339 protein-coding genes, 3 tRNA genes, 6 pseudogenes and 3 riboswitches are annotated in these 382,653 nt (G+C 70.5%); of the genes and pseudogenes, 153 read left to right on the top strand and 195 right to left on the bottom strand.

Features of this window, described 5'->3' with window-relative positions; translation table 11 throughout:
• Positions 1 to 397: 397 nt before the first annotated feature.
• The 20 genes from QSK37_RS38730 to QSK37_RS38635 all read right to left on the bottom strand — a co-directional run bounded on the left by QSK37_RS38730 (position 398) and on the right by QSK37_RS38635 (position 20,983).
• Positions 398 to 910 carry a single-stranded DNA-binding protein gene (locus QSK37_RS38730; RefSeq protein ID WP_285631068.1) on the bottom strand — a complete coding sequence of 171 codons (513 nt, stop codon included), beginning with the start codon at positions 908 to 910 and terminating at the stop codon, positions 398 to 400.
• Positions 911 to 1,269: 359 nt separating this feature from the next.
• Complete coding sequence (locus QSK37_RS38725) at positions 1,270 to 2,952, bottom strand: GTPase family protein (RefSeq protein ID WP_285574261.1); 1,683 nt, start codon at positions 2,950 to 2,952, stop codon at positions 1,270 to 1,272.
• A gap of 43 nt (positions 2,953 to 2,995) precedes the next feature.
• Complete coding sequence (locus QSK37_RS38720) at positions 2,996 to 4,720, bottom strand: GTPase family protein (protein WP_285631065.1); 1,725 nt, start codon at positions 4,718 to 4,720, stop codon at positions 2,996 to 2,998.
• Positions 4,704 to 5,954: a uroporphyrinogen-III C-methyltransferase gene (gene cobA, locus QSK37_RS38715; protein ID WP_285631062.1), complete on the bottom strand. Its 1,251-nt coding sequence runs from the start codon at positions 5,952 to 5,954 to the stop codon at positions 4,704 to 4,706. The genes QSK37_RS38720 and cobA overlap by 17 nt, the downstream gene beginning before the upstream one ends.
• 103 nt (positions 5,955 to 6,057) lie before the next feature.
• On the bottom strand, positions 6,058 to 7,119 hold the full coding sequence (gene cobT, locus QSK37_RS38710) for a nicotinate-nucleotide--dimethylbenzimidazole phosphoribosyltransferase (protein ID WP_349498022.1): 1,062 nt from the start codon (positions 7,117 to 7,119) through the stop codon (positions 6,058 to 6,060).
• A gap of 32 nt (positions 7,120 to 7,151) precedes the next feature.
• Entirely contained in the window at positions 7,152 to 8,168 is a 1,017-nt protein-coding gene (gene cobC, locus QSK37_RS38705; RefSeq protein WP_285631059.1) for an Rv2231c family histidinol phosphate aminotransferase CobC, read from the bottom strand.
• Complete coding sequence (locus QSK37_RS38700) at positions 8,158 to 9,009, bottom strand: sirohydrochlorin chelatase (protein ID WP_285631056.1); 852 nt, start codon at positions 9,007 to 9,009, stop codon at positions 8,158 to 8,160. Before QSK37_RS38700 ends, cobC begins: the two co-directional genes overlap by 11 nt.
• A gap of 65 nt (positions 9,010 to 9,074) precedes the next feature.
• Positions 9,075 to 9,653, bottom strand: a complete 579-nt coding sequence (locus tag QSK37_RS38695) for a precorrin-8X methylmutase (protein ID WP_285631054.1) — start codon at positions 9,651 to 9,653, stop codon at positions 9,075 to 9,077.
• Positions 9,650 to 9,844 (bottom strand): ATP-binding protein, encoded by a 195-nt coding sequence (locus QSK37_RS38690; RefSeq protein WP_285631052.1) that lies wholly within the window; start codon positions 9,842 to 9,844, stop codon positions 9,650 to 9,652. The genes QSK37_RS38695 and QSK37_RS38690 overlap by 4 nt, the downstream gene beginning before the upstream one ends.
• Positions 9,835 to 11,556 carry a precorrin-3B C(17)-methyltransferase gene (cobJ, locus tag QSK37_RS38685; RefSeq protein ID WP_285631050.1) on the bottom strand — a complete coding sequence of 574 codons (1,722 nt, stop codon included), beginning with the start codon at positions 11,554 to 11,556 and terminating at the stop codon, positions 9,835 to 9,837. Before cobJ ends, QSK37_RS38690 begins: the two co-directional genes overlap by 10 nt.
• The gene (gene cbiE, locus QSK37_RS38680) at positions 11,553 to 12,713 is read right to left on the bottom strand and encodes a precorrin-6y C5,15-methyltransferase (decarboxylating) subunit CbiE (protein WP_285631048.1); all 1,161 of its coding nucleotides are present in this window, start codon (positions 12,711 to 12,713) and stop codon (positions 11,553 to 11,555) included. Before cbiE ends, cobJ begins: the two co-directional genes overlap by 4 nt.
• Entirely contained in the window at positions 12,710 to 13,858 is a 1,149-nt protein-coding gene (locus QSK37_RS38675) for a cobalt-precorrin-5B (C(1))-methyltransferase (RefSeq protein WP_285574236.1), read from the bottom strand. The genes cbiE and QSK37_RS38675 overlap by 4 nt, the downstream gene beginning before the upstream one ends.
• Positions 13,848 to 14,645 (bottom strand): precorrin-4 C(11)-methyltransferase, encoded by a 798-nt coding sequence (gene cobM / locus QSK37_RS38670; RefSeq protein WP_285574235.1) that lies wholly within the window; start codon positions 14,643 to 14,645, stop codon positions 13,848 to 13,850. Before cobM ends, QSK37_RS38675 begins: the two co-directional genes overlap by 11 nt.
• Positions 14,642 to 15,376: a precorrin-2 C(20)-methyltransferase gene (gene cobI, locus QSK37_RS38665; RefSeq protein WP_285631046.1), complete on the bottom strand. Its 735-nt coding sequence runs from the start codon at positions 15,374 to 15,376 to the stop codon at positions 14,642 to 14,644. Before cobI ends, cobM begins: the two co-directional genes overlap by 4 nt.
• A complete protein-coding gene (locus QSK37_RS38660) occupies positions 15,373 to 15,912 on the bottom strand; it encodes a GNAT family N-acetyltransferase (protein ID WP_285631044.1) in 540 nt (179 codons plus the stop codon). Before QSK37_RS38660 ends, cobI begins: the two co-directional genes overlap by 4 nt.
• Positions 15,912 to 16,448: a GNAT family N-acetyltransferase gene (locus QSK37_RS38655; RefSeq protein WP_285631042.1), complete on the bottom strand. Its 537-nt coding sequence runs from the start codon at positions 16,446 to 16,448 to the stop codon at positions 15,912 to 15,914. Before QSK37_RS38655 ends, QSK37_RS38660 begins: the two co-directional genes overlap by 1 nt.
• Positions 16,445 to 16,984: a GNAT family N-acetyltransferase gene (locus QSK37_RS38650; protein WP_285631040.1), complete on the bottom strand. Its 540-nt coding sequence runs from the start codon at positions 16,982 to 16,984 to the stop codon at positions 16,445 to 16,447. Before QSK37_RS38650 ends, QSK37_RS38655 begins: the two co-directional genes overlap by 4 nt.
• Positions 16,981 to 18,300 (bottom strand): cobyrinic acid a,c-diamide synthase CobB, encoded by a 1,320-nt coding sequence (locus QSK37_RS38645; RefSeq protein ID WP_285631135.1) that lies wholly within the window; start codon positions 18,298 to 18,300, stop codon positions 16,981 to 16,983. The genes QSK37_RS38650 and QSK37_RS38645 overlap by 4 nt, the downstream gene beginning before the upstream one ends.
• Positions 18,297 to 18,899, bottom strand: coding sequence for a cob(I)yrinic acid a,c-diamide adenosyltransferase (gene cobO / locus QSK37_RS38640; RefSeq protein ID WP_285631038.1), 603 nt, complete (start codon positions 18,897 to 18,899; stop codon positions 18,297 to 18,299). The genes QSK37_RS38645 and cobO overlap by 4 nt, the downstream gene beginning before the upstream one ends.
• Positions 18,899 to 20,983, bottom strand: a complete 2,085-nt coding sequence (locus QSK37_RS38635) for a magnesium chelatase subunit D family protein (protein WP_285631036.1) — start codon at positions 20,981 to 20,983, stop codon at positions 18,899 to 18,901. The genes cobO and QSK37_RS38635 overlap by 1 nt, the downstream gene beginning before the upstream one ends.
• A gap of 57 nt (positions 20,984 to 21,040) precedes the next feature.
• Positions 21,041 to 21,163: riboswitch (cobalamin riboswitch) on the bottom strand.
• A 109-nt stretch (positions 21,164 to 21,272) separates the two neighbouring features.
• Here QSK37_RS38635 and QSK37_RS38630 point away from each other — a divergent pair.
• A complete protein-coding gene (locus QSK37_RS38630) occupies positions 21,273 to 22,298 on the top strand; it encodes an LLM class F420-dependent oxidoreductase (RefSeq protein WP_285631034.1) in 1,026 nt (341 codons plus the stop codon).
• 11 nt (positions 22,299 to 22,309) lie between these two features.
• Here QSK37_RS38630 and QSK37_RS38625 read toward each other — a convergent pair whose 3' ends face one another.
• The 4 genes from QSK37_RS38625 to QSK37_RS38610 form a co-directional block, all read right to left on the bottom strand.
• A complete protein-coding gene (locus QSK37_RS38625; protein ID WP_285631032.1) occupies positions 22,310 to 22,735 on the bottom strand; it encodes a cytotoxic translational repressor of toxin-antitoxin stability system in 426 nt (141 codons plus the stop codon).
• The gene (locus QSK37_RS38620) at positions 22,732 to 23,148 is read right to left on the bottom strand and encodes a prevent-host-death protein (RefSeq protein ID WP_285631030.1); all 417 of its coding nucleotides are present in this window, start codon (positions 23,146 to 23,148) and stop codon (positions 22,732 to 22,734) included. Before QSK37_RS38620 ends, QSK37_RS38625 begins: the two co-directional genes overlap by 4 nt.
• A gap of 85 nt (positions 23,149 to 23,233) precedes the next feature.
• Positions 23,234 to 23,743, bottom strand: a complete 510-nt coding sequence (locus QSK37_RS38615) for a GNAT family N-acetyltransferase (RefSeq protein ID WP_285631026.1) — start codon at positions 23,741 to 23,743, stop codon at positions 23,234 to 23,236.
• A 51-nt stretch (positions 23,744 to 23,794) separates the two neighbouring features.
• Positions 23,795 to 24,070: a DUF6504 family protein gene (locus QSK37_RS38610; protein WP_285631024.1), complete on the bottom strand. Its 276-nt coding sequence runs from the start codon at positions 24,068 to 24,070 to the stop codon at positions 23,795 to 23,797.
• A gap of 542 nt (positions 24,071 to 24,612) precedes the next feature.
• Here QSK37_RS38610 and QSK37_RS38605 point away from each other — a divergent pair.
• Together QSK37_RS38605 and QSK37_RS38600 are read left to right on the top strand one after the other, a co-directional pair.
• Positions 24,613 to 25,497 (top strand): helix-turn-helix domain-containing protein, encoded by an 885-nt coding sequence (locus tag QSK37_RS38605; protein WP_285574199.1) that lies wholly within the window; start codon positions 24,613 to 24,615, stop codon positions 25,495 to 25,497.
• 233 nt (positions 25,498 to 25,730) lie between these two features.
• Positions 25,731 to 26,765 (top strand): alpha/beta hydrolase, encoded by a 1,035-nt coding sequence (locus QSK37_RS38600; protein WP_285631020.1) that lies wholly within the window; start codon positions 25,731 to 25,733, stop codon positions 26,763 to 26,765.
• Position 26,766: 1 nt separating this feature from the next.
• Here the strand turns inward: QSK37_RS38600 and manA are convergent, their stop codons facing one another.
• The 8 genes from manA to QSK37_RS38560 form a co-directional block, all read right to left on the bottom strand.
• The gene (manA, locus tag QSK37_RS38595) at positions 26,767 to 27,882 is read right to left on the bottom strand and encodes a mannose-6-phosphate isomerase, class I (RefSeq protein ID WP_285631017.1); all 1,116 of its coding nucleotides are present in this window, start codon (positions 27,880 to 27,882) and stop codon (positions 26,767 to 26,769) included.
• A gap of 1 nt (position 27,883) precedes the next feature.
• Positions 27,884 to 28,783, bottom strand: coding sequence for an ROK family protein (locus QSK37_RS38590; RefSeq protein WP_349498024.1), 900 nt, complete (start codon positions 28,781 to 28,783; stop codon positions 27,884 to 27,886).
• A 137-nt stretch (positions 28,784 to 28,920) separates the two neighbouring features.
• Positions 28,921 to 30,822: a glycoside hydrolase 5 family protein gene (locus QSK37_RS38585; RefSeq protein WP_285631009.1), complete on the bottom strand. Its 1,902-nt coding sequence runs from the start codon at positions 30,820 to 30,822 to the stop codon at positions 28,921 to 28,923.
• Positions 30,823 to 30,847: 25 nt separating this feature from the next.
• The gene (locus tag QSK37_RS38580) at positions 30,848 to 31,690 is read right to left on the bottom strand and encodes a carbohydrate ABC transporter permease (RefSeq protein ID WP_285631006.1); all 843 of its coding nucleotides are present in this window, start codon (positions 31,688 to 31,690) and stop codon (positions 30,848 to 30,850) included.
• Entirely contained in the window at positions 31,683 to 32,654 is a 972-nt protein-coding gene (locus QSK37_RS38575) for a carbohydrate ABC transporter permease (protein WP_285631003.1), read from the bottom strand. Before QSK37_RS38575 ends, QSK37_RS38580 begins: the two co-directional genes overlap by 8 nt.
• Complete coding sequence (locus tag QSK37_RS38570) at positions 32,651 to 33,961, bottom strand: ABC transporter substrate-binding protein (protein WP_285631000.1); 1,311 nt, start codon at positions 33,959 to 33,961, stop codon at positions 32,651 to 32,653. Before QSK37_RS38570 ends, QSK37_RS38575 begins: the two co-directional genes overlap by 4 nt.
• A gap of 105 nt (positions 33,962 to 34,066) precedes the next feature.
• A complete protein-coding gene (locus QSK37_RS38565) occupies positions 34,067 to 35,077 on the bottom strand; it encodes a LacI family DNA-binding transcriptional regulator (protein WP_285630997.1) in 1,011 nt (336 codons plus the stop codon).
• A gap of 96 nt (positions 35,078 to 35,173) precedes the next feature.
• Positions 35,174 to 35,374 (bottom strand): PaaI family thioesterase, encoded by a 201-nt coding sequence (locus tag QSK37_RS38560; RefSeq protein ID WP_285630995.1) that lies wholly within the window; start codon positions 35,372 to 35,374, stop codon positions 35,174 to 35,176.
• A gap of 61 nt (positions 35,375 to 35,435) precedes the next feature.
• Between QSK37_RS38560 and QSK37_RS38555 the strand changes: the two genes are divergently transcribed.
• On the top strand, positions 35,436 to 35,840 hold the full coding sequence (locus QSK37_RS38555) for an NUDIX hydrolase (protein WP_285630992.1): 405 nt from the start codon (positions 35,436 to 35,438) through the stop codon (positions 35,838 to 35,840).
• Here the strand turns inward: QSK37_RS38555 and QSK37_RS38550 are convergent.
• Positions 35,830 to 36,795 (bottom strand): quinone oxidoreductase family protein, encoded by a 966-nt coding sequence (locus tag QSK37_RS38550; RefSeq protein ID WP_285630989.1) that lies wholly within the window; start codon positions 36,793 to 36,795, stop codon positions 35,830 to 35,832. The genes QSK37_RS38555 and QSK37_RS38550 overlap by 11 nt on opposite strands.
• A gap of 135 nt (positions 36,796 to 36,930) precedes the next feature.
• On the opposite strand from QSK37_RS38550, the gene QSK37_RS38545 reads away from it, so the two are divergent.
• Positions 36,931 to 38,958 (top strand): HelD family protein, encoded by a 2,028-nt coding sequence (locus QSK37_RS38545; protein ID WP_285630987.1) that lies wholly within the window; start codon positions 36,931 to 36,933, stop codon positions 38,956 to 38,958.
• Between the two features lie 4 nt (positions 38,959 to 38,962).
• On the opposite strand, the gene QSK37_RS38540 is transcribed toward QSK37_RS38545, so the two are convergent.
• On the bottom strand, positions 38,963 to 39,601 hold the full coding sequence (locus QSK37_RS38540) for a TetR family transcriptional regulator (protein ID WP_285630984.1): 639 nt from the start codon (positions 39,599 to 39,601) through the stop codon (positions 38,963 to 38,965).
• A gap of 142 nt (positions 39,602 to 39,743) precedes the next feature.
• Here QSK37_RS38540 and QSK37_RS38535 point away from each other — a divergent pair, with 142 nt between their 5' ends.
• From QSK37_RS38535 to QSK37_RS38525, 3 genes are all read left to right on the top strand, one after another.
• On the top strand, positions 39,744 to 41,333 hold the full coding sequence (locus QSK37_RS38535; protein ID WP_285630981.1) for an MFS transporter: 1,590 nt from the start codon (positions 39,744 to 39,746) through the stop codon (positions 41,331 to 41,333).
• A 124-nt stretch (positions 41,334 to 41,457) separates the two neighbouring features.
• The gene (locus QSK37_RS38530) at positions 41,458 to 42,792 is read left to right on the top strand and encodes an MFS transporter (protein WP_285630978.1); all 1,335 of its coding nucleotides are present in this window, start codon (positions 41,458 to 41,460) and stop codon (positions 42,790 to 42,792) included.
• 154 nt (positions 42,793 to 42,946) lie between these two features.
• Positions 42,947 to 44,614, top strand: a complete 1,668-nt coding sequence (locus tag QSK37_RS38525) for a serine/threonine-protein kinase (RefSeq protein WP_285630975.1) — start codon at positions 42,947 to 42,949, stop codon at positions 44,612 to 44,614.
• A gap of 19 nt (positions 44,615 to 44,633) precedes the next feature.
• Here QSK37_RS38525 and QSK37_RS38520 read toward each other — a convergent pair whose 3' ends face one another.
• Complete coding sequence (locus QSK37_RS38520) at positions 44,634 to 45,125, bottom strand: ATP-binding protein (RefSeq protein ID WP_285630973.1); 492 nt, start codon at positions 45,123 to 45,125, stop codon at positions 44,634 to 44,636.
• A 125-nt stretch (positions 45,126 to 45,250) separates the two neighbouring features.
• On the opposite strand from QSK37_RS38520, the gene QSK37_RS38515 reads away from it, so the two are divergent.
• Positions 45,251 to 46,057, top strand: coding sequence for a GntR family transcriptional regulator (locus tag QSK37_RS38515; RefSeq protein WP_285630969.1), 807 nt, complete (start codon positions 45,251 to 45,253; stop codon positions 46,055 to 46,057).
• On the opposite strand, the gene QSK37_RS38510 is transcribed toward QSK37_RS38515, so the two are convergent.
• A complete protein-coding gene (locus QSK37_RS38510) occupies positions 46,020 to 46,979 on the bottom strand; it encodes an alpha/beta hydrolase (protein WP_285574145.1) in 960 nt (319 codons plus the stop codon). The two genes, QSK37_RS38515 and QSK37_RS38510, sit on opposite strands and share 38 nt — an antisense overlap.
• 173 nt (positions 46,980 to 47,152) lie before the next feature.
• Between QSK37_RS38510 and QSK37_RS38505 the strand changes: the two genes are divergently transcribed.
• Positions 47,153 to 48,406, top strand: coding sequence for an outer membrane protein assembly factor BamB family protein (locus tag QSK37_RS38505; protein WP_285630966.1), 1,254 nt, complete (start codon positions 47,153 to 47,155; stop codon positions 48,404 to 48,406).
• Between the two features lie 14 nt (positions 48,407 to 48,420).
• Here QSK37_RS38505 and QSK37_RS38500 read toward each other — a convergent pair whose 3' ends face one another.
• On the bottom strand, positions 48,421 to 49,125 hold the full coding sequence (locus QSK37_RS38500; RefSeq protein WP_285630963.1) for a TetR/AcrR family transcriptional regulator: 705 nt from the start codon (positions 49,123 to 49,125) through the stop codon (positions 48,421 to 48,423).
• A gap of 114 nt (positions 49,126 to 49,239) precedes the next feature.
• Here QSK37_RS38500 and QSK37_RS38495 point away from each other — a divergent pair, with 114 nt between their 5' ends.
• Positions 49,240 to 49,827 (top strand): DUF1349 domain-containing protein, encoded by a 588-nt coding sequence (locus QSK37_RS38495; RefSeq protein WP_285630960.1) that lies wholly within the window; start codon positions 49,240 to 49,242, stop codon positions 49,825 to 49,827.
• Between the two features lie 22 nt (positions 49,828 to 49,849).
• On the opposite strand, the gene QSK37_RS38490 is transcribed toward QSK37_RS38495, so the two are convergent.
• Together QSK37_RS38490 and QSK37_RS38485 are read right to left on the bottom strand one after the other, a co-directional pair.
• Entirely contained in the window at positions 49,850 to 51,475 is a 1,626-nt protein-coding gene (locus tag QSK37_RS38490; protein WP_285630958.1) for a hypothetical protein, read from the bottom strand.
• Between the two features lie 103 nt (positions 51,476 to 51,578).
• Positions 51,579 to 52,631, bottom strand: coding sequence for a LacI family DNA-binding transcriptional regulator (locus QSK37_RS38485; RefSeq protein WP_285630955.1), 1,053 nt, complete (start codon positions 52,629 to 52,631; stop codon positions 51,579 to 51,581).
• Positions 52,632 to 52,820: 189 nt separating this feature from the next.
• Here QSK37_RS38485 and QSK37_RS38480 point away from each other — a divergent pair, with 189 nt between their 5' ends.
• Complete coding sequence (locus tag QSK37_RS38480; RefSeq protein WP_285630952.1) at positions 52,821 to 54,461, top strand: glycosyl hydrolase family 79 C-terminal domain-containing protein; 1,641 nt, start codon at positions 52,821 to 52,823, stop codon at positions 54,459 to 54,461.
• A gap of 70 nt (positions 54,462 to 54,531) precedes the next feature.
• On the opposite strand, the gene QSK37_RS38475 is transcribed toward QSK37_RS38480, so the two are convergent.
• The 3 genes from QSK37_RS38475 to QSK37_RS38470 are packed head-to-tail and all read right to left on the bottom strand — an operon-like array spanning position 54,532 to position 56,199.
• Positions 54,532 to 55,287, bottom strand: coding sequence for a nucleoside phosphorylase (locus QSK37_RS38475; RefSeq protein ID WP_285630950.1), 756 nt, complete (start codon positions 55,285 to 55,287; stop codon positions 54,532 to 54,534).
• Entirely contained in the window at positions 55,250 to 55,393 is a 144-nt protein-coding gene (locus QSK37_RS51910; protein ID WP_432705640.1) for a DUF397 domain-containing protein, read from the bottom strand. The genes QSK37_RS38475 and QSK37_RS51910 overlap by 38 nt, the downstream gene beginning before the upstream one ends.
• The gene (locus tag QSK37_RS38470; RefSeq protein WP_285630947.1) at positions 55,390 to 56,199 is read right to left on the bottom strand and encodes a helix-turn-helix domain-containing protein; all 810 of its coding nucleotides are present in this window, start codon (positions 56,197 to 56,199) and stop codon (positions 55,390 to 55,392) included. Before QSK37_RS38470 ends, QSK37_RS51910 begins: the two co-directional genes overlap by 4 nt.
• 101 nt (positions 56,200 to 56,300) lie before the next feature.
• Between QSK37_RS38470 and QSK37_RS38465 the strand changes: the two genes are divergently transcribed.
• Together QSK37_RS38465 and QSK37_RS38460 are read left to right on the top strand one after the other, a co-directional pair.
• Entirely contained in the window at positions 56,301 to 57,155 is an 855-nt protein-coding gene (locus QSK37_RS38465) for a helix-turn-helix domain-containing protein (RefSeq protein ID WP_285630944.1), read from the top strand.
• Between the two features lie 55 nt (positions 57,156 to 57,210).
• Positions 57,211 to 58,422 carry an MFS transporter gene (locus QSK37_RS38460; RefSeq protein WP_285630941.1) on the top strand — a complete coding sequence of 404 codons (1,212 nt, stop codon included), beginning with the start codon at positions 57,211 to 57,213 and terminating at the stop codon, positions 58,420 to 58,422.
• A 71-nt stretch (positions 58,423 to 58,493) separates the two neighbouring features.
• On the opposite strand, the gene katG is transcribed toward QSK37_RS38460, so the two are convergent.
• The 3 genes from katG to cobN all read right to left on the bottom strand — a co-directional run bounded on the left by katG (position 58,494) and on the right by cobN (position 64,905).
• Positions 58,494 to 60,722, bottom strand: coding sequence for a catalase/peroxidase HPI (gene katG, locus QSK37_RS38455; protein WP_285630938.1), 2,229 nt, complete (start codon positions 60,720 to 60,722; stop codon positions 58,494 to 58,496).
• A 29-nt stretch (positions 60,723 to 60,751) separates the two neighbouring features.
• Positions 60,752 to 61,189 carry a Fur family transcriptional regulator gene (locus QSK37_RS38450; RefSeq protein ID WP_285574122.1) on the bottom strand — a complete coding sequence of 146 codons (438 nt, stop codon included), beginning with the start codon at positions 61,187 to 61,189 and terminating at the stop codon, positions 60,752 to 60,754.
• 110 nt (positions 61,190 to 61,299) lie between these two features.
• A complete protein-coding gene (gene cobN, locus QSK37_RS38445) occupies positions 61,300 to 64,905 on the bottom strand; it encodes a cobaltochelatase subunit CobN (protein ID WP_285630935.1) in 3,606 nt (1,201 codons plus the stop codon).
• A 39-nt stretch (positions 64,906 to 64,944) separates the two neighbouring features.
• Positions 64,945 to 65,088: riboswitch (cobalamin riboswitch) on the bottom strand.
• A 50-nt stretch (positions 65,089 to 65,138) separates the two neighbouring features.
• Between cobN and QSK37_RS38440 the strand changes: the two genes are divergently transcribed.
• Both QSK37_RS38440 and QSK37_RS38435 read left to right on the top strand, forming a co-directional pair.
• A complete protein-coding gene (locus tag QSK37_RS38440; RefSeq protein WP_285630932.1) occupies positions 65,139 to 65,987 on the top strand; it encodes a helix-turn-helix domain-containing protein in 849 nt (282 codons plus the stop codon).
• A 4-nt stretch (positions 65,988 to 65,991) separates the two neighbouring features.
• On the top strand, positions 65,992 to 66,381 hold the full coding sequence (locus tag QSK37_RS38435; RefSeq protein ID WP_285630930.1) for a VOC family protein: 390 nt from the start codon (positions 65,992 to 65,994) through the stop codon (positions 66,379 to 66,381).
• A 4-nt stretch (positions 66,382 to 66,385) separates the two neighbouring features.
• On the opposite strand, the gene QSK37_RS38430 is transcribed toward QSK37_RS38435, so the two are convergent.
• Entirely contained in the window at positions 66,386 to 67,195 is an 810-nt protein-coding gene (locus tag QSK37_RS38430) for an AMP-binding protein (RefSeq protein WP_285630927.1), read from the bottom strand.
• A gap of 101 nt (positions 67,196 to 67,296) precedes the next feature.
• Between QSK37_RS38430 and QSK37_RS38425 the strand changes: the two genes are divergently transcribed.
• Together QSK37_RS38425 and QSK37_RS38420 are read left to right on the top strand one after the other, a co-directional pair.
• Positions 67,297 to 68,307, top strand: a complete 1,011-nt coding sequence (locus QSK37_RS38425; protein ID WP_285630924.1) for a Gfo/Idh/MocA family oxidoreductase — start codon at positions 67,297 to 67,299, stop codon at positions 68,305 to 68,307.
• A 50-nt stretch (positions 68,308 to 68,357) separates the two neighbouring features.
• The gene (locus QSK37_RS38420) at positions 68,358 to 69,263 is read left to right on the top strand and encodes an arginase family protein (RefSeq protein ID WP_285630921.1); all 906 of its coding nucleotides are present in this window, start codon (positions 68,358 to 68,360) and stop codon (positions 69,261 to 69,263) included.
• Positions 69,264 to 69,326: 63 nt separating this feature from the next.
• On the opposite strand, the gene QSK37_RS38415 is transcribed toward QSK37_RS38420, so the two are convergent.
• Positions 69,327 to 70,343 carry an SgcJ/EcaC family oxidoreductase gene (locus QSK37_RS38415; protein WP_285630918.1) on the bottom strand — a complete coding sequence of 339 codons (1,017 nt, stop codon included), beginning with the start codon at positions 70,341 to 70,343 and terminating at the stop codon, positions 69,327 to 69,329.
• 53 nt (positions 70,344 to 70,396) lie between these two features.
• On the opposite strand from QSK37_RS38415, the gene QSK37_RS38410 reads away from it, so the two are divergent.
• Positions 70,397 to 70,798, top strand: coding sequence for a MerR family transcriptional regulator (locus QSK37_RS38410; RefSeq protein WP_285630915.1), 402 nt, complete (start codon positions 70,397 to 70,399; stop codon positions 70,796 to 70,798).
• Positions 70,799 to 70,806: 8 nt separating this feature from the next.
• Here QSK37_RS38410 and QSK37_RS38405 read toward each other — a convergent pair whose 3' ends face one another.
• The gene (locus QSK37_RS38405) at positions 70,807 to 72,600 is read right to left on the bottom strand and encodes a serine/threonine-protein kinase (protein ID WP_285630912.1); all 1,794 of its coding nucleotides are present in this window, start codon (positions 72,598 to 72,600) and stop codon (positions 70,807 to 70,809) included.
• A 74-nt stretch (positions 72,601 to 72,674) separates the two neighbouring features.
• Positions 72,675 to 73,535: an SMP-30/gluconolactonase/LRE family protein gene (locus tag QSK37_RS38400; protein ID WP_285630909.1), complete on the bottom strand. Its 861-nt coding sequence runs from the start codon at positions 73,533 to 73,535 to the stop codon at positions 72,675 to 72,677.
• 169 nt (positions 73,536 to 73,704) lie between these two features.
• Here QSK37_RS38400 and QSK37_RS38395 point away from each other — a divergent pair, with 169 nt between their 5' ends.
• Positions 73,705 to 74,907: an RNA-guided endonuclease InsQ/TnpB family protein gene (locus tag QSK37_RS38395; RefSeq protein WP_349498021.1), complete on the top strand. Its 1,203-nt coding sequence runs from the start codon at positions 73,705 to 73,707 to the stop codon at positions 74,905 to 74,907.
• A gap of 54 nt (positions 74,908 to 74,961) precedes the next feature.
• Here QSK37_RS38395 and QSK37_RS38390 read toward each other — a convergent pair whose 3' ends face one another.
• Together QSK37_RS38390 and QSK37_RS38385 are read right to left on the bottom strand one after the other, a co-directional pair.
• A complete protein-coding gene (locus tag QSK37_RS38390) occupies positions 74,962 to 75,675 on the bottom strand; it encodes a CHAP domain-containing protein (protein WP_285631132.1) in 714 nt (237 codons plus the stop codon).
• 94 nt (positions 75,676 to 75,769) lie between these two features.
• Positions 75,770 to 76,345, bottom strand: coding sequence for a TetR/AcrR family transcriptional regulator (locus QSK37_RS38385; protein ID WP_285630903.1), 576 nt, complete (start codon positions 76,343 to 76,345; stop codon positions 75,770 to 75,772).
• A gap of 107 nt (positions 76,346 to 76,452) precedes the next feature.
• Between QSK37_RS38385 and QSK37_RS38380 the strand changes: the two genes are divergently transcribed.
• Positions 76,453 to 76,905: a nuclear transport factor 2 family protein gene (locus QSK37_RS38380; RefSeq protein ID WP_285630900.1), complete on the top strand. Its 453-nt coding sequence runs from the start codon at positions 76,453 to 76,455 to the stop codon at positions 76,903 to 76,905.
• Here QSK37_RS38380 and QSK37_RS38375 read toward each other — a convergent pair.
• Positions 76,883 to 77,059 (bottom strand): hypothetical protein, encoded by a 177-nt coding sequence (locus tag QSK37_RS38375; protein WP_285630897.1) that lies wholly within the window; start codon positions 77,057 to 77,059, stop codon positions 76,883 to 76,885. The two genes, QSK37_RS38380 and QSK37_RS38375, sit on opposite strands and share 23 nt — an antisense overlap.
• A 48-nt stretch (positions 77,060 to 77,107) precedes the next feature.
• Between QSK37_RS38375 and QSK37_RS38370 the strand changes: the two genes are divergently transcribed.
• The 5 genes from QSK37_RS38370 (at position 77,108) to QSK37_RS38350 (ending at position 81,127) form a co-directional block, all read left to right on the top strand.
• A complete protein-coding gene (locus QSK37_RS38370) occupies positions 77,108 to 77,464 on the top strand; it encodes a winged helix-turn-helix transcriptional regulator (RefSeq protein ID WP_285630894.1) in 357 nt (118 codons plus the stop codon).
• Between the two features lie 95 nt (positions 77,465 to 77,559).
• Positions 77,560 to 78,081 carry an RNA polymerase sigma factor gene (locus QSK37_RS38365; protein ID WP_285630890.1) on the top strand — a complete coding sequence of 174 codons (522 nt, stop codon included), beginning with the start codon at positions 77,560 to 77,562 and terminating at the stop codon, positions 78,079 to 78,081.
• Positions 78,078 to 78,674: a VOC family protein gene (locus tag QSK37_RS38360; protein WP_285630887.1), complete on the top strand. Its 597-nt coding sequence runs from the start codon at positions 78,078 to 78,080 to the stop codon at positions 78,672 to 78,674. The genes QSK37_RS38365 and QSK37_RS38360 overlap by 4 nt, the downstream gene beginning before the upstream one ends.
• Positions 78,675 to 78,728: 54 nt before the next feature.
• The gene (locus QSK37_RS38355; RefSeq protein WP_285630884.1) at positions 78,729 to 79,640 is read left to right on the top strand and encodes a cobalamin biosynthesis protein; all 912 of its coding nucleotides are present in this window, start codon (positions 78,729 to 78,731) and stop codon (positions 79,638 to 79,640) included.
• On the top strand, positions 79,637 to 81,127 hold the full coding sequence (locus QSK37_RS38350; protein WP_285630882.1) for a cobyric acid synthase: 1,491 nt from the start codon (positions 79,637 to 79,639) through the stop codon (positions 81,125 to 81,127). The genes QSK37_RS38355 and QSK37_RS38350 overlap by 4 nt, the downstream gene beginning before the upstream one ends.
• 3 nt (positions 81,128 to 81,130) lie before the next feature.
• Here the strand turns inward: QSK37_RS38350 and QSK37_RS38345 are convergent, their stop codons facing one another.
• Positions 81,131 to 81,493: a YybH family protein gene (locus QSK37_RS38345; protein ID WP_285630880.1), complete on the bottom strand. Its 363-nt coding sequence runs from the start codon at positions 81,491 to 81,493 to the stop codon at positions 81,131 to 81,133.
• Between the two features lie 51 nt (positions 81,494 to 81,544).
• Positions 81,545 to 82,639 carry an FAD-dependent oxidoreductase gene (locus QSK37_RS38340; protein ID WP_285630878.1) on the bottom strand — a complete coding sequence of 365 codons (1,095 nt, stop codon included), beginning with the start codon at positions 82,637 to 82,639 and terminating at the stop codon, positions 81,545 to 81,547.
• A gap of 158 nt (positions 82,640 to 82,797) precedes the next feature.
• On the opposite strand from QSK37_RS38340, the gene QSK37_RS38335 reads away from it, so the two are divergent.
• A complete protein-coding gene (locus QSK37_RS38335) occupies positions 82,798 to 83,337 on the top strand; it encodes a hypothetical protein (protein ID WP_285630876.1) in 540 nt (179 codons plus the stop codon).
• Here the strand turns inward: QSK37_RS38335 and QSK37_RS38330 are convergent.
• The 6 genes from QSK37_RS38330 to QSK37_RS38305 form a co-directional block, all read right to left on the bottom strand.
• Entirely contained in the window at positions 83,316 to 84,191 is an 876-nt protein-coding gene (locus QSK37_RS38330) for a hypothetical protein (protein WP_285630874.1), read from the bottom strand. The genes QSK37_RS38335 and QSK37_RS38330 overlap by 22 nt on opposite strands.
• Before the next feature lie 19 nt (positions 84,192 to 84,210).
• A complete protein-coding gene (locus tag QSK37_RS38325) occupies positions 84,211 to 87,831 on the bottom strand; it encodes an ABC transporter ATP-binding protein (protein ID WP_285630872.1) in 3,621 nt (1,206 codons plus the stop codon).
• Positions 87,824 to 88,255 (bottom strand): MarR family winged helix-turn-helix transcriptional regulator, encoded by a 432-nt coding sequence (locus QSK37_RS38320; RefSeq protein WP_285574062.1) that lies wholly within the window; start codon positions 88,253 to 88,255, stop codon positions 87,824 to 87,826. Before QSK37_RS38320 ends, QSK37_RS38325 begins: the two co-directional genes overlap by 8 nt.
• 627 nt (positions 88,256 to 88,882) lie before the next feature.
• The gene (locus QSK37_RS38315; RefSeq protein WP_285630870.1) at positions 88,883 to 89,329 is read right to left on the bottom strand and encodes a nitroreductase family deazaflavin-dependent oxidoreductase; all 447 of its coding nucleotides are present in this window, start codon (positions 89,327 to 89,329) and stop codon (positions 88,883 to 88,885) included.
• Between the two features lie 181 nt (positions 89,330 to 89,510).
• On the bottom strand, positions 89,511 to 91,118 hold the full coding sequence (locus QSK37_RS38310; protein ID WP_285630868.1) for a glycoside hydrolase family 13 protein: 1,608 nt from the start codon (positions 91,116 to 91,118) through the stop codon (positions 89,511 to 89,513).
• A gap of 120 nt (positions 91,119 to 91,238) precedes the next feature.
• A complete protein-coding gene (locus tag QSK37_RS38305; protein WP_285574053.1) occupies positions 91,239 to 92,258 on the bottom strand; it encodes a LacI family DNA-binding transcriptional regulator in 1,020 nt (339 codons plus the stop codon).
• 199 nt (positions 92,259 to 92,457) lie between these two features.
• Here QSK37_RS38305 and QSK37_RS38300 point away from each other — a divergent pair, with 199 nt between their 5' ends.
• The 3 genes from QSK37_RS38300 to QSK37_RS38290 all read left to right on the top strand — a co-directional run bounded on the left by QSK37_RS38300 (position 92,458) and on the right by QSK37_RS38290 (position 95,574).
• Positions 92,458 to 94,194, top strand: a complete 1,737-nt coding sequence (locus QSK37_RS38300; protein WP_285630865.1) for a carbohydrate-binding module family 20 domain-containing protein — start codon at positions 92,458 to 92,460, stop codon at positions 94,192 to 94,194.
• Positions 94,195 to 94,315: 121 nt separating this feature from the next.
• A complete protein-coding gene (locus QSK37_RS38295; protein WP_285630862.1) occupies positions 94,316 to 95,254 on the top strand; it encodes a hypothetical protein in 939 nt (312 codons plus the stop codon).
• Entirely contained in the window at positions 95,251 to 95,574 is a 324-nt protein-coding gene (locus QSK37_RS38290; protein WP_285630859.1) for a hypothetical protein, read from the top strand. The genes QSK37_RS38295 and QSK37_RS38290 overlap by 4 nt, the downstream gene beginning before the upstream one ends.
• On the opposite strand, the gene QSK37_RS38285 is transcribed toward QSK37_RS38290, so the two are convergent.
• A complete protein-coding gene (locus QSK37_RS38285; protein WP_285630856.1) occupies positions 95,529 to 96,968 on the bottom strand; it encodes an RNA polymerase sigma factor in 1,440 nt (479 codons plus the stop codon). The genes QSK37_RS38290 and QSK37_RS38285 overlap by 46 nt on opposite strands.
• 281 nt (positions 96,969 to 97,249) lie before the next feature.
• On the opposite strand from QSK37_RS38285, the gene QSK37_RS38280 reads away from it, so the two are divergent.
• The 7 genes from QSK37_RS38280 to QSK37_RS38250 are packed head-to-tail and all read left to right on the top strand — an operon-like array spanning position 97,250 to position 107,919.
• Positions 97,250 to 98,239, top strand: coding sequence for a LacI family DNA-binding transcriptional regulator (locus QSK37_RS38280; RefSeq protein ID WP_285631127.1), 990 nt, complete (start codon positions 97,250 to 97,252; stop codon positions 98,237 to 98,239).
• Positions 98,240 to 98,248: 9 nt separating this feature from the next.
• Positions 98,249 to 99,538, top strand: a complete 1,290-nt coding sequence (locus QSK37_RS38275) for an ABC transporter substrate-binding protein (RefSeq protein ID WP_285630854.1) — start codon at positions 98,249 to 98,251, stop codon at positions 99,536 to 99,538.
• A 7-nt stretch (positions 99,539 to 99,545) separates the two neighbouring features.
• Positions 99,546 to 100,466, top strand: a complete 921-nt coding sequence (locus QSK37_RS38270; protein ID WP_285630851.1) for a carbohydrate ABC transporter permease — start codon at positions 99,546 to 99,548, stop codon at positions 100,464 to 100,466.
• Positions 100,463 to 101,302, top strand: a complete 840-nt coding sequence (locus QSK37_RS38265; protein WP_285630848.1) for a carbohydrate ABC transporter permease — start codon at positions 100,463 to 100,465, stop codon at positions 101,300 to 101,302. The genes QSK37_RS38270 and QSK37_RS38265 overlap by 4 nt, the downstream gene beginning before the upstream one ends.
• A 9-nt stretch (positions 101,303 to 101,311) precedes the next feature.
• Positions 101,312 to 103,630, top strand: coding sequence for an alpha-xylosidase (yicI, locus tag QSK37_RS38260; RefSeq protein ID WP_285630846.1), 2,319 nt, complete (start codon positions 101,312 to 101,314; stop codon positions 103,628 to 103,630).
• Positions 103,627 to 104,952, top strand: a complete 1,326-nt coding sequence (locus tag QSK37_RS38255; protein WP_285630843.1) for a GH1 family beta-glucosidase — start codon at positions 103,627 to 103,629, stop codon at positions 104,950 to 104,952. The genes yicI and QSK37_RS38255 overlap by 4 nt, the downstream gene beginning before the upstream one ends.
• Positions 104,953 to 104,964: 12 nt before the next feature.
• Positions 104,965 to 107,919 (top strand): glycoside hydrolase family 3 C-terminal domain-containing protein, encoded by a 2,955-nt coding sequence (locus tag QSK37_RS38250; RefSeq protein WP_285630840.1) that lies wholly within the window; start codon positions 104,965 to 104,967, stop codon positions 107,917 to 107,919.
• Between the two features lie 4 nt (positions 107,920 to 107,923).
• Here QSK37_RS38250 and QSK37_RS38245 read toward each other — a convergent pair whose 3' ends face one another.
• Positions 107,924 to 108,787, bottom strand: coding sequence for a PhzF family phenazine biosynthesis protein (locus QSK37_RS38245; protein WP_285630838.1), 864 nt, complete (start codon positions 108,785 to 108,787; stop codon positions 107,924 to 107,926).
• Positions 108,788 to 108,859: 72 nt separating this feature from the next.
• Between QSK37_RS38245 and QSK37_RS38240 the strand changes: the two genes are divergently transcribed.
• The 3 genes from QSK37_RS38240 to QSK37_RS38230 all read left to right on the top strand — a co-directional run bounded on the left by QSK37_RS38240 (position 108,860) and on the right by QSK37_RS38230 (position 110,459).
• Positions 108,860 to 109,753: a LysR family transcriptional regulator gene (locus QSK37_RS38240; RefSeq protein ID WP_285630836.1), complete on the top strand. Its 894-nt coding sequence runs from the start codon at positions 108,860 to 108,862 to the stop codon at positions 109,751 to 109,753.
• Between the two features lie 236 nt (positions 109,754 to 109,989).
• A complete protein-coding gene (locus QSK37_RS38235; RefSeq protein WP_285630833.1) occupies positions 109,990 to 110,256 on the top strand; it encodes a hypothetical protein in 267 nt (88 codons plus the stop codon).
• A gap of 71 nt (positions 110,257 to 110,327) precedes the next feature.
• A complete protein-coding gene (locus QSK37_RS38230) occupies positions 110,328 to 110,459 on the top strand; it encodes a hypothetical protein (protein WP_285630830.1) in 132 nt (43 codons plus the stop codon).
• Between the two features lie 103 nt (positions 110,460 to 110,562).
• Here the strand turns inward: QSK37_RS38230 and QSK37_RS38225 are convergent, their stop codons facing one another.
• Positions 110,563 to 111,828, bottom strand: a complete 1,266-nt coding sequence (locus QSK37_RS38225; protein ID WP_285630827.1) for a serine hydrolase domain-containing protein — start codon at positions 111,826 to 111,828, stop codon at positions 110,563 to 110,565.
• A gap of 237 nt (positions 111,829 to 112,065) precedes the next feature.
• Between QSK37_RS38225 and QSK37_RS38220 the strand changes: the two genes are divergently transcribed.
• Positions 112,066 to 113,097 carry a hypothetical protein gene (locus QSK37_RS38220; protein WP_285630824.1) on the top strand — a complete coding sequence of 344 codons (1,032 nt, stop codon included), beginning with the start codon at positions 112,066 to 112,068 and terminating at the stop codon, positions 113,095 to 113,097.
• A 36-nt stretch (positions 113,098 to 113,133) separates the two neighbouring features.
• Here the strand turns inward: QSK37_RS38220 and QSK37_RS38215 are convergent, their stop codons facing one another.
• The gene (locus QSK37_RS38215) at positions 113,134 to 113,904 is read right to left on the bottom strand and encodes an alpha/beta fold hydrolase (RefSeq protein WP_285630821.1); all 771 of its coding nucleotides are present in this window, start codon (positions 113,902 to 113,904) and stop codon (positions 113,134 to 113,136) included.
• 49 nt (positions 113,905 to 113,953) lie between these two features.
• Complete coding sequence (locus QSK37_RS38210; protein WP_285630818.1) at positions 113,954 to 114,538, bottom strand: class F sortase; 585 nt, start codon at positions 114,536 to 114,538, stop codon at positions 113,954 to 113,956.
• Positions 114,539 to 114,728: 190 nt separating this feature from the next.
• Here QSK37_RS38210 and QSK37_RS38205 point away from each other — a divergent pair, with 190 nt between their 5' ends.
• The gene (locus tag QSK37_RS38205; protein ID WP_285630815.1) at positions 114,729 to 115,526 is read left to right on the top strand and encodes a TNT domain-containing protein; all 798 of its coding nucleotides are present in this window, start codon (positions 114,729 to 114,731) and stop codon (positions 115,524 to 115,526) included.
• Here the strand turns inward: QSK37_RS38205 and QSK37_RS38200 are convergent.
• Complete coding sequence (locus tag QSK37_RS38200) at positions 115,520 to 116,287, bottom strand: SDR family NAD(P)-dependent oxidoreductase (RefSeq protein WP_285630812.1); 768 nt, start codon at positions 116,285 to 116,287, stop codon at positions 115,520 to 115,522. The genes QSK37_RS38205 and QSK37_RS38200 overlap by 7 nt on opposite strands.
• Before the next feature lie 60 nt (positions 116,288 to 116,347).
• Here QSK37_RS38200 and QSK37_RS38195 point away from each other — a divergent pair, with 60 nt between their 5' ends.
• The 4 genes from QSK37_RS38195 (at position 116,348) to QSK37_RS38180 (ending at position 120,655) form a co-directional block, all read left to right on the top strand.
• Positions 116,348 to 117,331, top strand: a complete 984-nt coding sequence (locus QSK37_RS38195; protein ID WP_285630810.1) for a LacI family DNA-binding transcriptional regulator — start codon at positions 116,348 to 116,350, stop codon at positions 117,329 to 117,331.
• 44 nt (positions 117,332 to 117,375) lie between these two features.
• Positions 117,376 to 117,714, top strand: coding sequence for a TraR/DksA family transcriptional regulator (locus QSK37_RS38190; protein ID WP_285630807.1), 339 nt, complete (start codon positions 117,376 to 117,378; stop codon positions 117,712 to 117,714).
• A gap of 67 nt (positions 117,715 to 117,781) precedes the next feature.
• Entirely contained in the window at positions 117,782 to 120,262 is a 2,481-nt protein-coding gene (locus QSK37_RS38185) for a glycosyltransferase family 39 protein (RefSeq protein ID WP_285630804.1), read from the top strand.
• Between the two features lie 316 nt (positions 120,263 to 120,578).
• Positions 120,579 to 120,655, top strand: a tRNA-Arg gene (locus QSK37_RS38180).
• 595 nt (positions 120,656 to 121,250) lie between these two features.
• Here the strand turns inward: QSK37_RS38180 and QSK37_RS38175 are convergent.
• The 3 genes and pseudogenes from QSK37_RS38175 to QSK37_RS38165 all read right to left on the bottom strand — a co-directional run.
• Entirely contained in the window at positions 121,251 to 121,796 is a 546-nt protein-coding gene (locus tag QSK37_RS38175) for a transposase family protein (protein WP_285630801.1), read from the bottom strand.
• A 31-nt stretch (positions 121,797 to 121,827) separates the two neighbouring features.
• The gene (locus QSK37_RS38170; RefSeq protein WP_285630798.1) at positions 121,828 to 124,983 is read right to left on the bottom strand and encodes a phosphoribosylaminoimidazolesuccinocarboxamide synthase; all 3,156 of its coding nucleotides are present in this window, start codon (positions 124,981 to 124,983) and stop codon (positions 121,828 to 121,830) included.
• A gap of 292 nt (positions 124,984 to 125,275) precedes the next feature.
• Positions 125,276 to 125,452 (bottom strand): annotated as a pseudogene (locus tag QSK37_RS38165) (IS256 family transposase); the annotation flags it as partial.
• Here QSK37_RS38165 and QSK37_RS38160 point away from each other — a divergent pair.
• Positions 125,430 to 125,864, top strand: a complete 435-nt coding sequence (locus tag QSK37_RS38160; protein WP_285630795.1) for a hypothetical protein — start codon at positions 125,430 to 125,432, stop codon at positions 125,862 to 125,864. The pseudogene QSK37_RS38165 and the gene QSK37_RS38160 overlap by 23 nt on opposite strands.
• A 90-nt stretch (positions 125,865 to 125,954) precedes the next feature.
• Here QSK37_RS38160 and QSK37_RS38155 read toward each other — a convergent pair whose 3' ends face one another.
• The gene (locus QSK37_RS38155; protein WP_285630792.1) at positions 125,955 to 126,755 is read right to left on the bottom strand and encodes an SDR family oxidoreductase; all 801 of its coding nucleotides are present in this window, start codon (positions 126,753 to 126,755) and stop codon (positions 125,955 to 125,957) included.
• A 241-nt stretch (positions 126,756 to 126,996) separates the two neighbouring features.
• Between QSK37_RS38155 and QSK37_RS38150 the strand changes: the two genes are divergently transcribed.
• The gene (locus tag QSK37_RS38150) at positions 126,997 to 127,653 is read left to right on the top strand and encodes a TetR/AcrR family transcriptional regulator (protein ID WP_285630789.1); all 657 of its coding nucleotides are present in this window, start codon (positions 126,997 to 126,999) and stop codon (positions 127,651 to 127,653) included.
• Positions 127,654 to 127,690: 37 nt separating this feature from the next.
• On the opposite strand, the gene QSK37_RS38145 is transcribed toward QSK37_RS38150, so the two are convergent.
• On the bottom strand, positions 127,691 to 130,810 hold the full coding sequence (locus QSK37_RS38145) for a WXG100-like domain-containing protein (protein ID WP_285630786.1): 3,120 nt from the start codon (positions 130,808 to 130,810) through the stop codon (positions 127,691 to 127,693).
• A 467-nt stretch (positions 130,811 to 131,277) separates the two neighbouring features.
• On the opposite strand from QSK37_RS38145, the gene QSK37_RS38140 reads away from it, so the two are divergent.
• Complete coding sequence (locus QSK37_RS38140) at positions 131,278 to 132,606, top strand: hypothetical protein (protein WP_285630783.1); 1,329 nt, start codon at positions 131,278 to 131,280, stop codon at positions 132,604 to 132,606.
• On the opposite strand, the gene QSK37_RS38135 is transcribed toward QSK37_RS38140, so the two are convergent.
• The 3 genes from QSK37_RS38135 to QSK37_RS38125 all read right to left on the bottom strand — a co-directional run bounded on the left by QSK37_RS38135 (position 132,594) and on the right by QSK37_RS38125 (position 134,861).
• Positions 132,594 to 133,040: an SRPBCC family protein gene (locus QSK37_RS38135; protein WP_285630780.1), complete on the bottom strand. Its 447-nt coding sequence runs from the start codon at positions 133,038 to 133,040 to the stop codon at positions 132,594 to 132,596. The genes QSK37_RS38140 and QSK37_RS38135 overlap by 13 nt on opposite strands.
• 12 nt (positions 133,041 to 133,052) lie before the next feature.
• Complete coding sequence (locus QSK37_RS38130; protein WP_285630777.1) at positions 133,053 to 134,345, bottom strand: cytochrome P450; 1,293 nt, start codon at positions 134,343 to 134,345, stop codon at positions 133,053 to 133,055.
• A 132-nt stretch (positions 134,346 to 134,477) separates the two neighbouring features.
• Complete coding sequence (locus QSK37_RS38125) at positions 134,478 to 134,861, bottom strand: DoxX family protein (RefSeq protein ID WP_285630774.1); 384 nt, start codon at positions 134,859 to 134,861, stop codon at positions 134,478 to 134,480.
• Positions 134,862 to 135,015: 154 nt separating this feature from the next.
• Between QSK37_RS38125 and QSK37_RS38120 the strand changes: the two genes are divergently transcribed.
• Positions 135,016 to 135,939, top strand: a complete 924-nt coding sequence (locus QSK37_RS38120; RefSeq protein ID WP_285630770.1) for an RNA polymerase sigma-70 factor — start codon at positions 135,016 to 135,018, stop codon at positions 135,937 to 135,939.
• A 40-nt stretch (positions 135,940 to 135,979) separates the two neighbouring features.
• Here QSK37_RS38120 and QSK37_RS38115 read toward each other — a convergent pair whose 3' ends face one another.
• On the bottom strand, positions 135,980 to 136,579 hold the full coding sequence (locus QSK37_RS38115) for a DUF7691 family protein (protein ID WP_285630769.1): 600 nt from the start codon (positions 136,577 to 136,579) through the stop codon (positions 135,980 to 135,982).
• 84 nt (positions 136,580 to 136,663) lie between these two features.
• On the opposite strand from QSK37_RS38115, the gene QSK37_RS38110 reads away from it, so the two are divergent.
• Positions 136,664 to 137,251: an HD domain-containing protein gene (locus QSK37_RS38110; protein WP_285630767.1), complete on the top strand. Its 588-nt coding sequence runs from the start codon at positions 136,664 to 136,666 to the stop codon at positions 137,249 to 137,251.
• 404 nt (positions 137,252 to 137,655) lie between these two features.
• Here the strand turns inward: QSK37_RS38110 and QSK37_RS38105 are convergent, their stop codons facing one another.
• The 5 genes from QSK37_RS38105 to QSK37_RS38085 all read right to left on the bottom strand — a co-directional run bounded on the left by QSK37_RS38105 (position 137,656) and on the right by QSK37_RS38085 (position 144,644).
• Positions 137,656 to 138,693, bottom strand: coding sequence for a family 2 encapsulin nanocompartment cargo protein polyprenyl transferase (locus QSK37_RS38105; protein WP_285630765.1), 1,038 nt, complete (start codon positions 138,691 to 138,693; stop codon positions 137,656 to 137,658).
• 212 nt (positions 138,694 to 138,905) lie between these two features.
• Positions 138,906 to 140,321 carry a family 2B encapsulin nanocompartment shell protein gene (locus tag QSK37_RS38100; protein ID WP_285630762.1) on the bottom strand — a complete coding sequence of 472 codons (1,416 nt, stop codon included), beginning with the start codon at positions 140,319 to 140,321 and terminating at the stop codon, positions 138,906 to 138,908.
• A 78-nt stretch (positions 140,322 to 140,399) separates the two neighbouring features.
• Complete coding sequence (locus QSK37_RS38095) at positions 140,400 to 141,827, bottom strand: family 2B encapsulin nanocompartment shell protein (RefSeq protein WP_285573947.1); 1,428 nt, start codon at positions 141,825 to 141,827, stop codon at positions 140,400 to 140,402.
• Between the two features lie 205 nt (positions 141,828 to 142,032).
• Complete coding sequence (locus tag QSK37_RS38090) at positions 142,033 to 142,929, bottom strand: hypothetical protein (RefSeq protein ID WP_285630756.1); 897 nt, start codon at positions 142,927 to 142,929, stop codon at positions 142,033 to 142,035.
• A gap of 947 nt (positions 142,930 to 143,876) precedes the next feature.
• Positions 143,877 to 144,644 carry a bestrophin-like domain gene (locus tag QSK37_RS38085; RefSeq protein ID WP_285630753.1) on the bottom strand — a complete coding sequence of 256 codons (768 nt, stop codon included), beginning with the start codon at positions 144,642 to 144,644 and terminating at the stop codon, positions 143,877 to 143,879.
• A gap of 454 nt (positions 144,645 to 145,098) precedes the next feature.
• Here QSK37_RS38085 and QSK37_RS38080 point away from each other — a divergent pair, with 454 nt between their 5' ends.
• The 9 genes from QSK37_RS38080 to QSK37_RS38040 all read left to right on the top strand — a co-directional run bounded on the left by QSK37_RS38080 (position 145,099) and on the right by QSK37_RS38040 (position 157,196).
• Positions 145,099 to 146,019, top strand: a complete 921-nt coding sequence (locus tag QSK37_RS38080; RefSeq protein ID WP_285630750.1) for an isocitrate lyase/PEP mutase family protein — start codon at positions 145,099 to 145,101, stop codon at positions 146,017 to 146,019.
• 106 nt (positions 146,020 to 146,125) lie between these two features.
• Positions 146,126 to 146,992, top strand: a complete 867-nt coding sequence (locus QSK37_RS38075) for an SIS domain-containing protein (RefSeq protein WP_285630747.1) — start codon at positions 146,126 to 146,128, stop codon at positions 146,990 to 146,992.
• A complete protein-coding gene (locus QSK37_RS38070; RefSeq protein ID WP_285630746.1) occupies positions 146,989 to 147,870 on the top strand; it encodes an ROK family protein in 882 nt (293 codons plus the stop codon). The genes QSK37_RS38075 and QSK37_RS38070 overlap by 4 nt, the downstream gene beginning before the upstream one ends.
• Positions 147,867 to 148,964, top strand: coding sequence for an N-acetylglucosamine-6-phosphate deacetylase (gene nagA, locus QSK37_RS38065; RefSeq protein WP_285630744.1), 1,098 nt, complete (start codon positions 147,867 to 147,869; stop codon positions 148,962 to 148,964). The genes QSK37_RS38070 and nagA overlap by 4 nt, the downstream gene beginning before the upstream one ends.
• Positions 148,961 to 149,878, top strand: a complete 918-nt coding sequence (locus tag QSK37_RS38060; RefSeq protein ID WP_285630742.1) for a 1-phosphofructokinase family hexose kinase — start codon at positions 148,961 to 148,963, stop codon at positions 149,876 to 149,878. Before nagA ends, QSK37_RS38060 begins: the two co-directional genes overlap by 4 nt.
• Before the next feature lie 199 nt (positions 149,879 to 150,077).
• Entirely contained in the window at positions 150,078 to 152,705 is a 2,628-nt protein-coding gene (locus tag QSK37_RS38055; RefSeq protein WP_285630740.1) for a transglycosylase domain-containing protein, read from the top strand.
• Between the two features lie 77 nt (positions 152,706 to 152,782).
• Positions 152,783 to 152,896: riboswitch (SAM riboswitch) on the top strand.
• A gap of 36 nt (positions 152,897 to 152,932) precedes the next feature.
• On the top strand, positions 152,933 to 154,183 hold the full coding sequence (locus QSK37_RS38050; RefSeq protein ID WP_285630738.1) for an aminotransferase class V-fold PLP-dependent enzyme: 1,251 nt from the start codon (positions 152,933 to 152,935) through the stop codon (positions 154,181 to 154,183).
• A gap of 146 nt (positions 154,184 to 154,329) precedes the next feature.
• Positions 154,330 to 156,831, top strand: a complete 2,502-nt coding sequence (locus QSK37_RS38045; protein ID WP_285630737.1) for an SseB family protein — start codon at positions 154,330 to 154,332, stop codon at positions 156,829 to 156,831.
• Positions 156,828 to 157,196: a hypothetical protein gene (locus QSK37_RS38040; protein WP_285630734.1), complete on the top strand. Its 369-nt coding sequence runs from the start codon at positions 156,828 to 156,830 to the stop codon at positions 157,194 to 157,196. Before QSK37_RS38045 ends, QSK37_RS38040 begins: the two co-directional genes overlap by 4 nt.
• 98 nt (positions 157,197 to 157,294) lie before the next feature.
• On the opposite strand, the gene QSK37_RS38035 is transcribed toward QSK37_RS38040, so the two are convergent.
• The gene (locus QSK37_RS38035; protein WP_285630731.1) at positions 157,295 to 157,522 is read right to left on the bottom strand and encodes a hypothetical protein; all 228 of its coding nucleotides are present in this window, start codon (positions 157,520 to 157,522) and stop codon (positions 157,295 to 157,297) included.
• A gap of 132 nt (positions 157,523 to 157,654) precedes the next feature.
• Positions 157,655 to 158,059: a hypothetical protein gene (locus tag QSK37_RS38030; RefSeq protein WP_285630728.1), complete on the bottom strand. Its 405-nt coding sequence runs from the start codon at positions 158,057 to 158,059 to the stop codon at positions 157,655 to 157,657.
• Here QSK37_RS38030 and QSK37_RS38025 point away from each other — a divergent pair.
• Entirely contained in the window at positions 158,052 to 158,273 is a 222-nt protein-coding gene (locus QSK37_RS38025; protein ID WP_285573919.1) for a hypothetical protein, read from the top strand. The genes QSK37_RS38030 and QSK37_RS38025 overlap by 8 nt on opposite strands.
• A gap of 23 nt (positions 158,274 to 158,296) precedes the next feature.
• On the opposite strand, the gene QSK37_RS38020 is transcribed toward QSK37_RS38025, so the two are convergent.
• From QSK37_RS38020 to QSK37_RS51905, 3 genes are all read right to left on the bottom strand, one after another.
• A complete protein-coding gene (locus tag QSK37_RS38020; protein ID WP_285630726.1) occupies positions 158,297 to 159,115 on the bottom strand; it encodes a TrmH family RNA methyltransferase in 819 nt (272 codons plus the stop codon).
• 184 nt (positions 159,116 to 159,299) lie between these two features.
• A complete protein-coding gene (locus QSK37_RS38015; RefSeq protein WP_285630724.1) occupies positions 159,300 to 160,292 on the bottom strand; it encodes an endonuclease/exonuclease/phosphatase family protein in 993 nt (330 codons plus the stop codon).
• A 413-nt stretch (positions 160,293 to 160,705) separates the two neighbouring features.
• Positions 160,706 to 161,350: a pentapeptide repeat-containing protein gene (locus tag QSK37_RS51905; protein WP_432705642.1), complete on the bottom strand. Its 645-nt coding sequence runs from the start codon at positions 161,348 to 161,350 to the stop codon at positions 160,706 to 160,708.
• Positions 161,351 to 161,578: 228 nt separating this feature from the next.
• Between QSK37_RS51905 and QSK37_RS51900 the strand changes: the two genes are divergently transcribed.
• From QSK37_RS51900 to QSK37_RS37985, 6 genes are all read left to right on the top strand, one after another.
• Entirely contained in the window at positions 161,579 to 163,174 is a 1,596-nt protein-coding gene (locus tag QSK37_RS51900) for a substrate-binding domain-containing protein (RefSeq protein WP_432705639.1), read from the top strand.
• 192 nt (positions 163,175 to 163,366) lie between these two features.
• Positions 163,367 to 164,872: an RNA polymerase sigma factor gene (locus tag QSK37_RS38005; RefSeq protein WP_285630720.1), complete on the top strand. Its 1,506-nt coding sequence runs from the start codon at positions 163,367 to 163,369 to the stop codon at positions 164,870 to 164,872.
• Positions 164,873 to 164,919: 47 nt separating this feature from the next.
• A complete protein-coding gene (locus QSK37_RS38000; protein ID WP_285630718.1) occupies positions 164,920 to 166,605 on the top strand; it encodes an AMP-binding protein in 1,686 nt (561 codons plus the stop codon).
• A 214-nt stretch (positions 166,606 to 166,819) separates the two neighbouring features.
• Positions 166,820 to 168,235 carry an RNA polymerase sigma factor gene (locus QSK37_RS37995; RefSeq protein ID WP_285630715.1) on the top strand — a complete coding sequence of 472 codons (1,416 nt, stop codon included), beginning with the start codon at positions 166,820 to 166,822 and terminating at the stop codon, positions 168,233 to 168,235.
• 79 nt (positions 168,236 to 168,314) lie between these two features.
• Positions 168,315 to 169,118, top strand: coding sequence for an isocitrate lyase/PEP mutase family protein (locus QSK37_RS37990; protein WP_285630712.1), 804 nt, complete (start codon positions 168,315 to 168,317; stop codon positions 169,116 to 169,118).
• Positions 169,119 to 169,273: 155 nt separating this feature from the next.
• Entirely contained in the window at positions 169,274 to 170,644 is a 1,371-nt protein-coding gene (locus QSK37_RS37985; protein WP_285630710.1) for an RNA polymerase sigma factor, read from the top strand.
• Between the two features lie 18 nt (positions 170,645 to 170,662).
• Here QSK37_RS37985 and QSK37_RS37980 read toward each other — a convergent pair whose 3' ends face one another.
• Positions 170,663 to 171,724: a phosphotransferase family protein gene (locus QSK37_RS37980; RefSeq protein WP_285630707.1), complete on the bottom strand. Its 1,062-nt coding sequence runs from the start codon at positions 171,722 to 171,724 to the stop codon at positions 170,663 to 170,665.
• Positions 171,725 to 172,105: 381 nt separating this feature from the next.
• On the opposite strand from QSK37_RS37980, the gene QSK37_RS37975 reads away from it, so the two are divergent.
• Positions 172,106 to 172,828 (top strand): hypothetical protein, encoded by a 723-nt coding sequence (locus QSK37_RS37975; protein WP_285630704.1) that lies wholly within the window; start codon positions 172,106 to 172,108, stop codon positions 172,826 to 172,828.
• Here the strand turns inward: QSK37_RS37975 and pdxR are convergent.
• A complete protein-coding gene (gene pdxR, locus QSK37_RS37970; protein ID WP_285630701.1) occupies positions 172,773 to 174,152 on the bottom strand; it encodes a MocR-like pyridoxine biosynthesis transcription factor PdxR in 1,380 nt (459 codons plus the stop codon). The two genes, QSK37_RS37975 and pdxR, sit on opposite strands and share 56 nt — an antisense overlap.
• A 68-nt stretch (positions 174,153 to 174,220) precedes the next feature.
• On the opposite strand from pdxR, the gene QSK37_RS37965 reads away from it, so the two are divergent.
• The 3 genes from QSK37_RS37965 to QSK37_RS37955 all read left to right on the top strand — a co-directional run bounded on the left by QSK37_RS37965 (position 174,221) and on the right by QSK37_RS37955 (position 175,652).
• Positions 174,221 to 174,847: a pyridoxamine 5'-phosphate oxidase family protein gene (locus tag QSK37_RS37965; protein WP_285630698.1), complete on the top strand. Its 627-nt coding sequence runs from the start codon at positions 174,221 to 174,223 to the stop codon at positions 174,845 to 174,847.
• 85 nt (positions 174,848 to 174,932) lie between these two features.
• Positions 174,933 to 175,526, top strand: a complete 594-nt coding sequence (orn, locus tag QSK37_RS37960; protein ID WP_285630695.1) for an oligoribonuclease — start codon at positions 174,933 to 174,935, stop codon at positions 175,524 to 175,526.
• 50 nt (positions 175,527 to 175,576) lie between these two features.
• A tRNA-His gene (locus QSK37_RS37955) sits at positions 175,577 to 175,652 on the top strand.
• A gap of 79 nt (positions 175,653 to 175,731) precedes the next feature.
• On the opposite strand, the gene QSK37_RS37950 is transcribed toward QSK37_RS37955, so the two are convergent.
• Positions 175,732 to 176,817, bottom strand: a complete 1,086-nt coding sequence (locus tag QSK37_RS37950) for a GAF domain-containing sensor histidine kinase (RefSeq protein WP_285630692.1) — start codon at positions 176,815 to 176,817, stop codon at positions 175,732 to 175,734.
• A 243-nt stretch (positions 176,818 to 177,060) separates the two neighbouring features.
• Here QSK37_RS37950 and QSK37_RS37945 point away from each other — a divergent pair, with 243 nt between their 5' ends.
• Positions 177,061 to 177,483: a hypothetical protein gene (locus QSK37_RS37945; RefSeq protein ID WP_285630689.1), complete on the top strand. Its 423-nt coding sequence runs from the start codon at positions 177,061 to 177,063 to the stop codon at positions 177,481 to 177,483.
• A 5-nt stretch (positions 177,484 to 177,488) separates the two neighbouring features.
• On the top strand, positions 177,489 to 180,062 hold the full coding sequence (locus tag QSK37_RS37940; RefSeq protein WP_285630686.1) for a DUF4132 domain-containing protein: 2,574 nt from the start codon (positions 177,489 to 177,491) through the stop codon (positions 180,060 to 180,062).
• A 30-nt stretch (positions 180,063 to 180,092) separates the two neighbouring features.
• On the opposite strand, the gene QSK37_RS37935 is transcribed toward QSK37_RS37940, so the two are convergent.
• The gene (locus tag QSK37_RS37935) at positions 180,093 to 180,266 is read right to left on the bottom strand and encodes a hypothetical protein (protein ID WP_285573874.1); all 174 of its coding nucleotides are present in this window, start codon (positions 180,264 to 180,266) and stop codon (positions 180,093 to 180,095) included.
• 129 nt (positions 180,267 to 180,395) lie between these two features.
• On the opposite strand from QSK37_RS37935, the gene QSK37_RS37930 reads away from it, so the two are divergent.
• Positions 180,396 to 181,346 carry a trypsin-like serine peptidase gene (locus QSK37_RS37930; protein WP_285630683.1) on the top strand — a complete coding sequence of 317 codons (951 nt, stop codon included), beginning with the start codon at positions 180,396 to 180,398 and terminating at the stop codon, positions 181,344 to 181,346.
• On the opposite strand, the gene lanL is transcribed toward QSK37_RS37930, so the two are convergent.
• Positions 181,328 to 183,931, bottom strand: coding sequence for a class IV lanthionine synthetase LanL (lanL, locus tag QSK37_RS37925; RefSeq protein WP_285630680.1), 2,604 nt, complete (start codon positions 183,929 to 183,931; stop codon positions 181,328 to 181,330). The genes QSK37_RS37930 and lanL overlap by 19 nt on opposite strands.
• A 141-nt stretch (positions 183,932 to 184,072) precedes the next feature.
• Positions 184,073 to 184,228, bottom strand: coding sequence for a hypothetical protein (locus tag QSK37_RS37920; protein ID WP_285573865.1), 156 nt, complete (start codon positions 184,226 to 184,228; stop codon positions 184,073 to 184,075).
• Positions 184,229 to 184,345: 117 nt separating this feature from the next.
• On the opposite strand from QSK37_RS37920, the gene QSK37_RS37915 reads away from it, so the two are divergent.
• Together QSK37_RS37915 and QSK37_RS37910 are read left to right on the top strand one after the other, a co-directional pair.
• Positions 184,346 to 185,371, top strand: a complete 1,026-nt coding sequence (locus QSK37_RS37915; RefSeq protein WP_285630677.1) for an ATP-binding cassette domain-containing protein — start codon at positions 184,346 to 184,348, stop codon at positions 185,369 to 185,371.
• Complete coding sequence (locus tag QSK37_RS37910) at positions 185,368 to 186,222, top strand: ABC transporter permease (protein ID WP_285630674.1); 855 nt, start codon at positions 185,368 to 185,370, stop codon at positions 186,220 to 186,222. The genes QSK37_RS37915 and QSK37_RS37910 overlap by 4 nt, the downstream gene beginning before the upstream one ends.
• Here the strand turns inward: QSK37_RS37910 and QSK37_RS37905 are convergent.
• Positions 186,206 to 186,829 (bottom strand): F0F1 ATP synthase subunit A, encoded by a 624-nt coding sequence (locus QSK37_RS37905; protein ID WP_285630672.1) that lies wholly within the window; start codon positions 186,827 to 186,829, stop codon positions 186,206 to 186,208. The two genes, QSK37_RS37910 and QSK37_RS37905, sit on opposite strands and share 17 nt — an antisense overlap.
• Positions 186,830 to 186,880: 51 nt before the next feature.
• Between QSK37_RS37905 and QSK37_RS37900 the strand changes: the two genes are divergently transcribed.
• Positions 186,881 to 187,480: a TetR/AcrR family transcriptional regulator C-terminal domain-containing protein gene (locus tag QSK37_RS37900; protein ID WP_285630669.1), complete on the top strand. Its 600-nt coding sequence runs from the start codon at positions 186,881 to 186,883 to the stop codon at positions 187,478 to 187,480.
• Positions 187,481 to 187,566: 86 nt separating this feature from the next.
• Complete coding sequence (locus QSK37_RS37895; protein ID WP_285630666.1) at positions 187,567 to 187,989, top strand: PPOX class F420-dependent oxidoreductase; 423 nt, start codon at positions 187,567 to 187,569, stop codon at positions 187,987 to 187,989.
• On the opposite strand, the gene QSK37_RS37890 is transcribed toward QSK37_RS37895, so the two are convergent.
• The 5 genes from QSK37_RS37890 to QSK37_RS37870 form a co-directional block, all read right to left on the bottom strand.
• Positions 187,986 to 188,186 carry a hypothetical protein gene (locus QSK37_RS37890; protein WP_285630663.1) on the bottom strand — a complete coding sequence of 67 codons (201 nt, stop codon included), beginning with the start codon at positions 188,184 to 188,186 and terminating at the stop codon, positions 187,986 to 187,988. The two genes, QSK37_RS37895 and QSK37_RS37890, sit on opposite strands and share 4 nt — an antisense overlap.
• A gap of 75 nt (positions 188,187 to 188,261) precedes the next feature.
• Positions 188,262 to 189,863: an L-glutamate gamma-semialdehyde dehydrogenase gene (gene pruA / locus QSK37_RS37885; protein ID WP_285630660.1), complete on the bottom strand. Its 1,602-nt coding sequence runs from the start codon at positions 189,861 to 189,863 to the stop codon at positions 188,262 to 188,264.
• 25 nt (positions 189,864 to 189,888) lie between these two features.
• A complete protein-coding gene (locus tag QSK37_RS37880) occupies positions 189,889 to 191,226 on the bottom strand; it encodes an MFS transporter (protein WP_285630657.1) in 1,338 nt (445 codons plus the stop codon).
• A gap of 11 nt (positions 191,227 to 191,237) precedes the next feature.
• Positions 191,238 to 192,803, bottom strand: a complete 1,566-nt coding sequence (locus QSK37_RS37875) for an acetate--CoA ligase (protein WP_285630654.1) — start codon at positions 192,801 to 192,803, stop codon at positions 191,238 to 191,240.
• A complete protein-coding gene (locus QSK37_RS37870; protein ID WP_285630651.1) occupies positions 192,800 to 193,600 on the bottom strand; it encodes an enoyl-CoA hydratase/isomerase family protein in 801 nt (266 codons plus the stop codon). The genes QSK37_RS37875 and QSK37_RS37870 overlap by 4 nt, the downstream gene beginning before the upstream one ends.
• A gap of 116 nt (positions 193,601 to 193,716) precedes the next feature.
• Between QSK37_RS37870 and QSK37_RS37865 the strand changes: the two genes are divergently transcribed.
• Positions 193,717 to 194,610 carry a LysR substrate-binding domain-containing protein gene (locus QSK37_RS37865; RefSeq protein ID WP_285630649.1) on the top strand — a complete coding sequence of 298 codons (894 nt, stop codon included), beginning with the start codon at positions 193,717 to 193,719 and terminating at the stop codon, positions 194,608 to 194,610.
• A gap of 2 nt (positions 194,611 to 194,612) precedes the next feature.
• Here QSK37_RS37865 and QSK37_RS51535 read toward each other — a convergent pair whose 3' ends face one another.
• Positions 194,613 to 194,990 (bottom strand): hypothetical protein, encoded by a 378-nt coding sequence (locus tag QSK37_RS51535; RefSeq protein ID WP_349498020.1) that lies wholly within the window; start codon positions 194,988 to 194,990, stop codon positions 194,613 to 194,615.
• Here QSK37_RS51535 and QSK37_RS37855 point away from each other — a divergent pair.
• Complete coding sequence (locus tag QSK37_RS37855) at positions 194,982 to 195,440, top strand: oxygenase MpaB family protein (RefSeq protein ID WP_285630646.1); 459 nt, start codon at positions 194,982 to 194,984, stop codon at positions 195,438 to 195,440. The genes QSK37_RS51535 and QSK37_RS37855 overlap by 9 nt on opposite strands.
• Here QSK37_RS37855 and QSK37_RS37850 read toward each other — a convergent pair.
• The gene (locus QSK37_RS37850) at positions 195,425 to 196,561 is read right to left on the bottom strand and encodes an MFS transporter (RefSeq protein ID WP_432705638.1); all 1,137 of its coding nucleotides are present in this window, start codon (positions 196,559 to 196,561) and stop codon (positions 195,425 to 195,427) included. The genes QSK37_RS37855 and QSK37_RS37850 overlap by 16 nt on opposite strands.
• 149 nt (positions 196,562 to 196,710) lie before the next feature.
• Entirely contained in the window at positions 196,711 to 198,171 is a 1,461-nt protein-coding gene (locus QSK37_RS37845) for a GntT/GntP/DsdX family permease (RefSeq protein WP_285630642.1), read from the bottom strand.
• Between the two features lie 154 nt (positions 198,172 to 198,325).
• Between QSK37_RS37845 and QSK37_RS37840 the strand changes: the two genes are divergently transcribed.
• Entirely contained in the window at positions 198,326 to 199,207 is an 882-nt protein-coding gene (locus QSK37_RS37840) for a LysR family transcriptional regulator (RefSeq protein WP_285630639.1), read from the top strand.
• Positions 199,208 to 199,327: 120 nt separating this feature from the next.
• On the top strand, positions 199,328 to 200,656 hold the full coding sequence (locus tag QSK37_RS37835; protein ID WP_285630634.1) for an enolase C-terminal domain-like protein: 1,329 nt from the start codon (positions 199,328 to 199,330) through the stop codon (positions 200,654 to 200,656).
• Positions 200,657 to 200,660: 4 nt separating this feature from the next.
• On the opposite strand, the gene QSK37_RS37830 is transcribed toward QSK37_RS37835, so the two are convergent.
• The 8 genes from QSK37_RS37830 to QSK37_RS37795 all read right to left on the bottom strand — a co-directional run bounded on the left by QSK37_RS37830 (position 200,661) and on the right by QSK37_RS37795 (position 210,327).
• On the bottom strand, positions 200,661 to 201,788 hold the full coding sequence (locus QSK37_RS37830) for an L-talarate/galactarate dehydratase (protein WP_285630632.1): 1,128 nt from the start codon (positions 201,786 to 201,788) through the stop codon (positions 200,661 to 200,663).
• Positions 201,785 to 203,419 carry an aldehyde dehydrogenase (NADP(+)) gene (locus QSK37_RS37825; protein ID WP_285630630.1) on the bottom strand — a complete coding sequence of 545 codons (1,635 nt, stop codon included), beginning with the start codon at positions 203,417 to 203,419 and terminating at the stop codon, positions 201,785 to 201,787. The genes QSK37_RS37830 and QSK37_RS37825 overlap by 4 nt, the downstream gene beginning before the upstream one ends.
• Before the next feature lie 2 nt (positions 203,420 to 203,421).
• Positions 203,422 to 204,336, bottom strand: a complete 915-nt coding sequence (gene kdgD / locus QSK37_RS37820) for a 5-dehydro-4-deoxyglucarate dehydratase (RefSeq protein ID WP_285630627.1) — start codon at positions 204,334 to 204,336, stop codon at positions 203,422 to 203,424.
• A 240-nt stretch (positions 204,337 to 204,576) separates the two neighbouring features.
• Positions 204,577 to 206,001, bottom strand: coding sequence for an MFS transporter (locus QSK37_RS37815; RefSeq protein ID WP_285630625.1), 1,425 nt, complete (start codon positions 205,999 to 206,001; stop codon positions 204,577 to 204,579).
• Positions 206,002 to 206,135: 134 nt separating this feature from the next.
• The gene (locus QSK37_RS37810; protein WP_285630624.1) at positions 206,136 to 207,104 is read right to left on the bottom strand and encodes a dipeptidase; all 969 of its coding nucleotides are present in this window, start codon (positions 207,102 to 207,104) and stop codon (positions 206,136 to 206,138) included.
• A gap of 36 nt (positions 207,105 to 207,140) precedes the next feature.
• Entirely contained in the window at positions 207,141 to 207,845 is a 705-nt protein-coding gene (locus tag QSK37_RS37805) for a hypothetical protein (RefSeq protein WP_285630621.1), read from the bottom strand.
• On the bottom strand, positions 207,842 to 209,524 hold the full coding sequence (locus QSK37_RS37800) for a hypothetical protein (RefSeq protein ID WP_285630618.1): 1,683 nt from the start codon (positions 209,522 to 209,524) through the stop codon (positions 207,842 to 207,844). Before QSK37_RS37800 ends, QSK37_RS37805 begins: the two co-directional genes overlap by 4 nt.
• Positions 209,525 to 209,547: 23 nt before the next feature.
• The gene (locus tag QSK37_RS37795) at positions 209,548 to 210,327 is read right to left on the bottom strand and encodes an IclR family transcriptional regulator (protein ID WP_285630615.1); all 780 of its coding nucleotides are present in this window, start codon (positions 210,325 to 210,327) and stop codon (positions 209,548 to 209,550) included.
• Between the two features lie 197 nt (positions 210,328 to 210,524).
• Here QSK37_RS37795 and QSK37_RS37790 point away from each other — a divergent pair, with 197 nt between their 5' ends.
• Positions 210,525 to 210,839: a trypco2 family protein gene (locus QSK37_RS37790; protein ID WP_285630612.1), complete on the top strand. Its 315-nt coding sequence runs from the start codon at positions 210,525 to 210,527 to the stop codon at positions 210,837 to 210,839.
• An 11-nt stretch (positions 210,840 to 210,850) separates the two neighbouring features.
• Positions 210,851 to 213,916 (top strand): tetratricopeptide repeat-containing serine protease family protein, encoded by a 3,066-nt coding sequence (locus tag QSK37_RS37785; protein ID WP_285630609.1) that lies wholly within the window; start codon positions 210,851 to 210,853, stop codon positions 213,914 to 213,916.
• Between the two features lie 49 nt (positions 213,917 to 213,965).
• On the opposite strand, the gene QSK37_RS37780 is transcribed toward QSK37_RS37785, so the two are convergent.
• From QSK37_RS37780 to QSK37_RS37745, 8 genes are read right to left on the bottom strand one after another with little or no spacing between them, the layout of a single operon-like run.
• Entirely contained in the window at positions 213,966 to 214,358 is a 393-nt protein-coding gene (locus QSK37_RS37780) for a RidA family protein (RefSeq protein WP_285630606.1), read from the bottom strand.
• 10 nt (positions 214,359 to 214,368) lie between these two features.
• Positions 214,369 to 215,391, bottom strand: a complete 1,023-nt coding sequence (locus QSK37_RS37775) for an ABC transporter ATP-binding protein (RefSeq protein WP_285630603.1) — start codon at positions 215,389 to 215,391, stop codon at positions 214,369 to 214,371.
• Entirely contained in the window at positions 215,388 to 216,398 is a 1,011-nt protein-coding gene (locus QSK37_RS37770; RefSeq protein WP_285630600.1) for an ABC transporter ATP-binding protein, read from the bottom strand. Before QSK37_RS37770 ends, QSK37_RS37775 begins: the two co-directional genes overlap by 4 nt.
• A 5-nt stretch (positions 216,399 to 216,403) precedes the next feature.
• Positions 216,404 to 217,564, bottom strand: a complete 1,161-nt coding sequence (locus QSK37_RS37765) for a M20 family metallopeptidase (protein WP_285630597.1) — start codon at positions 217,562 to 217,564, stop codon at positions 216,404 to 216,406.
• Complete coding sequence (locus QSK37_RS37760) at positions 217,561 to 218,814, bottom strand: threonine synthase (RefSeq protein ID WP_285630594.1); 1,254 nt, start codon at positions 218,812 to 218,814, stop codon at positions 217,561 to 217,563. The genes QSK37_RS37765 and QSK37_RS37760 overlap by 4 nt, the downstream gene beginning before the upstream one ends.
• Complete coding sequence (locus QSK37_RS37755; RefSeq protein ID WP_285630591.1) at positions 218,811 to 219,722, bottom strand: ABC transporter permease; 912 nt, start codon at positions 219,720 to 219,722, stop codon at positions 218,811 to 218,813. The genes QSK37_RS37760 and QSK37_RS37755 overlap by 4 nt, the downstream gene beginning before the upstream one ends.
• Entirely contained in the window at positions 219,722 to 220,702 is a 981-nt protein-coding gene (locus QSK37_RS37750) for an ABC transporter permease (RefSeq protein ID WP_285630589.1), read from the bottom strand. Before QSK37_RS37750 ends, QSK37_RS37755 begins: the two co-directional genes overlap by 1 nt.
• On the bottom strand, positions 220,699 to 222,252 hold the full coding sequence (locus tag QSK37_RS37745; RefSeq protein WP_285630587.1) for an ABC transporter substrate-binding protein: 1,554 nt from the start codon (positions 222,250 to 222,252) through the stop codon (positions 220,699 to 220,701). The genes QSK37_RS37750 and QSK37_RS37745 overlap by 4 nt, the downstream gene beginning before the upstream one ends.
• Before the next feature lie 163 nt (positions 222,253 to 222,415).
• Here QSK37_RS37745 and QSK37_RS37740 point away from each other — a divergent pair, with 163 nt between their 5' ends.
• The 5 genes from QSK37_RS37740 to QSK37_RS37720 all read left to right on the top strand — a co-directional run bounded on the left by QSK37_RS37740 (position 222,416) and on the right by QSK37_RS37720 (position 226,724).
• Positions 222,416 to 223,180, top strand: a complete 765-nt coding sequence (locus QSK37_RS37740) for an IclR family transcriptional regulator (RefSeq protein ID WP_285630584.1) — start codon at positions 222,416 to 222,418, stop codon at positions 223,178 to 223,180.
• Positions 223,177 to 224,232 (top strand): serine hydrolase domain-containing protein, encoded by a 1,056-nt coding sequence (locus QSK37_RS37735; protein ID WP_285630581.1) that lies wholly within the window; start codon positions 223,177 to 223,179, stop codon positions 224,230 to 224,232. The genes QSK37_RS37740 and QSK37_RS37735 overlap by 4 nt, the downstream gene beginning before the upstream one ends.
• On the top strand, positions 224,214 to 225,314 hold the full coding sequence (locus QSK37_RS37730) for an amidohydrolase family protein (protein ID WP_285630578.1): 1,101 nt from the start codon (positions 224,214 to 224,216) through the stop codon (positions 225,312 to 225,314). The genes QSK37_RS37735 and QSK37_RS37730 overlap by 19 nt, the downstream gene beginning before the upstream one ends.
• An 89-nt stretch (positions 225,315 to 225,403) precedes the next feature.
• Positions 225,404 to 225,733: a hypothetical protein gene (locus QSK37_RS37725; protein ID WP_285573782.1), complete on the top strand. Its 330-nt coding sequence runs from the start codon at positions 225,404 to 225,406 to the stop codon at positions 225,731 to 225,733.
• Between the two features lie 4 nt (positions 225,734 to 225,737).
• Positions 225,738 to 226,724, top strand: a complete 987-nt coding sequence (locus QSK37_RS37720; RefSeq protein ID WP_285630575.1) for a C40 family peptidase — start codon at positions 225,738 to 225,740, stop codon at positions 226,722 to 226,724.
• Between the two features lie 305 nt (positions 226,725 to 227,029).
• Here the strand turns inward: QSK37_RS37720 and QSK37_RS37715 are convergent, their stop codons facing one another.
• Positions 227,030 to 228,040, bottom strand: a complete 1,011-nt coding sequence (locus QSK37_RS37715) for an aldo/keto reductase (RefSeq protein ID WP_285630572.1) — start codon at positions 228,038 to 228,040, stop codon at positions 227,030 to 227,032.
• A 145-nt stretch (positions 228,041 to 228,185) separates the two neighbouring features.
• Positions 228,186 to 228,896, bottom strand: a complete 711-nt coding sequence (locus QSK37_RS37710) for a helix-turn-helix transcriptional regulator (protein WP_285630569.1) — start codon at positions 228,894 to 228,896, stop codon at positions 228,186 to 228,188.
• A gap of 601 nt (positions 228,897 to 229,497) precedes the next feature.
• Between QSK37_RS37710 and QSK37_RS37705 the strand changes: the two genes are divergently transcribed.
• Positions 229,498 to 231,204 carry a DUF4189 domain-containing protein gene (locus QSK37_RS37705; RefSeq protein WP_285630565.1) on the top strand — a complete coding sequence of 569 codons (1,707 nt, stop codon included), beginning with the start codon at positions 229,498 to 229,500 and terminating at the stop codon, positions 231,202 to 231,204.
• A gap of 7 nt (positions 231,205 to 231,211) precedes the next feature.
• Here the strand turns inward: QSK37_RS37705 and larA are convergent, their stop codons facing one another.
• Together larA and QSK37_RS37695 are read right to left on the bottom strand one after the other, a co-directional pair.
• Complete coding sequence (larA, locus tag QSK37_RS37700) at positions 231,212 to 232,486, bottom strand: nickel-dependent lactate racemase (RefSeq protein WP_285630562.1); 1,275 nt, start codon at positions 232,484 to 232,486, stop codon at positions 231,212 to 231,214.
• Between the two features lie 2 nt (positions 232,487 to 232,488).
• On the bottom strand, positions 232,489 to 232,722 hold the full coding sequence (locus tag QSK37_RS37695) for an EF-hand domain-containing protein (RefSeq protein ID WP_285573763.1): 234 nt from the start codon (positions 232,720 to 232,722) through the stop codon (positions 232,489 to 232,491).
• Positions 232,723 to 232,869: 147 nt separating this feature from the next.
• On the opposite strand from QSK37_RS37695, the gene QSK37_RS37690 reads away from it, so the two are divergent.
• Entirely contained in the window at positions 232,870 to 234,888 is a 2,019-nt protein-coding gene (locus QSK37_RS37690) for a S53 family peptidase (protein ID WP_285630558.1), read from the top strand.
• Between the two features lie 246 nt (positions 234,889 to 235,134).
• Here QSK37_RS37690 and QSK37_RS37685 read toward each other — a convergent pair whose 3' ends face one another.
• On the bottom strand, positions 235,135 to 237,348 hold the full coding sequence (locus tag QSK37_RS37685) for an AfsR/SARP family transcriptional regulator (RefSeq protein ID WP_285630555.1): 2,214 nt from the start codon (positions 237,346 to 237,348) through the stop codon (positions 235,135 to 235,137).
• Positions 237,349 to 237,607: 259 nt separating this feature from the next.
• On the opposite strand from QSK37_RS37685, the gene QSK37_RS37680 reads away from it, so the two are divergent.
• The 5 genes from QSK37_RS37680 (at position 237,608) to QSK37_RS37660 (ending at position 243,007) form a co-directional block, all read left to right on the top strand.
• Positions 237,608 to 238,234 carry a hypothetical protein gene (locus tag QSK37_RS37680; protein ID WP_285630552.1) on the top strand — a complete coding sequence of 209 codons (627 nt, stop codon included), beginning with the start codon at positions 237,608 to 237,610 and terminating at the stop codon, positions 238,232 to 238,234.
• Between the two features lie 202 nt (positions 238,235 to 238,436).
• A complete protein-coding gene (locus QSK37_RS37675; RefSeq protein ID WP_285630549.1) occupies positions 238,437 to 238,748 on the top strand; it encodes a hypothetical protein in 312 nt (103 codons plus the stop codon).
• Positions 238,745 to 240,223 (top strand): PrsW family glutamic-type intramembrane protease, encoded by a 1,479-nt coding sequence (locus QSK37_RS37670; RefSeq protein WP_285630546.1) that lies wholly within the window; start codon positions 238,745 to 238,747, stop codon positions 240,221 to 240,223. Before QSK37_RS37675 ends, QSK37_RS37670 begins: the two co-directional genes overlap by 4 nt.
• On the top strand, positions 240,220 to 240,738 hold the full coding sequence (locus QSK37_RS37665) for a hypothetical protein (protein WP_285630543.1): 519 nt from the start codon (positions 240,220 to 240,222) through the stop codon (positions 240,736 to 240,738). Before QSK37_RS37670 ends, QSK37_RS37665 begins: the two co-directional genes overlap by 4 nt.
• Positions 240,719 to 243,007: a hypothetical protein gene (locus tag QSK37_RS37660; RefSeq protein WP_285630540.1), complete on the top strand. Its 2,289-nt coding sequence runs from the start codon at positions 240,719 to 240,721 to the stop codon at positions 243,005 to 243,007. The genes QSK37_RS37665 and QSK37_RS37660 overlap by 20 nt, the downstream gene beginning before the upstream one ends.
• 84 nt (positions 243,008 to 243,091) lie before the next feature.
• Here QSK37_RS37660 and QSK37_RS51530 read toward each other — a convergent pair.
• A pseudogene (locus QSK37_RS51530) lies at positions 243,092 to 243,502 on the bottom strand (helix-turn-helix domain-containing protein); the annotation flags it as partial.
• An 88-nt stretch (positions 243,503 to 243,590) separates the two neighbouring features.
• Between QSK37_RS51530 and QSK37_RS37650 the strand changes: the two are divergent.
• The 4 genes from QSK37_RS37650 (at position 243,591) to QSK37_RS37635 (ending at position 247,144) form a co-directional block, all read left to right on the top strand.
• Entirely contained in the window at positions 243,591 to 244,469 is an 879-nt protein-coding gene (locus tag QSK37_RS37650) for a helix-turn-helix domain-containing protein (RefSeq protein WP_285630537.1), read from the top strand.
• The gene (locus tag QSK37_RS37645) at positions 244,466 to 245,365 is read left to right on the top strand and encodes an aldo/keto reductase (protein ID WP_285630531.1); all 900 of its coding nucleotides are present in this window, start codon (positions 244,466 to 244,468) and stop codon (positions 245,363 to 245,365) included. The genes QSK37_RS37650 and QSK37_RS37645 overlap by 4 nt, the downstream gene beginning before the upstream one ends.
• Before the next feature lie 160 nt (positions 245,366 to 245,525).
• Entirely contained in the window at positions 245,526 to 245,681 is a 156-nt protein-coding gene (locus tag QSK37_RS37640; protein WP_285630528.1) for a hypothetical protein, read from the top strand.
• A 38-nt stretch (positions 245,682 to 245,719) separates the two neighbouring features.
• Positions 245,720 to 247,144 (top strand): MFS transporter, encoded by a 1,425-nt coding sequence (locus QSK37_RS37635; protein WP_285630525.1) that lies wholly within the window; start codon positions 245,720 to 245,722, stop codon positions 247,142 to 247,144.
• Between the two features lie 169 nt (positions 247,145 to 247,313).
• On the opposite strand, the gene QSK37_RS37630 is transcribed toward QSK37_RS37635, so the two are convergent.
• Positions 247,314 to 247,904: a TetR/AcrR family transcriptional regulator gene (locus QSK37_RS37630; RefSeq protein WP_285630522.1), complete on the bottom strand. Its 591-nt coding sequence runs from the start codon at positions 247,902 to 247,904 to the stop codon at positions 247,314 to 247,316.
• Between the two features lie 80 nt (positions 247,905 to 247,984).
• Here QSK37_RS37630 and QSK37_RS37625 point away from each other — a divergent pair, with 80 nt between their 5' ends.
• Positions 247,985 to 248,887, top strand: a complete 903-nt coding sequence (locus tag QSK37_RS37625) for a CE1 family esterase (RefSeq protein WP_285630519.1) — start codon at positions 247,985 to 247,987, stop codon at positions 248,885 to 248,887.
• Between the two features lie 89 nt (positions 248,888 to 248,976).
• Here the strand turns inward: QSK37_RS37625 and QSK37_RS37620 are convergent.
• The 4 genes and pseudogenes from QSK37_RS37620 to QSK37_RS37605 all read right to left on the bottom strand — a co-directional run.
• Positions 248,977 to 249,108, bottom strand: a pseudogene (locus tag QSK37_RS37620) (IS5/IS1182 family transposase); the annotation flags it as partial.
• 132 nt (positions 249,109 to 249,240) lie between these two features.
• Positions 249,241 to 250,497, bottom strand: a complete 1,257-nt coding sequence (locus tag QSK37_RS37615; RefSeq protein WP_285630516.1) for a preprotein translocase subunit SecY — start codon at positions 250,495 to 250,497, stop codon at positions 249,241 to 249,243.
• Between the two features lie 67 nt (positions 250,498 to 250,564).
• Positions 250,565 to 251,689: a cytochrome P450 gene (locus QSK37_RS37610; protein ID WP_285630513.1), complete on the bottom strand. Its 1,125-nt coding sequence runs from the start codon at positions 251,687 to 251,689 to the stop codon at positions 250,565 to 250,567.
• A 43-nt stretch (positions 251,690 to 251,732) separates the two neighbouring features.
• Positions 251,733 to 252,209 carry a hypothetical protein gene (locus tag QSK37_RS37605; protein WP_285630510.1) on the bottom strand — a complete coding sequence of 159 codons (477 nt, stop codon included), beginning with the start codon at positions 252,207 to 252,209 and terminating at the stop codon, positions 251,733 to 251,735.
• A gap of 58 nt (positions 252,210 to 252,267) precedes the next feature.
• Here QSK37_RS37605 and QSK37_RS37600 point away from each other — a divergent pair, with 58 nt between their 5' ends.
• The gene (locus QSK37_RS37600) at positions 252,268 to 252,870 is read left to right on the top strand and encodes a TetR/AcrR family transcriptional regulator (protein WP_285630507.1); all 603 of its coding nucleotides are present in this window, start codon (positions 252,268 to 252,270) and stop codon (positions 252,868 to 252,870) included.
• Positions 252,871 to 253,009: 139 nt separating this feature from the next.
• Here QSK37_RS37600 and QSK37_RS37595 read toward each other — a convergent pair whose 3' ends face one another.
• Positions 253,010 to 254,101 carry a saccharopine dehydrogenase NADP-binding domain-containing protein gene (locus tag QSK37_RS37595; RefSeq protein WP_285630503.1) on the bottom strand — a complete coding sequence of 364 codons (1,092 nt, stop codon included), beginning with the start codon at positions 254,099 to 254,101 and terminating at the stop codon, positions 253,010 to 253,012.
• Positions 254,102 to 254,199: 98 nt separating this feature from the next.
• Here QSK37_RS37595 and QSK37_RS37590 point away from each other — a divergent pair, with 98 nt between their 5' ends.
• From QSK37_RS37590 to QSK37_RS37580, 3 genes are all read left to right on the top strand, one after another.
• A complete protein-coding gene (locus QSK37_RS37590) occupies positions 254,200 to 255,165 on the top strand; it encodes a helix-turn-helix domain-containing protein (protein WP_285630500.1) in 966 nt (321 codons plus the stop codon).
• An 80-nt stretch (positions 255,166 to 255,245) separates the two neighbouring features.
• Complete coding sequence (locus QSK37_RS37585; protein ID WP_285630497.1) at positions 255,246 to 255,920, top strand: hypothetical protein; 675 nt, start codon at positions 255,246 to 255,248, stop codon at positions 255,918 to 255,920.
• Positions 255,921 to 256,030: 110 nt separating this feature from the next.
• Positions 256,031 to 256,831 carry an SAM-dependent methyltransferase gene (locus tag QSK37_RS37580; RefSeq protein ID WP_285630494.1) on the top strand — a complete coding sequence of 267 codons (801 nt, stop codon included), beginning with the start codon at positions 256,031 to 256,033 and terminating at the stop codon, positions 256,829 to 256,831.
• Positions 256,832 to 256,850: 19 nt separating this feature from the next.
• Here the strand turns inward: QSK37_RS37580 and QSK37_RS37575 are convergent, their stop codons facing one another.
• Positions 256,851 to 257,819, bottom strand: a complete 969-nt coding sequence (locus QSK37_RS37575) for a GlxA family transcriptional regulator (protein WP_285630491.1) — start codon at positions 257,817 to 257,819, stop codon at positions 256,851 to 256,853.
• A 71-nt stretch (positions 257,820 to 257,890) separates the two neighbouring features.
• On the opposite strand from QSK37_RS37575, the gene QSK37_RS37570 reads away from it, so the two are divergent.
• A complete protein-coding gene (locus QSK37_RS37570; protein WP_285630489.1) occupies positions 257,891 to 259,138 on the top strand; it encodes an MFS transporter in 1,248 nt (415 codons plus the stop codon).
• Here the strand turns inward: QSK37_RS37570 and QSK37_RS37565 are convergent.
• Complete coding sequence (locus tag QSK37_RS37565; protein WP_285630486.1) at positions 259,126 to 260,061, bottom strand: SDR family oxidoreductase; 936 nt, start codon at positions 260,059 to 260,061, stop codon at positions 259,126 to 259,128. The genes QSK37_RS37570 and QSK37_RS37565 overlap by 13 nt on opposite strands.
• Positions 260,062 to 260,168: 107 nt before the next feature.
• On the opposite strand from QSK37_RS37565, the gene QSK37_RS37560 reads away from it, so the two are divergent.
• Positions 260,169 to 260,738, top strand: a complete 570-nt coding sequence (locus QSK37_RS37560; protein ID WP_285630484.1) for a TetR/AcrR family transcriptional regulator — start codon at positions 260,169 to 260,171, stop codon at positions 260,736 to 260,738.
• An 11-nt stretch (positions 260,739 to 260,749) separates the two neighbouring features.
• On the opposite strand, the gene pknB is transcribed toward QSK37_RS37560, so the two are convergent.
• Positions 260,750 to 262,552 carry a Stk1 family PASTA domain-containing Ser/Thr kinase gene (gene pknB, locus QSK37_RS37555; RefSeq protein WP_285630482.1) on the bottom strand — a complete coding sequence of 601 codons (1,803 nt, stop codon included), beginning with the start codon at positions 262,550 to 262,552 and terminating at the stop codon, positions 260,750 to 260,752.
• 122 nt (positions 262,553 to 262,674) lie between these two features.
• On the bottom strand, positions 262,675 to 263,487 hold the full coding sequence (locus tag QSK37_RS37550; protein ID WP_285630479.1) for an SDR family NAD(P)-dependent oxidoreductase: 813 nt from the start codon (positions 263,485 to 263,487) through the stop codon (positions 262,675 to 262,677).
• Positions 263,488 to 263,597: 110 nt separating this feature from the next.
• On the opposite strand from QSK37_RS37550, the gene QSK37_RS37545 reads away from it, so the two are divergent.
• Complete coding sequence (locus tag QSK37_RS37545; RefSeq protein ID WP_285630476.1) at positions 263,598 to 264,293, top strand: winged helix-turn-helix transcriptional regulator; 696 nt, start codon at positions 263,598 to 263,600, stop codon at positions 264,291 to 264,293.
• A 30-nt stretch (positions 264,294 to 264,323) separates the two neighbouring features.
• Here QSK37_RS37545 and QSK37_RS37540 read toward each other — a convergent pair whose 3' ends face one another.
• From QSK37_RS37540 to QSK37_RS37525, 4 genes are all read right to left on the bottom strand, one after another.
• Positions 264,324 to 265,085, bottom strand: coding sequence for an isocitrate lyase/PEP mutase family protein (locus tag QSK37_RS37540; RefSeq protein ID WP_285630474.1), 762 nt, complete (start codon positions 265,083 to 265,085; stop codon positions 264,324 to 264,326).
• Between the two features lie 31 nt (positions 265,086 to 265,116).
• Positions 265,117 to 266,544 (bottom strand): MFS transporter, encoded by a 1,428-nt coding sequence (locus QSK37_RS37535; protein ID WP_285630472.1) that lies wholly within the window; start codon positions 266,542 to 266,544, stop codon positions 265,117 to 265,119.
• 39 nt (positions 266,545 to 266,583) lie between these two features.
• On the bottom strand, positions 266,584 to 267,375 hold the full coding sequence (locus tag QSK37_RS37530; protein WP_285630468.1) for an SDR family NAD(P)-dependent oxidoreductase: 792 nt from the start codon (positions 267,373 to 267,375) through the stop codon (positions 266,584 to 266,586).
• Between the two features lie 189 nt (positions 267,376 to 267,564).
• Positions 267,565 to 268,440, bottom strand: a complete 876-nt coding sequence (locus QSK37_RS37525; protein ID WP_285630466.1) for a sigma-70 family RNA polymerase sigma factor — start codon at positions 268,438 to 268,440, stop codon at positions 267,565 to 267,567.
• A 72-nt stretch (positions 268,441 to 268,512) separates the two neighbouring features.
• Between QSK37_RS37525 and QSK37_RS37520 the strand changes: the two genes are divergently transcribed.
• Positions 268,513 to 269,271, top strand: a complete 759-nt coding sequence (locus QSK37_RS37520) for an SDR family oxidoreductase (protein ID WP_285630464.1) — start codon at positions 268,513 to 268,515, stop codon at positions 269,269 to 269,271.
• Positions 269,272 to 269,283: 12 nt separating this feature from the next.
• Here QSK37_RS37520 and QSK37_RS37515 read toward each other — a convergent pair whose 3' ends face one another.
• From QSK37_RS37515 to QSK37_RS37505, 3 genes are all read right to left on the bottom strand, one after another.
• Positions 269,284 to 270,039: an SDR family NAD(P)-dependent oxidoreductase gene (locus QSK37_RS37515; protein ID WP_285630462.1), complete on the bottom strand. Its 756-nt coding sequence runs from the start codon at positions 270,037 to 270,039 to the stop codon at positions 269,284 to 269,286.
• Between the two features lie 84 nt (positions 270,040 to 270,123).
• Positions 270,124 to 271,119, bottom strand: coding sequence for a sigma-70 family RNA polymerase sigma factor (locus tag QSK37_RS37510; RefSeq protein ID WP_285630461.1), 996 nt, complete (start codon positions 271,117 to 271,119; stop codon positions 270,124 to 270,126).
• Positions 271,120 to 271,122: 3 nt separating this feature from the next.
• Positions 271,123 to 271,863 carry an SDR family oxidoreductase gene (locus QSK37_RS37505; protein ID WP_285630459.1) on the bottom strand — a complete coding sequence of 247 codons (741 nt, stop codon included), beginning with the start codon at positions 271,861 to 271,863 and terminating at the stop codon, positions 271,123 to 271,125.
• Positions 271,864 to 272,056: 193 nt separating this feature from the next.
• Here QSK37_RS37505 and QSK37_RS37500 point away from each other — a divergent pair, with 193 nt between their 5' ends.
• The 4 genes from QSK37_RS37500 to QSK37_RS37485 all read left to right on the top strand — a co-directional run bounded on the left by QSK37_RS37500 (position 272,057) and on the right by QSK37_RS37485 (position 276,046).
• On the top strand, positions 272,057 to 273,082 hold the full coding sequence (locus tag QSK37_RS37500) for a sigma-70 family RNA polymerase sigma factor (RefSeq protein ID WP_432705637.1): 1,026 nt from the start codon (positions 272,057 to 272,059) through the stop codon (positions 273,080 to 273,082).
• Positions 273,079 to 273,663 (top strand): TIGR03086 family metal-binding protein, encoded by a 585-nt coding sequence (locus QSK37_RS37495; protein ID WP_285630457.1) that lies wholly within the window; start codon positions 273,079 to 273,081, stop codon positions 273,661 to 273,663. Before QSK37_RS37500 ends, QSK37_RS37495 begins: the two co-directional genes overlap by 4 nt.
• Before the next feature lie 81 nt (positions 273,664 to 273,744).
• A tRNA-Met gene (locus QSK37_RS37490) sits at positions 273,745 to 273,818 on the top strand.
• Positions 273,819 to 274,546: 728 nt separating this feature from the next.
• Positions 274,547 to 276,046 carry an acyl-CoA dehydrogenase family protein gene (locus QSK37_RS37485; RefSeq protein WP_285630455.1) on the top strand — a complete coding sequence of 500 codons (1,500 nt, stop codon included), beginning with the start codon at positions 274,547 to 274,549 and terminating at the stop codon, positions 276,044 to 276,046.
• A gap of 24 nt (positions 276,047 to 276,070) precedes the next feature.
• Here QSK37_RS37485 and QSK37_RS37480 read toward each other — a convergent pair whose 3' ends face one another.
• The 6 genes from QSK37_RS37480 to QSK37_RS37455 all read right to left on the bottom strand — a co-directional run bounded on the left by QSK37_RS37480 (position 276,071) and on the right by QSK37_RS37455 (position 280,878).
• On the bottom strand, positions 276,071 to 276,646 hold the full coding sequence (locus QSK37_RS37480; RefSeq protein WP_285630453.1) for a GAF domain-containing protein: 576 nt from the start codon (positions 276,644 to 276,646) through the stop codon (positions 276,071 to 276,073).
• A 31-nt stretch (positions 276,647 to 276,677) separates the two neighbouring features.
• Entirely contained in the window at positions 276,678 to 277,259 is a 582-nt protein-coding gene (locus QSK37_RS37475; RefSeq protein WP_285630451.1) for a GTP-binding protein, read from the bottom strand.
• Entirely contained in the window at positions 277,240 to 277,512 is a 273-nt protein-coding gene (locus QSK37_RS37470) for a DUF742 domain-containing protein (RefSeq protein WP_285630449.1), read from the bottom strand. The genes QSK37_RS37475 and QSK37_RS37470 overlap by 20 nt, the downstream gene beginning before the upstream one ends.
• Before the next feature lie 98 nt (positions 277,513 to 277,610).
• Positions 277,611 to 278,042, bottom strand: a complete 432-nt coding sequence (locus QSK37_RS37465; protein WP_285573650.1) for a roadblock/LC7 domain-containing protein — start codon at positions 278,040 to 278,042, stop codon at positions 277,611 to 277,613.
• Between the two features lie 31 nt (positions 278,043 to 278,073).
• The gene (locus QSK37_RS37460; RefSeq protein ID WP_285630447.1) at positions 278,074 to 279,660 is read right to left on the bottom strand and encodes a sensor histidine kinase; all 1,587 of its coding nucleotides are present in this window, start codon (positions 279,658 to 279,660) and stop codon (positions 278,074 to 278,076) included.
• A 498-nt stretch (positions 279,661 to 280,158) separates the two neighbouring features.
• Positions 280,159 to 280,878 carry a L,D-transpeptidase family protein gene (locus tag QSK37_RS37455; RefSeq protein WP_285630445.1) on the bottom strand — a complete coding sequence of 240 codons (720 nt, stop codon included), beginning with the start codon at positions 280,876 to 280,878 and terminating at the stop codon, positions 280,159 to 280,161.
• A gap of 384 nt (positions 280,879 to 281,262) precedes the next feature.
• On the opposite strand from QSK37_RS37455, the gene QSK37_RS37450 reads away from it, so the two are divergent.
• A complete protein-coding gene (locus tag QSK37_RS37450; protein WP_285630444.1) occupies positions 281,263 to 281,478 on the top strand; it encodes a hypothetical protein in 216 nt (71 codons plus the stop codon).
• Positions 281,479 to 281,500: 22 nt separating this feature from the next.
• Here the strand turns inward: QSK37_RS37450 and QSK37_RS37445 are convergent, their stop codons facing one another.
• A complete protein-coding gene (locus tag QSK37_RS37445) occupies positions 281,501 to 282,598 on the bottom strand; it encodes a hypothetical protein (protein WP_285630442.1) in 1,098 nt (365 codons plus the stop codon).
• 211 nt (positions 282,599 to 282,809) lie between these two features.
• On the opposite strand from QSK37_RS37445, the gene QSK37_RS37440 reads away from it, so the two are divergent.
• From QSK37_RS37440 to QSK37_RS37430, 4 genes and pseudogenes are all read left to right on the top strand, one after another.
• Positions 282,810 to 287,501: a tetratricopeptide repeat protein gene (locus QSK37_RS37440; protein WP_285630440.1), complete on the top strand. Its 4,692-nt coding sequence runs from the start codon at positions 282,810 to 282,812 to the stop codon at positions 287,499 to 287,501.
• Entirely contained in the window at positions 287,498 to 287,644 is a 147-nt protein-coding gene (locus QSK37_RS37435; protein WP_285630438.1) for a hypothetical protein, read from the top strand. The genes QSK37_RS37440 and QSK37_RS37435 overlap by 4 nt, the downstream gene beginning before the upstream one ends.
• Positions 287,645 to 288,080: 436 nt before the next feature.
• Positions 288,081 to 288,398 (top strand): annotated as a pseudogene (locus QSK37_RS51895) (protein kinase domain-containing protein); the annotation flags it as partial.
• A 47-nt stretch (positions 288,399 to 288,445) separates the two neighbouring features.
• Positions 288,446 to 288,829, top strand: a complete 384-nt coding sequence (locus QSK37_RS37430) for a protein kinase domain-containing protein (protein WP_285630436.1) — start codon at positions 288,446 to 288,448, stop codon at positions 288,827 to 288,829.
• Between the two features lie 262 nt (positions 288,830 to 289,091).
• Here the strand turns inward: QSK37_RS37430 and QSK37_RS37425 are convergent, their stop codons facing one another.
• The 4 genes from QSK37_RS37425 to QSK37_RS37410 form a co-directional block, all read right to left on the bottom strand.
• On the bottom strand, positions 289,092 to 289,496 hold the full coding sequence (locus QSK37_RS37425; protein ID WP_285630434.1) for an integrase core domain-containing protein: 405 nt from the start codon (positions 289,494 to 289,496) through the stop codon (positions 289,092 to 289,094).
• Complete coding sequence (locus tag QSK37_RS37420) at positions 289,465 to 289,707, bottom strand: hypothetical protein (RefSeq protein ID WP_285630432.1); 243 nt, start codon at positions 289,705 to 289,707, stop codon at positions 289,465 to 289,467. The genes QSK37_RS37425 and QSK37_RS37420 overlap by 32 nt, the downstream gene beginning before the upstream one ends.
• Before the next feature lie 79 nt (positions 289,708 to 289,786).
• The gene (locus QSK37_RS37415) at positions 289,787 to 289,915 is read right to left on the bottom strand and encodes a hypothetical protein (protein WP_285630430.1); all 129 of its coding nucleotides are present in this window, start codon (positions 289,913 to 289,915) and stop codon (positions 289,787 to 289,789) included.
• Between the two features lie 604 nt (positions 289,916 to 290,519).
• The gene (locus QSK37_RS37410) at positions 290,520 to 291,728 is read right to left on the bottom strand and encodes an acyltransferase family protein (RefSeq protein WP_285630428.1); all 1,209 of its coding nucleotides are present in this window, start codon (positions 291,726 to 291,728) and stop codon (positions 290,520 to 290,522) included.
• An 820-nt stretch (positions 291,729 to 292,548) separates the two neighbouring features.
• On the opposite strand from QSK37_RS37410, the gene QSK37_RS37405 reads away from it, so the two are divergent.
• The 5 genes from QSK37_RS37405 (at position 292,549) to QSK37_RS37385 (ending at position 297,225) form a co-directional block, all read left to right on the top strand.
• Complete coding sequence (locus QSK37_RS37405) at positions 292,549 to 292,938, top strand: hypothetical protein (protein ID WP_285630426.1); 390 nt, start codon at positions 292,549 to 292,551, stop codon at positions 292,936 to 292,938.
• Positions 292,939 to 293,464: 526 nt separating this feature from the next.
• A complete protein-coding gene (locus tag QSK37_RS37400) occupies positions 293,465 to 293,935 on the top strand; it encodes a hypothetical protein (protein WP_285630424.1) in 471 nt (156 codons plus the stop codon).
• 37 nt (positions 293,936 to 293,972) lie between these two features.
• The gene (locus QSK37_RS37395) at positions 293,973 to 295,268 is read left to right on the top strand and encodes an efflux RND transporter periplasmic adaptor subunit (protein WP_285630422.1); all 1,296 of its coding nucleotides are present in this window, start codon (positions 293,973 to 293,975) and stop codon (positions 295,266 to 295,268) included.
• Positions 295,265 to 295,954 carry an ABC transporter ATP-binding protein gene (locus QSK37_RS37390; protein WP_285630420.1) on the top strand — a complete coding sequence of 230 codons (690 nt, stop codon included), beginning with the start codon at positions 295,265 to 295,267 and terminating at the stop codon, positions 295,952 to 295,954. The genes QSK37_RS37395 and QSK37_RS37390 overlap by 4 nt, the downstream gene beginning before the upstream one ends.
• Positions 295,955 to 296,079: 125 nt before the next feature.
• Positions 296,080 to 297,225, top strand: a complete 1,146-nt coding sequence (locus QSK37_RS37385; protein ID WP_285630418.1) for an ABC transporter permease — start codon at positions 296,080 to 296,082, stop codon at positions 297,223 to 297,225.
• A gap of 642 nt (positions 297,226 to 297,867) precedes the next feature.
• On the opposite strand, the gene QSK37_RS37380 is transcribed toward QSK37_RS37385, so the two are convergent.
• The 3 genes from QSK37_RS37380 to QSK37_RS37375 form a co-directional block, all read right to left on the bottom strand.
• On the bottom strand, positions 297,868 to 298,158 hold the full coding sequence (locus tag QSK37_RS37380) for a hypothetical protein (RefSeq protein WP_285630416.1): 291 nt from the start codon (positions 298,156 to 298,158) through the stop codon (positions 297,868 to 297,870).
• Between the two features lie 360 nt (positions 298,159 to 298,518).
• On the bottom strand, positions 298,519 to 299,289 hold the full coding sequence (locus QSK37_RS51890) for a LacI family DNA-binding transcriptional regulator (RefSeq protein WP_432705636.1): 771 nt from the start codon (positions 299,287 to 299,289) through the stop codon (positions 298,519 to 298,521).
• Between the two features lie 438 nt (positions 299,290 to 299,727).
• Positions 299,728 to 300,318 carry a TetR/AcrR family transcriptional regulator gene (locus QSK37_RS37375; protein WP_285630414.1) on the bottom strand — a complete coding sequence of 197 codons (591 nt, stop codon included), beginning with the start codon at positions 300,316 to 300,318 and terminating at the stop codon, positions 299,728 to 299,730.
• 97 nt (positions 300,319 to 300,415) lie between these two features.
• Here QSK37_RS37375 and QSK37_RS37370 point away from each other — a divergent pair, with 97 nt between their 5' ends.
• The 5 genes from QSK37_RS37370 (at position 300,416) to QSK37_RS37350 (ending at position 304,219) form a co-directional block, all read left to right on the top strand.
• On the top strand, positions 300,416 to 301,141 hold the full coding sequence (locus QSK37_RS37370; protein WP_285630412.1) for an SDR family oxidoreductase: 726 nt from the start codon (positions 300,416 to 300,418) through the stop codon (positions 301,139 to 301,141).
• A gap of 444 nt (positions 301,142 to 301,585) precedes the next feature.
• Positions 301,586 to 302,404 carry an SGNH/GDSL hydrolase family protein gene (locus QSK37_RS37365; protein WP_285630410.1) on the top strand — a complete coding sequence of 273 codons (819 nt, stop codon included), beginning with the start codon at positions 301,586 to 301,588 and terminating at the stop codon, positions 302,402 to 302,404.
• Positions 302,356 to 303,180: an FAD-dependent monooxygenase gene (locus QSK37_RS37360; protein ID WP_349498023.1), complete on the top strand. Its 825-nt coding sequence runs from the start codon at positions 302,356 to 302,358 to the stop codon at positions 303,178 to 303,180. Before QSK37_RS37365 ends, QSK37_RS37360 begins: the two co-directional genes overlap by 49 nt.
• Positions 303,181 to 303,317: 137 nt before the next feature.
• Complete coding sequence (locus QSK37_RS37355) at positions 303,318 to 303,968, top strand: helix-turn-helix domain-containing protein (RefSeq protein WP_285630408.1); 651 nt, start codon at positions 303,318 to 303,320, stop codon at positions 303,966 to 303,968.
• Positions 303,965 to 304,219, top strand: a complete 255-nt coding sequence (locus QSK37_RS37350; protein ID WP_285630406.1) for an integrase core domain-containing protein — start codon at positions 303,965 to 303,967, stop codon at positions 304,217 to 304,219. Before QSK37_RS37355 ends, QSK37_RS37350 begins: the two co-directional genes overlap by 4 nt.
• A gap of 226 nt (positions 304,220 to 304,445) precedes the next feature.
• Here the strand turns inward: QSK37_RS37350 and QSK37_RS37345 are convergent, their stop codons facing one another.
• The 13 genes from QSK37_RS37345 to QSK37_RS37285 are packed head-to-tail and all read right to left on the bottom strand — an operon-like array spanning position 304,446 to position 315,417.
• Positions 304,446 to 305,117 carry a CoA transferase subunit B gene (locus QSK37_RS37345; protein WP_285630404.1) on the bottom strand — a complete coding sequence of 224 codons (672 nt, stop codon included), beginning with the start codon at positions 305,115 to 305,117 and terminating at the stop codon, positions 304,446 to 304,448.
• Complete coding sequence (locus tag QSK37_RS37340; protein ID WP_285630402.1) at positions 305,114 to 305,866, bottom strand: CoA transferase subunit A; 753 nt, start codon at positions 305,864 to 305,866, stop codon at positions 305,114 to 305,116. Before QSK37_RS37340 ends, QSK37_RS37345 begins: the two co-directional genes overlap by 4 nt.
• Positions 305,863 to 307,041, bottom strand: coding sequence for an NAD(P)/FAD-dependent oxidoreductase (locus QSK37_RS37335; RefSeq protein WP_285630400.1), 1,179 nt, complete (start codon positions 307,039 to 307,041; stop codon positions 305,863 to 305,865). The genes QSK37_RS37340 and QSK37_RS37335 overlap by 4 nt, the downstream gene beginning before the upstream one ends.
• Before the next feature lie 3 nt (positions 307,042 to 307,044).
• A complete protein-coding gene (locus tag QSK37_RS37330; RefSeq protein ID WP_285630398.1) occupies positions 307,045 to 307,230 on the bottom strand; it encodes a ferredoxin in 186 nt (61 codons plus the stop codon).
• Positions 307,231 to 307,241: 11 nt separating this feature from the next.
• Entirely contained in the window at positions 307,242 to 308,678 is a 1,437-nt protein-coding gene (locus tag QSK37_RS37325) for an NAD-dependent succinate-semialdehyde dehydrogenase (RefSeq protein ID WP_285630396.1), read from the bottom strand.
• Positions 308,679 to 308,715: 37 nt separating this feature from the next.
• Positions 308,716 to 309,633 carry a VOC family protein gene (locus tag QSK37_RS37320; protein WP_285630394.1) on the bottom strand — a complete coding sequence of 306 codons (918 nt, stop codon included), beginning with the start codon at positions 309,631 to 309,633 and terminating at the stop codon, positions 308,716 to 308,718.
• Positions 309,630 to 310,493 carry a nitrilase-related carbon-nitrogen hydrolase gene (locus QSK37_RS37315; RefSeq protein ID WP_285630392.1) on the bottom strand — a complete coding sequence of 288 codons (864 nt, stop codon included), beginning with the start codon at positions 310,491 to 310,493 and terminating at the stop codon, positions 309,630 to 309,632. Before QSK37_RS37315 ends, QSK37_RS37320 begins: the two co-directional genes overlap by 4 nt.
• Entirely contained in the window at positions 310,490 to 311,338 is an 849-nt protein-coding gene (locus QSK37_RS37310; protein WP_285630390.1) for a cyclase family protein, read from the bottom strand. The genes QSK37_RS37315 and QSK37_RS37310 overlap by 4 nt, the downstream gene beginning before the upstream one ends.
• A 21-nt stretch (positions 311,339 to 311,359) precedes the next feature.
• The gene (locus tag QSK37_RS37305; protein WP_285630388.1) at positions 311,360 to 312,328 is read right to left on the bottom strand and encodes a hypothetical protein; all 969 of its coding nucleotides are present in this window, start codon (positions 312,326 to 312,328) and stop codon (positions 311,360 to 311,362) included.
• The gene (locus QSK37_RS37300) at positions 312,325 to 313,347 is read right to left on the bottom strand and encodes a dihydrodipicolinate synthase family protein (protein WP_285630386.1); all 1,023 of its coding nucleotides are present in this window, start codon (positions 313,345 to 313,347) and stop codon (positions 312,325 to 312,327) included. The genes QSK37_RS37305 and QSK37_RS37300 overlap by 4 nt, the downstream gene beginning before the upstream one ends.
• A complete protein-coding gene (locus QSK37_RS37295; RefSeq protein WP_285630384.1) occupies positions 313,347 to 313,592 on the bottom strand; it encodes a hypothetical protein in 246 nt (81 codons plus the stop codon). Before QSK37_RS37295 ends, QSK37_RS37300 begins: the two co-directional genes overlap by 1 nt.
• The gene (locus tag QSK37_RS37290) at positions 313,589 to 314,116 is read right to left on the bottom strand and encodes an aromatic-ring-hydroxylating dioxygenase subunit beta (protein WP_285630382.1); all 528 of its coding nucleotides are present in this window, start codon (positions 314,114 to 314,116) and stop codon (positions 313,589 to 313,591) included. The genes QSK37_RS37295 and QSK37_RS37290 overlap by 4 nt, the downstream gene beginning before the upstream one ends.
• Entirely contained in the window at positions 314,113 to 315,417 is a 1,305-nt protein-coding gene (locus QSK37_RS37285; RefSeq protein ID WP_285630380.1) for an aromatic ring-hydroxylating oxygenase subunit alpha, read from the bottom strand. Before QSK37_RS37285 ends, QSK37_RS37290 begins: the two co-directional genes overlap by 4 nt.
• 109 nt (positions 315,418 to 315,526) lie before the next feature.
• On the opposite strand from QSK37_RS37285, the gene QSK37_RS37280 reads away from it, so the two are divergent.
• The 4 genes from QSK37_RS37280 to QSK37_RS37265 all read left to right on the top strand — a co-directional run bounded on the left by QSK37_RS37280 (position 315,527) and on the right by QSK37_RS37265 (position 318,172).
• Positions 315,527 to 316,120 (top strand): carboxymuconolactone decarboxylase family protein, encoded by a 594-nt coding sequence (locus tag QSK37_RS37280; RefSeq protein ID WP_285630378.1) that lies wholly within the window; start codon positions 315,527 to 315,529, stop codon positions 316,118 to 316,120.
• A gap of 106 nt (positions 316,121 to 316,226) precedes the next feature.
• Entirely contained in the window at positions 316,227 to 316,724 is a 498-nt protein-coding gene (locus QSK37_RS37275) for a GNAT family N-acetyltransferase (RefSeq protein WP_285630376.1), read from the top strand.
• Positions 316,606 to 317,280 (top strand): pyridoxamine 5'-phosphate oxidase family protein, encoded by a 675-nt coding sequence (locus tag QSK37_RS37270; RefSeq protein WP_285630374.1) that lies wholly within the window; start codon positions 316,606 to 316,608, stop codon positions 317,278 to 317,280. Before QSK37_RS37275 ends, QSK37_RS37270 begins: the two co-directional genes overlap by 119 nt.
• A 1-nt stretch (position 317,281) precedes the next feature.
• Positions 317,282 to 318,172: a hypothetical protein gene (locus QSK37_RS37265; RefSeq protein ID WP_285630372.1), complete on the top strand. Its 891-nt coding sequence runs from the start codon at positions 317,282 to 317,284 to the stop codon at positions 318,170 to 318,172.
• A gap of 4 nt (positions 318,173 to 318,176) precedes the next feature.
• Here QSK37_RS37265 and QSK37_RS37260 read toward each other — a convergent pair whose 3' ends face one another.
• The 5 genes from QSK37_RS37260 to QSK37_RS37240 are packed head-to-tail and all read right to left on the bottom strand — an operon-like array spanning position 318,177 to position 323,325.
• Complete coding sequence (locus tag QSK37_RS37260; protein ID WP_285630370.1) at positions 318,177 to 318,926, bottom strand: SDR family oxidoreductase; 750 nt, start codon at positions 318,924 to 318,926, stop codon at positions 318,177 to 318,179.
• The gene (locus tag QSK37_RS37255) at positions 318,923 to 319,576 is read right to left on the bottom strand and encodes an SRPBCC family protein (protein WP_285630368.1); all 654 of its coding nucleotides are present in this window, start codon (positions 319,574 to 319,576) and stop codon (positions 318,923 to 318,925) included. Before QSK37_RS37255 ends, QSK37_RS37260 begins: the two co-directional genes overlap by 4 nt.
• Before the next feature lie 4 nt (positions 319,577 to 319,580).
• Positions 319,581 to 321,947: a xanthine dehydrogenase family protein molybdopterin-binding subunit gene (locus QSK37_RS37250; protein WP_285630365.1), complete on the bottom strand. Its 2,367-nt coding sequence runs from the start codon at positions 321,945 to 321,947 to the stop codon at positions 319,581 to 319,583.
• Positions 321,944 to 322,444: a (2Fe-2S)-binding protein gene (locus QSK37_RS37245; protein WP_285630363.1), complete on the bottom strand. Its 501-nt coding sequence runs from the start codon at positions 322,442 to 322,444 to the stop codon at positions 321,944 to 321,946. The genes QSK37_RS37250 and QSK37_RS37245 overlap by 4 nt, the downstream gene beginning before the upstream one ends.
• Entirely contained in the window at positions 322,441 to 323,325 is an 885-nt protein-coding gene (locus tag QSK37_RS37240) for an FAD binding domain-containing protein (RefSeq protein ID WP_285630361.1), read from the bottom strand. Before QSK37_RS37240 ends, QSK37_RS37245 begins: the two co-directional genes overlap by 4 nt.
• 186 nt (positions 323,326 to 323,511) lie before the next feature.
• Here QSK37_RS37240 and QSK37_RS37235 point away from each other — a divergent pair, with 186 nt between their 5' ends.
• Positions 323,512 to 324,306, top strand: a complete 795-nt coding sequence (locus QSK37_RS37235) for a GntR family transcriptional regulator (RefSeq protein WP_285630360.1) — start codon at positions 323,512 to 323,514, stop codon at positions 324,304 to 324,306.
• A gap of 80 nt (positions 324,307 to 324,386) precedes the next feature.
• On the top strand, positions 324,387 to 325,325 hold the full coding sequence (locus QSK37_RS37230) for a quinone oxidoreductase family protein (RefSeq protein ID WP_285630359.1): 939 nt from the start codon (positions 324,387 to 324,389) through the stop codon (positions 325,323 to 325,325).
• Between the two features lie 88 nt (positions 325,326 to 325,413).
• Here QSK37_RS37230 and QSK37_RS37225 read toward each other — a convergent pair whose 3' ends face one another.
• On the bottom strand, positions 325,414 to 326,619 hold the full coding sequence (locus tag QSK37_RS37225; protein ID WP_285630356.1) for an MFS transporter: 1,206 nt from the start codon (positions 326,617 to 326,619) through the stop codon (positions 325,414 to 325,416).
• Between the two features lie 342 nt (positions 326,620 to 326,961).
• A complete protein-coding gene (locus QSK37_RS37220) occupies positions 326,962 to 327,150 on the bottom strand; it encodes a DMT family transporter (protein WP_285630354.1) in 189 nt (62 codons plus the stop codon).
• Between the two features lie 57 nt (positions 327,151 to 327,207).
• Here QSK37_RS37220 and QSK37_RS37215 point away from each other — a divergent pair, with 57 nt between their 5' ends.
• Positions 327,208 to 328,266 (top strand): pentapeptide repeat-containing protein, encoded by a 1,059-nt coding sequence (locus QSK37_RS37215; RefSeq protein WP_285630352.1) that lies wholly within the window; start codon positions 327,208 to 327,210, stop codon positions 328,264 to 328,266.
• Positions 328,267 to 328,740: 474 nt separating this feature from the next.
• Here the strand turns inward: QSK37_RS37215 and QSK37_RS37210 are convergent, their stop codons facing one another.
• The 3 genes from QSK37_RS37210 to QSK37_RS37200 form a co-directional block, all read right to left on the bottom strand.
• Entirely contained in the window at positions 328,741 to 329,646 is a 906-nt protein-coding gene (locus tag QSK37_RS37210) for a DMT family protein (protein ID WP_285630350.1), read from the bottom strand.
• A 1,814-nt stretch (positions 329,647 to 331,460) separates the two neighbouring features.
• The gene (locus QSK37_RS37205; RefSeq protein WP_285630348.1) at positions 331,461 to 331,871 is read right to left on the bottom strand and encodes a DUF4259 domain-containing protein; all 411 of its coding nucleotides are present in this window, start codon (positions 331,869 to 331,871) and stop codon (positions 331,461 to 331,463) included.
• 16 nt (positions 331,872 to 331,887) lie between these two features.
• Complete coding sequence (locus QSK37_RS37200) at positions 331,888 to 338,676, bottom strand: RHS repeat-associated core domain-containing protein (RefSeq protein ID WP_285630346.1); 6,789 nt, start codon at positions 338,674 to 338,676, stop codon at positions 331,888 to 331,890.
• Between the two features lie 1,465 nt (positions 338,677 to 340,141).
• On the opposite strand from QSK37_RS37200, the gene QSK37_RS37195 reads away from it, so the two are divergent.
• On the top strand, positions 340,142 to 341,083 hold the full coding sequence (locus tag QSK37_RS37195; protein WP_285630344.1) for an alpha/beta hydrolase: 942 nt from the start codon (positions 340,142 to 340,144) through the stop codon (positions 341,081 to 341,083).
• A gap of 155 nt (positions 341,084 to 341,238) precedes the next feature.
• Here QSK37_RS37195 and QSK37_RS37190 read toward each other — a convergent pair whose 3' ends face one another.
• The 5 genes and pseudogenes from QSK37_RS37190 to QSK37_RS37170 all read right to left on the bottom strand — a co-directional run bounded on the left by QSK37_RS37190 (position 341,239) and on the right by QSK37_RS37170 (position 346,055).
• Complete coding sequence (locus QSK37_RS37190) at positions 341,239 to 342,816, bottom strand: tyrosine-type recombinase/integrase (RefSeq protein ID WP_285630342.1); 1,578 nt, start codon at positions 342,814 to 342,816, stop codon at positions 341,239 to 341,241.
• 4 nt (positions 342,817 to 342,820) lie between these two features.
• Positions 342,821 to 343,090 carry a DNA-binding protein gene (locus tag QSK37_RS37185; protein ID WP_285630340.1) on the bottom strand — a complete coding sequence of 90 codons (270 nt, stop codon included), beginning with the start codon at positions 343,088 to 343,090 and terminating at the stop codon, positions 342,821 to 342,823.
• 364 nt (positions 343,091 to 343,454) lie between these two features.
• Positions 343,455 to 344,561 (bottom strand): TRM11 family SAM-dependent methyltransferase, encoded by a 1,107-nt coding sequence (locus QSK37_RS37180; protein ID WP_285630338.1) that lies wholly within the window; start codon positions 344,559 to 344,561, stop codon positions 343,455 to 343,457.
• 268 nt (positions 344,562 to 344,829) lie between these two features.
• Positions 344,830 to 345,042, bottom strand: a pseudogene (locus QSK37_RS37175) (hypothetical protein); the annotation flags it as partial.
• Between the two features lie 470 nt (positions 345,043 to 345,512).
• Positions 345,513 to 346,055, bottom strand: a complete 543-nt coding sequence (locus QSK37_RS37170) for an NUDIX hydrolase (protein WP_285630336.1) — start codon at positions 346,053 to 346,055, stop codon at positions 345,513 to 345,515.
• 420 nt (positions 346,056 to 346,475) lie between these two features.
• Between QSK37_RS37170 and QSK37_RS37165 the strand changes: the two genes are divergently transcribed.
• From QSK37_RS37165 to QSK37_RS37125, 9 genes are all read left to right on the top strand, one after another.
• Positions 346,476 to 347,561 (top strand): sigma-70 RNA polymerase sigma factor region 4 domain-containing protein, encoded by a 1,086-nt coding sequence (locus tag QSK37_RS37165; protein ID WP_285630334.1) that lies wholly within the window; start codon positions 346,476 to 346,478, stop codon positions 347,559 to 347,561.
• Positions 347,558 to 347,926, top strand: a complete 369-nt coding sequence (locus QSK37_RS37160) for a pilin (RefSeq protein WP_285630332.1) — start codon at positions 347,558 to 347,560, stop codon at positions 347,924 to 347,926. Before QSK37_RS37165 ends, QSK37_RS37160 begins: the two co-directional genes overlap by 4 nt.
• A gap of 6 nt (positions 347,927 to 347,932) precedes the next feature.
• On the top strand, positions 347,933 to 349,699 hold the full coding sequence (locus tag QSK37_RS37155; protein WP_285630330.1) for a TrbL/VirB6 family protein: 1,767 nt from the start codon (positions 347,933 to 347,935) through the stop codon (positions 349,697 to 349,699).
• Positions 349,699 to 350,688 carry a PrgI family protein gene (locus QSK37_RS37150; RefSeq protein ID WP_285630328.1) on the top strand — a complete coding sequence of 330 codons (990 nt, stop codon included), beginning with the start codon at positions 349,699 to 349,701 and terminating at the stop codon, positions 350,686 to 350,688. Before QSK37_RS37155 ends, QSK37_RS37150 begins: the two co-directional genes overlap by 1 nt.
• The gene (locus tag QSK37_RS37145; RefSeq protein WP_285630326.1) at positions 350,685 to 352,550 is read left to right on the top strand and encodes a VirB4 family type IV secretion system protein; all 1,866 of its coding nucleotides are present in this window, start codon (positions 350,685 to 350,687) and stop codon (positions 352,548 to 352,550) included. Before QSK37_RS37150 ends, QSK37_RS37145 begins: the two co-directional genes overlap by 4 nt.
• 98 nt (positions 352,551 to 352,648) lie before the next feature.
• The gene (locus tag QSK37_RS37140) at positions 352,649 to 355,039 is read left to right on the top strand and encodes a type IV secretion system DNA-binding domain-containing protein (protein WP_285630324.1); all 2,391 of its coding nucleotides are present in this window, start codon (positions 352,649 to 352,651) and stop codon (positions 355,037 to 355,039) included.
• Between the two features lie 38 nt (positions 355,040 to 355,077).
• Positions 355,078 to 355,989, top strand: a complete 912-nt coding sequence (locus QSK37_RS37135) for a replication-relaxation family protein (RefSeq protein ID WP_285630322.1) — start codon at positions 355,078 to 355,080, stop codon at positions 355,987 to 355,989.
• Positions 355,986 to 356,609, top strand: a complete 624-nt coding sequence (locus tag QSK37_RS37130; protein WP_285630320.1) for a hypothetical protein — start codon at positions 355,986 to 355,988, stop codon at positions 356,607 to 356,609. Before QSK37_RS37135 ends, QSK37_RS37130 begins: the two co-directional genes overlap by 4 nt.
• Positions 356,606 to 357,775, top strand: a complete 1,170-nt coding sequence (locus QSK37_RS37125; RefSeq protein ID WP_285630318.1) for a C40 family peptidase — start codon at positions 356,606 to 356,608, stop codon at positions 357,773 to 357,775. The genes QSK37_RS37130 and QSK37_RS37125 overlap by 4 nt, the downstream gene beginning before the upstream one ends.
• 19 nt (positions 357,776 to 357,794) lie before the next feature.
• Here QSK37_RS37125 and QSK37_RS37120 read toward each other — a convergent pair whose 3' ends face one another.
• From QSK37_RS37120 to QSK37_RS37110, 3 genes are all read right to left on the bottom strand, one after another.
• The gene (locus tag QSK37_RS37120; protein WP_285630316.1) at positions 357,795 to 358,100 is read right to left on the bottom strand and encodes a hypothetical protein; all 306 of its coding nucleotides are present in this window, start codon (positions 358,098 to 358,100) and stop codon (positions 357,795 to 357,797) included.
• A gap of 8 nt (positions 358,101 to 358,108) precedes the next feature.
• A protein-coding gene (locus QSK37_RS37115; protein WP_432705635.1) for an IS5 family transposase occupies positions 358,109 to 358,878 on the bottom strand; the annotation gives its coding sequence in 2 pieces (ribosomal slippage) (positions 358,109 to 358,536 and positions 358,536 to 358,878; 771 coding nt in all).
• 178 nt (positions 358,879 to 359,056) lie between these two features.
• Positions 359,057 to 360,145, bottom strand: coding sequence for a DUF6973 domain-containing protein (locus tag QSK37_RS37110; protein ID WP_285630314.1), 1,089 nt, complete (start codon positions 360,143 to 360,145; stop codon positions 359,057 to 359,059).
• Between the two features lie 384 nt (positions 360,146 to 360,529).
• On the opposite strand from QSK37_RS37110, the gene QSK37_RS37105 reads away from it, so the two are divergent.
• Together QSK37_RS37105 and QSK37_RS37100 are read left to right on the top strand one after the other, a co-directional pair.
• Positions 360,530 to 361,753 (top strand): SMI1/KNR4 family protein, encoded by a 1,224-nt coding sequence (locus QSK37_RS37105; protein WP_285630312.1) that lies wholly within the window; start codon positions 360,530 to 360,532, stop codon positions 361,751 to 361,753.
• Positions 361,753 to 362,553 carry a hypothetical protein gene (locus QSK37_RS37100; protein WP_285630310.1) on the top strand — a complete coding sequence of 267 codons (801 nt, stop codon included), beginning with the start codon at positions 361,753 to 361,755 and terminating at the stop codon, positions 362,551 to 362,553. Before QSK37_RS37105 ends, QSK37_RS37100 begins: the two co-directional genes overlap by 1 nt.
• A gap of 244 nt (positions 362,554 to 362,797) precedes the next feature.
• Here the strand turns inward: QSK37_RS37100 and QSK37_RS37095 are convergent, their stop codons facing one another.
• The 4 genes from QSK37_RS37095 to QSK37_RS37080 all read right to left on the bottom strand — a co-directional run bounded on the left by QSK37_RS37095 (position 362,798) and on the right by QSK37_RS37080 (position 365,660).
• Positions 362,798 to 363,145, bottom strand: a complete 348-nt coding sequence (locus tag QSK37_RS37095) for an SPDY domain-containing protein (RefSeq protein ID WP_285630308.1) — start codon at positions 363,143 to 363,145, stop codon at positions 362,798 to 362,800.
• Between the two features lie 784 nt (positions 363,146 to 363,929).
• Positions 363,930 to 364,727 carry a MarR family transcriptional regulator gene (locus tag QSK37_RS37090; RefSeq protein ID WP_285630306.1) on the bottom strand — a complete coding sequence of 266 codons (798 nt, stop codon included), beginning with the start codon at positions 364,725 to 364,727 and terminating at the stop codon, positions 363,930 to 363,932.
• A gap of 231 nt (positions 364,728 to 364,958) precedes the next feature.
• Positions 364,959 to 365,207 (bottom strand): hypothetical protein, encoded by a 249-nt coding sequence (locus QSK37_RS37085; RefSeq protein WP_285630304.1) that lies wholly within the window; start codon positions 365,205 to 365,207, stop codon positions 364,959 to 364,961.
• A 60-nt stretch (positions 365,208 to 365,267) separates the two neighbouring features.
• Entirely contained in the window at positions 365,268 to 365,660 is a 393-nt protein-coding gene (locus QSK37_RS37080; protein WP_285630302.1) for a hypothetical protein, read from the bottom strand.
• Between the two features lie 391 nt (positions 365,661 to 366,051).
• On the opposite strand from QSK37_RS37080, the gene QSK37_RS37075 reads away from it, so the two are divergent.
• The gene (locus QSK37_RS37075) at positions 366,052 to 366,378 is read left to right on the top strand and encodes a hypothetical protein (protein WP_285630300.1); all 327 of its coding nucleotides are present in this window, start codon (positions 366,052 to 366,054) and stop codon (positions 366,376 to 366,378) included.
• Positions 366,379 to 366,460: 82 nt separating this feature from the next.
• On the opposite strand, the gene QSK37_RS37070 is transcribed toward QSK37_RS37075, so the two are convergent.
• The 5 genes from QSK37_RS37070 to QSK37_RS37050 all read right to left on the bottom strand — a co-directional run bounded on the left by QSK37_RS37070 (position 366,461) and on the right by QSK37_RS37050 (position 371,827).
• On the bottom strand, positions 366,461 to 366,700 hold the full coding sequence (locus tag QSK37_RS37070; RefSeq protein ID WP_285630299.1) for a hypothetical protein: 240 nt from the start codon (positions 366,698 to 366,700) through the stop codon (positions 366,461 to 366,463).
• A 198-nt stretch (positions 366,701 to 366,898) separates the two neighbouring features.
• Positions 366,899 to 367,447, bottom strand: a complete 549-nt coding sequence (locus QSK37_RS37065; protein ID WP_285630297.1) for a hypothetical protein — start codon at positions 367,445 to 367,447, stop codon at positions 366,899 to 366,901.
• Between the two features lie 159 nt (positions 367,448 to 367,606).
• Complete coding sequence (locus QSK37_RS37060; RefSeq protein WP_285630295.1) at positions 367,607 to 369,442, bottom strand: vWA domain-containing protein; 1,836 nt, start codon at positions 369,440 to 369,442, stop codon at positions 367,607 to 367,609.
• Positions 369,443 to 369,475: 33 nt separating this feature from the next.
• Complete coding sequence (locus tag QSK37_RS37055; protein WP_285630293.1) at positions 369,476 to 370,261, bottom strand: AAA family ATPase; 786 nt, start codon at positions 370,259 to 370,261, stop codon at positions 369,476 to 369,478.
• A 591-nt stretch (positions 370,262 to 370,852) separates the two neighbouring features.
• Positions 370,853 to 371,827, bottom strand: coding sequence for a winged helix-turn-helix transcriptional regulator (locus tag QSK37_RS37050; RefSeq protein WP_285630291.1), 975 nt, complete (start codon positions 371,825 to 371,827; stop codon positions 370,853 to 370,855).
• A 281-nt stretch (positions 371,828 to 372,108) separates the two neighbouring features.
• On the opposite strand from QSK37_RS37050, the gene QSK37_RS37045 reads away from it, so the two are divergent.
• The 4 genes and pseudogenes from QSK37_RS37045 to QSK37_RS37030 all read left to right on the top strand — a co-directional run bounded on the left by QSK37_RS37045 (position 372,109) and on the right by QSK37_RS37030 (position 377,146).
• The gene (locus QSK37_RS37045) at positions 372,109 to 372,528 is read left to right on the top strand and encodes a hypothetical protein (protein WP_285630289.1); all 420 of its coding nucleotides are present in this window, start codon (positions 372,109 to 372,111) and stop codon (positions 372,526 to 372,528) included.
• 801 nt (positions 372,529 to 373,329) lie between these two features.
• A complete protein-coding gene (locus tag QSK37_RS37040) occupies positions 373,330 to 375,276 on the top strand; it encodes a hypothetical protein (protein ID WP_285630286.1) in 1,947 nt (648 codons plus the stop codon).
• 84 nt (positions 375,277 to 375,360) lie between these two features.
• Positions 375,361 to 376,271: pseudogene (locus QSK37_RS37035) on the top strand (aminoglycoside phosphotransferase family protein).
• A gap of 212 nt (positions 376,272 to 376,483) precedes the next feature.
• Positions 376,484 to 377,146, top strand: coding sequence for a hypothetical protein (locus tag QSK37_RS37030; protein WP_285630285.1), 663 nt, complete (start codon positions 376,484 to 376,486; stop codon positions 377,144 to 377,146).
• Between the two features lie 82 nt (positions 377,147 to 377,228).
• Here the strand turns inward: QSK37_RS37030 and QSK37_RS37025 are convergent, their stop codons facing one another.
• Both QSK37_RS37025 and QSK37_RS37020 read right to left on the bottom strand, forming a co-directional pair.
• Entirely contained in the window at positions 377,229 to 378,125 is an 897-nt protein-coding gene (locus tag QSK37_RS37025) for a serine hydrolase domain-containing protein (protein WP_285630283.1), read from the bottom strand.
• 641 nt (positions 378,126 to 378,766) lie between these two features.
• Positions 378,767 to 379,078: a hypothetical protein gene (locus tag QSK37_RS37020; RefSeq protein WP_285630281.1), complete on the bottom strand. Its 312-nt coding sequence runs from the start codon at positions 379,076 to 379,078 to the stop codon at positions 378,767 to 378,769.
• Positions 379,079 to 379,220: 142 nt separating this feature from the next.
• Between QSK37_RS37020 and QSK37_RS37015 the strand changes: the two genes are divergently transcribed.
• The gene (locus tag QSK37_RS37015; protein ID WP_285630278.1) at positions 379,221 to 382,445 is read left to right on the top strand and encodes an NACHT domain-containing protein; all 3,225 of its coding nucleotides are present in this window, start codon (positions 379,221 to 379,223) and stop codon (positions 382,443 to 382,445) included.
• The last annotated feature ends 208 nt before the right edge of the window (positions 382,446 to 382,653 follow it).

The following is a 382,653-nucleotide window of genomic DNA, read 5'->3' as shown; positions in this document are numbered from 1 at the left end:
TGAGGCCGGCCAGCCTGCCACAAGTCGAGACCAGTGAGCCCGCCGCGGCCAGGACCGAGGCGCCCGCCGCAGGTTGAGGCCGGCCAGCCTGCCACAAGTCGAGACCGGTGAGCCCGCCGCAGACAGGACCGAGGCGCCCGCCGCAGGTTGAGGCCGGCCAGCCTGCCACAAGTCGAGACCGGTGAGCCCGCCGCAGACAGGATCGAGGCGCCCGCTGCGGCCAGGACCAGTCGACCTGCCGCAGGTCGGGAGCGGTCCGCCTGCCACGGGTCGGAACCGGCGGGCCCGCCGCGGCCAGGACCGAGGTGCCTGCCGCAGCCGGGACCGGTCGGTCTGGCGTGGTCGGGGTCGGTGCGGTTGCCGTGGTCGGGGTCGGTGCTGGTAGAGGGATGGTCGGTCAGGCGGCGGCGCGGAACGGGGGCGTGTCGCCGTCCTCGTCCGTGTCGTCGATGTTTTCGGACTTGTCGGTGAGCTGGGTGGTGAGTTCTTCGGCGTCCTCATCCAGGTCGGCTTCGAGCCAGCGGTCGGCCATGTCGTCCGCTTCGCGGCGGTCTTCTGGGAAGGCGGAGCGCTGGGCGCGTTGGAAGCGGGCCACTCCCCGGCTGAGGTCATGGCCGACGGTGGTGGCTTCGATCTGGGCGGAGAAGCGCTTTTGCCCATCCTTGACGTACTCGCGGATGCGGAGCTTGCCCGTGACGATGATCGGGTCTCCGCGTTGGAGCTCACAGGACTGCAGGTTGTCGGCGAGCGTGCGCCAACAGGTCACGGTCAGGAACATCGGGTCGTCGTCGCGCCACTGGCCGATCTCCCGGTCGTAGCGGCGTGGGGTGCTGCCGATCCGCAGCGACATCAGCGACGTGCCGCTCGCGAGAACTTCGAAGATGGGGTCTTGGGCGACGAAGCCGATCACAGTGACGACTGCCTCGTTCACGAAGGGGTCCTCCGGTCTGTCAGTGGCGGTCCGGTGCCGCCGATGTGACAACCACGGTGACGGACATCGAGTGGGCACCACCAGACCCCTGCGTAGCCTGTGTATAACTCACCGTGAGCGAACGATGGCGCATGGCTCGCCCGGCGCTCAGCCTGTACTGACCGTCGTCCCGGACGACCGGTCCCGGCCCAAGCGGAGACGGGATGGTACGGCTGCGCAGCTCAGGCGAACGTAATGAATGCGAACGCGCCCCGCGCTCACCCGATGCCGACCGGCGTCCCGGCATGGCGCGGCCGACCGCAAGGAGCGTCCGGACCGGAGTGAGACGGTCCGGCAGCTCAGTGGACGAGTGGGCTGATGGCGGTGGAGAGTTCTTCGCGGAAGGTCTTGTACACCGCCAGCTCGCGTTCGACCGGTTCGAGGACCAGGGTGCGGGCGGACTCGTTGATGCCCGAACGCATTCGTTCTTCCAGGCGTTCGCTGTGGCGGACCGAGGACAGGGCGATCATGTTGCGGGCGGCCGAGGACGTGAAGGCGCCCAGGCCCAACGCACAGACGATCAGCAGGCAGACGTACGGAATCAGGCCCGTGTCGCCCAGGACGGTCCACGGTGCGTGGCCCAGCTTCAGCGCACCGTAGGCCACGATGGTGCCGAGCCAGACCAGGCCCAAAACCGAGGCGGCGATGAGGACCCACTGCCAGGCGCGGACGATCCACCACCACGCCGGGATCTGGTTGAAGGTCGGCACGACGTCGCGGAGCGCGTTGCCGAGGGACTCCGGAAGCTGTTCCGCCTTCGACCGGCCCGCCTCGCGGACCGAACGCTGCCACGACGGCGGCAGGTCCTCCACGACCCCCTCCGTCACCTCCTGCAGGGCGTTGTCCACGTGCGCCTGCTGGGCGTTCACCGGTGTCGTGAAGGCCGCGCGCAGCTCCTGGCGCAGTTCGCCCAGCCGCATGCGGCGCAGCGGGTCGGAGTGCATGCGGGCGGCCAGGCGGCCGACCGGCCAGCCGACGTAGTCGTGGGCGCGCAGGGAGTAGGCGCTCTCCATCGACTCCGCCACGGCCGGAACCCCGGCGGCGTCCGCGAGGGCCTCGACGAGGGCCGCGGCGCGGCGGTCGTCGACCTTCTCGGCAGGCTCGGCGGGGCCGTACTGGCCCTCGAAGCGCTTGACCAGGCGGTCGATGTCGGCGACGAGACGGTCGAGCCGGGCCTGGCGGGCGGCGACCGCGTCGGCGAGCACCTCGCGGAAGCCGTCGACGCCCGTGCCGGCCTTGGCGGAGGTGGTCAGGATGGTCGGGCCGCCCATGCCCTCGGCCTCCAGCAGGCGCCGGAGGTCCTTGACGCACTCGGTGACCTCTTCGGGCTCCAGGCGGTCGATCTGGTTGAGGATGATCAGGGTCACGCCGGTGTGGCCGGAGAGCTGCTCGAAGTAGCGCCGGTGGACGGCGAAGTCGGCGTACTTCTGCGGGTCGAGGACCCAGACGATGAGGTCGGCGACGCTGACGTACTTGTCCACCTCGGCCAGGTGCGCCGCGCGGATCGAGTCGTGGTCGGGCAGGTCGAGCAGCACCAGGCCCTGCAGGGAGCCCACCTGGCCCTCACCGTCGAGGGCGCTGGCGCGGGCGTAGCGGTGACGCGACTCGATCTCCAGCCAGTCGAGCAGCGGGCCGGCGCCGCCGAGGCCCCAGACGCAGGCGTGGGCGGAGCTGGTCATCGGCCGGCGCAGGCCGGTGGGTGACAGCTCAAGGCCGCACACCGCGTTGAACAGCGATGACTTGCCGCTGCCGGTGCCGCCGGCCAGGGCGACCACCGTGTGCTCACCGGACAGCCGCAGGCGCTCGCCGGCGCGGGTGAGCAGCGCCGCCGCGTCGTCCATGAGCGACTGGTCGACCCGGCCCTCGCCGAGGGCGACGAGCCGGTCGAGGACGTCCAGGCGGGTGGACAGGCCGGACGGCGCGGGCCGCGGTGGAGTCTGGATCTCCTCAAGCGAGGAGACCGGCGGTGTCGTCGCCGTCATCGGTCGCGCTCCTCGTCGTGTCGGGAAAGTACCCGGGAGTGGCTCACCGGGCGACCTCAAGGTTGTATGTGGCCTGGTAGAGCTGGACCGGTGTGGTCTCGTCCGGCACGCCCGCGCCGTCGAGGGCCTGCCCGAACCGGATGGCCTCCTCGTCGTAGAGCATCCCGATCCGGCCACGCAGGTCGGCCCTGGCCTTGGCGCTCATGCTACGCAAGGATTCGGCCCCGAACAGCGCCTTGAGCAATCGCTGCGGCACGGCGCTGGTGCCCGTCTCGACGGGCGCGTCGCTCGTGCCGAACCCGAGGAGCCCGACCATCAGCACCAGCGACAGCGCCTCGTCGTCGTAGGAGACGAACTTGGCGACGGACCGCTTGGTGACGCCCTCGGTGCGGATCAGGTCGATGATGTGCTCCTGCCAGGAGCTGACGGCGCGGGTGGCGCGGCGGGCCAGCTCCGCGGAGGCACGGCCGAGCTCGTCGGCGCGTCCTTCGAGCAGCTTGGCGCCGGCCGGGCGGTCCCGCCACCGGGCCACGACGTCCTCCGCCGCGCGTTCGGCGGCGGCGATGACGAGGGACTCCAGGCCGCTGCGCAGCGCGACCTTCAGCGCGCGTACGCGGGCCGGGGCGCGACGGCGGCGTCCGCCCCGGTGGCCCGCCTGGCCGCCCCGCGACTGCAGGGCGCGCTCGAGATCACCGGTGCCGGCGAAGTCCTGCCAGCGTGCCAGCACCTCGCCGCGCAGCAGGGAGCCGTTGCGCGTGGCCTCGTCGAGCTCGGCCAGGGCCTCGGCGTACGCGGCCTCGGCCTCGTCGCGCAGCACCGTGCGCAGGGCGACCTGCTCCTCGACCCGCTTGGCGAGCTCGGGGACGCGAGTGCGGAAGGTGTCCAGCACGCTACCCAGCGTAGACCTGATGACATCGGCCCGGCCATCTTCGTCCTCGGTGATGCCGGTCAGCCACTCCTGCACCTCGTCGGACATCTCTTTGGGCAGCATGCCGCCGGAGACCTTGGTCTCGGGGATGGTGAACTGGGCCGCCGCCTCGAGGCCGTTGTCCTTGAGCATCTCGGCGAAGTGGGCGACGACCTCCTCGCCGCCCTCCTCGGGCACCCGCGACAGGACGATGCCGAGGGTGGCGCCGTGGTCGCGCGCCCGGTGCAGCAGCCGCCAGACCTGCGCGTCGGCGTACCGCGCGGCGGTCGTCACGCACATCCAGATGTCGGCGGCGGCCAGGAACTGGGCGGCGAACTCGTGGTGGTCCTCGAACACCGAGTCGACGTCGGGGCTGTCGAGCAGCGCGAGCCCGCGCGGCAGCACCTCGCTCTTCATGATCACGAGCTGGTCGCCGACGACGGCGTCGGGCGCCGGTCCGGGCACCCGGCCGAACCCCGGCAGGACGTAGCGTTCGTCCAGCCACCAGTCGGCGTCGTCGGGGTGGCAGACCAGGATCGGGCTGCTCGTGGTCGGCCGTAGCACGCCCGTGGCGCTGACCCGGGCGCCGACGAGCGTGTTCACCAGCGTGGACTTGCCCGCGCCGGTGGAGCCGCTCAGCACCACGAGCAGCGGGGAGTCGGTGCGCCGCACTCTGGGCAGCACGTAGTCGTCGAGCTGGTTCAGCAGGTCCTGCTGTGTGGTCTCCGCCTCTTCGGTGCCCGGTGCGTCAAGGACGAACCGGACAGAGGCGATCTGGTCCCGCAGTTCGGCCAGGACCTCGTCGAGTGGGAGGGACGCCGCCCTGTGCTTGGCGGCGCCCTGATCAGCCGGGGGTGTCACGGAGCCGCCCCATATCCGCTCGCAGCAATTCGATCTCTTGAGCCACCTGAACGACCTCGCCGGCGACGACGATCGCCGGTGGCCGTACTCCGCTGGCCGTCATCTCGTCCGCAACAGTCGCGAGGCTCGCCATGAGCGTGCGCTGGCTCTGCAGCGTACCGTCTTGGATCACCGCGACAGGTGTGTCCGGCGACCGACCATAGCGCATGAGAGTGTCGGCGATCACACGCATCCGCTCGACGGCCATGAGGAGAATGAGCGTGCCGTGGGAGCGCCCGAGCGCCTCCCAGTCGACCGTCGAGGCCGGGTTTCCGGGGGCGACGTGCGCGGACACCACGTGGAACTCCTGCGCGACGCCCCGGTGAGTGACCGGGATGCCGACCGCGGAGGGTACGGCGATCGCACTCGTGATGCCGGGCACCACCGTGACCGGAATGCCCTCCCGTACGCAGTGGAGCACCTCTTCGGCGCCCCGCCCGAACACGAAGGGGTCGCCGCCCTTGAGGCGCACGACGAACCGGCCGGCGCGCGCGTGCTCGACCAGCGCGGCGTTGATGTGCTCCTGTGTGACCGACCGGCCGTACGGGATCTTGGCCGCGTCGACGATCTCCACGTCGCCGGGGAGTTCGTCGAGCAGTTCGCGCGGCGCGAGCCGGTCGGTGACGACCACGTCGGCCTGGGCGAGCAGCCGGCGGCCGCGCACCGTGATGAGGCCGGGGTCGCCGGGCCCGCCGCCCACGAGGGCGACGCCGACGGGCTTGCGGCGCGAGTGGCGGGCGGTGATGCCGCCGTCGCGCAGGCCGTCGAGGACCGCGTCGCGCACACCGGCGGCACGCCGCGGGTCACCGCCGGCCAGCACCGCCACCGAGGTCTCGCCGACGCGGCCGCTCGCCGGGGTCCAGGCCGCGGACGCCTGCGCGTCGTCGGCCCGCACGCACCAGATCCGCCGCGCCTCGGCCTCCGCGGCGACCGCGGCGTTGACCTCGCCGTCGTCGGTGCAGGCCTGCACGAGCCACGCGCCGTCACAGTCGCCCGTGCGGTACGGCCGGCGCTCCCAGGTCAGCTCCTCGCGCGCGACCAGGTCCTCCAGAGCCGGGGTGACCTCCGGCGAGACGAGGAGCACCTCGGCGCCGGCGGCCAGCAGCGCGGGCACGCGCCGCTGGGCGACGCGCCCGCCGCCCACGACGACGACGCGGCGTCCGTCGAGGCGCAGGCCGAGCAGGTAGGGGGGCAACTCTCGGGTCTCCTGAGTCGAGCTCGGGTCAGGCACGGCCACGGGCACCGGCCATCACGGGTTCTTCGCCACCATGTTCAGGCACCAAGGTACTCGTCCCTGGTCAAGCCTTGTCCGCCACACCGGCGGAGTCGAAGGTCGCGACTTCGTGCAGCACGCGTACGGCGCTCTGGACCAGCGGAAGCGCGAGCAGGGCCCCGGTGCCCTCGCCGAGCCGGAGTTCGAGATCGACGAGAGGACGCAGTTCGAGGTGCTGGAGCGCGGCCGCGTGACCCGGTTCGGCGGAGCGGTGGCCCGCGACGCAGGCGCCTCGTACGTCGGGGGCGAGGGCCGCGGCGGCCAGCGTGGCGGCGCCGGCGATCACGCCGTCGAGCACGACGGGCACCCGCGCGGCGGCGCCGCCGAGGACGAAGCCGGCGATCGCCGCGTGCTCCAGGCCGCCCACCTCCGCGAGGACGGTGAGCGGGTCGCTGCGCTCGTCCAGGCCGGCGCGCTCCAGCGCGGCGCGCACGACCTCGATCTTGCGGGTGCGGGTGGCCTCGTCGACGCCCGTGCCGTAGCCGGTGACGTTCTCCGGCGCGCGGCCGGTGAAGGCGGCGATGAGGGCCGCGGAGGCGGTCGTGTTGGCGATGCCCATGTCGCCGGTCACCAGGCAGCGGTGGCCGTCGGCGACCAGGTCGCGGGCGAGCTCGATGCCGGTTCCGACCGCCGCGCGCACCTGTCCGTCCGTCATGGCGGGCTCGCGGGTCATGTCCGCCGTGCCGTGGGCGGCCTTTCGGACGATCAGTCCGTCGGCGGCGGGCAGGTCGGTACGGACGCCGACGTCGATGACGCGGACGTCGGCGCCGGTCTGGCGGGCGAAGGCGTTGACGACGGCCCCGCCGGCGAGGAAGTTGCCCACCATCTGGCCGGTGACCTCCTGCGGCCAGGGGGTGACGCCCTGGGCGTGGACGCCGTGGTCGGCGGCGAAGACCGCGACGGCGGCGGGCTCGGGCATGGGCGGCGGGCAGGCGCCGGCGAGCCCGGAGAGGCGCACCGAGAGCTCCTCCAGCACGCCGAGCGCGCCGCGCGGCTTGGTCAGCCGGTCCTGGTGCGCCCGTGCCGCGGTCATGGCCGCCTCGTCCAGCGGACGGATAGCGGCGATCGTCTCGGCGATGAGGTCCATGGGGTCTCCTTGACTGAGGGGTGAGGGTCGAGTCAGAGCCGGAGGACGTCGGCCAGTTCGGCCACGAAGGCCGTGACCGTCGACTCGTCGCGCACGGCGACGCGGAACCAGTCGGGGCCCAGGCCGGGGAACGTGTCGCCGCGCCGCACGGCGTAACCGCGCTCGCGCAGCGCCGCGCGCACCCCCGAGCCGCCGGGCGCCCGGACGCACAGGAAGGACGCGCGGGCGCCGGGGACGACGTGCAGGCCGAGGCCGGTCAGGGCCCGGGCGAACCGTTCGCGGTCCACGGTGAGCTCGCGGGCCCAGGCGTCGGCCTCGGCCACCGCCCGCGGGCTCACGCAGGCCTCGGCTGCCACCAGCGCGGGCGTGGACACCGACCAGAGAGGCTGCGCCGCGGCCAGGCGCGCGACGAGCTCGGGTTGGGCGAGCACGTATCCGGCGCGGAGCCCGGCCAGGCCCCAGGTCTTGGTCAGGCTGCGCACGACGACCAGGCCGGGCAGGCGGCGGCCCGCGAGGCTCTCGGTCTCGCCGGGGACGCAGTCCATGAACGCCTCGTCCACGACGAGCGTCCGGCCGGGGCGGGCGAGCGCGGCGAGCTCCTCCGCCGGGTGCAGCACCGACGTGGGGTTCGTGGGGTTGCCGACCATCACCAGGTCGGCGTCGCCGGGGACCGGGCCGAGCCGGAAGCCGCCGGTGAGGACGACGCGTGCCACGTCGTGGCCGGCTGCGCGCAGGGCGCTCTCCGGCTCGGTGAACTGCGGGTGCACGACCACGGCGTGCCGGGGCCGCAGCACGCGGGCGAGCAGCACGAACGCCTCGGCGGCGCCGGCGGTGAGCAGGACCTCGTCCTCGTCCCGTCCGTGGCGGCGCGCGACCGCGCGCCGCGCGCGGGCGGGATCGGGGTAGGCGGCGAGGCCCGCGACGCTGTCGCGCAGCAGGGCGGCGAGCCACTCCGGCGGCGTGCCGTGCCGCACGTTCACCGCGAGGTCGACCAGCCCGGGGCCGACCTCGGCGTCGCCGTGGTGCCGCAGGTCGACGTCAGTGTGCATGGACGTGGGACGGGTCGTCGGGGTGGTGGTGCGGGCGCTGCGGCGCGCCGACGCGGTGTTCGAAGCCCGGCATCGGCAGCCGGTACACGCACGTGTCGCAGTTCATGCGGATGTCGCCGCGCAGCGCCTCGTCGTAGCGTTCGAGCACGAGGTCGGCCAGCCCCTCGCAGTCGCCGATCACCTCCGCGCAGCGCACCTCGGCGCCCGTGAACGCCCGCGCCTCCTCCGCCACCCGGTCCGGCAGCACGCCCGGGAACAGGAAGTACGGCAGGACGACCACGCGACGGGCGCCGAGCCGGCGGCAGCGTTCGAGGCCCTCCGGCACGCTGGGGCGGGCCAGGGAGACGAACGCGGTCTCCACCATGGCCAGGCCGCGGCCCTCCCACAGCAGCCGGGCCGCCTTGCAGACCTCCGCGTTGGCGTCCGGGTCGGTGGAGCCGCGGCCGACGAGGAGTACCGCCGTGTCGGCGCGCTCGGCCGAGTCAAGCACGGCGTCCAGGCGCTCCTCCAGCAGCCGCAGCAGCGTCGGGTGCGGGCCCAGCGGACGGCCGTAGGCGTACGTCAGGCCCGGCTGACGGGCGCGCTCGCGGGCCAGCGCGGCGGGCATGTCGCCCTTGGCGTGCCCGGCCGCCACGAGGACGAGGGGAACCGCCGCGACGTGCCGGTGCCCGGCCGCGTACAGCGAGGCGACCGCGTCGGTCAGCGGGGGCGGCGAGAGCTCGATGAACCCTCCGGCGACGTCCACGGGCAGCCGCCCGCGCAGGCGTTCGACGAAGCGGCCGAACTCGGCCACGCCCGCGTCGTCGCGCGTACCGTGACCGACCACCAGCAAGGGAGTCACGAGCCCTCCTTCGTCGGGGAAGGTGACCACGGAGGCGCGCTTTCCGGTTCCCTCGCTTCGCTCGGTCACGCGTCCCCCTCGAAGTACAGCAGGGCGTTGAGCGCGGCGGCGGCGACGGCCGACCCGCCCTTCTCCGAGACGTTGCTGACGGCGGGCAGGCCGCTGTCGCGCAGCGCGGCCTTGGACTCGACCGCGCCGACGAACCCGACCGGCAGGCCGATCACGAGGGCCGGCGCGACGCCGTGCTCGATGATCTCCTCCAGGGCGGTCGGCGCGTTGCCGACGACCCAGACCGCGCCCGGTCCCGCCTCGGCGTAGGACAGCCGGATCGCCGCGGCCGAACGGGTGAGCCCCTCGACGCCGGCGGCGGCCGGGTCGGAGATCGAGCAGATGGCCGGCCGCGCGGTGATCCCGGCGGCGACCATGGCGACGTCGGTCACGATCGGCGCGCCCTCGCGCAGCGCGCGCAGGCCCTGGCGGAGGTGCTCCTCGTCGGTGACCAGGTCGGTGGCGTACTCCAGGTCGGCGCTGGCGTGGATGACGCGTTCGGTGACGGCCCGGGTGAGGGGTGGCAGCGCGCCGAGGTCGACGCGCGAGCGCAGGATCTCCAGGGACCGCGCCTCGATGGGGTGGATGGTTCTCATGACTCCTCGATGGCGTCGGCGGGGCAGACCTCGACGCAGTCACCGCAGCCGGTGCAGCGGGAAAGGACGTGGAGGGGGCTCATGCGGTCGCCGGCCCAGCCCGCGCGGGGCCGGATGGCGCGTTCGGGGCAGGTCAGCAGGCACGCGCCGCAGCCGGTGCAACGCGAGGTGACGCGCACGGTCACGCCCATCGGTACCCCCGCGGGGTGACGAAGCGCCCGGCCACCGTACGGCTGCGGCTGGAACCGACGACCACGACGGTGAACATGTCGACCCGCGCGGGGTCGACGTCCGCCAGGGTGGTCAGCGTGACCGACTCGTCGGGGCGGCCGGCGTTGCGCACGTATCCGACCGGTGTCGAGGGCGGCCGGTGGGCGGCGAGGACGCTCAGCGCCTTGGGCAGCTGCCAGTCGCGCGCCCGGCTGCGCGGGTTGTAGAAGCAGACCGTGAAGTCGCCCTCCGCGGCGGCGGTGACGCGGCGCTCGATCACCTCCCACGGCGTGTGCAGGTCCGACAGGGAGATGTACGCGTGGTCGTGGCCGAGCGGCGCGCCGAGGAGGTTCGCGGCGGCCACGGCGGCGGTGACGCCCGGCACGCCCTCGACGTCGATGTCGTCCCCGGCGAACTCCAGCGCCGGACTGGCCATCGCGTAGATGCCCGCGTCGCCGGAGCCGATGAGCGCCACGGCGTGGCCCGCCGCCGCCTCCGAGACGGCGGTACGGGCCCGTTCCTCCTCCTGACCGAGGCCCGAGGCGAGCACCCGCGCGCCGGGGCGGATGAGGTCACGCACCTGCTTGACGTACTGGTCCAGGCCGACGATGACGGAAGCGCGCTGGAGCACGGCGACCGCCCGTGGCGTGAGCAGGTCACGGGCGCCGGGGCCGAGCCCGACGATCGCGAGCCGCCCGCGCGGCCTCAGCCGGGCGACGGCGGCGGTGGCGTGCGCGGACTTGCGCTTCTCCACGACGAGCCGGGCGCCCGACCCGGCGGTGAGCAGCGCGGCGGCCTCGGCGACGCTGGGCGTGCCGACCTCGGCGCGTACGACGTCGGAGGGGTTCGGGACCGCCACGGAGGCCAGCGCGTCGGCCGGGTGCGTGACGACCTCCCAGCCGCGTTCGCGCGCCGCCTGGAGGATGCCCTCCTCGTCGGCCTTCAGGTCGGCGGTCGCGAGGTACCGCACCGACTCGGGCGCCAGTTCGCCCTCGGCCAGCACCGAGTCCACGAGCGCGGTCACCTCGGCCGCGGGCACCCCGCGCGCCGAGCCGACGCCCACGACGAGGGACTTCGGGCGGTAGACGAGGGCGCCGTCGAACCGGCCCTCGTGGCACATGCACTCGTACGCGGCCTGGTCGGTGACGAGTATGCGGTGGCCGCCGGGCGGCGCGTCGGGCGAGACGTTCGGCGGAAGGGGCGGCAGCGGCCAGCCGTCGGCGCCCTCCAGCCGCACCGGCTCCCCCGACAGCACGGCGGCTCCGACGTGCGCGAGCAGCCCGGGGTCGTGCACGGTGAAGCCCAGGTCGGCGCCGTAGGAGTCGAGCGGGGTGACGTTGCTCGCCTCGCTCGCGGTCGTCACGACCGGGGTGCAGCCGAGCACGCCGGTCAGCCGGTGGGCGAGGAGGTTCGCGCCGTGGTGGCCGCCGAGCACGGCGACCGCGAACGTCATCGACTCGTCCACGCAGACGACGGCCGGGTCGGTCGTCTTGTGGCCGAGCAGCGGCGCCAGCACGCGCACGGTCGCGCCGACGGCCAGGAAGCTCACCACGGCGTCGCAGGTGCGCCACGCCTCGCGCAGCGCGTCGGCGGCCTTCTGGTCGGTCAGCAGCCGCACCTCGTCCGGCCAGGCCGCCTGAAGCGTCGCCGCGGCCGTACGCCCGCCCGCGGTGGCGGCGACCACTCCGATCATGAGAGCCTCCCCGCCAGCAGGAACACCGGGTTCTGCGCGTCGAGGCGGAACGAGTCGCCCGGCAGGTCGGCGAAGCGCGAGGCGGCGAGCTGCACGCCCTCGACGGCGTACCCGGCGTCGGTGAGCGCGCGGCGGGCCCGCACGGCGCGGTCGACCGCGGCGTACGTGGCGACGACGGTCCGCGGGCGCCGGGCGAGCACGCCGCCGAGCGCGGCCAGTCCCCCGCCGCCGACGAACACCGCGTCCGGGTCGGGCAGCCCCTCGAAGGCCTCCGGCGCGCTCCCCGGCACGAGCCGTACGGCCGGTCCGGCGTTCTGCCGGATCAGCTCGCAGGCGGACGGGTCGCGCTCGACCGCGATGACGGCGGCGTGGTGCGCGGCGCACTCGACGCCGACCGAGCCGCTGCCCGCGCCGACGTCCCAGACGAGCATGCCGAGGGTCGGCCGGAGCCGGGCCACGGCGACCGCGCGCACCTCCCACTTGGTGATCATCCCGGCGCGGTGCCGGTAGCCGTCGCCGATCCAGTCGCCCGGCGGCGCGGCGGGCTGGTTGTGCGTCCGCGCGGCCGACTCGGACTCGCGCACGACCAGCACGACGTTCGGCTCGGCCCACGCGCGCGCCGCGGCCTCGGCCGGCGCGCAGCGGGTGATCCGCTCGTCGCCGGCGCCCAGCCGCTCGGCGACGTACAGCGTGACGTCCCAGCCGGCGAGCCCGGCGCCCAGCTCCGCCGGGCCGTACCCGGGCGCGGTGAACACGGCCGTCTTGGGCATCGCCCGGCACGCGTTCACCGCCGTTCGCGGGTCACGGCCGTGCGCGCTCACCACCACCGCGTCGTCCCACGGCAGGCCGATCCGCGCGAACGCGCCCGCGACCGAGGACACCGCGGGCAGCACCTCCGGCGTGTGACCGCGCTCGCGCAGGGCCCGCACGATGCCGAAGAAGCCGGGATCTCCGCTGGCCAGCACGACGGCGTCACCCGCCGCGCCGACCTGGTCGAGGGCCGCGGCGACGTCGCCCATGACGACCTGGCGGACGTGCGCCGGCGGGCGTACCGCCTCCAGGTGCCGCCGTCCCCCGGCCACCACGGAGGCGGAGGACAGCCGGTCCATCGCCCGCCGCGGCAGCGGGGAGCCGTCGCAGCCCACGACCGTGATCATCTGCTGAGCCGCCCGTACATCGCGATCATGCGCTGGCCGGTGAAGTCGACGAGGACCACCTGGGCGGCGATCGTCCGGCCGGCCTCCGTGGTGAACTGCTCCAGGACCTCGGCGACCCGGCGGCACAGCTCGCGCCCGGCCCGGCCCAGCAGCCCCTCGCCCTCCCACAGCTCGTACGCGTGCCGCGCCGTGTTCGCCTCCGCGACCCGCGCGGCGAGCTCCTCCGAGCCGCCCATGACGCGGGTGATCTCGGCGAGCAGGTCGGTGTCGACCTTCGAGCGCGTGTAGTGCGTCATCAGCACGCCCGAGGCGAGCTTGGTCAGCTTGCCGGCCATTCCGACGAACACCACCTGGGTGACGCCGTGCTCCACGGCCCTGCGGAGCGCCGCCCCGGTGAAGTCGCCGACCTCCACGAAGCACACGTCGGGCAGCTGCGGCAGCAGCCGCATCGCGCCCTTCTCGGTGCGGCCCCCCGTGCACAGGACGAGCGTGCGCTCCCCCTGCGCGCCCATCACCGCGACCGCCTGCTCCACGCTCGCCCGCCACGACGCCGTCGAGAACGGGCGCACGATCCCGGTCGTGCCGAGAATCGATATCCCGCCGAGGATGCCGAGCCGTTTGTTCGTCGTCTTGCGCGCCATCTTCTCGCCGTCGGGCACCGAGATGACGACGCGTACCCCTCGCGTCTTAAGGTCCACAGACTCCCCCACCGCCTGTTCGATCATCTTGCGCGGCACCGGGTTGATCGCCGGGCCACCGAGCTCCAGGCCGAGGCCGGGCTTGGTGACGACGCCGACCCCGATGCCGCCGTCCAGCTCGATGCCCGGCTCGTCCCGCCAGCGGGCGGTCGCGGTCAGCCGGGCACCGTGCGTCACGTCAGGATCGTCGCCCGCGTCCTTGATCACCACTGCCTCGGCCCGGTCGGCGTGGATCAGGCACGAGTCGACGGCGAACGTCACCCGCCGGCCCGACGGCAGCGCCACCTCGACCACGTCCTGCGCCCGCCGCGACACGAGCGCCTCGGCCGCCGCCTTGGCCGCCGCCGACGCGCACGTGCCGGTCGTCCAGCCGGTGCGCAGGGCCTGCTGCCGGACCTTCATGGTCCGGGGCAGGTCCGGTTCGTACGGGGTCCGCTCAGCCGCCACGGAGCACCTTCCGCGCCGCGGGGTCGGCACGCCGGTGACCGTGGAAGTGACCCGGGTGGTACAGGTGCGAGCGGGTGCCGCCCGCCTCCAGCGCCGGGCCGACGAGCACGAGCGTGTGCTTCCACAGCCGGTGCTCGCGGGTGGTCTCGGCGAGCTCGTCCAGACGGCAGCGCACGATCAGCTCGTCCGGCCAGGTGCACTGGTAGGCGACCACGCACGGAGTGTCGGGCGGGTAGCCGCCCGCCAGCAGCTCCTCCTGGAGCTGCCGCGACCGGGCCGCCGACAGGAACAGCGCCATCGTCGTGCCGTGCCGGGCGAACTCCCGCACCTCCTCCCCCGGCGGCATCGGCGTCTTGCCGCCGCCGAGACGGGTCAGCACGACCGACTGGGCCACCTCGGGGATGGTCAGCTCCCGGCCGACCGCCGCGGCCACCGCGGAGAAGCTCGACACGCCGGGGACGATCTCCGTGGCCAGGCCGAGCTCCGCGCATCGGTCGAGCTGCTCCTGCAGCGCGCCCCACAGCGCCGGGTCGCCGGAGTGGATCCGCGCGACGGTGAGCCCCTCGGCCGCGGCGCGCTCGTAGTAGGGCAGCACGCCCTCCATCGGCAGCGCCGCCGAGTCGACGATCTCCGCGTCCGCGCGGGCGTGCGCCAGAACGTCCTCGTGGACCAGGCTCGCCGCCCAGATCACCACGTCCGCCTCGGCGATCGCCCGTGCGGCGCGGAAGGTCAGCAGGTCCGCCGCGCCCGGTCCGGCACCGACGAACACGACCCTTCCGTCGGTCATGAGTCCCTCGCCTTCAGTTTCCCGCCCAGGGACGTACGGCGTCCGGGCACGATCAGGGTGGACAGGTACGGCACCGGGCCGGTGATCTCGCTCGCCGGGCGGACGTCCTCGTCGGGCAGGCCGAGCCGCGCGCCGTACACCGCGTCGCCGAGCCGTCCGGCGTCGGCGACCGCGGCGAGCACCTCGTCCGCGACCTGGCCGAACTTGTACGCCACGACGGTGTCTCCGGTGGCCAGCGCCGTCCGCAGCCCGCCGGCGCCGCCGGTGAGCGGCAGGAGGGTGAGCGACTCGGTGCCCTCGGCGAGGACCGTGCCCGAGCGCGCCGCCAGATCCTGCATCGCGGTGACGCCCGGGACGGTCTCCACCTCGACGCCCGGCGCGCGCTCGCGTACGGCCTGGGCGAGGTAGGTGAAGGTGGAGTAGACGTTCGGGTCGCCGATGGTGGCGAACGCGACCGTACGTGCGCCCTGCTCGAAGGCCTCGACGACGCGGCGCGCGGCGGCGTCCCAGGCGTTCGCGCGGCGCTCGGTCACCCCGCCCCGGTCGTTCAGCGCGAAGACGACGCGTTCGGCCTCCGCGACGTGCGCCCGCACGACGGCCTCGGCGCGGCCCTGCTCGCCGGGCGCCATGACCGGGACCAGCACGAGGTCCGCCTCGCGCAGGACCCGTACGCCGCGAACGGTGACCAGCTCGGGATCGCCGGGCCCGACCCCGACGCCGACGAGCCTCACAGCTCGTCCTTCAGCAGCCGGAACCGCACCATGTCGGCCGGTTTTCCGCCCGGCAGGGGCCGAGCCTCGCGGAGCACGTCCTCCCGAGTGAACCCGGCCCGCTCGGCGACGCGCTGCGACGCGACGTTCCCGACGGCGGCGAGCAACTCGACGCGTGTCAGCCCCAGCCCGAAGGCGTGGCGTGCCACCGCGCGCACCGCCTCGGTGGCGTAGCCCCGCCCGCGCGCGGCCGGACCCAGCCAGTAGCCGGTCTCGGCCACGCCCGTCTCCCAGTCGGCCCGGCCGATGCCGACCCCGCCCTCAAGCCGGCCGGCGTCCCCCGGGACGATCGCGAAGTTGAGCGCCCGCGACAGGTCGCCGGCCGCCTCCTCGGTGCACCAGCGCACGGCCTTCTCCCGAGTGAAATCCTCTGACCAGGGCATCCAGCGGCGGACCTCGTCGTCCACGGCCGTGAGATAGGCGTCGACGTCGCCCGCCTCGATCGGCCGCAGGGTGAGGCGGCCGGTGCGGAGCGCCGTGGGCGCGAAGCCGGCCATCACAGCTCCCCCTCCAGCAGGCTGAACAGCACCATGTCGGAGCGGCCGTCCGGCGCGGGACGCGCCTTGCGGAGCACGCCCTCGCGGGTGAACCCGGCCCGCTCGGCGACACGCTGCGACGCGACGTTGCCCGGGGCGGCGAGCAGCTCCAGCCGGTACAGGCCGAGGCCGAAGGCGTACCGCGCCACCGCGCGCACGGCCTCGGTGACATAGCCGTGCCGCCGGTCGGCGGGCCCGATCCAGTAACCGGTCTCGGCCACGCCCGTCTCCCAGTCGGCCCGGCTGAACCCGATCACGCCGCCGAACCGGCCGGTGCGCTCCGGCACGATCGCGAAGGACGCCTCCCGCCGCGGGTCGCGGAACGCCTCCTTGGCGCACCACCGGCGCGCGCTCTCCAGCGTGTACCCGCGCGCCCACGGCATCCACCGCCGCACGACCTGGTCGACGGCGGCGAAGCAGTCGGGCGCGTCGCCCTCCTCGGGCGGCCGCAGGACCAGCCGCTCGGTCCGCAACGTGGTGGGTTCAAAGAAAGTCATGACAGCTCGCTGGCGAGGAGGCTGAACAGGACCGCGTCGGACCGGCGGCCGGATCCGATGAGCATCGCCTCGCGCAGCACCGACTCGCGGGTGAAGCCGGCCTTCTCCGCGACGCCCTGGGAGGCGACGTTGCCGACGGCGGCGAGCAGCTCGATCCGGTGCATGCCCTTCTCGAAGGCGTACGCGGCCACGCCGCGCGTCGCCTCCACCGCGTACCGGTTGCGGCGCGCCCAGGGCGCGATCCAGTAGCCGACCTCCGCGCGCCCGTCGGTCCAGTCGGTACGGCCGATGCCGATCGAGCCGGCGAACCGCTCGCCGGCGACGATGGCGAAGTTCATCGCCCGCGCCGGGTCGGTGTGGGCGTGCGTCGTGCACCAGTCGACGGCGGTCTGCGTCGTCTGCGCCGACGCCCACGGCATCCAGCGCCGGATCTCCGGGTCGCGGCTGGCGGTAAGGACGTCTTTAGCGTCTTCTTCTTCAAATGGCCGCAGCAGCAGCCGTTCGGTCTCCAGCAGAACACCCTCGTCGAAAGTCATGCGGCCGCCCCCACGAAACGCGTTGCCATCTGAGGCATCCCAGCCCAGTGGAGATGAAGGTAGGAGGCAAGGCGATTCGCCGAGCTGAAGCCATCCGGTCCCTCGGCGGACCACTGCCAGGCGGGTGGAGCGTCCGCCCCCCGCGAGCAGACGGTGCGGTGGAACTCGTGCCCGCGCACCCGCTCACCGGCCCGAGCCACCGGCGAGTCGCGCACCGCGACCGCCTCCCGGTAGCCGAGCGTCAGCCGCCCGGTCATCCGCGCCTCCGCGTCGAACACCCCGCACATCGGCAGGTCGTCGAGCCGCCGGGCGAGATAGAGCAGACCGGCGCACTCGGCGTATATCGGGCCACGGAACGCCGCGACCGCGCGGCGCAACGGCTCGTTGGCCGACAGCTCCGCGGCGTACGTCTCGGGGAATCCGCCGCCGATCACCACCCCGCCGGTCTCCGGCGGCAGGGCGGTGTCGCGCAGCGGGTCGAACCGCACGACCTCGGCCCCCGCGGCGGCGAGCAGTTCCTCGTTCTCGGCGTAGCCGAACGTGAACGCCGCGCCGCCCGCGACCGCGATCCGCGCGCGCCCGGCCGGCGCGGCGATGGCCGGGTCCCAGGGCTCGGCGGCCAGCGGCGCTGCGGTGTGCGCGAGCGCGACCAGGCCGCGCAGGTCGCAGCTCTCCGTGACGAGCGCGCCCAGGCGTTCGACGGTCGCGAGGGCCTCGGGACGGCGTTCGGCGGCCGGGACCAGGCCGAGGTGACGTGACGGCGTGGCCGCGTCGTCGCGGCGGCGCAGCACGCCCAGGACGGGCAGCCCGGTCTCCTCCACCGCCGCGCGGCAGATCTCCTCGTGCCGGTCCGAGCCGACCCGGTTGAGGATCACGCCGCCGACCCGGACGCCGGAGTCGTAGGTCACGAAGCCGTGCACGAGGGCCGCGACGGACCGGCCGGCGGACGCGGCGTCCACCACCAGCACCACCGGCGCGCCGAGCAGCTTGGCCACGTGCGCGGTCGAGGCGAACTCCCCCGCGCCGGCCGCGCCGTCGTACAGGCCCATCACGCCCTCGACGACGGCGATGTCCGCGTCCCGCGCGCCGTGCAGGAACAGCGGCGCGACGAGCTCCTCGGCGGTGAGCCACGGGTCGAGGTTGCGGCCCGGTCGCCCGGCGGCGAGCGCGTGGTACCCGGGGTCGATATAGTCCGGGCCGACCTTGTGCGGCGAGACGTCGAGGCCCTGTGCGGCCAGCGCGGCGATCAGTCCGGTGGCGACCGTCGTCTTGCCGCTCCCGGACGCGGGGGCGGCGACCACGAGCCGCGGGATCACCACTCGATGCCCTTCTGCCCCTTCTGGCCGGCGTCCATGGGGTGCTTGACCTTGCCCATGTCGGTGACCAGGTCGGCGATCTCCAGGAGCCGGGGGTCGGCGTCGCGGCCGGTGACGATGACGTGCTGGTGGCCCGGTCGCGCCGCCAGGGTGGCGACGACGTCGTCCACGTCCACCCAGCCCCACTTCATCGGGTAGGTGAACTCGTCCAGGACGTAGAGCGTGTACGTCTCGGCGGCGAGGTCGCGTTTGATCTGCTCCCAGCCCTCGCGGGCGTCCGCGGCGTGGTCCTCCTCCGTGCCGGGCCGCTGGATCCACGACCAGCCCTCGCCCATCTTGTGCCAGACGACCGTCCCGCCCTCGCCGGACGCGCCGAGCACGCGCAGCGCGCGCTCCTCACCGATGCGCCACTTGGCGGACTTGACGAACTGGAACACCCCGATCGGCCAGCCCTGGTTCCAGCCGCGCAGCGCCAGCCCGAACGCGGCGGTCGACTTGCCCTTGCCCTGGCCGGTGTGGACGATCACGAGCGGGCGGTTCCGCCGCTGCCGCGTGGTCAGCCCGTCGTCCGGGACGTTCTCGGGTTTGCCGCGCGGCATCAGGCGACCCTCCGATCGCGTACGACGCCGGCCAGGCCGTCGGCGGGCAGGTCCTCCAGGCGGACGATCTCGGCGCCGAGGCGTTCGGCGAGCCGTGCCGCGAGGCCGAGGCGCACCGGGCCGCTCTCGCAGTCGACCACCACCGAGGTGGCCTCCCGCAGCAGGGCGGCGGCGCGCAGCGCGTCGTCGACCGAGCCGTGCGTCGCGCGGCCGTCGGTGACGACGACGACGAGCGGGCGCCGCGCCGGGTCGCGCAGGTGCTCGGCGCGCAGGACGCCCGCGGCCCGCAACAGGCCCGCGGCGAGCGGCGTGCGGCCGCCCGTCGGCAGGTCCTCCAGGCGGCGTGCGCCGGCCTCGACCGAGGAGGTCGGCGGCAGCGCCGTCTCGGCCGAACCGCCGCGGAAGGTGACCAGGCCGACCTTGTCGCGTCGCTGGTAGGCGTCGAGGAGCAGGCTGAGCACGGCGCCCTTGACCGCGCGCATGCGCTGCCGGGCGGCCATCGAGCCGCTGGCGTCCACGACGAACAGCACGAGGTTGCCCTCGCGTCCCTCGCGGACCGGCTCACGGATGTCATCGGCGCGGATCACCAGGCCGGGTCCGCTGCGTCCACGCGACCGCTGGTGGGGCGCGGCGGCGAAGAGGGTGCCGGCGAGGTGCACGGTGCGAAAGCCCGGCCGGGCGCCGGTCGTGCGGCCGTACGGGGTGCGCGCGCGGGAGCGGCGGCCGGGCGCGCCCTCGCCGATGCCCGGCACGACGAACAGGCGTGGGCGGTAGGCGGCGTCGGCCGGGGACGTCGTCGGCCGGTCGGGGCGCGGCCCCGCGTTGCCCGACAGCGCCTGGCCGATGTCGACCAGCGCGCCCTCGGCGGGCAGGTCCACCGCGTCGGGCACGGGCGTGCCGGAGCCCGGACCGTCGGGATCGGTGTCCGGATCGGGCTCGGGCTCGGGGTCCTCGGTGGTGACCTCGGCGCCGGCCTCTGAGTCGTCCTCCTCGACCGGTGGCCGTGGCTCGGGAACGGGCGGCGAGGGCGGCTTCGGCCGGGTGGAGCCGGGCCGCGGGTCCTCCTCGGTGTCGTAGTCGCCGGTGCGGTCCAGCACGTCGTCGAGCCGGTCCTCGTCCAGGCCGGGCGCATCGAACGGGTCACGGCGCCGCCGGTGCGGCAGTGCGAGGCGCGCGGCGAGGCGTACGTCGGCGGGCGTGACGGCGCCGCGGTCGTGCCAGGCGGCCAGCGCGATCGCGGCGCGGGCCATCACCAGGTCGGCCCGCAGGCCGTCGACCTCGAACTCCGCGCAGACCGCGGTGATCTGCCGCAGCGCGCCGTCGGACAGCACGACCCCGGGCAGGCGGTCACGGGCGGCACGGATGTGCCAGGCCAGCTCGGCGTCGGCGCGCGACCAGTCGGCCGCGAACCCGGCCGGGTCGGCCTCGTAGGCCAGCCGGCGGCGTACGACCTCGGCGCGCTCGTCGGGGTCGCGGGTGGCGGCGACCTCGGCGGTCAGCCCGAACCGGTCGAGGAGCTGCGGACGCAGCTCACCCTCCTCGGGGTTCATGGTGCCGACGAGCAGGAACCGGGAGGCGTGCCGCACCGAGACGCCCTCGCGCTCGACGTAGGACTGTCCCATCGCCGCGGCGTCCAGGAGAAGGTCCACCAGGTGGTCGTGGAGGAGGTTCACCTCGTCGACGTAGAGCACGCCCCGGTGCGCGGCGGCCAGCAGGCCGGGCTGGTACGCGCGCACGCCCTCGGTGAGCGCGCGCTCGATGTCGAGGGAGCCGACGAGCCGGTCCTCCGACGCGCCGACCGGCAGCTCGACGAGCCGGGCGGGCCGCTCCTGCCGCTCCGCCTCGTCGTGCGGGCCGTCGGGACACTCGGGGTCGGGCGCGTCCGGGTCGCAGGAGAACCGGCAGGCGGCCACGGTGGAGACGGCCGGCAGCAGCCCGGCCAGCGCGCGGACGATGGTCGACTTCGCGGTGCCCTTCTCGCCGCGTACGAGGACGCCGCCGACCGACGGCGACACCGCGTTGATCAGCAGGGCGAGCTTGAGGTCCTCCAGCCCCGCCACGGCGGAGAACGGGTAGGTGTTCACCCGGTGTTCGTCCTTCCTCGGGTTGCGCGCCCGTAGGTGGCCTGCAGGTGGCGGCCGGAGTCTCCTGGCTGCCGGATCGTCGCCCGTCCTCGGCCTTCCGGCTCACGCCGTGGCCGTCGGTTGAGGACGGACTCCCCGGTCACAGTTGCGCGACAGCCCCGGAATCTCACCGGGTTCCTCCGCGTACCGCCGATGCACAGCATGGCACACGGCCGATCTCGGCTCGACAGGTGTGCGCCGGTCTGCTCCTGTTTAGATGAAACAGGTTCTACTTCTCCCGGAGGCGCGCATGAGGCTCGGCATCAACCTCGGCTACTGGCAGCGGGACCCCGTGGACGACACCGAGACCGTGCTCGCCGCCGAACGCCTCGGCTACGACCAGGTCTTCACCGCGGAGGCGTACGGATCCGACGCCTTCACGACGCTGACCTGGTACGGCGCACGCACCTCACGGATCGGCCTGGGCACGGCCGTGACGCAGATGTCGGCGCGCACCCCGGCCGCCACCGCCATGCACGCGCTGACCCTCGACGCCCTGTCCGGCGGACGGCTCACGCTCGGCCTCGGTGCGTCCGGGCCGCAGGTCGTGGAGGGCTGGTACGGCGTGCCGTTCGCCCGGCCGCTCGCGCGCACCCGCGAGTACGTCCGGATCCTGCGCGACGTGTGGCGACGCGCCGAACCGGTGACCAGTACCGGCCCGCACTACCCGCTGCCGCTGCGGTCGTACGGGGTGGGCGACGGGGTGACGGGCCTGGGCAAGCCGCTGAAGTCGATCGCGCACCCGCTGCGCCCGGACATCCCGATCTACCTCGGCGCGGAGGGCCCGAAGAACGTCGCGCTGTCGACGGAGATCGCCCAGGGCTGGCTACCGCTGTTCGTCGACCCGGAGCGGATCGAACCGGTCTTCGGCGCGTCGCTGCGCGACCGCCCGGACGGCTTCGACATCGCCGCGACGGTCACCACGATCGTCACCGACGACCTGACGGCCGCGCTGGAGGTGGCCAAGATCCCGCTGGCGTTCTACATCGGCGGCATGGGCGCCCGCGACCGCAACTTCCACCTGGACCTGATCGGCCGGCTGGGGTACGCCGAGGAGGCCGCACGGGTGCAGGACCTGTTCCTCGCGGGACGCCGGGACGAGGCGATCCGGGCCGTACCGGACGCACTGGCGGACGCGATCTCCCTGCTCGGTCCGCTCGACCGGATCCGCGAACGCCTGCGGCTGTGGCTGGACTCCCCGGTCACCACCCTGCTCATCGCCGGAGTGAAGGACGAACCGACCCTCAAGGCGATCCGCGCCATGGTCCCCGCGTAAGCCACCGGCGATCAGACGCCGTCGATCCAGTACCGGTGCAGCCGGGCGATGGCCTCCTCCTTGGTCATCGCCGCGACTTCTCGCTCGTCGAGACCGGCCCTGGAGATCAGCAGATGGACGAGATCGGCGGGCAGCGCCTCCGGCGGTGGCGTGGGCATCCCGCGATCGGGCACGACCTTGTCCTGAACACAGGCCCAGAAGCTCGCCTCATCCACCTGGAGTTGATCGCGGAGTAGGTGACCCCAGATGCTGCGGCCGTAGATGCTCCGGTCGACCGGATGGGAGATCCGGGTCCTCAGGATCCGGCCGTCGGGGAGGTCCAGTTCATAGGTGACGCGATGGGTCCCCGTCCGTCCCCGGGCGGTCCGTACCGGACGCCATTCCTCGGTCTGGCAGAAGCGTTCGTGATCCTCACGGGTCGGTTGCGGCCAGGTCACCGGGTCTCGCCCACCAGCCAGTCGCGCAACTGTGCGTCATCACTGAGGCTGATCAGCTGGACAAGGCCCCAGTTCTCACGGTGGCTCGGAGCGTCGAGCAGGTGGTCCTGCCAGTCCTCCGCGTACTCACGCAGCGCTTCGATCATCTCGGCGACGGCCTCGTCGAAGGTGGCGCCGTCCGCGGCGACGGGCAGCCCCGGGATGAAGAGGGACCAGCCGCCGGATTCGGGGACCACCTGCGCGTGAGACGGAGTGACCGTCGCGAGGTAGTGGCGCAGCCGCTCGACGTCCACGATGGCGGTCGTGGCGGACTCGCGGCGCACCGTGGCCACCAGGCCTCTCTCAGCCGCGTCCAGGAGCGCCTTCAGATGCGCACGGGCATCCGTATAGCTGTCGAAGTGAACGGCGCCCATGGGCATACCTCCGTCGGAGCGGGCCTTCAGAGTGGCGTCCGGCGTCAAGTACGTCAAGTACGTCACGTACTTAGCACGCCTCCGGTTACGGGCGTAGCGTCGAGTAGAGGATCTGGTCGTGCCAGCCGCCGGCTCGCCACTGGGCCTGGCGGAGGACGCCCTCCCGTTCGAAGCCCGCCTTCTCCAGCGCTCGCTGTTCGGCGACGTTGCCGCTGTCGGTGAAGGCCTGGATCCGCTGGGCGCGGGTGTGGTCGAACAGGTAGGTCACCAGCAGTCGTTGCGCCTCGGTGCCGAGGCCCCGGCCCTGGCAGCTCGGCCGCAGGCCGATCGCGACGGTCCAGCACCACGACGTCTCCGGGCGGCCCCACAGGCTCCTGAACCACTCGACCCGACCGGCGACGGTGTCGTCCTCGCAGACCGTGAGGGTTCCGCCGTCCGGCGTGAGCAGGCCGGTCTCGGCGAACCGGCGCCGCAGGTCGAGGGGGCTGCGGTACCCGAACCACTGGTGGACGCCGGTCCCCTCGGGGCCGGCGAACTCGGCCTCGAAGACGTCGATGTCCTTCTCCTCGACCGGCCGCAACACCACCCGGCTCATGGGCTCTCCCGTTCTGCCTCGACATCGGAACTGGCGAACTCTAACGGGCGATCAGTCCCAGGCGCGGGAGAGCATCCAGGTGTCACTCGCCTCGTCGTAGCGGAGTTCGTACACGCCGATCTCATGGTCCGGGGTGGCCTCCACCTGCCAGAACTCCCGGACGGTCGACTCCTCGGACTCCGGGTTGCGGTCGCGCCACCAGTCGCGGGTGGTCACCCAGTGGTCCAGGACGCGCAGCACGGTGTAGAGACGGCCGTGCCAGACGAACCGCGACGGCCGGCCGTCGGTCCGCCAGACCTCGACCGGGTCGCCGTACGCCCGGCTCATCCGGACACCGTCCACGCGTCGCGTCGACGCCGATCGCTGACTCCGGTCACGCGGACCGCCCACCTTCCCGGTCAAAAAGCCGCCGAAAGTGCCCGGGGGAAGACAGGCGTCATCGAACATACGTTCGGCTCAACGTTTTGGGAAGAGGGCGGCGCCCGGCACCGATCGGTGATCCGGCCGCGACGCGCCGTGCGGATCCGGCGCCTCCCGCCGTCAGATCACCCTTTCGGGGCTCCCTTACCCGACAAAAGGATGAGCGACATACCATTGAACAGGTAAAGTGCGATGTCGTGGCAAGAGGTACTCGTACGACAACAGCGCGTAACGCTTATTTTCACGACAATCCGCTTAAATGAGGCAGAGCGGTAGTATCGGGCAAAAACTCCGTCCCCCTCGATCCGATCCCGCGCACGCTTCCGCAGCGATCAGCGACTCCAGGCAGTTGATCCGTCATCCGCCGCCACCGCCCACAGCGGCCCCTCGTTCCGTCCACCGCCCCCGCTCAACCCCTCCGTCCCGGACGGTCGCTCTGGAGGTGCTCGATGTCCGACGCGCAAAGCCCAACCGTCCGCCGACGCCGCCTCGGGATGGAACTCCGCAGGCTGCGTGAGGCCTCCAACCTCATGATCGAGGACGTCGCCAAACACCTCGAGTGCTCGATGTCGCGGGTCAGCCGCATCGAGACCGGCAAGTCCGTCGCCCGGATCCGGGACGTGCGCGACATGCTCGACCTGTACAAGGTCGGCGACGAGGCCCAGCGCGAACAGCTGCTCACCCTCGCCAAGGACGCCCAGCAGCGAGGCTGGTGGACCGAGTACGAATCGGTGCTGTCCGCGGGACTGGACACCTACGTCGGGCTGGAGGCGTCGGCGGCCTCGCTCCGCACGTTCCAGACCCACCTCATCCCCGGGCTCATGCAGACCGAGGAGTACGCCCGCGCGCTGATAAAGGTCGGCCGGCCCACCGAGAGCACCGCCAACATCGACCGCATGATCTCCCTGCGCCAGCGGCGGCAGGCCATGCTCGCCGACGACGGAAGCCTGGAGGTCTGGGCCGTGCTCGACGAGGCGGTGCTGCGCCGCCCGATCGGCGGCGTCCCGGTCATGCGCGCCCAGCTCGCCCGGCTGCTCGAGGCCGAGGAGCTCCCCAGTGTCACGATCCAAGTGCTGCCGTTCGCCCGTGGCGCCCATCCCGGGCTCGGCGGCGCTTTCACCATCATCGGCTTCCCCGACCCGACGGATCTGGACGTCGTGTACGTCGATTCGCCCGCGGGGAACATCTTCCTGGAGAAGGACAGAGACGTCCGCCGCCACACCACCTGGTTCGACCATCTACGAGCCGCCGCGCTACCGCCGGACGAGTCGACCGACTTCATCGCCGCGGTCGCGGATGAGCTCAAGAAAACGTCCCCGTACCCACGGGGATGATCGGTTCACCACGAAAGGAGAGCTGGGGGATGGGTTGCGACCCCGATCTCGCGGACATTGGCTGGCGTACGAGCAGCCGCAGCTCGCAGGGGGCGGACTGCGTCGAAGTGAGCGTCCTCGAAATCGTGAGCGAGCACTGACGTAACTGCGCCGGGCGGCCGCGGGAGTCGATCTTCCGCGGCCGTCTCCGGCTCGGGATACGGTCGGACGCGTACCCGAGCGAAGGAGCACGGATGCCACCCTGGTCGGCCGCACCCGCCGGACGCCTCGACGAGCACGTCATCGACAGCGACGCACTGCGCGGCAACCCTCTCGGCGATCCCCACGAGCGCCCGCTGGAGGTGTACGTCCCGCCGGGATACGACGAGGAGCCGGAGCGGCGTTACCCGTCCGTCTACGTGATCCAGGGGTACACCGGCCAGCTGCCCATGTGGCACAACCGCGCGCCGTGGCGGCCGACCTTTCCCGAGCTGGTCGACCGGCTGTTCGCCAACGGGGAGGTGCCACCCGTCATCGTCGTCTACGTCGACGCCTGGACCTCGGTCGGCGGCAGCCAGTTCCTCGACTCGCCCGGCACCGGGCAGTACCACACGTACCTGTGCGAGGAGGTCGTGTCCTTCGTCGACGCCCGCTACCGCACGCTGGCGAGCCGCGACCACCGCGCGATCAGCGGGAAGTCCAGCGGCGGCTACGGCGCCATGGTCACGCCGATGCTGCGACCCGACGTGTTCGGCGCGCTGGCCACCCACGCGGGCGACGCCCTGTTCGACGTCTGCTACCGGCCGCACTTCCCGAAGGTGGCGCGGCAGCTGCGCGACTCCTACGACGGGTCGGTGGAGGCGTTCCTGGCCGACTTCCGCGGTCGCATCGCGGGCACCAGGGAGACCGACTTCGCCCTGATCGAGCAGTACGGCTACGCCGCGGCCTACTCCGCCGACGCGGACGGTACCGTGCGGCTGCCCTTCGACGACACCGGCGACGTGATCCCCGAGGTCTGGGAGCGCTGGCTGGCCCGGGACCCCGTACTCATGGCCGCGCGCCCCGATCACGCCGAGGCGCTGCGGTCGATGCGCGCCATCTGGATCGACGCGGGCACCCGCGATGAGTTCCACCTCGACTTCGGCGCGGTCGCGTTCCGGCGCGCGGTCGAGGCGGCCGGCGTCGCCGACGACGATGTCCACTTCGAGCTGTTCGACGCCGGGCACCGCGCCATCGAGTACCGCTATCCGCTGGCCCTCGCCTGGCTCGCCGAGCGCCTCACGCCCTGAGCTACCCCGCGGAGGGCAGGCTCGCGCGGAACACCGTGCCGGTCCCGGTCACCTCGACGGGGCCGCCGCGGTGCCCGGCGAACACCGCGTCGCCGCGCCGCAGCTCCAGCTCCTCGCCGTCGCGGCGGAGCCGTACGCCGCCGTCCGCGCACAGCAGCAGCTGCGGGCCGGCGGCCGGCAGCACGGGCCGCCGGGCGGCGTCGAGACGCGACAGCCGGAACTCCGGCGCCGGGGTGACGAAGACGTCCTCGCCGTCGCGGTGCTCGGGGTCGAGCACGTCCGGCGGGCCCGGCTCGAACGACGCGACGGCCAGCAACTCGGGCACGTCGACACGCTTGGGCGTGAGCCCGGCGCGCAGCACGTTGTCCGAACCGGCCATCAGCTCCACCCCGGTGCCGCTGAGGTAGGCGTGCGGACGGCGCGGCGGGACGTACAGCGCCTGCCCCGGCCTGAGCCGTACCTCGCTCATCAGCATGGCGACGAGCACGCCCATGTCGCCGGGGTGACGCGCGGCGAGCGAGGCGTACGGCTCGGGCGCGACCGCGGCGGCCTCGGTCACCACGTCCTTCGGCGACGGCCAGGTCAGCAGTGTCTCGACCGCGGCCCGCAGGTCACCGGCGGCGAGCAGGTCCACGACGGGCCGCAGCGCGGCGATCGGGGCCAGCAGCTCGGCGCTCTCACGCGGGTCCCGCAGGCCGCACAGCGCGTGGAACTCGGTCAGCGCGCACAGGATCTCCGGCTTGGGCCAGGAGTCCTTGTAGTTGCGGGACGGGTCGCCCTCAGGAGCGGTCTCGGCGGCGAAGCCCCGCTCGGCCTGCGCCCGGTCGGGGTGGACCTGCAGGGAGAGCGGCTCGGCCACCGCGAGCACCTTCAGCAGGAACGGCAGCCGGGGCCCGAAGGCCGACACGGCCGCGTCGCCGAGCGTCGCCCCGGGATCGGCGGCGATGAGGTCGCCCAGCGGCCGGCCCGACCGCAGCCGCGACGGCGCGGCCGGGTGCGCGCCGATCCACAGCTCCGCCTCCGGCGCCTCGGTGGGGCCGGGGCGGCCGAGGAAGTCGGCCAGCACCTCGTGGGATCCCCAGGCGTACTCCTGGATCGGGTTGTCGAGAAGTTCCATCTCAGGCCGTTTCGGGGTCGTGGACGAGGGCGGCGACGCCGAGCAGGCCGGCCTGCCCGTCGAGCGCGGATCGGACGATCTCCACGCGGCGTACGAAGGCGAGTCCGGCGTAGTCGGCCATGGCGGCGGTCAGCGGAGGTTCGAGCAGGTCCCAGGCCCGTGCGACGCCGCCGCCGATCACCACGCGGTCCAGGTCGCACAGCGCGGCGGCGGAGGAGATGCCGGCGGCCAGCGCGCGCGCCGACCGGTCGAACGCCGCCAGGGCCACCGGGTCGCCGTCACGGGCGGAGGCGGCGAGCGCCACGCCGGTGGCCGCCGGGCCGGACCAGCCGTTGGCGAGCGCCCAGCGGACCATCGCGGGCCCGGAGGTGATCGTCTCGACGCAGCCCCGCGCGCCGCACGGGCACGGGTCGCCGCCGAGGTCGACGACCGTGTGCCCGATGTGCCCGGCGTTGCCGGTCGGCCCGGCGTACACCCGCCCGTCGAGGATGAGGCCGCCGCCGACGCCGGTCGAGACGACCATGCCGAGCATGGCGCGGACGCCGCGGCCCGCGCCGTGGTGGTACTCCCCCATCGCGCCCGCCACGGCGTCGTTCACCAGGACGACCGGGCGGCCGCCCAGCAGGGCGGCGAGCCGGTCGCGCACCGGGAAGCCGCGCCAGCCCGGGATGTTCACCGGGCTGACCGTGCCGGCGATGGCGTCGAGCGGTCCGGCCGAGCCGATGCCCGCGCCGGACACCTCCTCGCCGCCGACCGCCTCGGTGGCGACGGCCGCCAGGGCGGAGAACACCTCCTCGGCGTCGCCCTTGGGTGTCGGGCGGGTGGCGAGGGGGCCGATGCGCCCGTCGGAGTGGACGAGCGCGGCGGCGAGCTTGGTGCCGCCGATGTCCACGGCCAGCACGCTCAAGAGCCCTCCTTCGTCAGTGGAGGGACCAGAGACGCTGTGTTCGTCGGTTCGCTCGCTCCGCTCGCTCACGGAGGATCCATTGGTCTCTGCGGCGGTCGCGGGGGTCGTGGACGCCGTCTCACGCACGTCGGTCAACGTCGAAGCTCCAGCACGTGCACACCATACGGCTCCAGCGCCACCTCCTCACGCGCGGGTTCGGCCCCGGCGGACGCGGCCGCGACCTCGGCGACCACCTTCAGCTCCTCATCGGCCTGGCTGACCAGCACCGCGAACCGGGCGCCGTCGGCGCGGACCAGCACGTCCGCGGACACCCGCGGGTCGGCGACGGTGACCGGGCGGCGCACCCCCGCGAGCGTGGCGAGCGCGTCGTACAGGCGGTACGTGGGCTCGGGGTTCACCCGCGGGGTGACCGCCGCCATGTGCTCCAGCGGGTACGCGCACAGCACGAGGGAGCCCTCGCCGTGCCGGCGGCGCAGCAGGGCCGGCCGGCCGTGCCCGTCCACCGCGACGACCTCCGCCGTGGTGGGCCGGACCGGCAGGTACGAGCGGCTGTGCTCGGTGCCGGCGGCGCGGAACGCCAGCGTCGTGCCCTCGGCGAGCGGGCCGAGGGCGGCGGTGAAGGTCAGCTCGACGACGTCGTCCTCGATCGGGTCGGCCAGGCCGTACCGGAGCCGGTGCTCGACCCCGAACATCGCGTTCATGTGGGAGTACCACGGTCCGCGCTGCCAGCCGTGCGAGCCCGCGCAGTAGGAGACGTACACGACGGCCCCGCCCGCGGCGAGCTCCTCCAGCCGGTGCCAGCCCGGCCCGGTGAGCTGCTTGGCCGACGGGACGAGGTACAGCCGCGCGTCCGGCGCGATGCCGTCGCTCTCGCGGGTGAGGCCGGCCGGCAGGTCGGCGGCCCGCGCGGTCACGTACGCCTGCCGCAGCGCCCCGAACACGTCGGTGCGGTCGGCGGTCCGGGTGAAGGGGTAACCGGCGTCGAGCACCGAGGGCACGACGAGCGCGGTGTCGGTCGCGGCACGCTCGCAGGCCGCCAGGTCGATCCGGTCGAGGGCCGCGCCGAACCGGCGCATCTCCTCCAGCGCCGGCTTCGGCGTGCCGTCGACCTCCGTCAGCCCGAAGTGCAGCTCGAACGGATGGTGGCTGTACGGGGGCTGGTCCACCAGGTCGAAGTCGGTGTTGTTCCAGCCGAGCCAGCCGGTCGCGCCGCCGAGCAGGCTGTTGTGCAGCACCTGCCGGTAGTAGTGCGCGGCGTTGTCGTCGGAGACGAAGTCCGAGGAGCAGCCGAACTCCTCCAGCACGACCGGCCGGCCGTACGTCCCGGCCAGCTCGCAGATGAACGCCGCGCCGTAGTGCTGGCGGACCAGGTCGTCCTCCATGCGGTACACGTGCGGGCCGACGAAGTCGGTGACGGCGGCCAACTCGCGTACCGAGAAGCCGTTGTCCTGCCCGGTCACCTCGACGCCCCAGGCGCCGTCGCCGATGGAGACCGGTTCGGTCGCCCCGCCCGCGCGCACCGCCCGCACCATCAGCCGGGCCCACGCCGTCACCTGCTCGGTCGGCGCCTTACCGCCGTAGATGGGCATCTCGTTGGTGATCAGCCAGCCCGCGACCGCCGGGTGCCCGGCGTAGCGCCGCGCCATCTCCTCGGCGAACCACGCCTGCCGGTCGACCATCCACACGTCCGCGTACAGGTCGCGGCCGGCCCGCCAGGCCGGGTCCCAGTTCTCCCCGGACATGTGGCCGACGATGAACGTCGGGATGGTCGCCATGCCGCGTTCGGCGTGCGCCTCCAGGAAGTCGGCGTAGTGCCCGGCGAGGGTCTCCTCGATCCGGTCGGGCTCGGGCATGAAGTCCGGCCAGTAGAAGAACGACCGCGTGGTGTTCAGCCCGTGCTCGCGCAGGACGTCCAGCTCCTCCCGTACGACGCGGGGGTCGTAGGAGCGCCACATCAGCGGTCCGCCGGTACGCGACCAGAAGTTGACGCCGAGCCACGCGGCGCCGGGCAGTTTGGCGAAGTTGCGGTGCAAAGAGGTGCCTTTCTGCAGGAGCCCGTCAGGACTTGACCGCGCCCGCGGTCAGCCCGTGGACCAGGAAGCGCTGGAGTGCGAGGAAGCCGACCACCACCGGGAGGCTGATGACGAGTGACGCGGCCATCACCTCGTTCCAGTAGACCTGCCCCTGGTTGGAGTACTCGCGCAGGCCCACCGCGAGGGTGCGGGTCGCGTGGTCGGTGAGGACGGAGGCGAACAGCACCTCGCCCCAGGCCGTCATGAACGCGTAGATGGCGACCGCGACGACGCCCGGGGCGGCCACCGGCAGGATGACCCGGAACAGCGTCCGCATCGGCCCGGCGCCGTCCACCCGCGCGGCCTCGTCCAGCTCGCGCGGGATCGTGTCGAAATAGCCGGCGATCAGCCAGATCGAGAACGGCAGCGCGAAGGTGAGGTAGGTGATGATCAGCCCGAGCCGGCTGCCGTACAGCGTGATGCCGGTGTACCGGTCGATGTTGACGAAGATCAGGAACAGCGGCAGCAGGAAGAGGATGCCCGGGAACATCTGCGTCGACAGCACGGCCGTCATGAACGTGCCGCGGCCGGCGAAGCGGTACCGGCTGACCGCGTATCCGGTGAAGATCGCGATGATGACCGAGCAGACCGTCGCGCAGCCCGACACGACCAGGCTGTTGATGAAGTAACGGCCCAGCGGCACGGTGTGCCACATGTCGACGAACGGCCGTACGGTCACGTGCGTCGGGATCCAGTGGAAGGCGCCCTGCACGTCCCGCAGGGGCTTGACCGACGAGACGACCATCACGTACAGCGGCAGGACGGTGAAGACCGTCAGGAGGGTCAGCACGACCCGGCGCGCCCAGCGCACCGCCGAGGACTCACGCATGACGGCTCCTCAGCCGACCGGCGCCCAGGTACCCGAGCGTGACGACCAGCAGGAACGCCAGCAGCAGCACGGACATCGCCGAGCCCAGGCCGAAGTTCCAGGTGAGGAACGAGGCGTTGTAGATGTGGATGGAGATCATGTCCGCGTCGGCCGGGGGCTGTTCGAACAGGACGTAGGCGGTGTTGAAGTCGTTGAACGTCCACAGGAACAGCACGAGCAGCAGCACCCGGTTGACCGGCCGCAGCAGCGGCAGGGTCACCGACCGCAGCCGGCGCGCGAAGCCCGCGCCGTCGATCGCCGCCGCCTCGTACAGGTCGCCGGGGATGCTCTGCAGGCCGGCCATCAGCGTGAGGAAGGCGAACGGCCACAGCCGCCAGACGTTCACGACGACGATCGCGACGAAGCTGTTGCCGCCGAGCAGCCAGAACGGATGGCCGTGGGCGAGGTGCAGCTCGTCGGACAGCAGGGCGTTCACCATGCCGTTGTCGCGCTGGAACATGAACCGCCAGGTGATCACCGCGGTGAAGACCGGCAGCGCGTACGGGACGAGGAACAGCGTCCGCAGCACACCGCGTCCGCGGAACGGCTTCTCCAGGAAGACCGCGGCGGCCAGCCCGAACATCCACGACAGGGCCACGACCAGGACGGTGACCGCGACCGTGATGAGGAAGGAGTGGATGAGGTCCTTGGCGACCGGCCCGTTCGTGTCGACGGCGACGCGGTAGTTGGTCAGGCCGCCGTACGGCGCGGCGGTCCAGTTGCGGATGAAGAACTGGGTGAGGTGCAGCAGGCTCATCCACGCGCCGACGAGCATGGGGATGACGTGGATGGCCAACTCGGCGATGAGCGCCGGCAGGACCAGCAGGTACGGCAGTAGCGCGCGGCGGGGCCTGCGGACCCGGTGGGCGGGTGCCCCCGGGGCGCGCGAGGGCGCCTCCCCGGGGGCGGTGACGGTTCGGCTCATCCGCCGGACTGCATCTTCTTGTTCGCGGCGGCGAGGCGGCTCTGAATGGTCTGATCGTCGACGGGCCTGCCCGCGGCGGCGTCGGCGATCAGCTGCTTGACGGTGTTGCCGACCAGCGTCTCGAACTGGGCCTCCTGCGGGATCATCGGCAGGGTCTCCGAGGCGTTGGCGAGGATGTCCCGGAACGTCTTGATCTCCGGCGTCTGGAACTTCGGGTCGTTGTACGCCTGCTGCACCACCGGCAGGGGACCCAGCTGGGTGTCGAGGATCTTCTGCTCGTCGGGGCTGGTCAGGAAGTCGATCAGCTTGAGGGCGCCGTCCTTGTTCTTGGTGTTCTTGAACACTCCGATGTTGATGCCGGCGACGTGGCTGCTGACCTTGTGCCCGCCGGGCGGCAGTGGGTCGGGCGCCGGGATCGGCACGACGCCGAACTCCCCGGCCTTCATGCCGTTCTCCGCGAGACCCTTGGGCGCGTAGCTCTGGATCATCATCATCGCGGCCTTGCCCGCGGCGAAGTCCTTGAGCATGTCGGCGTCGTTGAGGTACTCCGCGTTGCTCGGGTTGACGACCTTCTGCCCGGCCATCAGGTCGACGTACTGCTTCACCCCGGCGACCATCTGCGGGGAGTCGAAGCCGGGCTGCCCGCCCTGGAACAGGTTCGCGCCGTTCTGCCGGCCGAACATGAAGGCGAAGTGCGCGCCCTCGGTGTAGCTGGCGCCCTCCATGACGACGCCGTACTGCTTCTTGGCGGGATCGGTGAGCTTCTTCGCGTCGGCGACCAGTTCCTGCCAGCTCTGCGGCGGCTTCAGGCCCGCGTCGGCGAACAGCTTCTTGTTGTAGAACAGCCCGTACGCCAGGCCGTAGAGCGGCACGAAGGCCGGCGGCTTACCGGCCGCCCCGGTCGAGGTCAGCGTCGAGGGGATGAACTTCGCCTTGCCGCCGACCTTGGCGATGGTCGCGTCGTCGAAGGGCTGGAAGGCACCGGTCGCCTGCAGTGAGGCCGACCAGGTGTTGCCGACGTTGACGACGTCCGGCCCCTGGCCGCTGGAGGTCGCCGCGAGGATCCGGTTGAGCAGGTCCGGCCAGCCGATCACCTCGAGCTTGACCTTGATACCGGTCTTGGCCTCGAACTTCTTCAGCTCCGGCCCCAGCACCTGCTGGTCCTGCTGGATGCTGCGGCCCTGGTTGCTCGCCCAGTAGGTCAGGGACTTGGGCGACGAGTCGTCGCCTCCGCCACTCCCGCAGGCCGACAACCCGGCGGCGAGCGTGACGCTCGCCGCGAGTGCCGCGATTCCGCGTGCCTTCACCTGTGTCTCCCGTCACCCGTCAGTCGTGTGAGGACGCCCCCGGCTCTGGTTCCATGCATCGGACCACTAAACCGGTTTAGCGTCAACAGGTGATGTGAGACGGCGTCAGCGGACCGGTCCGGTGCTTCCCCGGGGCGACAGGACCGCCGTCGCGTGGCAGGCGCTCGTCACCGGCCGGCCGGCCGCGAGGTCGGCCAGGCGCCGCGCGACCTCCGCGCCGTACGCGGCGATGTCGAGACCGACGGCGGTCAGCGGCGGGTGGACGAGCCGGCAGAGCACCGAGTCGTCCCAGGCGACGATGGACAGCCGGTCGGGGACGCGGATGTTCATCTCGGCCGCGACGCCCAGCCCGGCGACGGCCATGACGTCGTTGTCGTAGACGATCGCGGTCGGCGGGGCGGAGGAGGCGAGCAGCCGCCGCGTCACGCGGGCGGCCGCGTCGCCGGTGTAGTCGGCGGTGCCCCCGGACGGCGTCACGCCCAGCTCGCGGGCGATCCGCTCGAACGCCTCGTCGCGCATGACCGTGTGCCACAGGCCGGGCAGCCCGGCGACCCGGGCGATGCGCCGGTGTCCGAGTGCCACCAGGTACTCCAAGACCGCGCGGACCGGGGCGATCTCGTCGTTCCACAGCCCCGGCAGGCCGCCCAGGCCGTGGGGGCCGCCGACCACGATCGCGGGCATGCCGAGCTCGGCCAGGACCTTCGTGCGCTCATCGTCCACGCGCAGGTCGACGAGGAAGACCCCGTCGACGCGGCGCTCGGCCCACCAGCACCGGTACGTCGCCTCCTGCGCGCCGGCGTCGTCGGTCACCTGGAGCAGCAGGGCGGTGTCGCGGCTCGACAGCTCGGCCTCGATGCCGGAGATGAGCTGCATGTAGAAGGGCTCGACGCCGAGCGTGCGGGCCGGCCGGTCCACGACGAGGCCGAGAACGCCGGCGCGCCCGCCGGACAGGGCCCGCGCGGTCCGGCTCGGCTGCCAGCCCATCTCGCGGGCGATGTCGAGGATGCGGGCCCGGGTCGCCTCCGACACTCCGGGCCGGCCGTTCAGCGCGAACGAGACGGTGCTCTTGGTGACGCCGGCACGCCGGGCGATGTCCGCGATCGTGGGACGCTTCATTCGGACTCCCCCATGTGCCGGCGCTCACTTAACCGGTTTTCCTGAGAGGACAACTGTAACGCGATGACCGGTGGCGATGCCCCGGCGCGCAGGGCGTCAGGGACGGGGGATCGCCATCAGGGTGGCGCCGGCGTGGAGGAAGCCGTTCTGCTGGCACAGGTCCGGCCGGAAGGGCAGCCCCAGCGTCACCCGTCCGGGGGCCAGTTCGACGACCTCGACGCCCAGGGTCGTCAGCAGCGTCTGGCGCGCGATGCTGTCGCGGATCCGCTTGTCCTGAAACGGCTCCAGTGCGGTCATGCCGAATCCCCTTTCGTCCCGGAGCGTGCGCGGCGGTCGCTCATGGGGGCATTCTGTCGGCATGCACGTGCGTTGCGTGGGGGCGATCGTCCACGACGCCGAGGGCCGGCTCCTGCTCATCCGCCGGGGGCATCCCCCGGGTGAGGGCCTGTGGTCGCTGCCGGGCGGGCGGGTCGAGGCGGGCGAGTCCGACGCCGAGGCGGTGGCGCGGGAGCTGGCCGAGGAGACCGGCCTGGTCGTCGCGCCGGGCCGCCTCGTCGGGTCGGTGGAGCGCGCGGGTCCGGCCGGGGTGACCTACGACATCCACGACTACGCCGCGGTCGTGACGGGCGGCACGCTCACGCCCGGCGACGACGCGTCCGACGCCCGATGGGTCGCCCCGGAGGAGCTGCGCCGCCTCCCGGCCAGCCCCGGCCTGGTGGAGACGCTGACCCGGTGGAGGGTGCTCCCGCCGGTCAGGGGATGAGCAGCAGCTTGCCGGTGGTGCGGCGCGACTCCAGGTCGTCGTGCGCCCGCCGGGCCTCCGCCAGCGGATAGCGCCCGCCGATGTGCACCGACAGGTCGCCGGCGGCGATCCAGCCGAACAGGTCCTGGGCGCGCAGGGTCAGCTCCTCGCGGGTGGCGGTGTAGTGGACGAGGGTGGGCCGGGTGAGGAACAGCGACCCGGCGGCGTTGAGCCGCTGCGGGTCCACCGGCGGCACCGGGCCGCTCGACGCGCCGTAGAGGGCCAGCATGCCCCGGGGCCGCAGCACCGACATGCTGTCGTCGAAGGTCGTCTTGCCCACACCGTCGTACACCACGTGCACGCCGCCGGTCAGGTGGCGCACCTCCTCGGCGAAGTTGTCATAGCGCACCACCTCGTCGGCGCCGGCGTCGCGGGCGAGCTTCTCCTTCTCCTCCGTGGAGACCGTCCCGATCACACGGCCGCCCCGCAGCTTGATCATCTGGGTGAGCAGCAGCCCGACGCCTCCCGCCGCGGCGTGCACCAGGGCGATGTCGCCCGGCTTGATGGCGTATGTCGAGTGGCTGAGGTAGTGGGCGGTCAGACCCTGGAGGAACACGGCCGCGGCCTGCTCGGGGTCGGCGTCGCCGACCGGCACGGCGCGGTCGGCGCGCACGACGGCGCGCTCGGCGTAGGAGCCCTGGATGTCGGCCGACACCACGACGTCGCCGATGGCGGTGCCGATGGCGGTGCCGGTCACGCCCTCGCCCACCGCGCTGACCCGGCCCGCGCCCTCCAGGCCGGGGACGTAGGGGAGGTCCTTGGGGTACGCGCCGGTGCGCTCGTAGGTGTCGCGATAGTTGACGCCGCTCGCGATGAGGTCGATCACGATCTCGCCGGGGCCCGGCCGCGGGTCCTCGTAGTCGGTGGCCCGGAGCACCTCGGATCCGCCGAACTCGGTGATGACGATCGCACGCATGTGACCTCCCAGAGCGGTGGTTCGATCCCGTTCGAACTTAGCGCACGGGCGGCGGGGAAATTGAGGTGAGCCCGCCGCGTCTCCCGTACTAAGTTGGTGACTTTGCGCTCCCCCACCGACCGGAAGGGTTCTGTCATGCCTGCCCAGGAAGCCGAGGACATCGAGGCCGAGATAACCGCCGAGCGCGATTATCTCCGGCGTTCCCGGGCGGCGCTGGGCCGGATGCGCGAGAACGTCCTCACGCTCGACGCCTCGTCCGCCGGCGACTGGGTGTCGGCGGAGGTCCTGGCGCGCGACCTGGCCAAGCGCGCGGAGGCGCTGCTCGACGACCCCTCGACCGCTCTGTTCTTCGGCCGCCTCGACCATCCGGGCGAGCGCCTCTACATCGGCCGCCGGCACGTCCACGACGACGGCGGCGAACCCCTGGTCATCGACTGGCGGGCGCCGATGTCCCGGCCGTTCTACAAGGCGAGCACGGCCGACCCGATGGGCCTCGTGCTGCGGCGGCGGTTCGGCTACTCCGGCGGCGAGCTGACCGCGTTCGAGGACGAGGACTTCACCACGCAGGCGGAGTCGCGCATCCTCATCGAGGAGATCGAACGCCCCCGCGTGGGCCCGATGCGCGACATCGTCGCCACGATCCAGCCCGAGCAGGACGACATCGTACGGGCCGGCGCCGAGCACACCCTGTGCGTGCAGGGCGCGCCCGGCACCGGCAAGACCGCGGTCGGCCTGCACCGGGTCGCCTACCTTCTCTACGCGCACCGCGAGCGGATGCGCCGCGGCGGCGTGCTCGTCATCGGGCCGAGCGCCTCGTTCCTGGACTACATCCGCGGCGTGCTGCCCGCGCTCGGCGAGATCAACGTCAAGCAGGAGACCCTCGACGGGCTCCTCGACGCCGTGCCGGTGAAGGGGCGGGACGACCCCGCGACCGCGCGGATCAAGGGCGACGCGCGGATGGCGGAGGTGCTGCGGCGGGCGGTCTGGAGCCACCTGCGCGAGCCGGACGAGGCGCTCGTGCTGCCGCGCGGCACCCGGCGCTGGCGGATCCCGGCGTACGAGGTCGCCGAGCTGGCCGGTGAGCTGCGGGCCCGCGGCGTCCGGTACGGCGCGGGCCGCGACCTGCTCTCCCACCGCATCGCGCACGCGATCCTCGTCCGCATGGAGTCGGCCGGCGAGGCGTGCGACGACCGTACGCACGAGGCCGTGCGCCGCACCCGGCCGGTGAAGGCGATGGTCGACCAGGCCTGGCCGGCGCTCGACCCCGTGCGCGTCGTGATGCGGCTGCTGTCCGACGCGGACTTCCTCGCCGCGGCGGCCGACGGGTTGCTCGACGCCGACGAGCAGGTCGCGCTGCTGTGGGACCGGCCCGCCCGTGGCCCCAAGTCGGCCCGCTGGTCCCGCGCGGACGCGGTGCTGGTGGACGAGGCGGCCGACATCATCAGCCGGACGCCCAGCCTCGGCCACGTCGTCCTGGACGAGGCGCAGGACCTGTCCGCGATGGAGTGCCGCGCGGTGGGACGGCGGTGCGAGACCGGCTCGGCCACGGTGCTGGGCGACATCGCCCAGGGCACGACGCCGTGGGCGGTCGGCGACTGGGCGACGCTCCTGCGCCACCTCGGCAAGCCGGAGGCGGAGCGCACCGTCCTGGACCGCGGCTACCGGGTGCCGCGCCAGATCATCGACTTCGCGAGCCGGCTGCTGCCCTCGATCGCGCCGGGGCTGGCCCCGCCGACCTCCGTGCGCTCCGCTCCGGGCTCGCTGGAGATCCGCCGGGTCGACGGCGGCGACGCGGACGCGGCGGTCGTGGCCGCCTGCCGGGAGGCGCTCGCCGACGAGGGCTCGGTCGGCCTGATCACGGCCGACGCGAGCGTGCCCGCGCTCACCCGGCTGCTGACCGCCGAAGGGCTCGACCACGTGACGCTCACCGACGGCTTCGCCGGGGCGCGCCTGGTCCTCACGCCCGCGACGCAGGCGAAGGGCCTGGAGTTCGACCAGGTCATCGTCGTCGAACCCGCGGACATCGCCGACGCCGAGCCGGTCGTCGCGCCCGGCGACGGCGGGGTCGCGCCGGGGCTGCGGCGGCTGTACGTCGTGCTGACCCGCGCGGTGTCGCACCTGACCGTGCTGCACACCCGCGACCTTCCGGCGCCCCTCGCCTGACGGCTCAGGGCACCGCGGACCAGGCGCCGGGCAGTGTCTCGGCGGCGAGCGCGACGAGCCCGCGCACGCGGGGCACGACCTCGGCGGGCTCGGTGATCTCGTCCCGTACGCAGGTCTCGTAGGCCACCCGGACGACCGACATGAACGCGGCGACCACCAGGTGGGGCCGCGGATCGGTCACCTCGTCGACGCCCGCGCGCCGCGCGAGGATCCGCGCCGCGGCCTGCTCGGTCTCGGCGAACCTGCGCAGCTGCCCGGCGGCGACGCTGGGCGTGCCGTCGATCAGGCGGTGGAGCTTGCGGAACCGCGCCGTGTCCGCATCGTCGCTCTCGCGGATGGCGTCGAGGGAGACGTCGAGCGAGGCCCGCAGCGCGACCACGGGCGGCTCACCGGGCGGGCGCTCGGCCAGGGCCGCGATGAAGAGGGTGTCGTAGCCGGTCAGCAAGGACAGGGCGATGTCCTCCTTGCCGGCGAAGTACCGGAAGAAGGTGCGCTGCGACACGTCGACCGCGGCGACGATCTCGTCGATCGTGGTCGCCTCGTAGCCCTTGGCCAGGAACAGGTCGAGCGCGGCGTCGACGAGCGCCCAGCGTGTCCGCTGCTTCTTGCGTTCGCGCAGGCCGGCGACCTGGGCGTCGGTCATGCCTGCCATTGCGCTCTCGCCTCCCTTTCTCCTTCAGATTCTGCCATATGACAGCAAGTGACTCTTCGGAGACGTTTGTCATTTGTCAGTAGCTGCCATAACTTTCAGAGGAGACCGCGCTCATACCGATCGAGGGGGATGGATGTCTCAGCCGGTCGCACAGCACTCCGTACCCGCCGCATCCGGCCGTACGGCCCGACGCGGGCACGGCAATCCCTGGCTGACGCTGATCGCCGTCGCACTCGGCGTGATCATGGTCACCCTCGACACCACGGTGGTGGCGATCGCCAACCCGGCGATCTCCCGCGACCTCGGTGCCTCGCTGCCGGACCTGCAGTGGGTGACGAACGGATACCTGCTCGCGCTCGCGGTGTCGCTGATCACCGCGGGCAAGCTCGGTGACCGGCTCGGCCACAAGCCGGTCTTCCTCATCGGCGTCGTCGGCTTCGCCCTCGCATCGGCGGGCATCGGCCTGTCCAAGGACATCGGGCTGATGATCGCCCTGCGCGTCGTCCAGGGCCTCTTCGGGGCGATGCTCCAGCCGACCGCGCTGGGACTCCTCCGGGCCGCGTTCCCGGCCGAGCGCCTCAACCTGGCCATCGGCATCTGGAGCGCCTGCATCGCGGCCTCGACCGCGGCCGGCCCGATCGCCGGCGGCCTGCTCGTCCAGCACATCAACTGGGAGTCGGTGTTCTTCATCAACGTCCCGGTCGGCGTCGTCGCCCTGGTGGTCGGCGGCCTGTTCCTGGTGAACGCCCGCGGTGGCGACCGGGGCTCCTCGTTCGACATCCCCGGCATCCTGCTGCTGTCGGGCACGCTGTTCTCGCTCGTGTGGGCCGTGATCAAGGCGCCGTCGTACGGCTGGGGCGACGTGAAGACGCTGGCGTTCCTGGGCGCGGCCGTCGTGCTGCTGGCCTTCTTCGTGCTGCGGGAGGCCAAGGCCCGCGAGCCGCTGCTGCCGCTCGGGCTGTTCCGGTCCGTCCCGCTGTCGGTCGGCGCCGTGCTGATGATGCTCATGGCGTTCGGGATGTTCGGCGGGATGTTCTTCCTGACCTTCTACCTGCAGAGCGTCCACCTGCTGTCCCCCGTGCAGACCGGCGTACGGCTGCTGCCGATGATGCTCGCGATGATGGTGGCCTCCCCCGCGGCCGGCGGGCTGATCAGCAAGGTCGGGCCGCGTGTTCCGCTGGTCGCCGGGATGGTGTTCGCCGCCATCGCGTTCCTCGGGCTGACCCACATCGGCGTCGAGGCCGGCTTCTGGGCGATGACGCCGTGGTTCGCGCTGCTCGGCATCGGGCTGAGCCCGGTGCTCGTGGCCGCCACCGACATCATCGTCGGCAACGCCCCGGTCGCCCTGGCCGGAGTCGCGGGCGGGCTCCAGCAGGTGGCGATGCAGGTCGGCGGCGCGCTCGGCACGTCCGTGCTCGGCGCGGTGATGACCGCCAAGGTGGCGAACGTGCTGCCGGGCCACATGAAGGAGGCCGGCCTGCCGGTGCCGACCCCCGCGCAGGTGGACCTGATGAAGGAGGCCATCTCCCAGGGTGTCGCGCCCGTGCCCGCGAACACCCGGCCGGAGGTGGCCCGGCTGCTGGTCCGGGCCAGCAACCTGTCATTCATCGACGGGATGCACCTGGCGTTCACGGCCAGCGCCGGCATCATGTTCGTGGCCGCGCTGCTCAGCCTGCTCGTACGGGCCGGGCGTCAGGTGGAGGGAGCCGCGGCTCTCGTGTGACGTCGTACCGGGCTTGCCAACGGTCCGGCATGCTTTTCGTCACTTTAGGTGCGTTCTGTCGCCCGAAACCCGGGTAAACGTCCTGGCGATTTCTCATCGATCATCGGGGGCGACAGGAGGATCCATGGTCCTGGAGCCGGGCGAGGCACGGCGAGCACGCTCCCTCGGCGACGACGAACGCGGAGCGCAGGTCCGGATGGCCGCGATCGCGAGCGTGGTCGGCACATCGATCGAGTGGTACGACTTCTTCCTCTACAACACCGCGGCGGCGGTCGTCTTCAAGGACGTCTTCTTCCCGTCGTCGAGCGACTACGCCGGGACGCTGTCGTCGTTCGCGACGTACGCCGTGGGATTCGCCGCGCGCCCCGTCGGCGCGGCGATCTTCGGGCACTGGGGCGACCGCCTCGGCCGCAAGGCGACGCTGATCGTCACGCTGGTCGTCATGGGCCTGTCCAGCGCGCTCATCGGCGTGCTGCCCGGCACGCACTCCATCGGCGTGGCCGCGCCGATCCTGCTGGTCGTGCTGCGCGTCCTGCAGGGCGTCGCGGTCGGCGGCGAGTGGAGCGGCTCGGTCCTGCTCTCGATGGAGTGGGGCGATCGTAAGAAACGCGGCCTCATGGCGAGCTGGCCGCAGATGGGCGTGCCGATCGGGCTGATCCTCGGCACGGTCGCGATGTCCTCGGTGGCGAGCGCGAGCGGCGACGCGTTCAAGAACTGGGGCTGGCGGCTGCCGTTCCTGTTCAGCCTCGTGCTCGTCGCGATCGGCCTGTGGGTGCGGCTCCGCGTCATGGAGACGCCGCTGTTCGCCGAGGTCGTGGAGAAGCGCCAGGTCGCCAAGGTGCCGGTGGCCGAGGTCGTCCGGCGCCACCCCAAGGAGATCGTGCTGAGCGCGCTGCTGCGCTGCTCGGAGCAGGCGCCCTTCTACATCTTCACCTCCTTCGCCCTGACGTACATGGAGAAGGACGCGGGCCGGTCCAACACGTTCGCGCTGAACGCGGTGGCGGCCGCCGCCATCGTGGCGCTGGTCATCATTCCGGTGGCCGGGCACCTCAGCGACTCGCTCGGCCGCAAACGGGTCTACGCCGCCGGGGCACTCCTGACCGCGATCATCGCCTTTCCATATTTCGCACTGATCAATACCGGCATCGGCGTGGTCATCTTCCTCACCGTCATGCTGTCCGAAGTGCCGCACGCGTTGCAGTACGGGCCGCAGGCCTCGCTCATCGCCGAGGTCTTCCCGACCAAACTCCGGTACGGCGGCGCGGGCATCGGCTACCAGCTCGCCTCGGTGATCGCCGGTGGGCCGGCGCCGCTGCTGGCGACCTGGCTGCTGCACGACTACGGCTGGTGGGCGATCTCGGCGATGATGGTGCTGGCGTCCGTGCTGACGCTGATCGCGACCGCCCTGCTGCCCGACCGTTCCCGCGTGGACATCACCGACGACGCCGTCTACGCGTGATTCTCGGCGGCGGCCCCGCGAGGGGCCGCCGCCGTTTTTCCTTGACAAGGCTCAATCGCACTCGGCATCAATCACCGGGAACCAGCGCGATCCGCCCACTAGTCTTATCGACTGTTGACACGGGAGGATCTGGACCGCTGTGACCCAAAACCACGTGACAAGCCCTCTGCGGCCCAGCGATCCGCAACAGCTGGGGGACTATCGGATCGTCGGGCGGCTCGGACGCGGTGGGATGGGCATCGTCTACCTCGCCGAGTCCGCGACGGGTGAGCGCGCCGCCGTCAAGGTGATCAGTCCCGAGCTCGCCGACGACGAGACGTTCCGCGACCGGTTCCGCCGGGAGGTCGAGTCGGCCCGCAAGGTCCGGCGGTTCTGCACCGCCCCGGTGCTCGACGCGGAGCTCGAGGGCGAGACCCTGTTCGTCGTCACCGAGTTCGTCGACGGCGCGAACCTCCATGACTTCGTCACCGGCAGCGGTCCGATGCGCGGCTCCAGCCTGGAGCACCTGGCGGTCGGCGTCGCCACCGCTCTCACGGCGATCCACGGCGCCGGGGTGGTGCACCGCGACCTCAAGCCGGCGAACGTCCTGCTGTCCTCCGTCGGCCCCCGCGTCATCGACTTCGGCATCGCGCGCGCCCTGGACACCGTGTCCGGCGCGACGCGCACGGGCCAGTTCATCGGCACCCCGGCGTACATGGCGCCGGAGCTGATCTCCGGCGGCAAGGCCTCACCGGCGTCCGATGTGTTCGCGTGGGGGTGCGTGGTGGCCTTCGCGGGCACGGGGCGGGCGCCCTTCGACGGCCCGACCGTGCCGTCCGTGCTCTACCAGATCACGCACGGCGAGCCGTCTCTGGACGGTCTGGACGAGGGCCTGCGGCACCTGGTGGCCCGCGCCCTGTCCAAGGACCCGGCGGGGCGTCCCTCCGCGCAGGAGCTGCTCGACGTGCTCACCGGCCGGCCGCACGCCGAGGCGTCCGCCGCCGCCGAGACCATCGGCCGCACGTGGGCGCACACGGTGCCGGACGGCCCGCCGCCACCCGGAACGGGCCAGACGCAGGGATGGTCTCCGCCCGGATCGCGGACGCAGGCGTGGCCGGGGCAGGCGCCGGCGCCGTCCGGTAAGCCGTTGTGGCGGCGGCCGCCCGTGCTGGCCGCGGCCGTGGTCGTCCTGGTGGCCCTGGTGGGCGGCGCGGTGTACCTGGACACGCGGGACGGCGGGCCGCCGTCCAATCCCACCACGGTCTTCTCCGATGACTTCTCCAACACGAACTCCGGCTGGTCCGGCTCGACGTGGATCGCCGACAGCGGTTACTACGGAACCGGCTATCGCATCGACGCGGGCGGCGTCTCGGCGGAGCAGTGGTCGAAGGCTCCGGTCGACAACGCTCTGCCGACCAGGCTCCTGGTCAGCGCGGACGCGACGGTCAAGCAGAGCCCGCCGTACGGTCTGATGGGCGTCTACTGCCGCGGCGCCGGCGACGGCAGCGACTCGTCCTCCTACGACTTCTTCGTCCGGGCCGACGGACGGGGCGCGCTGATCCGCAAGGAGGCCGGCAAGGCGGGGTCGAAGGAACTGGTGCGGAAGAACTCCGCGCCGGGGTTCAAGAAGGGTGCGAAGAACCGCCTGCAAGCGGCGTGTGAGCAGGACGACAAGGAGGTCCGCCTGCGCCTGTGGGTCAACGGGAAGCTCGCCGCCGAGACCACCGACGACGACGCTCCCCTGGCGAACGGCGGCGCCGGCCTGATGGCCCGGCTCGACAACGGCGCGAGCGACGGCACCCAGGTGCTGTTCGACAACTTCGACCTGGCCCAGATCGACTGACCTCACCGCCTCCCCGGTCTCATAACTCGAACCAGTAGGTGAGGCCGCTCTCGTCGGCGCGGAAGCCGGAGCGGGCCGCGAGCCGCCGGATCAGCAGCACGCCCCGGCCGCCCTCGCGGAGCTCGCCGTCCGCCGGGAGGTCGCCGCGCTCATGGAGCGTGGGGACGGTGCCGGCCCCGCCGTCGCCGACCTCCACGCGCAGGCCCGCGGCGGTCTCGGCGACCGCGACGGTCACGGCCGGACCGGTGGTGTGGATCACCGCGTTGGTGACCGCCTCGCTGGTCAGCAGCAGTGCGGTGGCGGTCTCGGGCCGGTCGCCGAGGATCTTGGCGACGAACCGGCGGGCGGTCGCCACCTCCTCGGGCCGGCGGGCGAGCGTGATCGCGCCGAGCACCGGCCCGCCGGCGCCGGCCGGGATGCCGGACCGCCCGGTGCCCGCATCGATCCCGCCACCGGGGTCCGTTTCGCCTATATCACGCTCGCGGGGATGACCGAACGGTGTTTCGCGCATGGCGACATCACCCTTCACGCCGAGTTTTAGGGAGGGTAAAGGAACTATGCTGTGAGCATACGACCACAATGTGTGACCATGCAACAGGGGGCCGAGTTCGTCTCGAACACCGGAGTGCCGACGCAGTGAACCTCAACACCCTCCATGAGATCGCCACGATCTCCGACCCGATCGAGCGCGCCAGCGCGCTGGGCCGGGCCATGACCGAACAGCAGAACCTCGTCGAGGAGGCGGCGCGCATGCGCCGCCAGGCGATCGCCGAAGCCCGCGAGAGCGGTCACCGGCTAGAAGAGATCGCGAGCGTCCTCGGCGTCTCGCCCGGCCGCATCTCCCAGATGCGCAAGGGCCCGGCGTCGCGCGCTCCACAGCCGCCGCCGGAGACCAGACCGCAGGTCATCGTGCACCGCGCGCTGCCCAGCGCGCCGGGCGCCCTCGGCAACGGGGCCGCGTTCGTCACCGCGGCGGAGCGCCAGGGCGTACGCCCCGGTCACCGCGTGCTGTTCGTCGGCACCGAGCCGTCGAGCGAGCACGTCGCGACCTGCCTGCGCGTGCAGACGGGCGACGAGGTCATCGCGCGCCGGCGGCTGATCCTCGCCGACGACGTGCCGGTGCGCCTGGTCACCTCCTACTTCCGCGCCGACCTGTTCGCGGGCACGCCCGTGGCCGAGCCGGGCCCCGTCCGGCCCTCGCTGCGCGAGTGCCTGGAGGAGCTGGGGCACGCCTTCGGCCACGCGGAGGAGACCCTGATGGCCCGGCCCGCGACGCGCCCGGAGGCCGACGCCCTGGAGCTCGACCTGGGCGAGTGGGCCGTCCAGGTGCTGCGGGCGTCCTACTCCACCGACGACACGCCGGTGCACATCCTCGAGTCGGTCTGCGCCGCGAGCCGGCACATCTTCACGGTGAGCCAGGAGGGTGGGCAGCAGGAGTTCTGACGTCCATGTAGGCCGCCAGCCAGCGGTCCAGTTCCGCGAAGAACCGTTCCCGTACCGGCGCGGCGGACAGGGACAGGTCGTGCAGGCCGCCGTCGACCCGCACGCAGGTCACGTGCGGTCCGAGCCGCGTCGACCAGCGGGCGATGTCGTCGGCGTTCAGCACGGCGTCCGCACTGGTCCGGTCGTCGTTCTTGCGGCGCGCGCTGCGCGTGGAGGCCATCACGAGCACCGGCACGTCGATGGCGAGCCCGGCGTGCACCTGCCGGTGCGCCTGGATGATCGCGGCCAGCCAGCCCAGGCGCACGGTGCCCTTCTCGGGCTTCCAGGCCAGGTCGAAGTCCCACTCGCCGTCGTGGTCGCGGTGGATGGTCCGCACGTACGACTCCGCCGACGGGGCCGGGAACACCCCTTTGGGCCGCACCCGGGCGGCCGCGCGCACGAGCGGCCCGGCGAGCACCCGCACGGCCGCCGGGACGTTCAGCTCCAGGAAAGGGCTGTTGAGGAACAGCCCGTCGACCAGCCCCTGACCGCGCACCCGGTCGGCCCACAGCGCCGTGATGAGCCCGCCCGTCGAATGCCCGTTGACGAGCAGTACGTCGTTCTCCTCCCGGATCAGCCGTACCGCCTCGTCGAGCTCGGGGAAGTAGTCGGCCATGCTGTGGGCGAAGTACGGGGTCTGGTGCGGCAACAGCGACCGGCCGTACTTGCGCAGGTCGAGCGCGTAGAAGCTGTAGCCGCGCTCGACGTAGAAGTCCGCGAGGTGCGCCTGGAAGAAGTAGTCGACGAAGCCGTGGACGTACAGCACGGCCTTACGCCCGGGGGCGCGCCGGCGTACCAGCGTCGCGACGACCTCACCCTCGCCGTCGTCCTCGAAACTCAGCCGCAGCGCCTCGTAGTCCGCGCCCAGAACATCCGGTTCCATGACGGATGAGCGTAGGGCCAGACCTTCTCCGAGAACACGACCGAGATCACAGAAGACCGGACATGGACGGACGGAATCTTCTCTCGTAATGGCGCATCACTCCGTTAAGTGCCTTAACATTCCTACGGATCTTCACGCGAACGTCCGACACCTCGCCCGGAGACAGGATGGGAATGAACTTGAATCGGCGCGGCACGACGGTCACCGTCGCCTTGGCCCTGATCACCGTGCTCTCCGGCTGCGATGAAACAGGGAGTTCCCGGCCCGGGTCGGCGCCCGCGGCGAAGTCCTCGAGCGCGGCGCCGCACTTCGACCCGCCGGTGGGGTTCGCCCCGGACGGCCGGCCGCTGACCTTCTCCCAGACCCCGGAGGAGCCGAAGGGCGCGAACAACATGATCGTGTCGGGACGCACCGCCTACTTCCAGAGCGACGGAGGGCTGCACGCGGTCGATCTGCCCTCAGGCGAGTTGTCCTGGACCGCCAGGCCCGGGTCCGGCGGGGAGGTGAGCGGCGGGGGCATCCAGCCTCTGCTCGCCACGATGGGCGGCAGGCCGTACCTGGTCGGCCTGTTCGACGTCACGATTCCGGGGCAGGGAACGACGCCCGCCAAAAAGGTCGTCGAGGTGCTGGCCGCCGACCCGGCCACCGGCCGAGTCGTGCGGGATGACACCCTCCCGCTGCCGGTGCGGCCGGCGCAGGGCGACGACGACGCGGAACAGTTCACGCAGCAGTGGCTCGTCGGAGCCGACGACAAGGCCATCGTCATCATGCTGAACGGGACAGAGGGGGACGTGACCCTGGTCGAGGATCCGGCGGCGCATCGAATTCGCTGGTTCGAGCGCGACATGACGGCCTTCGCCGTCGCCGACGGACAGGTCATCGCCGGCACGGGCCGCGACATCAACAACCTCATGCGCAGCGGTTACTACACCCTGCACTCGATCGACACGGTGACCAAGGTTGAGCGCTGGAGGACGAAAGAGATCTACACCGGCAGTTACAAGGGGCAGCCGGCCGGTCCGGGCCTGGTCGCGATCAACAGCGGAGACGACACCGAGGGCCTGGTGGACGCCGCCACGGGAAAGACGCGTTTCTCCTGGCCGGACCACAAGGTCAATTACGACTGTGTCTACGACGAGCGGTCGGTGACCGTCTGCACCACCACGGGCACCGTGATGGCGTTCGACACGGCGACTGCCAAACTGCTGTGGCGGCTACCGACGGACGGCAGGATCGCGCCCACCGTCACCACCGCCTGGCACGGCGCCGTCTACGGCACCACACCGAACGGGCCCGTCGTCATCGACGCCCGGAGCGGCCAGGACCGCGGGACGTCGCCGGGCGCCGCGCCGTCGCTCGTCGGCCCCTACGGCGGCATCGTGAACGAGGACGATCAGCCGCCCGCCTTCCATCCCGCAGCCGCATAGCGACGGTCCGGCGGTCAACGCGCCGGGGGCCGGTAGACCAGGCCGAGGGACGCGCAGAGCTCGACGAGCATCTGGTCGAACATGGGACCGTGATCGTCGATGGCCACCCCGAGATGGCCGAAGATCTCCAGGCAGACGGCCGCGTAGATCCGGTGCCAGCAGGTCAGCAGTGTCCAGAGGGCCCCGAGCGGCAGGTCGAGGCCGGTGGCCTTCCGGTAACTCGCGAGCTCGGCCCGCAACGCCGGCGCGAGCTCGGCGTCGGAGAGGATGGGGAACGGCTGCCGCTGCCACAACTCCTCGAACAGGCCGCCGAACAGCCTGGCGAGCTGCAACACCCAGTCGGCCGAGATCTCGCCCTGCGCCCGGCCCAGTGCGCCGTGCGGCGTGCCGAAGAGGAACGCGAACTCCGACGGGTGATCGAAGGCCCAGGTACGGATCATGTTGGTGGCACCGGCCAGCCGCCCCAGCAGGTCGAGCGACGGGTCCGCGGCCGCGGCGAGCGTCTCGACCAGGTCCGTCACAAGGTCGGAGGCGATGGCGCGCACCAGGTCGTCGTGGCTCTCGTAGTAGCGGTAGATCGCCGGTGCCGTGATCCCGATGTCGCGGGCGATCGCGGCCAGGGTCATCGCGTCCGGACCGCCTGCGCGAAGGAGCCGGCGCGCCGACGCCCGGATCTCCCCGTCCAGCTCGGCGCGCAGGCGTTCGCGTCGCGTGGCCACGACGAATCGTCCCCCCTCGTGATCGCGTGGAGAAGGAAAGGTTACTCGTCCCCGCCGGTGGGCGGTCGGCGCGGCTCGGAGCGTGACGGACGAGCCCGGCGTTTACTGAAGAACATGGACGAACGAGAGACCGTCGGGTGGTCCGACGCGGCGTGGCTCAACCCGCCGCTGCGCGTCGAGACGGACGGGGACGCGCTGCTGGTCACGACCCGGCGCGAGAGTGACTTCTGGCGTACGACGAGCTACGGCTTCGTACGGGACGACGGGCACGCGCTGCTCACCGGCTTCCCTTCCGGGTCCGCGGTCGAGGTGGAGTTCGTCGCGCGGTTCGAGGAGCTGTACGACCAGGCCGGGCTCATGATCCGGGTCGACGCGCAGACCTGGATCAAGGCCGGGATCGAGGTCAGCGACGGGCTGCCCCAGCTCGGGGCCGTCGTGACGCGCGGGGTCTCGGACTGGTCGGTGGCGCCCGTGCCCGAGTGGTCCGGGCGCCGGGTCACGGTGCGGGCGAGCCGGGCCGGTGACGCGGTCACGGTACGGGCGCGCTGCGAGGACGAGCCGTGGCGGATGGTCCGGCTCGCGCCGCTCGATCCCGACGCGACGGCGGCGGCCGGGCCGTTCTGCTGCTCACCGCAGCGCGAGGGCCTGACCGTCCGGTTCACCGGCTTCGTCCTCGGCCCGGCCGACGCCGCGCTGCACTGACGCCAAGACCCCGGCGACCGCGCTATCCGCCGGTGATCACGCAGGCCTCGCCGGCCGCGACGGTCACGGTCATCCGGTGGCCGTGGATCCGTTGGGCCGCAGGGCGGAATCCCGGCCAGCTCCCGTCGGCGGCGACCTGGCGGCCGTCGACCCGTACCTGCGGCGCGTCGAGCGTACGACCGGCGCCGGACGGATCGTAGGGGGTCATCCGGTCGACCAGCGCGGTGGAGCCGGGCGCGGACACCGTGAGCGTCACCGGGTGATCGCCCTTGTTGATGAGGAACAGCCGCCGCTCGCCGGATCCGCCTTCGACGCGCCATGCCTTGACCTGCGCCGCGCCCGGATCGTCCGCCGTCACCGGCACCGGGCGCAGGCCGGTGCCGCCTTGGGCGAACCGGCCGAACATCAGGGCGGCGTAGTACAGCGGCGCGGCCGTCGGCGCGCCCATGGCGGGGGTGACGTCGTAGTCGATCGCGTTGTAGTAGCCGTTGCCCTCCTCCGGCGCGAAGAACGCGCGTACTTCGGCGTTGTGGAAGTTGACCCCGACGGCGCCGGTGCCGCACGTGGCGTTCGCGGCGGGGTCGGCGGGGGGCTGCGGGCAGGCCGCGTGGAACATCAGGTCGAGCCCGTACGCCGCGGCGGCCGCGACGTTGCTCACGCCGTCCGCCCCGCGCCCCGCCGCGGTGTTCGTCTCCTCCAGGCGGTAGCCGAGACCGTGATCGCGTGCCTCGCCCGCGTGGGCGTACACCTGGTAGTCCAGGCTCGCCATGTGCTCGTCGGAGAGCAGGGCGCCGATGCTCGGACAGCGGTACGGCTTGTTCGGGCAGGTGCGCGCCAGCGGGTAGAAGTGGTCGCTCGCGTACGCGCCGAACGCCCCGGCCCGTGCCCGCGTCAGCGGCGCGGCCGTGTCGAGGATCCGCGGCCAGTCCCAGAAGAACCGCGTGGGCACGGTGCGCTGGTCGATGTCCTGCCAGGGCAGGATGTCCTCGCTGGTGTTGGGGACGATCACGGGGAGGGGACCCGTGACGTCCGGGTCGGCGTACGCGTTCAGGTCGCTCAGGTAGGCGTCGAGGTCGGAGTGGTAGGACAGGTCCGGCTCGTTGCCGAGCTCGATGCCGGCGATGTCCCGTTCCGCGCCGGCGAACGCCGGTTCGACGCCCTGCCGGACGAAGGCGCGGGCATGGTCGGGGCCGGCGAACGGCCGCGACGCGCTGGGCGGCGCCATCGCCGTGCCGAGGACGACGCCCCACGACGGCGTCCGGCTCCGGCCGTTCACCGCGTCGAGCGTGGAGCGGATGGCGCTCAGGTCCGTCGGGGTGATCACCTGGTCGCTGTCGGGTGCGTCCGGCTCGAACGGCATGAGGTCCTGGGAAGAGCCGCCGACGCGCAGCACGCCCGTGCCCAGGTTGCCCAGCAGGTTCGCGAAGGCGTTGCGCGCGGCCGGCCCCATGTACCGCTCGACCAGCGACCATTCAACGCTGAAGCCGACGAAATGGCTCGGGATGCGGCCCTGGTTCTCGTGCGCGGGGTCGAGGGTCACGGACGCCCGCGGCGGTGACGACACCGCCGCGGCGCTCGTGGCGGGCGCGATGACCAGCGCACCGAACGCGATCAGGGTGGCAAGGCAGCGTCGATGGCTCACCGTCATGGAACTCCTCCCGAGGTCAGCCCCGAGAAACCGGTTTCTGAGGAGGCAGTTCAGCACCGATCACGGAAGGGGTCAATAGCCGGCCGTGAATCCGGCCGGGCGTTCAGCCGCCCGCGCGTTCCCCGACGGCGACCGCGTCTTCCGTGGCACCGATCGCCTTGCCGGTCGACTCCCGCACGACGAGGGTCGGCTCCAGGCGGACCGACGCGCCGGCCCCGTGGTCGCCGAGCTGGTCGCGCAGGACCTCCCAGCTCCTCCGGCCCAGCTCGGCCTTTGGCAGGCGGACGGTCGTCAGCGCGGGATGGACGAAGTCGGCGGCGGGGATGTCGTCGAACCCCACCACCGACATCTCCCCCGGGACCGCGACGCCGAGCGCACGGAGCCGGGCGAGCGCCCCGAACGCGACCAGGTCGTTGAAGCAGATGACGGCGGTGGCACCGGCCTCGGCCGCCGCGGCGGCCGAGGCGTAGCCCTCCTGACTCTTCGAGCCGGTCGGGATCACGACCGCGCCGGGCAGGCTCCGCTCCAGCGCGCCCAGCCGGTCGGCGTTCGACGAGGAGGAGGACGGCCCGGCCAGGTAGGCGATCCTGCGGTGCCCGAGCTCGGTCAGGTGCCGGATGACCGCCTGCATTCCCCGGCCTGAGTCGATCATGACCGAGGCGGTCAACGGCGGGTCGACCATCCGATTGGTGCACACCGTCGGCAGCCCCTTGCGGACGACGCGGCGCAGGTCCGCGATCCCGGCGCGCGGGGAGCACAGGACCAGACCGTCCACCCGGCGGGAGACGTCCTGGATCAGGCGCAGTTCGGCCTCGGGGTCCTCGTCCGAGTCGGCGACCACGACGCTGAAGCCGTCCTTGCCGGCCGCGACCGTCAGCGCCTTGACCACCTCGGGGAAGAACGGGTTGGCCAGGTCGGGGACGACGACGCCGACCGTGTGGCTCGCCCCGCGCGCCAGGCCCTGCGCGATGGCGCTCGGGTGGTAGCCGAGGCGGCGGCTGACCTGGCGGACACGTCCGGCCAGCACCGGGTCCACGGTGTCCTGGCCGTTGAGGACCCGTGACACGGTGGCGCGTGAGACGCCGGCCTTCCGGGCGACGTCGGCGATGGTCACCCGGCGCCCGCCGGCACCGGACGGATCGCGTTTCGCAGGCACACGCCAACGGTAACCGTCGAGGGCGCGACGAGGGCCGATACGGGTCAGGCCCGCCGAACGGGGGTCGGTGATCTATTGACGCGCGGTGCGAACGGTGCTGGACTGCATCCTCAGAAACCGGTTTCTCGGGGCTGACCTCAGACGAGTCCGTCTCACGACGGCAGCGACATGGACACTGGGAGCCTGCACATGGTGAGAGAGATCGTGAGTCGTCGCGGTACGGGCGGAGTCATCCGGAGATCGTTGTCGGCCGTCGGGTTGGCGACCGCGCTGACCGCCTCGGTCGCGGTGGCGGCACCGGCCGCTCCGGCCGACTCCACCGCGATCACCCTGACCCCGAGAGGCGTCCCGGACTCCGGGGCGATCACCGGCGAGAATCTCGGCTTCTCCGTCGAGTCGGCCGACCTCGCGCACGGGTTCCTGACCAAGCCGCGGATGTCGCAGTGGCTCAAGACGCTCGGCCGGCACGGCGTGCTGCGGCTGGGCGGCTACTCGATGGACCTGGTCTGGCCGGCGTTCGGCGCCTACCGCGACGCCCCCACGCCCCCGGAGGCGATCGGCGGCCGGGTGGACCGGTCCGATCTCATCCGGCTGAAGGCCCTGCTGCGCGACAGCGGCTGGAAGGCCACCCTCGGCGTGCCGCTGAAGAAGATCATCGATCCGTCGAAGATCAAGTCTCCCACCAAGGATCCGTCCCCGCCGGTGACGCTCGACCAGGCCGTCGCGGAGGTGAAGGCGGCGCACGAGATCCTCGGCGACGACCTGCTGGCCGTGGAGATCGGCAACGAGTACGACAACGTCACGACGCTGACCCCGGCCGAGTACTACGCGACGATGAAGCAGTACCACGCGGCCATCAAGCAGGCGGTGCCGCACGCGAACATCAAGGTCACCGGACCGTCGGCGAACACCGCCAAGACCAACACCCAGCTCGACGGGTTCGTGGCCGCCGTGCAGGCCGACACGGGCAGCGACCCGCGGCAGATGATCGCCGAGTTCACCAACCACCTGTACCCGCAGAGCCACTGCGGTTCGTCGAACGCCACGATCGCGGGGTTGCTGTCGCCGGACACGTACGTCACCGACCGGAACAAGCTGACCGGCATCATGGACATCACCGGCCGCCTGAACAGCGGGATACCCGCGGTGATCAATGAGTCCAACAGCGCGTCCTGCAGTGGCCAGCCCGGAGTCAGCGACGCCTACGCGACCAGCCTGTGGTCGCTGGACTACCTCCTGCAGACCGCCCAGAGCCGCGTCTCCCAGGTGCAGTTCCACACCAACACCGCGGCGATCTGCGGCGACTTCAAGGCGCGTGACTCGAAGGACTACCCGATCTCCTACCGGTACTACGGGGCGTTCTGCGCCGCGGACCAGCACGCGCTGGACTCCAACCGGCTGTCGGCCGCGCCGCTGTACTACGGGCTGTGGGCGTTCCACCAGGTCCCCGAGGGAAGGTTCCTCGACGTCGGCCTGCCGGACACCGCCCTGTCGCGGCTGCGCGCGTACGCGGTCGAAGGGCGGAACGGAGCGCTGACGATGGTCCTGATCAACGTCCAGGACCCGGCCGCCTCGACCGGCGACGACGACGTGACGGTGAACCTTCCGTCCGCCTACCGCAGCGGCGACGCGGTGACGCTGCGGACCTCCGCCACGGACGGCCTGGCCTCGGTGGACGCCTCCGCCATCTCGCTCGGCGACCGTACCCTCTCCGACCGCGGCGTCCCGTCCGGCCGGCCGGGCACCACCCCGGTGCGGGTCTCCGGCGGCAGGTCGACCGTCACGGTGGCCCCGGGCACCGCTCAGATCATCACCTTCTCCGCGCGCTGACCTCAGGCAGTGGCGGCCGGGGCACTCCCGGCCGCCCATGCCGCCGCCCTCCCTTGGCAGGCTCCGGCGTTCACAGCCGGGTGACCGTCTCGACGGCGAGCCCGAGCAGTTCCGGCCGTACGGTGGCCGTCGTCCACGCGCGGTGATCCCAGGCCTGGCCGCTCACGTCGTCGCCCGCGTAGAGGTACTGGGCGAACCGCACGTCGCGGAAGCGCGCGACGGCGAGGAACGCGGCGGTCTCCATCTCGACCGTCAGGCAGCCCTCCTCGCGGCGCGCCCGTACGCGCTCGGGGGTCTCGCGGAACGGGGCGTCCGTCGTCCAGGTCGTGCCGGTGACGTGGGGAATGTCGTGTGCGGCGAGCGTGGCCACGGCCGTCTCCACCGCGGACGGGTCGGCGCTCATCAGGCGGGAGGGCGCGGCGTAGTGGTACGAAGTGCCCTCGTCGCGTACGGCGGCGTCCGGCACGACGACGTGACCGAGCGCCAGGCCGGGCCGTACGGCGCCCGCACCGCCGCAGGCGACGAAGTACCGTCCGCCGGCCGCGATCGCCTTCTCGAAGTGCTGCACGGCGAGGGGCGCGCCGACGCCGGGGTGGAACACGGCGACCGGCACACCGTCATGGACGAGCCGGTAGACGGCGTGACCGCCGAGTTCGCGGGAGTACGCGCCGATGCGTCGCGCGCCGTGCGTCTCTCCGAGGCCGTCGACGATCTCGGGGAAGAAGCACATCACGACGCGCTCGGGCAGTTGCTCGCTCAGCGGCGGAGGGGTCGGCGGGACCAGACCGTCACCGCTCGGCTCGAACTCCGTCAGTGGAATGTCCATCGCGCTCCCCCGCAACGGTCGTACTCGGCAGCTCCGCCACTTCCACACACTGAGACGACGTGCCGGATTCGGTCCAGCTGCTCTTCCGCCATACCGTCGAGGTCATGTGAAGGTCTCCATCACTTCCCGGATCAGACGACGTGACGAGTCCATCGGCTCAGCCACCGCCCCGATCCGATTGAACCTGGCGTCGAGTTCGGCCACCTCGGATGTCTCCGGCGCCAGTCTTCCACCGTTCAAAGCATCCAAGTAGGCCACCGACCCTTCCTTGACCGTCACGATCTTGAAGGGACCATCCAAACCGAGATTGGCTCCTGCCGAGTTGGGGACCACGCGCAGGATCACGTTGGGCAGCTCCGAAAGTTCGAGCAGCCTGGCGAGCTGGTCGCGCATGACTTTCGTGCCTCCTACGTGACACAGCAGCGCGGTCTCGGCGAGCAGGACCCACACTTCAGGCGGATTCGGTCTGTGCAGCGGGTCCTGTCGCGCCATTCGCGCTTCCACGGCGCTTGAAATGTCCGGCTCTCGCCCGGCGACGAAGAGCGCACGTGCGTACTCGGGCGTCTGGAGCAGACCAGGGATCAGCTGGCCAGAGTAGATCTTGATGACAAAGGCACGAGCCACCAACTCGTTGAACGACTTCAACCAGTTGGGTTCGTGACCGAGACGCGCGTAGTACAGAAGCAGCCCGAACAGCCCGCCGGTTCTCCACTCCTGGTCCACCTGCGCGGCCTGTGCGTCGGTGAGCTTGGCGTCGGCGTTCTCCAGTCGGGAAATCGACGAACGCGCGCAGTTGAGCAGGTCGGCCAGCGCGGCGCCGGACATGCCGCGCTCCATCCGGTGAAAGCGCAGCAGGTAAGCCATGAATGCCCACAGCGACGATCGCGGGTCGGGCGACTCATTGATGTTCATCGGCGCACACTCCAGGGGGGAGAAGTTCCAGAAGTACCTGGGAATGGTGACATATAAGTCCGTCCTCGCAATGCTGATACGCGAAACCGCGATATACGGCGATGCGACATTTACGGACAGGAGCCCCATTTCTCATGGCAGCGCAACGCGATCCGCATGACTCTCCGGCGATTCAAGCGTTCGGTATCGCGCTCCAGAAGATGCGCGAGGCCGCCGGCCTCACCAGGACCGAACTCGCGGAGACCCTGGGCTACAGCCCGCAGTTCGTCGGCCAGATCGAGACGGCGAGGAACGTTCCGTCCAAAACGTTCGCCGAGGATCTCGACACGTACTTCAAGCTGGGCGGCCTGTTCCTCGAATTCTGGAAACTCATCAAGGGAACGCGCCGCCTGGGGACGCTGCCGCCCGGCTCAGCGGCGTACCTGGAGCTGGAGCGGAGCGCCAACACGATGCGCGTGTTCGAGACGCGTCTCATCCCGGCGCTCTTCCAGACCGACGACTACGCTCGCGCGCTGCTGGGAAAGGTCATGAACCCCGACGAGATCGACGAGACGATCCGGGCGCAGGCCGAACGCAAGGCGCTCTTCGACCGGAAGAATCCCCCGCACATCTTCCTCGTCATCGACGAGGTGGCGCTGCGCCGGAAAATCGGATCGCCTGACACCGTTCGCGAACAGCTCGCCCATCTGCTGCGCCTCTCCGAGCACCCGGAAATCAGCATTCAAGTGCTTCCACAGGACACCGACTACTATGTCGCGTTCTCCGGAAGTTTCACGGTCCTGGAGTTCAACGGCGAAAGCGACGTCGTTTACCTCGAATCGGCGGGACACGGAACTCTGATCGACCGACCGCCCACCGTCGCGACCTGCGCGATGCGGTTCGACCTGCTCCGAGGCCACGCTTACTCGATCACGGAGTCGCGATCCGTCATCCAGAAGGCGCTGGAGGCCCTGTGACGACCCCAGGCGCATAGCTATTGCTGTTGCGAGCTAGTTGCAACAAGATGGCGTCATGCCCCACCTGATCCCGGACACCCGACCCCAGCGCGTCGTCGCGGCCTCGAACTTCGTCTACACCGTCGGCAGCGGCCTCTACCTCACCGCCGGAGTCCTGTACTTCACCCAGGCGGTGCATCTGCCGGCGAGCCAGGTGGGGCTCGGGCTCGGCATGGCCGGCCTCCTCTCGCTGGCCATGGGCATCGCCGTCGGGCATCTCGCGGACCGGCGCGGCGCTCGTGGCGTCTACGCGGCCACCCTCGTCGTCCAGGCGCTGGCCACGGCCGGCTTCGTGCTGGTGGACGGGTTCTGGCCGTTCGTTCTCGCGGTGGGCGCGGCCACCGGGGCCAAGGCGGCGGGGCTGGCCGCGCGCAGTCCGATCATCAGGCGGTACGGCGGGGACCGGCCGCAGGAGTTCCGCGCCTATCTCCGCGCCGTGACCAATGTCGGCATCTCCCTCGGTGCCCTGCTGGCGGGCTGGGCCGTCGAGGTGGGCACCCTCACCGCGTACCAGACGCTGGTCATCGGCAACGCGGTCGCCTTCGCGGCCTCCGCGGCGATCCTGGCCTTCCTCCCGCCGGTCACGGCGAAGCCCGGCGTTTACGGACCCCGCTGGATCGCCCTGCGGGACCGGCCCTATCTTCTGCTCACCGCGCTCGACGGCATCATGGCCGTCCAGTTCAAGGTGCTCACCGTGGCCGTCCCGCTGTGGCTGGTGGGGGCGACCGCCGCTCCGCGCTGGCTCGTGTCGGGGACGATGGTCGTGAACACCGTCATCGTCGTCGTGTTCCAGGTACGGGCCAGCCGCGGCATCAGCGACCCCACGGCCGGCGGAGTCGCCTACCGCCGCGCGGGCGTGGCCTTCCTGGTGTCCTGCTCGCTGATCTCACTGTCCGCGGGGACACCCGCGTGGGCCGCCGCGACGCTGCTCATGGCCGCGGTCGTCGTCCACACGGTCGGCGAACTGTGGCACTCCGGCGGGGGGTTCGAGGTGTCCTTCGCCCTCGCCCCGGAGCATGCCACCGGGCAGTATCTCGGCGTGTTCGGCCTGGGCGCCGGGCTGTCCGAAGCCGTCGGGCCGAGCGTGCTCATCGCGCTCTGCATCACCTGGGGCCGCCCCGGCTGGTACGTCGTCGGGGCGCTGTTCGCCCTGACCGGGCTGGCCGCACCGTTCGCCGTCCGCTGGGCGCGGCGGGCGGCCGCACCCCTCGTCGCGCCCGCCACATGAGAACGTCCAGGCCGGCCCATCCACGGGCCGGCCTGGACGTCACCCACCAGACCAGGTCAGATCAGACGAGCTCAGACCAGGTCGTACCGGTCCAGCATCATCACCTTGTCCCACGCCGCGACGAAGTCGTTCACGAACTTCTCCTTCGCGTCGTCGCTCGCGTACACCTCGGCGACCGCGCGCAGCTCGGAGTTGGCGCCGAAGACCAGGTCGACGCGGCTGGCGGTCCACTTGACCTCGTCCGAGGCGTCGCGTCCCTCGTAGGTCTCGGACTCCTCGGACACCGGCTTCCACACCGTGCCCATGTCGAGCAGGTTCACGAAGAAGTCGTTGGTCAGCGTCCCGGGGCGGTCGGTGAGGACGCCCAGGGAGGACTGCCCGTGGTTGGCGCCCAGGACGCGCAGCCCACCGAGGAGGACCGTCATCTCGGGCGCGCTCAGGGTGAGGAGGTTCGCCCGATCGATCAGGAGGAACTCGCCCGGCAGCAGGTTGCCCTTCATGAGGTAGTTGCGGAACCCGTCGTGCGACGGCTCCATCACCTCGAAGGACTCGACGTCGGTCTGCTCCTGCGACGCGTCGGTGCGTCCCGGAGTGAAGGGCACCACGATGTCGTGGCCAGCGTCCTTCGCGGCCTTCTCGACGGCCGCGCACCCACCGAGCACGATCAGGTCGGCCAGGGAGATCCGCTTACCACCGGTCTGCTCGGCGTTGAACGCCTCCTGGACCTGCTCCAGGGTGCGCAGCACGGTCGTCAGCTCGTTGGGGTTGTTGACCTCCCAGTTCTTCTGCGGCTCCAGCCGGATGCGCGCGCCGTTGGCGCCGCCGCGCTTGTCGGTGCCGCGGAACGACGCGGCCGACGCCCACGCGGTGGTGACCAGCTGGGAGACCGAGAGACCGGAGTCCAGGAGCCGGGCCTTGAGCGCGGCGATGTCATCGGCGTCGACCAGCTCGTGGTCCACCGCCGGGACGGGGTCCTGCCAGATCAGCGTCTCCGACGGGACCTCGGGACCGAGGTACCGCTGGATCGGGCCCATGTCGCGGTGGGTCAGCTTGAACCAGGCGCGGGCGAACGCGTCCGCGAACTCCTCGGGGTTGTCCTTGAAGCGCCGCGAGATCGGCTCGTAGATCGGGTCGAAGCGCAGCGAGAGGTCGGTCGTCAGCATCCCCGGTGCGCGGTTCAGCGTGCCGTCCTCAGGGTCGGGCACGGTGTCGGCGCCGGCGCCGTCCTTCGGCCGCCACTGGTTCGCCCCGGAGGGGCTCTCGGTCAGCTCCCACTCGTAGCCGAAGAGGAGCTCGAAGAAGGTGTTGTCCCACTTCGTCGGGGTGGGCGTCCAGGTGACCTCGAGACCGCTCGTGTGGGAGTCCCGGCCCTTGCCGGTGCCGTAGGAGTTCTTCCAGCCCAGGCCCTGGTCCTCCAGCGGGGCGCCCTCGGGCTCGGGTCCGATGGCGTCGGCCGGGGCCGCGCCGTGCGTCTTGCCGAAGGTGTGGCCACCGGCGATCAGGGCGACGGTCTCCTCGTCGTTCATCCCCATGCGGCCGAACGTCTCGCGGATGTCGCGTGCCGCGGCGACCGGGTCCGGGTTGCCGTTCGGGCCCTCGGGGTTGACGTAGATGAGGCCCATCTGCACCGCGGCCAGGGGCTTTTCCAGCTCGCGCTCACCGCTGTAGCGCTCGTCGTCCAGCCAGGCGGTCTCGGGGCCCCAGAAGACGTCCTCGTCGGCCTCCCAGGCGTCCTCGCGGCCGCCGCCGAAGCCGAAGGTCTTCAGGCCCATCGTCTCCAGGGCGACGTTGCCGGCCAGGATCATCAGGTCGGCCCACGAGATCTTCTGGCCGTACTTCTGCTTGACGGGCCACAGCACGCGGCGGGCCTTGTCGAGGCTCGCGTTGTCCGGCCAGCTGTTGAGGGGCGCGAAGCGCTGCTGGCCCGCCCCGGCGCCACCCCGGCCGTCGCTGACGCGGTAGGTGCCCGCGCTGTGCCACGCCATGCGGATGATCAGCGGCCCGTAGTTCCCGAAGTCGGCCGGCCACCAGTCCTGTGAGTCCGTGAGCACCTGCGCGATGTCCTGCTTCACGGCGGCGAGGTCGAGGCTGTTGAACGCCTCGGCGTAGTCGAAGTCCTCGCCCAGGGGGTTGGCCATGGGCGGGTTCTTGACGAGCAGCTTCAGGTTGAGCCGATCCGGCCACCAGCCGCGGTTGCCGCCTCCCTGAGTGGGGTGCGGGGCACGCCCGTGCGCGACCGGGCAGCCGCCCGCGCTCTCATCGTTCGTCTCTCCAACAACGGTGTCAGGAGTGTCAGACACGGGAATCCTTCCGGGATCAGAGCGGGTGCTCAGGAATTGCGTGCGGTGGAACAGTCGGGGCACAGGCCCCAGTACACGACCTCGGCCTCGTCGATCACGAAGCCGTGGTCGTCGGACGGAGTCAGGCAGGGAATCTCACCGACCGCGCAGTCGACGTCGGCGACGACACCGCAGGACCGGCAGACGACATGGTGGTGGTTGTCCCCCACGCGTCCCTCGAACCGGGCCGGGCTGCCGGCCGGCTCGATGCGGCGTACGAGTCGGGCCGCGGTGAGGGCGTGCAGGGCCTCGTACACGGCTTGGAGGGAGACGTGACCCACGCGATCGCGCACCCCGGACGCGATCGCCTCGACGTCGAGGTGGTCACCGTGCCGCACGGTCTCGAGCAGCGCGACGCGTGCGGCGGTCACCCGCAGGCCGGCACCGCGCAACTCCTCGGCGGGGGTCGGAGTCTGGGATGCGGTCATGGCGCCAGACCTACCTTCATAACGCGAATGATCCAAGACAACGAACGACGCAAGTGTAGACCCGCCCCGGCCGAACGGTCACCCCTTTCCGCCGTGTCGTGTGAGGTGCGTCACTCGCCGCCTTCGAGGTCGCCTTCGAGGCGCAGGTAGGTCTCGCGGAGACGGTCGAGGGTCTCGGGGTCCGGCTCGGCCCACAGGTCGCGGTCGGCGGCCTCCAGCAGGCGTTCGGTGATGCCGCGCAGCGCCCACGGGTTCGAGCGCTCCATGAACTCGCGGTTCTCCGGGTCGAAGACGTACTCCTCGGCCAGCTTCTCGTACATCCAGTCGTCCACCACGCCGGCCGTCGCGTCGTAGCCGAACAGGTAGTCCACCGTCGCGGCCAGTTCGAACGCGCCCTTGTACCCGTGCCGGCGCATCGCCGCGATCCAGCGCGGGTTGACCACGCGGGCGCGGAACACCCGGTGCGTCTCCTCGCCGAGCGTCCTCGTCTTCACCTGTTCCGGCAGCGCCGAGTCGCCGACGTACGCGGCGGGGCTGCGGCCCGTCAGCGTACGGACCATGGCCACCATGCCGCCGTGGTACTGGAAGTAGTCGTCGGAGTCGACGATGTCGTGCTCGCGGGTGTCCTGGTTCTTCGCGGCGACGGTGATGCGCCGGAACGCCGCCTCCATGTCGCCGCGCGCCTCGCGCCCGTCGAGTCCGCGCCCGTACGCGTAGCCGCCCCACACGGCGTACACCTCGGCCAGGTCGCCGTCGTCGCGCCAGTTGCGCGCGTCGATCAGCGGCAGCAGGCCCGCGCCGTACGCGCCGGGCTTGGAGCCGAAGATGCGGCTCGTGGCGCGCCGCCAGTCACCGTGCTCGCGCGCGTCCTCCAGCGCGTGCGCCCGCAGGTGGTTGTCCGGTTCGTCCAGCTCGGCGACGGCCGCGATCGCGTCGTCGATGAGGGTGATGACGTGCGGGAACGCGTCGCGGAAGAAACCGGAGATGCGCAGCGTCACGTCGATGCGCGGGCGGCCCAGCTCCGCGCGCGGGATCACCTCGAAGCCGGTGACCCGGCGGGAGGCGTCGTCCCACACCGGCCGTACGCCGATCAGCGCGAGGACCTCGGCGATGTCGTCGCCCTGGGTGCGCATCGCCGAGGTGCCCCAGACCGTGAGGCCGACGCTGCTCGGGTACTCCCCCGTGTCGGCGAGGTGGCGGGCGACCAGCGAGTCGGCGAGGGAGACGCCGACCTCCCATGAGCCGCGTGAGGGGATCGCCTTCGGGTCGACGGAGTAGAAGTTGCGCCCGGTCGGCAGCACGTTGACCAGGCCGCGCGTCGGCGAGCCCGACGGCCCGGCCGGGACGTACCCGCCGTCCAGCGCGTGCAGTACGGCGTCGATCTCGCCGGACGTGGCCGCCAGGCGCGGCACGACCTCGCGCGCCGCGAACTCCAGGAGCCGTTCGACGTTCCGGTCCGCCGAGCCGAGCACCTCGGCGCAGACCGCCGGGACCTTCGCGGCGTCCCAGCCGAGGGTCTCCATGCCGACGACGAGCCGCCGCGCGACCGCCTCGAGCAGGTCGATGACGTCGGACGCGGTACGAGAAGGGCCGTCGGCGAGTTCGGTGAGCCCGCCGGCGTCCGCCGGGGCGCCCGGCTCGGCCAGCAGCGCCTTCTCCTCCAGCCCGTACCGGGCGGCGACGACCGCGCGCAGTCCCGGCAGCGCGCCGGAGCCGCCGGTCCACACCTGGGCGGCCCGCAGCACCGCGAGGACGAGGTTGACCCGCTGCTCCGCGTCCGGCGCGTCGCCGAGGATGTGCAGGCCGTCGCGGATCTGCACGTCCTTGACCTCGCACAGGTACCCGTCCACGTGCAGGACGAAGTCGTCGAAGTCGTCGGCGCCCGGCTCGGCGGACACGTGCAGGTCCTGGTGGAGCTGGGCGGCCTGCACGAGGGTCCAGATCTGCGCGCGCACGGCGGGCAGCTTGACCGGGTCCAGCGCCTGGACCGTGGCGTACTCGTCCAGCAGCTGTTCCAGCTTGGCCAGGTCGCCGTACGTGTCCGCGCGGGCCATCGGCGGCACCATGTGGTCGACGACGACGGCGTGGCCACGGCGCTTGGCCTGGGTGCCCTCGCCGGGGTCGTTGACGATGAACGGGTACACCAGCGGCAGGTCGCCGAGCACGGCGTCGGGCGCGCACTCGGCGGACAGGCCCAGGCCCTTGCCGGGCAGCCATTCGAGCGTGCCGTGCTTGCCGAGGTGGACGACCGCGTCGGCGCGGAACGTCTCGTCCAGCCAGCGGTAGGCGGCCAGGTAGTGGTGCGACGGCGGCAGATCCGGGTCGTGGTAGATCGCCACCGGGTTCTCGCCGAAGCCGCGCGGCGGCTGGATCATCAGCAGCACGTTCCCGAACCGCAGCGAGGCCAGCACGATGTCGTCGCCGTCCGTGTAGAGCTCACCCGGCGGCTCGCCCCAGTGCTCCCGTACGGCCTCACGCAGCGAGTCGGGCAGCGCGGCGAACCAGTGTCGGTAGTCCTCCAGCGGCACCCGCGCGGACGCGGCGCGCAGCTGCTCCTCGGTCAGCCACTCCACGTCGTGGCCGCCCGCCGCGATGAGCGAGTGGATGAGCTCGTCGCCGTCGTCGGGGTGCTCGCCGACCTGGTAGCCGGCCTCCTTCAGCGCGGTCAGCAGGCGTACCGCCGAGACCGGGGTGTCCAGGCCGACCGCGTTGCCGACGCGCGCGTGCTTGGTCGGGTACGACGAGAGCACGATCGCCAGCCTGCGCTCGGCGGGCGGCGTGTGCCGCAGGCGCGCGTGGCGCACGGCGATGCCGGCGACGCGGGCGGCGCGCTCGGGGTCGGCGGCGTACACCGGGATGCCGTCGGGGCCCTCCTGCTTGAAGGAGAACGGCACGGAGATCAGCCGTCCGTCGAACTCGGGGATGGCCACCTGCATGGCCGCGTCCATCGGCGACAGCGCCGCGTCGGAGGCCGCCCACACCTCCCGCGAGGTCGTCAGGCACATGCCCTGGATGACCGGCACGTCCAGCGCCGCCAGCGCTCCCGCGTCCCACCCATCTTCGGCGGAGGCCCCCGCCGCGAGCACCGTCACCACGATGGCGTCGGCGCGGCCGAGCAGTTCGAGCAGGCCCTCGTCGGCGGAGCGGAGCGAGCCGCAGAAGACCGGCAGCGCGTTGCCGCCCGCCGCCTCGATCCGCTCGCAGAGCGTGTCGACGAACGCGGTGTTGCCGGACAGTTCGTGCGCCCGGTAGAAGACCACGCCCACCGTGGGCCGGTCCGCGCGGGCCTCAGGCTCACCGTGCACGCCGTACTCGGGCATCCGCTGCGGCGGCGCCCAGGGCTCCTCGTCACCCGGCGACAGCATCCCGGCGAGGAAGCGGCGCAGCTCGCGCAGGTTGCCGACGCCGCCCTCGCGCAGGTAGTCCAGGGCTTCGGCCGCGACGCCCGCGGGCACGGTGGACAGCGCCATCAGCTCGGCGTCCGGGGTGGCCTCACCGCCCAGCGCGACCAGCGGCAGGCCGCGCCGCCGCAGGTCCTCCACGCCCTCGCGCCAGGTCTTCAGACCGCCCAGGAGCCGGACGACGACGGCGTCCGCGTCCGCGCAGAGCGCGTCGAGGTCGGCGAGGGCCAGCCGGGCGGGATTGCCCGTGGCGTACCCGGCGGAACGGGCCGACAGCAACTCGGTGTCGGCGGTGGAAAGCAGCAAGACGCGCACGTGTGGGTCCTTCCCTCGGGGGTCCTCGCCCCGGCTCGGGTGCCGATGCCGACGGCGGGAAGTCTCCTGACTCTCGGGTCACCGCGCGCGAGTGCGCTATCCGATCACAGTTGCGGGACAGTCCCGGAATCGCACCGGGTTCCTTCCCTCGCCGTCGCGCGGCCAGTCTATGAGGAGGAAATTCTCCGCGGCAGGGACGCGACGTGCCGTTCGTCACGGTTACCGTGGGGGCCATGAGCAGCTCAGCTCTCGTCATGGAGCGAGCCGAGGTGACCCCGCCGGCACGCCTGGCGCCGCTGGTCGCCCACTACTCGGGCTACCGCTACGAGGGTCTGCCGCCGGGCACCCACCGCGGGCTGCCCTCGCCGTACCTCACCGTGGTGCTCAGCCTCGGCGCGCCGACCCGCGCGACCCAGCCCGGCCGTCATTCGGACGCCGCGGGGTTTCCGGCGCTCGCCGGGGGGATGCACACGCGCCCGGTGCTGATCGAGCACGACGGCGACCAGTACGGCGTCCAGCTCAGCCTCACCCCGCAGGGCGCCCGGTCGCTGCTGGGGATGCCGGCCGGCGAGCTCGCGTCGGTCGTCGTCCCGCTCGACGGGCTGCTGCGGACGCGGGCGGCCGAGCTGACCGAGCGGCTGGCCGAGGCGCGGTCGTGGCCCGCGCGGTTCGCCGTACTGGACGAGGTGCTGTCCGGTGACGCCGGCCGTCCGGGCGCGCCCCCGGACGAGCTGCGCCACGCCTGGCGGCTGATCGTCGGGAGCGGCGGCCTCGCGCGCGTCGCCGACATCGCCTCCGAGGTCGGCTGGAGCCGCCGGCACCTGGCCGCGCGGTTCACCGCCGAGTACGGCCTGACGCCGAAGGAGACGGCGCGCGTCGTACGGTTCCAGCGCTCCAAGCGGCTGTTGTCGCGGCGGGACCGGCCGTCGCTCGCCGAGGTCGCGGCCGTGTGCGGGTTCTACGACCAGGCGCACCTGGCACGCGAGTGGAACGACCTGTGCGGCTGCCCGCCCTCGGCCTGGCTGACCGGCGACGATCTCCCATTCATCCAAGACGGCGGCGAGGACGCCGGCGGACGATGACGGCATGAGTGAAACCATGATCTGGCCGTCGTTCCGCTACTCCGACGCCCACGCCGCCATCCAGTTCCTGACCGACGCCTTCGGCTTCGAACGCGTCGCGGTCTACGAGAGCGGCGACCGCGTCGACCACGCCGAGCTCCGCTGGCCCCTCGGCGGAGGCGTCATGCTCGGCAGCGCGTCCCGCGAGGACAGCTCCATCGCCGGCCTGCCATCCGGCACCGGTTCGGCCTATGTCGTGACCGACGACGTCGACGGCCTGTTCAAGCGTGCGCAGGCGGCCGGCGCCACGGTGGTGCAGGAGCCGCAGGACGAGCCGTACGGGCGCGGTTTCACGGTGCGCGACCCCGAAGGCGTCTTCTGGAGCTTCGGCACCTACGCCGGGGCCGGCGGCTGACCGATCACGGCGTCACCACCGGGCAGCCGAGCCACTGCTCGACCCGGCTCGGTGGTGGCGTCGCCCCCTGGGACACCGCGAGCCGCAGCGGCGCGAAGTCGCCCTCCGGCCGTTCCGCCGCCAGCCGGCCCAGGAACGCCGACGTCGACAGCAGCACGCTGGCCCGGTGCCGCCGCACGCCCTCCGCGACCAGGGGGATCGAACGCTGTCGCGAGTCGAGGACCGCGCAGGAGCCGGTGAACAGCGGAAGGAAGATGGTGTTGCGCAGGCCGACCGGGTCGTAGGTCTTCGACACCGAGAACAGCACGTCGTTCTCGCGCAGCCCGAACGGTTCCATCGCCAAGTAGGACTCTTCGGGGTCGCGGTGGGCGTACGTCGTGGCGTGCTGGCCGTACGCCGGCGCCTCGGGCAGCACCGGGTACGGGTCGGCGAAGGCGGCGGCGGGCAGCGCGGCGATCAGCTCCACGGGCGTGATCGTGTGCGGGTGGCGCCCGGGCGAGCAGACCGCGAAGGCCGCCGGGGGCAGCGCCGAGGCGTCCGGGTCGGCCAGCACCGCGATCGCGCCGATGCGTACGGCGCCGAGAAACGACCAGACGAGCTCCATCGAGCCGGGCAGCGCGATCGCCACGCGGTCACTCGGCGCGACCCCGTGCGCGCGCAGCAGCGACGCGGCGCGGGCCGCGCCCCGGTGCACCTCGCCGTGGGTGTAGACGTCGTCACCGCACAGGAACGCGGCCCGTTCAGACCAGCCGAACGCGTTCGTCCACTGCCTGAGCACCTCCGCCAGATTCGCATCCGGGGATGGTCCGGGCATGCACACTCCTCCCCATCGTGGGCCCCTCAGCGACATTAGGCCGGGCGGGCGTGCCGGGACAGACCCGGAGCGTGATCAAATGGTTCCCGAGGAGGCCATCTGTGGACACCCTTCGGGTCGCGTTGATCGGCTATGGCACCGGAGGTGCCGTCTTCCACGCGCCGCTCATCTCCGCCGCGCCGGACCTCGAACTGGCCGCCGTCGTCACGGCGAACCCCGAACGCCGGGAGAGCGTCCGCGACCGGTACCCGGACACGGAGATCCTGGACGGTACGGACCCTGTGTGGGCGGGCGGATACGACCTGGTGGTGGTCACGACGCCGAACCGTTCCCACGTTCCCCTCGCCCGCGCCGCGCTCGACGCCGGCCTGCCGGTCGTGGTCGACAAACCGGTCGCGCCGACCGCGGCCGAGGCACGGTCCCTCGCCGGCGGGCCGCTCGTGATCCCCTTCCACAACCGGCGCTGGGACGGCGACTTCCGCACGGTCGCCCGGCTGTGCTCGGCGGGCACGCTGGGCCGGGTGCTGCGGTTCGAGTCGCGGTTCACCCGCTGGCGCCCGCAAATCAAACCGGGCTGGAAGGAGACCGCCGACCCGGCCGCGGCCGGCGGCGTCCTGTACGACCTCGGGGCGCACCTCATCGACCAGGCGATCACGTTGTTCGGGCCGCCGGCCTCTGAGGTGTACGCGGAGGTGGACGTCCGCCGCCCCGGCGCGGAGGCCGCCGACGACGCGTTCGTGGCCCTGACCCACGCGAACGGCGTCCGGTCGCACCTGTGGATGAGCGCGATCAGCGCCGAGCTGGGCCCGCGCTTCCGCGTCCTCGGCGACCGGGCGGCGTACACGACGTACGGGCTGGACGGCCAGGAGGCCCAGCTCCGCGACGGGCTGACGCCGGACGACCAGGGTTTCGGCGTGACGCCGCCGGAGGCGTACGGGCTGCTCGGCACCCCGGGCAGAACACGGCCGCACGTCACCGAGCACGGCCGCTACCAGGACTTCTACCCGGCGGTCGCCGCCGCGATCCGGGGTGAAGCGCCGCCCCCGGTGACACTCGACGACGCCGTCGCCGGCCTGGAGGTCATCGAGGCCGCTCTTTCCCGCGTGCTCTAGACGGGTCCCGCGCGACCGGGAATGTCCGCTCCCGGGTGTAGCTTCGACCGGTGACGATCGGCCTGATCTCCGCCCCCACCAACCTGGGGTTGCGCCCGCCCGCGCCGACGAGCGTGCCCGGCACGGCCAAAGCGCCTGAGGCGCTCCGTGAGGCCGGCCTTCACCGACGCTTCGCCGAGCGCGGCGGGCACGATCGCGGCGCCGTACTCCCCCGCCGGTACGCCGACGATGCCCGGCCAGGCGTGCTCCGCAATCACCAGGCCATCGTCGAGCACGCCCGGCGGCTGGCCGAGCGCATCGAGACCCTCCGCGCCGACGGCCTCACACCCCTGGTGGTCGGCGGAGACTGCAGCCTGCTCGTGGGGACGGGGATCGCCCTGCGGCGAGCGCCGGGGCGTTATGGCCTGGTGCATCTCGACGGGCACACCGACTTCCGGCATCCCGGCAACTCCGACCAGTGCGCCAGCCTGGCCGGAGAAGATCTGGCCGCCGCGGTGGGCCTGCACTGGCCCACGATCGCCGACATCGATGGCCTCGGCCCGTACTTCGCCCCCACCGACACCGCCCATGCGGGCTGCCGCGACGACGACTCGGCGCTTGAGGAGACCACCGCGCTTCTGGGCACGGTCATCACCGCCGCACAGATCCGATCGCACGGCGCCGCGGACGCCGCGCGCCGGATTCTCGATGTCGTCGATCGTGACGACCTCGACGGCTACTGGCTGCATCTGGACGTCGACATCCTCGATCCGAGCGTGATGCCCGCCGTCGATTCCCCGGACCCCGGAGGACTCAGCGTCGTCGAACTGACCGATCTTCTCGCGGCTCTCGCACCGCGTGCCACCGGAGCCCAGGTGACCGTCTTCGACCCTGATCTCGACCCGGATGGCAGCCGAGCACGCCTCCTCGTCGACCTGCTCGTCACCGGCCTCGCCACCCTGGGCGAGCGCCGTTGAGCCGGCGCGCACTAGAGGTGAAGCGGCGTGGCGGTACGGCGAAGCCGGGTGGCGGTTCCGGGGTCACGGCGCCGGGGGCGGGTCGGCGATGGGGGTGTTCTGGGCGGCGGCGAGCCACCAGGTTCCGTGCCGCTTGATCAGGACGTACATCGCCATCTCGGAGAAGCCGGGCTCGTCGGTGCCATCGGTCAGGGCACGCCGGCGGATGTGGGCGACGGCCACGCCGGGCGCCGGTGCGAGGACCTGGACCGGCTCGAACCGCGACGGAGGCGCGACCCTCTTCGCCATGAGCTTGTGGTGGATCTCGTTGAGCGGCGCGTAGCCCGCCAGCGTGCGTCCGTAGGGGCTGCCCCAGAGGATGTCCGCGGCGAACATCCGGTCGTACTCGTCGGCGTCGACGGTCTCGCCACCGGCCTGGAGCGTCTCGATGAGCCGCTCCACCGCGGCGGAGGCCTCGGCGTTCTCCGCGGGCGAGTGCAGGCGCGGCCGTTCGCCGTCGGGGGTGTCCGACGTCGAACGCAGGCCCCGCAGCGACCGTCCCCAGCGCGCCAGGCCGGTGAGCATCCGGCGGCGCGCCTCCTCCTGCCGTGCCCGCGGCCCGCATCGTCCCTGGTCGTCGAAGTCCTCGAAGAGGTCGAGCGCCACCTGCGGCCCGACGCCGGCCATGCCGAGCTCCGCGGTGATCCCGCGCAGGTGCTCGACGGCCCTGACCCCGCCGCCGGTGCCGTAGCCGGCGAAGGCCACGGCCTTGTCCTGCCACTCGGCGTACAGGTGGTCCAGCGCGTTCTTCAGCACGGCGGTGGTGGAGTGGTTGTACTCCGGCGACACGAGCACGTAGGCGTCGAAGCCGGCGACCAGTTCCGCCCAGGCCCTCGTGTGCTCCAGCGCGTACCGGCCGAAGGCGGGCGGATCGGGTTCGGCCAGCATCGGCAGGCCGACCTCCTCCAGGTCGACGACGGTGAGGTCGAGGGCGAGCTCGGCGGCTTCGGGGCCCGCGCAGATCCACTCGGCGACCGCCCTGGCCCGCCGGGCCGGGCGGGTGCTGCCGACGAGTACTCCGACGCGCAACGTTTCGGCCATGGTGTTCCTCCTGTACGTCTCGTGGTGAGATGGCCGAGACGCTAGGGGGTCAAGTGAACTTGAACGCAAGCCCGCGGCCGCGCGATCGCGAGGCCGCGGAGTGGCACGTCTCCGGCCTCACGGTCGGCCAGGTCGCCGAGCGCATGGGCATCGCCAGGTCGGCGGTGCGCTGGTACGCCGACCAGGGTCTGCTGCCCTGCGAGCGGACGAGCGACAACCAGCGCCGCTTCTTCGCCGACGTGCTGTGCCGTGTCGCGATGATCCGCGCCGCACAGCGGGTCGGGCTCACCCTGGAGGAGATCCGCGTGGCACTCGCGGCCCTCCCGCCCGGCGGGCCCCCGACTCGCGAAGACTGGGACAGACTCGCCGAACGGTTGCGCGCCGTCATCGTGGAACGCGTGGACCAGCTGCTGAACATGCTGGATGAGTTCGCGCCGGAGGCGGACCCCGCCTGACGTGGGTGCTATTTGGGCAGCTCCGCGACGATGTTCGGGGCGAGCAGGTCGCGTGCCTCGGAGTACGGCAGGGTGACCGCGTAGAACGGGCACTCGCTGCCCACGTGCGACCACGTGACGTCCAGGCCCTTCGGGGTGAGGAAGGGCGAGACGCGCGGCGGCTGCGGCCGTTTCGTGTTGAACGGCCGGCCCGGGCGGAAGTCGTCGGGGGCCGTCCCCTCGGTGCACACCAGCGCGAGGTCCGGCTTGGTGGTGTGGGGCTGCACGCGTCGCATCAACGTGTCGATGCCGCTCGTCGTGACCGTGCCGGCGGCGAACACCTGCTCGGGCGTCAGTGACTGCCCGGTGCGCAGGTCGACGGTGACGGTGATGTGCGGCAGTTCGAAGTCGAGCGGGTAGCACAACTGTTTCGGCAGTTCGTACCGGACGGTCACCAGGTGCGGGCCGCGCAGCCCGATCTCGGGCTTCGCCCCGAGCACGCTCGGCTTCGTGCAGGGCGGCTGTGCCTTGGCGGTCATCTGCCGAATCTCGTCGGCCGCCCATTCGAGCGGGGCGGCCAGAGCGTCGTTGATACGGCGGCGCAGGGCGGCGTCCTTCCCGCCGCTCACCTGGACGGAGTGGGCGCCGCTCAGGTCCAGGCCGGTGACCTGCCGGTTGTAGGAGGCCAGTTCGACGCGCAGCGGCGCCACGGCGGCCTTCTTCGGCTTGTCATGGTGGGTCAGCACGATCGCGGCGGTGCCCGCCCCGCCCACCACGACCGCGCCGGTGGCCACGGCGATCACCTTGGTCGCGGCGTTGCCGCCGAGCAGTTTGGTCAGCGCCCCGTGCCCGGCCTTGCCCGCCGTGGCGCCGGCCTTGCCCGCCGCCGCACCCGCCTTGCCCGCCGCCACGCCGGCGTGGCCCGCGTGGGCGGCCCCGCCCGGGGCCACCTTCGCGACGAGCATGGCGAACGGGAACAGCGCGGCCAGGCCGGCCGCCGCCTCGGCCAGACGCCGCCAGCCATTGGACTCCCACTCCGGCCCGTACGCGGCGGTGGCCGCCGCCTCCAACTCCGCGGCGAACTCAGTCGCGCCGGGCGGGCGGCCCTGCGGGTGCTTGGCCAGGCCGCGTTCGACCAGGGCCCGTACCGGCTCCGGCACGTCGTCCGTGGGGATCGGGCCGACCATGTGCTGCGCCCGGTACGCGGCCAGCGTGTCCGCCCGGTATGGGGTACGGCCGGTCACGCACTCGAAGAACACGCAGGTCGCGGCGTACACGTCGGTGCTGGGCGAGGCCGGCGCCCCGTCCCACTGCTCCGGCGCCATGTACGGCGGGGTGCCGACGACCTGTCCCGAGTCGCCGGAGCGCAGCGCGATGCCGAAGTCGATCAGTTTGCTCTGCCCGTCGCCGCCGACCATGACGTTGGCGGGCTTGTAGTCACGGTGGACGACGCCCACGCGATGCGCGGCCCCGAGGCCGAGCAGCGACCCCTTCAGCACGGCGAGCGCGGCCTCCGGTTCGAGGTTGCCCCGCTCTTTGAGCAGGGCGCGGAGCGACACCCCGTCGATCGCCTCCATGACGATCGCCGCGCCCTGCGGCGTCTCGACGTAGTCGAACAGGGTCACCACGTGCGGGTCCCGTAGCCCGCGCAGGATTCCGGCCTCCGCGCGGAACTCCGTGCGGAAACTCTCATCGGTCACGTGCAGGTACTTGATCGCGACGTGTGTGCCCGAGGCGTCGTGGCGGGCGAGCACGACGCGGCCGAAGCCGCCTCGGCCCAGCTCCCGGAGGGCGGTGTATCCACTAAGTGACCATTCGTCCACAGGGAGATCATGACGCATGGCCCCGCCGCCTCGGTGGGAAATCGCCCGATCGGCAGGTTCCGGTCAGCCGAATGTCAGCCGAAGGGGGTTGCGGGCGGGCCGCCGACGCCCGGGCTGACGCGGAAGATCCGGCCCGCGTCCGGCTCGGCCTCGCGCTGCTCCGCGGACAGGCCCTGCTGGGAGGTCGTCACGAACAGCGTCGTGCCGTCGGCACCGCCGAAGCAGCAGCTCGACACGTTCGTCACCGGCAGCCGCACGACGCCCGCGAGCCGGCCCGACGGGTCGTAGCGATGCACCGCCCCGCCGCCCCACAGCGCCACCCACAGGAAGCCCTCGTCGTCGACGGTCATGCCGTCGGGATGCCCGCCCTCCACCGCGACGAACGGCCGGCGTCCGGACACCGCGCCGGAGTCCGCGGCGTAGTCGAACACGTCGACGCGCCCGGTCGGGGTGTCGATGTAGTACATGAGGCGGTGGTCCGGGCTCCAACCCAGCCCGTTGGAGATCGTCACGCCGTTCAGCACCGTGCCGGGACGCCCGTCGAAGACGTACAGCGAGGCGATCGGCCGCGACTCGTCGTAGGCCATCGTGCCGGCCCAGAACCGACCGGCCGGGTCGCACTTGCCGTCGTTCATCCGGAGCGGTGACGGGTCGGCCAGATCCTCGGTCAGCGGCGTCACGGTGCCGTCCTCGTCGAGCCGGAGGAAGGCGGTGCCGGCGGCGAGCACCCAGCCGCCCGCCGCGTCCGGCACCGCCGCACCGAGCGGCCGCCCCACGTCGTGGGACCGCGGCGCGGTCAGGGTCGTCCCATCGAAGCCGGCCAGCCACAGCCGCCCGGCCATGATGTCCACCCAGCCGAACCGGTCGCCGTACCAGAACGGGCCCTCGGCGTGCTCGACCCGGACCGGCGAACAGGGCTCCGCCGTGAGTTCCATCAGAGTCTCCCGAGGGGACTGTCGCTTTGAGGCGACGGGGTGATCGCGAGCGGGTAGGCCGCCGAGGCGCGAGTGTGGCCTGGCCTGTCGGGTTGGCGCATCACGGATTTCCTTGCGGGTTTGTCGGTGCCGGTCGATAGCGTGGTGTTCTCGTTACCAAGCGTGAGGGGTGGGTGTGCGTAGGTCGTTCAAGTTCTTGTTGCGCCCCACCGGCAAGCAGGCCATAGCGCTCAGGCAGTGCCTGGATGACCATCGGGAGTTGTACAACGCCGCTCTGGAGCACCGTCGTACGGCCTACCGCAGAGCCGGGGTGAGGGTGCGGTACGGCGATCAGTCGGCGGAGTTGAAGCACATCCGCGCCGGCGACCCCGATGGTCAGGGCCGGTGGTCGTTCTCCTCCCAGCAGGCCACGCTCCGCAGGTTGGACAAGGCGTTCGGTGCGTTCTTCGACCGCCTCAAAGCAGGCCGTACGCCGGGGTTCCCCCGTTTCAAGGGACGGGGCCGGTTCAACACCGTCGAGTGGCCCAAGGACGGCGACGGGTGCCGGCGGGACTCCCAGCCCCACCACCCGACCGCGACCTACGTGCGGGTGCAGGGCGTCGGGCATGTGCGGGTCCACCGGCACCGGCGTGTGCTGGGCACCGTCAAGACGATCAGCGTGAAGCGGGAAGGCGCCCGCTGGTTCGTCGTGCTGTCGTGTGACGACGTGCCCGCCGGGACGCTGCCGGTGACGGGTGCGGTCGCCGGGATCGACCTGGGAGTCGCGTCGCCGGCCACGACCAGTGATGGCCGGCATCTGGCCGACCCGCGTCACCTCGCCGTGACCGCCGGCCGTCTCGCGGCGGCACAGCGTGACCTCGCCCGAAAGAAACGAGGCAGTCGGCGGCGGCGTAAGGCCGTCGCCCGTGTCGCCGCCTTGCACGCGAAGGTGCGGCGGCAACGCCTCGACAGTGCACACAAGGCCGCGCTCACACTGGTCCGTGACCACGACGTGATCGTCCACGAAGCGCTCAAGATCACCAACATGACCAAACGAGCAGCACCTCGACCGGACGGCGACGGCGGCCACCTGCCCAACGGCGCCGCCGCCAAATCCGGGCTGAACCGTTCGATCCTGGACGCGGGTTGGGGGGTGTTCCTGACGATCCTGTCGCACAAGGCTGAAAGCGCCGGTCGACAGCTGATCGCGGTGAACCCCACCAACACCTCCCGCACATGCGCCGAATGCGAGCATTGCGCGAAGGACAACCGCGTCACCCAGGCCGTGTTCCGATGCACGGCGTGCGGGCACACCGCACACGCCGACATCAACGCGGCGATCAACATCTTGAGGGCAGGGCTTGCCCTTCGCGACGCTGCGCAAGCGGCTTAGCGAGAAGCCGCTCCCTTCAGGGAGCGGAGGAGTCACGATCCTCCTCCGGTCGGGTCAGAAATGGAGGTAGTTCCCGACGCTGCTCGCGCTCACCGTACGGGTGTCGTAGTTGTGCGCGCTCAGGTAGTTGTACTCCTCCAGCAGAATAGTGCCGTCGCTGTTCACCCGTGCGACGTAGGCCACGTGGCCGTACGTGCCGGTGTTCCACTGGGCGATGGCGCCGACCTTGGCGGTGTGGTCGACCTTGACCCCGGCGGAGGCCGCGGCGTTGTCCCAGTTGATCGCGTTGCCCCAGTGCACGCCCCGGTAGGAGTTGGTGAAGTCGACGCCCAGCCGCTGGCGGATCCGCCAGGCCGCGAACGACACGCACTCCCGCTTGTAGAAGTTCCAGGGGTCCGCCTGACTGGAGGAGTCGGACTTGTACGGGTAGTCGTCGGTCAGCGTGGTGACGCACGGCGGGGCGACGGTGCCGTCCGACCCGGTGTAGACGTAGGCGTCCGAGACGTAGCCGGCCGGGCTCGTGATCTTGTCCCAGACGCTGCTCGTGCCGTACGTGCCGGTGATCGTCGTGCCGCGCGTCTGGCAGCTGATGGTGACGGACTTCCCGTCCGCCACGCTGCCGACCGTCGGATAGCTCGTGCCCGCGCCGGAGCGTACGGAAAGAGCCGTGCCGCTCGTGTTGACCGTTCCGGTCGCCGCGTCCGCGGCCGTCGCGCCGAGCATGATCATGCCGGCGCTCACCGCGGCCAGCAGGCCGCCTCGCTTCATCCAGGCCACGTCGAACCCCTTTCTGGCGGGTATTCGATGTGACGGTAAGTCGATAATTTCCTAACTTAAAGGCTTGACTGTGACTAAATCACGGTTATACATGCTTCACGCGCATGCCGTCGGTCATGACCTGGATGAGGTGATCGACCTTCGCGGGGTCGGTGACCTGGTCGACGGCGCGGATGCAGCCGACCATGAGCGCCCTCACGTCGTCGCGGTCCAGATCCGGCCGGACCGCGCCGGCCCGCTGCGCGCCGGCGAGTAGGTCGTCGACCAGCCGCCAGAAGGATTCGTGCGTCCGCGGGCTGCCGTAGCGGACTCCTCGTGACGCCTCCAGCGCGTCGGACAGCGCCTTGTTGAGCGAGGCCTGCCTGACCTTGTGGTCGAAGAAGTGAAAGAACGCCGTGCCCGGATCCTCGTCGGCGAGCAGGCGATCGGTGTCGGCCAGCAGGGCCTCGACGCGGCCGGCGATCACCGCCTCGAACAGCGCCTCCTTGGTCGGGAAGTGCCGGTACACGGTGCCGGCGCCGACGCCGGCGCGGCGGGCGATCTCGTCGAGCGGCACGGCGATCCCCTGCTCGGCGAACATCTCCTCGGCCGCCTTCAGCACGCGCTCACGGTTGCGCCGCGCGTCCGCTCGCATCGGCGCGGCGCCTCTGTCGCCCGTCATCCGCTCACCCTACCGTCCTCTCGTTGACAACCGGGGCGCGCGTTCCGTATCTTCCCCGTCGAAGCGGGGCGGTCGTTCCGCTTTAGTCGCCCAGGAGGAAAATCGTCATGTCGATGCAGGACTCCACCGCCGCGCGGTCCGCGCTGGAGGTCACGCGCCGCTTTCTCGAGGTCAGTTCGCGCGGCGCCTACGACGAGCTGGCGGACCTCTACGCGGAGGACGCCGTGATCGAGATCCCGTTCGCGCCGCCCGGGATTCCGCGCACGTCGCAGGGGCGGGAGGTCTTCCGCACGCGCTTCAAGTCCGCCGAGAAGGTGTGGCGGATCGAGGGCGTCGACCAGGTGACGGTGCATGAGACCACGGACCCCGAAGTCGTCGTCGCCGAGTTCACGCTCCACCGCCGGGTACGAGAGTCCGGCGAACGGCTGTCGAGCGCCTACATCGTGGTCATGACCATCCGCGACGGCCTGATCCGGCACAGCCGGGACTACGCGGACGTCATCGCCGGGGCCCGCGCGCTGGGTAGGCTTCAGGAACTCATCGGTGACGGAAACGGCTGATCGTGAAGGCGGTGATGTGATCGGCGATGAAGGCGTGCAGGCTGCGCGGCGGATCGCCGGTGATCGACGCCACGTCGTCGGACAGCCACGCCGCATCGCCTTCGGCGATCAGGCCGAACACCTGGGCGTTGGAGGCCGCGACGGTCTCGGGCACGCCTACTCGGATCATCGCCGCCCGGTGCTCCTCGGGAGAGATCTGGCGGTGAAGGACTGTCCGTCGCGCACCGTGCTGGACGTGCTGGCCAACAAGTGGTCGCTCTATGTCCTCGGCCTGCTCCGGCGTCACGAGCGGCCGCTGCGCTTCACCGAGCTGCGCCGCCGCATCGAGGGCGTGACCCAGAAATCCCTCACCCAGGCGCTACGCAACCTCGAACGCGACGGGCTGATCAGCCGCACCGTCTACCCGACCATCCCCCCGCGCGTCGAGTACGCGCTCACGGACCTCGGCGTCGAGGCCGGCACCCTGACCACCGCGATCGCCGACTGGTCCCTGACCAACGCGGCCCGCGTCCACGCCGCCCGCGCGGCCTACGACGACCGGCCCGCCGACCAGCCGTGACAACATCACCCGGCGCACGATGTTCGGCACCCACGGTCGGAAAAAGTTCGGCACTGACCCGTTGGAGCGTCGGCTGCCCGGACGACGATGAAAGTGTGACGGACCCGCAGGTTCGGCCCGACCCGGCGTTCGGGCTGTTGAAGCTGTACGACGATGCGCTGCCGCACGTCTACGGCTACCTGCTGGCCCGCTGCGGCGACACCGGCCTGGCCGAGGACCTCACGGCCGAGTCGTTCCTGGCCGCCGTGCACGCGAGCCGCAAACCGGGCGCGCCCGATCCGTCGATCCCGTGGCTGATCGGGGTGGCCCGGCACAAACTCGCCGACCACTGGCGGCGGGTCGAGCGGGAGCAACGCGGGCTGCGCCTGCTGGACGCCGAGCCGGCCCGCGTCGACGACCCATGGGAGACGGCCGTCGACCGGATCCGTGCTCGTGAGGTGCTCGACCGTCTCGGCGCGCACCACCGGGCCGCGCTCACGCTGCGCTACCTCGACGGGCTGCCGGTGCCCGAGGTGGCCCGGCACCTGGACCGCACCGTGCACGCCACCGAGGCGCTGCTGGTCCGGGCCCGGGCCGCGTTCCGCCGGATCCATGAGGGAGAGGAGGGCTCGCGATGACGGATCCGTTCGAGGCTCTGCGCGAGCCCATCACGCCGGTCGATCCCGATCCCGACTTCGCCGGGCGCCTGCGGCTGCGGCTGACCCGGGAGGTCCTCGCACACCCAGGAGGAACCATGTCCCAACAGACCGTCGCGGCCCCGGTCGAGCGCGAGCCCGCCCGGCCTCCGGCGCTGACCCCCTACATCGTCGTGTCCGACGCCCGGCGCGCCATGGACTGGTACGTCGAGGTATTCGGCGCACAGCGCCGCGGCGAGCCCCATGTCAACGCGGACGGCACGATCGGCCACGCCGAGGTCGGCATCGGCGACGCGGTGCTGATGTTCGCCGAAGCCTCCGACCTCTGGCCCGACGTGCCCGTGCGTGCGCCCGATTCCCCCACGACGTTCAGCCACACACTCCACCTGGAGGTCGACGACGTCGACGCCACGACCGAGCGGGCCCGGAGCCACGGCGCCTCGGTGGAGCGGGAGCCGGCCGACCAGCCCTACGGTCGCGGCTCGGTGATCGTCGACCCGTTCGGGCACCGGTGGATGCTGCTCCGGCCGCCAACGCGCGCCACCCGGCAGCGCCAGGGGCCGCCGGTCGGCTGACCGAAGCGCGACGCCTCAGGTGTTTCCTGTTGCCGGTCGCTCTAAGGTCGTCCCATGACGATCGCTCGGGGTCTGGTGGCCGGGGCCACGCTGGACGCGCTGACCGGTGATCCGCGGCGCGGCCATCCGGTGGCCGCGTTCGGGCGGGCGGCGGCGGCCCTCGAACGCCGGCTGTACGGCGACTCCAAGGTCCGCGGCGCGGTGTTCGCCGGGCTGTGCGTCCTCGGCGCGGCCGGGCTCGGAGCGGTGAGCCGGGGCCGTACGGGGCCCGTCGCCGCCGCGACCTGGGCGGTCCTCGGCGGCACCTCCCTGGCGCGCGAGGGGCGGGCGATGCGGGCGGCGCTGGAGGCCGGCGACGTCGAGGCCGCCCGCGCCCGGCTGCCGCACCTGTGCGGGCGCGACCCCGACGCCCTCGACGCGAAGGAGCTGGCGCGCGCCACCGTCGAGTCGGTCGCCGAGAACACCTCCGACGCCGCGGTCGCGCCGCTGTTCTGGGGCGCCCTTCTCGGCGGGCCCGGCCTGCTCGGCTACCGCGCGGTCAACACGCTGGACGCGATGGTCGGCCACCGCAGCCCCCGCTACGCCAACTTCGGCTGGGCCGCCGCGCGCGCCGACGACGTCGCCAACTGGGTGCCGGCCCGGCTCACCGGGCTGCTCACCGTCGTGTGCGCGCCGCTCGTCGGAGGCTCGCCGCGCGAGGCGTACCGCGTGCTCCGCCGCGACGGCGCCGCGCACCCCAGCCCGAACGCCGGCCGCTGCGAGGCGGCCTTCGCCGGCGCGCTCGGCGTGCGGCTCGGCGGCGTCAACGTCTACGGCGACCGCGTCGAGCACCGGCCCGCACTCGGCGACGGCCGTCCGCCCGAGCCCGATGACATCCGCCGCGCCGTCCGGCTGTCCCGCGCGGTCGGCCTCGCCGCCGCCGGCCTCGCGGCGGGTGTCCGTCTCGCGTTCGGGCGTGGCCGGTGAAGGGCGCGCTGCTGGTCGCCGGGACCACCTCCGACGCGGGCAAGAGCGTGCTGACGGCCGGGCTGTGCCGCTGGCTGTCCCGCCAGGGCGTACGCGTCGCGCCGTTCAAGGCGCAGAACATGTCGCTGAACTCCATGGTCACCGCCGACGGCGCGGAGATCGGGCGGGCGCAGGTCATGCAGGCCGCCGCCGCCCGCGTCGAACCGACCGCGGACATGAACCCGGTGCTGCTCAAGCCCGGTTCCGACCGCCGCAGCCAGGTCGTCGTGCTCGGCCGCCCGGTCGCCGAGGTGGACGCCCTGGGATACGGCGAACACCGGGCGCGGCTGCGCCAGGTCGTCACGGCGAGCCTGGCCCGGCTGCGCGCGGAGTACGACGTGGTGATCTGCGAGGGCGCCGGGAGCCCCGCCGAGATCAACCTGCGGCGCGGCGACCTGGCGAACATGGGACTGGCCCGCGCCGCCGACCTGCCGGTGATCGTCGTCGGCGACATCGACCGCGGCGGGGTGTTCGCCGCGCTGTACGGGACGGTCGGGCTGCTGGAACCGGAGGACCAGCGACTCGTCGCCGGTTTCGTCATCAACAAGTTCCGCGGCGCTCCGGAGCTGCTCGCTCCGGGCCTGGCCCAGATCAGCGCGCTGACCGGCCGGGACGTCTACGGCGTGCTGCCCTGGCTGGAGGGGCTCGGCCTCGACGTCGAGGACTCCCTGGCCCTGGACGGACGCCGTACGGCGCCGCGCGCGGGCGAGGGGACCCTTCGCGTGGCGGTGGTACGGCTGCCGCGGATCTCCAACTTCACCGACGTGGACGCGCTGGCGACCGAACCCGGCGTGGTCGTGTCGTACGCCACGACGCCGGGCGAGCTCGCCGACGCCGACCTGGTCGTGCTGCCCGGTTCGCGCGCCACCGTGTCCGACCTCGGCTGGCTGCACGAGCGCGGTCTCGCCGCCGAGATCGTCCGCCGCGCCCGCGCCGGGCAGCCGGTGCTCGGCATCTGCGGCGGCTACCAGATGATGGCGCGGGAGATCCTCGACGACGTGGAGTCCTGCGCCGGCGCCGTCCCGGGGCTGTCCCTGCTGCCGGCGCGCGTGGAGTTCGCCCCGGAGAAGACGCTGCGCCGGCCGGCCGGTTCGGCGTACGGCGAGCCGGTGGAGGCGTACGAGATCCACCACGGGATCGTCGCGGTGGAGGGCGGCGAGCCGTTCCTCGACGGCTGCCGCGAGGGTTCCGTGTGGGGGACGACCTGGCACGGGGCCCTGGAGAACAACGGCTTCCGCCGGGCGTTCCTCGCCGACGTCGCGCGTACGGCGAGACGCGACTTCACGCCCGCGCCGGACACCGACTTCGCCGCGCTGCGCGAGGCCCAGCTCGACGCCCTCGGCGACCTCGTCGAACACCATCTGGACACCGACGCGCTGACCAAGCTCATCGAGGCGGGCGCCCCGTCGGGTCTGCCGGTCGTCCCTCCCGGAGGCGCGGGTTCCTAGGGCCTAGTCCGGCGCGGACCACCATTCCTCGAAGGAGCGGCAGCGGCCGTCCTCGGCGAAGCGCATGATCCACAGGTCGCGGAACTCCTCGTGGTCCGGCTCGCCGTACGTCACCTCCACCCGCACCACGGCCGTGTCACCGTCGACCGCGACGATCTCGCTGGTCATCTCGAAGACCTCGTCGGGACCGGTGCGCTCCTCGTCCCACATCTCCTCGATCTCCGGCAGACCGGTCAGGGGTTCGTCGTACGGGCCCTGCCGGTAGGTGGCGTCCGTGGTGAAGAGCCCGGCCAGCGGCTCGGTGCCGGGGGTACGCCAGGCTCGCTCGTAGCCGTCGATCCACGCGGCCACCCGTTCCTTGTCCATGAGATCAGTGTGGCCGAAAGATCGAGCGTTCACGACGGAACCGCCGATCGGTCACCTACTCGTCGAACGCGGCGGCCGGAGGGCGAACCGGTCGATCGGCGGTGCGCCCTCCAGCAGGTCGGTGACGAGCTCGCCGATGAGCGGGGCGAACTTCGCGCCGTGCCCCGAGCAGGGCGAGCAGACGACGATCGGGCCCTGCCGGTCGAGCACGAAGTCCTCCCCCGGCGCCCAGGTGTACAGGCACGTCGTCTCGGAGCGCGGAACCGGGTCGACGCCGGGCAGCCACTCCCGCGCGTACGCGAGCGCGCGCTCGCGTGCCTCCGGGTCCACGGTGAAGTCGCGGGTGTCGGCGGTGGTGACTGTGCCCCGCAGGTGCTCGCCGAGCTTGACCCAGGGTCCTTCGGGCAGCGCGTACATCTCCAGCGCCTCCTCCGACGAGCCGTGCACGATCGTCGGCCAGGGGCCGGGCTCGCGCGGCGCGAAGAAGAAGACCTGCTGCTGGGTGACGGTCAGCGGTGGCAGCGGGACGAGCCCGCCGAGCAGCGGACCGGTCCAGGCGCCCGCCGCCACGACGAGGGTCCGCGCCTGCCAGGTGTCCGCGCCGGCGCGGAACCGCACCCCGTCTTCGTCCGGCTCCAGGTCACGTACGGGCGTCTCGTGCGCGACGGCGGCGCCTTCGGTGGCCGCGAGCCGGGTCATCGCGGCGATCGTCGCCTCGGGGTCGACGACCCCGCCCTCCGGGTCGTGGACGACCGGGCCGGTGAAGCGGATTCCGGGCCAGCGGGCCGCCGCGTCGGCCGGGTCGAGCAGTTCGGCGGCGACCCCGTGCTCGCGCAGCAGCGCCGCCATGCGCTCCGGTTCGCGGCCCGGCCCGTGGTCGACGCCGCCGACCCGGTCGAGCAGACGCTCGCCGGCCTCGATCTCCAGGCGCTCCCACAGCCGCCCGGCCCGGCCGGTGAGCTCGACGTAGAACGGGTCGAGATAGGCGCGACGGTAGATCCGCGCGTGCCCGTGCGAGCTGCCGCGCCGGTGACCCGGCGCGTACGCCTCGAACGCCGCCACCGTGTGCCCGCGCCGCGTCGCCGCCCAGGCGACCGCCGCCCCGGAGAGCCCGAGTCCTGCCACTGCCACATCAACGTGCCGCATGAACTCATCCTGTATGAGGCCGAAGTCGGCCGCATCTCGTCTGGCCGGGCCGAAAGGCGCATATTAGGATACGTATGCACCTTGCACATAAACTTGCGACATAGGAGGGGTTCGGTGACCCACCACCCCCACACCGCCCTTTCGTCCCCCCACACGCCATGAACAGCCCGGCGGCGGCCGAGACCGGCTGGAGCCGGCTCGACGAGGTCGCTCTCGGCAGTCTGCTCGCCACGGCCGCGGCGGCCGGCACCGGGCCGGTCCGGCTGGTCGGCGCGCAGCTGCACGACCTCGCCGCCCGGCTGGTCGTCGACGGACTGCCCGTCGAGGCGACCGTGCCCGGACGGCGCGGGGCGCGCGCCCTGCGCCGGGCGCTGCGCCGGGCCGGGCAGCGTTCGGCGGTCGCCCCGATCGTCGCGAACATCGGCATCGACCTTCCGTTCTCCGACTCGGCCGCGCACGTGCTCGTCTGCCGGCTCGACCCGCAGACGTTCCCGTTCCCCCGGCACACCGTCCGTGAGCTGGGCCGCGCCGTCAGCCCCGGCGGCACGGTCGTCCTGCTCACCGGCGGGCAGGCTCCCTGGCCCGCCGGGCTGGTCGACGCCTGGGCCGTCTCGGCGGGCCTGGCGCCCCAGTCCGAACGCGACACCGGCGGCGCGCTGCCCTTCGCCGGCGCCGTCTACGAGTCTCGTCCGGCGTAGCCCCGGGAGGCCGGGGTCTCGGCCGGCTCCGCCGGCGGTTCGCCGAAGCGGGCGAGGATCAGGGCGCCGGCCACCGCGAGCGCGAAACCCGCCGCCGCGAGGCCCACGTACCCGTGGCGGGTGCGGTCGCCCAGCAGCAGCACGCCGACGAGGGCGGGCACCAGTGTCTCGGCCACCACGACGGTGCCCGTCGTCACGGTCACCGAGCCGCGCTGCAGCGCCGTCGTGAAGAACAGGAACGCCACCAGGCCACCGGCCGCGACGACGTACATCGCCGGATCGCGCAGCAGGTCCCACGGCGCCAGGCTGCGGACCACGCGTGAGCCGATCGCGACGAACCCGAAGCCGAGGCCCGCGGCCAGGCCGAGCACGGCGGAGCGGGCCCGGCCCCGTAGCCGTCCCGCCACGGCGCCGCCGACGCCGACCACCACGACGCACCCCAGCAGCACCAGCTTGAACCGCAGGCTGACCGCCGCCGGGTTCTCGTGGCCCGCGGAGAGCCCGAGCATGGCCAGACCGGCGCAGACCGCCGCGACCGCCGCCCACTCGGCCCCGCTGAGCCGTACGTGCAGCACGCGGACCGCGACCACCGCCGTCACCGCGAGGTTGGCCGCGACCGCCGCCTGCACGACGAACAGCGGCAGCGACCGCAGCGCCGCCAGCTCGGCGAAGAAGCCGAGAATGTCCAGTCCGGTGCCGAGCACGAACGGGACGCGCCGGAGGAGACGGACCAGCAGCCGGGGATCGACGCCCGCCCCGACCGGGGTCGTGCGCGCCGCCACCGCCTGCATCACGCTCGCGACCCCGAAGCACACGGCGGCCGCGATCGCGCCGAGCAGGCTCAACACCAACACGCGACCACCATACGGGCCGTCAGGCCGCCTGCCACAGGGAGGCGTACTGGCCGCGGTCGCGCAGGAGCTGGTCGTGCGTGCCGTCCTCGACCACCCGGCCGTGCGCCATCACGACGATCCGGTCGGCGTGCCGGGCCGTCTGGAGCCGGTGCGCGATCAGTACGGTCGTGCGCCCGGCGGCGACGCTGTTCATCGCCCGGGTGACGCGGGCCTCCGTGGCGAGGTCGAGGTTGGCGGTGGCCTCGTCGAGCAGCAGGATCGCGGGGTCGACCAGTTCGGCGCGCGCCAGGCAGATGAGCTGCCGCTGCCCGGCCGACAGGGTGGCGCCGCGCTCGGCGATCTCGTGGTCGTAGCCGCCGGGCAACCGCATGATCAGGTCGTGCGCGCCGACGGCGCGGGCCGCCCGCTCGACCTCGGCGGCGGAGGCGTCCGGCCGCCCGTACGCGATGTTGTCGTGCACGGTGCCGCGGAACAGGAAGGTCTCCTGCGGGACGTACCCGAGCTGCCGCCGGTAGGCGTCCAGGTCGAGGTCGCGTAGGTCGTGGCCGTCGACGACGATCCGGCCCCCCTGCGGGTCGTAGAAGCGCGCCAGCAGCTTGACCAGGCTCGACTTGCCCGCGCCGGTGGCGCCGACGAGCGCGACCGTCTCCCCCGGCTCGATCGTCAGGTCGACCTCCCGCAGCGCCTCCTCCTCGATCCCCGGATAGCCGAACCGCACGCCCTCCAGCCGGATCGCCCCGTGGAGCGGGCCCGGGTCGACGGGCGCGGCGGCGACCGGCGTCGCGACCGGCTCGGCCATGAGGTCGCGGATGCGGGCCATCGACACCCGCGCCTGCTGCCAGTCGTCGAAGACCTCCGAGAGCTGCTGGATCGGGGAGAAGAACAGGTTGACGTACAGCACGAACGCGATCAGCTCGCCCGGCGTGAGGGAGTGGCCGCGCACCATGTGGTAGCCGAGGGCCAGCACGACCACCGCCGCGACGTCGGACAGGAAGTCGACGAACGGGAAGTACAGCGAGATGAGGCGCTGCGCGGCGAGGCGGGCGTCGGTGTAACTGCGCGTGATGCGCTTGAACTCCCGCTGCCTGCGGTTCTCCTGGGTGAACGCCTGCGACTCCCGTACGCCCGCCATGCTCTCCTGGAGGCTGGCGTTGACGATCGCGATCCGCTCCCGCGCCTCCCGGTACGGCTCGGCGGACAGCCGGCGGAACGCCACGGTCGCGACGAACAGCGGGATCAGCACGAGCGCGGTGGCGCCCGTCAGCACCGGGCTCATGACGAACATCGCCACGGCGACGCCCACGAACGTGAACAGCGACGCGACCGCGCTGATCAGGCCGTCCTGCAGCAACGAGGAGAACGCGCTCACGTCGGTGGTCATCCGGGTCATGATGCGCCCGGCCATCTCACGGTCGTAGAAGTCCACGGCCAGCCGCTGCAGCTGGGCCCATACCCGGATCCGCAGCGCGAACATGAGCCGCTCCCCCGTACGCCCGGCCACGAGCGTGACCGCGCGGGAGATCGCCAGGTCAACGAGCGCCACGCCGAGGAAGATCCCCGCCGCCGTGAACAGTGCTCGCTGCGATCCGGTGAGCACGCCCTGGTCGATGCCGTCGCGGGACAGGTACGGGCCGGCGACGCCGGCCAGCGCGTCCAGGATCACCAGCAGCAGGCCCAGGCCGAGCGGGAGGCGGTACGGCCGCAGGAACCGCCACAGCGTGAACCGCGACTCCGGCTGTGACTCCCGTGCGATGTCCACCTCGGGCAGGTCACGCGAGGGCGGCAGCGCCGAGACACGCCGGAGCATGTCGTCGTGGGCGAACGCCCCGCCCAGCCCCGGCCGGTGTCCGTCCCCGGCCTCGGCGCGTGCGGCCGGGCCCGGCGAGGGCTCCAGATCGTCGCCCTCACCGGACAGCAGCCGCCGGTAGAGCGGGCAGCGGCCCATCAGCTCGGCGTGCGTGCCGTCGTCGATCACCCGGCCGGCGTCGAGCACGGCGATCCGGTCGGCGAGGCGGAGCGTGGACCGGCGGTGCGCGACGAGCAGAGTCGTGTGCCGGTGAAGGACACGCCGCAGCGTCGCGTGGATGCTCTCCTCCACCTTGGCGTCGACCGCGCTGGTGGCGTCGTCGAGCACGAGGATGCGCGGGTCGGACAGCAGGGCGCGGGCCAGGGCGACCCGCTGGCGCTGGCCGCCGGACAGGGTCAGGCCGCGCTCGCCGACGATCGTGTCGTAGCCCTCGGGCAGGCGGGTGATGAACTCGTGCGCCTCGGCGGCACGCGCCGCGGCCTCCACCTCCGCGTCGGTGGCGTCGGGCCGCCCGTAGGCGATGTTGTCCCGCAGCGACTCGGAGAACAGGAAGCTCTCCTCGAACACCATGCCGATCTGCGAGCGCAGCGAGGCGAGCGTGACCTCGCGGACGTCGTGCCCGTCGACGCGTACGGTCCCCTCCTGGGGGTCGTGGAACCGGAGGAGCAGGTGCGCGGCGGTGGACTTGCCCGACCCCGACGCCCCGACCAGCGCGACGACCTCGCCGGGGGCGATCCGCAGGTCGAACCCGTCCAGCACCGGCTCGGACCGCCAGAAGCCGAACCGTACGTTCTCGAAGGAGATCTCACCGCGCAGGCGGGGCAGCTCACGCGCTCCCGGCGCGTCGGTCACCGCGGGCGTCGTGTCGAGCAGCTCGAAGATGCGCTCGGCGCCGGCGCGCGCCTGCGGAGCGGCGCTGAGCATCCGCGCGATCAGGCGCGCGGGGTTGATCAGCAGGACCAGGTACGAGGCGAAGGCCAGGAACGTGCCAACGGTGATCTTGTCGTTGAGCGCCAGCCAGCCGCCCAGCGCCAGCACGCCGACCTGCCCGAACGTCGGGATCGACTCCAGCAGCGGCTGGTAGCGCGCCGACAGGCGGATGGCCCGCATGCTGGAGCCGTACAGGTCGGACGCCGAGCCGGCGAGGCGCTCGAACTCCCGCTGCTCCTGCCCGAACCCCTTGACGACGCGTACGCCGGTGACCGCCTGGTCGACGACCTGCGCGACGTCGCCGGTCCGCTGCTGCATGTCCCAGGTCGCCGGGTAGAGCCGTGTGCGCATGCGGTACGCGCCGACGACGAGGATCGGCAGGATGACCAGGCTGATCAGCGCGAGCAGCGGCGAGAAGGCGAACATCACGCCGAGCGAGGCGACCATCAGCACGAGGTTGCTCGTCAGCGTCGGCAGGACCCGCAGCACCGTCAGCACGAGGCTGATGTCGGAGTTGGCGCGGGAGACGAGCTGGCCCGTGGCCATCCCGTTGTGCGCCTGCAGGTCGAGCCGCTGCAGCTCGCGGTGGATGGCGCCGCGCAGCCCGTACGCGACCTCGAGCATGACCTTGGAGGAGTTGAACCGGCGGGTGCGGGCGGCCACGAACCCGACCGTGCCGAGGGCGAACAGCAGCACCAGCCACGGCGTGAGCGGGGCGCGGGAGGCCAGGATCACGTCGTCGACGACGTGACGCTCGACCACCGGGACCAGGGTGCTCACGCCCGCCCAGATCAGTCCCGCGATGAACGTGCGGACCAGGCTGCCGCGCTGCCGGAGCACGAACGGCAGCATCCGGCGGATCCAGCCGCCCCGCACCCCCGGCCCGCCCCCGCGCTCAGCCATCGGCGAGCCGTTCCATCAGGCCCGCGGCCAGCCGGAGCAGCTCGCGTTCGGTCGGCGTGAGCCGCTCGGCCATCGCCTTGGCCAGCCACGCCTCTCTCCTGACGGTGTCCTCGTCGAGCACGGCGGTCCCCTTGTGGGTGATCTCGATCCGTACCTGGCGGCGGTCCTTGTCGTCCGGATGCCGGACGATCAGGCCGTCGTCCTCGAGCCGGGAGAGCATCCGCGTCAGCGACTGCGGCTGCAGGCGCTCGGCGGCGGCCATCGCGGAGGCGGTCATCGGGCCGTTCAGCGCCAGCAGGTTGAGCAGGCTCAACCTGCTGCGGCTCAGGCCGTAGCTGACGCGCTCGGCACGCAGCCGACGGCCGAGCTGGCCCATCGCCTGGCGCAACGCGCTCGCGGTCGACCGTGTCTCATCCTCGTCCACACACTAAGCAAAGCTTAATATCGGGTGCCTGGCAAATGCTTACATGTCCTAAACAGGGGGTAAAAAGCAACGCATTGCGTACCGTTGAGTATATGGAGGCGGGTTTCGGCCCGTGGGGTTATCCGCCCGTAGGGTTATCCACAGGCGGGGCGGGGGCCTTCCCACGGGGGGTCCCGACGCTTGACCATGGAAGTGGGCTGGAGCCCCCGTGGCGGGCGGGGACCGTGGCGGGCGGGGACCGCGACCGGCGGGGACCGCGACGAGCGGGGACCGCGATGGGCCGGGACCGCGACCGGCGGGGACCGTGGCGGGCGGGGACCGCGACCGGCGGGGACCGCGACGAGCGGGGACCGCGATGGGCCGGGACCGCGACCGGCGGGGACCGCGACGGGCCGGGACCGTCACGAGCAAGGACCGTGACGGACGGGGACCGTCACGGACGGGGACCGTCACGAGCAAGGACCGCGACAGGCCGGGACTGGGGCGGGCGGGGACTGGGGCGGCCGGCCGATCCGGGGTCTCCGGCGCCCTTGCGCGCGCCGTTGGTCTGTCCGGTGGTCTGTCCGGCGACCTGCGGCCGCTCAGCCCCTCGCCGGACGATCCCCGGCGCCGCTCGGGGCGGCGGTTTCAGTTCAGTCGGAAGACGGGGTAGCCGGGGGCGATCTCGAGCAGTTTCTCGTCGGAGGCGTCCGGGCCGACCCCGTCGAAGAACATGGCCACCTCGAACTTCCAGCGTCGCAGGTAGGACCGCAGGATCTCCGGCTTGTCGCCGTCGGCCACCTCCGTGGCGGTGAAGACCTCGGTCCGGCGGCCGAGGTGGAGTTCGCCGCCGCCCGACACGCGCATGTTGCGGACCCACTGCGTGTGGCCGCGCGGGGCGACGAGGTAGCGCTCACCCTCGTGGACGAGGAGGTTGACCGGTGTGGTGCGCCACTCGCCGGTCTTGCGTCCTCGGACGTAGAGGATGCGCGAGCCCAGCAGGCTGATCCCCATGCCCGTCAGGCCGCTGACCAGCCGGCGGGTGGCGCGGTCCAGAAGGTTGTTGCCCTTGATGACCCGGAGTTCGGCGGCCATGGGTGCTCCTTCATCAGATGAGAGCAGTGCTCTCGACTAAGAGCAGTGTGCACCCGCAGATACCCACGAGTCAAGAGCACTGCTCTCGAAAGTGGTCGCCGCTCCAGTCACCGCCTCGCGGTCCAACCGAAAACGGACCGGCCACCGTGGATACGGTGACCGGTCCGCGGGCTTCGGACGGCTACGGGCGCGTCCACCAGACCGCCGTGTCGGGCGGCAGCTCACCACCGTCGACCGGCGCGCTCGTCAAAAGGACCGTTCCATCGACCTCGAGCCGTACGGGGGCGGCGCCGACGTTCACCGCGCACACGAAGCCGGGGTCGCGCTCGAACAGCAGGACGTCCTCCGGCGCGTCGAGCCAGCGCAGCTCCCCGTCGCCGAGGGCCGGGTGCTCCCTGCGCACCCGGAGCGCCTCGCGGTACAGCCGCAGCATCGAGCGCGGGTCGCCGGACTGGGCCGTCACCGTGAGCTCGCGCCACTCCGGCGGCACCGGCAGCCAGGTCTCCTCCACCGTCGGCGGGCCGAAGCCGAACGGCGGCTCGGCATAGGCCCACGGAATCGGCACCCGGCAGCCCTCCCGGCCGAGGCCGTTGCCCCACTGGGGGTCGAGGAGGTACTCCTGCGGCAGGTCGGTGACCTCGGGCAGGCCGAGCTCCTCCCCCTGGTAGACGTACGTCGAGCCCGGCAGGGCGAGCGTGAGCAGGGCCGCCGCGCGCGCCCGGCGCAGGCCCACCTCGCCGCCGCCGTACCGCGTGACGTGACGCTGGACGTCGTGGTTGGACAGCACCCAGGTCGTCGGCGCGCCGACCAGGCCGGTCGCGGCGAGCGAGTCGTCGATGACCCGCCGCAGGCCGGAGGCGGACCAGCCGGCCTGCAGGTAGTGGAAGTTGAACGCCTGGTGCAGCTCGTCGGGGCGTACGTAGTGGGAGAGCCGCTCGGCGTTCGGCGCCCACGCCTCGGCGACCGCGATGCCTCCGTAGGAGTCCAGCAGCCGCCGCCAGGACCGGTGGATCTCGTGCACGCCGTCCTGGTCGAAGTAGGGCAGCTCGGCGTGGCCGAGCATCTGGATCTGACCGGTGTACCCGGCGTCCGGCAGGCCCTCGGCCTTGATCATGCCGTGCGCGACGTCGACGCGGAAACCGTCCACGCCCCGGTCGAGCCAGAACCGCATGATGTCCTCGAACTCGGCGTGGACCTCGGGGTTCTCCCAGTTGAGGTCGGGCTGTTCGGGGGCGAACAGGTGGAGGTACCAGTCGCCGTCCGGCAGGCGGGTCCATGCGGGGCCGCCGAAGATCGACTCCCAGTCGTTGGGCGGGAGGTCGCCGCGGCCGGGGCGGAAGATGTACCGGTCGCGGTCGGGCGAGCCCGGCCCGGCGTCGACCGCCTTCTCGAACCACGGGTGGGCGACGGACGTGTGGTTGGGCACGATGTCGACGATGACCTTCAGCCCGTACCGGTGCGCCTCGTCGATCAGGGCCTCGGCGTCGCCGAGGGTGCCGAACTCCGGGTCGACCGCGCGGTAGTCGGCCACGTCGTAGCCGCCGTCCGCCATCGGCGAGCGGTAGAACGGCGTGAGCCACAGCGCGTCCACGCCGAGCCAGGACAGATAGCGCAGCCGGCTGCGGGCACCGAGCAGGTCACCGACGCCGTCGCCGTCGCCGTCGGCGAAGCTGCGCAGGTAGACCTGGTAGATGACCGCGTCGCGCCACCATCGCGCGTCGCGATGGGCGGACTCGGCCGCCGGATCGGCGAACTGCTGCTGAGTCAGGACCGTTCCTCGACCGCGCATTCCGCAACTCCTCCCGCAAGGACGACAGCGTGCGTGACCCCCCGAGCATGATTCGGGTTGCGCAGAATGTAACAGCGGTGAAGCCTGATTGAAATACTTGCGGAAAACTTGTGAAATGCGCTACTCCGTGTCGGCCGCGACCGGACCGGTCGAGCGGCGGACCACGAGCTCCGGGCGGAAGACCAGCTCCGTGTGGGGCGACCCGACGCCCTGGATCTCGTCCAGGAGGCTGCGGACGGCCACCAGCGCCATCTCGCGCACCGGCTGGCGGACCGTGGTCAGCGGCGGGTCGATGTAGCCCATCAGCGTCGAGTCGTCGAAGCCGACGACGGATACGTCCTCGGGCACCCGCAGGCCCTGCTGCCGCACGGCGCGGATCGCGCCGATCGCCATCATGTCGCTGCCGCAGCAGATCGCGGTGCAGTGGGCGTCGAGCAGCTCGCGGGCCGCGGCCTCGCCGCCCTCGATCGTGAAGATGGTGTTGGCGATCCAGCGGTCCACGTCGGTGACGCCGAGCCGGTCGGCCATCCCCTTGCGGTAGCCCTGCGTCTTGCGGATCACCGGGACGAACCGCTCCTGGCCGACCGCCAGGCCGATCCGCCGGTGCCCCAGCTGCACCAGGTGCTCGACGGCGAGCTCCATCGAGCCGGACTCGTCGCTGGAGACGAAGGTGGCGTCGACCTCGGCGGTGTACCCGTTGATCAGCACGATCGGCAGGCCGCGGTCGGTGAGCCGCCGGTAGCGGCCGTGGTCGGCCTGGGAGTCGCCGTGCAGCCCGGACACGAAGATGATGCCCGACACCCCGCGCTCCAGCAGCAGGTCGGTGTAGTCGTCCTCGTTGATGCCGCCGGGCGCCAGCGCGCACAGCACCGCCGTGTAGCCGTGCACCGCCAGGGTGTTCTCGATCACCTCGGCGAAGGCCGGGAAGATCGGGTTGGACAGGTCGGCGACGATGAGGCCGATCAGGCCGGCACGCGGCTGCCGCAGGCGGGCCGGGCGGTCGTAGCCGGAGGAGTCGAGCGCCTCGACGACCGCCTGCCGGGTCGCGGGCGCGACGCCCGGCTTGCCGTTGAGGACCCGGCTGACCGTGGCCTCGCTCACTCCGGCTTGGGCGGCGATGTCCGCCAGGCGCGTGCTCACGGCGTCGAATCTACCGCCGAACGTCGTTTCAGGACGGCAGTCCGTTGCGGTAAGGCCGCCGAATCCTCCGCTTTATCTTGCGCAAGTTTTCTGAAACATTGATGAGCGTCCAGGACGGAGTTACCGTCTGGACACACAGCCGAACAGCGGCCGCCACGTCTTCGGGGACCCGCCGTCCCTTCGCCCCAGGAGGCCCCGCATGCTGAACCGCCTCTTACCCGCCCTGGCCCTCGCGCTGACGGCCGTGGCCGTACCCGCCGTCCAGGCGACGCCCGCCGCCGCGTCACCGCCCGGCGACAAGGACGTGATCGCCAACCTCTTCGAGTGGAACTGGCCCTCCGTCGCCGCCGAGTGCACCAACGTGCTCGGCCCGCAGGGGTACGGCGCGGTGCAGGTCGCGCCGCCCGAGGACTCCCTGACCCGCGACGGCCACCCCTGGTGGGAGGTCTACCAGCCCGGTGACTACGACGTGAACAGCCGGATGGGCACCCGGCAGCAGTTCACCTCGATGGTCCAGGCCTGCCACGCCGCGGGCGTGAAGGTCTACGCCGACGCCGTCATCAACCACATGACCGGCCAGGGCAGCACGACGTACGGCGGCAGGAGCTTCAGCAAGTACAGCTATCCCGGCATCTACTCCTCCGCCGACTTCCACGACTACCCCGCCGACTGCCCGGAGTCGGACGACCAGATCCACAACTGGAACGACTTCACCGAGGTCACCAAGTGCGAGCTGTCCAGCCTGTCGGACCTGCGCACCGAGACCGACCACGTCCGGAGCGAGATCGCCGGCTACCTCGACGACCTGCTGGGCCTCGGGGTGGACGGCTTCCGCGTCGACGCCGCCAAGCACATCGGCTCACCCGACCTGAAGGCGATCGAGTCCAGGCTCACCAGGTCCGCCTACATCTACCAGGAGGTCATGCCCGGCGGTTCCGGCGACCTGGCGCCCGGCGCCTTCGAGGGCTCCGGTGACCTGCTGGAGTTCGTGTACGGCCAGAAGCTCAAGGAGCAGTTCAACGGCAGCATCGCCAACCTGCAGAGCTTCGGGCGGTCGTGGGGCTTCGAGCCGAGCGACAAGGCCGTGGTGTTCGTGGCGAACCACGACACCGAGCGGAACGGAAGCACGCTGTCCTACAAGGACGGCGCGAAGTACCGGCTCGCCACCATCTTCTCGCTGGCCTGGGGATACGGCACGCCGCAGGTGTACTCCGGGTTCGACTTCAACGGGACCGACGACTCGCCGCCGGCCGACTCCAGCGGCCACGTGAGCGGCACGAACTGCTCCTCGGGCTGGCAGGGCTGCCTCGACCGCACGCTCGGCGGCATGGTCGGCTGGCACAACGCGGTCAAGGGCACCTCGGTCACGAACTGGTGGTCCGACGGCTCGAACGAGATCGCCTTCGGCCGCGGCGCGAAGGGCTACGTGGCCATCAACAACTCCGGTTCCACCCTGAGCCGCACGTTCGCCACCGGGCTGCCCGCGGGGACGTACTGCGACGTCGTCGGCGGAGGCGTCTCGGGCGGGACGTGCACCGGCACGGCGGTCACCGTCGACGGCTCCGGCAACGCGACCTTCCAGGTCGCCCCGGGCTCCGCGGTCGCGATCGACGTGGCCGCGACCGGCCAGGGCGGCGGCACCGGCAGCATCCGCGTGACGTTCAACGAGACCGCGACGACCACCTGGGGACAGAACGTCTTCGTCGTCGGCTCGATCCCCGCGCTCGGGAACTGGGCGCCCGCGAACGCCGTCGCGCTCTCCTCGGCGAGCTACCCCGTCTGGTCGGCCACGGTGACGCTGCCGACCGCCACGACCTTCCAGTACAAGTACCTCAAGAAGAACACCGACGGCTCCGTGACCTGGGAGTCCGACCCGAACCGCACCTACACGACGGGCACCGGCACGACCGCGACCGTCAACGACACCTGGCGCTAGGTTCGACCTGCGCGTTTTGTCGATCAAGCCCTCGGGTAGCGGGATATTCGGGGGCTGAGAAATGGTCGAAAGCGCACCGAAGAGGCCGCAGCCCGAGCGAGAGCCCGGCGGCGAACGTGCCGTGAAAAAGGGCACCCACCATGACGCGCCGCCACCGAAGCGGACCTCGGGCGAGGGACCGGACGTCTACCTCGACGTTCCGATCCTCAAGGTCGAGGAGATTCACCTTGACGTCGAGAACCTCGAGGCCCATGTGTCCCTCAACGCCGCCGTCCTCGACCTCCTGCACCTCAGCGTCGGCGCGGACGTGTCCCTCGGCAAGGTCGACCTGGAGATCACCGGGGTGGACGCGCAGGCGCTCCTGGAGGTCCGGTTGGACAATGTGGCCGACATCGTCGACCGCGTACTCACCACGGTCGACCGGAACCCCGAGATCCTTCAGCGGATCGGCCGTGGCCTGGAGTCGGTGGTACGGGACGTCGGCGCCGGCGCCGGGCAGGCCGTCGGCGACCTCGGCACGGGCGTGGCCGGGGCGGTGGAGGACGTCGGGAGAGGCGCCGGCGGCGCGGTGGAGAACGTGGGACGCGGCGCCGGGGGCGCGCTGAAGGACGTGGGACGAGGCGCCGGCGGCGCGCTGGAAGACGTGGGCGACGATGTCGGCGGCGCGCTGGAGGGCGTGAGCGAAAGCGTCCGCGGCGAAGTCGGCGGGCTCGGGAGAGGTACGGGAGGCGCCGTCCGGGATGTGGCCGGAGGCGTCGGCGAGACCGTCCGGTCCGTGGGCGAGACCACACCGCCGGCGTCCGGGCGCCCGCCGCCGCGCGAAGCGGAAGGCGGTAGGCCGCGGTGGAGACGGGAGGCTCGGCGACACCCCAGGTCCGGCCGCCCGGCCGAAGGACCGGTGGCGGGCGGTGACGAAGGGGCGGAGACGACGGCGCTCCAGGGTGCTCTCCGGGAGACCGAGGAGTCGGTCCGTGAGCTCGGCCGGGCGCTCCTCCAAGCGGCGTCCAAACGCACCCGGGCCCCGGCCCGCCCCCCGCGACGAGGGGAAGAGCGCCCGTGACCCGGCGCTACCCCCGGCGGAGGCTGCGGCGGTCGGCGGACATCGTGTTCACCGCGACCGTGCGGGCGGAGGAGCTTCGCTTCCACGCCGTTCCCGACACCTCCGTGGAGTTCACCGGAGACGCCGACGCCGAGTCGACGTCCGGCAGCGTTCGTACGAACCTCCCGGACCAGGTGGCCGAGTCGGTGGTCTACCGCGACGTACGGATCGACTACGCCATCGCCGCGAAGCTGAGACGCGAGGATCGGGCGGGAGACTCCCGGCCGGCGCTCGGTCAGCAGCTCCAGTCGACCGAGGCGCTTCCGCCGTTCGAGAAGTAGACCGAGCCGCTGTGGTGGCCCCAGCACCAGCCGCCGTCACGCGTCGCCGTGACGCCGGCGGACTCTCCGGCGTTCAGGTAGCCGCCGCCGCCCGCGCTGAGGCCGTCGCTCGTGCCGGTGACGCTCCAGTTCACCGGGCCGCCCGACGCGGTGACCGTGACGGTGCAGCTGCGGCGGCTGCGCATCGAGCAGCCGGAGACCATCAGGGTGCCCGCCGGAGGAGGTGGCGGCGGGTTCTGCGCCGCCGGGGAGGAGGAGGCCGGGTCCGGCGTGGTCCCCGGCTTGCTGTGCTTGGGCGTCGGGGTGGGCGTGGGCGTGCCGCTGGAGTCGGACGGCGTCGGGCTCGGTGAGGTGGAGCCCCGGCCGGACAGCGGGACGCCGGAGTCGGAGGCGGACGGCGTCCCGGACAGCAGGTCACCGGACCGGGACGGCATGGCCTGGGAGTTGCCGGCGTTCTGGCTGCCGGAGCCGGCCAGGGCGTAGAAGGTGCCGCCGGCCATCGCCACGGCCAACGCGACCCCGCCCGCGACGGGCCACAGGCGCGAGCCGCTCCGTGACCGTTCGCGCGGGGCCCTCCGCTCGCCGCGGCCGGCCGCCGACTCGGCGACCGCCGTCAGCGGGGAACGCGCGTCCGCGAACCAGGGATCCTCGGCCGTGGCCGCGAGGAACTGTTCGCGCAGGTCGTCGGGGATAGCCGCGACGGGCATCGCGTCCAGCAGCCGCGCGGAGGACACCTCCAGGTCGTCGCGTGTCCCGCAGATCGGGCAGGCGGCGATGTGGCGGGCGAGGATGCCGCAGGTGCGCGCGTCGAGCGGCCGGTCCGCCGGGCCGGCGAGCCCGGAGATGCTCGGGCAGTCGCCGCGGCCGGTCGTCACCACGAGGACCGCGGCGAACGCGTCGTCCAGCTCGCGCCGGGCCCGTACGACGGTCGACGCGGCCTCGTCCGGCGACGTGCGCAGGACCGGGGCGAGGTCGTCCGCGCGCAGACCGTGCCGCAGGGTGAGGTCGAGCACCTCGCGCTGCCGCCCGCTCAGCACCAGTAGCGCGGCGTGCACGAGCCGCCGGGTCGCCTCGTCCGTCGTGCCGAGCGTCGCCTCCGTGGCGAGCCGGCGCTCGGCCGGGGCCTCGGGCCGGCGACGCAGGCACACCTCGCGCGTCACGGCGTAGAGCCGGCCGCGGAACGAGCGCGGGTCGCCGCCGTTCTCGCGCATGGCCAGCAGCGCGTCGAGCAGGGCCTGACCGGCGGCCCGCTCGTCGCGCAGCAGGACGTGGCAGTAGTCGAACAGCCGCGCGGCGTACAGGTCGTACAGACGAGCCGGTGCGGCCCGGTCGGAGCCCAGCGACTCCGCGAGCCACCGGTCCTCGGCTCGTTCGATATTCGGCCAGCCGGCCACGTGTCCTCCCCATGAAGTGAAGGCGAGTCGCGGCCAACACACCCCATCCGCAACTTCAGCCGACAATCCTCCCAATAAAACCGCACTAACGCATGTCTTGCGCCGGAACACACGGAACCGCCCGCCCGCCGGGCCGGGCCGCCGCTCTCAAGATCACTTGGCGAATGCCTCCGACCTGCGGTGGGAACGCTCCCACAAATCCGGCAAAGGCTATTGCATCCGAGATGTAACGGTTTTAACATCGCGGCAGTCGAAGCGCTTCGACGCGGGAGCGAGACGTGGTGAAGATCTCTGACGTGGCCCGGCACGCCGGCGTCTCGCCGAGCACGGTGTCGTACGTGCTCAGCGGCAAGCGCTCCATCTCCGAAGAGACGCGCCGCCGGGTCCTCGACAGCGTGCGCACGCTCGGATACCGCCCGCACGCCGGCGCGCGCGCCCTGGCGAGCAGCCGCTCGAACGTCATCGCCCTGGTCGTCCCCCTGCGCTCGGGGATCCACGTGCCGGTGGTGATGCAGATGGCGATCGCCTCGGTCACCACCGCCCGCACCCACGACCACGACGTGCTGCTGCTGACCCAGGACGAGGGCGTCGGCGGGCTCGAACGCGTCGCGGGCACCGCGCTGGTCGACGCGATCATCGTGATGGACGTCGAGCTGCACGACGTACGGCTGCCGGTCCTCCGTTCGCTCGGCCGGCCGTCGGTGCTCATCGGGTTCCCGGCCGACCCGACCGGGCTGACCTGCATCGACCTGGACTTCGAGGCGGCCGGCGCGGCGTGCGCGGAGCACCTGGCCGACCTCGGCCACCGCGAGATCGCGCTGATCGGCGCGCCGCCCGCCGTGTACGAACGCGGCACCGGCTTCGCCGAGCGCACCCGGGCGGGCTTCCAGCGTGCCGCCGCCGAGCGCGGCGTCCACACGGTCGTGCGGCCCTGCGACCCTCAGGACGCCCGGTCGACGGCCGCCGGGCTCCTCCGCGACCACCCGGACCTGACCGGAGTGGTCATCCACAACGAGCCGGCCACCGAACCGCTGCTGACGGCGTTCCGCGCGGCCGGCCGCCATGTCCCCGACGACCTGTCCGTCCTCGCCATCGCGCCCGACGACCTCGCCGAGCGTCTCGGCCTCACCTCGATCGCCATTCCCGCCGACGAGCTGGGCGCCCAGGCGGTCACCCTGCTCATGGCCAAGCTGGACGGGCGGGAGGTGCCGGCGGCGACCCTGCTCCCGCCGCGCCTCGTCGTCCGGCAGAGCACTCCGCCCCTCCCCTGAGGAAACCCCATGTTGAAGACCGGAAAGACGCTCGCGGCGCTCGCCGTGGGCCTGCTGACCCTGTCGGCGTGCGGCGGCAACGGATCGAGTTCCTCGGCCAAGGAGCTCAGACTCTGGCACTACGAGACACCGGACAGCGCCATGGGGGTGGCGTGGAACCAGGCGATCAAGGAGTTCGAGCAGACCCATCCCGGCGTGAAGGTGAAGTTCGAGGAGAAGAACTTCGAACAGATCCAGAAGACCGCGCCGATGGTGCTCAACTCCAAGGACGCCCCGGACATCCTGGAGTACAACAAGGGCAACGCGACCACCGGCCTGCTCGCCAAGCAGGGCCTGCTCACCGACCTGTCCTCCGAGGTGGTCAAGCGCGGCTGGGACAAGCAGCTCAGCCCCAACGTCGCCGAGACGGCCAAGTACGACGCGAAGGGCGTCATGGGCGGCGACAAGTGGTACGGCGTGCCCAACTACGCGGAGTACCTCCAGGTCTTCTACAACAAGAAGCTGTTCGACAAGTACGGCGTGAAGGTGCCGACGACGTTCGAGGAGCTCACCGCGGCGATGGACGCCTTCGTCAAGCACGGTGTCACTCCCCTGGCCAACGGCGGCGCGGAGTATCCGGCGCAGCAGTACCTCTACCAGCTCGCCCTGAGCAGGGCCGACCGTCCGTGGGTGGACCGCTTCGAGCGCTACACCGGCAAGGTCGACTTCCACGATCCGGCATGGACGTACGCGGCGACGACCTTCGCCGACTGGGTGCGGAAGGGCTACATCGCCAAGAGCACCGTGAGCACCAAGGCCGAGGCCGCGGGCACGGCGTTCATGTCCGGCAAGAACCCGATGTTCTTCTCCGGAAGCTGGTGGTACGGCCGCTTCGAGAAGGAGATCAAGAACTTCGACTGGGACACGTTCCTGTGGCCCGGCACCAGGATGACGCTCGGTTCGAGCGGCAACCTGTGGGTGGTGCCGAAGGGCTCGTCCAACAAGCGGCTCGCCTACGACTTCATCGCCATCACGATGAAGAAGGACATCCAGAACCTGCTCGCGAACAACGGCGGCGTCCCGGTCGACGCCGACCCGGCCGGGGTCACCGACCCGAAGAACAAGAAGCTGATCGAGAACTACCGCACGCTCGTGACCAACGACGGGCTCGGCTTCTACCCCGACTGGCCGGCGCCCGGCTACTACGACGTGCTCGTGGCCGGCACGCAGAAGCTCATGAACGGCACGTCCTCGCCCGCCCAGGTGCTCGACTCGTTCGCCAAGCCGTACGACGAGAACCTGTCGAACGTCGGCCACTGAGCCACCCATGAGGCAGACGCAGACGCCCGCCGCACGGCGGCGCCGCGAGCTCACCTACGCCGTGTACCTGGTCCCCAGCGGCGCGCTGTTCGTCGCGGTCATCCTGGTGCCGTTCGTGATGAACATCGGCATCAGCCTGACCACGTGGGACGGCATCGGCAGTCCCCGCTGGGCCGGGGCGGGCAACTACACGAAGCTGCTGGCCGACGGCGACTTCTGGGCCTCGTTCGGGCACAACGTCGCCCTGGTCGTCGCCATGGCGATCGTCCCGGCCGCGATCGGGCTGGTGCTGGCCGCCGCGCTGTTCGACGTCATCGGCCGCAGGTTCGGCCCGCGGACGGCCTCGGTGCTGCGGGCGTGCGTCTACCTGCCGCAGGTGCTGCCGTTCGCCGTCGCCGGCATCGTGTGGGCCTGGATCCTGGCGCCCGACGACGGCGCGCTCAACGAGACCCTGCGCGCGGTCGGTCTCGGCTCGCTCCGCGAGGACTGGCTCGGGAACCCGAAGCTCGCGCTCTACACCGTCATGGGCGTCATGGTCTGGGTGCAGATCGGCTTCCCGCTGGTCGTGTTCATGGCCGGTCTGCAGCGCATCGACCCCGCGCTGCACGAGGCCGCCGAGATCGACGGGGCGTCGTGGTGGCGGCGGTTCTGGTACATCACGATCCCGCAGATCCGGCCCGAGCTGTACGTCGTGCTGCTGATCTGCACGGTGGCCGCGATCAAGAGCTTCGACAAGGTCTACATCCTGACGGGCGGCGGACCGGGCAACGCGACGCGAGTGCCCGCCTTCTACTCCTGGCAGAACTTCTTCGAGAAGACGCAGGTCGGGTACGGCGCCGCGATCGCGACCGTGCTGACGCTGATCACCGTCGTGCTGACCGTGGTGTTCCTGCGGCGGCAGGCCCGCGCCGAGGAGGCGAACCGATGACGGTCATGGCGCGCAGACGGACGCCGGGGTCGTACGCGGTCCTCGTCTCGCTCATCGTGCTCGCGGTGGTGATGCTCCTGCCGTTCGTCATCATCGCCCTCAACGCGGTCAAGACGCCGGCGGAGTACTCCTCGCACGGGCCGCTCAGCCTGCCGAAGGGCGTGTACCTCCAGGGCCTGAAGGACTTCTGGGAGCGCGTCGACTTCGGCGGCAAGCTGGTCAACAGCGTGCTGATCAGCGGCTCGGTGGCGGTGCTCGCGGTGGTCCTGTCGGTGCTGAACGCCTACGCGCTCGGCATCGGGCGGGTGCGGGGGCGGGTCTCCATCATGGTGGTCTTCCTGCTGGCCAACACCATGCCGCAGGAGGTCCTCGTCTACCCGCTGTACTTCATCTCCAAGAAGGCCGGCCTGTACGACACCCGGCTCAGCGTGGTCATCATCTTCACCGCGATCCAGACCGCGTTCGGGACGTACCTGCTGTCCTCGGTGCTGTCCGCGTTCCCGCGCGAGCTCCTCGAGGCGGCCCGGATCGACGGCGCGGGCCGGCTGCGGATCCTGTGGCGGGTCGTCGTGCCGATCAGCCGGCCGACGCTCGGCGTGCTCTTCGTCTTCTTCTTCATCTGGACCTGGAACGAGTTCTTCCTCCCGCTGGTCTTCCTCGTCTCCAACGAGAACCAGACCGTGCCGGTGGCGCTCGGCGTCCTGCAGGGCCAGAAGATGATGGACGCCACGACGACCAGCGCGTCCGCGCTGCTCGGCGTCCTCCCCGCGATCGTGTTCTTCCTGATCTTCCAGCGCACTCTCACCCGCGGCATCACCGTGGGCTCGGCGAAGTAAGGGGCTGGGTTGAAGTTCACCGACGGCTACTGGATGCTGCGCGACGGCGTTCAGGCCTCCTACCCGAACGGGGTCCTCGACGTCGAGACGGGGCCCGGCTCGTTCACCGTGCACGCGCCGACGCAGCCGATCCGGCACCGGGGCGACCTGCTCAGGGGGCCGGCGATCACGTTGACGTACTCCTCCCCCATGCCGGACGTGATCTCCGTGACGATCACGCACTTCGCCGGTGAGGAGCCGCGCGGGCCCCGGTTCGCGCTGCGCGAGGAGGACGCCGAAGCGGTGGTGTCGGTCGACGAGGACGCCGCGGTCCTCACCTCCGGCGCGCTGTCCGTACGGGTCGCCCGCACCGGGCCGTGGCGCGTGGAGTTCTCCGCCGGCGGCCGCGTCCTCACCGGGAACGGCGCCAAGAGCACCGCCATCATGGAGACGCCGGACGGGCACCACATCCGCGAGCAGCTCGACCTGGGCGTCGACCACCACGTGTACGGGCTCGGCGAGCGGTTCGGCCCGCTCGTCAGGAACGGCCAGAGCGTCGACATCTGGAACGCCGACGGCGGGACGGCCAGCGAGCAGGCGTACAAGAACGTGCCGTTCCTCCTCACGGACGCCGGCTACGGCGTGTTCGTCGACCACCCGGGCCACGTGTCCTTCGAGGTGGCCGCCGAGAACGTGTCGCGCACGCAGTTCAGCGTCGCGGGCCAGACGATGCGGTACCTGGTCGTCCACGGTCCCGCGCCGAAGGACGTCCTCCGCCGGTACACCGCGCTGACGGGGCGGCCCGCGCGGCTGCCGGCCTGGTCGTACGGGCTGTGGCTGTCCACGTCGTTCACCACCTCCTACGACGAGGAGACGGTGACCGGCTTCATCGACGGGATGGCCGAGCGGGACCTGCCGCTCTCGGTCTTCCACTTCGACACGTTCTGGATGCGCGAGTTCCACTGGTGCGACTTCGAGTGGGACCCGCGGGCCTTCCCCGACCCGCGCGGCATGCTGGACCGGCTGCGGGCGCGGGGCCTGCGGATCTGCGTCTGGATCAACCCCTACATCGCGCAGCGTTCGGCGCTGTTCGCCGAGGGAAGGGCACGCGGCTTCCTGCTGAGACGGCCGAACGGCGACGTCTGGCAGTGGGACAAGTGGCAGCCCGGCCTGGCCGTGGTCGACTTCACCAACCCGGCGGCGCGCGAGTGGTACGCCGAAAAGCTGGCGGCGCTCCTCGACATGGGCGTCGACTGCTTCAAGAGCGACTTCGGCGAGCGGATCCCGACCGACGTCGTCCACCACGACGGCTCCGATCCGGAGCGGATGCACAACTACTACACGTATCTCTACAACGAGACCGTGTTCGAGCTGCTGCGCGAGCGCCGCGGCGAGGGCGAGGCCGTGCTGTTCGCCCGCTCGGCCACGGCCGGTTCGCAGGCGTTCCCGGTGCACTGGGGCGGCGACAGCGAGTCCACGTTCGAGGCGATGGCCCAGAACCTGCGCGGCGGCCTGTCGCTGGGCATGTCCGGTTTCGGCTACTGGAGCCATGACATCGGCGGGTTCGAGGGCACGCCGGACCCGGCACTGTTCAAACGGTGGATCGCCTTCGGCCTGCTGTCCTCGCACAGCCGCCTGCACGGCAGCTCGTCGTACCGGGTGCCGTGGCTGTTCGACGAGGAGGCGGTCGACGTGCTGCGGGTGTTCACCCGGCTGAAGGCACGGCTCATGCCGTACCTGCTGGGCGTCGCGCGCGAGGCGTACGGGCAGGGGCTGCCGATGATGCGGGCGATGGTGCTGGAGTTCCCCGGCGACCCGGCCATGACCCACCTCGAACGCCAGTACATGCTCGGCGGCGACCTGCTCGTCGCGCCGGTCCTCTCCGCGGACGGCGAGATCGCCTACTACGTGCCCGAGGGCACCTGGACGCACGTGCTGACCGGCGAGCCGGTCGCGGGCGGGCGCTGGGTCCGCGAGCGGCACGGGTTCTCGTCCGTGCCGCTGCTGGCCCGGCCGGGCTCGGTGATCCCGTTCGGCGCGGTGGACGACCGGCCGGACTACGACCACGCCGACGGCGTCACCCTGCACGCGTACGCGCTGCCCGACGGCGCCCGGGTGACGACCGAGGTCCCGGGCCCGAACGGGGAGACCGCGGCCACGTTCACGACCACCCGCGACGGCGACGTCGTCCGGGTCGCCGCCGAGGGCGCGGGCCGATGGCGGCTGCTGCTGCCGGGCGTACGGCCCGCCGCGGTGTCGGTGGAGGGCGGCACGACGACGGAACACGAACAGGGCCTGCTGGTGGGGAGCCACGCAGGCGCCATCACCGTGAGGGGAGTCGCTGAATGAGCTTCGTATGGGGTGCGGCCACGGCCGCGTACCAGATCGAGGGGGCCGCCGACGAGGACGGCCGCGTGCCCTCGATCTGGGACACCTACAGCCACACGCCGGGCCGGGTACGCGACGGCGACACCGGTGACGTGGCCACCGACCACTACCACCGCTGGGCGCAGGACGTGGAGACGATGAGCGCGCTCGGCCTGGACGCGTACCGGTTCTCCATCGCGTGGCCGCGGATCCACGACCGGCGCGGGATCGACTTCTACTCGCGGCTCGTCGACGCGCTGCTGGAGCGCGGCATCGCGCCGGTCGCCACGCTGTACCACTGGGATCTGCCGCAGTCGCTGGAGGACGCCGGCGGCTGGCCGGCGCGCGACACCGCGTACCGGTTCGCCGAGTACGCCGAGCGGATCGGGGCCGCGCTCGGCGACCGGGTGCACACCTGGACGACGCTGAACGAACCGTGGTGCTCGGCCTTCCTCGGGTACGCGTCGGGCGTGCACGCCCCGGGCCGCACCGAGCCGGCGGCGGCGCTCGCCGCCGCGCACCACCTCAACCTCGCGCACGGCCTGGCCGCGCGGGTGCTGCCGGGCCGCGTGTCGGTCACGCTGAACCTGCACCACGTACGGGGCGACGCCGAGGCCGCCCGCAGGGTCGACGCGGTGGCCAACCGGGTCTTCCTCGGGCCGATGCTCGACGGCGCGTACCCCGCCGACCTCCTGGAGGACACGGCTCGGATCACCGACTGGTCCTTCGTACGCGACGGCGACGAGGCGACCATCGCGGCGCCGCTGGACGTGCTCGGCGTGAACTACTACACGCCGACGCTCGTACGGCCGTGGAACGGCGGCACGCCGCGCGCCACCGCGGACGGGCACGGCGACGGCGCCGCGTCGCCGTGGGTGGGCTGCGACGACGTGGAGTTCGTCCGGCAGCCCGGGCCGTACACGGAGATGGGCTGGAGCATCGACCCGACCGGCCTGACCGACCTGCTGCTGCGCCTGCACCGGGACCACCCGGACATGCCGCTGATGATCACCGAGAACGGCGCCGCGTTCGACGACCAGATCGACGCCGGCGGGCGGATCCACGACCAGCGGCGGATCGACTACCTGCGCGACCACCTCGCGGCGGTCGGCCGGGCGATGAAGGCCGGCGCGGACGTGCGCGGCTACTTCGTCTGGTCGCTGCTGGACAACTTCGAGTGGGCGCACGGCTACTCCAAGCGCTTCGGCATCGTCCACGTCGACTACGCCACCCAGGAGCGCACCTGGAAGGACAGCGCCCACTGGTACCGCGACCACATCGCCGGCAGACCCTTCGACTACTAGGAGGTCGTCACCGTGTCATTAGTCGGACGAGCCCTGACGGCGGTCCTGCTGGCCGTCGTCGGGCTGGGCGCTCCGGCCCATGCCCAGACCACCTATCCCTTCCAGAATCCCAAGCTGTCGCTCGACGCCCGCGTCGACGACCTGCTGGGCCGGCTGACCCTCGACGAGAAGGTCTCGCTGCTCCACCAGTACGAGCCGGCCATTCCCCGTCTGGGGATCAAGGCGTTCAAGACGGGCACCGAGGCGCTGCACGGGGTCGCCTGGTCCACCGACATCCACAACGGCGGCGCCGTCGTCACCGCGCGGGGCACGGTCTTCCCCCAAGCCGTCGGCCTGGCCTCGACCTGGAACCCGGCGCTGATCAAGCAGGTCGGCTCGGCCGTCGGTGACGAGGCTCGCGGGTACCACACGATCGACCCGGACGTGTGGGGACTGCAACTGTGGGCGCCCGTCGTCAACCTGCTCCGCGACCCCCGCTGGGGCCGTAACGAGGAGGGGTACTCCGAGGATCCGTACCTGACCGGCGCGATCTCCACGGCGTACGGCTCCGGCATCGAGGGACCGGACCCGGACCATCTCAGGGCCGCGCCGGTGCTCAAGCACTACCTGGCCAACAACAACGAGGCGAACCGGGACACCACCTCCTCGGACCTGCGGCCGCGGGTGGAGAACGAGTACGACCAGAAGGCGTTCTCCGCCGCGATCTCGGCCGACGCGGCCACCGGCGTCATGGCGTCCTACAACCTGGTGAACGGGCGGCCCGACACGGTCGACCCGGACCTGAACGACGTCGTACGGAAGTGGACCGGGCGGGACCTGCTCAACGTCAGCGACGCCGGGGCCCCGAACAACCTGGTCGGGAGCGAGAAGTACTACCCCACCCTGGCCGCGGGTGACGCCGCGGCTCTCAAGGCGGGTCTGGACAGCTTCACCACGGACGACACCAACGCGGGCCCGACGACCACGGCCGTCAAGGAGGCGCTGTCCACGGGACTGCTCAAGGAGTCCGACGTGGACACCGCGGTGCGGCACATCCTGAGCATCCGGGTGCGGCTGGGAGACTTCGACCCGGACGGCGGGCCGTACGCCGGGATCGGCGCGGACGTGATCGACAGCCCGGCCCATCGGAAACTGGCCCGCCAGACCGCCGACCAGGCCGCGGTGCTGCTGAAGAACTCCGGCCACGCCCTGCCGCTGAGCGCCCGGACCGGCACGAAGGTCGCGGTGGTCGGCCCGCTGGAGAACACCCTCTACACCGACTGGTACTCCGCCGCGCTGCCGTACACGGTCACCCCGCTCGCCGGGATCAGGGAAAGGCTCGGCTCCGCCGGCACCGTCACCGACAGCGAGGGCGCCGACCGGATCGCGCTCAAGGACGTCGGCACCGGCAAGTACATCACCGCCGGGACGGGCGCGTCCGGGGCCGCGCTGAAGGAGAGCGCCACCAGCGCCGACAGCACCACCCAGTTCGACGTCTTCGACTGGGGCCAGGGCAAGCTCACCCTGCGCAGCGTCGCGAACGGCAGGTACGCCGGCCGGCACGACTGGGGCGACACGATCGTCAACGACCAGGCCCAGCCGAACGGCTGGTACGTCCAGCAGATGTTCACGCTGGAGAAGCAGGACGACGGCGGCTACCTGCTGCGGTACGCCGGCTACGAGACGGACGAGTCCTGGTACGGCGACAAGAAGTACCTCAAGGCCGGCGCCGACGGCACGCTCGTCCTGGCGACCAAGGACGAGGCGTCGCACTTCAGCAAGGACCTCATCGCCAGCGGCACCGACCAGGCCGTCAAGGCGGCCAAGGGCGCGGACGCCGCCGTCGTCGTGGTGGGCAGCATGCCGTTCATCAACGGCCGGGAGGCGCACGACCGCACCACGATGGCCCTCGCCGAGAGCCAGGAGAATCTGATCAAGGCGGTGCGCGCGGCCAACCCGCACACGATCGTGGTGGTGGAGAACAGCTACCCGACCACGCTGAACTGGGAGCAGGCCAACGTCCCGGGAATCCTGTGGACCACGCACGCCGGCGCGGAGACCGGGCACGCCATCGCCGACACCCTCTTCGGCGACAGCGACCCGGCGGGACGGCTCACCCAGACCTGGTACCGCTCCGACGGCGACCTGCCGGACATCCTCGACTACGACATCATCAAGTCCGACCGCACGTACCAGTACTACCGGGGCACGCCGCTCTACCCGTTCGGCCACGGCCTGTCGTACACGACGTTCCGCTACGACGATCTGCGGGTGAGCGCGGCCGGCGGGCGGGTGACCGCCACCGTCAGGGTCACCAACACCGGCAGGCGCGCCGGTGACGAGGTGGTCCAGCTGTACACCCACCAGCGGACCTCCCGCGACAAGGAGCCGGCCCGGCAGCTGCGCGCCTTCCAGCGGGTGCGTCTGAACGCGGGCCGCAGCACGACGGTACGGCTGACGTTCAATACCTCCGACCTGGCGCACTGGGACGTCACGCGGGACAGGAACGTCGTCGAGACCTCGGCGTACGACGTGCTCGTGGGCGCGTCGTCGGCCGACATCCGGCAGCGGGCCGCGCTGCGCCTGAACGGTGAGACCATCCCGGCGCGCGACCTGACGAGAACGACCCGCGCGGTCGACTTCGACGACTACCGGGGCGTCCGTCTCGTCGACGAGACAAAGGAGCGCGGTGACGCGGTCGGCGCGGCCGACGGCGACTGGCTGAGGTTCGCCGACGTGTCGCTCGGCGCCGGCGCGGCGACCTTCACCGGCTCGGCGGCGAGTGCCGGCAGCGGCTCCATCGAGGTCCACCTCGACTCGCCGGCCGGGCCGCTCGCGGGCACCGCCACGGTGGGCGGCACCGGGGACGTCTACGAGTACGCGACCACGACCGCCGCGCTGCACGGCGCGAAAGGCCGTCACGACGTCTACCTGGTGTTCCACGGCGACCTGCGACTCAGCACCTTCTCCCTGAGGGGAGCCGGGTGACCGCTCAGCCGGGGATCAAGGCCGCGGTTCCGCTCACCCTGACACCGCTGCCGTTCTCGGGAGGCACGTCGACGAGCAGGCGGCTCGGCCGGCCCATGTCCTCTCCCTGATGGATCGTGATCCGGGCGGGAGGTTCGACGAGGCCGAAGGTCCGCAGGTATCCGCCGAAGGCCGCGGCGGCGGCGCCGGTGGCCGGGTCCTCCACGACGCCGCCCGGCGGGAACGGGTCGCGTGCGTGGAAGACGGTCTCGGACTCCCGCCACACGAGGTGCACGGTCGTCCAGCCACGACGCGCCATGAGGTCGCCGAGCGCCTCCTGGTCGTAGTCGAGGTCGGCGAGCCGCGCGCGGGAGGACGCGGCGAGGACCAGGTGATCGTTGCCCGCGTTCGCGATGCGCGGCGGCAGCCGGGGATCGAGGTCCTCGGCGCTCCAGCGCAGGGCCGTCAGTGCGGTGGCGAGGTCGGCGTCGCCGGCCTCGCGGACGGCCGGGGCGACGCTTGTCAGCGTGGCGAGGATCCGGCCGTTCGCCGCCCGCGTCTCGACCCCGATCTCGCCGGCGGGGGTGAGGAACCGCAGGTCGCCGGTCCCCTGCCGCTCGGCCAGGGCGACGGCGGTGGCGATCGTCGCGTGCCCGCAGAAGGCCACCTCGGCCAGCGGACTGAAGTATCGAACTCGGAAGCGGCGCTCACCGTCGCCCCCGTCATGCGTCAGGAAGGCCGTCTCGGAGAACCCCACCTCCGCGGCGATCTCCTGCATTCGGGTGTCGTCCATCCCTCGCGCGTCGAGGAGGACCCCGGCGGGGTTGCCGCCCTCGCCGTCCACGTCGAAGGCGGTGTAACGCAGAATCTCCGGTGCCGTGTCGTTCATGCCCAGGAGTCTGCCCCCTACGATGACATCGCGTCTAACGATGGTTTCCGATGAAGGGCATTCGAACACCCGATGGACACCCGCCTGCTGACCAGCTTCCTCACCGTCCTGCGCGTGGGCGGGATCACCACCGCGGCGGCGGAGCTCGGCTTCGTGCAGTCCACCGTCACCACGCACATCCAGGCGCTGGAACGCCTGGTGGGAACGCCACTGCTCGACCGGCACCCGGCCGGCGTCTCGCCCACTCGCGCCGGCGCACTGCTCGCCGAGCACGCCCAGCGGATCCTCGACCTCCAGGAACGGATGCTCACCGAGCTCACCACCTCCGCCGCCGAGCCGACCGGCCCGGTACGGGTCTGCGCGCCGGAGTCCGTGTGCGCCTACCGCCTGGCTCCCCTCCTGCCCGAGGTGAGGACGCGGTTCCCGGACGTGGGCCTGTCACTGTTCCCCGCCGACACGCGGACGGCGCTGACCGCACTCACCGACCGCCGCGCCGACCTGGCCCTGGTGCTCGAACCCTCCGTGCAACGGCCCGACGTCGACCTGGTGGATCTGGGCGTCCAGCGGCTGTCCCTGGTCGCGGCGGCCACCACCGCCCTTCCCCGCGATCGCCCCGTCACGCCGGTCGAGCTGTCCGCGGCCGACGTCCTCCTGCTGGAGAAGGGCTGCTCCTACAGCGACGAACTCGCCGCGCTGATCGCCTCCGCCGATCCCATCGCGGACCCGCCCCGTTTCGGCGGCATCGAGACGCTGAAGCGGTGCGTCGCGGCCGGCCTCGGCGTGACCCTGCTGCCGACGGTCGCGGTCGCCGACGAGCTCGCCGACGGCCGCCTCGTCGAACTGCGCCCGCCCGCCGACCTGGCCCGGCAGCACCTGTGGCTGGCCGCGCCGTCGTCCCGCTGGAGATCCCCGGCCGTCCGGGCCGTCCACGACACCCTCCGCGAGACCGCCCCGCCGGTCCGCTGACGCGCGGGCCCCGGGCCTGCTGCGGTTTTCCGCACCCCGAGTCGGCGGTCGCCCTCATGGTGTCCTGACCTGCCGGTTTCTAGCGGCTCGCTCGTGATGTACGGCGTGGATGGCTCCTCCTACTCGCCGCCTGCGTCTATGAGGACCTCGGGCAACGGCGTGCCGCGCAGGCCAGCGGTGACGTCGCCCACCGGTTCGGGCAGGAGGCCGAACACTCCGACCTCATCATCTGGTCGTTGGAGCTCAGGGCGTGGCAAGCACTACTCGACGGCGAATACGCCGAGGCGGTCGAGATCTGCCAGGCGGGCATCGGACAGGCCGCCCCGTTCTCCTCCGCCTCGGCGCGACTGACGGCCCAGAAAGCGCGCGCGTGGGCGCGGGTGCGGGACGGCGTGGAAACGCATCGGACCCTGAATGATGCCGCCGAGATCGTAAGCAGGCTTCCCGTTCACCTCTTATCGTGTGACGGCGCGTCGCCACGGCCCGCCTCGACCTCGCGCTGATCCTCGCCGCGCGGAACGAGCATGATGAGGCCGGCCGGCTCGGAGGGCAGGCGATCGCATCGGGTCGCCTGGTGTCCTCGAACCTGTGGCGCGCGGTCGAACTCGACGACGCCCTGGCCGTCCCCGGTCGCAGAACGCCCGAGAGCGCGGCGTTCCACGAACAGGTCACCGAGCTACGGCGCGCATACCTCCCGGCGCACTGAACACGTCCCGCCGACCTACGGACCCCGGCCCGTGGGGGGCGTGGGGGGCGAAGCCCTCCACACCGGGCGTTCCAGGGGGTCGCCCCCCTGGGCCGGCACAGTCCTAGTAGTACTGGCTGAACAGGTCGGTCGTCGGCCAGGTCGTGGTCGCGTTGGCGACGTTGTGCAGCGGGGTGCTGATGGTGGTGTAGTCGTAGGGCAGCCCGGACGGGTCGTCGCGCTGGTCGAACAGCACGGCCCAGGTGATGCCGTCGTAGCGGCGGGTCACGATGGTGGTGGTGCCCTGCAGGCTGCCGTCGTGCCAGGTGTTCTGGCCACCCGTGACGTCCCGTACGAACCAGCCGAAGCCGTAGTAGGAGCCGCCGGAGTTCAGCCCGGTCTCCGGCTTGGCGAACATCGCGTCGACCGACGCCTTCGTCAGCACGCTCGTGGTCAGGTCGAAGATCTGGGTGAACTTCACGTGGTCGACCGCGGAGCTGAGCCAGCCGCCCATCGCGGTGCGGTTCTCCACGTTGAACGAACCGTACGGCGCGGGCACCGTGGTGCCGGCGGCGTCGAACACGGACGGGCCGGTGTACTGGGAGTAGTACGGCACCTCACCCGGCGCCTGCCCGCTCTGGAGCGACCTGCCCGGCCGGTTGCGGGTGATCCCCAGCGGTGAGAACACCTTCTGCTGGACGTAGGTCGCGTAGGGCAGCCCGGAGACCTTCTCCACGATCTGCCCCAGGAGCAGGTAGCCGTAGTTGCTGTAGGCGTACGTGCTGCCCGGGTCGTGGTCCAGCTTCAGCCCCGCCCCGTACTTGACCATGTCGGCCTTGCCGATCGGCAAGGGCACGCTGAGCGTGGTCGCGATCTTCCGGTCCTGGTACGTCGGGTCGGGCGTGATGTCGCGGTCCCAGCCGCCGAGGTGTTGCAGCAGCCGCCGTACGGTCACCTGGTCCAGGCGCGAGTCGGCGGTGGTGCCGGTGGGCGGCGTCATGTCGATCAGCTGGGTCACCGGCGTGGAGAGGCTGAGCGCGCCGTCCTGCACGAGCCGCATCACGGCCGTCGCGGTGATCGCCTTGCTGAGGCTGGCGAGCCGGAACAGCGAGGTGGGCTGGACGCTCAGCGTGGCGTCGTCGCTCCAGGTGTAGCCCCTCGCGAGGATGAGCTTGCCCTTGCGCATGACGGCCAGCGAGCCGCACGGGATGTTCCGTGCCTGCATCAGCGTCTTCATCGCCGTGTCGAACCCGCCCAGTCCGGACCCGGCCGACCCCGACATCCGCCACGTACGGGTGGCGGCCCGCGCGCCCCGCGTGCCGACCAGCGCGGGCGCCGCGATCCCCAGCCCCGCCACGCCCAGCAGCCGCCCGAAGTCGCGACGACTCACCCCTGCCTGCGTCAAGACGCCTCCGATGCTCCGTGATCTTCCCGGAGCACCCTAACCAAGATCGTCCCGGCAGAACGGGCGTGACGGGCGATGCCGCCGCACCGACTTACGTTGGATTAACCAGCGAGACAGTCGACCGAAACCGCATGTTCACTTTTCCGGCGGCCCGACGCCGGCGCACGCAGGGCTAAAATCGAGATAGTTCCTTATGCATAAGTAAAGAAGCAGGATAGCCACATGAGTCTCGATATCGAATGGCCACGATATCCGACCGATACCGGTCCGACCGACATTTCGTCGCCAGATATACCTGAAGCCGAGAGCGGATTCTTCGTCGACTACAAAGTCTTCGACGACGTGATCGGTGCACTACAGTGCGAGGCCGACGCTCTGAAGCCCGGAAGCCCCCCGGACTCCCGGCCGGATAACCTCACGCAGTGGACGACCTTTATCAAAGAGCTCGAATCAGACGATCCCGGTTATTTCCTCGTCGGCGACTATCCGGCCGGGCTGGGCCTGGTCAACTCCTGCTACCAGGCCGCGGGGGTGCTGTACGCGATCGGGTACTACTACCACAGCCTGTTCGCCACTGTGGCCACCCTCGTCGCCGAAACGAAAAAGCAGCATCTGGCCGCGGAGGACCACGCCGGTGACATCCTCGCCAAGACCAATGCCACACGGCTTACTCCTGACGGACTGACGAACTTTCCGGAATTCTCCGGCGGTGTGCCCGGGCCACTGATCGAGGATGGGAACGCATGGAAAGAGAACCATGACCTGGGCTACTATTACGACCACATCCGCCAGAAGGCGACCGATGGTGACTGGGATGCCGGCTACGACGACCTGTACAAGATGGTTCACTCACTCCGGCCCGACCTGATGGACATCGCCGGGACGCGCTTCCATGGTTTGGCGAACGGCATCGAGGACTCCCGGAAGGTGCTGTACGAACAGGCATCCGACCTGGCGAAAGGATGGCACGGGGCAACGGCCGGAGTGGCCTTGCGCTGCATGGAGCGCCTTTATGATCTCGGCGCGCACATCGTGAGCGCGGCATGGTTGAGCGGAAGCGCACTCCAGTGGCACGCCGACAAGCAGCGCGCCTGGCAGAGGGCCGTGAAACCGAAAGACGACCTGTCGGAGTTCTTGGACGACTGGATGCCCTGGAACCACGTCGGCGACGAGCTGAAGAAGGCGATCCAGCAGCAGACGGTCGAAACGACCAACGCCTTCCCTACCAGCGTCGCGAGCCCGTTCTTCTCCTGACCGCGGCATGACGCGGGGGCGCGGGGGGCGGAACCCTCACATCGGGGATTCCAGGGAGCCGCCCCCTGGACCGGCACCACGCAGGCGGGTGAGCAGGGCGAGGAGTTCGGTGGCCACCTCGTCCGGGGCCTCGTAGACCGGGGTGTGGCCGGTGTCCAGCAGGTGCAGCCGCGCGCCCGGGATGGCGTCGGCCAGCTCTCGTGCCTGGTCCGGTGTTCTCGTCGGGTCACGCCGGCCGTGCAGCACGGTGACCGGGCAGTCGATCCGGGCCAGTTCCGGCGTCAGGTCCAGGTCCCGTTGACTGCGCAGGGCGTCCAGCGCCGCCTGGACGGGCACCGCGGCGGCGTAGTCGAGCAGTTCGTCGCGGAAGGCCGGATCGGGCGGCGTGGCGAATGACCGGTCCAGCACACCGGCGTGCAACCGCGGGCCCCAGTCGGTGGCCAGCGCGGTCAGGATGGCGTCCACATCGCCGTGGCCGCGCATGTGCGCGCCGGTGTCGACCAGTAGCAGACCGGCCACCAGGCCGGCGTGGGCGGCAACCAGCCGCAGCGCGATGGCGCCGCCGGTGGAGTGCCCGACGACGACGACCGGTGCGCCGTGCCGCCGCGTGATGTGCGCGGCGAGCCGGTCGGCGACCGTGCCGAGGTCCCAGGGACCGGGTTCGGTCATCCAGGACACCGCGTCGAACTCGACCTGCCCCGCCAGCCGCCCCGCCAGGGGCCGGAACACCGCGGGCGCGCACAGCGTCCCGGGAACGGCCAGCACCACCGGCCCGCGTACGCCTCGCTCATCGTCTCCGGTCGGCATCGCCCCTCCTCGCGCCGACCCTAACGGCCCGAGCGGCCCCGGCGATACGTCAGCCCGGCGGGCGGTCCAGGTGGGCGGAGACGACGACGTTCTGCGGGGTGTCGCGGCGTCGGCGGTCCGCTCCGGCGCGTACGGAGATCAGGCGGAGCTCGGGGCGGCCGGTGGTCGAGCGCTCGCGGGCGATGGCGTGGCGGACCGCGTCGGAGGAGTTCCGGTGGCCGAACGGGACCTTCGCAAGCCGGCGTACGGAGTCGACCTTGAACCAGGCGACGCTGTGGTCGTGCCGGACCACCTTCACCCGGTCGCCCTCGGCGACCTTCGTCAGGCGGTGGAAGGCGGCCGGGCCGCGTTCGGGGTCGACGTAGCCGACGATGATCTCGGGTGACTCCTTGTCGCCGGCGCGGTGGACCACGGCGCTCTTGCCCTCCGGACCCGCGCTCGACGGTGACGCGTGGGACGTGCGCCGGCGGATCGCACGGACGGGGATGTTCGCGTCGCCCAGGACGGCCCGCTCGGGGCTCGACGACTGCCGGGCGGGAACGTGCCGGCGCGCCCAGCCACCGTGCGCCTGGTGCATGCCGGTGAGAATGGCGGCCGTGAGCAGGACGGCCGCGGCGGCGTTTCCGTTCGACACGTAAGGGTGATACCCGAGCCCGTCGGCCGAATACCAGATCACCCGGCAAAAATGACAGCAAGCCAAAGTTAAAATGGCACGACAGGCCACAATCCGGGCATTCCTTCGCGACGGTCTTTCCCCACTCGCATTTCTGTACCCTGGCGACTTCATTCCATGAGGGCGCGGTCAGAATGCGACAGGGGGCTTCATGAAGGGCATTCGAGGACGTATCACGGCGCTCGGCGCCGCGAGCGTACTGGCGGTCATCGCGCTGCCACCGGACACGGGCGCGTGGGCCGACGGCTCCTGCACCGGGGTCACCTGCCCGGTCACGGAGCGGGCGCACACCCTTCCGGCCCTGGTGGACGCACGCCCCGACGTCCCGCGGACTCCCGGGGCGGCGGCGGCCGCGGCCCGGGCGGCGCTCCGCGACCGGCCGGACGCGTGCGGCGGCCCGTACGTCAAGGGCCACGGCGAACTCGGCCCCGCTCATCTCCCCCGTGCCGGCTATTTCGGATCCCTGGTCCGCGGCTATGTCCGGTACGGCGGACTGAGCCCGGCGGAATTCACCTACCGCTACTGGGACGGGGCGGCCAATCCGGCATACTGGCGCTATCCACCGGATCTCGGATTCGCCCATTCCGGCGGCTGGAGCAACGGCCGCATTCTTCGCGAACGGGAGACACTTCCCGAAGGATCACTCCTCGACCGCTTCGGCAGCCCGTACGGCGCCTTTCTCGCCCCTGCGGGCAGCGCCTTCGGCGCCCGCGCACTGCCGCCGGACAGCCTCAACACGAAAAGCGAGGACCCGGCGCATCTGTGCAATTACCACCTCTACCGGGTGAACCGGGCGTTCGACGTCGACGCCGGCCCGATCGCGCCCGCCTTCCAGCAGCGGGGCGGAGGCCGGCAGTACGTGCTGATGAGCGCCTACCTGCCGGGCGCGCCGTCGTCGGTGAACGTCATGTGGCTCGTCGCCAACGGGTACCTGAGCGTCATCTACTGATCCAGCGCCTCGGGATCGCGCGCGAGCACCGAGCGGCCGCCGTCCACCGGCACGGTCGCGCCGGTGACGAAGCTCGCGTCGTCCGAGAGCAGGTGGGCGATCGCCGCCGCGACCTCATCCGGCCGGCCCACGCGGCCGGCCGGATGGATGCGGGCCATCTCCTCCTCGATCCACGCGGCCGCGTCCGGTTCCCGGCCCGCGAGGAGGTCCGCGTACCGCTTGGTGCCGACGGACCCCGGCGCGACCGCGTTGACGCGGATCCCCCGCCGTCCGTACTCCACCGCGAGCGCCCTGGTCAGCCCCTCGATCCCGGCCTTGGCCGTCACGTACGGCACACAGCCCGGGACCGCGCGGACCGCCTGGTGCGAGGAGACGTTGACGATGGCCCCGGGAGTCCCGGCGGCCAGGAACCTCCGCACGGCGGTCGCACAGCCGACCAGGGCGAGGCCGAGGTTCAGCGAGACGCGGTCCAGAACCTCCCGTACCGGCCCGGTGTGGAAGGACGCCGCCGCCCCGAACACCGCCGCGTTGTTGACCCAGCCGGCGAGGGGCGCGGCGGCCTCGGCCAGGTCGGCGGCGCGCTCCGCGACGCTCTCGTCCGCGGCGTCGCCGGTCAGCGCGACGACACGCCCACCCGCCCAGTCCAGCGCCGCCGGATCACTTTCGATCACCACGACGGTGCCGCCGTCGCGCGCGAGGCGCTCGGCCACCGCGCGGCCGATGCCCCGGCCTCCTCCCGTGACCACGTACGAACGGTCCATGGCTTCTCCTTTCGCCGTTCTTGCCCTAGTGTGGCAAAAAACTTCGATCGAAACAGTTCGATGACCACCATCAGAGATGTGGCCGTCGAGGCGGGCGTCAGCGTCTCGACGGTGTCGCTGGCGCTCAACGCGCCCGAGCGGGTCAGTGAGCCGACCCGCCGCAGGGTCCTGGCGGCCGTCGACGCGCTCGGCTTCGTACCGAAGGCCGACGCCGTCGCGCGGGCGCGGCGCGGGGCCGGCCGGATCGGCGTGCTCGCGGCGTTCTCCGCCTACCGCTCGGCCGCCCGCCGGGTGAACGGCGTGATGAGCGCCACCGGCAGCCGCCCGCTGGAGATCGTGCTGTTCGACCAGGAGTCGTCCGCCCGGAGCGCCTCGCCGCTCCTGGCAAGCCTGCCGGTCACCGGCCGGCTCGACGGGATCATCCTGGTGAGCCGGCCGCTGGACGACGCGGTGGCCACCCGGCTGCGTGACCTGCGCCTCCCCACCGTGCTGGTGGACGTGCACCACTCCGGTTTCGACTCCGTCCACACCGACGATGAGGCCGGTGGGCGGCTCGCCGCCGGGCACCTGCTCTCCCGCGGGCACGCGAGGTTCGCCTTCCTCGGCGAGGAGCAGCGGTCCGACCGGTACGTGTCCCCGTCGCAGCGGCGGCTCGCGGGCTTCCGCACCGCCCTGGCCGAGGCCGGTCACACGCCCGTCGTACGGCTCGCCCGGCATGAGGTGGGCCAGGCCCTGGCCACCGCGCGCGAACTGCTGGCCGCGGAGCCGCGTCCGACCGCGGTCTTCGCCGCCGACGACACGCTGGCGGCCGGGGTCATGCGGGCCGCCCACGAACTCGGCCTCGCCGTGCCCGCGGACGTCGCCGTGGTCGGCTTCGACGACGGCGAGCTGGCCGAGGCGCTCGGCCTGACGACCGTACGGCAACCGCTGGAGGAGTCCGGGCGTGCGGCGATGGAGCTGCTGCTGCGGCAGATCGACGGCGGGACCGGAGCCGTACGGGAGATCATGCTCCGGCTCGAACTGACCGTCCGCGGCTCCACCTGAGGAATTCGTGGCCGCACCAGGTCGTTTTCCCTTTGATGGACCCGTTGTCACTGGCCGACCAGCTGAACGCGGAGCGCGAGAAGACGCTCGAGCGCATCGCGGCGCTCGCGCACGACCGCGAGGGCGTCATCGAGTCCTGTGTCTCGACCGGCGTGGACGACGAACACGACCCGGAGGGCGCCACGATCGCGTTCGAACGCGCCCAGATCGAGGCCCTGCTGGACCAGTCGCGCCGTCACCTGTCCGACCTGGACCGCGCCCTGCGCCGGCTCGACGAGGGCGCGTACGGCCGGTGCGAGGTCTGCGGCGCCCCGATCGCCGCCGAACGCCTGGCCGCACGCCCCACGGCACTCACCTGCATCGCCTGCGCCTCGCGGCGTTGAGCGAGTTCTCACGCGGCTTTAATGATCGCCTCATGGGAGGCCAATCTCGGGCGCCGACCGTGGATCCATGAGCCTGCCGACGTCTGTCTCCCTGCCTCCCGGGCGCGCCGTGCCGGCGGCCCGAAGCCCCCGCGGCTCCTCCGACGACCCGGTCTGGGCACGCCCGGCGCTCCTCGTGCTGCTCGCCGCCACGGCCGTGCTGTACGTCTGGGGGCTGGGCGCCTCACACTGGGCGAACGCGTTCTACTCGGCGGCGGTACAGGCGGGCGCGCACAGCTGGAAGGCGTTCTTCTTCGGCTCCTCCGACGCGGCGAACTTCATCACCGTCGACAAGACGCCACTGGCCCTGTGGCCGATGGACCTGGCGGCGCGCCTCTTCGGGGTGAACTCCTGGAGCATCCTCCTGCCACAGGCCCTCATGGGCGTCGCCACGGTCGCGCTGCTCCACGCGAGCGTACGGCGCTCGCTCCGGCCGCTCGGCCCGCGCACCGCCGCGGGCGGCGCGCTTCTGGCCGGGGCCGCCCTCGCGACGACGCCGATCGCCGCGCTGATGTTCCGCTACAACAACCCGGACGCGCTGCTGGTCCTGCTGCTGACCGCCGGCGCGTACGCGCTGCTGCGCGCCCAGGAGCGGGCGAGCACGCGGTGGCTGGTCGTGGCGGCGAGCTGCGTGGGGCTGGCGTTCCTGGCCAAGATGCTGCAGGCGTTCCTGGTGCTGCCCGCGTTCGGGCTGGTGTACCTGATCATGGCGCCGGCTCCCCTGCGCCGCCGGCTGTGGCAGCTGGCCGTCGCCGCGATCGCGCTGATCGCCTCGGCCGGCTGGTGGGTCGCGATCGTCGCCGTCGTCCCCGCGGGCTCGCGGCCGTACATCGGCGGCTCCCAGCACGACAGCGTGCTCGAACTCGCCCTCGGCTACAACGGCATCGGCCGTCTCAGCGGCAATGAGACGGGCGGCCTGGGCAACACGAACCAGGACGCGGGCTGGACGCGCATGTTCGGGCTGGAACTCGGCGGGCAGATCGCCTGGCTGCTCCCCGCCGCGCTGATCCTGCTGGTAGCCGGCCTGGGGGTGATCGCCGCCGGTCACGTACGCCGCGCCGCTCTGGACGCCGGACCTCGGCCTGCCGTGTCCGCCGGGGACGAGGACGGGGCGAGCACCGACGCTCTTGAGACGGATGAGGCGTCCGCCGCGTCCGCCGCGTCCGCCGCGTCCGCCGCGTCCGCGACCAAGGATCGCGCATCCGAGGCTTCGCAGACCGGGAGCTCACGAGCCGGGATTCCGCGAGCCGGGATCTCACGAGCCGGGATTCCGCGGGCCGGCATCTCACGGGCCGGGATTCCGCGGGCCGGCGGCCCGACGTCCGGTGGCCTGCGGGCCGACGGCGGGGCGGCCGCGTTCTTCGTGTGGGGTGGCTGGCTGCTGGTCACCGACGCGGTGTTCAGCCTGATGCAGGGCATCTTCCACGGCTACTACACGGTCGCGCTCGCGCCGCCGATCGCGGCGCTCGCCGGGCTGGGCGGCGCGCTCCTGTGGGTCCGGCGCCGGCATCCGGTGGCCGTGGGCGCGCTGGCCGCGACCGTCGTGGTGACGGCCTGGTGGTCGTACCGGCTGCTCGGGCGTACGCCGGACTTCGCGCCGTGGCTGCGCCTTCCCGTGCTGGCCGGCGGCCTGATCGCCGCCGCCGGGTTGATCGCGGGATGCTGGCTCTCCCGCCGCTCACCGGGCCTCGCCGGACGGGTGCTGGTCGCCGGCGGCGTCGTGGCGGTCGTGATCTCGCTCGCGGGACCCGCGGCGTACGCCGTGGACACCGCGGCCACCGCGCACAACGGCGCCATCCCGTCGGCCGGACCGTCCGGAATGGGCGGCCCGGGGGGAATGCGCGGTCGCGGGGGCTTCCCCGGCGGCCCGCGGAACGGGACACCGAACGGTACGCGCGGCGGGCAGAGCGGCCTCCCGGGAACGGGCGGTTTTCCCGGAACGGGCGGCGGACAGGCCGGAATGCCGGGAGCGGGCGGCTTTCCCGGAGCGGGCGGCGGACAGGCCGGAATGCCGGGAACGGGCGGCTTTCCCGGAACGGGCGGCGGACAGGCCGGCATGCCGCAGCCGCCGAACGGCACCGGCGGCCAGAATCCGGGCGGCGGCATGGGCGGCGGGACGCGCCGCGGCGGCATGGGCGGGCCCGGCGCGCTGCTCGACGCCCCCACGCCCAGCGCGGCCCTGACCGCACTGTTGAAGCAGAACGCGGGCAGGTACACGTGGGCCGCCGCCACGGTCGGCTCCAACAGCGCCGCCGGATACCAGCTCGCCACGGGTGAGCCGGTCATGGCGCTCGGCGGGTTCAACGGCACCGACCCGGCGCCCTCGCTGGCCCGGTTCCAGCACTACGTGCGCGAGAAGAAGATCCACTACTTCATCGCCACGTCGCCGCCCATGGGCGGCGGTCGCGGAAGTTCCGGCAGCGACGACGCGCAGCAGATCTCCGCGTGGGTGGCCAAGACGTACACCGCCAAGACCGTCGGCGGCACAACGGTCTATGACCTCGGGTAGGAGCTCCGGCCGTCACCTTCTCGCTGTTCCGGTCAGGGATGAGGGATTCCGGTCACGTCGTACGACGATCAGGGTGTGGCCGGAACTGGCCCCTCACTCCGAGTCGTGACAGTCCGTAACAGGACAGGTGAATTCCGGTTGATCGTCTATGTCAGACAAAGATCGAACAAGTTATGCGACTGATACGCATCGCCGCAGCTCCCGGCGATACGGCCGGTTCCGGCCACACCGGAGCCCGTCCGACAGGCGGCCGATGGCGGTAAGCGGCCACCGGCTCCACATCAACGCTCCGGAGTCCGTACACTCTGATCGACCGGCGCCCATAGCTCAGCCGGATAGAGCATCGGACTTCTAATCCGACGGTCGGGGGTTCGAATCCCTCTGGGCGCGCCACCGTCCACCCGGGGCATCTCAGTCGTGACCAGCGTCATCGCGGTCAGGCGCCACTCAGATGATGTCCGACTGTAAGCGACTCGTATCGACCGTCCCCGGGTGCCTGTGCCGAATACGTGCCCAAGTTCTGCATCTGCGGGTCCGGTCCGCGAGCCGGGAATCGGGAACATCCCCGCGTGCGCGGAGAGCACTCGCCGACGTGGGCCGCGTGCCGTGACGCGGTGGGACCATCCCAGCGTGCACGGAGAGCACGCCGAGCCGGGCGCGACGGACTCGACCGGCCGGGGACCATCCCCGCGCGCGGGGAACACGGCCTCGAGTCGGCGACGAAGAAGCCCGTCCAGGGACCATCCTCGCGCGGGGATGGTCCCGGGCGACGGCCTGTTCCCGGATCCCGCCGCCACACGCTCCTGTGCACGCGGGGATGGTCCCCAGATGACCGTGACGGCCTACCCGGACGAGGACTGCTCCCCGCGCACGCGGAGATGATCCCACCGGCAAGGGGATCCGGAAGGTCACGACGTCATGCTCCCCGCGCACGCGGGGATGGTCCCGGACGCGAAGATCGAATCCCCGTGATCTCACTGAACCCATTTCATCCTCGGGCCGCTTGAGCGGCTCGGTGACTTTGCAGGACGGCGATGGCCTTGACGAGGTGGCCGGCCTTGGTGGGGCCGCACCGGAGTTTCCGCAGAATCCTCCATGACTTGAGCTGAGCGTTCGCACGCTCGCCGGGTCCGCGGAGCTTGGCGTGTGACCGGTTGGCCTGCTTTTGAGACTCCGGCTTGTTCTTGCCCCCCTTGTAAGGGGTGATGACGACCGCGCCCTCTGCTCCCTGGTAGCCCTTGTCCGCGAGCGTGAGGATTCCGGCCTTCTCCAGCTCACGCAGGATGCCCCATATTCGTGTGGCGGTCAGGTCGTGGTGGAGCCAGGCAGCGCTCCCGATGTCCACAGGGATCGTCCCGTCCGGTCCGGCGATGAACTGGACGTTCATCCCGTGTACGCGATGCTCGCCGGAGAGGTAGGACCGGTCGGCTTTGAGCCGGTCGGTATGGATGAGGGCCCCGTCCACGGTCACGTGGGTCAGCCGGTCCTTGTTGGCCTTCCGCAGGGCTTGCGTGAGCCATGCCGTGACCTGCACATCCCCCGCGAGGATGAAATGGGTTCACTTATCAAGTCGTCTCAGCATTAGTCTGCCACTGGGCAATCGTCATACCCGTGATGGCCTGGAAAGCACTGTGATAAGACTCTACTGTCTTACTGATGACGGATTGAGGAATTGGAGGATTAGGAGAAATCCCATCCCAAGAAGAATTCATTAGCCATTCTCTTAGGTATCTCTTGTCGAGAGACGCGGGCGCTTTCCCGGGCCGCCATTCAGAAGCAATCCAAAAACGAGAGGAGTCGGGCGTGAAGACCTCATCCGCAAGACGGACCTCCTTTCCGCCTATTCCGAATTCGAGCTTGGTATCCGCAATAAATATTCCTCGTTTTTCGGCATAGTTGAAGGCAAATTCGTAGGCGGACATAGTGAATACCCTTAGCTTCTCATATAGCCCTTCTCCGAGCAGCGAAATAGCCTGCCCTCGAGTGAGATTCATGTCATGTCCGGTGGACATTTTCAATGATGGCGTGAAGAGCGGCTCAGGGAGCATGTCGCCCGACTGGAGATTGCTTGGAAGGCGATAACCAGCGACGGCCCCTTTTTTCGAATACTCGCTCAACGCCGAGCCATAGAGAAAACCTCTGGCGACACATTCAATCGGAATCATGTCCAAAGTCTTGATCTTCATTATCCGCCCAATAAATGGATGCGCAGAAGTCGGTATTTCCGATGCGCGCCAACCTAGCATATGATTAGGCATGAGATGACTCATCCGATCAAGCCAGAATTGCGTCATTGCTGTTTGAATGACGCCCTTTCCTGGTAGGTGCACGTTAAGTGATCGGTCGAATGCAGACAGGCGGTCGGTGGCCAGGAGAAGCAAGAAGTTACCAGACGGGTTGCTTTTATCCATATGCCCGGTTGCCTGAATTGTTGGCTCAAATATCTCCCGAACCTTTCCGCTTCTAACATGACGGAATCCTGGTATTTCCAAATGTGAAGCGATCGCCACAGACCTATTCCGGTGCGGTTCCGGAACGGGCGATATCGCGTCCTGGCCGCGTGGTGGCTCATGAGCGACGAGTTGGCCCGGGTCCCCATGGTTCCGCGCCGGGGTCTCAGGTGGCTGGGAGGACAAGGCCGCCGGGACGTGGCCGGTCGGGTCTTGCCCGGAAGGCGTCTTACCGGACAGTTCCGCGGCTGGAGTACCCGGATCGGCAGAGTTCGTGGCGCCGTGGTGAACCGGTTCGTCAGTCGGAGGGGTAGGCGTGTCTCGCACGGGTGGCCGGTACTCGGGCGGGGGCGGGGGCGGGGTGCCGGGGTTTTCCGGGCTCGCCCGGGTGACCGGTCCCGGCGGATCGCCGGGCCGGTCCGCCGGATCGGCCGTCGGCATCGGCTCGGCCCGCGCCGACCCGTCCTGCGTCGGCTCCCCTCGCGCCGGATCGACTCGTGCGGCTTCGGTCGACTCGGGCCACGTCGGGTCGGGGCGGACCGCCGTACCCTCGCCGCGCTCCCCTGCCGCCGGCTCTCCGGTGTGACCGCCTCGGTCGGCCGGTTCTCTCCCGCTGAGCGCCGCGGCGATCGTGTTCGGCTCCGCGTCGTTGTGAGCCTCAGCCGTGTCGCCGCCGGGTCTGCCGACCGCGGCAACGGTGCCTGTGTTCTCCTCCTGCCTCGCTCCTACGCCGGGCGCTGTGCTGGTGTCGCGAGGTCGGGTGGCCGTGAGCTCGGTGCGGGGCATCCGGTCGGCGGGTCGGTCGGCGGACTGAACGGTGCCGTCGTCTTTCGCGACGACCTCGCCGAGAATGTCGTAGCCGGTTCCTGTCTCCTTGCTGCGGAGGGGGTAGGGCGACATTCTGTCCGGGTTGTCGAGAACGCCGTCTGGAGATATCCATCGAGACACCCCGCCCGGGGAAGCGGCGGCGGAACGGCGGGCTCTGAACCACTGGTGGGCTTTACCGGCCAGTTCGGTGCCGGTGCCGATGAAGGCCATACCGAAGCCGGTCTCGGCGGCGTGTTCGAGGTCCCACCCGTGCCCGCTCACCGCGCCGGCCGTCGCGATGGCCGCGGTGCCGACACTTCCGCCGACCACGAATCGGGTCGCGCTCCCGCCTGCACCGGGTGATTCCATCGCGTGGGCCAGCCAGGTCAAAGCCGGGGACCGGCCCGCCAGGGCGGGCAGTCCCGCGTCTGCGACCCCCATGAGCCCGCCCGCGAACGCGCCCTGCCACAACGCCCCCAGCAGTTCACCCGGATGGAACCCGTCCCACCGCACCAACTGGCCGATCCCATCGAGGCCGGCCGAGTACACCAACCCGAGCGCCGCCTGGCGGATCACCCCCAACGCGATTCGCAGCGCCAGGCCCTCCAGCCGGATCAACGGCAGCACGGCCGCCTCGGCCCACCCGCCGAGCACAGCCCCGTACCTCATCAACGCCACCACGAACAACGCCGAGGGCAGACACTGCCACCGTGCCCTCACGATCGCATCGGCGCCGCCCTCGCAGTACTGCGCCAGATGCTCACAGCGGGCCGCCAGGCTCTCCAGCAACCCCGCCTCACCGTGAACCCGCCGCGCAGTCGAGGTGAACGCCTCGGTCGCGGCTCCCTCACCACTCCCGCTCACCCGCCGCGCGTGCCCGCCGACCAGGTCGGCCACCTCCCCGACCACACGCGCCATCGTCCGTGCCGCCTCCCGCCACGACTCGATGCCGCCGAGGTCACCGTCCGGCCAGGAACATCCGGCTCCCACCGCCTCCAAGATCCACACCGCCTGTTTCCAGATCGGTGGCGCCGGTGTGGTGACCGCCATCTCTTGCGGAACCGGCTTCAGCACATAGCTCTCCGGCACCCCTGCCGCACCACGCCGCGGCGACGGGACCGCAGCGCCCCGCGTTCTCCGGCCGCGCAGCCGGTCCACCAGAGTTCCATCCGCCTCGACATACACCTCGCCCGAGGTGACCAGCCCGGCCGCCATCCCCCGCAGGAAATTCACCGTCCACGCCAGGTCCTTCAACAACCCGTCGCGTATCCCCACGAACCCCGATGCCCCGGCGCCGGAGTCCCCCTCAAAGAGTGCCCGTCCCAGATCATCACTCCCGAACGGCGATCCACCACCCAACGCCAGGCGAAACGCATCCACCCCATCCGCTAGAACATCCGAAGCCTGACTGATTCCTTTCGCCGCCCCCACCCACGCCTCGGGAACAACCGCGAACCCGTCCATCACAGCGTCCCCTTCCACCCGGTCGGTGACCAAGCCACGCGGATGCCTGTAGGAGGTATCTCTCCAGGAGTGGGGGCCTGTCCAGCATTTCTAAAAATGCCGGATTTTGTTGACAATCGGGGTCTCCGATGACTACGGAGATCTCTCATGCCCATCGCCGCAACAGCAGCTCGACCGCCAGGCCCAGCGACGCCTGGCGGTCCTTCGCCACGCCGAGAAAGTCACCGAAAGAAACGGGTCACGTCCAGCGGAGTGGTGTAAGACGGCCTCCTCGTGATCCTGTTTCTGCAGGTTAAGAGGTGATCGCTTGTGTGGTGGGGTTTTTGTCCGGCGTTTCGCTCTCCAGCACGCGCAGGCGCGTTCCGGCGAGGAATTCCAGGCCCATGTAGCGGCGGGCTTCGGTCCATTCTTCGGTCTGTTCCATCAGCACCGCCCCGACGAGGCGGATGATCGCGATGCGGTCGGGGAAGGCCGCTCCCGGCCGCGGCGAGGACTTGAACGGCCCGGCGGCGCAGCCCTACGCGGCGCTCACCAGCACCAATTTCGACGGCATGACGCCGAAGGTCCTCATCGTCGTCGGAGAGAAGGACTGGCACCCCTTCTTCTCCGACCGGCAGGACTGGCGAAGCGATCCCTACACCGCGGCTCCCGCGCCGAAGACTCGACTGGAGATTCTCGACGCGGAGCATCGGCTGGGCGGTATTTCGACCTTCGATGCGGCCGAGACCACCGACGAAAACCCCGACCGTGGCGCTGCCGTACGAGCGCTCATCTGGGCTTATCTGCGCAGCGAGCTCTACCCCGAAGATCCAGCCTGGACGCGGGCCGCTGCAGCGCTCGCCGGCAGCACAGCACCGATCGGACGCGTCGAGTCGAAGTAGACCCCTCCGCGCACGCGGCCCCACCCGAGGTCACCGCACCTCCGAGAGCCCGGCCGACGGCCGGGCTCTGTCGAGTGTCGACTGTGTCGCCTACAGGCGCTCGCCGCCGGTGGCGTCGATGATCTGGCCCGTGATCCACCGGGCGTCGTGGGAGGCGAGAAGAGCGACGACGTCGGCGATGTCGGCGGGTTCGCCGACGCGGCCGAGGGCGCTCTTCGCGACGATGGTGGCCATGGCCTCGGAGTTGCCGCGCAACCAGTCGGCGTTCATGTCGGTGTCTGTAGTGCCGGGGCGGACGGCGTTGACGGTGATGCCGCGTGGGCCGAGGTGCTGGGCGAGCGGGAGTGTGAGAGCTTCGAGGGCTCCCTTGGTCATGGTGTATCCGATGATGCCGGGGATAGGGACGCGGGTGGCGCCTGAGGAGACGTTCACCACGCGTCCGCCGTCGGCCAGGCGTGGCAGGGCGGACTTGATGATCAGGAACGGCGCGGTGGTGTTGATCTGCTGCTGGCGGATGAAGTCCTCGGCGGCGGTCTCCTCGATGACGCCGTTCACGACGATCCCAGCGTTGTTCACCAGCACCCGCACGGGCACGTCGCGCAGCGCGCCCGCGGCCGCGTCGTAGGAAGCCCAGAAGGCGGTGCCGGTGTCGGGTTCGGCCAGGTCGGCGGCGAAGGAGAACGCCGTGCCGCCGGCCGCGATGATCTTCTCGACGACGTCGGCCGCGGCGGTCGAGTCCTGGCGGTAGTGAACTGCGACGGTGTACCCGTCGGCGCCGAGACGGCTGGCGATGGCCGCCCCGATACCGCGGCTGGCGCCGGTGACAACAGCGATGCCGTCGGACTTACGGGCGTTGAGCGCTTCGATGTCGCGCAGGTCGGTGTCAGGCATGATGCCTCTCTGTCGCCCGGGATCGGGCGGTACTGGGTGCTGATGACGTGCGACGCTTCCGCGCCCTCGTCGCGGCGGCTGCCGCAGAGGGGCGAACCCCGACCCCCGGACTTCTATTCCGAGCGGAATAGAAGTCGCCCACGGCGGCGATGCGGGTCGTGCCGCACGCAGCCCTCGGTGACCACCGACAGCAGGTACCGACACGCCGAGGTAGGGCGAACGGCGGGAGTACGCTGCGCACATGGCTGGTTCGCGGAACGTCGTCATGGGTCGGCCTCGAGAGTTCGATATCGACGAGGCGCTCGAGCGCGCCATGCAGATGTTCTGGGAACGGGGATACGAGGGCGTCAGCCTCACCGATCTGACCAAGGCCATGGGCATCACGAAGCCAAGCCTGTACGCGGCCTTCGGCGACAAGAAGGAGCTGTTCCGCAAAGCCCTGGAGCGCTACACCGAGGGCCCGGCCGACTACGGGACGCGCGCCCTGGAGGAGCCGACCGCACGAGGCGTGGTCGAGGCGATTCTCCGCGGAGCGGTTCAGACCACGACGCCCCCCGGCGGCCCTTCGGGATGCCTGGGCGTGCAGGTCGCGCTGGCGTCGAGCGAAGCGGGGCGGCCCGCGCACGACATGCTGGTCGAGTGGCGGAACGCTTCGGCTCTACGCCTTGAGGAGCGTTTCCAGCGGGCCGTCGACGAGGGCGATCTGCCGCGCGACGCCGACCCCCGGCGGCTCGCCCGATACGTCATGACGGTGACGTTCGGCATCGCCGTCCAGGCCGCCAGCGGCCTCGGCCGGGACGAACTCCAGGAAATCGCCGACACGGCACTGGAGTGCTGGCTGCCGAATGGCGTGCGACGGACGCACCCGGGATCCGCCCCTCCCCCGGCGTACGGGTGAGGGGTGGCCGGTGGCGACGAGCCGTTGCACCAACAGATCAACCGCTCGGCGGAGAAGGCTCACTGATGTAGAGGTCGAGACCGTTGACACGATATTCCTGCACACGATCGGTGAAGTCGTTGATCGTCACCCTTCCTTGGCCGTACTCGCGAAGGAGGATGTAGTACTCAGGAACAGTGATCTGCCCGTCCTCCAGCATCGGGACCAGGATCTTGTGCACAACGATGTTGTCCATTCGGCCGGGGAATTCGGCGTGGACGATTACGTCGGTCGGCCGCTGGTAGATGTAGAACCACACCTGCCCCTTGGTGTGGTCGACGTACACGGAACGCAGCACCGGGTCGGATTCGATGGCGTTCAGCAGTTCCATGGGGGTCGCGGTGTCGGGGTCGAGGCCGACTTGGCGGAGTCTTCGCATGAATTCCGGGCCGAGTCGTTCATATTTCGCCATTTCCTCAACCGCGAGGCGGGCGCCCGCCTCGCCGCTGGCAGGGTCGTTGAGCCAGATGTCGCCGACGCTGGTGGCGATCTGCCCCGGGGCGTCGCCCCGGCCGGGATCGACATCTTGGGCCTTGGTCTGTTCGTTGTACCTGGTCGCCTTGACGGAGTTGACGGCGTAGTCCCCTCGCGCCTCGGTATAGGTCTGCGGCATGAGGTGTTCCAGGACCGCGGCCGTGACCGCGGCGGCCATACGTTCGTCTGGTCCTCTGCCGTGGGCCTGGACGATGTCGTGTCCGAAACCTGAGAGCATGCTGTCGATCACCTTCACATCCGAATACGGATGAATGGTGGGCGCCAGCCGCCGTATCGCATTGATGTAGCGCAGCGAGTCCCTGGCCACCTGCCGGGCGTGATCGCCGTTGTGGTACAGGTACACGCTCTCGGGCAGATGGGTGCCGCCGTGCACTCGAGGACTGTCGGCCCGACCATAAATGGCGTCGACATGCGCCAGCAGGAACGCCCCCGCGGCGACCGCCTCGTCGACCAGAACCCGGTTCTGCGGTTTGTTCCGCACATCCTCCGGGATGAGGTCCAATACCTCCTGGGCGTTCTCACTGTGCCGCCACCGCTCCCTCGTCTCAGGAGTCATGGCGTCAAGTTCGTCGAGCAGTCTCCGGATATCCGGATCAACTTTCCGGATCCAGGAGAAGTCACGTTCCGCCTGTTCCCTCCAGTCCCCGACGACTTCGGGTGGTGCCGGCGGTTCGGCGGAACCATGTCGCTGGTCCAGTGGCTGGTGTCGGCCGCCGACGTCCGCCGCCTCCGTAAGGCCGTGACCGGGGAGAGCGGCCACGACGTCCGACTGACCTGTCTCCGGCCGCCCCGTGGTGAGGCTCTGGGAGTCGGGCAGGCCGGAAGGCTTGAAGTTGATGATGTCGGCGATGCCGCGCCGGCCGGGTGGCGGGGGTGAATCGGTGAGATCGGTATGCACGGAACTGAGGGCGGACGTCGCGGGGCCTGCCGCCGGCCCGTCTGCCGGTGGCGCGTCAAGCCGCGGTTGAGGCTGCGCTCCGGTGGCCGACGCGGGAGGGGCGGGTGCTCTGCCCTGAATGCCGTCGATGTCGGGGGCGATGGCAGCGTCACCGTTGGCGTGGACACTTTCCAGGTCACCGCCGGTTGCGATCCGCTGGCCGTGGACGGTGCCCTCCCCAGGGTCGACGGCGTGGCCGGGGTTGGCCGGGTTGGTGCCGGGTGGCTGCGTGTGTGTCTCAGCCGGCGTGGAACGGGAGGTTCGATCTGGGCTGTTGCGCCCATGCTCTGCCGCAGCCGTGGGAGGTGGTTGTGGTGTTCTGCCGTCGGCGACAGCGTCTGTGCCGTCGGCGACAGCGTCTGACATGAAGTGGTCGCCTTGTACGGGGGAGGGCGGCTGGCCGGCGAGGCGGAAGACGTCCCTGACGTGGGTGAGGGTTTCGCCGCCGGCGCCGATGAGGGCCATACCGAACCCGGTCTCGAAGGCGTGTTCCCAGTCCCAGCCGTGCCCGCTCATCTTGCTGGTGGCCGCGACGGCGCCGGTGCCAACACCCAAGCCGACCGCGAAGCGGGACACTATGCCGACGAAACCGGGGGATTCCATGGCATTGGCCAGGCGGGTCAGTGCGGGTCCGCGGCGCAGCAGTACGGGCAGGCCCGCCTTGGCGCCGCCCATCAGCCCGCCCACCATCAAGCCTTGCCCCAGCGCCCCGCCCAACTCGCCCCACTCGATGTGACCGGTGCGGAACAACTGGTCGATCACATCGAGTCCGCCGGAGAACACCGCGCCCACCGCGGCTTCGAACACGGCCTTGACCAATAGTCGCAGGATGATCCGCAGCGCCTCACCTTCTCGCCGGATCAGCTCCAACGCCGCTATCAGCCCGGTCTCGACGAGCGGGCCGAGCATGCTGACCGCGACCATCAACCCCACCACGAAGACCGCTGAGGCCACAAAATGCCACTGGGCCTTGACGATCGCGTCGATGCCTTTTAGGCAGTAGGCCGCCAGTTCCTCACAGCGCTGTTTCAAATCCGCCAGCAGGCCACCCTCACCGTGCACCACCCGCGCGGCCTTATCGAACGCATCGGTGGCGGCTCCGGACCCGCTACCACTCACCCGACACGAATGATCAGCGACCAGGCAGGCCACCTCATCGACCACTGCCGCCATCGTCGTCGCGGCATCCCGCAAGGCCCCCACGCCGCCGACGTCGCCATCAGGCCAGGCGAACCCCAGCCCGGCGGTCTCGAAAAACCATGCCGCCCGAAGCCAGATGTCCGGCGGCGAGATCGTGGAGGGCGACCCATCAGGAACCGGCTGCGGCCGGTACACACCGGTGCCCGGCGGCAGGCCCGGCGACGGCACCGCGCCTGGTCGCCCGCCCAGCTCATCGACGATCGTTCCGTCGGCCGTGATGTACCGGCCGCCCGCATCGACCAGCCCCGCGCCCATCCCGCGCAGCAGATTCACCGCCGCAGGCAGGTCCTTCAACAGTCCATCCCGGCGCCGTACGAACCCCTCGAACAGCCCACGGCCCAGATCATCACTACCGAACGGCTGCCCACCCACCGCCCGGCAGAACGCATCCACCCCGTCGGCCAACCGCGAGGAGGTCTCATCGACACCACGCCCCGCCCGCACCCACAGCTCAGGCGCGACATCAAACCCTGTTGATGCGGTCATTCAAACGGCCCGTCTGGCGTGGATGGCCCTGAACTTTCTTCTGTTTTGCAGACACGTCGGGGGTTGCGACTACGCGGCATCATAGCCGGGCTGTCGGCCTATCCAGCTAACAGTTTAAATTGTTTCGAAAAGTCCGTTACGGAATTACAGAACGCCAAAACGATGCCGATGTCCTCCGTCAAGGAGGCAAGAAGGAACTGCCGCGCACTATCGACACGGTCCAGAGGGGTCGGCCGCTGGGCGACGCGCCTGACCCGCAGGCGCCGCCGGTACGCCGGACGGCCCGAATTATCCATACTGGACGGCCTAAAACCTGCTACCATCACGACACGAGCAGATCGGCTCCCATTAGAGAAATTTCCCCCGAAAACACCTCTGGTCGTCGACATGCACCATCGCACTATCGCTCCCCGCGAACGAGCACGTAGGCGAGCCCTCACCCACGTCCGCCGCGGTCAGGCTCACCGATGACCGCCATGGGCGAGGCGCCGACGGTTGATGTGAACCTCCGCCGGCGCCAGGCACTCGATGCCATCCGGGATGCACTGATCCGCGACCTGAACCGCTATATGCCGGCCAGTGGATACCGCGATTTCTACGGCTGGGCCCTCACCACGGAAAACCCGGACAGAGACGGCTTCTGCCGGATCATCGCGCTCAACCAACTGGCCGTGATGACCACCGCGATGCTGGATGGCCTCGGCGAGGCCGCCGATTGGCCGATCCTGCTGCGCCACGCCGTCCCCGTGAACCTCTACCAGGTATTCGAGGTCGTCTCCGACAATCTGGGCCTGGGCCTGGCCCGTGTCCGGCGCGGCGCCCCATCGGCGCAACGGGACCTGCTGATCGACTTCAACGACACCATGATCGCGGATCTTCGTACACCGTCCGCGACGCCGGCGGCCGAGTTGCTCGCCCGGCTCCGCACCCCGGCGGCGGTGTTCTCCGGATCAGCGCAGAGCCTGGCCCCCGACAGTCACACCGCGGCCACGCGGCACTACGCCGAGGCGCACGGCGAGGTCACACTCGACGAACTGGATCACGCCGTCTGGCTCGGGCTGGTCGCCAACGTCGAAAGTGGACGCGACGTGCTCGCCGCGATCAGGGGCACCTGTACGGAGCCGCTGGTCCGCGACACCACCATCGACCGCTACCAGGCGGTCAACCGGATCCTGCAGAGCCGGCACCTGTCCCGTCTGGAACGTGCCGTCCTCGGTGCCCAGACAATTCTGGTCGTGCCGACTCTCGGCTACTTCACGGCCGTCCTCGGCGAAGTGGTCGGGACGGACATGGGCTACCGCCGTGCGGTCGAGGACGGCTCGCTGCTGGAAGCGATGTCGAACGCCGCGTTGCTGGTACGCCTGCAGAACGACCTTGGCACCCGCCTGCTGAGGATGACGCGGGAGCAGCAGAGGGCATTCCTGCGAGAGCTGCCTGAGCGCCATCCACCCGCCGACGGCGAGGATGTGCTCGCGGTGCTGACCCGTGCTTCGGACGCCGAACCGGTCCTCAACCGCTTCCGGAAGGACCTGAAGCACGGTGAGTTCAATGTCTGCCTGAGCGAGCTGAACCCACAGGACGACGTCCACGACGGGTTGGCCGTGCTGTCCGACTCACTGGCCTACTTCACCGCCCTGTACACGCGGCACAGGAGGGCACTCGTCGGCGATCTCGCCCAGCTAGAGACTCGCCTACGCGATCAGCGGATCACGGCGCTCATCAAGAGGTTCGTTCTGTTTCACGAGAAGATGTACGCCCTCCACTACGACGGTGGATCCGGCGACTACGCGGTCTGACTCTCTTCCGCTCCCAGGATCTGTCCCAGCCGGATGAAGTTTCTCCCCACCCTGCGACGAAGCAGAAGGATGAAAAGCGGTCCGAGCGGAAGAAAGACCCCCGTGATGGTAACCGTCGCATCCATCGTGAAACGGGTGCGGCCGGGAGCCACCGACTCGAAGATGTACGTCGCGGTGAAAGGAATACGCGAGTCGACCGACGAAAGCACGACACGATGCGGCGGCCGCGGGTCACTCACCCGGATCCGCGCCCGGTATCGAAGGCCCAACATCGTGAGGCTCTGCTCGTACACGTCGTCGGCCTCTGAAACGAGCCTCACTCCCGTGACTCCGCGATACCACTTGATATCGTTGCGTGGATCGGAAATGAACTCGTAGGCATCCTCAATCGGCACGTCGAGAAGAAGCCGTTCGATGTGCTTCAGCGTTCGCATCGCCAACCCGCCTTACTCTCTCCGCTCGACCCGCATGCGAAGCCGGCTCGGTATCAACGTCGCGGACGCCTTCTCCACCGTGCGGTCGACCGGTCGCAACCGGACGCGCGCGGCGATCGTCGCCGTCACCGTCGTCATCTCCAGGAGGGCGAATCCCTCGCCGATGCAGTTGTGCGCGCCACCGCCGAACGTCATGTACGCGTGCCGGGGCACCTCGCGGGCTCGCTCGGGCGACCAACGGTCCGGGTCGAAGCGCTCCGCGTCGGGATAGACCGCCGGATCACGGTGGGTCGCGTACGGGCTGAAAAGCACTGAAGCCCCGGCGGGCAGGTCGTACCCGCCGAGCGAGACCGGTTCTCGGACGCGTCGTGTGATCAGCCACGGCGGCGGGTAGAGGCGGAGCGCTTCGCGGATCACTCTCCGCGTGTACGCGGACCCGCCCGCGTCGACCTCCTCGTGCAGGAGATGCTCCACGTCAGGGTTTGCCGCGAGCGCGTGCCACACCCATGCCAGCGCGTTCCCGGTCGTCTCGGTACCGGCGAAGAGCAGGTTGACGACCTCGTCGCGGATCGCGGCGTCGTCCAACCCCGCTCCGGTATGGGCGTCGTGCGCGCTCATCAGGAGGGACAGCAGATCGTTGTGGTCCAGGCCGTCCGCTCGATAGCGCTCGATCAGTTCTTCGACCGTGCGCCGTAGCCTCGCGTTGGCCGCGGCGAAGTTGCGGTTGAAGGGCAGCGGCAGCCGCTCCAGTGACTCGATCGGCGACAGCGCGCGCCAGGGAATGCCGCGCAACACGACCGGCAGATCGCGCTGGATCACCGCGACGGCGTCGGCCCCCAACTCCGCCGAGCACATCGCGCCGACCACCACCATGAGCGACAGCCGCCGCATCGCCTCGTCGACGGCGATCACCTCGCCGTCCTTCCAGTCATCCACCATCGATGACGCGAGGTCGCCCATCAGCGTCGAATATCTGGCAACGCGCTGCGGATGGAACGCCGGCTGCATCAATCGGCGCCGGTCCCGGTGCGCCACCCCGGTGGCCGTCGAGAGCCCGTTCCCGAGCAGCGCCTTGAGTTTGTCGTACTGGACTCCCTTGTCGAAACGACTCACGTCCGCGACCAGAATCCGGTGGACAAGCTCTGAGTCATTCACCACGTACATCGGCTTGCCGGCAACGTGGATGACCACGACGTCACCGAGCGCGCGCAGCGACCGCATGAACGGCAACGGCGCGCGCAACAAGTACGGCAGGTGACCGAGCAGCGGCAGCCGACCCGGCGCGGTGGGAATGACGGTCGCCACCACTGTCTCCGATCGGGACCCTTTTTGGCGGAATGCCAGTATGCCCAGTTAACGCGATGGACCGGAACCCCTACAGAGTTTATGAAAATATAGCGAAGTGCATTCCATTAGCGAAATTGCAAGGCGCGCTTGTCAGCCGGTGAAGGATCCAGGGCCGAAGCGGCCCCACGCGATGAAGGCCGCGAGCAGGAGGTAGATCAGGTTCAGGACCACGAAATTCGGCTCGCCGCGCCGGCCGTGGGTGATCATCGCGCCGACCATCAGCAGCACCCAGCAGGTGGCGGTCACCGGCACCAGCACCGGTGCGACGCCGGCCACCGCGGGCAGGATCAGGCCCGCCGCGGCCAGGAGTTCGAGGACGCCGAGGGTCTTGACGAGGCCGACGCCGGCGTCGCCGGTCCATCCCCCGCCCGGGGCCGCGGACAGTTTCTCCTTGGGCACGAATGTCTTGCTGATGCCGCCGGTCAAGGCGACCACGGCCAGCAGGCCGGCGCAGATCCACAGCGCGAGGTTCATGAGAGGTCTCCCTAAGGTGTGCTGTTGTGGGTGGTTCGTCCACCAGGTGCCGGCGCCGCGGGATGTGTGACGGCTCAGGCGTGTGACGTACGCCATAGGCAGACGGCGACCGTCGGCCCGCCGTGGTGTGATGTGTCGAGATGAGGAGCCATCGGTGGCAGAGCACGACGTACGACCCGGCGTGAGCGACGGCGCTCGCCCGGACCCCGCTACCGAGGTGTTCGTCGCCCACCGCAACCTGCTGTTCACCGTCGCGTACGAGATGCTCGGCTCCGCCGCCGACGCCGAAGACGTCCTGCAGGAGACCTGGCTGCTGTGGACCGACATCGATCTCGACACGGTGCACAACCGGCGCGCGTACCTCGTGCGGATGACGACCCGCCAGGCGCTCATGCGCATGCGCACGCTCAGCAGGCGCAAGGAGACCTACGTCGGCCCCTGGCTGCCCGAACCGCTGCTGACCACGCCCGACGTGGCCGATGACGTCGAACTCGCCGACAGCGTGTCGCTGGCCGTGCTGCTGGTGCTGGAGACGCTCGCACCGACCGAGCGGGCGGTGTTCGTGCTGCGCGAGGTGTTCGAACTCGACTACGACGAGATCGCCGAAGCCGTCGAAAAGACTCCCGCGGCCGTCCGCCAGATCGCGCACCGGGCACGGACACACGTCGCCGCCCGCCGCCCGCGCGACGTCGTCTCCCCGGCCGACAGCCGGGCCGCGCTCCAGGCGTTCCAACGGGCGGTGGAGACCGGTGACCTGCAGGGCCTGCTCGACGTCCTCGCGCCGGACGTCGTCGCCCTGAGCGACGGCGGCGGAGTCAAGCAGGCCGTACGGCAGCCCGTCGTGGGAGCCGGCAAGGTGTCCCGTCTGCTGGCGGCCGGTCTGGAGCGAGTCGGCGCCCAGACGTCGGTCGAGCCGGTGCAGGTCAACGGCTGCCCGGGGCTCATCATGCGGCTCGACGGGGAGATCGACGGCGTCCTGGCGGTACGGGTCGAAGGCGGCCTCGTCACCGGGCTCTACTTCGTGCGCAATCCCGAGAAGCTGTCACGTGTCGAGCGGGAGACCGCGCTGAGCCGCTGAGGGCGGACCGCCGTCGTCGGCCGGGGTGAGGGGTCGCCGGTCAGAAGCCGAAGCCGGCGACCGACCAGCCGGGCCTGGCCTGCGCCTCGCGTGCCCACCCGACGCACGACTCGATCGCCATGAGGACCTCCTCGTCGAGAGCGTCGCGCTGCTCCTCGGTCGTGGCCTCCCACCCGGCCACCGCCTGCGCGCACTCCTTCGGCGACCATTCGCCGTAGCAAGGGAGATGATCGGGAGGGGGCAGCTCCGAAGGGACCGTGCCGTACATGAAGTCGGTGACGCGGACACCGATGCCGAGCTCGGCGAGCCCCTGGTCGACCGTCTCCAGCCAGTCACCCCGGAACGGCGAGAACTCGCTGTTGTCCAGGAACCTGCCGTGGAACTGGCAGATCGTCTGGTAGGCGTAGCCGTACTGGAAGCCGTACGCGGCGTCGTACGGGCCGCCGTCGATCACCGCCCTGATGGCGTCGTACCGCGTGGGAGCACCCGCCTTGATCTCGCTGTCGAACCACTCGTCCGCGTGAGCGATCGTGGTCTTGAACCGGCCGCCGATCATCCGGCGGAGCTTGTCGTCGCCGGAGCCGATGGCGCCCCGGGCCTTCTCGAGGTCGACGAGATAGAGGCTCAGCGAGTAGCTCATGCCGGGAACCGTAGCGGCTGGTACCGACATCGACGCCGCGGCGGACGGGCTCCGCGGTGGTGCGGGGTTCGCTATCGTGCGCGGATGGCATCCTCGGCTCTCGATCGGGCGTTGCGTGGTGAGGCCGGGCTTCGGCCGCTGCCCGAGGAGGTGGACGGGCTGCTGCGCCGGCTCGACGCGCCTCCTCGGCTCGGGGCGCATCTGCGGGCGGTGCACGATGTCGCGTGCCGGCTGCTCGACGCACTGTACGAGCGGTTCCCCGGCGTGGACGTCGATCAGGAGGCGGTGCGCTACGGCGCGGCAACGCACGACGTCGGCAAGACATACGTGACCGCGGAGCTGTCGGGACCCGGCTCGGAGCACGAGCGGCGCGGGCATCGGCTACTGCTGGACCACGGCGTCGAGGAGAGGCTCGCGCGGTTCGCGCGTACGCATGGCAGCTGGGACGGGCCGGACGTCACGTTCGAGGATCTGCTGGTGAGCCTGGCCGACAAGGTGTGGAAGGGCAAACGGGTGCCCCACCTGGAGCAGCGTGTCGTCGACCACCTCGCGACGGCCGTCGGGCAGGAGCCGTGGGAGGTGTTCATGACACTCGACGACCTGCTCACCGAACTCGCCGCCGACGCCGACCGGCGCCTGGCCTTCCAGTCCGCTCATCCCATCACCTCCTGACCCGGACGCCGCCGACCTCTCCGACGCACGCCCGGCACAACCCTGCTGCGGCCTGCGGCCTCCAGGCCGCGCCCTGCACCATCCCCCCTGCTCCGGGTACCGCGAGCCCCGATCCCCAGCCCACGCCCCCTGCGGTCGGCGACCTCCCGCCACGCCTCCCAGTGCGCCTCTGCCTTCCCATCACCCTGATCCGGGCGCCGCGAACCCTGGTCCTCAGCTCACGCCCCGCACAACCCCACCGCGAACTGCGGCGCCTTGCGACACGCCTCCCCACCACCCCCGATCCGGACGCCGCGAACCCCGACCCCCAGCTCACACCCCCTGCGGTCGGCGGCCTCTGGGTCACGCCTTCCAGCGCGCCTGTGTGTCGCCTCGTGGTTCGGCGCGGGGGTACGGCTCGCCGTCTAGTGATCGCGGCGGGTGATCATTCGTGCGAGGGTGGTGAGTTCGTCGGCGGGGCGGGCGGCGGGATTGGCCGAGCGTAGGTGGTGGAGGGCGTCGGCGAGCAGGTCATCGGCCTTTCGGCGGCACCAGGCGCGGCCTCCGGCGCGTTCGACCAGCTCCGCCGCTTGGATCAGTTCGTTGTCGGACATCGGCAGGTCTCGGTGGTAGAGCGCGGCCAGCTCGTGGCCGGCCGGCGTGCCCGAGGTCAGGGCGGCGACGACCGGCAAGGACTTCTTTCTTCGGCGCAGGTCGGCGTAGACGGGCTTGCCGGTGAGCTTGGGGTCGCCCCAGATGCCCAGCAGGTCGTCGGCCACTTGGAACGCCAGGCCCAGCTGCTCGCCGAAGGCACGCAGCCGGACCGCCTGATCGGGCCGGCCGGCGAACAGCGCGCCGAGGCCGCACGCGCAGCCCAGCAGCGACGCGGTCTTCCCGCCGGCCATCGACAGGCACTCGGACAGCTCCACGTCGGTGCGCGTCTCGAACGAGATGTCGGCGCTCTGACCGGCGACGAGCCTCTGCACGGCGGCACTGACCCACCGCATGCCCTCGGTGGCGGCCGGATGCCCGCTGGCCGCCAGCAGGTCGAAGGCGAGTGTCAGCAGTGCGTCGCCGCCGAGGATCGCGGCGCCGACCCCGAACGCGGCCCAGGTCGTGGGGCGATGCCGGCGCGTACGGTCGCCGTCCATCACGTCGTCGTGCAGCAGAGAGAAGCTGTGCACCAACTCGATCGCGGCCGCCGCGGGCACCGCCACCGCCGGCGCGGCGCCGACGGCCTCGGCGGCCAGCAGGGTGAGGGTCGGGCGGATCGCCTTGCCTCCGGCGGCGTGGGCCGGCTGGCCGCGTTCGTCCCACCAGCCGAAGTGGTGGCCCGCGATCAGCCGCATCGGCGCGGGAAGCGTGTCGACGGCCGAGCGGAGGGCCGGGTCGACCACGCTCCGGCTCCAGGCCAGGATCTCGCCCGCCTCGCGCGTCGTCGTCGGGTGGTCGGTGGTGGTCATGAGACCTCCCCCGCCGGAGAGGAGACCGTGGGGGCTGCGCTGCTGATTCCCTCGCTTCGCTCGGTCACGGGGCCTCCTCCGTCGGAGGAGGTGACCACGGGGGCGTGTCTTTCGATTCCCTCGCTTCGCTCGGTCATGGGCCCTCCTCCGTCGGAGGGAGTGACCACCGGACCGTGCCTTCGATTCCCTCGCTCGGTCATGGGTGCCTCTCGTCAGCGGGAGATCTCGACGTTCTCGAGGATGCCCAGCGCGTCGGGCACGAGAACGGCGGCGGAGTAGTACGCGCTGACGAGGTAGGACAGGACGGCCTGATCGTTGATCCCCATGAACCGCACCGAGAGGCTCGGCTGCACCTCGTTCGGGATGCCGGTCTGGTGCAGGCCGATGACGCCCTGGTCGTCGACGCCGGTCCGCATCGCGATGATGGAGGTCGTACGGTCGTCGCCGATCGGGATCTTGTCGCAGGGGAAGATCGGCACTCCGCGCCAGGAGGTCACGGCGTGGCCCTCCACTTCGAGGCTCTGGGGGTAGACGCCCCGGCGGTTGCACTCACGGCCGAACGCGGCGATGGCCTTCGGGTGGGCGAGGAAGAACCGGGTCTTGCGGCGGCGGGTGACCAACTCGTCCATGTCGTCCGGCGTGGGCGGGCCGGAGCGGGTGTAGATGCGCTGCTTGAGGTCGGCGTTGTGCAGCAGGCCGAACTCACGGTTGTTGACCAGCTCGTTCTCCTGCCGCTCTCGCAGCGCCTCGATCGTCAGCCGCAACTGCTGCTCGACCTGGTTCATCGGCTGGTTGTACAGATCGGCGACCCGCGTGTGGACCCGCAGCACCGTCTGGGCGACGCTCAGTTCGTACTCGCGCGGCGACAGTTCATAGTCCACGTACGTGCCCGGCAGCACCGGCTCACCCGAGTGCCCGGAGGCCAGGGTGATCGCGGCCTCGCCGTGTTTGTTCTGCGGCGGCCGTTCCTGGTCGCGCAGGCCGGCGAGGTGGTCGCGCAGTTCTTCGGACTGCTCGACGAGTTCGTCGAAGCGTTCGCGCGACAGGGCGAGCACGATGCATTTGGTCTGGGCCTTGGCGGTGAAATCCCACGTCTCCTGAGACCCGGCCAACGCCCGATCACCGAAATAATCACCATCCGCCAACACCCCCAAAGCCGTCTCATCACCATACTTACCAACCCCCACCCGACTCACCTTGCCATGCGCGATCAAAAACACCTGATCCGCAGGCCTCCCCACCTCCACAATCACATCCCCAGCATCAAACTCCTGCTGCACAAAACGCCCCGCCAACGCATTCAACGTCCCCTCATCCCCAAACCCCCGCAACAACGGAAGCTCACACAACTCCGGCGGAACAACCCGCACCTCCGACCCCGTCGAAGAAAAACTCACCCGCCCATCCCCCACCGCATAACTCAACCGCCGGTTCACCCGATAAACCCCACCCGACGCCTGAACCCACGGCAGCATCCGCAACAACCACCGAGACGAAATCCCCTGCATCTGCGGCGCCGACTTCGTCGTCGTCGCCAAATTACGCGCCGCCGCCGTACCCAGACTCAACGGCGAACCCTCAACACCCAGACCCGACTGCGCCGACTCCGTCACGACACACACCACCATTCTGTTTTCACTGTCAGTTGTTGATCCGTACGGGGAGAGGCGCGGAGCGCGTGCCGCTCCGCGCCCATCGGCGGCCCGTTATTCGTTCGTCGGAGCGGTTTCCACGTTTTCGAGAATGCCCAGCGCGTCGGGCACGAGAACGGCGGCGGAGTAGTACGCGCTGACGAGGTAGGAGATGATCGCCTGGTCGCTGATGCCCATGAAGCGGACCGACAGGCCGGGCTGGTATTCGTCGGGGATACCGGTCTGGTGGAGCCCGATGACGCCCTGGTCCTCTTCGCCGACGCGGAGCAGCATGATCGAGCTGGTGTGGGCCTCGCTCACCGGGATCTTGTTGCAGGGGAAGATCGGCACCCCGCGCCAGGCGGGCACCCAGTTGCCGGCGAAGTCGACGCTCTGGGGGTAGACGCCCCGGCGGCTGCACTCACGGCCGAACGCGGCGATGGCCTTCGGATGGGCGAGGAAGAACCCCGGGTTCTTCCAGACCGTCGACAGCAGTTCGTCCATGTCGTCGGGGGTGGGCGGGCCGGAGCGGGTGTAGACGCGCTGGCTGAGGTCGGCGTTGTGCAGCAGGCCGAACTCGCGGTTGTTGACCAGCTCGTTCTCCTGCCGCTCTCGCAGCGCCTCGATCGTCAGCCGCAACTGCTGCTCGACCTGGTCCATGGGCTGGTTGTACAGATCGGCCACCCGCGTGTGGACCCGCAGCACCGTCTGGGCGACGCTCAGTTCGTACTCGCGCGGCGACAGCTCATAGTCCACGTACGTGCCCGGCAGCACCGGCTCACCGGTGTGTCCCGACGCGAGCGCGATCGCGGCCTCGCCGTGCTCGTTCTGGTCTCCGGTGGGCCCCTCGCGGTAGCGCTCGAGATGGGTGCGGAGAGTGTCGGACTGGTCGACGATCTCCTGGAAGACCATCCCGGAAAGGGTCAGGACGATGCATTTGGTCTGGGCCTTGGCGGTGAAATCCCACGTCTCCTGAGACCCGGCCAACGCCCGATCACCGAAATAATCACCATCCGCCAACACCCCCAAAGCCGTCTCATCACCATACTTACCAACCCCCACCCGACTCACCTTGCCATGCGCGATCAAAAACACCTGATCCGCAGGCCTCCCCACCTCCACAATCACATCCCCAGCATCAAACTCCTGCTGCACAAAACGCCCCGCCAACGCATTCAACGTCCCCTCATCCCCAAACCCCCGCAACAACGGAAGCTCACACAACTCCGGCGGAACAACCCGCACCTCCGACCCCGTCGAAGAAAAACTCACCCGCCCATCCCCCACCGCATAACTCAACCGCCGGTTCACCCGATAAACCCCACCCGACGCCTGAACCCACGGCAGCATCCGCAACAACCACCGAGACGAAATCCCCTGCATCTGCGGCGCCGACTTCGTCGTCGTCGCCAAATTACGCGCCGCCGCCGTACCCAGACTCAACGGCGAACCCTCAACACCCAGACCCGACTGCGCCGACTCCGTCACGACACACACCACCATTCCGTGTTCGTACCGACTGGGGAAACCGACGGGTGATTAATTCAGCCGCCGAACCGGCTGCCAGGAAGGGCGGCATATCGGCCCGGCACTGAATTAACACCTTTGCTCGCGGATGACATTACGTTGTGTATCCCTTTGATCACAATAGGCAATCGAAGGTTGTTCTCCGGGTCGCCGAGGCGCGCCGTCACGGGCTCTCGCACGCTCACGGAGCGGCCGCGAACGCCACGCCGGCACCCGCCGCGATGACGGCCGTGATGACGACGAGCACCATCAGCGTGGTCAGCGGATTCTTGTGCCGGGGCGGCGCGGGCGCGGCCTTCGGCCTGGACGCCCTGCGGTGCTGCGCCGTGACCGGCGCGGACGGCCGGTGCGCCGCGGGCGGTGTACGCGTCGGGGCGGCCGGCACGGCACGGGCCACGACGGGCGCCACCGGGGCCGGGGAGGTGCCGCCAGGAGGGAGCGGAGCGGCGGGCGGCGGTGGTGCCGGGCTCGGCGGCGGCGCCGGCGGTGTCGGGGGCGGAGTCGGTGGCGGCGGCGGCGGGGGCACCGGCGGTGACGGTGCCGGGCCGCAGTCGCCGAGCTCCGCGCGTACCGTCACGAGGTTGAGCACGCTGACGTAGACGCACAGCGGGTAGATGGCGCGGACGCTCACGTGCGCGATGTCCGCCTGTCCGGCGGCCACCGAGGAGGCGGAGCCGACACCGAGGTCGGCGGCGAGCACGGACAGAGGCGTGGGCCCACCGTCCGGCCGCAGCGCACCCACCAGGGCCAGCGGACCGTTGCCAGGGTCGAGGGCCGACGCCGGAGAACCGTCGGCCGCCCGCTCATCGGCGGCGCTTCCCTCCCCTGCGGACGCCTCGGGCGTGCCGCGCTCCCGAGGCTTGGCGGCGAGCACGGGCAGAGGTGTAGGGCCACCGCCCGGCCGCAGCGCACCCACCAGGGCCAGCGGACCGTTGCCGGGGTCGAGGGCCGACGCCGGAGAACCGCCGGCGACCGGCGACTCGTCGGCAACGCTTCCCTCCGGCGCGCCGCGCTTCCGGGGCTTCGCGGCGAGCACGGGCGACGTCGTGGGGGCGCCGCCCAGCCGCAGCGCCTTCACCAGGGCCAGCGGACCGTTGCCCGGGTCGAGGGCCGACGCCGGAGAACCGCCGGCGACCCGCTCATCGGCGGCGCCTCCCTCCCCTGCGGACGCCTCGGGCGCGCCGCGCTCCCGAGGCTTGGCGGCGCCCCCATCGCCGGCGGCATGCCCAGACGGGGAGGAGGACGACGCGCCTGCGTCTTCCGGCCGGGAGGCATCGGCGGACGACGGATGACCGGGGGCGCGCCCATCCGGAGCATGCCCGACAGGCGTCTGACCGGCCCTGACCGGCGCGCCCGCGTCTCCCGGCGGGGCGGCACCGCCAGAGGGCGGGCCGCCGAAAAGGCTCGCGAGTCCCGCGGGCGCCCCGGCCTGCCCGCCCGCGTCTCCTCGCGAGGAGGCACCGGCGGAAAGCGGGCCGCCGACGAGGCCAGAGGTCGGCACGGGCGACCCGGCCCGCCCATCCGAAGCACGCCCGGCAGGCCTCTGACCGGCCCTAACCGGCGCGCCCGCGTCTCCTGTGCTTGGTACGGGCGATCCGGCGGGCGCCTGAGCGGACCGGCCCGGGGCAGCCGCCTCCCCTCGTGGAGAGGCACCGGCGGCGCGAGGAACCTCAGCTCCTCTGGGCGACCCGGCATTCATCCGTTGGGAGCGCCCCGCGGACGGCCGGCGCGCCCGGGTCGGCGTACTCGTGTCTCCCCGTGGGGCGGCGGGGTTTCCGGCTGCGGGGGGTGGCCCGGCCTTCCCCTCTGGGTCTGTCGTGTCGGCGTCGCGCCGTTGGGGGCGCGTTCGCGGTGAGCCGTCGGCCGGCGGGCGGGGGCGTCGCTGGTCGGTTCGGGTGGCGGGGGGCTGGTCGGTGTTCGGGACGGTCGCGAGGGCGGGGGTGGCGGTGAGGCCGACGACCGTACCGGCCGCGAGGACGGCCGCGCAGGCGGTGCCGGCGGTACGAGGGGTGGGGGCGACACGCATCAGCGGCTCTCCGGGATCTGCTGGAACTCGTGCTGGGCGGTGATGTACGCGTCCGGCTTGACGCGCAGGGCACCGGTGAAGACGTGGGAGATGTCGAAGGCGAGGAAGACGCCGAAGCCCAGCAGGGCCGCCATCACGCCGAGCGGCACGATCGTCATCGCACGGGGCCGGGCGCCCGCCATGAACGGGAAGATGAGGACGACGAGACCGGTCAGGATGGTCATGTAGAGCAGGCCCGCGGGCGGGTGGGTCCGCGCGTCCAGCGCGCGCTGGCCGCGTGCCGTGGCCAGGGCCTGGAGCTGCTCCACGACCGCGTCGCGGTCGTCCTTCTGGTCGTCGTTGGCCACGGGCAGGGCGTTGAGCTTCGAGCGGAGCGCGGTGAGCCGGTCGTCGCCCTCGGCGGTGACGTGGCCCCGCTTCATCGAGTTCCATTCGCGGCCCACGACGAGGTCGGTGTAGGCGCGCAGGTCGGCCTGCACGTCACGGCCCTGCGGAGCGGGCAGCGCGGCCGCCGCCCAGTACGCCTCGACGAGCGCGCGGCTCTCGGTGTAGGTGTTCTCGCGCGCGGAGTCGGCGTTGGTCCACGGGATGACGATGGCGATGGCGAAGACCAGCAGGAACAGCGCCGACAGCATCGAGCCGGCGTGACCCGCGGTGGCGCCGCCGGGATCACTGTCGTCGGAGCCGCGGCCGAACTTGCGGAAGAGCAGGGCCGCCGCGACGACGACTCCGACCGCCGCGACGACGGCGAGAATGCAGACGAGCATGACCGGCTCCAGGTCTTTGTGTGGCTGGCGGGGAGGGGCGGATGCCCGGCATGTGCTGAGCGTTATTTGACTATCACATTGGGTGACCGTGGTGAAGCCGTGAAACGAGCCGATTCCGACCTCTCGAAGAGGCGCCCGGATGGGATACCTCGCGGCATGTCCGCTATCGGGACGAATGACCTGCGATGTCGTGCACGATGAGCGCCGAATGATCCGTCCGTGCGGTTTCACACACGTCCGGGGCGACCGCTTCCGGACACCGTCGGGTTCCCGCGGCCACCTGCGGGTCCGCCCGTAATACGGGCATAAACCAAGCCGTTTGTGGAAACGATCTTAAATGCGCGGCGAGGTGACCGACATTTAACCAATGGCTTCGCCGGGACGAAGGACCCCTCGATTAGCGTGACGCGTGAAACAAAGGGAGAGAACGGCGAATCGGGGGCCAATGGACGCGATGAGCCCGACCACGACGCAGGGCGCCGGGCCGAACCCGAGCGGGCCAGGACGCCACGCGAGCAGCACCGGGCCGGGACCGTACACGGGCGAGGCCGGGAGGCGGTTGAGAGACGCCGTACGGGCCTGCGGGGTCACCCCTCTCATCGGGATCTTCGACATGTTCTCCGCGTCCGTCGCCGCCCGACACTACGACGGGCTCTTCGTCTCGGGGTTCGGCTTCGCCGCCTCCTACTACGGGCTGCCCGACATCGGCTTCATCGCCTGGCCGGACATCGTCGCCTTCGTGCAGCGTCTGCGGCAGGCGTTTCCCCGGCACCATCTGCTGGTCGACATCGACGACGGCTACGCCGACCCCGAGGTCGCCTGTCACGTCGTCGCGCAGCTGGAGGCCATCGGCGCCTCCGGCGTGGTCCTGGAGGACCAGGACCGGCCGCGCCGCTGCGGTCACGTCGACGGCAAGCGGATCCTGCCGCTCGGGGAGTACCTGGAGAAGCTGCGCATGGTGCTGGAGACCCGCCGGGACCTCGTCGTCGTGGCCCGTACGGACGCCACCGGCGAAGAGGAGATCCTCCGCCGCACCGAGGCGCTGGCCGCCACGGACGCCGACGTCATCCTGGTCGACGGCGTGCGCAGCGCCGCGTGGATCCGCAAGGTGAAAGCGGTCGCCGGTGGGAAGCCGGTGCTGTTCAACCAGATCGCGGGCGGCAGGTCGCCGCGGTTCTCGCTGAGCGACCTGGCCGAGCTCGGCGTCGACGTGGCGATCTACAGCACACCGTGTCTGTTCGCCGCGCAGTCCGCGATGGAGGAGGCGCTCACCCGGCTCGCGAAGGACGACGGCCGGCTGCCCGAGGACTCCGTCGGCGTCGCGGACTGCCTTGACCTGCTCGAACGCAACATCAGCCGCCATCACGAACGCTGATCGGGGCCCCGCCCGCGCACGGTTTCATTCTCTTGGCGAGTATGTGTTCATTAGTGCATGATGCGAGCACGATTCGCGCAGGAACGAGCACGTGGTGGAGGCGGGTTTGGCGGACTATCACGTCGAGGCGGAGATCGACAGTCAGCCGTCGTGCTGGCGGCAGGCCGCCGAGCGGCTGCCCGGCGTACGGGACGCGCTGCCACGCGACGGCGAGCGGGTCGCGGTCTTCGGCTGCGGCACGTCGCTGTACATGGCGAAGGCGTACGCCGCCCTGCGGGAGGCCAGGGGTCTCGGGGTCACCGACGCGTTCGCCGCGTCGGAGCTGCCCTACGGCCGTGACTACGACCGCCACGTCGCGATCACCCGTTCCGGCACGACCACGGAGGTGCTGCGGGCCCTCGAACGGCTGCCCGGGACGACAGTGATCACCGCCGTGCCCGACGCGCCGGTGCCCGCCGGCACCCGTACCGTCGTCCTGGAGTTCGCCGACGAGCGGTCGGTGGTGCAGACGAGGTTCGCCACGTCGGCGCTCGCGCTGCTGCGCGCCTCTCTCGGCGACCCCGTGCCGGACGCCGACGCGGTGCGTGCGCTCGGCGAGCCGCTCGCCCCGGAGTGGCTGGAGGCCGGGCAGATCACCTTCCTCGGCAGCGGGTGGACGGTCGGGCTGGCCGACGAGGCGGCGCTGAAGGCGCGCGAGGCCGCGCAGCTGTGGACCGAGTCCTACCCGGCGATGGAGTACCGCCACGGACCGATCAGCATCGCCCAGCCCGGCCGGCTGACCTGGATGTTCGGCTCCGCGCCCGATGGGCTCGCCGAGGACGTGGCCGCCGCCGGCGCGGCGTTCGCCGCGAGCGACCTGGACCCGATGGCGCACCTCATCGTCGCCCAGCGGCTCGCCGTCGCCCACGCGCGCGCCAGAGGACTGGACCCGGACCGGCCGCGGTCCCTCACCCGCTCGGTCGTCCTCCCATGATCGTCGCTCTCGACGTCGGCGGCACGTCGATGAAGGGCGCGGTCATGGATCGCGACCTGGAGCGGACGGCCACCGTACGGCGGCCCACCCCACGCGGCGACGCCGCCGTCGCCGCGGTCCTGGACACCGTCGGCGAGCTGGTGGCGCAGGCCCCCGGGGCCGAGGCCGTCGGCCTCGCCGTGCCGGGCATCGTCGACGACGAGACCGGCGTCGCCGCCTGGTCGGAGAACATCGGCTGGCGCGACGTGCCCTTCCGCGCCCTGATCCAGGAGCGCACGGGCCTGCCGGTCGCGGTCGGCCACGACGTACGCGCGGGCGGCACGGCCGAGCAGCGCCTCGGCGCGGCGCGCGGCGCGCGCAACTCCCTCGTCGTGCCGATCGGCACCGGCATCGCCGCGGCGATGGTCATCGACGGCCACCTGTGCGTCGGCAGCGGCTACGCCGGGGAGATCGGGCACATGTCGGTGGGCGCGGACGAGCCCTGCGTGTGCGGCGGCACCGGCTGCCTGGAGGCGGTGGCGTCCGGGCCCGCGATCGCCCGCCGGTACGCCCGACGCACCGGGCGGGAGGCGACCGCGGACGCGGTCGCGGCGCTGGTCGCCGAGGGCGAGCCGGACGCCGTGGCGGTGTGGGCCGAGACGGTCGGCTGGCTGGGCACCGCGCTCGCCGCCGCGACCGTCCTCGCCGCGCCCGAGGTGATCGTCATCGGCGGCGGCCTGTCGCGCGCCGGCGACCTGCTGCTGGGACCTCTCGCCGACGACATCGAGGGACGCCTGACGTTCCACCGCAGGCCGCGTCTGACCACGGCGCGCTTCGCCGACGAGGCGGGGTGTGTCGGCGCCGGACTGTGGGCACTCGACCTGTTGGAGACGCAATGACCGTGTTGAGCGCGGACCGGGTCGTCGCCTTGGACGGCGTCCTCGAACCCGGCTGGGTGGAGGTGGCGGACGGCCGGATCACGGCCGTCGGCCACGGCGTGCCCGAGCACGCCGACCTGCACGGCGCGGTGATCGTGCCGGGCTTCGTGGACCTGCACTGCCACGGCGGGGGCGGCGCGTCGTTCGACTCCGCCGACCCCGGCGAGTGCGCCCGCGCGGCCGCGTTCCACCGGGAGCGGGGCACCACGACGCTGGTGGCGAGCCTGGTCACCGCGGCTCCGGACGTCCTCGAACGCCGCGCGTCCGTGCTGTCCGAGCTCGCCGCCGACGGCGTCGTCGCCGGCATCCACTACGAGGGGCCGTTCCTGTCCCCGGCGCGCAAGGGCGCGCACGATCCCACGCTCCTGCGCGACCCCGACGCCGCGACGGTCGAACGGCTGCTCAGGGTCCCGCACGTACGGATGATGACGATCGCGCCCGAGCTGGACGGCGGCCTGGACGCGCTGCGGCGGGTCCGCGAGGCCGGCGCCCTGCCCGCCGTCGGCCACACCGACGCGACGTACGAGGTGACGCGCGAGGCGGTCCGCGCGGGCGCGCGGGTGGCCACGCACCTGTTCAACGGGATGCGCCCCCTGCACCACCGTGAACCGGGCCCGATCCTCGCCCTCCTGGACGCGCCGGACGTCGTGGTCGAGCTGATCGGCGACGGCACGCACCTGCACCCGGCGGTCGTGGGCCACGCCGCCCGTACGGCCGGGACCGGGCGCGCCGCGCTGGTCACCGACTCGATCGCCGCCGCGGGCATGTCCGACGGCGAGTACGAGCTCGGCGGGCTCGGCGTGGAGGTGCGCGAGGGGGTGGCGCGCCTGACCGACGGCGGCTCGATCGCGGGCAGCACGGCGACGGCGGCCGAGATCTTCCGCCGCGCGGTGCGCGACTCCGGGCTGTCCCTGGAGGAGGCCGTGCGCATGTCCGCCACCACCCCCGCCGCCCTGCTGGGGCTGTCCGACCGCGGCGCCGTCTCCCCCGGGCTCCGCGCCGACCTGCTGGTGCTCGACGACGACCTGGGGGTACGGAAAGTCCTCACGGCGTGATCGTCACGATCACGCCGAACCTCGCGCTCGACGTCACGTACGCGGTGACGGAGCTGCGCCCCGGCGAGACGAACCGGGTCGACTCGGTGCACGCGCGGGCGGGCGGCAAGGGCGTGAACGTCGCGCGGGTCCTGCGGTCGCTGGGCCATGACGTGCTCGTCCTCGGCCTGGCGGGCGGCCCGACCGGCGAAGCCGTACGCGCGGACCTGGAGGCGTCCGGGCTGGCGCACGACCTGGTGCCGGCCGCCGGGGAGACGCGGCGGACGGTGACCGTGGTGGCCGGGGGCGAGGCGACGATGCTGGGCGAGCCCGGACCGGCCGTCGCGCCGGAGGAGTGGGCGGCGCTGGAGGCGCGCGTGCCGGACGCCGACGCGCTGGTGATCTCGGGCAGCCTGCCGCCCGGCGTGGACGGCGAGGCCGTCGCCGGCCTGACCGCGCGGCTGTCCGCGCGCGGCGTCCCGGTGATCGTGGACACGTCCGGCGAGGCCCTGCTGCGCGCGGCGCCGCACGCCTGGGCGGTCAAGCCCAACGCCGAGGAGCTCGCCGGGACGACCGGCACCGACGACCCGGTGGCCGGTGCGCGGATGCTGGGGGCGTCCGCGGTGGTCGTGTCGCTGGGCGCCGACGGGCTGCTCGCCGTCACCGCCGGCGGGGTGCACCGTGCCGCGCCGCCGCGGCGGGTGTCCGGCAACCCGACCGGTGCGGGCGACGCGGTGGTGGCGGCGCTCGCGGCGGGAGTCGCCGCCGGGGGCGCGGTGTCGTGGCCCGGCCTCCTCGCCGACGCGGCCGCGCTGTCGGCCGCGGCCGTGCTCGCTCCTCTCGCGGGCTCGTTCGACCGATCCGCGTACGAGGAATTCCGAGCTCGGCGTCCGTCTTCGCCGCAGAGCGGGCGTGATGCCGAGAGCGCGGGATAAGGTCCGGCCGCGCGGCGCGACGGTGGCCGGTGCCTAACGGAATCCTTAGTCTCTTTGGCTTAGGATCGTCAAGACCCCGGACACCCAACACGGTTGAACCGATCAGCCGAACCCCTTTGGGCAGTTTCGTGAACTCCGGCAGGTCACGGGGGATGGATGAGCGACATCAACGACGTCATCAAGGGCTGGGGAGCCCGAAATGTCTGACAAGCCAGTAAATAACGGTGACGCGAACCTGTCCGCGGACGGCGGCGGCTCGCGGCACGAACCGGACGAGGACGCCGCGGCGACGCGCGGTGACGAGGTCACGGAGAACACGAACGACCCCGAGGACACGGCGCACGACATGCCCGTGAGCGACGCCGACCCGGCCGCCGAGGAGACTCCTGTCCGCGGCGCGGCGACCACCGCCCGGGACATCCCGGTCGCCGGTATGCGCGACACGGACGACGAGCGCGACGACACGCCCGAACGCGACCTCGCCGACGACGACGGCGACGGCGACGGCGAAAAGGGCGACGACGCCACGGCCGCGACGCCCCCTCCGGGCGACACCCCCTCCCCCGGATCGACGGACGAGCCCGCCCCGGCCGACGCGACCAAGCCGGTCATCATCCCGCCCGAGGACGACAAGGCCGACGAGGACGCGGACGAGCCCGGGGGCGTACGCCTCGCGGCCGCCGCCTCCAAGGACGCGCCGGGAAAGCCCGCCAAGGCGGGAAAGAAGACCAAGAAACCGCAGGACCGCCGCATCAAGTACGCGCGGCGGGCGGCGTACGTGCTCGGCGTCCTGGTGCTGCTGCCCATCATCGGCTTCATCGTCGTCTACCTGATGACACCGGTCCCCAGCTCCGCCCAGCCCACCGCCAAGGCGCAGCAGTCGGTGTTCTACTACAACGACGGCAAGACGGTCATCGCGCGCACCGGCGACTTCGACCGCCGCCCGATCGACCTGAAGGCCGTCCCCCCGCAGGTGCGCGACGCGGTCATCTCGGCGGAGAACCGCAGCTTCTACAGCGACTCGGGCGTCTCGGTGAAGGGCTCGGCGCGCGCGGTCTGGGCGACGCTGACCGGCGGTTCGATGCAGGGCGGCTCGACCATCACCCAGCAGATGGTGCGCAACTACTACAGCGGCCTGTCCCAGCAGCGCACCGCGGGCCGGAAGCTCAAAGAGATCATGGTCGCGCTGAAGGTCTCGCGCGAGAAGAACAAGGACTGGATCCTCCAGCAGTACCTCAACACCATCTACTTCGGCCGCGAGGCGTACGGCATCGAGTCGGCCGCGCAGGCGTACTACGGCAAGGACGTGCAGCAGCTCACCCCCGCGGAGGGCGCCTACCTCGCGGCGGCGATCCAGGTGCCGACCTACGCCGGCGACCTCACCATCCCGGGCGCCCAGGGGTACATGCAGGCGCGGTGGCAGTACGTCGTCAGCGGCATGGTCCAGATGGGCGCCATCAGCCAGCAGCAGGCCGCGACGATGAAGTTTCCTCCCCCGGCGAAGCAGAAGCAGAAATCGATCTACGCCGGCGACAAGGGCTACATGGTCAGCCAGGCCAAGGCCGAGCTGCGCCGCATGGGCTACACCGACAACCAGATCAACATGGGCGGGCTGAAGGTCCGGACCACCTTCGACAAGGACCTCATGGCCGCCGCGCGGCAGGCGGTCAAGCAGAACATGCCGTCCGGCACGTCGAAGAAGATCCTGACCGGGCTGGTGTCGATCGATCCGGACAACGGTGAGATCAACGCCTTCTACGGCGGCAAGGACTACGTCGACCAGCAGTTCAACAACGCCTTCGACGCGAAGGTCCAGGCGGGTTCGGGCTTCAAGCCGTACGTGCTGGCCGCCGCGCTGGCCGACGGCGAGAGCCTCAACACCTACGTCGACGGCAGTTCGCCGCAGCGCTTCGCCGGGGTCGATCTGCAGAACGACAACAACGAGAACTTCGGCATGGTGAACCTCGTCACCGCGACGCAGGACTCCATCAACACCGCGTACCTCAACCTCGGCCAGAAGGTGGGCCTGGGCAAGGTGGTGTCGATGGCGGAGAAGGTCGGCATCCCGGCCGCGCAGCTGGAGCCGCACAAGGACGCCGCCACGCTCCCGCTCGGCGTCGCCGACGTCAGCGTCCAGCAGCAGGCGGCGGGCTACGCGACGTTCGCCTCGGAGGGCGTCTACCACGCGCCGCACGTCATCAGGTCGGTCACCGCTCCCGGCAGCAAGCCGCGCAAGGTGTCCGAGCCGGGCAAGCGCGTGTTCAGCACGACCGTGGCGCGCGACGCGACGTACGCGATGCAGAAGGTCGTCGACGCCGGCACCGGCACCAACGCCGGGCTGCCCGACCGGAACGCCGCCGGCAAGACCGGGACGACGAGCGACGGCAAGCAGCTGTGGTTCAACGGGTTCATCCCGCAGCTCACGGCCTCGGTCGGCATCTTCCGCAGCGACAACAAGCCACTGGTCATCCCCGGCTACTCCTCGTACGGCGGTGACCTGCCGGCGCGGATCTGGCGTTCGTACGTGGTCCAGGCCGACCAGGCGCTCCACCTGCCGCCGAAGTCGTTCGGCGCGCCGTCGGTGTACACCGGCGGGGGCGGCCGGTCGACGACCGTCCCGGTCAACCCGCGCCCGCACCCGACCGGGTCGCGGCCGCCGGCCCCGCCGACGTCGGGTCCGACGGATCCGGTCCCGCCGCCGGTCGACCCGCCCGGAGGCGGCAACGGCGGTGGCGGCGAGCCGCCGACGGATCCGCCGCCGACCGGTGGCACGCAGCAGCGCGGCCTGCAGCGGCACGGTCACCGGATCCATAACCTGTCCGGCTGACCCAACCGCGAACCGCACACCCGCCCGAAGCACCCGTCAACGGGGCGCGTCGGGCGGGTGTTGTATTCTCTCCGTCAGGTCATGAGCGCCAGCGTCAAGCCCCGGCTTGCTGGCCGGCAACCCTCCGTCCGTGGCGGGGTGCCCCGGGTGATGACCAGGTCCGGCACGACCGTGTCAGGCAAGCGCGGACCCCTTCGCGGGTCCCTGGACTCCGCTGGAGGTTACGCATGTCCCCTGCGTCCGCTGTCATCGACCTCGCCCCCGCCCCCCTCCGGGTCATCGGTCAGGACGTTCCCGTCCCCGTCTCAGGCGGCAGCATTCCGTACGCCAACCTCGACTACGCCGCGAGCGCGCCCTGTCTCGAGAACGTGCGCGCGGCGATCGACGCCGCCCTCCCCTACTACAGCAGCGTCCACCGCGGGGCGGGCCACGCCTCGCAGGTGACCACCGACCGGTACGAGCGCGCGCGGAGCACCGTGCGCGCGTTCGTCGGCGCCTGGCGCCGCGACGCGGTCGTGTTCACCCGCAACACCACCGACGCGATGAACCTCCTCGCGCACGCGCTGCCGCAGGGCACCACCGTGGTCGTCTTCGAGTCCGAGCACCACGCGACCCTCCTGCCGTGGCAGCGCGGCGGCAGGGTCGTCCGGCTGCCGGCCCCCGTCTCGCCGTCCGCGGCGGTCGCCGCCGCCGACGAGGCGCTGGCCTCCGCCCCGGCCGGACCGCGCCTGCTCGTGGTCACCGCCGCCTCCAACGTGACCGGCGAGCTGTGGCCGGTCGCCGAGCTCGCCCGGGTGGCGCGGGAGCACGGCGCGCGCATCGCCGTGGACGCGGCGCAGCTCGTCCCGCACCGGCCGTTCGACATGACCGCGCTCGACGTGGACTATGTGGCGTTCTCCGGGCACAAGCTGTACGCCCCGTTCGGCGCGGGCTGCCTCGTCGGCCGGGCCGACTGGCTGCGCGCCGCCGAGCCGTACCTGTTCGGCGGCGGCGCGACCGCCAGCGTCGGCGACCAGGTCGTCTGGTCCACCGACCCGGAGGCGCGGCACGAGGCGGGCACCCCGAACGTCCTCGGCGTCGTGGCCCTCGCGGCGGCGTGCGAGGCGCTCACCGACTGGGACCGGCTCATCGCGGAGGAGGAGCGACTGCTGGCCCGCCTGCGCACCGGCCTGGCCGCCATCCCGGGCGTACGTGAGCTGTCCCTGTGGGGCGACCTGAGCCCGCGCGTCGGCATCGTGTCGTTCGTCGTGGAGGGCCGCCGCGCACGCGACGTCGCGACCGAGTTGTCCGAAAAGTACGGAATCGGGCTCCGTGACGGAAAGTTTTGCGCACATCCGTTCCTGCGGCGGCTGCTCGGCGAGGGCGCCGGCGACTGTGAGAATGGTGACGGAACGGCGCTGCGCGCGAGCTTCGGCATCGGCACGACCGAGCAGCACATCGACCGGTTGCTCACCGCCCTGCGGCGGCTCGGTCACTGAAAGTCGCATGTCATCGACGAAGTGCACCGACAGGGCGACCCAGATGTCCGGAGCGCGCCGGGCCGTCCCACCGGACTCGGCATACTCCGCAGCACCGCCGGTTTCATCCGGGTACGGTGGACACTCCGCTATCGAGCTTCCGGGGGGTGGCGACATTGACCGACGCGTGGGAGCCAGCGAATCAGCTCGAAAACCAGCTCCGTGACGCGCTGCGCGATGGCGACCAGGACACCTACTTCAAACTCGTGAGCGGCGCGGAGCTGTTCGTTCCGCTGCCGCCGGGCGAGGCCGAGTCGGTGCTGGCCGACCCGGGGGCGTTCACCTGGCCGACCAGCACCCGCGACGGTCGTACGCAGGTGCTCGCCTACACCTCCGGTGAGGCGGGGCGCGCGTGCCTCGGCCCGGCGTACCAGCACTTCGTCCACATGACGCTGGCCGACATGGCCCGCACGTGGCCGGACCAGGAGTGGTGGCTCGCGTTGAACTCCGGCCTGCCCATCGAGGGCTATCTGCCGGCCTGGTTCATCGGTCAGCTCACCGCGGGCATCGCGCCGGTTCCCGGCGAGGAGCCGCAGCAGGGCGTCGCGGCGGCTCCCGGCGCGGAGACCGCGCCGCCCCCGCAGGCGCAGGAGGCACCGGCGCCGCCGGTGGGCGACGCCCCGGCTCCGGACCCGGCCCTCGCGCCGCCCGTCCCGGCCCAGGAGGCCGCGCCGCCGCAGGAGTCGGTGCCGCCGACCGCACCGCTTCAGCAGGTGGCGCCGGCGACCGTGCAGAACGGCGCGAACCCGGACCCCATACCGTCCGAGGACGCCTTCGAGACGACCGTGCACGACGGCATCCCGATCATGCCGAAGCACGGCGCGCCTCCGGCTCCCGAACCCACGCCGGCGCCCGAGCCCGTACCGGCGCCCGAGCCCGTGCCGGCTCCGGAGTCCGGCCCGCCCGCTCCCCCGCCGCCCGTTCCCGCACCGGCCGAGCCGGTACCCGCCGAGCCCGTACCCGCCGAGCCTCTGGCCGCCGAGCCCGCACCGGCCGAGCCCGTGCCGGTCGAGCAGGTGCCGGTGGGCGTCGCCGACCCGGTGGCCGAGCCCGCGCAGGGCGCGCCGCCGCCCGCGCCGGCGTACGACGTGCCGCCGCCGCTCGACGGGCCGCTCGACGTGGACGCGTCGCCGCTCGTGCTGCACTTCACCCCCGACGCCGAGTTCACGCCGCTCGACGAAGAGGAGCGGAGCCTGCTGGACGCCGCGACGCGCGGTGACCGCGAGGAGTTCCTGCGGACCCTGCTCGGCGTACGCCAGATCTGGGTGCCGGTCGTCGAGGGCGGCGACTCGATGCTGGCGCCGGGACGCCCCGGGTTCCAGTGGTACGTCGACGACTCCTCCGGGCGTCCCGCCGTGCCGATCTACACCGGGCCGGGGCGGATGCGCGACGCGATGGGCGGTCATCCGTTCGTGCTGTCCGACCTCGCCAAGGTGCTGCGGTTCTGGCCGGACCCGGCGCTGGAGCTGGTCATCAACGGCGGCACCGCGATCGGCGCGTCACTCCCCGGCGACCGCGTCACCCCGATGGCCGAGCAGGTCGACGCCGCCGCCGCGGCGCGGCTGGCCCGCGACTTCCCGGCGCAGAGCGACGCCGAACGCCAGATGTTCGACGTGCGCGGCGACGCGGACATGATCGTGAAGGTCCTCATGGACGCCACGGTGTTCCTGCCGGTCTGGAGCCGTACGCCGCCCGCCGTGCAGACACGGCCCGGCGACCCGTCCTTCCCCTGGTCGGCCGTTCCCGTACGCGGGCGGCCGTCCGTGCTCGCGTTCACGTCCTTCGACTGGATGAAGGCGGCGGTCGGCACGACCGGCTTCGTCATGCCGACCTTCGCCGAGCTGGTGGCGGGCTGGCCCGACCACGGCTGGAGCGTCTCGGTCAACCCGGGCACGCCGATCGAGCTGGTCCTGTCCGGGGAGCAGATCCGCGCGCTGTCCGCCGTCGGCCCGGAGCGGGTGGCCGAGGACATCCCCCCGCCCATGCCCGAGGGCGGGATGCCGCTCGGCGGCGCCGCGGCCCCGGTGTCCGTCGGCGAGCCGCGCCGCGAGGGCGACGCCGAGGCGGCGCAGGAGGCCGGGGCACGGCCCGCACCCGCCGCCGACCGGCCGGTGGAGGCGCCGCGCGGGCCGTTCGCCATCATGCAGAAGGTCGTGCCGCACGACCAGGTCGCGTGGCACCTGGAGCAGGCGTACGACCGGGTGGCCGGCTTCGTGCACCGGGTCCAGGACGTGGTCGACCTGAACACCCCGAGGCTGCTGTACGAGTCGCTCGGCCTGCTGCGCGAGGGCTCGCCGTTCCACCCGGACGACGCCGAGGTCCACGTCATCCGCTGGCCCGCGTACCGTTCCGGGCTCTACCGCATCCCGTTCGGCGGCCAGACCGAAGAGGCGATGCGGTCGTGGGGCGACGGCGGCTGGGTGCTCGAACTCCCGCCCTTCGGCGGCGACGGCTTCGCGCCGGGCAGCGCCGGCAGCATCCGCGAGTACAAGGTCGACAGCATGCGCCTGCCGCACGGCTCGGAGATGTACGCCATCGGCGGCGACGGCTCCGAACGCTTCGTCGCGCGCTGGGACGCCGACCGGCTGGTCTGGGGGGACACGGAGTGATTCGCGACGGCTACACCGCGCGCTGGCGTGACGCGGAGTACGACGCCACGCCCGGCGTGGACGGCGAGGTGCGGCTCTACGCCACCGCGCCGGAGGAGGGGTTCGACGAGGTACGCCCGGGCCGGTTCGTGCGGGTCGTCCGCGACGCCGAGGTGGACGACCTGCGGTACGTCCGGACGCACTGCACGTGGCGGGGAGAGCCCTTCGTCGTCATCGGCGAGCACGGCGGCTGGGTGCGGCTGGAGTACGCGGGCGGCCGCGCCCCGGTCGCGGTGGCGCTGGGCCTGGAGACGGTCGACGCCGGCGTGTACCAGATCTGGGTCTCACGCGAAGAGATCGACCAACTACGCGAAGAGAACATTTAGGGCATTGGAGGCGACAAGTTCGCCTGCCCTGTTGATTGATCGGGCTTGACGTGATCGCATGATTCTTACCCCACGCATGACGAAGCGTAGGGTTGATATCAACGGCGATCGTTGAGGAGGTCGTGGGCGGTGCTCGCACGATCGGTACGAACCCCACTGATCATCAGCGTTGGCACAGGCATCGTCCTGGTCAGTGGCACCGCGGCAGCCATCGCGGAGACGACGGACAGCACGTCCCCCTCAGCGTCCCCGTCGAACTCGGACTCGGCCACCCCGACTCCCCCGCCGCTGGCGATTGAGTTGAAGTTCGCCAGCGTGCCGAGCACGGTGACGCCGGGCGCAAAGGCGTCGATGGAGGTCGTCGCAACGGCGACCGGCGGTGACGTGAAAAACTTCGAGCTGACGCTCGACGCGGACCGGAGCGCCTCGGCGACCTCCGTCGCCAGCGGTTCGACCGTTTACAAGACGACCCTGTCTAAAACTCGACACATCGCCATCGCCGTCAAGATCCCATCACAGGACAAAAGCGGCAAAGTGACGGTGACGGCGTACGCAGCGGGGGATGGCGTCACCGAGGTTTCGAAGCAACAGGCACTTACGGTGAAGAAGGCCGCGTCGCCGTCGCCGTCACCGTCGGCAACGAAGTCCGGTGGCTCCAGCAGCGGGTCAAGTAAGAGCGGCAGCTCCAGCGGGAGCAGCAGTAGCAGTAGCAGTGGCAGTTCGAGCACGTCGAACCTGCCTAGCGGGTTGGGTAAGTCGTCCGGGGCCGGGGCTACGCCGTCGGTCGCTCCCTCGAACGATCCGGCCGTGTTGCCCTCGATCGCGCCGACGCAGGCGCCGTCGACCGCGCCGGTCGTGAACACCGGCAACTCCCAGCAGATGCGCGGGACCACCGACGCCGCCGACGAGCTCACCTTCGACAAGCTCGCCAGCACCCAGGCGGCCTGGCTCGCCGCGCTGCTCGTCGCCTTCTCGCTGCTGCTGACGCAGGTACGCCTCGGGCGGGCGAACGCTCGCTCGCCGAAGCAGAAGGGCGCGCACCGCAGGACGCGCCGTTCCGGCGGCGCCGCGCACTAGTCCCAGCGAACCGGCCGCCGGTACTACAGGACGCCGGGGCGCATCAGTTCGTGGCAGGCGATCGCCGCGGCCGCGACCACGTTGAGCGAGTCGACGCCGAGGTCCATGGCGTCGCCGCTCATCGGGATGCAGACGGGTTCGTCGGCCTCGCGGAGCCAGCGGGAGGACAGGCCGTCGCCCTCCGCGCCGAGCATCAGGGCGACCCGCTCGCCCAGCGGCGCCTTGCCGATCGGCGTGGCCGACTGGTCCGGGGTGAGCGCCAGCAGCGTGAACCCGGCCGCGCGCAGTTCGGCCAGCCCGCCGTGCCAGTCGGTCATCCGGGCGTACGGCACGGCGAAGACCGCACCCATCGACACCTTGACCGACCGCCGGTACAGCGGGTCCGCGCAGCGGGGTGACAGGACGACCGCCTCGACGCCGAGGGCCGCGGCGCACCGGAAGATCGCCCCGACGTTGCCGTGGTCGACGAGGTCCTCCAGGACGAGGATCCGCCGTACGCCCGGCAGGAGCGCGCCGACGGACGGCAGCGGCAGGCGTTCCATCGACGCGAGCGCGCCGCGGTGCACCGGGAACCCGGTCACCGCCTCGGCCACCGCGTCGTCCACGACGTACACCGGCGCGTCGCCGAGCACGTCGGACAGGGGTTCGACCCAGCGATGCGCGGCCAGCACGGACCGCACGAGGTGGCCCGTGGCGATCGCCCGGCGGATGACCTTCTCGCCCTCGGCCATGAACAGGCCGTGCTCGGCCTCCAGGCTCTTGCGGAGGTTCACGTCGCGCAGGCGGGTGTAGTCGGCGAGACGCGGGTCGGCCGGGTCGGCGACGGGGATCAGGCGGGCCATGCCCCCAGTATCGCGGCCTCCACGGTGAAGACCGTGCTCCGCTCGGCCAGCGGTCCTCCTCCATCGGAGAGAGTGACCGCCGGGGCGCGCCCTTTGATCCCCTCGCTCCACTCGGCCAGGGGTCCTCCTACATCGGAGAGAGCGACCGCCGGGGCGTGCCTTTTGATTCCCTCGCTGCGCTCGGTCAGGGCAGCCGGAGTTCGGTGAAGAGGGCGCGGTGGTCGCTGGCGGGCTGGAGGTAGACCTTCACCCGTTCGATCGCGCAGCGCCGGTCGGCGAGCACGTGGTCGATCGTGATCGGCGGCCAGGGGCGGAACGTCGGCACGAGGCCCTGTCCGGTCGCGTCCGCGGCGTCCGTGAAGCCCTCCCCGATCAGGCGGCGCAGCGGTGCGTGGTCGAGTGTGGCGTTGAAGTCGCCCGCGACGATGCCGACCTCCCCGTGCGGGGTGGGCGGCGGGATCTCCTTCAGGTCGTGCCGCCACCTCGCGGCGTCCGGGCCGAGCGGCGCCGGCGGGTGCGCGGCGGTGAAGCGTACGGGCGCGGCGTCCGGCACCCGCACGATCGCGTTCACCATCGCGAACGTGGTGGGTCCGCGGTCGGGCTGTTCGGTGAGCGGATAGCGGGAGTACAGGCCGGTGCCCTCGGGGCCGCCGCGCGGGTCGATCACCCGGTACGGCATCAGGCCCTCGATGCCCGCCGCGTCGAGCCGCTCGGCCGCCGCCGGGGTGAACTCCTGCACGCTGAGGATGTCGGCGCCGGTGCGCCGGACGAGGTCGACCAGGCCCTCGTCGCCGGCCTGGCCGAACTTGAGGTTGGCGGTGAGGATCCGCAGCCGCGGGCCGGCCGCGTGCGGCTGCCCGCCGCCGAACGCCCTGGGCAGCACGATGCCGGCGTACACCGCGGCGACGGCGACCGTGACCGCGAGCGCGACCCGGTCGCGGGTCAGCGCGGCGACGGCGAGCGGGATGACCACGCCCGCCGCGACGTACGGCACCACGGCCATCGCCGGGATCAGGATCGAGGAGAAGGAGGACAGCCGGTCGACGCCGACGAGGCGGGCGACCGCCCACAGCAGCCAGACGGCCACGAGAATCCAGGTGATCACCGTTGTCCACCGCCGTCGCGTGACCGGGTGTGCCGTCGCGTCGTCGTCCCGTACGGTCGCGAGTCTCGTCATCTGCCGCTCCCCCGTCGACGTGGGCCCCTGCCCTACTGTGCACGACGAAGCTGACCGGCGGGTTCAGGTTCGCCCGTATACCAGACCGAATCCGTTGACGCCACGTGGGCGGGCCGTCACCGGCGCTCGCCCGCGGCGATCGGGTCAACCGGCCGTGACCGGGTTCCTTACCGCCTCCTTTCCACGACGGCGCAGCGCATCGGCCCGGAAGTCAACTCACGGGCGCTCACCGAAGTTGGTTTCTTTACCGGCGAGCAAGGTTTCCAGTCATGACCGGGCCGCGTTGACCTGCGGAAAGTTCTCACTGGCCTCTTTGGTCACATCGGGAAGGGGAGGCTACAGTGCCGCTCTATATCCACCCATCTCCCGCGAAAGAGGACATCGTGAGCGGACGTCGCCGCAAGGAGGAGCCCTCAGGCGGCACGCCGGAGGAGGGGTGGCCGGGCCGTCCGGTGCCGCCCACCGGCGCGAACTCCGGCGACACGGGTCCTCAACACCCGCCGTCCCAGCGGGATCCCTTCGGCGCGAGCGGCGGACGCGACCCGTACGGCGGTTACCCGAACGACCCCGCGGGCGGTGGCGGGTACGCGGGCGGCCCGGCTGACGACCGGGGCCCCGGGCAGGGGCGCGACGGCTACACCGGACCCGGTCTCGGCCGGTCCGGTGTCGGCATGGCGGCCGGCGGGTACGGCGGCTCGGACTTCCGCAGCCAGGGATACGGAAACTACGGAGGGCCGCCGAACGGTCCGGGTCAGGGCCTTCCCCCCCAGGGCGGCCCCGGCGGCGCGGGCCAGGGCGGTCCGGGTCAAGGCGGTCCCGGACAGGGCGGCCCCGGTCAAGGCGGTCCGGGTCAAGGCGGCCCTGGTCGAGGTGGCCCCGGACAGGGCGGCCCCGGTCAAGGTGGCCCCGGACAGGGCGGCCCCGGTCGAGGCGGCCCGGGTCGAGGCGGCCCCGGTCAAGGCGGCCCCGGGCAAGGCGGCCCCGGTCAAGGCGGTCCCGGGCAAGGCGGTCCCGGGCAAGATGGCTTCGGGCAGGACGACTTCGGGCAGGACGGTCACGGCCGCGACGGTCGGAGACGGCGCGGAAGCGGACGCGACGAGGGCGTCCGCCGCCGGGCGGGCTCGGCCCCGGGCGGCGGAGGGCGGCGCCGCGCCGCACGCCGCCGGTCGCTCAGCACGCTGATCGGCCCGCTCGCGGGCGCCATCGGCCTTGCCATCCTGCTCGGCGCGGGCGCGTACGCGCTCGCGGGACCGCGGGGCTGCGGCAGCCACGCGATCAAGCTCAACGTGGCGGCGGCGCCGGAGATCGCCCCGGCCATCAGCCAGGTCACCAAGTCCTTCGACGACGCGCGGCACTCGGTGAACGGCAAGTGCGTGCAGGCGACGGTCAAGGCGTCCGACCCGGCCGGCATGTCCACCGTGCTGTCCGGCGGAGGGTCCGTGCCGGGCGAGGCCGACCCGGACGTGTGGATCCCCGACTCCTCGCTGTGGGTCACGCTCGTACGCAGCACGGCCAAGGGCGCGTCGAGCGTGCATCTGACCCCGACCTCGCTGGCCAAGACGCCGATCGTCGTCGCCACGTCGCGGACGTTCGCCAACAAGATCCACAGTGAGGGCATCCGCCCGACGTGGGACATGCTGCTCAAGGCCACCGACGCGCTCTCCGCGGGCGCGGTGAGCAAGAACGACATGCTCCCCGCCGACTCGGTGCACCTGCAGATCCTCGACCCGAACCGCAACGCGGGCGGCATCGGCGCGGTGGTCATGACCCGCGAGCTGCTGCAGGGCGACCCGAACGCCGACCCGATCTTCACCCAGATCGTCCGCAACGTGCAGAACAGCCTCTCGCCGACGCCGCAGGCCCTGTTCGCCAGCTTCCACCGCGACCTGCACGGACGGGCGCCGGTGGTGATCGTGCCCGAGCAGGCGGTGTGGAAGTTCAACCGTGGCAACCCCTCCGCTCCGGCCACGGCGCTGTATCCCAGCGAGGGCCTGCTGAGCCTCGACTACCCGTTCACGCTCGCCACCGACGACGAGGACAAGGTGAGCGCGGCCGGCCTGCTCGAGCAGGCGCTCGGCGGCACCGAGGCGAAGAACGCCGTGCGCTCGCTCGGCTTCCGCACCCCCGACGGCCATCCGGGCGACGGCTTCACCACCCAGAACGGGCTGAGCCCGCGGGTGCCGCGCGCGCTGCCGACCCCGGCCGTCGGTGACGTCACCGACGTCATGCAGGCGTGGACCAAGCTCTCGCTGCGCACCCGGATGCTGACTCTCCTCGACGTGTCGGGGTCGATGGCCCAGCCGGTCGGGAACGGCCTGACGCGCATGCAGGCGACCGCGCAGATCGCGCAGAACGGCCTCGCGATGCTGCCCGACGACACCGACCTGGGGCTGTGGACCTTCTCCACGAACCTGAACGGCGCCCTGGACTACCGGACCGAGGTGCCGATCGGACCGTTGTCCACGCGTCTGGGTTCGGGCACGCGAAGGCAGGCGATCCTGTCCGCTCTCGGCCGCGTACGCCCGAAGCCGACCGGCAACACCGGCCTGTACGACTCGGTACTCGCGAGCGTGCGGTCGCTGCAGAAGACCTACAAGCCGGGCTACTACCACTCCGTCCTCGTGCTGACCGACGGGAAGAACGACGACGTCCACGGCATCTCCCTCGCCGGCCTGCTCAGCACGCTGAAGAAGGAGGCCGACCCGGACCGGCCCGTCGAGGTCGTCTTCATCGGCTTCGGGCCGGACGTGGACATGTCCGCGATGCAGAAGGTCGCCGCGGAGACCAACGGTGAGGCGTTCCACGCCCTGAAGCCTCAGGACGTGCAGCGTTTCCTGCTGGAGACGATCGCGCGGCGCATCTGCGCGCCGCAGTGCCACTGAAATCGCCAACACGAGTTCATATCGGTCTAATCATTCGCGAGAGGATTTTCTTGGAGTAGTGGCAGGATCCTGTAAACCAGGCTCCCGGCTGCGGCGTCTTGTACATGAAGGAGGCCCGACGGGAGCGGGGCGTCGGGCCTCCTTCTTCACTTCCGGGGGCCTGTCCGGGCATGACACTCTCGGGAGGACCCTGTGGCCGGTTGGCCCAGTCTCGGCCGTGTAGAGGATCGTCGGCTGGCGCAGTCGCTGCGCGACGGTGACGCCGCCGCACTCGCGGAGATCTACGACTTCTACGCGCCACGCCTGTTCGACTACTGTCACGCACTGCTCCGCGACCAGGACCTGGCCGCGGACGCCCTGCACGACTCGCTCATCGCGACGCAGGAGCACATCGGCAAGCTGCGCGAGCCGGAGCGTTTCCGCAGCTGGGTCTATGCCATCGTCCGCAACGAGTGCCTGCGGCAGCTCGCCGACCCGGAGCGGCCCGAACACGGCCACGCGGCGCCGGAGCAGAACGAGGACGCCTTCCTCGACGCCGAGGAGCGTCAGCGGCTCGAGGAGACCCGGCAGCTCGTGCACAGCGCCCTCGCCGGGATGGCCGCCCGCCACCGCGAGGCGATCGACCTGTCCGCGCGGCACGACCTGTCCGCCGAGGAGCTCGGCGGCGTGCTGGGCATCTCGTCCCAGCAGGCGACCGAGCTGGTCGCCCAGGCACGCGACGACCTCGACAACTCCCTCGCCGCCGCGATCATCGCACGTACGGGACGCGGCGACTGCCCGAGCGTGGCCGCGCTCGTGAACGAGGACGAGTGGCCGCTGCCGCAGGACGTCGCGCGCAAGCTGATCCGCCACATCGAGTCCTGCCCGGTCTGCCGCGACCGCCGCAAGCGCAAGGTCTCCACGAACCGGCTGATGCAGGTACTGCCGGTCGCGGCGATCCCGTCCGACCTGCGGATGGCGGTGCTGTCGCTCGCCGAAGCGCCCGACCAGCACGAGAACCGCACGCGCATCGCGCAGCGCGCCGAGCCGTTCGACGTGTGGGGCTGGCCGACCAGCCTCGAACGCCGCGCGCAGCCGGCCCGCAAGGAGAAGCGGGGCGACGGGACGTCCTCGCACCTGCTGCCGGCCGTCGCGGTGGCCGCGTGCGTCGTGCTCGTCATCGGGGCGATCTTCCTGCTGACGGGCGGCGGGTCGGACACCCCCAAGAACCTGAACAACAAGGTCCCCGGCGACGCCGCGGCCGCTCCCCCGAGCGACAGCCCGTCGGACTTCCCCTCGCCGACCGACAGCGTCGAGCCGTCCCCGTCGAAGACCAAGCACTCGCCGTCGCCCACTCCCACCAAGCACACGCCGACGCCGACCCCGACCACCCACCGCCCGGCCCCGCCGAAGACCCACAAGCCGGCCCCCAAGCCGACGCCGGGCACCCTGTCCGCCGACGGCACGTGCGACATGGACACGGGCACCACCTGCACCGTCACGGTGACGGCCGTCGGCGGTCTAGTGTCGTGGAACTCCTCGACCTCCGGTCCGGTGTCGGTCTCCCCGTCGAGCGGCAAGCTTGCGAAGGGAAGGTCGGTGCAGGTCACGGTGACTCGGAGCGAGGACACTTGTTCAGGGACGACCAGGAGCGCCACAGTCTTCTTCTCGCCGAACGGTTCCTCCAACGTCACCTGGTCCTGCTTCCCCATCGGCTGATCGTCACGGTATTTACCTGATCGGTGGGGCAGTGCCAGGATGCGCACATGACCCCCGATGCCGCCACCTTCAAAGCGGCTCGCGACTTCCTCCTGGCGCGGGCCGAAGACTACGACGCCGCACGCAACGGGTTCCGATGGCCCGACGCGCCCGGCCTGAACTGGGCCGTGGACTGGTTCGACGGCGTGCTCGCCGCCGAGTCGCCGGACGCCCCGGCGCTGTGGATCGTGGAAGAGGACGGCTCGGAGACCAAGCTCACGTTCGCCGAGCTCGCCGGGCGGTCGAGCAGGGTGGCGGGCTGGCTGCGGAGCCACGGCGTCGCACGGGGCGACCGGATCCTGCTCATGCTCGGCAACCAGGTCGAGCTCTGGGAGACGATGCTCGCCGCGATGAAGCTGGGCGCCGTCGTCATCCCGGCGACCACGCTGCTCACCCCGGCCGACCTCACCGACCGCATCGAACGCGGCGGCGTCCGGCACGTCGTCACCGGCGCCGGTGACACGGCCAAGTTCGACGGTCTCGCCGGCGAGTGGACGCGGATCTCGGTCGGCTCGGCCGAGGGCTGGCTGTCGTACGAGGACGCGTACGGCGCCGAGCCGTACGCCGGGGGTGAGGAGACGACGCACGGCGAGGACACGCTGCTGCTGTACTTCACCTCGGGCACGACGGACAAGCCGAAGCTGGTCGAGCACACCTACGCGTCGTACCCGGTGGGTCACCTGTCCACGATGTACTGGATCGGGCTGCGCCCCGGCGACATCCACCTCAACGTCTCCTCACCGGGCTGGGCCAAGCACGCGTGGAGCAACTTCTTCGCGCCGTGGAACGCCGGCGCCTGCGTGCTGGTCTTCAACTACACACGCTTCTCCGCGCCCGCGATGCTCGATGTGCTGAAGCGCTGCGAGGTCACGAGCTTCTGCGCCCCGCCGACCGTGTGGCGCATGCTCATCCAGGAGGACCTGTCCGCGTGGCGGCTCCCGCTGCGCACGGTCGTGGCGGCCGGCGAGCCGTTGAACCCGGAGATCATCGACCAGGTGCGCAAGCACTGGGGCCTGACCATCCGTGACGGGTACGGCCAGACCGAGACGACGGCGCAGATCGGCAACTCCCCCGGCCAGCCGCTCAAGCCCGGCTCCATGGGGCGGCCGCTGCCCGGTTACACGATCGCCCTGATCGACCCGGCCACCGGGGAGAAGGGCGACGAGGGCGAGGTCTGCATCGACCTGTCCGACCGCCCGGCGGCGCTGATGGTCGGCTACCACGGCGACGCCGAGCTGAACGACGCGGCCATGGCCGGCGGCTACTACCACACGGGCGACGTCGCGACGAGAGACGCGGACGGCTACATCACGTTCGTGGGCCGTACCGACGACGTGTTCAAGGCGTCGGACTACCGCATCTCGCCGTTCGAGCTGGAGAGCGTGCTGCTGGAGCACGAGGCGGTGGCCGAGGCCGCCGTGGTGCCCGCGCCCGATCCGGTACGCCTCGCGGTGCCGAAGGCGTACGTCAGCCTGGCGGCCGGGCACGAGCCGACGGCCGAGACGGCGCGCGCGATCCTCGCCCACTGCCGGGAGCACCTCGCGGCGTACAAGCGGGTGCGGCGCGTCGAGTTCACGGACCTGCCCAAGACGATCTCCGGCAAGATCCGCCGGGTCGAGCTGCGGGGGCTGGAGGACGGCGAACGCCGCTCGGAGGAGTTCCGCGAGGAGGACTTCCCCGACCTGAAGAGCTGAGGGGCCGGAGGGTCGAGGGTCACCGGTGACCGGTGACCGTCCGTCATGGGACTCGCGGCAGATCGCCGGATCTGACAACGCTCGGTAGCTGATCATGACTTAATTGCCATTAAATCCTCCAAAGTAGCTGTAAATGGTGGCAGGATCCTGTGAACCCACGCACCGGGTGGGGCGTCTGTGACCTCGTGCCCCACCAGTTCAGCAGGAGGACTCAGTGGCCGCATGGCCGAGTATCGACAGGGCCGCCGACCAGCGACTCGCGCAGTCGCTGTACGCCGGTGATCCCAACGCCCTGCCGGAGATTTACGACTCGTACGCCCCACGGCTGTTCGACTACTGCCACGTCCTCCTCCGCGACCAGGAGGCCGCGGCCCAGGCACTGCACGACTCCCTGATCACCGTCCAGGAGCGCATCGGGCGCATCACCGACGCGCGCCTGTTCCGCGGCTGGCTGTACGCCGTGACCCGGGAGGAGTGCCTGCGCCGCCGCGCGTACGGCGAGGCGCCCGCCGAGCGCCAGCGCGCGCCGGAGGCGGACGGGGCCGAGGCGGACGAGGCGACGCGCCGGCTCGTGCACGCGGCGCTGCTCGTGCTCAACGGCTCCCAGCGGGAGTCGCTCGACCTGTTCCTGCGGCACGAGCTGGACCCGCACGAGCTCGCCGAGGTCCTCGACGTGACGCCGCACGAGGCGTCCGTGCACGTGGCCCAGGCCCGGCACGACCTGGACGACGCGTTCGCCGCCGTGGTGGTGGCGGCGACCGGGCGCGAGGACTGCCCGAGCGTGGCGGCGCTGGCCGGTCCGCCCGACGCGCCGTTGGACACCGAGTCCTGCGGGAAGCTCGCCCGCCATATCGCGAGCTGCCCGATCTGCGGCGAACGGGGCAGCCGCAAGGTCGCCACCGCGCGCCTCCTGAACGCCATGCCTGCGGCGGCCCTCCCCGCCGCGCTGCGCTCGCGCGTGCTCGGCACGGCCGCGGCCCCCGAGCTCGCGGAGCTGCGGGAGACGATCGCGATGCGCGCCGATCCCGCGCCCGAGCCGGAACCCGTGCCGGAGCCGGGGCCGGAGCGCAGGGGCTCGCGCCTGTGGCCGGTCTTCGCCGCCGTCGCGTGCGTGCTCGTGATCGTGATCGGGGTGTTCCTCCTGCTGCCCGGGTCGGGCCAGGAGAAGACGAGTGGCCAGCAGCCCATCGCCGCGCCGAGCGAGTCGTCGTCGGCCGACGACCGGCTTCCGTCGGACTCGGCCGCGCCCGAGCCGTCCGCCAGCGACACACCGAGCCCGACCCCGTCCAAGTCGAGCAAGACCCCGACGCCGACCCCGAGCACGACGAAACCGCGCACCCACCACCCGAAGCCGAAGCCGCCGCAGCAGCCGGGCACGCTGTCCGTCTCCGGCTGCCACATGTCCGGCACCCGCCACTGCTCGGTGACGGTCACCGCCAAGGGCGGCCCGGTCACCTGGAGCGTGACCGGGACCAGCGGCAGCATCAACGCGGGCGGCGGCGGAAGCCTCAGCGCGGGCGGACACGCCTCGGTCACCGTCACGAGGACCGACAGCTTCTGCTTCGGCAGCGGCAGCGGCTCGGTGACGTTCGACTCGGGCGCGTTGGCGAACGTCACCTGGAGCTGCTGACCGGCCCACCGGGTGGTCCGGCGCCGCGGGCCTCAAGTGGCCCTTCTGTCCGGTCGTGCCGGGCCGTACGGTCGGGCGCATGAGTCTCATCGACAAGGCCGCGCGGCTGCGCGAGCTGCACCAGAGCGGGTCGCTTCTCATCCTGCCCAACGCGTGGGACGCCGCGAGCGCCCAGGTGCTCGCCGCCGCCGGATTCCCGGCGCTCGCCACCGCCAGCGCCGCCGTGTCGCGCGTGCTCGGCTACGAGGACGGTGAGGGCGCGCCGCCCGAGGAGATGTTCGCGGCGGCGGCCCGCATCGCGCGCAGCGTCGACGTGCCGGTCACCGTCGACGCCGAGTCCGGCTACGGGCTGACGCCCGCGGAGCTCGCCGAGTGCCTGCGGGAGGCCGGCGCCGCCGGTTGCAACCTGGAGGACACCCTGCACGGCGAGGCGGCCGGCGAAGCAGCCGGTGAGGAGCGCCGGATGGCGGGGCACGTCCTGGCGGACCTGAAGGCGCAGGCCGACCGCATCCGTGAGCTGCGGGCGGCCGATCCCCACCTGGTGATCAACGCGCGCACCGACGTGTTCGAGGACGGCGCGCTGCCGGGCGCCTCGCCCGCGGAGATCCTCGAAGAGGCGGTGGCGCGCGGCCGCGCGTACCTCGACGCGGGGGCCGACTGCGTGTTCCCGATCATGGTCACGGACGAGGCGGCGATCGGCGCGCTGGTCGAACGGCTTCCCGGACCGGTGAGCGTCCTCTACCGGCCCGGCATGCCGTCACCGGCCCGGCTCGCCGAGCTGGGCGTGGCACGGGTGACGTTCGGGCCGGGCCTGCACCGCGCGACCATGGCCGTGCTCGGCGACCTCGCCGGGCGGCTGCGGGACGGCGCCGCGCCGTACTGACCCGCTTCCGGCCTCGGCGATGTCACTTGCGTGCAATCGCGATCACATCGCGATCAAACGCGCCACAGTCGCTCTCAATGCTGGCAGGATCCTGTGTTCCCACGACCGGTGGGGACCCCTGTGACCTCGTGTCCCATAGTTCAGCAGGAGCACTCGTGGCGGGATGGCCGAGTCTCGACCGGAACGCCGACCGGCGGCTGGCCGCGTCGCTGGACGCGGGCGACGCCGACGCCCTGCCGCAGATCTACGACGCGTACGGCCCGCGGCTGTTCGACTACTGCCACGTCCTCCTCCGCGACCAGGAGGCCGCGGCCCAGGCCCTGCACGACACTCTGATCATCGTCCGCGAACGCGCCGGGCGGCTCCCGTACGCGCTGTTCCGCGGCCGGCTGTACGGCGTGGCACGGAAGGAGTGCCTCCGCCGCCGGGCGGACGCCGCGCCGCCCGCCGAGCGCCTCCTCGTCCCGGAGGCGGCCGGGGCCGAGGCGGACGAGGCGACACGCCCGCTCGTGCGCGCCGCCCTGCACGTGCTCAGCGCCGCTCAGCGCGAGGCGCTCGACCTGTTCCTGCGGCACGAGCTCGACGCGGACGAACTGGCCGAGGTCCTCGGCATGTCGCCGCACGAGGTGTCCATGCACGTGGCCCAGGCCCGGCACGACCTGGACGAGGCCTTCTCCGCCGTCCTCGTGGCGGCGACCGGGCGCGAGGAGTGCTCGGGCGTGGAGGAGCTGGCCCCGCCGGGCACGCCGCTGGACACGACCACCTGCGGGCGGCTCGCCCGCCACATCGCGAGCTGCCCGATCTGCGGCTCGCGGCGCGACCTCACGGTCACCAACGCGCAGCTGCTTCAGGCCATGCCCACGGCGGCCCTCCCCGGCACGCTGCGCTCCCGGGTGCTCGACACGGCCTCGGCTCCCGCGCTCGCGGACCTGCGGGCGACGATCGCGCGGCGCGCCGATCCCCCGCCTCCCGAGCCCGGGGCCGTACCGGAGCCCGACCACGCCGGACGGCGCCGCTGGCCGGTCGTCGCCGCCGTCGCCTGCGTCCTGCTCGTCGTGAGCGGCGTGTTCCTCCTCCTGCCCGGGCCGGGCCAGGACGAGGCGAGCGGCCGGTCCGCGCCGAGCGGGTCGTCCTCGGCCGACAGCCCGCTGGTGGGCTCGCCCGAGCCGGCCGGCGGTCCGACGCCGAGCCCGACGCCGGTGAAGAAGACCCCGAAGCCGGCTCCGCCGACGCCGTACACCCGGCGTCCGAGCTCGCCGCAGCGGCCGGGGACGCTGTCGGTGACCGGCTGCCACATGCCCGGCACCCGGCACTGCTCGGTGAAGGTCACCGCCCGGGGCGGCCCGGTCGCCTGGCGGGTGACCGAAACCACCGGCACCGTCACCGCGAGCGGCGGCGGAAGGCTCCGCGCGGGCCAGAGCACCTCGGTCACCGTCACCCGTACCGACCGGTTCTGCATCGGCGTTCCCAGCGCGTCGGTCACCTTCAACGCGAACGTGACCGCCACCGTCACCTTCAGCTGCTGACCGCGGGTGCGCGGCCGGTCAGAGCGCGCCCTCGTCCAGGACCTGGTGGGCGCGGTCGAGGTAGACCGGGACCGACGCGCCGATCCGGTCGAAGCCCTCGCCGACGGTCGCCTTCTGCAGGTACCGCGCGTGGATGCCCTCGAGGATGACGGCGAGCTTGAAGCAGCCGAACGCCACGTAGAAGTCCAGGTGGGACAGGTCGTGGCCGGTCAGGTCGGCGTACCGGCCGGCGAACTCCGCCCGCGTCAGGAAGCCGGGCGCCGAGGTCACGGTCGAGCCGACGGCGGTCGGCGTACGGTCGGCCTCACCGGCGTCGGCCCAGTAGGTGAGCGTGAGCCCGAGGTCGGACAGCGGGTCGCCGAGCGTGGACATCTCCCAGTCGACGACCGCGGCGATCTCCGGCTCCGGCCGCAGGCGTACGAGCGCGTTGTCGAGCCGGAAGTCGCCGTGCACGAGCCCGGTGAGCCCGTCGGACGGCAGCCGCTCGCCGAGGCGCCGGACGAGCCGGTCGTACGCCTCGTCGGTCCGCCCGCCCTCCTCGGCCGAGTGCGAGGACTCCCACTGGCGGCACCAGCGCTTGAGCTGCCGGGCCATGTACCCGTGCGGCCGGCCGAAGTCGCTCAGCCCGGCGCGTTCGACGTCGAGGAGGTGGATGGCGGCGAGCGCCTCCGCGAGCCGTTCGGACAGGGCGCGCGCCTCCGCGGCGGTGACGTCGGCGGCGTCCTCGGGGGTGCGCATGACCCGGCCCTCGACGTGGTCCATGACGTAGAACGGCGCGCCGATGACGTCCTCGTCGGTGCACAGGGCCAGGGGCGCCGGGACCGGCACGTCGCTGCCGGCGAGCGCCGAGAGCACGGTGTACTCGCGGCGCATGTCGTGCGCGGTGGGCAGGACGTGGCCGAGCGGAGGGCGGCGGAGCACGACGCGGCGGTTCTCCAGCCGGACGAGATAGGTCAGGTTGGACCGGCCCCCGGCGAGAAGGTCGATCCCCGTGATCGTCCCCTCCCCCGGCAGCGCCTCCGCCAGCCAGGACGACAGGTGAGGAACGTCGATTCCAGGGACGGACACCTGATCGGTCATGGGTCCTCCTTCGTCGGAGGGGGTGACCACAGGCGCGTGCCTTTTGATTCCCTCGCTTCGCTCGGTCATGGGCTCTCCTCGTTCGGCTCCCGCTTATTAGAACGCGACTCGGTCGGCCCGCGCGACCCGGGTTCGGGGCCTCCGGGGATCACCGCGGAGGCGCCGTCGCCACGCATCGGCCGGATCCGGCCCCGGGAGGGTGGCCGGGAGTCACGAAGGGTACGCCGTCAAACCGTCGATGCATCAAAACTGGACCAACAGGGGAGGTTGGCACATAAGTTCGCAAAGTTCACATGGTCGGAGCGAACTCCGCCCCACCTTGGTAAAGACTTGCACAGTGACCGTTCGGGACACGACCCGACCCGACTGGGGGGACTCATCGTGGCCGACGCATGGCTGCCCGGCGCCGTACGACTGCAATCCCGACACGACGGTGGCTCACTGCGGGGCGGAGCGCCTCGCGCCGTCTGGCATACGAGCGAGCACGACCCACTGGCGATCTCCGCGCGCTCGGTGGCACAGCACCTCGAGCAGCGGGGGACCAACGCCCACATCGTCTGGAACCCCTTCTCCGGCGAGATCATGCAGATGGTGCCGGCCACCCAGGCCGCGCTCCTGCTCCCGGACGGCGTCGGCCGGGAGGGCCGGAGGTGCCTGCAGATCCTCGTGGTCGGGCTCGCCCGCGAGCCGTTCACCGACGGCGCGATGCAGGGCCTCGGCCTGATCGTCGACTGGCTCGACACGTGGCAGGTGCCGCGGCGCTGGCCGGCCGGCGACCCGCTGGCGCCCCCGGAGGCGTACAGCGCCCCACGGGATCGCAGACCGTGGGCGCGCGGCGGTCACTTCGGCGTGTCCCAGGTGCCGCACGCGCAGGGCCCGGCCCCCGGCGCCATCGACACCAGCAGGATCACCGGTCCGGTCACGCCCCCGGAGATGCCACGGATCACGGTGGGCGAGGTGTCGCTGCCCGGCGCGGAGAGCCTGCCCATCGCGCACCTGGTCACCGGCGGCACGACCCCTGAGCCTCCGATCGAGGCGCCCACGGGGCCTACCGCCGACTCGCCTCCCGGACCAGCTCCCGTACGAGCGAGCACCCCGACCTGACCTGGGAGACCGTCGCTCCGCCGTACCCGAGGACCAGCCCGTGCACGCCCGGGCTGGTGGAGTAGCGCTCCCGCAGGGAGGACAGCAGCACGCCGCGCTCGGCGGCGCGCTCGATGACCACATCCGTCACGCCGGCCGGCAGCTCGACGACGAGGTGCAGGCCGGCGGTATCGCCGAGCAGCGGCAGGTGACCGAGCGTCTCCACGATCGCCGCGCGCCGGCGACCGTACTCGGCACGCATGCGGCGCACGTGGCGATCGAGGTCACCGCGTTCGAGGAGGATCCGCACCGCCTCCTGGGACACGACGGCCGTGCTGTCGCCCAGGCGCAGCCGGGTCTGGGCGATCGCCTCCACCAGATCGGGCCGGGCCACCAGCCAGCCGGTGCCGACGCCCGACGTCAGCGTCTTGGACGTGGTGCCGAGGTAGACGGTGTGGTCGGGCCCGAGGCCGTACAGGGCGGGCAGCGGGGCGACGTCGTAGCGGAACTCGCTGTCGTAGTCGTCCTCGACGATCAGCGCGTCCTCGCGCCGCGCCCAGGCCAGCAGCGCCTGCCGGCGCGGCACCGGCAGCCGTCCGCCGAGCGGGTACTGGTGGGACGGGGTCGTGTAGACCAGGCGCAGGCCGGCGGGCAGCGCGTCGACGATCAGCCCGTCCTCGTCCACCGGGCACGGCACCACCTCCACGTCCCGCGCGGCCAGCACCTCCCGCGCGTTGGCGTAGCCCGGCTCCTCCACGCCGGCGCGGTCGCCGGGCCGCAGGACGGTCGCGGCCAGCAGGTCGAAGCCGTTCGTCGCGCCGCGCGTCACCACGACGCGTTCGGAGGGGCAGGACACCCCGCGGCTGCGGCGCAGGTAGTCGACCAGGGCCGCGCGCAGCCCCGGCAGGCCGCGGCGGTCGGGCCGGGCCACCGGCGGTATCCCCGCCGCGAGCCGCCAGGCGCGCCGCCACGCGGGCGTGTCGAGCGCGCCGACCCACGGGATGCCGGGGTTCAGGTCGATGACGCCGGTCTCCGCCGGCTCGTCCCGCGGGGCGTACGCGGGCTCGGCCGGGACACTCTGGGCGGCGATGTCGGCGACGTACGTGCCCGAGCCGTGCCGGCCCTCCAGCCAGCCCTCCGCGTAGAGCTGCTCGTACGCGGTGGTGACGACGGTGCGGCTGACACCGAGCGCGGAGGCGAGCGCGCGGCTGGAGGGCAGCCGCTCCCCCGCGCGCACCCGCCCGTCGTTCATGGCCTCGCGGAGCTGGCGGCCGAGCTGTACGCTCAGCGGCTGCTTCGCGTCCCGCTCGACGACGACCGGCAGGTCGAACTGGTTCCGCGGCAAAGTGGCTTCCCTCTTCGACGTCTCAGTGGCCATTCTCTGCAAGCCACTTGGATCCTAACGTGGGACGTATGAGCACTTCAGCGCCCCTTTCCAGTACCGAGCGCACCCGGATCCGGCGGCTGCCCGAACGTGCCGCGTCGGACCGTTCGGCCCTCTATGAGATCCTCGACGCCGGCCGGATCTGCCACCTCGGTGTGGTCGTGGACGGGTCGCCCCGCGTCATCCCCACCGGCTACGGGCGGGACGGCGACACGCTCTACCTCCACGGCTCGACGGGCGCGACCAGCCTCCGTACCACCGAGGACGTCTGCGTCACCGTCACCCACCTCGACGCCCTCGTCCTCGCCCGGTCGCTGTTCCACCACTCGATCAACTACCGCAGCGCCCTGATCTTCGGCCGCCCCCGCACGGTCACCGACCTGGAGGAGAAGCTGACCGGCCTGCGCGCGCTGGTCGAGCAGCTGACGCCGGGGCGCTGGAACGTCGCCCGCCGGCCCACCCGCAAGGAGCTCGCCGCGACCTCCGTCCTGGCCCTGTCCCTGGAGGAGGCGTCCGTGAAGACGCGGCAGGGACAGCCGAGCGACGACGAGGAGGACTACGCGCTGGACGTGTGGGCGGGACTGGTGCCGGCGGTCCAGTCGTTCGGGCCTCCCGTGCCCGACCCGAAGCTGCGTCCGGGCATCGCCTACGTGTGACGTACCCCACAGTCGGCCCGCCTCGGTCGCCGGATCCGCGGTTCTCCTCACTCAAAGTGTCCTGGCAGGACTTATGGTGAAGGTCATGAACGACCGGCTGGTCTGGATCGACTGTGAAATGACCGGGCTCGATCTGCGGCACGACGCGCTGATCGAGATCGCGGCTCTGGTGACCGATGGTGAGCTGAACATCCTCGACGAGGGCATCGACCTGGTGATCAAGCCTCCGGAGGAGGCCGTACGCCAGATGTCCGAGGTCGTGCACGAGATGCACACCACCTCGGGCCTGCTCGAAGAACTGCCCTCGGGGATCACGCTGGCGGAGGCCGAGACCAAGGTCCTCGACTACGTGCGCCAGCATGTGCCGGGGGCGAAGAAGGCCCCGCTCTGCGGCAACTCGATCGCCACCGACCGGTCCTTCCTCGCCCGTGACATGCCCGCGCTGGACTCCCACCTGCACTACCGCATGGTCGACGTCTCCTCCATCAAGGAGCTGGCCCGCCGCTGGTACCCACGGGCGTACTTCGCCAGCCCGCCGAAGAAGGGCGGCCACCGGGCCCTGGCGGACATCACCGAGAGCATCACGGAGCTGCGCTACTACCGCGCCGCCGTGTTCGTGCCCCACCCGGGCCCGGACTCGGAGACGGCGCGTGCCATCGCCGCGAAGCTCGGTGACTGAGGACCCGTCGGGAACCGCTACACTGCTTCATGCCGCCTTGTGCGGCCGCGGTGGGTGTAGCTCAGTCGGCAGAGCACCAGGTTGTGGTCCTGGGTGTCGGGGGTTCAAGTCCCCTCACTCACCCCAAGTAGTACGAAGGCCAAGGGCCTGGTCGTCGAAATCGGCGGCCAGGCCCTTGGTGTTGCTCCCGACCTCGTGTGCCGCGTCATCGGTCGTCGGCCATCGGAATCTCGATGAGCAGTGATGTGCCGCCGCCTGCTGGACTTGTGATCTTGAGCGTGCCGCCGAGTGCCTCGACACGGTCTTTGATGCTGAGGAGTCCTGATCCGCGGTCGGGATCGGCTCCTCCCTTCCCGTCGTCACGGATCGCGAGCCGGATGATCGCACCCTCGACGACGAGGCCGACGTGTACCACGGAAGCGTCCGCGTGCTCGGCCGCGTTCGTCAGTATCTCCAACACGACGTGGTAGACGGTCGCTTCGAAACGCTCCGGCAAATCCCGGGCGACGCACATGTTGAGCTCAACTGGAATCGGGGAACGGCGCGCAAGCGTCCTGAGGGCGGGTTCGATGCCCCTCCTGGACAGGAGTACCGGAAGAAGGCCTCGGGCGATCTCACTCAAATCTGCGATGGCCTCGTCCAAAGCTTGAGCCATGTGAGACAGCCGTGCTCTCAGCTGGGGCGGCGCTGCGGCCTCTACAGAACGCATTTCGAGCAGGAGCGAGACCAGACGCTGTTGCATTCTGTCGTGCAGGTCGCGCTCGATGAGGCGGCGGGTCGCGTCGGCCGCGTCGATGGCGCGGGCTCGGGAGGCTCGCAGTTCGGCGCGGCTCTCGACGTTCTCGATGGCGACGACCAGCAGCTCGGTGAAGTTGAGCATCCGCTCCTCGGTGCCCTCGGGCAGCGGATCGGACGTCGACGCGACGAGCACCACCCCCCACAGGCGCCCACCGACCTTGACGGGACACCCGACCTCAGCTTTGACCCCCATGCTGCGCAGCGCAGAAATGACCTCACCGCCACCTACAACGGCTTCGAAGTCGTCCATGCGTACCGGCGCCTTCGTCCTCGCCACGAGTTCCCGGACGGTCCCTACCTCGAGCGGGAAGCGCGAGCCGAGGGGCAACGTAGCGACATGACCGGCATTCCAGATACCGACCGAGGTCGCGGTGGCGTCCTGCTCGTAGCGGATCACTGCCGCATGCCGTGCCCCCATGATCTGTCCCAACTCGCATGCGACCGCACCGAAGATCTCGCCCGGGGGGGCACCGCGCGCGACGAGCGTCGCCAAACGCCTCAACGCCGCCTGCTCGTCCGCGACCCGGCGTAGCTCGTTCAGATCAGCAGAGACTGGAATGGTCCGCGTACCTCGATCTGCGTCCGTTCTGATGCAAAGTCGTTTTGGCCCCGCAGTGAGTGCCCTGCCCAGTACTCACGATCCACATGTACGGACAACGCGTCTTTGGAGCCAGACACTCGACGTCACCAGGTCCGGCGGTCCGGCCTGTCCGACCGCTGTCCTAGGGTGACGGCCATGGTCGACATCGAGGTGCGGAGCCGGATGCCCGGCACGTCCGGCGACGATCTGCCGGCGGTGCTGGTGCGGCTGGCCGAGGATCGCACGACGGTGCGGGAGCTGATCCGGCGCACGGTCGAGGAGCAGATCCGGGCCCTGCGCGCCGACACGGCGCGCCGCCGCCGGATCCTCGACCGCCAGTACCTGTCCGGCAACGATCTCCGGACGCAGGCCCGCAACGGCGCGATCAAGATGCCGCCGCAGGCGCCGGCGGACCCGGACGTGACCACGGAGGTGGGCCGGGCGCATCGGGCCTTCTCCCGGGGCACGTTCGCGATCTTCGCCGGCGGGCGGCAGGTCGTCGACCTGGACGAGGAGTTCGCGCTCCGGCTCGGTGAGCCGGTCGTGTTCCTGCGGCTGGTCGCTCTGGCGGGAGGCTGATCGGGGTGGAGCGCCCCATCCCCGAGGGCTACGTCGACGTCGTCCACGAACACCGCGCGGCGTTGTGGCGGCTGGTGGACCAGGCGCGGGCCGCGGCGAAAACCGGCGACTCGACGGCCCTTCGGGACACCGCCCAGGAGATTCGGCTCCGGCTCAAGCAGGGCGACGACCAGACGATCGGCAACCTGGCACCGCACGTGGACGACATCGTCGCGGAGCTCGACGAGCTCTACGACGCCGTCTTCCCGGCCGGCCGGCCGGACGACATCACCGGCCTGCTGGCCGCGCCGTGGCCGACGGCTCACCGGAAGGCCCTGCTCGCCGCGTTCCTCGGATGCGACGTCCGGCACCGGCTGGTGCTGGACGAGGTGGCGGAGCGGGCCATCGCCGCCGCCGACAACCACCTGCTGCGGATCCTCATTCTCACTCCGCTCGGCACCCTGGGCCGGGAGGCGGTGGCGCGGATCCTCGACGGGCTGCACCGGGCGGACGCCCTGGACGCCACCGTGGTCGAACAGGCCTTCACCGATGACCACTACCTCGGCTACGCCGTCCTCGGCCGGTCACCGACCGGCGACCCGACCGGCCGGCCGCTGGCCTGCGCGGACGCCGTACGGGACCATGTGGACGCGCTGACCTGGCGACTCGTCTCCGCCCCGGTCCCGGCCGACTGGGACGAGTTGCCCAAGGTGCCGACGCCTCGTGGCCTGCGATTCGTGCGGGCGGCGCTGACCTGGCACGGTGACCAGCGCGTGGCCGACCATCTCGGCGTGGCCGAACTGACCGGCGAGGAACGCACCGCCCTGCTCGACCTGCTACGGGACCGGCCGGTGGAGGAGCAGCGCCAGGCGTTCGAGTGGCGGCTGCGCGCGGGTGACGCCGACACGCTACTGCCGCTGTTCGGCCTGCAACGCGCCGCGCCGTTGCTGCGCCTGATCCGGGCGATGCCGGTCGGCGAAGCCACCCGCCACGACCGGGCCGTCCTCCTCGCCGCGATCGAGGACGCCCGCGTGGACGCGACCCGGCGTCTGCTGGACCTCGTACCGAATGAGCTGGTCTCCGCGGTCATGGGGTCGAACCGCGTCCAGGTGCTGAAACGCGTCAAGCACCACGCGCTGCAGGGCATCGCCGCGTTCGGCATGCTGCCCCTCGCCCCGGACGAAACGGTTCTGGATCGCTACCTGGCGTTGCGCGAGTCCGCGAAGAAGGGCGCCAAGCTCGGTCCCAACCGCAGGCACAGCCACGCCGCCGCGATCGCGGTCGCCCTCGACCATCTGGCGCAGGTGGCCGGCGTCGCGGACGCCAGCCGCCTCGAATGGGACTGCGAGGCGCGCATCGCCACCGAGACGCCTGCGGAGGTCGACGTCGGCGATTACCGGATCGCGTTGCGGTTCGACGGCGCCGACCCGACGATGACGGTCCGCCGGGCGGGCAGGGCACTGAAGTCGGTGCCGGCCGCCGTCCGGTCCGACCCCGGCTACCAGGGGCTGCGTGAGCATCAGGAACGACTGCGGGACCAGGCTCGCCGGATGCGGACCGGGCTGGTGGAGCGGCTGGTCGCCACCGCCGGGACGCTGACGCCGGACGAACTGGCCCGGCTACGGTCGCTGCCCGCCGGTGCGGCGATGCTGCCCGCGCTGCTCTGGCGGGACCGCGCGGGGACGATCGACCTGCTCGACCAGCTCGACACCACCGGTCCGGTCACCGCCGTGCACCCCGTCGAACTGCACGAGCGAGGAGTGCTCTCCCGCTGGCAGGCGGAGATCGTGCGGCGCCGGCTCCGCCAGCCGGTCAAGCAGGCGTTCCGTGAGTTGTACGTGCTCACTCCGGCGGAACGCGAGGCGGGCGACGTGTCGCGGCGGTTCGCCGGGCAGACGGTCGGCGGCGCGGTCGCGGGCCGGTTGCTGTCCGGCCGGGGCTGGTTCACCCACGGCGAGTACGACGACCACCAGGCGACCCGCGCCGTCGGAGACGGTCTCATCGCTGCGCTGCGCTGCGACTTCCACGGCTACTTCGGGCTGGGGGACGTCCTCGTCGGCGAGGTCCGCTTCCTGACCGGCGGCCACCGCGACCCGGGCCGTTACGGCGCCCCGACCGGCTCGGGCAGCGTCGGCGGCACACCGGTGCCACTGGCCGACGTGCCGCCGGCGGTGTTCTCCGAGGTCATGCGAGACCTGGACCTGGTGGTGTCGGTCGCCGGCACCGAGCCGGAGACATACCTGTCGCCGGCGCAGGCGGCCGGCCGGGCGCAGATACTCGCGGCGCTCATCGCCGACCTGGGGCTGGCCCGGGTCGCCGTCGAGGGAAACTCGGCCGTGGTGAGCGGCACCCGGGCGACCTACCGGGTGCATTTGACGAGCGGCAGCATCCACGTCGACCCGGGCGGCCACCTTTGCGTGGTGCCCGCCTCGTTCGGCGCCACGGCGCACCGGCGACTGTTCCTGCCGTTCGCCGACGAGGACCGGATGACGAGCATCATCCTGAGCAAGGTGCTCCTGCTCGCCGAGGACGAGAAGATCAGCGACCCGTCCATCCTGGCCCAGCTCGCCTCCCTCACCGGCAAGGCCGAGGACGCCTGAGCGGTCCGCGGTCGGCCGGGACCCGGCGAGTCAGTGCACGGCGCGGGTGCCGCCGTGACGGCGGCCGATCCGGATTCCGCCGAACACCAGGTCGGCGATGAAGACCACGATCCCGATGATCAGCAGGAAGAAGAGGCCTTTCACCACCCACCCCGCGATGCCGAGTCCCACCGCCACGAGGATGAGGGCCAAGAACAGCGCCATGTCGCGCCTCCTTACAAAGTCCCTGTTCAGGGACATACCCGCCGAATGACGTCCGTACGACCCGGACGCTGGGAACACCGCACTCCGTTCCTCCCGGATCCGGCTCCGGTCCGTGATAGGCATCGGGACGTGAGACGCCTTGTACTGCGCACCATGGTGTCGTTGCCGATCCTCCTCGCCCCGACCGATCGCGTGGGAGCGGCGACGGCCGCCGGACCGGAGGAGGCGCGGGCTCCGGTGGCGGTCCGGGCTCCGCTCAGCGCCGGAGTGCTTCGGGCGATGGCCCGGAAGCGGGTGTCGGCCGACGCCGCCGTCGCCGATTACTGGACCGCCGATCGGATGGAAGCGGCCGACCATGTGCCGGGGGGCCGTCCTGATGCCGGTCGGCGGCTCCCGCCCGTACGGGCCGTGGCTCAGAAGACGAGCACGGGTCGGATCAGCAGCCGGACGGTGGGGAAGGTCTTCTTCCGGAGCTCCGCCAGCGGCCGGGACTACTCATGCTCCGCCGCGGCGGTCAGTAGCCCGTCCAGAAATCTGATCAGTACCGCGGGTCACTGCGTGTACGACCGGGACGGCGGCTGGCATCAGAACTGGGTGTTCGTTCCCTTCTTCGATCGCGGCCGACGGCCGTACGGGATCTGGCGCGCGACCTGGCTGGCCGCCTTCACCGGCTGGGTGGGGCGGACGGAGCCGGGCCTCGACGTGGCCTTCGTGAAGGTGGCCGCCGCCGATGGCGGATCGCTGGTCGATGCGGTCGGCGGCAACGGGATTCGCGTCGGATCCTCGTCTCGGACGCGGCGGCTGACGATCCTCGGGTACCCCTTCCTGCCGCCCTACCCCGGAGACCGGCAGTTCTCCTGTCAGGGCGTCACCGTGCCGGCCGGGCGCCGCCTGCGGATGGCGTGTCCGCTGACCACCGGTGCCAGCGGAGGCCCGTGGCTGGAGGATTTCGACGCGGCGACCGGCCGGGGCTACATCGGCGGAGTGACCACCAACACCGACCTGGCCAACACCTCGTTGTGGAGCCCGGACTTCGATGACGGAGTGTGGGCCTTGTACCGCTACGCCGATCGGCTATAGGCCACGGGGTCCAGCCACAGCCGCGGCGAGCCGGGGTCACGAAGCCTGCGTAGGAAGGTCAGGACGCCCGCGGTGCCGGTCGACCAGCTCCCGCTGCTGCCGTGGAGCGAGGTGTCGGGGAAGACGGGGGCGTCGGCCGGCCCGCCGGCCCTGTCGAGGATCAGGTCGGCGACCCGGTGCGCCTGGCCGAGGTACGTCTCGTCTCCCGTCAGCTGGACGAGGTCGAGGAAGAACTCCCCGATTCCGGCCAGCCCGCAGCACTGTGTGAGCGCGTACATGCGCGGCGCGAGATCGCGGCAGGCCGCGGCCGCTTCGCGGGCCAGATCCAGATGACCGTCCGCGCCGAGCTCGTGGGCGGCCCGTACGAGTGTCGCGCCGATCCCGGCGAGCCCCTGGCAGAACGACGCGTGCATCGGCTTGGCCGAGGGGGACCTGGCGGCGTCGATCAGTGGCACCACATGCTGGGCAAGCAGGTCGCATCGCTTGCGCAGGGCGGGTTCGACGGCGTCGCCCGTCGCGACCGCCCGGTAGGTGAGCAGGAAGTGCACGATCCCGGCGAGGCCGTGCGAGAAACCCAGGGTGCGCGACACCTGCGCGCAGTCGGCGTAGTCGGGCGTCTCCTCGGTCAGGGCCGAGTCGCTCGCGAGGAGCCGTGCCGCGCACTCCGCGGCGAGGTCCCTGCGGCGGGCGTCATCGGTGAGCCGCCACGCCAGCAGTTGCCCGGTGCCGATGCCCGCCAGGCCGTTGTGCTGATCGTCCGCGGTCACGCGGGAGAGCACCGGCCGGGCCATGGGCTCGGCGAGGGAGACCAGGATGTCGTCGTCCAGCGTGATGCCGGCCGCGGCGAGGAAGACGGCGATGCCCGTGTCGCCCGTGTAGAACGCGGGCCGGCCGTGGCGCAGGGTCCGCTGCCCGCTGGTCCAGTAGGCCAGGGCCCGCGCCAGGTCCTGAGCGGGCCCGTGGTGCAACAGCTCCATGCCGATGCCGGCGCCGCCGCGGTAGACGTTGACGGGGCTGGCCACGATGCCGCCGGTGAGATCCGTGCCGGCCATGAGCCGGACGGCGTACCGCGAGACCTCCGTGACGCTGTGCTCGATCGCCGTGTTCAGCCGACGGGTCCGCTCGGCGGCGGACCGTACAGGGGCATGCGAGGAGGGCGGGACCGCGGGTTCGCCGCGGAAGCGGCCCGAGCGGATCGCGTCCGCCGCCATCCGCCGTCGTCCGGTGTCGGCGGCCAGCAGCCCGAGGATCGTGTCGCTGATTCCGCCACGCCCGTCCAGGACGGCGGCGGCGCGCTCGGTGTCGTGGTTGTACGGATCGTCGGTGAGCCAGGTCGGCGGCAGGCCCGTCGCGGCGTAGAAAAGTGTGGCGCCCAAGGAGTAGTAGTCGGCCTCCACGGTGGCCGGCTCGTCGCGTTCTTGTTCGGGCGGGCTGTAGCCGGGGGTCCACCCGAACATCTGCGGGCCCTCGACATGGCTGATCTCGAAGTCGACCAGGCAGGGACGGCCCGTGGCGCCGTCGAGAACGATGTTGGTCGGGCCGACGTCGCGTACCAGCACCCCTCGCTCATGCACCTGGTCGAGGAGCGCACCCAACGCGGCGGCCAGCCGGGGAAGGCTCCGGCCGCGTGGCGCCGGGTCGGCGGTGTAGAGCCCGTTCTCGGCGACGTCCCGGCCGAGCACCAGCGCGCCCATGTCGGTGATGGCGAGATATTCGCGGTCGCCGTGCCGGAAGTGGTCGACCACCGTGGGTATCCCGTCGAGGCCGCGCAGCTTCTCCAGCACGTACCGCTCGTTGCGCAACCGAGCCCGCGAGTCGCGTCCCCGGGAGTCCTCGTTGACGAAGGCCCGCGCCTCCTTGATGATCACTTCCCGGTCTCCGGCGAGGTCGACCGCTCGGTACACGACGCCCTTGCCGTTGCGGGTCAGCGCCCGGACCACCTCATAGCGCCCGCCGAGCATGGCTGCCCCGGCCTCGCCGGCGCGCTCGACGGCGGCGGCGGCGAAAGGGTCGGGGGCCCACGGAGGCTGCCAGAAGGATTCGCCCGCGGCGCCCGGCGACGTCCGGCCGTCCGGGCCGGTGACGACGAGTTCCAGGTCGCCATCGTCGTTGTCGGCGTAGGTCGCGCGGAAGGGCCCGTACCGGTAGTAGACGGGGGCGTCCGGTGCGACGCGACGGTCGCTGTAGACGCGGGGCCCCTCCAGCCCGGCGAGGTCGGCGGCGAGCCGACGGGCCAGATCCACCACATCGGCTTCGTCGGCATAGATCGTCACGGCCTTACCGATCGAGCCGGGATGGTTGTTGGAGGAGTTGAGGTCCCGCAACAGCGGGCCGGACCTGATGACCTTGAAGTGGCAGGGAACGGACAGCAGCGCGGGCAGGCTCCGCCGGAGCGTCTCCAGCAGCGTCACGGGGCGCGCGGCCAGGTGGATCTTCCAGCCCTGCGGTGGAAGCCGGAACCCCGGATCCTCGACGACGAGCCACATGCCGTTCGGGTGGTGCGGCCGGGAGTGTCCGGCGACCGACTCGGCCAGTGCGGCACGGACGGCTTCCTCTTGGGGCCCGAGGGCGGTGTCGATGGGCATGTTCGCCGGCCTTCCCGCTCGATACTCCTCGCCGGCGCACGGCCGGTCCGTGAAAAGCCCGAGGGACCATCACGTTCGATGGCCCCTCGGTCGCCCGGCGGTCAGAGCACGCTCGCCGCGGGCGTCAGCACGGTCGCCCGGTCAGGCCTGGGTGCTGAAGTCGTCGCACAGCTTGGTCATCCCCCAGTGACACACCGTGCAGCTGTTGGCCTGGAACTCCGGCGCCTCCGACGGTACGGCGGCCAGGGACTCCGGCTCGATCACACCGGCGTCGCGGGGTTCGGTCAGCGTAAGCATGCTCTCCTCCTTGGTCACTCTCTGTCACTGAATGCATGCACAGAGTAACATAACGGTGCTGGACGGCAATAGAAGGCGACGTTCGAGCACCACGCACCATGAACCATGGGAGATCAGATGACCACCCGTTTGCCCCCCGGCGACAGCCGGTCCGCTCCCGGCAGCGAGGACGCCGGATCCTCGCCGAGCGCCGCGGCGGCGGTGCCGGTCATCCACGCTCGTGGCCTGGCCAAGTCCTATCCGGAGGGGCCCGCCGTACGAGGGATCGACCTGACCGTTCCGGCCGGTCAGACGTTCGGTTTCCTCGGCCCCAACGGCGCCGGGAAGACCACCACCATCGCGATGCTGTGCACACTGACGGCGCCGTCCGCCGGACGGGCCCGGGTCGCCGGCCATGACGTGACCACCGACGCGCACCAGGTACGGCGCCATATCGGGCTGGTCTTCCAGGACACGACTCTCGACCAGGGGCTCACCGCCTGGGAGAACCTCCGTTTCCACGCGCGCCTTCACGGCGTCCCGGCATCCACCGCCCAGACACGTGCGCGGGAGCTGCTGGACCTGGCCGGCCTGAGCCACCGGCGCGACTCCCTCGTGGGGACCTTCTCCGGCGGCATGAAACGCCGCCTGGAAATCGTGCGCGGTCTCATGCATCGACCCCGTGTGCTGTTCCTGGACGAACCGACCATCGGCCTCGACCCGCAGACACGCGCCCAGATCTGGGACCACCTGCATCGGCTACGACGCCAAGAGGGGATCACGCTCTTCCTGACGACGCACTACCTGGATGAGGCCGAGCACTGCGACCGCATCGCCATCATCGACGACGGCCAGATCATCGCCGAGGACACCCCTGCGGCGCTCAAGACCGTGATCGGCGCGGACCGCGTCGAACTCCGCACGAACGACGACCGGGCCGCCACCGCGCAACTGCGCGACCGGTTCGGCCTCGACGCCGTCGCCGACGGCGACTCCCTGTGGCTCCGTGTCGAAGACGGTGCCGCCTTCGTGCCCCGCATGTGCTCGGCCCTCACCGTCACGATCCGATCGGTCACCGTCACGCGGCCGAGCCTCGACGACGTGTTCTTCCACTACACCGGACGCACCATCCGCGAGACCGACCAGCCGGAGGCCGGGCGATGAACGTACCGGCACCCGCTCTGGCCGCCCCCCGGGCCGCCCGGCGGCTCACCGGCGAGCTGGCCGCCCTGCTGGTGATCTGGCAACGCGACATGCTGCACTACCGCCGCGACCGATTCAAGATCCTCGTCACCGTGCTCCAGCCGATCATGATGCTCACGGTCCTGGGCGCGGGCCTGGCCTCGCTGCTGCCCGCCACCCCCGGAGGCGCCGACTACCGGACCTTCCTGTTCCCGGGCATGTTGATGATGACGGTTCAGGCCCCGGCCATCTCCGCCGGTGTCGCGCTGGTGACCGACCGGCAGTCGGGCTTTCTCCGTGAGATCGTCATGGCCCCCGTACGCCGGGAGACCGTGCTCATCGGCCGATGCCTGGGAGGCGCCAGCATCGCCACCTGCCAGGGCGCCCTGCTCCTGCCGCTGGCCGGGATCGCCCGGCTGCCCTACGACCCGATCACGCTCGCCCTCCTGCTGGGCGAAATGGTGATCAACGCGTTCATGATGACCGCGCTCGGTGTCCTGCTCGCCATAGCGATCACCCGCACCGAGTCCTTCTACGCCGTACTGAGCATCGTCACGATGCCGCTCATCTTCCTGTCCGGAGCGATGTTCCCGGTGAGCGGCCTGCCCGGCTGGCTGTTCTCCGCGGTCCTGGTCAACCCGGTGAGCTACGCCGTCGACGCGCTCCGCCGTACGACCGTCGCCCGCCTGCCGGGCCCCGTACCCGCGACGCTGTTCGACGGACCACGGTGGGGCGGCTGGCGTCCACCCGTGCTCCTCGAACTGGCATGCATCGTCGTGGCGGGCGTCGCGATGCTCGCCCTGGCGAGCCGCCGCTTCAGCCGGAACCCTTGACGGGGGCCCGGCACGCGTCGCCGATGGAGTAGGCGGCGATCAGGGTGAACACGTACGCCTGCACGGCCTGGACGAACACCTCCAGGGCGGTCACGACGACCGTGAAGGCGACGCCGACGACGCCGACGGGCACACCGAGCGGCGTCGGCGCCTGGATGAGGAAGTGGTAGCCGACCGTCGCGAAGAGAGCCACGAGCAGATGGCCGGCGAACATGGTGGCGAACAGCCGCACGGCATGCATGAACGGCCGCAGGACGAACGTGGACAAGAACTCCAGCGGCGCGACGAGAGCGGTCTCGGCCCTGGACAGGCCCGGCGGGCAGGTGGCGTGCCTGACGAAGCCGATCAGACCGTGGTTCCGGACGCCCACCACCCACATGACCACGTACACCAGCGCGGCGAGCACGGCGGGAAAGGCGATGTGCCCGGTCACCGGGAACTGGGCCGGCGGCACCACCGCCATGAGGTTCGCCATCCAGACGAAGAAGAACAGGGAGAGCAGGAGCGCCATCCAGCGGTCGCCCCGGACGCCCATCATCGGCCGGGCGATCTGGTCGCGGACGAACAGGTAGGCCAGCTCGCCGAGATTCTGCATCCGGCCGGGCACGAGCGCCGGCCGGGCGAACGCCGGGACGCCGAGGGCCTGGTCGCTCTGTCCATGCGACGGCTGGCGTCCGACCTGGACGCCGGCCCGATGTCGCCGTACTCCTACATCACCGGCAAGGACGAGCTCATCGAACTGATGGTCGACGCCGTCACCGCCGAGTTCCTCCGCCCGGACGGTACGGCGCGCGGCGACTGGCGGGGCGAGGTACGCGGCCTGGCGGACCGCATGCGGTCGGCCATGCACCGCCACCCCTGGCTGGCGGAACTCGGCCTACGGCGCCAGGCCGCGAGCCCCAACCGGATCCGGCTCTTCGAGCAGGTCCTCGGAGTCCTGGACGATCTGGGGCTGAGCATGGACGCGATGCTCACCACCATGAGCATGATCTTCGTCCACGTCCACGGGTTCGTGCAGATCGAACTCGCCGATCAGGAGGGTCAGAGACGCACCGGCCTGGACCTCGCCGGCTGGATGCGGCGGCAGGTCCCGTACATCGAATCGGTCGTCGGTGGCGGCGAGCACCCGATGTTCGCCCGGATGACCGCGGAGGCCGGCCGTACTCTGACCGGATTCGACGACCGCTGGGACTACGCACTGGAACGCCTGCTGAACGGCGTCCAAGGTTCGGCCGCGAAGCCGCCGGGCCGCCCGTGAGACCGCTTCTCGTGGGTAGGGCAGCGGACGAGACCCGTCGCACGGATCGGCCGGCGGGGTCCGTCACCAGGTGAAGGAGAGAGATCATGTCGAAGCCGCCCCTCCCCGAGTCCGCGGTCACCATGCTCGAGAAGGCCAACCCGGCGGTCATCGCCACCCTGCGGTCCGACGGTCAGCCGGTGTCCACGGCCACCTGGTACCTCTGGGACGACGGCCGGGTGCTGATCAACATGGACGAGGGCCGCAAACGGCTCGACCACATCCGGAGTGATCAGCGGGTCTCGCTGACGGTCCTCGACGGTGACGACTGGTACAACCACGTCACCCTGATCGGGCACGTCGCCGAGACGCACGACGACGAGACCCTGGCCGACATCGACCGGCTGTCCCAGCACTACACGGGCCGGCCGTACCCGCAGCGCGACCGCGGCCGGGTCAGCGCCTGGATCGAGGTCGACCGCTGGCACGGCTGGGGCGGCTTCAAGGACAGCTCCCAGGCGGGCGGCTAGCGCACCTCGCCGCGGCCCTGGCGCGGGCGGACCAGGACGACCAGTGCCGGCACCGCCAGAGCCGGGGCCGCGAGCATGACCAGGGCCATCGGCAGTGAGCTCCGCTCGCCGAACAGACCGACCAGCGGGGTCGCCGTCGAGTCCGAGCTCGTGGCCGGCCTCGGTGAGGACCGCGAGCGCATCGTCGCGGCCCTCACCGTCCTCTCCGAGACCTTGGAAGCGGCGACGGACCGTACGGCGCTGAGCGGCTCAGCGCCGAGGCCGGTGACGGATCACCTCGGCGGGCAGAAGGTCTCCTTGATGGTGCGGGGGCTCACCCAGCGCAGCAGGTTGTAGACCGAACCGGCCTTGTCGTTGGTACCCGACGCCCGCGCGCCGCCGAAGGGCTGCCGGCCGACGACCGCCCCGGTCGGCTTGTCGTTGACGTAGAAGTTCCCGGCGGCGAACCGCAGCACCCGGCTCGCGCGCTGCACGGCCGCCCGGTCGTTCGCGATCACCGAACCGGTGAGCCCGTAGGCCGAACCGGTGTCGATCCGGTGCAGCACCTGCTCGAAGTCGGCGTCGTCGTAGACGTGCACCGCGAGGATCGGCCCGAAGAACTCGGTGGTGAACACCTCGTGCGCGGGATCGTCGCCGACCACGACCGTGGGACGGACGAAGTAGCCGTTCGAGCCGTCCGCCGTACCGCCGGCGAGCACCTTGAGCGAGGGCGCCTCGTGGATGTCGCGCAGGACACCGGTGAGCCGGTCGAAGGAACGCCGGTCGATGACCGCGCCCATGAACGTGCCGGGGTCGGCGACGTCGCCGACCGTCAGCGACTCGGTCTCGGCGGCCAGGTCGTCGCCCATCCGGGCCCACACCGAACGCGGGACGAAGGCACGGGAGGCGGCCGAGCACTTCTGCCCCTGGTACTCGAAGGCGCCGCGGAGCAACGCGGTGCGCAGGACGTCCGGGTCGGCCGACGTGTGCGCGACGACGAAGTCCTTGCCACCCGTCTCACCGACCAGCCGCGGGTAGCCGTGGTAGTCCCCGATGCGGGCCCCGACCTGCGACCACAGCCGCCGGAACGTCGCGGTGGATCCGGTGAAGTGGATGCCGGCCAGCGACGGGTCGGCCAGGGCCACCTCCGAGACGGCCAGGCCGTCACCGGTCACCAGGTTGATCACTCCGGGCGGCAGGCCGGCCTCCTCCAGCAGGCGCATCGTCAGGTGGGCGGCCAGTCCCTGCGTGGGCGACGGCTTCCACACCACCGTGTTGCCCATCACCGCCGGCGCGGTCGGCAGGTTGGCCGCGATGGAGGTGAAGTTGAACGGGGTGATCGCGTAGACGAACCCCTCCAGCGGGCGATGGTCGAACCGGTTCCAGGCGCCGGACCCGCTGAGCGGCTGTTCGGCGTACACCTGCGCGGCGAAGTGCGCGTTGAACCGCCAGAAGTCGGCCAGCTCGCACGCCGCGTCGATCTCGGCCTGGACGGCGGTCTTGGACTGGCCGAGCATGGTCGCCGCGTTGATGGTGTCGCGCCACGGCCCGCACAGCAGGTCGGCGGCGCGCAGCAGGACCGCGACCCGCTCGTCGAACGGCGTGTCCCGCCAGTCCCGGGCGGCCCGCAGCGCGGCGGACACGGCGGCCCGGGCGTCCTCGTGCGTGGCGTTGGCGGTGGTGCCGAGCACCCGCGCGTGGTCGTGCGGGGCGACGACGTCGAACCGCTCGCCACCGGCCATCCGCTGTTCGCCGTCGATCGTCGAGGTCAGCTCGTACCGCCGGTCGGCGAGTTCCTTGAGCCTGGCGGTCAGGCTCATCCGCTCCGGCGTCCCGTGGGCGTACTCCCGCACGGGCTCGTTGCGAGGCACGGGCGGACGGGTGATCGCGTCCATGATCTTCTCTTTCCTTGGTCGCCGGTCAGGCGGAGACGGGTTCGGTGCCCGAGGGCGTCTCGCGTACGGTGTCGCGGCCGAGGGACAGGTCGCGGGTCTCGCGGAACGCCAGCAGCACCACGAGGGTGGACACCACGGCGATGGACATCAGGTACACGCCCGGGGCGAGGGAGCTGCCCGTGGCCGAGACCAGCCCGGTCGCCACGAACGGTGCGGTGCCGCCGCAGAGCACGTACGCGGCGGTGTAGCCGATCGCCGATCCGCTGGCCCGCAGCCGGGCGGGGAACATCTCCACGAGCGCCGGCACGTTCGAGCTGCCGATCACCGCGACCAGCACGGCGAGCAGGGACGTACCGACGATCGCCCCGGTGAGATCGGCCCTCATGAGCGCGAACGCCGGAAGCGGCGCGACCACGAACCCGGCACAGGCGATCAGCAGCATCGGCTTGCGACCGAAGCGGTCGCTGGCCGCGGCCGCGAACGGGCAGGCGATGCTGTAGGCGAGCATCGAGATCACGTTCGTCAGCTGGGCCTCGCTCTTGGCGTAGCCGAGCTCCTCCGACATGTACGCGATCATGTAGCTGCTCATCAGGTAGTACCCGATCGCGTTCGTGATGCTGTACCCGAACAGCGTGGCGATCTGCCGGCCGCACCGCCGTACGGCGTCGCGCAGGGGCGTCTGCGCGATGTCGTCCCGGCGTTCCAGCGCCCGGAACACCGGCGTGTCCTCGACGCGGGACCGCAGGTACAGGCCGATCAGGCCGAGCGGCGCGGCCAGCAGGAACGGGATCCGCCAGCCCCAGCTCTGCAACGCGGACGTGCTCAGCGCGGAGGTGAGCAGGAAGCCGAGGCCGGAGCCCGCCACGCTGGCCAGCCCGACGGTGACCGGGACGGCCGACGCGAACCGCGCGCGCCGCCCGTCGGGCGCGTACTCCATGATGAACGCCGACGCGCCGGTGTACTCACCGCCGGTCGAGAAGCCCTGCACGCATCGCAGCAGGAACAGCAGGATCGGCGCCGCCACGCCGATCATCGCGTACGTCGGCAGCAGCCCCACGAGGAAGGTCGCGCCGCTCATCGCCAGCACGGTCAGGGCCAGCATGCGGTTGCGGCCGATCCGGTCGCCGTACCGGCCGAAGAACGCGGCGCCGAGCGGGCGGGCGATGAACCCGCCCGCGAAGATCGCCCAGGTGGCGAGCAGCGCCGCGGTCCGGTCGTAGGTGGGGAAGAACCGGCCGGCGATCGTCGCGGACATCACGGCGTAGGCGGCCGAGTCGAACCATTCGACGAAGTTGCCGATCGCGGAGGACAGGATGACCGTCCGGCGGATCGCACGCGCGTCCGCCGCTGGAGCGAGAGTCATGAGCGGTCTCCTCAACCGATGCCGGGTCGGTGGCCTGCGTCGCGTTGACGCAGTTCGGCGCGCCGGATCTTGCCGGTCGCCGAGCGGGGCAGGTCGTCGACGAACTCCACGAGCCGCGGGTAGGCGAACCGGGAGTGGGTGGCCTTGGCGTATTCACTGATCTGCCGGGCGAGCTCGTCGCTCGGCCGGTGGCCCGGCGCGAGCTGCACCCACGCCTTGACGGCCTGGCCGCGCACCGGATCGGGCACGCCGACGACCGCCACGTCGCGCACCGCCGGGTGGGCCCGCAGCGCCTCTTCGACCTCGTACGGCCCGACGCGGTAGCCGGAGGTCTTGATCACGTCGTCGGTGCGGCCGAGGAACCAGTAGTACCCGTCCTCGTCGGCCACGGCCTGGTCCTTGGTGTGGAACCAGTCGCCGCCGAAGACCTCGGCGGAGTCCTCCGGCCGCTCCCAGTACCCCAGCGGGAACTGCGGGTTGCTGCGGGACCGCAGGCAGACCTCCCCCGGCTCTCCGCAGGGTACCGGCCGTTCGTGCTCGTCGAGCAAGGCGACGTCCCAGCCCGGCAGGGGGCGGCCCATCGAGCCCTCCTTGACCGGTACGCCCGGGAAGTTGCCGATGAGCGGATAGGACTCGGTCGACCCGTAGTAGTCCAGCGGGGTGATGCCGAACTGGTCGCGGAACCAGGAGATCAGGTCCGCGGTGAGCGGCTCGTTCGAACAGCACACCACCCGCAGCGACTGCGGGTGCCGCCGCCCGGCGTCGGGCACGTCGGCGCGCATCTTGCGCAGGAAGGTGGGGTTGACCAGCGCGGTGGTGACCTTGTTACGGGACATCGCGGCGAGCAGCCCGGCCGGGTCGAAGCCTCCCGCCGGACGGTAGACCAGGTGGACCGCGCCCGCGCGCAGCGGCCCCATGAGCTTGGCCATGGACCAGGCCCAGTCGCCGGCGCCGTAGAACACGTCGCCCGGCCGCAGGTCGTGGCAGTAGCGGAACTCGTTGTGCCCGAGCAGCGTGCGGTGCGCGTGCACGATCCCCTTGGCCGCACCGGTGGTGCCGGACGTGTAGAAGATCAACGCCGGGTCGTCGGCGGCCGTGTCGGCGTCGTCGAAGCTCGCCGGCAGCGTGTCGATCGCGGGGTCGTCCACGTCGACGACCACGCCCCCGAAGTCCCCGGCACGGTGCACCGCGCCCGGCTCGGTGACCAGCACGCCGGTGCCCGAGTCGGCGAGCCGGTAGCGGATCGGCTCGTCGGCCCACAGCAGCGACATGGTCACCAGCACGGCCCCGGTCCGCAGCACGCCGAGGTAGACCGCCGGCGTGTCCGGCCGCTGGGGCAACATGACGGCGACGCGGTCGCCGGGCCGGACGCCCAGCCCCCGCAGATGGGTGGCCACCCGCCGCGACCGGTCCTGCACCTGCCCCCAGGTGACCTCCTGGCGCGCCCCCGTGTGGTCCTCGTAGATCAGCGCGAGGTCGCCGCGCTCGTGCCGGTCGGCGACGTCGACGGCCATGTTGTACCGTTCCGGCACCTCCCAGCGGTGTCCGTCCCGCATCCGGGTGTAGGTGTCATTCATCCCTGACGCTCCCCTGCTCGGCGGCGACGGCCGGCGAGGAACCGGGCCATCTCCCGCTGGGGCTCGCCGCTCGCGTACGCCGCGGCGTGCACCTTCTTGGCGGCCCGTACGGCGGCGGCGAGCGCGTCGTCGTCCAGCTCGCGCAGCCGTCCCTTGGTCAGCGCCAGCGCGCCCGGCGGCAGCGCGGCGAGCTCGCGGGCCTGCTCGACGGCGGAGGTCAGCACCTGCTCGGCGTCCACCAGGCGGGTCAGCAGGCCGAGCCGCTCGGCCTCGGTGCCGTCGACGAGCCGGCCGGTGAGGGCCAGCTCCGCCGTCCTGGCCCGTCCGAGGACGTCCCACATCGCCCAGATGCCGGTGATGCTCGGGATTCCGGACAGCACCTCCGGCTGCCCCATCCGCACGTCCCGGTGCCCGACGCGCAGGTCGGCCAGCAGCGCGAACTGGAACCCCGAGCCGGCGGCCACCCCGTTCACGGCGGCGATGGTCGGCTTGTCGAGGTCGCGGACGGCCCGGTAGAGCCGGTCGAATCCGTCGATCCACGCGTCGGAGGCCGCGTGGTCGTCCGGGTCGATCCCCGCGGTCTCCTTGAGGTCCTGGCCGGCGCAGAACGCGCGGCCCGCGCCGGTCAGCACGACGGCGCGCACGTCCGGGTCCGCACCGGCCTTCGCGAGCGACTCGATCAGCAGGTCCCGCATCCGCGCGGTCCAGGCGTTCAGCTTCTCCGGGCGGTTCAACGTGATCAGCGCGACGGGTCCGTCACGGTCGAGCAGCACCGAGTTCGCTTGATCATCAGTCATGTGGGTTCCTCCCGGCTTCATGTGGAAGACATTTGCCGGGATACAAACAGGGAGAGCGCCGAACAGGCCAACATCAATAACGACCGGCCGTCATATCGGAACGATATGATTCGGCGGTGGAGCTGCGACATCTGCGCTACTTCGCGGTCCTCGCCGAAGAACTCCACTTCGGTCGCGCCGCCGAGCGCCTGCACATGGCACAGCCCCCGTTGTCCCAGCGCATCCGCGATCTCGAACGCGAACTCGGCGTCACGCTCTTCGACCGGACCCGGCACCGGGTTACGCTGACCGAGGCCGGCGCGCTGCTGCTCGAACACGCCCGCCCGATCCTGGACGGCACCGAGGCGGCCCGTGAGGCGATGCGCCGCATCCGGCCGGGCGCCTCCGGGGTGCTCCGCGCCGGGGTGCCACCCGACACGGCGCCGCGCACGCTCCAGACCCTCGTGACGGCGTTCACCGAACGCGTCCCCGACGTCCTGGTCGAACTCCACGAGCTGACCACCGAGACACAGCTCGGCAGGCTGCGTGAAGGCGAACTGGACGCGGGTCTCGTACGGCACCCGTGCGACACTGTGGGCCTGGCGTCGGGCCCGGTGGTGCACCGGAGGCTGGGAGTGGTCCTGCCGGAACGCCACCCCGCGGCCGACCAGGAGCTCGTACGGCTCCGGGTCCTCAACGGCTCACCGCTGGTGATCTTCCCCCGCGAGATGGCGCCCCGGCTGTACGACCACATGCTGGCGGCCTGCCGCGACAACGGCTTCCTGCCGGGCGCCATCCGCCATGCCCGCAACCCCGACTTCGTCCTCGGCCTGGTGCTGGCCGGGTTGGGGGTCCATCTGAACGAACCCCCGGCGGGCGCCCTTCCCACCGGCCTGGTCTGGCGTCCGATCGACGAGCCGCGGCTCACCTGGTCGACGTCGGCCGTGTGGCGGCCGGCGCAGTCCGGCGACGCGGTCGCCGCCTTCGCCGACGCCGCGCTCGAGGGCCTGCGGGCGGCCGACCACATCTGATCTCAGGGCGCCGGCCGGGACACCCCCGGCTCCAGCATGGGGACGAGGAACCGCCGGGCCAGTGCGGCCAGTTGCTCGTCGTCGTCGAGGTCGATGATGTGGCTGGAGATCGCCAGGAGGGAGCCGGAGATCCGGACCATCATCTCGGCCACGAATTCGGTTTCCAGGTCGTTCGACACGATGGCCAGCGAGCTGACAAAACCGACACGTCGAAACTCGCCACCGCGTACACGTTCAACCAGAAGCGGGGCACCTAGGACCGCATCACCAAGACCGCCGAACTCGGCTACGACATCGGCACCGAGAACGCCTTCCTGCCCGACGGCGAGATGATCGTCACCTGCGTCAAGACACGGCTGGCCCACGCGGGTGTGCGCCACCTGCTGCCTCCGTCCTCGAACTGGACCAGGGTCTCCGACGAGGAGATCCCGATCAGCCAGGCGGACATGATGGTCACCTGGCACAGCCTGCCCACGTCGGTCATGAAGCAGCTGACCAAGTGGAAGGTGCCGGTCTCCGCCGACGGGTCCGCGGCGTTCCTGCACTCCTGGCAGCTGACCGCGCACATGCTCGGCATCCTGGATGAGTACATCCCCAACTCGTGGGCGGAGGCCGACTCCCAGGCCGCGCAGGTCCTCGACCCCATCCTGGCCCCCACCCCCGAGGCGCCACAACAGAGCCGGGCCCGGGATCACCGGATTCCGGGCCCGCGGCGTTCTCGTCCCCACGCCGAAGGCGGAAGGCGGCCCGGTGCCGGACAGGCGCCCGCCGGCGGGTGGCGAGCCTCCTGTATCGCTGACGGGCGGCCGCGCGGTCAGCGGTCGGCGTAGACCTCGGGGGTGCGCGGCGCCGTATCACCGGCGGCGAATCCGCTGAGGCGCAGCAGCACCGGCGTGAGGACGAACAGGGCGGCGGCCAGGGCAGCGACGGCGACCATCGCCCCGCGCAGTCCCGCGGCGTCGGCCCACGCGCCGACGTACACGGGGCCGAGAAGGAAGCCGAGGTAGGAGACGGTGCTGACGATGGACGTCGCACGCCCCCGGTAACGCTCCTCGACGTTGCGCGAGACGACGCCGACGAGCGTGGGAAAGAGCACGGCGGTTCCGGCGCCGGCGAGCACGAGCCCCAGCGCGGCGACGAACAGGGTCGGGGCGCTCGCGATGACGAGCGCGCCGCCGGCGGCGGCCAGCGCGCCGATGAGGATGACGGACCGGGCGTGGGCGGTCTTGAGGCCCCCGACGGAGAACCGCGTGATCGCCACGGTTCCCGCGAAGACGGCGGGCGCCACGGTGGTGAGCCAGGCTCCGGCCTTCAGCTCGTCCTGGGCGAAGACCGCGCTCCAGCTCTGGTGGGCGTTCTCGCTCGCGAACGCCAGTGCCCCCAGCACGCCGATGATCAGCAGCGGCGCGAGCCGGCCGCTCCGGGCGGGCGCCGGCGCCTCGTCGTCGCCCTCGTCGTCGGGGGGCACGCCGCGCGAGACCGCCGCGAACATGGCGGCCCCGGCGACCAGGCAGAGAACCGCCACCGCGATGAACGGCACGGCGAGCGGCCAGGAGGCGGCGGAGGTGATCCCCGCGCCGAGACTGGTCAGGACCACGAAAGTGGAGAAGACGCCGTGCACCCGGGTGATGACCGGCCGTCCGGCGTTCTTCTCGGCGCGTCCGGCCACCGCGTTCATCGTCACGTCGGCCGCGCCGCTGGAGGCGCCCGCGACCCCGAGGCCGACGCACAGGCTCGGCAGGTTCACCGCGGTCAGGGCCAGGCCGGCGCCGACCACGCCGAGCAGGGCGATCGCGCCGGCGGCGACCTTCAGCCCCCAGCGGTCGAGCGCCCGGCCCGCCAGCAACATCGCCGGCAGGGCGCCGGCGCCCACGAACAGGAGGGCGAACCCCAGCTGGCCGTCGGTGACCTCGGCCTGGTGCTGCACCCGGGGTACCGAGGCCCCCCACACACCCCAGAACGAACCAAAGGCGGCGAAGGCGACGAACGCGGAGACGACCAGGTTGCGTGACCCGTTGATGGAGGCTCCTTCTGACCCTGCTCGGCAGTGCGACGGCGATCTTCGCAGGGGCGATCCGGCTACGCAAGACGCATTGCGGGCTACGCGCCGACGAAGGTGTTCATGAGGAGGACACCGCCCAGGCCGAGCACCGCGAGGGCCGTCGTGTAGGTCGTGCGGATCTTGATCGCGTCCATCACCGAGAGGTTCAGGTACTGCTTGAAGAGCCAGAATCCGGGGTCGTTGACGTGGCTGGCGGCGATGCTGCCGCAGGTGACGGCGAGCACCATCAGCTCCGGCGAGGTTCCCGAGCCCTGCACGAGCGGGAGCACGATGCCGGCGGCGGTCACGACCGCGACCGAGGCGGATCCGACGGCGATGCGCAGCAGCACCGCGATGGCCCATGCCAGGATGAGCGCGGAGACGTGCCAGCCCTTGGTGAAGTCGGCGATGTAGTCGGCGATCCCCGACTTGACGAGGACCTCCTTGAAGGCGCCGCCCGCGCCGATGACCAGGATGATCATGGCCATCGGCTTGACCGCTTCGGCGCACGAGTCCATCGCGGCCTGGAAACGGCCGCGCTCCACGACGGCGGTCTCGGTGGCGGACACCGCGGGGGTGGCGGTCGCCGTGGCCGTACCCTCACCGCCGGCGGGAACGCCGCCCGTGCCACCGGCCTCGGCCGGAGAGTCGCCGGCGTCCTCGGTTCCGCCGATCTTCGACCCGAGAAGGATGACGGCCAAGAGCAGGGCGATGAGCAGGGCGACCGGAGCCTTGCCGAAGAACTCCAGGTAGGGCAGGACCGTGTTGCCGTCGCTCATGCTGAGCTCGGCGACGGCCGAGGCGCCCATCAGCACGATCGGGATGACGACGATCACGATGCACGTGCCGAACCGGGGCAGCTCGTCCTCGGCGAACACCCGGTTGGTGATGAGCGAGACCGGGACGCGTGGGTTGATCCGCTTCACGAAGGCCAGCCGCGGCCACACGTAGCAGATGATCGAGGCGGACACGATCGCGATCGGGAGACCGTAGAGCAGGGTGAGGCCCTGGCTGGCGTGGAAGGTGCCGGTCACGGCGGCCGGACCGGGGTGGGGCGGCAGGAAGCTGTGCATCGTCGACAGGGTCATCGACATGGGCAGCCCCACCCACAGGAGCGGCAGCCTGCACTCGCGGACGATGGTGAACACCAGCGGGATGAGGAGCACGAAGCCGACCTCGTAGAACATCGTGATGCCGATGCAGGTCGAGGTCAGGACCATGGCGAGCTGGACGCGGCCGATGCCGAAGACGTCGACCACCGAGGTGGTGATCCGCTGCGCGGCGCCGCTGTCGGCGAGAACCTTGCCGAGCATGGCGCCGAACCCCAGGATCAGGATCAGCTCGTCGAGTTGGTCACCGACACCGGTGACCATCGCGTCATAGATCTTGGTGAGCGACAGGCCGCGCGCGAGTCCCACGAACAGAGCGGCGACGAACAGGGCGATGAAGCCGTTGATCCTGAATTTGGTCATCAACACGAGCAGCAGCACTACGGCGAGCGCCACGATGATCAGGGGCATTTCGCTCTCTCCTTCCTGCGACGTGGCCCGGGCGCCGGCGGGCATGAACCGGGCATGTGACGCACGTCACGGGCAGTGGTATCGAGGAGCGTAAAATCGTCGACTAATGCGTGTCCAAACCCGATGAGACATCAAGTGATACCTTTACGGCATCATGTTCTCGTTCGACCAGCTCCGCGGTTTCGTCGCCGTGGCCGAAGAACTCCATTTCGGACGCGCCGCCGAGCGGCTCAACATGACGCAGCCGCCGCTGAGCCGGCAGGTGCAGAAACTGGAGCGGGCGATCGGGGTCCGGCTCTTCGAGCGCGACAACCGCCGCGTCGAGCTGACCGCGGCCGGGACGGCCTTCCTGTCCGAGGCCAGACGCCTCCTCGCGCTCGCGGACAACGCGCCCGACCTGGCCCGGAGGATCTCGGCCGGGTCGGCGGGCACGGTCCGCATCGGGTTCACGGCGGTCTCGATGCTCGCCGTCCTGCCCGCGGTGCTGCGCCGCATCGACGAGCGGCTGCCCGACGTCGACGTCGACCTGTACGAGATGGTCACCGGGGAGCAGATCGACGCGCTGCTCGCCCATGAGCTCGACCTCGGCGTGGCCCGCCCGCCGTTCGACCCGGACGTCTTCGGCTCACGGGTCATCAGCCGCGAGGCGATCATGGTCGCCGTCCCGGCCGGCCACCGGCTCACCGGCCTGGGCCGCCCCGTCGAGGCACGCGACCTGGCCGCCGAACCCTTGATCATGCACGCCCCGAGCAAGGCCCGCTACTTCTACGATCTCGTCGTCAGCCTGGTCCCGATCAGCCATCGGAACGTCGTGCACAGCGTCAGCCAGGTCCTGACGATGGTCTGGCTGGTCTCCGCGGGCCGGGGGATCGCCTTCATCCCCGAGGCCGCCACCCGCCTGGGCATCGAGGGTGTGGAGTTCCTCCCGCTCGCCGGCGTCGACAAGCCGGTGGAGTTGCACCTGCTCTGGCTGAAGGACGCCAAGAACCCGGCTCTGTGGCAGGTCCTCGGCCATCTCGACGGCTTCCAGGTGTGATCCACGCGATGCCTCGCGAGTATCAGTCGATGCAAAGTTGATCCTGGCCGGGTATCACGGGCCGTTCTAACGTGGTCGTGCCGTACGGCACTCCCCGCCGGTCCTACGAAGGGTGATCAGGTGGCACGTACACCCACCATCGCGTCGGTCGAGGTCATTCCCGTCGCCGGCCACGACTCGATGCTGTTGAACCTGTCCGGCGCGCACGGCCCCTTCTTCACGCGGAACATCGCCGTCGTCTCCGACAGCGACGGCCGTACGGGACTGGGCGAGGTGCCCGGGGGCGCGCCGATCGCCGACACGATCAACGACGCCGCGGAACTCCTCGTCGGGCGGCCCGTCGCACTGCTCGGCTCCCTGCTCCGGGAGGTGGCGCTCCGGTTCGCGGACCGTGACCGCGGTGGTCGCGGCCGGCAGACCTTCGACCAGCGCACGACCGTCCACGCCGTCACGGCGCTCGAATCCGCGCTGCTGGACCTGCTCGGTCAGTATCTGGAGGTGCCCGTCGCCGCGTTGCTCGGCGACGGCCCGCAGCGTGACGCGGTACCGGTGCTCGGCTACCTGTTCTACGTCGGCGACCACGCCGCGACCGGCCTTCCGTACGTCGTCGAGGAGCAGGCCGCCGACGACTGGGAACGGCTGCGCCGGCGCGAGGCGCTCGACTCCGGATCGATCGTCGCGCTGGCCGAGGCCGCCCAGGCGCGCTACGGGTTCCACGACTTCAAGCTCAAGGGCGGTGTGCTCCCGGGCGAGCAGGAGATGGAGGCCGTACGCGCTCTCGCCGCCCGCTTCCCGGACGCCCGCGTGACGCTGGACCCCAACGGCGCCTGGTCGCTCTCCGACGCCGTCGCGCTGTGCCGCGACGCCGGTGGCGTCCTCGCGTACGCGGAGGACCCGTGCGGCGCCGAGGACGGCTACTCAGGGCGGGAGGCGATGGCGGAGTTCCGCCGTGCGACCGGGCTCCCGACGGCGACCAACATGATCGCGACCGACTGGCGTCAGCTGGCGCACGCGGTCCGCGCGAACGCGGTCGACATCCCCCTGGCCGATCCGCACTTCTGGACGATGCGCGGCGCCGTCCGCGTGGCTCAGCTGTGTCACGACTTCGGGCTGACCTGGGGCTCGCACTCCAACAACCACTTCGACATCTCCCTGGCCATGTTCACGCACGTCGGCGCCGCCGCACCGGGCGAGATCACGGCTCTGGACACTCACTGGATCTGGCAGGACGGCCAGCGGCTGACCACCGCGCCGCTGGAGATCCACGACGGCCGGATCGCCGTACCCCAGAGCCCCGGTCTCGGCGTCGAGCTGGACCGCGACGCGGTGGCGGCGGCGCACGAGCTGTACGTCGAGCACGCGCTGGGAGCACGCGACGACGCCGTCGCGATGCGGTGCCTGGTGCCGGGCTGGTCCTTCGACCCGAAACGGCCCGCGTTCGTCCGCTGACCGGTCAGGGTCGCCCGCCGAACTCCGCGGTCCCCACCGTCCAGGCGCGGGCCTGCTCGGTCAGGGTGATGCCGAGACCGGGCCGCTCGGAGACGTACATGCGACCGCCACGCGTCTCCAGCCGCTCGTTGAACAGCGGTGCCAGCCAGTCGAAGTGCTCGACCCAGGGTTCGATCGGGTACGCGGCGGCGAGGTGCAGGTGGATCTCCATCGCGAAGTGCGGCGCTATCTCCAGCTGCCGGTGCTCCGCGTAGGCGGCGAGCTTGAGGAACTGCGTGATGCCTCCGATGCGGGGCGCGTCCGGCTGCACGATGTCGGCCGCGCCGGCGTCGATGAGACGGACGTGCTCGGCGACGCTGGAGAGCATCTCGCCGGTCGCGATGGGCGTGTCGAGGGCGCGTGCCAGGTTCGCGTGCCCGTCGGCGTCGTACGCGTCCAGCGGCTCCTCGATCCAGACCAGGCCGAACGGCTCGAACAGCCTGCCCATCCGCATCGCCGTGGCGCGGTCCCACTGCTGGTTCGCGTCGACCATGAGCGGGACGTCCGGGTCCAGCGCCTCGCGTACCGCGGTCACGCGCGCGATGTCCTGGCGCCAGTCGGGCTGGCCGACCTTGAGCTTGATGCCGCCGATGCCCGCCGCCAGCGAACTTCTGGCGTTCTCGATGACCTCGTCGACCGGGGTGTGCAGGAAACCGCCGGAGGTGTTGTACGTGCGGACCGAGTCGCGGTACGCGCCGAGCAGCTTGGCGAGCGGGAGCCCCGCGCGTTTGGCCTTGAGGTCCCACAGCGCGACGTCGATCGCCGCGATGGCCTGGACGGCGAGGCCGGAACGGCCGACGGAGGCGCCGGCCCAGGTGAGCTTGGTCCAGATCCTGCCGATGTCGGCGGGGTCCTCCCCGATCAGGACGGGCGCGATCTCCCGGGCATGGGCGAACTGGCCGGGGCCGCCGGCCCGCTTGGAGTAGGAGAACCCGATGCCCTCGTGGCCGGCCGCACTGACGATCTCGGCGAAGAGGAAGACCACCTCGGTCATCGGCCGCTGCCGGCCGGTGAGCACCTTCGCGTCGCTGATCGGATCGGCCAGCGGCAGGACGATGGAGGAGAGCCTCACGTGGGCGATCCGGTCGGTCATCGGTCGCCGCCCCGTCCCGTACCGTCCGTCTCCGGCCGGCCGTCGCGCCACCGGACGGTGCCGTCGGGGTCGTCGTCGCGCAGCTCGCGCGGAAGCAGGTCCGCGGGCACGTCCTGGTAGGCGACCGGCCGGAGGAAACGCTCGATGGCCCGGGCGCCGACGGACGTCGTCGCCGGCGCCGACGTGGCGGGGAACGGACCGCCGTGCACCATCGCGTGCCCGACCTCCACCCCGGTGGGCCAGCCGTTCACGATGAGGCGTCCGGCGACCGGTTCGAGCCGGTGCAGGAGCCGGGCGGCGGTGCCGTGGTCGCCGGGCGAGAGGTGGACCGTCGCCGTGAGCTGCCCTTCGAGGCGGTCCACGATCTCCGTGAGCCGCTGCTCGTCGCGGACCCGGACGATGACGGCGGCCGGGCCGAAGACCTCCTCGTGCAGCCGCCCGTCGGCCAGGAACGCCTCGCCCGTCGTGACGAACAGGTGCGGCTCACCCGGGCAGGCGAGCGGCCCGCCGATGGCACCCCGCGCGACCTCCTCGACCGCGCCGATCGATCGGAGCGTCCCGACGCCGCTCTCGTACGCGGCGGCGATCCCGGCGCTGAGCATCGGCGCGGGCACGACGGCCCGGACCGCCTCGCTCGCCGCGTCGACGAAGCGGTCCGCGTCCGGCCCGTCGAGGACGAAGACGAGTCCCGGCTTCGTGCACAGCTGGCCGGCGCTCCCGGTCATGGAGGCGGCGAACCCGGCGGCGAGCGCGACCGCCCGCTCCGCGAGCGCGCCGGGCAGCAGGAAGACCGGGTTGACCGCCGACATCTCGGCGTAGACGGGGATCGGTACGGGACGGCGCGCGGCCGCCTCGACCAGCGCGAGGCCACCGCGCCGGGAGCCGGTGAAACCGACCGCCCGGATGTACGGGTGGGTGACCAGCGCGTGCCCGAGGTCGGTGCTCGTGCCCTGCAGCAGGCTGAACGTGCCCGCGGGCAGATCGTGTTTCCGCACGGCGGCCCGGACCGCACGGCCGACGATCTCGGCCGTCCCCGGGTGAGCCGGATGCCCCTTGACCACGACGGGCGCGCCGGCCGCGAGGGCGGACGCCGTGTCGCCGCCGGCGACGGAGAAGGCGAGCGGGAAGTTCGACGCGCCGAACACCGCGACCGGGCCGACGGGGACCGACCGCTGCCGGATGTCGGGCCGGGGCACGGGTTCGCGGTCCGGGTCGCCCGCGTCGATCCGGGCCTGCCGCCAGGCGCCGTCCCGTACGACGCCGGCGAACAGCCGGAGCTGACCGGTGGTGCGGGCGGTCTCCGTGGCGACCCGGCCCGCGGGCAGACCGGTCTCCTCCTGGACCCGCGCGGCCAGGGCCGGCGCGACGTCCTCGATCTCGGCCGCGATCGACTCCAGGAACGCCGCCCGTACCTCGGGCGTGGTGGAACGGTAGGCGTCGAAGGCCTGCCATGCCTGCTCGGCGGCCTGCTCGACCTCCGCGGTGCCGCACTCGCCGAACCCGGGCTCCAGGCGTGCGCCCGTCGCGGGGTCGACGGCGTGGAACGTGCCCCCGGTCCCCATGACGTCCACCGCCCCGACCAGGGACCGGCCGGTGAGCGGCGCGTCGGTGTTCTCCGTGGGCTCCGCCATGGTCAGCTCACCTTCCGCACGAGGGTCTCGAGCTCGGAGAGCTCGGCGTCGGTGAGATCCGTCAGTGGCGGGCGGACCGGGCCGGCCGGCCGCCCGATCACCCTCATCCCGGCCTTGATGATGCTGACCGCGTACCCCGGCCGGCGGTTTCGCAGGTCGGTGTACGGGATCACGAACTCCGACAGCGCCGCCATCACGGCCGCGTCGTCACGGCGGCGGACCGCGTCGTAGAAGCCGGCGGCGTAGCGCGGCAGGAAGTTGAAGATGGCCGACGAGTACGTCGTCAGCCCCAGCGAGAGATACGGAAGGGCGAACATCTCCGCGGTCGGCAGCCCGCCGATGTACGTGAGGCGGTCACCCAGCCGGGCGTAGATCCGCGCCATCTGCTCGATGTCGCCGACGCCGTCCTTGAAGCCGACCAGGTTCCGGCACTCCTCCGCGAGGCGGTCGACCGTCTCGTCGGTGTACCTCGCGTTGGCGCGGTTGTAGACGATCACCCCCAGGCTCGTCGCGTCGCACACCGCCCGTACGTGCGCGCGCAGCCCCTCCTGCCCCGCCTCGGTGAGGTACGGCGGGAAGAGCAGGATGCCGTGCGCGCCCGCGCGTTCGGCGGTCCGTGCCAGTTCCACGGCGGTGGCCGTGCCGTACCCCGCGGGCGCGATGACGGGCAGCCCCTCGGAGGCGGCGCCGACGGCCGCGGCGACGACGTTCTCGACCTCGGGGAGGGTGAGGGAGAAGAACTCGCCGGTGCCGCCCGGGGCGAACAGGCCGGCGGCCGGAAACTGCGAGAGCCAGGCGACATGCTCCCGGTAGGCCGGCTCGTCGAAGGCGCCGTCCCTGGTCAGATGAGTGATCGGGAAGGACAGGAGGCCCGACCCGAGCTGCCGGGCGACCTCCCCGGGCGTGCGGTTGACCATGCCACGGTCTCCTTCTGGGCGCGGGAGTGCGGTCTACCGCGACTGTAGGAAGACGCCGTGATTCTCGTCCAACACCGCATTGGGATGGCTCGATACCTTGGCGACATGACACCGGGCCCGGCACCGCCCTCGGGCGCGGTGCCGGACCCGGTCCGCTGGTCGCGCTCGCCTCCTCACTCGCTACGCGGACGGCTCGTACCTCACCGGCCGCTTCGCTCGCTCGTCGGCTCGCCGCTCCGGTCAGCCGGCGATCTCCTCCAGGGAGCGCCGGCGCGTGGAGACGCCCATCGTGACCACGGCGACCACCGCGACGGCGATCACCGCGCACAGGGTCAGGAACACGCCGGAGAACTTCAGCGACGTGTAGGTCGCGCCCATGATGATCGGCGCGAGCGCGGCACCGACCCGGCTGAACACCGCCGACGCGCCCACCCCCGTGGCGCGGATCGGCGTCGGATAGACCTCCGGCGTGTAGGTGTACAGCGGCGCGTAGGCGCCGTTGAGGAAGAAGGCCAGAGCGATGCCGAAGATGAGCACCTGCACGTTGCCGCCGGCGAAGGCCAGGCCGACCGCCGACAGCGCGCTGGCCGCCAGGAAGACGACGATGCTCCACTTGCGGTCCAGCCGCTCGGACAGCACCGCCGCCGGGTAGTACCCGAGGACCTGCGCGACCTCGATGACGATCGAGTAGCCGAAGCTCTCGCTGATGGTCAGGCCCTTGTCCACGAGCAGCGTCGGCAGGAACACCAGGAAGCCGTAGTAGGCGAAGCTGAAGCAGAACCACAGCACCCAGATCAGGATCGTCTGCCGCAGCATCTTCGGCCGCCACAGCGCCGCGAACTGTTCGAGCACGCTGCGCATGGACAGGTGCTTGTCCGGCTCGTACCGCACGTCGGTGTCCACCGGCGGCAGGTCCTTGCCGGTGACCCGGCAGACCTTCGCCTCCAGGTCGTCGATGATCGCCCGTGCCTCGTCGATGCGGCCCTTGGAGAGCAGGTAGCGCGGCGACTCGGGCAGGTTGCGCCGCCAGAGGACGGCCAGGATGATCGGCAGGCCCACGATGAGCTGCGCGATCCGCCAGCCCTGGTCCATCGTCTGGATGACGAAGTAGCCGATCAGCGCGGCCAGCACGAACCCGAAGCCGAAGAACCCGGCCAGCGACCCGACGAAATGGCCGCGCTGTTTCACCGGCGCGAATTCCGCCAGGTACGGAATGATGATGTTGACGTTGATTCCGATGGCCACACCGGCGGCCACCCGGGTGACGATCAGGAAGGCGCCGTCCGGCGAGACCGCGCCGACGATCATCGCGGCGCTGTAGAACGCCATGGAGTACAGGAGCAGATTTCTGCGGCCCGTACGGTCGCCGATGAAGCTCACCGCGATCGCGCCGGCGAACGCTCCGATCAGCGACGAACTGCCGAGGAATCCCTGTTCGACTCCGGACAGCGAGAAAACGCCCGTGACGATCGGCAGCAGGAACGAGACGATTCCGTTGTCGAGCCCGTCGAACGTGGTGGTGAGACCGCCCTTCAGCAGGATTCCGCGCTGTACCGAGGTGAACGGCAGGCGGTCCAGCCGCGCTGCCACCTCGGCGTACGCGGCGGCGGCCCGCCCGTCATCGTAGGTGTCGGAGGACGATTGAGAGGAGGAGGATACAGCCATGACCATCGCCTTTCGGCAAAGCGCGTCGCACGTGGCGACGCCGGGATCAGTCGAGAAGAACACTCGCTTTCTTCGTCACCGGGACTCGTCATTTCCGCGTTCACCCGTGCCGGGCGGTCAGCCCTTGAGGCCGGTCAGCCCTTAAATACGTGACGGTAGAAACGCATCCAGTTGCCGCCCATGATCTTGGCGGTCTCCTCGTCGCCGAATCCGGCATGGGTGGTGAGGCATTCGGCGAGCGCGGGGAAGTCGCGGGTGGAGGTCATGAATTCCACCGGCTTGGCCTTGCCGGGGTTTCCGGCCGATCCGGCGCCGTACTGCGTGGTGCGCGTCCAGCGGCCTTTTCGCATCCACTGGAGCTCTCTGTCGCCGCTCTTGCGGCTGAGGTCGGTGCCGATCCCGACATGGTCGAGGCCGACGATGTCGACGGTGCGGCGCACCATGTCGCACCATGTCTCGCGCGACTCCGCCCACGGGCCGCTGATGTTCCGGTACGTGGCCAGGCCGATGACGCCGCCGTTCTCGGCCAGCGCGCGAAGCAGATCGTCCCCCTTGTTGCGCGCGTGCTCGTACAGCGAGCGGGCGTTGGCGTGGGTCACCGCGACCGGCGCCTCGGACGCCTCGATCGCGTCGATGCCGGTGCGCTCGCCCACGTGTGACAGGTCCACGACCATGCCGACCCGGTTCATCTCCCGTACGACCTCCCGGCCGAAGCGGGTCAGCCCCGAGTCGTGCGGCTCGTAGCAGGAGCCGCCGATGGCGTTCTGGTTGTTGTAGGTGAGCTGCATGACCCGCAGGCCCATGTCGTGGAACAGCTCCACGTACCGGATGCGGTCCTCGATCGGCGAGGAGTTCTGCGTGCCGAGCAGGATGGCGGTGCGTCCGGACGCGTGCGCCGCCTCGATGTCGTCGGCGGTGCGGGCGATCGTGATCAGGTCGGCGTTCTCCCTGGCCAGGTCGCGCCAGCGGCCGATCTCGTCCATGGTCTCCCCGGCGTCCTCCCAGAACGCCACCGTGTTGGTGACGCAGGCGAGGTCGCCGTCGCGCAGCTCCTGGAAGACCTCCCGGTCATAGACGCTGCATTCCAGCCCGTCGATGTACATGTGCCGTGTCCTCTTCCGTCTCGGGGGTGAGCGCGCTCAGCGGATGGCGGGGGTGGCGGCGTCCGGCTCCTGCGCGTCCTCGCCGAGCTCGCCGACGATGCGGCCCTGCGCGTCGAAGACCGACCGGCCGGTGTGGCGGCGCGACACCACCGAGTCGGGGGTGAGCGCGAGGTTGCCGAGGTGGAACAGGGCCCACCACAGGTGGGCGGGGACGTCCGTGCCGTCGTGCAGGATGCCCGCGGCCGACGGCGGCCCGGAGCCCTCGTACGACGGGGTGGCGGGACGGCACCTGAAGCGGCCGGGTCCGTCCGGGGCCAGCGCCAGGCCGTGGTCGGGCGCCACGTGCGGGAGGACGGCGAGCAGCTCGTCCCGCTCCGCGCCGGTGACCAGTACGGCGGCGTCGCCCAGCGCGGCGGCGAGGTCGACGATGTCGGGAACGGCGGCCAGCGCGTGCTTGCCGGCCGCGTCGATCACCAGCTCGTCCCCCGCCCTCGTGTACGTGACGGGACGGGCGGCGGTGGCGCCGATGGCCGCGCCGTCGGCGTGCAGCGCGCGCAGCCCCTCCAGCCCGGCGGCCTCGGCCGCGACGATCGCGTCCACGATCGCCGGGATCGCGCCGGCCGGTGCTCCGTGGTGCCACAGCACCCGGTAGCCGACCAGGCGGCATTCGCGCAGCGACACGTTGATGACGTCCGGGCCGGTCTCCTCCGGCAACGCGGTCGTCTCCGGCATGGTGGTCATCGCTCCTCCGGACGGCGAGGGTAGATCCAGTCGGCGGCGTGCCCGGCGGCGAGGTCGGTCGCGACGGGCGCGCCGTGGAACAGCAGGCCGAGCACGTTGCGGCCCAGGCCGTCCACGGTCTTGTCCAGCCCGTGGAACGCGGCGTTCATCAGCCGCACGATGTGCGCGGGGGTGAAGTCGCCGGCCAGCATGTTCATGTGCGGCGAGTGGTACCTCCGCCCGGCCAGGCCCTGCACGCGCTGCACGGTGGCGCGTTCGGCCGGGTGCGCCGCCAGGAACTCGCCGACCGTGCGGCCGGCCGGCTCGTCGCGCAGCGCCCGGGCGAGCCGCTGGACGTCGCCGGGCAGGTCGAGCGCCCATTCGAAGCCCTCGGGCACCTCATCCACCGGCCCGCGCCGCGGCTCCTCGGCGTCGCGCGACTTGTACCAGCGGAACCGGCGCTGCGCGGGATCGGCCAGGTCGAACCGGCGCGTCCACGCGTACTCGCGGTCCAGCAGCTCGCGCAGCTCGCCGACGCGCTGTGCCGGGCGGCGGGTCAGCGTCTCGTCCACCGGCTGGTACCGCAGCCACGCGTCGGTGGTCTCCGGCCGCAGTTCGAGCAGGATCGCGTTGCCCACCTCGACCGCGTCCGGCCCCACCTCGGCGGCGGCGTCCACCAGCTCGCCGAACGTGCGGGGCGGTTCGGCTCCGGCCATGGCCTTGACGATGAGGCGCAGGCCGTCGGCGACCGTGGCCGCGGGGGTGAACGAGTGGTACCGGAAGGGGTCCTCGTCGTAGAACGCGATGGCACGTTCCAGCAGCTCGGCGGCGCGGTTCCACTCGGCGTCGCCGGGCACCGCCGGCCGGGCCCGCGCCTCGGCGACGGCGGCGAACCGGAGGGTCAGCCAACGGTCCAGCAGCGCCGGGTGGTTGTTGGCGAAGAAGACCAGGCCGAGCGCCGAGCCGTTGCCCAGCCCGAGCAGCCGTTTCAGGTCCGCGTCCAGCCGGACGGCGCCCGGGTTCGCCAGCCGCGCCAGGTGCTCGGCCAGGTCGAAGGAGAACTCGCGCATCAGGTACGCGGACAGCATCTGGGCCTGGTACGGGCCGCGCAGCGGGTGGTCGTCCTCCAGCGCGAGGTACGAACGGGTGCCGAACGTGCCGTTGCCGTCCAGGCCGGTGTTCCGCATCAGGTAGCCGACGCGCCACAGCTCGTCCACGTCCGGCTGGCGCCCGCTCGCCAGCCGCTCGATCACGTGGTCGAACAGCCGCAGGCTGCGGTTGGACCGGCACCAGACGAGCGTGCCCGGCGTGGCGCGGCCGGCGTACAGCTTGGGGAACTCGGCGCGGGTGGCGCGCATGTCCGCCTCGCCGGCCTCGCCCTCGACGAGCGCGCCCATCATGTCCCAGTCGGTGCCGATGATCCGCCCGGTGCGCCCCTCCAGCTTGGGCTCGAACGAGAACACCATGAAGTCGAACGTCCGGCCGGGGGCGTGCACGCGGTACAGCGCGTCTCCCCGGGCCCGGTCGTCGATGTCGAACCGGACGACCTCGATGCGCCAGCGTTCCCGGCTCATCCGGTTGATGAGCGCGCGGCTGGCCGAAAGCCGGGTGGGCGGCAGCGTGGCGAGCCGCTCCGGACGCATGAACGCCTCTGGATCGGGGCCGAGGGCCGGATCGGTGTCGGGCGCGGCGGTCTGCATGTCCCTCCTGTACGGGTGATGGGTTAGGAGCCCCAGGGAGCGTCCGCCCCCGGGTCGACGCTGGTGGTCAGGCGGGACAGCCGGGCGGCGGCGGCCGCGAGCGGCTCCCGTGCGGTGAGCGGGTCGAAGCCGGTCCTGGACCCGACCGCGCAGAGCGCCACGCTGGGCTCCCCGGTACGGCCGGAGACCGGGAAGGCGATCGCGGCGAGCCCTCCGTCGGGGTCCGCCTCGGGAATGAGCGCGTATCCCTGCGCACGGATCTCGGCCAGTTCGGCGTCGGTCGGCACGTCGACGTTCCGTGCGCGCAGGCCGGCGACGACGGCGGGGTCCGCGAACGCGAGCAGCACCCGTCCGGTGGCGCCGAACCGCAGGTCGAGCCGGCGGCCCAGGGCCAGCGTCACGTGCGCGGCGGTGCCCGGCTCGGCCCGCTTGACCACGCGCGTCGCGTCGTCGTCGAGCACGGCCAGGCAGACGGACTGCCCGGTCTCCGCCGCCAGGTCGACCAGCATCGCGGAGACCCGGTCGCCGAACCCGGCGTGCTGCAACGCCGCGTGCCCGAGGTGCGCGGCCTTCACCGTGAGCTGGTACGCGCCGTCCGGCAGCCGCTCCATCCACCCGGCGGCGACCAGCGTGACGAGGTGCCGGTGCACCTCCGACCGGGTGGCCCCGAGGGTCCGTGCGAGATCGGCGACCCGGACCGGATCCTCCGACTCGCCCACGACGTCGAGCAGCCGCAGCAGCTTCAGGGCCGACGACATCGGCCGCGTACTCGCGGAGTCGTTGGCGTCTGTCCTATATTTCATGACAACATCCTAGAATGTGTGACACCGCGAACGTAAGGTAGACCCAGACCGACCGTCAAGCGGCGAACAGGCCCCGAATTGTTCGCCGCATTGTTTGTTTGATCGGAGTTCCTGGCCTGGCCTTGCCCGGTACCCATCACCGAACTCACGCTGGATCCGCGCCGCAACGGGTTTCGGCAACGGTGAAGGGAGCCGTGATGAGTGACGGAGACTGGCTTGATCTGGCAGATGTCGTGCATGCTCTCCGCCGGGAGCTGGCGCAGGCGACCGCGGAGGGTTCGGAGGCCGAGGTCCGGTTCGAGCTCGGCCCTGTCGAGCTGGAGTTTCTCGTCGATGTGAAGAAGGACGGCGGCGCCGAGGCCGGGGTGCGCTTCGGGGTGGTGTCCTTCGGCGCCAAGGGCACTGTCACCTCCGGGTCGACGCACCGGTTGAAACTGCTCCTCACGCCCAAGGACGGCTATGGGCGCGCACCGTACGTGACCGGCCAGGGAACACACGTTCCCGACCGGTGAGGAAATCGACGATGGTGAGACGAGAGAGAGTCGCCGAGACGTTCGCGCGACGCGCGGACGGCACATGGGAGTTCGGCTCGGGCTATCTCATCGCACCGCGGCTGGTGCTGACGGCGGCGCATGCGGTCGTCGTCGACGGCGCTCCGGCGCCGACGGTCATGGTGCGGTTCCTCGGCGACCCTTCGACGCCGACCGGCCGGGTCGCGTGGTGGCGCCATGACGACACGGTCGACGCGGCGCTGGTGGAGGTCACCGGCCCGGCGGAACACGTGCCCGAGGCGGCTACGGTCCGTTGGGGACGACTCACTGGCACACGCGGCGGGGTACGGTGCGAGGCCACCGGGTTCCCGGACGCACAACGTGGTCCGGATGACATACGAGACACCGAGCACCTGTCCGGCACGATCAATCCCGGCACCGGGGCGAAGTCCCGCCGTTACGACGTGCTGGTAGACGCCTGGCCTGACTCCCGCACGCGTTCCTCGGCCTGGGCCGGCATCTCCGGGGCGGCGCTGTTCTGCGGCGAGGACGCGTTGCTCACCGGTGTGCTGGTGGCCGATCCGCCCGAGTTCGGGAGCCGGCGGCTGACGGCGGTTCCGGTGGCACGGTTCCTGGACGATCCCGGATTCGTAGCACTCGTTGGCGAGCAGACCACCGAGTCGGTGGAGCTCGCGCCGTTGTTCGAGCCCCCGACGGTCGTGGGCGGATCGCGGTCCCCCGCGTACCTGCTGGCGGCCGACGCGGAGGTCGTGCCGTTCCATGGCCGTACGGAACTCCTGGCGAAGCTCTCGGCGTGGTGCGAGGAGCCGGACACCGTCTCGACCTGGCTGGTGACCGGCCCGGGAGGCCAGGGCAAGACGCGCTTGGCGCGAGAGTTCGCCGCCCGGCGGCGAGCGGCCGGCTGGGCGGTCGGATGGCTGCGTCCGGACAACGGGGATCCCCTCGACGTGGGCCCGCTCGCCGCGTCGGCGGTTCCGGTCCTGGTGATCGTCGACTACGCCGAGACAAGGACCGATCAAATACGGCGGCTCGCCACCCGGATCGGTGCCGTACGGGACTCCGGGCTGCGCGTGCGGTTACTACTGCTCGCCCGCCACGCCGGTGAATGGTGGCGGCAACTGGTCATCGGGAGTTCGGTGATCGAGCGGGCGCTCGGCCGGCACGTCACTGAGCTGCCTCCGCTGGAGGACACCGCGGAAAGGCGTGCGCCGCTGTTCGCCACGGCGGTGGAGCACTTCGCGCGTGCCCTACGCCGACGCGGCGACCAGATCGGGCCCGACCTACCGGACCCGCCTGACGATCTGGGCCACCCGCGGTACGGCTCCGTGCTGACCGTGCACATGACGGCGCTCGCCTCGTTGCTCCAGCTCGGGTTCGAGCCGGTACCGGAGAAGAAAGGGGAAGGCGTCGAGGACGTCCTGCTCGGCCACGAGGAGCGTTACTGGGGATGGACCGCCTACGCGCGGGGCCTACGGTTCGCGTACTCGAAGGCTCTCCGCAGGGCCGTCGCCACGGCGACTCTTTTCAGCGCGACCACCGAGACGGAGGCCGCGCACCTGCTGGGAGCCGTGCCCGGCCTGCGTGACCAGCCCGAGGAACGCCTTCTGGCCCTTGCCGAGTGGCTGCACGACCTCTACCCCGCCGCCGACAGCCGGTACTGGGGCCGCCTGCAGCCCGACCGCCTCGGTGAATATCTGGTGGCTCGTGTCACCGCCGAGGACACCGACCTGTTCGACGGCCTGTTCGGGCACGTGCCCGCGCGCGATACGCAATACGGATTCGAGGTGCTCAGCCGGGCGGCGGCACTCCGGCCGGCCGCCGCGGACACCATCGCACGGTTGGTGTCGTCCCGGCCCGAGCTCGCGTCCGTCGCCGCCGTCGCCGCGACCCGCAGCGATCAGCCGGACCCGCTGATCACGGCGATCGAACCACTGACCGCCCAGGTCACCGCAGAGCCCGATTGGCTCGACGAGCTCATCGCCGTCACCTGGGCCGCGCCCTCCCTCTTCGGCCGGTGGAGCATCGAGGCGTTCCGCCGTCTCGTCGACCGCTACCGCGAACTCGCCCGTGATGACCCGGCGACCCATCGGCCCCGCCTGGCCTCGCAGCTGTTCGCGCTGGCGGAACGGCTGAACTCCGTCGGTGAGACAAAGGAGGCGCAGGAGAGCCTCGAAGAGGCGGTGTCCCTAGGGCGTGAGCTCCCGGACGATGCCGAGACGGAGCTGGCGCCCGCGCTGGGTCTCCTCGCCAAGCTGTACATGAGTCACGGGCAGACCAGGAAGGCTCTGGCCACGGCGAAGGAGTCGGTAGAGCAATGGGAGCGGAAGAACCCGCCCGATCTCCACGGCACCGTGCAAGCGCTGTCCAACTTGTCCGCGATCCTCAACGAGTCCGGCGATCGAGAGGGAAGCCTGCGCACGGCGGAACATGCGCTGGAGGTCTACCACCAGGTAGCGGAGCCCGATCCCTGGCTGACGATCATCGCCACCAGCGCGGGGACGAACAGGGCGAACCGCTTGATCGACTTCGGTATGCAGACCGTGGGTCTGGCCATCCACCGGGAGGTGGTCGACACCCGTCGCCGCATCGTGGAGGACCACCCGACCCTCTTCGACCACGACCTCGCGTCCGGCCTGCACAACCTGGCGAAGACGCTGCACCGAATGGGCGAGGACGAGGAGGCGGCCCAACACATCGAGGAGGCCGTCTCGATCTACCGGCCGCTGGCCGAACGGCTCCCCGCCGTCTATCTGCGGAACCTGGCGGACACCCTGGGCACGGAAGGAGTCATCCTTCTCGGCCGGCCGGGGAAGGCGCGAGCGGCCGTCGAATCTCTTGCCGAGTCTGAGCGGATCGCCACCGCGATCGACGACAAGGTCCTGATGTTCGCCGCCACGGGCGGACTCGAACTCGCGCGCCGCCGCTCCCCCGAACTCCGGAAGTACGTGGCCGAGCTCAGACGTTACCGGTCTCGCTCGGATCCGCCCGGCCACGGCCAGAAGTCTCGGCCGGATCCGGCACGCGTGGTCCGCAACCAACCGAAGAGGCGGTCGCGCCAGGATCGCAAGAAGGAATGACCGTGCCGTTTCCGCTGCCCTTCGGCCTGGGGTCGAGACGCGGTCCCCACTATGCGCCTGAGCCGTCCGGCAGTGCCGCGACGACGTCGATCTCGACGAGGATGTTCGCGAGGTCGGAACCGACCGTCGTCCGCACCGGGTAGGGCTTCGGCAGGAGCGACTCGTACGTGGCGTTGAAGCCCGGGAAGTCGCGGTGGAGATGCTGCAGGTGGACCGTTGCCTTGACGACGTCGGCCAGCGTCAGGCCACGCGCCGCGAGGACCGCCTCGACGTTGCGGATGACCTGCGCGGTCTGTTCCTCGATGGTGTCGGCGACCGCGCCGGTGCGCGGGTCCTGCGGGCCGAACCCCGCGGTGTAGAGGAACCCGTTCGCGACGATGCCCTGTGAGTAGGCGCCGGCCGGGCGCGGCGCGTCCTCGGTCCGTACTTCCTGTCGTGTCATCGATGCTCCTTCAGCTCGTGGTCTCGTTCAGCAGGTCCGCCGCCGCGCGGACCGGGTACAGGCACGCCACCGCGTGCCCCGGCACGTCGTGGTCGACGAGCGGCGGCCGGGTACCGTCGCACTCGTCGCGGGCGACCGGACAGCGGGTGCGGAAGACGCACCCGGACGGAGGGTCGGCGGGCGAGGGCGCCTCACCGCGCAGCACGATGCGGCGACGCGCCCGCTCGGCCTTCGGATCGGCGATCGGCGCGGCCGACAGCAGGGAGTGCGAGTACGGGTGCCGCGGATTGGTGAAGAGCTCCTCGGTGTCGGCCAGCTCGACGATGCGGCCGAGGTTCATCACCGCCACCCGGTCGGCCATCTGGCGCATCATCGACAGGTCGTGGGAGACGTAGACGTACGTCAGCCCGCGCTCGCGCTGCAGGCGCCGCAGCAGATTGGTGATCTGGGCCTGGATCGACACGTCCAGGGCGCTGGTCGGCTCGTCGCAGATCACCAGTTTCGGTTCGAGGGCCAGCGCGCGGGCGATGCCGATCCGCTGCCGCTGTCCGCCGGAGAACTCGTGCGGGTACCGGTCCTGGACCGAGGCGTCCAGGCCGACGGCGTCCAGCAGCTCCGCGACGCGTTCCCGTGCCGCGGCGCGGCCGCGCCGGCCCCGCGGCACCTTGTGATGGGTGATCAGGGGCTCGGCGACGATCTCCCCGATGCGCATCCGCGGGTTCAGGCTGGCGTACGGGTCCTGGAGGACGACCTGGAGGTCCTGACGCACCGACAGCATCTCGCGCTGTGACAGTTTCAGCAGGTCGCGCCCGCCGAACCGGATCTCGCCGGCGGTCGCGTCGACGAGACGGAGGATCAGCCGGGCGAGCGTCGTCTTGCCGCACCCGGACTCGCCGACCAGCCCGAGCGTCTCGCCCGGGCGGACGTCCAGCGAGACGTCGTCGACGGCGAGCACCGTCGATCCGGGCCCGCGGCCGGCGAACTCCTTGCGCACGCCCCGCAACGACAGCAGCGGCTCGTCCCGCGTGCTCACGTTCCGCTCACCCGCCTTCCTTCGCTCGTTCCCGGGAGGTCGTCGTCGGTCAGGACGCAGGCCGCGGCGTGGCCCGGCGCCTTCTCCTCCAGGGCGGGTACGGTGCTCGCGCATTCCGGCCGGGCGAAGCCGCAGCGTGGGTGGAAGGCGCAGCCGGACGGCAGGTCCAGCAGGTTGGGCGGTGCGCCGCGGATCGGGTCGAGGACCGCGCCGCCGGGGACGTCCGGCCGGGGCATCGACTCCAGCAGCGCCCGCGTGTAGGGCATCCTCGGGCGCTCGAACAGGTCGTCGGCGCCGGCCGCCTCCACGGGCCGCCCGGCGTACATGACCAGAACCTTGTCGGCCACCTGCGCCACGACGCCCAGGTCGTGCGTGATCAGCACGATCGCCATCCCGAACCGGTCCTGCAGATCGGCCATCAGCTCCATGATCTGCGCCTGAACGGTGACGTCGAGCGCGGTCGTGGGCTCGTCGGCGATGAGGAGCTTCGGCCGGCAGGCGAGCGCCATCGCGATCATGACACGCTGCCTCATGCCGCCGGAGAGCTGGTGCGGGTACTGGCCCGCGCGCGCCTCCGGGTGGGCGATGCCGACCTCGCGGAGCGCCTCGACCGCGCGGGCGCGCGCCTCGCCGCGCGGCAGCGACCGGTGCCGGCGCAGCGACTCGACGATCTGCGCGCCGACCGTCTTGACCGGGTTGAGGCTGGTCATCGGGTCCTGGAAGATCATCGCTATCTCGTTGCCGCGGACCTGGCGCATCTCGCGCTCCGGCAGCGTCAGCAGGTCGCGGCCGCCGGCGACGATCTCGCCGCCGGTGTAGACGCATGGCGGCGTGGGATGCAACCGCAGGATCGACAGGGCGGTGGCGGTCTTGCCACTGCCGGACTCCCCCACGACCGCGAGCGTCTGCCCGGGCTCGACCGAGAAGGACACGCCGTTGACGGCACGGACCGTCCCGGTGTCCAGGCGGAACTCCGCATGCAGGTCATTGACCTCGAGTACCGGCACGGCGGTCACCCCTCCCGGGTACGGGCCAGCAGGCGGCGGGCGATTCCCTCGTAGACGTCGACGGCGTCCACGAGTTCGTCGAGCGGCACGGACTCGTCCGGCCGGTGGGCCTGTGCCAGGCTTCCCGGACCGCAGATCACCGTCGGGATGCCGGCGCCGACGAGCTTGCTCATGTCGCAGCCGGCGTTGAAGCCGGTCGCCCGGTCGGCGGGCCGTCCGGCGTCGCCGAGCGCGGCGAGCGCGGCGGCCACCACGGGCTCGCCGGCCGCGGTCTCGGACGGGACGGTCGCCACGACGACCTCCGGGTCGGCCACGTCCAGTCCGGGTCGGGCGGTGCGCAGCTCGGCCAGCATCGCCGCGAGCCGCCGGTCGCAGTCCTCGTGCGTCTCACCGGGGACGAGCCGCCGGTCGACGATGAGCGTCGCCTCGTCCGGGACGGTGTTCTGCAGGGCGCCGCCGGACATGATCGTCACGGTCATGGTGGCCGGCCCGAGCGCCTCGTGCGGGAAGGCGGTGAGCCGCTCGGTCTCCTCCTCGCAGGCGGTCACGAACGCCGCCGCGTCGGCGACGGCGTTGCGGCCGAGCCAGGGCGAGGCGCTGTGCGCCGCCCGGCCGCGGAACCGCAGGCGTTTCATGTACGTGCCCTTGTGCGCCCGGGCGACGGTCAGCCCGGTCGGCTCGCCGACCACGGCCGCGTCCGCCCGCAGGCCACGCTCCACCAGGTGCGCGCTGCCGAGCCCGCCGGCCTCCTCGCCCATGACGGCGGTGAGCAGGATCTCGCCGGTCAGCCCGGACGGCCGGGCGGCGAGCCGTTCCATGGCGCAGAGCATGGCGACGAGGCTGCCCTTCGCGTCGCAGGTGCCCCGCCCGATCATGTGCCCGTCCCGGACGACCGGCTGGTACGGCGGCGTCGCCCAGTCCTGCGACGACGGGTCGACCACGTCCAGGTGACTGTTGAACACCACGCGCGGTCCGTCGCCGAAGCGGAGGCGGGCGAGGACGTTGTCCGCGACCGGGGTGACGTGCTGGCGTGTCACCGAGGCACCGAAGTCCGTGGCCCAGCCGGCCACCCAGTCCGCGACCCGGGTGACGTCGCCCGGCGGGGTCGGGCTGGGCAGCGCGACGCACGTCGCGAGCCGTTGGATCACCGTCGCGCCGTCGCTCATCCGCCGCTCCTCACCGGGGCGCCGAACACTGCGAGGAGCTCGTCCGGGTCGGCGCGGACGTCGCCGGCCGGCGGCGGCGCCGCGCGTTCCAGCGCGTCGGGCTGCTTCTGGCCCGAGCCGGTCACCACCGCGACGACCACGTCGTCCTTCGACACCCAGCCCTGGGCGCGGGCCCGCAGCAGCGCGGCGACCGAAGCCGCCGCGGACGGCTCGGCCGTCACGCCCTCGGCGCCGAGCAGCCGCATCGCCTCGAACAGGTCGCCGTCGTCGACCGCGACCGCCCGGCCGCCGGACTCGTAGATGGCGCGCAGGACGCGCACCCCGCCCTGGATCGGCGCGTCGCCGGCGATGCTCTGCGCGACGGTCCGCGTGGCGTCGCCGTGCGCGCCGGCGGTGGTCCGGCCGTCGGTGAAGGCCCGTACGATCGGCGCGGAGGCGGAGGGCTGGACGCCGATCATGCGCGGCAGCCGGTCGATGACGCCCATGCGCCGCAGTTCGCGAAAGCCCTTCCACGCGCCCCACAGGCCGCCGCCGGTGCCGACGGGGTGCACCATCACGTCCGGGGCACGCCAGCCGAGCGCCTCGCAGATCTCGTAGGCGTACGTCTTCATGCCCTCGTGCCGCACCGGGTTGATGAAGTTGACGAACGAGTAGAAGCCCGCCTCGGCGAGCGCGCTGACACCGGCGAAGATCTCCAGGCTGGAGCGGTAGCGCAGCCGCAGCACCCGCGCGCCGTACAGGCTGATCGCCGCGACCTTCGTGGGGTTGGCGACGTCCTCGACGAGGACCGTGGCGTCGATGCCGGCGCGTGCCGCGTAGGTCGCGAACGACGCGCCGGCGTTCCCCGAGCTGTAGGTGAACGCCTCCTCGATCCCGAGGGAGCGGGCGAAGCCGACCGCGACCGCGAACCCGCGGTCCTTGAAGCTGCCGGTCGGCATCAACGTGTCGTTCTTGACGCGCAGGTTCGGGATGCCGATCCGGTCGCCGAGAAGCCGCGTGGTCAGCAGGGGCGTGTCCCCCTCGCCCAGGTACAGCGGTTCGGTCCCGTCGGTCACCGGGAGCAGGTCGGCCCAGCGCCACAGGCCGATGTCGCGGCGGCCGGCCGCGCGGGTGAGGATCTCGCGCGAGGCGCGCGTCAGGTCGTATTCGATCTCCAGCAGCCCGCCGCACGCCGTGCAGAGCAGAGCCGGGGTGTCCAGCGGCGTACGCGCGTGGCAGTCGTCGCAGACATAGTGTGACGCGAGGTTCATTTCGTGTATGCCTTCGGGTCGGCGACGTCCCGGAGCATGTCGCCGGTTACGTTGATGGAGAGTGTGGTGAGCATGATCGCCGCTCCGCTGAAGACCGCGATCCACCAGGCGCTGCGCAGGTAGAGCTGCCCGTCGGCGAGCATCCCGCCCCAGGTCGGGATGCTGGGCGGCACGCCGAGCCCGAGGTAGCCCAGGGACGCCTCCGCAATGATCATCGCCGCGACCTGCAGAGTACCGATGGTGACCAGCGGCGCGGTGATGTTCGGCAGGAGATGGCGGGTCATGATCTGCCGGTCGTTGTCGCCGATCGCCCGGGCCGCCACCACGAACTCCCGCGACCGCAGCGACAGCACCTCGGCGCGGACGACGCGTGCGTAGTTGACCCAGCCGGTCAGGCCGAGGACGAGGATGACGAACCAGAGGCTCGGGCCGAGCACCGCGATGATCGCCAGCGCGAGCAGGATCGTGGGGAAGGCCAGCTGGATGTCGGCGAGCCGCATGAACACCTGGTCGCGCCATCCGCGGTAGTAACCGCTGACAAGGCCGACCGCGGTGCCCACGACACCGGACAGCAGCGTCGCGGAGACGCCGACCAGCAGGGAGATCCGGGTGCCGTACACGATCCGGCTCAGCACGTCGCGGCCGAGATTGTCCGTGCCGAGCGGATATCCGGGCTGGTGCCCGGCCGACCAGAAGGGCGGACGGAGCTTGAGGGTGAGGTTCTGGGCGTTCGGGTCGTGCGGCGCGATCAGCGGCGCGAACACTCCGACGATCACGACCAGGAACAGGACGCCGATCGCCACCTTGGCGGCGTGGTTGCGGCGCAACGCGCGCCGGACGGCGTGCCACATGGTGTTCGAGGCGGGCCGCGCCGGAGCGCCGGTCCGCCCGGCCGTCGCGGTGGTCATCAGCTCAGCCTCACTCGGGGGTCGAGGGCGGCGTAGGACAGGTCGACCAGCAGGTTCACGACCACGAACACCGTGGCCAGGAACATTACGGTCGCCTGCATCAGGGGGTAGTCGCGGTAGGTGACGGCCTCCACGGTCAGCCGTCCGACACCGGGCCAGGCGAAGACCTGCTCGGTGAGGATCGCTCCGCCGAGCAGGTTGCCGATCTCCAGGCCCACGACCGTGACCACGGGGAGGGAGGCGTTCCGCAACCCGTGCGCGGTCACGATCCGCCAGCCGGTCAGGCCCTTGGCCCGCGCCGTACGGATGTAGTCCTCGCCCAGCACGTCCACCAGCGACGACCGCAACAGCCGGGCGACCATCGCGATGGAGTACAGCCCGAGGGTGACGGCGGGAAGCACGAGGTTCTCGATGCCGCCCATCCCCGAGGCGGGCAGCATCTGGAGGTTCACCGCGAAGACCAGGATGAGCAGGATGCCCACGAAGAACGCGGGCGCCGACTGACCGACCAGGACGGCCGCCATCACCGTGGTGTCCGTGGCGGTGCCGCGCCGCAGGGCGGACACCACGCCGGCCGGGATCGCCACCACCAGCACCACGACCAGCGCGCCGGCCGCCAGAGTGACCGTGGCGGGCAGCCGCTCGGCGATCACGTCGAACGCCGGGCGGTGGAAGAACAGCGACTGGCCGAGATCCAGGTGCAGCAGGCCTGTCATGTAGGAGACGTACTGGCCGAGCAGCGGCTGGTCGAGACCCAGCTGGGCGCGCAGCGCCGTCTCCTGCGCCGCCGTGGCGTCGGGCGGGAGCATCTGGCGTACCGGGTCACCGGAGATCCGGACGAGGAAGAACGACACGGTCGCGACGCAGAACAGCACGAGCACCGCGTGGCCGATCCGCCGGCCGACGAAGGACCAGAGCGCGCGGTCGCCGATCCGGGGCAGCGTCAGCCCCCCGGACCGGGCCGTCAGGTCTCCGCTCATGTGAGCTTCGCGCTCGCCATGGCGAGTGTCCCGTTCGAGTTCGTCTTCCACTGGACCCGGTCGTTGACCGCGAACAGGCTCCTGGCCTGGTAGAGGAACAGGAAGGGCGCCTCGTCCACGAGGAGCTGCTGGAGCTTGGTGAAGGCCTGCTTGCGGGTCGCGGAGTCGACCGAGCCCTCTTCGGTGTCGATGAGCTTGTCCGCCTGCGGGTTGTTCCAGCGGCTCTGCCGGCGGTCGTGCCGGATGAACGACTGCAGGTTGCTCTCGGCGTCCATCGTCCAGCCGGTGTTGCCGGTGAAGTACATCGGGCCGAGGGCCTGCTTGTTCGAGGAGACCAGCCGCTGCTTGAACGTCGCGGCGTCCATGATCGACACGCTCGCCGTCACGCCGATCTTGGCGAGCTGACCGGAGATGGCCTGCGCCATGTCCTTGTCGACGGCGGAGGCCGTCAGCTTGGTCGTGAAGCCGTTCGGGTAACCGGCCTGCGCGAGCAGGTTCTTCGCCTTGGCCAGGTCGTACGGGAACGCCTGGACCGAGGGGTCGTAGCCGAACGACTGGTGCGGGATGAGCGTGGGGGTCTGCTGCCCGGCGCCGTTCAGCACGGACTTGATGAGCGTGGGCACGTCGAGCGCCATGTTGAGCGCCTGGCGCACCTCCTTCTTGCCCAGCGGGCCGCCGCTCAGGGTGTCGATGGACACGAAGAACGTACGGATCCCCGGGGAGGTCACGACCTTCAGGCCTGGACCGTTCCCAAGCTGCTGCGCCGCGTCCGGGCTGAGCTGGGACACGATGTCCACGCCGCCGGACTGCAACGCGGCCAGCGACGAGGCGGCGTCCGGCATCACCTTGAAGGTGACCTGCTCCACCCCCGGCTTGCCGCCCCAGTACTTCGGGTTCGCCTTCAGCACGATCTGGTTGTCGCGCTGCCAGGACTGGAAGACGTACGGGCCGGTGCCGACGGGGTTGGCCGCGAAGGCGGCGTCGCCCTTCTCCTTGATGTACTTGGGCGGCACGATGACGCCGCCGAACAGCGACACCTTCTGCGGCAGGATCGGGTCCGGCTGGCTGGTGATCACGTCGACCGTGCGCGCGTCGACGACCTTGGCCTTGGTGACGAACCGCAACTCGACGATCGGGGACTTGGTCGCCGGGTCGATCAGGCGCTGGAGGCTGTACGCCACCGCGGCGGCGTCGCACGGCTCGCCGTTGTGGAAGGTCACCCCGCTGCGCAGGTGGAAGCGCCAGGTCGTCGGCGAGACCGACTCCCAGCTCTCGGCGATGCCCCCGACCAGGCGATCGTTCACGTCGCGCACGGTCAGGGTGTCGAAGATGTTGATCAGGACGTTCATCGACGGCAGGTCGCCCTGCTTGTGCGGGTCCAGCGTGGTCGCGTCGGCGGGCTGGGTCACCCGGAGGACGTTGCCCGCCTTGCTCGCGGGGTTGGAGCCGGCCTTGCATGCCGTCAGCAGGCCCGGCACGGATATCCCGGCGACCGCGAGCCCGCCGAATCTCAGCAGCTCACGGCGGCCCATCGTGATGCGTTCGGTCACGTCTCGCTGCCTTCCTCGTAACTCCCGCAGCGCCGCACCCAAGGGGAAAGAAGTGACGGACAGGGCGCGATCGGGCATTTTGCGTTTCATATTGTGAAACGCCGTGTCGTATGGTTGAATATGCCGCATATCGGTCCGGCCGGTCAACCCTTTAGGTGCGTGAATGAACTCGGTGGAGAAGACACTCGCGGTCCTGCGCGCCCTTTCCAGCCCCGACCAACCCCGGCGGCTCGCCGACATCGCGGAACGAACCGGCATCAACAAGACGACCGCCCACCGGATCCTGCAGATCCTCACCGCGGAGGGGTACGCGGTCACGAGCGGCGACGGCGCGTACGCCTCCGGACCGGCGCTGCTCGCACTGGCCGGCTCCGCCCTGGCCGACCGCGACCTCGCCGCCGTGGCCCGGCCCATCCTGGAGAACCTGCAGCGCCAGACCGGGCACACCGCTCACTTCGCGGTACGCAGCGGCACGGTCGCGGTGTACCTGGCCAAGGTCGAGTCCCAGGAGCCGTACCGCATGGCGTCCAAGGTCGGCATGCAGATCGCGCTGCACTGCACGGCCATCGGCAAGGCCCTCCTCGCCGGCCTCCCCGATGAGGAGGTGCGCGCCGTCATCGCGGCGTCGTCACCGCTGATCAGCCACACGCCGGCGACCCTTGTCGAGCCGGACGAGCTGCTGGCCGATCTGGCGGCGGTACGCGAGCGCGGCTACTCCATCGACGAGGAGGAGAACGAGCGCAGCGTCCGCTGTGTCGGCGCCGCGGTCCGCGACCGGCACGGCACCGCCATCGCCGGGGTCAGCGTCTCCGGTCTCACCTTCACCCTGAAAGAGGACGACGTCGGGCTGCTCGGCCCGATGGTCGTGGCGGCGGCCCGCCGCATCTCCACTGCGCTGGGCATGCCCACGGAAAGGAACAGTTCATGACGGTGGACCCCGCCGGCATCATCGCCCGGGCCCGCGCGGACCGGACGTTCTCCGGAGCGGCATGGGCGTACGGCGGCAGCGCCGGGGTCGTGGACCGGGGCACGTTCGGCACGCTGTCGTGGGACGGCGACCCGGTACGGGACGACACGCTCTGGGACCTGGCGTCGGTGACCAAGCCGATCGCCGGGCTCGCCGTGATGAGCCTGGTCGAGGCCGGAGCGCTGACCCTCGACGATCCGATCGCCGCCCACCTGCCGGAGTACGCCGGCACGGACAAGGCCGAGATCACCGTCTTCGAACTGCTGACCCACACGTCCGGCCTGCCGGGGCAGGAGCCGTTGTGGCGCCGGTGCGCGACCCGCGCGGAGCTGCTGACCGCGTTGCGGCAGCTGCCACTGCGCTTCCCGCGCGGCACGGACGTGGAATACAGCTCCGCCGGATTCATCGTGCTCGGCCTGATCGCCGAGCGGGCGTCGGGTACTCCCCTGGACACGCTGGTCGCCGAGCGCGTCACCGCGCCCGCGGGCATGAAGGAGACCCGTTTCCTGCTGCCGGAGGAGGATCGCGCGCGGGCGGCCGCCACGGAGGACTGCCCGTGGCGCGGCCGGATCGTGCGGGGCACGGTGCACGACGAGAACGCCGAGGTGCTCGGGGGCGTCGCGGCGCACGCCGGGCTGTTCGGCACACTCAACGACCTCGCCGCCCTCGGCCAGGCCCTCTGCCGGGGCGGCCGGGGAACGGGAGGCCGGATCGTCGCCGAACGCACCCTCGCGGTGATGACCGAGCCGCGGACCGACCGGCTCCCGCTGCGGCGGGCCCTCGCCTGGCAGGGCCGCGACCCGCACCGCTGCGGCGGCGGCGACCTGCTGACCCCGGCGGCGTACGGGCACACCGGCTTCACCGGGACCAGCATCTGGGTCGACCCCGTCCTCGACGTCTTCGTGGTGCTGCTCACCAACCGCGTGCACCCCACCCGCGACTCGGACGCGATCACCCGGCTCCGGCCGCGCTTCCACAACGCGGCGGTGACCGCGTGCCTGGCGGCGTCATGATCATCGACGAGCCGCTGCGGGTCATCGGCGGTCGTACGGCCCGGCTGGCACCGGGTCCGGACGGGGTGCGGCTCACGCCGGACGACGGGCCGCCCGGCGAGCTGTTCGTCGGCCCGGGATGGGCCGACGCGCACGCGCACGTCTACGACGGCATGACCGAGATCGGCGTGGCGGCGGACGAGGTCGGCCTGGCCACCGGCGTCCACCTGCTGGGCGACGCCGGCAGCGCGGGCGCGGCGACGCTGAACGGTCTGGTCAAGTACGTGGTCCCCGCTGCCGAGGTGCGCATCCGCGCGTGGGTGAACATCGGGTCGTACGGCCTGGTCCACATGCGGGAGACCGCCGACATCCGCGACGTCGACGTCGACGCCACGCTCGCGGCGATCGACCGCCACCGCGACATCGTCTGCGGTGTGAAGGTCCGCTCCAGCGGAGTGATCGTCGGCGCGATGGGACTCCAGCCGCTGCAACTCGGCCGGCTCGTCGCACGCGAGGCGGGACTGCCGCTCATGGTGCACATCGGCGAGGCGCCACCGCTCATCGAGGACGTCCTGGACCTGCTGGGCGACGGCGACGTCGTGACCCACTGCTACCACGGCAAGACCGGTCACCCCTGGCGAGCCGACGGCCGGCCGTCTCCGGCCCTGGACCGGGCGCTGAACCGCGGCGTCCGGCTGGACGTCGGCCACGGCGCGGCGAGTTTCGCCGCCGACATCGCGCGCCGTGCCATCGCCGCCGGGTTCCCCCCGCACTCGATCAGCACGGACGTCCACGTCCGGAACATCCGCGGGCCGGTCCACGATCTGCCGACGACGATGACGAAACTGCTCGCGTGCGGCATGCCGCTCGACGACGTCGTCGCCGCGGTGACCCGCGCACCGCGCGACATCCTGGGGGCGGCGGAACCCTGGCTGGACGAGGACGGCGTGGTGCGCCACGCGACCGTGTTCCGGCTGACCGAGACGGCCCCGCCACACCGGACTTACAAGGACGCCCGCGGGGTGATACTCGATCCGCAGGCGCACGTCGTGCCGGTGGCGACGGTAAGAAACGGGACGCTCACCGCGGCAGGGCCGGGATAGCGGAACGGTGATCATCGACCGCTGCCCATTCCCCGTCCGAGGCGTTAACCTGGTTCGGCAGTTTCGACGCTATGCGGTTGGGGTGCGATATGACGGAGCAGCCGCTCGATGTGCATTACGCGGGCCTGACGCGCGCCACCCGGTACAGCCGGGAGGCCGCCGACATTCTGACCGGAAAGGTCAACGAACACCTCTCCGGCTGTGCGGCGGCCGGTGACACCCACAGGGGCTGGGAGACCACCGCGGCGCTGAACGAATGCGTCGAGGCGTGGGCCTCGCATCTTCGTGGAATCGTCGACGACGCCCATGACATCGGCCAACGGATCCATCGCACACGCGGCAACTACGTAGACGCGGAATTGGACTCGCACCGGCGCAGCAACGCGGTGGTGCCACCGCCCGGCATCCAGGAAGTGTGATCACATGGGCGGCATCACCTACGACGATCTGCTGAACGCCACTCCGCACCAGTACAAGAGCACCGCCGACGCGTGGGGTAAGTGGCGGGACGCGGTGGACAAGCACGGCGGTGACCTCCTCACGGTCAATCAGCACGTGTCCGGAAACTGGGACAGCGCCGCGGCCTCCGAGGCGCACGCGTTCATCGACGCGAAGCACTTGAAAGTGCAGGAGTCCTCCAGGATTCTGGCGCAGGTGGAGAGCACGCTGACCACCGCGTACACGAATTTCGCGGAGGCGCACAACAAGCTGGTGCAGACCGTTCAACTGGCGACGGCCAATGGTTTCGACTGCACGGGCGGCAAGGTCACCGACACCCGGCCGCCCACCGACACGAAGCGCGACACGGACCGGGCGACAATCCAGCAGGGATACCAGGACGACATCGACGCCGCCCTCAAGGAGGCGACCAGCGCCGACAGTTCGGTCGCGACCGCGTTGCGTGACCTGATGCCCGGCACCGACCTGTCGAGCGGCAACGGCACCGGCCCTGGAAACGGACACGGGACCCCGCTGTCCGCCCCGGTCGACTACGCGCACTCCGGCAGCATCCCGGTGCCGGCCAACGCCAGCACCCTCGCGCCCAACCCCCGCGCACAGCAAATAATCAACTGGGCGCTCACCAAGCTCGGCGACCCCTATGTGTGGGGCGCCGCGGGACCGGACCGGTTCGACTGCTCGGGTCTCACCTCGCAGGCCTACCACGCCGCGGGTATCGACATTCCGCGCACCTCCGACGTGCAGTGGCAGCAGGAGCCGTCGGTCCCGGCGGGCCATGAGCAGCCCGGCGACCTGGTCTTCTTCCACATGGGCAACAGCGGACCGGGACACGTCGGCATCGTCTTGGACCCCGAAAAGGGCACGATGATCGTCGCACCGCATACGGGCAGTTACGTCCAGATCCAGAATTACAAAACCCAGAACCCCATCGGCTTCGCCCGTCCCACCTGAGCCCACCCGGAGAGCAGCGTTTCCCGGGCGACGCAAGGAGATCACCGCGCAACGTAATGTCGCGGTCCGGCCGTCTTCCCACCTCACGGGGCGCTCAGTGAGCCTTTCTCGGTCGGCGAGTGCGTCGATGACGCCGCGGGCGCAGGTCATATCGGTGCGGATGAGGGTGACACGCGAGGCCTCGGCTAGAAGTGATCTCTAGGCCGAGATCACTTCTAGCCGAGGCTTTGCGGCTTTCCGGGCGTTGGGCCACCGGGCAGGCCGTCCTGGCGATCACACATCGTCGCCGGCCGTTACGGAGAGGCTCAGTGTGCCGCGTCCAGTTCGGCGCGCTGCTCCCCGGTCAGCTCCAGGTCCACGGCCGCCAGACTCTCCTCCAGTTGCGCCACCGAGGACGCGCCGACCAGGGGGATGACCGGTATCTCGCCGCCGATGAGCCAGGACAGCACCACCTGGTTGGGGGTCGCCCCGGTTTCGTCGGCCACCTGGTGCAGCGCCGCGAGGCGGGCGGGCGTGCCCGCGTGGTCGAAGCCGGCGTCCAGGGGCTTGTCCTGGCGTACGTAGGCGCCGCCCAGCAGCGGGGAGTAGGCGACCAGCGCGAGGCCGGGCTCGGCCCGCACATAGCTGAGCAGGTCACCGGAGACTGTGCCGATCTCCCCGTCCGGGGAGCGCCTGCTGGGCAAGTCGCCCCGCCGCCGCAGGTAGCTGTGGTGGTACTGGAGGACCTCGTAGCCGGGCAGGCCGGCGGCGGCGGCCAGGTTCCTGGCCCGCTCCAGGCTCCACGCCCAGTGGTTGCTGGCGCCCAGCAGGCCGACCGTGCCGTCTGCGACCAGTGCGCCGAACGCCTCAACGATCTCCTGCCACGGCGCGTCCGGGAACCCGATGTGCGCGTACAACAGGTCCAGCCTCTCCACGCCGAGGCGCTCGCGGCTGGCGGCCGAGGACTCCCGGATCACCTTGGCGTTCACCCCCTCAACGCCGTCTGAGGGGACCAGCCTGCTGGTGGAGCCGGTCGGCTTGGTGGTGGCGGTCGGCCGGCCGCCGAGCTTGGTGGCGATGGTGATCTCCTCGCCGACGCCGCGGCTGCGCCGCCAGCGGCCGAGCAGCGCCTCGCTTTCCCCGCCCTGGCTGCCGGTGTTCCAGTACGCGTAGTTGTTCGCGGTGTCGATGAACGTGCCGCCCGCCTCGACATACCGATCGAGAATCGCGAACGACGTCTCCTCGTCGATGGTCGTGCCGAACAACATCGCGCCGAGACTGAGCACGCTCACCTCACGCCGCGTCGCCGGGTCAGCGCCGATAGTGCGGTATTTCACTCAGTTCCCTCTCATTTGGCCCAGAGGAAAGAGATGTGCGAGAGATCGGTGTACACGCGAGGCACGGCATGCAACAGAGAACGTAGAGGTCTTCATGTTTATGATCATCACGTAGGCGTACCGCGGTGGCGTAGAAGATTCCTGTTCATATCCACTCATCCGGGCCGGCCGGTCTCAGCATCGCCCGGACCGCGCTGGGTAGCTGTCCTGTGTGCTGTCGGAACACGCGGGTCAGGTGGGCCTGGTCGGCGAAGCCGTAGGTAGCGGCCAGCGTCCGCAGTGAGGAGTGTCCGTCGGCGAGGTCTTCGGCCACGGCGCGGACCCGTAGCTGGTTGCGGTAGTGGTTGAGGGTCTGCCCGGTGACCTGGTGGAACACCCTGCTGAGGTGGAAGGGGGAGCAGCCCACCTGGCGGCCGAGTTCCTCCAGGCTCACCGTCAGCGGCCCGTCGATCAGCACCGCCCGCGTGTGGTCGACCAGCCTGCGGTGCGCCTGGACAGTGGCGGCGCGCCGCCCGGTCCGTGCCAGAGTGTGCGGGGTGGGGACCCTGGTGAGCAGGTGATGCACCCGCTCGGCGACCTCGAAGCGGTCGATCCCTGCCCGGCAGGCGGAGACCAGCCGCCGGTGGGCCAGGTCGAGCGCGGCGGTAACCGGTACGACAGGATTCTGGGCCGGTGGCAGGAGGTCACCGTAGACGTCCTGGCCGAGATCGAGCATCGTGCTGATGTCGCGGGTGTAGGCCGGGTGGGCGAAGGCCACCTCATCGCCCTGGCGGAGCACAAATCCCGTGACCGGGTCGGTGAACTCCTCACGGCCGTTGACCCGCGCCAAGAACCCGCCGGAGCGGACCAACAGCATCCGCGTGACCCCGGCCTCGGGCCCGGAGACCAAGACCGGCGGACGAAACGACCGCCGATCGTCACAACAGGTGATCTCGACAATGTCGAGGGACGAATCCTCCGCCAGAGGACGTCTGATTCCCGGCCCGTCACCCAGCGTCTCCCGACACATCGCGGCCACCCGCCCCAGACCCTCGATCACCTCAGCGCCACCCAGAGATCCCCACAGCAAGGGCCCACTCAGCCGTATTCCCCCGCAGTACCGCTCGCCCGCCGACTTGCGATTTTAGGGTGGACGGGGTCCTCATCCGCACCGATCGGGTGGCCGCGCCCCCGCACCTGGGCCAGGGAGCGGCCCAGGCGATCGAGGACGGCGTCGTCCTCGCCGACTGCCTGGCCGTTCACGAGGGCCGCGAAGAGGCGTTCCGGCGGTACACCGAGCGCCGCTACGAGCGCTGCAAGCTCATCGTGGAGTCGTCGGTGCAGCCCATCCGACGTCACCGAAGTTCCCACCCGCGGGTGAGCCGTTCAGACCGGATCGCGGCCTATGCTTCAGGCAGACGATTATGTCTGTTTGGTTCGGCTACGCCCCGGGCCGTGCCGGTGGAGTCGGGAGGCGGATGGTGTTCTCGTTGGACAACGGGTCGGGCGCGGTCTACCAGGTGGAGGACGCGCCCTTCAATCCCCCGGGCGGCCGGGCGAGGCTGCACCTCTGCCGCGACCACGCCGGACGCGAACGCGTCGCCAAGCTCTACCCCGCTCCCGTCGCCGACCCTCAGGCCGCCGAATCGATTCGCGCGGCGGCGGCGCGGGGCGCGGCGGTCGTCACCGGCGCGGAGGCCGCCGGTACGGTGGCCGAGGCGGCGGACACCTCGATCAACTTCCCCGTCGACGTCCTGGTCGACCGGCAGGCCGTCGTCGGCGTGGTCCTGCCGTTCGTCCCCCGGCCGTTCCGGTACGACGACGGCCGGCCCCGCACCCTCGACCACCTGTGGACGAGCCCGGCCGGTCCGCCTCCCGCGGCCTTCCGCGTCGGGGTGCTGCTCCGGGTCTGTGAGATCTTCGCCGTCTTGGAGGACGCGGGGCTGGTCCACGGCGGCGTCTCCCCGGAGAACCTGCTGTGGCGGCCCGATCGGCCGCACGCCTACCTCATCGGCTGTGACGGCCTGCGGCCGGCCGGCTCGCCCGGCACCCGTGGCGCCGGCGCCCCGGGCTTCGCCGACCCACGCTGGATCACTCACCGGATCGCCGCGCACGACGAGCACAGCGACCGCTACGGCCTGGCCGTCCTGGTGCACCACTGCCTGCTGCCGGGCTCTCCCCCACCGGCCCTGGCCGGGGACGCCTGGCACCGGCCCACCGACCTGCCCGGCGAGTTCGACCCCCGGCTGCGCGCCCTGTTCGACCGCGCGTTCGGCGACCCGTACGCCACCGACGCCCGCCCCAGTGCCGCGGAGTGGCGCGACACGCTGCGCGGCGTGTTCTTCGGCGAGAACGGCACGAGCCCTCGTGGAGATGCCCTCGCGATGCTGGACCGGCACGGCCGGCGGTTCGGGGACAACGCGCCGCCGCCCGCCATGGCCGGCGGTCCGTGGCCGGGTATGGCGCCCCTGCCGCCGGGACCGCCCATCCCACCCGGACCTCTACCGCCCGGACCACCCCTGCCGGCGGGATCCCCCATGCCGCCCGGCCCGCTCGGGCCACCGCCACCGCCCGGGCCACCCGGACCGCCGTACGGGCCCGGTCCCTACCCCGGTCCGATGAGGCCGGCCGCCCCGTCGGGAGCGCGGACGGCGGCCATCGTCCTCGCCCCGATCGTGGCGGTGGCCGTGATCGTGCTCGGCATCGTGGCCCTGCAGAGCGGCGGCGGCACCAAGAGCGCGCTGAGCACTCCGTATCCGCTACCGGACTCGGCCACGAGCACCCCGGACGCGGACCCGACCAGCCCCTACCCGGACCCGACCACGAGCGCCCCGTACCCGGACCCGACCACCGCGCCCCCGGAGACCGATCCGACCACGCCGTACGAGCCGCCCCCGCCGCCGGAGCACTGGGGCGCCATCGCGGTGGCGCACGATGGCAGCCTCGGCAAGTCGTGGGACTACGGCTCGGAGTCCGGCGCCAAACGGCGAGCGATGAACGAGTGTCCCCGCTCCGGCTGCAAAGTCCTCGTGACCTTCGTCAACGCCTGCGGCGCCGTCGCGTTCAACCCGCGTACCAACCGGTACTGGGGCGGCCGCGGCTCCACGAAGGCCGCGGCCGAGCGGAACGCCATCTCCAACGCGGGCGGCGGCCACTGGATCACCTGGGTGTGCACCACCCGCTAGCAGAACCTCAAGCCAGGTAGGGGATCGTCTGGGGTCCCTCGGGGAGTACGCAGAGCCGTGCGTCCGGTCCGGCGGCGGCCAGGGCCCGGGCGACCGTCTCGGAGACGTCGCCGGTCTGCCGCAGATGCGCGGAGGCCAGGTCGTCGTCACTGAGATGGGAGGTGTGCATCACGACCTGGGTGTCGCACTGGATGCGGGCCTGGATCTGCACCTGCCACTGGTCGGGCACGGTCTCGCGGGCGGAGCGTGCCGCGATGCCGTCCAGCAGGTGCCGTGGGGAGCGCGCCGACGCGAGCACCTCACGGTAGGAGCCGTGGTCGGGGAATCCGTCGCGGCACTCGGCGGCGCACACGATCGTCCCGCCCGGGCGTACGACCTGGTAGGCGGCGGACATGCCCTTGACGGCCTGATAGAGGTTCTGGTCCAGGGGAAAGCCGGAGTTGGTCGTCACCACGACGTCGAACGGCGCCGGCACCGGCCGCATCGCCGTGCGCTTGGCGAACGCGGTCGCGGCGGCGTGCATGGCCGGCAGGTCTCCGCCGAACGCGGCGACGATCTCCTTGTCCCGGTTGAGGACCACGTCGAGGGCGAAGGTGACGCCGGTCGCCTCGGCGATGGCGCGTACGTCGTCATGCACCGGGTTGCCGTGGGTGACTCCCCAGGTCGCCCGGGGACTGCCGATCCGGGCGGCGTCGTGCAGGACCAGGACAGTCTCCAGCGCCGCCAGACCGGGGGCCACGAGTTTGGGCCCGCCGGAGAAGCCCGCGAAGAAGTGCGGCTCGACGAACCCCGTGGTGATCCGTACGTCGGCCTGGGCCCATTCCCGGTTCAGCCACACGGGCACCTCGTCGCCGAAGGTGCCCATCCAGGTCAGCTGTTCGCGGTCGCGGGCGTCGTGGTTGACGATGCGCACGTGGTCCACGACCTCGTCGCCGAGCATCTGCCGCAGTTCGCTCTCGCTGTTGCCGCGGTGGGTGCCGGTGGCGACGAGGATCACCACGTCGTCCGGATCGACGATCCCGTCGAGCTCGGCCAGCACGGCGGGGACCATGAGATGCCTCGGCTGCGGGCGCGTGCCGTCGCACACCGATATCGCCACCGACTGCCCCGGCCGCACGCGTTCGCGCAGCGGCGGTCCGGCCACGGGCGAGCGCAGCGCGGCGGTCAGAACGCCGGCCTGATCGTGCGCGGCCTCATGGTGGACCGGCTCCACGACGGTGGCCGTCTCGGGGTCGACGTCGATGTCCAGGCCGGTCTCGCCGTAGGCGAGGCGTACTCTCACGGTCAGGAACCGAGCTCGGGAAGGTTCTCGGCCAGCGGCACGAACTCCGTCACCGTCAGCAGCCCGTCGTGATCGACGTCGTACTGCTCGAACAGCGCCTTGACGATCCCGGACAGGTCGTTCACCTCCGCCGCCGGGAACATCCCCGCGATCGCCGAGGTCACCTCGTCCGCGGTGAGCCGCCCGTCGCCGTCGGTGTCGTACCGTGCGAACACCGCCTTGTAGTCAGCCGACATGTTTTCCCTCCTCCATAGTCACCGGAGCACTGATCGTAACCAGGTGATGGTGACCACGTGACCGGCGGGGACGCGCGTGTACCCGATCAGTACCCGGCTGGGTCATCCTCCGGTCTCAGAATCTGTCGAATGCGCAGAGAGGGACCGATGTTTCCACGTCGAAATTCCGCGAGACGCCGGGCGTTCGTACTGGCCGGCGCGGTTCTGCCCCTGGTGCTCGGAACGCCGGCGATCGCCTCGGCCGCCGCCACTCCGGGTGGCCGGGTCACCGTTGAGAACTCCCGGCCGGCCTGGACGAACGCCTCGGCCGACCGCGGGCCCACGAACCCCTCGACCTCGTTGGACCTGCGGGTCTACCTGGCCGGGCGCGACCCGCAAGGGCTCGCCGCCTACGCGGCGGCCGTGTCCGACCCGCACAGCGCGGCCTTCCACCACTATCTGACGCCCGCGCGGACGCGGTCCCGTTTCGGCGGCACGGCCGCCCAGACCAGGGCGGTCACGTCGTGGCTGACCCGTTCGGGGCTGAAGGTGGACAAGGTCACCGACCACTACGTGTCCGTCCGCGGTTCGGTGGCGTCGGCGCAGCAGGCCTTCGGCGTCGCGCTGCACGACTACACCGTCAAGAACGCGACACTGCGCGGGCCGGCCGGTGAGGTGACCGTGCCGGCGGCCGTCGCGCCGGACGTGCTCGGCGTGACCGGACTGGACGACGGGAAGCACCAGGCCGGCCCCGCCGAGGACCCGCCCGGTCCTCCGACGGTCACCATCCGCGCCGCTCCCTGTTCGCACTACTACGGCGAGACCAAGGCGACCGACCAGCCGCCGGCCTACGGCCACACCGGCGTGTGGACGCAGTGCGGTGACACACCGCAGCAGATCCGTTCCGTCTACGGCCTGGACAAGGTCGCCGCGACCGGCAGCGGTTCGACCGTCGCGGTCGTGGACGCGTTCGCCTCGCCCACGATCGCCGGCGACGTCACCCTCTACAGCAGGATCCACGGCACCGCGGACTTCAAGGCGGGGCAGTTCACCCAGAACCTGCCGGACGACTACAACAGCGTCGAGGAGTGCGGCGGCCCGATCTGGGGGCTCGAGGAGACGCTGGACGTCGAAGCCGTGCACAACGTGGCGCCCGACGCCGGCGTGACGTACGTCGGCGCGGCCTCGTGCCAGGACACCGACCTGGCCGACGCGCTGAGCCGGATCGTCGACGACCACCTGGCCGACATCGTCACCAACTCGTGGGGCACCGAACTGAACGGCACCCCGCCGGCGCTCCGTGCCGAGTACGACCAGATCTTCCAGCTCGGAGCCACCGAGGGGATCGGCTTCTACTTCATCACCGGCGACTGCGGTACCTGGGACCCGGCGACGCCCTGCGGCGCGGGCAACGGTTCCACGGCCCAGCAGGTCGCGTTCCCCGCCGAGAGCCCCTGGGTGACCGCGGTCGGCGGCACGACCCTGGCGGTCGGCGGCGACGGTCGTGAGGTGTTCCAGACCGGGTGGGGGAACGTCAGGTCGGCGAAGACCTCCGACGGCACGGGGTGGACCCCGGTGCCGCCCGCCGGCTACCCGGCGAACTTCTACCAGGGCGGCGGTGGCGGCACCAGCACCGACTACCAGCAGCCGTCCTACCAGGCCGGCGTGGTCCCGGCGAGCCTGTCGAAGACCCTCCTGGACGGGAGCACCACGACGACGCCCATGCGCGTGCTTCCCGACGTCGCCACGGAGGGGGACAACAACACCGGCATGCTGGTCGGGGAGACCCAGCTCTACAAGGACGGCACCCCGCACTACCACGAGACCCGCTGGGGCGGCACGAGCCTGTCCGGTCCGCTGTTCGCCGGTCTGCAGGCGATAGCCCAGCAGGCGCAGGGCGGCGAGAAGATCGGTTTCGCCAACCCGGTGCTCTACGCCAGGCACGGCACGTCCGCCTACGAGGACGTCACCGACACCCCGAAGGGCGCCGGAACGCTGCTCGGCGTCGTCCGCAACGACTACACCGACCCGTCCGACTCCAGCAGCCCGGTCATCACCCGCCTGTGGACGTTCGGCGAGGACGGCCCGCTGCACGCCGTCGCCGGTTTCGACAACGTGACCGGCCTCGGCGCGCCCTCGACGCGGTACGTCCAGTCGTACGCGGCCGCGGCGAGGGCACGGCGGTGAGCCGGGGGCCGCGATACCGCGTGTGTACCCGGCCGGTACCGGCCCGCGGCGGAACCCACCGCACAGGTCCTTGAGTACCGCGGTCTGACGGCTCACTCGTACGGCGGGGATGCCCCACCTCTGGCGCGGCATCCCCGCCGTATGACCGAACGGGCCGGGCGGCCGGGCTACTGAGCCGGGAGGACCGGCGCCGCGGTCTCGGTCTCGGTCTCGGAGGAGCCGATTCGGGCGAAGACCTGACGCGCCTCACACCCGGCCTCCTCCGCGACGGCGGCCGCGCCGGTTGCCGGCCGCCTCGGTCGCGGCCAGCGCGCACCGGTGCGTCTCCCGCCAGTCGTCGAAGTAACACATGACCTGGTAGAGCTGGTTTCCGCCGAGAGCCGGCTCCCAGCACAGCTCGTCCAGCCCGAGCTCGGCGGTCTGCCGTACGGCGGCCAGGAGCGACAGCCGTTCGACGTGCAGCCAGGCGAGCGGGGAGGCGACCTCGGGCAGCGTTCCTGCCACCAGGTCCGGCCGCCAGCGGGGCGCGTCGCCGCGAATGATCGTGTGGTCGCCGCCCTCGTCGGCACGGTGCACGATCTCGGTGAGCGCCAGAACCGCGCCGAACGCCCGTACGAGAGCCGCCCGGCGCGCGTCCTCCGGCTCCTCCGCCTCCGCGCGTTCCCGCGCGTAGATACGGACCAGGTCGTGGAAGCCGTACCGGACGCCGCGCGCGGCCGAGGTGGCCGTGACGCTCAGCAGGCGCACGTCGACCAGTTCGTCCAGCAGGTCCTGGGCGGTACGCGGCGTACCGTCCAGCAGGGCGGCGGCCGTCCACACCGCGAAGTCCGGTGTGTCGAGCAGGCCGAGCAGCCGGAAGAGGCGGCGCGCCGGGGGGTCGAGCGCCCGGTAGCTCAGCCGGAAGCTCGCCCGTACCCCCAGGTCGCGGTGGCGGAGACCGTCGAGCCGGTGACGGGCGTCGGCCAGCCGCGCGACGAGGTCGGCGACCTTCCAGTGCGGCCGGGTCACGAGCTGCGAACCGACGATCCGCAGCGCCAGCGGCAGCCCCGCGCACAGCTCCAGCAGGCGTTTCAGCGCCGTCGGGTCGGCCGCGAGCCGCCCGCTTCCGACGATCCTGCGCAACAGCGTGTCACCGTCCGCCTCCGGCAGCCCCCCGAGGTCGATCCGGTGCGCTCCGGCCAGCCCGCCGAGCCTCCGCCGGCTGGTGACGATCACCGCGCAGGTGCCGCTGCCCGGCAGCAGTCGCTCGATCTGCCGCTCGTCCCGGACGTCGTCGAGGACCACGAGGACCCGCCGGTCGGCCAGCAGACTCCGATAGGCCGCGGCGCGCTCGTCCTCGTTTCCGGGTACGGCGGCGTCCGGCATGCCGAGCGCGCGCAGGAACCGCCCGAGCACCTCGTGCGGATCGGCGGCCGTCGATCGCGCGCCGTCCAGGACGGCGAAGAGCTGGCCGCCCGGGTACGCCTTCCGCAGCCGGTGCGCGGCGTGCACCGCGACCGTCGTCTTTCCGATCCCGCCCTCGCCCGACACGGCCACGACCGCCGCCGGCCGGTCCGGCTCGCGGTCGCTTCTCAGGACCGCGTCGATGCCGGCCAGCTCGGCCTCGTGGCCGGTGAAGTCGCCGATGTCGCCCGGCAGCATCCGGGGCACGGCGGTCCCCCGCGACTCCGGTTCCGGCGGGCCGGCGGTCCGCGCGCCCGCGGCCTCCGGCTCGGGCAGGTCGAGGAAGGGCGCGCCGACCAGGATCGCCTCATGCAGGTCCCGCAGCTCGCGCCCGGGTTCCAGTCCGGTCTCCTCGACCAGGACGTCCCGCGCTCGCAGATAGGCCTTCAGCGCGTCCGCGCGGCGCCCGCAGCGGTAGAGCGCCAGCATCAGCTGCGCCCAGATCCACTCCCGCAGGGGATGCTCCCCGGCCAGCGCGGTCAGCTCGCCGACCAGCTCCGTGTGGCGGCCCAGCCGGATGTCGACGTCGACGCGCTGCGCCAGCACCGACAGCCTGACCTCCGCCAGCCGCGCGGCCTCCGCCGCCACGATCGGGATGTCGACCATGCCGTAATAGGCCTCGCCGCGCCACAGCGCCAGCGCGTCGCGGAACAGCTCGCTCGCCCGCACCGGCTCGCCGCCCGCATGGACCGCACGCGCGGCCGCGACCAGGTCGTCGAACCGGGTGACGTCCGACTCGTCCCGCCCGACCCGCAGCAGGTAACCGGAGTTCTGATGGACGATGCGCCCGGGGTCCCCCAGGCGGCGGCGCAGCTGGTGAACGTAGGTCTGGATGTTCTTGGCGGCGCTCTTCGGCGGTTCGTCCCCCCACAGCGCCTCGGTCAGCACTCCACCGGCCACCGCCCGGCCGGGACGGCCCAGCAGCACCGCCAGCAGCGCCCGTGCCTTCGGCGGGCCCAGGTCCACCGGCACGCCGGACCTCGACACCGCCAACGGCCCCAGGACCTCGAACTCCACAGCCGCTCCCTCAGCCCCGCCGGCCGCGGGCCGATCGCGGAGCCCACCGCCGTACCCGCCGTACGGATCTTTGTGTATCGATCAAGCTAGATCCGCCGTGCCGGGACGAATCGCCAAATAACGCACCGGCGTTCGCCACATCTCGCATCCCCGGCGGCGTGTGCTCGCTGGGGACTCAGATCCGCACAAGTCCGGCAGACAGTGCTGTACGTTGCGATCGGCAGCGTGTCATCGGTTCGGCTCCGGAAGGCTCTGAGACGTGGTCGTCGCTTTCGATTCAACCGGCCTGCAGCGTCTCGACGAGACGACCTGGGCGCATCCCGCCAGCGGGGACCGGATCCACATCTCGCTGAACGGCTCACCGCTGAGCGAGCCGGCCTGGCTGGAGAACATCCCGGCCATGCGGTACAACCTCGCCGTCGAGTACGCGCAGATGGGATGCCTCATCGAGGCCGAGCCGGTGGTCCTCGGCGGTGTTCGCGGGGTGTGCCAGGTGGTGAAGGCGCCGATCCCGAACGCGCCCAGCGGGCAGGTCTTCCTGGCGAACATCTTCCTGGCGAAGGCCGACCGTCACGTGATGTTCGGCTGCTCCGCGGGGGAAAGCGGGATCACCGGAGTGCGCGAGGCGGCGATCATGGCCGAGCTCGGCCTCATGCCGGACGGCTGGGTGCTGCCGCATCCGTACGCCCCCGAGCTGCGGGGCCGACTGCCGTACCATCGCGGCGACGACCCGGCGTGGGACGCGCGGTTCCCCGAACATCCGCTGTCGCGAGTACGGGCGTGGGTGCGGTGGGTGCTCGCCACGGCGACGGTCGATCCCGCGTTCGCCGCCCTGCCCGACTTCGTGCCCGGCCCTCCGGCGCCGGGCCCCGGCTCCGCCGGGTAGCCCGACCAGCGCTGAGCACGATCTGGCGACTCCCCGTGCACGAATCGGCGAGCCGGTCACCCGCTGCTCGCCTAGCGTGGACGCTCTGTTCCCAACGCCGGTCGGGGTAGCGGCTCCGTCGTGATCGGCGGTGCCCTCCCCGGCCGTCGTGACGTCAGCCGCTCCACGGACACCGGGCCGGACTAGGTGTACGGAGCGATGGGTGAATGAAGTGAACCGGTCGGCCGACCCGGCCGACGAGACGCTGCGCCCGCAGGTCCGGGTGCTGGCGGCCGGTGCGGTGGTCGGCGTGGTGCTGCTCGGCGCGGCCGTGGTGATCGACCTCACCGGGGCCAACGACGCGCGGACTCCGCAGCTGCCGACCCCGGGCTCCACGTCGGTGCCGAAGATGCCGGGCATGCCCCCGATGCCGTCCGAGTTCCCGTCCGGGGTACCGACCGGCATTCCGACGACGCTGCCGTCCTTCCCGACGGACCTGCCCACCATGCCGAGCTTTCCCGGGAGCGCGCCGTGACGGGCGGGCCGACGATGGGCGGTCTGGTCCAGGACGACGCTCTCGCGCGGGGGCGGGCCCTGCTCATCGCCCGGCTGATGATCGCGGTCTACCTGGTGGAGCTGCTGCTCAACTACCTCCGGCCGCACGTCCAGGCGAACGAGCCGACGCTGTCGATCTTCCAGAAGCTCCCGGGGACCTCCGGCTCGATCGGCCGGCTGCTGTCCCTGCCCCCCGCCATCTTCTGGACCGTGCTCGCCGGCATCGTGGCCGGCGCCGCGATCCAGGCTTTCGCGGCGGTCAGGCGACCGGAAGGGCGCCGGGCGGTGGTGCTGACCTGGGTGACCCTGGTGCTGCTGCTGGGCCCGTTCACGCTGATCCCGCTGGCGGTCGTGCTGGCGTACCCGTTCCAGGCGCTGGTGTGCGTGCCCGGCACCGCCTTCGTCCTGCTGCTGTTGCACGGCGGCCAGCGGTTCGCCCGGATGCCTCTTCCGGTGCTGCTCGTCGCGTTCGGCTGGGGCGCGCTCGTCGTCTTCGGTCTCGGCCGCGCGTACACCGGGCTGGCGTTCGGGACCCTCAACGGCTACCTGGGCAAGCCGTCGGGCTCGCTCGGCTCGCAGATCAAGAACCAGTACCACGCGATCGACCTGATGATCCTGCACCTCAGCATCGTGAACGCCTTCCTGGTCGCGGCCGGTGTCCTCCTCCTGTTCGTCCTGTTCCGGCATCGCGTCACCGACGCGGTGACCGGGCTCGTCCTCGGGGCGGCCGCCGGACTCGGCTACAACCTCGTGGAGAGCGTCCTGTTCATCCGGATCTACGGGTCGCTGGGCTCGTTCATCAGCGGGGCGACGGGCGGCTTCGAGTACTACGTCCGGCAGGCCATCGGCCTGCTCGGCGGGCAGGCGGCGTTCGGGGCGCTGCTCGGCGCCGGGCTCGGCCTCGCCGTCCAGTCGCGGCGGCACCGCCCGCTGATCGCCGTCGCGGCGGTCGTGGCCGCCATCGGCGCCTCCGCGGGAACGGAGACGCTGGCGGGCTGGTTCTCCCACGGGGTCCACGACCACCTCGCGACCGGTGGGGCCTTCGACACGCTGATCGTCTCTCCGTTCCTGTGGCTGGTCCCGCAGGCGCCGTTCATCCTGCTGGCCGCGCTGCTCCTCTGGCTGGGCCGGCGTACGCGAGCCGCCGCGGCCCGGACGGCGGTGACGGCGGAGGCGTCCGCGCCGGACTCGGCGATCACCCCCGCCGAGGCGCCGTACCTGACCGACCCGGCGCTGCGCCTCTGGGCGGTGGTGAGCACCTGGCGCTCGTACGGTCAGCCCGCCGCGCTCGCGCTCCTGCGCCTGCAGTCCGCCCAGCTCGACCTGGCCGCATGGCGCTGGCAGCGGCGGGACTCCGCGGACGAGCCCGCGGCCCGCGAGGAGGGAGACCGATTGCGCGCGAGAGTGCTGCGGTTGAAGCGGGCCCCCGGCCCGCAGCGGGTGGTGGCGCCATGATCCGCCGTGGACTCGCCGCCGTCGCCACGGCGGCCCTCCTCGTCGTCCTCGCTCTGCCGCTGACCGCCCAGCCGGCCTCGGCCTGCGACGTCAGCTACGGCTACAAGCCGTCGCTGAACCTGAACAAGCCCAACTTCGGACGCGGCGCGGCGTGCTCGACCGGCACCTCGCTGGCGGGCGCCTTCTTCGTCGCCCTGCTCGCGGTGGGCGCGGTCGTCGCCGGCGGCGCCCTGGCGTACCGGAAGGCCGAGACGCTCCTCCGGACGTCCACACCGCCACCGTCCGGTCCGGGCCACCCCGCTCCCGGCCACCCCGGTCCGGCGGCCCCGCCGACGGGACAGGCATGGCCCGGGCCCACCGGACCCTGGCCGCCCCCGCCGCACCAGGCACCGCACCAGGCCGCACCGAACACGGCCCTCATCCGCTACCTCGACGCGGCGGGCATCGTCCCGCCCGCCGCTCCGGGCCGCGGGCCGATGGAAACAGGAGGCGGCCATGGGCGTCCAGGTTCCTGACCTCCGCCGGAGGGGGCGAGTCGACGCCACGCCGACCCGGCGCTTCCGACGCCGCCTGGGCGCGCTCCTCGCGGCGGCGGTCACCGCGTTCTCCCTGGCGGCGCCGGGTGCGCTCGCCGGGCCGACGCCGCCCCCCTCGCACGACTCAAGCTCCACGACCGTCATCTGGCCGGGTCTGGATCCGGCTTCCAAGAAGACAACGCCCGCCCAGCTCGATGAGGCCTACAAAGAGGCCGGCCGACGGCTCGCCGCCGACCCGAGGGGACGTGCGCTCATCCGGGCCTGGAGGGACTGGGCGAAAGGACTGCGCCTGCCCTCGAACATCTCCGTCCAGTGGTTCGACTTCAGCTGGATGGAGAGCGATCCGCAGCTGCCCGTCTGGTTGCGGAACAACGTCGACGACTTCTACCGCATCCTCACGGAGGCGGTGAGCCGGTATCCGGGGTTCAAGGATCCGGAGGGTTACCGCGTGACGACACAATCGGTCGCCGTGGATACGGAGGCAAACCTGTACGACTCGCTGGGCGTGCCCAAGAACGGCCTGTTGTTCCAGGTGGCGACGGGCAACGAGAAGTGGGCGGGCCACTCGGAGGAGAACGGGCTCGAGTGGACGACCCGCGCCGTCAACACGTCGCTCCGTACCCTGGCCGAGAAGACGATCGGCCGGAAACAGATGGGGTTCAACTCCTTCAAGAAGGAGACGAACCGGATCCTCGCACGGGCTCCCCGCGGCCTCGCCGGGCAACGTACCCCCTGCGCCGGACGGTGCGACATCCAGACCAAGGCGTTCTCCAGGAATCTGGCGATCGCCGACTACACCAAGGCGGGAACGGCGAGCTCCAGGATCGCGCAAACCGTTGTGCCCAGGGTCATGCAGGAGGGGGAGGCCGAGCTCAGCCGCCAAGAAAACGGCGTGAAGGAGAAGGCGAAGAAGGCCGAGGAGATGGCCACCCAGGACCTGGGCCAGTGTCACTCGTCCGGGGGCCTGCGGCGGCCAGGCGAGGACTTCGGCGGAAACGGCGTACGGATGGCGGTGTGGGCCGCTCCGCCCGCCGATGACTGTTCCAGGACCGCCCTGAGCCCGCTGGCAGAGGCACTCTCGTCACAGAACCTCGGCGGCGTCGACTTCTCCACACTGGGGATCCGCTATATGTCGGACAACCCCGGCTCGGGCGGCGTGCGGTACTCCCTCTCCGGGCGTCCGGCCGCTCCCGGCTCCTCCCAGGACGCCGACTCCGGCCTTGACGCGCTCACGAACAGCACCGCCGACCTGCGGACCTGGCTGGCGTTGGATCCCAGCAAGTTCTGGGTCAACCTCAACCCGACCGAGCCGAACCGGATCGTGGACCCTCAGCTCGGACGGACGAACGCCGGGAAGGCGCTGCTCGAGGCCGATCTGCGAATGAAGCAGACCGAGGGAAAGCTGATCGATCCGAAGACCCCTCTCGGCGCCCGGTACTGGAAAGCGATGGGCGGCCCCACGGACACGATCTGCTACTCCTCGCGGCTGTGGATCGTGCCCGGCGACGTCGAGGTCCGGCAGGACGGCTCCTCTCTCTACATCGTCAAGGCCACGCTCCAGGTGAAGGCGAAGGCGCAGCACCCCGGCGGCGGGTACGGCTGCGACTCGGATCCGGCCTCCGACGCGCGGGGTGAACGGCTGGAGCAGACGATGCTCGTGCCCAAGGTCGAGGAGGCGGTCAACACCGCGCCGGAGTACGCGCCGATACGCCGTGCCTTCCTGGCCCGCGTCGTGGCGCAGTGGATCCGGGACCGGCACCAGAGCGGTCACCACACGTCCTTCGACGGCCTAATCGACTCGGGTGACCTGGGTTCGGCCGTGCTCACGGACGGCTGGCAGCCCCGGCAGGTCTTCGACTCCTACGTCCGCGCGCTCCGCGACAAGGACTTCACCTACCACCAGACGATGCGCGTGGGCGACACCCGCGTCATCCGTACGATCACCTACGGCGGCGTCGACTTCAGCAAGCTGAGTTCCGCACGGCTCAGCGCGGCGCAGATGAACCAGCGGCTCCCGCGGTTGTCGCAGACCGTCAAGGCGTCGGGCACCCACCCCGCCAAGGCCTCGGACGGCTCGATCTGGCTGGGAGAGAGTGCCGGGTCGGGGAACAGCGGCCTGTGGTCCAGGGTCAGCGGCACGGTCGGCGCCTTCGTGACCGGGCGTACCGGCATCCTCGTCCTCATCGTCGCGGCGCTGGGCCTGGTCACGTTCGGCATCCGAGGATCCGGCCGTAAACGGCGGGCCTAGTGCGGTGACCACGAACGTTCGCCGGGTTTGATCATGCTGCCTTGGGGCGTGGGCGGCCCCAGCGTTGCCTGCGTTCGCTGCGGAACAGCCGTGGAAGTAGCGGATGCCGTGGGTGCGGCGGTAGGTCGCCGGGAGCCGGTCCGGCCGGCAGGCCGGCGCCCACGCCGACCCGTGGCAGGGGCGTATCGAGATCGGCCCGAACTGGTCGAAGGCGAAACACCGCTCGGGGAAATCGAACGGACGCCGCAGTCTGGCCGGGCGCGTCGTGGCCGTGTCGACGATGAAGGCGATGTCATCGTCACCGATCAGGCGGGGACGGCCTCCCGCCCACTTAGGGTCCAGGCAGGCCGGCCCCTGTTCGTTGAACGCGTGGATCACATTCCGGACCGTGTCCTCGTCCGCGGCGACCAGCCGGGCGATCGCTGGCACCGGCGTCCCCGACGCCGAGGCCATGATCATCATCGCCCGGCGGACCCGGATCGACTCGCCTCTGCCCGGCGGTCAGAGTCGATCGGCGCAGGTGGATCAACATGGGTGCGCTGCACCCACGCGCCAGGCGCCGGGCCAGATTACTGTCGTCGACGTGGACAGTGAGAACAAGCTCGGTGACTACCTGCGAGCTCGGCGGGCGCTGATCCGGGTGCAGGACGTCGGTCTGCCCGATGACGGTCCCCGGCGGGTGCCGGGGCTCCGTCGCGATGAGGTGGCGCTGCTGGCAGGGGTGAGCACGGACTACTACATGCGCCTGGAGCAGGGCAGGGAACGGCATCCCTCCGATCAGGTGCTGCGGTCGATCGCCAGGGCACTGCAGCTGGATGACGACGCCGCGGCGCATTTGTTCCGGCTCGGCCTGCCGGTGTTCGGGGCGCGTGCGGCCACGTCGCTGACCGCCGCTCCGGAGCTGGTGCGCCTGATGGACGGCATGCCGGACGTGCCTGCCTTCCTGGTCAGTGCGGCGCAGGACATCCTGGGCGCGAACGCGATGGCACGGGAGCTCTACCGCGGGTTCGCCCGGTACGACAACCTGCTGCGCATGATCTTCCTGGACCCGTACGCGAGGTCCTTCTACGGCGACTGGGACGCCGCGTCGCGGCTCGCGGTGAGCAACCTGCGAGCGTCGTCCTCGCAGTTCCCCGCGGACGAGCACATCGAGCGGATCGTCGGCGAACTGAGCCTGCGCAGCCCGGCGTTCGTGAACCTGTGGGCCCGCTACGAGGTGCGTCCGCGGACCAGCGAGGTGAAGCACTTCGTACATCCACGGGTGGGCGAACTGCGGCTGCACTTCGAGACGTTCGCCGTCGCCAGCGCGCCCGGGCAGCACCTGTCCGTCTACAGCGCCGAACCGGGCAGCACCGGCCACGACGGCCTGGTCCTCCTGCGCCGCTTGGCCGAGCAGGCAGCCACCGATGCCGAGAACTCCGCATCGGAGCAGGCTTTCAAGAAAGGGGACACCCGATCATGACCGCCTCCCTCGCGGACGGCGCAGGCACCTTCGAAATCGCCGGGAAGAAGGTCGCCCGGTTGGGCTTCGGCGCCATGCGGCTGACCGGGCTCGGGATCTGGGGCGAGCCCGAAGACCGCGCCGAATGCGTGCGTGTCGTACGGCGCGCCGTCGAACTCGGCGTGCAGCTCATCGACACCGCCGACTCCTACGGACCCCATGTCAGCGAGGAGATCATCCGCGAGGCCGTCCACCCGTACCCGGACGATGTCCTGATCGCGACCAAGGCGGGCCTGACGCGCAACGGCCCGGACGTCATCCGGCGGGGAGACGAGCTGGTACGCCTCGGGCCCCGGGCCTGGCCTCCGGTGGGTCGCCCGGAGTATCTCCGCCAGCAGACACTGCTGAGCATGCGCCGCCTCGGCCTCGAGGCCATCGATCTGTTCCAGCTCCATCGTGTCGACCCCGCGGTTCCGCTGGAGGACCAGGTCGGCGAGCTGAAGAACCTGCAGGACGAGGGCAAGATCGTCGCGATCGGGCTGTCACAGGTCACGGTCGGCCAGATCGAGCGGGCGCGGCGGATCGCGGACATCGCCACGGTCCAGAATCGGTACAACGTCGCCGACCGCGGTTCCGCCGACGTCCTGGACTACTGCACCCGCCACGGCATCGGGTTCATCCCCTGGGCGCCCGTGGCCGCGGGGCGGCTGGCCCGCCCCGGCGGGCCGGTCGACCACATCGCCGCGGCGCACCACTCCACCCCGACCAATGTCGCGCTTTCCTGGCTGCTGCACCGATCCGACGTCGTCCTGCCCATTCCCGGCACGTCGAAGGTCGCCCACCTGGAGGAGAACCTGGCCGCGTCCCGGCTCCGCCTCAGCGACGCGGAGCTGGCCGAGCTCGACGCGGCGGCATAACCGACTCTCGCACTCGTCGGCCCATTGCTTCGAGAGAACCAAGCAATTGTGGCGGCGCACCCGCGTGTCAAGAACGCGGGCGCATCGTGCGCCTCATCTCGCCCCGCTCGAACAGCCCGCAGCTTTCCGTGCCTGCTGCCTGATGACGAAAAAGGAAACCATGGAAACCGTCTTCGTGATCTACAGGTCGGGCGGAAAGGACTTCCGGTTCGACCACGACTCCTACGTGTTCCAGCACCTCGTGGCCGTGGCGGTGAACGAATTCCGCGACGAACAGGCCGCCACCGCGGCGTCCCTTTCACCTACTGAACAATGACTTCGACATCAAAGACATCGGCCCGGACGTGGTTGGGCGTGCTCACACTGCTGGCCGGCACACTGCTGCCCCCACTGGATTTCTTCATCGTCAACCTCGCCATCCCGTCGATCCAAGACGACCTCGGCGGTGGTGACATCCTGGGCCAGCAGGTCGTGGCCGGCTACGCCGCCACCTACGCCGTGACGCTCACCCTCGGCGGGCGGCTCGGCGATCTGCACGGACGACGGCGGGCTTTCGTCGTCGGCCTCGTCGGGTTCGCCCTGGCCTCGCTGCTGTGCGGGTCGGCCGGCGAACCCTGGCTGCTGCTCATCGGGCGCGTCCTGCAAGGGTTCACCGCCGCGCTGATGGCGCCGCAGTCCCTGGCGCTCATCCGCGCGAGCCTTGATGGCCGAGACCAGGCGATCGCCCTCGGCTTCCACGGTGCGACCCTCGGACTCGCCGCGGTCATCGGCCAGTCATCGGGCGGCCTGCTCGTCACCGCCGATCTCTGGGGCCTGGGCTGGCGGGCGATCTTCCTCATCAACCTGCCGATCGCCGCGCTGGCGCTGCTGGGCAGCCTGTTCCTGCCCGACCCGCACACGCGAGGCGAGGCGAAACTCGACTGGACCGGCGCGATCCTGCTCTTCGTCGGTCTCGCCGGGATCGTCGTACCCCTGGTCGAGGGGCGCGCCCTGGACTGGCCCTGGTGGTGCTTCGTCGTCCTGGTCGCCGCGGCCGGCCTGCTGCACAGGTTCTGGCGCTACGAGACCACGCTCGACGGCGAACGGCGGCGCCGTCGCGTCATGCCCCTGGTGCCACCCCGGGCACTCACCGCGCCCGGAGTGCGGATCGCGCTGGTGGCGGTCGCCCTGTTCTACTCGATCGCCTCATTCTTCCTCGTCTTCTCCGAACGCGAGCAGGCCGCCGGGCGCACCCCGCTGCAGGCGAGCCTCGACATCCTGCCGCTGGGCATCGGGTTCCTGATCGGCCCGCTGACCGTGCCGCACCTCATGCGGGTACTGCCGCGCCGGATCGCCGCGCTCGGCCTGGGGCTGGAAACCGTCGGCTTCCTGGTGTTCGCGGGGCTCGTCGCCGCGTTCGGCCAGACACCCTGGGCCGCCGCACCCCTGGCGCTCATCGGCTTCGGCCAGGGACTCGCGCTGCCGTCGCTGATCCGGATCACGGTCACCCACATCCCGCGCGCATTCGCCGGCCTGGCCAGCGGTCTGGTCAACGCCACCCTGCAGATCAGCGCCGCCCTGTCGGTCGCGGTCATCGGCGGCGTCTACTACACCGCCGCCAGCGCGTTCGGCTCGGCTCACGCCATCACCGCGGTGTCGGTCCTCATCGCCACGCTGCTGTTCGGCTCCGCTGTGCTGTCCGTGCGGGCCGAACGTGTCCCGTCCCTGGATACGCCTCCGAAGATCGACGGAACACCCGATCACCAGGCGAAGGAAAGCACCAGCCGGGCGCCTCGCTGAGTCGCCGGGAGGCGACATGGCCGGAGAGCCGAAGCCCGACCTGGCAGGGGGCGTGCCGTGCAGGCGGCGGGCGGCGCAACCCGGGAAGACCGCCGGCGGGCGGCCGACGCCGCGCCGTGGTTCTGGCCACCCGCCTGAGCCCGACCGGGCCGAAGGGCACGCTTCCCCGTCATTCCGCGCTGCCGGGCCGGGGCTGTCGCAGGCCCGCCAGCAGGATGCCCAGATAACGGCGGCCAGCGGCGGCCCGCTCGGTGGCGTCGAGTCCGGTGTGGATGTTGACCGCGTACGCGATCCCGCACATCAGGGACACCAGATCGGCTTCGGACACGCCGGGGTCGATCACGCCGGCCTCGTGGACGCGGGCCAGCAACCGGCCGAACCGGCTGGTGACCTTGTGCTTGAGCTCGGTGGTGCACGCGAGCGCGTCGGTGCCAGCGGCGAGCACCGGCGCGACAGCGGCGTCGGTCAGCTGCACCCGGATGCCTTCGACTAGGAACCCGTGCAGCGCCTGCCACGGGTCCGGGTCGGCCAGCGCTTGCTCGGCGCGCTCAGCCAGAGCCTCGAACGTCGGTGCGGCGACGGTTTCCAGCAGCGCCTCCGGTGTGGGGAAGTGCCGGTAGACCGTGGCGACCCCCATGGACGCCGCCCGGGCAACGTCGTTCAGCTGCAGCGGCTTGCCTTCGTCCACGTAGCGGCGGGCGGTCGCGACGATGCGCTCCCAGTTGCGGGCGGCATCCTTACGCAGCGGAGTGGTGGGCACCACCACATCATAAACGGATAACTTATCTACTTGCGCTATGGTGAAACGGATAGACCATCCGTATCTTTCGGAGGGCTGCCATGCTCACCACCACCCGCGACAGCGTCGATGTCGCCGGGACGAGACGCACGTTCACCACCGTCCGCCCCGCCGGCGACGGGGTCGGCCGCGCGCTGGTCCTGGTCTTCCACGGTTCCCGCCAGAGCGGCGACAAGCACCGCGCGTTCACCGGCCAGGCCTTCGACCGGTTCGCCGCCGGCTCCGCGGTGGTCGCCTACCTGGACGGCTACCGCGGGAACTGGAACGACGCCCGCAAGGAAAGCTGGTTCCCGGCCCGGCGCGACGGCGTCGACGACCTCGCCTTCACGCGGGCGGTGATCACCAAGCTGGCCGGCGAGCACCGGATCGATCGGCGCCGGGTGTTCGCGATCGGCTACTCCAACGGCGGCCAGCTGGTCATGCGGCTCGCTCACGAGGCGCCGGGGCTTCTCGCCGGCGCGGCGGTGCTTGCCGCGACCATGCCCGCCCCGGAGAACTTCCTCGCGGCGGACACCCCGCCCGCGCCGCTGCCGGTGATGCTCGTCCACGGCACGAAGGACCCGATCGTCGCCTACGAGGGCGGCACGATGAGCTGGTGGCAGCGGCGGCTGTTCAAGGTCGGCGGGGGGAGCTGGTCGGCGCCCCGCACCGCGCGATACTTCGCCGAACGCAACGGCATCACCGCCGCGCCCGTCGTCACGCGTGATCCGGCCCCGGCCGGTGCCGTCACCGAGGTCGAGCGCTCGGACTACCGCGAGGAGGGGAAGCCGCCGGTGGTGCTCTACACCATCCACCGCGGCGGGCACACCGTTCCCGGCCCGGCCAAGAACCCGGCGGTGCTCGGCAGGACCAGCCGCGAAGCCGACGCCGCCGAGCTGATCGGCACGTTCTTCGGCTTGCCGGTGGGCGCCAGCTGCTTGAGCGAGATCATCCCGTCGACGTAGCGCCAGAACGCGTCGCTGTCGAGCGCGTTCTAACAGATACGGAAGCAAACCAGTGTCGAAAGCCCTTCAAAGAGGGAGCGACTGTGCGCGCGCACCGGCGGTATGGCCTCGATCAGCGGGATGAGCCGGGTGATGTCTTTGCGGTTGCCGCCGGTGAGTGAGATGGCCAGCGGGATGCCGTTGCCCTCACTGATCAGGTGGTGCGGGTTGCTCGCCCTTCCTCATGCCGAGATCAACGATCAACCGTCCGGGCAGGCACGGACCAAGATCATTCTGTTAGGAGTTCCAAGCCCCGCCATCACGGACGCCGACCGGCGTGTCACCAGACCCGGCGAACGTTCGTGGTCACCGCACTAGATGTGCTGTCCCCACCGGTCGGCGATGCGGCCGGCGGTGCGCAGGCCGGCCCCGGCCAGGAGCAGCACGCACGTGCCGGTGACGAAGGGCTGGTCGCCGGCGAGCGCGAGCGCCGCCGAGGGCAGTACGGCGACGAGGCCGAGGACGAACGGTGTGCCGGCGGTGACGCGGAGGCGGACGTACCCCAGGTAGTCGGCGGTCGGCCGGCCGGGGCGGATGCCGGGTACGAACGCGCCCTCCCGCTTGAGCCTGTCGGCGACGCGCGCGGGGTCGACCGCTCCCGCCGAGCTCAAGACGCTCAGGACGGCGACCGACACGAACAGCACGACCATGAACCAGACGCTGCCCTGGTCGGGCGACGTCCACAGCCCGTCCGGCCGCCCGCCGCCGGGCCACAGCCGGGCGGCCAGGCCGGGCAGGTGCAGCAGCGCCAGCATGGTGAACGCCGGCACGAGCCCGGCGTGGTCGAGGCGCAGCGGGACGTAGGTGGCCGCGCCGCCGAACCGGCGGACCCCGATCATCCGCCGGGCGTACTGGATCGGCACCCGCCGTTCGGCCCGGTCCAGGACGAGCACGGCGACGATGACGAGCAGCACGGACACCAGGACGGCGGCCGTCGTGGCGGCGAAAGCGCCCGTGCCCTCTTCTTGCCGTACCCGCCAGAGCAGGTCGGGGAAGACGGCGGCGAGCTGCACGAAGAACAGGACCGCGAGACCGTCGCCCAGCCCGCGCGAGGAGATGAGCCGCATCAGCCAGGTGGTGACCAGCGTGCCGGCCGTCATGGCGCCCGCCGGCGCCAGGACGGTGCCGACGCCCGAGCCCGCCAGGACGTCTCCGCCGGGAAGGCGTCCCTTCGCCGCCGCGACCGCGACGGCCGTTCCCATCAGGGCGCCCATCACGACGGCGAGAATCCGGACGTACCGCTGGATCCTGGCGGCGCCCGCCCCGCCGGCCGCGGCGAGCGCCCTCATCCGCGGGACGGTCACCACGAGCAGCTGCACCACGACGGACGCGGCGACGTACGGGAACACCCCGAGCCCGAGAACGGAGAGCCGGAGCAGTCCCCCGCCGCTGAGCATGTCGATCAGGCCGTAGAACCGGTCGTCGCGGACGGCCGCGTCGGCGGCCGCCCGGAGCGCCCGGACGTCCACGCCCGGACTCGGGAGGTTCTGCCCGAGCCGGTAGAGCACCACGGCCAGAACCGTCAGCGAGAACTTCGCGCGCAGGCCGGAGACGCGGAGAAAGCCACTCACCCTTCAAACATACATTCATGTCTGTTGAATGATCCCGCCGCGAGCGTGAACGGTGAATGAAGCCGCGCTAGCCGGTCGACACCGGGAGGTGTGACGGACCGCGCAGGTTGATGCGGCCGTTCCACCTCACCTCACCGTCCTGGGAAAGGTGGGGAAAGCGCGCGGTCAGCCGTTCGAAGGCGATGCAGGCCTCCATCCGCGCGAGGGACGCGCCGAGACAGTGGTGCGGGCCCGCGCCGAACGACACGTGCTGGCGGGCGTTCTCCCGGTTCAGCCGCAGCGCACCGGCGTCCGGCCCCCAGAAACGCTCGTCCCTGTTGGCCGACGCGAGACTCGCCATGACGAACGCGCCCGCAGGGATCTCGACGCCGCCGACGGTGACCGGTTCGACGGTGATCCGCCGGCTCGCCTGCACCGGGCTGTCGTAGCGGAGCATCTCCTCCACCGCGTTCGCGACCAGCCCCGGATCGTCGCGCAGCAGCGCCTGCTGCCCGGGGTCGCGCAGCAGGGCGAGCGCGCCGCCCCCGATGAGGTTCACCGTCGTCTCATGGCCCGCGATGTACAGCAGCAGGGTCTGGGCGATGAGCTCCTCCTCACCCAGCACGTCGCCGTCGTCCTCGGCGTTGATGAGGGCGGTGAGCAGGTCGTCCGCGGGGTTCTCGCGTTTCCAGGCGATCATCTCCGCGGCGATGCCGGCCAGTTCGGCGTCGGCCGCCACGATCGCCGAGACCAGGTCGGGGTCGGCGACCGGCTCCAGCGAACGTACGACGACGCCGGTCAGCTCCCGGATGCGTTCGTGGTCGGAGGAGGGCGTACCGAGCATCTTGGCGATCACCGCGAACGGCAGCGGGAACGCGAGGGACTCGATGAGGTCGACGCGGCGGGCCCGGCCCATCGCGTCGAGCATGCCGTCGACCAGCTCGACGACGTGGGGCCGCAGGGCCCGTACCGCACGAGGGGTGAACGCCTTGGCGACCAGCCGGCGCAGGCGGGTGTGGTCCGGCGGGTCCCGGTCCAGCATGGACCGGGCGTCGAATCGCGGCAGCCGGTCGCCGTACATGGCCTCCTGCATCATCCGGAACGGGCTGCTCTCGGCCAGGTTGCGGTCCTCGACCGAGAGGCCGGCCCGCAGCAGCCACGAGACGTCCTCGTACCGGGTGAGCAGCCAGAACCCGACTGGGTGCTGATGCACCGGCGCGCCGTCGCGCATCTCGGCGTAGTGGGGATACGGATCGTCAGTGAAGCCAGGCGCAAACGGGTCGAAGACCAAGGCGGAAGGCGGGCTTTCGGTCACGACTGGATCCCTTCTCTTCGTACCGCGAGCGGTCGGACCGGACCTGGGTGAGGTCGACGCCGGTGGCGGCGCGTACGGCCCGGTGGAACCGGGCGGTGCCCTCGGCGACGGCGGGGTGGCTCGCGTACGCGTCCACCAGGCGCCGCAGGTCCGGATGGGTCTCGGCGACCTCGTCGAGGACCGCCATGACCGACGCCTCCGGGTGGGCGGGAGGCGCCTCGATCAGGGCGTCCAGCCGTGCCTCGGCGGCGGTCTGGAGACGCCGCTGGACGTCGTGCAACAGCTCGCCGAGGTCGCCGAACTCCGCCTCGATCGCGGGCAGCCACTCGGCGACCGCTCCCGGCCCGTTCCTCGCGACGTCCCCGGCGACGTCGTGCACCAGCCGGTACCTGCGCCGAGCCTGTTCCCAACCCTCCATGCACGGTCACCTACTCTTTGAATGTCACATACTCTGTGTATGTCAATAGACTCACCGTATGCCGCCTGTCAAGAGTCGACGCGAGGCCTACTCCGAGGCCACCAGGGCCGCGATTCTGGAACAGGCGACCAGGCTGTTCGCGGAGCGCGGGTACACCGCGACGTCCCTGGAGCACGTCGCGTCGGCCACCCGGGTGACCCGCGGCGCCGTGTACCACCACTTCGCCGACAAGCAGGCACTCTTCGAGGCCGTCCTCGACGACCAGGAGAAACGCGCGTTCGACGAGATCGCCGCGGCGGCGACCGCAGCGGATCCGTGGGACGCGGCGCTGCTCGCCCTGGACGCCTTCCTCGACAAGTGCTGCGACCCGGCGTACGGACGGCTGGTGTGGCAGGAGGGCCCGACCGCGCTGGGGTGGCAGCGCTGGCACGAGACCGAGGAGAAGTACGCCTACGGGCTCGTCGAAGGGTTCATTCACGCCCTGGTCGACGCGGGTTACGTCGAGAACCGGGCGATCGAGAGCACGGTGCGCTTCTGCTTCTGGATCCTCGGCGGGGCCGGCCTGGCCCTGGCCGACGCAGCCGAGGAGGACAAGGCCCGCACCCGCGACGAATGGTCCTACCTCATCCGGCGAACCCTCAACGCCTTCCGGATCAAATGACCTGAGCTCCGCCGCCTCGTCGGGGACATGGGGGCGGCCCCGGGCATGCGCGGTGAGGTCTCCGTCAACAGCGCCCTCACCGCCGCCCGCCTCGCCACCGCGTGACTCAACGATCTTGCCGCTGCCCCGGCGAAGGGAGTCACTCGGCTCCCGGCACGCCGATCGCCCGGCGGGGGTCCGGCCTCAGTTCGGCGGCGTCCGTCCGACCGAGGTCGACCGTGATGTGCGGTGCCAGGGCCGTCAGGAAGTCCGGCGCGTCGAAGATCTCCCCGGCCGAGGCGACGCCGGCCGTTCTGGTCCTGCCGGTGAGGATCCGGTGGACGGCCTCCACGGCGAGCGGTGCGGTGACGGCGTAGATGTCCCGGCCGTACGCCGCCGCGCGCCGTTCCCGTACGCCCGAGCGCACGACGACGTCGACGACGAACGACTGCGCGGACCGCCCGTGTTCGTCGGCCGCGACCGGGGCCGGTGTGTCCGGGGAGGCCACGTCCCTGGCCGCCTCGACGGTCATGTACGTGCGCACCTCCGGGACGGACACGTGGCTGGGAATGGTCACGACGTCGGCCATCGTGAACTCCCCGATCACGTCGCGGGCGCCCATCGGATCGGGGAAGACCCACTTGTGGGCCGGCGGCTCGTCGTCGCGGTACTCCAGCCGACCGCGGGCGTAGCGGACCCGCCGGCCGTCCCGCCGCTGCCGGGAGACCGCGCCCGCGGCACGCGTCCCGTACGTGGGGTGCCAGCTGTCGAGGCCGTACGCGACGTGCACCTCATCGGCGCCGGTCCACTCGTCCATCGCGGCCGTGACCAGCAGGTCGGCGAGCCCGCCGTAGAAGGCCATCGCGGGCACGACCGCGGCTCCCGCCGCGCGGGCGCGGTCGGCGAAGTGCGCGAACGTGTCGACGATGGCCTCGATCTCGGCCGCGACGTCGACGTACGGCACTCCGCCGCGCAGGGCCGCCTCGATCACCGGGGCGGCAGTGGCGGCGAAGGGCCCGGCACAGTTGATCACGGCGTCCGCGCCGGCCAGCGCGCGGTCGAGGGACGCCGGGTCGTCGACCGACGCCCGCCGGGCGTCGAGTCCCGGGTGCGACGCGGCCAGAGCGCCGAGTTTCTCCGGATCCCGGCCGGCCAGAACGGGGACGAACCCGCGCTCCAGCAGCTCCGCCACCACGAAACGGCCGGTGTGCCCGTACGCGCCGAAGACCACCACCGTACGACCCGTTCCCATCAGCTCTCCCCTGTCCGGTAGCTCGTTCCGGACATCGTGGCGACCGCCCGGATCCCCGCGCGAGCGTCTGGAACGACACGATGCATACAATTCCGGACGTGAGCACAGTCGCGGTGGTCATCGCCGACGGGATCCTGCACTTCGAACTGGCCCTGGCGTGCGAGCTGTTCAGCTCCGCGCCGCCGGTCCCGGTCGAGCCCTGGTACGAGCTCGTCATCTGCGGGACGGGCGACGTCCGGGCCGACGGCCGCTTCCTGCTCGAACCGGACTGCGGACTCGACCGGCTCGCGCTGGCCGACACCGTGATCGTGCCCGGCTGGGCCGACGTCGACGAGGACCCGCCGGTGGACGTCGTCGACGCCGTACGCGGAGCCCACGAGGCCGGCGCGAGGGTGGCCTCCCTCTGCACGGGCGCCTTCGTACTGGCCGCCGCCGGCCTGCTGGACGGGCGGCGCGCCACCACGCACTGGGCGCACACCCGGGCGCTGGCCACCCGCTTTCCCCGGGTCGAGGTCGACCCGGACGTCCTGTACGTCGACAACGGCAGCGTGCTCACCTCCGCCGGCAAGGCCGCCGCGATGGATCTGTGCCTGCACCTGGTCCGCCGTGACCACGGCTCGGCGGTCGCCAACGCGGTCGCCCGGAGGCTGGTCGTACCGCCGCACCGCCCCGGCGGGCAGGCCCAGTTCGTCGCCACCCCGGTGCCCGAACAGCGCGACCACCCCCTGAGCGAGCTGCTCGCCTGGGCGGCCCAGCGGCTGGACCAGCCGTTGACGGTGGAGGATCTGGCCCGCCGGGCGAACATGAGCTCACGCCACCTCGGCCGCCACTTCAGGTCGATGACCGGCACCACCCCGCTGCAGTGGCTGCTGACCCAGCGGATCCGCCGGGCCCAGGAACTCCTGGAGACCACCGACGAGAGCATCGACGCCATCGCGGAGGCCACCGGCATGGGCACCGCGACGACGCTCCGCCGCCATTTCAACCGAACGGTCGGCGTGCCACCCGACACGTACCGCCGCACTTTCCACAGCCGGCGGGCCGATGGCCTCGGAACGAGATGAGAGGGCGTCCTCCTCTCGTGTGAGCATGCCGGCCCGAGTGAACCGCTGGACGCCCTCGCGCATCCCAGGTAGGAACGACAATGATGCACTGGCGAATGGCGTGGAATGTCGGAAAACGTTTCGGGTACTCGATGCCGAGCAGGAAACAGTTCGCCGTCATGTCCCTGCTGTTAGTTCTGACGCTGGCCATGGCCGCCACGATCGCGGCATTCGGCTGGACGGTGAATCCGCGGGGCCTCGGCGATCCGGGAGCCGGTTCGGGGGGCGGCCCCGCCACACCTCCGCCCGCCGCAGGGCCGGCCGTCTCACCGACGCAGGGAGGTTCCTCGCCGCCCGCGCCTTCGTCCGCTCCGGCTCCGAGCGTGTCCGCCACCGCGGAAGGCGACTCGCCGGTGCAGGCGACGATCGCGATCAGCGGCACCGGAAGGGACCTGGAGCGAACGATCAGTGTGCAGGTGACCAGACAGCCGCAGGCGGGACACCGACTGTGGCTGGTCGCGCAGTTCCCCGGCCGGAAGGGGCCTCCGCTGCAGTCCCCGTGGGAGCGACTCGCGCCGAACAGGCCCGGTTATTCGATTCCCCGGTCCTTCAAGGATCTCGACGTAGGCCCCGAAAGGTCGTTGTTCATCGTGGACGCCGACGCGAAGGCCGATAAGCTCATGGCGGACTACATGAAGCGGGGCGACGAGTTCAAAGGACTTCCATCCGGCGCGCTACAGGTGTCGAACTCCGTCGACGCGACGAGAGTGGGGTAGCCGCTCCCCTGGGCCGGTGACCTGGGGGCGAAGTCCCCTTACGTCGACCCCCGGCCGGGCTGATCGTCTAAAGTCTGATCGCCCGCCCGATCGCCCGAGGAGGTCATGCCGTGCCGGACCGCGGCGAACGCGCGCCTGGGCGCCTGGACACCAACAGGCCGAGCGTCGCCCGGATGTACGACTACTACCTGGGCGGCAAGGACAACTACCAGGTGGATCGGGACGCCGTCGACCGGGTCGAAGAGGCGATGCCCGGGACCCGTCAGGTCGCGCACCAGAACCGCGCCTTCCTCCGGCGCGCCGTGCGCTACATGGCACAGCAGGGCGTCCGGCAGTTCATCGACATCGGTTCGGGGCTGCCCACGGTCGGCAACACGCACGAGATCGCGCAGGAGGTCGACCCGTCCGCGCGGGTCGTCTACGTCGACAACGATCCCGTCGTGCTCAACCACGGCCGGGCGCTGCTCGCCGCCGACAGCCACACCACGGTCGTCACCGCCGACATGCACCGGCCGGCCGAGGTACTCGAACACCCGGAGACCACCAAGTTCATCGACTTCGACCAGCCGGTCGGCGTGCTGATGATCGCAATGGTCCACTTCCTCACCCTGGAGGAGCGGCCGTACGTCATGGGCCGCCTGCATGACGCGCTCGCGCCGGGCAGCCACTTCACCGCCACGCACGCCACGACGGACGGCCTGTCGCCGGAGATGGTGGCGCAGACGGAAGCCGTCTACGCGACCACGCCCACGCCGATCCACTTCCGGCCGCGGGCCGAGATCGCGCGCTTCTTCGACGGGTTCGAGCTCGCGCCTCCCGGCCTGGTCATGCTGAACGAGTGGCGCCCCGACGCCGAAGCCCCGGTGCCCCAACCGTGCTGGCTGTACGGCGCGGTCGGCCGCAAGCCCTGACCCCGTCCACCGTCGTCGCTCAGCCGGTGGCCTGGAGGTCCTGGGCTCCGGCACCGCGCGTGAAGGTGCGCCGGTACGCGGTCGGGGTGGTGTTCAGCGTGCGCCGGAAGTGCAGGCGCAGGTTGGCGGCGGTGCCCAGCCCGCAGTCGCGCGCCACCTGGTCGATCGACAGGTCGGTGGTCTCCAGGAGTTCCCGCGCCAGGCCGACCCGTGCGTTGACCAGCCACTGCAACGGCGTCGTGCCCGTCTCCTCGGCGAAGCGGCGCATGAACGAGCGCTGTGACACGCCGGCGTGGCGGGCCAGTTCGGCGACCGAGAGCGACCGGTCGAGACGACGCAACGCCCAGGCGCGGGTCTCGGCGAGACCGGTGTCGCCGGTCGCGGCCACCGGCGCGGGCACGTACTGGGCCTGCCCGCCGTCGCGGTGCGGCGCGGCCACCAGGCCCCGGGCGATCCGGTTGGCCACCACGGCGCCCAGGTCCCGGCGCACGATGTGCAGGCACAGGTCGATGCCGCAGCACGCTCCGGCCGAGGTGAGCACCTCCCCCTCGTCGACATAGAGCACGTCGCGGTCCGCCTGGACGGCCGGGAACTCCCGTTCGAGGTCGTCGATGTGCCTCCAGTGCGTGGTGGCGTGCAGTCCGTCCAGTACGCCGGCCGCGGCCAGCGCGAACGCGCCGGTGCAGATCGACACGACCCGCCGGCCCCGGTCACGGGCCTCGGCCAGGGCGTCGAGCACGACCGGCGGTGGCGGCCGCAGGGGCGGCTCGACGCCCGGCACGATGACGGTGTCCGCGGCGCGGACCTCGTCGAACCCGCCGCCCACGACCAGCTGGAAGCCGGCGGTCGTCGTCACCCGATCGGTCGGCGCACACAGCGTCATCTCGTACGGGGTCTCCGGCCGCGCGCTGAACACTTGCGCGGGAATGGCCAGGTCGAGCGGGGTCACGCCGTCCAGCGCCAGCACGGCGACACGATGAACCGACATGGCAGGATCCTAGCGAAAATGGGCAATACCGCCACTCGCGGATACACACACGGTGGGACGAACCTCGACGTATGACCGAACCCATCACCGACCACGGCATGCGCGGCCCCGCGGGACGGGAGGCCATCGCGCCGCCGGTCGCCGAACGGCGTCCCCGGCGCGGCGCGCTGGCGCTGCCGGCCTCGATCGTCGTCTCCTTCCTGGCCGCCTCCGGCGCGCCGACGCCGCTGTACGCCACTTACGCGGGAAGGTGGCACTTCTCGCCGATCACCACCACCGTCGTCTTCGGCGTGTACGCGATGGCCGTCCTGCTCGCCCTGCTCGTGCTGGGCCGCCTGTCCGACCACGTCGGCCGCCGGCCGGTGCTGCTGGCCGCGCTCGCCGTACAGACGGTCGCGACGGTCGTGCTCGCCACCGCGGGCGGCGTCGGCGCCCTGCTCGCCGGCCGGCTGCTCCAAGGAATCTCCACCGGCGGGGCCCTCGGCGCGCTGGGCGCGGCGATGCTCGACGTACACCCCAGACGCGGCGCGATCACCAATGCCGCCACGCCGGGGATGGGCACCGGCGCCGGCGTCCTGCTGTCCGGGCTGCTCGTCCAGTACGCGCCGGCGCCGACGCACCTCGTCTATCTGGTGCTCATCGGCACGTTCGTCCTGCAGGGCGTCGGTGTGGTCCTGATGCCGGAGACCGTCACCCGCCGGCCGGGCGGGCGCGCCGCTCTCGTGCCCGAACTCGCGGTGCCACCCGGCCTGCGCGGACCCGTGCTCGCCGCCGCGCCGATCCTGTTCGCGGTGTGGGCGCTCGCGGGCTTCTACGGCTCGCTCGGCCCGGCGCTCGCGCGGCAGTTGTCCGGTTCCACCTCGGTGGTCGTCGGCGGACTCGGCTTCTTCCTGCTGGCCGTCGTCGGGTCGCTGGCCACCGTCGCGCTCGACCGTACGCCGCCCCGGACCGTGATGCTGTTCGGCATCACGATGCTCGCCGTGGCGTCGACAGGGATTCTGATCGCGGTCGAACTGTCCTCGACGGCCGGATTCTTCGCCGGTACCTTCGTCGCCGGGATCGGATTCGGCGCCGGGTTCCAGGGCGGCATCCGCACCGTCGTCCCCCTCGCCGCCCCGCACGAGCGGGCGGGCGTGCTGTCCGTCCTCTACGTGATCTGCTACTGCGGGATGGGCGTGCCGTCCGTCGCCGCCGGAGTGCTGGTCGTCCACGGCGGCGGGCTCATCGGCACCGCCCGCGACTACGCCCTGTTCATCCTGGCGCTCGCCGCCACGGCACTGGCCGGGCTGTTGTCGACGAGCCGTTCCTACCGGAAGTAGTGGCCCTCCTTGAGATCGGCGATCAGCCCGGGGCTCGTCGGCTGCCATCCGAGCAGGTCGCGGGTGATCCGCGCGGAGGCGGGACCGTCGGTTCCCCAGAACCGGCCGAGCCAGCCGACGTACTCTCCGGCCTCCTCAGGCGTGACGGAGACGGCGGGGACGCCGAGGTGCTCCGCGAAGACCTCGGCGACCTCACGGATCGGCACGCCCTCATCGCCGACCGCGTGCAGCACCGACCCGGCCGGCGCGGACTCGAGCGCGAGGCGGAACAGGCGCGCGGCGTCGTCGCGATGGACCGCCGGCCAGCGGTTGGCGCCGTCGCCGACGTACGCCGCGGCGCCCTTCTCGCGTGCGAAGCCGATCGCGGTCGAGGTGAACCCGTTGTCGCCGGCGCCGTGAGTGGCCGGTGGCAGCCGTACGACCGATGAGCGAACTCCGTGGTCGGCGAGGGCGAGCGTGTAGTGGGCGTTGGCGATCCGCCCGTTGGCGCCGCCGATCGGCACGTCGCGGTCCCCGGTGCCGGTGGCGAGCCCGTCGCGTTCGGTGGCGACGGCGCCGGGCGGGAGGCCGAGCACGCCCAGGATGCCCGAGGCGATGACGAACGGCTTGCCGGTGCCGGCCAGGGCCTCGCCGAACGCCTCGATCGCCGCGCGGTCGGCGGCGGTGGCCGTGGCGTAGTCGCCGGCAAAGGCGATGTCGTGCCTGAACGCGAGGTGGATGACGCCGTCGGCCGAGGCGGCGGCCGTGCGCAGGGTGCCGAGGTCGTCCAGCGATCCGGCGCGGACCTCGGCGCCCGCGGCGCGCAGCGTCCGGGCCGCGGCATCCGAGCGGGCGAGCCCGGTGACCTCGTGGCCGGCGGCGATCAGCTCGGGGACGAGCCCGCGGCCGACCCAGCCGGACGCTCCGGTGACGAGAACGCGCATGAGCAACCTCCAGGATCCGGGCCCCCGTCGGCCGGTGACCCTTGATGTCGTGCTCCATTCTTTGTACGGTCGTACTATAAATGTCAAGCCGAGACCGGGAGGCGGCGATGGCGGGGCGTCCCGTCGACCATCAGCGGCGAGCCGAGCTGCTGGACGCGGTGGTCGACTACACGGTCGAGCACGGGTTCTCCGACCTGTCATGGCGGCCCGTCGCCGCCGCCCTCGGGGTCTCGACGACGACGCTGGTGCACCGCTTCGGCACCAAGGAGCAGATGCTGGTCGCCATCCTCGCCCGCCTGCGCGAACGCATCTTCGCGGCCACCAGCGAAACGCTCGGCGAGCACCCCGACCTGGCCACGGCGGCGCGCGCGGCCTGGACGCGTACCTCGGCTCCGCAGCGGGAGGCGGAGTTCAGGCTGTTCTTCGCCGTCTACGGACGCGCTCTTCAGGCGCCGGAGCAGTTCGCGGGCTTCCTCGACCGGGTCGTCGCCGACTGGATGAACGCCCTGCGCGACGCCCAGGGACCCGGCACCGACCCGCAGACCGCGACGCGCACGGCCACACTGGTGATCGCCACCATCCGCGGACTGCTCCTCGACCTGCTCGCCACCGGAGACCGGGAGCGGGTCCAGGACGCGGCCGAAACCTTCCTCGCCACCCTTCCGAGGAGACCCTGACGGGCGGCGGCCTACCCGCCGCCGTCGTTCTGGTCGCCGCCGTAGGAGCAGAAGGGGTCCCACTGGCACTGGCTCTGGTCGGTGAAGGTCACCTGGACGGCGTCGCCCCGGTTGACGGGCTGTCCCGCGGGAGGGTCCTGGCCGACCACCGTGTTCGGCTGCTGGCCGTTGTCCGGGGCCTGCTGCCGCCATTGCGCGTTCAGGCCCAGCGCGGCCAGCTTCCGCGCGGCCCGGCTCGGAGTGAGGCCGCTCAGATCCGGCATCGTGATGCCGCGGCTGACCACGATGGTGACGGGTTCTTCCGGGTTCTGCTTCTTCCCCGCCGCCGGCCTGGTCGTGATCACGTCACCGCGCGGCACGGTGGCGCTGTCCTGCCGGACCTGCCGGCCCGGCTGGAGTCCCGCCTGCCGCAGCAGCTGTTGCGCCTGGTCGAGTGGCTGCTTCCGAACGTCGGGCACGGCGACCGGCGGCTTGCCCGTCGACAGGACCAGAGTGAGCAGTGTGCCCGTCCTGACCTGCGTGCCGACGCCCGGCTCGACCTGGGCGACCTTGTCCTTGGGCACCCTCGGGTCCTGGCGGGACGAACCGGCCTTGACCTTGAGCCCGAGCTTCTCGGCGCGGAGACGGGCGTCCGCCTCCGACAGGCCCACGAGCTGGGGCACGCGCGCGGTGCGTCCCTCCGTCTGGAACCACACGAAGCCCCCGAACAGGAGCGCGACGACGACGCAGGCGGCGAACAGCCCGGACGTGCGTCGGCGACGCCACCGCGTCCGAGGCGGACCCTCGAAACCGGAGATCACCATGGTGTGCGGATTCGGCGTCACATCGTGGCCGGACGACGGCGCGTCCGGGGACACCCGGAAATTCTGCGTCACCCGCTCGGACAGCGGCGCTCGCGCCCCGTCGGCCGCCTGAGACGGCCCGAGCGGCACCGGCACGACAGACGCCGACGTCGAGTCGATGTCCGGCGGCAGCGCGTGGAGCACCTCACCGGCCGCCGCGTCGAACCGGCCGGCGTCGGGCGGACGCCGCGCCGGGTCGCGGTCGGTCGCCCCGGCCACCAGCGCGTCCAACTGCGGCGGCAGGCCCGGGATCACGCTCGACGGGGCCGGCACCGTCTCGTTGACGTGCCGGTACGCCACGGCCAGCGGGGTGCCCGCCTGGTACGGCTGGTACCCGGTCAACAACTCGAACAGCATGATCCCGGCGGCGTACACGTCGGTGCGAGCATCCGCGTCGCCCGTCAGGACCTGCTCCGGCGCGAGGTAGGCCACCGTGCCGATGAGCATGCCCGTCTGGGTCTGCCTGCTCGCCGTCACCGCTCGGGCCAGCCCGAAATCCGTCACCTTGACCTGCCCGTCGGCGGCCAGCAGGACGTTCTCCGGCTTGACGTCCCGGTGGACCAGACCGACCCGGTGCGCGGCGCCCAGCGCGGCGAGTATCGGCCGCAGAACCTGGAGCGCCGCGCGCGGGCCGAGCCGGCCCCGCTCGGTCAGCAGGTCGCGCAGAGTGCGCCCGGCGACGTACTCCATCACGAGGAACACGCGCCCCTGATCGGTGCCCTGGTCGTACATCGCGACGACGTTCGGGTGCGACAGGGCGGCGGCGTGCCTGGCCTCGTCGACGAAGCGCCGCACGAAGTCCTCGTCGCCGGCCAGGTTGGCGTGCATCACCTTGAGCGCCACCGTACGGTCCAGCTTGGTGTCGTGCCCGGCGTAGACCGTGGCCATGCCGCCACGGGCGATCCGGGACCGTACGACGTAGCGCCCATCGAGCACCTGCCCGATGAGTGGATCCGCCTCTGCCCTCTCCATCAGATGGAGTGTATGCGGATTTAATGCGCTGACCTGCCACTTTGCCGTCGGCTCCACCCGCTCGCCGGCGTCCTCCCGCGATCAGCGGGCCGGGGCGTGCCCCCGACCGCGAGAGCCGGGACTCAGTCCACGAGCGCGCCGCCGGACAGGTTGGCGACTGTTCCGGTCATGGCACCGGCGCGATCCGAAGCCAGGAACGCCGCCGTCTCTGCTATCTCGGACAGCGTGGGAAGCCTCTTCAGGAGCGTCCCCTGCACCATTCCCCCGCGGTCGAGGAACTCCTGGACCGACTGCCCGGCCGCCGCCGCGGAGCGCTGGAAGAGGTCCTTGGTGTAGGAACCCGCCGCCGGCGCGTCGATGACGGCGTGGGGGCGGATGTCGATGACCCGGACGTTGCCGGGTGCCAGCTCCGCGGCCAGGAGCCGCGAGAACGCCTCCTTGCCGGCCGAGCTCACGCCGTGCCCCAAGATGCCGCCCACCGCCAGTTTGGCACCCGGCTCCGACAGGGTCAGGATGACGCCGGGACGCTCGCGCCCCATGTGCCGCGCCACGGCCTTGCTCGTGATGAACAGCGCCCGCAGAAAACCATCGATCGGCCGCATGAACTCCTCCAGCGAGAGATCCGCCAGCAAAGTCCCCTGGTCGTGCATGACGCTCACGGCGTTGAGGGCGATGTCGATGCCGCCGGCCGTCGACGCGATCCCGTCGGCGTGCTTTTCGACCGCCTGCTGATCGAGAACGTCGACTTGCGCGGTCTCGGCCGTTCCGCCCAAGGCGGCGATGTCACGCGCCACGGTGTCGAGCTTCGCCTGCGTCCGCCCGGCGATGAAGACCCTCGCGCCTTCCCGGGCGAACACCCGTGCGACGGCACCGCCGATGGCGCCCCCGCCTCCATAGATCACAGCGTTCTTGCCCTCAAGCAGCAATCCACTCATGTGCGCCTCTTCCAGGTGATTGATTCCGAGCAAAATAGTAACCAGTCATGATTGTTAAAAACAACTAACACCGGCAGTGGTTTAGGATCAACTTGGACAAGGGGGTGGCCATGCCGACCAGCCGTAGCTATCGGGACTCGTGCGGGATCGCCCGGGCGCTCGACGTCGTCGGGGAACGATGGGCCCTGCTGATCGTCCGCGAGCTGCTCCTGGTGCCTCAACGTTTCTCGGAGTTGCGGCGTGCTCTGCCCCACGTCAGCTCGAACCTGCTTTCGGACCGGCTCCGAGAGCTCGAACACAACGGAGTGATCCGCCGTGGAACGGCACCGGCGGAAGGTCCGCAGGTCTACGAGCTGACCGAACGGGGCCGGAAGCTGGAACCGATCCTGCTGGCTCTGGGCGACTGGGGGATCGACGCCCCGCAGCCCCCGCCCCCGACCGCGCTCAGCGCCACCTCCGTACTGATCTTCTTGCGAGGTGCCGCGCGCCCCGACCCCGCGGCACCTCCGACGACTTGCCGTCTCGAGCTCGACGGTCGGATTTGGACGGTCCGCCTGGCGTCCGGACGGGTTCAGGTGCAGCCCGGTGAACCCGCGACGGCAGACGTCTCGCTCCGTGCGGAGCCCAAGACCCTCAGCGCCCTGCTGACTGATCCCGCCGCACTCGCGACCGCGTGCGCCGATGGCAGCGTCGCCGTCGTAGGAGATCTGTCGGCGATCGGCCGGCTGCTGCACGCGGTCACCGACCCGTGGCCCTCCGAAGATCGGACGAACCCGGTGGACGTCCAGGCCGGTGACCGCGCGTAGAAGCGCGGGGGTGCGCCGGCGACGGCGGGATCAGGCCGGCAGCTCCTGGACGGCGGCTTTCAGGCCGGCCAGCGCCGCGCGGTAGAAGCGGGGGCCGTAGGACACTCGCGCCACGCCCAGTTCTCGGAGTGTGCGCAGGTCCAGATGTTCACTGCTGTTGCCGTTGACGGGAATCGCCAGTTCAGCGACCACTGTGGCGATGGCGCTCCGGTCGCGCACGCCGATCGGGTAGATACAGTCGGCGCCGGCGTCCCGGTAGAGCCGGCCCCGCCGTACGGCCTCCGCGACCCGCTCCGATTCGGGTATCCCGCTGCTGGGCAGAAAGGCGTCCACGCGGGCATTGATGACGATGGGCACTCCGGCGTCGCTCGCGGCGGAGCGCACGTCCGCGAGCCACTGGGCGTGCTCACCGGGTTCGCGCAGGCCGCCCGTCCGGTGGTCGGTGTCCTCCAGGTTGCAGCCGACCGCACCGATGTCCAGCAGCCGGTCCACCAGTTCACGCGGTCGCATGCCATATCCCGCCTCGGCGTCGACCGTGACGGGGACCGACACCGCCCGGGCGACACGCCCGGCCGCGGCGAACATCTCCTGCCACGGCGCACCCTCGCCGTCGGGGTGACCGAGCATCGCCGAAATGGCGGCGCTCGCGGTGGCCATCGCGGGGAACCCCGCTTCGGCCACGACCTTCGCGCTCGCCGCATCCCACACGTTGGGCAGCACGAGCATCTCTCCGCTGTGCAGATCACGGAGTGTTTCGGCGTTCCTCTTCAGGTCCGCCACGTCAGCAGACATCGACATCCTCCAGGTGAGAACAGGGCGCGGCCTAGATGTGGCGCGCTGATGATTGAGCAGGCCGAGGTACGGCCCGCACGGTCGGCTGCCGGGACACCCGGCTTCGCCGTGGAATGAGCAGGCCCGAGAGCGCACCGGCGAGTGACAGTGCGCCGCTGACCGCGATGGCGGGCGCGAAGCCGTCGGAGAAGGTTCGTGCGGTGCCGTACCCGCCCTTGGCCGTGAACACCGCGGCAAGGACCGCCACTCCCAACACCGCGGCGAACTGCCGGAGCATGTTGAAGACCCCGGACGCCTTGCCGATCTCCTGCGGCGCGACGGCGTTGATGACCGAGATCTGCGTGGCGGGCATCGCCATGCTGACTCCGGCGCCCGCGATGATCATCGGCGCGATCAGCCGCGGATAGCCCAGTGACGGCTCCGCGATGAGCCCGATCCAGCTCATCCCGACGGCCTGCAGGGTCATCCCGGCGACCGTGAGCGTCCGGGCCCCGAGCCGGTTCACCAGCACTCCCGCGACGGGCGCCACGACCGTCACCGTCCCGGTCCATGGCATGAGCCGAAGTCCGGCGCCCATCGGCCCGTCATTCAAGCCCGTCTGCAGGAACTGGGCCATGAAGAACAACGAGCCGTACAGCGAGGCGTACATGAAGAGCCCGGCCGCGTTGCCCGCGGAGAAGCCGCGCGACCGCAGCAGTCGCATGGGCACCATCGGCTGCCGGACGCGGAGTTCCCAGACGACGAACACCGCCAGCAGCACGCCCCCGGCCACCAGTGCGCCGTCCACCTCGGGCGCACCCCAGCCGACGCTGTTGGCGCGGATCAGGCCCCAGACCGATCCGAGCGCGCCCCCGGTCACCAAGACGACACCGCCGAGATCGAAGGAGGCGCCGGCGCCGCGGTGCTCCGGAATGCGCTGGAACACCAGCGGGATGACGACCAGGCCGATCGGCACGTTGAGCCAGAAGATCCATTGCCAGGCCAGCCCCTGGGTGACGATCCCGCCGACGACCGGACCGCCCACTACCGCCAACCCGGTAAGGCCGGCGAAGACGCCCAAGGCCCTGGCCCGCCGTTCGGGCGGGAACCCGTTGCTCAGCAGGGCCATCGCCAGCGGCATCACCAGCGCGGCCCCACCGCCCTGCACGGCGCGGGCGGCGATCAGCCAGCCGATGCCGGGGGCCGCCGCACATGCCGCCGAGGCCGCCGTGAACAGCGACAGCCCGCCCACGAACATCCGTCTGCGCCCGAACCGGTCGCCGAGCGCGGCTCCGGTCATCAGGAGCACGGCGAAGGTCAGGCTGTACGCGTTCACCGTCCATTCGAGCTGTTCCATGCCGGCCGACAGATCCAGCCGGATCCTGGTCAGTGCGGTCGCTATCACGGTCGCGTCCAGCGCCACCATCAGCGACGCCGTCGCGGTGAGGCCGAGCAGCCAACCACTCGTCTTCCTGGCCATGCGTTTCCTTAGGAGTGTTCGAGTAATCGCGCGTGATTATCAGTCGGCGATCATGCCGCCGCTGAGGTTGGCGATCGCTCCGGTCATGGCGGCGGCACGGTCGGAGGCGACGAAGGCGGCGACGTCGGCGATTTCGGCGACGGTGGGCAGTTTCTTGCGCAGTGTGCGCTCGGCCATGCGGGTCTCGAACGCGTCGCGGGTGATGCCGTAGGCGTTGGCGTGGAGGGTGTAGACCTCGTTGAGCTGGGAGGTCTCGGGCATTCCGGCGGCGTTGACGCAGACGACGCGGACGCCTTGGGGTCCGAGTTCGGCGGCCAGGCCGCGTGAGAGTGCTTCGACCGCCGCCCATGCGGGCGCCATGCCTCCCATGAGCGGGACGGCGGTACGGGACGGAGACGCGGTGATGGTCAAGATCACGCCCGTTCCCTGGGCGGCCATGCGGCGGCCGGCGGCTCTGGCGGTGAGAAAGTTGGCCCTGGGGTAGGTGGTGATGGGCAGGTCGAAGTCGTCGGCGGGCAGTTCGACGAACGGGGTGCCCTGGATGTGGGTCTGGGGCAGGCTGGTGGCGTTGAAGGAGACGTCGAGGGATCCGGCTTCCTGGAGCACCGCGTCGGCGTGTGCTTCTACGGCGTCCTCATCCAGCACATCGACCGTGGCGACGTCGGCGACGCCGCCCGAGGCGCGGATCTTCTCCGCGACGGCCTCCAGTGCGGCGCCGGTGCGCCCGGCGAGGAAGACCCGGGCTCCCTCCGCGGCGAAGGTGCGGGCGACCTCGCCGCCGACCGCTCCGCCGGCGCCGTAGATGATCGCGTTCTTGTTCTCGAGCAGCACCGTTCCTCCTGGTCATCGATAGGTACGGACGAAAGTCCGTCACTCCTACCGACTCGCCGGCCCACCGAAAGGAATCGGCCCGGAGTCGCCCGGCGCGAACACGGCGGCGCCGAGCCTCTAGGGCCTGTCTCAAAGCCCCGCTGTCCTACTGCGCGCCGCTCGCTACGGACGGGGACCTCGAGACAGGCCCTAGTCGAGGGTGATGGTGATGCCTTGGAGGCGGTCCGGGTCGGCGGTGATGTCGATGGCGCTGATCGCCGTCCCGCTGAAGGTGAACTGGATGACCAGCGAGAGCCTGCCGAGCGGGGCCATGACGAGGGCCGGGTCTCCGTCGACCAGGGCCAGCGCGGTGGAGCGGGCGCGGGGGGCCGCGGCGAGGGCGCTTCTGGCGACGGCCAGGGCGCCTTGCAGGGTGAGGGGTTCGGCGGCACCGGTGACCGCCGCGTCGGCGCGGAGTTCGACCTCGGGGTCGAGCAGGGTCAACAGCGCCTCGAAGTCCCCGGTGCGCGTTGCCGCCAGGTAGGCCTCGACCGCGTGACGCCGGCGGGCCGGATCCACGGGTCGTGGCCCGGTCCCCCGTACTTTGGCGCGGGCCCGGCTGGCGAGTTTCCGGACCGCGGCGGGATCGCGCTCCATCATGTGCGCGATGTCGGGGAAGGCCGCGTCGAACATGTCGTGCAGGACGAACGCGATCCGCTCCGCCGTGCTCAGCCGGTCGAGCACGACCAGCATCGCCAGCCCGACCGAGTCGGCCAGCTCGGCCTCCTCCTGCGGGAGCCGATCCTCGTCGGCCGCGCCGAGCCAGTCGGAGGTGAAGCTCTCCAGCGGCTCCTCGCGCCGGGACTGCCGCGCGCGGAGCAGGTTGAGACAGACGCGGCTGACCACGGTCGTCAGCCAGGCCGCCAGGTTCTCCACCTCTGACAGGTCGGTCCGGTCGAACCGCAGCCAGGTCTCCTGCACCGCGTCGTCCGCCTCGGCGCCGGAGCCGAGCATCCGGTAGGCCAGCGCCCGCAGCCGGGGCCGCTCCGCCTCGAACCTGTCGATCGCCGGAAAGTCTTGGATCACCGTGTCACATTCCTGAGCCCGGCCGGGTCATAGCCGTGTCGCATCGCGAATCTACAAGAGGGAGACCAGGACATGTCCTCCACCATTTTGGTCACCGGCGGCACCGGGCTTCTCGGTTCGCAGGTGGTTCCGCTCCTTCGGCAGGCCGGGCACAGGGTCCGGGTGCTGAGCCGGCACGATCGGGAACCGGGCGACGGCGTGGAGTACGTGGCCGTCGACCTGCTGACCGGGGCCGGCCTCGACGAGGCGCTCGACGGGGTACGGACCGTGCTGCACCTCGCCGGAGGGCCCAAGGGCGACGATGTCGGCACCCGGAACCTGGTCCAGGCCGCCGAGCGTGCGGGCACGGTGGAACACCTGGTGCTCATCTCGGTCATCGGCGCGGACACCGTGCCGATCGGCTACTTCGCCCGCAAGGCGGAGGCGGAGCGCATCGTGGTCGCCTCCGGCATCCCGTACACGCTCCTGCGCGCCGCGCAGTTCCACGATCTCGCGCTGAAGACCGTACGGGCCATGGCGAAGGCGCCGATCCTGCTGGCGCCCGGTGGGGTGCGCTGGCAGCCGGTCTCCACCCGTGAGGTGGCGGTCCGGCTGGCGGAACTGACCCTGGGCGACCCCGCAGGCCGCGTCCCCGACCTGGCCGGACCGCGCGTCTACACCTTGGAGGAACTCCAGCGCACCTACCTGGCCGCCGTGGGCAAGCACCGGATCCGGCTCCCGATCCACGTCCCGGGCAAGGTCGGCAGGGCCTACCGGTCGGGGGCCAACCTCACCGAGGACGCCCCCACCGGCCACGGCACCTGGGAACAGTTCCTGACCGCCAACGCGTGACGTGCGACCCGGTCAGGACGGATCCCGTCCGACGCCACGGCCTTGATCGGCGACTGCCATTCCGGCGATCTCCGCGTACTGATGCTCGAGCGCCTTCGCCGCGCCGCCGCGCCAGCTCTCGGCCATGGTCGCAGCCATCGGATCGGGGAAGATGTCCTCCTCCTCCCTCTCCACCCCGTCGAGGATTCCGCGGGCGACGGTCTCCGGAGCCGACTTCGGTATGTCGGCGTCCCGGCTCATATCGGTGTCCACAGGGCCGGTGAGGACGGCATGAACACGCACGCCCTGCCCGGCCAGGAGTGCACGCAGCGACTGGGTCAGGTTGAACAGAGCCGCCTTGGAGATCGAATATGCCGGAATGACCGGGAACGGGGCGAAGGCGTTGACCGACAGGTTGTTGACGATCACTCCCCCAGAACGCGTGAGCAACGGCAGGAAGGCCCGGGTCACGTCGTAGGTCCCGAAAAGGTTGACGGCGAGGTGCCGCTCGAGGACGTGACGGTCGCTCAAGTCGTCGTAAAGCGCGATGCCGGCATTGTTGATGAGGATGTCGAGAGACTCGACCGCATCGACGGCCAGCTGGATCTGGCCCCTGTCGGTCACGTCCAGAGCCACCGGCGTGACCCGCCCATCCGGATGGTCCACAGGAGTACGCGTACCGAGGTACACCCGGCTCGCGCCCCTCCTCAGGGCCTCCTCGACCAACGCCTGCCCGATACCGCGGTTACCGCCGGTAACGAGAACTGTCTTGTCGGCGATTGTCGCCATGATGACGATCTCCTTTTCCCATGCAGGGGTGTAAGCCGGACGCACCGAGCAGGATTCGATTCCCCACTCGCGTGGCCGCCCGGTCTATTTCGCGAGTTCGGGGGCGAGCCCGAAGATCGGTACGAGGTCCGGGTTCATGAACGCGGTGATGCGGCTGATCCGGGTCCCGACCAGGGTCAGCACCTGGATGCCGTACGCCTCGTACCCGCCGTCGCCAGTGCGTTCGTAGATGACGAAGGCGGGCTGGCCGTTGGCGCTGGTGGGCACCAGCCGCCACAGGTCCCTGCTCAGGACCCGGTTCGCCAGGAATCCCAGGACGGCGGACCGGCCGGTGAACCAGGTCGGGATCGGCGGCATCTCCAGCTCGACGTCGGCGCGCAGCAGGGCCACCAGGGCGTCGGGGTCGGCGCGGGTGAACGCGGCGACATAGTCGTCGAGGAGGGCTCGCCGGACCGCCTCGTCCGGCTCGGCCAGGTCGTCCTGCACCGGTCCGGCCTCGGCCAGGCGAGACCGGGCGCGGCGAAGCGCGCTGTCCACGGCCGAGGTCGTCGTGTCCAGCATCTCGGCGACCTCGGCCGAACGGAACGCCAGCACGTCGCGCAGCGTCAGGACGGCCCGCTGCCGGGCCGGGAGGAGCTGGAGCGCGGCGATGAACGCGAGCCGCACTCCCGTACGGTCGGCCACGATCGCCGCCGGGTCGCCGGCGGCGAACAGCGCGTCCGGTGCCGGCTGCAGCCACGCCACCGACGGCTCGCTTCCGGCGACGGCCACCCGGTGATCGTCCGAGGGTGCGCCGAGCCCCGACGGAAGGGGCCGCCGGGCGCGCCTCTCCAGCGCCGTCAGGCATGCCATCGTGGCGATCTTGTACAGCCACCGGCGGACCGAGGAGCGGCCCTCGAACCGCCCGAACCCGCGCCACGCACGCACGTACGTCTCCTGCACCAGGTCCTCGGCGTCATGGATCGAGCCCAGGATTCGATAGCAGTGCGCGAGCAGTTCCGGCCGGAACGGCTCCACCAGGGCGGCGAACTCGGCGTCCGTCGGCATCGCGGATTCTCCCGTGGGTACGGTGCTGTTCACGGCTCAGCCGAGCGGGCGCAGCCCGGCGCCGGCGACCAGGTAGGCCGGAGCGCCGTCGCGGTCGCCGGCGAGATCCACGACCGCCTTGGCGACCTGCTCCGGGGTGAGGATCGGCTGCAGGCCGCCGATGAAGGTGTCCTGGTCGACGCCTTGCCGGGCAGCGTAGTCGGCGACCCCCTCCGCACCGAGGCCGGTCGCGGGCGTGAGCTGCGGAAGCAGCGCGACGAAGCGGATGCCGAGGCCCGCCCTGTTCGACTCCTCGGCGGCGTAGTCGCTGATGTACCGGATCGCGGCCTTGGCGCCGGCGTACCCCCCGCTGAGCGGGGACCCGGCCACGACCGCCCCACTGGACATCGCGACGACCACGCTGCCGGGCGCCAGCGGCTCTACCAGCGCCGCCCGGGTCCAGGCGAAGACGTGCCGGGTGTCGACGTGCCAGTTACGGCTGAAGGTCTCCCAGGTCTGCTCGTGCACAGGCGCCATGTGCGGCCTGGCCCCGGCGTTGAGGACGAGCAGGCCGGGACGGTATTCGCGGATCACGCTATGCGCGAGCGCCTCGTCGGTGGCGTCGGCCACGACCGGGGTGAAGCCTCCCCCGAGTTCCTCACTTACGGTACGGAGTTCCCGCTCGTCGCGGGCGATGCCGACGACACCGGTGCCCGCGGCGACGAGCGCGGCGGCGATCGCCCGCCCGAAGCCACGGCCGGCCCCGGTCACGACGGCCGTTGGGAAGGAATCGGACATCAGACGCTCCGAGAGTCGAGTCGAGTGCGGTCGGTATCTAGACCAGCCGCCGCCGAAGAATCCGTCTCCGCGATCCGAGCCAGAGAGGTGATGTAGGTCACAAGGGCGGGTTCGACCTCGACCGATTCCTTTCGGCGACTCGCCGAGTCGATAGGTGCGAGGGGAACTTCGATGATGACCGAAGGGGCGAAGCATGGCAGAGACCCGCACCGGGGAGGTGACGCGGATGAGCCGCACCGACGTCAATGCGGACGGCGACGTCTTCGCCCGGCTGACCCACTCGTACCGGCCGGAGCTCCTGGCCTACTGCTACCGCATGCTCGGTTCGGCCCACGACGCCGAGGACCTCGTCCAGGAGACCTACCTGCGCGCGTGGCGATCGTACGAGGCGTTCGAAGGCCGGGCGTCACTGCGCACCTGGCTCTACCGGATCGCCACCAACGTCTGCCTCACCGCGCTTGAGCATCGCAAGCGCCGGCCGCTGCCCTCGGGCCTCGGCGGTCCCGCCGACGACCCCGAAGGCCCGCTGGCACCACCGCCGGAAGTGGCCTGGCTCCAGCCCATCCCCGACCGTCTGGTCCACGCCGACTCCGGCGATCCCGCCGCCATCGTCGCCGCGCGGGCGACTCTGCGGCTCGCCCTGATCGCCGCCCTGCAGTACCTCCCCCCGCGCCAACGCGCCGTCCTCATCCTGCGTGACGTACTGGCGCTGCGCGCGGCGGAGGTCGCCGAGTTGCTCGACATCTCCGTCCCCGCCGTCAAGAGCATCCTGCAGCGCGCTCGCGCCCAACTCGGCCAGGTGGCGCCCTCCGAGGACGAGACCACCGAGGCCTCCGGCGCGCGGCAGCGTGAACTGCTGGATCGCTACGCCGCGGCCTTCGAGAACGCCGACGTCGAAGCCCTGATGGGGCTGCTGACCGAGGACGCCGTACTGGAGATGCCGCCCACCCCGACCTGGTTCGCCGGCCGCGAGTCCATCGGCCGTTTCCTCAGGTCCAGGGTTCTCACGGTTCCCGGCGCCTTCCGGACGATCGCGACCACGGCCAACGGGCAGCCCGCGCTCGCCTTGTACCAGCGCGGCCCGGACGGCGTCCATCACGCACATGCGGTGATGGTCCTCTCGATCTCCGCCGCCGGGATCACGCGCATCGTCAGGTTCCACGAGCCGAGCCTGTTCGAACTCTTCGAATTCCCCCGGACACTCGGGTCGACGCCATGACGACTCCGGCGGACGGAGCCGCGATGCTGGAGCGCGCGATCGGCTATGCCCTCGGCGCCGTCCAAGGCGTATCGCCGGAACAGCACTCGAACCCCACACCCTGTACGGCCTGGAACCTACGGACGCTGCTCGACCACCTCAACGACTCACTCGACGTGCTCCAGCAGATCATCGATACCCGGCACCTCGATGGCAGCGCCGTTCCGGCCCCCCACGACGACCGGCCGATGACCGACCCCGTGGCGCACTTTCGGCGCCGGGCGACCCACCTGCTGGGATCGTGGTCCGCCTCCGCCTGCCGGGGCCGCGTCACCGAAATCGCGTGCCTCCCGGTGCCGAACGAGATCGTGGCCTGTACCGGAGCGCTCGAGATCGCCGTACACGGTTGGGACGTCTCCCGGGCGTGCGGACATCACCGGCCGATCCCGGCCGCCCTGGCCACCGACATGCTGCGAGTCGCACCGATCCTGGTCACCGAGGTCACCCGCCGGCCGCTGTTCGCCGCCCCGGCCCCGGTGCCGCGGCGGGCCGATCCCGGCGACCGGCTGCTCGCCTTCCTGGGCCGCAGACCAGATGCCTGAACCGGGCGATCGCCCGGCGGGCGGCGGCTTTCGTCGTTATCCGTTCGCCTTCGCCGCCGCTTCTGCCCTATGATCATCAACAGCGCGATGGAGCAGTTCGGTAGCTCGCTGGGCTCATAACCCAGAGGTCGCTGGTTCAAATCCGGCTCGCGCCACTCATCGCCTGGCCCCCGCTCATCCGCGGGGGCCAGCGCCGTTCGGCCAGATCCACGGATCCCAAAAGGCGCCAGGTCGCATGACGCAGGCGTCAATCACCCCTGAGCACCTCGTCGATGTCCGCGACCGCCTGCGAGTCGACGCCGTACCCGAGTGTCGCGTCACGGTGCCGGACGTAGGCCGTGACCGATGGCCACATCCGGACCTCGACTCTCTGCCGTACCTCTGACAACAATGGTCAACAACCTCTGACTGTCCGGAGCGCTCACCCCTTCTTCCCTGGTCGGCTTACGAACGCGCAGCCCAGAACCGGCTACCTCAGATCGGAAACGCCGTCGCCGCGGTAGGGCCGTTGACTGTTCCCGCCCCCGTCGATACCGGCGTACGCCCACATGAGGCGTACGGTCCGTGCTGATCCCGGACCGCGGGGAACCCGCGTTAGGCGAGCTCACGCGGGGGGAACTAAGATCCACTGGTTGTCCAGCCCCCTAGACGCCCGGGATGGCCGTGAGCCTCGACGGATGATTACAGCCTGCCTCAGGTGTCTTGCGTTTAGTGATCTCTGTGCTCACGATGATTCCGTAGGCCGCCGTCCAGGTAACAGCACATTCGACAGGAGGTTTCGTGTGACCGGCAGTCTCGCCATTGGACAGACATTAGAGCGTTCATAGTCGTCGGGACCTGACCACTTCCCCTTTTTAGACCCCGACTTATGAGAGCGGACACCATGACCAAGGCTCTTCTGTCTCTGTCGACCGACGACTTCATCGCTGGCGTCGAAGCTGTCGCGTCCAAGTTCGACTCCGCAACCTACCCACAGCAGAACCTCCCCGCCGACGACTGGGCGCTCCTGGTGGGAAGCGGCGTACTCCTGCCGGCCCTGCCCAAGGAGTACGGGGGCCGCGACAGCCACATTGACATGTGCCGGGTCTCCGAGGTCGTGTCGGAGCAGAACCTGGCGCTCGGCGTACATGTGACGGTCAATACCGTCCTCGGGCTGCGGCCCATCGCGATGTGGGCCGGCGAGGAGGCCAAACAGGAAATGCTCCCGCTGTTCGCCGGCAGCGATCCGCTGATGGCCGGATTCGCCGCCACCGAACCGGGCTGCGGCTCGGCCATGTCCGGCATGACCACCACGTTCGAGGAGACCGACGGAGGTTACCGGATCCGCGGCCGCAAGCACTGGCAGGCCCTCAGCTACTCCGCGCACTGGTGGCTGGTCAGCGCGAAGAACGAGGACCATGGTCGCCGCGAGTACGGCTTTTTCCTCGTCAAGCGCAGCGAGGGATTCCGTACCGTGCAGCGCTACGAGCCGTTGGGCCTGAAGGTCGTCGATTACGGAGTCAACGAGATCGACGTGGTCGTCCCCCGGCATCGGCGGATCAGTGCCGATGGACGGAACCTGAGTGCCATGGTGGAGATACTCATGGCCTCGCGAGCGATGATGGCGGCGATGGGGTGTGGCTTCCTCCGCCGCATCAGCCGCGAAGCGCACGCGTACGCGGACGGCCGCCTGATCGGGCGGGCACCGCTGTCGGCGATCCGGTTCGCCCGCTACCGGCTCGCGATGATCGACGGCTCCTACACCATCGCCGAGGCGCTCAACCACTATCTGCGGACGGTGCTGGACCTCAAGGCCGACATGACCCCTGCGTTCCCCGCCGTACAGGCCATCAAGACCGTCGTCACCGAGCGGATGGTCAGCGCGGCGAACCATTACCAGCAACTGGCCGGCGGCGAGGGGTACCGGTGCGGCTCACCCACCAACATCGCCGGTCAGGCCTTCCTCGATTCGAGGGTCTTCACCATCTTCGACGGTAACAACGACCTGCTCAGCCAACAGCTCACCGAGTACTGCCTGGCCCGGCTGGAGGGCCGCTCCCTCAGCGGCTTCCTGGCCGATTGGCCGCTCACGGCGCCCGCCGTCAGGACGCTGCGGCTGGACCTGAGATTCCTCGACCAGGAACTCGGACAGGAACACATGGTCCTGGCCGGCCGCGCCATCGCCTACCTGTTCGCGATCGCCCAGGTTCTCAAGTGGGCCGCCGAGACCAACGCCGACTCGGGCAGGGTCCTGCCCGCCATCGAGTTCCTCAAGACCGACATCGTCGGCGTCACCACGGAGTTCCGCCTGCTGGCAACAGGCATACTCGACGCCGACGACGGAGTCCCGGCGCAGTCGACCGGCGTGCTTTCTCAGTCCATCCCTCTCCACGCCAGGGCGTGACGGGACGGGCGGAGTACGAAGGCTCTAGCCCGGCAGGCCATCGAGACGGTCGATCAACTGGATCAGGTCGGCGGCCTTCTCCTTGATGAGGTTGAGTCCGGGACGACCCCACGGGCGCGGCTCGCTGTCGACGAAACAGACCGTGCCGAGAGCCGTGCCCGTGTGGTCGATCAACGGAGCTCCGACATAGGTCCGGATGCCCAGCCCGTCAACGATCGCGTTGCCGGCGAATCGCGGGTAGTCGCAGACATCGTCCAGGACGAGGGCCTTGCGCCGGACGACGACATGCGGGCAGAAGCCGAGGTCGAGGGGGGCTTCCCGGTTCTGTAGCAGGGCGTTGGCGGGAGAGGCACCCGGCGGGGTGTAAAGACCTCCGAGAAACTGATGGTCCGTGACGAAGTTCACCATCGCGAAGGGAGTGTGATCGGCTCCTGAGAGCGCCTGGGCGGCTTCGGCGAGCTCGCGGGCGAACGCGTCCAACTCGCGGTCCGGCGCCTGGCCCAGGCCCAGTGCTCGCAGTCGCGCCATGCGTCGGGGCACCTCGGGGTCATCGGGCGTCAGCAGGTGACCGGGGGGCTCGAACATCTGGTCGTTCGTCACAGAGGCCTCCATGTGAGGGGCTACAGGTGTATCAGGCGGACTGGGCGGGCACAGCGGCGAGGAGATGGCGGATCAGGGACCGGAGCGTCGATGTCGCGGAACGGGTGTCCCGAGCGTCGCACATCACGATCGGCACACGGGGGTCGAGTTCGAGGGCGGCTCGCACCTCTTCTGGTTCGTAGTGGAACGCGCCGTCGAACTCGTTGACGGCGACCAGGAATTCGATGCCCCGGTTCTCGAAGAAGTCCACGGCCTCGAAACAGGCCTGCAGGCGACGGGTGTCGGCCAGCACGATGGCGCCCAGCGCCCCGGCGGACAGCTCGTCCCACATGAACCAGAAGCGCTCCTGCCCCGGGGTGCCGAAAAGGTAGAGCACGATTTCGTGTTGCTCGATGGTGATACGGCCGAAGTCGAGGGCCACCGTGGTGGTGGACTTGTCCTCTATCCCGCTGAGACTGTCGACACCGACGCTGGCCGCGGTGATGAGTTCTTCCGTGTTCAGCGGCTCGATCTCGCTCGCCGCGCCGACGAATGTCGTCTTTCCGACGCCGAAGCCACCCGCGATCAGAATCTTGACCTGGGTGGGGAACAAATCAGATTCCTTGTAGGCCATCGAGCAGCTTCTCCAATAGAACTCGGTCGGTGGCGCCGGAAGTAGTACTCGGGGCCCGCATCGCCATGGCCTCGCACTCCACCAGGTCGGCAAGAAGGATCTTGGTGACCGCTACCGGAAGGCGCATGTGCGCCGCCACCTCGGCGACGGAGATCGGGTTGCGGCACAGTCCGAGCACCTTGTGGTGTTCGGGATCCATGCCTCTCGGGGGCTGAGCGATCGCGATCACCAATGACACCAGATCCAGCTTCACGGTGGGATGAGTGCGGCCCGCGCTCACCGTGTACGGGCGAATGAGAGGGCCGGCCTCCTCGTCGAGCCATACCTCGTCGTCACCGGCTACCGTCATTCTCACCTGTTCCAGTCGTCAGACGCGGTGGCCGGCGGCCGGGCCGCGGTGTCCAGGAAGGGCCGGACGGCTTTGATCAACCGGGCCATCTCGAAGCCGACGACGGCAGGGTCGGCCTCGCCCGTCGCCAGCACCGCGAGCACCGAGTTGAAGCCCGCCCACGTGAGGTACAGCTGGCTGGACTTCAGTTCGGCGACGACCTGACGCACCTCGTTGTTGCCGTCGAACTTGGCGCCGGCGCTCCGCGCCATGGAGAACAGACCCGAGGCGAGTGCCGCGAGATGTTCTGAACTCGCGCGATCCATGCCGTGGGCGGCTTTCATCATTCCGTCGGAAGACAGCAGCACACTGCCGCGAATGACGGGGACCTCGTCCGCCAGGCCCTTCAGCAGCCAGGCAAGATCCTGCGCCTGGTTCGGCGAGACGGCGTTCAATGGACGCTCCTTCTAGGTAGGTGACGTTGCATCAGGCACCGCCACCGGTTCTGTCCGTCGTGTCTTCTTCCTGACCGCTGCGCATTCCGTTCTGGAACGCCGCCATCAGGCCCGGGTTGTAGCCGGTGTCCGCACCGTCATCCTCGTCGTCCTTGGATGCGGGAGTGTTGAGGAGCTCAGGTGCCAGGTTCGACTGAGCGCGACGTCTCGGCAGTTCCGGGCGCTGCCCCTCGGCCCTCGGCGGGGAGACGTCGGTGCGCCTGTCCGTCTGCCGGGCGGGCGCGGCAGCGCCCTGAGTCTGTCGTGTCCCCGAGGGATCGCCTGTACGGGCACGGGGGCCGGCGGAGCCGCTGGGTACCGGACTTCCTTCGACAAGACCGGAGACAGGTGTCGAGGACGAGGGTACGCCCGTGGCGCCGGCCGACAGGGCCGGTACGGCTTCGGCGGGCTCCGGCGCCGGTTCCAGCCGCCGGGTGCTCGCCTCCTGCTGTTCCGAACCGATCAACTCATTCGGTATCACGACGACGGCCTGGGCGCCGCCGTAGAGGTTGGTCTGCAACCTGACGACGACGTTGTGCCGGCGTGAGAGAGCCGACACCACGAGCAGTCCGATACGGCCGTCCTTCACATATTCGTCGACGTCGACGTGTTGAAGGTTGGAGAGCAGGCCGTTCAGCCGATGCTGGGTCTCGCGCGGTATGCCGAGGCCGCGGTCGTCGATCTCGATGGCCAGGCCGGCGGTCACGGATTCGGCGCGCAGCAGCACCTGCGTGTGCGGAGGTGAGAACTTGGTGGCGTTCTCCACGAGCTCGGCCAGCAGATGGATCACATCCGCGACCGCGCTCCCCTCCAGTGTTCCCTCGACCGGTGGCACCACCTTGACCCGGCTGTAGTGCTCGACCTCGGCGATGGCCGAGCGCAGGACCTCGTACACGGTCACGGGCCTGCTCCACTGACGCCGCGAGGCGGCCCCGCCGATCACGGCGAGGCTCTCGGCCTGACGGCGCATGCGCGTGCTGAGGTGATCGACCCTGAACAGGCCCTTGAGCAGATCCGGATCCTCGACCTGGTTCTCGAGCTCGTCGAGTCCCTGGATCGCGCGGTGGGACAGCGACTGCATTCGCCGGGCGAGGTTGACGAAGACCTCGACCCTCTGCACGGAAGCGCCGGTGTTCCGCTGGTTCGCCGCCGCGCCGATCAGCGCGTTCCAGGCTTCGATCTGAGCCTTCTGCAGCTCACGCGCGAGGTACGCGAAGGGATCGCCGTTCGCGTCGGGCCAGGAGTCGACGTTGCGTGGTGAGACGGCCTCGCCGGCCGCGATCCGCTCCGTCAGGCCCTGGAGGTCCTGACGACCGCGGGCGATCAGGGATCCCAGCTCGCCGAGTCGCCGCTGCATCGCCTCCGTCCCGGCGGGTGGATGGCCGGTCGCCCGGCGCTCCCGGCGGGTCGCGGTGTCCGCCCCGAAGACCGCGGCGCCCATGACCACCACCGCCACCGCGGCGATGACGACCAGTACGAGGCGAGACTTCGGCGACGAGGATCCCGCCGCGAACAGGTCGATCACGGCGGCCACCCCCAGCAGCGCCATGGCGGCCGCCGGGAGGATGGAAATGCACATGTGCCGCGCGTGAAAGCTGGTCGGACGACGTCTCCCGCGACGCGATGGCCTGCCATGGCGTCCAGCCTCTTGGCGTTCGGAGACAACGGCAGGCTGGGCGAACTCAGACATCGGCGTCCTTGGGGCGGGGGGGACCGGTCGAACAACAGGGGTCACAATACTGAGTGATTCGGACCTACATCGGAACACTCCGCGGTTGGGTCAATCCGGCTCCTCAGACACGACGGAGACCGACGGGTACCCACGGATGACCTCGGTAAACGCAGCGAAACTGTCAGTCTTCGGGGAACCCTACCCTTACAGCTCGGGAATCCAGAGGGTCGCTGACCTGCGATTACCTTATTAATCCAGGCCGCGCGCGGCCCGCTGTGATGACGGCCGCACTGCGATCTCCAGCGACGGGCGCCTTCCCCTGTGTATCCTCCGCCGGCCCCCTGGTCAGCTCGATCGTCGGCAGAGCCCGGTCCAGCGGGGGGAACCGTACTTCATCGGTCCATGTCAGCCGCGGACGTAGACTCGCGTGCCGATCGGCAGTAGCGCCGCCACGATGTTCGAGGTGTGCATCGGCACCCGCACGCAGCCGTGCGAGGCGGGGTGCAGCGGCACCTCGGGCTCGCCGTGAATGGCGTAGCCGCCACGGAAGTAGTTGGCCTTGTACAGCTTGCCGAGCGGCGAGGTCTCCCAGCCTGCGGCCTTCCGGTAGACCGAGAAGTCGCCACGGGGCGTATGCGCGACGCTCCAGTGCCCCTGGGAGTAGTAACGCTTCTCGGAGCCGCTCGAGATGTGGCTGGTCAGCACGAGACGACCGCTCTTGTAGATGTAGAGCAGCTGGTGCTTGATGTCGACCTCGGCCCGGTTCTTGGCTCCCTTGGGGACGAGAGGCGCAGGCGTGCGCGGATGGGCGAGCGCGGCCTTCGTCTGGCTACCGACCCTCGATGCCGGGCTGATGTGGTTCACCTTCTGGAACGCCCACACGGCGACACTCGTGTTGTTGCCCCAGATGCCGTCGATCGTCCCGGGGTCGTAGTGCATCGCCTTCAGACGCTCCTGCAATTGCTTCACCGCTGGTCCGCGGTCGCCGAACTGCATCGTCGGAATGGCGGCTGCCTGGAGAGACGCCCTGGCAGGAGACGCCGTCGCCGGAGCGGCCAGCGCCGGCACGAGGACGGACGCCGACATCGCCGCGAGAGCGACGGTCCTGCGAAGACTGACCTGCATATCCGCTCCTAAGACCCAGCAGGTGACACAAGCGACTTGTTTCTACCACAGAGTCCGTGAGTACGACGCTTTGTCAACAGCCAATAGGGGTTCTACAGATATCGCGTGACATGGCGCCCCCGATACGCTATTCAGCCGAAACCAACTCACCTTGGAGCGTTCACCTTGCGGAAGCTCGCCCTCGTCGTAGTGGCCGGTCTTGGAATGGCTGGGTGTGGCGGCGGAGGCGCCCATCACGCCACGGCCTCGACGTCGGCGAACGGCCGGCCAGGGTCCGTCGACGGGCCGTTGCCGTCCGGCTCGCCGGTCGGTGACAGCGCCGCCGGCATGTGCTCGACCATCTCCTACCGGGTCACCTCCGCCGGGGTCGAGATCACAGCGAAGGTGGCGAAGACTCCGGCGACCATCAACTTCGAGGCGGATGACAAGGACGATAATCCGGTCACCGGAGATCCGGATACCTCGGGAACGACCTACACGTTCAAGGGGAACGACACGCGACACCTCCTGGTGATCAAAGGTGTGCGGTCGCTCGACCATCTGACGGTCATCGCCTTGAACACCTCGAATGACGACTCCTGCCGGGCCGGCCGCCGGTAGCCGTACTCGCTGAGCGGCCCCGTCACGTGTGCAGGCGGATGTGGATCGGACCGGGCCGGCGGCCAGGCGTCCATGACACCTTGCGCCCGCCGACCCGGAACGACCCCGTCGGGTGGAACCGCAGGGTGCCACTGCGGAAACCGGCCGGCACCGGGAAGTACAGCCGCGTGTCGGCCAGCGACGCCAAGGAGGCCGAATCCGCCGCGACAGCTGCCCCGACCTGCCCGTGGCCGCGCGCGGTTCCGCCACCGGTGAGATCCAAGGTGAAGCTGGCGCCGACGTCGAGGTCGTAGCCGAACGCCTTGGGCCCGACCGGCGGCGAGACCGCGGCCGCGTCGCCGTTGAGGCACAGCCAGGCCCTGCCCTTGCCCGCCCATCCCGCGCGGGGCAGGTACGGTTGCAGCGTGGCTTCCTTGGTGCTGACGCTCAGGCCGTAGGGGGCCCGGCCGACGATGCCGGACACGGACGCGTTGAACCCGCTGCCCTTCGGCACCGGATAGTAACCGGCGATCGCGTCCGCGCCCCGCTTCCCGGTGGCGAGGTCGAGGCTCTGCGTGCGACCGGAGTCGGTCACCGCGAGCACCGGGTCACCCGCGGTCGGCACGCTCATCAGGATCGTGTTCTCGACGGCAAGGTCCGAGAAGCCGCCGGGCAGCCGAAGCGTCGTCCCACCGACCCGCAACTCGGCCCGCACCCCATCCGGTGAAACCTGCTTCATCGGGTCGTTCTCCAGCGCCGCCGTCACCTTGTGCCGCGCGGTGAGCAGCATCATGAAGCGATGGCCCGGAGCGGCACGCATCGGCCCGATGTCGCTGACCTGTTGCTCGAACCCGATCGCCTGGTCCTGCGTGAGCCGATCCGCGAAGGCGACCCGGTCGATCTGGAGCGAGTAGTGCGGGCCGACGAGCCGGGCGGAGTCCTCCGGAAAGCGGGCCACCGGAAGCGGGAAGGCGCTTCCGTCGCCGAACTCGGCATACGTGGGGGCGGCGACGCGTACGGGCCGCCCCGAGGACGACGGGCTCGATGTGCTCGCAGTACAACCCGCGATGAGCAGTGCGGACCCCAGGGAGAGGAGGACCCGAGATCCCATACGGATCGCACCTGGATTCGTGATCAGCATCTCTCTCCATTTACGCGATCCGTCCGGGAGTTCGCACCGCCCCATAAGAAATCCTCTGAACGCCGCGTGATGCCATCGTTTCGGGCCAGAGCGAAAGGTCAGCACCTTCGTGATCCAGCCGTCGACCATGAACCAGACCTGTGCCGGGCCGCGTTGGCGTGCCGGGCCGTTCTGAGCGGCGGTCTCAGGACTTTTGATCGAAGGGATCCATGTGACGACCGGATACGGAACGCCGGGAGAAGGAACGGCCGGAGGCGATGATGAACTCGCCGCGTTCATCCGCGATCCGGACGGCGCCTGGATCGAAGCAAGGTCCGACGAGGAGCTCGCCGATCTCGCCGAGCGTCTCGGCGGGTATTCGGACCGGCTGTCCGCCACCGGAAGCGCCGCCGAGGCGCTGTCGGCCTCCGGCACGGCGCTCAGGATCTATCGCGCACTGCTCGGCCCGGGGCGACCGCCTCGGCCGTTCGTCCTCGCCGGCCACGCCCGTGCGGTAGCACGCCAGGCACGGCTCCTCACCGCGGCGGACCCTACGGACGAGATCCAGCGACTCACCGAACAGGCCGTCGCGATCCGGGAACGGGTCAAGGAGAGCGCGCACCGTCAGACCACGGTCGCCCGGCATCGGCTGGATCAGATGAGAGCGCGGCACGACGTCGTTCAGCGCTGGTCATGGCTTGAGAGCACCGTACGGAAGGCGAAGGAGGAGAGTGGGGCCGGTGCGCCGGCGATCGCGCGGCGGCTCGCCGCGCTGCCCGTTCCGTCTGACCCGCCGCAGGTCGATCTCTCCGCAGCCAACGAGTTCGGCCAGGTCACGGCCGATGCGGCCCGGTCGATCCTGCTGGCGTACACCGGAGACGGCGGCGAGGAACACGCCGGGCGGGCCGGCGACGTCCTCGGGCGGATCGCACCGGCGCTGGTGCTGGCGGGTCGCTACGTCGCCGAGGTCGAGGACGTCGATCTCGGCACGTACGTCGTCAGGTACGAGGAGGCGGCGCCGAGGCTGTGGAACTCCGGGGTGCCGGCCGGCTGTCCCGAACCGGCGGCGCGCGCGTGTCTGCTCAGCCTGGAACACCTGGCGGCGCGGAGTGAGAGCGCCCGCGAGCTGCTCGAGCTGTGCGCCTGCCTGGCCGCCGACGCGGACATTCCGCTGGACCGCCTGCTCGCGGCGGCGGAGCCGCTGCCCCCGGCACTGCGTGCGGCGACGGACAACGACCTCGCCGCGGCGATCGGCGTGGCGACCGGGCTCGGGCTGCTCTCCCGCACCGGTGCCGCCACCGTCCGCGTCGATCCGCTGGTGCGGGCGATGGTGTGCGGATCGCTCGGCGATCGCGGGGACGCACTGCGCGAGACCGCCGGGCTGCTCCTGCTCGCGGCCTTCCCGCGGACCGACCCCCTCCAGGGGGTCCAGGCCGGGGACGAGCCGGGAGCCACGGCGTTGGCTCCGCACATGGTGGCGCTCGTCGCCGCCCTCGGCGACACCGCCCCGCCGCTGAGCGCGATGCTCCTCGACGCGCTCGCCGCCCGCCACATCGCGCGCCGGGAGTTCGCGGAGGCCGAGCGGACCGCGGCGCGAGCACTCGCGATCAAGGAACGGGAGCTGCCGCCAGACTCCGACCAGGCCGTCTCGGCGCTCGACCTGCTCGCCCGGATCCGCTGGGAGCTCGGCGACGTCACCGGCCGACGGGCCGCCCTGGACCGCTCCCTCGCGATCCAGGAGGCCAGGCTCGGCGGTAACGCGAGCGCCATCGCGCACCTCCTGCGTGGACACGCGGACTCTCTCATCGAACTCGGCGACCAACAGGGGGCACGCGCGGCACTGGAACGTGCCCGGGCGCTGCTGGAGGACGCACCCGACATCCGCCCAGAGACGTACCTGAAGATCCTCGACCGGATGGGCGGCCTCCTGGCCGAGCTGGACGACCGTACGGAGGCCATCGCGGTGCACCGGCGGGCGCTCGCCGTCCGCGACCGCCTCTTCGGCCCGGACGACCCGGAACTCCTGGACACTCTGCTGCCGCTGGCCGGACTTCTGCGGGAGGAGGGCGACCTCGCCGGAGCGCGAACGGTGCTGGAACGCGCCCTGGCCGTCCACGAGGCGTCCTTCGCCCCGGATCGCCCACGGGAGGCGATCGGGCGCGGCCTGCTGGACGTCACCGCCGCGCTCGGCGAACGCCCGGCCGCCCGCGCCGTCGCCGGGCGGCTACTCGACCTCTACACACCTCACCTCGGCTTCGACCACTCCGACTTCGCGGGCATCACCACCGCGCTGGTCGACTCCCTGGTCAGGCAGGGCGACGACGACATGGCGGCGACGGCCCTGGAGCGCATCGCCGCGGCGAAGGAGTCCGGCTACGGCCCGAAGCACCCTGAGGTCTTCGCATCGCTGGCCCGGCTGGCCGAGGTCCAGCGCCGCCGAGGTGACCAGGCCGCGGTCGTCGCGGCCCTGGAACGGCTGGCCGAGGCCAAGGAGCAGCGCTACGGCGATCACGAGGCGGTGGCCGCCGTTCTGCTCGAACTCGGTGCGGCCAAGGCTTCGGCGGGCGATCTCGCCGCCGCGCTGCCGGTCCTCCAGCGCGCGCTCACGGTCACCACCCGGCTGCGCGGTCGCGGCCACCCGAAGACCGCCGGCTTCGCGGTCGAAATCGCGCTCGTCGTTCACCGCGCCGGGGATCTGGAGCGCGCGCGGACCCTGCTGGAGATGGCCGTCGGGCTCTGCGAGTCGGCCCACGGTCCCGACCACGCCGAGACACGGCGCGCCCGTGAGGCCCTCGCGGACGTGCTGGAACGGCTCGGCGACACCACGGCGGCCGGGGCCCCGAGCCCCTCACCGGCCCAGGTCCGGGATGCGGAGCACGTCCCCGTCACGGACGCACCGACCCGCGAGGACCCGACGGAACGAGTCGAGAGGACCGGCGGTGGGCCGCCCGCCGGCGGCCGGCTGACCCCGGAGGACCTCGACGGGCTCGAACCCGGCTGGGTGGATCCGATCTCCAGCGAGGACCTGCGGGGTTTCGCTCGCCGACTGCAGGCGCTGGCCGCCGAACTCGAACGAGCGGGCCAGGTCGAGCAGGCGTTGCGGGCGACGACAGAGGCGGTCAGGGCAGAACGCCTGGTGGTCGCGCGGATGACCGACGGCGACCTCCAGAACCCCCAGAGCTGGCTGGCGTTCGCCAAGCTGACGGGACACCGGATCCGTCTGCTCAGGGCCACCGGCCGCGTCCAGGAGGTCGTGCACGCCGAAGCGGAGATGAGGACGCTCCACCGGCGCGTCTCGTCCTGGCTGCCGCGCCTCCAGGAGGAACACGCGCGGCGGGCGAGGAGGAACTCGGAGATCCTGCGGGAGCGGGCGAAACTGGTCACGCGGTTGGTGGAGCAGCGCGAGCTCGCCGACCGCAGAATCGTCTCCGTCACCCGCCGCATGACCGGCATCCCGACGCCGGAGACGCGGAGCCTGCCACCGCGGAGCCCGGGTCGCCCCGCCCACGACGAGCGGATCGAGGCGGCGTTCCGTACCTCCCGCGTCGTGACGGCCACCAGGGACGCCGCCCTGACCTACGCGCGCACCGCCCCCCACTCCCTCATCGGGTGGATCGATGCCGGGTCGCGGATCACCCTGCTCAACGACCTGTCCCGGCTGGCCGAACGGATCGGAGTCCGGTCCACCCTCCCCGAGGTGGCCGCCGAACTGGCCCGCCGTCCGGACTGGCTGCTGGTCTTCGCCGACGCGTCATCGGAGGAGCTCGCACACTTCACCGCCCTCAGCACCGGTAACGTCCTGATCGCCACGACCGGCGACAGCGCCGAGGCTCCCGACGACGCGCTGAGCCGGCTCACCGACCCCGCAGGTATCGAACTCCTGCGGATCTGTGCCTTCCTCTCCCCCGCCGCCGACATTCCGCTCGACCGGCTGACCGCCCCGATCGACCTGCTGCCCGACGCGCTGAGCGCCGCGGCCGAGTCCGACCCGGGCCTCACCGGACCGCTCACCGAGCTGGCCCGGCTCGCCCTCCTGGCACGCGAGGGGACGGCCGCCCGCATCAGCCCGGCCGTCGCGGAGGCCGTCAAACGCGGCCTCACACCGGACGAGCTCCGGAACCGCCGCGAACAGGCCGCCATGCTGGTCCTGACCGGGTTGACCGGATCCCCGAATCGTGCCGCTCCGCTGGTGCCGCACGCGGCCGGGCTCGCCGATGAGACCGCCGCGAGCCATCCCATCCTGGCCATCATGCTTCTCGACCAGGTCGCCGCCCACCTCGTACGGCACAAGGAGCCCACCGCTGCGGCCGCCCTGCTGCGCCGGGCTCAGGGACTCCGCCGCGAGATCTACCCGTTCAAGGACCCCGAGACCACGAAGGCGGCCACACGCCTCGTCGCTCTGCTGCACGAGATCGGCGACCACGCCGCCGCCGCGGAAGAGATCGACCACCACGCGAAGACGCCGGACGGCGCGGTCTCCGAAGCGGCCGCGGAAGCCCTGCACGAAATGGCCGACCGCCTCCGCGGGAACGGTGACCGCTCCGCCGCCCAGAGCGTCGTGAAATGCGAGCTGGCCATCCGCGAAGAGCTCGGCCCCGACTCCGCCGAGGTCGCCGGCCTTCTCCGCGTCATGGCCACCGACTACCTGTGGCCGGCCGGAAGGAACGACGAGGCTGCGGCGGCGCTCGAACGATCAGTCCTGATCACCGAGACGCTCCACGGCCCGGACTCCCTCCAGGTCTATTACGTTCTGGGGGACCTCGCCCGGATCCTGACCGACGCGGGGGACGCGCACGCCGCCAAGCCGGTCCTGCGGCGCCGCCTCGCCATCATCGAAGCGATCCAAGGCCCCGGCGACATGGCCACCGAGCTCTGCCGCTCCCAGCTCGACGCCCTGGACAACTCCCCGGTGCCGCCGTCGTGACGGCACGACCCGGCCGCCTTGAGGCCGTGGAAGACGCGGGCCTGCGCGGCCATCCCTTCACCGTGCCCTCGGTACGGAAGTACGGCACGGCGCGGCCCGCCGCCCTCGCGTACGGCACGCTCCCACGACTAGCCATTTCTTAGGCACACGCGTAGACACTTCATCGGCACCCCTATGGGCACGCCAAAGACGTGCCGGTGTACAGGCATGAGTCAGCTTGACCTCCTGGTCTGAAATGGGCGAGATTACTGTTCGAAATCGCCAGGCGGAGGATCCCTTGAATGGTCTTGATCAGGTCGTCTCTGCTGTCCTGGGCCGGAACGGTCTAGCCGCAGCGGCGTAGTCATCTGGGTCAGCCGATCTGTTCGTAGTGGTCGGCACCATACTCGTGGACTTGGTCCTCCTGGTCTTCCTCCCGGTGTTGATACGGAATCGACGAGGACGGCAACGCCCGCAGGTGGACGGTCCATACGTCACGCCGCGTGCCCGGCAGGCCGCTCCGGTACCGGAACGCCCGACCGTCATCGCCTCGTAGACGCACTCTCCGACCGTGGCATCGCGGGAGCGGGTGCCGTCACTTTGTCCTCGGGCCGGTTCACGCCGCTGGAGGAGCTCGGCCGAGGTGGCATGGGTGTCGTGTGGCGGGCGATGGACAACGTACTCGGCCGGGAGGTGGCGATCAAGCAGCTGCTGTCACCGGTCAGGCTCTCCTCCGACGCGAGGGGCAAGTTGCGGGCGCGAATGCTCCGCGAGGCTCGGGCGGCCGCGCGGCTCGACCATCCGAACGCCGTGACCGTCCACGACGTGCTGGTGGACGACGATGCCATCCTCATCGTGATGGAGCTGGTCAGGGCACTTTCGCTTGACAAGCAGGTGGAACGTGAGGGTCCGCTGCCTCCCGGCCGGGTCGCCGCCATCGGCACGCCGTCGTCAGGACATCGAGCATGGTCAGACACAAGGCCTGCATCGTCCATCGCGACGTCAAGCCGGCGAACGTCCTCATCCGGCAAGACGGATCGGTCAAGCTCGCTGATTTTGGCATCGCCCGCTTCGAGGGTGATCCGACGCTGACCGAGGCGGGCGCCCTCATCGGCACGCCGGCCTTCATGGCTCCCGAGCAGATCCGCGGGCTGGAGAGCTCACCGGCCACCGATCTCTGGGGTCTCGGCATCACGCTCCTCTACGCGGTCGAAGAGCGGCCTGCCTTCGGCGGGCCGACACCGACGGCGGCAATGGCCGCCGTACTGACCGACCCACCACACAGCCCTGAGCGTGCGACGGCGCCACTCGGCCCGCTGCTCGTCAGCCTGCTCGCGCAGAGGCCTTAGGACAGACCGACTCCGGCGGTGCTGCGGTCCGAGCTGTCGCAGCTCACATCGACGCGGTAATGGATTCCAGTGCCCGCTGCGGTCAGCACGGCGATGCACCGTCCGGCCATATCCGCACAGGTCGCCGATCAGGTGACGGCATGTGCCCTCGATGATGCCGGTGGCGATGGGCCTGTAGGGCGCCAAACTGCGTCCACGGCCTCTGAACCGCAGTTTTCTGGATCAATCGGTGATCTTCACGCCGCCCGGTTGTACTCGTGGATCAGTCCGCCGAGGACCTTGCGACGTTGTATCCGGCCGTCGCCAGGTCAGTGACCGGGGTTGTGATGCCGTCGCTGCTGTCCGGTAGCCGTAGGTTCCTGCCCCAGTGCGAGCGATGCTGGTTATAGTGCACGACGTATTCCTCCAGGACCGCCCGCAGGTGCCGCGGCCCGGCGATCAACATTCGGTCGGTGACCTCGGACCGGACGGTACGCACCCAGCGTTCGGCATAGGCGTTCGCCTGCGGGCTGCGCGGCGGGATCTTCACCACCTCGATCCCGGCGCCGGCCAGCACCGCGTCAAACGCCTCGGCGAACTGGCCGGTCCTGCCCCGGATCAGAAACTTGAACCGGGCGGCACGCTTCCCAAATCCATCAGCAGGTTCCGTGCCTGCTGCACCGTCCACGCCCCGTCGGGTGGGCGGTCACGCCCAGGACATGGACGTGGCGGGTGCCGACCTCGATCACGAAGAACACGTCGATCCGACGCAAGGTCACCGCGCAGTCGACATGGAAGAAATCACACGCCAGCATCGTCGCGGCCTGGGCGCGCAGGAACTGCCGCCATGTCGAACGGTGCCGCTGGGGCGCGGGCGGGATCCGCAGGCGCCTCAGCACCCGCCGCACCGTAGAAGCACCCAGACCGAGCAACTCTCTGGATCCGCTTGTAGCCCCAACCCGGGTTCTCCCGCGCCAACTACTCGACCAGCGCCACGAGCTCGGCATCACTCGGCGGCCGTCCTACTTTGGCAGGATAGGTCCAGTGCCAGCGGACCAGCCGCCGATGCCACCGCAGCAGCGTCTCCGGCGTCACAAGCCGGCCCATCCGCGCCGACCTGGAGAGCACCGGGCCAAGGCGGACAGCACCATCCGATTCGCCAGTCCAGCCTCGGCCGGGGACTCTGCCGCCGCAGCACGGCGACTTCCTGGCGCAGCACCAGCAACTCGGCATCCTTCGACGCTGCCGAGCGCGCCAGCAGCGCCATCCAGCCGGCAGGCACACAAAGATCAGGTAGAGCATCCGTACTGTTACAAGCTCGCGATACTGCCACCCCTCGACCACACCGCAGGAAAACCCACAAGGTCAACCGCCTACGCCCTATTTTGGAACCCCACACCCTCCGAATCCCTCCCATCTGAGCCGGGAATACAACAAGGCGCCTCACGGCGCACTTTCAACACCCATCGTCCACACAGGGCTCTGAGCCAGGCCAGCCCGCTGCGGGTACTGCCTGATCCCGTCAACGCCGACATAAAGATCACACGACGTGACAGACTCGGCGGCCTTCTACACGAATACGCCCAGGTAGCATAGGTGTGGCCGAGTTACGGGCACCTACAATGATTGACACCACAAGGCAAACATGGCCGCGCGCTTAACCTCCATCGGTTCCAGCGTGACTCCACCGCCCCCAAGAAAACTATGACATCTACAAAATTGGGGCAACTTTAGTTCGTTCTTTCTCGTCGCTCGTTACTGCCAGCCGGTGACCCAGGCGTTGCATGGGCACCTCGACCATGCGCCAAACCGTCCAACTCGATACCAGCAGGACGGAAACGAAAAGAATAAGCAACGGTAGGCTCCCGTGACTGGGGCGATCAGGACCGTTGCCGAATGTCACTCGCATGACGGCGAGCAGTACCGGATGCAGCAGATATACCGAATAGCTCATCCGGCCGAGCAAGGTCAGCGATCGCGTGATGCGGCGCCGTCGCAGCGCCAGGCCCAGGCCGAACGTGACCGCTGCGGACACGATTGTTAGACACCAGGCGCGTTGCGCTTGCGTGTCCTGCCCGTAGACCCTCCAGACTCCGGTCGCCAGCGTGGCGGCTAGGACGACCCCGAGGGCTGACGCCATGGCACGCCGTCCGATCTGTGCACGCTCCACACGGTAAATCGCGGTGCCGGTGAACATAACGGCCAGGATGACCAGTCCTTCGCCCGGGCTGACCCGGCCGTTCAGCAGGACCAGGGCCAGGGCCAGAACGCCGCCCAGAACACCGCCAAAGACGTATCTTCTCGAAGCGAGGACGACCGTTCCGGCCATCGCGATCGCCGTAATGACGATCACCATGTCGCCATCCCATTCCCGGGACAACGCTGCCGTGGGGAGGATACCGCCGAGTAGTAAACCGGCGATCGAGAAGACAAGCGCGACCGTTATCGAGCGACGATGGATACCTAGCATGAACAGCGCCACGGTAAGCAGATAGAACGCCATCTCATAGGAAAGCGTCCACAGCACGTTCAGTATGCCGTGCACCGCGAGCAGGTCCTGCAGCATCGTCATATGAGCGACGACCGCGATGAGTCCACCAGGGCCTCCACGGCTGCGATAAATACCGGCCGACATCAATGCCGCTGCCACACTGCAGGCGAGGACCCAGAGAGGGTAGATGCGGACCAATCGGCTAATCCAGAACCTGCGAACGCTGCCGCTCCGTTCCAACGACGCGGGAATGATGTAACCGCTAACCAGGAAGAAGACCATGACGCCGTAAGTACCGGGATCAAACCATTGCAGCATCACCTCGCGCGCTCGTGGCATATAGTCGTACGAGGCATGATGAACGGCTACCATCAACGCCGCGATTCCCCGCAGCGCATCCAACCAGGCAAGCCGGGATACTTCCCGCATTTGCGTGACTGGCGGGTCGGTCCGCTGAGCCTCAGTATCTGCTGGAATGACCGCTGGGCGAGCCATAGAAGCGTTTCGCGGACCGTTAGATTTCTTGATCACAGGGCTTGCTTCCTGCATCCATGGGGCAGTCACATTAACGACCCCTCTATAAAATGTGACCCATAAGGCGTCTACCTCAAAATATCCAGCCATAAATAACTGCATGGGCAAACGAACCAAGTAGCCACCGAAGCCCCAGAAAGTCGATGAAAAGCCACCGATTACATCTTCTACGCTATACACATGACGGCATTGTGCAATGGCCGCAGACAGGTGACCGTCTGCCACCAAAGACACGTGCCGACGCGACAACAATTCGACGGCTCTACAGCCGCCCTCACCTTGACTTTTATGCGAGCACTTATTACAACCAAAAGAAAGATGGCATTTACCAGGAAGAGCATGTCAACGTCCAGCATTGCCGACAGTTGAGTGTACGCACATGGAAATCATGTGTGATGTGCGTCACATGATATCTGCTTCACGACGCTTCCCCAGCCGACTCAACAGCGGCTCTTCCAGGATTAACAGCTATTGTCGCCACGTAATGTACGCAATCCGCGACGCTTCGTATCTACCGTTCGACTCATTACCCAGCGCCGACCCATTGCTCGATGGTCGCCGAGGAGGTATCTCTCGATTAGGTCAGTGATGACCCAAGTCCAGTTTGGGTCATCACTGACATTGACAGGATAGCGTGCGCTTGCTATGTGCGCGCCCGGCAGGAAGGAATCCAGTGGAAAGAATGCTCGGGAGAGCGACAGGGGCTGCAGCCTTAATGGCCGCGACTCTCGCCTTTGCTGCGACGCCAGCCTTGGCCAGCTCCGGGGTGAAAGTCAGCGGCTGGTATGACAGCTGCAACGGGTCTAGTTCGCCCGGCTGCCTCTACTACAGCCCGAACGGCACCGGCGGAATCTACGTATCCAACAAGTACATCTCCAATCTCAGCGGAGAAGAGTTCGTCTACGGCGCCGGCGATGGCCTCCCTGTCCGGAACAACGCAGCCTCGATCGGGAATAACACCACGAACTGCGGATCGACGACGTGGGTCAACATCAATGCGGGCGGGGACTGGAACTGGACGCCCAGCGGCAGGGGCGGCAACCTAACCTCACCCGGCCTGCGCAACAACGAAGCATCCTTCGATCCCAAGGCTAGCTGCAGCTAAGGACTGGGCTCGGCCGGACAGCTGTGCTGTCCGGCCGAGGCCCGTCTGGCCCGGTGCCGACTCCGAGCTTGCGGGGAGATTACTAATGCTTTTCTCATTCACACGTCAAATGGCACTCGCGCTGGTGCTCGTCTCGACGGCGGCGTGCTCATCCAGTGGGAGCGGAGGAACGGCGAGTAGTGCGCCAGTACCGACACCTACGCCAGCGAGCATGGCTGAGCTCCATCTACCACTCGAGGCGTATCTCCTTGACTACGAACACAAAGGAAGACTGGAAGTAATACAAACTAGATTGCGAGACAATTGCGTAAAGGCGAAGGGTTTCACGCTTCCTTCATTGAGTGCTACTGGCGAACGTGCGGTAATTGAATATGTGAGAGTGTGGCGATACTATGACACTCGGCGGTATGCAATCAGTGATTTAGCGACAGCACGGGAGTATGGGTATCATCTTCCGGCATTTACTCATGGTTCTGCCGCCCCCATCCTCTTCAGCTCGCTAGACAAGCCGTTACAAAATGCAATCATGCAGTGCTCGGAAGAAGCGGAGAAGAAGATACTGCGGGAAAACCTTTCCGCCAGCCAGAAGCCGAACGAAATCGGCGATATCGCAACAGGACTCAAGGCACGGGATTTCAAGGAGTCACAGTCGGATCCTCAGGTGCTCGACGTGTTCGAAAAATGGTCGGCGTGCATGGCACAGAAGGGTTATCACTACGCGGAACCCCAGGATGCATCCAAAGACGGACGGTGGAAGGATTCCGGTCAGAGCACTGCGGAAGCGATCAAGGCAGAGGTCACCCCAGCAGAAATCCAGACCGCTATCGCCGAGGTTGAGTGTGTCCGAAAGACCAACATGCTCGGCATTTCTTTCGCGATCGAAGCGGAGTACGAGAAGAAGGATATCGAGAAAAACGCCGAGGCACTTAACAAGCTGAAGGCGCAGAACGATCAGGCCGCGAGGAACATCGATAGACTGTGGGCTCAGAGTGGATGAGCCAGAAGCCAAGACGCGAATGAGCCGACGGCGGCGGATGCTGCTGCAGGGAGTTGTCGCGGCTGCGATGGTCTCCATGGTCGGTCTGGTCGCTTCCGCTTGGGTACGCTCACCAGCCGAGCTGGCGGCCGAGGCAAAGCCTCCCACACCAACAGTCCTCACCGCCGCCGTCGTCTTCAAGAAGCTGACACGCAACACCATCTTCCGCGGAACATTCGCAGCGAGCGGAACCGTCAGTTTCACACCGAAGACCGCGCTCGCCCCAGATGGCGCCGCTGGCTCCAATACCTCCGGTGTCTCCGTCGTCACGGCGGTCAAGGTGAAGGTGGGGCAACAGGTCAAGGCGGGGAAGGTGCTGGCTGAGGTGGCATATCGCCCCGTCTTCGCCCTCCCCGGCAAGATACCTGCCATCCGAGACCTCGCGGAGGGCGATGTGGGGCGGGACGTTGCCGAACTCCAGCGTGGCCTCGCCACGCTGGGGTATGGCCGCGGCTCCGACCGGCTCGGAATCTTTGGCAGCGGTACCGCCTTCGCGGTCAGGAGGTTTTACGCGGCGATTGGCTACCCCGTGCCCACCCAGGCCAGCGGCACCAGGCCAGCGGACGCAAACGGCGGCTCGAACAATGACGCCAAGGCACCGTCCAAGGCGAGGATCGGTAACGAGAAGTCCTCTGGGACGAAGAAGGTGGTCATGATGCCCGCCTCCGAGGTGATGTACGTCCCCTCCCCGCAGGTGACTGTCACCCGCATGGCTGGCAGAGTCGGCGATAAGGCAGGAAGCCCCCTGATCACGCTGTCTACGAATGGCCTGCGGCTGCAGGGCCACCTGGATCCCGGGATGAAGGGTGCCGTCAAAGTCGGCCAGGCGGTCGAGGTGCTCGACGAGGCAAGTGGGAAGGCCCGCAAGGGCAAGATCGACAAGATCGGGCAGCTTGTGACACCAAGAACTGGTCAGGACGGCAGTACGGCGACCCACGGCGGCGATAAGGGAAATCAGTCCGGCGATGGGCAGTCGCCGCAGGCCGACGGGGGAACGCCGTACATTCCGGTGGACATCAGCCCGACCTCCGGGAATTGGGCTGTCAATCTTGCTGACCAAGACGTGCGGATCACCGCATACGCGGATGTCTCGGACGGCAAGGTACTGGCCGTGCCCGAAGGCGCCATCACCACTACGGCTAACGGAGCCGCCTCCGTAATGGTGGTCGGGCCTGGCGGGCTTCATCACCGCGTCGCGGTGACCCCCGGTGGTTCCGCCGACGGGCTGGTCGCGGTCAACCCAGCCACCAGCCAAGACCTCAGGGAAGGCGACCAAGTCGTGGTGGGGCGGTGACAGCGGCCATCACACTACACGGCATCACTCGGACCTTCCCCGGGCCGCCTCCGATCGAAGCGCTCCGCGGGATCGACCTGACCGTCCCGCGCGGCCGGTACCTCGCCATCATGGGGCCATCCGGTGCCGGAAAGTCCACGCTGATGAACGTGCTGGGCCTGCTGGACCGGCCCACTGACGGGGTTTATGAGCTGGACGGCGTCGACGTCGCCGGTATCGGAGAAGCCGAACGGTCGGCGGTGCGCGGCCAGCGGATCGGCTTCGTCTTCCAAGCCTTCCACCTGCTACCGCACCGCTCCGCGCTGGAGAATGTCATGCTGGCCCAGCTCTACAACCGGTCGCCACGGAGCAAACGAGCCATGCGGAGTCGTCGCGTGCTTGAGCTGGTAGGCCTCACGCACCGACTCCACGCTCTGCCGGCCACCATGTCCGGCGGAGAGCGCCAACGCGTGGCCATCGCCCGGGCGATGGTAAACGAGCCGAGCCTCTTGCTCTGCGACGAACCGACCGGCAACCTCGATTCGGCAACCGCCGACGCCGTGCTCGGTGTTCTCGCCGAGGTCCATACCTCTGGACAGACCATCGTCGTGATCACGCACGATCCTCAGGTCGCGGCTAGGGCCGAGCGGACGGTCGTCATCCGCGACGGATTGCTACACGCCAGTGAGCACGCGGAGGCCCCATGAGATTTCGCCTTTGCCGTGCGAGGCGTTTCGGATCCGGCGCGGAACCGTCCCACTTCGCCCTGTGGGACATAACGTCGGAGACACTAGCCGGCTTGACCCAGCGGCCCGGAAGGTCACTCCTCACCATGCTCGGAACCGTGCTCGGCGTCGGCGCGTTCGTCGCGGTCCTCGGACTTACATCAACCGCTTCCGGGCAAATCGGCCACAGGTTCACGGTCCTAGCGGCGACCACCGTGACCGTTACCCTGGCGGAAGATGAGAGCAACGTTGCCAGCTCTGATCATCTGCAGGGATTCCCCGCCGACGCCGACGCTCGGATCGAACGACTCAACGGGGTCGTCTCCGCTGGAGTTTGGTGGCCGATTACGAACAACGCCCAGCCTGTGATCTCCGCCGCCCCTGGGGTTTGGGCAGGGACGAGTGAGGACGCAGGCGGATCCGCCGGGCTCTACGCAGCTTCGCCAGGGCTGCTGCACTCGATCGACCCGACCGTCCGCGGCGTGCTCTTCAACGCCTTTCACGATGCTCGAGGCGAGCAGGTGTGTGTCCTGGGGGCCACCCTCGCCAAGCGGCTGGGCATCACGCAGATCGACACCCGACCTGCCGTGTTCGTCAACGATGTGGCGTACACCGTTGTCGGCATCATCAACGATGTCAAACAGGTCCCCGATCTGCTTACCGGCGTGACCATCCCAAGCCGGACCGCCGAGCACGTATACGGCCCGCCACCCGGCAACAGCCCCGCGAAGATGCTCATCCGCACCAATCTCGGCGCCGCACCACTGATCGCCAAGCAGGCACCGATCGCGCTCAGACCCGAACAGCCCCACGACTTCGTGGCCATCCCGCCGCCCGACCCGCACGAACTGCGCGACAACGTCGAAGTCGATCTGACTGGGCTCTTCCTCGTCTTGGCAGGGATCTGCCTCATCATCGGCATGGTTGGCATCGCCAATACGACGTTCGTGGCGGTACTGGAACGGACCGCGGAGATTGGCCTGCGCCGGGCGCTAGGCGCGCGAGCCCGGCACATCGCCGCCCAGTTCCTCGCCGAATCCACCGTGCTGGGACTGATAGGCGGGCTAGTCGGGACCGCCATCGCCGTGGCCACTGTTCTGATCGTCGCACTCACCAAGAATTGGACGGCCGTCCTTAACCCTGCCACCGTGATCCCGGCCCCCCTCATCGGAGCGGGTGTCGGCCTCCTCGCCGGCCTCTACCCCTCCGTGCGCGCGGCCCGAATCGAACCGCAGGAAGCCCTCCGTCGCTAAGGCTCGATCCACCGATAAATGTCGGTGATGGCCTTTCGGTCATTGTCCGATTTAGGTAATGGGACTGCCGGTCGCAGGCGGTTAGCGCTGATCGGCTGGTCTGTCCAGCTTTTCCACATGTTGGTGGGTGATCGGGCCCTGTCTGCGGGGGTGAATGGGGACAGGTCAGATGGTCTCGGGTGGGGTCAATGATCAACTCTCCCGGCCTACTGACAGGGGCACGATCTTTCATCAGGACTCAACGTCTAGGACTTAAAAGTGCTCACCCGTCTGCGGCTACCAGGAACCGAGTCTGCCGGATGGCGACTCGCCAACTCTCATTAAGATTACACTTACGGGATGCCTAGTTGTTGCTGTATTGCTGAACCTTAAACAAGCCGATCATCGCAGACCGCGAGGCGGCCCTTTTGTTTCTTCCACCACTTCGACCGGCATCCCCTGATGGATCGAAGCTTACCAATCTTGAAAGGATCGTTGGCAAACTAGAAATTGGTGCCATCTATGGACGAGGTTAAACCGTCTGATCGACATAATGTGGAATTGTTGTCCGCAGATACTCATCATGGAAAGTGTCGACTGGACCTTCACCCTGGACGAGAAGACGGGGAAACCACTGACTGCATTCCTGCCCGCCAACCTCGGCTACCGCCAGCGGTCCTCGACGCGTTCCTCGCCCCCTGGCTCGGCGAAATCGGACAAGCCGCCTTCTATCGCCAGTACAGCCAGATCAAGCAGGCGGATACGGTGGACTACGAGTAGCTGCTCGGCGAGATCACCATCCCGACGCGCTTGATCTGGGGCACGGAGGATCGGATCCTCCCTCCCTATTACGCGCGATAGCTGCACGACCGGATCCTGCACGCCGAGTTGCACTGGATCGAAGGCGCCGGCCACGTCCTGCAGGAGGACGCACCAGCACAGCTTCTTGCCCATCTCATGTCGACCTTCGGGTAGCCTGCCTGCCCCGCAGGAGGATCCCCTACGGAAACAGTACGGTGTGTCAGCAGGCGGCGAAGGTGGCGGGCAGAAACTTCATCGACCCTTGGGCTCCAGCAGCGTTGGAGCCCTCTGAAACTCCGGGTGCGCTGAGGCGTCCGGGATTGGTTCCACTTTCCCAATGGCGGCAAGAATCGACCAGCCGCGTGCCCGGCAGCGGGATCAGCACGACCGGCTCCACTCAGAGCTGGCCTTTCTTGACGAACCAGCGTCTCGTCGAGCAACTCCAAGAGCCGTAGGCAGTTCCGCATCTGCACCATACGAAGTGGCGACTAGGCCGAGTCGGTGAAAGCGCATTCACGCGTGGGGACGCTCGACCTGCCCGGCGTGCACGGTATGCCGAGGTCGCGCTATCGAGCCAGAAAGGTCAGGGATTCGTGGTCGAGGACCACTTCGCCTGCCGCAAGATTCTCTTCGAGGTGGGCGAGGTTGCGGGTGCCGGGGATGAGGGGTGGTTTGCGGGCTACGAGAGAGAAGCCAGGCCAGCCCGACCTGAGCAGGCGTCACCCTCAGCCGAACTGTCACCTCCTTCACTGCTGGCAGGTCGGTGACCCTCGGCAGGCCGACGATCCCCGACCCGAGTGGGAAATAGGGCACCCACGCAATGCCACGCTCGCGGCTCCCGGTAGCCGAGTTCGGCGAGGTGTTCGGCGACGAGACGACCACCGTGGGCGTCGTCGGCGAAGGCGCCGACGTGTTCCGCGGAAGAACGCGAAGCGAGCACGAACGGGATCTTGTGTTCCACGAGCCTTTGGAGGACGGCATCGTCCGCGCGCGCGTCGCACAGATGAGCCCGTCGACGCGGCGATCGAGAAGCTGCTCGACGCGGGCGTCGCGTTGGGCGGGGTCGTCGAGTGAGTTGGTCACGAACGCCGCATGGCCCCGTTCGGATGCCGCTTGGTCGATGCCCGCGAAGACGGTCGCGAGAACGAAGTCCTGCAGGCGGGGCACGATGACTCCGACGAGCAGCGAAGGCGCGGTCCGCAAGCTGGCGCCGTGCGGGTTGCGGCGGTAGCCGAGCTCCGTCGCGGTGCGCAGGATGCGCTCGACGGTATCCGCCCTCGCCATCGTTCGCGCTCGCCCGCGGGGCTGTTCAGCACGCGCGACACGGTAGAGGGCGGGTGGCCGGAAGACGTCAGTGGTTCTTGGAATCCGGATCGCCGCGGCCGCATCGCCCAGTGCCGTCGCGACGGCGAGTGGCCTCAACCTGGACGGCCGTCTGCTTCTCGCTGCCCATCCGAGGCTCCAGAGCCTGGGCAACGGTGCGCGCGATCAAGGCAGGTTCCTGTGGAAGCATCCGACCGCGCCAGCAGCGCGAGCCAACCGAGTACACGGAAGAAGATGGGATAGAAGAGTCGTAGCGCCACAAGACTCCTGTTCGTCGCAGACGTCGTCCGCCTGCCGTACAGGGAACGAGGCGGCCGGCATGGTGACAGCGCGGCGGGGCGGTGGCGCCGTTATGGTGCGCAGTCCGTAAGCAGCGCTCATCCGGGCACGGTCATCGCGTCACGGGCGGGGCGGCGCGGCGAAGTCCACCGCGCCCAGGCTGGCGGCGAGCTCGGCGGCGGCCTCCCGGATGCGGGCCGGCAGGCCGATGTCGTCCGGCTGGTCGGTCCAGCGGTCGAACGCGGTGCGGAAGATGGCGACACCGACCTGCGCGAGCAGCGTCGCCTCCGATGCGGCGGTGCCTCGGTCCCGCAAGGCGTCCGCCACCGCCTCGGTCGCGGCCGCGAACTTGGTCCGCCCCCGTTCCTGCAGTTCCGGGCTGGCCTGGACGACCGCGCGCCGTTGTACGGCTAGCGGGGCCTGGTCGGCCAGCCCGCCGGCGACGTCCACGAGACCGGTCAGGAGGGCCTCGAAGGGCGAGAGGGTGTCGTCGGCGTGCCGGATGGACCGGGCGAGGACGGCCGGAAGTTGTTCGGATCCGGCAAACAGGACGTCCCGCTTGTCGGTGAAGTAACGGGAGAACGTGCGCCGGGTCAGCCCGGCCCGCTCGGTGATCTGCGCGACGGTGACGTTCTCGTATCCATGCTCAAGGAACAGCTCCAGCGCCGCCTCGCGGAGGCGGTCTTCGGCACACGGGTCCCATCGCGGCATGGCCACCATCCTAGCGGTGATGTCTCAGTGAGACATCACCGCTGCTATGGTGATGACTCACTGAGACATCAGCGTTCGAGGCAGAGGAGTAGACGCCATGGCTCTTTCAGGTCAGCGCATCGTCATCATCGGCGGCAGCTCAGGAATGGGGCTGGCCACGGCCCGCGCCGCGGCGGCGGCCGGGGCGGCGGTCACGATCGCCTCAAGCGACCAGGGGCGCCTGAAGTCCGCACTCGCGCAGCTGCCGGATACCTGTGAGGGGGTGGTCGTCAACACCCGCGACGAGACGAGCGTCGCCGCACTGTTCGACCGCGTCGGCGAGCTCGACCACCTGGTTTACACGGCGGGTGACGCGGTGCGTCCACAGCCTCTGGCAGTCCTGCCGCTCGACGCCGCCCGGAAGCTGTTCGAGGTCCGCTTCTGGGGAACGGTCGCCGCGGTCAAGCACGCGGCAGGACGCGTCCGTGATGGGGGTTCGATCGTGCTGACGTCCGGGACGGTCGCCGTCCGCCCCGCACCCGGTACGGCGCTCGCGGCCGGTGCCGCCGCCGCCACAGAGGGCCTGACACGAGGGCTGGCCGCCGAGCTCGCCCCGATCCGCGTCAACGCGGTCCGGGCGGGAGCGATTCGCACGCCGCTGTGGGACCCGGTTCCGGAGCCGCAGCGTGCCGCGCTGTTCTCGACCCTCGCTGATCAGACGCTCACCAAGTCGATCGGGGAAGCGGACCAGATCGCCGCGGCGCACCTGTACCTGATGGAGAACCGCTTCGTCACCGGAACCATCCTCACCGTTGACGGAGGCGCCACCCTCGCCGGGAACTAGGCCTGTCTCGAAGTCCCCGTCCGTAGCGAGCGGCGTCCAGGCGGCGCGTCGCAAGGCGGAGGAGAGAGTCAGCCTGGTGTTGGCTGGCGACCGACGACAACGCGGCGAGGCGTCGCCTGGACGCCGCGCAGTAGGACAGCGGGGCTTTGAGACAGGCCCTAGCCCGCTCACCGTGCCGCCCAGGAAACCAGGGACGGCATGGTCGCGAGTTGAAGCCGTGCCTCACGAAACCAGCCCCGTGAGGCACGGCGACGGACCTTAAAGCGCCGAGCAGCGTGATGCGAGGCCGCGCATCCCTGTCCCTCTCCCGATCTTCGCGTGCGTACCCGCGAGTCCCCGGCTCGGGCTAAGGCAACTGCCGCGTGTGAGCGCCGTGTGCGCTCCGTGTGAGCGGTCCGCGTCAGCCTTTGCGTGGCTCAACGAACACGAGGGAGAGGAACACTGATGAACACAGACGGCTGGGTCCGGACCTGGGGCGCCTCGCCTCAGATGGCCCCGGGTGTGCTCGGCTCGCTCGAGACCTGTCCGGCCTTCACCGACGTGACGCTGCGCCAAGTGGTGCGCATCAGCGGCGGCGGGCGTCAGCTACGTATCCGCATGACCAACGAGTTCGGGACCACGCCCCTTGACATCGGCGCGGCGCACGTGGGCCTCGCGACGCCCGGCGGCGGGGTTCGGCCGGGCAGCGGCCGGGCGTTGACCTTCGCCGGCAGGCCGACGGCCACCGTCGCGACGGGCGCGCTGATCCTCAGCGATCCGGTTGACCTGCCCGTGCCCGCCCTCGCCCGGCTGTCCATCGACCTCTACCTGCCGCGACGCGTGGCGAGCTGCACCTGCCACGACCCGGCGCTGGATACCGGCTGGATGATCCCCGGGGACGTCGTGGCCGCACCCACCCTTCCCGAGAACGCCGGGTCGCTGCCGGTGCGGGCGCTGATCTCGGCGGTGGAGGTGCTTCCCGACTCCCCGGCCGAGGCCATCGTCGTGTTGGGCGACTCCCGAGTCGACGGGATCGGCTCGACCCCTGACGCCAACCAGAGCTGGCCGGACCTGCTCGCCGAGCGTCTCCTCGAGCGGGGCGGGGCCGCCGTCTACGTCTCCAACCAGGGCATCAGCGGTAATCGGATGCTGAACGACGGCCTCGGCACCTCCGCCCTGGCCCGGTTCGACCGCGACGTGCTGGCGACGCCGGGCCTCGCTCGCAACCGCCGGCCCTGGACCATCTCCAGGCGGTTCTGCGCCGTGTATCCGGCACTGACGTGACGCTGAGCGCCGTCCATCTCGCCTCAACCTTCACCGATCGGGCGAAGCAGACGACCACGTACCGGCAGGGGCGCGTCCTGCTCGCGGGCGACGCCGCCCACATCCACTCGCCCCTCGGAGCGCAGGGTCTCAACACCGGCATCGGCGACGCCGTGAACCTGGGCTGGAAGCTCGCGGCGACCGTGCACGGGTACGCCCCCGACGGGCTTCTCGACACCTACACCCGCGAGCGCCACCCGATCGGCGCCCGGGTGCTCGACTGGACGCGCGCCCAAACGGCGATCATGAAGCCGGACCCGCACGCCCAGGCGATCCAGAGCCTGGTTCGAGACCTGATCGGGACCCGTGACGGAACGACCTACATGTACGAACGAATATCGGGATCGTCGAACCGCTACGACCTCGGAAGCGAGCATCCACTGGTCGGCCGCGACGCTCCGGACTTCCATCTCGAGGACGGCACTCGCCTCGGCGAGCTGATGCGAGAGGGACGAGGCGTCACGCTCGACTTCAGCCCCGACCGGAGCCTACGCGGTTCAGCCATGAGCTGGGAGAGCCGGATTCGGTATGCGAGCGGGCAGGCCAGAAACGACCTCGGATCGGGTGCCGTGCTCGTCCGGCCGGACGGCATCGTCGCCTGGGTAGGTGATCGCACCACCCCTGATCGCAACGAATTCGAACGGGCCGCGAGCAATTGGTTCGGCAGTTCGGAGATCGAAAAACGAGCCGGTGTCAGATCCCCTGTCGGGCCTGGGTTCCTGATCGGCAGCAGATAGCACCGTTATCGCAGCGTCATGTCTCGCGGTCCGCGGAGTTGGACGGAGGTTGTTCCTGTGGGTGCCGAATATCGTGTCACAGGGGCTGATCTGGGGTTTCGCTGTGGTCGACGGCTCGGCTCCGGCAGGATCGCAGGATGGCATTGCGGTTGTTGTACTTGATCGCCTTACGGGTGTTCGGCTGGATCGCGCTGCTCGCCCGATCAAAGGCGTCGAAAGACGCAGAGATCTTGGTGTTGCGTCATCAGCTCGCGGTGCTCCGCCGCCAAGTCGCCACTCCCAGGCCATCGTGGGCCGACCGGGCGATCATCTCCGCGCTCGCGCGACTGCTCCCGCGACGCCGCCGACACCACCTGTTCATCACCCCGCGGACGCTCCTACGATGGCACGCCGACCTGGTGAAACGACGCTGGACCTATCCCAAGCGCGGGCCGGGACGACCACCGATCCGACCCACCATCCGAGCGCTGGTGCTGCGCCTGGCCGCCGAGAACCCGGACTGGGGATACCGGCACATCGCCGGACAGATCGCCGGCTTGGGCCGGAAAGTGTCTCCGGCCACCGTGTGGGCGATCTTGAAGAAGGCCGGGTTCGATCCAGCGCCCCGACACAGCGGTCCGACCTGGGCTCAGTTCCTCAAAGCCCAAGCATCCGGGATCTTGGCCTGCGACTTCTTCAGCACCGAGACGGTCATGCTCACGCGACTGTACTGCTTCGCCCTCGTGGAGCACGCCACACGACGGGTCCACGTACTCGGTATCACGACGAACCCGATCGCCCAAGGATGAACGCGATCATGGAACGGTGGGTGGGCAGCGTACGCCGCGAGATTCTCGACCGGATCCTCATCATGAACGAACGCCACCTGCGCAAGGTCCTCGCCGAGTACGAAACCCATTTCAATGAAAACCGTCCACACCGGGCTTTGAACCAGGCCAGCCCGCTTCGGTCGTTACCCGATCCCGTCGACGCCGACATCAAGGTCACACGACGAGACCGACTCGGCGGCCTCCTCCGCGAATACGCCCAGGTCGCATGAGGTGACACGATATTCGGCACCTACACCACCGCCGCCTCGCCGACCAGGCGCGAGCCGGCACCCCCGCCGAACGGACGTGAACACCGCGCCTTCCGGCCGTACGGAACGCGTGGCCCGGGCGCGGACCATGAGGGAGACGTCCGGGTGGTCCGGCCTCTGACAGGAGCCACACGGATGACGCAGGTGTCCCGGGCCGCGCCGGTTCTCCTCGCCCCCCTCCTCTGCCTCACCGCCTGCGCGAAGGCCGGGCGGACCGGCCGTCCGGCGGCACCTGGATCTCCGCGCCGGTCGCGGCCCGGACGGCTGCGGGCGTGATGCCGGGGGCGCACTCGACGAGGGTGAGCTTGCCGGGAGTCACGTCGATGACGCCGAGGTCGGTGATGATCCGGTCGACGCAGGCCGTGCCGGTGAGCGGGAGCGTACAGGTCTCCACGACCTTGGGTGCGCCCGACCGGGCGCGGTGTTCCATCACGACGATGACCCGCCGGGCGCCGTGCACCAGGTCCATCGCGCCGCCCATGCCCTTGACCATCGAACCGGGGATCATCCAGTTCGCCAGGTCGCCACGGGCCGACACCTGCATGCCGCCGAGGACGGCCACGTCGATGTGGCCGCCGCGGATCATCCCGAAGGACAGCGCCGAGTCGAAGAAGGAGGCGCCTGGCACGGCGGTCACGGTCTCCTTGCCCGCGTTGATCAGATCCGCGTCGACCTCGTCCTCGGCAGGGTACGGCCCGAGACCGAGCAGGCCGTTCTCCGACTGGAGCGTGACCCGGACGCCGGGCGGGAGATGGTCCGGCACCCGGGTGGGCAGCCCGATGCCGAGGTTGACGTAGTCGCCGTCGCGCAGTTCGGCGGCGGCGCGTGCCGCCATCTGGTCCCTCGTCCAGCCGGTCATCGGCGCACCGTCCGCTTCTCGATTCGCTTGTCGGCCGCCTGGGCCGGGGTCAGCGCGACGACGCGGTCGACGAAGACGCCGGGCAGGTGCACGTCGGCCGGGTCGAGGACGTCCACGAGGTGTTCGGCCTCGACGACGGTGATCCGCCCCGCCATCGCGCACAGCGGGTTGAAGTTGCGCGCCGTCGCGGCGAACCTCAGGTTGCCGTGCCGGTCGGCGACCGCGGCGTGCACCAGCGCGTAGTCGCAGGTGATCGCCTCCTCCAGAACGTAACGCCGGCCGCCGAACACACGCGTCTCCTTGGCGGGCGAGGCCACCTGGACGTCGCCCGCCGCGTCGTACCGCCAGGGCAGCCCGCCGTCCGCGACCTGCGTGCCGACGCCCGCCGGGGTGTAGAAGGCGGGGATGCCGGTGCCACCGGCGCGCAGCCGTTCGGCGAGCGTCCCCTGCGGGTTCAGTTCGAGTTCGATCTCGCCGCCGAGGTACCGGCGCTCGAACTCCTTGTTTTCCCCCACATACGAACTGATCGCGCGGGCGATCCGGCCGGCGGCGAGCAGCAGCCCGAGACCCGCGCCGTCCACGCCGCAGTTGTTGGACACCACGGTCAGCCCGCTCGCCCCCTGCGCCAGCAGGGTCTCCAGCAGGACCCCCGGAATGCCGCACAGGCCGAATCCACCGACGGCGAGTGAGGCGCCGTCGGCGATGTCCGCGACGCTCTCCTCGGCCGAGCAGACGGTCACGGCGCTCACGCCATCGCCTCCTTCGCCCATGCGACGGCCTCGTCCCAGCCGCCGCGCTCGGCCAGCCGGCGGCGGCCGAGGCCGAGCAGGCGCGGAGCGTCGACGGTGAGCACGGCCTCCAGCCGCTCGGCCCGCCCGAACAGCGCCAGCGTGCGGTTCCCGTTCTGCGCCGTCCACACCGTCGAGTCCGGCGACGCGTGCCCGCAGAACTGGACCTTGTGCTCGAACAGGTCGGACCAGAAGTACGGCGGGGTGGCCCAGCCCTGGCTGTCACCGGTCGCGATGGCCCGGGCGACCAGGGCCGCCTGGTCGCGCGCGCTGGTCCACTGCTCGACGCGCTGGTGCCGGCCGGTCAGCTCGTTGCGCCAGCGGGCGACGTCGCCGACCGCCCAGATCCCGGGCACCGACGTACGGCCGTGGGCGTCGCAGACCACTCCGTCGCTCACCTCGACGCCGCTGCCGGAGAGCCAGCCGGTGTTCGGCACCGCTCCGGCGCCGACCACCACGAGGTCCGCCGGGACCACCGAGCCGTCCTCCAGCCGTATCCCCTCCGGGCATGTCTCGGCCACGGCGGCCCCGAACCGCAGGTCGGTGCCCCGCACCAGGTGCGGCCGGACGCACAGCGCACCGGCCCGCGGGCCGAGCACACGCGCCAGCGGACCCGGTTCGCGCTCCAGGACGGTGACCTGCCAGCCGCGGTCGACCGCCGCGGCGGCCACCTCCAGCCCGATGAAGCCGGCGCCGAGCACCACCAGCCTGCCGGAGCCGCCCAGCGCCGCCCGGAGCCGGCGCGCGTCGTCGTGGTCGCGCAAATAGTGGACGCCGGGACCGTCGACACCCGGCAGGCGCCGGGCCCGCGCCCCGGTGGCGACCACCAGGTGATCCGCGGTGACGAGGTCGTTCTCGTCGAGCACCACGCCGTGCGGGTCGGTGACGAGGCCGGTCGCACGGTGGCCGAGAGACAGCCCGACGTCGTTGGCCTCGTACCAGGACCGTGGGCGCAGCGGCGGTGGATCGTCCGGCGCGTCCGCCCGGAGCAGCGCCTTGGACAGCGGCGGCCGGTCGTAGGGCAGCCGGCCTTCGGCGCCGAACAGCCGGATCGGGCCGGAGTAGCCGTGCTCGCGCAGGCTCTCGGCCACGCTCACCCCGGCCACCGACGCGCCCACGATGATCACACCCCGCACGGCTCAGTCCTCCACGCTGATCGCGGCGACCGGGCAGGCGCGCGCCGCCTCGCGAATCTCGCCGGGGTCCCCCTCCGTGCGGAGGAGCACCACCTTTCCGGTGACGTCGTCGATGTCGAAGACGTCCGGTGCCGCGGCGACGCAGTTCGCGTATCCCTGGCAGCGGGCCGGATCAACCGTGATCTTCATTGTCATGCCTTTCATGCCAGGTCCAGGGCGATGTACTTCTCCTCCAGGAACTCCCGGATGCCCTCGGCGGCGCCCTCGCGTCCCAGGCCGCTCTGCTTGGCGCCCCCGAAGGGCGCGGCCGGGTCGGAGGCCACGCCGCGGTTGAGCGCGACCATGCCCGACTCCAGGCGTTCGGCCACGGCGATGCCGCGCGCGAGGTCCCCGGTGTAGACGTAGGAGATGAGCCCGAGCTCGGTGTCGTTGGCCCACGCGACGGGATCGTCCTGCGGGCCGAAGGCGATGACCGGGGCGACCGGGCCGAAGATCTCCGATGCCGCGACATCGTCGCCGTGCCGTACGCCCGACAGCACCGTGGCCGGGTAGAAGGCGCCGGGCCCGGGCGGGACGGCGCCGCCGGTGCGTACCGTGGCGCCCTGCTCGACCGCGCGGGTGACCCGGGCGGCGACCTTGTCGCGTTCGGCCACCGAGACCAGGGAGCCGAGCGTGTTGCCCGGGTCGGTGCCGGGCCCGAGCGCGAGGGCGTCCATGGCGGCCCCGAACGCGGTCACGAACGCGTCGTACACCGCCTCGGCGACGTAGAACCGGTTGGCGGCGGTGCAGGCGGCGCCGCCGTTGCGCATCTTGGCGACCATCGCGCCCGCGACGGCGGCCTCGAGGTCGGCGTCCTCGAAGACGATGAACGGCGCGTTGCCGCCGAGCTCCATCGAGCAGCTCAGCACCTGGTCCGCCGCCTCTCGGAGGAGGACCCGGCCGACCTCGGTGGACCCGGTGAAGGACAGCTTGCGCACCGCCGGGTGACGCAGCATGGCCCGTACGGCGGCCGCGGGCGGGTCCGGCACCACGACGTTCACCGCGCCGGACGGAACTCCCGCACGTTCGAGCAGGTCGGCGAGGTAGAGCGCGGTGAGGGGCGTCTCGGCGGCGGGCTTGAGCACGACCGTGCACCCCGCGGCGAGAGCCGGTCCGATCTTGCGGGTGGCCATCGCGGCCGGGAAGTTCCACGGGGTGATCAGCACACTCACGCCCATGGCCTGATGCGTGACCAGGATGCGCTTGTCACCGTTCGGCGCGATGCGGAAGTCGCCACCGACGCGCACGGCCTCCTCGGAGAACCAGCGGAAGAACTCGGCCGCGTAGTCCGCCTCGGACTGCGCGTCGGCCCAGACCTTGCCGTTCTCACGGACGATCAGTTCGGCGATCTGGTCGCGTTCGCGGACCATCAGCTCGAACGCGCCGCGCAGGACCTCGGCGCGGGTCCGTGGCGGTGTGGCGCGCCAGCGCGGCAGCGCCTCGGCGGCGGCCTCGACCGCTTCGAGGCAGTCGTCGACGGTGGCGGAGGCGATCTCCGCGATGGCCTCGCCCGTCGCGGGATCGTCTACCCGGACGGCGGACCCGTCGCCCGACGGACGCCAGCGCCCGCCGATGTAGGAGCCGGTGAACAGCTTCACGCTCAGTCCCCCCTGTGGTTGGTCGGTTCGCGGGTGATCAGAAGGGCGGCGGCGTCCACAGACCGGGGTCCGGACGGCCGACGAACGGCTCGGGCCGGCGCACGCAGGCGGTGCCCCACTGGTCGGACTCCTCGGGGACGCGCTTCCAGACGCGAGGCACCCAGGCCTCGAAGTCGGTGATCCGCTCCAGCGCGGTCGTGTACTCCGCGACGAAGCCGCTCTCGTCGCAGAAGTAGGCGAAGGTGTTGTCGCCGGGCCCGTGCCGCCCGGGGCCCCAGACCAGGTCGCCGCCCGCGCGCATCATCGACCCGGTCGCCCGCAGGTACTCGTCCAGGCCGCGGGTCTCGTACGCGACGTGGTTGAGCGAGACGTGCGGCCCCTGGGCGAAGGCGAGGCAGTGGTGGAAGTCCGTCGCGCTCTTCAGGAAGACCATGACGTCCTCCAGGTAGTCCGTGACCGCGAACCCGAGCGTGTCGGCGTACCACCGGGTGATCGCGGGCAGGTCGGGGCTGTTGAGCACGACGTGCGACAGGCCGGTGGGGACGTGCTCGCGCTCGGCCACCTCGCGGGCCGTCCGCGCGGCGACGCCGGCCGCGATCTCCAGCGTGCGCCCGTCGGGATCGTGGAACCGCAGGCCATAGCCGCCTCCGGCGGTGCCGAGCAGCGCGGGACCCGAGACGATCGGGACGCCACGGGCGATCAGGCGCTCGGCGTACCAGTCCACGTCGCCGGCGGCGGGAACGGCGAACGAGACGACGTCGACCCGGTCGTCGTCCGCCTTGCGCAGGCGCAGGGCGTACGGGTCGGCCGAGCCGGGCGCCGCGAGGTAGGAGACCCCGCTCTCGGAGTCCTCCTGCACCAGGCCCCACAGGTCCTGGTAGAAGCCGGCCTGCCGGTCGAAGGCCCGCACGCCGAGCCCGACGTAGCGGACGTGGGTGATCCTGCATTCACTCATGTCTCTCCTCCGTTCGAGAGGTAGCCGAGGTCGGCGGCGTAAACGTCGGTGCGCCGGTCGCGGACCGGGCTGCCGACCGCGCGGTCGCGCGCCCGCGCCATCTCGTCGAGGTCGATCGGGGCGAGGGCCAGGCCGTCGCCCTCGGCGCCCAGCGGCCCGGCCACCGGCAGCCCGTACGGGTCGGCGACGAGCGAGCGGCCGAGGAACGTGTGCGGCGCCTGCTCGCCCCACTGGTCGGCGCACACGACGGCGACCTGGTTGAGGTTGGCCTGGACGAGCACGCCGTCCACCTGTGGCACCCGGGCGCCGTGACGTGCGTGGTCGAAGCCGCGCACCCACGCGGTCGGGACCGCCACCACCGCGGCGCCGCGCACGGCGAGGATCCGCATCGCCTCGGGAAAGCGCAGGTCGTAGCAGATCATGACGCCGATCCGCAGCCCGTCCACGGCGAACACCGGCAGGCCGCGGTCGCCGGGGGCGAACACCTCGCGCTCGGCCCCGAAGAGATGCAGCTTGCGGTAGACGCCCGCGATCCGCCCGGACCGGTCGATCACGGCGCCGGAGTTGAAGAGCCGGTCGCCGTCGCGTTCGGCGAACCCCGCGACGACGGTCACGCCGTGCCGGGCCGCCTCGGCCGACCATGCCCGCAGGCAGGCCCCCGGCGCCGCGACACTCTCCGCCAGGCCCGCCAACGCCGTACGGTCGAGCACGTATCCGGTGCTCAGCAGTTCGGGCAGGACCACGAGCCCGGCCCCCGCGCGGGCGGCGGAGACGATCGCCGCGGCTCCGGCCGCCGCGTTGGCGGCCGGGTCGAGCGGGGTGGCGGCGATCTGGACGCCCGCCGCCCCCAGCGTGGTCACGTCCTCGGGCAGGGCAGTTCCCGGCCGGCCACGGCGTCGACGACCTCGTTCTTGCCCAGGTCGGTGAAGGCCATGATCCGGCAGGGGCAGCCCTCGCCGCCCTCGATCTTCCACGGGAACGCGCCGATGACCACCCGCTGGTCCAGGACGGCGTCCAGGTCGCCACCGACGTTCTCGGCGTGGATGCACCCGCCGGGGAACGCCAGGTAGTGCATGGGGAACAGGTCCTCCTTGACCTGCCGGCCCGACAGGTGGTGGACGTACTCGTACTCGCCGAAGTACTCCAGCGCCGACATCCCGACGTGCTCCTCGAACCGCTGGGTCAGGTCCGGGCGCATGTGGCGGATCGTGGTGTTGATCGGGTGGTCGCCGGAGCCGGCGTCAATCCCCCACCAGCGGATCTCCATGTCGAGCATCCACTTGGCCAGCTCCACGCCGCCGCCCGGGTGCATCCCGAAGTAGCGCACCAGGTCCTGCTTGGGCCCGCCCGTGTAGTACTGGTGGAACCCGGTGTGGATGATGATGATGTCGCCCTTCTTCACCTCGACCTTGGAGGTGATGTGCTCGGGCTTGATCACGTCCCAGTCGCCGACCTGGTCGGAGACGTCCACGACGACGCCCTCGTGGAGCAGCTTGTCCAGGGGCAGCGAGGCCATGTCGGCGCCGCCGTCAGCGGCGTGCATCGGCCCGTCCAGGTGCGTCCCCGTGTGCAGCGAGGTCTCGATGCGCTGGGAGACGATGCGGTTCGTCTGCAGGGTCTGGGTGTAGTAGATCTTGCAGCCGGGGTAGCCGACCCAGCCGGGCGTGTGGATGCCCCACGGGTGGGTGAGGTCGACGACGTTCATCGAAATTTCTCCTTGGGTGCTTCAGCGCATGACGCGCAGGCTCGCGACGGACGGGATCTCCCGTCCGCTCCGCCGCTCACGCGCCGCGTGGACGAGATGCAGCGCCAGGACGAGATCCTGCTCGACGCTGCCGATGGACTTGAAGAGGGTCAGGCCGGGGTCGCCGGGAGACGCGTCGAGGTACGGCCCGAGCAGGACCGCGCCGGCCGGGTCCCAGCCGAGCTCCTTGGCCTCCACGCAGTCGCCGGACTCGTGGGCGGCGTCGGGGGTGTCGATGACGACCTCTCCCGCGCGGAGGAAGACCTCGCCCTTCGCCTCGCGGTGGACCGGCATCGTGGAGCCGATGAGCCCGAGCCACCCGACGCCGCCAACCTGCTCGGCGGTCAGGAACGGCGTGTGGTGCGAGCTGGTGGCGACGTACACCGCGTCGTGGTCGCGCGTGGCCTCCGGAGAGGTGCCGACGGCGGTGGCGTCCAGCCTGAACTCGGCGCGGGCACGCTCGGCGAACCGGCGCCGGTTCGCCTCGGTCGGGCTGAACACGTCCACCGACGCCACGTTCAGCGCGCCGGCGAGCGCGCGCAGCCCCTCCCAGGCCTCCTCGCCCGAGCCGACCACGCCCAGGCGTACGGGCCGGTCGCCGAGGCGGTGCCGGGCGGCGACCGCGGCGGTGGAGGACGTACGGAGCGAGGTGATGCGGCGCCCGTCCACGATGGCGATGGGCTCGCCGGTGGACTCGCGGAACAGGTGCACGTGGTACCGCACGTGGTCACCGACCCGGTGGAACTGCTTGTAGCCGATGACGTCCAGCGGGGAGACGACGCCGACGAGGATGCGCGTCCACGCCTTCGGCCCGTTCACCTGGACCCGTCCCGTGACGATGGCACCGACCCGGGCCGCCTCTTCGGCGGCGCGCAGGCCGAGCTCCACCGACGCCAGCGCGTCCACGTCGTCGCCGTCGAGCAGCAGGACGGCCTCGGTCGCGGCGCTCATCGGGGGTTCCGTCCGGCGTAGAAGAGCTCGTCGTCGTCGGAGGTGACGGGCAGCCCGGCGGCGACCGCCGCCGAGCGCAGCGTGGCCATCTGCGCCGCGCTGACCCGCATGTGCGGCTGCCGGATCGGGCCGCCGTTGTAGCCCACCAGCCAGCCCTGGTACTTCCAGTGCATGCGCGGCACCAGGCCGCTGCCCGCCACCAGCGGGGTGCAGACGGCGGCGTTGGCCTTCCGGACCGGGTGCAGCCGCCAGTACAGCTCCATGCCCTCGTCCCAGGTGGCCTTGTCCGACAGCAGGTGCAGCATCCGGGGCACGGCCGGGCCCATGCACTCGTAGTTCGAGGTGCCCATGAACCGCATGCCGTAGTTCGCGATCCAGGCCGGCGCGTTGAACTCCAGCGGGTCGGTGACCACCACCCGGTCGCGCAGCGCCTCGAAGACCGCGGCGATGCCGCCGACGCCGGGACCGCCCACCTCGTTCTTGATCGCCACGACGCCGGGGATCTCGTCGACCATGCGGGTCAGCAGCGAGAGCGGGAACCCGGCGGCGTGCAGCCGCCCGAAGTTCCACTGGTCCATCGCGAAGATGATCACGCCGAGGTCGGAGGCGTCCGCGACGGCCTTGGTGAAGTGGAAGACGTCGTCGACCGACGGCGGGTTGAAGTAGAGCGGGTAGGACGGCATCACCAGGTCCACGCCCGCGGTCGCCGCGTGCTCGACCGAGGCGAGCGTGTCGGCGAGCGTCGGCTGTGACGCCTGGAGGATCGTGACGAGGTCCTCGCCGGCCTCGTCGGCGACGATCTCCACGAAACGGCGCATCTCCTCCTGGGTGGTGCCGGACTCCGACACCAGCAGGACGGCGGACATGCCGTGTTCCTTCTCGATCCGCACGTCGTGCCGGATCGCCTCCTCGTTGAGGCCGGCGAGGTCGGCGGTGAACGTGGGCTGGACGCAGCCCGCGCACCCGGCGAGCGAGTCGAGCGCCCACTCGCGCGCCTCGCCCGGCGCGTACCTGGCCATCACTTGCTCTCCTTCTCTCCGGGTGCGGATGGTTCGGGGCCGAGCGGGGTCTCCAGGCCCCGCCCGACGGTCAGCGGGTCGGACCAGGTGAGGGCCTCCAGGGCGAGCGCGTCGAGGCGGATGACGTACGCCTCGTTGCCCAGCGACCGGATCTCCAGCCGCTCGCCGTTGCGCGTGGCCACCTTGCGTACGGCGACGGCCGCGAACTCATTGGCGACGATCAGCGCGTCGTTCTCATCGCTCACAGCAGGACCCTCGGCTGGGGGAAATCGATCACGGTCTGGTCGAGTACGGCGTGGCGCCGGGCCAGCAGGAGCCCCGCCGGGGTGCGCCGGAGCGTGTCGAACCGCTCGGCCGTGATGTACCGGGGCTGGTCGGACTGCCGGCGGCCCATGAGCAGCACGTTGGAGCGCACCAGCAGTTCGTCCGGCTCACCGGTCTCGCGCGCCCGTACGTTGCTGACGAAGTGCCGGAACTGCGGCGGCGGGTTCTCGCCCCAGGCGAACTCGTGCATGTCCGCCTCCAGCCGCCGGAACCACAGGTGCCGGATCGACTCCTTGGACTCGTCCAGCAGCAGCGCCTCGGGGTCGTGGTGCGGCGCGAACGGGCTGTCCGGCGTGACCGGTACGGGCACGGTGTAGACGAAGTCGTCGGCGACGACGTCGAGCCACTCGGCGTACCGCCGGTCGTCGATCAGCTCGGCCTCGACGGCGAGGAACAGCGCGGCCTCGGCCTGGACCTCCGGCGGCGCCAGTGTCGTCTCGGTCATGACATGAGCTCCTGCCAGCGGCCGTGGAAGGCGCGGATGGTCTTCTCGGTGCGGTCGCCGTCGGCGACGTCGCCCGGCCAGCCCGCCTCCTCCGGCGTCGGCGGGTGGTGCCGGCCGCCGTCGAGCACGATCGGCAGGTCCGCGGCCACGTCACCGGCGGCGGCCTCGGTGATGCCGACGAAGTTCTCGGTGTCGTCCACCTCGAACATCCCGGCCGGCCCGTTGGTGCGCAGGTACGCCAGGCGCGACAGGCGCCGCCACTCGGGGTCGGCGTGCCGGGGCTGGAGCAGGAACCAGAGCTGCTCGGTCATCGCGGGGCCGAGCGGGTACCGCAGCGTGACGCGGATGTAGCGGGCGTGGTCGCCCTGCTTGTCGACGTTGGTCTTGAAGTTCTCCAGGAACGACATGTTCGGGAAGATCGACCCGTGCCCGACCGACAGGCACGACTGCGCCTCGCGCTGCGCCTCGGACAGGTTGCGGTCGAACTCGTCCCACATCTCGCGCGGGTAGCCGAAGTAGGCGGGCGCGTCGACGGTGAGCGGCATCCGCTGGATCCGCATGGTGTGCCCGTTGCCGCAGTGGACGGTCCGCCCGGTGAAGCGCGGCCCGGCCACGGCCGCCATCCGCGCGAGGTCGTCCTGTGACGCGAACAGCCCGAGCTCGACCGCGCTCTGGTGCGTGACGAACGTGTGGTAGCCGTCGCCGGAGAGGTTCTCCCCCTCGGGCTTCCAGTTGGCCCGCACCATCGTCCGTACGGGCGGGCCCACCGCCTCCAGACCGTGGTCGAACTTGCCGAAGACCGTGTGCAGGTACCAGCGCATCGGGCCGAGGTAGTCCTCGAGCGACGGCGCCTCCGGGTCCCAGGTGGCGAACACCAGGCCGTACACCGTGTCCACCCGGGCGGCCTGGAAGAGGCCGAGCTCGCTCTTGTCGATCCCGCCCTGCCCGTACACGTCGCGCTGGAAGGTGACCCCTCGCAGCTCGCCCGTGTTGGCGTACGTCCAGCCGTGGTAGCTGCACCGGAAGTGCGACGTGTTGCCGCGGTCCGCCCGGCAGAGCGGCACACCGCGGTGCCGGCACGTGTTGAGCAGGACGCGCACCTGGCCGGTCTCGTCGCGGGTCACGATGACCGAGTCACGCCCGATCCGGCGGGTCACGTAGTCGCCGGGCTCGGGGATCTCGCTGTCGTGCGCGACGAACTGCCAGCACGTCCGGAAGATCCGGGCGAGCTCGCGCTTGTGCACGTCCCCGTCGGCCCAGACCCGCCGCGGCACCGTGACGTCGCTGTCGGCATCGGCCACGGGTTCACCTCCCTCGTCGAAGTGGCTGGTTGAGAGTATTTGTCTTCTGTAATACAAAAGTCAAGCGAGCGACGCTGGTTCTGTATGACAGAGATTCACGGAGGAGCCGATGACCCACGGACGCGTCCCCTGGTACGACCCGGCGGCACTGGACCCCGAACGCCGCGCCGTCTACGACGAGATCGCGGGCGGCCCGCGAGCGGCGGGGCCGCAGGCGTTCCGTCTGACGGGAACCGGCGGGCGCCTGGAGGGCCCGTTCAACGCGATGCTGACCGCCCCGGGCGTCGGCGGCCCGCTCCAGCGGCTGGGATCGGCGATCCGGTATGCCACGGCCCTGCCCGCCCGCTGGCGCGAGATCGCGATCCTGGAGGTCGCCGTCGTACGGCACAGCGACTTCGAGTGGTACGCCCACGAACGCGTCGGCCGCGCCGCCGGGCTGACCGAGGAGGAACTGACCGCGCTCAGGTCCGGCGCGGACGCCCCGAGCCTGACATCCGCCGAACGAACGGTCCGCGCCGTCTGCCGCGCCCTGCTGACCGACCGCGACCTGGACGACGAGCCGTACACGCGGGCGACCGCCGACCTTGGCACCGAGCGTCTCTACGAGCTACTCGTCCTGGTGGGCTACTACGACCTGCTGGCGCTCTCTCTGCGCACGCTCCGTACTCCCCTGCCCGCCGGGGAGCCACCGGTCTTCGGCTGAACCGCGCGGGAGCACCAGCCGATCATCTCGGCTTCCCGGGCGTCGAGCATCTCTTCCCCGCCGAACGGCTCGGCACCTGAGCGGCCTGGCCGGGTAGAGTCGCGCAGTGCCTCAGCTGGAGCGGCTGCGTGCCGACCATGCCCCGGCGGTCCTGGCCTTCGAGCTGGCGAACCGCGCCTACTTCGCCGCCTCGATCTCCGACCGCGGCGACGAGTTCTTCGAGCGGTTCACCGACCGGCACGACGCCCTGCTGGCCGAGCAGGAGGCCGGCCACGGCGCCTTCCATGTGCTCGTCGCCCAGGACGGCTCGGTTCTGGGCCGGTTCAACCTGATCTTCGTCGAGGACGGCGCGGCCGAACTCGGCTACCGGGTCGCGCAGCACGTCGCGGGGCGCGGCGTGGCGACCGCGACCGTACGGGAGCTGTGCCGGCTGGCGGCGGTGCGGTACGGCCTGCGCACGCTGAGGGCGGCCACCTCCCACGGCAATGCCGCGTCTCAGAAGGTGCTGGCCAAGGCTGGGTTCGTCCCCATCGGCCCGGCCGATCCGGCGGACCTCGGCGGTAAGCCGGGCACCTGGTACCAGCGCGACCTGGCACTCCAGTAGCCGGGCCCACCCTGGCTACAGTGACCGGCTGCGTGAAACGCCGGAAGAACTCAACGAGCTCCAGGACCTGCTCGACGCGTCCCTGTCCCGTTCCACCGCCCACCTCCGCTCGATCATCAACACCGAGCGCACCCTGACCGCGGAGCAGCTCACGCAAGTCCTCACCGGCATGTGCACGCTCGCCCTGTCCACCGTGACGGCGAAGGGCGAGCCGCGGGTCAGCGGCGCGGACGGGCATTTCCTGCACGGCAGGTGGCACTTCGGCACGGCACGCGGTGCCGCCAAGGCCCGTCACCTCGCCGCCCGCCCGGCCGCCAGCGTCGCGCACATGCGCGGCGAGGACCTGGGCGTGTTCACGCACGGCGAGGTGGAGATCCTCAACCCCGAGGACGGCGAGCCGGCCGCGGACTGGCCCGATCTGCTCGCGTACTTCAAGGACTTCTACGGCGACGACGCGTTCGACTGGGACAACGACGTGGTCTTCTACCGGCTGCACCCGCACTGGATGACCGTCTTCGCCCCCGACGTCGCGAAGCTCACCGGCGAGAGCACGTGACATGGGGGTCGATTGGTACCGCATGCGCATCCGGGGCGGGGCCGATCGAGACGAGCTGCACCGCCTGATCCACGAACAGGCCGAACTGGCCTGGCCGGTGCACTTCCACCTCGCCGGGCCGCCGGAACGCCCCGAACAGCCGGGCTGGTGGGACGATGAGGGATTCCCGGGCCGGATCCAGCCCGGCGGCGATACCCGGCAGCGGTACGGCCGCGTCGTGGCGGCGCTCGACGAGCGGCTCCACGTGGCCGGAACCGACAGCTGGTCCAAGGACATCGACTGGGACGGGTTCCCGGGATCCTGGCGGTTCTCCGCGCTGGGCCTCCATCCGTTGCTGCCACCGGAATGGCGGGCGGACGCCCTGAGGACATGGCTGCCCGAGGAACTGCCCCGGCAGCGGTGGTCGGAACATCTCGAGGCGGTCCGCTCCGGCCGCCACCGCCCGTACCTGCTGGCGCGTTATCTCCATGACGTGAGCGCGCGGGTACGGCACGGGTGGGACGTGCTCGTCGGCACCGCCGAGGCGACCAGAGAGCGGACGAACGCCTGGGCGTCAAAGCCCGCGCTGGTGGAACTGCGGGAACACCTTGCCGCCCTGCCCGAGCCCGCCGTGCGACCGGCCCCGCGCTGGAGCGAATGGAAGGACCGGCACGGCGAGGCCGACCCGGCGCGGGCGCCCGCCTACGAGGAGATCCATCGGGCCGACGAGCTGCGCGTACGGCTCACCCGCGTCTTGGACGCGAACCTCCCCGGCAACAGGAAGATCCGCCATTACCAGCCGATCCCGTCGTTCCAAGAGTTCCTCGCCGAGGCGGACGATCCGTGGCGGTCCGGCCTGCTCCAGTGGATCGAACGCTGCTGCGAGGAAGAGCAGGGCGTCTTCCTGTGGTAGCGACTCACCGGACGGAGAGGCCGCCGTCGGCGCGGAGGATCTCCCCGGTCATTCCCCGGGCCGCGGGTGAGGCCAGGAACAGGTACGACTCGGCCAGTTCGACGGCGTCCAGGACCGCGCCCAGCGGGTTCAGGGCGGCCACGCCCGCCGCGGCCGCGGCGGGGTCGGTGAAGACCTCGGCGCCGCTCGCCGCGCGCAGGCCGGTCGGGATGCCGCCCGGTGCCACTCCGTTGACGCGTACGTCCGGCGCGAGTCGGTTGGCCGCCCAGCGCAGGACGCCGACGAGCGCGTGCTTGGCCGCCGTGTAGGCGATGCCCGCGTGGTTGTCGCCCACGAAGTGCGCCGCGTCCGACAGCGTCATCACCACGCAGCCCCTGGCCCGTACCAGCTCGGCCGCGCCCGCTCGCAACGCGAGCACGTAGCCGAGCACGTCGACCTCCAGGACTCGCCGGGTCCGCTCGGCGAGTTCGGCCGGGTCGGCGTCCAGGCCGAGTTCACCGTCGTGCACTCCCGCGTTGGGTACCAGCACGTCCAGGCCGCCGACCGCCTCCCCGGCCGCGCGTACGGCGCGTTCGTGCACCTCCGGGTCGCGTACGTCACCGGTGACCGAGACGTGGGCGGCCGGGCTCGGCGTCAGGTCGAGGCCCACGACGTGGTCGCCGCGCGCGGCGAACGCCCGCGCGACCGCGGCGCCGATGCCAGAGGCGCTCCCGGTCACCAGCACCGAGCGGGGCGCGCGGCTGTCCGCGGTCACTTGCCGCGGGTCGCGCGGCCGAGAAGCAGGCCGACCACCAGGGCGAACAGCAGGGCCGCGGCGGCCTGGACGTAGGTGCGCGCCCGGCCCGCCATGACCGCGCCGAGCACGTCGAACGGCTCGGGTTCCGCCGCCGGAGCCGCCGGAGCCGCCGGAGCCGACGCTGCTGGAGCCAGTGCGGGCTCCGGTTCGGCGGGCTCGGCGGCCGGGGCGGTGATCTCCTTGGCGAGGTTGGCGGCGAACTGGTCGATCAGCCGGGACGAGACGTCGGCGAGGATGCCGCGCCCGAACTGCGCGGCCTTGCCCGTGATGGACAACTCGGTGGCCACCTCCACCCGCGTGCCGTCGTCGAGCGGAACGAGCCGCATCTCGACCTGCGCGGAGGCACGGCCCGCGCCTCGCTGCTCCTTGCCGGACGCGGTGATCCGCGCCGTGTGGGCGGCCTCGTCGGTGACGGTCACGGTGGCCGTCCCGGTGTAGGAGGCGGTGATCGAACCGATTTTGATCTTCACTCGGCCCGTGTAGGCGTCGCCGTCCTGTCCGTCCAGGACGGTGCCCGGCAGGCACGGTGCGATGCGCGGGACGTCGAGCAGGATGTCCCACGCTTCCTTCACCAGGACCGGGACCTCGAACGCGTTCTCCAGCCGCATTGGCTCACTCCTTCGATGTGGGGTCGTCGTGCGGCCCGGCCTCGTCGTGCAGCCCGGCCTCGTGGATGAGGGTCCACATGCGGGACGGTGACAGCGGCGTCTCGACCAGCTTCTCGGCGATCTCGGGGACTGCCGCCGCCACCGCGTTGCCCACGGTGACCGGGGAGAGGATGGTGCCGCCCTCGCCTAGTCCCTTCATCCCCCCGGGGATGTGCGGCGCGGGCGTGCACAGGTGGGAGACGTCCATGTCGGGGATGTCCTCGGCCGTGGGCATCACGTAGTCGAGGTAGGACGTCGTGATCGGCTGGCCGGCGGGGTCGTAGCGCATCTCCTCGTGCAGGGCGATGCCGATGCCATGTGCCACGCCGCCGACCACCTGCCCGTCCGCGATCATCGGGTTGACCACGGTGCCCGCGTCGTGGACGACCCAGTAGTCCTCGACGCGCACCTGGCCGGTGTCCAGGTCGACCGCGACCGCGGCGGCGTGCGAGGCGTAGGAGTAGGAGACGTTCTCCGGGTCGTGGACGTCCTTCTCCTCCAGGTCGGCGCGCTCGCCCGGGGGCAGGTTCCAGCCGAGCCAGGCGTGGCCGGCGAGCTCCGCCAGGGTGAGCGAGCTGCCGGGCACCCCCTTCACGCTGAACACGCCCTCCTCGACCTCGATGTCGCCCGGGTCGGCCTCGAGCCGGTGGGCGGCGATGCGGACCAGGCGTTCGCGCAGCCGCCCGCCGGCGCGGACGACCGCGCCGCCGCCGACCACCATCGACCGGCTCGCGATGGAGCCGGAGGCCGAGTACGGCGCGGTGGCGGTGTCGCCGAGCCGGACCGTCACCGCGCTCATCGGCACGTGGAGCTGCTCGGCGGCGAGCTGCGCCAGAGTCGTCTCGATCCCCTGGCCCATGCCGACCACGCCGGAGCTGACCACCACCGAGCCGTCGGGCTCCACCCGTACGACACCGGTCTCGAACCCGCCGAGGTGGAAGCCGACGAGCTGCTGCATCTTGGACGGGCCGAGCCCGGTGAACTCCACGTGGGTGGCGACGCCGACTCCCCGGCGGATCCGGCCCTCCGACGGCCGCGAGCGCTTGTCGATCTCCGCGCCGACCCGGCGCAGCGCCTCGGGGTAGTCGCCCGAGTCGTAGCGCTGGTACGTGCGGGTCTCGTACGGCAGGTCCTCGGGGCCGAGCATGTTGCGCAGGCGCAGCTCCACCGGGTCGGCGCCGAGTTCGCGGGCCGCCTCGTCGACCAGGCGCTCGCGCACCCACGACGCCTCCTGCATGCCGAAGCCCCGCATCGCGCCGGTCGGGGTCGTGGTGGTGACCACGCCGCGGATCCTGGTGCCGGCGCGCTCGAACCGGTACGGGCCGGGCAGCATGATCGACGAGATCCGGAACGGTCCGGTGCCGACGTTGGAGGCGTGCGCGCCGCAGTTGCCGACGATGTCGCTGTGGATCGCCAGGAACCGGCCGTTCTCGTCCAGCGCGAGGCGGGCGCGGTGGACGACGTCGCGGGCGTGGAAGGTCGCGCCGAAGTGCTCGCCACGGTCCTCGATCCACTTCACCGGGCGGCCCGTCGTCATGGCCGCCAGGCAGGCCAGGGCCTCGTCGGCGTACAGGTGTTCCTTCGAGCCGAAGCCACCGCCCACGTCGCGGGCGATCACGCGTACCTGGTCGGCGCGCAGGCCGAGCACGATCGCCAGATGGTCGCGGATGTGGTGGGAGACCTGCGTGGAGATCCATACGGTCAGCGACTCCGTGCCCGCGTCCCACTGGGCGACCAGGCCGCGGGGCTCGATCGGGTTGACGGCCAGGCGCTGCACCTGGAGCCGGCGCTCCACCACGTGCGCCGCACCGGCGAACACCGGTTCGATCTCCTCACCGGTGTCGCCGATGTCGTACGAGGCGACCACGTTGGTTCCCCATCCGGGGTAGAGCAGCGGAGCGTCGTCGGCCAGGGCCGCCTCGGCGTCCACTACGGCGTCCAGCTCGTCGTAGCCGACGTCGATGACGTCGAGGGCGTCCTCGGCCGAAGCACGGGTGTCCGCGACGACCACGCCGAGCGGCTGGCCGACGTACCGCACCTCGTCCGTGGCCACCGGCACGTGGGTGTGCCGCTGCTCCGGGGCCAGCCACACCAACGGCAGGTCGCGGGTGCGCGCCATCGCCTGCTCCGGTGTTATCACCGCATGGACGTCCTCGTCGGCCAGGGCCTCGGCGGCGTCGAACCGGGTGACGCGCCCGTGCGCGATCGACGCGCGGACCATGACGGCGTGCAGCATGCCGGGCAGGGAGATGTCGTCGACGTAGGTCCCCCGGCCGGTGAGCAGCCGTGGGTCGTTGATGCGCGCCACACGGGCGCCGACGAGGCGGTTCACGCCGGGGTCTCCTCTCCCCGCGCCGCCGGCAGGGTCGCCCAGCGTCGTCGTACGGCGGCGCGGATGCCCTGGTAGCCGGTGCACCGGCAGACGTGACCGCCGAGGACGTCGCCGCACGCCTCGGCGCAGGACACGCCCGCGCGCTCGGCTGCGAGCATGCTCATGAGGATGCCCGGGGTACAGAAGCCGCACTGCAGGCCGTGCTCGTCGCGCATCGCCTGCTGCATCTCCGACAGCTCGCCCTCGGGGGCGAGGCCTTCGACGGTCTCCACCGCCCGGCCGTCGGCCTGGACGGCGAGCGCCAGGCAGGAGCGCATGGGTACGCCGTCCACCAGGACGGTGCACGCGCCGCAGACGCCGTGCTCGCAGCCGACGTGGGTGCCGGTGAGGCCGAGGTCGTGGCGGAGGAAGTCCGACAGCAGCGTGCGCACCTCCGTCCGCCGTGTCATCCGCTGCCCGTTCACCGAGATCGTCACCTCGCGGGTCTCCGCTTTCACGCCGCTGCTCCTCTCCGGCCCCTCTGGCTCCGGTCCGGCCAGGTCTCGATCGTCCGGCGTACGAGCGTGGCCAGGACCGCTCGCCGGAAGTCACCGCTGCCGTGCACGTCGGAGGGTGGGTCGACGGCCCGGCGCGCCAGCTCGCCCACCGCTCGCGCCGTCTCGGCGCCCAGTGCCGCGTCGGTGAGCGCGGTCTCCGCCTCGCGCAGGCGTACCGGCCGGTCCGCGACGCCGGTCGCCGCGAGCCGCGCCGCCCGTACGACGCCGTCCTCGACGTCGAGTCCGCAGCAGATGCCGGCCACCGGGAAGTCGCCGTGGTGCCGGGCGAACTCGGTCCAGCGGAACTCCAGGTCGGGCCGGACGGGGAAGACGACCTCGGTCACCAGCTCCTCCGGCTCCCGCGCCGTGGTGAACACCGAGACGAAGAACTCCTCCCAGCCGACCGTGCGCTCCCCCGCCGTGGACCGGAGCACGACCGCGCCGTCGAGCGCGGCGAGAACCGCGGGCAGCTCCGACGAGGGGTCGGCATGGGCGACGTTGCCGCCGATGGTGGTCCGGTTGCGGATCTGCGGGTGGGCGATGTGCCGTACGGCATCGGCCAGGACGGGAAGCGCGTCCGCCAGGGCCGGGTCCTTCTCCACGGTCGCGGCGCGGACCAGCGCCCCGACCCGGACCGCTCCGGCCTCGACCCGCGACGTGTCGAGGCCTGGAACCCGGTTGATGTCCACGACCACCTCGGGGCGCGCCAGCCGCATGTTGAGCAACGGGACGAGGCTCTGCCCCCCGGCGAGCACACTGGCGTCGTCGCCGTGCTCGCCCACGGCATCGAGGGCCTCCTCCAGCGTTCGTGGATCCAGGTACGAGAACACCGCCGGCTTCACACGACCCCCTTTCACGGGGAGACATCGGGCAACTGGCTCGGTATTTTTGTCATCTGTATGACAGAGCGCAAGAGGTTGGCCTGCGAATTTATGTTACGGAGTGCTATCCGCGCCAGGTCCGGCCCGCCCACCTGCGCACTCGGTATGATGAATGACAAGCATCGAAGCAGGCGAGGAGGACGTCACATGCCCGGCCCCCAGCCCCGCCGCGGCGGGCGCGGCGCCCCCGGCGTCCTCCCCCGCATCGGCAACGGCTCACTGGCCGAGCAGACGACCCGCACGCTCCTCGAAGCGATCATGGAGCGGCGCTTCCCCGACGACCGGCTGCCGAACGAGCCCGACCTCGCCGAGCAGCTCGGCGTCAGCCGCACCACGATCCGGACGGCACTCCAGACCCTCGAACGGCTCGGCGTCGTCAGCCGGGCGCCCGCCCGCGGCACCCAGGTGCGGCCCCACATCGGCCGCGAGAGCATCCTGCTGCACCGGCTCATCGGATTCCGGGGCATGCTGGAGGCGGGCCACGACGAGGTGCACCTAGAGGAGCGCATGGACGTCCTCGACCACGGCACCGAGCCGGCCGTCCGGGCTCTCGGCCTCGACGAGGGCACCGCCATGGTCGTGCACGACAAGACCATCGTCGCCGACGGGCGGCCGGCGGTGCATCTGCTCCAGGAGGTCCCCCTGGAGTACGTCGGCGAGGACGTGCGCCGCAGGCTCACCGCGGGACGGCGGTTCGACATCCCCGACACCATCTTCGAGTTCAGCCAGTCCTGGCCCGGACGAGAGATCGACCACTCGGTGGTCGAGATCGTCCCCTCGGTCGCGCCGGACGATCCCGCCTTCCCGCTCACCCTGGCGCCGGGGACCCCGCACATCGTCCTGTGCGAGACCCACTACACGTCCGGCAACGAACCGGTCGCCTACTCCCGCGAGATCGTCGACGACGAGCTGATCCGCTTCCGCCTCGTCCGCAGCCGCTGACCTCGCCCTCGCCTCGGGTACCTAGGGATTGTCGCCGGACGGTCGGCTATCTTTGTCATACATATTCCAAGGAGGCAGAGATGCGCGCCGTAACCGTCCGCGAACCCGGCGGTGAACCCCGGGTCCACACCCTCGCCGACCCCGAGCCCCCGGCAGGGCAGGTCGTCGTCGACATGCTCTACGCGGGCGTCAACCCCATCGACGTCTGGATCGCGCGCGGGGAGCTGGGCGACGCCGTCCCGTTCCCCCACATCCCCGGCTGTGAGGGCGTCGGCACCGTCGACGGCACGCGCGTCGCCCTGATCGCGCCCGGGGTCGGCCGGTCACGCCCCGGCACGTACGCCGAGCGCGTGGTAGTGGGCGCCGGCGAGGTCGTTCCGCTGCCGGCGAGGGTCGATCCGGTCCAGGCCGCGGGCGCGAAGACGGCCGGCCTGACCGCGATGGAGGTGCTGAAGACCGGCGGCCTGACCTCCGATGACGTCGTCCTCGTGCTCGGTGCGAGCGGCGGGGTCGGGTCGTTCGCGGTCCAGCTCGCCAAGAACGCCGGGGCCCGGGTGCTCGCGCACACGACCGGCACGGCGAAGGCCGAGGCACTCGGCGGGCTCGGCGCCGACCGGGTGGTGACGGCCTCCGCACCCGACTCGCTCGCCGCCGCCGTCGGCGACGACCGGCCGAGCCTCGTACTGGACGGCCTCGCGGGCGGCTGGACCCAGGCCGCCATGGAGGCCGCCGCCGAGGAAGGCCGCATCGCGGTGTTCGGCACGAGCGCCGACCGGCGGCTCACACTCGACGCGCGGACCCTCTACGGCAAGCGCCTGCGCGTCCAGGGCGGCAACCGCACCAAGCCCGCGACCGCCGTGCTCCGCGAGGAACTCGCCGGGCTGCTGTCGTTGATTGCCGACGCCAGGGTCCGGGTGCCGGTCGGCACACCGCTCCCCCTCGGCCGGACCGCGGAGGCACACGCCGCCATCCTCGCCCGCACCGCGCTAGGCAAGATCATTCTGTCCGTACGGGACTGACCGCCCTCACGGCGGAGGCCGCTTCGGCGCGTCACGCACCGAAGCGGCCTCCGGCCGATGGGTCAGGCGGGCCGGCGCGTTTCGTGGGTCAGGCGGCTTCCACGGCGTCCGGTGATCCCTGCCGGACACCCTCCTCGGCGGGGCGCGTCCCGGGCTCACGCCCCGCCAGGCCGACCAGCGCGAAGACCATGGTGGCGACGCCGAGGAAGACCCAGGCCACGGCGTACCCGGCGCCCGGCACGATCAGCCCGAACACCCACGGGAGTACGAACCCGCCGACGGCCGTGATCGACAGCATGAGGCCGACCGCCGTACCGATGTTCTCCGGGCTGACCGACCGGTCCTCCCCGGGGACCGTCTGCCAGACGGCGAAGCTGCCGTTGAAGGCGAAGCCGACGATGAATGCGGGGACCCAGAACCAGCCCGCGCCCGCCACCGGCACGAGCAGGAGGCCGACGGCCTGCAGCGCGGTCATGGCGACGACCACCGGGCGCCGCCTGCCGAACCGGTCGGAGAGCCAGCCCGCGACCACGCTGCCGGGGATCCCGGCGAGCCCGATCACCAGCGCGGCCGCTCCGGCCACGCCCGACCCGAACCCGCGTCCGTCCTCACCGTAGGTCTGCAGAAGCTGCGAGGCGGCGAAGTAGGCGCCGTACCCGCCGAGGAACGCGACGCCGTACATCCAGAGGAGCGGGTTGCCCAGCGTCTCCCTGACCGCCTTGCGGCTGAGGCTGACTCCCGCGAGGCTGCCCGCGCCGGGCGGCACCCGGAAGACCACGCCCACGACGAGCCCGGCCAGGACGCAGAGCACCCCGCTGAGGACGAGCGCGTGCCGCCAGCCCAGCGCCCCGACGACATCGGCCCAGACGTACAGGCCCAGCGCGGCGCCGAGGCTGAAGGTGGCCGACACGACGCCCAGGGCGAAGGCGTGCCGCCGGCCCGTGAACCACACGCTCACCGCGGCGATGCCGATCCCCGCATAGATCGACGCGCCGACCCCGCAGACGATGCGCAGCACAAGAAGCAGCCCATAGTTTCCGGCGAAACCGGACAGCATCGCGGCGGCACCCTCCAGCACCAGGCCGATGACGAGCGTCGCTCGCAGTCCGAGCCGGGTGGACAGGAAGCCCGCCGGGATGTGGCAGATCCCGTAGCCGGCGACGAACGCGGAGATCAGCAGGGCGACCTGCGGAATCTTCATATGGAACTCGTCGCTCACCGCGCCGAAGGTCGGCGCGATGTCGAACCAGTTGAGCGTCATGAGCACGAAGCCGAGCGACACGACGGTGAGCACGGCCCAACGTCGCACATCGGATTCGGCTGGCCGGGCGGAGTGAGAGTCACGGGAACTGGGCATGGGCGGCCCCCTCGGGTTCCGGAGAGATGGTCCTGGGTGGTTCGTCACCGGCCGATGAACGATGAGGTGCGTTGGCTCTTCGTCGAGCTGCTCTGCCGAAGCGGTACTGATCAGCGACATGGGCGCCAGATTCAGGAGTTCATACTTTGTATGACCAAGATTCGCCTGTCAAGGGTGGCCTCGGGAGCCGGTGAGGGTGACTTTCACGTGGAACGGGGCGCTTCGGCCGACCCGGTCGACGCACCGGCGGGCGTACGGAACCCGCGGGGATCGGTCAGGTCAGTGCGCGGCCTTCAGTCCGATGACGCAGCCGACGATGCCGATGAGGAAGAGGAGCTTCAGCGCCGAGACGGCTTCGGCGCCGGTGAGCATGCCGTAGGCCACCGTGGGCACGGTTCCGATGCCCACCCAGACCGCGTAGGAGGTGCCGACGGGCAGTGCGCGCATCGCGTACGCCAGGCCCGCCATGGGCCAGGAGGCGGCATCACCGGCTCGACGGCGGGGTTCGCGCGCGCCGGCCTCCTGTTGGTCGGGACGGCGGTATTTCTGGCGGCAGGTTGGTTGCTTGGATTACGGCTGGGCTTCCCGATTCTGTGGCTAGAGATCATGGCCTGCGTTGGGCTGGCCGTTGTGGTGGTCTTCTGGGCACTACTCGGGCCGGTGGCGCGCTGGATGGTCGGAGAGCAGCAGCCGTTACATGAGGGTGAGCTCAAGGACCTGACGCCCAAGGACCGGCTCGAAGCGGTGAGTTCGGCGCGACAGACTCTCATGCAATCCGCGACCGGAATGGTCGTAATCGCCGGTGTGGTCTTCACAGCAGCTGGCCTGACTTACACCGCCCGCACTCTACATACCACCGGGCAGGGCCAGATCACCGACCGTTACACGAAGGCGGTCGAACAACTCGCTTCTAAAGCGATAGACATCCGCCTTGGCGGCGTCTACGCCCTCGAACGCCTCGCTACCGACTCTCCCCGCGATAGGAATACGGTCTACGCCGTCCTCAATGCTTTCGTGCGTGAACACTCCCCCAAATTGCAAGCCAAAGCGCCTGACCGGCCCGCCACTGATGTCCAGGCTGCCCTCTCAATCGTTATCCATCAGGATGATCCCAACGCGGCAGATCGAATAAATCTTGATCGTATTCAAGTACCAGGCGCGGTGTTGAGCGGCGCAAAACTGAGCCTCGCGAGCCTGCGCGACGTGAACCTGCGCGGCGCACACTCGAACTGGGCGGACCTAAATAACGCGACCCTCATTAGAGCGGACCTCACCAACGCGGGCCTAGAAAACACAGACGCGCACAATGCAAATCTGCACCACGCGAAGCTAGCCAGGACGGATCTGAGATTAGTAAATTCACACAATGCATATATGATCGGCACAAACCTAAGAGGAGCGGACCTGGCGATGGCGGACCTTGGGGGCGTGGACCTGTCTTCCGCGGACTTGAGGGGCGCAATCCTTGACATGACGAACCTCAACGGAGCAAACCTGACGGGCGCCGACCTCCGAAACGTACGGGGCCTGAGCCCCGACCAGATCAGAAAAGCGGCCAAGACCAACAAGAGCACGCGCTTCTGAAATTCGGCGATCGCATGTCAGGGGCCCTTACTTCGTTAGTGCCCATCCCCGGGCGGGACGGCGCTGCGCCGATGGTTCTCGATCTCCGGGACCTGGACGATCCGGGCCATGAGTTGCAGTTGCCCCGAAGCAGAGCCATTGGCCCGGCCACCGTATGGGGGCCGCCGCCATCACCGGCGGCCATACTCGGCGATGAGATGGGGTCGCCTCAGAAGCAGGCGCGATGCATAGCCATGCAAGCCCAACGGCCGGTTTGGGTGCTCGGCGGGTGCTCGTATGGCGCGGTACCGTCCGGCAGCACCCGGTACCCCGTCGGGCTGGTATGCCGTAAAGCGCATGGCGAACGTGGACCAAGTAACACGTAGTGGCACTGTGAAGCAGGACGCGGTAGCGCGTCGAGCAGGGGATTCTTGTAGAGCTGTGGACTTTTAATCCACAGCTTCATTTTCGCGGGAGCGCCCGGAGCGCTGCAGGTCAGAGCTCCTCCGGGAGCGGAGCCCCGGCCATGGCCTGCTCCGTTTCACCGAACCGCGCGACCGCTACGGCACCCGCGACGGCCAAGAGGAATCCGGCGATCGCCACCGAAGCGTATCCAGGGCGCGATGCGTCACCGAGCCAGACGACGCCGAGGGCGCCGGGCACCACCGTCTCACCCACGACGAGGGCCGCCGTCGCACCGTTGACCGAACCGATCTGGAGGGCGACCGTGTGCAAGTACATGCCGCCAACCCCGCCGGTCAGAATGGCGTACAGGGCCGGGTCGGTCAGCAGCGCGCCAGGGGCGATCGGGTCCGCGCCGTTCAGCACGCGCACACCGACGCCGACCGCGCCGAAGCCGAGGCCGGACAAAAGCCCGGCCAGGATCGCGGCCTTCGCCCCCAGCCAGCGCACCCCGACGATGCCACCGCCGATCACCAGTGCCGAGGCCACCAGCAGCCACCAATGTGTGGAGATCGAGGTACGGCCGCTTCCCTCGTGACCTGCCGCGCCGGCCAGCAGAACCAGAGCCGAGCAGACCACGGCGATGGAGAACCACTCGGGCCGGTTCAGCCGGATGCCCAGCATCTTGATGCCCAGTACCGCGGTGATCACCAGGTTGGCGCTGATCACTGTCTGCGACAGGAACAGCGGCAACAGCCTGGCAGCCAGCGCGCCGAGGCCGAAGCCGACGACGTCCAGCACGGTTCCGGCCAGGAACTCCCAGGTCACCGCAGCCTTCGCGGTGGACAGAAGGCTGGGGCCGCCGTAGGAGGTGATGCCCGTCGTGGACATCGCGGCGGCCTCCCTGCGGGCCGACTTGCGGGAACCCACAGCCTGCAGCACCGAGCCGGTGCCGTAGCAGGCCGATGCGGCGACAGCGGTCACCAGACCTGTGATCATTCAGTGCTCCGTCCGTGTACCGCCGACCGGGGATTGCGGCGCCACGCACGGGATACACGGCGTCGTGGGCAGCGTCGGATCACCACCCTTGTAAGGCTGGACGCCTCACGAGGGGTGAGAAGTTCCGCCAGAGCCTCTCCCGCCGGCGGCAGGGCCTCCCCTGCGCCGTGCCAATATCCGCGCATTCGATCTCAGCAGAGGTGTTGGCCGATTCCAAAGAACGCCGGCTTTGATCCCGCACCGCAACGCAGCGACCCGCTTCGCCATCTCGTAGCCACACGGCTGACGTCGCCGGCGGACAAGACCCTAGAACAGAATGCTGTTCGGTGACGAATGAGGAGGCCGGATGGCCGTGTACCGCTCGAAATCGCGTCCTGGGCGCTGACCTGCAGGTTCAAGCAGAAGTGAGCCTGGGCATCTCATAGGCACCCGATCGGCGAACCCTACCGGCCGCGTGCTCAAGTTCTGTCCATACCGGCCTCGAGCCGGCTAAAGGTCACCGCTGTATGGCTCCGGGCGAGCGCTGCCGCCAAACGGACGAGTTCCCCGACCGGATTCACCAGAGCCATAGCCCTGCACGGCGGGCGACGCTGATCGTGCATCGCGGCCGAACGTCGTCTCACGTCCAGAAGAACCGCAGGTCACAATCGCGCTCCCCCAGTTTGCGCTCCCTTTACTCCCTCCCGGGGCGGGGAGCGGCGGGAGCACGCATGGTCCCTCAACCTTCCCGAACAAGCGCCAACAACTAGCATTCGACGGCGCCGACCTACGCCATCTCGACAACACGCAGGTCAGCACACGATCGGCACAACCTTGACACGGTAGTGCTCACTTACTGATCGCGAAACGACCGTCGATCACTAGCTGACCGCCGTAAACATGCAGGTCACGCCCGCTCCCATCTGTGCAGCATCCCCCACGGGATCCGAACCTGCGCACCGTCGTGACGACGGCCGCGGAACGCAGGATGACTGCGGCACCGGCGGTTGACACCGCGTGGCGGATCGGCCGGCGTTCTGGGCGTTGACCTCCTCGGCAAAGCGCTACACGTGCGATAGATCGTGATGACTTTTTGTGACGGTGAGGGCAGTCCACTCATGCTGGCGAGTGCGCAAGAGGTTCATCAGCGAGATTGTCGTGACCGCTGGCCAGGGGGTGCCGCTGCCTGTGCGACCGCCCGCCGTACCAGAGCAATCCAGTTCAGAAGCAGCCAGGTGTCCAATCCGTCGGTGTCGACGGGGCCCATGCGAAGGACCATGTCTGATGCGCTTGGTGCGGTCCGGACGATCCGGCCGGTCATGAACTTCGGCGCTGACACAGATAGGTTTCGGGCGGTCCGCTATCGCCCACCGCAAGCTGGCCAGCGGGCCCGGCCGACAAGATCATGACATTCGAGCACCCACCGAGCACCCACGCGCCGCAAACCGCCCCAGAACGCACACTGGGCACTCCCGACAGGGTCGAGAATGCCCAGCTCAGCACGGGTGCGCCGCCAGGGACTTGAACCCCGAACCCGCGGATTAAGAGTCCGCTGCTCTCGTGTTAGATCGGTGTTCTTGCTGTCGGGTTGTGCCGGTTCATCCACGGCTCCGCCGATTCGGCTACCGGACTGTGTCGCCTTGTGATGGCACGTACCACGACATACGAGCACCCACCGAGCGACCACAGCGCTCGCCAATGATCGTTATCCACCGGACGGCCGCGTCACGAGCCGCCCGCGCAACCCTTGTCCGAAATTCGCGGCTCACACCACCACCGACAGCGAATCTGTCGGCTCAGTCGATCACGCCGTCCGATGAACTCGATAGCCAACTTCACTGAGAGCTCAACACGGATTTAATTCTGCTTACTACGGCCTCCGATTCGCGTTTCTCCTCATCGTCGATCCAGCTTTGCCAGAACCATCCATTGGCCGGCAATGCCGCCTCTAGAGCTTGGATAGACAACGCCGCCACGTCAGAAGGAATAGGCCTTACCAGCCATTCCGAAATGCCAGGATAATCCTCATTCCAGGAAAGAGTCTCCCCTGCCGGCATATTTGCCGCCACGACTGCAGCAGCGGCGATGATCTCCCCCGGAAGAGGTTCAGAATCCCCAGCATCGATAGCTCGCCGGAAGGCTGCCCTTAGCACTTCTATACGCTGCGGTACTGATAGGTTCTCCAATCCATCGACAAAATCTTCCGCCGTATCGCTGTCGAACGGCCCGACACCCCAGGTCCCCATGAAAATTTCCCGCTTCCTACGGAAGGTAGCCACCGAAAGGAACAGCGATCTCGGGGTCACGTCGATTAACCAAAGTGACGCCTTGATCCTTTAGTCCGTCCATGACGGTCTGCTCTACGCGTCGCGCGACTACACTATCAGTCACGTCAGGCAATGAGACCCATGTAACGTTCACTACGTTATCCGGACCATAACCGGCTTTCCTAACTGCATGCTTCGATCTCATCGACTTGTTGACTCGCGTTCTCATGCTATCGACGCTGCTCCCAACGTACTTCTTCCCATCATCCAAATGAATCGTGTAGACGCCAGGTCCGTCTGGCACGTCGAACCCAGTCCCGGGGTTGCTGCAGTTGTGAACCAGAACTGGCGTGGTACCGGCCTCAACATAGTACGTATGGAGGCTCGCGACGGTGAGGTTGTTGACGGCCTGGGACTGGGAGTAGTGCCGCACGGCGATGATCTCGACGGTGTGACCGTCAGGTGTGCGGAGATGTGCGCCGACGTGGAGATCGGTGGCGTCAGTCCAGTGACCCAAGGACGTGCGGGCCGGGTTTGCGGTGGCCCACAAGGGATGTTGGTCGGTGGCGGTGACGGTCGCGGTTTGGTGCCCCTTATCACCGTCGGTGTCGATGGTGATGGTGGTGAGCTGTTTGATGCCGTGTCCGGCGATGAGGGCAACGACGGGCTCAGGTTTGGTTTTGCCTGTGGTGGGGTCGGTGGCGAGGACTTTATCGCCGAGTTTAATTTTGCTTATCGGCTTGTGTTTGCCATTTGCGAGGAGTACTTCGGTGTCGGGTGTGAAGCTGTTTCCCGCTGCACATCCTATCTTCTCTCCAAGTCTGGCCGCCTTGCGGCCTCGTGAGGCCGTTTTAGCGGATTTTGCCGCCCATCCGATGAGTTTTGCTAGGCCTCTTATGCCTGCATATTCGGCGAGTTCCTCGGGGCCGCCGTAGGTTGTCGTCAGCGCGAACAGGCCAGTCTTTAGCATACTGGTCACTTGTTCTTTGAACCCGAACTTTTTGAAGCCCCAGTGGCCGGCCCCGTAGAGGTCGAGACCGTCTTCGACCGTGGCGGCGTCGCCTTCTGGGCCTGTTCCGGTGGGGCAGGTAATACCGCCCCTCTCCGCGCATGCCACCGCCTGACGCCTTCGCTCTTCGTTCCTCTTGAGCCTTTGTAGTGCTGCGCCTTTGCAGGTTCCGTAAGCGACGCAGTTGTCGCCAGTCGGCGAGTAGTCGGGGTCGCCTTTACCGTTTCCTCCGCCCATGTTTCCGGTGTTTCCGCAACCTCCGGCCCCGCTAGGGCAGTCCGCTTGGAGGCCGCTGGGATCACTCAAGGTCATGGGGTTGTCGGCGGCGTAGGCGTATGGGTTGCGTTGTTGGGGGTCGGCGAGGTTTTGGACGGGGTCGGTGGAGATAAATCGGCCGATGGTGGGGTCGTAGTAGCGGGCACCGAGTTGGTCCAGGCCGGTGGTGGCGTCTTCTGTGTGGCCGAGGTAGCCGCGGTCGGTGGCGGTGATCGTGTCGCCCCCGCGGTGGGCGCCGAATGGGAGGTAGCGCTGCCGGTCCGTCGCGCCGGTTGAGCCGTCGACGGCGATCTGGGTGGAGTCTTGGGTGTCGGCTGCCAGCCAGGTCGGTGTGTCGTCTCCGGCTTTGCGCAGGGCGATGACGTCGGTGTCGGCGGTGTAGTAGCGGGTGGCGGTGACCGTGTTCCCAGCGGCCCTGAGCTCCATGCCGTCTAGGTAGGCGGTGGTGGAGGTCGGCTCGCGGCGGATGATGCGATCGCCGCCGGCGTCGTAGACGAAGGATGTGCTCTGCCCGCCGCTGGTGAGCGAGCTGAGCCGCTGCAGCGGGTCCCAGTTCAGCGTGGAGGTGACTCCGCTGACGGTTCTGGAGGTGAGGGCGCCGTTGGCGTCGTAGCCGTAGTTGTCGGACCCGACCGTACTGACGGCGTTGGGGTGTCCGGGGGTTTGGTCGGCCGCGGTGTCGGCTGAGGGGTAGGTGTAGCTGGTGGTGACTTGGGGGCTGATTCCGCTGGTGGCTGAGGTGATGTTGCCCAGGGCGTCGTAGTGATAGCCGAGTTTGTACGGGTCCGGGCCGTTGTTGTCGGCCGCAGCTGCGCCGCCTTGGCAGTTGGCGGCGGTGGTGGTCCAGGCGTCGGACAGGCGGCGGCGGGCGTCGTATGTGAAGCATTGGGATTGGGGTGTGGTGACGCCGCCGACCTGGGTGGTGTTGTCGGCGACCCGGGTGATGTCGCCGGCCTTGTCGTAGCTGTAGTCGTCGTCTTGGACGGTGGTGGGGGTGGCGGTGTCGGCGCCGACCTTCAGGTGCAGGTTCGACAGGCGATTGGTAGCCGGGTCGTAGGTATAGCTGCGGGCCACACCGCCGGCGGGTCCGAGGTCGCGTTCGGACGGTTGGGCGATGTCGGTGTAGCTACTGGTCTTCAGGTAGGTGTAGCCATCGGAGTAGTCGCTGGTGAGCTTGGAGAACAGGCCCAGATCGGTGTAGGTGGAGGTGACCGTCTCCGCCGGCAGTCCCCCGGCTTCGGGGTAGGTGATTGAGGTGAGGTGGTCGGCTCCGTCATAGGTGTAGGTGTAGCTGTAGTCGCCACCTAGAACGCCTTCGGCTGAGGGAATCGTGACAGTCTTGCCGGTAGGGCGAGTGCGGTCGTCATAGCCGGTGACGGTGCTGGTGTAGGCGTGGCCCTGGTTGTAGGCGGAGGAGGAGGTCAGCTGCCCCTTCGCGACGGTGTCGTAGGCCCATTCGGCGAGCTTGGTGCCGGTGTCGGCGTCTCCGGACCACTGCTGCGTTAGCCTCCCCAGGTCGTCATAGACGCTGGTGATCTTCTGGCCTTTGGCGTCGACGGTAACGGTGGGGTTGCCAGCTAGGTCGTAGTCGGTGGTGGAGTACCCGTGGTCGGGGTCGTCGCTGGTCCGCCTGCGGCCGAGGAGGTCATACGTGTAGGAGCTGACGTCACCGTGCGCGTCGGTGATGCCGGTGAGGCGGTTCAGCCGGTCGTAGGTGTAGGTGGTGTCGTGGGGGGTGGTCCCGTCACTGTCGTATTCGGCGACCTTGGTCAGGTTCCCGTGGACATCGACGTAGTCGAAGGTCTTCCCGCCGGCCGGTGGTGTGGTCTCGGTGTGGTCGCCGTGGTAGGTCGCGGTAGTACGCCATTGCTCGGCGCCGGTATGCATGGCGATGTCTTCGGTCTGGCGCTTCAGCGGGTCGTAGTTGATCTGGTGGAAGATCGGGATGCTCGCATTGACCGGGTTGAAGAGCCCGGATCCGGCGTTGGCGGTGTCGTAGATCGGCTCAGAGGTGCCGGAGACGAGGCCGCGGCTGTCGTACTTGGTCGACACGATGATCCGTCCACCCGCCGGTGAAGGGGTCTGCACCTCGCGGGTGTGACCGAAGCCGTCCAGGTAGGCGTAGCTGGACAGCTTCACCGCCGAATCGCCTGACCCGGACTGCAGCTGTTGTGATGTGACCTTCGGTGGTGCCGTGGGTTGCGCGCCGCTGGTGCTGTTGCTGGGGAAGTAGGAGAAGCTGTAGGACGGGTCGCCGCTGGTGGGTTCGGTGGGCAGCCACACCTTGGTCAGGCGCCGCAGCGGGTCACGTTCGAAGGTGACCGTCAGATTGTTCGCGTCGGTGGCTTTGTTCGCCTCACCGTCGAACCGGCTGGGGTAGGTGGTGGCGGTGTGCCCGAGCGGGTTAGTGACGATGACCCCGTTGACCGGGAACCCGACCGCCGGGTTGTAGACGGTCGTGGTGGTCTTGTTCCGCGGATCGGTCTGTGACTTAAGACGCCCGTAGGAGTCATAAGTGTTCTTAACCGAGCTGACATGCGTGGCGTCGATGGAGGAGTCGACCTGCGTGGGGTTGCCGTCGGCGATCGGGTGGCCGGTGTCGCTGGTCGAGGTCTTGCCGTCATACAGCGTCACCGTCTGCGACAGCAATGTCCCCAGACAGTTCCCGGTCGCGTCATCCGGGTCACCGACATTGGTGTGGGTGGTCTCGGGGAAGTCCAGGAGGAAGTGCCCACCGGAGGTGTCGGTGTTCTGGTTGTAGGTGATCTGGGTGCAGGTGTTGTCCGCCACCCCGAGCTGGCCTGCATCGGCTTCTACAAGCGGCAGACCGTAGGTGCCGTCATAGGTAGTACGGGTATCGGTCTCCCGGAACGTCCCGTCATCGAGTCGCGTGCGGGAGTGTTGCTTGGACTGGCGAACCAGCTGGGCGTTCCGTGCGCCCGGCCCGTCCACGGCGTGCACGGAGGTGAACTGATTGCGCTGGGAGTTCAGCTCCACAAAGGTGCGATCGTCGGGATCAGAGGCATCGGCGGTCATCTTCCAGTTCCGGACCTGCAATGTGTCACCGGCCAGCTGCCGGTCGTCGTCCCAGACGTTGCCGTCGAAGTCGGTGCGGGTCGCGGTCTTGTGGGTGCCGTCGGCCAGGACGTCGTCGTTCATTCCGCGGAAGAACGTCGTGGTCGACACCGACTTGCTGGTCGGTGTCGCGCTGGCGCCCTCGGTGACACGGACCGCGCCGTACCCGCGCCATTCGTTCCACGTCCAGCTGTTCTGCGGGGCTTCGTAGTCGCGGTTGTGCGCCCACGCGCCACTGCTCAGGTCGTACTCATAGACGGTCCTGTGGGTGGTGGTCCCGCCGACGTTGTCGACGTCGTCGACCTTGGTCACCAGATACTTGTGGAAGATGCCGATACCGGGGCTGGCGTCTTCAGGGGTGTATGGGACGGGGTAACAGTCGTCGGTGTTGGTGTCCCAGTGCCCGTTCTTACTGTTCAGCCAGCTGCTGTAGCCGGAGTCGCTCGGAGCCGGGCATGGTGCTTGACGCCCGTAGGAAACGTTGGTCTGGCCGCCCATGCCGTTGAAGACGGTCGCGATGCGCGGCAGATACATCTTCGGCACGCCCGCGGACTCGTCATAGTCCACCCGGCCGGTCAAGAACACCGAGTCGAAGTTCACCGGCGGAAGCGTGATCGCATCGGCATCGTCGCCGGCCTCACCGACCTCAGTGATCTTGTCCAGCCACAACACCGAAGCCGTCAGCCCGGTCGGGTTCGGCATCTTGTACGACAGCTTCAACAGCGTGTCGTTGACCCATGCCGAGCTTGAAGCGTCCCAGAAGAACGTCTCAACCGAGTCCAGACGCTTCGTCGCGAAGAACGATGGCGAATAGTTACTACACGACGAGGAGGAGCAAATCAGATCGGTCGGCACATCCGGATACGAAGAACTGGAGCTCGCGATCGTCGGGCACGTGGTCGCGGTCCCATCGATCCGTTCGGTGCACCGGTTGACCGTGTTGAAGACCACCTTGGCCGCGACATGATCGCCGGCGACGCTGCTATTGGTGCCGTAGACGACCTGCGACAGGTAGCCGCCGCGATCGTAGGACAGCAAGTTGCTAGAGGCGTACCGCTTGTAGTAATTGGTCTCGTTTTCCCAGTACAGATAGGTGGAGTTCTCGTTCCGGTCCACGACCCGGTCCAGGTTCCACCGCCACGTCTGCCGGCATGAGGCCGGGTAGTCGCCGTGGCAGGGTTCGTCGGCGTCATCACCGACGACCGGCACGGTCCAGTTCGAATGTGTCGCCGTCCCGCCGCCGTCCTGGCCGTACCCGAACCGGTATTGCGTCCCATCCGGGGTATAGACGACCCAGTACTCGCCATCCTGGTCATCGTTCGGGCCGCCGCTCTTGTGCTCCACCCGCCAGCCCGGATCATCCTCCAGCCGGTAAACACCTGAACTTTCCCGGATCAGCTGGCTCGTGTGCCCGCCCAGACTGATCTGCAACGTCGCCAGACCACGGGTGGTGGCGTTGTCGTTGTCCTCACCGTCATTGGCATACGGCGACTCCCAGCACGAATCCCCCCACGAGACCTGATCACTCTGCCCCGAATCGACGTCTTCCGCGCACCCGCGGTACTTACGTTCGATGAACCCCGGCGACAGATCCCAGCCCAGCCCAGTCCACGAGGCCTGCGTGTTGGTGGCGTTCGTGTAACCGTCCACCGACCCGGAGTCATAGCCGAACGACAGATCGGGCGCGCTGCCGCCCACCGACGGGGGCGTCGGGATCGAATAGGAGTAGTTATACGACCCTGACGACAACCCCACCGACCATGAACCCGATGGCCGCATATCCGTCGCCCGGTAATCTCCCGTCGACGAACCCGCAGCCGTGCTCGCCAGCACAAACACCGCATCCGAATCCACTGGCGCTGAACCATCACCAGCGGCAGCCGACGTATCCGGTGTGGTCCCGGCGGGCGGCGCGGCCGTGAGCTGCGCGGTGAGCTTTCCCGTCGCCGGATTGTTGGTCGCCGGCATCGTCACCGGCACGGCCGAACACGCCGGATCATCAGGCCGCGCGAGCGAACAGCCCGGCAATCTCACCAGCCGGAGGCGATCGGCAAAATTCGCCCCGAACGCCTGGGCGAAACCCGAGTAGTCCACCGCTACCTGCACCGGGCCCGGCTCGCTTCCCCCATCGACCCGGCGCAGCTGGAAAGCGATCCCGACGCCGCCCAGCGTCTTGACCCTGGCGGCATCCAGCTCATCGACCTGCACCTGCGACGGCGGCGCCGCGACATCAGCCGGCTTGGCCTCCTTGGCCGCCGGCGCCGACTTGATCCCCGACACACCGGCCTTGCCCTCGAACTCCTTGCGTGGCGAAGCCGCACCGCCCGCCGCCACCCAGATCGGCAACTTCCCCGCCTGCGCGAACGCGTCCGAGGTGACCTGCACGCGCGCCTGTCCCGAACCCGGCCACACCGGCTTGGCCAACGCCTGCCGCGGAGCGTCCTCAGGGGCCGGCTTCACCCGGGCCGGAGACACCGGATGCCCAACCGCCGAATGCCCCCACCTGCCCCCCGTATCGGGCGGGTCCGGAGATCCCGCCGCCGGCGAAGCGAAGCCTGCCATCAGCAACGCCGAGACCGTTGCCGAGCCAACCCACATACGAGCAGGACGCAACCCAAGACGCATCATGGCGCGCAAACCGCACTCCCACGCTCGAGGCCGGACGCACGGCTAAACGGTCCCCACGTCACAGGCACACCCAAAAGCACCCAAACGGCTGCCCCCGTGGTTGTACGTCGCCGCGCGCCGCTCGGAAAGATCCCCGCATGCCACGTAAACAACAGAATGACCAAGAAAGGTCAAAGACTTGGTAAACCAGTCAAACCGCCCAGGCGTCTTTCCTTAATACGGATCGCTCCGGCCAGCTCGAAATGGCCCCTTGAGCTGCACCGACACAGAATGCCCCGGTCCGATCGCCAGCCGCCTGCCACCCCCGCCCGACTCAGAAACCGCCCCAGAACGAGACCGTTATGAGCCACGACTCTCGCGTGTGACATGCACCACGTTGTCACCAGCGCGGCGGTCTGCCATCACCTTGGGCGTCTTACCTCCCGGTACGCCGGACGATTGTGGACATGGCGGTCCGGAAAAGGGTTCACCTGCATAGATGGTCGACCAGGCCCGGCTGGCGTCACCCGCCCTCACAACTGCGGTCGCGGCCGCCGCCCACAACTCGAATGCGGCCATCCAGCACGAGGCCGTCTACACCTACGGCGCCCGAACGCGTCAGGGGATCAGCGCCTACCGGTACGACTCAGGCATCCACAGACGGCACCACCGCTGCACGGCGGCCCGCTCCGATTTCGGCAGCGAAACCGACCAGGCATCAACCGCCCCGTCACTTCGCCGACGACGGCTTCACGGTCGGCGCCACCTACTACTGCCACACCGACGTCGCCTGGCCAAGCCCCCACGACGACGCTCTGACCGCCGCCGCGTAGATCAAAAGCCACACAGGCTGCCTCGACACCGACCCCGACCTCGCCCAGGTCGCCCCCCGGGCACCCGCCCCCAGGCACCCCCGGAATCGAAGCAAGCGGTAACACCACACCTTTACCGCCGCAATGTCCAGATATGGCCTTCCATTTACCTTCTTGATATTCGGTCACGTGATCCAGGCGCCGACTCGGCCCACGAAATGGATCTCACGACCGACTACAGACGTGAGACGAGCACGCCCAGCATGGATCGATCCTGGCCCCAGAGCCCATTGCGCCAAGCCTGGAACATCGTCGACGCTTCCGCCATGCATGCCCGTTTATGGCCAGATTGATGACCGAATAGTCGCTTCTGTCCATTTTGCGTGATCTTCATCACCTTGCCGGGTATTGCGCTCCACGTGACGATCCGAGGTGACCTCACGCGGCAGCAACAGAGAAGGGGAACCCCGTTGCGTCGACTCCTACGCATCGCCATCAGCGCCCTGGCCACCACCGCGACGCTGCTGAGCATCGCCCCGCACGTCGCAGCGGGGCTCCCCACCAAGCCGGCCGCGCACACACAGGTACAGCAGCTACGCGCGGAGACACGCAACGAGCAGACCTACTCCTACGGCAGCCACACACGGCAGAAACTCACCGCCTACTGGCACGCCTCCAGCTCCAACCAGCCCGCCGTCGTCATCCTGCACGGCGGCTACTGGTACGAAGACACCGGCTGGGTCACCTGGTCCCGCTACTTCGCCGACCACGGCTACGCCACCTTCAACGTCGACTACCGCCTCGACTTCGACGCAGGCTGGCCCGCCCAACGCACCGACGTCCTCGACGCCATCGACTACGTCAAAGACCACGCCGCCACGTTCGACACCGACCCCGACCGCGTCATCGTCCTCGGCTCCTCCGCCGGCGGACACCTGGCCACCGTCGTCGGCACCTACGGCGCAGCCGGCAGCCGCGTCAAAGGCATCGTCGCCCTATCCCCCGTCGCCTCCCCCTACCGCGCATGGAACGACGGCAACCACGACGACAGCACTCCATCCGAACGCAAGGTCCGCGACAACGCCGTCGTCCTCGCTCGCTGCTACCCCGACTCCGCCGACGTCGACACCAGCATGCATCCCTCCTGCTGGGACACCTGGAAGGACATGGTCGCCAAAAACCGGGCCTCCGGCGCCGACGACGCCCCCATGTACCTCATCCACTCCGAAAACGACTTCATCCCCGCCATCCACTCCACCGACCTCGAAACAGCCGAAGAGGTCAACCACGACATGCCCACAGGCGGCATCACCGTCCAAACCATCCCCGGCTCCTCCGCCCACGGCGGCGCCCTCCTCGACGAACCCGGAGTCACCGACTCCGTCCTCAGTTGGATGAACCAGCACGACTGACGCGGGCGGGAACGCCGATCTTGTTGGCCGGGACGCTGTAGGCCTAGCCGCTTTTCGCATGGCTGAGACAGCGGTATTGACGAACGCACCTCACATCACCGCAGGTAGATGGCTGATCGGCATGCTCATGGTCGGGGTGGCAGTCCCCTTCCCCCTCACCTACGTCCGGCCGATAGCCCGCGCGGAGCGGGTCTGAGTATCGCGGCGACGTCTTCGGCGGCTTGGCGGGCCAGGTCTGGCAGGACGGAGGTGTAGGTGTCGGCGGCGATGGTGATGGAGGACAGGCCGAGAGTCTCTTGGATCATTTTCATGTCGTGTCCGGCGGCCAGCAGCAGGGTGGCCGCACCGTGGCGCAGGTCGTGAAGGCGGATGGGTGGCAGGTCGGCTTCCATACACAGCCAGTGGAACTGCTCGGTCACCTCGGCCGGGTGCAGGGGCTGCCCAGTCGGTGTGGTGAAGACGAACCCGGTCTCCTCCCAGACGTCGCCGGCGGTAAGGCGTTCGTTGTCCTGCCGTGCCTGGTGGACGAGCAGGACGTTGACGGTACGGCGGTCCAGGGCGATCTGGCGGTCTCCGGCGTCGGATTTGGGAGGGCCTTGTGTGGTGGTGGCGCCGATCTGGACGATCTGCCACCGCACCGTCGCGACCTGGTTCATCAGGTCCAGTTCGGGCCGGCGCAGGCCGCATGCTTCGCCACGGCGCAGGCCGCGGAACGCGACGAGGTGGTACAGCGCGTACAGCCGGTGGTGTTCGGCGCGATCGAGGAACCGCTGGGTCTGCTTCGGTGTCCACACCATCACCGGAGATGGCCTAGGGGTGCCGATGTAGGAGTCCAGTGCGGTGACGGCGGTGCCGAGCTTGGCGCCGTGCGGGCTGCGGGCGGCCAGGATCTGCTTGCGCCGCCGGATCTCCTCCACATACGCCTGGCGGGCTTGCCGCCATTCGTCGATGCGCTCGTCGGTCCAGATGAGTGCTTTGGGACGTTTGGCCGGGGGCAACTCGATGACGGCGGCGGGGTTGAAGTCGATCAGACGTTGTTTGATCGCGGTGTTAAGCGCCGAGCGCAAGGTGGCGCGAATCCGGTGTTTGGTCGCCGGGCCTACCGGGCGTCGTCCTTTGACCTTGGCGCGGATCGCCGGGTCGCCGGTCTGTCGGGCGGTTTCGATGGTGTCGTTGAGTTCGTCGATCGCTTCGAACACTTCCATGATGTGGGTGACCTGCAGCCGGTCCAGCCGGATGTGCCCGATGACGGGGTCGAAGTACAGGCGGATGTGGGAGGCGTAGGCAGCGGTGCTGCTGTCGCGTAGTTGTTGCTTGCCGGCCAGCCAGGTCTTCAACCAGTCCGCGACGGTGCGCTGCTGGTCGAGTTCTTGGCCGGTACGGACCCGACGCCGCACCTCGCTCGTTTGCGGGAGGTTGCCGGTGTCCTTGACCGTGGTGGTGAGGATGTCGGCGACCCGCACGGCCAGCGTCTTGTCGTCTCCAGCGAGGGCCAGCAGCTCACGAGCAGCGTCCATCTCGGCTTGTGCGGCTGTTTGGTCGGTGAAGCCGCCCCGGCGTAGCGGTGCCCGCCGTTTCCCATCGCTGGTGGGTGGGAGTTCGAGTTGGTAGTGCCAGGTCCCGTGGTGGGGATTCCAGCCGTTGCGACGTTTGAGTCTGGGGCAGTTCCCGCCGAGCCGTCTCCCGTCGGTGGTGCGGCAGCCGCAGCGTTTGAAGGTTCGTCCCTTCGCCATCGCTTCACTCCTTCGCGGCCGGTCCCGCGCTGGTGTCCGGCCGGTCGTCGGGCTCGCGCGGCGCACCCGCGGGCGGGAGACCCAGCAGGGACAGCAGCTCGGCGGTGGGCACCAGATAGCTCCTGCCGACCCGGAGCAGCCGGCAGGGGAAGTCGCCGGTCCGGGCGAGGGCGTAGGTCTTGGTGCGGCCCAGGCCGAGCGCCTGTCCCGCGGTGACCAGGTCCACCACGGCGGGCAGCCGCTGTATCTCGGCCAGCGACAAACCCGCCTTCATCTCCCCCTCCCGCCAGACCCACCGCTTCGGTGACTCCGAAGTCGCTCGATAGCGGCGGTCGTGACAGACGATAGGAACGCCGGGCGTGGCGCTGACCGGTGGGATCGAGCCACACCTCCGGCGGCGGGATCAAGGCGGATCCGCTGGTACGGCACCCCAGGCCCGCCCGCCATTGCCCCGTACCGCAACGGACGCGGACACCACCGGATGCGGCAACCGATCAGCAGAAGATTGAACGCCAAGGCACGTGGTCCGCCCGCCGCTCGAGGGTCGTCCTGCAGAGGCGTCCGGCCACTGAAACCACAGCGAGCGGGGCGGGTGGTGTGATTACCAGCCTGGTCGGAAGCGCAGGTCTGCTGCCGGATCATCGGTTCTCCGCTGACCTTGTGGGTTCGCCGTCGGCCACTGGCAGCTGGGGTTCGGGTGGGCGTCGGAGGATGAGCACTTCTTCGTGGGCGTTGACGTGGAGTGGAAGGCCGGCGGCGCGGGCTTTGCGGGTTTCGTGCATTGCGAAGAAGCTGGCGCGGGTGACCAGGTGGTCGTCTTTGATGCCGCACAGCAGGGCGACGAGGCGCTGGAGTGGTTCCAAGCCGGCGTCTTGGGCGGCGGCCCAGACCTGGTGGGGGAAGTCGATGAGGTGGCCGTGGCGGCGGAACGGGCGGGTGGTGATCGCGACGATCCCACCCGGCCGCAGCAACGGCACACACCCGAGCAGGATGTCGCTGAAGCCAGACACGAGCCGGTCGTGGCTGCCGCGGGCGAGGTTGCCGCGGTTCTTGCCGTAGGCATAGTCGTATTTGCGGACGCCGGTGTGGCCGGTTTCCCGGCTGGAGCGGACCTGCCCGTGGGTGGTCTGCCCGTACGGGGGTGAGGTCAGCAGCAACGCGACGTTCCCGACGACGTGGGGATCGGTGATGAGGGCGCCGGCGTTGCGAGCATCGCCGGTGATGACGGCGCCGGTCCCGGCCGCGCCGTGGTCGCGGGCGAGGTCGAGGTTAGCGCGGGCCAGGTTCGCCCATCGGGCTTCGCACTCGATGCCAATCGCGGTCCGGTCCAGGTGGACGGCTTCGACGAGCGTGGTGCCGATCCCACACATCGGGTCCAGCACCAGATCGCCGGGCTGGGTGTAGCTGGCGATCGCGGTGGCCGCGAGCGCGGGCAGCATTTTGGCCGGGTGGGCGGTGGCGCCGGGCAGGTACCGGCCGCGACGCTGCCAGACGGCAGGGCGCTGCGCGCACACCCAAACCGACAACGGCAACGGTTCGACCTCCTCCGGAGCCGCCGGGACATGGTCGGAGTCGAAGGCACGGTCCTGCTTCGGATCGCCGGCCTGGTTCGGCTCTGCAGGCTGAAAGTCGGTGTCGGGATGAGGGCGAAGCTCGACATCGTGGTCGCGGTCGTGGTCGTGGTCGTGGTCGTGGTCGTGGGGCATGGTGAGTGCTTCTGCACGTCCACCCCTCGCATACGGCACGTTCCCAGGGAACCTGCCTGGCTAGGCGTTTCTTAGGCACGCCCGTGGGCACACGATCGGCACCCGTTACGTACGCCCAAGACGCACATAGGCACACGATCGGCGCACCGGTGAGCACACGTTAGGCACGCGGCCCAATCCGACGGGCAAGGAGGCGGCGCTGTTTTCCGTCTCGCGGTCAGGCCTGAAGCTACAGGTGCCGAGGATGGCTCCGGGCCGCCGACTTGGCTGATCCGCAGGCTCCTGCAATCCCAGCCCCCGGCTTGTGCCGCAGTTTCGGGTTGCCGCCGTAGACCTCGTCCCCGGTGACCCAGCCGACGTGGTGTCCGGCATTCAGGAACCGCTCGATCATCGTGCGGGCCAGTTCTGGCTTGGTCGCGAAGACAGTGTCCTTGCTGAGCCCGGCGGCTTGGCAGCTGATCGATGCCGCCACGAGCATCGAGGAGCTCACCGCAGCGCAGGACGCCGCCCAGGCCGCCACGACCGCTTCATCGACGCTGCCGCTGCATACTTCAACGCCAACACTTGGCAGTGCCTCTGCCCCGCCGTCTGAGGCGACTGGCTCTCCGCCGACGGCCGGCGACGTGAAGATCACGATCTACAGGTGGAGTGCTAGGCACTTGCTTAAGCAACCAATCGGCTGCCTGGGGAGGTGGCGATGTCCATCTGCAAGCAAGCGAACACAGGTGTTAGGCAAGTCTTCGTCGTCGTAGTCCACCTCAGGCACGCTCATGTCCGCTTGGGCGCCGCAGCAGTCACGTGCTCGTCCACCTGGGGCACGCCGATGTCCAGTGGCGGGCAAGCCGACGGCGGTGTAGGCAATCGGGGGCAACCCCCGGCATCGCACACCACCCGATTGGTCCGCAAAACGACATTTACGAGTTCGGACACCACCTTGCCGACGGTCTACGGGACGGCTTGCCATCTGTCTCGCGCTGCCTGCTGAAACGGTCACACCCATACGTAGTTGTCGTCAGTGACGGCGGGCAGGGCCGCATCGGTGACCGCGGCGAGTGGGTTGGGAAGCGCGGCCAGTGCCGGTCCGATGGGTGGGAAGATCGGCAGTTCGGCGGTTGTGCGGTAGTCGATCCAGTCGATGAGGCCGATCTCATGCCCGCCGGGAACCTCGTCGTATTCCTCGGTGGCCAGTGCCTCGCGGACATCGGGGGTGATGTGGAGTCGGTAGATGAGGTGCAGCTTTCGCGGCGGCGGAGTGGCTCCAGGGCGGGAGACCATCTGGTCGATCACCCACAGCAACTCCGGCGCGTTGGCCTGGGGGTGAGCGAGGTCGAGTTCCTCGGCCAGCTCACGCCGCAACGCGGTCAGCAGGTCTTCGCCGTGCTCGACGTTGCCGCCGGGCGGAGTGAAGTGGGTCGACCCTGGCCGGTCCCGCCGTATCAAGGCCACGTCGTTGCCACAGAAGACGAGCGCGCCGACGCGGATCTTGATACGGGCGAACCCCGGTGCCATGACCTCACGTGAGTTCGACGTCATGGTGGCCAGTATCCCGACCATGTGATCGGAACTCACTGATTGAGCGGCGCCCGAGCCCGTCGACGTTTGACCACCTGCAGGTCGCGAAGCGGTGCCGGGGATGAACGACATCTGGTGCCCAAATTCAGAAACAGGGCTTGCACGGCGATGTTCACCTCGGCACATCGATACTCACGGTCTCCGCCACCGCAGCCGCGTTGTGGATGCGTACATGTCCACCCCGGGCAGCGCGGAGGCACGACGGCATGCGCGCGCTGACGGCGGTCGTCATGGGCTTAGGCAGGTCCCTGGCTTTCTCTGGCTTGGGCAGATGGTGGGCAGGCGGCCGGTAGGCACGCAGCTTCGGTGACGTGTCTAAGAACTGCCTAGGTGGCCTGGCTGTCTGGATCGCAGTTGTCCGCGATCCGAAGGGAGCCGGTGATGGCCGGTACCGAACACACACCCCACGATCCCTCCACCACGCCGACTACTGCCCGCGCCGGTGGTCAGCGCCGTACGCGCCGTCGGCGGCGCGTCCACCGTGATGCGGCCTCGTCGCTGGGGATGGTGGTCACGTCCTTCCGGGCGTTGACCACCGGCCCGCAGCCGCTGTCCGTGGATGGCAAGACGATCGGGCATGGGTTGCCGCGCCGGGTGATCCGGCTGGACGAGCTGCGGTCGATCCTGTGTCATCCCGCCACCGGTCGGGCGTGCCGGGACGCGGCCTGGCGGCACCTGGTCGACGCCGCCCGCACGAAGGGCCCCTCGTGGGTGGTCGGCGCGGCCGGGGTGGGCATGCCTGCGTTGCGGAAGATGGCCAGCGAGTTGTCCGAGGGTTACCGCGGCGATGCCACCGATATTCACTCGGCCGTGCTGGCCGGGTTTCTCGAGGGCCTGGTCCGGATCGATCTGGACCGTCCCGGGGTGATCACTCGGCTGCGGTGGATGGCGTATCGGGCCGGGATCAAAGCCCGCTACACCCGCGAGGGCATCCCGGTGATGCCGTTGCCGCCGCTGGAGTCTCAGCCCCCGCCTCCGCCGTGGGGCCACCCGGATCTGATCTTGTTCGATGCGGTCGCCAAGGGCGTGCTGTCACCGGTGCAGGCCGAGCTGATCGGCCGCAGCCGGCTGGAGAACCTGACCCTCAAGCAGGCTGCGGCCGAACTCGGCCTCGGCTATGAGGCGGCGCGTAAAGCGCGTCAGCGCGGTGAGGCCCGGTTGACCGCCGCGATGGCATCAGGCGATGTGGAACATCGCCTGTCCCCTCCCGCCGCTGTTTCCGGTCTTCCTTCAGCGAGGGGACAAAACCCTGAGCCCGGTGTGCGGGGCCGATCCATTCCCTCGGACGGCACATCCGAACGGCCCACTCCCGATGAGAAAGGAGCCTTCTGCGGCCCCGCGCACCACCTCCCCCACCCGAAAGAACGGCCTAGCAGTTCGCCGGGTAGCCCGGCGAACGCCCTGTCCGGGTCCGAGTCCGGGCGGGACCTGGCAGAGCCGCCCGGCCGGGAGGGGGACACCTCATGAAACGCCGCACCCGAAAGTTCATCGCAGGCCTCGCGCCGGCCCTGTCCGCCGCCGCGGTCCCGGCGGTGACAGTCGCCGTGGTGCTGCTGGTTCCGGCGATCGATGCGCATGCGGCGGTCTTGGGCGCGGAGCCGAAGGACCTGCCGACGGTGATCGGAGCCATCACCAAGTGGCTGGTCGGGCTTTTGGTCTCCCTCGCGACGTTGTTCTTGACCATCGGGTTCTTGCGCCTGCTGCTGGCCGGCGGCGATCCGGGAGAGGTCGCCAAGGGCAAGGAGGCGCTGAAGAACGCCGCGATCGGGTTCGGCGGTGCGCTGCTGGCACCTCTCCTGGTGAAGATCCTCCAAAGCTTCGTGGGCGGGTGAGCCCGGATGCATCTCCTCAAGCCTTCCCGTGCCTGGCTGCCGGTGATCGTGGCGGCATGGACGATGATCCTGATCGCGGTCACCGCCATCGGTTTCGCCCCCACCGCCACCGCTGCTCTCCCCGCGGATGGGCGGGCGATCTCACGGGAACTCGCGGCGCCCACACCACCGGTCGAGGCACTGCCGGACAGCTCGCCGCCGGACAGCTCTGCGGCGGTCAGTTCCCCGCCGGCCGACACACCGACCCCGAGCCCCGCCTCGACGACGCCGCCCGCAGCCTCCCCCGGCACGGCATCGACGGCGAGCCCCGGCACGTCCGGCGCGCCCGGCACCGACCCGACCTCGCCTGTTGCTCCGGACGGCGGTTCGGGGTGCGGGATGCTCGATCTGGGATGCCGGGCGATCACCGGGTTCTTCCGCGCCGTGGTCTCCGCCGCGGTCAACCCGGTGTTCCGCTTTTTGGCCGGTTCGGTGCTGGCCGCTCCGCGTGTCGATCAGATCTCTCGTGTCCACAGCATGTGGACAACGTCGGTGTGGGTCGCGAACAGCTGTTTCGTGTTGTTGGTGGTCATCGGCGGGATGCTGGTGATGGGCCACCAGAGCCTGCAGACCTCTTATACCGCCAAGGACATCGCCCCGCGCCTCATTGTCGCCGTGGTGGCCGCGAACGCGAACCTGCTTGTGATCGGCCCGGCCATCGACATGGCGAACGCCGTGTCGGCGGCGTTGATGGGCAAGGGCGTCGACCCGGCCCAGGCCGCAAAAGCCCTTCAAGGTCTGGTGCTCGCGGCAACGACGGGCCCGAACGATGTGTTCTTGATGCTGCTGGCACTGGTCGCGGTGATCGCGGCGCAGGTGGTGGTGTTCACTTTCGCGCTGCGGCTCATGGCGCTGGTGTTGTTGACCGTCGCAGCGCCGCTCGCACTCGCCTGCCATGCGCTCCCCCAGACCGAAGGGGTGGCGCGGTTGTGGTGGCGGGCGATCGGTGGGGTGCTGGCCATCCAGGTCGCGCAATCGCTGGTGCTGACCGCCGGCCTGCGGGTGTTCTTCGCCTCCGACCAGAAAGCCGTCTTCGGATTCCGGACACCGCATTCGATGCTCGATCTGGTGCTGGTGATCTGCCTGTTTTACATCCTGGTGCGCATCCCGTCCTGGGTGGTCCGGATGATCAGCCGGGGTGGGGTGAGCGGTAGCCCGCTCGTGCGGATCGTCCGTACCCTCGCCGCCGTCTTGATCGTCCGGCGCGTGTCCGCTCTCGCTGGTACCCGCACCACAGGTAAGGGTGGTGGTCCGCGCCGCCCGCCCCCGGCCGCGTCCCAGCCGCCGCCGTCGGTGCCAGCACCACCGTCCGGCGGACCTGTCCGCGGGGAGCAGCTCGAGCTGCCGCTGGAAAGACCACGCCACCCTCCTCGCGGGGAGCAGCTGCCGCTGGAACGGCCCGGCCGCCCCGCGCCACAGCCGACGGCTCCGGCGGCGCGGTGGACGCAGCTGCGGCTTCCCGGCACCGCAGCTCGGCCGCCCCGCTGGACCCAAACGTCTTTGCCGATCCGCCCCCGCTACGTCCAGACCCGCCTGCCCGCCCCGCCACCACGGGCCGGCCGCCAGGGCGACCTTCCGCTGCCCTTCCCCGCTCCGGGCACGGCCGCGGCGGGCCGGTCCCCGCGCCGCCTCGCCGACGCTGCCGCGCTCGGTGACGCCGAAGCCCGTGCCCGCCGCCACACCGCTCGCCCGCATCCCGGCTCTACTGCGCGTTCTGATCGGAGGAACAGGTGATGAGCCCGTATACGGTGACGATCCCCGCGAACTTGGACCACGAGGACCGCCTCGTCGGCAATCTGACCGCACGCCAGCTCGCCATCCTCACGCCCACCGCCCTGCTGGTGTGGGCGCTGTATCTGGCCACCAGCACCCTCATCCCGTTCCCGGTGTTCGCCGCCCTGGCCGTCCCCCTCATCGGGGTGGCCGCTGCGCTTGCGCTGGCCGAACGTGACGGCGTCACCGTGGACCGGCTCGCCCTGCACGCCCTTGCCCACGCCCGTCGGCCCCGCCGGCTCATTCTGGCCCCGAACCCGATCCCGGCTTTGCCAGCCTGGGCCGCCGCGGCACGACCAGAGGCGCCGTTGCCGGCACCGCTGCGGCTTCCAGCGCGTGCGATCCGCGGTGACGGCGCGATCAACCTCGGCGCCGAGGGCGTCGCGGTCATCGTGGCCTGTACCACCGTCAGCTTCGCCCTGCGCACCCCCAATGAGCAGGCCGCCCTGGTCGGCGCGTTCGGTGGCTGGCTCAACGCCCTCACGGGCCCGGTGCAGATCCTCGTGCACGCCCAGCCGATTAACCTGGCCCCCGCCATCACGCTTCTGCAAGAACGCGCGGCGGGACTGCCGCACCCGGCGCTGGAAGACGCGGCGCTGGACCACGCCAGGTTCCTGGGCGAGCTGGCCGCTACCCGCGAACTGCTCGGACGCCAGGTCCTCATCGTGCTCCGCGAACCCTCCACCGCCCACGGCACCGGCACCGGCACCGGCGCGGAGGCGCGGAGGTTCGGGGATGCGGAGGCGGCGGCGCTGCGGGTACTGCAGCGCGCCGAGCAGACAACCCGCGCTCTGGCCGCCGCTGGCATCACCGCCTACCTCCTCGACGGCGCCCAAGCCGCAGCGGTACTGGCTGCCGCAGCCGACCCGACCGCGCCACCGATGGACCCGGGCCAGGCCATGCCGGACGAGCCCATCACGTACGGAAACCAGGCGGAGGCCAGGCGATGAAACCGATCACCTCCCTCCTCCCCGCCTGGCTCCGGCCCTCCATCGATGACTCCGCCGATGAGGACCATGCGGGGGCACCGTTCGGGCCGCCCGCCATCGGAGTCCAGCCGCGTCGCCTTGACCTGAGCGAGGGAGTGTGCGCGTCGCTGGTGGTCACCGGGTATCCGCGTGAGGTCGGGCTCGGCTGGCTCGAACCCCTCCTGACCTACCCCGGCCGCCTCGACGTTGCCCTGCACATCAATCCGATCCCACCCGCCGTCGCGGCGAGTCGGCTACGTCGGCGCCTCGCCCGCCTGGAGGCCGGCGCCCGATCCGATTATGAGCAGGGACGGCTGATCGACTTCGAAGCCGACGCCGCCGCCACAGACGCCCACGATCTGGCCGCACGACTGGCCCGCGGCGAAGGCCGTCTCTTCCAGGTCGGCCTGTCCCTGACGGTCCACGCCCGCACCCCGGCCGAGCTGGATGAGGAAGTTTCCCGGGTGCGGGCGCTGGCGGCCGGCTTGCTGATCGACGCCAAGCCCACCACCTTCCGGGCCCTGCAAGGTTGGATCACCACCCTCCCCTTCGGTGTCGACCTTCTCGGTACCGGGCGCACGTTCGACACCAGCGCCCTGGCGGCCGCGTTCCCGTTCACCTCCCCGGATCTGCACGCCGACCTGGGTGAGCACGCCGTGCTGTACGGGGTGAACGCGGCATCAGCCTCACTCGTGATGTGGGACCGGTTCACCTGCGACAACCACAACTCCGTGATCCTGGCCCGCTCAGGTGCCGGCAAGTCCTACCTCGCCAAGCTGGAGATTCTGCGGTCGCTGTTCACCGGCGTCGACGTCTGCGTCATCGACCCCGAAAACGAATACCAACGGCTCGCCCAGGCCGTCGGTGGTGCACACATCGCCCTCGGCGCCGACGGTGTCCGCCTCAACCCGTTCGACCTGCCACCCGGCGCGCACAAGACGAAGGACGCGCTCACCCGGCGGGCGCTGTTCATCCACACCTTCATCTCCGTGTTGTGCGAAACCCCGCTCACCCCACCCGAACGCGCCGCCCTCGACCGCGCCATCGTCGCCGCATACCACGACGCCGGGCTGACCGCCGACCCGCGCACCTGGACCCGCCAGCCGCCCACCCTGCCCGACCTGGCCACCGCCCTGGGAAACGACGGCGACCCCGCCGCAGGCGAGCTCGCGGCCCGGCTCGCACCGTATGTAACCGGGACCTGGCGCCAGTTGTTCGCCGACCCCACCACCACCCGCCCCGACTCCCACCTGATCGTTTTTTCCCTGCGGGATCTGCCCGAGGAGCTGAAGACCGTCGGGACGCTACTGACGTTGGATGTGATCTGGCGGCGCGTCACCGACGTGAACAGACGCAAGCCACGCCTGGTCGTGGTGGATGAGGGCTGGCTGCTGATGCGCCAGACCGAAGGCGCGAAGTTCCTGTACCGGATGGCCAAAGCGGCCCGCAAGCACTGGGCCGGACTGACCGTCATCACCCAAGACGCCGCCGACGTCCTCGGCTCCGACCTCGGTCAAGCCGTCGTCGCCAACGCCGCCACCCAGATCCTGCTCCGCCAAGCACCCCAAGCCCTCGACCAGATCACCGACGCCTTCGCCCTCACCGACGGCGAACGCCAACTCCTGGCTTCGGCCCGCCGCGGCCAAGGACTCTTGCTCGCCGGCGCCGACCGGGTCGCCTTCGACGTCGTGGCCAGCCCGGGCGAAGACGCGCTCGCCACCACCGACCCGGCCGTCCTCGCCGCGCTCGAATTCACCGATGGAGCCGGCGAGTTCGGTGCGGCCGGTTCCGGCATCGAGGAGTTGGAGTTGCACACCGGTCTGGATGAGGAGGGGGACCTGTGATCCGCCTTCGCAGGGACGCGGTAACAACCTCGCCGGCCGGCCGGCTGGTCCAAGATCCTCTCGGGGCTTTGACGCTTGGGTGGCATCTGGTCATCCACTTGCTGCTTGCGCATCTGGTCCCCGTGGCCGGGACGGCGCTCGCCGTCACAGCGCTCGCGCTGACCGGCCGGGAAGTCATCCGGCGGTGGCGGCAGCACCGGCTCACCCAGGGTGCCCGCGTGGTGCACATCCAGGTTCCGCCCCAGGTCGCTGAGCCGGCCGCGGCGGTGTTCTGGGCAAACCTGATCGGGCTGCTGCGCCCCCGCTTCAAACGATGGCTGTTCGACCAACCGCACCTGGCTTTTGAATACCTCTGGGACGGTCCCCAACTGCACATCCGGCTGTGGGTACCCGGCGTTGTTCCCACCGCGCTGATCGCGCGTGCCATCGAGGCGGCCTGGCCCGCCGCCCGCACCACCATCACCGCCCCTACCTCGCCGTTCCCTGGCCACGCGATGGCGACGGGCGGGGTGCTGCGGCTGGCGCGCCCCGACCACCACCCGATCAACACCACCCACGCTGAGGACCCGATCCGTCCCCTGCTGGGTGCGGGCACCGGTATCGGCCCGAACCAGACCGCCCTCGTGCAGATCCTGGTCCGCCCTGTCACCGGACACCGCCTCGGCCGCGCCTACCGAGCCGCAGCCCACCTGCGCGGCGCCACCCAACCCAGCATGGTCGGGCGGCTGCTGGACCTGCTCACCCCCGGCACCACGCCAACCCGCACGACAGGGGTCGTGGCGACGCATCCGGAACGGGCGGGAGAGATCCGCGCGATCCTCGACAAGGCCGCCGCACCGCGTTTCGCCGTGGCCATCCGCTACGCCGCCGCCACCAGTTTCACCACCGACCCGGTGGCGAGCCGGGCCTGGGTCCGAGGCCGGGCGCACGCGCTCGCCGCCGCCTTCGCCGTCTTCTCCGGCCGCAACCACTTCACCCGCCACCGCCTCCCCCACCCCGCCCGCGCCCTCACCGAACGGCGGATGGGCCATGGAGATCTGCTGTCGGTCAGTGAGCTGGCGGCGATCGCGCACCTTCCCTACGACCCCGCCGTGCCCGGCCTGGCCCGCGCCGGCGCGAACTCGATCCCCCCACCCCCGCAGGTCGCGGCCGGCGGGCGTAGCTGCAAACTCCTCGGCGACGCCGACGCCGGACCCGCCCGCCCCATCGCGTTGCGCGTACCGGACGCGCGCCAGCACCTGCACGTTCTGGGCGCGACCGGCGCCGGCAAGTCCACTCTCCTGGCCCACCTCATCCTCACCGACGCGTCTGCGGGCCGGGCCGCGGTGGTCATCGACCCGCGCGGGGACCTGATCAACGACCTCCTCGACCGCCTCCCCGAAAGCGCGGCGTCCCGGGTGTGGCTGATCGACCCCGACACCACCCCACCACCCGCCCTCGGCGTCCTGGCAGGGCCGGACGCGAACCTGGCCGGGGACAACCTGGTCGGGATCTTCCGCAGGATCTTCGCCGACTCCTGGGGCCCCCGCACCGACGACATCCTCCGCTCCGCCGTCCTCACCCTCCAGCAAACCGCTGGCGCGACCCTCGCCGACGTCCCCCGGCTGTTGACCGATGAGACCTACCGGGCACGGGCGACCCGCCGTCTCACCGACGACATCCTCACCGGCTTTTGGAGCTGGTACTCCGGCCTGTCACCGGAAGCGCGGGCGAATGTGATCGGGCCGGTGATGAACAAACTCCGCGCCTTCCTCCTGCGTCCCTTCGTCCGCGCCGTCGTCGGCACGCCTGGCCCCGGCCTCAACATGCCCCGCCTGCTCGATGGCGGCGGACTGCTGCTCGTGCGGGTCCCCAAGGGCACCCTCGGTGACGACACCGCCCGGCTGCTGGGCTCGTTCGTGGTCGCCAAAGTCTGGGAAGCCATCACCGCCCGCGCCCACCAACCCGAAACCCGGCGCCGGGACGCCGCCCTGGTCATAGATGAGGCCCACAGCTTCCTCAACCTGCCCCACGGCATCGAGGAAATGCTCGCCGAAGCTCGCGCCTACCGCCTCTCGGTCACCCTCGCGCACCAAAACCTCGCGCAGTTCCCACCCGGAATGCGGGACGCCGTCGCCACCAACGCCCGCAACAAAGTCATCTTCGCCGTCTCCCCCCACGACGCCCGCGACCTGGCTCCGCTCACCCGCCCGAACCTGACCGAACACGACCTGACCAACCTGGCCGCCTACCAAGCCGCCGCCCGCCTCATCACCGCCAACAGCGAAACCCCCGCCTTCACCCTCACCACCCGGCCCCTCCCCGGCCCCGCCCCGGGCCGCGCCGAGCTCTGCCGGAACGCCGCGCGTACGAACGCCGCGACCACCCACCGGCGACCCCCGCTCCACGACCCCCGCCACCCCGACCCTGATGAGACCGAAACGGCCTCACACCAGACGGCGAGCGGCGGCCTGGGAGACGAGCCGCCCTCGGCACAGCCACCGGCCTAACCGAAACCCGACGTCCCAGCAACGTTTGGAGGACTGCCATGCCCACACCCACCACCGGCCGCGCCCGCTCCTACATCGGAGCAGGCACGACCACCGCGAGCCCGGTCCGGCCACGCGTCAGCCCGGAACTGATCGCAACGCTGGCCACCCGCCTCACCCCCCGGGACCGGTGGCTGCTGGAAATCCTGCACGAACACCGCGCGCTGACCACCCACCAGATCCAGCAACTCGCCTTCCCATCGGTCAGCACCACCACCCACCGGCTCCTCGCCCTGTGGCGGCTCCGCGCCCTGGAACGGTTCCGGCCCGCGATGGCCACCGGCTCCGCCCCCTTGCACTACGTCCTCGGCCCCGCCGGCGCCGCCGTCCTCGCCGCCCGCCGCGGCCAAACCCTCACCGCCTTCGGCTACCGCCTCGACCGTGCCCTCGCGTTGGCCCACTCCGACAAACTGCACCACCTCATCGGCGCCAACGGCATCTTCACCGCCCTGGCCCACCACGGCCGCACCCACCCCGGCGCCGCTCTGCTCACCTGGTGGTCCGAACGCCGCTGCCAAGCCACCTGGGGCAAATACGCCCGCCCCGACGGCTACGGCCGCTGGCACCAAGACGGCCACGAGACCGACTTCTTCGTCGAGTACGACACCGGCACCGAACCTTTGCCCCGGCTGCTCGTCAAGATCGGCGACTACACCGCCCTGGCCGAACTCACCGGCATCACCGACACCCCCGTGCTCTTCGCCCTGCCGAACCCGCCCCGCGAAGACCACCTCCACACCCGCCTCACCACCGCCGGCGGTCCGCTCATCGCCACCACCACACCCCAAGCCCTGCAGACCGCCGGCGGACCCGCCGGACCCGCATGGCGTATCCCCGGTACGCCACAGCGACGGCGGCTCACCGAACTGACCCCCACCACAACCACGAGCACGACGGGAGAACGAGCATGAACATCAAACTCGCCATCGCCGCAGCCGGCGTCGCTCTCTTCGCCGTGGCGCTCCTGGCCGTCCGCGGCTCCCACCACGCCAAAACCGCCGACCCCGCTGACCGACGGACCAGCAGCTCCCGCCCGGCCGCGACACCCGCCTTTCTCGACGGCACGGCTTTGCTGCCGTTCGACGGTGGGCAGATCAGCCAAGCCGCCGGCCTCGCCACCCGATTCGCCGCCACCTTCGCCAGCCACCGTTACGACGAGACGCCCTCGGCCTATCTGAACCGCCTGGCGCCCATGATGAGCCCGCAACTCCGCACAGTCGTCGAACGCGCCGCCGCCGACCCCGCCACCCTCACCCAGCGGCGCCGCCTCCAGCAGATCACCACCGCCCACGCCCGGCCCGAGGCGATCCGCGCGCTCGGCCCCACCTCGATCACCTTCCTGGTCGCCGTCACCGAGCACGTCGCCACCGCGCACGCCAACCGCGCCGACACCGATCACTACGCCCTCACCCTCGCCCGTACCGCCGACCAGGACGACGACGGTTCTGGCGGCTGGCGGGTGTATGCGGTCGAGTTCGCCTCCACCGGCAACACCGGCCAGATCACCGCCACCCGCCAACCCGCCTCATGACCACCCGCCCGACCGCCCCGGCCAACACCCCGCAGAACCTGCGAGGAGAGGCCGGGGCGGTACAGGCGTCCGCCGCGATCGCGCTCGGTGCGCTGCTGTTGATCCCGCTGCTCATCACCATCGGCATCTCCGGCGCCGGGCAGGCCACCTGTGGGCAAGCCGGCCCCGGCCAGCCGGGCGTCACCACCGACGCGAGGACCGGGATTCCGGCGGACTACCTGCGGCTGTACCAGGCAGCCGGGCAACGGTACGGGATCCCGTGGAATCTGCTCGCCGCCATCGGGAAGATCGAATCCGATCACGGCCGTGATCCCGGTAGCGGTGTCCGGTCCGGGGCGAACTGGGCCGGGGCCGCCGGGCCTATGCAGATCGGCGTTGGCGGAGCCGCCGGGAACAACTGGGGCGGGGCGCCCCGTCACCCCGCCACCCAACGCACCAACGGTGTAGGCATCGACGGTGATGGGGACGGATGGGCCGATGTCCATGACCCGGCCGATGCCATCCCCGGGGCAGCGCGGTTCCTGCTCGCCCACGGCGCGCCGCAGAACCTGACGCACGCGGTGTTCGCCTACAACCCCGATTCGGGCTACGTCCGCCGTGTCATGGCCCAAGCCGCCCGCTACGCCACCAGCACCACCACACCCGCCACCGCCAACGGGCTGGACCCCGTCGCGTGTCCGGGCGACGTCGATGCGTTCACCAACATCCCCGGAGGGGTCGCGGCGACGGTCTTGGCCTACGCCCGCGCGCAAATCGGTAAACCCTACGTTTATGGGGGTGAGGGACCGGACTCCTTCGACTGCTCCGGGTTGACGATGATGGCCTACCGCGCCGCCCACATCACCATCCCACGCCTCTCCGACGCCCAATATTGGCACGGCAAACGCGTCCCCGCCGGATTCGAGCAGCCCGGGGATCTGGTGTTCTTCGACTACCAGCGTGGCCACACAGGACCCGGACACGTCGGCATCGTCGAAAACCCCCACACCGGCATCATGATCGTCGCACCCCACACTGGCACCCTTGTCCGCCGCCAGTCGTATAAGAACTATCCCGGCGGACCTGTCGGATTCACCCGTCCATTCGACAAGTCCAGGTGTCGGTTCCACATTTGCGTGGATAATTCCACATCCGGTGGACAGCCGATGGACAATTCCACGCTTTAGAGGTCATCTCATTTGGTGGCTAGGAATCCGCAACGAGCCGAGCCATCTCGTGTAGGTGGTGCCAGTACTCGGGGTCGTCCGCTTCGCTGAGTACAGGTATGACCTGGTCCAAGCGGGCAATGCAGCGAAGCAGGCCACTCCGCCCCTGCGCTTCGAGCTCGCCGCCGTTCTTGATCCAGATGGAAACCCAGGCTGCGGTGTCCGAGTCCAGCATCACCAGGTCAAAGCCGGCTCGGTCCGCACCTGCCAATCTGGGAGGAAAGGGCAGTTTCATGAACTCTTGATAAAGGCGAGATACGGCCTCGAACGCGGTTTCTTTGCTCACGCGGGCCATCATGGCTCAGCTGTGCCAATGCACGGAGCCGTCCTGAGTCTGCGGTAGCAGATGAGGGTGCAGGCGATGCTGGTGAAGGCGAGGAAGTGCTCGGCTTTGCGTTCGTAGCGGCGGTGCAGGCGGCGGCAGCCGGCGAGCCAGGCCATCGTGCGTTCGACGGTCCAGCGGTGACGGCCGAGTCGTTGGGAGGACTCGATGCCTTTGCGGGCGATGCGGTGGGTGATCCCGCGTAGGCGAAGCCATCGGCGCAGGTGGTTGGAGCGGATCGGTGGAATGCCGCTGACCAGCGGGATGAGGGCCTGGCTGTCGTGGAGGTTCGCACCCGAGATTCCGACGGATATGGGCAGGCCGGACCGCTCGGTGATCAAGTAGATCTTCGAGCCGTACTTACCCCGATCCACAGGATTCGGACCTGTCAGGTCCCCCTTTTCATGGCCCTCATGTTCACCGAGTCGATCGCGCAGCGGCTCCAGTCCAGCCCGCCACACGCGCCAAGCTCGTCCAGGACCAAGCGATGGAGCTTGGCCCACACCCGGTCCTTGCTCCACTCGGTGAACCGGCGGTGAGCCGTGGGCCCTGAAGCCCCGAAGGAAGGCGGCAGCTGGCGCCACGTACAGCCGGAGGTGGCGACGAATACGATGGCCGCCAGCACCTCACGGTCTCCGTACCGACGCCGGCCGCCACCCTGCGGCCGCGACGGCGCAGGCGGCACGACCCGCTGGAACAACTCCCACAGTTCATCCGGCACGAGGCGCTCAACGATCCCCACCACCGCAGACTACCGAACGCGCCAAATGAGACGACTACTTAGTGGTGGACAGCCTCAGTTAGATGAGGATCATTGGGTCGGCGTCTTGCGTGCCGCCCAGACCCGCTTGATCGGCGGCGGGCGTGAGGCCGGCTGGGCATCGCCCAGCCGGCCTCACGCGTTGTCCAGGCGAGCGGGGTCAGGTGGCCGGGTGGCCGGGAGCCGTCTGGCTCAGATCGCTGCTGTAGTCGGGGTCGGTGAACGTCTTGGTGCTGGAGAAGATCAGGTAATCGCCGTTGACGGCCTCGGGTTTCCCGATAGTGACCGGCAGAGCGGCGATGGCGTCCGGTGTCATCTGGTGGGCATTGGCTGCGGCCTTGGTGCAGTAGTCGATTATGCCGGGCTCGGTGATTCCGGGCTTCGCGGCGGCGCGGCGTGCGACTTCGTTGTTCCAGAAGTCCGTCTTGTCCGAGGCATTGTTTAGGTCGTCGCCGTTGACGAACAACTGCTTCCAGCGATCGCCGTCGAGGTGAACACTGGTCTGGAGTTCATGGCTGTTGGCGATGGTCGTCGCGAAAGCGGGATCGTGGCCGAGACGTACGGTCATCAGCCCCTGCCACAGGCAGTGCCGTAGAGCATCACGCCGGTCTTCCTGACCGGGCAGCATCTTGTCGGGTGACTGCTGGTAGCGGTAGACGAGCCAGGCGATGCGCAGTGAATCCTGGGTGGAGTTCTTGAAGTTGCCGCAGAGGTTCGGGTCATGGGCGATGAGGGCGCATACGCCGTTCAAGGCCACGGGGTTGAGGATCTTGTCGGCACCGCTCTCGGTCTCCCAGCCCTGTTGTCCCTCGGGCGGGAAGGTCGGTGCGTCCGTGCAGGCCGGTGGGCGGGCCGAGCCGGCGAAGGTGAGGAAGGTCTCGGGGACGTACCCGTGAGCGGAATCAACAGTGACCTTGTCCCACCAGGCGCTGGTTCCGCCGGGACCGGTCACCGGGGCAGTGCCGGTGACGCGGCAGTCGGCGGTGGCATGGTGCCCGGCCGGAAGCCGAGGTGCGTATTCAGCGAACGCGATCTCGTGGAACGCATAGTTCGGGCCCTTGCGCAGCCCGAGGCTGGATGGTGCCGCGACGGTCGCATCGATTCCGCCCTGCGTGGCACCGGTCAGGCTGGCGACTGGCCCGACCGCGGCGCTCGCGGGCATCGTCCAGGCGGCGGTGACGGCGGCGGCCAGGGTGACGAGGATCGCGATGAAAACCGCGGTCCCCGGCGTGTGAGGTCTGAGGTGCATGAGTGTGTCCTCCTGCGGTCGTGCGGGAACGCTGCGCGGACAGGCGTCACCTGCCGCAAAGGTCCACCGGGGGTGCGCCGGCCGGGTGTGCGGCGCATGTCCAGCCTGTAATCGGCTCACGAAGATCGGAAGAGGTGGCGGCGAGCGCCGACCAACCCATCATCAATCAATCAAATTCGAGTCAGGAACACAGCAGGGCAGCCGGTCTGTCCATCAACCGTGGACAACATCCCACCGGAATCGTGCCCCCGAACATGGACATGCAGCTCAGAGAAGATCGATTGTTCACCGAAACGTGGAACCTGCACCAGGAAATCTGAAGCCTCTTCGGGCGGGAACTCGAGTAAGGGGGGTGGCCAATGAACCTATCGAATGCTCGGGTTCGTGAACTTGAGGGTGTTCGGCCTGACCGTGGTCCGGGAAATGTCGTACGCGGTCGGCAGGATGCCCGGCATGGAATGGAGACCGTGGCTGACGCGCTGGAGTGACGAATGGGTGCGCAGCGCCGACGCCGAACCCGACCCCGAGCTGGCGCGCACCCGCTGGCTCGGCTTCGGCCCCGCCGCCGAGGACGCCGTCGCCGCGGCCGAGGAGCGGATCGGCATGCGGCTGCCCCCGTCCTACCGCGAGTTCCTCCTGACGACGGACGGCTGGCGCGACGCCGGGATCTTCGTCTGGCGGATGCGCGACACGTCCGACATCGGCTGGCTCCGCGACATCGAGCCCTACTGGGCGGACAGTTGGGCGGAGCTTTGCGACGACGATCGGCAGGAGGGCACGTGCCTGTCCCGCGGCTTGCTGATCTCCCGGGACGCCGACGCGGGGATCCTGTTCCTGGATCCCGGCGACGCCGGTGCAGATGGTGAATGGGCCGCCTACAGCCTGTTCTCCTGGCGGGCCGCACCGCCGGAGCGGTTCCCGTCCTTCTTCGCTCTGATGGAGGACCTCTACGCCCAATTCCATCGGATGCGCAAGCCGGACGGCGAGGTCCGGGACGCGTGGGACGCCACAGTCGAACAGGCGCGCCTCGACGCCCTCGCGGGCCGCATCGACGGTGTCGAGGAGACGCTGGCCAAGGCGGAGGAGTTCGGCAGCGACCGCGCCACCGCGCTCCGCGCCCAGCTCCAGCTCTTCCTCGACCGTCCCGCCGGGCAGTCGCTCGGCCGGCTAGTATCGCCCCATTTCATGCTCGACGGCTTTGTGACCGATCCGCTGTTCACCGAGGAGTTCCTGCCGCTGCTGTTCGCCCAGCACGCCGAGAACACCTCCCCTAACACCAATTCGGTCCTCCAATCAGCGATGATCGCCGACCGCCCGGACTTCCACCTGCTCGTCGGCGAGTACCAGGCCCGCCTCCGACGCGGTGAGCCCCACATGACGTACGGCAATCCCGAGTTCGACGCCCTCGTCAGAGCCGCGGTGGACGAGCACGGCGATGACCCCGACGCCCTCTGGCAGGACGTCGAGGCCGCGTTCGCCCACTGGCGCCCGCGCAGCGCCGACCACATCGCGCCCGTCGCCCTGCTCGCCGACCCCGCCGTCGCGGCCGCCCTCACCCCCGAACGCCGCCGGGCCCTCATCTCCCGCCCGCGAGGTGACCACCAATGATGCCCTTCCCGAACCGGGACGACGTGGCGATGGAGCAGATCCTCCGCACCTGCGGACACGACCACGACATCCCTGAGGAGAACCGACTGGAAGTGACCGCCACCGAGACCGACGAGAACGGGCAGACCGTCAACATCAACCACACCGCCTGCCGCAGATGCGGAATGATCCAGGTCAGCCGCTGGCAGCCCCCGGAGCCGGGCACCCACCGCTTCGTCGTCATGTCCACCTTCGAGCGGCCAGAACCGGGCGACGTCCCCGGCCTCGCCGAACGCGCCCTCCAGGTGACCGACGCGGAACTCGCCGACTTCATCGCCGCGCGCGGATTCCCCGCCGGCGTCCCCGCCGACTTCGCCCCCGACCGGCGCACCACCGCGTCCGTCGAGCACCTCGACCTCACGCTCCGGATCCGGGCCGGCCAGTTCGCCCTGCTCGACCGCCCCCGCTCAGTAGGCGACATCCTCCCCGTCCCCGCCTACGCCGAGTCCGCCGACCTCATCGACGCCGTCCCGGGCTCGGCGCTGTTCTGGCCGCCCATCCACGACGGCGAACTAACCCTGTCCGTGACGATCTCCCCGACGCCCCCAGAACCCGACCGGTCCTACGACCGGATCGTGGAGCTGAGCTGCCGGTTCGGCACGGGCCACGCCGTCCTGCACGAACTCGCCGGACGGAAGCTGCCCCTGCCGCCGCTCCCCGCAGGCCACGGCGACTACCGCCTGCGGTTCCACACGAAGCCATCCGGGTGCCTCCTCCAGATCTGGAACCAGCCCCGCACCAAACCGAACATCCTGCGCTGACCTGCCCCCGCCATCACGCCGCGCGGACGTCCGGCCGGACCAGCCCGAGCCCGGACGACGCCGCCGCGCCAGGGGCACACCTCATAGGCCAAGGCGATCTGGCCGGGGTTATTCGTATATGCACGGGATGAACATGACCGAACCCGCACCCCGACCAGGCTGGACCGGGTTGACCAGAGCGTCAGCGGGGCGCCGAATTTTCGGCGCCCCTCTGACTTCCCGCGTTAGGACGGGCCTTCCCGAGTCAGGTGATGGCGGTCGGAACCGGGGTTTCTTCATCCTCGCGTGCGGGGTCGAGAGGTTCGGATTTGGTCAGGTCGGCCAGGAACGCCGCGATGAACTCGGTCGGGGTCTCCTCGGTGAAGGTGGCCTCCCACAAGACATCGTTGAGATCGCCGTAGGCGCGGATCACCCACAGCGCTTCCGCCGCCGCGAAATCATTGCGCTCGGGCAGGAACGCCGCGATCACGCGATGGTCCGGCGGGAAGACGTACGCGTTCCCGACCTCGTCGTGGGTGATGGTCCACCCCTCGCGTTCCACCACGTTCAGCGCGGTGCCGGGGCATCCCGGCCCGGCCAGCGGCCGTGCCACCAGTGACATGTCATCTCCCCCTTTTCCCTTCAGGGTTTCTACGGACGTCCTCGCACCTGCCGGGTCGACCCCGGCCGGGGCGGGCGGTCGATGAAGGCTCGACTCGCCGATGCCCGTCAAGTGCCACGCACGCCCCTGCACCGGGGCGGGGCATTGCTGGGTAAATTCCGCACGGGAAACAAACACCGCCCGGTTGACTCGGGAACGGTTTGGTGTACTGGAACAAGTCGGCGCGGCTTGACGGAAAGGCGGCAGTTGGCAGCGAGGCCGCCCTGCGGATGGTCGTCCGGTCCGCATGAACCAGTCGAAAATCTAGAGGACTCATGCAGGCTACGAGGCGTTCCTCCTGATGAGGTGCCGGTAAAGGAGTAGGGGCCAGCACAGGCCGCGGATCACGGAATATATTAGGAGGGCTACGGCCCCGAAATACCGGGACAGGAGTTGCTCCCACGGGGGACGCATGGCGGATGCCTCATTCACAGCATGTTGCACGTCCTCCCACAAATCAGCCCAGCGCGTTCGGGCAACCACGACTGCGGTAGCGCCGTAGCCAGCGAAGACGACCGCGAATACGGTTTGAAGCAACGTTCCTCCTCCTTAACGGGACGAGTTTGCTGGAGCCAGGTGACAGCGCGAGGCGGGTTGCATCCAGCCTCGTCAACGGCCAGGCCTGACCAGGGCTGCTGGTGGTGAGGTGGTCGTGGCGAGACCTACCAGCGGGCGTAGGTGCGCAGGTACGACATCTCCAGGGATCGCCGGGCCGAACTCGGCGTAGGCGGCGGTTTCATTCGCGCCGGTCGGTACTGGCGGGCCCGGCGGGCAGGGTGATTTCACGGCTGGCGTGCAGGATGGCGGCGGGGTCGGTGTCATGACGGAAGTCGTTGGCGGCCTGACGAAGGATCACCACCGGGTCCTTGGTGCGCGGACATCGGGTGCAGGGTGTGCTGGCGTCGAGGCGAAGCAGGGCGCGGTGGGCGGCCTCGCGGGTTTTATGCAGGGCGGTGGCCGGGTCGAGACCGTTTTGGATGTGGCAGGTGAGGGTGGTCCACCAGCGGGCGTAGGGCTGCCGGTAGGCCAGGGCGGCCATGGCCTCGATGAACTCGAAGCCGTCCTTGACGATGTCTTGATCGAGTTGTTTCGCGAGCTCATTCCGCGCTTTGTCCGCCTCGTCGATGGCCTGCTGGGCAAGAGTGAGCACCAGTTCACGCAACTCGACCGTTTCCGCGGCTGGGGTGGAGGGAGGCGCGCTGAGTTGCCAGCGGTGGATGATTGCGCCTCGGCGACGCTGGGTCTGGTCGGGTGCGCGGTGCGCGAGGCCGGCTTTCTTGAGTTCCGCCAGGATGCTGGCGGTCGTCGAATAGGCCAACCCGGTCGCTTCCGCCACCTCGCTGGCCGTGGATCCTGGATGGTCCCAAAGTGCAGCCGTGATGGCGTCGGTACTGTGCACCCGGGTCCGCCGCGGGACAGCGGGCAGGCCCAGCAGCAGCCGCATGACGGCGTTGACCGTAGGCTCGCCTGCGCGTGCTTGAAGTCCGGTGATGATGTCATACACCTGTTGATCGACGGCGATGGTTCGTTTCATTTGCGCTTTCGTCCCTTGTGCGTTTCACCGAAGCGGCCTTCGGCTTCCTGAATTCCGGGACGTGCATTGGTGTTCGACTCCCCGCAGCCGGTCAAGGCAACATCCCGGGGTGGCGACGCAGGGACAACACCGGGCATGCGCGCCTTCGGACGCGTGCGGACAGTGGATTGAGCGCCGTATCCCACGAGGCTGTTGTTCGCCGGTGTGAGCGGTCTTTCGTTTCAGGCCTGGTTACAGGTCGTTGACGGTGCGGCCGATCCGTCCGCGGGAGCGGCCGATGGTGTACTTCCAAAATCGGTTGTGGCCGGTTGCGTCGTAGTGGTCGTTGTGCCGGGCGTAAACGGTCTGTTCTTCACTAAGCGGGGTGCCGGTGGTGTAGTCACATTCGCGACACACGATGAGGTGAGTTTCGAGGTACGGGCGTTCGTCGGCGAGTTTTTCGCTGACGATGGATGCCACGATGAAGATGTTTTCGCTCATTGGGCTTCGGGTCCTTTCTTGCAGGTATTCGTCTCCGGCTACGAGGTGGCGGGGCTGGGCTCAGGGCTGGTCGGTGATGCTCGGGCGTTCGGAGCTGGTCGTGAGGGTGGCGGTGTCGTGGAAGAAGGCGCGGGTGGCCTCGACCGCGGTGATTGCCTCAGCGGTGGCGTAGGGGCAGGTGCTGCGCGGGATTGGCAGGGTCAGCAGCGCGTCGTGTGCGGTGGTGCGGGCGTCGGTCAGTGCGGTGGCGGGATCGGTTCCGCCGTCTTCGATGTGGTCGATCAGGGTGGTCCACCAGCGCGCGTACGCGCGGCGTTGGAGGGTTTCGGCGATCGCGGCGGCCAGGTTGGGTTCGTCGGTTCCGAGCAGGTGCGTGAGCCTTTGGCCGGCGCGCTGGGCGGCCTCGACGGCCTGGTCACGGTGGGTGAGCAGGGTCTGGTTGAAGTCAGCCACGGCTGAGCCTCCTGTTGGTCTCCCGGGTGGTTCGTGCGCCCGGCACGGTGCCGGATGGTGGCCGGGAGCGGGAGGGTGATGCGTCTTCACCCCTGGTGTCCAGTCGCGCGCAGCAAGTCCCCGGCAAGCCGTGTCCGGCCCGAGAGCCGTCGGCCGTCCCCGGAGGGAAGTGGATGTGCGCCCGGGGAGACGCCGGGCCGGTCAGGTGGAGATGTGGCGGCTTGACGGTGGCGCCGGAGTAGAGCGACCGTGCGCGCCCCGCCGACCAACGCGACCGGCTCTGGCGGCCGTAGGTGCAGGTCGCCGAGGATCTCGTGGTCCTGAGCCGAGAAGTAAAGGAGAGGCTCCGTTGATTCGTTGGGTGCCTGCTGACCCGCCGTACCGTGAGGCGGTGCACGCCCTACTCACCGAGACGGCGCTGAAGGTCGGCGCGCTCGATGGCGTGCCTGATTTGGATGATCTGCTGCGTGCGGTGGCGACCGCTCAGGTCCGGCAGTGGGGACTGCCGGGTGTCGACGCGCCGTTCCGGCTGGTGCGGGAGGCTCGTTTTCAGATCACGCGAACGATCGCGATCGAGCCACGCGATCGCGACGACCCCCTGATCGGCCTGGTCATGCAGGTGCTGGAGCGGCATCCGGCCGAACCCGTGGCCCGCATTCTGCAGGCCGCCGCCCGCAGGGTCTCCGGCCGCACCAGCGACCCACCGCCCGGTCGCTGACCAACGCGACCGGCTGGCCGGGCATCAGCACGCGGAGGGGAATGCTGATGCCCGGCCACTTTCTTCTCGGCCCGATCGAGGTTCAGGTCGTTAACCTGATGATGGCGTGCCGGGCTGCCTCATACGCCGCGAGGACGGCCTGGTCGCGGGCGTGGTCTGCGCATCGGCTGCCGCCGGGTTGCGGACTGCAGTCGGGGCACCATCCGTAGTAGTCCCGGTAGTCGGCGGCTTCTTCGAGTGCGGCGATGATGGCGGGCAGGTGCGTGACCAGCGGTTCGGCCGCGCAGGCGAACTCCCGCGCGGCGACCAGGACCTCGCTCATGGCCACCGGAGGGTCATCCGGTCGACGGTCGTTGCTCGGCGGTGGTTCTTCTTGGGTGAGAGCCGGCACGCGGGTGAGTGTTTCGGTGAGGTGCCGGTGTCGCAGGCGAAGCTGGGTGATGGCGGGTTGATGTTCGCTGGTGAACGGCTTGGGCATCGCCGGGCTATCGGCCGGTGGGTTGGGGCTGGGCATCGTGGCTCACCGCCTGTTGGTGGCCGGTGGCGTATCCGGGCCGGTGTCGGGTTGGAGCGCCGGTGCGGGGCCGACGGCGGGTCGCCAGGTAGGGACGGCGGTCCCTGGCGGTGGCGGAGTGGTGTGCGGCGGGGTGCCCGTACGGGGCGTGCCGGTGATGGTGGGGGTGGCGGATCCGGTTCCGGTGATGGTGTCGAGGTTGAAGATCGCCGTGTCGTGGTAGAAGCGGCGGGTCGCCTCGGTGGCGGCGTGATCTTGAGCGATGTCGAACCACGTCCCCACGCGCCGGGTGCCGCTGTGCAGGAGGGATTGGCGGGCGGTGGTGCGGGTTTTGGTGAGGGCGGCCATCGGGTCCATCCCCCCGTGTTCGATCTCGTCGGTCACGGTCATCCACCAGCGGGCATACGGCTGGGCGTGCGCAACGCGGCCCATCGCCGCCGCGAACTTGTGGTCCTCACCCTCGTCCAGGACGAACGTGAGATCGGCGCGGGCGCGCATCGCCTCGTCCAGCGCCTGATCGCGCAGGTTGAACAGGTGGTCGCAGAAGGCGTTCACGGTGTCCTCCTCGTGTAACGGGTTCGTTCTCGTGCCGGTTCGATGACGGCCCACGACGGGGCCGGGTGAGGGTGGCTCGCCTTGTCACGACCGGTCCAGGCAAAACCTCTGGGGCCCAGGGCGGGACGCAGCCGGGGAACCACCCGGGGGCCTCCGGTGTCAGGTGGTGCGCAGGGCGCGAGTGGCGGCACGGCCGATGACATCGGCGGTCTCGGCCGGGTTGGTGAGGGTGATCAGGTGAGCGCCGTCCATAGGGACGGCCATACCGAGCGCGAGCCACAGGACGGCGCAGCCGTGCCCGGTCAGGCGGTTGATGCGTTCTTTCCCGCCGATCAGCTCCGGCTCGCGGAAGAGGCCGTCGGAGACGATGACGAGCAGGCTGGCCGCGTCCGGGCGGGTCAGCTCCACGGCGGCGTCGAGGGCGTCGACGGCTTCGCAGAACTGCTCGTAGGGGTCGATGGCTTTGAACTCCCGCACGCGCGCCGGGGTTTTGCCGGGGTAGGTGATGGGCTGGACTCGTTTGCCGAAGATGACGGTGGCCGAGCGGGCGTCGGGGACGCTGGCGGCGGCTTTGGCGAGGATCCAGGCGGTGGAGGCGATCGGGGCGGCCAGTTCGCGCATGGATCCGGATACGTCACAGGCGATCCCGAGCCGCAGCGGTGGGGTGGGGGTGTGACGGCGGGTGGTCTGGGTGAACGGCTCGGCGGTGGGGGTAGCACCGGCGGCGCGTTGGGCGTCGGCGGCGAGCGCGCCGCGCATTCGGAGCCGTCCGGGTGGTGTCGTCGACGTGGTCGTGGTGGTGGTGCGTTCCCGGTGGGCGGCGGCCTTCAGGTGCCGGGCGAGCTTACGTGCGGCGGCTTGTTCGGCTGGTGTGGGTGGGCGGGTGCCGGTGATCCGATCCGCGCCGCTGCCCGAGCCGCCGGAGGTGAACACGCGCCCGGCGGCGTGGGTGGCGCGGCGGTGGGCGTCGCGTTCGGCGGCGCGCTTGGCCACGCGTGAGGGGCCAGCGGGCGGTGCGGGGGGTGCGTCGGCCTCGGCCACGGCGATCAATACGGCGGTGATCGCTTCGGTCAACGGTGACGGTGCGCTCGACTCGCCGGCCTTCCCCTCCTCTTCTTCTTCGTCTTCGGGGGTTGGCGGGGGTTCCTCTGGGTGGGCGTCGAGGATGGTGCACCAGCGGCGGCCGAGTTCGAGCATCGCCTCATCGTCGTCATCGGCGGTGGTGTGGGCGAGGTGCCATAGAGCGGACAAGGCGCTCAGGCGGCTCGCCCCGAGAACACCGGTGATGACGGCGGCGAGGGTTTCGGTCTCCTCGGCCTCCAAGACTCCGGCGTCCACGCGGGCGAGCACGAGCGCGGCGGCACGCGCGGCCTCCCACGGCGTCATCGCCACCTGCCGAACCTCCGCAGATGCCCCTGTCTTTGGACCGGTGCCGGTGGCGGGCGCGGTGGTGGTCGTCGCTGGGGTGGTGAAGTCGGCGAGGACGAGTTGGCGGGCCGAGGCGCGCAGCCATCTGCGGTCAGCGGGACGGCCGCGCAGATGCGCGGCCTCGATCCGCGATTCCTCCAGCATGGTCGCGGCCTCCAGATGCGCGCTGGTGGCAGCCTCGTCTCCGCCTCCGCCGGTGCTGGCGGGGGCGGTTGTGGTGGAGGCGTTGATGGCGGCGGTGCGGGCGTGCCAGTGGCTGTGACGAACATGCGCGCTCTCGTGCAGGAACACCCCCCACAGCGCCGGGTAGCGTTCGCGGTCTGAGGGGCGGCGGGGATCGCAGGTGGACGGTGCGTGGCCGAGGTGGGTGCCGTCGAGTTCGATGGTGGCCAGGGCGGGGATGAAACAGCCCGGCGAACCCTGCCCGGCACCGGGCGCGCAGGTGACGGTCAGGTCATCGCGGCCGGTGAGGGTTTCGGCCTGTTCGGTCAGCGCGGCCGATAGCCGTAGCCATCCGCCTGCGGGAATGCGCGGGTCGGGGGTGGTGGCGATCAGGTGACCGGTCATCACGGGTGTCCTTTCCGGTGCGGTGGGTGTGGGTCAGAGTTGGCGACCCAGGGCGAGCGGGGTGATCTTCTGGCCGTAGACCGAACGGATGACCTCGGCGGCCTCGTCGCGGTCTTCTTCGGGGACGATTCCGATCAGGTTCGCCACGGCGGCCTCGACCCCGAGGACGCGGGCGATCTTTTGGTAGGCGATCAGCTCGCGTAGTTGCGGTGCCCAGCCGATGACGCCCGCTTCGGCGCGGGCGGAAAGGTTGCGGGCGACTTTGATCGCACGGGAGTCGATCTTCAGGGTGCGGGCGAGGTCATAGTCGGTGGACACCCGGATCTGAGCGGAGAACCGGGAGGCGAGGGCGTCGGTGAGGACCGCGCCGTGGACGCCGGGGTTGTGCCCGGCGATCACGTAGAAGCCGTCTTTGGCGGTGATCGTCTCACCGGTGTGGGCCTTGACGGTGATCTGACGGCGGCCGTCCATCGCCGGGTACACCACCGCGAGCACCTTCGGAGAGATCAGCGTGGCGTCGTCGATGAACAGGCACCGGCCCTCGGTCATGGCGGTCACCAGCGGCCCGTAGACGAACTCATACGTCCCGGCCTTGGTCTGGGTGTACTCGCCGACGAAGTCGGCCACGGCGGTATCCCCGTCCCCCGCCACCGTGATCAGGTCATCAAAGGCCGCCTCGACCAGCGATGTTTTCCCCGTCCCCGGCGGCCCGTACAACAAGGCGGGGATGTGGGCTTTGCGTAGCCGCCGCAGCGCGTCCACATCCGCCAGGTCGGCCAGTACGCGCGGGTGGTAGGCCTGCCCGTTCGGGCGGCGCACCACCCCACCCGCCGGTTTCCCCCCGCTCCCCGAGGCGGGCTTCCCGGCGGGTGCGGCGGCCGGTGCCCCGGTACCGCCCGACTCGCTCGAGGTCGCGCCCGGTGAGGGCGGGCTGGCCGAGGGGCTGCCGGGGGACGGTCCACCGGCGGTGCCGCTGCTCGAGCCGCCACCGGTGGTGTGGTGGCGGGGTGGGGAGGTGCCTTTGGCAGCGTCGGCGGTGGTTGGGGTCGCGGTGAACCGGCGGGGTTTGGTGTTCACCTGCGCGGCGTGGCCGCTGGCCGTAAGGGTTTCCAACGCGTTCGCGACCGCGCCGGAGGACCGGTTGCCCAACGCGCGGGCGATTTGCCCGGGGGTGTGCGCGCCGGGTGTGGCGGTTAGGTGCGCGGCCACTTGGCGGCGTAGTTCCCCTTGGCCGAGGCGGCCGGTCGGTGTCGTGCGGGCGGCGAAACCCACCGGTCCGCAAGCGGTCGTCGTGGGAATGGCAGGGCTGGTCATGGCAGGACCTCCACAAACATCACGCGAACCAACGGGGCGGTGCCGGGGCGGGACGCCTTCCCTAAGGGGGAGGCCGCCCCGCCCCACGGGGACCGGTCAACTCGTGGCGGCGGCTTTCGCGCCGGATGCGGTGCCATCGGCGGTCTCGGTGGCGGTGGTGGTGAACCGGCGGGGGCGGTCGCAGGTCAGCACCGCCTGCCCTTCCTCGGTCAACTTGTCCAGCGCGTTGGCGATCGCGCCCGCCGAATGCCCGATGACCTTGCCGATCTCGTGCGGGGTCAGTTGCAGGCCCGGGTGGGCGGCCAGGTGCGCGGCGACCTTGGACCGCAACTCGCCCGGGTGCGAACGCGGTTGGCCCGACCCGCTGCGCGCACGCGGCTTCGCGGCGGCCTTGATCAACCGGCGGGCCTTCGCCGAGTCGCCGTAGATCGTCTCGGCGGCCTCCAACACCGCCGACCGATCGCCCGCGTTCAGCGCATCGCTGGCGGCGTTGATCACGGCGGTCAGCGCCGCCAACGCCTCGCGCGCCTCGGTCACCGCCGCCTCATCCATCGCCTCCCCCGCCGCATCACCGTCACCGGTCAGCTGGTCCGCATCGCCGGAGGCGTCGGTGTCGACGGTGGCGGTGGTGCCGGTGCCCGTGTCGGTGTCGGGCTCCTCGAGGGGCGAGGCGGCAGGGGTGTCATCGGCGGCATCCGGGACACCGGCGTCGGTGCTGTCGCCGTCGGCCGGGGTGGCGTCGGCGGGGGTGGCGTTCCAGGTGTCGGCGGCGCGCTTGCCACCGATGTTTCCGCCGGGGGTGCGGGCGGCGTACCCCGCCATCTCAAGATCCTTCAGCGCGCGGTGGACGGTGGCCTTCGCCACCCCCGCTTCCGTCGCGAGCGTCGCGGCGGTCGCACCGGGATTGTCGGTCAGCGCCGACCACACGGCCCCAGCGATCCGGTCCGGCGCGGGCCGGGTGTCGGCATCGGTGACGGTTTCCGGGGCGTCAGCGGCCGCATGAGCGCCGTTTCCGGCGGTGTTTTCCGTGGTGTCCACCTGGAGTTTGGCGGGGGTTTTCGTGGCCGTCATTGCGGGCTCCTTCTGTCGAGTCCGACACCATTGAATTGGTGGCGTGTTCCGTTGTTCGGAGCTCGACCATTTCTCCACACCGGCGACCAGGCAATAGGGCTAGCGAATTTTCTCGCTAACCGAAACGGCTGGACCACCTCACCTTCACAACCATGCCGATCAGCCGCTCTACCTCCGCAAACGCGGTCCAGTCAATAACCGCACGCCGATTCGAAACGGCTGGCCATACTTACCCACCGGCGACGGTATTCAACTTGACTTCACCTCGAGGTCGAGCCTTAATGGAATTACGACACCCGGACAACCTAAAAGAAGATCAGATTATGAAAGGGGAATGCCGCGTGTATGTCAGCGACCAGGAAGCCTGGATAATCACAAACGCTGGTTTGACCGTAGACGATCTCGAACAATTCTCCGAGATCAGCGATCTTCATGCATGCGCCGCCGATGGGGTGATCATCGCTGCACGGCTGATCACGCGGATCGAAGATGATCTACGGGCGAAGATCGAGCAGGCATATCGTGATCTTGAGTGTGCGGATGCCGCGCTGACGGCAGGTGAGGCGATCAACGGACGCGGCGTGCTCGAATACACCGCTACCGAGATCGACATGCTCGCCGCCCGCCGCGCCGACGCCTACACCGGACTCGCCGCCGCATGCCGCACCGCCGCCGCCCTACTCGCCCCCGCCCGGACGTGACAAAAGAGCCGGTGGGGCGGCTCGCCCGCCCCACCGGCGCCGAAGGTGACCGGTCTCTTTGAGGGGACTCGCCCGCAAGGCAGTGATCGGCGGGCGAGCCGGCGGCCGCATCACTCGAGCGATTCACGAGTAGCACCGCCAGGGAAATACACCCAACGGCACTCGAACCGAACGTCAACGGTAGTGGCATATCGCCTACCCGCCGCGCGCATTCGACACAAGGTTCGTTATGGGAGTCGGGAGGACCATCGGCATGCCCAGAACCGTCCTGGCCTGTGCGAACGGCGTCTGCCGGGGCTACCGGCCTGGTCGGTAGGCCGACCAGTAGAGGACCGGCAATCTCACCTAGGCCGCAAGCAAGTGGTGCCACACCCGGGCTTTCGCACCGACTGCACGGAGTCCCCTGGTGCAGCGGGGCCTGTAACCGCCGCCATCACCCTTAATCACGGCACCGGCCTGCATCGCCTCGCCCACGCATTTACCCGCCTTCCCGCTATGTTGCTCGCTGAGCACCGCGGTGTGTTCGATCAGTCGACCCGGAGAGGTCGACAGCACGAGGCTCACATGCCCTCGCCTGCCGTTGGTGCTCCTGCCGCCAGCGACCTGCTCACTCGGTACGCCGCTTCCCGCTATAGCCCCTCACCGCTGTGAAGCGGCGATCCGCCGGACGATCGATGCACGACCTGATCACAAAGGTCGCCGAGCAGCGCATGCACGAGATTGGGTTCGTCGGCCCTGGACGAGAACCTTGACACTCACCGCCCCGGCCAGTTCCTGGTCTTCTCTATCTTCCCTGCACTGGTGGAGTTCGACTGCGAACTCATCGACGCCGCCCTGAGAGGGATGCCGCCTCGCCTGTACCTCTTAAATGACGACACCGGGCGATGTCATTGCGGCAGGATGACTTGCGTGGGGATAACCAAAATGGACGACCCAAAGGCGACATCTGGGACTAATTACGGTCGCTTGGTGCTGTTCGCGTACGTGATCTTGTGGGACCTTGAACCGGCGCACCGGATCGAGCGGGCGTTGCTGATCGTGCGGCATAGCGTGCTGTGGCGAGAGGGCGGCGACGTCCGGCGGCGCGTGTTGAGGCGCTGTTACTACACATCACCGAACGCCGCGGGCCGACCGCGCGCCTGGCTAAGGATCCACCAGATCCAGGCCGCTCTCGATCCCGGACTGGCCGAGGCCATCGAGGGGCTATCCCGCGGCGAACGCGTCGCGTACGTCCTGCAGCGCCTGGAGGGCCTGACCGCCGAGAAAACAATTGCGGAACTGCGGCGGATGCGCCTGCCCGTACCCGACGCCGTCATCGGCCACGCGGTCGACTCCGTCGACGCCGCGACCGAGCTGGACCCGGACGAGCAGCGCAGGGCGATCACCGCCCTGGATGTGACGACGGTCCCCGTCTCACCGCGATGGTCACCACGCCGTGCCCGCCCCCGGCTGGCCGCGCTACTCGCCGGCGTCCTGGCAGTGGCCCTGGCCAGTGTGGTGCTGGGATGGCCAGAGAAGAAGGCCTCGCTGGCGGTGGAGACCCGAGTCGACGCGCATCTCGCCTCCCTCGGGATATGGCCGTCCCGCGGCGACCGTCTGCACGACCACGCACTGCTCGGCCGCGCACGCGACGCATGGGAGGGCGTACCGGAAAACCCCAAGGAAGACGGCGACGATTACGGACCCGTCAAGCTGTACGGCCTTCGCGCGGTTCCCCATCCCCGGCCCGAGCCCGGGACGCTGAAGGTGCTGTTCGCCGGAACCGTCGGGTCGCGGCGGAGCGTGGTACTCGCCGACGGCGACCTTTACGCGCTGTACTCCGAGTACTCCGCGGCCTCCAAGGAGGATCGTGGCGGGTCCCTGACCGTCCAGACCGATCCGCCGGGCATGTCCGGCGCCAGTCCGTTGGCTCTCACTCCCCCGGGTTCGGCCGGCGGGACGCGGCTGGCGTATCTACTTCCCCCGGCTGCCGACCGCGTGGAGATCGCGACGCTGGAGGACGCGCAGCCAGCCTGGCGGTCCGTGACGGCGCGGGACGGCGTACTCACCATGCCGGAACGCGACGGGCCGGCCTGCCACCGGACGCTTTTCCGTGTGTTCGTCGAACACGACGACCCTGGAGCCGGTGTGTTCACTGGCCTGGACAACCCTCTGACGATGACGCAGGTCTCTTGGTCCCCGCCGCCTACTGAGCCACCCGATAAGGCGGATATCGACACCCGCTTGGTTCGCGATGTGATCTGCAACGACGAGTCCTTCCCCGTGAGCTACACGAGAGTGATCGATGAGGTCAGCGTCGAGAGCTTCTGGCACGGCACGCTGCCCGAGGCGCACCACCAGGGCGCGCTCGCGAGCCTCCTCATCCGGTACGGATGGGAACCGGACAACCTGCCGCAGGTGCTACGGCCCGTGAAGCAGGAGACCCAGACCCTGCTCATCGACCGACCATCCGGCAAGCCCGGCACGGCGCAGATCGTCAAACACGCCACCGATGACGGCGAGGGCGGCCTGCCCGAAGACACCACCTACGCCATCGCCTCCTGGCACGCTCCGTCCCACCGCTGGTACATGGTCGCCGGCGGCACGCCGGCCATCGTCCGGATGCGGGCGTGGGGCAAGCACAACAAGAAGGTGGAGGGGAACACACTGATCATCCGCGGCCCGAAAACTCACGAGTTCTACGGACCGGAATGGCACACGAGCGTCGACGCCGAGACCAAGTCCGGCGAACCAGGGACACTGCCGTGAACCCTTCGAGACGTCGTATCGCCGAAGCCGGTTCCCCTCCAGAAGCCAGAACCGGTCGGCTTCATCGGGCTACCGTTGCTCCACATGACGCATGCCGAAATCGAGATCACCGCGGAGTTGGTACGGGATCTGCTGCGCGACCAGCACCCCGACCTGGCCGATCACCCGGTCTCGGCGCGCGTGGCTGGGACAACCAGCTGTGGCGGCTCGGCGACGACCTCGCCGTCCGGTTGCCCTGGGCGACGCGGTCCGCGGACGCGCTGCTGCGCAAGGAGCACACCTGGCTGCCCGCCCTCGCCCCTCGCCTTCCGCTGCCGGTTCCCGTTCCGCAACGTCTCGGCGAGCCCTCCGCGCGGTTTCCGCAGTCCTGGATCGTCACCACCTGGGTGCCGGGCACACCTGCCGACCACGCCCCCGTCACGCGCGGTGCGGAGACGGCCACCGCCCTGGCCGCCTTCCTGACGGCACTTCACCGACCCGCTCCCGAGCGGGCGCCCGCCAGCCGGGACCGCGGAGGCCCGCTGGCCGACCACTCCGAGGGTTTCCTCAAGCAACTCGCCTCGGCCACCGAGCTGGGACTCATCCCCGACCCTGACGCCGCCCGCGCGGTCTGGGAAGACGCCGCCTCCGCGCCCGGCTGGACCGGTCCGGCACTGTGGCTCCACGGCGACCTGCATCCGGCCAACGTCCTCACCGCGGACGGCACCCTCTGCGGCGTGATCGACTTCGGTGACCTCTTCGCGGGCGACCCGGCCTGCGACCTCGCCGCCGCCTGGACTCTGCTTCCCGACGACACCGCCGACCGCTTCCATGCCGCCTACCGGCCGGCCCCGGACGCCGCGACTCTGCGCCGTGCCCGAGGATGGGCGGTCGGACACGCCGTCGCCGCGATCCGCATCGCGGACGCCGGCGTCCACGGCCGGCCCGGCGGCAAGCCCACCTGGGGCCCGCCCGCCCACGCCGCACTGCGACGCCTCATCGCGACCCACCGCTGACCAACCGGCTTCCCCACGCGCCAGAAGACCGTCGCGCCGATCCCGGCCATGCCGGTGTCGGCCTTCGGGGGCGTCGCTGGTGAAACCGACTCGAATGTCGACGTCGAATACCACCGAAGGTGACACCTTCATCGCAGCGCCGGCGCTTACGGCGTCTCGTGGTGCGGAGATAGCCTCCGGGCGACGTTATGGCCCCCTGATCCGGAGGAAACATGGCTCACCGCCTGGTCGAGCGCGGTGTCCTGGCCGCCGTCGCCCTGTCGTTCGCCGCCGGCGCCGGATGTTCCAACACCGCCACTGGCAGTCCGTCAGCGCCCGCCCGCACAGCGTCGACCGCACCGAAGGCGGCAGGCGGGGCAATCCCGATGGGGCCCGGCCCGCAGCACCCCTACACCGTGCAGAATCAGCCGCCAGCCGGCAGCTGCCACTACCGCCATACCGGCGACGGTCAACCGCTGCCGGACTTCTCCTGCACACCGGGGGCACTGAACCCCGACGTCACCCAGGCGACCCTGGCCACGACGATCTGCCGCCCCAGCGGCTACACCCGCGGCATCCGCCCACCGGCCGAAATTACCGGCACCGAAAAGCGCGCGAACGCGGCGTCGTACGGCTTCACCGACTCACTCCACGACGCCGAGTACGACCATCTGGTCAGCCTCGAGCTGGGCGGGGACCCCAACGACCCGCACAACCTATGGGTCGAGCCGCCCTCCCCCGGCCACGCCCCGGGCAGCGGACCGAACAACCCCAAAGACGCCGTAGAGAACCACCTACACACCGCCATATGCGCGAGGAAAGTCACGCTCTCCGCTGCACAGCAGGCGATCGCCACCGACTGGACCACCGCCGAGTCCAGCCTTGGCTTGACGTAACCGCGGTCGTCCAGCAGCACTCTCACACGATCTTTCGGGCTGCGAGCTAGTCGGTTGAGCCCGTGAGCTGGCTGCGTAGGGGTCACCGCCCGAGATCGGCTTCGGTTATCTCGTCGAGGAGGTTGTTGAGGAGGTCGACTCGGCGTTCGGTGTGGTCGGCGAGTGCGGTAACGACCAGGCTCAGGTCCAGGTCAGGTATCCGGGCCAGCAGGTTTCGTAGGCCTGGCCAGCCGCCGCCGTGCCGGTAGAGGCGGTGCCCGGCGTGTGATCGGACTCCAATGCCCCAGGCGTAGTCGATCGGTGTTCCGTCATCGAGGTGTCCTGGGGTCTGCATGAGTGCGGAGATTCCAAGTTCGTCGACGTTGAGGGCGTGACTCCATCGCAGTAGATCGGTGGCTGTTGTCCAGACGCCGCCGTCGCCGAGGGAGAGCGGGGCCGGATGAGGGTAAGCAAGCGGTGCGGCACCAGCAGGGGGGTGGGGCCCGGTCCAATAGCGGGTGGCAGCCATGCCGAGTGGAGTGAAGAACCGGTGGTGAGCGAAGTCAGGCAGTGGCTGATCGGCAGCCCGTTCCACCGCCGCGGCAAGGCAGACGTATCCGGCGTTTGAGTAGCTATGTTCGGTGCCCGGGAGATAGTCCAGGGTTGAGTGCGCGTCGATCTTGGAGTCGGCAGGAAGACCGGCGGTGTGGTGGAGCAGGTGCCGAAGCCGGACCATCCTGGCCCATGCCGGGAGTTGGGGCAGCCACTGTGACAGAGGGGTTTCAATGTCCAGTTCGCCGTGTTGGGACAGCAGCGCGGCGCAGGCCGCGGTCATCTGTTTCGACAGCGACGCGGCGTAGACGAGCGTGGTTGCGGTCGCCGGGTCATCGCTGGACGTCCGCCCCTGGGTCACGAAGAGCGATGGTGCGCCCTCCTGCTGCAGGCCGACCACGATCGGCTCGTCGGTGCGGTAGCCGGCCTCGGCGATCAGCACCTTCATTCGTCGTCGAAGCCGTGACATAGACCAGTTCTCCCGTTGAGTCCAGTGCTGATCAGCTGCATGGTCCGGTGCCGGTAGCACGGGGGGTTAGCTGGCGGATGTTGTCCGTTCCGTTGGTGTATCGACGTAGTCGGGTGATCTCCTCGTACTGGGCGGTGAGACGGCCCAGGGCTCCGGTTCGAAAGTCGTGATCTCGACGATTGTCTCCTCTTGCAGAGTCGGCCAGCCGCTCTTTGAGCGTGGCAATCTCGTTTTCAGCCGCTGGATTCGGCCCTGCGTTCCCGAACGTGTCCTGAGCCGCCAGCTAGTTGGAGGGCGTGATCACATAGCCATCCTTAAAGTGTGTTTGAGAAGTGGTCTAAGCGGGTGTATTCGAGGGGGCACCGGCCGGTCCGGGGGCGGGGTGTCCGCGCGGGCGAGGCGGCGCGTCATGGTGGTGATGGCGGCCCAGCCAGGCGGAGCCTGACGGAACCGCGCGATGTGGGCGGGGGTGGCGATCGGTGTGGAGTGTGGGGATCGTTCCCGGTGCGACGGCGTTGGCTGGGTCGATGCTATGCGCGCCAGGCACGACGACCTGCTCACGATCGCCTGGTGCTGGTGTCGGCCTCCGGGTTCACGGCCGCGGCCGCCAAAGCCCGCCGCTACAACATCGAGGCCGTCACCCCAGGCAGCCCATCCCCGAAGACGGCCCCCACGTCCAGCTGCGAGCCCATCGCGCCGAATTCCGCGACCTGACCTACAAGGACCTCACCTCGCTGCGCGGCGTGATCGAAATCGAGAGGCGGACCCGCGCGGTCGACCTGACCGCCGACCACCTTGTGCTCGACGCCGAGGGCCGCCAGCTCGGGCACGCCGCCGATCCAGGATGGTCTGGGCGGGAAGGTGATCGTAGAGCGCGCCTTCCTCGGGAAACCGCCAGACGGACTTGCGCGTCGATTGTCGTCATCGACCACGCGGGGACGTCCGCCGGTGCGTCCGCGGCGGACGGCGACCTCCAGGCCGTTGCGGGTGTACGCGAGTCGGGATATTGCTGGGCGTTCTAGGCTGGACGCCCACGATGCGCGAGGGAGGCCGAGGGTGCGCCGGGAACCAAGTTTGACCTATCAGGGGGCACTGCAGATTCTCGGCTGTTACGAGAGGTCGCTCGTCGACCGGCTGGACCGGCTGCTGGGCGGGGTGATCTTGGGTGCTGGGGCTGTTGCGGGCGCGGCGGCGCTGGGCGGTCCGGCGGCGGCCCCGCTGGCAGGGTTACAGGCGCTGTGGGGATGGGTGGATCAAAAGAGCGAGGCGGTCTCGCTGCTGCGTCGGGTCCTCGATGGTGTCTCCGGTCGGCTGGCCGGGACTACCGGCAGCGACCGGATCCGACTGGTTGGTGCGGCGCACACCACGATCGTGGTGGTGTCCTTCTTTGAAGCGCTACGCGACCGCATCGGTACCGAACGCTTCGGCGCGCTAGAGCTGACTGATGAGGAACAGCGGTACCTGGCGACCGGCGAACTACGCGAGACGCACCAGAGCGCAGTGGAGTTCCTGTACACCGCTGATGTGCGCGCCCCATCCGCCACCTGCGGGTTCGTGGAGAACCAGCGATGGGTCCGCGACTGGATGGCAGGGGTCGCGGAACGCGTGAAACGGTTTTTGACGGGGCTGGCGGCGTGGGAGCATTCCCCGGCTTCGTTGGACGGTATCGAGGACATCGCGCTCGCGAAGTACCGGTCGTTCTACATCCAGCTCGCCGCAACGGTCCCGGAATTTAGGGTGTGGGCCGCTTTGGCCGAGCACGCCGCCACCCGGAGTGAGATCCGCGACGTGACCGCCGACGTGCTGGCCGTGCTGGAGGATCAGGGCGTCGCGCTGTCGCGCGTCGAGAGGCTGCTGAGTTTGGTGGCCGGCGTACCGCGGCCCGAGCCGGACTTGTGCGCGGTACTGCACCGCGTGAACCGGGGCGCGCTCGATGAGCACATCGTGTCCGAGGACGCGGTGCGTGCCGAAGAGGGGTTGGCCTTCCCGACACTAGGCGAGGCGTTCATCAATCCGCGCTGCCGGCCCCCCGCATCAGCCGGTGAGGCGGCGTCGCGGATGGAGGGAGACAAATGGGACCACCAGAGGCCGCGGGTGGAGGGAAACAACATATGGGAGCACCAGCGGAGGCTTCAGGAGGTGGACCTGGTCCTCGCCGCTCACCTCACGACACCCGAGGCCACGCGTGTCCCGATGCTGATCCTGGGGCATCCCGGCGCCGGTAAAAGTCTGCTGACCAAGGTCCTGGCGGCCCGGCTGCCGCCCGCGGCGTATACGGTCGTGCGGGTGCCGCTGCGCCGGGTCGGCGCCGAGGCGCCGGTGTATGAGCAGATCCAGCAAGCGCTCGACCAGGCCACGCACCGCCGCGTCGACTGGGGACGGCTCACCGAGCAAGGCCGCGCCACGATCCGTGTCGTGCTGCTGGATGGGCTGGACGAACTGCTCCAGGCGGCGGGAAGCCGGGGTGGCTATCTTCAGGAGGTTGCCGAGTTCCAGCGCCGCGAGGCCGACCAGGATCTGCCGGTCGTGGTCGTGGTGACCTCGCGAACCGTTGTGGCCGACCGCGTCACCGTCCCGGACGGCACCACGGTGGTGAGGCTGGAAGGCTTCACCACGGAGCAGATCTCCGCCTGGCTCAGCACTTGGAACCGGGTCAACGCTCCCGCGATCGAGGCCGGCACCGTACGCGGCCTGAGCCCACAGACCGCGTTGATACATCCGGAACTGGCATGCCAACCGCTGCTGCTGTTGATGCTCGCCTTGTACGCGGCGGATCCGGCGGCGCCGGCGCTGGACACCGGCCTGTCACAAGCCGACCTGTACCGGCGGCTGCTGACCACGTTCACCCGCCGCGAAGTAGCGCGGACTCAGCCGCCGTTGAGCGAGGACGAGCTGCATGAGGCGATCCACGAGCAGATGTGGCAACTGTCGGTGTCGGCCTTCGCCATGTTCAACCGCGGCCGCCAAGACGTGACCGACGCCGATCTCGGTGCCGACCTGGCCGCGCTCGACGACACGCTCTCGCCGCGGTCCATTGAACTGGGGCGCCGGCTCATCGGCCGGTTCTTCTTCATCCACACCGCCGAGGCGAACAGCACCGGCGAGACCCACCGCTGCTATGAATTCATGCACGCCACCTTCGCCGAATACCTGCTGGCCCACGGCGTGATCGACGTGCTGGCCGACACGGCGCAGGCGGCCTTCGCCGCCCGCCGCGGCCTTCCCGACCCCAATGACGACCTGCTGTTCGCGCTCCTTTCCCACCAGTCACTGGCCGTCCGCAGGACGGCCCTCGACTTCATGAAGGAGCTGGTCGACGAACTCGACGATCAGCGAGCTGCGCAGCTCCGCCAGACGCTGGAGCTGCTCATCACGGACTGCCGTCACCGCCATGGCTCAGACCGCTACGCCGCCTACCGGCCGGTGCCACTCGACCGCGTTCGCGAGCTCGCCGCGTACTCGGCGAACCTGATCGTGCTGCGCACCCTCGCCGGGCCCTCGCCCGGTTCCGTCTCGCTGGCGCACTTGTGGCCTGACCAGCCTGGACCTGGTGCCGTATGGCGCTCGACCACAGCACTGTGGAAGGCCGGGTTGGATCCCGTCGGCTGGGAGTCGATGCTCGCTACCCTCAAGCTGACCTCCACGCCTACCGACGCAACGCACCCGAGCGTCGCCTTGACCTCAAATGACATCGTCATTTCCGTCGATCCAGACATCAAGAACGCCATGCTGGTCGGCGACACCGAGACGGTGGCACGACTGCGATGGGGGGCCGCGCTACGTGACAGCGCCGACTTCCGTGGACGCAACTGGACAGAAGATGCCCTAACAACGCTGGTGCCCCTGCTGGTGCTGCCCGATCGCACACGGGGCCCCGACGCGATGTCCTATCCAGATCCCGGTCGGCGCGATTCCGCCGAGGAGGCCGACGTTCTGTGGACCGTGGCAATGATCTTGAAGCTCTACAGCCCGTCCCTGTCCGCGGCACAAGCGCATCTCCTGGTGGGATGGATGCTGAACTTCCCCACGCCGCACCCTCCCTTCGACGGATACGCCCTGGCGGCGGCGGTCGCCGCACATCCCTCCCTGCTAAACCGATTCCCCCAGCTGAACGACCCGGCGACCTATCGCCAAGCGTCAGGTGCATGGGTCCTGCTCGGTGACGAGCCACAGCCCGAGCCTCACCTACAGCGCCTACAGCGCCTGCGCGAGCTGTTGAAACCTCCCCCCGACACCGATCCATTCCCGCATTTCCGGCAAGTCCTGCACGCCTACCAGCAGACGCGAGGGTCATCATGACCGGCTGATACCCCAGCACCAACCCGGCCGGCTCCCGCGACCGCGAGAGCCGGCCGGAAACGTCTGACGCACCGTCTCCTTAGAGGTCCTAACAAAATGATCACTGTTGCCCGGTGATGGTGGGTCTGCCTGTTTGATCTTCGGTGTGAGGAAGGGTGAGCAGCCACCGTGGATCGTGGCCGACAGCTTGTGGGAGCGGATCGAACCG

The organism is Actinoallomurus iriomotensis (assembly GCF_030269445.1).
GTDB classification, from domain to species: domain Bacteria; phylum Actinomycetota; class Actinomycetes; order Streptosporangiales; family Streptosporangiaceae; genus Actinoallomurus; species Actinoallomurus iriomotensis.
This window is presented reverse-complemented; position numbering and strand designations above follow the sequence as displayed.

Bases quoted from the DNA above. Each gene is read 5' to 3' on its own strand.
- QSK37_RS38725 (WP_285574261.1), bottom strand. From the start codon at position 2,952: ATGACGGCGACGACACCGCCGGTCTCCTCGCTTGAGGAGATCCAGACT.
- cobT (WP_349498022.1), bottom strand. From the start codon at position 7,119: ATGGACCTCATCGCCGAGACGATCGCCGCTATCCGTCCGCTGGACGAG.
- cobC (WP_285631059.1), bottom strand. From the start codon at position 8,168: ATGCACACTGACGTCGACCTGCGGCACCACGGCGACGCCGAGGTCGGC.
- QSK37_RS38695 (WP_285631054.1), bottom strand. From the start codon at position 9,653: ATGAGAACCATCCACCCCATCGAGGCGCGGTCCCTGGAGATCCTGCGC.
- QSK37_RS38690 (WP_285631052.1), bottom strand. From the start codon at position 9,844: ATGGGCGTGACCGTGCGCGTCACCTCGCGTTGCACCGGCTGCGGCGCG.
- cobJ (WP_285631050.1), bottom strand. From the start codon at position 11,556: ATGATCGGAGTGGTCGCCGCCACCGCGGGCGGGCGTACGGCCGCGGCG.
- cbiE (WP_285631048.1), bottom strand. From the start codon at position 12,713: ATGATCACGGTCGTGGGCTGCGACGGCTCCCCGCTGCCGCGGCGGGCG.
- cobM (WP_285574235.1), bottom strand. From the start codon at position 14,645: ATGACCGACGGAAGGGTCGTGTTCGTCGGTGCCGGACCGGGCGCGGCG.
- QSK37_RS38660 (WP_285631044.1), bottom strand. From the start codon at position 15,912: ATGGCCGGCTTCGCGCCCACGGCGCTCCGCACCGGCCGCCTCACCCTG.
- QSK37_RS38655 (WP_285631042.1), bottom strand. From the start codon at position 16,448: ATGACTTTCTTTGAACCCACCACGTTGCGGACCGAGCGGCTGGTCCTG.
- QSK37_RS38650 (WP_285631040.1), bottom strand. From the start codon at position 16,984: ATGACTTTCGACGAGGGTGTTCTGCTGGAGACCGAACGGCTGCTGCTG.
- cobO (WP_285631038.1), bottom strand. From the start codon at position 18,899: ATGCCGCGCGGCAAACCCGAGAACGTCCCGGACGACGGGCTGACCACG.
- QSK37_RS38630 (WP_285631034.1), top strand. From the start codon at position 21,273: ATGAGGCTCGGCATCAACCTCGGCTACTGGCAGCGGGACCCCGTGGAC.
- QSK37_RS38620 (WP_285631030.1), bottom strand. From the start codon at position 23,148: ATGGGCGCCGTTCACTTCGACAGCTATACGGATGCCCGTGCGCATCTG.
- QSK37_RS38615 (WP_285631026.1), bottom strand. From the start codon at position 23,743: ATGAGCCGGGTGGTGTTGCGGCCGGTCGAGGAGAAGGACATCGACGTC.
- QSK37_RS38610 (WP_285631024.1), bottom strand. From the start codon at position 24,070: ATGAGCCGGGCGTACGGCGACCCGGTCGAGGTCTGGCGGACCGACGGC.
- QSK37_RS38605 (WP_285574199.1), top strand. From the start codon at position 24,613: ATGTCCGACGCGCAAAGCCCAACCGTCCGCCGACGCCGCCTCGGGATG.
- QSK37_RS38600 (WP_285631020.1), top strand. From the start codon at position 25,731: ATGCCACCCTGGTCGGCCGCACCCGCCGGACGCCTCGACGAGCACGTC.
- manA (WP_285631017.1), bottom strand. From the start codon at position 27,882: ATGGAACTTCTCGACAACCCGATCCAGGAGTACGCCTGGGGATCCCAC.
- QSK37_RS38580 (WP_285631006.1), bottom strand. From the start codon at position 31,690: ATGCGTGAGTCCTCGGCGGTGCGCTGGGCGCGCCGGGTCGTGCTGACC.
- QSK37_RS38575 (WP_285631003.1), bottom strand. From the start codon at position 32,654: ATGAGCCGAACCGTCACCGCCCCCGGGGAGGCGCCCTCGCGCGCCCCG.
- QSK37_RS38565 (WP_285630997.1), bottom strand. From the start codon at position 35,077: ATGAAGCGTCCCACGATCGCGGACATCGCCCGGCGTGCCGGCGTCACC.
- QSK37_RS38560 (WP_285630995.1), bottom strand. From the start codon at position 35,374: ATGACCGCACTGGAGCCGTTTCAGGACAAGCGGATCCGCGACAGCATC.
- QSK37_RS38555 (WP_285630992.1), top strand. From the start codon at position 35,436: ATGCACGTGCGTTGCGTGGGGGCGATCGTCCACGACGCCGAGGGCCGG.
- QSK37_RS38550 (WP_285630989.1), bottom strand. From the start codon at position 36,795: ATGCGTGCGATCGTCATCACCGAGTTCGGCGGATCCGAGGTGCTCCGG.
- QSK37_RS38545 (WP_285630987.1), top strand. From the start codon at position 36,931: ATGCCTGCCCAGGAAGCCGAGGACATCGAGGCCGAGATAACCGCCGAG.
- QSK37_RS38540 (WP_285630984.1), bottom strand. From the start codon at position 39,601: ATGACCGACGCCCAGGTCGCCGGCCTGCGCGAACGCAAGAAGCAGCGG.
- QSK37_RS38535 (WP_285630981.1), top strand. From the start codon at position 39,744: ATGTCTCAGCCGGTCGCACAGCACTCCGTACCCGCCGCATCCGGCCGT.
- QSK37_RS38530 (WP_285630978.1), top strand. From the start codon at position 41,458: ATGGTCCTGGAGCCGGGCGAGGCACGGCGAGCACGCTCCCTCGGCGAC.
- QSK37_RS38520 (WP_285630973.1), bottom strand. From the start codon at position 45,125: ATGCGCGAAACACCGTTCGGTCATCCCCGCGAGCGTGATATAGGCGAA.
- QSK37_RS38510 (WP_285574145.1), bottom strand. From the start codon at position 46,979: ATGGAACCGGATGTTCTGGGCGCGGACTACGAGGCGCTGCGGCTGAGT.
- QSK37_RS38505 (WP_285630966.1), top strand. From the start codon at position 47,153: ATGAACTTGAATCGGCGCGGCACGACGGTCACCGTCGCCTTGGCCCTG.
- QSK37_RS38495 (WP_285630960.1), top strand. From the start codon at position 49,240: ATGGACGAACGAGAGACCGTCGGGTGGTCCGACGCGGCGTGGCTCAAC.
- QSK37_RS38490 (WP_285630958.1), bottom strand. From the start codon at position 51,475: ATGACGGTGAGCCATCGACGCTGCCTTGCCACCCTGATCGCGTTCGGT.
- QSK37_RS38480 (WP_285630952.1), top strand. From the start codon at position 52,821: ATGGTGAGAGAGATCGTGAGTCGTCGCGGTACGGGCGGAGTCATCCGG.
- QSK37_RS38475 (WP_285630950.1), bottom strand. From the start codon at position 55,287: ATGGACATTCCACTGACGGAGTTCGAGCCGAGCGGTGACGGTCTGGTC.
- QSK37_RS51910 (WP_432705640.1), bottom strand. From the start codon at position 55,393: ATGACCTCGACGGTATGGCGGAAGAGCAGCTGGACCGAATCCGGCACG.
- QSK37_RS38470 (WP_285630947.1), bottom strand. From the start codon at position 56,199: ATGAACATCAATGAGTCGCCCGACCCGCGATCGTCGCTGTGGGCATTC.
- QSK37_RS38465 (WP_285630944.1), top strand. From the start codon at position 56,301: ATGCGACATTTACGGACAGGAGCCCCATTTCTCATGGCAGCGCAACGC.
- QSK37_RS38460 (WP_285630941.1), top strand. From the start codon at position 57,211: ATGCCCCACCTGATCCCGGACACCCGACCCCAGCGCGTCGTCGCGGCC.
- QSK37_RS38450 (WP_285574122.1), bottom strand. From the start codon at position 61,189: ATGACCGCATCCCAGACTCCGACCCCCGCCGAGGAGTTGCGCGGTGCC.
- QSK37_RS38440 (WP_285630932.1), top strand. From the start codon at position 65,139: ATGAGCAGCTCAGCTCTCGTCATGGAGCGAGCCGAGGTGACCCCGCCG.
- QSK37_RS38435 (WP_285630930.1), top strand. From the start codon at position 65,992: ATGAGTGAAACCATGATCTGGCCGTCGTTCCGCTACTCCGACGCCCAC.
- QSK37_RS38430 (WP_285630927.1), bottom strand. From the start codon at position 67,195: ATGCCCGGACCATCCCCGGATGCGAATCTGGCGGAGGTGCTCAGGCAG.
- QSK37_RS38415 (WP_285630918.1), bottom strand. From the start codon at position 70,343: ATGGCCGAAACGTTGCGCGTCGGAGTACTCGTCGGCAGCACCCGCCCG.
- QSK37_RS38400 (WP_285630909.1), bottom strand. From the start codon at position 73,535: ATGGAACTCACGGCGGAGCCCTGTTCGCCGGTCCGGGTCGAGCACGCC.
- QSK37_RS38390 (WP_285631132.1), bottom strand. From the start codon at position 75,675: ATGAAGCGAGGCGGCCTGCTGGCCGCGGTGAGCGCCGGCATGATCATG.
- QSK37_RS38385 (WP_285630903.1), bottom strand. From the start codon at position 76,345: ATGACGGGCGACAGAGGCGCCGCGCCGATGCGAGCGGACGCGCGGCGC.
- QSK37_RS38380 (WP_285630900.1), top strand. From the start codon at position 76,453: ATGTCGATGCAGGACTCCACCGCCGCGCGGTCCGCGCTGGAGGTCACG.
- QSK37_RS38360 (WP_285630887.1), top strand. From the start codon at position 78,078: ATGACGGATCCGTTCGAGGCTCTGCGCGAGCCCATCACGCCGGTCGAT.
- QSK37_RS38355 (WP_285630884.1), top strand. From the start codon at position 78,729: ATGACGATCGCTCGGGGTCTGGTGGCCGGGGCCACGCTGGACGCGCTG.
- QSK37_RS38345 (WP_285630880.1), bottom strand. From the start codon at position 81,493: ATGGACAAGGAACGGGTGGCCGCGTGGATCGACGGCTACGAGCGAGCC.
- QSK37_RS38340 (WP_285630878.1), bottom strand. From the start codon at position 82,639: ATGCGGCACGTTGATGTGGCAGTGGCAGGACTCGGGCTCTCCGGGGCG.
- QSK37_RS38335 (WP_285630876.1), top strand. From the start codon at position 82,798: ATGAACAGCCCGGCGGCGGCCGAGACCGGCTGGAGCCGGCTCGACGAG.
- QSK37_RS38325 (WP_285630872.1), bottom strand. From the start codon at position 87,831: ATGGCTGAGCGCGGGGGCGGGCCGGGGGTGCGGGGCGGCTGGATCCGC.
- QSK37_RS38315 (WP_285630870.1), bottom strand. From the start codon at position 89,329: ATGGCCGCCGAACTCCGGGTCATCAAGGGCAACAACCTTCTGGACCGC.
- QSK37_RS38310 (WP_285630868.1), bottom strand. From the start codon at position 91,118: ATGCGCGGTCGAGGAACGGTCCTGACTCAGCAGCAGTTCGCCGATCCG.
- QSK37_RS38300 (WP_285630865.1), top strand. From the start codon at position 92,458: ATGCTGAACCGCCTCTTACCCGCCCTGGCCCTCGCGCTGACGGCCGTG.
- QSK37_RS38275 (WP_285630854.1), top strand. From the start codon at position 98,249: ATGTTGAAGACCGGAAAGACGCTCGCGGCGCTCGCCGTGGGCCTGCTG.
- QSK37_RS38270 (WP_285630851.1), top strand. From the start codon at position 99,546: ATGAGGCAGACGCAGACGCCCGCCGCACGGCGGCGCCGCGAGCTCACC.
- QSK37_RS38265 (WP_285630848.1), top strand. From the start codon at position 100,463: ATGACGGTCATGGCGCGCAGACGGACGCCGGGGTCGTACGCGGTCCTC.
- QSK37_RS38255 (WP_285630843.1), top strand. From the start codon at position 103,627: ATGAGCTTCGTATGGGGTGCGGCCACGGCCGCGTACCAGATCGAGGGG.
- QSK37_RS38245 (WP_285630838.1), bottom strand. From the start codon at position 108,787: ATGAACGACACGGCACCGGAGATTCTGCGTTACACCGCCTTCGACGTG.
- QSK37_RS38240 (WP_285630836.1), top strand. From the start codon at position 108,860: ATGGACACCCGCCTGCTGACCAGCTTCCTCACCGTCCTGCGCGTGGGC.
- QSK37_RS38220 (WP_285630824.1), top strand. From the start codon at position 112,066: ATGAGTCTCGATATCGAATGGCCACGATATCCGACCGATACCGGTCCG.
- QSK37_RS38215 (WP_285630821.1), bottom strand. From the start codon at position 113,904: ATGCCGACCGGAGACGATGAGCGAGGCGTACGCGGGCCGGTGGTGCTG.
- QSK37_RS38205 (WP_285630815.1), top strand. From the start codon at position 114,729: ATGAAGGGCATTCGAGGACGTATCACGGCGCTCGGCGCCGCGAGCGTA.
- QSK37_RS38200 (WP_285630812.1), bottom strand. From the start codon at position 116,287: ATGGACCGTTCGTACGTGGTCACGGGAGGAGGCCGGGGCATCGGCCGC.
- QSK37_RS38195 (WP_285630810.1), top strand. From the start codon at position 116,348: ATGACCACCATCAGAGATGTGGCCGTCGAGGCGGGCGTCAGCGTCTCG.
- QSK37_RS38185 (WP_285630804.1), top strand. From the start codon at position 117,782: ATGAGCCTGCCGACGTCTGTCTCCCTGCCTCCCGGGCGCGCCGTGCCG.
- QSK37_RS38170 (WP_285630798.1), bottom strand. From the start codon at position 124,983: ATGGACGGGTTCGCGGTTGTTCCCGAGGCGTGGGTGGGGGCGGCGAAA.
- QSK37_RS38160 (WP_285630795.1), top strand. From the start codon at position 125,430: ATGATCGCGATGCGGTCGGGGAAGGCCGCTCCCGGCCGCGGCGAGGAC.
- QSK37_RS38155 (WP_285630792.1), bottom strand. From the start codon at position 126,755: ATGCCTGACACCGACCTGCGCGACATCGAAGCGCTCAACGCCCGTAAG.
- QSK37_RS38150 (WP_285630789.1), top strand. From the start codon at position 126,997: ATGGCTGGTTCGCGGAACGTCGTCATGGGTCGGCCTCGAGAGTTCGAT.
- QSK37_RS38145 (WP_285630786.1), bottom strand. From the start codon at position 130,810: ATGACCGCATCAACAGGGTTTGATGTCGCGCCTGAGCTGTGGGTGCGG.
- QSK37_RS38140 (WP_285630783.1), top strand. From the start codon at position 131,278: ATGACCGCCATGGGCGAGGCGCCGACGGTTGATGTGAACCTCCGCCGG.
- QSK37_RS38135 (WP_285630780.1), bottom strand. From the start codon at position 133,040: ATGCGAACGCTGAAGCACATCGAACGGCTTCTTCTCGACGTGCCGATT.
- QSK37_RS38125 (WP_285630774.1), bottom strand. From the start codon at position 134,861: ATGAACCTCGCGCTGTGGATCTGCGCCGGCCTGCTGGCCGTGGTCGCC.
- QSK37_RS38115 (WP_285630769.1), bottom strand. From the start codon at position 136,579: ATGAGCTACTCGCTGAGCCTCTATCTCGTCGACCTCGAGAAGGCCCGG.
- QSK37_RS38110 (WP_285630767.1), top strand. From the start codon at position 136,664: ATGGCATCCTCGGCTCTCGATCGGGCGTTGCGTGGTGAGGCCGGGCTT.
- QSK37_RS38105 (WP_285630765.1), bottom strand. From the start codon at position 138,693: ATGACCACCACCGACCACCCGACGACGACGCGCGAGGCGGGCGAGATC.
- QSK37_RS38100 (WP_285630762.1), bottom strand. From the start codon at position 140,321: ATGGTGGTGTGTGTCGTGACGGAGTCGGCGCAGTCGGGTCTGGGTGTT.
- QSK37_RS38095 (WP_285573947.1), bottom strand. From the start codon at position 141,827: ATGGTGGTGTGTGTCGTGACGGAGTCGGCGCAGTCGGGTCTGGGTGTT.
- QSK37_RS38085 (WP_285630753.1), bottom strand. From the start codon at position 144,644: ATGCTCGTCTGCATTCTCGCCGTCGTCGCGGCGGTCGGAGTCGTCGTC.
- QSK37_RS38080 (WP_285630750.1), top strand. From the start codon at position 145,099: ATGAGCCCGACCACGACGCAGGGCGCCGGGCCGAACCCGAGCGGGCCA.
- QSK37_RS38070 (WP_285630746.1), top strand. From the start codon at position 146,989: ATGATCGTCGCTCTCGACGTCGGCGGCACGTCGATGAAGGGCGCGGTC.
- nagA (WP_285630744.1), top strand. From the start codon at position 147,867: ATGACCGTGTTGAGCGCGGACCGGGTCGTCGCCTTGGACGGCGTCCTC.
- QSK37_RS38055 (WP_285630740.1), top strand. From the start codon at position 150,078: ATGTCTGACAAGCCAGTAAATAACGGTGACGCGAACCTGTCCGCGGAC.
- QSK37_RS38050 (WP_285630738.1), top strand. From the start codon at position 152,933: ATGTCCCCTGCGTCCGCTGTCATCGACCTCGCCCCCGCCCCCCTCCGG.
- QSK37_RS38020 (WP_285630726.1), bottom strand. From the start codon at position 159,115: ATGGCCCGCCTGATCCCCGTCGCCGACCCGGCCGACCCGCGTCTCGCC.
- QSK37_RS38015 (WP_285630724.1), bottom strand. From the start codon at position 160,292: ATGACGAGACTCGCGACCGTACGGGACGACGACGCGACGGCACACCCG.
- QSK37_RS38000 (WP_285630718.1), top strand. From the start codon at position 164,920: ATGACCCCCGATGCCGCCACCTTCAAAGCGGCTCGCGACTTCCTCCTG.
- QSK37_RS37990 (WP_285630712.1), top strand. From the start codon at position 168,315: ATGAGTCTCATCGACAAGGCCGCGCGGCTGCGCGAGCTGCACCAGAGC.
- QSK37_RS37980 (WP_285630707.1), bottom strand. From the start codon at position 171,724: ATGACCGATCAGGTGTCCGTCCCTGGAATCGACGTTCCTCACCTGTCG.
- QSK37_RS37965 (WP_285630698.1), top strand. From the start codon at position 174,221: ATGAGCACTTCAGCGCCCCTTTCCAGTACCGAGCGCACCCGGATCCGG.
- orn (WP_285630695.1), top strand. From the start codon at position 174,933: ATGAACGACCGGCTGGTCTGGATCGACTGTGAAATGACCGGGCTCGAT.
- QSK37_RS37945 (WP_285630689.1), top strand. From the start codon at position 177,061: ATGGTCGACATCGAGGTGCGGAGCCGGATGCCCGGCACGTCCGGCGAC.
- QSK37_RS37935 (WP_285573874.1), bottom strand. From the start codon at position 180,266: ATGGCGCTGTTCTTGGCCCTCATCCTCGTGGCGGTGGGACTCGGCATC.
- lanL (WP_285630680.1), bottom strand. From the start codon at position 183,931: ATGCCCATCGACACCGCCCTCGGGCCCCAAGAGGAAGCCGTCCGTGCC.
- QSK37_RS37920 (WP_285573865.1), bottom strand. From the start codon at position 184,228: ATGCTTACGCTGACCGAACCCCGCGACGCCGGTGTGATCGAGCCGGAG.
- QSK37_RS37915 (WP_285630677.1), top strand. From the start codon at position 184,346: ATGACCACCCGTTTGCCCCCCGGCGACAGCCGGTCCGCTCCCGGCAGC.
- QSK37_RS37910 (WP_285630674.1), top strand. From the start codon at position 185,368: ATGAACGTACCGGCACCCGCTCTGGCCGCCCCCCGGGCCGCCCGGCGG.
- QSK37_RS37900 (WP_285630669.1), top strand. From the start codon at position 186,881: ATGCGACGGCTGGCGTCCGACCTGGACGCCGGCCCGATGTCGCCGTAC.
- QSK37_RS37895 (WP_285630666.1), top strand. From the start codon at position 187,567: ATGTCGAAGCCGCCCCTCCCCGAGTCCGCGGTCACCATGCTCGAGAAG.
- pruA (WP_285630660.1), bottom strand. From the start codon at position 189,863: ATGGACGCGATCACCCGTCCGCCCGTGCCTCGCAACGAGCCCGTGCGG.
- QSK37_RS37880 (WP_285630657.1), bottom strand. From the start codon at position 191,226: ATGACTCTCGCTCCAGCGGCGGACGCGCGTGCGATCCGCCGGACGGTC.
- QSK37_RS37875 (WP_285630654.1), bottom strand. From the start codon at position 192,803: ATGAATGACACCTACACCCGGATGCGGGACGGACACCGCTGGGAGGTG.
- QSK37_RS37870 (WP_285630651.1), bottom strand. From the start codon at position 193,600: ATGACTGATGATCAAGCGAACTCGGTGCTGCTCGACCGTGACGGACCC.
- QSK37_RS37845 (WP_285630642.1), bottom strand. From the start codon at position 198,171: ATGCCCCTGATCATCGTGGCGCTCGCCGTAGTGCTGCTGCTCGTGTTG.
- QSK37_RS37840 (WP_285630639.1), top strand. From the start codon at position 198,326: ATGTTCTCGTTCGACCAGCTCCGCGGTTTCGTCGCCGTGGCCGAAGAA.
- QSK37_RS37830 (WP_285630632.1), bottom strand. From the start codon at position 201,788: ATGACCGACCGGATCGCCCACGTGAGGCTCTCCTCCATCGTCCTGCCG.
- QSK37_RS37825 (WP_285630630.1), bottom strand. From the start codon at position 203,419: ATGGCGGAGCCCACGGAGAACACCGACGCGCCGCTCACCGGCCGGTCC.
- kdgD (WP_285630627.1), bottom strand. From the start codon at position 204,336: ATGGTCAACCGCACGCCCGGGGAGGTCGCCCGGCAGCTCGGGTCGGGC.
- QSK37_RS37815 (WP_285630625.1), bottom strand. From the start codon at position 206,001: ATGGCTGTATCCTCCTCCTCTCAATCGTCCTCCGACACCTACGATGAC.
- QSK37_RS37810 (WP_285630624.1), bottom strand. From the start codon at position 207,104: ATGTACATCGACGGGCTGGAATGCAGCGTCTATGACCGGGAGGTCTTC.
- QSK37_RS37805 (WP_285630621.1), bottom strand. From the start codon at position 207,845: ATGACCACCATGCCGGAGACGACCGCGTTGCCGGAGGAGACCGGCCCG.
- QSK37_RS37800 (WP_285630618.1), bottom strand. From the start codon at position 209,524: ATGCAGACCGCCGCGCCCGACACCGATCCGGCCCTCGGCCCCGATCCA.
- QSK37_RS37795 (WP_285630615.1), bottom strand. From the start codon at position 210,327: ATGAAATATAGGACAGACGCCAACGACTCCGCGAGTACGCGGCCGATG.
- QSK37_RS37790 (WP_285630612.1), top strand. From the start codon at position 210,525: ATGAGTGACGGAGACTGGCTTGATCTGGCAGATGTCGTGCATGCTCTC.
- QSK37_RS37785 (WP_285630609.1), top strand. From the start codon at position 210,851: ATGGTGAGACGAGAGAGAGTCGCCGAGACGTTCGCGCGACGCGCGGAC.
- QSK37_RS37780 (WP_285630606.1), bottom strand. From the start codon at position 214,358: ATGACACGACAGGAAGTACGGACCGAGGACGCGCCGCGCCCGGCCGGC.
- QSK37_RS37765 (WP_285630597.1), bottom strand. From the start codon at position 217,564: ATGAGCGACGGCGCGACGGTGATCCAACGGCTCGCGACGTGCGTCGCG.
- QSK37_RS37760 (WP_285630594.1), bottom strand. From the start codon at position 218,814: ATGAACCTCGCGTCACACTATGTCTGCGACGACTGCCACGCGCGTACG.
- QSK37_RS37755 (WP_285630591.1), bottom strand. From the start codon at position 219,722: ATGACCACCGCGACGGCCGGGCGGACCGGCGCTCCGGCGCGGCCCGCC.
- QSK37_RS37750 (WP_285630589.1), bottom strand. From the start codon at position 220,702: ATGAGCGGAGACCTGACGGCCCGGTCCGGGGGGCTGACGCTGCCCCGG.
- QSK37_RS37740 (WP_285630584.1), top strand. From the start codon at position 222,416: ATGAACTCGGTGGAGAAGACACTCGCGGTCCTGCGCGCCCTTTCCAGC.
- QSK37_RS37735 (WP_285630581.1), top strand. From the start codon at position 223,177: ATGACGGTGGACCCCGCCGGCATCATCGCCCGGGCCCGCGCGGACCGG.
- QSK37_RS37725 (WP_285573782.1), top strand. From the start codon at position 225,404: ATGACGGAGCAGCCGCTCGATGTGCATTACGCGGGCCTGACGCGCGCC.
- QSK37_RS37720 (WP_285630575.1), top strand. From the start codon at position 225,738: ATGGGCGGCATCACCTACGACGATCTGCTGAACGCCACTCCGCACCAG.
- QSK37_RS37710 (WP_285630569.1), bottom strand. From the start codon at position 228,896: ATGCTGTTGGTCCGCTCCGGCGGGTTCTTGGCGCGGGTCAACGGCCGT.
- QSK37_RS37705 (WP_285630565.1), top strand. From the start codon at position 229,498: ATGGTGTTCTCGTTGGACAACGGGTCGGGCGCGGTCTACCAGGTGGAG.
- QSK37_RS37695 (WP_285573763.1), bottom strand. From the start codon at position 232,722: ATGTCGGCTGACTACAAGGCGGTGTTCGCACGGTACGACACCGACGGC.
- QSK37_RS37690 (WP_285630558.1), top strand. From the start codon at position 232,870: ATGTTTCCACGTCGAAATTCCGCGAGACGCCGGGCGTTCGTACTGGCC.
- QSK37_RS37665 (WP_285630543.1), top strand. From the start codon at position 240,220: ATGATCCGCCGTGGACTCGCCGCCGTCGCCACGGCGGCCCTCCTCGTC.
- QSK37_RS37660 (WP_285630540.1), top strand. From the start codon at position 240,719: ATGGGCGTCCAGGTTCCTGACCTCCGCCGGAGGGGGCGAGTCGACGCC.
- QSK37_RS37645 (WP_285630531.1), top strand. From the start codon at position 244,466: ATGACCGCCTCCCTCGCGGACGGCGCAGGCACCTTCGAAATCGCCGGG.
- QSK37_RS37640 (WP_285630528.1), top strand. From the start codon at position 245,526: ATGGAAACCGTCTTCGTGATCTACAGGTCGGGCGGAAAGGACTTCCGG.
- QSK37_RS37625 (WP_285630519.1), top strand. From the start codon at position 247,985: ATGCTCACCACCACCCGCGACAGCGTCGATGTCGCCGGGACGAGACGC.
- QSK37_RS37605 (WP_285630510.1), bottom strand. From the start codon at position 252,209: ATGGAGGGTTGGGAACAGGCTCGGCGCAGGTACCGGCTGGTGCACGAC.
- QSK37_RS37600 (WP_285630507.1), top strand. From the start codon at position 252,268: ATGCCGCCTGTCAAGAGTCGACGCGAGGCCTACTCCGAGGCCACCAGG.
- QSK37_RS37595 (WP_285630503.1), bottom strand. From the start codon at position 254,101: ATGGGAACGGGTCGTACGGTGGTGGTCTTCGGCGCGTACGGGCACACC.
- QSK37_RS37585 (WP_285630497.1), top strand. From the start codon at position 255,246: ATGATGCACTGGCGAATGGCGTGGAATGTCGGAAAACGTTTCGGGTAC.
- QSK37_RS37575 (WP_285630491.1), bottom strand. From the start codon at position 257,819: ATGTCGGTTCATCGTGTCGCCGTGCTGGCGCTGGACGGCGTGACCCCG.
- QSK37_RS37570 (WP_285630489.1), top strand. From the start codon at position 257,891: ATGACCGAACCCATCACCGACCACGGCATGCGCGGCCCCGCGGGACGG.
- QSK37_RS37565 (WP_285630486.1), bottom strand. From the start codon at position 260,061: ATGCGCGTTCTCGTCACCGGAGCGTCCGGCTGGGTCGGCCGCGGGCTC.
- QSK37_RS37560 (WP_285630484.1), top strand. From the start codon at position 260,169: ATGGCGGGGCGTCCCGTCGACCATCAGCGGCGAGCCGAGCTGCTGGAC.
- pknB (WP_285630482.1), bottom strand. From the start codon at position 262,552: ATGGAGAGGGCAGAGGCGGATCCACTCATCGGGCAGGTGCTCGATGGG.
- QSK37_RS37550 (WP_285630479.1), bottom strand. From the start codon at position 263,487: ATGAGTGGATTGCTGCTTGAGGGCAAGAACGCTGTGATCTATGGAGGC.
- QSK37_RS37545 (WP_285630476.1), top strand. From the start codon at position 263,598: ATGCCGACCAGCCGTAGCTATCGGGACTCGTGCGGGATCGCCCGGGCG.
- QSK37_RS37540 (WP_285630474.1), bottom strand. From the start codon at position 265,085: ATGTCTGCTGACGTGGCGGACCTGAAGAGGAACGCCGAAACACTCCGT.
- QSK37_RS37535 (WP_285630472.1), bottom strand. From the start codon at position 266,544: ATGGCCAGGAAGACGAGTGGTTGGCTGCTCGGCCTCACCGCGACGGCG.
- QSK37_RS37520 (WP_285630464.1), top strand. From the start codon at position 268,513: ATGTCCTCCACCATTTTGGTCACCGGCGGCACCGGGCTTCTCGGTTCG.
- QSK37_RS37515 (WP_285630462.1), bottom strand. From the start codon at position 270,039: ATGGCGACAATCGCCGACAAGACAGTTCTCGTTACCGGCGGTAACCGC.
- QSK37_RS37505 (WP_285630459.1), bottom strand. From the start codon at position 271,863: ATGTCCGATTCCTTCCCAACGGCCGTCGTGACCGGGGCCGGCCGTGGC.
- QSK37_RS37500 (WP_432705637.1), top strand. From the start codon at position 272,057: ATGGCAGAGACCCGCACCGGGGAGGTGACGCGGATGAGCCGCACCGAC.
- QSK37_RS37495 (WP_285630457.1), top strand. From the start codon at position 273,079: ATGACGACTCCGGCGGACGGAGCCGCGATGCTGGAGCGCGCGATCGGC.
- QSK37_RS37485 (WP_285630455.1), top strand. From the start codon at position 274,547: ATGACCAAGGCTCTTCTGTCTCTGTCGACCGACGACTTCATCGCTGGC.
- QSK37_RS37475 (WP_285630451.1), bottom strand. From the start codon at position 277,259: ATGGCCTACAAGGAATCTGATTTGTTCCCCACCCAGGTCAAGATTCTG.
- QSK37_RS37460 (WP_285630447.1), bottom strand. From the start codon at position 279,660: ATGTGCATTTCCATCCTCCCGGCGGCCGCCATGGCGCTGCTGGGGGTG.
- QSK37_RS37455 (WP_285630445.1), bottom strand. From the start codon at position 280,878: ATGCAGGTCAGTCTTCGCAGGACCGTCGCTCTCGCGGCGATGTCGGCG.
- QSK37_RS37445 (WP_285630442.1), bottom strand. From the start codon at position 282,598: ATGCTGATCACGAATCCAGGTGCGATCCGTATGGGATCTCGGGTCCTC.
- QSK37_RS37430 (WP_285630436.1), top strand. From the start codon at position 288,446: ATGGTCAGACACAAGGCCTGCATCGTCCATCGCGACGTCAAGCCGGCG.
- QSK37_RS37415 (WP_285630430.1), bottom strand. From the start codon at position 289,915: ATGGGCCGGCTTGTGACGCCGGAGACGCTGCTGCGGTGGCATCGGCGG.
- QSK37_RS37410 (WP_285630428.1), bottom strand. From the start codon at position 291,728: ATGCGGGAAGTATCCCGGCTTGCCTGGTTGGATGCGCTGCGGGGAATC.
- QSK37_RS37405 (WP_285630426.1), top strand. From the start codon at position 292,549: ATGGCCGCGACTCTCGCCTTTGCTGCGACGCCAGCCTTGGCCAGCTCC.
- QSK37_RS37400 (WP_285630424.1), top strand. From the start codon at position 293,465: ATGCAGTGCTCGGAAGAAGCGGAGAAGAAGATACTGCGGGAAAACCTT.
- QSK37_RS37395 (WP_285630422.1), top strand. From the start codon at position 293,973: ATGCTGCTGCAGGGAGTTGTCGCGGCTGCGATGGTCTCCATGGTCGGT.
- QSK37_RS37385 (WP_285630418.1), top strand. From the start codon at position 296,080: ATGCTCGGAACCGTGCTCGGCGTCGGCGCGTTCGTCGCGGTCCTCGGA.
- QSK37_RS37380 (WP_285630416.1), bottom strand. From the start codon at position 298,158: ATGGGCAAGAAGCTGTGCTGGTGCGTCCTCCTGCAGGACGTGGCCGGC.
- QSK37_RS51890 (WP_432705636.1), bottom strand. From the start codon at position 299,289: ATGGCGAGGGCGGATACCGTCGAGCGCATCCTGCGCACCGCGACGGAG.
- QSK37_RS37375 (WP_285630414.1), bottom strand. From the start codon at position 300,318: ATGCCGCGATGGGACCCGTGTGCCGAAGACCGCCTCCGCGAGGCGGCG.
- QSK37_RS37370 (WP_285630412.1), top strand. From the start codon at position 300,416: ATGGCTCTTTCAGGTCAGCGCATCGTCATCATCGGCGGCAGCTCAGGA.
- QSK37_RS37365 (WP_285630410.1), top strand. From the start codon at position 301,586: ATGAACACAGACGGCTGGGTCCGGACCTGGGGCGCCTCGCCTCAGATG.
- QSK37_RS37355 (WP_285630408.1), top strand. From the start codon at position 303,318: ATGGCATTGCGGTTGTTGTACTTGATCGCCTTACGGGTGTTCGGCTGG.
- QSK37_RS37350 (WP_285630406.1), top strand. From the start codon at position 303,965: ATGAACGCGATCATGGAACGGTGGGTGGGCAGCGTACGCCGCGAGATT.
- QSK37_RS37345 (WP_285630404.1), bottom strand. From the start codon at position 305,117: ATGACCGGCTGGACGAGGGACCAGATGGCGGCACGCGCCGCCGCCGAA.
- QSK37_RS37330 (WP_285630398.1), bottom strand. From the start codon at position 307,230: ATGAAGATCACGGTTGATCCGGCCCGCTGCCAGGGATACGCGAACTGC.
- QSK37_RS37320 (WP_285630394.1), bottom strand. From the start codon at position 309,633: ATGAGTGAATGCAGGATCACCCACGTCCGCTACGTCGGGCTCGGCGTG.
- QSK37_RS37310 (WP_285630390.1), bottom strand. From the start codon at position 311,338: ATGAACGTCGTCGACCTCACCCACCCGTGGGGCATCCACACGCCCGGC.
- QSK37_RS37305 (WP_285630388.1), bottom strand. From the start codon at position 312,328: ATGAGCGCCGCGACCGAGGCCGTCCTGCTGCTCGACGGCGACGACGTG.
- QSK37_RS37300 (WP_285630386.1), bottom strand. From the start codon at position 313,347: ATGGCCAGGTACGCGCCGGGCGAGGCGCGCGAGTGGGCGCTCGACTCG.
- QSK37_RS37290 (WP_285630382.1), bottom strand. From the start codon at position 314,116: ATGACCGAGACGACACTGGCGCCGCCGGAGGTCCAGGCCGAGGCCGCG.
- QSK37_RS37280 (WP_285630378.1), top strand. From the start codon at position 315,527: ATGACCCACGGACGCGTCCCCTGGTACGACCCGGCGGCACTGGACCCC.
- QSK37_RS37270 (WP_285630374.1), top strand. From the start codon at position 316,606: ATGCCGCGTCTCAGAAGGTGCTGGCCAAGGCTGGGTTCGTCCCCATCG.
- QSK37_RS37265 (WP_285630372.1), top strand. From the start codon at position 317,282: ATGGGGGTCGATTGGTACCGCATGCGCATCCGGGGCGGGGCCGATCGA.
- QSK37_RS37255 (WP_285630368.1), bottom strand. From the start codon at position 319,576: ATGCGGCTGGAGAACGCGTTCGAGGTCCCGGTCCTGGTGAAGGAAGCG.
- QSK37_RS37235 (WP_285630360.1), top strand. From the start codon at position 323,512: ATGCCCGGCCCCCAGCCCCGCCGCGGCGGGCGCGGCGCCCCCGGCGTC.
- QSK37_RS37230 (WP_285630359.1), top strand. From the start codon at position 324,387: ATGCGCGCCGTAACCGTCCGCGAACCCGGCGGTGAACCCCGGGTCCAC.
- QSK37_RS37220 (WP_285630354.1), bottom strand. From the start codon at position 327,150: ATGGCGGGCCTGGCGTACGCGATGCGCGCACTGCCCGTCGGCACCTCC.
- QSK37_RS37210 (WP_285630350.1), bottom strand. From the start codon at position 329,646: ATGATCACAGGTCTGGTGACCGCTGTCGCCGCATCGGCCTGCTACGGC.
- QSK37_RS37205 (WP_285630348.1), bottom strand. From the start codon at position 331,871: ATGGGGACCTGGGGTGTCGGGCCGTTCGACAGCGATACGGCGGAAGAT.
- QSK37_RS37190 (WP_285630342.1), bottom strand. From the start codon at position 342,816: ATGGCGAAGGGACGAACCTTCAAACGCTGCGGCTGCCGCACCACCGAC.
- QSK37_RS37185 (WP_285630340.1), bottom strand. From the start codon at position 343,090: ATGAAGGCGGGTTTGTCGCTGGCCGAGATACAGCGGCTGCCCGCCGTG.
- QSK37_RS37170 (WP_285630336.1), bottom strand. From the start codon at position 346,055: ATGACGTCGAACTCACGTGAGGTCATGGCACCGGGGTTCGCCCGTATC.
- QSK37_RS37165 (WP_285630334.1), top strand. From the start codon at position 346,476: ATGGCCGGTACCGAACACACACCCCACGATCCCTCCACCACGCCGACT.
- QSK37_RS37160 (WP_285630332.1), top strand. From the start codon at position 347,558: ATGAAACGCCGCACCCGAAAGTTCATCGCAGGCCTCGCGCCGGCCCTG.
- QSK37_RS37155 (WP_285630330.1), top strand. From the start codon at position 347,933: ATGCATCTCCTCAAGCCTTCCCGTGCCTGGCTGCCGGTGATCGTGGCG.
- QSK37_RS37150 (WP_285630328.1), top strand. From the start codon at position 349,699: ATGAGCCCGTATACGGTGACGATCCCCGCGAACTTGGACCACGAGGAC.
- QSK37_RS37145 (WP_285630326.1), top strand. From the start codon at position 350,685: ATGAAACCGATCACCTCCCTCCTCCCCGCCTGGCTCCGGCCCTCCATC.
- QSK37_RS37135 (WP_285630322.1), top strand. From the start codon at position 355,078: ATGCCCACACCCACCACCGGCCGCGCCCGCTCCTACATCGGAGCAGGC.
- QSK37_RS37130 (WP_285630320.1), top strand. From the start codon at position 355,986: ATGAACATCAAACTCGCCATCGCCGCAGCCGGCGTCGCTCTCTTCGCC.
- QSK37_RS37125 (WP_285630318.1), top strand. From the start codon at position 356,606: ATGACCACCCGCCCGACCGCCCCGGCCAACACCCCGCAGAACCTGCGA.
- QSK37_RS37110 (WP_285630314.1), bottom strand. From the start codon at position 360,145: ATGCACCTCAGACCTCACACGCCGGGGACCGCGGTTTTCATCGCGATC.
- QSK37_RS37100 (WP_285630310.1), top strand. From the start codon at position 361,753: ATGCCCTTCCCGAACCGGGACGACGTGGCGATGGAGCAGATCCTCCGC.
- QSK37_RS37090 (WP_285630306.1), bottom strand. From the start codon at position 364,727: ATGAAACGAACCATCGCCGTCGATCAACAGGTGTATGACATCATCACC.
- QSK37_RS37085 (WP_285630304.1), bottom strand. From the start codon at position 365,207: ATGAGCGAAAACATCTTCATCGTGGCATCCATCGTCAGCGAAAAACTC.
- QSK37_RS37070 (WP_285630299.1), bottom strand. From the start codon at position 366,700: ATGAGCGAGGTCCTGGTCGCCGCGCGGGAGTTCGCCTGCGCGGCCGAA.
- QSK37_RS37060 (WP_285630295.1), bottom strand. From the start codon at position 369,442: ATGACCGGTCACCTGATCGCCACCACCCCCGACCCGCGCATTCCCGCA.
- QSK37_RS37050 (WP_285630291.1), bottom strand. From the start codon at position 371,827: ATGACGGCCACGAAAACCCCCGCCAAACTCCAGGTGGACACCACGGAA.
- QSK37_RS37045 (WP_285630289.1), top strand. From the start codon at position 372,109: ATGGAATTACGACACCCGGACAACCTAAAAGAAGATCAGATTATGAAA.
- QSK37_RS37030 (WP_285630285.1), top strand. From the start codon at position 376,484: ATGGCTCACCGCCTGGTCGAGCGCGGTGTCCTGGCCGCCGTCGCCCTG.
- QSK37_RS37025 (WP_285630283.1), bottom strand. From the start codon at position 378,125: ATGAAGGTGCTGATCGCCGAGGCCGGCTACCGCACCGACGAGCCGATC.